Source organism: Marinobacter halotolerans, from assembly GCF_008795985.1.
GTDB lineage: Bacteria > Pseudomonadota > Gammaproteobacteria > Pseudomonadales > Oleiphilaceae > Marinobacter > Marinobacter halotolerans.
The window spans coordinates 230,325-678,904 of the sequence record NZ_VMHP01000001.1 but is presented as its reverse complement, the minus strand read 5'-3'; the positions used below and the strand labels follow the sequence as shown (position 1 = coordinate 678,904).

At 57.5% G+C, this 448,580-nt stretch carries 446 protein-coding genes, 1 tRNA gene and 2 pseudogenes (2 of these 449 cut by a window edge); 222 read left to right on the top strand and 227 right to left on the bottom strand.

Annotated features, from left to right (window positions below):
- Both FPL19_RS03225 and FPL19_RS03220 read left to right on the top strand, forming a co-directional pair.
- Positions 1-881 carry the 3' portion of a DnaJ C-terminal domain-containing protein gene (locus FPL19_RS03225; protein ID WP_150910547.1) on the top strand. Its footprint begins 103 nt before the window's first position, so 881 of the gene's 984 nt are visible here — the last part of the coding sequence; the start codon falls outside the window, past its left edge; it ends in the stop codon at positions 879-881.
- A gap of 13 nt (positions 882-894) precedes the next feature.
- Positions 895-1,239: a chaperone modulator CbpM gene (locus FPL19_RS03220; RefSeq protein ID WP_150910545.1), complete on the top strand. Its 345-nt coding sequence runs from the start codon at positions 895-897 to the stop codon at positions 1,237-1,239.
- 140 nt (positions 1,240-1,379) lie between these two features.
- Here the strand turns inward: FPL19_RS03220 and FPL19_RS03215 are convergent, their stop codons facing one another.
- A complete protein-coding gene (locus tag FPL19_RS03215; protein ID WP_150910543.1) occupies positions 1,380-1,547 on the bottom strand; it encodes a DUF6435 family protein in 168 nt (55 codons plus the stop codon).
- Positions 1,548-1,694: 147 nt separating this feature from the next.
- On the opposite strand from FPL19_RS03215, the gene FPL19_RS03210 reads away from it, so the two are divergent.
- From FPL19_RS03210 to FPL19_RS03190, 5 genes are all read left to right on the top strand, one after another.
- Entirely contained in the window at positions 1,695-2,069 is a 375-nt protein-coding gene (locus FPL19_RS03210; RefSeq protein ID WP_150910541.1) for a hypothetical protein, read from the top strand.
- Positions 2,070-2,200: 131 nt separating this feature from the next.
- Complete coding sequence (locus tag FPL19_RS03205) at positions 2,201-3,688, top strand: DUF5666 domain-containing protein (protein WP_150910539.1); 1,488 nt, start codon at positions 2,201-2,203, stop codon at positions 3,686-3,688.
- Between the two features lie 78 nt (positions 3,689-3,766).
- Positions 3,767-4,642: a DUF6502 family protein gene (locus FPL19_RS03200; RefSeq protein ID WP_150910537.1), complete on the top strand. Its 876-nt coding sequence runs from the start codon at positions 3,767-3,769 to the stop codon at positions 4,640-4,642.
- Positions 4,639-6,168 carry a DUF5666 domain-containing protein gene (locus tag FPL19_RS03195; protein ID WP_150910535.1) on the top strand — a complete coding sequence of 510 codons (1,530 nt, stop codon included), beginning with the start codon at positions 4,639-4,641 and terminating at the stop codon, positions 6,166-6,168. The genes FPL19_RS03200 and FPL19_RS03195 overlap by 4 nt, the downstream gene beginning before the upstream one ends.
- 168 nt (positions 6,169-6,336) lie before the next feature.
- Positions 6,337-8,277, top strand: a complete 1,941-nt coding sequence (locus FPL19_RS03190) for a methyl-accepting chemotaxis protein (protein WP_150910533.1) — start codon at positions 6,337-6,339, stop codon at positions 8,275-8,277.
- Positions 8,278-8,287: 10 nt separating this feature from the next.
- On the opposite strand, the gene FPL19_RS03185 is transcribed toward FPL19_RS03190, so the two are convergent.
- A complete protein-coding gene (locus FPL19_RS03185) occupies positions 8,288-9,271 on the bottom strand; it encodes an NAD(P)H-dependent flavin oxidoreductase (RefSeq protein ID WP_150910531.1) in 984 nt (327 codons plus the stop codon).
- Positions 9,272-9,387: 116 nt separating this feature from the next.
- Here FPL19_RS03185 and FPL19_RS03180 point away from each other — a divergent pair, with 116 nt between their 5' ends.
- The 3 genes from FPL19_RS03180 (at position 9,388) to FPL19_RS03170 (ending at position 12,017) form a co-directional block, all read left to right on the top strand.
- Positions 9,388-10,128, top strand: coding sequence for a DsbA family protein (locus FPL19_RS03180; protein WP_150910529.1), 741 nt, complete (start codon positions 9,388-9,390; stop codon positions 10,126-10,128).
- Between the two features lie 90 nt (positions 10,129-10,218).
- The gene (gene trhO, locus FPL19_RS03175) at positions 10,219-11,244 is read left to right on the top strand and encodes an oxygen-dependent tRNA uridine(34) hydroxylase TrhO (RefSeq protein WP_150910528.1); all 1,026 of its coding nucleotides are present in this window, start codon (positions 10,219-10,221) and stop codon (positions 11,242-11,244) included.
- Positions 11,245-11,264: 20 nt separating this feature from the next.
- Positions 11,265-12,017 (top strand): DUF481 domain-containing protein, encoded by a 753-nt coding sequence (locus tag FPL19_RS03170; protein WP_150910526.1) that lies wholly within the window; start codon positions 11,265-11,267, stop codon positions 12,015-12,017.
- Here FPL19_RS03170 and FPL19_RS03165 read toward each other — a convergent pair.
- From FPL19_RS03165 to FPL19_RS03155, 3 genes are read right to left on the bottom strand one after another with little or no spacing between them, the layout of a single operon-like run.
- Positions 12,005-14,242: a glycosyltransferase gene (locus FPL19_RS03165; protein ID WP_150910524.1), complete on the bottom strand. Its 2,238-nt coding sequence runs from the start codon at positions 14,240-14,242 to the stop codon at positions 12,005-12,007. The two genes, FPL19_RS03170 and FPL19_RS03165, sit on opposite strands and share 13 nt — an antisense overlap.
- A complete protein-coding gene (locus FPL19_RS03160) occupies positions 14,242-15,315 on the bottom strand; it encodes a lysylphosphatidylglycerol synthase transmembrane domain-containing protein (RefSeq protein ID WP_225314274.1) in 1,074 nt (357 codons plus the stop codon). The genes FPL19_RS03165 and FPL19_RS03160 overlap by 1 nt, the downstream gene beginning before the upstream one ends.
- Positions 15,312-15,974, bottom strand: a complete 663-nt coding sequence (locus tag FPL19_RS03155) for a GntR family transcriptional regulator (RefSeq protein ID WP_150910522.1) — start codon at positions 15,972-15,974, stop codon at positions 15,312-15,314. The genes FPL19_RS03160 and FPL19_RS03155 overlap by 4 nt, the downstream gene beginning before the upstream one ends.
- Before the next feature lie 187 nt (positions 15,975-16,161).
- Between FPL19_RS03155 and FPL19_RS03150 the strand changes: the two genes are divergently transcribed.
- Together FPL19_RS03150 and gloA are read left to right on the top strand one after the other, a co-directional pair.
- A complete protein-coding gene (locus FPL19_RS03150) occupies positions 16,162-17,283 on the top strand; it encodes an alkane 1-monooxygenase (protein WP_191965252.1) in 1,122 nt (373 codons plus the stop codon).
- Positions 17,284-17,437: 154 nt separating this feature from the next.
- A complete protein-coding gene (gloA, locus tag FPL19_RS03145; protein WP_150910518.1) occupies positions 17,438-17,986 on the top strand; it encodes a lactoylglutathione lyase in 549 nt (182 codons plus the stop codon).
- On the opposite strand, the gene FPL19_RS03140 is transcribed toward gloA, so the two are convergent.
- From FPL19_RS03140 to FPL19_RS03130, 3 genes are all read right to left on the bottom strand, one after another.
- Positions 17,983-18,975 carry a CobW family GTP-binding protein gene (locus tag FPL19_RS03140; RefSeq protein ID WP_150910516.1) on the bottom strand — a complete coding sequence of 331 codons (993 nt, stop codon included), beginning with the start codon at positions 18,973-18,975 and terminating at the stop codon, positions 17,983-17,985. The genes gloA and FPL19_RS03140 overlap by 4 nt on opposite strands.
- On the bottom strand, positions 18,975-19,889 hold the full coding sequence (locus tag FPL19_RS03135; protein WP_150910514.1) for a DMT family transporter: 915 nt from the start codon (positions 19,887-19,889) through the stop codon (positions 18,975-18,977). The genes FPL19_RS03140 and FPL19_RS03135 overlap by 1 nt, the downstream gene beginning before the upstream one ends.
- Before the next feature lie 218 nt (positions 19,890-20,107).
- Positions 20,108-20,377 (bottom strand): ComEA family DNA-binding protein, encoded by a 270-nt coding sequence (locus FPL19_RS03130; RefSeq protein ID WP_150910512.1) that lies wholly within the window; start codon positions 20,375-20,377, stop codon positions 20,108-20,110.
- A gap of 725 nt (positions 20,378-21,102) precedes the next feature.
- Here FPL19_RS03130 and urtA point away from each other — a divergent pair.
- The 15 genes from urtA to eutC all read left to right on the top strand — a co-directional run bounded on the left by urtA (position 21,103) and on the right by eutC (position 35,003).
- Entirely contained in the window at positions 21,103-22,410 is a 1,308-nt protein-coding gene (urtA, locus tag FPL19_RS03125; RefSeq protein ID WP_150910510.1) for an urea ABC transporter substrate-binding protein, read from the top strand.
- Positions 22,411-22,496: 86 nt separating this feature from the next.
- A complete protein-coding gene (gene urtB / locus FPL19_RS03120) occupies positions 22,497-24,095 on the top strand; it encodes an urea ABC transporter permease subunit UrtB (protein ID WP_150910508.1) in 1,599 nt (532 codons plus the stop codon).
- A gap of 3 nt (positions 24,096-24,098) precedes the next feature.
- A complete protein-coding gene (gene urtC, locus FPL19_RS03115) occupies positions 24,099-25,232 on the top strand; it encodes an urea ABC transporter permease subunit UrtC (protein ID WP_150910506.1) in 1,134 nt (377 codons plus the stop codon).
- Entirely contained in the window at positions 25,229-26,053 is an 825-nt protein-coding gene (gene urtD, locus FPL19_RS03110) for an urea ABC transporter ATP-binding protein UrtD (protein ID WP_150910504.1), read from the top strand. Before urtC ends, urtD begins: the two co-directional genes overlap by 4 nt.
- Positions 26,053-26,751 carry an urea ABC transporter ATP-binding subunit UrtE gene (gene urtE, locus FPL19_RS03105; RefSeq protein WP_150910502.1) on the top strand — a complete coding sequence of 233 codons (699 nt, stop codon included), beginning with the start codon at positions 26,053-26,055 and terminating at the stop codon, positions 26,749-26,751. Before urtD ends, urtE begins: the two co-directional genes overlap by 1 nt.
- Positions 26,748-27,656 carry an urease accessory protein UreD gene (locus FPL19_RS03100; protein WP_150910500.1) on the top strand — a complete coding sequence of 303 codons (909 nt, stop codon included), beginning with the start codon at positions 26,748-26,750 and terminating at the stop codon, positions 27,654-27,656. The genes urtE and FPL19_RS03100 overlap by 4 nt, the downstream gene beginning before the upstream one ends.
- Positions 27,657-27,689: 33 nt before the next feature.
- On the top strand, positions 27,690-27,992 hold the full coding sequence (gene ureA / locus FPL19_RS03095; RefSeq protein ID WP_150910498.1) for an urease subunit gamma: 303 nt from the start codon (positions 27,690-27,692) through the stop codon (positions 27,990-27,992).
- Positions 27,993-28,002: 10 nt separating this feature from the next.
- Positions 28,003-28,317, top strand: coding sequence for an urease subunit beta (locus FPL19_RS03090; RefSeq protein ID WP_150910496.1), 315 nt, complete (start codon positions 28,003-28,005; stop codon positions 28,315-28,317).
- A gap of 214 nt (positions 28,318-28,531) precedes the next feature.
- The gene (gene ureC, locus FPL19_RS03085) at positions 28,532-30,235 is read left to right on the top strand and encodes an urease subunit alpha (protein ID WP_150910494.1); all 1,704 of its coding nucleotides are present in this window, start codon (positions 28,532-28,534) and stop codon (positions 30,233-30,235) included.
- Between the two features lie 10 nt (positions 30,236-30,245).
- Positions 30,246-30,818, top strand: a complete 573-nt coding sequence (gene ureE, locus FPL19_RS03080; RefSeq protein ID WP_150910492.1) for an urease accessory protein UreE — start codon at positions 30,246-30,248, stop codon at positions 30,816-30,818.
- Positions 30,808-31,503 carry an urease accessory protein UreF gene (locus FPL19_RS03075; RefSeq protein WP_150910490.1) on the top strand — a complete coding sequence of 232 codons (696 nt, stop codon included), beginning with the start codon at positions 30,808-30,810 and terminating at the stop codon, positions 31,501-31,503. Before ureE ends, FPL19_RS03075 begins: the two co-directional genes overlap by 11 nt.
- Before the next feature lie 181 nt (positions 31,504-31,684).
- Positions 31,685-32,323, top strand: coding sequence for an urease accessory protein UreG (ureG, locus tag FPL19_RS03070; RefSeq protein WP_150910488.1), 639 nt, complete (start codon positions 31,685-31,687; stop codon positions 32,321-32,323).
- Positions 32,324-32,363: 40 nt separating this feature from the next.
- Positions 32,364-32,543 carry a hypothetical protein gene (locus tag FPL19_RS03065; RefSeq protein WP_150910486.1) on the top strand — a complete coding sequence of 60 codons (180 nt, stop codon included), beginning with the start codon at positions 32,364-32,366 and terminating at the stop codon, positions 32,541-32,543.
- A 224-nt stretch (positions 32,544-32,767) separates the two neighbouring features.
- Entirely contained in the window at positions 32,768-34,180 is a 1,413-nt protein-coding gene (locus tag FPL19_RS03060) for an ethanolamine ammonia-lyase subunit EutB (RefSeq protein ID WP_150910484.1), read from the top strand.
- Complete coding sequence (gene eutC, locus FPL19_RS03055) at positions 34,173-35,003, top strand: ethanolamine ammonia-lyase subunit EutC (protein WP_150910482.1); 831 nt, start codon at positions 34,173-34,175, stop codon at positions 35,001-35,003. The genes FPL19_RS03060 and eutC overlap by 8 nt, the downstream gene beginning before the upstream one ends.
- A gap of 117 nt (positions 35,004-35,120) precedes the next feature.
- On the opposite strand, the gene FPL19_RS03050 is transcribed toward eutC, so the two are convergent.
- Complete coding sequence (locus FPL19_RS03050; RefSeq protein ID WP_191965208.1) at positions 35,121-36,374, bottom strand: hypothetical protein; 1,254 nt, start codon at positions 36,372-36,374, stop codon at positions 35,121-35,123.
- Positions 36,375-37,105: 731 nt separating this feature from the next.
- Between FPL19_RS03050 and FPL19_RS03040 the strand changes: the two genes are divergently transcribed.
- The gene (locus FPL19_RS03040) at positions 37,106-37,465 is read left to right on the top strand and encodes a YajD family HNH nuclease (protein ID WP_150910480.1); all 360 of its coding nucleotides are present in this window, start codon (positions 37,106-37,108) and stop codon (positions 37,463-37,465) included.
- Positions 37,466-37,568: 103 nt separating this feature from the next.
- Here FPL19_RS03040 and FPL19_RS03030 read toward each other — a convergent pair whose 3' ends face one another.
- The gene (locus FPL19_RS03030; RefSeq protein WP_150910478.1) at positions 37,569-37,913 is read right to left on the bottom strand and encodes a DUF2956 domain-containing protein; all 345 of its coding nucleotides are present in this window, start codon (positions 37,911-37,913) and stop codon (positions 37,569-37,571) included.
- A 138-nt stretch (positions 37,914-38,051) separates the two neighbouring features.
- Between FPL19_RS03030 and FPL19_RS03025 the strand changes: the two genes are divergently transcribed.
- The gene (locus FPL19_RS03025; protein ID WP_263656795.1) at positions 38,052-38,708 is read left to right on the top strand and encodes a glutathione S-transferase; all 657 of its coding nucleotides are present in this window, start codon (positions 38,052-38,054) and stop codon (positions 38,706-38,708) included.
- A gap of 49 nt (positions 38,709-38,757) precedes the next feature.
- Here FPL19_RS03025 and FPL19_RS03020 read toward each other — a convergent pair whose 3' ends face one another.
- Entirely contained in the window at positions 38,758-39,189 is a 432-nt protein-coding gene (locus tag FPL19_RS03020) for a tautomerase family protein (RefSeq protein WP_150910476.1), read from the bottom strand.
- Positions 39,190-39,337: 148 nt separating this feature from the next.
- On the opposite strand from FPL19_RS03020, the gene FPL19_RS03015 reads away from it, so the two are divergent.
- Complete coding sequence (locus tag FPL19_RS03015; protein ID WP_150910474.1) at positions 39,338-39,793, top strand: metallophosphoesterase family protein; 456 nt, start codon at positions 39,338-39,340, stop codon at positions 39,791-39,793.
- 78 nt (positions 39,794-39,871) lie between these two features.
- A tRNA-Gly gene (locus FPL19_RS03010) sits at positions 39,872-39,945 on the top strand.
- Between the two features lie 58 nt (positions 39,946-40,003).
- On the opposite strand, the gene FPL19_RS03005 is transcribed toward FPL19_RS03010, so the two are convergent.
- From FPL19_RS03005 to FPL19_RS02995, 3 genes are read right to left on the bottom strand one after another with little or no spacing between them, the layout of a single operon-like run.
- The gene (locus tag FPL19_RS03005; protein ID WP_150910473.1) at positions 40,004-40,792 is read right to left on the bottom strand and encodes a cobalamin-binding protein; all 789 of its coding nucleotides are present in this window, start codon (positions 40,790-40,792) and stop codon (positions 40,004-40,006) included.
- Positions 40,793-40,829: 37 nt separating this feature from the next.
- A complete protein-coding gene (locus FPL19_RS03000; RefSeq protein ID WP_150910471.1) occupies positions 40,830-41,510 on the bottom strand; it encodes a hypothetical protein in 681 nt (226 codons plus the stop codon).
- A gap of 41 nt (positions 41,511-41,551) precedes the next feature.
- Positions 41,552-42,895 (bottom strand): hypothetical protein, encoded by a 1,344-nt coding sequence (locus FPL19_RS02995; RefSeq protein ID WP_225314273.1) that lies wholly within the window; start codon positions 42,893-42,895, stop codon positions 41,552-41,554.
- Between the two features lie 188 nt (positions 42,896-43,083).
- On the opposite strand from FPL19_RS02995, the gene FPL19_RS02990 reads away from it, so the two are divergent.
- The gene (locus FPL19_RS02990; protein ID WP_150910469.1) at positions 43,084-43,578 is read left to right on the top strand and encodes a hypothetical protein; all 495 of its coding nucleotides are present in this window, start codon (positions 43,084-43,086) and stop codon (positions 43,576-43,578) included.
- 56 nt (positions 43,579-43,634) lie between these two features.
- Here FPL19_RS02990 and FPL19_RS02985 read toward each other — a convergent pair whose 3' ends face one another.
- From FPL19_RS02985 to FPL19_RS02955, 7 genes are all read right to left on the bottom strand, one after another.
- Positions 43,635-44,828 (bottom strand): MFS transporter, encoded by a 1,194-nt coding sequence (locus tag FPL19_RS02985; RefSeq protein WP_150910467.1) that lies wholly within the window; start codon positions 44,826-44,828, stop codon positions 43,635-43,637.
- Positions 44,825-49,870, bottom strand: a complete 5,046-nt coding sequence (locus tag FPL19_RS02980; RefSeq protein WP_150910465.1) for a diguanylate cyclase — start codon at positions 49,868-49,870, stop codon at positions 44,825-44,827. Before FPL19_RS02980 ends, FPL19_RS02985 begins: the two co-directional genes overlap by 4 nt.
- Positions 49,870-50,604, bottom strand: coding sequence for a hypothetical protein (locus FPL19_RS02975; RefSeq protein ID WP_150910463.1), 735 nt, complete (start codon positions 50,602-50,604; stop codon positions 49,870-49,872). Before FPL19_RS02975 ends, FPL19_RS02980 begins: the two co-directional genes overlap by 1 nt.
- Before the next feature lie 9 nt (positions 50,605-50,613).
- Positions 50,614-51,426, bottom strand: a complete 813-nt coding sequence (locus FPL19_RS02970) for a gamma-glutamylcyclotransferase family protein (RefSeq protein WP_150910461.1) — start codon at positions 51,424-51,426, stop codon at positions 50,614-50,616.
- A 177-nt stretch (positions 51,427-51,603) separates the two neighbouring features.
- Positions 51,604-52,128 carry a retropepsin-like aspartic protease family protein gene (locus FPL19_RS02965; RefSeq protein ID WP_150910459.1) on the bottom strand — a complete coding sequence of 175 codons (525 nt, stop codon included), beginning with the start codon at positions 52,126-52,128 and terminating at the stop codon, positions 51,604-51,606.
- Between the two features lie 150 nt (positions 52,129-52,278).
- Positions 52,279-52,854, bottom strand: a complete 576-nt coding sequence (locus FPL19_RS02960) for an NnrU family protein (protein ID WP_150910457.1) — start codon at positions 52,852-52,854, stop codon at positions 52,279-52,281.
- A 153-nt stretch (positions 52,855-53,007) separates the two neighbouring features.
- Complete coding sequence (locus FPL19_RS02955) at positions 53,008-53,400, bottom strand: MAPEG family protein (protein ID WP_150910455.1); 393 nt, start codon at positions 53,398-53,400, stop codon at positions 53,008-53,010.
- 97 nt (positions 53,401-53,497) lie between these two features.
- On the opposite strand from FPL19_RS02955, the gene FPL19_RS02950 reads away from it, so the two are divergent.
- Positions 53,498-53,992, top strand: coding sequence for a gamma-glutamylcyclotransferase family protein (locus tag FPL19_RS02950; RefSeq protein ID WP_150910453.1), 495 nt, complete (start codon positions 53,498-53,500; stop codon positions 53,990-53,992).
- A 17-nt stretch (positions 53,993-54,009) separates the two neighbouring features.
- Here the strand turns inward: FPL19_RS02950 and FPL19_RS02945 are convergent, their stop codons facing one another.
- Positions 54,010-55,050, bottom strand: a complete 1,041-nt coding sequence (locus FPL19_RS02945) for a M14 family metallopeptidase (RefSeq protein ID WP_225314272.1) — start codon at positions 55,048-55,050, stop codon at positions 54,010-54,012.
- Entirely contained in the window at positions 55,047-56,531 is a 1,485-nt protein-coding gene (locus FPL19_RS02940; protein WP_150910449.1) for a glutamate--cysteine ligase family protein, read from the bottom strand. Before FPL19_RS02940 ends, FPL19_RS02945 begins: the two co-directional genes overlap by 4 nt.
- A gap of 128 nt (positions 56,532-56,659) precedes the next feature.
- On the opposite strand from FPL19_RS02940, the gene FPL19_RS02935 reads away from it, so the two are divergent.
- On the top strand, positions 56,660-58,006 hold the full coding sequence (locus FPL19_RS02935; RefSeq protein ID WP_191965207.1) for a S41 family peptidase: 1,347 nt from the start codon (positions 56,660-56,662) through the stop codon (positions 58,004-58,006).
- A gap of 23 nt (positions 58,007-58,029) precedes the next feature.
- Here the strand turns inward: FPL19_RS02935 and sorU are convergent, their stop codons facing one another.
- The 3 genes from sorU to FPL19_RS02920 form a co-directional block, all read right to left on the bottom strand.
- On the bottom strand, positions 58,030-58,350 hold the full coding sequence (gene sorU, locus FPL19_RS02930; RefSeq protein ID WP_150910445.1) for a SorU family sulfite dehydrogenase c-type cytochrome subunit: 321 nt from the start codon (positions 58,348-58,350) through the stop codon (positions 58,030-58,032).
- A 61-nt stretch (positions 58,351-58,411) separates the two neighbouring features.
- Positions 58,412-59,638: a SorT family sulfite dehydrogenase catalytic subunit gene (gene sorT / locus FPL19_RS02925; protein WP_150910443.1), complete on the bottom strand. Its 1,227-nt coding sequence runs from the start codon at positions 59,636-59,638 to the stop codon at positions 58,412-58,414.
- Between the two features lie 245 nt (positions 59,639-59,883).
- On the bottom strand, positions 59,884-60,651 hold the full coding sequence (locus tag FPL19_RS02920) for an SDR family oxidoreductase (protein WP_150910441.1): 768 nt from the start codon (positions 60,649-60,651) through the stop codon (positions 59,884-59,886).
- 77 nt (positions 60,652-60,728) lie between these two features.
- Between FPL19_RS02920 and trxC the strand changes: the two genes are divergently transcribed.
- On the top strand, positions 60,729-61,169 hold the full coding sequence (gene trxC / locus FPL19_RS02915; RefSeq protein ID WP_150910439.1) for a thioredoxin TrxC: 441 nt from the start codon (positions 60,729-60,731) through the stop codon (positions 61,167-61,169).
- A gap of 2 nt (positions 61,170-61,171) precedes the next feature.
- On the opposite strand, the gene ftsH is transcribed toward trxC, so the two are convergent.
- Positions 61,172-63,067: an ATP-dependent zinc metalloprotease FtsH gene (gene ftsH, locus FPL19_RS02910; RefSeq protein WP_150910437.1), complete on the bottom strand. Its 1,896-nt coding sequence runs from the start codon at positions 63,065-63,067 to the stop codon at positions 61,172-61,174.
- A 168-nt stretch (positions 63,068-63,235) separates the two neighbouring features.
- On the opposite strand from ftsH, the gene FPL19_RS02905 reads away from it, so the two are divergent.
- Complete coding sequence (locus FPL19_RS02905) at positions 63,236-64,243, top strand: Acg family FMN-binding oxidoreductase (protein WP_225314271.1); 1,008 nt, start codon at positions 63,236-63,238, stop codon at positions 64,241-64,243.
- Between the two features lie 113 nt (positions 64,244-64,356).
- Here the strand turns inward: FPL19_RS02905 and FPL19_RS17605 are convergent, their stop codons facing one another.
- From FPL19_RS17605 to FPL19_RS02895, 3 genes are read right to left on the bottom strand one after another with little or no spacing between them, the layout of a single operon-like run.
- A complete protein-coding gene (locus tag FPL19_RS17605) occupies positions 64,357-64,533 on the bottom strand; it encodes a DUF2860 family protein (protein ID WP_225314270.1) in 177 nt (58 codons plus the stop codon).
- Entirely contained in the window at positions 64,475-65,083 is a 609-nt protein-coding gene (locus tag FPL19_RS02900) for a DUF2860 family protein (protein WP_225314269.1), read from the bottom strand. Before FPL19_RS02900 ends, FPL19_RS17605 begins: the two co-directional genes overlap by 59 nt.
- 42 nt (positions 65,084-65,125) lie before the next feature.
- Positions 65,126-65,350, bottom strand: coding sequence for a hypothetical protein (locus FPL19_RS02895; protein WP_150910435.1), 225 nt, complete (start codon positions 65,348-65,350; stop codon positions 65,126-65,128).
- 265 nt (positions 65,351-65,615) lie between these two features.
- On the opposite strand from FPL19_RS02895, the gene FPL19_RS02890 reads away from it, so the two are divergent.
- On the top strand, positions 65,616-65,963 hold the full coding sequence (locus FPL19_RS02890) for a hypothetical protein (protein WP_150910433.1): 348 nt from the start codon (positions 65,616-65,618) through the stop codon (positions 65,961-65,963).
- Between the two features lie 166 nt (positions 65,964-66,129).
- Here FPL19_RS02890 and FPL19_RS17775 read toward each other — a convergent pair whose 3' ends face one another.
- Complete coding sequence (locus FPL19_RS17775; RefSeq protein ID WP_150910432.1) at positions 66,130-66,594, bottom strand: prepilin-type N-terminal cleavage/methylation domain-containing protein; 465 nt, start codon at positions 66,592-66,594, stop codon at positions 66,130-66,132.
- A gap of 74 nt (positions 66,595-66,668) precedes the next feature.
- The gene (locus FPL19_RS02880) at positions 66,669-66,809 is read right to left on the bottom strand and encodes an OST-HTH/LOTUS domain-containing protein (RefSeq protein WP_225314368.1); all 141 of its coding nucleotides are present in this window, start codon (positions 66,807-66,809) and stop codon (positions 66,669-66,671) included.
- Between the two features lie 213 nt (positions 66,810-67,022).
- On the opposite strand from FPL19_RS02880, the gene FPL19_RS02875 reads away from it, so the two are divergent.
- From FPL19_RS02875 to FPL19_RS02855, 4 genes are all read left to right on the top strand, one after another.
- On the top strand, positions 67,023-67,478 hold the full coding sequence (locus FPL19_RS02875; protein ID WP_150910430.1) for a metallophosphoesterase family protein: 456 nt from the start codon (positions 67,023-67,025) through the stop codon (positions 67,476-67,478).
- Positions 67,479-67,601: 123 nt separating this feature from the next.
- Positions 67,602-68,282, top strand: coding sequence for a nuclease-related domain-containing protein (locus tag FPL19_RS02870; RefSeq protein WP_150910428.1), 681 nt, complete (start codon positions 67,602-67,604; stop codon positions 68,280-68,282).
- Positions 68,279-68,956 (top strand): DUF1294 domain-containing protein, encoded by a 678-nt coding sequence (locus FPL19_RS02865; protein WP_150910426.1) that lies wholly within the window; start codon positions 68,279-68,281, stop codon positions 68,954-68,956. The genes FPL19_RS02870 and FPL19_RS02865 overlap by 4 nt, the downstream gene beginning before the upstream one ends.
- Before the next feature lie 585 nt (positions 68,957-69,541).
- Positions 69,542-70,036, top strand: coding sequence for a hypothetical protein (locus tag FPL19_RS02855; protein ID WP_150910422.1), 495 nt, complete (start codon positions 69,542-69,544; stop codon positions 70,034-70,036).
- A gap of 68 nt (positions 70,037-70,104) precedes the next feature.
- Here FPL19_RS02855 and FPL19_RS17510 read toward each other — a convergent pair whose 3' ends face one another.
- Positions 70,105-70,272 (bottom strand): hypothetical protein, encoded by a 168-nt coding sequence (locus FPL19_RS17510; RefSeq protein ID WP_191965206.1) that lies wholly within the window; start codon positions 70,270-70,272, stop codon positions 70,105-70,107.
- A gap of 239 nt (positions 70,273-70,511) precedes the next feature.
- Between FPL19_RS17510 and FPL19_RS02850 the strand changes: the two genes are divergently transcribed.
- Both FPL19_RS02850 and FPL19_RS02845 read left to right on the top strand, forming a co-directional pair.
- Complete coding sequence (locus FPL19_RS02850) at positions 70,512-70,799, top strand: hypothetical protein (RefSeq protein WP_150910420.1); 288 nt, start codon at positions 70,512-70,514, stop codon at positions 70,797-70,799.
- A gap of 121 nt (positions 70,800-70,920) precedes the next feature.
- A complete protein-coding gene (locus FPL19_RS02845; RefSeq protein ID WP_150910418.1) occupies positions 70,921-71,535 on the top strand; it encodes a DUF2238 domain-containing protein in 615 nt (204 codons plus the stop codon).
- Positions 71,536-71,571: 36 nt separating this feature from the next.
- Here FPL19_RS02845 and FPL19_RS02840 read toward each other — a convergent pair whose 3' ends face one another.
- From FPL19_RS02840 to FPL19_RS02815, 5 genes are all read right to left on the bottom strand, one after another.
- A complete protein-coding gene (locus FPL19_RS02840; protein ID WP_150912372.1) occupies positions 71,572-72,003 on the bottom strand; it encodes a DUF3010 family protein in 432 nt (143 codons plus the stop codon).
- A 331-nt stretch (positions 72,004-72,334) separates the two neighbouring features.
- Positions 72,335-72,826, bottom strand: coding sequence for an MOSC domain-containing protein (locus tag FPL19_RS02830; protein WP_150910414.1), 492 nt, complete (start codon positions 72,824-72,826; stop codon positions 72,335-72,337).
- Complete coding sequence (locus FPL19_RS02825; protein ID WP_150910412.1) at positions 72,819-73,364, bottom strand: nucleoside 2-deoxyribosyltransferase; 546 nt, start codon at positions 73,362-73,364, stop codon at positions 72,819-72,821. The genes FPL19_RS02830 and FPL19_RS02825 overlap by 8 nt, the downstream gene beginning before the upstream one ends.
- A 31-nt stretch (positions 73,365-73,395) precedes the next feature.
- The gene (locus tag FPL19_RS02820) at positions 73,396-74,904 is read right to left on the bottom strand and encodes an Ig-like domain-containing protein (protein ID WP_150910410.1); all 1,509 of its coding nucleotides are present in this window, start codon (positions 74,902-74,904) and stop codon (positions 73,396-73,398) included.
- On the bottom strand, positions 74,883-76,031 hold the full coding sequence (locus FPL19_RS02815) for an Ig-like domain-containing protein (protein WP_150910408.1): 1,149 nt from the start codon (positions 76,029-76,031) through the stop codon (positions 74,883-74,885). Before FPL19_RS02815 ends, FPL19_RS02820 begins: the two co-directional genes overlap by 22 nt.
- 146 nt (positions 76,032-76,177) lie before the next feature.
- Between FPL19_RS02815 and FPL19_RS02810 the strand changes: the two genes are divergently transcribed.
- The 4 genes from FPL19_RS02810 (at position 76,178) to FPL19_RS02795 (ending at position 78,489) form a co-directional block, all read left to right on the top strand.
- Positions 76,178-76,972 (top strand): substrate-binding periplasmic protein, encoded by a 795-nt coding sequence (locus tag FPL19_RS02810; protein WP_150910406.1) that lies wholly within the window; start codon positions 76,178-76,180, stop codon positions 76,970-76,972.
- Between the two features lie 175 nt (positions 76,973-77,147).
- On the top strand, positions 77,148-77,690 hold the full coding sequence (locus FPL19_RS02805) for a porin family protein (protein ID WP_225314268.1): 543 nt from the start codon (positions 77,148-77,150) through the stop codon (positions 77,688-77,690).
- Positions 77,691-77,740: 50 nt separating this feature from the next.
- Positions 77,741-77,917 (top strand): DUF2897 family protein, encoded by a 177-nt coding sequence (locus FPL19_RS02800; protein WP_150910404.1) that lies wholly within the window; start codon positions 77,741-77,743, stop codon positions 77,915-77,917.
- Between the two features lie 56 nt (positions 77,918-77,973).
- The gene (locus FPL19_RS02795; protein WP_225314267.1) at positions 77,974-78,489 is read left to right on the top strand and encodes a class I SAM-dependent methyltransferase; all 516 of its coding nucleotides are present in this window, start codon (positions 77,974-77,976) and stop codon (positions 78,487-78,489) included.
- A gap of 17 nt (positions 78,490-78,506) precedes the next feature.
- Here the strand turns inward: FPL19_RS02795 and FPL19_RS02790 are convergent, their stop codons facing one another.
- The gene (locus FPL19_RS02790; protein ID WP_150910400.1) at positions 78,507-79,889 is read right to left on the bottom strand and encodes an NAD(P)/FAD-dependent oxidoreductase; all 1,383 of its coding nucleotides are present in this window, start codon (positions 79,887-79,889) and stop codon (positions 78,507-78,509) included.
- A 97-nt stretch (positions 79,890-79,986) separates the two neighbouring features.
- Here FPL19_RS02790 and bcp point away from each other — a divergent pair, with 97 nt between their 5' ends.
- From bcp to FPL19_RS02775, 3 genes are read left to right on the top strand one after another with little or no spacing between them, the layout of a single operon-like run.
- Positions 79,987-80,442: a thioredoxin-dependent thiol peroxidase gene (gene bcp / locus FPL19_RS02785; protein ID WP_191965205.1), complete on the top strand. Its 456-nt coding sequence runs from the start codon at positions 79,987-79,989 to the stop codon at positions 80,440-80,442.
- A 28-nt stretch (positions 80,443-80,470) separates the two neighbouring features.
- Positions 80,471-80,950 carry an FKBP-type peptidyl-prolyl cis-trans isomerase gene (locus tag FPL19_RS02780; RefSeq protein WP_150910396.1) on the top strand — a complete coding sequence of 160 codons (480 nt, stop codon included), beginning with the start codon at positions 80,471-80,473 and terminating at the stop codon, positions 80,948-80,950.
- A gap of 3 nt (positions 80,951-80,953) precedes the next feature.
- Positions 80,954-81,613, top strand: coding sequence for a hypothetical protein (locus FPL19_RS02775; RefSeq protein WP_150910394.1), 660 nt, complete (start codon positions 80,954-80,956; stop codon positions 81,611-81,613).
- A gap of 12 nt (positions 81,614-81,625) precedes the next feature.
- Here FPL19_RS02775 and lldD read toward each other — a convergent pair whose 3' ends face one another.
- Positions 81,626-82,762, bottom strand: coding sequence for an FMN-dependent L-lactate dehydrogenase LldD (gene lldD, locus FPL19_RS02770; RefSeq protein WP_150910392.1), 1,137 nt, complete (start codon positions 82,760-82,762; stop codon positions 81,626-81,628).
- Between the two features lie 217 nt (positions 82,763-82,979).
- On the opposite strand from lldD, the gene FPL19_RS02765 reads away from it, so the two are divergent.
- Entirely contained in the window at positions 82,980-83,747 is a 768-nt protein-coding gene (locus tag FPL19_RS02765; RefSeq protein WP_150910390.1) for a GntR family transcriptional regulator, read from the top strand.
- On the opposite strand, the gene FPL19_RS02760 is transcribed toward FPL19_RS02765, so the two are convergent.
- Both FPL19_RS02760 and FPL19_RS02755 read right to left on the bottom strand, forming a co-directional pair.
- Entirely contained in the window at positions 83,741-84,496 is a 756-nt protein-coding gene (locus tag FPL19_RS02760; RefSeq protein WP_191965204.1) for a substrate-binding periplasmic protein, read from the bottom strand. The two genes, FPL19_RS02765 and FPL19_RS02760, sit on opposite strands and share 7 nt — an antisense overlap.
- A gap of 173 nt (positions 84,497-84,669) precedes the next feature.
- Positions 84,670-85,116 (bottom strand): YHS domain-containing (seleno)protein, encoded by a 447-nt coding sequence (locus tag FPL19_RS02755; RefSeq protein WP_150910386.1) that lies wholly within the window; start codon positions 85,114-85,116, stop codon positions 84,670-84,672.
- Between the two features lie 161 nt (positions 85,117-85,277).
- Between FPL19_RS02755 and FPL19_RS02750 the strand changes: the two genes are divergently transcribed.
- The 7 genes from FPL19_RS02750 (at position 85,278) to FPL19_RS02720 (ending at position 92,207) form a co-directional block, all read left to right on the top strand.
- Positions 85,278-85,946, top strand: a complete 669-nt coding sequence (locus tag FPL19_RS02750; protein WP_150910384.1) for an HAD family hydrolase — start codon at positions 85,278-85,280, stop codon at positions 85,944-85,946.
- Positions 85,947-86,017: 71 nt separating this feature from the next.
- Positions 86,018-86,584 carry an elongation factor P-like protein EfpL gene (efpL, locus tag FPL19_RS02745; protein WP_150910382.1) on the top strand — a complete coding sequence of 189 codons (567 nt, stop codon included), beginning with the start codon at positions 86,018-86,020 and terminating at the stop codon, positions 86,582-86,584.
- On the top strand, positions 86,584-88,362 hold the full coding sequence (locus tag FPL19_RS02740; RefSeq protein ID WP_150910380.1) for a DEAD/DEAH box helicase: 1,779 nt from the start codon (positions 86,584-86,586) through the stop codon (positions 88,360-88,362). The genes efpL and FPL19_RS02740 overlap by 1 nt, the downstream gene beginning before the upstream one ends.
- A 77-nt stretch (positions 88,363-88,439) precedes the next feature.
- The gene (locus tag FPL19_RS02735; protein ID WP_150910378.1) at positions 88,440-89,744 is read left to right on the top strand and encodes a ferredoxin reductase family protein; all 1,305 of its coding nucleotides are present in this window, start codon (positions 88,440-88,442) and stop codon (positions 89,742-89,744) included.
- Positions 89,745-90,085: 341 nt separating this feature from the next.
- Entirely contained in the window at positions 90,086-90,433 is a 348-nt protein-coding gene (locus tag FPL19_RS17825; protein ID WP_150910376.1) for a c-type cytochrome, read from the top strand.
- Between the two features lie 143 nt (positions 90,434-90,576).
- Positions 90,577-91,068: a pyridoxamine 5'-phosphate oxidase family protein gene (locus tag FPL19_RS02725; RefSeq protein WP_150910374.1), complete on the top strand. Its 492-nt coding sequence runs from the start codon at positions 90,577-90,579 to the stop codon at positions 91,066-91,068.
- A gap of 56 nt (positions 91,069-91,124) precedes the next feature.
- Positions 91,125-92,207, top strand: a complete 1,083-nt coding sequence (locus tag FPL19_RS02720; protein ID WP_150910372.1) for an alpha/beta hydrolase — start codon at positions 91,125-91,127, stop codon at positions 92,205-92,207.
- 36 nt (positions 92,208-92,243) lie between these two features.
- Here the strand turns inward: FPL19_RS02720 and FPL19_RS02715 are convergent, their stop codons facing one another.
- A complete protein-coding gene (locus tag FPL19_RS02715; protein ID WP_225314266.1) occupies positions 92,244-92,636 on the bottom strand; it encodes a RidA family protein in 393 nt (130 codons plus the stop codon).
- A 61-nt stretch (positions 92,637-92,697) separates the two neighbouring features.
- Positions 92,698-93,231 carry an RNA 2',3'-cyclic phosphodiesterase gene (gene thpR / locus FPL19_RS02710; protein ID WP_150910370.1) on the bottom strand — a complete coding sequence of 178 codons (534 nt, stop codon included), beginning with the start codon at positions 93,229-93,231 and terminating at the stop codon, positions 92,698-92,700.
- 90 nt (positions 93,232-93,321) lie between these two features.
- Here thpR and FPL19_RS02705 point away from each other — a divergent pair, with 90 nt between their 5' ends.
- The 4 genes from FPL19_RS02705 (at position 93,322) to FPL19_RS02690 (ending at position 95,052) form a co-directional block, all read left to right on the top strand.
- A complete protein-coding gene (locus FPL19_RS02705; protein ID WP_150910368.1) occupies positions 93,322-93,702 on the top strand; it encodes a nuclear transport factor 2-like protein in 381 nt (126 codons plus the stop codon).
- A gap of 98 nt (positions 93,703-93,800) precedes the next feature.
- Positions 93,801-94,061 (top strand): hypothetical protein, encoded by a 261-nt coding sequence (locus tag FPL19_RS02700; protein WP_150910366.1) that lies wholly within the window; start codon positions 93,801-93,803, stop codon positions 94,059-94,061.
- Positions 94,062-94,177: 116 nt separating this feature from the next.
- A complete protein-coding gene (locus FPL19_RS02695; protein WP_150910364.1) occupies positions 94,178-94,558 on the top strand; it encodes a DUF6152 family protein in 381 nt (126 codons plus the stop codon).
- Between the two features lie 8 nt (positions 94,559-94,566).
- Positions 94,567-95,052, top strand: a complete 486-nt coding sequence (locus FPL19_RS02690; RefSeq protein WP_150910362.1) for a hypothetical protein — start codon at positions 94,567-94,569, stop codon at positions 95,050-95,052.
- 28 nt (positions 95,053-95,080) lie between these two features.
- Here the strand turns inward: FPL19_RS02690 and FPL19_RS02685 are convergent, their stop codons facing one another.
- Positions 95,081-96,106 carry an MBL fold metallo-hydrolase gene (locus FPL19_RS02685; RefSeq protein ID WP_150910360.1) on the bottom strand — a complete coding sequence of 342 codons (1,026 nt, stop codon included), beginning with the start codon at positions 96,104-96,106 and terminating at the stop codon, positions 95,081-95,083.
- Positions 96,107-96,278: 172 nt separating this feature from the next.
- Between FPL19_RS02685 and FPL19_RS02680 the strand changes: the two genes are divergently transcribed.
- The 3 genes from FPL19_RS02680 to FPL19_RS17505 all read left to right on the top strand — a co-directional run bounded on the left by FPL19_RS02680 (position 96,279) and on the right by FPL19_RS17505 (position 97,810).
- A complete protein-coding gene (locus tag FPL19_RS02680; RefSeq protein WP_150910358.1) occupies positions 96,279-97,118 on the top strand; it encodes a substrate-binding periplasmic protein in 840 nt (279 codons plus the stop codon).
- Positions 97,115-97,579, top strand: a complete 465-nt coding sequence (locus FPL19_RS02675) for an AtaL-like protein (protein WP_150910357.1) — start codon at positions 97,115-97,117, stop codon at positions 97,577-97,579. The genes FPL19_RS02680 and FPL19_RS02675 overlap by 4 nt, the downstream gene beginning before the upstream one ends.
- 75 nt (positions 97,580-97,654) lie before the next feature.
- Positions 97,655-97,810, top strand: coding sequence for a hypothetical protein (locus FPL19_RS17505; protein WP_191965202.1), 156 nt, complete (start codon positions 97,655-97,657; stop codon positions 97,808-97,810).
- Positions 97,811-97,930: 120 nt separating this feature from the next.
- Here the strand turns inward: FPL19_RS17505 and FPL19_RS02670 are convergent, their stop codons facing one another.
- Positions 97,931-98,134, bottom strand: coding sequence for a DUF3185 family protein (locus FPL19_RS02670; RefSeq protein WP_150910355.1), 204 nt, complete (start codon positions 98,132-98,134; stop codon positions 97,931-97,933).
- A 54-nt stretch (positions 98,135-98,188) separates the two neighbouring features.
- On the opposite strand from FPL19_RS02670, the gene FPL19_RS02665 reads away from it, so the two are divergent.
- Positions 98,189-99,229, top strand: coding sequence for a DUF4124 domain-containing protein (locus FPL19_RS02665; protein WP_225314265.1), 1,041 nt, complete (start codon positions 98,189-98,191; stop codon positions 99,227-99,229).
- A gap of 23 nt (positions 99,230-99,252) precedes the next feature.
- Here the strand turns inward: FPL19_RS02665 and FPL19_RS02660 are convergent, their stop codons facing one another.
- Positions 99,253-99,855, bottom strand: coding sequence for a DUF938 domain-containing protein (locus FPL19_RS02660; RefSeq protein ID WP_150910353.1), 603 nt, complete (start codon positions 99,853-99,855; stop codon positions 99,253-99,255).
- A gap of 104 nt (positions 99,856-99,959) precedes the next feature.
- Between FPL19_RS02660 and FPL19_RS02655 the strand changes: the two genes are divergently transcribed.
- Positions 99,960-101,102 carry an iron-containing alcohol dehydrogenase gene (locus FPL19_RS02655; RefSeq protein ID WP_150910351.1) on the top strand — a complete coding sequence of 381 codons (1,143 nt, stop codon included), beginning with the start codon at positions 99,960-99,962 and terminating at the stop codon, positions 101,100-101,102.
- A gap of 51 nt (positions 101,103-101,153) precedes the next feature.
- On the opposite strand, the gene FPL19_RS02650 is transcribed toward FPL19_RS02655, so the two are convergent.
- From FPL19_RS02650 to FPL19_RS02630, 5 genes are all read right to left on the bottom strand, one after another.
- On the bottom strand, positions 101,154-101,360 hold the full coding sequence (locus FPL19_RS02650) for a cold-shock protein (RefSeq protein ID WP_150910349.1): 207 nt from the start codon (positions 101,358-101,360) through the stop codon (positions 101,154-101,156).
- Positions 101,361-101,587: 227 nt separating this feature from the next.
- On the bottom strand, positions 101,588-101,791 hold the full coding sequence (locus FPL19_RS02645) for a hypothetical protein (RefSeq protein WP_150910347.1): 204 nt from the start codon (positions 101,789-101,791) through the stop codon (positions 101,588-101,590).
- Positions 101,792-102,460 (bottom strand): thiaminase II, encoded by a 669-nt coding sequence (tenA, locus tag FPL19_RS02640; RefSeq protein WP_150910345.1) that lies wholly within the window; start codon positions 102,458-102,460, stop codon positions 101,792-101,794.
- A 38-nt stretch (positions 102,461-102,498) separates the two neighbouring features.
- Positions 102,499-102,924 (bottom strand): OsmC family protein, encoded by a 426-nt coding sequence (locus FPL19_RS02635; protein WP_150910343.1) that lies wholly within the window; start codon positions 102,922-102,924, stop codon positions 102,499-102,501.
- A gap of 150 nt (positions 102,925-103,074) precedes the next feature.
- Complete coding sequence (locus FPL19_RS02630; protein ID WP_150910341.1) at positions 103,075-105,063, bottom strand: hypothetical protein; 1,989 nt, start codon at positions 105,061-105,063, stop codon at positions 103,075-103,077.
- 170 nt (positions 105,064-105,233) lie between these two features.
- On the opposite strand from FPL19_RS02630, the gene polX reads away from it, so the two are divergent.
- Positions 105,234-106,946, top strand: a complete 1,713-nt coding sequence (polX, locus tag FPL19_RS02625) for a DNA polymerase/3'-5' exonuclease PolX (RefSeq protein ID WP_150910339.1) — start codon at positions 105,234-105,236, stop codon at positions 106,944-106,946.
- Positions 106,947-106,981: 35 nt separating this feature from the next.
- Here the strand turns inward: polX and FPL19_RS02620 are convergent, their stop codons facing one another.
- Entirely contained in the window at positions 106,982-107,278 is a 297-nt protein-coding gene (locus tag FPL19_RS02620; protein WP_150910337.1) for a DUF3175 domain-containing protein, read from the bottom strand.
- Between the two features lie 79 nt (positions 107,279-107,357).
- Complete coding sequence (locus FPL19_RS02615) at positions 107,358-108,647, bottom strand: flavin-containing monooxygenase (protein WP_191965201.1); 1,290 nt, start codon at positions 108,645-108,647, stop codon at positions 107,358-107,360.
- A 234-nt stretch (positions 108,648-108,881) separates the two neighbouring features.
- Between FPL19_RS02615 and FPL19_RS02610 the strand changes: the two genes are divergently transcribed.
- Positions 108,882-110,267 (top strand): FAD-binding oxidoreductase, encoded by a 1,386-nt coding sequence (locus tag FPL19_RS02610; protein WP_150910333.1) that lies wholly within the window; start codon positions 108,882-108,884, stop codon positions 110,265-110,267.
- A 27-nt stretch (positions 110,268-110,294) separates the two neighbouring features.
- On the opposite strand, the gene FPL19_RS02605 is transcribed toward FPL19_RS02610, so the two are convergent.
- The 9 genes from FPL19_RS02605 to ltaE form a co-directional block, all read right to left on the bottom strand.
- Positions 110,295-110,567: a CDGSH iron-sulfur domain-containing protein gene (locus FPL19_RS02605; RefSeq protein ID WP_150910331.1), complete on the bottom strand. Its 273-nt coding sequence runs from the start codon at positions 110,565-110,567 to the stop codon at positions 110,295-110,297.
- A 59-nt stretch (positions 110,568-110,626) separates the two neighbouring features.
- Positions 110,627-111,928, bottom strand: coding sequence for a DUF1302 family protein (locus FPL19_RS02600; RefSeq protein WP_150910329.1), 1,302 nt, complete (start codon positions 111,926-111,928; stop codon positions 110,627-110,629).
- Positions 111,929-111,932: 4 nt separating this feature from the next.
- Positions 111,933-115,121, bottom strand: a complete 3,189-nt coding sequence (locus FPL19_RS02595) for an outer membrane lipoprotein-sorting protein (RefSeq protein ID WP_191965200.1) — start codon at positions 115,119-115,121, stop codon at positions 111,933-111,935.
- A 184-nt stretch (positions 115,122-115,305) separates the two neighbouring features.
- Positions 115,306-116,028, bottom strand: coding sequence for an amino acid ABC transporter ATP-binding protein (locus tag FPL19_RS02590; protein ID WP_150910325.1), 723 nt, complete (start codon positions 116,026-116,028; stop codon positions 115,306-115,308).
- On the bottom strand, positions 116,025-116,678 hold the full coding sequence (locus tag FPL19_RS02585; protein WP_150910323.1) for an amino acid ABC transporter permease: 654 nt from the start codon (positions 116,676-116,678) through the stop codon (positions 116,025-116,027). The genes FPL19_RS02590 and FPL19_RS02585 overlap by 4 nt, the downstream gene beginning before the upstream one ends.
- Complete coding sequence (locus FPL19_RS02580) at positions 116,678-117,343, bottom strand: amino acid ABC transporter permease (protein ID WP_150910322.1); 666 nt, start codon at positions 117,341-117,343, stop codon at positions 116,678-116,680. The genes FPL19_RS02585 and FPL19_RS02580 overlap by 1 nt, the downstream gene beginning before the upstream one ends.
- A 95-nt stretch (positions 117,344-117,438) precedes the next feature.
- Positions 117,439-118,257 (bottom strand): transporter substrate-binding domain-containing protein, encoded by an 819-nt coding sequence (locus FPL19_RS02575; RefSeq protein WP_150910320.1) that lies wholly within the window; start codon positions 118,255-118,257, stop codon positions 117,439-117,441.
- Between the two features lie 221 nt (positions 118,258-118,478).
- The gene (locus FPL19_RS02570) at positions 118,479-119,147 is read right to left on the bottom strand and encodes a glutathione S-transferase family protein (protein ID WP_150910318.1); all 669 of its coding nucleotides are present in this window, start codon (positions 119,145-119,147) and stop codon (positions 118,479-118,481) included.
- 71 nt (positions 119,148-119,218) lie between these two features.
- Positions 119,219-120,229, bottom strand: coding sequence for a low-specificity L-threonine aldolase (gene ltaE, locus FPL19_RS02565; protein WP_150910316.1), 1,011 nt, complete (start codon positions 120,227-120,229; stop codon positions 119,219-119,221).
- A gap of 133 nt (positions 120,230-120,362) precedes the next feature.
- Between ltaE and FPL19_RS02560 the strand changes: the two genes are divergently transcribed.
- Together FPL19_RS02560 and FPL19_RS02555 are read left to right on the top strand one after the other, a co-directional pair.
- Positions 120,363-120,818 (top strand): GatB/YqeY domain-containing protein, encoded by a 456-nt coding sequence (locus FPL19_RS02560; RefSeq protein ID WP_150910314.1) that lies wholly within the window; start codon positions 120,363-120,365, stop codon positions 120,816-120,818.
- A gap of 108 nt (positions 120,819-120,926) precedes the next feature.
- A complete protein-coding gene (locus FPL19_RS02555) occupies positions 120,927-121,220 on the top strand; it encodes a hypothetical protein (protein WP_150910312.1) in 294 nt (97 codons plus the stop codon).
- A gap of 41 nt (positions 121,221-121,261) precedes the next feature.
- Here the strand turns inward: FPL19_RS02555 and FPL19_RS02550 are convergent, their stop codons facing one another.
- Positions 121,262-122,155, bottom strand: a complete 894-nt coding sequence (locus tag FPL19_RS02550) for a patatin-like phospholipase family protein (protein WP_150910310.1) — start codon at positions 122,153-122,155, stop codon at positions 121,262-121,264.
- A 256-nt stretch (positions 122,156-122,411) separates the two neighbouring features.
- Between FPL19_RS02550 and FPL19_RS02545 the strand changes: the two genes are divergently transcribed.
- From FPL19_RS02545 to FPL19_RS02530, 4 genes are read left to right on the top strand one after another with little or no spacing between them, the layout of a single operon-like run.
- The gene (locus tag FPL19_RS02545; RefSeq protein ID WP_150910309.1) at positions 122,412-123,107 is read left to right on the top strand and encodes a VWA domain-containing protein; all 696 of its coding nucleotides are present in this window, start codon (positions 122,412-122,414) and stop codon (positions 123,105-123,107) included.
- Positions 123,108-123,124: 17 nt separating this feature from the next.
- Positions 123,125-123,853, top strand: a complete 729-nt coding sequence (locus FPL19_RS02540) for a DnaJ domain-containing protein (protein WP_150910307.1) — start codon at positions 123,125-123,127, stop codon at positions 123,851-123,853.
- Positions 123,854-123,857: 4 nt separating this feature from the next.
- The gene (locus tag FPL19_RS02535; protein WP_150910305.1) at positions 123,858-124,037 is read left to right on the top strand and encodes a hypothetical protein; all 180 of its coding nucleotides are present in this window, start codon (positions 123,858-123,860) and stop codon (positions 124,035-124,037) included.
- Between the two features lie 23 nt (positions 124,038-124,060).
- Positions 124,061-124,420, top strand: a complete 360-nt coding sequence (locus FPL19_RS02530) for a rhodanese-like domain-containing protein (RefSeq protein ID WP_150910303.1) — start codon at positions 124,061-124,063, stop codon at positions 124,418-124,420.
- 8 nt (positions 124,421-124,428) lie between these two features.
- Here FPL19_RS02530 and FPL19_RS02525 read toward each other — a convergent pair whose 3' ends face one another.
- The 3 genes from FPL19_RS02525 to FPL19_RS02515 are packed head-to-tail and all read right to left on the bottom strand — an operon-like array spanning position 124,429 to position 125,176.
- Positions 124,429-124,752, bottom strand: coding sequence for a 2OG-Fe(II) oxygenase (locus tag FPL19_RS02525; protein WP_150912368.1), 324 nt, complete (start codon positions 124,750-124,752; stop codon positions 124,429-124,431).
- Between the two features lie 30 nt (positions 124,753-124,782).
- On the bottom strand, positions 124,783-125,007 hold the full coding sequence (locus FPL19_RS02520) for a hypothetical protein (RefSeq protein WP_150910301.1): 225 nt from the start codon (positions 125,005-125,007) through the stop codon (positions 124,783-124,785).
- 25 nt (positions 125,008-125,032) lie between these two features.
- Positions 125,033-125,176 (bottom strand): DUF3096 domain-containing protein, encoded by a 144-nt coding sequence (locus FPL19_RS02515; RefSeq protein WP_150910299.1) that lies wholly within the window; start codon positions 125,174-125,176, stop codon positions 125,033-125,035.
- 153 nt (positions 125,177-125,329) lie between these two features.
- Between FPL19_RS02515 and FPL19_RS02510 the strand changes: the two genes are divergently transcribed.
- Positions 125,330-126,601: an MFS transporter gene (locus FPL19_RS02510; protein WP_150910298.1), complete on the top strand. Its 1,272-nt coding sequence runs from the start codon at positions 125,330-125,332 to the stop codon at positions 126,599-126,601.
- On the opposite strand, the gene FPL19_RS02505 is transcribed toward FPL19_RS02510, so the two are convergent.
- The 14 genes from FPL19_RS02505 to FPL19_RS02440 form a co-directional block, all read right to left on the bottom strand.
- Positions 126,598-127,491, bottom strand: coding sequence for a complex I NDUFA9 subunit family protein (locus FPL19_RS02505; protein WP_150910297.1), 894 nt, complete (start codon positions 127,489-127,491; stop codon positions 126,598-126,600). The two genes, FPL19_RS02510 and FPL19_RS02505, sit on opposite strands and share 4 nt — an antisense overlap.
- The gene (locus FPL19_RS02500) at positions 127,484-128,836 is read right to left on the bottom strand and encodes a putative bifunctional diguanylate cyclase/phosphodiesterase (protein ID WP_150910295.1); all 1,353 of its coding nucleotides are present in this window, start codon (positions 128,834-128,836) and stop codon (positions 127,484-127,486) included. The genes FPL19_RS02505 and FPL19_RS02500 overlap by 8 nt, the downstream gene beginning before the upstream one ends.
- Positions 128,837-128,935: 99 nt before the next feature.
- Complete coding sequence (locus tag FPL19_RS02495; RefSeq protein ID WP_150910293.1) at positions 128,936-129,568, bottom strand: response regulator; 633 nt, start codon at positions 129,566-129,568, stop codon at positions 128,936-128,938.
- The gene (locus FPL19_RS02490; RefSeq protein ID WP_150910291.1) at positions 129,565-131,325 is read right to left on the bottom strand and encodes a PAS domain-containing sensor histidine kinase; all 1,761 of its coding nucleotides are present in this window, start codon (positions 131,323-131,325) and stop codon (positions 129,565-129,567) included. The genes FPL19_RS02495 and FPL19_RS02490 overlap by 4 nt, the downstream gene beginning before the upstream one ends.
- 70 nt (positions 131,326-131,395) lie before the next feature.
- Positions 131,396-132,469, bottom strand: coding sequence for a protein-glutamate methylesterase/protein-glutamine glutaminase (locus tag FPL19_RS02485; RefSeq protein ID WP_150910289.1), 1,074 nt, complete (start codon positions 132,467-132,469; stop codon positions 131,396-131,398).
- Positions 132,466-132,990: a chemotaxis protein CheD gene (locus FPL19_RS02480; RefSeq protein ID WP_150910287.1), complete on the bottom strand. Its 525-nt coding sequence runs from the start codon at positions 132,988-132,990 to the stop codon at positions 132,466-132,468. The genes FPL19_RS02485 and FPL19_RS02480 overlap by 4 nt, the downstream gene beginning before the upstream one ends.
- Entirely contained in the window at positions 132,987-133,829 is an 843-nt protein-coding gene (locus FPL19_RS02475; protein WP_150910285.1) for a CheR family methyltransferase, read from the bottom strand. The genes FPL19_RS02480 and FPL19_RS02475 overlap by 4 nt, the downstream gene beginning before the upstream one ends.
- On the bottom strand, positions 133,813-134,364 hold the full coding sequence (locus FPL19_RS02470) for a chemotaxis protein CheW (RefSeq protein WP_150910284.1): 552 nt from the start codon (positions 134,362-134,364) through the stop codon (positions 133,813-133,815). Before FPL19_RS02470 ends, FPL19_RS02475 begins: the two co-directional genes overlap by 17 nt.
- Positions 134,365-134,376: 12 nt before the next feature.
- Complete coding sequence (locus FPL19_RS02465; protein WP_150910282.1) at positions 134,377-136,008, bottom strand: methyl-accepting chemotaxis protein; 1,632 nt, start codon at positions 136,006-136,008, stop codon at positions 134,377-134,379.
- Positions 136,009-136,026: 18 nt separating this feature from the next.
- Entirely contained in the window at positions 136,027-138,048 is a 2,022-nt protein-coding gene (locus FPL19_RS02460; protein WP_150910280.1) for a chemotaxis protein CheA, read from the bottom strand.
- Entirely contained in the window at positions 138,045-138,335 is a 291-nt protein-coding gene (locus FPL19_RS02455; RefSeq protein ID WP_191965199.1) for an STAS domain-containing protein, read from the bottom strand. Before FPL19_RS02455 ends, FPL19_RS02460 begins: the two co-directional genes overlap by 4 nt.
- Positions 138,332-138,700: a response regulator gene (locus FPL19_RS02450; protein WP_150910276.1), complete on the bottom strand. Its 369-nt coding sequence runs from the start codon at positions 138,698-138,700 to the stop codon at positions 138,332-138,334. Before FPL19_RS02450 ends, FPL19_RS02455 begins: the two co-directional genes overlap by 4 nt.
- 23 nt (positions 138,701-138,723) lie before the next feature.
- Positions 138,724-139,467, bottom strand: coding sequence for a methyl-accepting chemotaxis protein (locus tag FPL19_RS17820; RefSeq protein ID WP_404802810.1), 744 nt, complete (start codon positions 139,465-139,467; stop codon positions 138,724-138,726).
- A 573-nt stretch (positions 139,468-140,040) separates the two neighbouring features.
- Positions 140,041-141,324: an NAD(P)/FAD-dependent oxidoreductase gene (locus FPL19_RS02440; RefSeq protein WP_150910272.1), complete on the bottom strand. Its 1,284-nt coding sequence runs from the start codon at positions 141,322-141,324 to the stop codon at positions 140,041-140,043.
- 185 nt (positions 141,325-141,509) lie between these two features.
- On the opposite strand from FPL19_RS02440, the gene FPL19_RS02435 reads away from it, so the two are divergent.
- Positions 141,510-143,027, top strand: coding sequence for an aldehyde dehydrogenase (locus FPL19_RS02435; protein WP_150910270.1), 1,518 nt, complete (start codon positions 141,510-141,512; stop codon positions 143,025-143,027).
- A gap of 23 nt (positions 143,028-143,050) precedes the next feature.
- On the opposite strand, the gene FPL19_RS02430 is transcribed toward FPL19_RS02435, so the two are convergent.
- Positions 143,051-144,415: a glutamine synthetase family protein gene (locus tag FPL19_RS02430; RefSeq protein WP_150910268.1), complete on the bottom strand. Its 1,365-nt coding sequence runs from the start codon at positions 144,413-144,415 to the stop codon at positions 143,051-143,053.
- Positions 144,416-144,633: 218 nt separating this feature from the next.
- On the opposite strand from FPL19_RS02430, the gene FPL19_RS02425 reads away from it, so the two are divergent.
- Entirely contained in the window at positions 144,634-144,993 is a 360-nt protein-coding gene (locus FPL19_RS02425) for a hypothetical protein (RefSeq protein ID WP_150910266.1), read from the top strand.
- Positions 144,994-145,006: 13 nt separating this feature from the next.
- Here the strand turns inward: FPL19_RS02425 and FPL19_RS02420 are convergent, their stop codons facing one another.
- From FPL19_RS02420 to FPL19_RS02410, 3 genes are all read right to left on the bottom strand, one after another.
- Positions 145,007-145,972, bottom strand: a complete 966-nt coding sequence (locus FPL19_RS02420) for a hypothetical protein (protein ID WP_150910264.1) — start codon at positions 145,970-145,972, stop codon at positions 145,007-145,009.
- An 85-nt stretch (positions 145,973-146,057) separates the two neighbouring features.
- Positions 146,058-146,735, bottom strand: a complete 678-nt coding sequence (locus tag FPL19_RS02415) for a hypothetical protein (RefSeq protein WP_150910262.1) — start codon at positions 146,733-146,735, stop codon at positions 146,058-146,060.
- Between the two features lie 25 nt (positions 146,736-146,760).
- Positions 146,761-147,249 carry a nucleoside deaminase gene (locus FPL19_RS02410; protein ID WP_191965197.1) on the bottom strand — a complete coding sequence of 163 codons (489 nt, stop codon included), beginning with the start codon at positions 147,247-147,249 and terminating at the stop codon, positions 146,761-146,763.
- 127 nt (positions 147,250-147,376) lie between these two features.
- On the opposite strand from FPL19_RS02410, the gene FPL19_RS02405 reads away from it, so the two are divergent.
- Positions 147,377-147,766: a DUF4149 domain-containing protein gene (locus tag FPL19_RS02405; protein WP_225314264.1), complete on the top strand. Its 390-nt coding sequence runs from the start codon at positions 147,377-147,379 to the stop codon at positions 147,764-147,766.
- Between the two features lie 52 nt (positions 147,767-147,818).
- Here the strand turns inward: FPL19_RS02405 and FPL19_RS02400 are convergent, their stop codons facing one another.
- A complete protein-coding gene (locus tag FPL19_RS02400) occupies positions 147,819-149,099 on the bottom strand; it encodes an MFS transporter (RefSeq protein WP_150910261.1) in 1,281 nt (426 codons plus the stop codon).
- Between the two features lie 184 nt (positions 149,100-149,283).
- On the opposite strand from FPL19_RS02400, the gene FPL19_RS02395 reads away from it, so the two are divergent.
- On the top strand, positions 149,284-149,628 hold the full coding sequence (locus FPL19_RS02395) for a PBPRA1643 family SWIM/SEC-C metal-binding motif protein (RefSeq protein WP_150910259.1): 345 nt from the start codon (positions 149,284-149,286) through the stop codon (positions 149,626-149,628).
- A 101-nt stretch (positions 149,629-149,729) separates the two neighbouring features.
- The gene (locus tag FPL19_RS02390) at positions 149,730-151,559 is read left to right on the top strand and encodes a putative bifunctional diguanylate cyclase/phosphodiesterase (protein WP_150910257.1); all 1,830 of its coding nucleotides are present in this window, start codon (positions 149,730-149,732) and stop codon (positions 151,557-151,559) included.
- 10 nt (positions 151,560-151,569) lie between these two features.
- Here the strand turns inward: FPL19_RS02390 and FPL19_RS02385 are convergent, their stop codons facing one another.
- A complete protein-coding gene (locus FPL19_RS02385; RefSeq protein ID WP_150910255.1) occupies positions 151,570-152,550 on the bottom strand; it encodes a ribonuclease Z in 981 nt (326 codons plus the stop codon).
- Positions 152,551-152,627: 77 nt separating this feature from the next.
- Between FPL19_RS02385 and FPL19_RS02380 the strand changes: the two genes are divergently transcribed.
- Both FPL19_RS02380 and FPL19_RS02375 read left to right on the top strand, forming a co-directional pair.
- Complete coding sequence (locus FPL19_RS02380) at positions 152,628-153,509, top strand: AEC family transporter (RefSeq protein WP_150910253.1); 882 nt, start codon at positions 152,628-152,630, stop codon at positions 153,507-153,509.
- 180 nt (positions 153,510-153,689) lie between these two features.
- Positions 153,690-154,145 (top strand): DUF4112 domain-containing protein, encoded by a 456-nt coding sequence (locus FPL19_RS02375; protein WP_150910251.1) that lies wholly within the window; start codon positions 153,690-153,692, stop codon positions 154,143-154,145.
- Here FPL19_RS02375 and FPL19_RS02370 read toward each other — a convergent pair.
- Together FPL19_RS02370 and FPL19_RS02365 are read right to left on the bottom strand one after the other, a co-directional pair.
- Positions 154,142-154,873, bottom strand: a complete 732-nt coding sequence (locus tag FPL19_RS02370; protein ID WP_150910249.1) for a maleate cis-trans isomerase family protein — start codon at positions 154,871-154,873, stop codon at positions 154,142-154,144. The two genes, FPL19_RS02375 and FPL19_RS02370, sit on opposite strands and share 4 nt — an antisense overlap.
- Before the next feature lie 102 nt (positions 154,874-154,975).
- On the bottom strand, positions 154,976-155,983 hold the full coding sequence (locus tag FPL19_RS02365) for a zinc-dependent alcohol dehydrogenase family protein (protein WP_150910247.1): 1,008 nt from the start codon (positions 155,981-155,983) through the stop codon (positions 154,976-154,978).
- Between the two features lie 92 nt (positions 155,984-156,075).
- On the opposite strand from FPL19_RS02365, the gene FPL19_RS02360 reads away from it, so the two are divergent.
- A complete protein-coding gene (locus FPL19_RS02360) occupies positions 156,076-156,477 on the top strand; it encodes a DUF2784 domain-containing protein (RefSeq protein ID WP_150910245.1) in 402 nt (133 codons plus the stop codon).
- Positions 156,478-156,486: 9 nt separating this feature from the next.
- On the opposite strand, the gene FPL19_RS02355 is transcribed toward FPL19_RS02360, so the two are convergent.
- The gene (locus FPL19_RS02355) at positions 156,487-156,900 is read right to left on the bottom strand and encodes a DUF2721 domain-containing protein (protein ID WP_150910243.1); all 414 of its coding nucleotides are present in this window, start codon (positions 156,898-156,900) and stop codon (positions 156,487-156,489) included.
- Between the two features lie 133 nt (positions 156,901-157,033).
- On the opposite strand from FPL19_RS02355, the gene FPL19_RS02350 reads away from it, so the two are divergent.
- A complete protein-coding gene (locus FPL19_RS02350) occupies positions 157,034-157,966 on the top strand; it encodes a homocysteine S-methyltransferase family protein (RefSeq protein WP_150910241.1) in 933 nt (310 codons plus the stop codon).
- On the opposite strand, the gene FPL19_RS02345 is transcribed toward FPL19_RS02350, so the two are convergent.
- Positions 157,941-158,363, bottom strand: coding sequence for a C40 family peptidase (locus FPL19_RS02345; RefSeq protein ID WP_225314263.1), 423 nt, complete (start codon positions 158,361-158,363; stop codon positions 157,941-157,943). The two genes, FPL19_RS02350 and FPL19_RS02345, sit on opposite strands and share 26 nt — an antisense overlap.
- A gap of 175 nt (positions 158,364-158,538) precedes the next feature.
- Here FPL19_RS02345 and FPL19_RS02340 point away from each other — a divergent pair, with 175 nt between their 5' ends.
- From FPL19_RS02340 to FPL19_RS02325, 4 genes are read left to right on the top strand one after another with little or no spacing between them, the layout of a single operon-like run.
- Positions 158,539-160,560 (top strand): alkyl/aryl-sulfatase, encoded by a 2,022-nt coding sequence (locus FPL19_RS02340; RefSeq protein WP_150910237.1) that lies wholly within the window; start codon positions 158,539-158,541, stop codon positions 160,558-160,560.
- 26 nt (positions 160,561-160,586) lie between these two features.
- Positions 160,587-161,204, top strand: coding sequence for a flavin reductase family protein (locus FPL19_RS02335; protein ID WP_150910235.1), 618 nt, complete (start codon positions 160,587-160,589; stop codon positions 161,202-161,204).
- Positions 161,185-162,033, top strand: coding sequence for a hypothetical protein (locus FPL19_RS02330; RefSeq protein ID WP_150910233.1), 849 nt, complete (start codon positions 161,185-161,187; stop codon positions 162,031-162,033). Before FPL19_RS02335 ends, FPL19_RS02330 begins: the two co-directional genes overlap by 20 nt.
- Entirely contained in the window at positions 162,026-162,349 is a 324-nt protein-coding gene (locus tag FPL19_RS02325; protein ID WP_150910231.1) for a hypothetical protein, read from the top strand. Before FPL19_RS02330 ends, FPL19_RS02325 begins: the two co-directional genes overlap by 8 nt.
- A gap of 28 nt (positions 162,350-162,377) precedes the next feature.
- Here FPL19_RS02325 and FPL19_RS02320 read toward each other — a convergent pair whose 3' ends face one another.
- Positions 162,378-163,115, bottom strand: a complete 738-nt coding sequence (locus FPL19_RS02320; protein ID WP_150910229.1) for a THxN family PEP-CTERM protein — start codon at positions 163,113-163,115, stop codon at positions 162,378-162,380.
- A 279-nt stretch (positions 163,116-163,394) separates the two neighbouring features.
- Here FPL19_RS02320 and FPL19_RS02315 point away from each other — a divergent pair, with 279 nt between their 5' ends.
- From FPL19_RS02315 to FPL19_RS02300, 4 genes are all read left to right on the top strand, one after another.
- Positions 163,395-163,685, top strand: coding sequence for a hypothetical protein (locus FPL19_RS02315; RefSeq protein WP_150910227.1), 291 nt, complete (start codon positions 163,395-163,397; stop codon positions 163,683-163,685).
- Positions 163,686-163,759: 74 nt separating this feature from the next.
- Positions 163,760-164,137 (top strand): hypothetical protein, encoded by a 378-nt coding sequence (locus tag FPL19_RS02310; protein ID WP_150910225.1) that lies wholly within the window; start codon positions 163,760-163,762, stop codon positions 164,135-164,137.
- Positions 164,138-164,225: 88 nt separating this feature from the next.
- Positions 164,226-165,191: a zinc-binding metallopeptidase family protein gene (locus tag FPL19_RS02305; RefSeq protein WP_150910223.1), complete on the top strand. Its 966-nt coding sequence runs from the start codon at positions 164,226-164,228 to the stop codon at positions 165,189-165,191.
- Between the two features lie 86 nt (positions 165,192-165,277).
- Positions 165,278-165,976: a crotonase/enoyl-CoA hydratase family protein gene (locus FPL19_RS02300; protein WP_150910221.1), complete on the top strand. Its 699-nt coding sequence runs from the start codon at positions 165,278-165,280 to the stop codon at positions 165,974-165,976.
- Positions 165,977-165,979: 3 nt separating this feature from the next.
- Here FPL19_RS02300 and FPL19_RS02295 read toward each other — a convergent pair whose 3' ends face one another.
- The 9 genes and pseudogenes from FPL19_RS02295 to FPL19_RS02260 all read right to left on the bottom strand — a co-directional run bounded on the left by FPL19_RS02295 (position 165,980) and on the right by FPL19_RS02260 (position 175,822).
- Positions 165,980-167,332 (bottom strand): class-II fumarase/aspartase family protein, encoded by a 1,353-nt coding sequence (locus FPL19_RS02295; protein WP_150910219.1) that lies wholly within the window; start codon positions 167,330-167,332, stop codon positions 165,980-165,982.
- 33 nt (positions 167,333-167,365) lie between these two features.
- Positions 167,366-168,184 (bottom strand): alpha/beta fold hydrolase, encoded by an 819-nt coding sequence (locus FPL19_RS02290; protein WP_150910217.1) that lies wholly within the window; start codon positions 168,182-168,184, stop codon positions 167,366-167,368.
- A 12-nt stretch (positions 168,185-168,196) separates the two neighbouring features.
- Entirely contained in the window at positions 168,197-169,270 is a 1,074-nt protein-coding gene (locus FPL19_RS02285) for a hypothetical protein (RefSeq protein ID WP_150910215.1), read from the bottom strand.
- Between the two features lie 29 nt (positions 169,271-169,299).
- Positions 169,300-170,310, bottom strand: a complete 1,011-nt coding sequence (locus tag FPL19_RS17715; RefSeq protein WP_263656794.1) for an oligopeptide/dipeptide ABC transporter ATP-binding protein — start codon at positions 170,308-170,310, stop codon at positions 169,300-169,302.
- Between the two features lie 48 nt (positions 170,311-170,358).
- A pseudogene (locus FPL19_RS17710) lies at positions 170,359-171,321 on the bottom strand (ABC transporter ATP-binding protein); the annotation flags it as partial.
- 25 nt (positions 171,322-171,346) lie between these two features.
- Positions 171,347-172,288 carry an ABC transporter permease gene (locus tag FPL19_RS02275; RefSeq protein ID WP_225314261.1) on the bottom strand — a complete coding sequence of 314 codons (942 nt, stop codon included), beginning with the start codon at positions 172,286-172,288 and terminating at the stop codon, positions 171,347-171,349.
- A complete protein-coding gene (locus FPL19_RS02270) occupies positions 172,289-173,206 on the bottom strand; it encodes an ABC transporter permease (protein WP_150910213.1) in 918 nt (305 codons plus the stop codon).
- Complete coding sequence (locus tag FPL19_RS02265) at positions 173,206-174,783, bottom strand: ABC transporter substrate-binding protein (RefSeq protein WP_150910211.1); 1,578 nt, start codon at positions 174,781-174,783, stop codon at positions 173,206-173,208. Before FPL19_RS02265 ends, FPL19_RS02270 begins: the two co-directional genes overlap by 1 nt.
- 115 nt (positions 174,784-174,898) lie before the next feature.
- Positions 174,899-175,822 carry a LysR family transcriptional regulator gene (locus FPL19_RS02260; RefSeq protein ID WP_150910209.1) on the bottom strand — a complete coding sequence of 308 codons (924 nt, stop codon included), beginning with the start codon at positions 175,820-175,822 and terminating at the stop codon, positions 174,899-174,901.
- A 143-nt stretch (positions 175,823-175,965) separates the two neighbouring features.
- Here FPL19_RS02260 and FPL19_RS02255 point away from each other — a divergent pair, with 143 nt between their 5' ends.
- Together FPL19_RS02255 and FPL19_RS02250 are read left to right on the top strand one after the other, a co-directional pair.
- Positions 175,966-177,285 (top strand): porin, encoded by a 1,320-nt coding sequence (locus tag FPL19_RS02255; protein ID WP_150910207.1) that lies wholly within the window; start codon positions 175,966-175,968, stop codon positions 177,283-177,285.
- Between the two features lie 145 nt (positions 177,286-177,430).
- Positions 177,431-179,569, top strand: a complete 2,139-nt coding sequence (locus FPL19_RS02250) for a sensor histidine kinase (protein WP_150910205.1) — start codon at positions 177,431-177,433, stop codon at positions 179,567-179,569.
- On the opposite strand, the gene FPL19_RS02245 is transcribed toward FPL19_RS02250, so the two are convergent.
- The gene (locus FPL19_RS02245) at positions 179,566-180,213 is read right to left on the bottom strand and encodes a response regulator (RefSeq protein ID WP_150910203.1); all 648 of its coding nucleotides are present in this window, start codon (positions 180,211-180,213) and stop codon (positions 179,566-179,568) included. The two genes, FPL19_RS02250 and FPL19_RS02245, sit on opposite strands and share 4 nt — an antisense overlap.
- Positions 180,214-180,451: 238 nt before the next feature.
- Here FPL19_RS02245 and FPL19_RS02240 point away from each other — a divergent pair, with 238 nt between their 5' ends.
- Together FPL19_RS02240 and FPL19_RS02235 are read left to right on the top strand one after the other, a co-directional pair.
- Complete coding sequence (locus tag FPL19_RS02240; RefSeq protein ID WP_150910201.1) at positions 180,452-180,652, top strand: hypothetical protein; 201 nt, start codon at positions 180,452-180,454, stop codon at positions 180,650-180,652.
- 10 nt (positions 180,653-180,662) lie between these two features.
- A complete protein-coding gene (locus tag FPL19_RS02235) occupies positions 180,663-182,756 on the top strand; it encodes a hypothetical protein (protein WP_150910199.1) in 2,094 nt (697 codons plus the stop codon).
- Between the two features lie 76 nt (positions 182,757-182,832).
- Here the strand turns inward: FPL19_RS02235 and FPL19_RS02230 are convergent, their stop codons facing one another.
- Positions 182,833-183,210 carry a 3D domain-containing protein gene (locus FPL19_RS02230; RefSeq protein WP_150910197.1) on the bottom strand — a complete coding sequence of 126 codons (378 nt, stop codon included), beginning with the start codon at positions 183,208-183,210 and terminating at the stop codon, positions 182,833-182,835.
- 129 nt (positions 183,211-183,339) lie between these two features.
- Between FPL19_RS02230 and FPL19_RS02225 the strand changes: the two genes are divergently transcribed.
- On the top strand, positions 183,340-184,368 hold the full coding sequence (locus tag FPL19_RS02225) for a threonine aldolase family protein (protein ID WP_150910195.1): 1,029 nt from the start codon (positions 183,340-183,342) through the stop codon (positions 184,366-184,368).
- Between the two features lie 38 nt (positions 184,369-184,406).
- Complete coding sequence (locus FPL19_RS02220) at positions 184,407-184,841, top strand: SRPBCC family protein (protein WP_150910193.1); 435 nt, start codon at positions 184,407-184,409, stop codon at positions 184,839-184,841.
- Between the two features lie 166 nt (positions 184,842-185,007).
- Here FPL19_RS02220 and FPL19_RS02215 read toward each other — a convergent pair whose 3' ends face one another.
- A complete protein-coding gene (locus FPL19_RS02215) occupies positions 185,008-185,460 on the bottom strand; it encodes an Lrp/AsnC ligand binding domain-containing protein (RefSeq protein ID WP_150910191.1) in 453 nt (150 codons plus the stop codon).
- Positions 185,461-185,775: 315 nt separating this feature from the next.
- Between FPL19_RS02215 and putA the strand changes: the two genes are divergently transcribed.
- The gene (gene putA / locus FPL19_RS02210; protein WP_150910189.1) at positions 185,776-189,405 is read left to right on the top strand and encodes a bifunctional proline dehydrogenase/L-glutamate gamma-semialdehyde dehydrogenase PutA; all 3,630 of its coding nucleotides are present in this window, start codon (positions 185,776-185,778) and stop codon (positions 189,403-189,405) included.
- 39 nt (positions 189,406-189,444) lie between these two features.
- Here putA and FPL19_RS02205 read toward each other — a convergent pair whose 3' ends face one another.
- Genes FPL19_RS02205 through FPL19_RS02190 form a run of 4 tightly spaced genes read right to left on the bottom strand, consistent with a single transcriptional unit; the run spans position 189,445 to position 193,445 of the window.
- A complete protein-coding gene (locus FPL19_RS02205; RefSeq protein ID WP_150910187.1) occupies positions 189,445-190,089 on the bottom strand; it encodes a DsbA family oxidoreductase in 645 nt (214 codons plus the stop codon).
- On the bottom strand, positions 190,086-191,426 hold the full coding sequence (locus FPL19_RS02200) for a dicarboxylate/amino acid:cation symporter (protein ID WP_150910185.1): 1,341 nt from the start codon (positions 191,424-191,426) through the stop codon (positions 190,086-190,088). The genes FPL19_RS02205 and FPL19_RS02200 overlap by 4 nt, the downstream gene beginning before the upstream one ends.
- 51 nt (positions 191,427-191,477) lie before the next feature.
- Positions 191,478-192,179, bottom strand: coding sequence for a pseudouridine synthase (locus tag FPL19_RS02195; RefSeq protein WP_150910183.1), 702 nt, complete (start codon positions 192,177-192,179; stop codon positions 191,478-191,480).
- Between the two features lie 45 nt (positions 192,180-192,224).
- Positions 192,225-193,445: an outer membrane protein assembly factor BamB family protein gene (locus FPL19_RS02190; RefSeq protein ID WP_150910181.1), complete on the bottom strand. Its 1,221-nt coding sequence runs from the start codon at positions 193,443-193,445 to the stop codon at positions 192,225-192,227.
- 163 nt (positions 193,446-193,608) lie between these two features.
- Here FPL19_RS02190 and FPL19_RS02185 point away from each other — a divergent pair, with 163 nt between their 5' ends.
- Positions 193,609-194,241 carry a LysE family translocator gene (locus FPL19_RS02185; RefSeq protein WP_150910179.1) on the top strand — a complete coding sequence of 211 codons (633 nt, stop codon included), beginning with the start codon at positions 193,609-193,611 and terminating at the stop codon, positions 194,239-194,241.
- Position 194,242: 1 nt separating this feature from the next.
- Here the strand turns inward: FPL19_RS02185 and FPL19_RS02180 are convergent, their stop codons facing one another.
- The gene (locus FPL19_RS02180) at positions 194,243-194,881 is read right to left on the bottom strand and encodes a lytic transglycosylase domain-containing protein (protein ID WP_225314367.1); all 639 of its coding nucleotides are present in this window, start codon (positions 194,879-194,881) and stop codon (positions 194,243-194,245) included.
- A 125-nt stretch (positions 194,882-195,006) separates the two neighbouring features.
- Between FPL19_RS02180 and FPL19_RS02175 the strand changes: the two genes are divergently transcribed.
- From FPL19_RS02175 to FPL19_RS02165, 3 genes are all read left to right on the top strand, one after another.
- Positions 195,007-195,534 carry a shikimate kinase gene (locus FPL19_RS02175; protein WP_150910175.1) on the top strand — a complete coding sequence of 176 codons (528 nt, stop codon included), beginning with the start codon at positions 195,007-195,009 and terminating at the stop codon, positions 195,532-195,534.
- On the top strand, positions 195,534-196,445 hold the full coding sequence (locus tag FPL19_RS02170) for a DMT family transporter (protein WP_150910173.1): 912 nt from the start codon (positions 195,534-195,536) through the stop codon (positions 196,443-196,445). The genes FPL19_RS02175 and FPL19_RS02170 overlap by 1 nt, the downstream gene beginning before the upstream one ends.
- Before the next feature lie 102 nt (positions 196,446-196,547).
- Positions 196,548-198,275 carry a bifunctional protein-serine/threonine kinase/phosphatase gene (locus FPL19_RS02165; protein ID WP_150910171.1) on the top strand — a complete coding sequence of 576 codons (1,728 nt, stop codon included), beginning with the start codon at positions 196,548-196,550 and terminating at the stop codon, positions 198,273-198,275.
- Positions 198,276-198,356: 81 nt separating this feature from the next.
- On the opposite strand, the gene FPL19_RS02160 is transcribed toward FPL19_RS02165, so the two are convergent.
- The 4 genes from FPL19_RS02160 to FPL19_RS02145 all read right to left on the bottom strand — a co-directional run bounded on the left by FPL19_RS02160 (position 198,357) and on the right by FPL19_RS02145 (position 202,518).
- Positions 198,357-199,205 (bottom strand): formate/nitrite transporter family protein, encoded by an 849-nt coding sequence (locus tag FPL19_RS02160; protein WP_150910169.1) that lies wholly within the window; start codon positions 199,203-199,205, stop codon positions 198,357-198,359.
- 40 nt (positions 199,206-199,245) lie between these two features.
- Positions 199,246-199,686 carry a cyanase gene (gene cynS / locus FPL19_RS02155; protein ID WP_150910167.1) on the bottom strand — a complete coding sequence of 147 codons (441 nt, stop codon included), beginning with the start codon at positions 199,684-199,686 and terminating at the stop codon, positions 199,246-199,248.
- 308 nt (positions 199,687-199,994) lie between these two features.
- Positions 199,995-201,881, bottom strand: coding sequence for an N-acyl-D-amino-acid deacylase family protein (locus tag FPL19_RS02150; protein ID WP_150910165.1), 1,887 nt, complete (start codon positions 201,879-201,881; stop codon positions 199,995-199,997).
- A gap of 7 nt (positions 201,882-201,888) precedes the next feature.
- A complete protein-coding gene (locus FPL19_RS02145) occupies positions 201,889-202,518 on the bottom strand; it encodes a TetR/AcrR family transcriptional regulator (RefSeq protein WP_150910163.1) in 630 nt (209 codons plus the stop codon).
- 131 nt (positions 202,519-202,649) lie between these two features.
- On the opposite strand from FPL19_RS02145, the gene FPL19_RS02140 reads away from it, so the two are divergent.
- From FPL19_RS02140 to FPL19_RS02130, 3 genes are all read left to right on the top strand, one after another.
- Positions 202,650-203,525: an alpha/beta fold hydrolase gene (locus tag FPL19_RS02140; RefSeq protein WP_150910161.1), complete on the top strand. Its 876-nt coding sequence runs from the start codon at positions 202,650-202,652 to the stop codon at positions 203,523-203,525.
- A 64-nt stretch (positions 203,526-203,589) separates the two neighbouring features.
- Complete coding sequence (locus FPL19_RS02135) at positions 203,590-204,654, top strand: mechanosensitive ion channel family protein (RefSeq protein ID WP_150910159.1); 1,065 nt, start codon at positions 203,590-203,592, stop codon at positions 204,652-204,654.
- A 36-nt stretch (positions 204,655-204,690) separates the two neighbouring features.
- Complete coding sequence (locus FPL19_RS02130) at positions 204,691-205,083, top strand: DUF1499 domain-containing protein (RefSeq protein ID WP_150910157.1); 393 nt, start codon at positions 204,691-204,693, stop codon at positions 205,081-205,083.
- A gap of 11 nt (positions 205,084-205,094) precedes the next feature.
- Here FPL19_RS02130 and FPL19_RS02125 read toward each other — a convergent pair whose 3' ends face one another.
- Both FPL19_RS02125 and FPL19_RS02120 read right to left on the bottom strand, forming a co-directional pair.
- Entirely contained in the window at positions 205,095-205,802 is a 708-nt protein-coding gene (locus tag FPL19_RS02125) for a DUF3581 family protein (RefSeq protein ID WP_150910155.1), read from the bottom strand.
- A 103-nt stretch (positions 205,803-205,905) separates the two neighbouring features.
- Positions 205,906-206,205, bottom strand: a complete 300-nt coding sequence (locus tag FPL19_RS02120; protein WP_150910153.1) for a SelT/SelW/SelH family protein — start codon at positions 206,203-206,205, stop codon at positions 205,906-205,908.
- Between the two features lie 176 nt (positions 206,206-206,381).
- Between FPL19_RS02120 and FPL19_RS02115 the strand changes: the two genes are divergently transcribed.
- From FPL19_RS02115 to FPL19_RS02105, 3 genes are all read left to right on the top strand, one after another.
- Positions 206,382-207,170 (top strand): substrate-binding periplasmic protein, encoded by a 789-nt coding sequence (locus tag FPL19_RS02115; RefSeq protein WP_150910151.1) that lies wholly within the window; start codon positions 206,382-206,384, stop codon positions 207,168-207,170.
- A gap of 69 nt (positions 207,171-207,239) precedes the next feature.
- Positions 207,240-207,986: a MotA/TolQ/ExbB proton channel family protein gene (locus FPL19_RS02110; protein ID WP_150910149.1), complete on the top strand. Its 747-nt coding sequence runs from the start codon at positions 207,240-207,242 to the stop codon at positions 207,984-207,986.
- Positions 207,983-208,999 (top strand): peptidoglycan -binding protein, encoded by a 1,017-nt coding sequence (locus FPL19_RS02105; protein ID WP_150910147.1) that lies wholly within the window; start codon positions 207,983-207,985, stop codon positions 208,997-208,999. Before FPL19_RS02110 ends, FPL19_RS02105 begins: the two co-directional genes overlap by 4 nt.
- Here the strand turns inward: FPL19_RS02105 and FPL19_RS02100 are convergent.
- On the bottom strand, positions 208,996-209,661 hold the full coding sequence (locus FPL19_RS02100; RefSeq protein WP_150910145.1) for an AbiTii domain-containing protein: 666 nt from the start codon (positions 209,659-209,661) through the stop codon (positions 208,996-208,998). The two genes, FPL19_RS02105 and FPL19_RS02100, sit on opposite strands and share 4 nt — an antisense overlap.
- Positions 209,662-209,894: 233 nt before the next feature.
- On the opposite strand from FPL19_RS02100, the gene FPL19_RS02095 reads away from it, so the two are divergent.
- Positions 209,895-210,683 (top strand): sulfite exporter TauE/SafE family protein, encoded by a 789-nt coding sequence (locus FPL19_RS02095; RefSeq protein WP_150910143.1) that lies wholly within the window; start codon positions 209,895-209,897, stop codon positions 210,681-210,683.
- Between the two features lie 32 nt (positions 210,684-210,715).
- On the opposite strand, the gene FPL19_RS02090 is transcribed toward FPL19_RS02095, so the two are convergent.
- The 3 genes from FPL19_RS02090 to FPL19_RS02080 form a co-directional block, all read right to left on the bottom strand.
- Positions 210,716-211,501 (bottom strand): ZIP family metal transporter, encoded by a 786-nt coding sequence (locus FPL19_RS02090; protein ID WP_150910141.1) that lies wholly within the window; start codon positions 211,499-211,501, stop codon positions 210,716-210,718.
- 70 nt (positions 211,502-211,571) lie between these two features.
- A complete protein-coding gene (locus tag FPL19_RS02085) occupies positions 211,572-212,387 on the bottom strand; it encodes a DUF1338 domain-containing protein (RefSeq protein ID WP_150910139.1) in 816 nt (271 codons plus the stop codon).
- Entirely contained in the window at positions 212,377-213,483 is a 1,107-nt protein-coding gene (locus FPL19_RS02080; RefSeq protein WP_150910137.1) for an arginine N-succinyltransferase, read from the bottom strand. The genes FPL19_RS02085 and FPL19_RS02080 overlap by 11 nt, the downstream gene beginning before the upstream one ends.
- A 114-nt stretch (positions 213,484-213,597) precedes the next feature.
- Here FPL19_RS02080 and FPL19_RS02075 point away from each other — a divergent pair, with 114 nt between their 5' ends.
- Positions 213,598-214,026: an Lrp/AsnC family transcriptional regulator gene (locus tag FPL19_RS02075; RefSeq protein WP_150910135.1), complete on the top strand. Its 429-nt coding sequence runs from the start codon at positions 213,598-213,600 to the stop codon at positions 214,024-214,026.
- Positions 214,027-214,074: 48 nt separating this feature from the next.
- Here the strand turns inward: FPL19_RS02075 and FPL19_RS02070 are convergent, their stop codons facing one another.
- Entirely contained in the window at positions 214,075-215,007 is a 933-nt protein-coding gene (locus tag FPL19_RS02070; RefSeq protein WP_150910133.1) for a glutathione S-transferase family protein, read from the bottom strand.
- A 159-nt stretch (positions 215,008-215,166) separates the two neighbouring features.
- On the opposite strand from FPL19_RS02070, the gene FPL19_RS02065 reads away from it, so the two are divergent.
- On the top strand, positions 215,167-216,849 hold the full coding sequence (locus FPL19_RS02065; protein ID WP_150910131.1) for an AMP-binding protein: 1,683 nt from the start codon (positions 215,167-215,169) through the stop codon (positions 216,847-216,849).
- Positions 216,850-216,955: 106 nt separating this feature from the next.
- Here the strand turns inward: FPL19_RS02065 and FPL19_RS02060 are convergent, their stop codons facing one another.
- Positions 216,956-217,147: a hypothetical protein gene (locus tag FPL19_RS02060; protein ID WP_150910129.1), complete on the bottom strand. Its 192-nt coding sequence runs from the start codon at positions 217,145-217,147 to the stop codon at positions 216,956-216,958.
- Positions 217,148-217,285: 138 nt separating this feature from the next.
- Between FPL19_RS02060 and FPL19_RS02055 the strand changes: the two genes are divergently transcribed.
- Entirely contained in the window at positions 217,286-218,179 is an 894-nt protein-coding gene (locus FPL19_RS02055; protein WP_150910127.1) for a LysR family transcriptional regulator, read from the top strand.
- Here FPL19_RS02055 and FPL19_RS02050 read toward each other — a convergent pair.
- Entirely contained in the window at positions 218,176-218,883 is a 708-nt protein-coding gene (locus FPL19_RS02050) for a transglycosylase SLT domain-containing protein (protein ID WP_150910125.1), read from the bottom strand. The genes FPL19_RS02055 and FPL19_RS02050 overlap by 4 nt on opposite strands.
- A gap of 62 nt (positions 218,884-218,945) precedes the next feature.
- Between FPL19_RS02050 and FPL19_RS02045 the strand changes: the two genes are divergently transcribed.
- Positions 218,946-219,764, top strand: a complete 819-nt coding sequence (locus FPL19_RS02045; protein WP_150910123.1) for a DUF2059 domain-containing protein — start codon at positions 218,946-218,948, stop codon at positions 219,762-219,764.
- A 15-nt stretch (positions 219,765-219,779) separates the two neighbouring features.
- Positions 219,780-220,967 (top strand): M24 family metallopeptidase, encoded by a 1,188-nt coding sequence (locus FPL19_RS02040; protein WP_150910121.1) that lies wholly within the window; start codon positions 219,780-219,782, stop codon positions 220,965-220,967.
- A gap of 7 nt (positions 220,968-220,974) precedes the next feature.
- On the opposite strand, the gene FPL19_RS02035 is transcribed toward FPL19_RS02040, so the two are convergent.
- From FPL19_RS02035 to FPL19_RS02025, 3 genes are read right to left on the bottom strand one after another with little or no spacing between them, the layout of a single operon-like run.
- Positions 220,975-221,778: a substrate-binding periplasmic protein gene (locus tag FPL19_RS02035; protein ID WP_150910119.1), complete on the bottom strand. Its 804-nt coding sequence runs from the start codon at positions 221,776-221,778 to the stop codon at positions 220,975-220,977.
- 9 nt (positions 221,779-221,787) lie between these two features.
- Positions 221,788-222,762: a succinyl-CoA synthetase subunit beta gene (locus FPL19_RS02030; RefSeq protein ID WP_150910117.1), complete on the bottom strand. Its 975-nt coding sequence runs from the start codon at positions 222,760-222,762 to the stop codon at positions 221,788-221,790.
- A gap of 5 nt (positions 222,763-222,767) precedes the next feature.
- Positions 222,768-223,046, bottom strand: coding sequence for a peptidylprolyl isomerase (locus FPL19_RS02025; protein ID WP_150910115.1), 279 nt, complete (start codon positions 223,044-223,046; stop codon positions 222,768-222,770).
- A gap of 198 nt (positions 223,047-223,244) precedes the next feature.
- Between FPL19_RS02025 and FPL19_RS02020 the strand changes: the two genes are divergently transcribed.
- A complete protein-coding gene (locus tag FPL19_RS02020; RefSeq protein ID WP_150910113.1) occupies positions 223,245-224,831 on the top strand; it encodes an ABC-F family ATPase in 1,587 nt (528 codons plus the stop codon).
- A 146-nt stretch (positions 224,832-224,977) separates the two neighbouring features.
- On the opposite strand, the gene FPL19_RS02015 is transcribed toward FPL19_RS02020, so the two are convergent.
- Positions 224,978-227,449, bottom strand: a complete 2,472-nt coding sequence (locus FPL19_RS02015) for a penicillin acylase family protein (RefSeq protein ID WP_150910111.1) — start codon at positions 227,447-227,449, stop codon at positions 224,978-224,980.
- Positions 227,450-227,681: 232 nt separating this feature from the next.
- On the opposite strand from FPL19_RS02015, the gene FPL19_RS02010 reads away from it, so the two are divergent.
- Positions 227,682-228,245 carry a QsdR family transcriptional regulator gene (locus tag FPL19_RS02010; protein ID WP_150910109.1) on the top strand — a complete coding sequence of 188 codons (564 nt, stop codon included), beginning with the start codon at positions 227,682-227,684 and terminating at the stop codon, positions 228,243-228,245.
- Positions 228,246-228,840: 595 nt separating this feature from the next.
- Positions 228,841-229,179, top strand: coding sequence for a hypothetical protein (locus tag FPL19_RS02005; protein WP_150910107.1), 339 nt, complete (start codon positions 228,841-228,843; stop codon positions 229,177-229,179).
- 22 nt (positions 229,180-229,201) lie between these two features.
- Here FPL19_RS02005 and FPL19_RS02000 read toward each other — a convergent pair whose 3' ends face one another.
- Genes FPL19_RS02000 through FPL19_RS01990 form a run of 3 tightly spaced genes read right to left on the bottom strand, consistent with a single transcriptional unit; the run spans position 229,202 to position 231,348 of the window.
- Positions 229,202-230,290 (bottom strand): saccharopine dehydrogenase NADP-binding domain-containing protein, encoded by a 1,089-nt coding sequence (locus FPL19_RS02000; RefSeq protein ID WP_150910105.1) that lies wholly within the window; start codon positions 230,288-230,290, stop codon positions 229,202-229,204.
- An 8-nt stretch (positions 230,291-230,298) separates the two neighbouring features.
- Positions 230,299-230,790 (bottom strand): DUF6653 family protein, encoded by a 492-nt coding sequence (locus FPL19_RS17815; RefSeq protein ID WP_150910104.1) that lies wholly within the window; start codon positions 230,788-230,790, stop codon positions 230,299-230,301.
- 6 nt (positions 230,791-230,796) lie between these two features.
- Complete coding sequence (locus tag FPL19_RS01990) at positions 230,797-231,348, bottom strand: PadR family transcriptional regulator (RefSeq protein ID WP_150910102.1); 552 nt, start codon at positions 231,346-231,348, stop codon at positions 230,797-230,799.
- Positions 231,349-231,458: 110 nt separating this feature from the next.
- Here FPL19_RS01990 and FPL19_RS01985 point away from each other — a divergent pair, with 110 nt between their 5' ends.
- A complete protein-coding gene (locus tag FPL19_RS01985) occupies positions 231,459-231,854 on the top strand; it encodes a DUF2306 domain-containing protein (protein WP_150910100.1) in 396 nt (131 codons plus the stop codon).
- 101 nt (positions 231,855-231,955) lie between these two features.
- Positions 231,956-232,387, top strand: coding sequence for a DUF6010 family protein (locus FPL19_RS01980; RefSeq protein ID WP_150910098.1), 432 nt, complete (start codon positions 231,956-231,958; stop codon positions 232,385-232,387).
- Here FPL19_RS01980 and FPL19_RS01975 read toward each other — a convergent pair.
- The 3 genes from FPL19_RS01975 to FPL19_RS01965 all read right to left on the bottom strand — a co-directional run bounded on the left by FPL19_RS01975 (position 232,371) and on the right by FPL19_RS01965 (position 236,310).
- On the bottom strand, positions 232,371-232,760 hold the full coding sequence (locus FPL19_RS01975; RefSeq protein ID WP_150910096.1) for a nuclear transport factor 2 family protein: 390 nt from the start codon (positions 232,758-232,760) through the stop codon (positions 232,371-232,373). The genes FPL19_RS01980 and FPL19_RS01975 overlap by 17 nt on opposite strands.
- Positions 232,757-234,328: a flavin-containing monooxygenase gene (locus FPL19_RS01970; protein ID WP_150910094.1), complete on the bottom strand. Its 1,572-nt coding sequence runs from the start codon at positions 234,326-234,328 to the stop codon at positions 232,757-232,759. The genes FPL19_RS01975 and FPL19_RS01970 overlap by 4 nt, the downstream gene beginning before the upstream one ends.
- A gap of 828 nt (positions 234,329-235,156) precedes the next feature.
- Positions 235,157-236,310, bottom strand: a protein-coding gene (locus FPL19_RS01965) for an IS3 family transposase (RefSeq protein WP_150910092.1) whose coding sequence is annotated in 2 segments (ribosomal slippage) — positions 235,157-236,070 and positions 236,070-236,310 — 1,155 coding nt in all. Because the reading frame shifts where the segments join, the coding sequence is not laid out codon by codon here.
- 222 nt (positions 236,311-236,532) lie between these two features.
- Between FPL19_RS01965 and FPL19_RS01960 the strand changes: the two genes are divergently transcribed.
- Positions 236,533-238,569, top strand: coding sequence for a TonB-dependent receptor family protein (locus FPL19_RS01960; protein WP_150910090.1), 2,037 nt, complete (start codon positions 236,533-236,535; stop codon positions 238,567-238,569).
- Positions 238,570-238,747: 178 nt separating this feature from the next.
- Here FPL19_RS01960 and FPL19_RS01955 read toward each other — a convergent pair whose 3' ends face one another.
- The gene (locus FPL19_RS01955) at positions 238,748-239,305 is read right to left on the bottom strand and encodes a YqhA family protein (protein WP_150910088.1); all 558 of its coding nucleotides are present in this window, start codon (positions 239,303-239,305) and stop codon (positions 238,748-238,750) included.
- A 123-nt stretch (positions 239,306-239,428) separates the two neighbouring features.
- Between FPL19_RS01955 and FPL19_RS01950 the strand changes: the two genes are divergently transcribed.
- Positions 239,429-239,887 carry a YchJ family protein gene (locus FPL19_RS01950; protein ID WP_225314260.1) on the top strand — a complete coding sequence of 153 codons (459 nt, stop codon included), beginning with the start codon at positions 239,429-239,431 and terminating at the stop codon, positions 239,885-239,887.
- On the opposite strand, the gene FPL19_RS01945 is transcribed toward FPL19_RS01950, so the two are convergent.
- The gene (locus tag FPL19_RS01945) at positions 239,884-240,789 is read right to left on the bottom strand and encodes a haloalkane dehalogenase (protein WP_150910086.1); all 906 of its coding nucleotides are present in this window, start codon (positions 240,787-240,789) and stop codon (positions 239,884-239,886) included. The two genes, FPL19_RS01950 and FPL19_RS01945, sit on opposite strands and share 4 nt — an antisense overlap.
- A 111-nt stretch (positions 240,790-240,900) precedes the next feature.
- On the opposite strand from FPL19_RS01945, the gene FPL19_RS01940 reads away from it, so the two are divergent.
- Positions 240,901-241,452, top strand: coding sequence for a DUF1415 domain-containing protein (locus tag FPL19_RS01940; RefSeq protein ID WP_150912362.1), 552 nt, complete (start codon positions 240,901-240,903; stop codon positions 241,450-241,452).
- On the opposite strand, the gene FPL19_RS01935 is transcribed toward FPL19_RS01940, so the two are convergent.
- On the bottom strand, positions 241,416-242,834 hold the full coding sequence (locus FPL19_RS01935) for an aminotransferase-like domain-containing protein (protein ID WP_150910084.1): 1,419 nt from the start codon (positions 242,832-242,834) through the stop codon (positions 241,416-241,418). The genes FPL19_RS01940 and FPL19_RS01935 overlap by 37 nt on opposite strands.
- 310 nt (positions 242,835-243,144) lie before the next feature.
- Here FPL19_RS01935 and FPL19_RS17810 point away from each other — a divergent pair.
- Both FPL19_RS17810 and FPL19_RS01925 read left to right on the top strand, forming a co-directional pair.
- Positions 243,145-243,255, top strand: a pseudogene (locus FPL19_RS17810) (DUF1127 domain-containing protein); the annotation flags it as partial.
- 17 nt (positions 243,256-243,272) lie between these two features.
- The gene (locus FPL19_RS01925; protein ID WP_150910082.1) at positions 243,273-243,884 is read left to right on the top strand and encodes a LysE family translocator; all 612 of its coding nucleotides are present in this window, start codon (positions 243,273-243,275) and stop codon (positions 243,882-243,884) included.
- 56 nt (positions 243,885-243,940) lie between these two features.
- Here FPL19_RS01925 and FPL19_RS01920 read toward each other — a convergent pair whose 3' ends face one another.
- Positions 243,941-244,366: an organic hydroperoxide resistance protein gene (locus tag FPL19_RS01920; RefSeq protein ID WP_150910080.1), complete on the bottom strand. Its 426-nt coding sequence runs from the start codon at positions 244,364-244,366 to the stop codon at positions 243,941-243,943.
- 128 nt (positions 244,367-244,494) lie between these two features.
- Entirely contained in the window at positions 244,495-244,944 is a 450-nt protein-coding gene (locus FPL19_RS01915) for a MarR family winged helix-turn-helix transcriptional regulator (protein ID WP_150910078.1), read from the bottom strand.
- A 170-nt stretch (positions 244,945-245,114) separates the two neighbouring features.
- On the opposite strand from FPL19_RS01915, the gene FPL19_RS01910 reads away from it, so the two are divergent.
- The 3 genes from FPL19_RS01910 to FPL19_RS01900 all read left to right on the top strand — a co-directional run bounded on the left by FPL19_RS01910 (position 245,115) and on the right by FPL19_RS01900 (position 247,086).
- Positions 245,115-245,969 carry an NAD-dependent protein deacetylase gene (locus tag FPL19_RS01910; RefSeq protein ID WP_225314366.1) on the top strand — a complete coding sequence of 285 codons (855 nt, stop codon included), beginning with the start codon at positions 245,115-245,117 and terminating at the stop codon, positions 245,967-245,969.
- A gap of 68 nt (positions 245,970-246,037) precedes the next feature.
- Complete coding sequence (locus tag FPL19_RS01905) at positions 246,038-246,772, top strand: AzlC family ABC transporter permease (RefSeq protein ID WP_150910073.1); 735 nt, start codon at positions 246,038-246,040, stop codon at positions 246,770-246,772.
- Positions 246,769-247,086 (top strand): AzlD family protein, encoded by a 318-nt coding sequence (locus FPL19_RS01900; protein ID WP_150910071.1) that lies wholly within the window; start codon positions 246,769-246,771, stop codon positions 247,084-247,086. The genes FPL19_RS01905 and FPL19_RS01900 overlap by 4 nt, the downstream gene beginning before the upstream one ends.
- Positions 247,087-247,182: 96 nt before the next feature.
- Here the strand turns inward: FPL19_RS01900 and FPL19_RS01895 are convergent, their stop codons facing one another.
- The gene (locus tag FPL19_RS01895; RefSeq protein ID WP_150910069.1) at positions 247,183-248,010 is read right to left on the bottom strand and encodes a DUF3750 domain-containing protein; all 828 of its coding nucleotides are present in this window, start codon (positions 248,008-248,010) and stop codon (positions 247,183-247,185) included.
- A gap of 180 nt (positions 248,011-248,190) precedes the next feature.
- On the opposite strand from FPL19_RS01895, the gene FPL19_RS01890 reads away from it, so the two are divergent.
- Genes FPL19_RS01890 through FPL19_RS01880 form a run of 3 tightly spaced genes read left to right on the top strand, consistent with a single transcriptional unit; the run spans position 248,191 to position 250,372 of the window.
- Complete coding sequence (locus FPL19_RS01890; RefSeq protein ID WP_150910067.1) at positions 248,191-248,406, top strand: dodecin; 216 nt, start codon at positions 248,191-248,193, stop codon at positions 248,404-248,406.
- Between the two features lie 53 nt (positions 248,407-248,459).
- On the top strand, positions 248,460-249,008 hold the full coding sequence (locus FPL19_RS01885) for an isochorismatase family protein (protein ID WP_150910065.1): 549 nt from the start codon (positions 248,460-248,462) through the stop codon (positions 249,006-249,008).
- Positions 249,002-250,372 carry a nicotinate phosphoribosyltransferase gene (locus FPL19_RS01880; protein ID WP_225314258.1) on the top strand — a complete coding sequence of 457 codons (1,371 nt, stop codon included), beginning with the start codon at positions 249,002-249,004 and terminating at the stop codon, positions 250,370-250,372. The genes FPL19_RS01885 and FPL19_RS01880 overlap by 7 nt, the downstream gene beginning before the upstream one ends.
- On the opposite strand, the gene FPL19_RS01875 is transcribed toward FPL19_RS01880, so the two are convergent.
- On the bottom strand, positions 250,369-251,019 hold the full coding sequence (locus tag FPL19_RS01875) for a hypothetical protein (protein WP_150910063.1): 651 nt from the start codon (positions 251,017-251,019) through the stop codon (positions 250,369-250,371). The genes FPL19_RS01880 and FPL19_RS01875 overlap by 4 nt on opposite strands.
- Positions 251,020-251,060: 41 nt before the next feature.
- A complete protein-coding gene (locus FPL19_RS01870) occupies positions 251,061-252,230 on the bottom strand; it encodes a GNAT family N-acetyltransferase (RefSeq protein ID WP_150910061.1) in 1,170 nt (389 codons plus the stop codon).
- Positions 252,231-252,378: 148 nt separating this feature from the next.
- Here FPL19_RS01870 and FPL19_RS01865 point away from each other — a divergent pair, with 148 nt between their 5' ends.
- From FPL19_RS01865 to FPL19_RS01840, 6 genes are read left to right on the top strand one after another with little or no spacing between them, the layout of a single operon-like run.
- The gene (locus FPL19_RS01865; RefSeq protein ID WP_150910059.1) at positions 252,379-253,065 is read left to right on the top strand and encodes a response regulator transcription factor; all 687 of its coding nucleotides are present in this window, start codon (positions 252,379-252,381) and stop codon (positions 253,063-253,065) included.
- Entirely contained in the window at positions 253,062-254,399 is a 1,338-nt protein-coding gene (locus tag FPL19_RS01860; RefSeq protein ID WP_225314257.1) for a sensor histidine kinase, read from the top strand. The genes FPL19_RS01865 and FPL19_RS01860 overlap by 4 nt, the downstream gene beginning before the upstream one ends.
- A gap of 17 nt (positions 254,400-254,416) precedes the next feature.
- Positions 254,417-255,043: an IMPACT family protein gene (locus tag FPL19_RS01855; protein WP_150910057.1), complete on the top strand. Its 627-nt coding sequence runs from the start codon at positions 254,417-254,419 to the stop codon at positions 255,041-255,043.
- Positions 255,040-255,576, top strand: coding sequence for a DUF4136 domain-containing protein (locus tag FPL19_RS01850; RefSeq protein WP_150910055.1), 537 nt, complete (start codon positions 255,040-255,042; stop codon positions 255,574-255,576). Before FPL19_RS01855 ends, FPL19_RS01850 begins: the two co-directional genes overlap by 4 nt.
- 3 nt (positions 255,577-255,579) lie before the next feature.
- Positions 255,580-255,936 carry a translation initiation factor Sui1 gene (locus tag FPL19_RS01845; RefSeq protein ID WP_150910053.1) on the top strand — a complete coding sequence of 119 codons (357 nt, stop codon included), beginning with the start codon at positions 255,580-255,582 and terminating at the stop codon, positions 255,934-255,936.
- Between the two features lie 26 nt (positions 255,937-255,962).
- Positions 255,963-257,216 (top strand): D-amino acid dehydrogenase, encoded by a 1,254-nt coding sequence (locus FPL19_RS01840; protein ID WP_150910051.1) that lies wholly within the window; start codon positions 255,963-255,965, stop codon positions 257,214-257,216.
- Positions 257,217-257,235: 19 nt separating this feature from the next.
- On the opposite strand, the gene FPL19_RS01835 is transcribed toward FPL19_RS01840, so the two are convergent.
- From FPL19_RS01835 to FPL19_RS01795, 9 genes are all read right to left on the bottom strand, one after another.
- Positions 257,236-258,882 carry a fatty acid--CoA ligase gene (locus FPL19_RS01835; protein WP_150910049.1) on the bottom strand — a complete coding sequence of 549 codons (1,647 nt, stop codon included), beginning with the start codon at positions 258,880-258,882 and terminating at the stop codon, positions 257,236-257,238.
- Between the two features lie 113 nt (positions 258,883-258,995).
- Entirely contained in the window at positions 258,996-259,277 is a 282-nt protein-coding gene (gene ppnP / locus FPL19_RS01830; RefSeq protein ID WP_150910048.1) for a pyrimidine/purine nucleoside phosphorylase, read from the bottom strand.
- Between the two features lie 89 nt (positions 259,278-259,366).
- Positions 259,367-259,699 carry a Na+/H+ antiporter subunit G gene (locus tag FPL19_RS01825; RefSeq protein ID WP_150910046.1) on the bottom strand — a complete coding sequence of 111 codons (333 nt, stop codon included), beginning with the start codon at positions 259,697-259,699 and terminating at the stop codon, positions 259,367-259,369.
- Positions 259,700-259,745: 46 nt separating this feature from the next.
- A complete protein-coding gene (locus tag FPL19_RS01820; RefSeq protein ID WP_150910044.1) occupies positions 259,746-260,015 on the bottom strand; it encodes a K+/H+ antiporter subunit F in 270 nt (89 codons plus the stop codon).
- Positions 260,012-260,500, bottom strand: coding sequence for a Na+/H+ antiporter subunit E (locus tag FPL19_RS01815; RefSeq protein ID WP_150910042.1), 489 nt, complete (start codon positions 260,498-260,500; stop codon positions 260,012-260,014). Before FPL19_RS01815 ends, FPL19_RS01820 begins: the two co-directional genes overlap by 4 nt.
- Positions 260,500-262,017, bottom strand: coding sequence for a monovalent cation/H+ antiporter subunit D (locus FPL19_RS01810; RefSeq protein ID WP_150910040.1), 1,518 nt, complete (start codon positions 262,015-262,017; stop codon positions 260,500-260,502). The genes FPL19_RS01815 and FPL19_RS01810 overlap by 1 nt, the downstream gene beginning before the upstream one ends.
- Positions 262,014-262,379, bottom strand: a complete 366-nt coding sequence (locus FPL19_RS01805) for a Na+/H+ antiporter subunit C (protein WP_150910038.1) — start codon at positions 262,377-262,379, stop codon at positions 262,014-262,016. The genes FPL19_RS01810 and FPL19_RS01805 overlap by 4 nt, the downstream gene beginning before the upstream one ends.
- Entirely contained in the window at positions 262,379-265,213 is a 2,835-nt protein-coding gene (locus FPL19_RS01800) for a monovalent cation/H+ antiporter subunit A (protein WP_150910036.1), read from the bottom strand. Before FPL19_RS01800 ends, FPL19_RS01805 begins: the two co-directional genes overlap by 1 nt.
- A 100-nt stretch (positions 265,214-265,313) precedes the next feature.
- Entirely contained in the window at positions 265,314-266,126 is an 813-nt protein-coding gene (locus FPL19_RS01795) for a crotonase/enoyl-CoA hydratase family protein (RefSeq protein ID WP_150910034.1), read from the bottom strand.
- A 96-nt stretch (positions 266,127-266,222) separates the two neighbouring features.
- On the opposite strand from FPL19_RS01795, the gene FPL19_RS01790 reads away from it, so the two are divergent.
- Both FPL19_RS01790 and FPL19_RS01785 read left to right on the top strand, forming a co-directional pair.
- Complete coding sequence (locus FPL19_RS01790; protein WP_150910032.1) at positions 266,223-268,277, top strand: NADPH-dependent 2,4-dienoyl-CoA reductase; 2,055 nt, start codon at positions 266,223-266,225, stop codon at positions 268,275-268,277.
- Positions 268,278-268,286: 9 nt separating this feature from the next.
- Positions 268,287-269,306 carry a CNNM domain-containing protein gene (locus FPL19_RS01785; RefSeq protein WP_150910031.1) on the top strand — a complete coding sequence of 340 codons (1,020 nt, stop codon included), beginning with the start codon at positions 268,287-268,289 and terminating at the stop codon, positions 269,304-269,306.
- 19 nt (positions 269,307-269,325) lie between these two features.
- On the opposite strand, the gene FPL19_RS17500 is transcribed toward FPL19_RS01785, so the two are convergent.
- A complete protein-coding gene (locus FPL19_RS17500) occupies positions 269,326-269,490 on the bottom strand; it encodes a hypothetical protein (RefSeq protein ID WP_191965196.1) in 165 nt (54 codons plus the stop codon).
- A 110-nt stretch (positions 269,491-269,600) separates the two neighbouring features.
- Positions 269,601-270,596 (bottom strand): GlxA family transcriptional regulator, encoded by a 996-nt coding sequence (locus tag FPL19_RS01780; RefSeq protein ID WP_150910029.1) that lies wholly within the window; start codon positions 270,594-270,596, stop codon positions 269,601-269,603.
- Between the two features lie 111 nt (positions 270,597-270,707).
- On the opposite strand from FPL19_RS01780, the gene FPL19_RS01775 reads away from it, so the two are divergent.
- From FPL19_RS01775 to FPL19_RS01755, 5 genes are all read left to right on the top strand, one after another.
- Complete coding sequence (locus FPL19_RS01775; protein ID WP_150910027.1) at positions 270,708-272,510, top strand: acyl-CoA dehydrogenase; 1,803 nt, start codon at positions 270,708-270,710, stop codon at positions 272,508-272,510.
- A gap of 104 nt (positions 272,511-272,614) precedes the next feature.
- Complete coding sequence (locus FPL19_RS01770) at positions 272,615-272,875, top strand: hypothetical protein (protein WP_150910025.1); 261 nt, start codon at positions 272,615-272,617, stop codon at positions 272,873-272,875.
- 140 nt (positions 272,876-273,015) lie between these two features.
- Complete coding sequence (locus FPL19_RS01765) at positions 273,016-275,115, top strand: PhoX family protein (protein ID WP_150910023.1); 2,100 nt, start codon at positions 273,016-273,018, stop codon at positions 275,113-275,115.
- Between the two features lie 149 nt (positions 275,116-275,264).
- Positions 275,265-276,923 (top strand): methyl-accepting chemotaxis protein, encoded by a 1,659-nt coding sequence (locus FPL19_RS01760; RefSeq protein ID WP_150910021.1) that lies wholly within the window; start codon positions 275,265-275,267, stop codon positions 276,921-276,923.
- Positions 276,924-276,968: 45 nt separating this feature from the next.
- Entirely contained in the window at positions 276,969-277,340 is a 372-nt protein-coding gene (locus FPL19_RS01755) for a DUF4870 family protein (protein WP_150910019.1), read from the top strand.
- On the opposite strand, the gene FPL19_RS01750 is transcribed toward FPL19_RS01755, so the two are convergent.
- The 5 genes from FPL19_RS01750 to FPL19_RS01730 all read right to left on the bottom strand — a co-directional run bounded on the left by FPL19_RS01750 (position 277,341) and on the right by FPL19_RS01730 (position 283,638).
- Positions 277,341-278,654, bottom strand: a complete 1,314-nt coding sequence (locus FPL19_RS01750) for an MFS transporter (RefSeq protein ID WP_150910017.1) — start codon at positions 278,652-278,654, stop codon at positions 277,341-277,343. It abuts the gene before it with no gap.
- Between the two features lie 84 nt (positions 278,655-278,738).
- Entirely contained in the window at positions 278,739-279,851 is a 1,113-nt protein-coding gene (locus FPL19_RS01745) for a DUF1513 domain-containing protein (RefSeq protein WP_150910015.1), read from the bottom strand.
- 12 nt (positions 279,852-279,863) lie between these two features.
- Positions 279,864-280,907: an imelysin family protein gene (locus FPL19_RS01740; RefSeq protein ID WP_150910013.1), complete on the bottom strand. Its 1,044-nt coding sequence runs from the start codon at positions 280,905-280,907 to the stop codon at positions 279,864-279,866.
- Between the two features lie 30 nt (positions 280,908-280,937).
- Positions 280,938-282,338 (bottom strand): di-heme oxidoreductase family protein, encoded by a 1,401-nt coding sequence (locus FPL19_RS01735; RefSeq protein WP_150910011.1) that lies wholly within the window; start codon positions 282,336-282,338, stop codon positions 280,938-280,940.
- Positions 282,339-282,345: 7 nt separating this feature from the next.
- The gene (locus FPL19_RS01730; RefSeq protein ID WP_150910009.1) at positions 282,346-283,638 is read right to left on the bottom strand and encodes an imelysin family protein; all 1,293 of its coding nucleotides are present in this window, start codon (positions 283,636-283,638) and stop codon (positions 282,346-282,348) included.
- Between the two features lie 179 nt (positions 283,639-283,817).
- Between FPL19_RS01730 and FPL19_RS01725 the strand changes: the two genes are divergently transcribed.
- The 3 genes from FPL19_RS01725 (at position 283,818) to FPL19_RS01715 (ending at position 285,926) form a co-directional block, all read left to right on the top strand.
- A complete protein-coding gene (locus FPL19_RS01725; protein ID WP_150910007.1) occupies positions 283,818-284,657 on the top strand; it encodes a 23S rRNA (adenine(2030)-N(6))-methyltransferase RlmJ in 840 nt (279 codons plus the stop codon).
- Positions 284,658-284,739: 82 nt separating this feature from the next.
- The gene (locus tag FPL19_RS01720; protein ID WP_150910006.1) at positions 284,740-285,642 is read left to right on the top strand and encodes a DMT family transporter; all 903 of its coding nucleotides are present in this window, start codon (positions 284,740-284,742) and stop codon (positions 285,640-285,642) included.
- Complete coding sequence (locus FPL19_RS01715; protein WP_150910004.1) at positions 285,639-285,926, top strand: GIY-YIG nuclease family protein; 288 nt, start codon at positions 285,639-285,641, stop codon at positions 285,924-285,926. The genes FPL19_RS01720 and FPL19_RS01715 overlap by 4 nt, the downstream gene beginning before the upstream one ends.
- Here FPL19_RS01715 and FPL19_RS01710 read toward each other — a convergent pair.
- Positions 285,880-286,794: an alpha/beta hydrolase gene (locus FPL19_RS01710; RefSeq protein ID WP_150910002.1), complete on the bottom strand. Its 915-nt coding sequence runs from the start codon at positions 286,792-286,794 to the stop codon at positions 285,880-285,882. The genes FPL19_RS01715 and FPL19_RS01710 overlap by 47 nt on opposite strands.
- 104 nt (positions 286,795-286,898) lie before the next feature.
- Here FPL19_RS01710 and FPL19_RS01705 point away from each other — a divergent pair, with 104 nt between their 5' ends.
- Positions 286,899-287,924 (top strand): alpha/beta hydrolase, encoded by a 1,026-nt coding sequence (locus tag FPL19_RS01705; protein WP_150910000.1) that lies wholly within the window; start codon positions 286,899-286,901, stop codon positions 287,922-287,924.
- Positions 287,925-287,948: 24 nt separating this feature from the next.
- Positions 287,949-288,611, top strand: a complete 663-nt coding sequence (locus tag FPL19_RS01700) for an OmpA family protein (RefSeq protein WP_150909998.1) — start codon at positions 287,949-287,951, stop codon at positions 288,609-288,611.
- A gap of 85 nt (positions 288,612-288,696) precedes the next feature.
- On the opposite strand, the gene serA is transcribed toward FPL19_RS01700, so the two are convergent.
- Entirely contained in the window at positions 288,697-289,926 is a 1,230-nt protein-coding gene (serA, locus tag FPL19_RS01695) for a phosphoglycerate dehydrogenase (protein ID WP_150909996.1), read from the bottom strand.
- Positions 289,927-290,084: 158 nt separating this feature from the next.
- Between serA and FPL19_RS01690 the strand changes: the two genes are divergently transcribed.
- The 5 genes from FPL19_RS01690 (at position 290,085) to mscL (ending at position 294,422) form a co-directional block, all read left to right on the top strand.
- Positions 290,085-291,488 (top strand): FAD-binding oxidoreductase, encoded by a 1,404-nt coding sequence (locus tag FPL19_RS01690; RefSeq protein ID WP_150909994.1) that lies wholly within the window; start codon positions 290,085-290,087, stop codon positions 291,486-291,488.
- A 43-nt stretch (positions 291,489-291,531) separates the two neighbouring features.
- A complete protein-coding gene (locus FPL19_RS01685) occupies positions 291,532-292,038 on the top strand; it encodes a DUF2244 domain-containing protein (RefSeq protein WP_150909992.1) in 507 nt (168 codons plus the stop codon).
- Between the two features lie 45 nt (positions 292,039-292,083).
- On the top strand, positions 292,084-292,776 hold the full coding sequence (locus FPL19_RS01680; RefSeq protein WP_150909990.1) for an SIR2 family NAD-dependent protein deacylase: 693 nt from the start codon (positions 292,084-292,086) through the stop codon (positions 292,774-292,776).
- A 61-nt stretch (positions 292,777-292,837) separates the two neighbouring features.
- Positions 292,838-293,917 carry a DUF6160 family protein gene (locus tag FPL19_RS01675; protein WP_318527379.1) on the top strand — a complete coding sequence of 360 codons (1,080 nt, stop codon included), beginning with the start codon at positions 292,838-292,840 and terminating at the stop codon, positions 293,915-293,917.
- A gap of 97 nt (positions 293,918-294,014) precedes the next feature.
- Positions 294,015-294,422, top strand: coding sequence for a large-conductance mechanosensitive channel protein MscL (gene mscL / locus FPL19_RS01670; RefSeq protein ID WP_150909986.1), 408 nt, complete (start codon positions 294,015-294,017; stop codon positions 294,420-294,422).
- Positions 294,423-294,454: 32 nt separating this feature from the next.
- On the opposite strand, the gene FPL19_RS01665 is transcribed toward mscL, so the two are convergent.
- From FPL19_RS01665 to FPL19_RS01650, 4 genes are read right to left on the bottom strand one after another with little or no spacing between them, the layout of a single operon-like run.
- The gene (locus FPL19_RS01665; protein ID WP_150909984.1) at positions 294,455-295,771 is read right to left on the bottom strand and encodes an ABC1 kinase family protein; all 1,317 of its coding nucleotides are present in this window, start codon (positions 295,769-295,771) and stop codon (positions 294,455-294,457) included.
- A gap of 50 nt (positions 295,772-295,821) precedes the next feature.
- Positions 295,822-296,499 (bottom strand): fumarylacetoacetate hydrolase family protein, encoded by a 678-nt coding sequence (locus tag FPL19_RS01660; RefSeq protein ID WP_150909982.1) that lies wholly within the window; start codon positions 296,497-296,499, stop codon positions 295,822-295,824.
- Between the two features lie 9 nt (positions 296,500-296,508).
- The gene (locus FPL19_RS01655) at positions 296,509-297,051 is read right to left on the bottom strand and encodes an adenine phosphoribosyltransferase (protein ID WP_150909980.1); all 543 of its coding nucleotides are present in this window, start codon (positions 297,049-297,051) and stop codon (positions 296,509-296,511) included.
- Between the two features lie 22 nt (positions 297,052-297,073).
- Entirely contained in the window at positions 297,074-298,372 is a 1,299-nt protein-coding gene (locus FPL19_RS01650; RefSeq protein WP_150909978.1) for an NCS2 family permease, read from the bottom strand.
- A 215-nt stretch (positions 298,373-298,587) separates the two neighbouring features.
- On the opposite strand from FPL19_RS01650, the gene FPL19_RS01645 reads away from it, so the two are divergent.
- The 3 genes from FPL19_RS01645 to FPL19_RS01635 all read left to right on the top strand — a co-directional run bounded on the left by FPL19_RS01645 (position 298,588) and on the right by FPL19_RS01635 (position 301,368).
- A complete protein-coding gene (locus FPL19_RS01645) occupies positions 298,588-299,469 on the top strand; it encodes a PEP-CTERM sorting domain-containing protein (RefSeq protein WP_225314254.1) in 882 nt (293 codons plus the stop codon).
- A 202-nt stretch (positions 299,470-299,671) separates the two neighbouring features.
- A complete protein-coding gene (locus FPL19_RS01640; RefSeq protein ID WP_150909976.1) occupies positions 299,672-300,238 on the top strand; it encodes a BLUF domain-containing protein in 567 nt (188 codons plus the stop codon).
- Positions 300,239-300,387: 149 nt separating this feature from the next.
- On the top strand, positions 300,388-301,368 hold the full coding sequence (locus FPL19_RS01635) for an NADPH:quinone oxidoreductase family protein (protein ID WP_150909974.1): 981 nt from the start codon (positions 300,388-300,390) through the stop codon (positions 301,366-301,368).
- Between the two features lie 256 nt (positions 301,369-301,624).
- Here FPL19_RS01635 and FPL19_RS01630 read toward each other — a convergent pair whose 3' ends face one another.
- The 8 genes from FPL19_RS01630 to FPL19_RS01595 all read right to left on the bottom strand — a co-directional run bounded on the left by FPL19_RS01630 (position 301,625) and on the right by FPL19_RS01595 (position 313,502).
- Positions 301,625-303,454 (bottom strand): long-chain-acyl-CoA synthetase, encoded by a 1,830-nt coding sequence (locus FPL19_RS01630; protein WP_150909973.1) that lies wholly within the window; start codon positions 303,452-303,454, stop codon positions 301,625-301,627.
- Positions 303,455-303,472: 18 nt separating this feature from the next.
- Entirely contained in the window at positions 303,473-304,300 is an 828-nt protein-coding gene (locus FPL19_RS01625) for an SDR family oxidoreductase (RefSeq protein ID WP_150909971.1), read from the bottom strand.
- Positions 304,297-306,264 (bottom strand): acetyl/propionyl/methylcrotonyl-CoA carboxylase subunit alpha, encoded by a 1,968-nt coding sequence (locus tag FPL19_RS01620; protein ID WP_150909969.1) that lies wholly within the window; start codon positions 306,262-306,264, stop codon positions 304,297-304,299. Before FPL19_RS01620 ends, FPL19_RS01625 begins: the two co-directional genes overlap by 4 nt.
- A gap of 403 nt (positions 306,265-306,667) precedes the next feature.
- Positions 306,668-307,489 carry an enoyl-CoA hydratase/isomerase family protein gene (locus FPL19_RS01615; protein ID WP_150909967.1) on the bottom strand — a complete coding sequence of 274 codons (822 nt, stop codon included), beginning with the start codon at positions 307,487-307,489 and terminating at the stop codon, positions 306,668-306,670.
- A 78-nt stretch (positions 307,490-307,567) separates the two neighbouring features.
- Complete coding sequence (locus FPL19_RS01610; RefSeq protein ID WP_150909965.1) at positions 307,568-308,728, bottom strand: acyl-CoA dehydrogenase family protein; 1,161 nt, start codon at positions 308,726-308,728, stop codon at positions 307,568-307,570.
- A gap of 464 nt (positions 308,729-309,192) precedes the next feature.
- Positions 309,193-310,809, bottom strand: a complete 1,617-nt coding sequence (locus tag FPL19_RS01605; RefSeq protein ID WP_150909963.1) for an acyl-CoA carboxylase subunit beta — start codon at positions 310,807-310,809, stop codon at positions 309,193-309,195.
- Between the two features lie 9 nt (positions 310,810-310,818).
- Positions 310,819-311,685: an SDR family oxidoreductase gene (locus FPL19_RS01600; RefSeq protein WP_150909961.1), complete on the bottom strand. Its 867-nt coding sequence runs from the start codon at positions 311,683-311,685 to the stop codon at positions 310,819-310,821.
- A gap of 11 nt (positions 311,686-311,696) precedes the next feature.
- Positions 311,697-313,502 (bottom strand): acyclic terpene utilization AtuA family protein, encoded by a 1,806-nt coding sequence (locus FPL19_RS01595; protein WP_150909959.1) that lies wholly within the window; start codon positions 313,500-313,502, stop codon positions 311,697-311,699.
- A 112-nt stretch (positions 313,503-313,614) separates the two neighbouring features.
- On the opposite strand from FPL19_RS01595, the gene FPL19_RS01590 reads away from it, so the two are divergent.
- From FPL19_RS01590 to FPL19_RS01555, 8 genes are all read left to right on the top strand, one after another.
- Entirely contained in the window at positions 313,615-314,235 is a 621-nt protein-coding gene (locus tag FPL19_RS01590) for a TetR/AcrR family transcriptional regulator (protein WP_225314253.1), read from the top strand.
- A 225-nt stretch (positions 314,236-314,460) separates the two neighbouring features.
- Positions 314,461-315,489, top strand: a complete 1,029-nt coding sequence (locus tag FPL19_RS01585; RefSeq protein ID WP_225314252.1) for a hypothetical protein — start codon at positions 314,461-314,463, stop codon at positions 315,487-315,489.
- 48 nt (positions 315,490-315,537) lie between these two features.
- Entirely contained in the window at positions 315,538-316,548 is a 1,011-nt protein-coding gene (locus tag FPL19_RS01580) for a putative solute-binding protein (RefSeq protein WP_150909956.1), read from the top strand.
- A 15-nt stretch (positions 316,549-316,563) separates the two neighbouring features.
- The gene (locus FPL19_RS01575) at positions 316,564-318,627 is read left to right on the top strand and encodes a TRAP transporter large permease subunit (RefSeq protein WP_150909954.1); all 2,064 of its coding nucleotides are present in this window, start codon (positions 316,564-316,566) and stop codon (positions 318,625-318,627) included.
- 194 nt (positions 318,628-318,821) lie between these two features.
- On the top strand, positions 318,822-321,503 hold the full coding sequence (locus FPL19_RS01570) for a S8 family serine peptidase (RefSeq protein WP_191965195.1): 2,682 nt from the start codon (positions 318,822-318,824) through the stop codon (positions 321,501-321,503).
- Positions 321,500-322,003, top strand: coding sequence for a protease complex subunit PrcB family protein (locus FPL19_RS01565; protein WP_150909950.1), 504 nt, complete (start codon positions 321,500-321,502; stop codon positions 322,001-322,003). The genes FPL19_RS01570 and FPL19_RS01565 overlap by 4 nt, the downstream gene beginning before the upstream one ends.
- A 67-nt stretch (positions 322,004-322,070) precedes the next feature.
- Positions 322,071-323,972 (top strand): DNA topoisomerase IV subunit B, encoded by a 1,902-nt coding sequence (parE, locus tag FPL19_RS01560; RefSeq protein WP_150909948.1) that lies wholly within the window; start codon positions 322,071-322,073, stop codon positions 323,970-323,972.
- A gap of 111 nt (positions 323,973-324,083) precedes the next feature.
- Positions 324,084-325,859 (top strand): SLC13 family permease, encoded by a 1,776-nt coding sequence (locus FPL19_RS01555; protein ID WP_150909946.1) that lies wholly within the window; start codon positions 324,084-324,086, stop codon positions 325,857-325,859.
- On the opposite strand, the gene FPL19_RS01550 is transcribed toward FPL19_RS01555, so the two are convergent.
- Positions 325,846-327,144: an EAL domain-containing protein gene (locus FPL19_RS01550; RefSeq protein WP_150909944.1), complete on the bottom strand. Its 1,299-nt coding sequence runs from the start codon at positions 327,142-327,144 to the stop codon at positions 325,846-325,848. The two genes, FPL19_RS01555 and FPL19_RS01550, sit on opposite strands and share 14 nt — an antisense overlap.
- A 516-nt stretch (positions 327,145-327,660) precedes the next feature.
- Here FPL19_RS01550 and FPL19_RS01545 point away from each other — a divergent pair.
- Together FPL19_RS01545 and FPL19_RS01540 are read left to right on the top strand one after the other, a co-directional pair.
- Entirely contained in the window at positions 327,661-328,233 is a 573-nt protein-coding gene (locus tag FPL19_RS01545) for a cytochrome b (protein ID WP_150909942.1), read from the top strand.
- 62 nt (positions 328,234-328,295) lie between these two features.
- Positions 328,296-328,880, top strand: a complete 585-nt coding sequence (locus tag FPL19_RS01540) for a YceI family protein (protein WP_150909940.1) — start codon at positions 328,296-328,298, stop codon at positions 328,878-328,880.
- 56 nt (positions 328,881-328,936) lie between these two features.
- Here FPL19_RS01540 and FPL19_RS01535 read toward each other — a convergent pair whose 3' ends face one another.
- Together FPL19_RS01535 and FPL19_RS01530 are read right to left on the bottom strand one after the other, a co-directional pair.
- Positions 328,937-330,574 carry a methyl-accepting chemotaxis protein gene (locus FPL19_RS01535; RefSeq protein WP_150909939.1) on the bottom strand — a complete coding sequence of 546 codons (1,638 nt, stop codon included), beginning with the start codon at positions 330,572-330,574 and terminating at the stop codon, positions 328,937-328,939.
- Between the two features lie 118 nt (positions 330,575-330,692).
- A complete protein-coding gene (locus tag FPL19_RS01530) occupies positions 330,693-330,935 on the bottom strand; it encodes a hypothetical protein (RefSeq protein ID WP_150909937.1) in 243 nt (80 codons plus the stop codon).
- Positions 330,936-331,152: 217 nt separating this feature from the next.
- Between FPL19_RS01530 and parC the strand changes: the two genes are divergently transcribed.
- Complete coding sequence (gene parC, locus FPL19_RS01525; protein ID WP_150909935.1) at positions 331,153-333,477, top strand: DNA topoisomerase IV subunit A; 2,325 nt, start codon at positions 331,153-331,155, stop codon at positions 333,475-333,477.
- The gene (gene serB / locus FPL19_RS01520) at positions 333,470-334,690 is read left to right on the top strand and encodes a phosphoserine phosphatase SerB (protein WP_150909933.1); all 1,221 of its coding nucleotides are present in this window, start codon (positions 333,470-333,472) and stop codon (positions 334,688-334,690) included. The genes parC and serB overlap by 8 nt, the downstream gene beginning before the upstream one ends.
- A 42-nt stretch (positions 334,691-334,732) precedes the next feature.
- On the opposite strand, the gene FPL19_RS01515 is transcribed toward serB, so the two are convergent.
- The 3 genes from FPL19_RS01515 to epmB form a co-directional block, all read right to left on the bottom strand.
- Positions 334,733-336,820, bottom strand: a complete 2,088-nt coding sequence (locus tag FPL19_RS01515) for an EAL domain-containing response regulator (RefSeq protein ID WP_150909931.1) — start codon at positions 336,818-336,820, stop codon at positions 334,733-334,735.
- Positions 336,821-336,972: 152 nt separating this feature from the next.
- Positions 336,973-338,790, bottom strand: coding sequence for a GTPase (locus FPL19_RS01510; protein ID WP_150909929.1), 1,818 nt, complete (start codon positions 338,788-338,790; stop codon positions 336,973-336,975).
- Positions 338,791-338,925: 135 nt separating this feature from the next.
- Positions 338,926-339,987, bottom strand: coding sequence for an EF-P beta-lysylation protein EpmB (gene epmB / locus FPL19_RS01505; RefSeq protein ID WP_150909927.1), 1,062 nt, complete (start codon positions 339,985-339,987; stop codon positions 338,926-338,928).
- A gap of 45 nt (positions 339,988-340,032) precedes the next feature.
- On the opposite strand from epmB, the gene efp reads away from it, so the two are divergent.
- Together efp and epmA are read left to right on the top strand one after the other, a co-directional pair.
- The gene (efp, locus tag FPL19_RS01500) at positions 340,033-340,605 is read left to right on the top strand and encodes an elongation factor P (protein WP_150909925.1); all 573 of its coding nucleotides are present in this window, start codon (positions 340,033-340,035) and stop codon (positions 340,603-340,605) included.
- An 11-nt stretch (positions 340,606-340,616) separates the two neighbouring features.
- Positions 340,617-341,591: an EF-P lysine aminoacylase EpmA gene (epmA, locus tag FPL19_RS01495; protein WP_150909923.1), complete on the top strand. Its 975-nt coding sequence runs from the start codon at positions 340,617-340,619 to the stop codon at positions 341,589-341,591.
- A gap of 35 nt (positions 341,592-341,626) precedes the next feature.
- On the opposite strand, the gene asd is transcribed toward epmA, so the two are convergent.
- Positions 341,627-342,505 (bottom strand): archaetidylserine decarboxylase, encoded by an 879-nt coding sequence (asd, locus tag FPL19_RS01490; protein ID WP_150909921.1) that lies wholly within the window; start codon positions 342,503-342,505, stop codon positions 341,627-341,629.
- A 165-nt stretch (positions 342,506-342,670) separates the two neighbouring features.
- Here asd and motA point away from each other — a divergent pair, with 165 nt between their 5' ends.
- Together motA and motB are read left to right on the top strand one after the other, a co-directional pair.
- Entirely contained in the window at positions 342,671-343,522 is an 852-nt protein-coding gene (motA, locus tag FPL19_RS01485; protein WP_150909919.1) for a flagellar motor stator protein MotA, read from the top strand.
- 34 nt (positions 343,523-343,556) lie between these two features.
- A complete protein-coding gene (gene motB / locus FPL19_RS01480; RefSeq protein WP_150909918.1) occupies positions 343,557-344,519 on the top strand; it encodes a flagellar motor protein MotB in 963 nt (320 codons plus the stop codon).
- 17 nt (positions 344,520-344,536) lie between these two features.
- Here motB and rsgA read toward each other — a convergent pair whose 3' ends face one another.
- Positions 344,537-345,589, bottom strand: a complete 1,053-nt coding sequence (gene rsgA, locus FPL19_RS01475; protein ID WP_150909916.1) for a small ribosomal subunit biogenesis GTPase RsgA — start codon at positions 345,587-345,589, stop codon at positions 344,537-344,539.
- A gap of 111 nt (positions 345,590-345,700) precedes the next feature.
- On the opposite strand from rsgA, the gene orn reads away from it, so the two are divergent.
- The gene (orn, locus tag FPL19_RS01470; protein ID WP_150909914.1) at positions 345,701-346,243 is read left to right on the top strand and encodes an oligoribonuclease; all 543 of its coding nucleotides are present in this window, start codon (positions 345,701-345,703) and stop codon (positions 346,241-346,243) included.
- Here the strand turns inward: orn and queG are convergent.
- Positions 346,238-347,302 carry a tRNA epoxyqueuosine(34) reductase QueG gene (gene queG / locus FPL19_RS01465; RefSeq protein ID WP_150909911.1) on the bottom strand — a complete coding sequence of 355 codons (1,065 nt, stop codon included), beginning with the start codon at positions 347,300-347,302 and terminating at the stop codon, positions 346,238-346,240. The genes orn and queG overlap by 6 nt on opposite strands.
- Positions 347,303-347,456: 154 nt before the next feature.
- Here queG and FPL19_RS01460 point away from each other — a divergent pair, with 154 nt between their 5' ends.
- The 11 genes from FPL19_RS01460 to FPL19_RS01410 all read left to right on the top strand — a co-directional run bounded on the left by FPL19_RS01460 (position 347,457) and on the right by FPL19_RS01410 (position 360,370).
- Positions 347,457-349,028 carry an NAD(P)H-hydrate dehydratase gene (locus FPL19_RS01460; protein ID WP_150909909.1) on the top strand — a complete coding sequence of 524 codons (1,572 nt, stop codon included), beginning with the start codon at positions 347,457-347,459 and terminating at the stop codon, positions 349,026-349,028.
- Positions 349,029-349,529, top strand: coding sequence for a tRNA (adenosine(37)-N6)-threonylcarbamoyltransferase complex ATPase subunit type 1 TsaE (gene tsaE, locus FPL19_RS01455; protein WP_150909907.1), 501 nt, complete (start codon positions 349,029-349,031; stop codon positions 349,527-349,529).
- A gap of 93 nt (positions 349,530-349,622) precedes the next feature.
- Entirely contained in the window at positions 349,623-350,918 is a 1,296-nt protein-coding gene (locus FPL19_RS01450) for an N-acetylmuramoyl-L-alanine amidase (RefSeq protein ID WP_404802809.1), read from the top strand.
- 19 nt (positions 350,919-350,937) lie between these two features.
- Positions 350,938-352,845: a DNA mismatch repair endonuclease MutL gene (mutL, locus tag FPL19_RS01445; RefSeq protein WP_150909903.1), complete on the top strand. Its 1,908-nt coding sequence runs from the start codon at positions 350,938-350,940 to the stop codon at positions 352,843-352,845.
- A gap of 6 nt (positions 352,846-352,851) precedes the next feature.
- A complete protein-coding gene (miaA, locus tag FPL19_RS01440; protein ID WP_150909901.1) occupies positions 352,852-353,871 on the top strand; it encodes a tRNA (adenosine(37)-N6)-dimethylallyltransferase MiaA in 1,020 nt (339 codons plus the stop codon).
- A gap of 37 nt (positions 353,872-353,908) precedes the next feature.
- Complete coding sequence (gene hfq / locus FPL19_RS01435; RefSeq protein ID WP_135802723.1) at positions 353,909-354,157, top strand: RNA chaperone Hfq; 249 nt, start codon at positions 353,909-353,911, stop codon at positions 354,155-354,157.
- A 122-nt stretch (positions 354,158-354,279) separates the two neighbouring features.
- The gene (gene hflX, locus FPL19_RS01430; RefSeq protein WP_150909899.1) at positions 354,280-355,578 is read left to right on the top strand and encodes a ribosome rescue GTPase HflX; all 1,299 of its coding nucleotides are present in this window, start codon (positions 354,280-354,282) and stop codon (positions 355,576-355,578) included.
- Positions 355,579-355,656: 78 nt separating this feature from the next.
- Positions 355,657-356,841, top strand: coding sequence for an FtsH protease activity modulator HflK (gene hflK / locus FPL19_RS01425; protein ID WP_150909897.1), 1,185 nt, complete (start codon positions 355,657-355,659; stop codon positions 356,839-356,841).
- A gap of 1 nt (position 356,842) precedes the next feature.
- Positions 356,843-357,718, top strand: a complete 876-nt coding sequence (gene hflC, locus FPL19_RS01420; protein ID WP_150909895.1) for a protease modulator HflC — start codon at positions 356,843-356,845, stop codon at positions 357,716-357,718.
- A gap of 147 nt (positions 357,719-357,865) precedes the next feature.
- Positions 357,866-359,047, top strand: coding sequence for an ATP phosphoribosyltransferase regulatory subunit (locus FPL19_RS01415; RefSeq protein WP_150909893.1), 1,182 nt, complete (start codon positions 357,866-357,868; stop codon positions 359,045-359,047).
- Between the two features lie 27 nt (positions 359,048-359,074).
- Positions 359,075-360,370 (top strand): adenylosuccinate synthase, encoded by a 1,296-nt coding sequence (locus FPL19_RS01410; protein WP_150909892.1) that lies wholly within the window; start codon positions 359,075-359,077, stop codon positions 360,368-360,370.
- 8 nt (positions 360,371-360,378) lie between these two features.
- Here FPL19_RS01410 and cmoB read toward each other — a convergent pair whose 3' ends face one another.
- From cmoB to FPL19_RS01385, 5 genes are read right to left on the bottom strand one after another with little or no spacing between them, the layout of a single operon-like run.
- On the bottom strand, positions 360,379-361,374 hold the full coding sequence (gene cmoB / locus FPL19_RS01405) for a tRNA 5-methoxyuridine(34)/uridine 5-oxyacetic acid(34) synthase CmoB (protein WP_150909890.1): 996 nt from the start codon (positions 361,372-361,374) through the stop codon (positions 360,379-360,381).
- A gap of 25 nt (positions 361,375-361,399) precedes the next feature.
- On the bottom strand, positions 361,400-362,149 hold the full coding sequence (gene cmoA / locus FPL19_RS01400) for a carboxy-S-adenosyl-L-methionine synthase CmoA (protein WP_150909888.1): 750 nt from the start codon (positions 362,147-362,149) through the stop codon (positions 361,400-361,402).
- Complete coding sequence (locus FPL19_RS01395; protein ID WP_150909886.1) at positions 362,149-362,538, bottom strand: kinase; 390 nt, start codon at positions 362,536-362,538, stop codon at positions 362,149-362,151. Before FPL19_RS01395 ends, cmoA begins: the two co-directional genes overlap by 1 nt.
- A 40-nt stretch (positions 362,539-362,578) precedes the next feature.
- Positions 362,579-363,580, bottom strand: a complete 1,002-nt coding sequence (locus FPL19_RS01390) for a serine/threonine protein kinase (protein ID WP_150909884.1) — start codon at positions 363,578-363,580, stop codon at positions 362,579-362,581.
- A gap of 7 nt (positions 363,581-363,587) precedes the next feature.
- Positions 363,588-364,010, bottom strand: coding sequence for a hypothetical protein (locus FPL19_RS01385; protein ID WP_150909881.1), 423 nt, complete (start codon positions 364,008-364,010; stop codon positions 363,588-363,590).
- Between the two features lie 156 nt (positions 364,011-364,166).
- On the opposite strand from FPL19_RS01385, the gene FPL19_RS01380 reads away from it, so the two are divergent.
- A complete protein-coding gene (locus FPL19_RS01380) occupies positions 364,167-365,279 on the top strand; it encodes an NAD(P)/FAD-dependent oxidoreductase (RefSeq protein WP_150909879.1) in 1,113 nt (370 codons plus the stop codon).
- 7 nt (positions 365,280-365,286) lie between these two features.
- Here FPL19_RS01380 and FPL19_RS01375 read toward each other — a convergent pair whose 3' ends face one another.
- On the bottom strand, positions 365,287-365,946 hold the full coding sequence (locus FPL19_RS01375; protein ID WP_225314251.1) for a ComF family protein: 660 nt from the start codon (positions 365,944-365,946) through the stop codon (positions 365,287-365,289).
- Between the two features lie 146 nt (positions 365,947-366,092).
- Between FPL19_RS01375 and bioB the strand changes: the two genes are divergently transcribed.
- From bioB to FPL19_RS01330, 9 genes are all read left to right on the top strand, one after another.
- A complete protein-coding gene (gene bioB, locus FPL19_RS01370) occupies positions 366,093-367,163 on the top strand; it encodes a biotin synthase BioB (RefSeq protein ID WP_150909875.1) in 1,071 nt (356 codons plus the stop codon).
- 25 nt (positions 367,164-367,188) lie between these two features.
- Positions 367,189-368,367: an 8-amino-7-oxononanoate synthase gene (gene bioF / locus FPL19_RS01365; RefSeq protein WP_150909873.1), complete on the top strand. Its 1,179-nt coding sequence runs from the start codon at positions 367,189-367,191 to the stop codon at positions 368,365-368,367.
- Positions 368,364-369,140, top strand: a complete 777-nt coding sequence (locus tag FPL19_RS01360; RefSeq protein WP_150909871.1) for an alpha/beta fold hydrolase — start codon at positions 368,364-368,366, stop codon at positions 369,138-369,140. Before bioF ends, FPL19_RS01360 begins: the two co-directional genes overlap by 4 nt.
- A complete protein-coding gene (bioC, locus tag FPL19_RS01355; RefSeq protein WP_225314250.1) occupies positions 369,137-369,958 on the top strand; it encodes a malonyl-ACP O-methyltransferase BioC in 822 nt (273 codons plus the stop codon). The genes FPL19_RS01360 and bioC overlap by 4 nt, the downstream gene beginning before the upstream one ends.
- A gap of 18 nt (positions 369,959-369,976) precedes the next feature.
- Complete coding sequence (gene bioD / locus FPL19_RS01350; protein WP_150909869.1) at positions 369,977-370,669, top strand: dethiobiotin synthase; 693 nt, start codon at positions 369,977-369,979, stop codon at positions 370,667-370,669.
- A gap of 50 nt (positions 370,670-370,719) precedes the next feature.
- Positions 370,720-370,968 (top strand): flagellar biosynthesis protein FlgE, encoded by a 249-nt coding sequence (locus FPL19_RS01345; RefSeq protein WP_150909867.1) that lies wholly within the window; start codon positions 370,720-370,722, stop codon positions 370,966-370,968.
- Between the two features lie 75 nt (positions 370,969-371,043).
- Complete coding sequence (locus tag FPL19_RS01340) at positions 371,044-371,670, top strand: putative metalloprotease CJM1_0395 family protein (protein ID WP_225314249.1); 627 nt, start codon at positions 371,044-371,046, stop codon at positions 371,668-371,670.
- A gap of 253 nt (positions 371,671-371,923) precedes the next feature.
- Positions 371,924-373,726, top strand: a complete 1,803-nt coding sequence (locus FPL19_RS01335; protein WP_150909866.1) for an acyl-CoA dehydrogenase C-terminal domain-containing protein — start codon at positions 371,924-371,926, stop codon at positions 373,724-373,726.
- A gap of 166 nt (positions 373,727-373,892) precedes the next feature.
- Complete coding sequence (locus tag FPL19_RS01330; RefSeq protein WP_150909864.1) at positions 373,893-375,683, top strand: acyl-CoA dehydrogenase C-terminal domain-containing protein; 1,791 nt, start codon at positions 373,893-373,895, stop codon at positions 375,681-375,683.
- Positions 375,684-375,759: 76 nt separating this feature from the next.
- Here FPL19_RS01330 and FPL19_RS01325 read toward each other — a convergent pair whose 3' ends face one another.
- The 5 genes from FPL19_RS01325 to leuS form a co-directional block, all read right to left on the bottom strand.
- Entirely contained in the window at positions 375,760-376,398 is a 639-nt protein-coding gene (locus FPL19_RS01325; protein ID WP_150909862.1) for an endonuclease, read from the bottom strand.
- Between the two features lie 159 nt (positions 376,399-376,557).
- Positions 376,558-376,821, bottom strand: coding sequence for a hypothetical protein (locus tag FPL19_RS01320; protein ID WP_150909860.1), 264 nt, complete (start codon positions 376,819-376,821; stop codon positions 376,558-376,560).
- A 59-nt stretch (positions 376,822-376,880) separates the two neighbouring features.
- Positions 376,881-377,915, bottom strand: a complete 1,035-nt coding sequence (gene holA / locus FPL19_RS01315) for a DNA polymerase III subunit delta (protein WP_150909858.1) — start codon at positions 377,913-377,915, stop codon at positions 376,881-376,883.
- Positions 377,912-378,436 carry an LPS-assembly lipoprotein LptE gene (locus FPL19_RS01310; protein WP_150909856.1) on the bottom strand — a complete coding sequence of 175 codons (525 nt, stop codon included), beginning with the start codon at positions 378,434-378,436 and terminating at the stop codon, positions 377,912-377,914. Before FPL19_RS01310 ends, holA begins: the two co-directional genes overlap by 4 nt.
- A gap of 1 nt (position 378,437) precedes the next feature.
- Positions 378,438-381,023 (bottom strand): leucine--tRNA ligase, encoded by a 2,586-nt coding sequence (gene leuS, locus FPL19_RS01305; RefSeq protein WP_150912355.1) that lies wholly within the window; start codon positions 381,021-381,023, stop codon positions 378,438-378,440.
- A 288-nt stretch (positions 381,024-381,311) separates the two neighbouring features.
- Here leuS and FPL19_RS01300 point away from each other — a divergent pair, with 288 nt between their 5' ends.
- Entirely contained in the window at positions 381,312-381,863 is a 552-nt protein-coding gene (locus FPL19_RS01300; RefSeq protein WP_150909855.1) for a zinc ribbon-containing protein, read from the top strand.
- A 35-nt stretch (positions 381,864-381,898) separates the two neighbouring features.
- On the opposite strand, the gene lnt is transcribed toward FPL19_RS01300, so the two are convergent.
- From lnt to miaB, 5 genes are all read right to left on the bottom strand, one after another.
- Positions 381,899-383,449, bottom strand: a complete 1,551-nt coding sequence (gene lnt / locus FPL19_RS01295) for an apolipoprotein N-acyltransferase (RefSeq protein WP_150909853.1) — start codon at positions 383,447-383,449, stop codon at positions 381,899-381,901.
- Complete coding sequence (locus tag FPL19_RS01290; protein ID WP_150909851.1) at positions 383,439-384,290, bottom strand: HlyC/CorC family transporter; 852 nt, start codon at positions 384,288-384,290, stop codon at positions 383,439-383,441. The genes lnt and FPL19_RS01290 overlap by 11 nt, the downstream gene beginning before the upstream one ends.
- Positions 384,287-384,772 carry an rRNA maturation RNase YbeY gene (ybeY, locus tag FPL19_RS01285; protein WP_150909849.1) on the bottom strand — a complete coding sequence of 162 codons (486 nt, stop codon included), beginning with the start codon at positions 384,770-384,772 and terminating at the stop codon, positions 384,287-384,289. The genes FPL19_RS01290 and ybeY overlap by 4 nt, the downstream gene beginning before the upstream one ends.
- A 5-nt stretch (positions 384,773-384,777) precedes the next feature.
- On the bottom strand, positions 384,778-385,752 hold the full coding sequence (locus tag FPL19_RS01280) for a PhoH family protein (RefSeq protein ID WP_150909847.1): 975 nt from the start codon (positions 385,750-385,752) through the stop codon (positions 384,778-384,780).
- Positions 385,753-386,254: 502 nt separating this feature from the next.
- The gene (gene miaB / locus FPL19_RS01275; RefSeq protein ID WP_150909845.1) at positions 386,255-387,601 is read right to left on the bottom strand and encodes a tRNA (N6-isopentenyl adenosine(37)-C2)-methylthiotransferase MiaB; all 1,347 of its coding nucleotides are present in this window, start codon (positions 387,599-387,601) and stop codon (positions 386,255-386,257) included.
- Between the two features lie 354 nt (positions 387,602-387,955).
- On the opposite strand from miaB, the gene trmH reads away from it, so the two are divergent.
- A complete protein-coding gene (gene trmH / locus FPL19_RS01270) occupies positions 387,956-388,693 on the top strand; it encodes a tRNA (guanosine(18)-2'-O)-methyltransferase TrmH (protein WP_150909844.1) in 738 nt (245 codons plus the stop codon).
- 150 nt (positions 388,694-388,843) lie between these two features.
- Here trmH and FPL19_RS01265 read toward each other — a convergent pair whose 3' ends face one another.
- From FPL19_RS01265 to FPL19_RS01250, 4 genes are all read right to left on the bottom strand, one after another.
- Entirely contained in the window at positions 388,844-389,863 is a 1,020-nt protein-coding gene (locus tag FPL19_RS01265; protein ID WP_150909842.1) for a nucleoid-associated protein, read from the bottom strand.
- Positions 389,864-389,944: 81 nt separating this feature from the next.
- On the bottom strand, positions 389,945-391,603 hold the full coding sequence (cysN, locus tag FPL19_RS01260) for a sulfate adenylyltransferase subunit CysN (RefSeq protein WP_150909840.1): 1,659 nt from the start codon (positions 391,601-391,603) through the stop codon (positions 389,945-389,947).
- A gap of 1 nt (position 391,604) precedes the next feature.
- Complete coding sequence (gene cysD, locus FPL19_RS01255) at positions 391,605-392,513, bottom strand: sulfate adenylyltransferase subunit CysD (RefSeq protein WP_150909838.1); 909 nt, start codon at positions 392,511-392,513, stop codon at positions 391,605-391,607.
- A gap of 164 nt (positions 392,514-392,677) precedes the next feature.
- Positions 392,678-393,082, bottom strand: a complete 405-nt coding sequence (locus FPL19_RS01250; RefSeq protein ID WP_225314248.1) for a PilZ domain-containing protein — start codon at positions 393,080-393,082, stop codon at positions 392,678-392,680.
- Positions 393,083-393,223: 141 nt separating this feature from the next.
- On the opposite strand from FPL19_RS01250, the gene rimO reads away from it, so the two are divergent.
- Positions 393,224-394,567, top strand: coding sequence for a 30S ribosomal protein S12 methylthiotransferase RimO (rimO, locus tag FPL19_RS01245; RefSeq protein WP_150909837.1), 1,344 nt, complete (start codon positions 393,224-393,226; stop codon positions 394,565-394,567).
- Between the two features lie 138 nt (positions 394,568-394,705).
- Here the strand turns inward: rimO and gatB are convergent, their stop codons facing one another.
- Genes gatB through gatC form a run of 3 tightly spaced genes read right to left on the bottom strand, consistent with a single transcriptional unit; the run spans position 394,706 to position 397,946 of the window.
- Positions 394,706-396,157: an Asp-tRNA(Asn)/Glu-tRNA(Gln) amidotransferase subunit GatB gene (gatB, locus tag FPL19_RS01240; protein ID WP_150909835.1), complete on the bottom strand. Its 1,452-nt coding sequence runs from the start codon at positions 396,155-396,157 to the stop codon at positions 394,706-394,708.
- Between the two features lie 23 nt (positions 396,158-396,180).
- Positions 396,181-397,638 carry an Asp-tRNA(Asn)/Glu-tRNA(Gln) amidotransferase subunit GatA gene (gene gatA / locus FPL19_RS01235; RefSeq protein WP_150909833.1) on the bottom strand — a complete coding sequence of 486 codons (1,458 nt, stop codon included), beginning with the start codon at positions 397,636-397,638 and terminating at the stop codon, positions 396,181-396,183.
- A gap of 20 nt (positions 397,639-397,658) precedes the next feature.
- Positions 397,659-397,946 (bottom strand): Asp-tRNA(Asn)/Glu-tRNA(Gln) amidotransferase subunit GatC, encoded by a 288-nt coding sequence (gene gatC / locus FPL19_RS01230; protein WP_150909831.1) that lies wholly within the window; start codon positions 397,944-397,946, stop codon positions 397,659-397,661.
- A gap of 395 nt (positions 397,947-398,341) precedes the next feature.
- On the opposite strand from gatC, the gene FPL19_RS01225 reads away from it, so the two are divergent.
- The 7 genes from FPL19_RS01225 to FPL19_RS01195 are packed head-to-tail and all read left to right on the top strand — an operon-like array spanning position 398,342 to position 407,480.
- Positions 398,342-399,382, top strand: a complete 1,041-nt coding sequence (locus FPL19_RS01225; RefSeq protein ID WP_150912353.1) for a rod shape-determining protein — start codon at positions 398,342-398,344, stop codon at positions 399,380-399,382.
- An 11-nt stretch (positions 399,383-399,393) separates the two neighbouring features.
- A complete protein-coding gene (mreC, locus tag FPL19_RS01220) occupies positions 399,394-400,278 on the top strand; it encodes a rod shape-determining protein MreC (RefSeq protein ID WP_225314247.1) in 885 nt (294 codons plus the stop codon).
- Positions 400,278-400,754 carry a rod shape-determining protein MreD gene (gene mreD, locus FPL19_RS01215; RefSeq protein ID WP_150909829.1) on the top strand — a complete coding sequence of 159 codons (477 nt, stop codon included), beginning with the start codon at positions 400,278-400,280 and terminating at the stop codon, positions 400,752-400,754. Before mreC ends, mreD begins: the two co-directional genes overlap by 1 nt.
- A 7-nt stretch (positions 400,755-400,761) precedes the next feature.
- Positions 400,762-401,367 carry a Maf family protein gene (locus FPL19_RS01210; protein ID WP_150909827.1) on the top strand — a complete coding sequence of 202 codons (606 nt, stop codon included), beginning with the start codon at positions 400,762-400,764 and terminating at the stop codon, positions 401,365-401,367.
- Complete coding sequence (gene rng / locus FPL19_RS01205; RefSeq protein WP_150909825.1) at positions 401,360-402,841, top strand: ribonuclease G; 1,482 nt, start codon at positions 401,360-401,362, stop codon at positions 402,839-402,841. The genes FPL19_RS01210 and rng overlap by 8 nt, the downstream gene beginning before the upstream one ends.
- Before the next feature lie 52 nt (positions 402,842-402,893).
- Positions 402,894-406,601, top strand: coding sequence for a YhdP family phospholipid transporter (locus tag FPL19_RS01200; RefSeq protein ID WP_150909823.1), 3,708 nt, complete (start codon positions 402,894-402,896; stop codon positions 406,599-406,601).
- An 18-nt stretch (positions 406,602-406,619) separates the two neighbouring features.
- Positions 406,620-407,480 carry a carbon-nitrogen hydrolase family protein gene (locus FPL19_RS01195; protein WP_150909821.1) on the top strand — a complete coding sequence of 287 codons (861 nt, stop codon included), beginning with the start codon at positions 406,620-406,622 and terminating at the stop codon, positions 407,478-407,480.
- 32 nt (positions 407,481-407,512) lie between these two features.
- Here the strand turns inward: FPL19_RS01195 and yjgA are convergent, their stop codons facing one another.
- The 12 genes from yjgA to FPL19_RS01135 all read right to left on the bottom strand — a co-directional run bounded on the left by yjgA (position 407,513) and on the right by FPL19_RS01135 (position 416,760).
- Positions 407,513-408,049 (bottom strand): ribosome biogenesis factor YjgA, encoded by a 537-nt coding sequence (gene yjgA / locus FPL19_RS01190; RefSeq protein WP_150909819.1) that lies wholly within the window; start codon positions 408,047-408,049, stop codon positions 407,513-407,515.
- Positions 408,050-408,070: 21 nt separating this feature from the next.
- Positions 408,071-409,432, bottom strand: coding sequence for a magnesium transporter (gene mgtE / locus FPL19_RS01185; protein ID WP_150909817.1), 1,362 nt, complete (start codon positions 409,430-409,432; stop codon positions 408,071-408,073).
- Positions 409,433-409,532: 100 nt separating this feature from the next.
- Positions 409,533-409,802: an HPr family phosphocarrier protein gene (locus tag FPL19_RS01180; RefSeq protein WP_150909816.1), complete on the bottom strand. Its 270-nt coding sequence runs from the start codon at positions 409,800-409,802 to the stop codon at positions 409,533-409,535.
- A 4-nt stretch (positions 409,803-409,806) separates the two neighbouring features.
- Positions 409,807-410,688 (bottom strand): RNase adapter RapZ, encoded by an 882-nt coding sequence (gene rapZ / locus FPL19_RS01175; RefSeq protein WP_150909814.1) that lies wholly within the window; start codon positions 410,686-410,688, stop codon positions 409,807-409,809.
- A gap of 27 nt (positions 410,689-410,715) precedes the next feature.
- On the bottom strand, positions 410,716-411,186 hold the full coding sequence (ptsN, locus tag FPL19_RS01170; protein WP_150909812.1) for a PTS IIA-like nitrogen regulatory protein PtsN: 471 nt from the start codon (positions 411,184-411,186) through the stop codon (positions 410,716-410,718).
- A gap of 124 nt (positions 411,187-411,310) precedes the next feature.
- Positions 411,311-411,619 carry a ribosome hibernation promoting factor gene (gene hpf / locus FPL19_RS01165; RefSeq protein ID WP_150909810.1) on the bottom strand — a complete coding sequence of 103 codons (309 nt, stop codon included), beginning with the start codon at positions 411,617-411,619 and terminating at the stop codon, positions 411,311-411,313.
- A gap of 33 nt (positions 411,620-411,652) precedes the next feature.
- A complete protein-coding gene (locus FPL19_RS01160; protein ID WP_191965194.1) occupies positions 411,653-413,191 on the bottom strand; it encodes an RNA polymerase factor sigma-54 in 1,539 nt (512 codons plus the stop codon).
- A 158-nt stretch (positions 413,192-413,349) separates the two neighbouring features.
- On the bottom strand, positions 413,350-414,075 hold the full coding sequence (gene lptB / locus FPL19_RS01155) for an LPS export ABC transporter ATP-binding protein (protein WP_150909808.1): 726 nt from the start codon (positions 414,073-414,075) through the stop codon (positions 413,350-413,352).
- On the bottom strand, positions 414,053-414,616 hold the full coding sequence (lptA, locus tag FPL19_RS01150) for a lipopolysaccharide transport periplasmic protein LptA (protein WP_150909806.1): 564 nt from the start codon (positions 414,614-414,616) through the stop codon (positions 414,053-414,055). The genes lptB and lptA overlap by 23 nt, the downstream gene beginning before the upstream one ends.
- On the bottom strand, positions 414,600-415,190 hold the full coding sequence (gene lptC, locus FPL19_RS01145) for an LPS export ABC transporter periplasmic protein LptC (RefSeq protein ID WP_150909804.1): 591 nt from the start codon (positions 415,188-415,190) through the stop codon (positions 414,600-414,602). Before lptC ends, lptA begins: the two co-directional genes overlap by 17 nt.
- On the bottom strand, positions 415,187-415,780 hold the full coding sequence (locus tag FPL19_RS01140; protein ID WP_150909802.1) for a KdsC family phosphatase: 594 nt from the start codon (positions 415,778-415,780) through the stop codon (positions 415,187-415,189). Before FPL19_RS01140 ends, lptC begins: the two co-directional genes overlap by 4 nt.
- Positions 415,780-416,760 carry a KpsF/GutQ family sugar-phosphate isomerase gene (locus FPL19_RS01135; protein ID WP_150909800.1) on the bottom strand — a complete coding sequence of 327 codons (981 nt, stop codon included), beginning with the start codon at positions 416,758-416,760 and terminating at the stop codon, positions 415,780-415,782. Before FPL19_RS01135 ends, FPL19_RS01140 begins: the two co-directional genes overlap by 1 nt.
- 168 nt (positions 416,761-416,928) lie before the next feature.
- On the opposite strand from FPL19_RS01135, the gene FPL19_RS01130 reads away from it, so the two are divergent.
- The 11 genes from FPL19_RS01130 (at position 416,929) to FPL19_RS01080 (ending at position 425,623) form a co-directional block, all read left to right on the top strand.
- On the top strand, positions 416,929-417,747 hold the full coding sequence (locus FPL19_RS01130) for an ABC transporter ATP-binding protein (protein ID WP_263656780.1): 819 nt from the start codon (positions 416,929-416,931) through the stop codon (positions 417,745-417,747).
- The gene (gene mlaE, locus FPL19_RS01125) at positions 417,744-418,526 is read left to right on the top strand and encodes a lipid asymmetry maintenance ABC transporter permease subunit MlaE (protein ID WP_150909798.1); all 783 of its coding nucleotides are present in this window, start codon (positions 417,744-417,746) and stop codon (positions 418,524-418,526) included. Before FPL19_RS01130 ends, mlaE begins: the two co-directional genes overlap by 4 nt.
- 36 nt (positions 418,527-418,562) lie before the next feature.
- A complete protein-coding gene (mlaD, locus tag FPL19_RS01120; protein WP_150909796.1) occupies positions 418,563-419,012 on the top strand; it encodes an outer membrane lipid asymmetry maintenance protein MlaD in 450 nt (149 codons plus the stop codon).
- Positions 419,013-419,062: 50 nt separating this feature from the next.
- Entirely contained in the window at positions 419,063-419,728 is a 666-nt protein-coding gene (locus tag FPL19_RS01115) for an MlaC/ttg2D family ABC transporter substrate-binding protein (RefSeq protein ID WP_150909794.1), read from the top strand.
- A gap of 17 nt (positions 419,729-419,745) precedes the next feature.
- Entirely contained in the window at positions 419,746-420,048 is a 303-nt protein-coding gene (locus FPL19_RS01110; RefSeq protein ID WP_225314246.1) for an STAS domain-containing protein, read from the top strand.
- Between the two features lie 61 nt (positions 420,049-420,109).
- Positions 420,110-420,352: a BolA family protein gene (locus tag FPL19_RS01105; RefSeq protein ID WP_150909790.1), complete on the top strand. Its 243-nt coding sequence runs from the start codon at positions 420,110-420,112 to the stop codon at positions 420,350-420,352.
- A 39-nt stretch (positions 420,353-420,391) separates the two neighbouring features.
- Positions 420,392-421,654 (top strand): UDP-N-acetylglucosamine 1-carboxyvinyltransferase, encoded by a 1,263-nt coding sequence (gene murA, locus FPL19_RS01100; protein WP_150909788.1) that lies wholly within the window; start codon positions 420,392-420,394, stop codon positions 421,652-421,654.
- A 21-nt stretch (positions 421,655-421,675) separates the two neighbouring features.
- Positions 421,676-422,323 (top strand): ATP phosphoribosyltransferase, encoded by a 648-nt coding sequence (gene hisG / locus FPL19_RS01095; RefSeq protein ID WP_150909786.1) that lies wholly within the window; start codon positions 421,676-421,678, stop codon positions 422,321-422,323.
- Positions 422,324-422,497: 174 nt separating this feature from the next.
- Positions 422,498-423,805, top strand: coding sequence for a histidinol dehydrogenase (hisD, locus tag FPL19_RS01090; RefSeq protein ID WP_150909784.1), 1,308 nt, complete (start codon positions 422,498-422,500; stop codon positions 423,803-423,805).
- Between the two features lie 16 nt (positions 423,806-423,821).
- Positions 423,822-424,877, top strand: a complete 1,056-nt coding sequence (gene hisC, locus FPL19_RS01085; RefSeq protein WP_150909782.1) for a histidinol-phosphate transaminase — start codon at positions 423,822-423,824, stop codon at positions 424,875-424,877.
- 2 nt (positions 424,878-424,879) lie between these two features.
- Positions 424,880-425,623, top strand: a complete 744-nt coding sequence (locus FPL19_RS01080) for a Nif3-like dinuclear metal center hexameric protein (protein ID WP_150909780.1) — start codon at positions 424,880-424,882, stop codon at positions 425,621-425,623.
- Positions 425,624-425,635: 12 nt separating this feature from the next.
- Here the strand turns inward: FPL19_RS01080 and FPL19_RS01075 are convergent, their stop codons facing one another.
- Positions 425,636-426,076, bottom strand: coding sequence for a YhcB family protein (locus FPL19_RS01075; protein ID WP_150909778.1), 441 nt, complete (start codon positions 426,074-426,076; stop codon positions 425,636-425,638).
- A 142-nt stretch (positions 426,077-426,218) separates the two neighbouring features.
- On the opposite strand from FPL19_RS01075, the gene zapE reads away from it, so the two are divergent.
- The 5 genes from zapE (at position 426,219) to FPL19_RS01050 (ending at position 435,068) form a co-directional block, all read left to right on the top strand.
- Positions 426,219-427,316, top strand: coding sequence for a cell division protein ZapE (zapE, locus tag FPL19_RS01070; RefSeq protein WP_150912349.1), 1,098 nt, complete (start codon positions 426,219-426,221; stop codon positions 427,314-427,316).
- Positions 427,317-427,341: 25 nt separating this feature from the next.
- Positions 427,342-428,526 (top strand): thiolase family protein, encoded by a 1,185-nt coding sequence (locus tag FPL19_RS01065; RefSeq protein WP_150909776.1) that lies wholly within the window; start codon positions 427,342-427,344, stop codon positions 428,524-428,526.
- Between the two features lie 300 nt (positions 428,527-428,826).
- On the top strand, positions 428,827-430,734 hold the full coding sequence (locus FPL19_RS01060) for a DUF1302 domain-containing protein (protein ID WP_150909774.1): 1,908 nt from the start codon (positions 428,827-428,829) through the stop codon (positions 430,732-430,734).
- Positions 430,735-430,776: 42 nt separating this feature from the next.
- A complete protein-coding gene (locus FPL19_RS01055) occupies positions 430,777-432,138 on the top strand; it encodes a DUF1329 domain-containing protein (RefSeq protein WP_150909772.1) in 1,362 nt (453 codons plus the stop codon).
- A gap of 233 nt (positions 432,139-432,371) precedes the next feature.
- Complete coding sequence (locus FPL19_RS01050; RefSeq protein WP_191965193.1) at positions 432,372-435,068, top strand: LuxR C-terminal-related transcriptional regulator; 2,697 nt, start codon at positions 432,372-432,374, stop codon at positions 435,066-435,068.
- A gap of 1 nt (position 435,069) precedes the next feature.
- Here the strand turns inward: FPL19_RS01050 and FPL19_RS01045 are convergent, their stop codons facing one another.
- The 12 genes from FPL19_RS01045 to pilB all read right to left on the bottom strand — a co-directional run.
- Complete coding sequence (locus FPL19_RS01045; RefSeq protein WP_150912348.1) at positions 435,070-435,960, bottom strand: acyltransferase; 891 nt, start codon at positions 435,958-435,960, stop codon at positions 435,070-435,072.
- Between the two features lie 4 nt (positions 435,961-435,964).
- Positions 435,965-436,891, bottom strand: a complete 927-nt coding sequence (locus FPL19_RS01040) for a glucosaminidase domain-containing protein (protein ID WP_150909768.1) — start codon at positions 436,889-436,891, stop codon at positions 435,965-435,967.
- Between the two features lie 69 nt (positions 436,892-436,960).
- Complete coding sequence (locus FPL19_RS01035) at positions 436,961-439,198, bottom strand: hypothetical protein (RefSeq protein ID WP_225314245.1); 2,238 nt, start codon at positions 439,196-439,198, stop codon at positions 436,961-436,963.
- Positions 439,199-439,282: 84 nt separating this feature from the next.
- The gene (locus FPL19_RS01030; protein ID WP_150909766.1) at positions 439,283-439,837 is read right to left on the bottom strand and encodes a YfaZ family outer membrane protein; all 555 of its coding nucleotides are present in this window, start codon (positions 439,835-439,837) and stop codon (positions 439,283-439,285) included.
- 107 nt (positions 439,838-439,944) lie between these two features.
- A complete protein-coding gene (gene yacG / locus FPL19_RS01025; RefSeq protein WP_150909764.1) occupies positions 439,945-440,133 on the bottom strand; it encodes a DNA gyrase inhibitor YacG in 189 nt (62 codons plus the stop codon).
- 31 nt (positions 440,134-440,164) lie between these two features.
- Positions 440,165-442,507: a hybrid sensor histidine kinase/response regulator gene (locus FPL19_RS01020; RefSeq protein WP_225314244.1), complete on the bottom strand. Its 2,343-nt coding sequence runs from the start codon at positions 442,505-442,507 to the stop codon at positions 440,165-440,167.
- Positions 442,508-442,556: 49 nt separating this feature from the next.
- Positions 442,557-443,303, bottom strand: coding sequence for a tRNA (N6-threonylcarbamoyladenosine(37)-N6)-methyltransferase TrmO (gene tsaA / locus FPL19_RS01015; protein ID WP_150909760.1), 747 nt, complete (start codon positions 443,301-443,303; stop codon positions 442,557-442,559).
- Positions 443,304-443,325: 22 nt separating this feature from the next.
- Positions 443,326-444,438 (bottom strand): hypothetical protein, encoded by a 1,113-nt coding sequence (locus tag FPL19_RS01010; protein WP_225314243.1) that lies wholly within the window; start codon positions 444,436-444,438, stop codon positions 443,326-443,328.
- Positions 444,439-445,047 carry a dephospho-CoA kinase gene (coaE, locus tag FPL19_RS01005; RefSeq protein ID WP_150912345.1) on the bottom strand — a complete coding sequence of 203 codons (609 nt, stop codon included), beginning with the start codon at positions 445,045-445,047 and terminating at the stop codon, positions 444,439-444,441.
- A gap of 11 nt (positions 445,048-445,058) precedes the next feature.
- Positions 445,059-445,934, bottom strand: a complete 876-nt coding sequence (locus FPL19_RS01000; RefSeq protein ID WP_150909757.1) for a prepilin peptidase — start codon at positions 445,932-445,934, stop codon at positions 445,059-445,061.
- A 4-nt stretch (positions 445,935-445,938) separates the two neighbouring features.
- Positions 445,939-447,156, bottom strand: a complete 1,218-nt coding sequence (locus FPL19_RS00995) for a type II secretion system F family protein (RefSeq protein WP_150909755.1) — start codon at positions 447,154-447,156, stop codon at positions 445,939-445,941.
- A 5-nt stretch (positions 447,157-447,161) separates the two neighbouring features.
- A protein-coding gene (gene pilB, locus FPL19_RS00990) for a type IV-A pilus assembly ATPase PilB (RefSeq protein WP_150909753.1) crosses the window boundary here: on the bottom strand, positions 447,162-448,580 show its 3' portion. The gene runs 300 nt beyond the window's last position; the window shows 1,419 of its 1,719 coding nt (coding positions 301-1,719); its start codon lies off the right edge, out of view — the gene reads right to left on this strand; it ends in the stop codon at positions 447,162-447,164.

Genomic DNA, 448,580 nt, shown 5'->3' with positions numbered 1-448,580 from the left:
ACGTCAGCAAGGAAGACAATGCCGCCGATAAATTCAAGGACGTTGGCGAGGCCTATGAGGTATTGAAAGACCCTGAAAAGCGCGCAGAATACGACGAGCTGAAGAAGTACGGTGCCCGCAAAGACGGATCGTTCCAGCGTCCTCCAGGCTGGGAAAGTGCTTCCGGCTTTGGCGGCGGTGGCTACACCGAAGCCGATGCCGGGCAGTTCAGTGACTTCTTTGAAGAAATCTTCGGTGGTGGCCGTCGCGCCGGTGCCGGTTTCGGTTCTGGCTTTGGCGGCGGCTTCGGCGGCCAGCGGCATTCCATGCGTATGCGGGGTGAAGACGTTCACGCCAGGCTGGCGCTGTTCCTGGAAGAGGCATTTCACGGCTGCGAGAAACAGGTCACTTTCAACGTTCAGGAACCCGACGCCAATGGCCGGGTGATGCAGCGCCAGAAAACCCTGAAGGTGAAGATCCCCGCCGGCATGAAAGAAGGCCAGCATATTCGCCTGAAAGGCCAGGGTGCGCCCGGCGTTGGCGGTGCGGAGAACGGCGATCTGTTCATCGAAGTGGAATACGCGCCGCATCCACACTTTACTATTGAGGGCCGGGATATCGTCATTACCGTGCCCGTTGCCCCCTGGGAAGCAGCCCTGGGTGGCTCGATCACGGTGCCCACCGTGGGCTCCAAGGTAAACGTGAAAGTCCCCAAGGGCTCTTCCAGTGGCAGCCGGCTTCGCTTAAAAGGCAAGGGCCTGCCCGGCAAGCATCCTGGCGACCAGATTGTGATTCTGCAGGTCGCCATGCCCGAGCGGCATTCCGAGGAGGCTGAAAGGCTCTACAGGAAACTGGCCGAGGCCGAAAAAGGCTTCAATCCACGCAGCAAACTGCACGTGTAGGCGGGGGTGAAGGATGACTGACAGAGACCACATTCTGAGCGTCGAACTGGTAGAACCGAACGCTACGTTCACCCTGCGGGAAGTCTGCGAGCGTGGGGATTGCCATGCGGAGTTCGTAATCAAGCTGGTGAACTACGGGGTTATTGCGCCGGTAGACGATTCGCCCGACGCTCGACAGTGGCAGTTTGATCTTCAGGCGCTGGCCCGTTTACGAAAGGCCCAACGCCTGCAGCGGGATCTGAAAATGAACCTGCCCGGGCTGGCCATGTCGCTGGAACTTCTGGACGAGGTTCAGGAAATGCGGCGGGAGGTCGATCGTCTCAATCGGCAGCTCCGTCACTTTATGAGCGATACTTAGCCAGTAGGTTGGCAGGCATACCCCTGTGCAAAACCGTAGAGCGCCAGGGATGGCGCGACCGAGCCCTACAGGGACGTATTTACGGGCGTGTTTTGAGCAGGGGTATGCCTGCCGACCCGCCCGCCAAGGATATAGAGCTGTTATTTGTTCAGCTTCTGAATTTCCTCGTAAATCTTTTCGGCTTCTTCCATCAGCGTACCGTGGGTCCGCAAGTCCCCATTGCGCTGGGCATGGAGTGCCTTCTGTAACTTAGCTTCGTATTCTTTCTGCAACTTCTTCTTCGGATCGCCTTTCAGAAATCCCAGCATTGGTTTCACCTGTTTTGTGCGCGTGGTCATAAGGTTACGCGGGCCTGTCAGGAAAGTTCACAAATCATTCTGTCACTTCCGGGAATAAAACGGCCAGTGCCGTCGTTGTCAGTAGCAAACACCCTGACGAATCAACGGAGAACAGAGATGAAACATCTTGAGGTCTGTTCACAAACCAAATTTCACTGGCAGCCCGCCGAACTCGTCAATGCTCTTCTGTCCAGACCTTGCCGGAACGTTATCCGGCACTGGATTCGCAATGAACATTTTCTAGGCGCCGACAACGAGCCCCGTTTGTTGCGGGCATACGGTGACAAAGAGAACGGCTTTGATCGCCTGGTGTACCAGTGTGATTCTCTGCTCTCGCCAGCCGTTGTGCGTAATGAGCTGCTTCGTAAAGGCGTGGTTGAGCTGACTGACGACGACCGCATTATGTTGCGCCGCAGTGCTTACGTTCCCGAACAGGCTGTCGTTCATCTCTTTCATGGGGCCGACGGTGCGCGGCATGCCCGGGCGTACTGAAGAGCGCCCATAAAATATTTTGTTCAAAAAGTGGACAGGCTCTAAAAATGGGAATATATTCCCAAATACAGTAATTGGGAAAAATATCCCAATTGAAGTAAAGACAGACGAACAGAGCCTGGAGAAGAACAATGAAACGCAACGCACTCGCTTTATCGATAAAGTTGGCAATGACCGGCGCGGTTGCCGGAACGCTTGTGGCCTGTGGTGGCTCCGGGGGTTCATCCGGCAGCGGCACGTCCTCCGGTACCAGCGTCGGCGCGGTGTCGGGGTTTGGCAGCGTTTATGTCAACGGCACCCGGTTTTCCACCAATGGCAGCGTGGAAAGCGACGATGGGTTCGAGCGGGAGGATCAGCTCCGCAAGGGAATGATCCTCAAGGTTGACGGCGATTGGGATGACCGCGGCGAAGGCCGTGCCGACCGGATACGCTACGACGACACACTGCGGGGGCCGGTGTCCGGTATGAGCTGGGACGATGCGGCCCGTAGCGGAACCCTGACACTCCTCGGTCAGACCATTGCCCTGGATAGTAAGACGGTATTCCGTGGTGCCACACCAACTGCCCTTGCTGCCAATCCGCAGGGTTACCGTGTGCGCATCAGCGCCTGGCGTCTTGACGATGGCAGCTTCCGGGCCAGCTATGTCGGTGCCCGCGCCATCGGTCTCGAATTCGATGATGACAACGAAGTGGAAATTGAAGGCATTGTCGCCAATCTGGATACAAGCGCAGAGACCTTCACCATCAACGGTTTCCCGGTCGATTACACCAGCGCAACCGGTGACGATGATTTCTCCCTCGACGACCTGGCCAATGGCCTCGCGGTCGAGGTGGAGGGTCGCCTTAGTGGCGGCGTCATCATTGCCGAGGAAATCGACGACGAAGACGATCTGTTCGATGACAACGACGATGTGGAAATATCGGGAACCATCTATGACTTCGATGCCGCCAGTCAGCAGTTCTCGATTAACGGCGTGACGGTCCGGGTAACGTCCGGCACAGAGTTTGACGATATCGGCCGTAACAGCCTGGCCGATGGCGTATTCGTCAAGGTTGAAGGAGATTTCCGCAATGGCGTACTTGTGGCTGAAGAAATCGAGGGCCAGGAGTCGGATGCCGAACTGGATGGCCGTATCGAATCCATTGATCTGACAGATGAGTCGCTGATGGTCAGTGGCGTTCGTGTTCAGCTCACCGGCAATACCCTTATCGATGACGACGATGATGACGATGACGATCGCCGCAGCCGGGTCCAGGACATCCAGAGCCTGAGCGTCGGTGACTATCTGGAGATCGAGGGACGTCAGCGCAACAGCGGAGGTGGTTTTCTCGAGGCCTTCAGCATTGAACGGGAAGACGATGATGACGACGACGACTACGAACTGGAAGCCCGGGCCAGTGCCGTCGGCCCGGTTTCCATTACGCTGATGAACCTGGAAATTCTGCTCAATGGCTATAGCACCTCCGGCGCCACCGCAGGCAGCAGGGTGGAAGCGGAGTACATGATGACCGCCGGCGGCCAGTATCAGCTGACGGAGGATCTCGAGATTGACGACGACGACACTGACGACGACAACGACGACAGTAACGACAGTGACAACGACGATTCCGACGACTGACCGGAAAATGCCCGGGCAGGCCAGCGCCTGCCCGGGGTTTCTGGCTTTTGATGTCGCGATGGGAATACAATCCCAAATATGAAAGAACCTGATAACAACCCTCTGCGCCGGGCGCTGTATCGCATTCTGCGCCCCCTGGCTCGCCTGCTGCTGCGCAACGGTATTCCTTTTGCGGAGTTCGCAGAGCTGGTGAAGCGCGCCTATGTGGATGCTGCAATGGAAGATTTTGCCGACGCCCGCAAAAAGCCCACGGATTCCCGCGCGGCGGTCATGACCGGGCTTACCCGCAAGGAAGTGAAGAAACAGCGGGAAATTCTGGCAGGGGACGACCAGATCGCAGCGGGCAAAAGGCAGGAAAACCGGGCTTCCCGAGTGGTTTCCGGCTGGGTTCACGACCCGGTTTTTTGCACGGAGAGCGGTGAACCGCGAAAGCTTCCGTTCGACGGCAGTTCCAGCTTTAGCGAACTGGTCCGCCTCTACAGTGGCGATATGACGCCCCGGGCGGTTCTCGAAGAATTGGTGCGGGTCGGCGTCGTGGCCACCGATGGAGAGGATAAGCTCGCTCTGCGTCAACGGGCCTATGTGCCGGCAGGGGACAGCGAGGAAATGCTCGGAATCTTCGGCGAGGACGTATCAGATCTTATAGCAACCATCGATCACAACCTGACCGGAAGCCGGCCCGACAGCCAGCCCCTGTTCCAGCGAACCCTGGTGTATAACAATATCCCGCCGGAGGTGATGGAACGCTGGCGACAGTTCGCGGCCCAACAGTCCCAGGAATTGCTGGAACAACTGGACGGATGGCTGGCGCCCCATGACCGTGACATCGCCAGCCACGGCCAGGGCGAAGTGTCCGAAGATGCGGTGAGAACCGGTGTCGGGATCTTCTATTTCGAGGACCCGGTTCAGCCGGTCGAGAGTGGAAAGCAGAATACCAGGGAGAAACACACATGAAACCGAAGTCATTGCTTTCAGCTGCGCGCCTTTCATTGAGCGCTCTGTCCGTGGGCCTGCTTTCAGCCTGCGGAGGAGAAGCCGGGGGTAATTTTCAGGTGGTTGACGGCGGCATTCGCGGGACCGGGTCCAGTGTCGGGCCGGTGTCGGGTTTCGGCAGCGTGTTTGTCAATGGCATACGGTTTTCCACCGATGGCATTCTGAACCGGGCGGTGAACAGCGATGACGGGATCTTCAACGAGGGCGATCTTGATGAGGGCATGATCCTGCGAGTGAATGGCGAATGGCGCCAGAATGGCGAGGGTACTGCCTCCGAGCTTGAATACGACGACACCCTCAGAGGCCCGATCAGCGTGATCGAAGCCTGGAATGAGGCCAGCCAGACAGCGGTTATCTCGATTCTCGGACTGAACGTAAATATTGATCGGCAAACCGTTATCAAGGGTAAACCCGTTACCGATTTCACCGATAATGATGTGGTGCGGGTCAGCGGTTGGCGATTGCCTAACGGGGATTTCCGGGCCAGCCTGGTGCGCGTCCAGGAAGGGGTTGCCAGGGCGCCTGACCCGGAAAACGAGATTGAGCTGGAAGGCGCTATCAGAAACTTCATTGTTGCCCCCTGCAGCTTTGAAATCGGGACCGTCACGGTGCAGTGCGACCAGTCCGTACAATTTGAAAACTTTAACAGAGCTGACCTCGCTGACGGCGTGTTTGTTGAGGTAGAAGGACGCCTGCTTGTTGGAGGGCAGTTTGCGGCCGAAGAAATCCGCCAGGACGACCGTCGCCGCTATCGCCGCGCTACAGAAGACGATATCCAGTTCACCGGCCCGGTGATCGATGCCTTCGATGGCAGCAGCTTCACGATTAACGGCATCACCGTCAACGTGACGTCCGACACCGAGTTTGATGATGGACTCGCGCCCAGCGACCTGGTGCCCGGACTACTGATTGAGGTGGAAGGGGACTATCAGCCCGATGGCTCCGTCAATGCTGATGAAATCGAGTTGCGGGAAGCCAATGCCGAAGTTGACGGACCGATTGAGGGCGCGGTGGATAGACAAGCTGGCACCTTCAGGGTCGGCGGCGTGCTGGCGCAAATCACACCGCTGACCATTCTTGAAGACGACGATGACGGCTTTCAGACCAGCAGGGAGATGCTACTGGACGCATTGGGTAATGGTCTCGACGTAAAGGTGGAAGGCATCGAGCGGGAAGAAAACGGCAATATCTTCCTGGAAGCGGTGAAGATCGAAATCGACGATGAACAGGACGCGCTTCTATCGTTCGAGCTGGAAGGAAAACTTCGGGAAATTGACCTCGCCAATGAATCAATCAGTGTCCTTGGCGTCCTCATACAGGCACCCTCCACTGCCTACGATGACACGACTCCTGCCGAGCTCTCGGGACTGATTGATCCCGGGCAGAATCAGTACCCTGTCGTGGAAGTAGAGTACGAGTCGGTTTCCGGCGTCGGGGTTCAATATCGCGCCTCCGAAATCGAACTGGAGGACGAAGGTGACAACTAACCTGTGAGTTGTTTCCGGAAGTTCTAAGCCGCCTCGCTTTTATGTAAAAAAGCGTAACCGCCTATGCTCTATGGTCTGGGTCTTGCTGTAATTTCACAAACAGCCAAGCCCGGGCCGTTTTCCTTTTTCACGACCCGGTTAACCTCGCACCAACCGGACCCGGGAAACATGACTCCTCACTTCTTCAAAGCGCTGGTCACCAGCCGGCTTTTACGCCCCGTATTCCTGATTCTGATTGTTGCCGGGGTCGTGCAGGTTCTGTTCAGCCAGTGGCTGATCGGTAACCAGGTGGACCAGCTTGTGGCGACGGCCAGTGAGGCGCTGGAAGAAAGCCGGAGCCAGGTCAACGAGTCTTTTGGAGAGACCCGCGCGGACGTGCGAAACCGGTTGGAGGCCATGCAGCAGCGTACGGTAACAGAGCTGTCCGGCGAGTTGACACGTCAACAGGTGGCCCAGCAGGAACGGGTGGCCAGTAATGTCCGCGAGGCCGTGATGGCAGAAGCACAAGGCCTGGCCGAAGTGATGGCGGCCGTCGCTGCGCCGCTGATCTGGGACCGGGACATTCCCAAACTGACCGGCCTGGTGGAACTGGCCGACGCCCGGGAATCGGTATTGTTTGCCATCTACTATGACCAATACGGTGAAAGACTGACCCGTTACGTCGACCGCACGGACGATCGCGTACGCACCCTTATGGACCAGGGGGAAGGTCGTGGTGCAGCCAACAAGGTTCTGGATGCCGCCAGCCGGGATCCGAACGTGGTGATTATTACGGCGGATATCAAACCCCAGGGCGCGGCTATCGGGCAGCTACGACTGGGCCTGTCACTGGAAGGCATCAACCGGGATCTGTCCGCGCTGGAGCAGGAATTCAGTGCCACCATCAACAACAGTATTGATGCCCTCCGCCAGACCCTGGCGTCGGAAACCGAGGTCGTCAACCAGCGTCTGCAGGACCAGCTCACGGCAATGGGCACCGCTACCCAGTCCCGCATTGGCAGCACCGTTCAGGCGCTGGATAACGAAGCGTCAGAGCTGTCCAATAAACTGTCGGTCTTGTCCATCGTGTCCGCCATCGCACTGGTTCTTCTGGTGGCTGCGATTCTTGGCGGCGGTGTCCTGCCTAAAGTACTGCGGCTGAACTCTGCCATCTGGGGCATCGCCGACGGCGAAGCAGACCTGACCCGACGTGTCGCTTTGAAAGGTAAAGACGAACTGACCGACATGGCTGAAGGCATGAACCAGTTTATCGGCCGGATCCAGGCCCTGGTGTCGGAAGTGAAGTCCTCTGCCGAAACGGCCGTTGAACGCGCCCGGGAGCAGGGCGAAATCAGTCGCCAGGCAGTCTCGGCGGTCAATCGCCAGCAAACCGACGTGGCGCAGGTAACCGAAGTAATGAGCAGCATGTCCGGCAGTATTTCGGACGTCGCCGAGAGCATCCACGAAGTGGCAGGTGATGTGAAAAACGTCAATGCCGAGAGCGAGGCGACCGCCGCAATCTCCCGCGATGTGCGTCAGCGCCTGGATCAGGTTGTGCGGAATGTAGAACAGGCAGTAGTGGCCGTAAATGATCTGGACCAGAAGAGCAGTGAAATCGATTCAGTGCTTGCGGTGATTCGATCCATTGCCGAACAGACCAACCTGCTGGCGCTGAATGCCGCGATTGAAGCCGCGCGCGCCGGCGAAGCCGGGCGCGGGTTTGCGGTCGTCGCTGACGAGGTTCGTAGCCTGGCCAGTCGCACGCAGGAATCGACCACGGAAATCAACGGGATTATCGAGCGTCTGCAGCAGGGAAGCCAGCAGGCGGTCCGGGCCATTGAGGAGGTCTCGGCGGATGTAGCCGCGTCGTCCACCGAATTCAGAAGCGCGGATGAGCACTTCGAGAAAATACAACAACTGCTGGGCAGTCTGCAGAGTCGCGCACTGGAGATCTCTGCGACGGCCGGGGAGCAGGGCAGACATGCCGGCGAAGTCAGCGTGAATGTCAGCCACATCTCAACGCTTTTCGGTGAAACCGTCGAGGCCATCGAGCGCTCGGATCATGCCAGCACACAGATCAGCCAGACGCTCGACGGCCTGAAAACCAGCGCCGCTCAGTTCAGGATCTGAAGCCGCCGGATCAGGAGCTGGCCTGGAGCCTGGCTTTCGCGGTTTCGTACTCGCTCCGGATCCGCCGCACCAGTTCGGCGGTGGACAGCACGTCCTGAATCTGGCTCACGCCCTGGCCGGCAGACCAGACGGTTTTCCAGGCCTTGGCTTCGTCTTCCATGGGCTTTAGCTTCTCACCGTAGTCGATGGCGCCGGGCTGGTTCAGTTTATCCATGGGGTAGCCAGCCGCTTCCAGGCTCTGGCGCATGAAGTTGGCGGGAATACCGGACACCGCCGGGGTATGAATGATGTCTCCGGATACCGCTTCGATAATCATCGCCTGGTAAGCCGCTTCAGCCTGGGATTCGGTGGTGTTGATGAAGCGGGTGCCCATGTAGCAAAGGTCTGCGCCCATGGCCTGGGCGGCCAGCAGGTCTTCGCCTTTTGACAGGCCGCCGGCCAGCAGAACCAGGCCGTCGAAGACCTCGCGGATCTCGTGCACCAGCACGAAGGGGTTGATGGTGCCCGCGTGCCCGCCGGCACCGGCAGACACCGCGATAATCCCGTCCACGCCCGCTTCCGCCGCTTTACGGGCGTGCTTCTGGTTGGTCACGTCGTGGAATACCCTCCCGCCATAGCTGTGGACCGCTTCGGTCACCCGGGTGGCCGCTCCCAGTGACGTAATCACAATCGGAACCTGGTGTTTCACGCACAGCTCCAGGTCCGCCTCCCAGCGGGGGTTGGTGTTATGCACGATCAGGTTGACGGCGTAGGGTGCTACCTTATGGCCAGGGTTGTCAGCACGAAAAGCCTGCAACTCATCGTTCATAAGAATCAGCCAGTCCTCGAAGCCTTCGCTGCTGCGCTGGTTAAGCGCGGGAAAGCTGCCTACAATGCCTTCCTTGCAACAGGCAAGCGCCATTTCCGGACCGGAAATCAGAAACATGGGGGCGGCTACCAGAGGCAGTTCAAGATTGTTTTTCAGAGACTCTGGAAGAGATTCGGGCAGAGGCATAAGGTGACCCTTGAGGTAAATTAACGGCAATCGGAACTTTGTCGGATAGCCGGAATCTTAGCCTGCTTATCAAACTGTGCCAATGAACCGTTTAACCACGCACCAGGAGTTACATCATGGGTGAAGCAAAACGCCGCAAGAAGACCGGCGACACCGCACCGAAAGGACAACCGCGCAGCCAGAAGCCTCTGATCATCGGGCTGGGCGCCGGCGTAGTGGCATTGGTCATTGCCATTGTTTACGTGATCACGGCGCCACCGGAGCCCACCTCTGATGATTTGCCCACCGCAAGCGAGAATGCCAAGCCGTTTCCCTCTCAGCTTGATCAGTATGGCGTATCGGTAGGGGACCCCGACGCACCGGTAGTAGTGCGGGAATTTGCCGACTACCAGTGCCCGGCCTGTCAGCAGTTCTCCAGCGCCGCCAAGCAGCTCAAGAACACCTACGTCGACAAAGGGCAGGTACGTTTCGTTTACTTCGATTTCCCCCTTCCCCAGCATGACAACGCGGTGCCCGCAGCCATGGCCGCCCGCTGTGCCGGTGACCAGGACAACTACTGGGCCATGCACGACAGGCTCTTCGCCAACCAGATCGAATGGAGCGGTTCAGACCAGCCGGCCGAAATCTTCGAGCGTTACGCCCGGGAAATGGGTCTGGAAAGCCGCCGTTTCGAGCGCTGCATGGATACACAGCTGCACCTGGAAGACGTAGAACAGAGCCGCCAGATTGCGGTCCAGCTTCAGATTGCCCGCACGCCGACGGTGCTGGTGGACAACATCCGTCTCTCCCGGCCGGGCTGGGGACAGCTTTCCGCAGTTGTTGAGCGGGAGCTGGCGGAAGAACAGTCCGCCAACTAGCGCCCGGGCGGCGGGATTCGATAGAATACCGCCGCACTTAAAAACACATGCTCCGGATTTACGATCCGGCCCGCAGGAGAACTCTCGCCAATGAGCCAGAACATTGTTGTCTGCGCGCTTTACAAGTTCGCAGCTCTGAATGATTACCAGTCCCTACGCCAGCCCTTACTGAACCTGATGCATCAGCACGATGTGCGCGGCACCCTGCTGCTCGCCCGCGAGGGCATCAACGGAACGATTGCCGGCTCGCGCCAGGGCGTGGATGCCATCAAAAGCTGGCTGGACGCCGACGGGCGTTTTGAAGGCATCGACTACAAGGAATCCTTTGTGGATATCCAGCCCTTCAAGCGCACCAAGGTCAAACTCAAGAAAGAGATTGTCACCATGGGCGTGGACGGTATCGACCCCCAACGCATCGTAGGCACCTACGTTGAACCCGGTGACTGGAACGCGTTGATCTCCGATCCCGAGGTGCTGGTAGTTGATACCCGCAACCAGTACGAGGTTGAAATCGGCACCTTTGCCAACGCGAAGAATCCCGCCACGGATACCTTCCGTGAGTTCCCGGAGTATGTGAAACAGAACCTGGAACCGGGCCGCCACAAGAAGGTCGCCATGTTCTGTACCGGTGGTATCCGCTGCGAGAAATCCACCGCCTACCTCAAGGAGCAGGGCTTTGACGAGGTCTATCACCTGAAGGGCGGAATCCTCAAATATCTGGAGGAAGTGCCGGAGCAGGAAAGCCTGTGGCACGGAGAGTGCTTCGTATTCGATGACCGGGTCACGGTGAACCATCGGCTGGAACGGGGCGAATATGATCAGTGTCACGCCTGCCGCCGCCCGATCACCGAGGCCGACAAACATCGCCCGGAATACGAGCAGGGCGTTAGCTGTCATCAGTGCATCGGGTCGCTGACGGAAGAGCAGAAGGCCCGGTTCGCCGAACGTGAACGGCAAATCCGGCTGGCGGAACAGCGGGGCGAAGTCCATGTGGGGGGCGAGGCGGCGCGCCTCATTGAGGAGCGCAAGGCACGGAAACGTGCAGAACAGCAGCGCCAGGCCCAACAGAGCGCCGCCGGAGAGGGGAGAAGCAGAAAAACCGCCTCCGGAAACTGATATTCAGACAAGGAGCTTTCATGCATCTGAGAACACTGACCAGTGCCGTCACGGCCCTTTTGCTGCCGCTGGCGGCCCAGGGCCAGGAAGCGGGGAAGGACGAAGATGCGAAAAAGTGGCAGGGCGAGGCGGAGCTTGGCGCCCTGATCACCTCCGGAAACACCGAAGAAACCAATATCAACGGTCGCGTCGCGCTTCAGCACGAAGTGGAAAAGTGGCGCAATACGGCCGAATTCCGCTCGGCCTATTCTGAAACGGATGACATGACCACCGCCGAGAAGTACCGCACCACGGTCGAGACCGACTACAAGTTTTCCGAGCGCCAATACTGGTTTGTGAGGGCCTTCCATGAAGATGATCGTTTCTCCGGCTATGACTTTCAGTCATCCCTGACCACCGGTTACGGTAACCGGGTCTGGACGGAGGGCGAACGCTCGTTCCTGGACCTGTCCGTCGGCGCAGGTTATCGGCTTAACCGGCTGGAAGTGGCCGGCCCTGACGGCGACCGGAAGGATGATGAAGCCATTGCGCGGATATCTGGCCGCTACGATCAGGCCCTGTCGGAAACGGCCCTGTTTCGCCAGACCCTGAGCGTGGAAATGGGCCTGGATGATCAGACCACGACTACCGAATCTGAAACTTCGTTGCAGGCCAATATCGTGGGCACCCTGTCCATGAAAGCCGCCTACCGTGTGCAGCATCTGTCGGACCCGCCGGCAAACGCCGAACGTACCGACACTGAAATTTCGGTGTCCCTGCTTTACGGATTCTGACCGCCCTTACCCTTGGATGCCGTGCGGGCCAGGGTGAGGGCGTAGATCTCCCTGACGTCCCGGGCAAACTGCTCGACAGAGTAGTCGGCGGCGAACGACAGGGCATTGGCGGCCATCTTTTCCCGCAGCTCCGTGTCTTCCAGAAGCTGCTGGACCCGATCGCACCACAGGTCCGGCTTTTCCGGTGTCTTGAAGCCGTTGAAATCCTGCCGCACCACATCGTCGATACCGCTGGAGCGAACCGCCACTACAGGCAGCCCTGCGGCCATGGCTTCCAGAATCACCATGCCCTGGGTTTCGGACTTCGACGCAAACAGGAACGCGTCTCCCAGGTGATACCAGATGGCCATGTCCTCGGGGGGAATGGCGCCGACCAGCGTAAAGTGCTGGCCCAGATCCAGCTCGTCGATACGGCTTTGCAGTCGCTCGCGCTGGTGGCCCTCACCAATCATCAGGAACCGGAAAGGTTTGTCGGTGCGCTGGCGCAGGGCGTGGATGGCATCAATCATGAAATCGATGTTCTTCTCGTTGGACAACCGGGAAACACTGACAAATACGGTTTCGTCAGTCAGGCCCAGAGTCTTCCGGAGCGAGCTCACTTCCTCGTCGGATACCTCCTGGAAACGGTGATACTCGATGCCCGTGGGTTGCACAAAGGTAGCGGATTTCACCCCGATCATACGCAGGTATTCCTCGGTGGAGTAGGTGGGCACAATCACTGCGTCACATTTGTTGGCGAACCGTTTAACCAGCGCGTGGGAAATCAGGTTCCTGAACAGGTTGCCCGGCAGCGGTACAAAGTGGGCGTAATGCTCTAGCCGTGTGTGATAGGTGTAAATCACCGGCACTTTCAGCAGGCGGCCCATAAACAGCCCCAGTGAGCCGAGCCAGAACGGATGATGCAGGTGAATCACATCCGGCTGGAAGATTTTCAGGCGGGTACGGATGCGCCGCAGGAAGATGTTCGCCAGGCGGAATTCGCGCTTCTCACCCATGGACAACAGCGAGGGAACCCGCAGAACGTTGTCCTCGTTCTTTGGCTGGTCCCGATACCGTGGGGCGACTACCAGCACAGAATCCTGAAGTGCCTGCAGGCCCCGCCGCAGCCGTTCGATCGAGATGGGCACGCCGCCGATAAACGGCAGGTAGTTGTTGGTGAACATGGCAATGCGCAGCGGCTTGTCGAGCCAGGGCGTTGGATCCAGATCGTAATTGGGGTAGTAGTCCTTTTCCACGAAGATGGCGGTGTAAAGCTTGGTGCCGATCACCACAAGCAGTGCCACCAGCAGGAAGAAATTCACGTAACCCACGTAGAACAGCGAATAGATTGCGAACCAGAGCGACTCCAGGGTACTCAACACTGGGTCAGGCCGGGATTTCATGCGTTTCAGGGAATAGCTGACCGAGCCATCCGGCGCCACATCGACACGGACGTAGTGATAGAAACTGGTCTCGTTGCTGAGCACCAGGCCGCCAGCGCCGCCGGTCACAATAAACCGGGTTTCGTTGACCTGCTGGTTTGAATAGAGCGACAGGTTGGCGGAGAACACGGCCGCGATATCATGATCATTGACCAGCGACATCAGGGCATTCTGGAAGGCCACGGGCCGGAGGAAATCGTCCTTTTGCTCGAACGGTGCTTCATCTGTCGGGTGCAGTAGCGGGTGACCGATAAACAAAAAAACCGGTCGATCCGATGACGCCTGAAGGCGTTCCTCCAGCCAGCGTATCTGCCAGCGCCAGGGGGTTTTGCCGGTGCTGTCGAGAAAAATCAGCTGTGCCCGGGGGCCATCCACGGTATAGAAGTGGGGGCCGAAGTGTTCGTAAAAACGGAAAGAGCCAAAGTTGCCATACTCGTTTTCCCCGAAGGTCAGCAGATAGGGAATGTCCAGGTGGCTGAAGGTGCCAAGAATGGCCCGGTACTTGTCCTCGCCCCCGCCGCTGACCGCATTGCCGGCAGACACCACAAAATCCAGCCCCGCAGAGTTCAGCTCCGGGATCATCTGCTTTTCAAACATGTTTACGGAGTTGTTGATGTTGCCCACCACCGCAAAGCTGAAGCCGGCTTCGTCTGACAGTCTTTCTTCGATCGCCTCCGCCTGGCTTGTGTGCAGTGCCTGGAAGTCCGTCTGGGAGAAATTCAGGTAGCCCTTGTAGCCAATCAGCAGCAACACAACCACAAGGTTGATGTAGAACAGAATCTTCAGGGAGGTTGGTTGATTCATCAGGAAGCCTTCCGTTGCGCGAGCAGTTCTCTCTGCAGAGTAACCAGCCCGATAATCATCCCAAGGTAAATGGTGATAAAGCGCCACGCAACTGTCACCAGCAGCAAGTGGTCGGCTGTCAGGGTGTCTTTGAAGAAACTGCCGAACACGCCCTCGGAAATACCGGAAGCGCCGGGGGTGGGCGAGAAGTACATGACAAAGGTGGTGACCACCATCAGACCCACGCTGATGAGATAATCCACCTCATAATCCAGTGCCCAGATCAGCAGTGCGGGAAAACTGAACAGGCTGAGCAGAAACAGGCCGGTGAACAGCACCGACAGAGCCACATACTGTTTCGGGCCGCTCAGGTAATCCCCGAAGCTCACCGAGAACCTCAGCATTTCCCGTTTCGCCTTGAACTGCCAGCGTCGGTGCCGTGCGCTACTGATCAGGTGCATCCGGCGCAGAAAAGCCAGCAGCGACGACAGCGGGCCGATCAGCCAATGGGTGCGGAACAGCACCACCAGAAAAAAACCCAGATAGAGCATGATCAGCACCGCCAGAACCGGGCCCAGATCGCCGACCAGCGATTCACCTTTGAAGGCGTCGAGTGTCAGCAGGAAAACCGGCGTCAGGGAGAAGATAAACATCACCGCCAGCACCGTGCGGATGGTCGTCGCAGCCGTGGCGCGCCCTAACGGAACCCCGTGGCGGTGCAGATACCAGATCTGGGCAAAGCCACCGCCGGTGGCCATCGGAGTGACGTTGGAGAAAAACAGATTGATAAACACCAGCCGGGCCATCAGCGGCAGTGGCAGCCGGTGCCCCAGGGCCCTGAGGGTGAAATGCAGCCGCAGGCCATCGGCGGCGTAATAGACCAGCAGCAGTGCAAGGACCGCGGCAATGTTCTCCGGCGCCAGCAGGCTGGCATCAAAGCTGAAGTTGCGGTCGGCGAACTGGTCATAAACCGCGTATAGCCCCGCAGCGGTCATCAAGACAAAGATCAGGGCAAAGATCCCCAGCCGTTTGCCGGAGGCGTTGCTCCGGTATTCCTCTTCAACGTCGTAGTCGTCGTTTACGGGTGCCGTCATGAAGCCGCCAGAGCCTGCTGGATCAGGGCCTTCTGATGATTGGCGAAGCCGGTGATCAGCTCGGCGGCCTGCTGTGAATCGCGGCTCAGAATGGCCTGGGTCAGCCGGGTGAAGAAACGTCCGGTGCGGTCCAGATCCTGGCGGTAGCGGTCGGCGCTCAGGTAATAGGCGCGGCTGACAGCGGGCTTGAAGTTGCTCAGAGCTTCGGTCAGATAGGGGTTGCCCACCACCTCACAACACACGTCCATCACGCCAAAACTGGATTCCACCACCGCCGTGATATCGGCCTGGCGGTTGTGCATTTGCTCGGTTACCCGCTGTACCGCCTGCATCAGTGCCGGTCTGTTTTCTTCCGTCCAGCGCTCGCACAGGCGCTGGGCCAGCATCATCAGCAGGTGCATGTAAACGTCGTACAGCTCCGAGGCGTGCACCGCGTCAAGCCGTGTGGCCATGGCGCCCTTGCGGGGAATGATGTCGATCAGGTGCCAGCGCTCAAGGGTATAGAGCGCTTCTTTGACCGAGGCCCGGCTGACCTGAAGTTCAGTGGCGACGGTTGCCTCATGCACCCGCTCACCCGGTCGTATCTGACCGGTCATGATGCGTTCTGCCAGGTAGTTGGCGATCTGCTCAGCCAGGGTGTTGGGAACCTGAAAATCCATAAAGCCGGCTCTGGAGTGCGAAATAGGGCGCGAAAAACGCGAGTTTACCACAGGCCCATCCGGTCATTGGTTGCGATCTTTTTATTGACGACTGCAATATTGTCCTACAATATAGCAATTATCCATGAGCAATTGATTAGAAAAAAAGCAACCGAAAAGAGGGAAGTGCACCGTGAGTTCAAAACTGATGACCTGGAATACCGAATCGGCCCGGCGCCGGGTTCTGCTGACGCTGAAGAAGTACAGCTATCTGATCGCGGTGGTACCGCTGGTGCTTCCGCTACTCATGCTCGAAGCCGGCAGGGCCACCGGCTGGCTGAACCTGTTCGCCTGGGGCGTGCCCGTTTTCGTGTTCGGCATCATTCCGGTGCTGGACCTGATCCTGGGCAAAGACGCCCTGAACCCGGACGAAGAGCGCGACACGCCGCGAATGAATTCCGAGCTTTTTTACCGAATCATCACCGTGGGCTGGGTGCCGGCATTTGCGGTGATGCTTGGCTGGAGCCTGTATGTGTTTGCGACCGAGCCTTTCTCGCTGGTGGGCAGCATCGGCTGGGTGGTGTCCATCGGCATTATCGGGGGCCTGGGTATCAACGTGGCCCACGAGATGATCCACAAGGACGAGAAGCTGGAAACCATGGCCGGAGGCGTTCTGTTGTCACTGGTGTCCTACGCCGGCTTCAAGGTGGAGCACCTGCGCGGCCACCATGTGCATGTCTCCACACCGGAAGATGCCTCGTCCTCCCGCTACAACCAGTCTCTTTATGACTTCCTGCCCCAGGCCTGGGTCCGCAACTTCATGAACGCCTGGCGCCTGGAGGCCAAACGCCTGAACAAGAAAGGCCTGAGCGGTTTCCACTGGCGTAACGAACTGATCTGGTGGTACAGCCTGACGGCGCTGGCGCTGGTTGCCTCCACAGTGGCCTTCGGCTGGCTGGGTGCCGTGTTCTTCATCGGGCAAAGCTTTGTCGCCCTGAACATGCTGGAAGTGGTCAATTACCTGGAGCACTACGGCCTGCATCGCCGCAAGCTGGAAAACGGGCGCTACGAGCGCACCGGCCCGGAGCACAGCTGGAACTCCAATTACTTTCTCACCAACGTGTTCCTGTTCCACCTGCAGCGCCACAGCGACCATCACGCCTGGGCCAAGCGCCGCTATCAGGTGCTGCGCCACCATGACATCGCCCCCCAGTTGCCGGCTGGCTACGCCACCATGTTTGTGCTCGCTTTTATTCCGCCTCTATGGAAAAAAATCATGAATCCCCGTGTTGAGGCCTATTACGAGGGGGAGAGCCATCAGCTTGGATGATAAAAGCCATCGGCTTGGATGACCTTCTTCCGGCCTCGCAGGTTCGTCTCTGACTGCGGGGCCTTTTTTCATCTGTTACGGTTACCCTTGAAATCCTTATGAACGACACACAGATATAAGGCTTAATACTCTAACCGAACAGGGAGCAGTCCCAATGCCCAGGCACTTCGAGCAAGCCCCCGGCCTATTTGACGAGCCGGTTCCGGAAACCGAAGGCTACGTATTCAACCAGACCATGATGCGCATCAAAGACCCCGAGCGTTCCATGGATTTCTACACTCGTATAATGGGCATGCGCCTGGTCAGGAAACTCGATTTTCCGGAGATGAAATTCACGCTCTACTTCCTGACCTTTCTGGATGATCGCCAGGCCAACACCGTCCCTTCCGACGACGGGCACCGCACCACCTTCATCTTTGGCCGCGAAGCCATGCTGGAACTGACCCATAACTGGGGTACAGAAGACGAACAGGACTTCAGCTATCACAATGGCAACGACCAGCCCCAGGGCTTTGGCCACATCGGATTTGCGGTACCGGACGTTTACGCCGCCTGCGACCGGTTCGAACAGATGGGCGTGGAGTTCGTTAAAAAGCCGGACGACGGCAAGATGAAAGGGCTGGCGTTTGTAAAAGACCCGGACGGCTACTGGATCGAAATCCTGCAGCCGGACATGCTCGAGAAACAGCGCAAGGACGATTAATCAACGCGGCCTTGTGACTCAATGCAGCTTCGGAGAAGTCGGTCCAGTTCATCCGCGTCCAGTGGCTGGTCGCTGATAATCTCCAGACGGCTCTCCGGCTGCTCGGGAATGGGTTGAACGGTCACCACGCCATCCAGCGCGTTGAATGAATACCAGCCGTCGGAGGTGTTCACCAGGCCTTTCAGGCGCTGCCATCGCGGATCGTGAGCCATGGCATCCAGCAGCGTGTAGGTCAGGCGGGTTTGGGGATGGATGCGCCAGCCGCAGGAAAAGTGGCCTTCACCGGTATTGCTCGCCTGCTGCCATGTGCACTCTTCCAGGTCACGCCAGCGCTTGGGCGGTGCTTCACCCTGGTGCTGGTGGCCATGGGGTTTGGGCGGCTGGCTGCCACCTCGCGGTTTATCCAGCCACTCGATGGGGAAGTCGCCTTTCGTTGCCAGGCAAACCGTCTCACTGGTCTGGTTTTGACCCTCTGCCCAGGTCACGAACGCATCGCGCTCGTCCTCACCGCACACATCGGATTTGTTGCCCACCAGAAAATCCGCCACAGCCACCTGAGCCTTGAAGTTCTCATTGTTCAGAACGCGCGGTTCCTGCAGTCGCCTTGGATCAACCAGCGTGACGCAGGCACGCATCTCCAGCACGTCACGATAGAATTCCGATTGCAGCGTTTCCAGAATGCGCCGGGGATGACCTAGCCCGGTAGGCTCAATCAACAGCCGGTCCGGCTGCGCCTGTTTGATCAGCATATTCAGCCCCATCTGCATGGGAAGCCCCGCGACACAGCACATGCAGCCACCGGGGACTTCTTTGATCACAGCCCCTTGCCCTTCCAGCAACTGGCCATCGATGCCCACTTCCCCGAACTCATTCACCAGTACGCCCCAGGTTTCCCCCGCTGGCTTCCGGGCCAATAGCGTCTGGATGGCCGTGGTTTTCCCGCTGCCGAGAAAGCCAAAGATGAGATTCGTGGGGATCGGGCTTTTCATTAACGGGCGCTACTCTTTGAAGCGATAATTACCGCGGCGGTCAGGATAATTGCACCGGTAATGCCCACCACGCCCAGCACCTCGCCCAGGAATATCCAGGCCAGCAGTGCCACAAACAGCGGCTCCAGCGTCACGATGATGCTGGACAGGGTGGCGGGCGTTGTTTTCATCCCGGTGAAAAAGCTCAGGTAGCCGATGCAGGTGGGCACCACGCCAATGTAGATCACCATCAACCACTGGCTGATGTCCAGGCTGGCCATTCCGTTGAATCCGCCGATCAGCCACACCACCGGCAGCAGAACCACCGCCGCGGTCAGGAAGCAGATAAAAGCGGTGGTAAACACCGGTGCACCGGTCGAGGAATAGCGGCTGGTCAGGGTAAAGCTCGCGTACACGAACGCCGCCAGAACGGCCATCAGAATGCCGCCCAGGCGCAGACTCCCGGCACTTTCCATATCGCTGACAACCAGCATGGCCGTGCCCGCAATGGCCGCAACCAGGGCCAGAATGGTAACCAGGTTGGGCTTCTCGCCCAACAGAGGTGCCGCCATGATCGCCACCAGAACCGGTGCCAGGCACAGGGCGATCAGCGTCGCGATGCCCGCGCCGGTCAGGTCGACGGCAATCAGGTAGCTGCCCTGGTAAAACGCCTGGAACACCCCAAGCGCCAGCAAAGGCAGTATGGCTTTAAAGGGCAGTTTTCGTTGCGTGCGTGATTCGTCTCGGGCGGTTCGGGCTTCGGCTTTCTGCTCCCGGATCATTAGCGCAAAAAAGAACGGCAGGGCCACCACCAGGCGCAAGAACCCCAGCGAAATGGCTTGCAGGTCTGACCCTGTAAACAGGAATTTTGCCACTATGCCAGTGGTGGCCCAAAGCAGTGCTGCCAGGGCAATGAGAAGAGCACCGCGAATCATTCAATAACCAGCACAAATAATTCCTTGGGACCGTGAATGCCATAAGCTATGGCGGTGGCAGCAATAATACGTTGGCGCGCAATGGCTTGCCAGCCGACTTTAGAGGCAGAGATCGGGGGTGCGGAGCACGAAATGGGAAGGACGGATAGAGGAAGTGGAGAGAGGAGATAAAGAGAGGGGCGGGAAACCCACCCCGTGCAGCCATAATTCCGGCCGGTTTACTTCACCGTCAGGCGGTCGGCGTTCTTCTCGAGTGTGCGCTCACCGATGCCCTTCACATTGACCAGATCGCTGGCGGATTGGAACGGGCCGTTGTCTGAACGGTAGTCGATAATGGCCTGGGCCTTGGTTTCACCAACGCCGTCCAGTGCGGCAAGGGTTTCAACGGTGGCGGTGTTGATGTTGATAGCGGCGGGCTCCGCCTGGGCAAAACCGGACAGCAGGCTGAAAGCCAGCATCAGAACAGCAAAAATGGAAGCGCGTGGCATGTTGAGTAACTCCGTGTTATTGGCCGATTTAGACTGCGGTCGAATTCGCAGTCGCGAGTCGCGTCAGGCCGTGAAATCGCGGAGCTGGTTCTGGTTCGGTAGGTCTGAAAAAGGAGGGGGTGGGGGTGCACGGAACCCGGTACACATTCCATGTGAACCAAACTCCGTGGCTGACCCCAAGCCTGATCCTTCAGGCAGCGCCACATCCTGTGGCCATCATCCCTGTCTTTCGTCCCTGTAGGCCTTGTTCCCTGGCCGTGACTCCCTGCGTCGCAGCAAGTGCGAGGCAATTCCCTGGAGTGTCTTCCCTGAGCCAGCCATCCCTGCTGACTTCTCATCCCTGACGATTGCCATTCTACCGATGCCCTTGAGTACAGAAATCGGACATACGCTCTGAGGTTTGTAAGACATATCTCACAGCGCTGTAGTCATGCCTCTATACAAATAATGAACCGGAATTCAGTAATTTACGTGTGCCAGGTCAGCATCAGGGGGCACCATCAGCGGGCACCGATTTTTAGCGATCGCCCCCCTCTGGTGCAAAAGCGGGCTGCATCGGGGCGACTGCACCGAATAAAAGCATCCGATTTTAGTGATGGTATTGGTGAAGTCATAACAAGTCATTGAAATATCGGAAATAAACCTGGTTGTGGAACGGCAGATGCAACGCTGGAACGGTAATAACTAGAAACGGCATTACCAAAACCAGGAAAAGGACGCACACCATGAAGATTAAAAATCACGTGAAACTGGGCCTCTCTGCACTTGCTCTTTCTATCTCCCTGAATTCCGTCGCGGCGGAAGACCCCATCAAGGTCGGTATTCTTCACTCACTGTCCGGCACCATGGCCATCAGTGAAACCGTTCTGAAGGATACGGTTGAAATGCTGATCGAAAAGCAGAACGCCGCTGGCGGTGTCCTGGGTCGCGAGCTGGAAGCCGTTGTGGTTGACCCGGCCTCCAACTGGCCGCTCTTCGCCGAAAAGGCTCGTGAACTGCTGGCCAAGGAAAAAGTGGACGTGATCTTCGGTAACTGGACGTCAGTGTCCCGCAAGTCCGTTCTGCCGGTTGTGGAAGAACTGAACGGCCTGCTGTTCTACCCGGTTCAGTATGAAGGTGAAGAGTCGTCAGAGAACGTCTTCTACACCGGTGCGGCACCCAACCAGCAGGCGATTCCTGCGGTTAACTACCTGATGGACAACATCGGCGTCGAGCGCTGGGTCCTGGCAGGTACCGACTACGTCTACCCGCGAACTACCAACAAGATCCTTGAAACCTACCTGATGGACAAAGGTGTGGCCAAGGAAGACATCATGATCAACTACACGCCTTTCGGTCATTCTGACTGGCAGAACATTGTGTCTGACATCAAGACCTTCGGTTCAGCCGGCAAAAAGACCGCCGTTGTCTCCACCATCAACGGTGATGCCAACGTGCCGTTCTACCGCGAGCTGGGTAACCAGGGCATTTCTGCCTCTGACATCCCGGTTGTGGCCTTCTCGGTCGGCGAGCAGGAGCTTTCCGGTATCGATACCGGTCCGCTGGTCGGCCACCTGGCCGCCTGGAACTACTTCATGAGCGTCGACAACGACGCCAACTACGACTTCATCGACCAGTGGATTGCCCACACCGGTAACGAAGAAGCCGTCACCAACGACCCCATGGAAGCTCACTACATCGGTTTCAACATGTGGGTTGAAGCCGTCAAGAAGGCCGGCACCACCGACGTGGACGCGGTTAAAGACGCCATCATCGGTGTAGCCGTGCCTAACCTGACTGGCGGCTACGCGGCCATGATGCCCAACCACCACATCACCAAGCCGGTACTGATCGGTGAAATCCAGGACAACGGCCAGTTCTCCGTGGTCTGGGAAACCTCTGGCCTGGTAGCCGGCGATGCCTGGTCTGATTACCTGCCCGGTTCACGGGACATGATTGCAGACTGGCGCAAGCCGATGTTCTGCGGAACCTTCAACACCGCCACCGGCAAGTGCGGCGCCTCCGCCGGCGAAATGGCTGCCGAGTCCAACTAAGGGGCAGCTAGGGCCTGACACCGGGGGTGGCCTGGCCGCCCCCGGTTTTTGCACCGCAACATACCAATAACACACAGGACGGAACCATGAGCATCATCCGATCGCTCACCTTGCTGCTTTTCGCCATCCTAATGATCAGCCCTGCAGCAGCTCAGGATCAGGACGCAGATCCTGGCAAGGCGTTGCTCACCAATCTGGCGGAAGCACCGGCCAGCAAAGTGGAAGAAGCCATCAATGCCATCGTCAGCAGTGGCGACGAACGCGCCCGCGGCTGGCTGGAAGCCTACGGCAACAATCGGCTGAGCCGGGTCAAAGACACCGGTCAGGTCGTACTCGTATTGAATAACCGTGGCAGGGACTGGGAAATTGCCGACCCCCTGACCGGAGAGAACATGGGCGAAATGTCCCGCCGAGAGCTGGACAGAGTCGCCATCAACAACCGTATTCGGGGCCAGCTGGAAGGCATCCTTGCCATGCTGGACCTCAACGCCGCCGACCCCGATGTGCGCGAAGCCTCCGCACAGGACATGATGGGTAAGGTGGACGCCTCACTGGTAGAACCTCTCGAAGCCCGCCTGGAGACCGAAGAAAACGCCGATGTGCGCAACCGTATTCGCGAAGCCGTGGCGATTTACCGGGTGGGTGAAGGCGATATGGACGCTATCGACGTACTGGCCGGCAGCCTGCACCCCAACGCGCGGGCGGCGCTCAGCGAAGCCGTTCGCGGCGACAATCCGGCCCTGGCCCAGAAAGCCAAAGAAGCGCTGGCCAGTGTCGAGCAGAAACTGAAACTCAACCGCGCCGCCGAGACTCTCTATTTCGGGCTGTCACTCGGCTCGGTTCTGGTACTGGCCGCCATCGGCCTGGCCATCACCTTCGGCGTGATGGGCGTGATCAATATGGCCCACGGCGAACTGATCATGCTGGGTGCCTACACCACCTGGGGTATGCAGCAACTGCTGCCGGGCCAGCCGGGCCTTGCACTGATGCTGTCGATACCCGCCGGCTTTCTGGTGTCCGCCACGGCGGGCATCATCATCGAACGCAGCGTGATTCAATTCCTCAAAGGCCGCCCGCTGGAAACCCTGCTAGCCACCTTCGGCATCAGCCTGATTCTGCAGCAGCTGGTGCGCACCGTGATTTCCCCCCAGAACCGCACGGTGGTGACGCCGGAGTGGATGAGTGGCTCAGTGGTCATCAACGACGCCCTGTCGCTGACGCTCAACCGGCTATATGTACTCGCCTTCGCGCTGATTGTGTTCACCGCACTGATGCTGATCATGCGCAAGACCCGCCTGGGCCTGGAAGTTCGCGCAGTCACCCAGAACCGCAACATGGCCCGCTCCATGGGCATCCGCGCCACCCGGGTAGACATCATGACCTTCGCCCTGGGCTCCGGCGTGGCCGGTTTGGCGGGCGTGGCGCTGTCACAGCTGACCAACGTGGGGCCGAACCTGGGCCAGAACTACATCATCGATTCGTTCATGGTGGTGGTGTTCGGCGGTGTCGGTAACCTCTGGGGCACGTTGATTGCGGGTCTGTCGCTGGGCACCATCAACCAGCTGCTGGAGCCCTGGGCGGGCGCGGTACTGGCGAAAATCATCGTGCTGGTGTTCATCATCCTGTTCATCCAGAAACGGCCGAAGGGGCTCTTCCCCCAGAAAGGCCGAGCGGCGGAGGGTTAAGCTATGTGGCTATCACGACCCTTGTGTGAACGTTCAACCCAGATTTTTCTGGGCGTCCTGTTCGCTGCCCTGATTGTGGTTACTTTCCTGCACCTGGCGATGCCGGAAGATAGCGCACTTTACGTCAGCTCCTACACCGTGACCCTGATGGGCAAATACCTCTGCTACGCGCTGCTGGCGGTGGCGGTGGACCTGGTGTGGGGCTATCTGGGTATCCTCAGCCTGGGCCACGGTGCCTTCTTTGCCCTGGGCGGCTACGCCATGGGCATGTACCTGATGCGCCAGATCGGCGACCGGGGCGTGTATGGCGACCCGGTATTGCCGGACTTCATGGTGTTCCTCAACTGGCAGGAGCTGCCCTGGTTCTGGCACGGCTTCGACATGGCCTGGTTCGCCTTCCTGATGGTGATGCTGGCCCCAGGGCTGCTGGCTTTGGTGTTCGGCTTCCTGGCCTTCCGCTCCCGGGTCACCGGCGTTTACCTGTCCATCATCACCCAGGCGCTGACCTTCGCGCTGATGCTGGCCTTCTTCCGCAACGAAATGGGCTTTGGCGGCAACAACGGCCTGACCGATTTCCGCGACATCCTCGGTTTTAACCTGCGCACAGACGCCACGCGCCTGGCGCTGTTCATTGCTTCCGGCATTGCCCTGGCGATCGGCTACCTGGTGTGCCGGGGCATTGTCACCAGCAAACTGGGCCGGGTCAGCATCGCCTGCCGCGACGCCGAGGCCCGCGCCCGCTTCCTGGGGTACCGGGTGGACCGGGTGCAGCTGTTCGTGTTCGTGGTGTCCGCCATGATCGCCGGTGTCGCCGGTGCGCTTTACGTGCCCCAGGTGGGCATCATCAACCCCAGCGAATTCTCGCCGCTGTTCTCCATCGAGATCGTGGTGTGGGTCGCCCTGGGCGGTCGCGCCACCCTTTACGGCGCGGTCATCGGGGCAATATTGGTGAACTACGCCAAAACCGTGTTCACCGGTGTGATGCCGGATGCCTGGCTGTTCGCCCTGGGCGGTCTGTTCGTGCTGGTGACCGTGTTCCTGCCCAAGGGCATTGCCGGCCTGCTGTTCAACCGCCGCAAAGCCAAAGCCGATGATTCGGATGACGGAAACGCAACCGGCAAGGAGGCGACCGCATGAGCCTTTTCGACGAACTCGCCGACCGCGAGCACGTGTTCCACTTCCTGACACCGGAAGCATCGCCTGTGGACACGCGCCACGGCCCGATCCTGTATCTGGAGGATGTAAACGTCAGTTTTGACGGCTTCAAGGCCATCAACAACCTGAACCTGACCATCGACGACGGCGAACTGCGCTGCATCATCGGGCCTAACGGGGCCGGCAAAACCACCATGATGGACATCATCACCGGTAAAACCGCCCCGGACACCGGCTCTGTCTGGTTCGGCAGCCGCCATAACCTGCTGCGGATGAACGAGCCGGAAATCGCCAGCCTGGGCATCGGCCGCAAGTTCCAGAAACCCACAGTGTTCGAGGCGCTGACGGTTTTTGAAAACCTGGAACTGGCCATGGCCACCGACAAACGCATTATTCCGACACTTCGCGCCGTCATGCGGCCCGAATACCGGGAACGTATCGATGAAGTACTGGAAACCATCGGCCTGAAAGACCTGCGCGACCGCCTGGCGGGCATCCTCTCCCACGGCCAGAAGCAGTGGCTGGAAATCGGCATGCTGCTGATGCAGAAACCCAGACTGCTGCTGGTGGACGAACCCGTCGCCGGCATGACCGAACAGGAAATGGAACGCACCGCCGAACTGCTCACCAGCCTGGCGGGTAAACAATCGGTTGTGGTGGTGGAACACGACATGGGCTTTGTGCGCTCTATCGCCCGCAAAGTGACCGTGCTGCACCAGGGCAGCGTGTTGGCCGAGGGCACCATGGACCAGGTCTCCAACGACCCCGAAGTGATCAAGGTGTATCTGGGGGAGGAGGCGTAATGCTGAAGATAGAAAAACTCAACCAGTTCTATGGCGAAAGCCACACCCTGTGGGATCTGGACCTGGACGTCCCCCAGGGCCAGTGCACCTGCGTGATGGGACGCAACGGCGTGGGTAAAACCACCCTGATGAAATGCGTGATGGGCGAGGAAACCGTCAAAAGCGGCCGCATCGAATTTGCCGGCGACGTGGAACTGACCCAGAAAAAAGTGGAAGACCGCTCCCGCCTGGGCATCGGCTACGTACCCCAGGGTCGCCAGATTTTTCCGCTGCTGACCGTGGAAGAAAACCTCCGCGTCGGCCTGGCGGTGCGCAAGGACGGCAGCAAGAAAATCCCCGAACGGGTGTACGAACTTTTCCCCGTGCTCAAGGAAATGAAAAACCGCCGCGGCGGCGACCTTTCGGGCGGCCAGCAACAGCAACTGGCCATCGGCCGCGCCCTGGTCATCGAACCACGACTGCTGATCCTGGACGAACCGGGGGAGGGCATCCAGCCCAACATCGTCGCCCAGATCGGCGAAGTCATCCGCCGGCTGATCGAAGAAGACGGCCTGACGGTGCTCCTGGTAGAGCAGAAGCTGCCCTTCGCCCGCAAATACGCCGATAACTTCGCCATCATGGACCGCGGCCGCCGGGTCGCTGGCGGCCAGATCAGCGAGCTTTCCGATGAACTCATCAAGAAGCACCTGACGGTATGACAGTCTTCGAACGCCTGCCAGCCAACCCTCTTTCCCAAGAGGACTCCGGCCACCGCTTCGACGCGGACCGGCGCTGGGCGGCGTCGATCCAGTTGGGATTCGAAGCGCGGCAAGAACAGAAAAGCTCGATCACCCGCATGACCCGCATCCGCCACAAAGGCCCGCTGCGGGTCCAGCGCCCCTTCTATCCCGAAGGCAAAACCGGCTGCTGCCACGTCTACCTGCTGCATCCCCCGGGCGGGTTAGTAAGTGGTGACTCACTTGGGATCGACGTCACCGTAGGGCAAGGCGCCCACACCCTACTAACCACACCCGCCGCCGCCAAACTCTACAAAGCCGACCGCAACGGCGTCGCCTGGGGTCAGCACACCGGTCTAAAAGTCGCCACCGGTGGCACCCTGGAATACCTCCCCCAGGAAACCCTGGCCTTCAACGGCTCTAAGGGCGAACAGACCACCACCATCGAACTGGAAAGCGGCGCCAAATGCATCGGCTGGGAAGTCCTCGCCCTGGGTCGCCCGGTGGGCGACTTACCCTTCGTCACCGGCCACCTGGAACAACGCTTCAGCCTGAGCCTGGAAGGCAAACCCCTGTGGCTGGAACGCCAGATCCTCGACCCCACGCACCCTCGTTTCCAGGGCAAATGGGGTCAGGGCGGCGCAACGGTTCAGGCCACCCTGTGGGTCGTCGGCCTGGAAGACGAACCCGGCGCCATCGAAGCAATACGCGAGCAATTACCCGAATCCAAACACTGGGCAGTCACGCGCCGTCGAGGGGTGGTGTTGCTGCGCTATCTGGGCAATGAACGAAACGAAGCCTGGGCGACCTGCCAACACGCCTGGGAAGTTTTAAGACCAATGCTGACAGGCCAGCCCGCCGTGATTCCCAGAATCTGGCTGACCTGATTCAAAGAACGCCAAAGTACCGGGAGAACAAAAATGGAACTAACCCCAAGAGACAAAGACAAGCTGCTCCTCTTCACCGCAGCCCTGTTAGCCGAGCGCCGCAAGGCCAAAGGCCTGAAGCTCAATTACCCCGAAGCCGTCGCCCTCATCAGCGCCGAAATCATGGAAGGCGCCCGCGAAGGCCGCAGCGTAGCGGACATGATGACCGCCGGCACCGAAATCCTCACCCGTGACGACGTCATGGAAGGCGTGGCTGAAATGGTCGACGAAGTACAGGTCGAAGCCACCTTCCCGGACGGCACCAAGCTCGTCACCGTCCATAACCCGATCGTGTAAGGAGGTTGCCATGATCCCCGGAGAATACGACCTCAAAGACGGCGACATCGAACTGTGCGAAGGCCGCGAACGCATCACCATCGAAGTCGGCAACAGCGGCGACCGCCCAATCCAGGTGGGCTCCCACTACCACTTCGCCGAAACCAATCCCGCTCTCGATTTCGACCGGGAAAAGGCCAAGGGCTACCGCCTGGACGTCGCCGCCGGCACCGCCATTCGTTTCGAACCTGGCCAGACCCGCGAAGTGACCTTAATTCCCTATGCCGGTAACCGGGAAATCTACGGTTTCCGCCAAGAAGTCATGGGCAAATTGGATAAAAACTGAGGATAAGGGGAGCGAGGATCAAACGTAGGCCCGAAGGAGCTAAAAGGGTCGGGCGGATAGGGCTTTCCAGGAATGTGCGGAGCCATGGATGGCGGAGCCCAAGCGCACATGGATGTGCTTGTAGCGTTTCCTGGAAAGCCCTATCCGACCGGCCCCGGCACCCAAGTATCAGGCCAAAAGAACCCAGGCACCCAAGCAAAAAACGAGGGACAGCATGAAGATAACAAGACAAGCCTACGCCGACATGTACGGCCCCACAGTGGGTGACCGAGTCCGCCTGGGCAACACCGAACTGTGGATCGAAGTCGAAAGCGACGCCACCCACTACGGCGACGAAGTAAAATTCGGCGGCGGCAAAGTTATCCGCGATGGCATGGGCCAGAGCCAGCGGGCGGACGACACCGTGATGGACACCGTCATCACCAACGCCTTAATCCTCGATTGGTGGGGCATCGTCAAAGCCGACGTCGGCCTGCAAAAAGGCAGGATTGCCGCCATCGGCAAAGCCGGCAACCCCGACACCCAGCCAGACGTCACCATCGTCATCGGACCCGGCACCGAAATCATCGCCGGTGAAGGCAAAATCCTCACCGCCGGCGGCATCGACGCCCACATCCACTTTATCTGCCCCCAGCAGATCGAAGAAGCCCTGATGAGCGGCATCACCACCATGCTCGGCGGCGGCACCGGCCCGGCCACCGGCAGTAACGCCACCACCTGCACCCCCGGCCCCTGGCACATCGGCAAAATGCTCCAGGCCGTGGACGACATGCCCATGAATATCGGCTTCCTAGGCAAAGGCAACGCCAGCCTGCCGGAATCCCTGGAACTGCAACTCAAAGCCGGCGCCATGGGCCTGAAACTGCACGAAGACTGGGGCACCACCCCCGGCAGCATCGACAACTGCCTGACCGTCGCGGACAAATACGACGTACAGATCGCCATCCACACCGACACCCTGAACGAATCCGGGTTTGTGGAAGACACCCTGGCCGCGTTCAAAGAACGCTGCATCCACACCTACCACACCGAAGGCGCAGGCGGCGGCCACGCGCCGGACATCATCACCGCGTGCTCCAAGGACTACGTGCTGCCGTCGTCAACGAACCCCACGCGGCCCTACACCGTCAACACCATCGACGAACACCTCGACATGCTGATGGTGTGCCACCACCTGGACCCGAACATCCCCGAAGACGTAGCTTTCGCCGACTCCCGCATCCGCCGGGAAACCATCGCCGCCGAAGATATCCTCCAGGACATGGGCGTGATCAGCATGATCGCCTCGGATTCCCAGGCCATGGGACGGGTAGGGGAAGTGGTATGCCGCACCTGGCAGACCGCCCACAAAATGAAAGTCCAGCGCGGCCTGCTGCCAGAAGATCAGGATCTCGGCGCCGACAACCTTCGCGCCAAACGCTACATCGCCAAATACACCATCAACCCCGCCATCACCCACGGCATCGCCCACGACGTTGGTTCCGTGGAAGTGGGCAAGCTGGCGGACCTGGTGCTGTGGGACCCGGCCTTCTTCGGCGTAAAACCCGCCCTGATCGTCAAAGGCGGCATGATCGCAGCCGCCCCCATGGGCGATCCCAACGCGTCCATCCCCACGCCCCAGCCGGTGCACTACCGCATGATGTTCGGTGCATTCGGCCGGGCAGCCAGCGCCACACGGTTGAGCTTTGTCAGCCAGGCCGCTTTTGATGCGGATATCGGCAAGGAACTTGGGCTGAACAGCACGCTGTCTGCCTGCAAGAACGTGCGCAACGTGCGCAAAGGCGACCTGAAACTGAACGACGCCTGCCCGCACCTGACCGTGGACCCGCAAACCTACGAAGTGCATGCCGATGGCGAACTGCTCACCTGCGAGCCCGCCACCGAACTGCCACTGGCACAGCTATATCATCTTTTCTAGGGAGACTGAGATGCTGGAACTCATCGAACGCGTCGGCCTGGTAGAAGCCAGCGAAATACACGACCACCTGACCCTGCCGTACGAGCTGCGCCAGCGCGGCCGCCTGCGGGCCAGAACCGACACCGGCCACGACGTCGGCCTGTTCCTGGACCGCGGCCCGGTGTTGCGTGACGGCGCCTGCCTGGCCGCCAGAACCGGCGAAATCATCCGCATCCGCGCGGCGGAAGAACCGGTGGTCACCGCCTACATCGAAATGGGCCTGCCCATGGCCAGGTTGTGCTACCACCTGGGCAACCGCCACGTCACCCTTGCCATCGGCGAAGAACTCACCGCCAAAAACGGCACCCGCGGCTGGGTAAGATTCCCGCCGGACCACGTGCTGGAAGAGCTGGCAGAGCGCCTGGGCGCCACCCTGATCCACCACCAGGCCCCTTTCGACCCGGAATCCGGCGCCTACGCCCAGGCGGGGCAGGGACATTCCCACGGTCATGCAGACGGCCACAGCCACAGCCATTCCCACAGTGAATCCCATAGCCATTCGCACAGCCACGCACGCCACAAGGGGCATGGCCATGCAAGCTGAAAACCCTCAGACCAGCGTCAACGACATGGCCCTACTGGGACTGATGCAACTGGTCAGCCCCGCACTGCCCATCGGCGCCTTCGCCTGGTCCCAGGGGCTGGAAAGCGCCTTTGAACTGGGCTGGGTGAACAATGAAAAACAGCTGGGACAATGGCTCGAAGGCGTACTGGAAGACGGCCTGACCCGTTGCGAACTGCCCCTGCTGCTGCGCCTGAAACGGGCTTGGGCAGAGGAAGACGCAGATGCACTGGCCCAGTGGAACGCCTGGCTACACGCCACCCGGGAAACCGCCGAACTCAGCGACGAAGACCTGCGCCTGGGCAGCGCCCTGGTGCGCCTGCTGAACAGCCTGAACCTGCTGCCACCAGACGGCCTGATGCCCGAAGAACCCGGCTACGTCACCGTCTTCGCCTGGGCCGCCCACTTACGCGCGGTCCCCGACCGCCAGGCGCTGCTGGGCTTCGCCTGGGCCTGGCTGGAAAACCAGCTTGCCGTCGCCTGCAAAGCCATGCCCCTCGGCCACACCGCCGCCCAGCGGCTGACGGAACAACTGCGCCCGGAACTGGTGAAAGCGGTGGATAACGCATTGCAGATGAATAACCCGGACCTCGGCCCGATCATTCCGGGCCTGGCGCTTGGTAGCGCCCAACACGAAACACAGTACTCAAGACTGTTTAGAAGCTAAAGAAAACGAATTAGAAGACAACTCCGAAGACCGGGGAGGCGAGTAGGACACCCTTTTTGAAAATGTGCGGAGCCATGGATGGCGGAGCCCAAGCGCACAGGGATGTGCTTGTAGCGTTTTTCAAAAAGGGTGTCCTACTTGCCGACCTCCACGGAGCAAGACAAACAAGAGGAGAAATAAGATGACACATTGCTTGAGAGTTGGAGTCGGTGGCCCGGTGGGCTCCGGTAAAACAGCGCTTCTGCGCCAGCTGTGCAGCGCTCTGAAAGACCACTACGACATCGCCGTAGTCACCAACGACATCTACACCAGGGAAGACGCCGACTTCCTCCTGAAACACGATGCCCTGCCAGCCGACCGCATCCTGGGCGTAGAAACCGGCGGCTGCCCGCATACAGCAATACGCGAGGATGCCAGTATGAACCTGGCCGCCATCGACGACCTGCAAAGCCGCCACCCCAATCTGGAACTGGTGCTGGTGGAATCCGGCGGCGACAACCTCTCCGCCACATTCAGCCCGGAACTGAGCGACCTGACCCTCTACGTGATTGACGTCTCCGCCGGCGACAAGATCCCACGCAAAGGCGGCCCTGGAATCACCAAATCCGACCTGCTGATCATCAACAAGATCGACATTGCAGAGCAGGTGCACGCCTCCCTGGACGTAATGGACCGCGACAGCAAAAAAATGCGTGGTGAGCGGCCGTTTGTGTTTACCAACCTGTACGACGGGGTAGGGCTGGAAACCGTCATCAGCTTCATTCTGGAGCAGGGCATGTTGCCGGACAGACGGCCGGGAAAAGTGGCTGAAACCGCCTAAGTCAAAGATTCAGACTTCAATAGATAACGGAGAATATCTTATGAAACAGCTAAAGAAAGTTGGCCTGACTGCCGCTCTGCTGTCGGCTACCACTACGGCGCTTGCGCATCCTGGGCATGAAGCGATTGGGGATGTGCTGCATGTGGAGTATTTGTTTGCGGCGGGTATTGCAGTTGCTCTCTGCCTTACCGTGTGGAAAAGGGCAAAGAAAAAGCAATGATCTAGGTAGGGCGTCGAAAATTAGAGCGGCGCTCTCCAGCCTTTTACTGTTCGAGTAATTTATGAAAAGTTGTTCCCGGTTTTAGACCGGAATGGTCGCAAAGCGAACATCCAGAGATCCTCTAGTGTTTCGCGCGTTGCTGTTAAGACCCCGGAAAGAGGGGGCCTTTTTATGCTTGAATGATGTTGGATTGTCGCTTCTCCCGCGGCTCAAGGCACGAAAGCATGAACCACAAGTACTCCTATATTCTTGCTGGCAGAACCTGGCATTTTCGGGATCTGGCAGATCTGATGGCCAAAGCCACACCAGCGCGTTCCGGTGACCGGCTAGCTGGCGTGGCCGCGCGCTCGGCAGAAGAGCGAGTGGTGGCTCAGATGCGGCTGGCAGACTTGCCCCTGAAAGCATTCCTGTCCGAGGCACTGATCCCCTATGAATCCGATGAAGTCACAAGACTGATTATTGACGGGCATGACACGAAGGCCTTTCAGGCAGTGTCGCATCTGTCGGTTGGCGATTTCAGGAACTGGCTACTCAGTGATCAGGCTACGCCAGAGGTCGTTTCAGCCCTGGCACCAGGCCTGACTCCGGAGATGGTCGCTGCGGTCAGCAAACTGATGCGCAATCAGGATTTGATCCTGGTGGCGCGAAAATGCACGGTAGCCACAGCATTTCGCAACACCATCGGGTTACCGGGTCATTTCTCCACCCGGCTGCAACCCAACCATCCGACCGATGATATGGCCGGTATTGCAGCCAGCATCCTCGACGGGCTGCTTTACGGCAGTGGTGATGCGGTCATTGGTATTAATCCGGCCACGGACAACGTGGCCCAGGCCATAAAATTACTGCGAATGATGGACGAGGTTATTCGCAAGTACGATATTCCAACCCAATCCTGTGTCCTCACCCATGTAACCAACACGCTGGAAGCGATTGATAAGGGTGCGCCTGTGGATCTGGTTTTCCAGTCCATCGGTGGCACGCAAGCGACAAACACCAGTTTTGGTTTTGACCTCAGCACTCTGGAAGAGGCCAGACAGGCTGCGCTATCCCTGAACCGCGGCACCGTTGGCCAGAACGTGATGTATTTTGAGACGGGTCAGGGAAGTTCGCTCTCCGCCAATGCCCATCACGGTGTTGACCAGCAAACCTGTGAGGCCCGCGCCTACGGTGTGGCAAGACAGTTCAACCCACTGTTGGTGAATACCGTAGTCGGGTTTATCGGCCCGGAGTACCTGTTTGATGGCAAAGAGATCATCCGCGCCGGCCTGGAAGACCATTTTTGCGGTAAGTTGCTGGGCGTTCCGATGGGCTGCGACATCTGCTATACCAACCACGCGGAAGCCGAACAGAACGATATGGACAACCTGCTGACGTTGCTGGGCGTGGCAGGCTGTAATTTCATCATGGGCATTCCGGGGTCGGACGACATCATGCTGAATTATCAGACAACCTCCTTCCACGATGCTCTATACGCCCGCCGCGTTCTGGACCTGAAACCTGCCCCCGAATTTGCGGAATGGCTAGCACGCATGAACATCTTTGAGGATGCATCTACACATCGTCCGAGCGCCGAATTACCTGCTTTGTTTCGGAAAAGCCTGAAACGACTGACCACGGGGCCTGACGATGAGTAACGACAAAAAATCACCTGTCACTGGAAACGCATGGCGTACATTGCGTCGCTACACAGATGCACGAATCGGTTTGGGCCGCGCCGGTGTAAGCTTGCCAACCTCGGAACTGCTTGCCTTTCAGCTGGCACATGCCCAGGCAAGAGACGCGGTGCACTTCCCGCTCGATGTGGACCAGCTGGCAATAGGCCTTGGCAGTTTTGAACATACAGCTGCCTTAGGCTATCCACTGAAGCTTCACAGCAGGGCCGATGACCGGTTCATTTATCTTCAGCGACCGGATTTAGGCAGGCAGTTATCAGAGCCTAGCAAAAAGCAATTGCGGGATCAGACCAGCGCTGACGCCGCCCAATTCGACATTGCAATCGTGGTTGCAGACGGTTTGTCATCCGCAGCGATTCAGAACCATGCGGCGCCGTTTCTTGACCACTTTCTTAGGAACATGGGGGTGCTCAACCTGAAATGGAAACTAGCCCCTCTTACCGTGGTTCAACAGGGGCGGGTTGCCGTAGGGGATGAAGTTGCTGCCGCACTGAACGCCCGCATGGTCGTCATTGTCATCGGCGAACGGCCGGGGCTCAGTTCTCCGGACAGCCTCGGCATTTACCTGTCGTTCAATCCCCAAAGGGCCCTGTCTGATGCCCAACGAAACTGCATTTCCAACGTGCGCCCGGCAGGGCTTTCTTTCGAGGATGCCAGCCAAAGGCTGCTCTATCTGATTCGCGAAGCTGATCGACTTAAGTTGTCGGGTGTTGGCCTAAAGGATCGCTCGGAAGACGTCCTGGTTGAGGGCGGCAGCTTCCATCCGGACCGGAGCATTTTATAAATGCCACACATTCACGAACGCACTGACAGTTGATCGCCTCACCATAGTTTGTCCCGAAAAGCGCGAAGGTGACGGACGAGGCAAAATTACCCCGCCCGTCTTTATTCTTCGTGACTGTTACTGCTGACTGGCCCAGCCGTTCATCAGGTCATGATAGCTGGTCCGGTAGCGCTTGATCTCCAAAGGTGTGCCGGTATGGTCGGAGATATGGTTCACGAATGCGCGTTGAAACGCTAGCCCAGGGTCCTTGTCAGTAGCCTCGGGGTTTTCCGGGTCAAATGCGACCGAAGGCTGCCATATATGCGGAGTATCGGTGTTGGATTTCATTGACTGCATCATGTCGACAATAGTTGCTGTGCCATTGTTCTCATGAACGTATTTGTAAGCAAGCCCGTAATGTTTATACATGAAACCTGAGTCATAGCCCGAAAGTTCTTCATCGAGGAAGCTGACAATATTGGCCGCATTCAGATTGTGATGATGGTCGACTGAAGCAATGGATTGACCCGCCAGATACACAGCCTGCCCCTCGGTAAACCAGCGAGGCATGACTGCAAACGGATTGCTTTGGCCAACATGAGAAATATTCGCCTGAACAAAATGAACGATTTCGTGAGTGAAAATTTCGCCAACCCTGCTGTGATATGTCGAGGTTTCCGGTGGAACCTGAATTCCAAGCTGGGAGCCCTCGCCAAACTGTGAACCGCTCATGCCGGGGCTCAGGCAGACAACCATGGACTCGCGTGGCAGCAGTAGGTCAGCGAGGGTTGCGCTCGTTCCGGCATACCCCAACATAGGGGCGTAAGATTCAGCGAATGCCAATTGGTCCTGAAGAGACAGGGTTTGCCATGTCTCCCAGTCAAGGGCTTCCGTTTCGGATTGGGTCTCTATGGCGGCAACGCTCAGGCTTGGATCGGTTCCGGACTCGTACTGTGTCCAGCTGCGATATCCGGATACCAGTCTCGACAAATGGTCCAGTGTAAAATGTGGTCGTTGCGCTACGAACTCATCCCAGCTGATTCCAAATTTACCCATCACCAGATCCAGGCGGGTCTGAATCATGGTAGAAACCACCCGAAAGTCGGTTTCACTGAATGCGGTCGAACCGTAAACCCGTATCCGGCCATCCTCCGTCTCAAAATAATGCGTTTCTCCTGAACAAGAGCGACCATTCTGGCCACCGGCTAGCGTTAAATTCTGGGGATAGGCTGTGCCATCGACAGATGCGTCCTTGAACTGTCCGGCGACATAATCCTTTTCGGATGGAAGGCCGCTGCCGCCTTCATCATCATCGCCGCTGATGCATGCGGAAAGGCCCATCGTTAACGCCGCAGCTACTACAGCCCTGAGCAAAGGATTCTTTTTGAGCATTTTTAATTCCATTTTTTTGGATGGACCACTGATTCCGGTCGCTGGAAGGTTCGGATTTATATAACCAGAGGGAATCTAGGAGGGCGTGATTAGGTTGGCAACTGAAAGAGCGTTAAACAATGTAAAAAGTGCATCCATAATCATTATTTACTCAGATTTGTAACTGATAACTCGCACCCTTTGGGTGTGCCGGCCCTGCCATAACGCGATTCATCGAGCATGTTGAGGGAAACCGGGACAGATCTATTTTCTCGGCTTCTCTAATGACTCAGCGCTAGAGTGAGTCACTACCAACCGTCACCTTGCTTCAGTTAAAATCGGCCGCCAGCGCAGAAAGGATTCTGTGTTTCAAAAGCAAGGAGGAGCTGATGCCCAGACAGGCCGGGGTGATCGTGCCCGGTTTTCCCCACCATATTGTTCAGCGCGGCCATAACCGGCAAGCGGTGTTCGTCGAACGCCGTGACTTTGAGTACTAACGATACCTTGACCGCAATTCCTCAGTTGATGAAGCGTCTGGCTCGTCGGCAGACTCGCCTTGTGAATGCCCTCGAGAAACGTAGTGGGTCGCTGTGAAAACCGGGATAGATCTATTTTCCCTTAAAGACAAAAAATTTAATAAAGAAGATAATTAGACCTAACCAGTCGCTGGTGGTGACGCCACTCGTTGGCGATCACGGCGCGCCACAGCTTTAACTTGGCTGTAAGGAAACGATACGGACTCAGGTTTCGCTATGAATAAAAAAACCACTTTCGACCAAGTTCGGGCTGAACAGCTGAAATACAACGCGAAGCGAGCTTCGGGCTATCGAGAGCAGGCGCTGAAACTCTTTCCCCATATTTGTGGCCGCTGTGCGCGGGAGTTTGCTGGCAAGAATCTATCGGAGTTAACTGTGCATCATGTCGACCATAACCACGATAACAATCCGCCGGACGGCAGTAATTGGGAACTCTTGTGTCTTTATTGCCACGATGAGGAGCACTCAAAATTTGAAAATCTCGTGCGTTATGGCAGTAGAAAAGAAAGCAATCAAGCCCCGGCAACCCATAATCCCTTCGCAGGTTTAAAGGAAAAAATGGATCAGAAGAAGTAGCTCGGACATAAAACCGGGACAGATCTATTTTTTGAAACCGGCGGTCGCCTGCACACCGCCATCCGCGAAGACGCCAGCATGAACCTGGCCGCCATTGATTCGTTTAGCCCCCCAGGCCCAAGCCCAGTATATAGAGACCGATTCCAGTCCAGGTGATCAGTAGCAGCGCCCAAGGTAGCCATGGGGTTCGATAGTGGATCTCGGATTTTGCAGGATTTTGTTCCGCGCTTTCGGTCGCTGTTTGGTGTTGTCCTTTTTTGCGCTGTTTGTCTTTTTCCCGGGCTTTGGCTTTTTGCTGTTTTTTATACTGATCAATGCCCTTCTCGATACCCTGCGCAATCATTTTTGTCTGCTCCTTGCTTTGCCGGGGCCGCTGAGTCGCCTTTGCCATGGCCAAGGCTTCCTCCTGGGTTTGCGGTGACGGTTGCTGCTTTTTGATTTTTGCCATAGGGCTCGGCTCGGGTTGTTGGTGAATGGGCTATTGGAGCGCATCGCAGGGGGCGGCGTCGAATGTTTCCACGCTCACCGTGCTTCGGTTAAGATCGGCGTCGTTTATTCAGCCAGGAGCCACGCCATTACCTTTCCGCTGCCTCGTTTATATTCTTTCCGTCGTTGTCCTTACGCTATGCGTGCTCGGCTTGGGATCTTGTTTGCCGGACTGACGGTGGAGCTGCGGGAGATCGTGCTAAAAAACAAACCGGCGCAGATGCTGGCGGTCAGTCCCAAAGGCACGGTTCCTGTTCTGGAGCTGGCAGGAGGCGATCGTTCTGAGAGGCTCGTTATTGAGGAAAGCAGGGAAATCGTCGAATGGGCTTTGCGGCAGAGTGACCCGAAGGGTTTGTTGAACACGGATTTAGTAAGCGCTAATGCCCTGATCGACCGAAACGATAATGAATTCAAACACTGGCTGGATCGTTATAAATACGCGGATCACCATCCAGAACTCTCCCAGTGGGATTACCAGCAAAAGGGTGAGGTGTTTTTGAAGTCGTTGGAAAGCCTATTAGCCAAGAACCGGTATCTCCTGGGGAGCAACATCAGCATCGCTGATATTGGCATCATGCCCTTTGTACGCCAGTTCGCCCATGTCGATCGGGAGGTGTTTTACAGTCTGCCCTATCCGAATTTACAGAAATGGCTGAGGGATTGGCTGGAACATCCAGTGTTCCTGCAGGCCATGATCAAATTCCAGCCCTGGCAGGAAGGTGATGACAGGGTGGTATTTCCAAGCGACAGTCACTAACTCTAACGATCAGGCGACCACGGAAACCGGGACAGATCTATTATCTTGGTCATTTGGGTAAACTGGACCTTTTTTCTGGAGTCATTTCCCGCTCCCACTCAGCTTCGTCTCCCGGCGCTGGCAGAAACCGGCCAAACTCGATCATCTGAGTGGCTGGAATATCCTGGAGATAGATCCAGACGTCTTCGGCAGTGATGCCCGCAATTCGGGCGATCTCTTCAAGTATCTGGCTCATCAGGGCCTGCTTGATCTCGTTACTGCGGCCTTGCCGTACCAGGCCGTGCACGTAAACCTGGGGCGTCGTGTTCACTCTGCCACCTACAAAGTGCTCGCCCTCATTGGTAGCGAAAAACAGAACCTGGGCAAAAAAGCGGGGCGCGCCGGTGTGTGTGCTATGGGCCGTTGTTATGGCCTCCGCGATCTGTGATTTCTGCTGCTGCGACAGGGAAAGATTCGCGACCGTGACGGTATAAGTGGGCATGGGGAAGTCCTACCGGGAGTGACATGGTTTTACCTGTTCTGGCCGACATTGAGAATCAGGTGGTCTTGTTTCACTATAGCAACGCTTACCTGCATGGCCATGCGCACTGGCCGTGTGGGTGTGATTGAGGAATCAGGAGGGCGTGAGCATGCAAATCGGAGTGATCGCAGACACCCACAGTAAAATGCGCCCCGAAGCCCTGGAGGTTTTGAAAGGCTCGGACCTGATCCTTCACGCCGGTGACGTCGGGCGGGACGAGGTTCTGGAAGCGCTGGAGGCGATCGCCCCGTTGGTTGCGATCCGGGGCAATATCGACACAGCAGGGCGCGCAGCGGCGCTTCCCGATGTCCGGGATCTGGATTTCCTCGGCCACGCTTTTTACATGCTCCACGACGTCAAAACCCTCGACATCGATCCGCAAGGCCGTTATCGCGTGGTCATCGCCGGCCATTCCCACAAACCCCGTAATGAATGGATTGGCGATGTGCTTTATTTCAATCCAGGTGGCGCCGGGCCCCGGCGCTTTACTCTGCCGATCACGGTGGGGCGGTTGCAGGTGAGTGAAGACGGTGTTGTTGGTGAGATTATTGAAATGCCGGTTTAAGGGAAAACCGGGATCGTTTTAGTTTCCGAGCGGATGCTTGTCAGCGTGCGACTGCAGGCCTATATTGGGCCGCAGGATGCGGGTGTAGCTCAATGGCAGAGCAGAAGCTTCCCAAGCTTACGACGAGGGTTCGATTCCCTTCACCCGCTCCATCTGCCTCCTAAAGGTCTGCGAAAACCGGGACAGATTTATTGCCCGGTCTTTGCTGGCTCACACCCGATCAATAATCCCACACAACGCATCCAACCCGTCCGTCAGCGCCGCAGGCCCCGGCTGAAGGATCAGCGGTGACTTGATCTCGTACAGGTGGTTGTTCTGCACTGCGGGTATCTCTGCCCAGCCGGGGCGCTGGGCAACCTGTTCCGGGCGGAACTTTCGCCCGCACCAGGAACCGATGATGATGTCCGGTTTGCGGGTTATGACGTCCTCGGGGTTCTCGATGATGCGTTCCCTGGCGCCGGGTTCCGCAGCCTTTTCTGGAAAGATGTCCTCGCCGCCGGCAATGCCGATCAGCTCGGACACCCAGCCAATGCCGGTAATCATGGGGTCGCCCCATTCTTCGAAGTAAACCCGCGGACGGTCCTGGGGCGATCTATTATTGCGCTCTGATTTTATTGCTTCCACCCGGTCAGATAGCTCTTGAGCGTAAGCGTCGGTTTTCTCGGCCAGGCCCAGCATGCCGCCCAGGGTTCGGATCATGGAGAGGATGCTGGCAACGCTACGCTGGTTGAACACATGCACGGCCACGCCGCTGCGAACCAGTTCGGCCGCAATGTCTGCCTGCATGTCGGAAAACCCCACCACCAGGTCCGGCTTCAGCTCCAGGATTTTCCCGACCTTTGCCGAGGTGAAGGCAGAGACTTTCGGCTTTTCCTTGCGGGCTCGCTCGGGTCGCACGGTAAACCCGGAGATGCCGACGATGCGGTCCTCGGCGCCGATGGCGTAAAGGGTCTCTGTGGTTTCTTCGGTCAGGCAGACGATGCGCTGAGGATAATTCATGGGGCATTTTACCTTGGACGTGAGGGGTTCCTCCTCATCATTCGTTGGTATCCGGGAAGTTTCTCAACAGTCTGTATTTGATGCTGTTGTTGTTTGCCTCGATGACCTCGACAAGCGCGCCCTTGTAACCAATGGTCGAGCTTTCGGATAGATCATATTCAACTTCATTGTTAAAAGCGGGGCGAGCCAAATTGCTTGAGAACTCGCGATAGCCGATGTTGATTTTGTCTCCGACTCTGCCGCTGTAGATCAGCGTTTGCTGGAAGCTGTTACTGGTCTCAGAGATTGCCTCCTGCCGTTCAAACTGTCCTGCATAACAGCTTTCTACTCCAAAAACTGTGACTACGCAGATCTGGTCGTTTTGATTGTGGTTAACAGAAAGAGCATTAAATGGGTCTGCCAGGAGATTTTTGGTTACGCCTGAGGCCTCGTAGAAATCCTGGGAAGAATCAAAGCCGAGTTGGGCATAAGTTTTTGCAGGTATGTTGTACATTGCTCCGTCGATCGGTTGAAGCACTCGAAGTACTTCGATTTGGGATATCACCCCCTTTTCTACCATGTGGTCGCCAACATAGGCGGTGACCGTTTTGTCGATCGGCGGATAGCTTACCTTTTGCATCTCGGTTTTTGCGCCATTGTACTGAACTGACGTGCATCCTGAGAAAAGACTCAGCGTTAGGAGTGAAATAATCAATGAGCGCTTGGTACTTGCCAACATATGTTTGCCTTTGCGGTGGGAAAATTAATCGAAAATCGGTGCTACGTTTCCGAGGATATTTCTTCTTCATCGTTCGCTAGTTCACGTTCTGATCTAGAGATTTTGGGTGGCGGCGGCGTCCAGGCCTTCAAAAGCTGCCCCGCCTCCTGATAAAAGTGCGGCACCGCCTTTTCAAGTTCCTCAACAAATACCTTCCGCCCGCTGAACTTGCCAGCCAGATCCACCTCATAGACAACTTCCAGCGTTGTCGCCGCAGTATTGGATGTATCCGATTCCAGCAACTCCGGCGAATTCCGCAGGTCTTTCAGCGCTTGGTAGGTTGTCTCTGCCTTGCCGGGCCTTGTAGCCCGAATAAAGACTCCGCCGGGCTCCGTCTTCTTCAGTTGGCGCAGCAACCAGTTAACTCTGGCTTTGGTGCTCTGCTTATCTTTCGGCGCCGTAAGGCGCATAGAGCAGTAGATCATTCGCCGCTGAAGGTCTGCCGTTACTTCCAGATCCGCCGCTGCGTTGATGATGTGGAGTGCGCAATTCAGTGTCGGTGTTTTGCAGAAGGCATCGGCATCGTCTTTCAAGCGTTTAGCAGCATCCAGGCGGTGGTCGTTTTTTAATTTCAGAGAAACATCGCTTCCGGTAAGGCGGGACATGATCAGGCAAAGGTCCCGTTGTTCCTGGTGCCAGGCAGCAATGGTGTTCTGGACCTCATCGCTGGTTTTTGCGAGTGGGGCGTTGCTCTTCACTTTGTTGACGACGTCTTTCCACTCCGCGTTCATCTGGTCGAAATGGCTGATGCCCGAGCGGTCGCTTTCCAGGTAGCGCAGTATTTCGCCGAGGATGAATACCTGGTCCTCGTCTTCCACGCCATCGTTTTTGAGCAGGAGCTGGCATTGAGTTCGGATGAAGGCCCATGACCAGTGGAAGAGCGATACTGACTTGGTGGCGTTCTTTGAGAGCTTTACGGGGTGGTGCGTTGGAAGTGCCGCAAATTGGTTAGTGATGGTGATCACAGCATCCAGCTTGTGGTTTTTTGCCTGCTGGAGGTAACGGGATACCTGTTCCTCGCCAACCGTGTCGTTGCCCACTTTGGCTTCTATCAGCGCCCGCCACTCACGCCTGCCGGTGCTGAGGACCAGCAGGCCGTCTGGTCGATCTTTGTTTTTGACGGCTTTCTTGTCTTCATTCTGGAAGACCACTTCTGTCCACGCTTCCAGTTTTGCGCTAGTACCAACACGCACGCCCAGAGACTTCAGCAGGGACTGGCGCAGTTCAAGTACGGAACGCAGGCCTGCCATGATGATGGAGACTGATTTCAGTTCTCTTGTGCTGTCTGGGGTAATTGGGATGAGTCGGGCAGGTTCACCGCCAATTAGGTAGTCGGGACGAGGCATCAGAGAGCGCTCCATGCTGTTATTAGAATTAGGTTCCTAACTGAGCCTAGCAGTGATCTAGAGTTATGCCTGTTTGTTAAGTGATGAATTGTTAAACGGTGAAAAAGGTAAGGGCGGCTCATGGTGTATGGGAACGGCAGCGCGTAGGGTTCGTGGCTCAGGGAAAAACACCAATACAAAGAGGATCTATGAAAAAACTCATGCTATCTGCTGTTGTCGCGACGAGCGTCGGCATTTCCGGCTGCGCTTCCATCATTTCAGACAGCAACTACCCAGTGACGATTAATAGCTCTCCGGATGGCGCATCGTTCAAGGTTGTGAACATTGATAACGGAATGGCCGTTATGAAAGGGGAGACTCCCGCCACGATCTCACTGGGAGCGTCCAGCGGCTTTTTCTCGCGGGCGACGTATTCAGTTGAGTTTGATAAGCCTGGCTACGATTCTCAGAGTTTTGTTCTGGAATCTTCTGTTGATGGTTGGTACTTCGCCAATATCCTGTTCGGCGGCCTGATCGGCCTGCTTATTGTGGACCCGGCCACGGGCGCAATGTGGAAACTGGATGACACTATGCTGATCTCGCTGAGCAAAAAGGAAGTGAAAGAGGGTGACGACACGCTATCTATCATGACGCTTGATCAGGTTCCGATGGAGCTTCGGGATGAGATGGTGCCTTTGAACTGAGTTAGTTTCGCGTTCCTTCGCGATGAGTTACAAAAATCTCGAAAACCGGGACGGATCTATTTCCCCCCCGACCGTTCCCGCTGAATCAGCAGTACCAAAGCCAGCGCCGCCAGTGTTCCCATCACAGCGGCGAAAGTGATCCCGGTCGTCTTCAGGCTGGTCACGCTCGCCATCAATCCCAGGCCGATCACCGGCACCGAGATCGCGATATAGGCCACAACAAAGAAGGTGGACGTCACCGCGGCCTTCTCCCTGACAGGGCTGGCTGCGGCGATGGCGCCCATGCCGGCGCGGAATGAGATGCCCTGGCCCATACCGGCAATCACAGCACCCACCACGAACAGCGCGAGGGACTGGGTGTATATGCCCAGCGCTATCGGAATCACCCCGAGCATCAGGGAAACGCAGCCCAGAGGTAGGCGCAGCCTGAGCGGCAGTGTGCCCTGCAGGAACTGACCCAGGGTTGAGGCGATGAAGATGCTGCCGGCCACAACGCCGATCAACAACCGATTGTCGTAGCCCAGGACCTTGCCCATCATCGCCGGGGCGATGGATGTGAAGAAGCCGCACATGGCGAAGCCTGCGAAACCGGCAATGGCGGCGGGAATAAATACTCCGCGGACTTCCGCTGGCACGTTCAGGCGCTGGATGGACAGTTTTGGGCGAGCGGGTTTCGAGACGGTCTCAGGCGCTGCCCAGATGCAGCACACGGCCAGCACAGCCATGGCAATGTGCACCAGAAAGGTCAGGTGCAGTGGCCAGGGCAGGTACTGGGAAAGTGCACCAGCTAACATCGGGCCCAGGCCCAGCCCACCCATGTTCGCTGCCGTGGCAAAGAAAGTGGCTTTCTCCCGCCAGTGGGGCGGGGCAAGTTCAATGACGGCCACCGTGGCCGTGCCGGTAAAGATCCCTGCGGACAGCCCCGACAGCACCCGGCCGGTCAGGATCATCGCCAGGCCATCGGCCTGCAGGAACACCAGGTCACTGATGATGGAGCAAGCCAGGCCCGCAAACAGCAAAGGCCGGCGGCCTATCTGATCAGACCAGCGCCCGGTCAGTACCAGTGCGGCGATCACACCAAAGGCATAGGTGGCAAAGATGATGGTGATCATCAGGTCGGAAAACCCGAAATTGGCCTGGTAGATCGGGTAAAGAGGCGTCGGCATGGTGGTGCCGATCATCGTGACACTGAAAGTGAAGGCTGCGCCCAGGAAAATCAGCAGCGGGAACCAGCGGTGTTCCGGAGTCATCGGGCAACTTCGACACGGTTACGACCGGTTTGTTTGGCACGATAGAGGGCTAGATCGGCCTGATAGACGACCTCCTCGATGCTGGTGTCGTCATCCGGGACTGCGGCGGCGCACCCTACACTCACGGTAACGAATTCGCCGACTGAAGAGTGGGCGTGTTCAATGCCGAGTCTTTCGACCGCGAGCCTCACATTCTCGGCAACTCTCGCCGCGCCGTCGCTGTCTGTGTTGGGCAGTATCAGCAGAAACTCTTCGCCGCCATACCGCGCCACCATGTCGCTGGAGCGGTTCATTTCATTTTTGAGGGCGCCGGCCACTTCAGTCAGGCAAATGTCCCCACGCTGGTGGCCGTAGTTGTCGTTGTAGGCTTTGAAGTGATCGACGTCGAGCATGATGACCGACAGCGGCTGGCGCTGCCGCCGTAGGCGCAGCCAGGTATCCTGCAGATAAGCATCACCTGACCGGCGATTGGCAACACCGGTAAGCCCATCCCGGTCCGCCAGTCTTTGCAGTTCCTCATTCAGCGCCTCGAGTTCGGCCGTTCGCTCGGCCACCTTATCTTCGAGCAGGAGGGTATACTCCTGAACCTGCTCGTACAGCCGCGCGTTCTCGATAGCGACGGATGCCTGCGCTGCCAGAAGCTGGATGACCTCGACGCGTTCCTCAGTAAACACGCCGTCAGCGAGGTTATTCTCCATGTAAACGGCCGCCTCCAGGCGGTCGCGATGGATCGGAACGCACAGGATGGAGCGAGGTTTAAGGTTGCGAACATAGGGGTCGTTGCTGAAGCGTTCATCCTGCTGGGCACTGTTCAACACGATGGCCTTGTTCGTTGTAAAAACCTGGCTGATCACGCTCATGGGTACGGGTATGCCATTGCCATCGCGGTCGCACAATACCAGGTGGCCCGGTATGGAACCCGCAGGCTGCTTGTCTTCTGGCAATATGCACGATTCGATAACGCACTGACCCTGTTCACGGACGATCACACATCCCCACTGGGCTCCCGCGTTCTGTAGCAATATGGCGAGGGTCTTTTCGAGCAGCTGCTCGAGTACCATTTCACCTGAGATTTCCCGCGAAGCTCGCATCACGGATTCCAGATCAAGGTCACCGGCGTTTCCGCTGCCGGCCAACGCCGACGCCGGGTGCAGCTCGTGGAGCACCGGAAATTCCGCCTCCAGCTGGAGAACCTTGCGATGCGCCCCCCAGCGCTTGAAAAGCCCATAGGCGCCGCGCAGGTAGCCCTCGGCGGATCTGGGCCTGCCGCAGTGAATCAGCAGTCTTGCAGCGCGCTCGTAAGCCGTTGCCTCGTCGCGCAGGAAGCCGTGTTTGCGGGCGCCGTCGATGGCCTGGTCATAGAGCGCAAGCGCTTTTTCCGGTTGATTGTCCAGCCGGGCAAGTTCGGCCGTCATCAGGTGTTGAAGGTGGCGAAAATTCGCTTCGCAGTTGTCGGCCCAGAGGGTCATCCTGGCCAGGTCCTGCTCGAGCCGGGACCGGGTCGATGCCTGTTCTTCCGGCGTCATGGTCGGGAAAACACTGGTCAGGGTCAGGTTGGCGACCAGGTAGAATCGAGTCAGCTGGGGCAATGACATGGCCGAGCGAATCAGTTCATCCTGCTTGCGAACATTGTGCAGGGCGCGCTCCAGACTGCCGTGCAGAAGATTGACCTCGGCGTTGTAGATATAGTGGTTGGCCAGCCCGGTTAAAAATCCGCGATCGCGCATCTGTCTGAGGCACTCATCCTCGTCGAAGTCGCTGCTGCTGAGAGAATGGGCAGAGAGTGTGTCGCCAAGCATGTTGCGCTGCATCTGCAGGAACAGCGTGCCGGAGTCCAGCGAGTCCTGGTAGGCGCATTCCCGCACGATCTCGAGATTTTCGCGGTGCAGTGTTGCGGCCGTTTCCAGGTCCAGCCCCGGGTCCCAGATCACGCAGTCCTGGGCGCTGTAGGCTAGATAGAGCAAGTCTCCGGACTGATAGCCCGCCTCGATACCTTTGCGGAACCAGGCCGTGAGAGTTGACCAGTGATGGGTCCAGTGGTGCACAAACATCGCGTACACGTAGATGACCCGGGCGCGCAGGCTGATATCGTCCAGGCGCTCATTAATGGCAAGGCCAACGCGGGCAAACTGGTAACCTTCGGCCGGCTGGTCGAGCTCTCCGCACAGCAGCATCCCGTAAGCGGCATAGGCGAACGCCGCTTCGGGCGAATTGCCCCGCGCAAGCGCGAGGTTGACCGATTTGAGCACCAGGTAACTGAACAGCTGACTGCCAGAGAGAAAAGCGGCCGCAAAAATCTCCATCAGCAGCCGCATGGCCGCAAGCGTCGCCGGGTCTTCAATGGTTGGCGCCTCAACCAGCTGCTCGATTTTACGGTCCCCGAGAAGCCGGCGAACCTGCTCTCGCTCGGCGTCGACGTCCGACTGGGTCGGGTTGCGGGCAAAATCGATACCCAACAGGGCGAGGCCCTCAATCGCCGCTTCAATGGACTCGGCCATGCGGCCCTGTGTTGCGTTCTGCCGTGTTCGCACGGCCAGCACATCGGCCCGTGCCAGGTCAGAGTCCGCGCGCTCAAACATCCGCGCCAGCCAGAGGTCTGCCTGCTCCGTGTGGCCGTTGAGATAGTGGGCGAGCTGCATCTCGGTGGTCAGGCTGTCCACCAGCTCGGGCGCGGATTGCCAGGCACGCTTTGGCATGACCTCTTCGGCCAGTGCCAGGTAGGCCTGGGCCTGGCGGTAAGCGGAGGACTCCCGGGCGCGGATACCGGCGCGCAGGTTCAGTTCTGCCAGTTGTTGCAGTTCGTCTGTCTGCTGAATGAGGGAGCGGCCCTGATTCAGGTGATTTACGATGTCGATCAGATGTTCGTTGGAAACCTCACCGCCTTCATCCTGTTGCATCAGTCGGCCAACCGTCAGATGCATGGCAGGCAGATCGCTTTCATCAATCAGGTTGTAGGCGGCTTGCTGCACGCGGTCATGCTGGAAACGGTAGCGGGGATTAATGCTGACGGATTCGTTACTGTGGCTCGCCAACCGGTAGTCGCCGTGCAGAGGCAGCACGGTGTACTGCTTGAGCGCGGGCAAAAGGGCCAGCGCTGTTTCGGCCACAGAGTGCTCGTAGATGGTTGCCAGGGTGCGCAGTTGGAATGTATTGCCGATGCAGGCCGCCAACTGCAGGACGTGCTGTGTTGGCGCTGGCAACTGCCTCAGCCCATCGAGCATGAAGGTCACTACATCGCCGCTGGCCTTCTCCCAGCTTGCCTCATCCAGTTGCCACTGCCATTGCCCGGTTGAGGGATCAGGCCAGATTGCCCTCTGAGCGTGGAGATGACGAAGGAGTTCGTTGGTAAAAAACGGATTTCCCTTTGCCTTCTGATAGAGCAATTCGCTCAGTGGCTCTACGTCCTCGGCCGGTCTGCGCAGGGTGTCGGCAACCAGATGGCCCACGGATTTCTGGCAAAGTGGCTTTAGTGCTATGTCAAAGAGCACGGGTTGGCCTTCAAGATCATCCAGCAGCAGTCGCAGCGGGTGTCCCGGCCCAACTTCATTACTCCGGTAGGCACCGATCAGAAGCAGATGGCTTTGCTCCCGGCTCATCGCGATGCGTCGTATTAGATCAATGGTGGGTTGATCACTCCACTGCAGGTCATCCAGAAACAGCACGACAGGATGATCTTCTGTGGCGAAGGCTCGCAAAAAAGCGGTCAGCAACAGTTGCAGGCGGTTACGGCTTTCCGCCGGTGGCAGTGACGCAATGGGTGGCTGTTCTCCGATGATGAGCGTCAGTTCGGGCACCATGTCGGTCACCAGAGCGCCGTTCGGGCCCAGGGCACCCTGAAGCCTGTCGCGCCATTGGCTGAGCCGATCCTCCGGCTCCAGCAGAATCTGTTGCACCAGGCCCCGGAATGTCTCGGCGAGTGCCGAATAGGCTTCGCTTCTCTGAAACTGGTCAAATTTGCTCTGCACCAGAAAACCGCGCTCTCTGATCTGATGCTGGTCAAGTTCGTTCACCAGGGCGGACTTGCCGACACCCGAATAGCCATGCACCAGGCAGAGACGGGTTTGCCCGGCGACGGCTTCGTCAAACAGGCTGAGCAGTTTAACGAGTTCTGATTCGCGTCCGTAGAGCGACTGCGAGGTCAGGAACTGCTGGCGCTGGTCCTGCTCGCCCAGGGCGAAGGCGTTAGGGGATTTGCCCTGCTTAAGCGATGCGATGCAACGGTTCAGGTCGTGCAGCAAACCCTGGCTACTCTGGTATCGGTCATCTGGAGACTTCGCCAGCAGCTTCAGAACAATATCCGAGACAGGCCGGGGTACTGTTGGCACCTTCTTCGACAGGTCCGGGGCAACCCGACTGATGTGCTGGTGTACCCAGTCGAGTGTGGTTTCAGCTTTAAAGGGGAGTTCGCCTGCCAGCAGTTCGTACAGCAGTATCCCCAGTGAGTACAGGTCGGACCGGTAATCAAGGCTGCGATTCATGCGTCCGGTTTGTTCGGGTGAGGCGTAGGGGAGGAGCGAACGGGTGTGCAGCGAGTATTCGGTTCCCTGGCGTTCCTGTCCCAACTCCGAAGCGATGCTGAAGCCGCTTAGTGCGAAGGCATTGCGCTCGGTGTTGATGAGCACGTTGTTCGGGCCCAGTGCCTTGTGGACGATGCCGCGGGCGTGAATGTCGCCGAGTATTTCGGCCAGTGTGTGCGCGATTTCAAGAGCGTTCAGTGTTGCAAGCTGACCCTCGGGTGCACGGGCGAGCAGCGATGCCAGTGACCGGTCGTAGTCGTCTGAGATCAGTCCCACATTGCCGCTGCCAAACGAAATCACCTGGCGAACTTTGCGAACGCCCACAACGTCGTCCAGTTGCGCTGCGATACTGGCCTCCCGCTGCAATGCGGCGACCTGCAGCCGATCCGGATAGTCGCTGTCGAGGGTTTCAATAAGAACCGAGCAATTGTCGCTCTGTCGCGACGCACGGAACGCTGCCCGCCCGGCGCTGCGCCACAGGCAGGAAAGTATCTTGAAACCCGGTATCTCGATATGGCCGTGCATCAGTGGCCGAACAGTCGATCGAAGGTTTGCGTGTACGCCTCATGCGCGTTATCGCGCACCGGCTTGCCGTGTCCGCAGAGCGCATGTTGGAACGTCATTGAGCCGAGTCGTTTAAAGTCTTCCGCGCCGGGGGCGGCCGCCTGCATCCAGACCGGGCCAACGTTTGCGGGCGTAAAAAAGCCCATGCCTTCCATGCGCTCGCGGGAAGCGTCGCAGAAATGTTCGTCTGCTGATATCCAGTTCTGAAGGGCGTCGCAGGCAATCAGAATGCCGCCGTCCCGTTCCAGTCGGATGATGGCTTCGGGAATCTGCGTCGTCTGAAAAAGAAAAACGGAGGCGTTGTTAATCGGAAGGGGGCCGCCTTCACTGAGCACCCGGGTGTTCACAGCGTCGGAGTCAATGTCTTTATCGAGGCCGGGCAGGGTCCAGTAAGTCGCCCCGTAGCGGTCCAGATAAAAGGCATCGTCGCGCCCGTGGAGCGCGCCGAGGCGCATCACGTCTGTGACCTTTCCAAGCTTCTCCAGGCTGGCCAGCCCGTTCTCGTCCAGACGGACTGCGTTGATCAGGACCAGTCTATCGCCGTCTTTTACCACGGTCATGTTGCGGCTGAATTTCCAGTCCATGTCCATCAACACGGTTTCCATGGCACCGCTGACAACAAACACGTCGGAGAACACGTCCTCAATGTCGCCGTGTGCCAGTGCCGGTGCAAAAGTTTTGTCTGCCTGATCCATCTGGATTTCCTAGTCTTTTTGGTAGCTGTAGTGGCCGACAAAACGATACTCGCGAGCATACTCGTTTAAAAACGCATTCAAGTACTGTGTTTGAGCCGCGTTCAGACGCCCGTGCCGGACGTCATCCATGGTTTCATTCAATGTGGCGCTGTCCATCCGCTGAAGGTGGAAGAGTGTCATATCCCTGCCGCCGAAAAAGCCTTTCAGAAATTCGTGCTGTGGCCTCGCCTCGGTCATGTCGAATACACACCCGTACAGCGAAGTGAGCAGCGGCCTTTCAGCGAGTGTTTCCTTGTCAAATTCAGGAAAGCGACCCGCCGGTGGCATGAACTCGGGATAGTCAGGGGGGCTGTGTATGGGCTGAGCTCGCAGGTTCTCGAGGTACGCTTGATCAAGCTCCGCTTCCCGGGCCCCCTGCACCAGTATATTAAGGTATCGCTGACTTGGCAGGCATTCGTCATTGATAAAATTGGGCATGCCGACGTAAGTCAGCGCCTGCACGGCATCATCGGAATCAAAACTTTGCTGGTGCGGTTTCACCGGCACCGTGATCCGATCGTAGCCATAGCCAAAGGCTTCGGCCGCATCGAGCAGTGGCAGCGCCTCATCAGGGCACTCGTGGAGCACGCCCAGCACCCGGTGGTCTGGATTGCCGGTAAACTCGATATTGCCAACGCCGCCCTCGTGACGAAAAAAGTGCTGCACGTTAAATCTCAGTTGCCAACACGCCAGCTCGGCCCGCACTGAAGACACCGGATCAACGCCTTTGGCTTGCAAAGACAGCGTGCTCATATTGGAACCGAAGCCAAAGTAGCGAAACATAGCGAAAACGCGGGTGTCCGGGCTGCGTGGATTGTCGACCGAACAACAGATTAGCTTGGTCCTGAACCGGATTCCAGATACTTCCGGAATCCTTTGCAGGGTTTTATAAATCTCACGATTGCCCGGGGAAAACCCGTAGGAGAGAGACGTGGTAGGGGTCGGTATTTTTCCGGCCTCTCAGCGGTTTTGCTGGCGCAGGGTTAGAACGCCCGATTGTTGGGAGAAATCGAGCTGCCCAAGCACGCTCATGCCCAGCAACACCATGTCGGGGTCCATGGCGGGGTTGATGGTGCCAGATACATTGTTGAACGTGATATCGCCCAGGCGGAGTTCGTCAATGGTGGTGCTCCACACAGTGACTGTGCCCGCCGCAGTGCGTGCCCGCCCGGGATGTTCCCGCGCAAGGCCTGCTTTACGGGCGACAGATTCTGAAACTGACACGGTTGTGGCGCCGGTATCCAGGATGAAGGTGACGTCCTGGTTGTTGATGGTGCCGTTTGCCAGATAATGGCCCTGGCGGTTGGCCTGCAGTTCAATTTCAGTGGAGCCGTCGCGGGTTTGACTGACCAGTTGCTGGTTTGGGTTGTTTTTTTGCGAATCCGAGCCGCTGACGAAATACGTCACACCGGCAAGAAACACAACCCAGAACGCGCCGAAGTAAAGTAAGTACCGGATTTCAGAGCTGATGCCAGATTTACTCATCCCATGCCTTGTTGTAGGTCGCCGACAGACGATATCAACTGTAACGCATTCAGGGTGACAGAACAGTGAGCTGGCGCTGCGGTCAATTATGAAAACCGTCACCACGTGAATGGTCTCGCCGATCCGCAGGCTGTTTCTGATCCACAGTCCCTAGATTGCCACGGGGGACACTCCGATCAGGGCCTTGTGCAGCCAGATCATAAACAGGCCGTAAACGACCAGTCCGCCGACCACCGCGATGGCATCGTTCATTGGCGTACCGGGCAGCGCAGGAGTCTTGCGAGGCTGGCGTCGTTTCAGGGAAATACGGTCGGCCACCGCCCAGGCCAGGAAGCCGCCAAACAGTAGCACATCCGCTAGCATGCCATTGGCCAACAAGTGAGCTAGAGCCCACAGTTTCACAGCAACCAGCATGGGGTGCTTGAGTGTCTGACTGATACGCCCCGGCAGGTAGGCCGCAAACAGTAAGGGAAACACCGGTAGCAGCAAGACAAGTGAAACATGTCGCAGCCACATCGGGGGAGAGTAGAGCAACTCAGGCGTAAGCCGGGCCTGCCCGTAGCCCCAGATAATCAGGATCAGGCCCAGCAAGGCAATCAGCGAATACAGTCCTTTAAAGGGCCCCTCCCCGAGCCTGCCGATCAGCCGGTTGCGCCAGGGGTCCGCAAAAATCGAGATCGAGTGCACCCCGAGAAATATCGCCAGGCCAAGAACCAATAGCGTCATTACAAACTCCCTGTAGTAGCCAGACTGACTACCAGAGAGCTTAGTCGAGGTGGGGGATCGCGCAAAGGTCGTGGGATCGGGAAAAACCGGGAAGGCCAGTGCAGGTTTTTCTACAGACTTAACGTGTGAATTATGTGGAGCAAAAAAACTCGCTCAGGCCGTCAGCAATGCCCACACAAAGACCATCTGGGCTGCGAAGCTGATGAAGAACGAGAATGTACGAACCAGAGGAATTTTGAAGGTGAAGGCGACGGCGTGTGCGAGTCGCATCCAGAAATAGACGACGCTGGCGAGGGCTGTGGATTCAGTGCTGATGCCCAGCTGGTGAGCCACCAATACCAGTGCCGCAAAGACCACCAGGTTTTCCACTGCGTTCTGGTGGGCTTTCATCAGGCGTTGTGCCCAGGGCGATTGGGGAACGGGGTTGGCCGGGTAACCCATTGCTTCACCCAGGCCACGAACAGCGATACGGTTTAAGATGTAGGGTATCCAGAGCACACCGGTTAGCGCCGTGGTAAGTGTCAGGTAGAAGAGTTCGGTTGTCATGGCAGGCCTCAATCACAAGTTGCTTTAGATTAGAGCCTTACGTTGCCAGGTGGTTAAATGGATGTTTTTGAGTGACGAGCGCAAATACGGAGGCAGCATGAAGTATTTTGCTTACGGATCGAATATGTCACTCCTCAGATTAAGAGCGAGGGTTCCAAGCGCGGAGCGAATCGGTCGGTTCATGCTGGTTGAGCATTCCCTTCGGTTTCACAAGTGGAGCAGGAAAGACAAATCCGCAAAATGCGACGCACTGTTTACCGGAAACCCGGAGGACGTCGTCATTGGCGCACTGTTTTGGATACCGCGTGACGAGAAAGGCCCGCTGGACAGGGCTGAGGGTTTGGGCTTCGGTTACGATGAAAAGCGGGTGACAGTTACGGATGCGCTCGGCAATTGCGTTGACGCTTTTACCTACTGTGCAACGTCAACGGATCCCTCGTTGTTGCCTCACTCCTGGTATTTGAATCACGTCATCGTTGGTGCGAAAGAAACCGGCGTGCCGGCTGACTACCTCGATGCCATTTCAGCCACGCGAAGCCAGGAAGACCCTGATCGAAAACGGGATGCGAAAGAGCGGGCCATCTACGATTAAAAACGGCCCGCCAGGGTCTAAAAAATGGGATCGCCCGATGCTTTGACGGCGTAGAACAGGCAATCGCTCTTCGCAATCACCGGGTTGGTGGTGATCATGAAGGTCTTGATGGCCTGGGCAGGGTAGATTCGCCCATCCCTGATTTGCAGCACCTGTTCCATATTCTCGGTGCGGTTATGGCTGATCGCCGTGAGAACGTCCAGGCCTTTTCGCCCAACCCATCCGAGAGGCTCGTCCGGCGACACAATCCCGAAATTGCGGTGTTCGATGTCGGGCGGAAACGTCAGGTCCGCGTGCCCGCTGGGCGTTAACCGGTATTCGACAGTCGCATCCGGTGCCAACTCCACTCGAATCGGGTTGCGCAGAACCGCAACGTTCCATTCCGCTTTTTCCAGCGATAGCACGTCAGGCTGCGAGGCATACCGAACAAGCCCCTCGTACGCCAGTTGGTGCGCGTGATCATCCTGAGCCCCGCCACACTCGATGGTCACGGTGGGCACCTCCTGCTCGGAATACTCCATCAGTGCGCCCAGGCGAAGATCGGTCATGATCAGCCGGTCGGTGAAGAGCGACGCCAGCGCTTGATGGGCGGCGTCGTTGGTGATGGTCACGGCGAAGGCAGGGCCCGTGCCTGAGGTGTTGTGCACGTCCAGCAGGCACTCGGGGTTGGCGGTCTGAAGCTCGGCCAGCATGGCCTTGGCAATGGCGCCTTCCTGCCCTTCAAACGGTTCTTTGAAGCACCGGTTCAGATCACGGCCGTCTGGCAGGTGGCGCAGCGACAATATCGGCGGTGTTTTCGCCGGATGCACCCCGCCCAGAAGGAACAGCAGGTTGACCTCGGGGGTGTGCTGCTCCAGTAGCCATCGGTGAATCGCAAACAGCCCTGAAGGTTCGTTACCGTGAAGCAGCGTTGCCATGGCTCGGGTCCGAGAGGAATCGCGGCCGGCAACGCGAACCACCGTCGGCCGTTCCAGCCGGTTCAGCCACTCCAGAGGCGAGCGGCCCAGGGTTTGGGGTGACGGGTTGTTGAGGTAATCCAGGGTGTTCGAGTGGCTCACGATGACAGGGTCCATTCGTGCAGTGGTGTGTTTGTCTTCTGATGGCTCATGTAAAGAGACAGCATACTTTTGAACGCCTCGTCGCTGGTCTGGGACCTGGAAAAGGACTCGGTGACCTGTCGCTGCCATCGGGCGCCGGTCATCCCGGTTTGTATGCGGCCTTCGATGATGCCCAGCAGGCGGTGGATTTCCGCCTCGTCCACTGCGGTTCGTTGCAAGGCCTCCCGCGCGCGCGGCAGCAGGTCACGGGCAACGTTCAGCAGGGGGGTATCCTGTAACTGTACCTGGTCTTTGTGTGGCCAGATAATGTCTGCACCGATGCCGTATTTGGCGGCACGATAGAAATTGTGTTCGGTGTAGTGAAAGGGAAGTATCGACGTCAGGTGACGGATATCCTCGAGTACCGCCAACGCCGCTCCGATCACGAACAGCCCGTTCGCGCACATATCCACGGCCGTTGGTCCGGCCGGCATGGAACGAATCTCGATGCGTAGATGCCCGCCTTCTGCGTGATCAAAAATGGCCCGGTTCCAGGGCCAGGTCGTGCCATGGTGTAGCCGCAGTTCGGCCAGTTCCGGTACCTCTCCCCGATCAATAACCGACATAGGGTCTTCTTCCGACATCAGTGGAATGATGGGGGGATACAGGGATGCCGAGGCGGCAAACAGCTCCCAGGCGCTGCGTGCCCAGCCGTTGCCGTAATAGACCCGTGAGGGGTGTTTCCAGGTTCTGTGGTTGGGCGAGCGGCTGTCGACGGCTTGTTTGAACAGGGCGATACGGGTTTCGTCCCAGAGGTGGTGGCCAAACAGGCTGGGCGAATTACTGGCCAAAGCCAGCGCAATGGGCGTCACCAGCTGCACGGCGTTGAAATAGTCGGCATAGCGGTGGGCAGGAACGCGCCAGTGCAGTTGGAACGAGGTGTTCGCCCCTTCCATGGTGACGTCGTCCGCTTCCAGGTCGATGACGTCATTGCCACCAATATGGATGCTGAAGGGTTCGCCCCGTTGCTGGATCAATGCGTTGGATAGCGCATGGTAGCGGGGTTCGTCGGTCATCACCTTTACGCCCATATCGGCCTGGCGCAAGGTGGGCAGAATGCCGATGGGGACCAGTTCGCCATTTAAGGGGGCGGCGTGCCGGTTGATTCGCTGGATGGCCTCGAGCAGTTCCTGCTCGGTTCTGGCAAAGGGGGCGCCCTTGAAGGCCTGTGGGCTCAGGTTGTATTCCAGATTGAAGCGGTTGAGCTCAACCGTCAGTTGAGGATCCTGAACGCTGGCGGCGATTTCTGTGTTGATCGGCTGAACGCGCAGATCCGGATTCACGATGTAGAACTCGACCTCCGCACCAATCGAAGGCTCTCCCTCGCCAAAGCCGGGCCGGTCCAGAAGGCGGGTGAGGGCGGTAAGGTCCGTTCGCACCTTGGCAGCAAAACGGTCAAAGTCTTCCGTCGTAAATTCCGATTGTTTTATCGACAGTCCCATAGCGGCTGCGCCTGTGTCTTTGATGTCTTTTCCAAATTAAAACACTTTTTTGCGGCGAAGAAAGGTGCAATGGTTGTGTGACTGTAGCTTGACGTCTGACAACAACAGTAATGGATCTGGAGTCCTCTATGAAACCCGCCCAACGCCGCAACAGTTCTCTTTCGAGCCCTGATTTTGCAAGCCTGCAGGGTGTCTGGCGTTCCCAGGGTTACGGCACTGTGCTGCTGATCGAGGAAGATTGGTACACCCTTTTTGAAGAAACCAGCATCAGCTGCCGGAAGATTCATGAGGGCAGTATTGAAGAACTCGATCACTATTACGAAGATTTGGCGGTGTCCCCGGGCGGCCAGGCGTTCAGTGCCCATCGAGTCACGGGCGTGGCACGCATCGGCTTCCGCCGCCTGAAAGACTTGCCCGCCAGTGTCACTGAAAGTCGCAGGCACAAAGCAAAAGATCCGCAATACAACTTTGACGTTTTCTGGCGAACCTTTCACGAGCAGTACGCCCTGTTTGAACTCAAGGGTGTGGCCTGGGACCAGGCGCATCATAACTATCTTCCCCAGATTAACGCGAACCCAACACAAGAAACGCTCTTTGCCATCATGGTTGCGATGCTACGGCCCCTTAAGGATGGCCATATTCGTCTGCATTCACCCTTGGGTCATTACAGGGCAGGTGCCGAGCCGGCGCTCTTCAGGCGGCTGACACGGGAACTTGAAGATGCCAATGATGACCGCGAGCTCACCAGCTACCTGGGCGATCTCAACGAGTCCGCGCGTGACGTGATCCATGAGGAATATCTCGCAGGCGCCGTTAGCCATGGCGGCAACCGGCTGGTGGAGTGGGGGCGGCTTAATGACCTCATCGGTTACCTGAACATCCGTGCCATGGCCGGGCAAAGTGGCAAGTCAGGAAAGCCGGCTGCGGATCTCAATGCAGTCGACAATGTGATGAAGCGGGTGCTGGCAGATGTTGGCGAGCTGCCCAATCTGGTGATCGATCTTCGCAATAATGGTGGGGGGTACGACGGTGTCGCACTGCGCTTTGCAGCCTACCTGATGGATCGCAAACGGCTGGCTTTCACCAAGTCAGCGCGTCATGGCAAGGGATTCACCGGAAAGCAGTCTGTCTATGTCACGCCTGCCGATGAAACTTACCAGGGCAACCTGTTTGTACTGACCAGCGAGCTTACGGCCAGTGCGGCAGAAATCTTCGTGCTCTCCTTGCTGCAGCACCCCCGTCTCACCCTTATTGGCGAGCCTACCCAGGGCATCCTTTCCGACACGCTGGAACGCCATCTGCCAAATGGCTGGCACCTGACCTTGTCCAATGAAATCTACCGGGCCTACGACGGTGAGATATACGAAGACGTAGGCATCCCGCCACACATCCGTCTCAAGTACCTTGGCCTAAAAGGGCGCGAGGAAGGCAAGGACCCGATGCTGGAGCGGGTCATTAAGGTGGTTGGCGGATAAGGCGTTTGACCTTATTGTTTTCTTTATTTATCTCCGCCGGTGACCCTGGCAACGTAAGCCGCCACCGCCTGGATCTGCTCTGCTGACAGGGATTCGTCAAAGGCCGGCATAACGCCAACGCCGCCGGTAACCGCGTTGACCACGGTTTCCCTGGATGGTTTCAGTTCATCCAGGTTCGGACCGATGGCGCCGGTGGATCCAGCGTCTGCAAGGGTATGACACACGCTACAGGCAGGCTGTGCTTCCTGGGTGAATACCTTTTTTCCCTTGTCGGTTTCGCTGGCCTGGGCCAGAAGCGATAAGCCGAACAGGGGGGCAACAAACACTACTGCAATCAGTCTCATACTACGGCTCTCTGAAGATGCTGGGCGGGGCTGCCCTGTCCCCGGGCGGCCCCGCTGGGTATCAGCTGATTGCTACGGTCACGCCGTGGTCTTTCCAGCCATTGTGGCCATAGCCACGCTCATTATCGGTCCGGCCTTCAGGCTGGCTGTTGCCTTCAACGTCCGTCGCCCGGCTGACAATACGATGTTCGCCGGGTTGCAGGTTCGCTGCCATGACAAATGGTCGCCAGGCGTGGGGGCCAAGGTCCGGCCCCAGGAACCGGGCCTGCTTCCAGGTTTTACCGCCATCAACTGAAACATCCACCTTTTCGAGTGCTACTGTGCCGCCAAAGGCGACGCCGTAAATCATGTTCCGGCCACTGCTGCCGGTTTCCAGAGGCGCGGTCACCCAGGATTTGACGTTCATCTCCCACATTGAGGGCTGATCCGGGGCGCCTTTCACCCCCACATCCCGGATGCGGTAACCCGAGGCCTGGATCTTGGCATCGGTCTGATTCTCGGTGAAGGCAATGTTCTTCACATACTTGACGTTGTTAACGCCGTAGTAGCCCGGTACCACCATGCGCAGGGGGCCGCCATGGGTATTGCTGAGGGGCTCGTCGTTCATTTCCCACGCCAGCATCGCCGTTTCCAGTGCTCTGGTCGGTACCGATCGCTCGACCACGACCGTTTTGGGGTCAAGCCCGTCAGGCAGGGTTTCGCCGCCCGTGCTGGTGATGTACTTCGCACCCGCTACGGCTCCGCCCAGGGCTTCCACAACATCTTTCAGGGGAACGCCCGTCCACATAACGCAACCGGCAGCACCAACCGACCACTGGGTGCCGCTTGCTCCATGGGGGAAAAAGGCTCGGCCGTTTCCGGAGCACTGGAGCACAGAGGCCGTGGTGGTAACGCCCATCTTTTTCAGTTCCCCGACGGTAAGGGTTCTGGGATTTTTGACGCCCTCGATGTTAACTTCCCAGACATCCGGATTTTCGGTTACCGACTCCGGAGGTGCGGGCAGGTTGTTGCGAACAAAGAGGCGATCACTGGCTGTGATGACGCCGTTGCCGATGGCACCTCTTTTGGTCTCCATAGTGTTGGCGCTATGCACGATCAGGGCATTGCGCTCTTTCCAGGCGGCGTAATCGGGCAATGATTTGGGCTCGTCGCCTTTCGCGAGAGGTGTGAAACCCAGCAGGCTCACTGCGGCCATGGCTCCGGCGCTGCCAAGCAGAAGGCTTCTGCGGGTGGGGTTTTCGAGACCGGGGTCATTCCGGCCTCGTAGAAGTGCTGCTTCCGATTGCATGTTTCGTCTCCTTGCCTGCCTTGTTGTTCGTAGGTGTGACCTGCGCTGATAGATGCTTGCAGGATACAACTATATAATTTATAGACGTTGGTTAAAAAATAAACAACATTCTCGGCGACAATCGGATAGATTTAATCTTGCTATTTTTTAGAGGCTTTAGAAGCACGGCGCTGATGCTCTTTTATCCTCGATGGGCTCACTTATTTCAAAGGTTATCGGATTGCAGTCTGATTTCTCTGCCGCGCCTAGTCTTCGTAAATCATTTTGCGGGTCATGCCGCCATCAATCACGAAGTTCTGACCCGTCACAAATTGGGCGTCCGGCGAGACCAGATAGGCCACCATGGCCGCCACGTCCTCGGGTTTGCCGACACGTCCACTGGGGTGTTGCTCATGATCAGTAGCAGACAGGGGCTGCGGTTCAGAGGGCGCATCGGCCTGCCAGGCACTGACATCTATCCAGCCCGGGCTGATGCTGTTGGCCCGCACGTCGGGCCCCAGGCTCATGGCCAGTGCGTGGGTCAGGGCGAGCAGGCCGCCCTTGGTTGCCGCATACGCCTCGCTGTTGGGCTCGGACTGCAAGGCCCGGGTAGAGGCCATGTTGACGATGCTGCCCCGGCGTTGGCGCAGGTGCGGTATCGTGTGCTTTGCCAATAAAAAGGCGCCGGTCAGGTTGACGTCGATGCGCCGTTGCCACTGATCCAGTTCAAGCATTTCTATGGGGCCAGTGTGTGGATCGGCGATCCCGGCATTATTGACCAGAGCATCCAATCCCTGGCCCCATCGCGCGGCCTCTTCTACAGCCGAGGCGACGTCCGACTCGCGGGATACATCCGTGGTGATCAGCAGCAGGTCGTCCGGGTTGCCGAAATCCTTTCTGCAGGCGCTGATGGCGTCTGCATCCTGGTCCAGGATTACCACTCGCCAGCCCTTGCCCAGGAAATGGGCGGCAATACCCTTGCCGATGCCCTGGGCGCCGCCCGTTATGAGTATGACCGGGGGTTGTTGTGTCATGTGAGGTAACTCCCGCTTGATTTCTTTTAGTCTGCCCTGATTATTCAACCTATTAAACACTCAAAGGCAGATTGTTAATGACCGATATTCGACACCTGGTGTGTCCCCATTGCCACAAAGTGAACCGGGTACCGGCGGACAAGCTTTCCGCCGGTGGAAACTGCGGTGCATGTAAGCAAGCGCTGTGGCCCGACCAGCTGCTGGAGCTGACAGAGCAGACCTTTGCTGCGCATACCGGGCGCAGTGATGTTCCTGTGCTGGTGGACTTCTGGGCCAGTTGGTGCGGCCCGTGTAAGGCGATGGCGCCCCAGTATGAGCAGGCGGCAAAGGAATGGCAGGGCAAGGTCCGCTTTGCCAAGCTCAATACCGAACAGGCGCCGGGGCCGTCTGGCCAGTTTGGCATCCGCAGTATTCCCACGCTGATTCTTTTCCAGAAGGGCCGGGAAATCGCCCGCCAGAGCGGTGCCATGAACAAGGCCCAGATCAGCCAGTGGTTGCAGTCGAAGGGCATTCGGTAGGCCTACTCCTTCAGGAGAATCCCTTTGACGTCTTCAGCCGAGAGTGTCTCCTCTTCCAGCACCGCTTTAGCCAGGGTTTCAAGCTGATCGCGGTGTTCGGTTAGAAAGTCCAGGGTCTGTTTTTCCATCGATAATAGCTGTGCCTGTATTTCTGCGTCGATCATCTCGGCCATTTTTTCGCTGAACTCTCTGGGCATGCCCATTTCCCGGCCAAGGAAAACGTGTTCTTCGCCGATGTTGAGGCCAAGAGGGCCAATCTTTTCGCTCATGCCCCACTGGCCAATCATGCGACGAACCAGTGCTGTTGCTTCTTTCAGATCGTTTTGGGCGCCAGTACTGACTTCGCCGTAGATCAGTTTCTCTGCACAGCGTCCGCCGAGCATGACTTTGATGCGATCCCTCAGGTAGCTCTCCTTGTAGGTGACGTGGTCTTCCCGTGGGGTCTGCTCTGTCATACCCATGGCCATGCCGTGTGGAATGATCGTCAGCCTGGTAAGCGGGTCGGCATTGGGCAGGTAGTAGGCCATGATGGCGTGGCCACATTCATGGTAGGCCACGGCTGTTCGCTCTTCGGGTGAGAGATGGGCATCGCTTACTTCGCCCAGAATGATCCGGTCACGGGCGACCTCAAAGCAGTGGCTTGTGACCTCATGGAGGTTTTCCCGGGCTGCTGTCAGTGCTGCCTCGTTGACCAGATTTTTCAGGTCTGCGCCTGAGAAGCCAATGGTCAGCGCGGCTATCTGTTCCAGATCAACGTCCGGTGCCAATGGCACTTTGCGAATGTGAACCTTCAGTATCGCGGCTCGGGCGTCTTTATGGGGGCGGTCCAGGGTAATCTTGCGGTCGAACCGTCCCGGTCGAAGAAGGGCGCTATCAAGAACATCGGGCCGGTTGGTGGCGGCCAGAACCAGTATATTTTCGTGGGATTCGAAACCATCCATCTCGGTCAGTATCTGGTTCAGGGTCTGTTCACGTTCATCGTGGCCGCCGCCCAGGCCGGCGCCACGTGAGCGGCCGATGGCGTCCAGTTCGTCGATGAAGATCAGTGCCGGTCCGTCTTTTCTGGCTTCCTGAAACATATCCCGTACCCGCGCTGCACCCACACCCACAAACATCTCGATAAATTCGGACGCGCTGATGCTGTAGAAAGGCACCTCCGCCTCGCCGGCGATGGCTCTGGCAAGCAGGGTCTTGCCGGTGCCCGGTGGCCCCACAAGCAGCACGCCTTTGGGCATGCTGGCACCGAGGGCGCGGTACTTTTCAGGAGCCTTGAGGAAGTCGATAATCTCGGCGATTTCCCGTTTGGCCGATTCGATGCCGGCGACATCGTCAAGGGTGGTTGTAGAGGTCTCCTTGCGGGCTCTGCGGGCTTTGGAGCGACTGAAGCTGAGCGGGTTTCCGCCCTGGGTCAACCGTTGCTGGGCAGCGCCCCAGAACCAGAACATCAACGCAAGGAAGAGGAGCCAGGGTAGAAAGCTGCGAATCAGTTCCTGCCACCAGGGCAGGCCGGACGGTGCTGCCCTGATGGTTATCTGATGCTCCTCCAGAAGATTCAGCAGAGAAGGGTCTTCCATTGGCGGCCGTATGGTATGAAACGATTCCGCGCTTTTCTGTGATGTGGAATCAGAACTGAATGCCGCATTCCCGCTATCGGTGAATTGGCCGGTAATCTCTTCTTCTTTAAGGGTAACCTGTGATACCTGGCCGTTCACGACGGCGGTTTTAAAATCTGAATAGGCCAGCTCCTGAAGACGGGTTTGGCCGTCATCCTGTAGCCAGAGCACCATTAGAAATATGGCTGCGCTGAACCAGAGAAAGGAATACTGTTTGGGTATTAACGGTTGTGGATTTTTCTCTGGCTGCTTTGAATTACCAGGGCCGTTAGGGGGTGTCGCCATGTCTATCTCCGGTCGCCTTCCGTAAGCTCATCTTATCTGCGGTGTTGCAGCAATTAGACGTTGCCCTTTCCTCAAAATACCAGATCTGAGGGATCTCCGAGCGAAAATGCCAAAATGTTTAATTCAAGTTCACAGCCTATACTTCATTGAGCCGACTCAGGAGGCGCTATGAACTATACGGACATGGTCAGTGAAACCTGGTGCCACGGTGCGCCTGGCGTCTTACCACAGGACTTTCGGGAGCTGGTGCGTTACGCCACTCTCGCGGCGTCCAGTCATAATACCCAGCCCTGGATATTCGAGCTTGAACCCGACCGGATACGGGTTCTGCCTGATCTGTCCAGGCGTTGCCCAGCGGTGGACCCGGATGATCACCACCTGTACGCCAGCCTGGGGTGCGCCACCGAGAATTTGCTGCTGGCAGCGCAAGCCGCCGGGTTAGAGGGGCGCTGTCAATTCGATGCATCGACATCCGGGCTGATGATTGATTTTAAAGAGGCGGCGGCCGAGCGGTCTCCTCTTTTCGAGGCGATTCCTCTGCGCCAGTGCAGCCGTTCAGAGTATGACGGGGCGCCGCTCACCAAGGCAGAGTTGGAGCAGCTTCAGGCAGCGGGGCAGGGTAATGGCGTATCGGTAATGCTGATGACCGCCGCTGATCAAAAAGACCTGGTCGAATACTATGTCGCTAAGGGCAACGATGCCCAGTTTGCCGACCCTGAGTGGGCTCGTGAACTTAAAGCCTGGGTCCGGTTTAACGGCAAGGAGGCAGTGCTTTCCGGCGATGGGCTTTACGGACCCGTGATGGGCAATCCAGCCGTCCCCCGTTGGCTGGGATTGCTGGCGATGAAGGGCTCGTTTTCTGCCAGGAATCAGAACAAAAAAGATCTTCGGCATATCCACAGCTCTTCCGCGATTGCCGTTCTGTATTCGGAGGCCGATGACATTCCCCACTGGATTGAGGCCGGCCGGTGTTACCAGCGCCTGGCTCTTCAGGCTACCGTTATGGGGCTATGCACGGCGTTTATTAACCAGCCGGTGGAGGTGGCGAAACTGCGCCCTGACTTTGCCCACTCCATTGGCATTGGTGGCCGGCGCCCGGACCTTATCGTGCGAATTGGTCGCGGCCCGCAGATGCCGCGTTCTCTCCGGCGACCGGTTGAGGATGTTATCCGGTGATGTTTTCAGATGGGTCGGTGTGGGCTTATCCAAACCTGTTGTGGTTTCTGATCGGGGGCCCAGCCTTTCTTCTGGTTCTCTGGTGGAACAGGAAAGCGGCCTGACCGGTCTGTTCAGAACTTGTAGTTAAGGCCAACGGCAAACAGATAGGAAGACTCATCATAGAAAGCCAGGTTGGATTGGGTGTCGCCATAGCCGGCAAACAGGCTGATCTCGTCATCCGAGCGCTTTTTATTGAACAGTGTGCTTGCACTGTCGTAGTCCCGCCTTGCCATAGTGGCTGTCGGCATCGCGGGCCAGATCCGTGCCGGCGTTGAGATCGTCCGCGACCTCTGAGGCTGCATAGGCGAGATCCAGACTGAAGCTGGATCCGGAGATGCTATTCAGCTGCAGCCGGTAGGCATTGCCTGTCACGTCTGTCTCTTTTCGGGCGGTATTGAGCTGATAGGGATTCTGCCAGGTTTCCCCGGATATCACCGTTGGTAAAAAGGAAACGTCCACTTCTGTGCCTGAGCCGAGTTGATGCTTATAACCAAGCTGAACGGCCAGTGTACCGACCGCAATGTCTTCCCGTGCGGTGCCAAAATAGATCTGCTGCCCCAGTGTCTCGCCAAAGGTATAGGCAACGTTGCCGAGTGGCGCTATCAGGCCCTCGGACTCACTTTTTGCCTTGTTATCAAGTGAGTTGATGGTTGCGTCACCCTCGACATTAAAGTTGGATGTTGAAGAGATAATCCCCGCATTTAATGAGATTTCACCACTGACACCCTCCTTAGGGGCGGGTTGCGCATAGCAGGGTAATGCAATGAACAAGACGGGCAGGGCGAGGTACTTTTTCATTTTGAATCTCCGGGGTCGCGACGGATCGGTTTTGTGCGCGGTTTAGCTGGCGGCCCGGCCTGCGGGAACGACTTCGGTAATGCTGTATTCACGAGTAAACATGGTCCTGCGGTTCAGCCCGACGATCGCAATGGCAACCATGGTTTCCGGGAGAAAGATAAATGCAGTCAGGATTCCCCAGGCGATGGCGAAGGTCAGTACCAGAAATAGAGCAATGGCCTGAGACGGGATAGCATCGGGTGGCGTGTTTCTACCTGAAGTAGGCATCGTTGGACAAATTCACTGTCATTTCTCTCTGTGCTGTTTATAAATTGTTCATTTAACACAAATTTACCATTTTTTTGTCTTCGTTCAGGCTGATCCGGTTGACCCGGATAAGCATACTATCGATGATCTTTTTCTCGTGCGCCTCAGGCTGATGAGGCATCGATGGAGCGATCGGGAAAACTCAGGGAAAAGACGAAATTCTTCACGGCCCTTCCCTTCTCTCTGAACTTTTAGTTTTAAATTTTTAAGTGAGCTAGGTCTTAATATGAATAAAACCCAGAGTCGGATAAATATAAAAGGTGCTCTTCAGATTATTCCTGAAGATGAAAAAGTCAATGCACTGGATGAGCTTATTGCGAAACATAAGAAGGGCGGAAGGGGCTCTTTTTTCTTCAAAGCAATTTTAGTACTCAACATCTTTATGACGGCTTTGCTGGCATATCTACTAGCGCAAGGTAATGCAACGTGGACAATCCTTCTTGGTATAGGTGCAGTGCCAATGTGGATTCAGACATTCATTCACTTGTTTGCGACCAGAAAAAATGGTGGTTTTAATGCGTGGCTAGATGCGGCAAATGAGGTACGAGAGGAGTTGTTGGCTCAAAAATCATGAACCGGCCGACTGACTGAAAGTTGGGCACATCAATTTTGATGTGCCCGCCGATGACGGCTTCCAATTACCTGTCGCGGAACGTATTGCGTCACTCAGCTTCATCCCTGCCAAATACCCATCATCGCCCCGGCACCAAGAATGAGCGTGCCGCCCACTTCCCCGACAATCAGCAACCGCTTGTGGTCAAGGCGATAGCAGGCTGCCTGTCCTGTCGAGCCGACGTGTAACGGATCTTGCAATTGGCAGGCTCTGGCGCGTCGGTAATGCGCACATCGACTGCGCCCAGCACCCCGCCGCAGTTTCCGCCGACGAATGTATAGTTGCCTGTAGCGTCGACGGCTTTGCCGATGCCATTGGGGTGGGGGCAGGGGTAACCGCAGCGCATAGTGACTGTCTCACCTCCCATTTCCACAGTATGGTTTGTCGGGCAGTCGAGTTTGTTCTCAACGATTGCGAGAGAGTGTGCTGTGCCCGCCGCTGAACGCATGGCGCCTTCAAGGGCTTCAAGGGTGGCAACACGGGCGTCAGAGCCGAGGTCTGCAAAGCGTGGCAAGGCAAAGGCGGCGAGAATACCGACAATGACAATCACAATGACAAGCTCAATCAGGGTAAAGCCCATTGGGGATGTCATCGTGACCGGGTCGCGAGGCCTACTCTGTTTGTTGTTGATCAATAGTGTCTTCTCTTGGTTATTAGTGTCGTTTTCTACCAACTCTTAATATACACAACATTCTTATCCCGCATGCTGATCTCAAATAACTCACTGGCCTTGATGAGATCGCTGAGTTTTTTGTACCCGTAGTTAACCGGGATGAAGTCGGAATCGCAAGACTGGCCGAATGGCATTTTTAGAACTATGAAGGGTATGGAAACCCTGAAAAGCCGGACCGTCGGTTTCTCCGCCTTAAACAGGTGCAGATCCCAACGGCCAGGAGGGGGCTGAAAAGCTGTTACCTGGGTAAACTGTTCCGCTTCTCCGGAGTCATTAGCAACGCTTATCGGCATGGCCACGCGCGCTGGCTGGGTGGGCGTCATTAGCGGATTAGAAGGGGCGTAAGCATGCAAATCGGAGTGATCGCAGACACCCACAGCAAAATGCGTCCTGAAGCCCTTGATGTATTGAAGGGCTCGGACGTCATCCTTCATGCCGGTGACGTTGGGCGCGACGAGGTTCTGGAGGCGCTGGAGACGATCGCGCCGGTGATTGCGATTCGCGGCAATATCGACAAAACAGGCCGTGCAGCGACGCTACGCGATGTTCAGAGCCTGGAATTTCTCGGCCACGCGTTCTACATGCTCCATGACGTCAAAACCCTGGACTTCGATCCGCAAGGCCGCTACGGCGTGGTCATCGCCGGCCATTCCCACAAGTCCCGCAATGAATGGATTGGCGATGTGCTCTATTTCAATCCAGGCGGCGCCGGGCCCCGGCGGTTTACTCTGCCGATCACGGTGGGGCGCCTGCAGGTAAGTGAAGATGGTGTGGTTGGTGAGATTGTGGAGCTGCCGGTTTGATCGGCAATGATGGCTTGGCATTCCTTCGACAGAAGTTACAAAACTCCTAAGGCACTGAACCTAAGACTGATTTATCGTTCAGACCGAACTGTTTGAAAGAAGTAAAACAAGGATGTCTGAGAAATGGATTTGAGCCTGGTTCATAACCTGATTGCCAACTTCTGGTATCTGTTGCCCCTCGCACTCATGGTGGCCGTGATCCGGTCGCCCTGGTTCAAAGGCAAATTTGGCGAATTTCTGGTCAACTTCTCTGCAAAGTGGTTCCTGGATCAATCCCGCTACCACCTTATCAAGAACGTTACCCTCCCGACGGAAGACGGGACTACTCAGATTGACCATGTTCTGGTTTCGGAATTTGGGGTCTTCGTTGTCGAGACGAAAAACATGAAGGGCTGGATTTTCGGCGGCCCTCAACAGCGCTTCTGGACTCAGAAGATTTACCGGTCCAATCACAGATTTCAGAACCCGCTGCATCAGAACTATAAGCACGTGAAGACACTTCAGACACTGGTAGGGTTGGGCGATCACCAAATGCGGTCGGTGGTGGTGTTCGTGGGGGACAGCACGTTCAAAACGCCCATGCCGGAGAATGTGACTGAGGGGTTGGGATACGTCCGTTATGTTAAGGCCCACAGGGAATTGGTGCTGAGCCGCGCTCAAGTGGATGAAGTTCGGAAAAAGGTGGCAGCCGGTCGTCTAAAGGATTCGTTTTCTACTGATAGAGCGCACATCCGTCATTTGAAGGAGGCTGTTGCTACACGTAAGGTCGCGCCAATTCATCGCTCGGGTCGGAAATTTCAGTGAATCAGAAAGGATCTCTCACAGCTTGGAATGACGCCAAAGGGTTTGGCTTTATCACTCCTGAGGATGGTGGTGAACGGGTCTTTGCGCACATCAGTAGTTATGCGGGCCGAGGGCGACCGGCTTCCGATCGCAAAGTGAACTATAGCATCACGAAGGACGATCAGGGCAGGTTGAGAGCAGGGCGCTTTCAATATGTCGGCGCAGCGAAAGTTGGCGCCAGCATAGCCCCAGGATTCTGGCTCGCCGCTGCTGTTGTGCTGGTGTTTTTCAGCATTCTGACGGGGCTGTTACACCGAGGTTACTTACCGGTCTCGATCCTGGCTGCCTACGGTGGTGTTAGCTTCGTGTTGGTTGTCATGTACTGGATTGATAAGCAGGCGGCACAGCGGGGCGCCCAACGCATCGCGGAGAACACGCTCCACCTGTTTGAGCTTTGTTGTGGCTGGCCCGGAGCGCTGCTGGCCCAGCAGGCTTTTCGGCACAAGACGCGAAAGGGCAGCTATCAGTTTGTTTTCTGGCTGGCAGTGCTGGCTAATTTGGGAGCACTGGGTTGGCTGCTTGTGGCTCCGGAGGCGATGACTTTACGCCAGCAATTGGGCTTTGATTTGTCGCGGTCTTTGTCGGTTTTTCCAAACCTGGATTATTTTCGGAGTATACAATCTTGGACCCAGTGACTTTGGTTTTTTCCGCCTACCTGAACACTGTGCAGACCACGGTATCCAATCACTTCAATGAAACCAGAAACCTTGATGTTACCCCCGTTGTTATCGAGTACGAGGGTGTCACGGTGTCTTATCAGCATCAGCTATGGCGAGTTCGTCCGCAAAGTGTCTGTGCGAACCATCGACAAAATATTGGTCGATTCTCCGAGTGCACTGTGAAGGCCTCCCGGCTCTTTAATGGGTTGTGTTCAGAATTGAAGCAGTCTGGGTCAGACGGCTGGCGGAAGGTGAATATCCAGAATATGTATTGCAATGCTGCGGTGTCGTTCAAGCCTATTGTTGCCAGGGTCGGCTCCGCACAAACGCTCTCTGGGTTGGAGGAGGCCCGGCGAGCCTGCAATGGGGCAACAGTTTCAGCTATGGGTAATAGCGATCCCAGGATAGCGCGGGAACGGGATAGGGCCTGCGAGAGTTATCGGGAGTTGAAGGCGCCGTAGGTTATTTTCGGCTTGCAATTCTATTGGCAAATCAAGAATATTGCCGCCTCGCAACTTTCGTAGCAAAAGACGACGTGTCTAATTAAAGGAGTTTTTACACGTGACTGAAGTAGATAATAAAGTCTCAGATGATCAGGATGGCGGATTCTTGGCAAGTGTGTTTAATTTTATTTTTCTTTTCGTGTTGGTTTTCGTGCTTCTTTGGAATTGGGACGGCTTTTGGCAGACGGACATTGGCCCGCTTACCCGGGTTCAACAATCGGTTTTTCCTGTCAAGTATAACCAGGAACAGTTGAAGATCTCTCGGGTTCAAAACAACAATCAAGTTATTGAGGAAATGGAAGGTCGAGTAGATAGATACGAAGAAGCGATGGTCGAGGCGCAAAACGAAGCCAGTGAGGCGAAGGAGCAATTGGCTCAAGTTATCAATCATGAAACTGAAAAATGTCGATACTACGACACAGCTTTAAGGATGATCGATCTTTTGACTCGGAAGTACTCAGAGCACGAGCTTAAGCAGACCCTGAGCTGCACTAGTCCTGAATGTGAGGAGATTCTGGTTTCCAAACAACGAGCCTACGAAGTGTGCTCTTGACGAGGGGTAAGGCCAGCGAAAGTCAGAACCTGCATAAGGTAGCCCAGTAAGGGACATTCAGCGGCATTTTAGCCCCCTTTCTTGAATTTCGCTTTGCAATTGCCGCTCATACACATCGTGCAGTAGTGCTCCCGGTCCTCGTGTTTGGCGCCCTCTGCGATAAAGATGCCGCAGCCGTTACAGAGCAGGGTGGCGACGTCTCCTTCCATTTTTACGATGGCGTGTTCGTATTTCATGAGACAACCTTTTTCTTACGCCCGGTTCGACGGAGCTATCAAGCATTAATGTAGGCACACTACCGGTGCCCGGCTTTTATACACCTCTATTAATACGATAGGGGAGTCGGGTCAGACCGCTGGTAAGTAATCTGTTCTGACTCGCGGCCCGCTTGAAGGTTCAGCAACGCCGGTCCAGGATAGAGGTAACCAAGCCCGTCGGGGACACCCGGATAACAATCACATCAACAGGCCCTGATATGAATTTGGATAAAGCAAAGAAGCGTATCGTAAAGCAGGTCAAGAAGGGCTTTCATGGCTATCCGTTGGTGTCGCTCGAATACTTTGGTAAAGAGCCGGCTTTGGCCACCCAGGTTGTTATTTCATTTACCGGGGAAGAGAGCGAGGAGCCCCAGAAACAAACGTTTTTGAGTGGCGATGACGCTCGGGAAGATGAAACCATTCAGTCCGCCCTCGTGAAAATCATTGAGCGGGCGGATGCCAAAACGGTGACTGAGATCGACGGCACGTCAGCGCTCGATGGTTGAGGGTGGGTGAGACTTGCTGGACACGAGCCTGCACGACAGGCGACGGAAACGTTGCGCGGAGTGCCCGATACCTATCCTTTCGGGCTTTAAGGCGGTTACTTTAACGGGGGCTTGGCATTTGATGAATCCATGGGTCCTTTGTTGGACGCTGGTTTTTGGAAGTGTGCTGATCTGGTCCGGCATTGACCCTAAAGATCAACTGACCTGGCTCCTGGAGGTATCGCCCGGAATCGTCGGTGGTCTGATCCTGTTGGCCACGTATCGGCGATTCCCGCTTACCCCGTTGCTCTACACACTGATACTGGCCCACTGTGTGATTCTGTTTGTCGGCGGGCACTATACTTACGCCGAGGTACCGCTGTTTGATGGGTTGTTTGGCAGTGATCGGAACAACTACGACAAGCTGGGACATTTTTTCCAGGGGCTGGTGCCGGCGCTGATTGCCCGGGAAATTCTTTTGCGTCGCAAAGTGTTACACCGAGGTGGTTGGCTGGTGTTGTTTGTGGTTTCCGTTGCACTGGCCTTCAGTGCCTTCTACGAGCTAATCGAATGGTGGGTGGCGCTGATGTCGGATGAGGCTGCGGAGGCATTCCTCGGAACTCAGGGATATGTCTGGGACACACAGTCAGATATGTTCATGGCTTTGATCGGCGCTGCCTTTTCGGTGGTGTTTCTGTCCCGCTGGCACGACGCGCAACTGTCGTTGCTGGAGCAGGATTTCAAGCGGAGTTTGTAGGGTTGGCTTTTTTCACGTCGATGGGGCTCTCAGTCATCAGCTTTGCAGGTGCCCCACATAGGCGGCGGTGAAGGCCGCTTCCTGAAAGGCCTTCAAACCCGTGTCGGCAAACGCAACGGGCAGCGGGTTAGATGCCAGGGTGGACTTGATCAGCGCCGGTGGCAGGGTGGTTACTGTCAATTCGGTCCCGGTGATCAGTTGAATGGCCGCTTCCATCTTGAAGCTGATGGCTCCTCCGGCAAATTTGCCTTTGGGCATGCGCTCCTTGATCGCGACATGGGTGACGCCGTGCTCGGCCATTAACTCCGCAAAGGCTGCCTGGAATTGCTGCAGATCTTCCCGGCTATGGTTCTTCGGCAGTGACAGCTTGCGCACCTTGCACTCCGGCAGGTTGAACTGCCCCCTGTCCCTATTCAGCAAACACACCACTGCGTCGCTGCCAGTCAGTTCAACCCCGCAAATAACCATAGCCATCGTCCTTTGTACCTCGGCAGCACTTCTTGAATTCGGGTCCAGAGAATACAATACATGGCGTCGGTTTGTACGGAGCCCCCGGATGTTTAAGCCCAGTTGTTACAGTTGTCGGAAAAAGTTCGAGCCCGCTGAACTGAGGCTTTCTTACTCAAGAAACTACTGCGAGGATTGCGGCGTGGGGCTGTTTGGTGAGGACTACTTCGGTCTCCCCCGCAAACCCACCCCAACGACTCCGAAGTACCTGGCTGTCCATGTTGGTGTGCTTCTTTTCGGGGTTGCCTGCTTTTTGTTCTTTCTTTATTAACCTGCGCTGCCTCTGCGCAGCTTACAGGCAGGCCTGAACGTCGTCCCCACGGCCAATGTCACCCCCTTCAACCACCCGCGTCGTTATTCCACCATGGCCACGCATGGCGTTGTAGCCGCCGGGCCCAAGTGCGGTTTCCATTTTGCTGCAGGGGTGGCAAAGGCCGGTGTATTCCAGCACCACATTGCCGATTCGGAACTGCTTTCCTTTCAGAGCCAGCAGGTTAAGGCCAGACACGACGATGTTGCGCCGGAAAACCTCAGGGGCGATGGCGTCCCGGTTCAGGCAGGAGGCGATAGCGTGCAGGTGTTCTTGCTGGATCAGTGTTACCTGTCGTTTGCTGGTTTCGCGGCCTTTGAATCGGTCGCCATCCAGGCCTTTGCCGGGTGTGACCGCGACGCTGTCGAGCGCTTCCATGGCTTCACCACGGGCGGGGCGGATCCCGATCCATTCCACCCGGCCGGTTTGGGGGAGGGTGTCGAACAGGGTTTGTAGTGGGGTTTGTTCAGACATGGGTCAGTGCTCGCACGCAGCGTTGGAACAGTTCTGCCGAGAAGAACTGGTGTTCGCCTGCTTGCTCCGCTACAAATAGCTGGCCACCGGAACCGTGTATGCCGCCTTCGATCATCAGGTTGTCTCGCATCTCAAAGTCCTCAACGATATGGCCCAGCTCATCCACTTCCGTGGCGCCGGCCCGTTCCCGATAGTAACGGTTGTCGAGGGTAAACCCGAAGGCGGGTTTGCCCTGCCCGGTCATATAGCCCACCTCAAAAACGGTGCCCGGGTCTGCGCTGATGCCGCGGAAGGGGGTCAGGTTGGCGATGATGGCATCACAGCTGTCCATCAGGTCGCGGTTGGCACGATAGATCCGGTGTCCGCGCCTGAGTTTCGCCTCGCGGTCTGAAAATTCCAGCTCTGTGTCGAGTGGGTCTATGCCCTCGAACCCGTGCTCCTGAAGCAGTCGCTTTTTTTCGGCGACGATGGCCTGGTGTTCCCTTGCGGGAAAGAAGACTTCCGGGCCGGCGAGGTAGATGCGTTCTGGTTTGTTCATGGATGCTCTCGTAAATCCATATGCCTACCTGTTACGGCGCCGCGAAATCAAAACTTGCCCCGAAGGCGTCAAGCGGTCCGGTCGCATCATCTGACATGAAATAGATGATCTGGTACACGCTGGCTTCAATGTCGTTGTCCAGTTGGTAACCGATCGATGTGAATTCCCCGCCGGCCAATTCGCCATCGCTGGTGAATTCAGCATCTAAGTAAGGCGAGTCCGGGAACTGGACTGGCTCGTTGCCGTTATTTGGGTCGAGATACCGGATAACGATTCCGTCAATGTTAAATGGCCGGTTGGACAGGTTTCTGAGCAGCATCGCGAAGGCGCTGCCTGTTTTCAATGTGCCAGCTTCATAGTTTGCCTGGCTCAGGCCGGCGACGATCAGGCCGCTTCTCAAGTCCGGCGTGCTCAACACGCCCGAGTTTCTGCTCAAGTCTCCAAGCGTTGCCGATAAACCAATCACGCCTTCATAGCCGGAGGTGAGGGTATAACCGGCCACGCCATCGGAGGTGGACAGGTTGACGGAGGTTTCTGTTTCGCCTTCAGCGATGGTCAGGTTGACCTCTGTACCATCGGCGATGCTGCCGCCTGGAAGCGCCGGGATCACGGCGATGCTGATCTGTGAAGCGTCCGTGCCGGTGCTAAGAATAATATTTGGTTGCGGCGTTACGGTAAGCGCTGCGGGGAGGTTCGGGTCCTGCGTTACGGTGATGGGCAGGTTATTCGATTGAACGCCGTTTAACGAGGCGGTTATCTGGGCATTGCCCACGGATAGGGCGTTGATCTGCCCCTTGCTGCCCGCCGTGTTATCCACAGAGGCAACCGATACCGCGTTGCTCGACCAGTTCACCTGGCCGGTCACGTCCTGGCTCGAAGCGTCAGTGTAGGTCGCCTGGGCACTGGCCTGAACGCTGGTATTCACGTTCAGGCTGTTTTCAGGGCTGGTGATCAGCAGGCTGCTCAGTACCGCGTCAGTGACGGTGAAGGTTTCCTGCCCGGTGACGCTCTCAAAGGTTGCGGTAATGTTTGTCTGACCCGGACTCTGTCCGGTGATTGCGCCAACACTATTTACGCTGTTGCTGACGGTTAACACGCTAATGTCGCCGCTTTCCCAGGTGACCTGGTCGGTTATATCCTGCCTGGAGCCATCAGAATACAGGCCCCGTGCAATCAGTTGCAGGCCGGTTCCATCGGCCAGAGTGGTACTGGCAGATTCGATAGTGAGGTCGGAAAGCGTGGCATCGGTCACGCGAATATTGGCCAGGCTGGTAATGCCATTTAGTTCAGCGGTTACCAGTGCCTCACCCTGGCTCAGGGTTTTAATTGTGCCGTTTGCGGCTGAAGACAGGTCGATCAGGCCGGAACGGTTGCTGTTCCAGTTGATGAGAGACGTGATATCAAGGCGCGTACCGTCTGAATACTGCCCGAAAGCGCGAATTGTGGCATCGCTTCCTTTCGCTACCGTCTGATTGACGGGGTTGAGCTCGATACTACTTAACTGCGCGTCAGTCACCGTTAAGGCCGTGCTCTTCTGCACGCCCCCAACACCGCAGACACCGTGGTGCTGCCAGGCGACAGGGAGTCGGCCCTGCCTTTCGCCGTGTCCGAATTGCCAATCACCGCAGCGTCCTGATTGGAGGAAAACCAGGTGACTGCCGCGCTGAGATCCTGAACGCTGCCATCGGAGTATGTGCCCTGAGCCACGTATTGCTGGGACCGTCCCAACGGTAGCGTCTTGTTGACGGGCGTCAGGGACAGGAAAGCCAGTTCAGCGCTGGTGACAGTCACGGGTAAATCGACCTGCGTGCCGGCCAGGCTGGCTGTTAACGTGGCACTGCCTTCCAGCAACGCGGTCACAAGGGAGTCATCAGAAACGGTGGCGATGCTTTCTGCTGAGCTTGACCAGCTGATCTGGTCACTGACGTTCTGATTGCTGTTATCAGAAAAGAGGCCGGTTACGGTCACGCGTTGCGAGGTGCCTTTTGCCAGAGCCAGGGTTGCCGGTGTGGATTGCAGGCTTTGCAGGGTGGCCGGGCTGACGGTAAAAGATAGTGATCCGCTCAGACCTTCTTTGGTCGCCGTGACGGTAATGGAACCTGCCTGCTGGCCGGTAAGCAGGCCGGTGGAAACGTCAATTGACGCCCTGGTCTGATCGGATACAGACCACACAACCTGGTCCGTTAGATTCTGTTGCGTGCCATCCGAATAAAGACCTGATGCCAGGAATCGGGTACTTAGTCCGGCGGGAACCTGTGAGACAGCTGAGCTAACCGAGATGGACTGCAGGGTAGCGGGGGACACCGTTACCGGAATACTCTTGCTGATCGAACCGCTGGTGGCGACGACCTCGGTACCGCCGGCTGAGTTGGCGGTGACAACACCGGAATCTGACACCGAAGCCGTGGCCTCATTCGTGGAAGACCAGGCCACTTGACCATCGAGCGTTCGGGATGTGTTGTCGGAGTAAATTCCGGCTGCACTCAGCGTTTGAGAGGAGTTGATGGCCAGGGTAACGGAACCGGGTGAGATCGAGACATCGGTCAGGGACACCGGATTGTCAGCAGACGCTTCATTTCCCCCGCCTCCGCCGCCACCACAACCTGCCAATAAAGCCGAAAATACAAAACAGGCCAGGAATAGGAGGGAGTGCTTGATGGCGTTCATAGGGGGTAGAACTGCGTTGCGCTGAGTAGCGCTCAGTTTAGCGCTTATTAAACGATATCCCCGTGTTTTTTCGTAAACTTGCGTGATTCATTGCGGAGACTCTGATCAGGATGCACCATGGGCACTCGTCTTTTGCGGAGCCCCAGATGATCAAGCCCAGCGGTTACCGTTGTTGGAGAAAGTTCAAGCCCTTTGCATTTCTGGCTGTATTCCTTGCCCTGCCCGGCGTCTCGCTGGGCAGCACCAAACTGAGCTTCGCGTATAGCGAAGCGTCAGAGCCTTACAGTTCGTCGATTGACGAGAGGGCTGTCGGGCTGTTTCCGGATCTGGTGAAACTGGCATTCAGCTTTATTCCCGAGTACACCACGGCAAGTGTGGTGCTGCCATGGGCGAGGGCGCAATACAACGTCAGGCTGGGCCTCCAGGATGGTCTTTTAACCTACCCGTCCGAGGAGCGACAGGACTACGCCATCTTTTCAGCGAAGCCGCTCTTCACACAGGACTTCGGGAATCTGGTGTACTCGGCTGACAACCCGAACGTAGAGCTTATCGAATCGGCGACCAGCTTTGCGGACTTGTCCGGTCTGACGGTGATTGTCGAGAAGGGCTCCAAGTGGGAAGAAGACAATATCCCCGCCTATTTGGAGCGTGTGCCCGGCCAGAATAGGGTCGCGATGATGCATTTCCTCATGCTGCGCGGTGCCGGGGATTTTCTGGTGCAGCCCGAGGTAGACGCCCGGTTCATTGCCCAACAACTTGGCTATTCAAAACAGCTGAAAGTTCGCAAGGTCGATTTTATTCCGAACTCTTCGGTCCCCTTTCACATAGGCGTTTCGCGAAAACTTCCGTATGCCAAAGAGCTGATCGATCAGGTTGACGCGGTCATACAGAATCCCGAATTCCAGTCACAGGCGGCCACGCTCATCGAAAACTACCGATAACACAGCTAAAAGCGGGACAACCCGGAAATGAAGGCACTTTAAGTTTTCGGGACCGTCAGATTACATTCCGGAAAACCACGGTTAGTGCCTATGGCCTAGACTCAGTGAGTGGGCCATCTTGGAATGAGAGGGGTGCAATATCCCCGCAATCCGAAAACCTGATGGAGTGAAACAGATGATGAACAGGATTCCTGCTTTTCTTGCGATAGCAACCCTGGGCACAGTTTCTGCGACCGCAGCGGCGGATATGTATAAAACTGGCGGTGGTAGCCTTTATGCCGGGGGCAACTACACTTTTGTTAATATTGATGACGGTAACGCTGATGCCGATCTGGGCACACTCTCAGCGAAGATTGGGGGTCAGGTAACCCCTTTGATAGGCCTTGAGGCCCGTGCGGGTTTTGGTGTTGCCGATGAGAATTTGGGTCTTGGCACGGACCTGTCGGTGAACAGCTTTTATGGCGGTTACGCCACCCTCAGTGCGGTCAACGAGTCCCCGGTGACGCCTTACGGTATTATCGGGTTTACTCGTTATGAACTGGAGCTGGATGGCCCCGGCGGATCAGCTACGGACGATGACTCCGATCTTTCATACGGTGCAGGCGTGAAAATAGCGCTTTCCGAGGAGTTATCGGGGAATGTCGAGTACATGCGTTATATCGACACAGACGACGCCACCGTGGACGGTATTGGCCTGGGCCTGACCCTTCACTTCTGAACATAGTGGCGCTGGGGGCTGGGTAACCAGCCCCGTTGGGAGGCACAGTTATGCCAACAGTAGGATGGATCGCTTTGCTCGCCGCCCTTGCCCTTATGCTGGGTGGGCTATTCATGTTGCGTGATAGCGGAAAAATGCCAATATCTAAGGAAAAGAAGAAAAAGATCGAGGCACGAAAGGCCGAAATTGAAGCCGAGGAGAGCGCGGAGGACAGGGAAACTTGGTAAACCGGAGAACAAGTCCCGCAGCCTTTTTGCGTGGCTTTCTGCAGGAGCCGCGTCAGGTGGGTTCTGTTGTCCCCAGTTCCCGATTCCTGGAGCAACGCATTGTTGATGCGGCTAACCTGTCTGCTGCCCGGCGCGTTGTTGAGCTGGGGCCGGGCACCGGTGGTACAACTCGGGCGTTTTTGCAGCACCTTGCTCCGGATGCGCAACTGCTTACGATCGAATTGAGTCCCTTTTTTCATGAACTGCTCGGTGAGATTGCCGACCCCCGCTTGACCAACCATTTGGGCAGTGCCGAGGATCTGGCCGACATTCTGGCGCTTCATGATATGGAGACGCCGGATGTGGTGATCTCCGGCATTCCCTTTTCAAAGATGCCTGAAGACGTTGCTACCAGGGTGTCGCAGGCGGTGAATGATAGCCTGGCCAAAAACGGGCGTTTCGTTGCCTACCAGCTCCGCCGGGATGTGGCCGCTATTACCGATCCGATTATGGGGCCGCCTGCCAGCTGTGAGCTGGAGTTACGGAACATTCCGCCGATGCGGGTTTTCAGCTGGCTGAAACCGGAGCGTTGATCAAAGGCTGGCGTTGCTCACTCACTGTTTTGTCTTTTCAAAGCGCCTTCTTCATACCAGTCCACTGCACCCAAGATCCCTTCAACCAACTTAACACCCGCAAAACGCAGTAAATTTCCCGGCGGCAAAGGAATCGCCTTGCGGTTCACAATCCAGAATCTGGTGAGGTTGGTGTCCTTCCCGAGAACCAGGTCGGCTATCAGCTTTCCATTCAGTTGGGTTAACGATACACCATGGCCGATACACCCAGTGGAGTAGATGATGTTGCTGTCACCGATAAAGCCGATCTCGGGCGTCATATCGACATTGGCTGAGACACATCCGCCCCATTGATAGTGGATGTTGATATCGGCAAGGGTGGGGAACATCCATTTCAGGTGTTTCTCCAGGTCGCCCCATACCTTGTCGTTTTTCCACAGATCCATGTTCTTCTGGTTGTATTCAACGCCGATGCTGCCCCCGCCCATGGTGATCCGGCCGCATGCTGTGATGCGCATGTAATGGACCAGCTGGCGGTTGTCCTCGATGGAAACCCTGCCTTCCCAGTTGATGCTTTTCCATTGTTCCGGGGTGAGAGGGTCGGTGACGATCTGGTAGGTCCATACCGGCGCCTGCACGTTGGCAACCCCGGGGGAGGTCTTCAGGTTGTGGGTCCAGGCATTGGTTGCGATGACCAGCTTTTCAGCCCTGATAGTGGCGTCAGCGGTCTGTATCACGATTGAGCCGTTTTGCCTGGATATGCCAGTGACCTTGGTGTTCTCGTAGATATCTGCGCCTTCCCGCTCGGCCAGACTTTTTAGTGAGCGTACGTGCTTGCAGGGGTCGAGGATGCCGGTTTCCGGTTCAAAGATGGCACCTTTGATATGGGGGCAATTCACCCGGTCTTGTGCTTCTTCAGCGTTCAGGTACTCAAAGCTGCCGGGTTCGGTAATATCAAAGAGCAGCTTGTAGGTTTTCTTTAATCGGCGGACCTGCTTGTCGGTGTAGGCGATTCTCAGCATGCCGGTGTGTTCGTAGTCCGAGTCCAGATTCTCGGATTCGATCAGGTCTTTTACATACTGAACGGCTTGTTGCATATAAGCCTGGGCTTCGCGGGTTTTCTCCTTTCCCCAACGTAGCATCGTCACTTCTGGCTCAATGCCAAACAGCGTCATGTTGAAGCCGCCGTTCCGGCCGGACGCACCGAAGCCGATGTCGTTGGCATCAAGCACCATCACTCGCCTGGTGTTGTCGTCCTTGCGGATTTCCCGTGCGCAGGTTAACCCCGTGTAGCCCGCGCCGATGATCAGTACGTCGGTTTCATAGGTGCCAGGGGGAAGGGCAGCGTTCGCGGAATAGTCGCCGTATTTGTGTTGCCAGAAGGAGTGGTTGTTGATCATCGCTTTGTTCAAGTCCGGCATCCGCCTGCTCCCGTATTTGTACTGTTAGCGCCCATCACTGCAGTCCTTGCGGCTGCTGAGTATAATGGCACATCGATTATCTAAGGAGGAAAACGCAATGAGCTGGGAAGGCAAAACCGCACCGGATTTCACGCTGCAGGACCAGGACAACAAAACACATGCCCTGTCGGATTATCAGGGACAGAAAGTATTGCTCTACTTTTACCCGCGGGACAGCACTCCAGGCTGCACTATCGAAGCTCAGCAATTTCGGGACCGTCTGGACGAGCTCGGCAGTTATGGCGTGCAAGTACTGGGTGTGAGCCGGGATACGGTCAAGTCGCACGAAAAGTTCGCCCGGAAAGAGTCGCTGAACTTCCCGATTCTGGCGGACGCGGACGAAGTGGTGGTCAACCAGTACGAAGTGCTCAAGCAGAAAAATATGTATGGTAAACAGGTGATGTCTGTTAACCGGGAATCATTCCTGATTGATGAAAAGGGTGTGATTGTGCGCCACTACGCCAAGGTTAAACCCGCAGAGCACGTCCAGGAAATACTGGATGATCTGAAATAACCATTGATGATTTTTTGAAGAGAGCCCTATGCCAATCGAAAAGAACCAGGTTGTCCTGTTCCATTACAGTGTGCGTGATGAACAGGGCAACGAAGTTGAAAACTCCCGTGGCGGCGAGCCGAATGCCTACCTGCATGGCCACGGCGGTATTATCAAAGGGCTGGAAGAAGCCCTGGAAGGCCAGGAGGCCGGCGATACCTTCAGCGTTACCGTGACGCCGGACAAGGCCTACGGGCCCCGCAAGGACGATGCGATTCAACGCGTGCCAATCAAGCATCTGATGGGCGCCAAACGCTGGAAGCCCGGCATGATTGCCCAGGTGAAAACCGAGCAGGGTCCGCGCCATGTGATGGTTGCCAAGGTCGGCCACAAGTTCGCCGATATCGACACCAACCACCCAATGGCTGGCAAAACGCTGACTTTCGATATTGAAGTTATCGACGTTCGCGATGCCGATGCTGAAGAGCTAGCTCATGGGCATGCCCACGGGCCGGGTGGGCATCATTAGTTGATGCGCATTCGGGTAACGCACCAGCGAGTCACCATTATTCTGCAGCTGATCCTGGTGGGTGAGGCGGTTCTGGCTGTTGTGAGCCAGAACTGGTTTACCGCCTTTCTGACGTCGATGATCATCGCTATCACGTTTTTTCCGATGCTGTTCGAGCGGCGTTTCCGCATTCACATCCCGCCGGAGTTGCAGTTGGCGGCCATCGGGTTCGTATTTGCGTCCCTGTTTCTTGGCGAAATCCGCGACTATTACACCCGCTTCTGGTGGTGGGATATCGCGCTGCACACCACGTCCGGGTTTCTGTTGGGCATTCTCGGCTTTCTGTTGGTGCACATCATGAACGAGACCGAGAAGATCCATGTGCATATGAAGCCCGGCTTTGTCTCGTTTTTCGCCTTCATGTTTGCGCTAGGCGTTGGCGCACTGTGGGAAATATTCGAGTTTACGATGGATGGGGTCTTCGGCATGAATATGCAGAAGCCCATGCTTGGTGACCCGTCCGGTCTGACGGATACCATGTGGGACCTGATCGTGGATGCAACCGGAGCACTGGTGATTTCCGTGTTGGGCTGGCGCTATCTGAAGAACCCGGACCAGCGTTCGTTTCTGGAACGCTGGATCGATGCTTTTATCGAACGAAATCCAAGGTTCTTCAAAAAATGACCGGTTACCCCCTCAAGCGGAGACGAGCAGGTCGGAATTGATCTCGCTGATTGATTTGGCGCCTGTCAGCACCATGGCGACCCGCATTTCTTTCTCGATCAATTCCAGAAGGTTTCGGACTCCAGCCTCGCCGTCGACGGCCAGGGCGTAGATGAAGGCGCGGCCGATCAAGGTGCAGTCGGCGCCCAGCGCCAGCATGCGCACAACATCCAGACCGGTACGGATGCCCGAATCCACCAGAATTTTCAGATCGCCTTTGACCGCATCGGCAATAGCCGGTAGCGCCCGGGCACTGGAGGGAACGCCGTCAAGCTGACGACCGCCGTGGTTGGACACGACAATGCCATCTGCGCCGAAGCGCACGGCATCCTTGGCATCCTCTGCATCCAGAATGCCTTTGATGATCATCGGGCCATCCCAGAATTCGCGAATCCACTCCAGGTCTTTCCACGAGATGGACGGGTCAAAGTTGTTGCCCAGCCAGCCGATGTAGTCTTCCAGCCCGGTGCGGGTGCCACGATAGGCGGAGATGTTGCCCAGATCATGGGGCTTGCCGCGTAAGCCCACGTCGTAGGACCAGCGGGGATGGGTCATTGCCTGCATATAGCGGCGCATGGCGGCATTGGGACCGCTCATGCCGGAGTGCGCGTCCCGGTAGCGGGCGCCGGGTACCGGCATGTCGACGGTGAACACCAGGGTTTTGACGCCGGCGGCCTTGGCCCGTTCCAGGGCGTTCTTCATGAAGCCGCGATCCTTCAGCACATAGAGCTGGAACCACATGGGCCGGTTGATCGCGGGCGCGACCTCCTCAATCGGACAGACCGATACGGTGGACATGGTAAAGGGAATGCCCCGGCTCTCTGCCGCACGCGCTGCCTGGACTTCGCCACGACGGGCGCACATACCGGTCAGTCCGACAGGTGCCAAAGCCACCGGCATGCTCATGGTTTCGTCAAACAGCTTGGTTTCCAGATTCAGGTCTTCCATGTTGTTCAGAACCCGCTGGCGCAAGCCAATGTCGGCCAGATCCGCGACGTTGCGCTTGAGAGTGTGCTCAGCGTAGGCGCCGCCATCGACGTAATGGAACAGGAAGGGTGGCAGGCGGCGTTGAGCGGCAGCGCGGTAGTCGGTCGAGGCGGAAATAATCATCGCGGATTCCTCAAAAAATTTTGATTGCCCATAGTTGGACGGGTCGGCGTAAATTGGTAAGGCCAATTAACCGCTTTTGGTGGACTAGATTAAAAAAGCATCAATGCGGTGTCAAATACGAAAACAGGGTTTTTTGTAAATAAAAGGGTCTTTCCATTGATCGTAAGATAGCCAGTGTTTATTATTTTTGTAAATTGGTAAGACCAAAGGACGGGTAATGGAAATGGGGCACATTCGCCAGCACCGGCTCTCCGACGACATCGTAGAACAGTTGGAAACCATGATTCTGGAAGGCACTCTGCAGCCGGGTCAGCGTTTGCCAGCCGAGCGGGCCCTGGCGGAGCGGTTTGGCGTTTCGAGGCCGTCGGTGCGCGAGGCAGTACAAAAGCTGGCGGCCAGGGGGCTGTTGATCAGCCGTCAGGGTGGCGGTAATTACGTTAGTGAATCGCTGGGCTCAAGCTTTAGCGACCCTTTAATGAGTCTGCTCGAGAGCCGCCCCGAAGCCCAACGGGACCTGTTGGAGTTCCGGCATACGCTGGAAGCGGATTGCGCCTATTACGCCGCCCGGCGCGCCACGGAACTTGACCGTCAGCAACTGCAGGCTGCTTTTGACGAACTGCAGGCCTGCTATGCCCGGGAGGGCAAGGCAAGCCGCACCGAAGAAGGCGCCGCCGATGCGCGTTTTCATCTGGCCATTGCCCAGGCCAGCCACAACCTGGTGTTGCTGCATACCATCCGCGGCCTCTTCGACCTGCTCAAGCGCAGTGTGGTCACCAATATTGGCGGCATGTATGCGCTGCGCAGCGAGACCCGGCACACCCTCGTCGCGCAGCACCATGCACTCTTTGACGCCATTATGGACCGCCGTGCCGAGGATGCCCGGCGCATCGCTGGCGAGCATATCAAGTTTGTTCAGGACGTTCTGGACGAGCGCGAGGAAGAAATTCGCCGGCTGGCCCGGGCCCAGAGGCGGGAGCATCATTGAGAAGCGGAAGGGGCGTACCGATTTACGATGGCCGAAAAGGTACCGTCATCCAGCATCGACTGGAGCGCCTGGTCGAAATCGGCCACAAATTCTGAACTCACCGATGCTTTGGAGAAAACAAAGTACGCGGGTTTGTTTGAGACTACGAGTGAACTGGGAGCGATCCTGCCCGACAGACCCAGTTCCTTTATCTCGTAAAGGCCGGTCAGCTTGCTGGCAATCAGGCCGTCGAGCCGGTTGCGCGCCAGCATTCTCCACATCAACTCTCGGCGCGGGAGAAACTCGATGTTTTCGGCGTAGTCCGGGTTCTGGATCAGAGCACTGTATTCGTCGCTGTAAGACACACTAACCTGCGCCCCGAGCCTGAAATCTGATTCCAGCAGCGATCTCAGACCGTTGAAGTCGAAGTTGTCCGCCTCAGACTGCCGGATAAACAGAATATTGGGGGAGACCAGGCCAATCACCTCGGAATAGTGGGCATACTGCTCCCGCTCGGATGTGCGATAGGCACTGGACAGCATATCCACACGTCCCTCGCGTAGCTCCTGCAGCGCTCTTGCCCATGGCAGCTTCTTGAAGGAAAGGCTACAGCCAAGGCGCTCCATGGCCTCACGCCCAAGATCGGCATCGATGCCAATCACTTCGTCGTTCTGGTTCATGAAATAGGGCGGGTCATCGTCCCAACGTATGGTGATCTCGCAGCCACCAAAGCTTGGGGCAGCATAAAACAGAACAGACGAAAGGACCAAAACAGATCTGGCTAATGCCTGCTTAAATGAGCAGGTGGACAAAAAACCGAAGAACGGCAACTCGATACGCTTTCCTTTATACATCTTCGCTGCCGCGTTTTAAGGTACTTCTCACTAATATAAACTAATCCGTTCCGCTAGCAAAACCACCTACTAAATTTGCCTTGCACGCATTATTTTTCCAGAACCTTCGGCCAGTTGGCGTTCGCTTTCTGAATGAACTCCTCTGGATTTTGTAGCCATGTGTCCTGCACCGACTGGTTGTAGTTCAAGTAAAGCTTTCCCTGCTTGATGCTCCAATGCTTCGGGTCGCCTTTGGCGAGGTAGCCCTGACTGACCGCCCAGGCGCAATAACCGCCGTAGACCGGTGCGTAGCGGCCCGGATCATCTTTAAAGCGCGCGAGGTTTTCGGCGCTTGCAAATCGCCAGGTTGCACCCTGGTATTGTGTCGTGAAATCAGCAGAGCCTTTGATGGGCTCTTCTGCTTCAAAATAACTCACGGTGTCGTATCCGCCTGCGCCGGTATTACTGAGAAAACCGGTGTAAACGGATGGTTCTGAGGCCATTGCGCTGGCTGTTGTTAGGAGTGCAGCAGTGACGAATGCCAGGACCCGTTGCATGTTCTTCCCCTGATTCGTGAAGGTGTCACCTATTAAGACATGCTTTCTGGCGATTTGTTGCAGAAATACATCCGCAAACACCGAATATCAAGTTCAGCAAACAACCATCATCTGAACTACACTTTCTGATGAACCTACCACGGACTAGGGAGGCTCTTGATATGGCTTACCCACCAAACGTCGTTCTATTTGATGTCCTTGAAACACTGATTGACCTTGATCCGCTGGCGGTGCGACTGGAAGAAGTCGGTCAGCCAGCGCACATTCTTGAACCCTGGTTCCTGCGCTTTCAACGCGATGCCATGGCACTGACTCTTGCCGGCGACCCGGCGCCCTTCGAAGCAGTTGCACGGGAATCCCTCCGCACGGAAACGAAGCTCGCTCTCACTGAGTGGGATATTGATTATGTGGTTGAAGGTTTTGCCACATTGCCCACGTTCGACGATGCCGTGCCGGCGTTGAAGAAGCTTTCTGAGGCGGGTGTGTCCGTTGGGTGTCTGACTGTCAACAGCCCTGAGAAAACACGTAGTTTCCTTGAAGGTGCGGGGCTTTACGGGTTTGTAGACCGGATCGTCACTGCGCAGGACGCAGGGGTCTGGAAACCCCACCCGGATATTTACCGTTTTGCCGCAAAGCACCTGGATACACCGATTGAGCGCCTGGCGCTGGTTGCCGTACATGCCTGGGATTGCCATGGAGCTAAACGGGCCGGAGCGCTTGCGGGGTGGTGCGCGCGCCTGGAATGCGAGCCTGGCGACGTGTTCCTCTCCGCCGATGTGACGGGCGGTGATCTTGTTGAGGTTGCAGACAAATTGATGTCGCTGCACTAGCAGTCTGTGGCTTCGGCATAGTCTATAATGCCGGTCCTGTTTTTTTCTCTTTTCTGTCAGGACGAGTCGCAATGCCGAAAGCCAGTGAAATCAAGAAGAATCAGCCCGTCGAGTACGACGGTCGGGTGTATTTTGTGCGGGACATAGAGCGCTCTGTGCCCCAGGGCAGGGCGGGTGGCAGCCTGTATCGAATGCGTATGTACGACGTGGTCAGCGGCGCCAAACTGGACGAGACCTTCAAGGACTCGGACATGCTGAACCTCGCGGACCTTGTGCGCCGGCCGGCGGTTTTTTCCTATTCCGACGGCGAAGAGTATGTCTTTATGGATTCCGAGGACTATACCCAGTACGCACTCAACCGAGAGGCCATCGCCGACGAGCTCCTGTTCATTGATGAGCAGACCCAGGGCCTGGTGGTGATTCTTGTTAAGGAAGCGCCCGTCGCCCTGGAGTTGCCTCCCACTGTTGACCTGGATATCACGGAGACGGATCCGTCGGTAAAGGGCGGTTCGGCAACCGCGCGCACCAAACCAGCGACCATGTCCACCGGACTGGTGGTGCAGGTGCCGGAGCATATATCCAGCGGTGATCGCATCAAGATTAATGTCGATGAGCGGAGATTCCTGAGCCGGGCATAATGAATGATGTTTTTACGCTGCGGCCTTACCAACAGGAAGCCGTTGACGCTACGCTGAGCCATTTTCGCAAATCGGAAGAATCCGCTGTTATTGTGCTGCCAACCGGCGCCGGGAAAAGCCTGGTCATTGCCGAGTTGGCGCGCCTTGCCCGACGCCGGATTCTGGTGCTCACCCACGTAAAGGAACTGGTGGAGCAGAACCACGCCAAGTACGAAAGCTATGGGTTAACGGGTGGCATCTTCTCCGCCGGACTGAAGCGGAAGGACAGCCGGCATCAGGTGACCTTCGCCAGTGTGCAGTCGGTTTCGTCGAACCTGGATCAGTTCCGGAATGAATACTCGCTGGTCATCATCGATGAGTGCCACCGGGTCAGCGGTGATGAAACCAGCCAGTACCAGAGAATCATCGAGCGGCTAAGACAGCAGAATGATTCCCTGAAAGTACTGGGCCTGACCGCCACCCCCTATCGTCTGGCCATGGGCTGGATCTATCGCTATCACTACCGGGGCTTTGTCCGCGGCTCTGATGACGAGCAGGACAAGCCTTTCCGGCACTGTATTTATGAATTGCCGCTGAGCTACATGATCAACCGGGGGTATCTCACCCGGCCTGAGCTGGTGAACGCGGCCGTCGCGCAATACGATTTCTCTGCGCTGCCAAAGGATCGTTTTGGCGAATACGCCGAGAACGACGTCAACCAGCTGCTGAGCAAACACAAGCGTGTGACCCGTGCCATCATTGATCAGGTGATGGAGCTGGCGGATGACCGCAAAGGGGTCATGATCTTTGCAGCAACAGTGGAGCATGCAAAGGAGATCACCGGCTATCTGCCGGAACATGAAACCGCTCTGGTGACCGGCGCGACCGACCTGAGAGATCGGGACCTGCTGATTCAACGCTTCAAGCGGCGGGAGCTGAAGTATCTGGTGAACGTGTCTGTTCTCACCACAGGCTTTGATGCGCCCCATGTGGACTTTATAGCGATTCTTCGGCCTACCCAGTCAGTGAGCCTGTACCAGCAGATAGTGGGTCGTGGTCTGCGCCTGGACGAGGGCAAACAGGATTGCCTGGTCATTGATTATGCGGGCAACCAGGTGAATCTGCACCATCCGGAAGTCGGGGAGCCCAAACCGAATCCCGACAGCAAACCGGTTCAGGTATTCTGCCCGGGCTGTGGGTTTGCCAATATCTTCTGGGGCAAAACCGACGATGAGGGCCGCGTGATTGAGCATTATGGTCGACGTTGTCAGGGATTGCTGGAGCCTGCGGAAGGCGATGGTCCTGCCGGGCACAACGGGCGTGCCCAACAGTGTGATTACCGGTTCCGTTTCAAGGAATGCCCGCACTGCGGTGCCGAGAATGATATCGCTGCCCGCAACTGCCATCAGTGCCATAAAGCCATTATCGACCCGGACGATCAGCTAAGGGATGCCCTGAAACTCAAGGACGCCATGGTGATCCGCTGTGCCGGGATTACGCTGAAGGATACAGACAGTAAACTGAGAATCACCTATCACGGTGAGGATGGGGAAGAGCTCAGCGAGTCGTTCGATTTCAGCAAGCCCGGCCAGCGTAACGTTTTCAACAAACTGTTCGGGCGTCGTTTTGCCAATAGCCAGGCGCCGAAAGCGTTCAGCAGGGCGGGTGAAGTGATTGAGAGTCAGTCGTTCCTGTCGGCACCGGATTTTGTGATTGCGCGAAAGCAAAAGCATTTTTGGCAGGTGCAGGAGCGGATTTTTGATTATCGGGGGCAGTTTCGAAGGGCCAATGGCGCCTAACCTATCTGCCTGAACGTTGCCTATTGCAGCACGGAGGCATAGATTGGAAGGTCTCAGCGGATGACACAGGCTATCCCATGAAGCCGCTCTTTTTGATTGGCATTTACCTCGCCGCTGTCACGCTGCCACTGATCCTGTCTGTGCTGCTCGGCGGGCCTCCCCGGCAGTTCCACCAGGAGTTGGCGTCCGCGCTTGGCATTCTTGCCTTCGCTATGATCCTCATGGAATTCATTCTTTCCGGTCGTTTCAGGGCCACCTCGAATGGCGTGGGACTGGACAAGACCATGCGCATGCATCAGATCATGGCCCGCGTGGCGCTGGTATTTGCGTTGCTTCACCCACTGCTTTACCAGGGCACACCATCAGGTGGTCCGCGCCCGTGGGATCCAGACCGCCAATTAACCCTTACAACCGACTTTTCCGCGCTGTCTACGGGGATTCTGGCCTATCTTCTTCTGGCGGCCCTTGCTGTTATGGCAATCGGGCGCAACCAGTTGGACTACAAATACGAAACCTGGCGCCTGCTGCATGGCGTCCTGGCCTTGCTCATCGCGGTTCTGCTGCTGCACCACACCGTGACGGCGGGGCGCTACGGGGCGCACCCCGTTATGACATGGGTGTGGCTGCTTATGACTGGCGTCGCTGTGGGATCATTGCTGGTCGTTTACCTCGTGGTTCCTTTTTGGCAGAAAGCACGTCCCTGGCGAGTAAGCTCTGTCGTTCGATTAACACCGGCACAGTGGGAGTTGATCATAGAGCCACAGGGTCATTCTGGCCTTGAATACCGGGCAGGACAGTTCGTCTGGCTGAATGTCGGGCATAGCCCATTCGCACTGAAAGAAAACCCGTTCTCTATGTCCTCGGCGCCGGCAGGTGGGGCGAACATCTCTTTCATGATTAAAGAGCTTGGCGATTTCACACGAACCATCGGTCAGATAAAAAATGGAACCACGGCTTATGTCGACGGCCCTTATGGCAATCTTTGTATTGATAATCGTGCCGAGCCGGGGGTTGCTCTTATCGCAGGCGGAGTTGGCCTTGCGCCATTGCTGGGCATACTTCGGCAAATGCGCCTGACCGGTGATCCGCGCAGGGTGAAGCTAATCTATGGAAACCGCGCTTTCGATCAGATTGCCTATCACGAGGAGTTGCGTCAGACGGACGTAACCTATGTGTTATCGGAGCCGCCAGAAGGCTGGGAGGGAGAGACAGGCTTTATCGACGCAGCGCTATTGGATCGGGTTTTTGCAGAGCGGGAGTTTCGCGAATGGGTCTTTGTTATCTGCGGGCCTGTGATCATGATGGATATCGTTGAAAAACATTTGGCCACAAAAGGTACGCCATCCCATCGCATCCTGTCGGAACGCTTCAGCTACGACTGACTTTTGAAACCCGCAGTCACGCCTGCACAGCATTCTTCGCGCAGGAAGCCAATCAGGTGCTCAACGATTCCCATGTTGAAAGGGCTGGTTGCTGGGTATGCTACTTTCCTGTTTTTCTGGCTATTGAGAATCGCGAAGGTGTCGCCTGAGCTCACAGCTGACAGAACTGATGACCGGCATCTGGAACAGCTAAGGTCGGGCCCGGAGTAGAGTAATGCGATCCGAACACTTTGTGCGGTTGTCCATCCTGGTCTAACGTTTCTATTGAGGTGCCGGAGCTTTCCAAAGCCGGTTGCAGTCATCTCACCTGAACCCATCGGGATAATCAGAGAGGGATTGCCATGAAATGTAAAATGTTACCCGTTACTCTTGCGAGTCTTCTCTTCGCGGGAATTGGATCAGCCGTCGCCGACTCCCATGGCATGACCGCTATGCAGCTGGCCGAAGAAAAAAAGTGCACGGCTTGCCATGCTGTAAACGAGAGTGACGGCATGTCGGTAGTGCCAGCTTTCAAGAGTATTGCGCAGAGATACCCGATGGAGGAATTCGATCGGCTGGTTCAGGTTGTTCTGACCGGCGGGCAGGATCATTGGGGACATACGGAGATGCCGGATATGGGAGTTCGTTCTGACGTCAGCCCTGCAGACGCTGAAAAGCTCGTCAATTGGATTCTGGAGATGGATGAGTAAAGCGGGCCTCGGCTTCCTCTGATAAACAGCAGGAAAACCAGTTTGGTTTCTGCATCGTAGCTCGGGACAAGACACAGACTTATATGTTTCCAGCTCATACAATTGTATGCGGTTGGAGCATGGCCGTTGAAAGGAGGAAATCTATGTCAAGTCCCGAGCATAAGCAGAAAATCTGGGATCTTATCAAAAATATCAAGACCGGCATGTTGACGACGCGCCATGGAGAAGAGCTTCGGTCACGGCCGATGGTGCTGGTTCAGGATGAATACGATGGCAAGCTGTGGTTCTATACTGATCTGGACTCAGAGAAAGTCTTCGAGCTCGAGAGCGATAACGATGTGTGCGTTTCCTTCGCAGATCCAGAAGACCACGTTTATGTTTCGCTTACGGGCGTTGGTCGGGCCGTTCAGGACAAATCACTGATCGATAAATACTGGAATCCCTTCGTTGCGGCCTGGTTCCCCGAGGGTAAGGATGCTCCCAACGTGGGCATGGTGGAAATCAAGGTCGAGAAAGGCGAACACTGGAACAGCGACAGCAGCAAAATGGTCAAGAGCGTAAAAACTGCAGCTGCCAAGATTAAAGGCGAACAGCCAGACCTTGGCGAGCATGAAAAATTCGGCGTGGATAAATAAACGTCCAGTCCGAATAAAGGCTCTGGCTCGCGGGGCCACCAACACATGGAAAAGTCATGCTCTGGATTATTCTTGCCGTTATCCTGTTCATCATTGCCGCAACCATGCTCCTGTTCAGGCTTGAGGATCTGTCCCACCTAGACCGGAGCGACTACCCGGTAAAGGACGCAACACCAAGCGAGCAGAACCGTGAAGTGCTTGGCAAGATCCGAGAGCTTGGAAGGGCCTCCCGTGGTCTGCGTGGCAAGGCTCGTTTGACGGCCCTTCGCAAGCATATGGATAGCCTCAGCGATGGGGCTGATTTGAGCTGTGAATTCCGCCACTGTGATTCGCCCCGCGGCGAATGGGTGATCGCGCCGGGCGGTGATAGCCGCCGTCGGGTACTCTATATTCATGGCGGCGCCTGGGCAGCTGGCAGCCCTCGAAGCCATAGGGCAATTACTGACCGCCTGGCACAGGTAACCGGCGGTGCTTTGTTCGCGGTGGATTATAGGCTGATGCCCGAAAACCGATTTATGGCTGGCGTCCAAGACTGCCGGAAAGCCTATACCTGGCTTCTGGAACACGGTCCGGATGGGGAAGAGCCTGCTGATTTTATGGTGGTCGCCGGGGATTCGGCTGGAGGGAGTCATACCCTCGCGCTGATAGCCTGGGTGCGGGATCACGGACTGCGTCAGGCCGACGCCGCCATCGCTTTTTCCCCGTCCACCGACCTGACCCTGACTGCCCCGAGCAATCGCGGCAATATTGGTACCGACCCCTTGCTTGGCCCCGCGTTCGGTGGCCTGTCGAGAATCCCCCTGCCAGTCATCTGGTGGGCAACCATGGCGGCCTTTCGGGTTTCACCCACCAACCCTGTTGCCTCCCCACTGCGCGGCAACCTGCAAGGTCTGCCGCCGACTCTGATTCAGGCCAGCGATAGCGAGATGCTGCTGGACAATGCCCGGCGCTATGCGGCCAGGGCCGAAGCGGCGGGATCTCCGGTTACCCTGCATACCTGGCAAGGCATGGTGCATGTCTGGCAGATATTTGTGCCACTGCTCCCGGAAGCGGAAGAAGCCTTCGACGACATCAAGGAATTTCTGGACCGACTGGAATCGGAAGCTCCTGCAGCGCCCAAAGGGATATCGAGCAGCTAGGCGCTAACCCGATGAGTTGTTCAGTGATTGGGGTCGCTATCGGCGGACGACGAAGTCGATCTCCACCAGAGCCCCTACCGCAAGGGCGGTGACCCCAATGCAGGTTCGTGACGGCAGGCTCTCCGTCGGGAAATAGGCGCTGTAGACCTTGTTCATGAATTCGAAGTCCCGCTCGAATTCCGTCAGAAAAATCCGCACATTGGCCACATCCACCAGGCTCAGACTGAGACCTTCAAGCACGAGTATCAGATTATCCATGACCCGACGGGTCTGGGCCTCGATGCCCTCAGGCAGCGAGGCATCCGGATCGTTCGGGTCGGTGGGCATCTGGCCGGTCAGAAAGACCCAGCCATCTATTTCCGTGGCGTGGCAGAACGGGCCAACAGGTGTTGGAGCCTGAGAAATCATGTGGAACAGGGGCGCGGTCATAGGGTTGGCTCAGGTGTTCTAGCGTAAAGGGGAGTCTGGTGATTATCTGCCCTATTATAGGCTAGCGCAGCGGGAAGCGTTTGATGACGCGATACACAGAACCCGTTGGGCCTGGCGTGCTTTCAAACAGGGCGAACTCCGTTACCGGGAAATTCCCGAAAGCCAGCTCTCCCTGGTCGGCCAGCACCGCTTTCACGGAGCCTGCTTCACGTTTGAAACGGGCCAGGGTTATATGGGGGCGAAAAGCCCGGTTCTCTGCTGCAAACCCCAGCTTCTCCATCCGTTCCTGAATTGACGCCTGCAGTGCAGCCAGTGGCGCGACTGGCTGCACGTTCGCCCACAGGGCACGAGGCTTGCGGGGATGGCCGAAACAGCCGAGGCCAGTGGCCTGCACAGAGAAGGGTTCGAGCTGAATGCTCCTGGCAGACTCGCATATGGAGCCGAGGCGTTCTTCTTCCACACTGCCCAGAAACAGGAGCGTAATGTGCAATTGCTCGGCACTCTGCCACTTGGCGCCCGAGACGGATGACCGGATCTTCAGCAGGCGGTCTTTGATCTCAGGCGGAATTTGCAGTCCGAAGAAAACTCGTGGCATAGAGGGCATTTTTGTCAAAGGCGTAATAGGCTACTGTTGATGGTAGTGATAGCCAGCATTATTGCCAATTTCCGAGTTTGGAGAAGGTTCATGCAGCCAAAGGACATTGTGGCTCAGTTCATCGAAGACATCCGTGCCCAGAGGCTGGATGAAGCCAAAGATCTGCTGGCCGTGGAGGGTTTTGAATATGTGGGTCCGAACATGCGCTTCCTGAGCCGGGACGACATGCTGAACTATCAGTTCGGTATGTTTGCCATTCAGAAGGACCTCGTATTGCGCCAACTCAGTGTCGATGGCGAGGACGTGTTCGCGATCCTGGATTATCGCACCTATTTTGAGCCAATCGGAGATGTTCGCCTTGCGGTATGGTTTCGTGTTCGACGGGAAAAAATTCAGTCTGTGGAAACCTTCTACAACGCAGCGGTTATCGAAAACATGCTCGGCGGAAGTTTGCCTGCCCAGGCGGAATAATTGCCTGGGACATTGTGGCTGAGCAAGCCCATATAAAAGTTGGTTCTGGATCAGATTAGCTATACTGAGTATGAACGTCCAAACAATAAGGAAAGGTTATGCGCTATCTGATGGTTCTTTTAATGACAGTATTTCTTGCGGGAACGGCACTCGCCGGCCAATGTCCTTCAATGGTTAGTGAAATTGATGAACAGCTCAAGGTGACCGAATTGGACAGCGAAGCCATGGCGACGATTAAAAAGCTTCGGGACCAGGGGGAATCGCTGCACAAGCAGGGCAAGCACAGCGAGTCTGTGAAAGTGCTCAAACAGGCCATGGACGAGATCGAGGCAGCGCGGGAGCTCAAGGGCGAAGCCTGATCAAAAGCGCAGCCACCTTGAGGCGGTAAGGAGCGTTCATTCAGTGGCCGGGTAGAAAGCAATGATGGACCGGTTCTCACCATCAAAACCGGCGATAGAAAGTTGGAGGAAATGATATGCCCCAGATCCGTTTTAGCCAGTTGCTCGGTTTTGCTGTGCTTACTGTGTTTCTCGCGGCCTCTGGGGCCCAGGCCCATCACGGCTGGGCCTGGGCAACGGATGAGGAATTCGAGATCACCGGCACGGTGGAGTCAGTGAGGCTTGGCAACCCCCATGGCGAGGTCACCATAAGCGTTGATGGCCAGGCCTGGGTTGTGGAAGTAGGCCAGCCCTGGCGTAACGACCGTGTTGGACTCAGCAGGGAGATGTTGAGCCAGGGACGGGAAATTACCGTTCACGGCCATCGTTCTGCCAGAGAAGGCGAGCGGCTGGTCAAAGCTGAACGGGTTGTAATCGACGGAAAAAATTACGACCTGTACCCGGATCGTGAGTCCTGAGCCCGGGGATGATTGATCAGGGGCTGCTGGCCCTCGAAAATCTGGCGTTCGTCTCGGCCCTGCGCAATTCCACGTTTATGTACCCTCTGGTCAACGCCGGGCATATTCTTGGAATTGCGCTGCTGGTCGGAGGAATTGTACCGCTGGATTTGCGGTTGCTGGGGCTCTGGCGCCAGTATCCAGTGATGGTATTCGTCGACGTGCTTCGAACCACAGCAGCGATTGGCCTGGGTTTGGCGTTTGTCTTTGGCACGCTCCTGTTTGCCACGGCTGCCGCCGACTACGCCGGATCGAGGTTATTTCAGGTAAAGATGGTTCTGGTCTTGATGGGTGTGTTAAACACCTGGGCTCTGGCGAGGGTGTTGAAGCGCGAGGACATTTGGAGCCTCCCGATGAAGGCCCGCATGCCCTTGTCCGTAAGGGTAGGCGCCTTGTTGTCCCTGGCGTTCTGGATCAGTGCACTGGTCTTTGGCCGGCTGCTAGGGTACTTCTGAATAGTCAGCCTCTTAGCCTATTCCTAAATCACTTCCCGTTCACGCCTTTGAAGAGCTCTCCATGCTGCATGATCCTGAATTCCGACTCCCTGAGTCCCCGTTTCTCCAACTCTGTCCGCAGCCGTCTTGGTGGCTCGTCCATGGGCTCATCGGTTAGCACAAAGGTGCCCCAGTGCATGGCGACGGACTGGCGGGCGCCAATATCCCGGTGAATTTTTACGGCCTCCTCTGGCGTTACGTGCACCGGAGCCATGAACCATCTGGGGTCGTAAGCCCCGATGGGGAGCAGGGCCAGATCGATGGGCGCAAACAGCTCGCCAATGTCGTGGAACACCTTTCCATAACCGGTATCGCCCCCAAAATAGAAGCGGAAGCCGTCTATTTCCAGGAGCCAGCTACACCAGAGCGAAGTGTTGGTGTCGGTTGGTGTGCGCCCACTGAAATGCTGGGCGGGCAGACAGAAAGCTTCGTTGCCGCCGGGCTCTTCGCCGAGCTCGTCCCTGAACAGGGGCGCGGATTGCCACCAGTCCAGCTCCACGAGGTTGTGGATGCCTCGCTTTTCGAACCATCGTCGCACGCCCATCGGAATGCAGAAGCAAAGCTTTTCCCCGAATCGTCGGTGCAACTGGCGCACCGTTGACTCATCTAGGTGGTCGTAATGATTGTGGGAAATCAGCACCAGATGAATCGGTGGCATCTCTGACACCGTCAGTGCCGGCGGTGTGTATCGCTTTGGTCCGACCAACCGGAAGGGGCTGGCGCGGTCTGACAACACCGGATCCGTGAGCACGTTCAGACCTCGATACTGGAAAAGGAATGTAGCATGCCCTATCCAGACCAGTTGTGGCGTTGCTGGCGGATGCATCAATGCCTGAGCATCCGGTTGTTGCAGTGTGTAGCGTTTACCCTTTGGGAACCGGCGGCCGGGGGCCAGTTGCCAGCGCAGGAAATCTCCCAGGCCGTGGCGGGGCACAGGGTCCAGGTTGCGATAGGTGCCATGGTGAAGATGCGGTTTTGCGGCGAGAGCCGCAAGGCGTTCACGGTCGATAGGCATGAGTCGGGCTTACCTCTGGTTCTGATCTTGGTCTACTTTGGCGTAGTTAGACGCGATCCGCCTAATGATTTAGCCTTAGACCGAATGGAAGCAATGCCTTTCGGAAACATCCGCAAAGGTAGGAGGCAGTGCTTGGCTTTGAATCGCGTCATCCCCTTAAAGGCGGAAAGAAATGAAAGTTGCCGCTAAACCTCTGGCTGTGACCTTGGCGTGGTTGGCACTGGCGCTTTCGCCTGCGTGGTCCCAATCGCAAACGGGGGAGTCACTGACGGTTTCCATTGCCGCACCCGCCTATTGGTGCCCCTACGCCTGCGATTCTAACAAACCACTATCGGGCTTCGCCGTTGATATCGCACGTGCGGCCCTGGAATCCCAGGGGCATACCATTGTCTATCGCAACCTGCCTTATGACCGGGCCCTGCTAGAGGCAAGAAAGGGGCGTGTTGACGCCATTTTGCCAACGTTCAAGGGGGAGGCCCCCGGCTTCATATTTCCCTCCCATGCCGTGTCGAAGACTGAATACTGTTTTTATGTTCCGGAAGACGATCCCCGCTTTTATGGCGGCCTGGAATCTCTCGAGGGTATTCGATTCGTTGCCACTTCAGGTTACAGCTACGGTGAAGAGATAGACGAATATATTGCTGATCGCCAGGGCAAGGGTGTGATCTTGATAGGCGGCGAGGATGTTCCGAATCGATTGAGGGAGCTTGTTCTCAGGGGAAGGGCTGATGCCCTTCTGGATGATCGTCTTCTGTTCGAATACGGCAATGAGCGGGTCGGTCTGGTGAATGCTGGCTGTCTCGACGAACACCATCGCGGCTACCTGGCTCTTTCTCCGGAGCATCCGGAGCGATCCAATGCTATTGCGGCGGCTTTTGATCGGGGCGTCGAGAAAATAAGCCAGGACGGAAGGCTATGCGGGATTCTGGAAGATTACGGCCTGGCTATCGAATACGTGCCCGACCTGAATGGGGACTATTGTCCGCCAGCAGAAAGGCAGGAGAGCAAATGAGGTTTGAGCACATTGTTCAGATCAACGATCTGACGAAGCCTGAACTGCCAGTCCTGACCCGCTTTCAGCTTTGGGAGGGCCTGGTTCTGCGGGCCCGACGACCGGACAAGTTTCTGGTCGGGGTCGATGATTACGAGATTCTCGAGCGGGGAACGGCTTATCTGAAACGTTGCCTGCAGCTTCCAGGACTGGAGGTGTTTGATGAAGTAACCTTCTGGCCGGATTCGAGAATTGAGTATCGAACGCTGCCAACGAGAACTGTGCCGGTTGCAGCGCTGGTGATGGACATTGAAGAGCCGGAACCGGGGTCGCTGTTTGTCCGCTTCCGGTACCACACCGAGAGCATCGAAAACGGGGGTGATTGGATGCCCTACGACCAATACCTTCAGCAGGCGTATGTGCTCACGGATATTGAAACGATTCAGATCATACGGGAGCTGGCGGGGACGGGAGTGTTCTGACACTTCTTTTCCTGTTTGGGGTATGATAGAGGATCTGAGCTGGTGAAAAAGCCAGCAGTCCACGAGGAGAACACCATGAGCAAAAAGCCCGAAAAAGCGACCTTAACGTCGGCCGCCATTGAGGAACAGACCGCCGCTTTTCTGAAATCAGGCGGGTCGGTTGAATATGTAGGCAAGGGTAGAAGTGGGCAGTTGTCGTCTACGGGTGCAAAGCAGGTTACCGTAAAATAACCAGCCGGTTGCTCTAACCAGCACGAGAAGACCCCCCGGATTTTGTTATCAGCGTTATGAGCTGCGGGCTCACGACGCGCCGGTAATCGGCGCTTTCAGTCGCGAACCGGTACGAGTGAGCTATTTCTTGAAGAATGTGAGGAATGCGCCTGCCGCCGCAGCGGCTGCACCGCCAATCAGATACCACATGGTTTCATCGGTAAAGCGGCCAGTGAGGCTCTCGGTCAGCTGGTTCCCGACAGATTGCGTTGACTGGTAACCGAAGTAGAGCAGCGCAATGCCGACCACCAGCAATACGATACCAACCAGTTTTGAACTTCCCATTTATTTCCCCTTGCATTCGGCGCTGAGGCTCAGCGCTCCGAGTGTTCAGGAAGCTTGCCATCAGAGCCAGGTTTTTCCAACATGTTACCGCAGTCTATCAGGACGACAATGGCCTGCTACCGTTTCCATTTATTCGGGCAAATCGCTGTGATCAGGACTTTCATCACAACATTCAAACGATCACTCGTAAGCCTTCTGTTTTTCGTCGCAGCTAGCCCTGTTCACGCAGAAATCTACAAATGGGTTGATGAAGAGGGGAAGGTTCACTTTAGCGACCGGAAAGACCACCGTGTTGAGCAGGAGTTGGTTAACGTCAAACCTGGCTCGTCCTCATGGTCGGGTTTCGATATCAAGATTCAGGCCGTGGGTGTGGAGCTGACCGACGAAGAGATTCAGCAGATTACTGACGGCGTGAACAACGTTTATGAGTTTTTTGACCGGATAATGTTCTTTGACATGTACCAGACAGTGCCGGTTAACCTATTGATTTTCAGTAATCGATCTGAATATCAACACTACCTTCTCCGCAGGAACAGAGGCCGTGCGATTGCATCCTATGGCCTGTATATTCCCTCTGAAAATCAGATCGTGGTATACGTACAGAAAGACCGAAGCCGCACGTTTAAAACGATCAAGCATGAGGTAAGCCACGCGGTTGTCGACACCATCGTTCCTTATGCGCCGGCCTGGCTGCACGAGGGGCTTGCGGAGCAAATGGAGATGCTGGAGCGAGACGGCAGTGGTTTGTATTTTAAGCGCCACGACGAGAACCGGCGGATCGTTGCGCGCGCTCAAGACAATGGCCGTCTGAAAGGCATCGACCAGTTTCTGAAACTGCAGAGCCAGAAGTGGCAGCATTCAGACCTTTCGGGGCAGGGAAGTCTGCGGGCCCAGGCCGGTCAGTTTCTGTATTTTCTGCTTGCCAAACCGACCCGTCGTAACTTTCTGGTGCGGCTGATGCACAACTTTAACCGGGGTGATCGCACGCTTTCCTATTATCTGGTGGATGATAATTACATTGGTGGTGTGAGCGTGCTGGAGTCAGACTGGGGCCGCTGGCTTTTCAACCAGGGCGAGCCAGTCATCAGGCTTTGATCATTCGGCACCTGTCTGCTACTTCACGGGGTTCGCCGAAAAACCAGCAGCCGGTTGTTTGCCGGCATCCCATAGTTCTCTGCCAGCCCCAGACCGACCTTTTCCGCAAGTTCACGAAGATCCTCCAGATCCCGGATGCCCATATGGGATGAACGGGCCCGGAGATGTTGATCAAACTGCCGATTGCTGTCGCTGGAGTACTGGCCCTGACTGTTGAAGGGGCCATAAAGGCAGAATGCCCCGTCCTTGAATAAACGCTCACCAATGTTACGGAACATATGTTCGACTTCACCCCAGGACATTATGTGGGCGGTGTTGGCGGAAAACGCCCAGGTGAAGGATTCAACGGGCCAGTTTGCAGCGGCTACATCCAGCTCGATCACTGGCAGGATGTTGGCCAGTGCGGCCTGTTCCAGCCGGGGGCGGCAGGTATCCGCAGCATCGGGGTGGTCGGTCGGCTGCCACTGCAGATGGGGCATTGCGCGTGCGAAATGCACGGCATGTTGCCCGGTGCCTGTGCCCACTTCCAGAATCTTGCCTGGCGCATCAAAGATCTCATGAAGCTTCTCCAGGATTGGTCCTTTGTTGTTCTCGCAGGCCTGGGAGAAGGGCAGGTTGGCGGTCATCGTGTGATATCTCCTTGTGCATAACGCGACTATCGGCGTATTCGTGTTGTCTGCCTGTTTGAAATACAGTGGGCAATCCGTTTCATCTTCAGGGCGATTGCAGTATGTCAGGTGCTTTCAGTTTATTAACCCCCGCCGAGATTGTTTTCGGGCGGGGGCAGGTATCCCAGTTAAACGACCGGGCGGCCAGGCTCGGCGCACGTGCGCTGATTGTGCATGGCCGCAGCCCCGGCAGACTGGCTGCGGTGTTCGAGTCCCTCACGGATATCAATGTCGTCCAGACGTTATCCGTTGAAAAAGAGCCGGACCTGGACACGCTGAACGCCGCTATTGAACAGGGTAAAGCACTGAGTGTGGATCTGGTACTGGGCATTGGTGGCGGCTCGGTGATGGATTCGGCCAAGGTGCTGGCGGCGATGCTGCCAGCTCAGACTGAGTTGATGAGCCACCTGGAAGTGGTCGGCGACGGGCTGCCACTATCCGCCAAACGCCTGCCGCTGATCCTGATTCCGACTACCTCGGGCACGGGGGCGGAAGTTACCCGTAATGCGGTGATCGATATTCCTCAAGCGCACCGCAAGGTCAGCCTTCGGGATAAAGAGCTGCTCCCTGACCTGGCCCTGATCGATCCGGCTCTGACCGACAACTGCCCCAGGCACGTGACTCTGCATTCGGGTCTGGATGCGGTGACCCAGGTTATTGAGCCCTACCTGTCATCCCGAGCCACGTTATTCACCGATATGTTGTGCAGGGAAGCAATACCCAAGGGGTTGCGGGCGCTGAAGCAATTGATGGAGGGCGAATCCGCACAGGCACGGGATGATCTGGCCCAGGTAAGCCTTTTTGGTGGGTTGGCACTGGCCAACTCGGGCCTGGGTGTGGTGCACGGCATTGCAGGGCCTCTGGGCGGGCTTTGCGGCGCTCCCCACGGGGCGATCTGCGGTGCCCTGTTACCTGCGGGCATTGCCGCGAACCGGGATAACGTGGTGGATGCAGAGCAGAAGGGGCGGATCGATCAGGTGATTGGCTGGATTGCTGAGGTGCTGGAGGTTCCGAGCGACAAGGCGCTGCCGAGGTTCCGGCAATGGATTGCCGAATCCGGTTTGGAGGGTCTTGCATCGATTGGGGTGACTGAGGAGCACATTCTGTCTGTGTCAAAATCAGCCGCGAGTTCCTCTTCCATGAAGGCCAACCCGGTTGAGCTATCCACTGAAACCGTTGCCAAGGTCATGCGCGAGTCCCTCTAACGCAAAAAGGCAGCCGAAGCTGCCTTTTTCATCAAACGTTTAACCTGTTATTTACAGGCCAATAACGTTCTCTGCCTGCGGGCCTTTCTGGCCTTCAGTCACGGTGAACTCGACTTGCTGGCCTTCGGCCAGAGTCTTGAAACCGCCACCCTGAATTGAGCTGTAATGAACAAAAACGTCTGCGCCGCCTTCACGAGTGATGAAGCCGAAACCTTTTGCTTCGTTGAAGAACTTAACAGTGCCATTGATAGTAGACATAAAGAATATCCTGATTTTAATCGATAATGTGCCGCCAGAAGATCGTTGTGACCTTTGATCAGCGATATGCGGGAACTATAAAACGTGCAGGACTAAAACAGGACAAAAGGTGTAAGGACACTATAGGTCTTATTCGTGAAATGCTTTGCTAGATGTTTCCGACAAGAAGAACAGTACGCTAAAAAAGCCGCCTTGCATAGTAAAGTTTCGGTTTATTCCAGATGGGGCTAAAGCTCAACAAACCGTGGCACCAACATTAGCCCGGCACCGACTGCCAGCATCTCCCAGGGGCTGCTGGCCAGGTACGGATACAGGATCATGGCGATGCCGCAGTAGCGGGTGACAATGTTTTTTCTACGCCGCCCATGCATGAAGTAGGCGAAACCGATGCAGCCGAAGAGCAATGCCAGGAAGATGTCTATGGTTTCCATTCAATCGCTCAGGTTCAGTCCCATTTCCCAGAAGTCGATTTCCAGCCGTGTGGCGTCCCGGAAAATTCGGGTCAGTTGTTCGAACCGGCCTGGAGATACATCGGCCAGCCGTTCATCCAGCCAGCGAATCTCGGCTTGCATGGCGTCCTGGAATTCGTCGCTTTCGTACATGGCGATCCAGGGGTCATAGGGGTTGGATTTCCCTCGAACGGTGTCGGGGCGTTGGTTAAGCCAGTTGGCGATTTCGCCATAGCCAACCATGCAGGGCGACAACGCCACATGCAGGTCCAGCAGGTCACCGCGATTGCCAGTGTCGAGCACGTATCGGGTGTACGCCAGGGTGGCGCGGGCTTCTGGGAGGTCGGCCAGTTCTTCTTCTGAAATTCCCCAGTCTTTACAGAAGTCGATGTGCAGGCCCAGTTCGGTGTCCAGAATGGCCTGCATGCCGTCTTTGGCTTGCCGCAGATCCGCCAGGGTAGGGCTTTTGTAGGCGGCCAGTGCGAAGGCGCGGGCAAACTGTATCAGAAACAGATAGTCCTGCTTGAGGTAATGCTGAAAGGCTTCAGGGGCCAGGGAGCCGTCCCCCAATTGTGTTACAAAGCTGTGTTCAATGTAGTCCCGCCATTCGGCGGGACATTGCTTTTTGAGGTCTTCGAACCGGTAGGCCATCGTGCTGCCTATACTCCCAAGGTAGTCCTGAGGGAACACTATTCGTTCAGGTGAATGTCCATAGTGATGTCGGACTTCAGGGCTTTAGATACGGGACAGTTCATTTTGGCGGCATTGGCTGCTTCAAGGAACTTCGACTGTTCAATGCCAGGTACCTTCGCCGTTACGTCAAAATGGATGGCCGATATTTCGAAGCCGTCGCTGCCTTCGCTCAGGGTGACACCAGCCTTGGTGTCAATGCTGTCAGGCACATAGTCAGACTCACCCAGGATCATGGACAGTGCCATGGAGAAACAGCCTGCGTGGGCTGCTCCCAGAAGTTCCTCCGGGTTGGTGCCTTTGCCATCTTCAAAACGGGTCTTGAAGGAATACTGTTGCTTTGAAAGTACGCCACTCTGTGTGGAAACCGTACCCTTGCCATCCTTCAGGCTGCCTTCCCAATGTGCGCTTGCGTTGCGTTTCATGGTGCCTCCTTTCCGTCTCTGGTCGCTGTATCGCTTCAGGGCCTATCGGCGTAGCTCGAAAACTCACCCGAAATGAACCCTGTCTGACTTAAACACGGCAGCTGTACCTCGTCAACAGGGCGCCTGATGGTCGGTGACTCGGCGACTTACCTAGCGTTCGGCGGCCCAGCTGCCCCGTGCCAGTTCCATGGCCCGATGGACTTCCTCTGCCGGGACATCCGACGGCTCAGCGATTTCCAGAGGGTCATAGTGAAAGACATACAGACGGGAGACGAACTCGGCCACCGGCAACGAGGCCTCGCCGTAGCGCTCACTGTGGCCGTGGGTTGAGGTGACTATTCCCTGGCCCCAGTTCTGCCCGCTGTCGTTGTTGGGGTTAAAGAAGTAGACGCGCATGGTTTTCTCGGCGTCCAGTGCAAGCCGCTGGATGGTGATGGCGTGCCAGCCCAGAAAGCGGGTGGCGCTGTCGGTTACCGCAATGCCGGCCGGTTGTGGATTGATGACCGGAATATTCCCGTTGTAGAAGGGATGATAGGCGGCATAGAAGTCGCGAATGAATCCTTCGAAGTCTTTCAGGTTGCCGGTAAAAACGTCTACGGCGATGCGGAATCCGTGGCCCACATGGTCACCGTGGAATTCGGCGTTGACCCATTTATGCGGATCTTCACCGCGGCCGATACTGCGCCGCCCCATTTCGAAATAGATGCGATCCAGATGCGGCACCGTCAGTAGGGACACCGCGTCTACATCTACCGGCGGCTCGGTGGCCAGGCCGGTACCCAGTTCCCGTGACGAAATACTGTTTCCTTCAAAGCGCATCACGATCTCATCGTCCCTTGCTGCCCAGGCGAGCATCCGAAGCAATTCGGCCGGCATGTTATAGGCCCACATGGACAGGGCTCGCGTGGACTGGCAGGTGGGGTAGTTGCCCTGTCCCACGCCCAGCGGGCGGCCGAGCACATTCAGTACATCGGCGAGCAGGAAGCATTCGGGAGGTCGGCTGTTGCCGAACACTTCCCCGATTTTTTCAGCCGCCGCATCGCACAGTGGCAGGCGTATTTGCCGCCACAGGGAAGGCGCCACCGGTGGCGAGTAAAGAATGCCCCGCTCGAGCATCATGGCCAGGCCATAGGCGCACTGACTGGTTTCCGGAAACAGGGCTTCGTCAATCAGGGTGTGGATCAGCGCCGGGTAGCAGTGAAACGCGTCGGCCCCGGTGTAGCTCAGTCCCAATGCAGTGGGAATCAACGCATTCCAGCGGCCGCGCAGGTAACGAATGAAGACCGGCATGTAGGCGGATACCAGGCCGGTACTGTGCATGGCCTTGGCAAAGGCGATGGCCTCCTGAAGCAGGGTGGCATCGTCCATCTCCGCCAGCCGTTCGGTGTAGACATCGAAACCCGGGTCTTCACGGCAACCCTCGGTAGGGCTGAACACGGCGTTGATCAGTTGTAGGGCATCTTCGTTGACTTCGCCGCCGAGCGCGTCCGGCTTTTCCAGGCAGACCGCAATCTGGGTCACCATGTGTTTGACGCCTGCGACCTGGACCGGGCGCTGAGCGAGAATGCGCCAGACTTCCGCCACCAGATGCTCCAGCAGGTTCTCGTAGCCCAGATGCTCCAGTAGATAACGGTACAGGCTCTGAACAATGTAGCCGAGCTGATCGGGCCGTAAACGGTCGCTTTCGTGGAGATCCCCCACCACCAGATCAAGGTTCATCGCCAGTACCTGGGCGAGAAAATGGTGGGCATGTTCCGCCGAGATAGAGGGGTGGGTAAAGTCGCCCTTGGCCACTGCCAGAAGGCGGATCTGGCTCAGGCTTTCAACGAGTGTTGCAGCCGGCTCACCGTGGCGGACCGTGCGTGCAGCGAGGGAGGGCACCAATGTCTGCGGGTAGTCCCAATCGCTGCCGCCAAAGAACCCGGCGGACTCAATGGCCGTTACGCGCTCGTAAAGTTCATCCAGGCCCTCGGGGCTGAACATCAGAGGCTTGGCCGCGTCTATCACCTCGAACACCGGTGACACACCGTGAATGGCATTGGCCTCCGTAAGTCGCTGAATGGCCGCATCCAGGGTCTGCAGATGTTCGGTTGCTACGCCGTTGTTCCGGTTTTCCGGTTCCTGATCGTCTCTGCTCATACCACCCATCCTTGTGCCAAGCCCGTGGCATGTCAACCTGCGATGTCGGATGTTCCAGTGGTATTCATTCCAGCTGTGGGGTTGTTTTGTTCGACTAGACTGAAAAAAGGCATAAAAGTCAGACCACAGACTACGGTTAGTCCCGCAGACAGGCGCAGGGAGGCTAGAGCATGCATAACGCAGAGATTGCCCGTAAATTTCATGAGTTGGCCGATTTACTGGAAATCCGGGGCGACAATCCGTTCCGGGTTCGCGCCTACCGCAACGTTGCCAGTATTGTGGAGGGCTCGGCCCGGCCCATGGAAGAAAGGGTGGCCGAGGGTGAAGACCTGAGCGCCATCAAGGGGATCGGCGATGACCTGGCTGAAAAGATCAGGGAACTGGTAAAAACCGGCAACCTGCGCCAGCTGAAAACACTGCAGAAAGAGGTTCCCGGCCAGCTCAGCGAGCTGATGAGGCTGGACCAGCTGGGGCCCAAGCGCACCCGGGCCATCCATGAGGCGCTGAGTATTACTACCCTGAAGCAGCTGAAGGAGGCGGCGGAAGCCGGCAAAATCAGCAAGCTTTCGGGGTTTGGCGCTAAGACCGAGCAGAAGATTCTTGATGAAGTCAGCAAGTTCGGTAACCGGGAAAGTCGCACCCGCCTGGGAGAGGCGGAGCAGGTGGCCACATCCCTGGTGAAGTATCTGAACGAGGTGGAGGAAGTCAGCCAGATCGAGGTGGCCGGCAGCTATCGCCGGCGCAAGGAGACTGTGGGTGATCTGGATATCCTGGTCGCCAGTGCAGACAGTAAGCCGGTCATGGATCGTTTCACCAATCACCCTGAAGTGGCCAAAGTCGCCTCACAGGGAAAAACCCGCGCCACCGTATACCTGACATCGGGTTTGCAGGTGGACCTGCGGGTGGTGAAGGCATCCAGCTTCGGCGCCGCGCTGCATTATTTTACCGGGTCACAGGCCCATAACGTTGCCATCCGCAAGATGGCCGGTGAGAAGAAGCTCAAGGTAAACGAGTACGGCGTTTACCGTGGACAGAAGCGCATCGCTGGCAAAACCGAGTCAGAAGTATTTGAACAGGTGGATCTGCCCTGGATTCCACCGGAGTTGCGGGAGAACAAAGGCGAAATTGAAGCCGCTCGAAAAGGCCGTCTGCCAGATCTGGTCGAGGAGGACGACATCCGGGGAGATCTCCACATGCACACCAGCGCCACCGATGGCGGCAACAGCCTCCGGGAAATGGCGGAGGAGGCGAGGCGCCTGGATTATGAATACATCGCCATCACCGATCACTCCAAACGTCTGACCATGGCCAATGGCCTGGACGCCAAGCGTCTGCGCCGGCAGATCGCGGAGATCGATAAACTTAACGAGGAGCTTGACGGTATCCGTGTGCTGAAGGGAATCGAAGTGGACATTCTTGAAGACGGCAAGCTGGATCTGCCGGACGAGGTTCTGGATGAACTGGACATCACCGTCGGCTCCATACACTCGAAATTCGAGTTACCAAAAAAGAAACAGACAGAACGGGTGCTGCGGGCCATGGACAACCCCCGCTTCAACATTCTGGGCCACCCCACCGGGCGGCTGATCAACCAGCGTGAGGCCTATGAGATCGACCTGGAGACGGTGATCGAGGCGGCCGCCGAGCGTGGCTGCTGCCTGGAGCTCAATGCTCAGCCCAGCCGGCTGGACCTTGCCGGCCGTTATGCCGGCATGCTGCGGGAGGCCGGCGTTCTGGGGGCAGTCTCGACCGATGCCCACGCCACAGACCATCTGCGTTTCATGCATCTGGGCGTCGCCCAGGCCCGCCGGGGCTGGATGGAAAAGAAGCACCTGCTCAACACGCGCACCCTGAAGCAGCTTCAGAAGATTCTGGCACGCTGACTTATGCGGTCCGTCGTTTCACGGGGCGAGGTGTTCTATTTCCGGGGATGCTTTTGGGAGCGTCCAAATAGCACACGCAATTCATCCTTGGCTTGTTCGAGACGCTCTTTCTGTTCCGCAGGCAGCTGTTTGCCTGCCCTGTTGATGTAGAACGTGAGCATCGACATGGCCGACCGGTAGGGGTCTGATTTTCGACGCTTGCTCTCTTCGGCAGACTGTTTCAGGGACTGGGCAATCTCCCGGGGATCCTCAAGGGAGAACACGCCGCCCTCCAGGTCCAGGGCATCGCTGGATTGGGTCACCTTCTGCGACCAGCGTTCGGATTTATCCATAATCCACCTCCCGTCGAATAGGGGGTATGCATCCGAAATCCTATCAAAAACTGGAACAGATTATTGCACACGTGGTCGTTCAGGGGATCGGCATTGGCCGTTTCCAGGGATGGCAGATTGCGAGCCAGAGATACTTCAGATACCAGATAACGAATGGGAAGTTTCTGCGATCCTCCGGTGCCAGCAGTTTGAGCATATCAAAATGATTGATCAGGCCCTCAGCGGGCGGTCTTACGAAGACCGGTCTGCCCCGGATATGAGACATGATGGATCTGGCCACATGGGCATAGGCCCAGGGCGTTGAGGTATTGCGTTCGAGCACTCCCGGAGCCAGCAGGAAGAGGTTGGGCGCGTCGGCACACAGGAACCCGGAGTAGCAGCGACTGCTAATCTCGTTCAGGTTTCTTGCGCCACTGATTGCTTCCAGGCCAAGGAAATCAAAGTCGACGTTATAGCCGGTGCCCCATAGCAGCAGATCGGTTTCCATCTGCTCACCGCTGGAAAGTGTCAGGGTATTGTCATGGATTGAACTGACTTCGCCACGATGGCGTTCAATGCTGGCAAAGTTTTTGATCATGCCCGGTCGGCCCGGTATGAGCTGGTCGCGACGGATGTCGAAATCGCTCTCTGGCATGATCTCGTTGAGGCCTGCTTTCGCGTACCTTGCCCGCAGATCCTTGCTGGTCAGTCGGTAGATCAGGTTGGCCGGCAGGCAGAGCATCTGATACCTGGCCAGAATGCGCATGTCGATCCCCAGGTGTTTGCCTTTCCGCGTTGGGCGCATCCATTTGGTGGAGCGGTAGATCCAGTTGACTCCGGCCGCGCCATGGGCGAAGCAAAGGTCCAGAAGGTCATAGGCGGAGGCTCCGCCGCCAACCACCGTGACCCGTTTGCCTCTCAGCAACTCGGGATCGCGTAAGGCGGAGGAATGGTATTCGGTGACCGTGGCATCGACGCGTTCGACCTGCGGGAGGCGAGGGCGGTTGTGTCCGCCGGTGGCTGCGATGAGCCACCTTGCCTCATGGTTTCCGGTATCTGTGGTGAGCCGCCAGCCGTTTTCGCCCTGTCGGGCACTTGTGACGGCCGCATTCAGGCGGATATAAGGGGCCAGGTCAAAGCGCTCGACCCAGGCTTCGATGTTGCCCAGGATGCTGGGCTGGTCCTCGCCGGAAAGTGGCAGGTTGCCCAGGGTCCAGTCTTCTTTGCGAAACTGAATGTCCTGCCAGCTTGGCAGGTCGCGCCACAGACCACCCACTCGATTGCCTCGCTCAAGTAGCAGCGCATTAAGCCCCGCGTCTCTGGCGTACTTCAGGCAGATAACGCCGCCAATCCCCCCGCCCACGATTATCAGATCGAGATCCACAGTCATCAGGCGCTCCAGCAAATGCGGTGGCATCCCGATAGGGGTAGGGAGTGATCGACGCATTGCGTTGAATACCAAGCTACACCCGCCGGACAGGAAGCGCCATTATTCACAACTGCATTAAATAAATTGGTCTAACAGAAAAGCTATAGGCCCCAAACAGTCTAATAACCGGCTGGTTTTCCCGTTGGAAGAGCGCAAGCTCAAGAATCAAGCCCTATCTGGGGCAGGGAGACGGTTATGACCGAATTACAGCAAGGAACAGTGGATACCTTCAGGGGGCAGTTCGGTGGCTCTTTATACCAAACAGGCGACGCCGGTTATGACGAGGCACGTCAGATATGGAACGCCATGATTGATCGCAAACCGGCATTGATTGCCCGATGTCAGTCGGCGGAGGATGTGGTAGCCGCGGTCAACTTTGGTCGCGATCATTCCATGCTGGTCTCGATCAAGGGGGGCGGGCATAACATCGCGGGGAATGCAGTGTGTGACGGCGGGCTAATGATTGACCTGTCGCAAATGCGGGATGTCGAGGTGGATGTCGAGAAACAACGTGCACACGTGGGACCTGGCTGCACGCTGTCCGATTTTGATGCAGCAGCGCAGGCCCATGGGCTGGCGACGCCGCTGGGAATCAATTCCACCACTGGCGTTGCAGGCCTGACCCTCGGCGGCGGGTTTGGCTGGCTCAGTCGCAAGTTTGGAATGACCGTCGACAACCTGGTTTCGGTCGAGATGGTGACCGCCGATGGCCGTCAGGCTCGAGCCAGTGCCACTGAGAATCCGGACTTGTTCTGGGGTACGCGGGGAGGCGGCGGCAATTTTGGCGTCGTTACCCGGTTCGAGTTCCAGCTGCACCCGGTGGGGCCGGAGTTGTTGAGCGGGCTGATGGTTTTCCCCTTCGACCAGGCCCAGTCGGTGGTGAACGGCTTTGCGCGCTTCACTGAAACAATGCCCGATGAACTGAACGTGTGGTTGGTGATTCGCCATGCGCCGCCACTACCTTTTCTACCCGCGTCGGTTCATGGCAAGCCCATTGTCGCCCTGGCAATCTGCTATGCGGGCGACCCGGCCGTAGGTGAAAAGCTGATTGCACCGCTGCGGTCCTTGGGCGAAGCTCACGGCGAGCATATTGGCGTTCAGCCCTATACCGATTGGCAGCAGGCATTTGATCCATTGTTGACGGACGGGGCTCGTAATTACTGGAAATCCCACAACTTTGTGGAACTGACCGACGATATGGTCCGCGTTGCGCTGGACTACGGGAACCGACTGCCGTCGCCCCACTGTGAGATCTTCATCGCCTCGATTGGCGGGGCAACCGGGCGCGTAGCGCCGGACGCCATGGCCTATTCCAGCCGTGATGCAAACTATGTGATGAATGTGCACGGGCGGTGGGACACATCCGAACAAGATGATGATTGCCGGCAATGGGCTCGGGCCTTCTTCAAAGCCGCCGGGCCTTATGCCAGCAGTGGCGCCTACATCAATTTTCTGTCGGATGATGAAAAGGACCGGGTCGAGTCTGCATACGGTTCAGCCTACAAGAGGCTGGTCGAGATCAAGCAAAAGTACGATCCGGGAAACCTTTTCCGGGTAAATCAGAATATTAGGCCCGGTTAGCGGTTATTCCTGTTCACCGGAGAGGTCTCAGCCCGGCCCTTCGGTGCCCACCTGATCGTTGTCGAACTTCGCGTGGGTACCGTCGCAGAAGGGCGCGTCGTTGGTGTGCTTGCACTGGCAGAGGAACGCCTGGGTGTTTTCTTCTGCGGTAAACATCTTCGGGGTAATGCCAGTGCCCGAATGGGAGCCGTCGCAAAAAGGCTGATTGCCGGATCGGCCGCAGGCGCAGAACGCGTATTTCTTTCCCTCTTCGAGCGTTACTTTGACCGGCTTGTTGTCCGCAATGATGGGGTTGCTCATGTTCTCTCTCCTTATGTTTGTAGGGAAAGGTACGGCCCCATCATAGATGCGGATTGTTACTAGAAAAACTGCTTCAGGCTGAAAAGCAGCCGGTCCCGGTCTTCAAACTGGCCGAACAGCCCGCGCTGGGTGCCGTGGAAGGTTTCGAAGCGTGCTTCCAGCTGGGTGTCGGAGCGGTAATCGTAGGTGGCAGCAGCGGACATCATTCGGTCGCTGGTGTTCAGCGAACTGTTCATGCGAAATTCCAGGTCGACGGTATCGTAGTTAAAGCTTCTGCGCACAACGGCTGTGGCAATCCGGTCCTGGGTCGGGCGAACGAGGGTCGCTGGTGCGTTCCGCACATTGTCGACCAGCAGCTGAAGGTTAACGAACAGATCCAGCGGCGCGAATATATCCGCGCCCAGCGCCAGAGTGGCCTGGTCCCGATTGACGGTATCCAGTACGGTTGCAGAACGGGTGTTGAACGTGCGGTCGGGCTGCCAGGCGGCTTCGGCACGCAGCGCCAGGGAACCGATGGCCATATCGGCACTCAGCCCCAGAAGGTTTCGACGTTCGTAATAACGCTCCAGCAGCGGTGCACTGTCAACGATCCGGATACGTCCCAGTGGTTGGTGGTCCATGCCGGAATAGGCCATGGCGCTGACGCCAACGGAGCCGAAGAAGCGAGACACCTGCACGCCGGCGGCGGTCTCCTCAACCAGGCTTTGATCGCGAACCGTGTTCATGGGTGGCGCTGGCTGGCCCGGAGAGGCACCGTACCGGAATCGGGGGGCGGTTAACTGGAACCAGGCGCCCTCATCGGGAATTTCGTGGCCGCTGGCATCGGGAATCACCGCAAGCTCCAGACGCCAGGCTTCCAGTGTGGTGTCCAGATAGCCGCTCCACAGCCCGATACGGGAATAACCGGCGTCTTCCAGTATGAACTCCCGATAACTTTGCGGGTTCAGTGCGTCCAATACCTTGAGCCCATCGAGCCGGCCCCAGACTATTTGCTGTTTGCCGAAGCGGGCGATGCCGTTGTCCAGTTCGATTTCAATATAGGCATCACGCAGCTCCAGGGTACCGGTTTCTCCCAGGGCGAGGGGTCTGGATTGGGGGGAATAGGTTTCCAGGGGCGGCTCGCCAGGTGCCAGCCTGTCCACTTCGTCCAGCCGGGCGCGGGCAGACAGTTCCAGTCGTGTGCCGGGGGCCAGCAAGAACCTGGATGAAGGCGCAAGTTCCAGCTCGCCCTGAACGGATTCGCCGGCTTCCGTTCCATAACCGTAGGTGGCGGTGACCGGCAGTTGCCAGTCCGTCAGTTCGACGGCGCTGGCGGTGCTCACGCCCATCAGGGCGGCGATCATAATCAGTATCGGTTTCATAGACTTACTTCAGAACAGAGGATGGCAGGCCGCGTGTCAGGCCGCTGGGCTGGAAGATGTTGCCCGGCAGGGTGTCTGGATGGCTGGCATCCCTCAGGGCGAACACGGTGCTGTGACCGGTCTGATGATTGATGGCTTCGATTCGCGTGGCGGTTACTATGCCGTCGATGGTTTCAACCTGGTGAACCCGGATGGTTTTCAGTGCTTCCAGATCCGGGTCACTGAATTCCACCGTCACCGGCATCCAGTTGCTTTCATCCACCCGTGCTTTAAAGGCGCCATAACCGAGCTGGCGGGCGATGTCCTCAGTCCTGGGTTTGCCGCTGATCACCTGCAGTTCCCTGCCTTCCAGGGTTTCAACGCCCTGATACTCAAAGTGGTAGTCGTTCATGTTGAACTTGAGCTCTGACTGGATATCTTCATAGGTGAAATCGGTGCCCAGAAAGTAATCTCCCCGGGCCGATGCCGGCAGCCTGCGGGCCCGGCGGGTGGCCGGCACGAACAGCCAGCGGTCGTCTTCGGTGGCGGCTTTGTGGAAGTCATGGCTGAGGAACGACACGCCTTCCACCGAGCGCGGCTCCAGATAGGTGATGCGGGTCAGGCGGGCCTCGTCCTGGTTCAGTTTCAATACCAGGGCCTGACGTTCCCGCACCTGGTCACGCCGGTCGGTCAAGGTGATGTCGAGAATACGCCGGGCGGCCGGGCCTTCTTTGCGGTCCGCCACCTTTTGGGCAATGGTGGCGCCATCGTAGGCCTCTGCGGCACTGGCATTGTTTGGGTAAGCTATGAAGCCAATCACAGCCGCCATAATGGCGGCAGTGGCAGCGGCCACATAACTGCTGCGACGGGCCGAGCTGACGGCGGCAAACAGGGCCGGGACCAGCAGCAGGGCGGCCAGGAAGCTGGTAAAGGTGGCGACGGCAATCAGCCCGCCAAAGCGCTGCAGCGTGGGCAGTTCGCTGAGTGTCAGGACCGCGAAGCCCAGACCAAGCGCCGCGGAATTGAAGAAGCAGGCCCGCGCGACTGGCGGAAGGGCTTGATCGACGGCGGCCGTAATGTCTCCGTTATGCATGCGTAAAGCCTCTTTGAGTTTGTCGACAAGATGGATGGCAAAATCCACCCCCACGCCCAGTGCAATGGCTGCAAACATGGAGGTGGCCGGTTCCAGGTACACGCCGGTGTAGCCCATGCAGGCGTAGAGCACGAGCAGGGCAAAACAGACCGGCAGTACCGATACAAGACCAGCGCCTAGAGAGCGGAACATGAAGGTGGCGGCAAGAAAGACCAGCAACAGTGAAACCGTAACGCCGGTCAGGTGACTTTCCTGCAGGCTTTTCATCCAGTGGTAGGTGGTGTTCACATCGCCGCCAAGGGATGCCGTGAAGCCGGGTTCGTTGAACTGGGTGTCGATGTATTGCTGGATGGCTTCTACCGTCTGGCGGTTTTTGCTGAAGTGGGGTTCGTTCAGGGCCACGCGCACCAGCGCCTTCTGGTAAAGCGTGTCGATGTCTTCTTCCAGTTCGGTGGGGTCGCCGGACACTTCATAGATCAGCAGGTACTGGGCAATGGCATTGTCGCTTTCCGGCAGCAGGCGCTCCTCGCTGGCGGGCAGGGTCTCAATGGCTTTATGCAACTGGCTGATGTAGTCGGTGATGGCGACGGTTTTCTGAACGTGAGGCTGGCGCTCCGCAAATTGCTGCAGGTCGATGATTTTCTGCATTCTTTGAACGTTGATCAGCCCGTCTGCCTGATCCGCTTCTACCATGATGTTGAGAAAGGCGGTGCCGGCGAAGGTGTTGTTGATTACCTCATCGGCAATCCGAATGTCGGCATCGGCTTTGAAATTGTCGACCTGGGAGCGGTCGAAGGTAACTTTCAGGGCGCCATTAACGGCAACCACGGCCATTATCAGGAATACACCAATTACGGCGACGGGGTTCTTTGCTGCGAGGGCGCCGCACTGGCCCAGCAGCCGACCGGTTCCACTGGGGCGGTTCTGTGTCCAGTTTCTGAATGATGGGCTGGGGGCTGGTTTCATCAGTACCAGCAGGTTGGGCAGCGTGAGGACCGAAAACAGCCAGGCCAGGAACACGCCCAGCGCGGCAAACCAGGCAAAGGCAGTGATCGGCGGCATGATGGATACCGCGGCAATGCCGATGAAGCCGGCAATGGTGGTGAGCGTGGTCAGCGTAACCGGCCGAAGCATCTCAACCATGGCACCGATTACCAGTTCCCGGGTGGGTGCTTCCGGCGCCCGCGCCTGGCGCTGGTAGTAGGCGGACAGAATGTGAATGGTATCGGCCACCGCAATGGCGATAATAATCACCGGCAGGGCATTGGTAATTGCATAGTAGGGCACGCCCAACCAAGCCATGAGCCCCATGGCGCCGCCCGTGGCACCCAATACGACAAACACCGGGCCGGGCAGGGCACCAAAGCGTCGGAAGGCAATGAAAATGAAGCTGACCACCAGCACGAACACGAACGGCTGCATTCGGCGGGCGTCCTGATCAATATAGGCGCTCATCAGGCCACTGACAGCGCCGGGGCCGGCCACATGAAATTCGAAACCTGGTACCTCAAGATCGCCAATGATGAACTGGATGGCGTCATAGGTGGCTTTCGCCTGATAGATATCCAACATTTCCGCCATTACGATGGCGGCCGTCCCGTCTGAATTGACCAGCGTGCCCTGGTGCTGTGGCATGTTTTGCCAGCGGGCCTGGGCATCTCTGGCGTCCGCGTCGCTCAGGCTGCCATAGGGGATGTACTCGTCCACCAGTACCGCGCCATTGTCGCCACGAATGGAGGATTTGGTTGCCAGGCTGTTAACCCGGTCCTCGCGGATGTTTTCCAGGTCGGCGATCCGCTCGGCCAGCTGTTTCTGGGTGGCCAGGGCCTGCGGTGTAAAGACGGTGCTGCCGTCCCGGCTGATCATGGCGACGGCAACCGTATCGGTGAGGCCGAAGGTGTCGGTGATGTTTCGGTCAGTGATCCGGGAGGGGTGGTCTGACGGGATAAAGGCTTTGACCGACGTGTCTTTGACCAGGTTCATCAGCCCGGCAGCCATCACCAGCAAGAGCAGAATAGAGACAAGAGTAACAAGCCGTGGCTTGCGGGTGATATTCCAGAAGAAACGTTCGGTTTTCGTACGCGCAGGCAGCGCGCACTTTGAGCGCGGGGAGTCGTTCATTGTCGATGACATCCTTGTCATTGGATAACGCAAATGGATCCCTGACGTGCGTCACGCGACTGATTCAGGGAGACTAATTCAGATTCAGGGAAAGGTGCCCGCCGTCCGTGGGGCACCTTTTTCTCGGAGCGAAGGGTATGGGAAACGTGTCGCTAAAGCAACTGCCGTTACCGTTCGTTTCCCGTCAGAGAACCTTCGAAAGGAATTTCTGGGTCAGCGGGTTCTGCGGGTCGGTGATCACCTGTTTGGCCTCGCCAATTTCAGCGATCACGCCCTGATGGAAGTAGGCCACACGATCAGACACATCCCGGGCGAAGCCCATCTCATGGGTCACGCAGATCATGGTCATGCCTTCTTCCGCCAACAGGCGCAGCGTTTCCAGTACCTCGCCCACCAGTTCCGGATCGAGCGCAGACGTCACTTCGTCAAGAAGCATGAAATCCGGCTTCATGGCGAGCGCGCGGGCAATGGCCAGACGCTGTTGCTGACCGCCGGACATTCTCGTCGGGTAGACGTCGAACTTGTCTCCCAGACCAACGTGTTCCAGCTCTTTCTTGGCGATTTCCATCGCCTCGTCCCTGCTCATCTTTTTGACAATGCGGGGTGCAAGAGCCGCGTTTTCCAGCACGGTCATGTGCGGGAAGGCGTTGAACTGCTGGAACACCATGCCCAGCTTCTGGCGCAGTTTGTCTTTGTTGGTGTCTTTGCTGTGAACGTCAATATCGTTGACCAGGATCTTGCCCGAATTGATGGTCTCAATCGCATTGATGCAATACAGCAGCGTTGATTTACCACTGCCAGACCCGCCGATGACACTCAAGACCTCGCCGTTGGGGACATCCAGACTGACGCCTTTAAGAACTTCTAGGTCACCAAAGGATTTATGGACATTCTGGACGCTGATCATATTGCCATTTTCCTCTCGAGATGCCGCCCGTAATGGGAGAGCGGGTATGAAATAATGAAGTAGAAGATACCAACACCGATCAGGATCATGAGGGGTTGCTGGGTTCGGGAAATAAGCTGTTCCGAGGTGCGCAGCAGCTCCATATAGCCAATCACCGAGACCAGAGCCGAGTCCTTGATAACACTCAGGGCAACGCCCATCCAGGACGGAAGGACCGCTCGCAGGCCAATGGGGAACCGGATGTGATAGACGGTCTGCCAGTAGGTCATGCCCAGTGAGCGGGCAGCGGTCTGCATGGATTTGCTGACACCTTCGAAGCCACCCCGAAACACTTCACTCATGAAGGCCATGGTGTACAGGGACAGCACGATGGAACCGGCGACAAAAGGATTCAGCGGGTGCCCGATGGCGCCGATAAAGGTGGTGAACAGAATCAGCTGGATGATCAGCGGAACGCTTCTGAGAATGTCCAGGACACTGCCAAACAGCACGTTAACCGCTTTGTTGCTTTCAGCCCGTGCAAAACCAACGGCCAGGCCCAACAGGGTGCCCACAACAATGGCGACCACGGAGATCGTAATCGTATTCCAGACGCCGGTCAGGATGTAGCCAGTGTCGTCCCAGGACAGGGGTGTAAACAGAGAGTTCATCAGACTTCCCCCTTGAACAGTCGGCGGGAAAGTAGTGATGCACCGAACAGCACCAGTTTGGTGATGACGTAGTACATGACGGCCGCCACAATGAAGAACTCAAGCGTGCGGAACGACAGCGACTGCAGTCGCTGGGTGGTGCCGGACAGCTCGCTCATGCCCACCAGAATGCCCAGCGAACTCATCAGGATGGACCAGACCAGCTGGTTGGTCATCGGATGGTAGATGCGCCGCAGCATTTGCGGAAGGATGATGTATCGATAGGTCTGAATGCTGGTCATTCCCAGGGACTTGGATGCCCTGTACTGGGTGCTGGGTATTGACTGGAAACCGCCCCGGAATGTCTCTGTAAGGTATCCCGCATTAATAAAAACCAGGGCGCTCAGAACGGCGGCATAGGGGCTCAGGTGAATACCAAATGCACCCAGGCCGAAGTACGCCATGTAAATTTGAAAGAGTGCCGGTGTGTTACGGGCGATTTCGACCCAGACAGTCGCGACATGGCAAAAGGGTTTGGTGTTATTCATCTTGGCGATTGCAAGCAGTATGGCAATCGCAATACCCAGAAGCATGGCGAGAACAGAAACGTGCAGGGTGACAAAAGCACCGTTCAGTAACTCAGGCATTTTCTGGAACACAGTGTTCCAGTGAAATTCGTATTCCATACCTTGGCCACTTTATGTGGTGGGAGGGGGCTGGCCGGCAACCTGTTCAGGCTGCCGACCAGTGTTCTAAGCCGTTACACAAGAGGCTGTGTGGCTTACTTGTTGTCCCTCAGGGACTTGATCAGATCGGCCGGTGCGTCTGAACCGAAGTACTTGTTGTACGCTTCGTTCATGTTGCCATCGCGAATCTGGCGGATCAGGAACAGGTTCAGATAGTTGATCCACGCCACTTCGTCTCGCTTGGCGATGATGCCCACTACGTCGTCGTAATTCGGTACGTAGGGACCCGCCTCGAAGTCTGCGAACTCTTCGCTACGCAGCTTGGTTGCGATGTTGGTGTTGGTAGAGATGATTGCGTCTACCTTGCCCTGATAGAGACCGAGGAATGCGTCATTCTCGGATTTGAAAGACGTATAGTTGTCTTTGCCCCAGCCCTGCTGCTCAGCGTAGGCCAGGTATTCGGTCTCGTAGGTTGTGCCGAGGGCGGCGCCAACTTTCAGATCTTCCAGATCACTGAAGGACTCAATGTTCTTGTCCTCGTTAGAAATGACCTGGAACTTGAATACGAAGTACGGGTAGGTGAAACCGACGGACTTGGCGCGCTCCAGAGTGTCAGAGGTGGAGCCGATAACCACGTCGGTCTTTCCGGACACCAGGGAAGGTATACGATCGCCCCAGGTCAGGTTCAGAACATTAACGTCGACGCCCAGCGCTTCGGCCAGGTCCTTACAGTAATCGACGTCAAAGCCCGCTGGTTGGTTGTTCTCATCCAGGTAGCCCATGGGCGGGAAATCGAGGACCACACCGCAGTTCAGGGTGCCGCGTTTGATGACGTCGTCAAGCTGGTCGGCCGTCGCGTTCACAGAGGTGAGCGCAACGCAGGCAAGTGCGGCTGCCGTTAGTTTTTTGATCATAATTTGCTTCTCCAGTTCTTTTTCTTTAATCAAGAAATGCAATATGTATATGCACTAACAATGTACACAATGAAGTCTACCTGAGAATATTTAGTGATAATCACTAAAAGCCCGATTTAAAAAGGCGTTTCGACTCTTATTCTGGGTTTCTACAGTTTTCCTCCTCGGCATGAATGAAAATTTTGTGAAACAGGCGGTGCTATCCGGCGGGAAACGCCCGATCAGGCAAAATCGTAATCTCCGCCTTTCTGCAGCGCTCGCTGATAGGCTGCACGCGCATGTACCCGCTTGACCCAGGCGTTGATATTGGGTCTGCTCTCGCCAACAATTCCCCGCGCCACCGAGGCCTCGAGCGGAAAGCTCATCTGGATGTCCGCTGCGCTGAGGTGTTCCCCGAGAAACCAGGTTTTGTCCGTCAGATGGGCTTCGACAAAGTCCAGGTGCGTTTTGATCATCGGTCCGATAAAGATCTCATTGGTTTTGTCGGAAATGCCTTTCGCGACTGGCTTTATAAAAAACGGCATCGGACTGGTTTTGACCTTCTCAAACACCAGGCGCATGACCAGCGGCGGCATCAGGGACCCTTCGGCATAATGCAGCCAATAGGTGTAATCCAGCCATGCCTGGCCGCCGGCTTCGGGCAACATGGTGTCTTTTCCGTAAGTCTGGGCCAGATACTCAATAATAGCTCCGGATTCGGCGACTACCAGTTCACCGTCGGTGATGACCGGCGATTTGCCCAGCGGGTGGACCTTTTTAAGACTCGCCGGCGCAAGCATGGTTTGCGGATCGCGCTCGTAGCGTTGGATCTCGTAGGGCACGCCCAGCTCTTCCAACATCCAGAGAACGCGTTGTGAGCGGGAGTTGTTCAGGTGATGGACCGTAATCATGGGGTGACTCCGTTGGGAAAAATAGGCAGTTAAGCAGTGTAGGTGCTAAAAGCCGTTTTGGTTCACCCCAGTCAGGATTGGTAAAAGCTTGTTATTGCTTCAAGCAGGGTGTCCACATCCTGCCGGCTTACGTCCCGGTGGGTCACGAAGCGGATGGGGTTTCCTGCGGTGATCAGGATACCCTGGCTCGCCAGGTAGTCCCTCAGTTGTGAAGCTTTGCCCTGCAGGCAGCGGGCATAAACGATGTTGGTCTGTGTGTGGGCGGGGTCGATTTCGAGTTGTTCAATGTCGGCCAGTCCGGCGCTGAGATAGCCAGCGTTTTCATGGTCTTCTTCAAGTCGCAGGGGCCCTTCCTCCAGCGCGATTCGTCCGGCAGCGGCAAGAATGCCTGCCTGGCGCATGCCGCCGCCGACCATTTTTCGCAGCCTGATTGCCCGGGCTATAAAGGCCTTTGAGCCCAGCAGCAATGAACCTACCGGCGCTCCCAATCCTTTCGACAGGCACACGCTGACGGAATCGTAGTGCTTTGTTATCTCTCTGACGTCGCAACCTGATTTCACCGCCGCATTGAATACCCGGGCTCCATCCAGGTGCAGCAGAAGGTTGTGCTCATCGCAGAAATTTCGGGCCCGGCGCTGGTAGTCCAGCGACAGCACTTTGCCACCGATAGTGTTTTCCAGCGAAAGCAGTCGGGTGACCGCAAAATGGAAGTCGTCCGCCTTGATGGCGGCCCTGGCTTTGTCCAGGTCAATGCTGCCGTCGGCTTCGTTCACAATCGGTTGTGGCTGCACGCTGCCCAGCACGGCTGCGCCTCCACCCTCATAGCGATAGTTGTGGGCCGACTGGCCGCAGAGGTACTCATCGCCCCGGCCACAGTGGGCCATGATTGCCAGCAGGTTGGCCTGGGTGCCGGTAGCGGTAAACAGCGCTGCTTCAAAACCCAGCCGCTCGGCAGCATAGGCCTGCAAACTGTTGATAGTCGGGTCGTCGCCGTAGACGTCGTCGCCCACCTCGGCATGGGAAATGGCTTCGCGCATGGCGGGGGTAGGGCGGGTGACGGTGTCGCTGCGGAAATCGATCATGGTGCTGGTGCCTGGTGAAAAAATCGGTATGGTCTCATTCTACAGACTACATCCTGGTAATCTGTACCCCTTTGTATTTTCATTATTCCATCCCCATAAACGGTATAGAAATCCACAGATCAGGAGGTCATCAATGTCGGATACATCGCTCAAGGAACAACTGGCAACCGCCGTTAAAAACGCGATGCGTGAAAGGGATAAAACCCGACTTGTCACACTTCGTATGGCCCAGTCGGCAGTCAAGCAGATCGAGATTGATGAGCGCCGGGATCTGAGCGACGAAGACGTTCTGAAGGTGCTGGACAAAATGCTGAAGCAGCGCCGCGATGCCGCCAGCCAGTACGATGATGCCGGCCGTGAGGAACTGGGCGACAAAGAGCGGGCGGAAATGGTGATTATCGAGGAGTTCATGCCCGCTGCCCTGAGCGAGGACGATCTCGATGCCCTGATCCGTGCGTCTATCAGTGCTACCGATGCCCAGGGTATGCAGGACATGGGTAAAGTGATGAATGATCTGAAGCCACAGGTTCTGGGTAAGGTCGATATGGGTCACCTGAGCAAAAAAGTGCGGTCGGCGCTGGCAGGCTGAATAGCGCCGGGGCCAGGTTTCCATTTATTAACCTGGGTTGTTTTTAGCGGGCTGCATCCCGACCAAGAAAAGTGTCTGATTCATAAAACTGGCAAAGGAGGGCTGAATATGTCCTTGAAAGACGAATTGATCAAAAAAGCCGAAGCCCAACTGGATGAATGGGAAAAAGAGGCTGACGCCCAGAAAGCCAGAGCAAAGGCTAAAGCAGCGGAAGCGAGGAACGAAAAGGCAGGCGCAGACATCCAGCAGACAGGGTCTGACGCGGTGCGCTCACTGCAGGACAGAATCTCTGAAGGCCGCAAAAAGCTGGACGAAATGAAAAAGAGCAGTGAGGACAACGTGGATTCGCTTCGCAAACAGCTGTCTGATCTGATCGGACCGGACAAGGCCAAGAAGAAGTAATCAGAGGGGCCCGGGCCGCGCCCGGGCTCTCGCCAGCGCTATCAGCCCCGCTTGCGGGCCGAAAAAGCGTGCTGCTTAAGATCTTTGATAATCTCGGGCACTTTGAGAGGCAGTAATTTTCCCGCCGCCTGCAACAGGTGAATAACTACATTGATCCGCTTGTACCACAGCAGGCGCTGGATCTTTTTCTTCATCGGAATGTAGCCTTCCCGGTACAGCTCTTCCACACGATCGGCGTTGTTGGTGAGGCTGTAGTCACTCAAATCCAGCGGCACCGCGATGTCAGCGGTTTTCAGCTGCTTGCGGGTGTTAAAGTCGATGCCGATGTTGATGGCGTTGGCGATAACATCGAACGTGTTTTCCGGCTTCGGGTAACGGCCCACATGGCTGAGATCCACCGCGATTGTGATGCCCGCGCCCATCTTCGCCAATGGTGAAATGGGGACGTTTTCAACCAGCCCACCGTCCACCAATATCCGCCCATCGATCTCTACCGGCACAAACAGGCCGGGTACCGCCATGGAGGCACACACGACCTCCGCCAGATTGCCTTCCCGGAAAATAAGTTGCTCGCCGGTTTCGATATCCGTTGCGCAAATCGCCAGCGGAATACTGGCGTCCTCGATTCTTACATCCCCCAGGTCCCGCAGGATCATCTCACGAATGGCATCGGTACTGAAAAGCCCACCTCGCTCAAAGGTAAAGTTGATAATTTTCGAGAGGTTCAGCGTCGAGCAAATGGAGAGGATGGATTCCGCCGGGCGCCCGAAGGCGTAATAGCTTGCGATCAACGCGCCTGCGCTGGTGCCCGAGATGCAATGAACCTTGATCTGTTCCTCTTCGAACGCTTTCAGCACGCCAATGTGGGCGATACCCTTGGCCGCACCGCCGCCCAGAGCGAGGCCGATTCGGGTATTGAACGGGTTGAGTTTCATTAAAGCGCCTATTGCTGTTTAAAGGGGGAGTCGTTTGAGGGTATTTTAACAGATCGGATGCATCAAAAAGACCACTCAGGAGGATCCAATGCCGAGTATTGATCCGACCCGCGAATCCATTGAAAACCTGCGGAAGGCCGTACCCATGGACAAGCCGGTCACCATGCTGAATCTGTTGCTTACCCTGTGAATTGTCCTTGCTTTGCCCTACGCTTGGAAGGCTGTTAATGCCAAATCAGGTGGGTTCCATAAGGCTATGTCCGACAAAGAGCTACGCTCCAGATCCGATAAACAGTCGATTGACGAGTTTATCCACCAGGTTCAGAAACTCCCCGTACAAAGCGGGGAGCAGGGCCGGCTGATTTTCGCGTTGGACGCCACCGCCAGTCGTGAACCTACCTGGGATCAGGCCTGCCACCTGCAGAGTGAGCTGTTCATGGCGACGCGGGATCTGGGCGGCCTCTCTATCCAGCTCTGCTATTACAGGGGGTTCGGGGAGTTCAGGGCGACAAACTTCGTGAATGAAACCGGTCAGTTGCTGAACCTGATGAATGGTGTTTCCTGTCTGGGCGGACGCACCCAGATCAGCCGGGTTCTAGCCCATGCAGTGAAAGAAACCCGTCGGAAAGCCGTTAAAGCCGTCGTATTTATTGGCGACTGCTGCGAAGAGCCGGTGGATGAGCTTTGCCATACTGCGGGGGAGCTGGGAATGCTGCGCACGCCCGTGTTTATGTTCCATGAAGGCGCCGATGCCCATGCCCGTGCCGTATTCCAGCAGGTGAGCAAGCTTTCCGGTGGGGCCTACGCTCCGTTTGATCGCAACAGCCCGCAGGTTCTGAAGGATCTTATGGCGGCTGTGGCTGTCTATGCCTCTGGCGGGCCAAAAGCGCTTCAGGACTTCTCCCGACGCAGCTCCGCGGAAGTGAAACGCCTGACACAGCAAATCAGGTAGGGCTTGAGGGAATCCGAGTGCCATTAACGTTTCTGGTGATCATTTTTGCGGTTGGTGCCTGGCTCTGGTTGCGCAACCAGCCGGCCAGTCAACGCAAGCCAGCGATTATCAAGCTTGTGTCCATTGCCGGTGTCGGCATGGTGGTGTTGCTGGCCCTGACTGGCCGGTTGCACTTTCTGTTTGCCTCGCTGGCCTTTCTTTTCCCGTTGTTGCGCCGCTTCCTGCCGTCCCTGCTCATGGGGCGCATGGCAGGGGCAGGTGCGGGAGGCGCAAAAGCGAGTGCCGGAAACCAGTCCCATGTGTCCAGCGAGATTCTGGAAATGAGCCTGGACCATGACTCCGGCACCATGAGCGGAAAGGTTGTAAAAGGCCCGATGGCGGATCGGGAGCTGGCGGACCTGGGCGAGAGTGAATTTCTTGAACTGCTACGCTATTGCCGTGAGAACGACGAAGATTCCGCACGGCTGCTGGAAACCTATCTTGACCGCCGTTTCGGCGATTCCTGGCGCGCTGATGACGACGCCGGCACAGGTGATAGTGAAGCAGACAGCGGCGCGGGTGGCAGTGCCGGCGGGCCTTTAACCGAAAGCGAAGCGCTGGATATACTGGGGTTGTCGCCGGGTGCGAGCCGGGAAGAGATCATCCGCGCCCATCGCCGCATGATGCAGAAAATGCATCCGGACCATGGTGGCAGTAACTACCTGGCGGCCCGTATCAACGAAGCCAAAGAAACTCTGTTGAGATGATTCTATGGGAACCCTGCTAATTATCCTGGTCGTGCTTTTCCTGGCGTTGATTGTCATCATTCCGCTGGTGGAAAAGTACGCGCCCAGGGGTGAAAACCGTGACCTGAACAAGATTGCCCGGTGGATTATTCCGCTGATGGCTCTTCTGATTGTGATGCAGATGCTGCGGCATTATTTTGGCTGATAGAACTATAGAGGGAAGACATTATGGCTCTGAAAACGCTTCCGGAAATCGTAGCCGAAACCAAATCGGCTTTGCATTGCCTGACACCTGAACGAGCGAAGGAGTTGATGGGCAAAGATAGCGGTGTTCTGGTAATTGATGTGCGTGAACCCGACGAAGTGGCCAACAAACGGCCTGCCAACACCATCAACATTCCCCGCGGTGTGCTGGAGATGAAGATCACTGAACACACCACGGACCCGGACCAGACCATATTGCTGCACTGTGCAACGGGCGGGCGAGCGGCGTTGGCTGCGGCGTCACTGGAGCATATGGGATTTCGCAATGTCAGCGTGATCGACTGCAGTGCTGATGAACTGATCGCGCATTTGGGCGATGGGTAGGAGGGCTGTCAGGCTGTGGTCAAGGCAATACTGAGCAACCAGCGCCTGCCCTTCTCGATTCGGGATACCTGGTGCTGGTGCAGGTCCGGCCGAAAAAGATAAACGCGGCCAAAAAGATTGAAGATGTTCTTGTCGCAAATGAATTCACCGCCTCTTTTGGGCTTCGCAAGTACATAATTCAGTTTGTACAGGCGGCCTTCGGCGATCATGTCCACATGCGGTACTACCCGATGTCCTTCCGGGTATCGTACCGAATAGATATTGAGGTACCTGGAGCGAAACAGAATTCGCGTTGTTACCTTGGCTTTTTGCACGGTTAAACCTCCGCTCATTTCCGGGCACTCTTTATTTCTGAACATTCTTCATTTCCGGACGCCCAGCCGGTCCAGATAAACATGGAGCTCGGCTTCACTCATATCAACATATTCCAGCACGCGACCATAGAGCATTGCGGTCGGAACATTGCGGTTATCAAGCTCCTCCTGGGTTTGTTTCAGTACGTAGAGCACGATGCGCTCAGTGCGGGTCAGGCCATCCCGAGCGTCCGGGATGGTTTCCTGGATTTCTTGCCATTCTTCCTCGGTCATTGACTTGTGCGGTTGATCCGCAATCTCAGAACGAATGGCCAACCAGGCCAAGCACGCCCATGGCAATCAAATACCCGGCGACGATGTAGTTCAGCAGTTTCGGGAAGACCAGAATGCCGATGCCGGCACCCAGGCTGATGAGGGGAGCGAGTTCAAGATGCAGGGTCATAAAGATCCTCCTGTGCTGTGTTTTGTTGATGCGTCCAGCATGCCGTTTTAAGCCTTTAAAATAAATGAGCCTTACCTTTTTATTTGAAAATAGAACGAACGGGCCCTAACCTCAGAAAGACCGGTAAAACGTGCGACCGCTGGAGGTTCGATTGTGACGTCCGTATCGAGCACAGGATTTGCCCTGTTTGGTGCAGCCTTGATTGCGATCAGTTACGGGCTCGCGCGCTTTGCCTTTGGCCTGTTTGTGCCGCCTATTCGAGCGGACCTGGGCCTGACTCCTTTTCTGATTGGTATTATCGGCGCGTTACCCCTGATCAGCTTTGTGTTCGCCTCGGCGGTTGCTCCGATGGCCGCGATCCGGCTTGGCGCCCGCAACACAGCAGTTATGTCCGGTGTATTCGGGGTCGTCGGCCTGGTATTGATCAGCCAGTCCACGGGACCTCTTTCCCTGGGAGTGGGTGTGTTTTCCTGCGGTATCTGTACCGGATTGATGATGCCAGCACTGACCGCGGCCATGCAGGTTCTGGTTGATCGATCGCTGCATGGGCGGGTCAGTTCGGTAATGAATGCCGGTACCAGCATCGGCGTTGCCGTTTCGGTGCCTGTTGTTCTCTTCATGGCCGGTCTCTGGCGCTACGCGTATATGGCTTTCGCGGTGATGGCGGTGATCGGTGTATTTGCAGCCTGGTATGTCATCCCGTCGGTATCGCGGGTTACACCGTCTAATGCAGCGTCACCAGAGCCGATCAGCGCTTTGCAGTGGTGGCGGCTGCTACGGTTGTCGGCGTTTGCCTTTGCCATGGGATTTGTCTCTGCCGCCTACTGGATCTTTGCGCCGGATCTGGTGGTGACCCTGGGCGAACTACCGTCTTCCGCAACGGGCTGGATCTGGCTTGCGGTGGGCGTTGCCGGGCTGGGAGGCGCCGTGGCGGCCGACATCGCCGACCGAAACAATCCGCCGGTCACCCAGGCCCTGATGTTGATGATGCTGGCGGCAAGCCTGGCGTTGCTGGCCGCCAGCCCTGCCCAGATCTGGTTGGCAGGGTTTTCCGCGCTGGTGTTCGGGCTTGCCTATATGAGCCTGACCGGCCTGTACCTGATGACCGGCATCCGGCTGTTGCCCGGCCGGCTGTCCATGGGGCCGGTGCTGCCGTTCATTGCGGTTTCGTTGGGTCAGGCCGTCGGGTCGCCGGTTGTCGGTGTGTTGGTCAATAATTTCGGGTATGCCATTGCCTTTGCCACGTTTTCCGCCATCGGTATCTGCGTGGCGCTTCTGTCCCCGCTCTATCCCCGTTATATCGACCAGGGAGGCGATGAAGAAGCCGAAGAGGAAACTGGCCTGCAGGCAGCCTACGATTACCAGTTGGTCGACGAAGAGGGCGAGCCATACAGCTACGAGGAAGAAGAGCAGGCCAAAAGCTAGTGGTCTGTCTGATCAAGAACGGCTTGCAGGCTGGTTGGCTGAATGCCCAGGTCGCTGAAGGTACCCACGTTGCGGCCAACCACATTGTCGTTCTCCATCAGGATGACCTGATCCCGGTTCAATGGCGGATTCGGCAGCCTGCCGAGGATCGCTGCGAGTAAGCGCCAAAAGGTAAACGGCAGGGGGATTTTCGGTCGCTTGCGACCCTGGTGTTCAAGAACGAGATCGATGCACTCACGGTAGGTGTAAGTCCCCCCTCCGCCCAGTTCGAAGGTTTTGCCGGCCGTTTCGGGCATTTCAATGCACCATCGGACCGCCTTTGCTATATCGCCCACGTACACCGGCTGAAGCCGGGTCTTTCCCTGGCTAAACAGTGGAATCACGGGGAATGTGGTCAGCATTTTCAGAGCGCTGACAAAGCCCGCGTGTTGATCACAGAGGGTGCTGGGCCGAAGAACGATGGTGTTCGGAAAGGACTCGCGAACGGCTGCTTCGCCCTGGGCCCGGGCGCGGACGTACTTCGAGGCCGAGGCGGTGCTGGCGCCGATTCCGGAAAACAGGATCTGTCGTTCAACGCCCATGTCCAGGGCGCAGCGCGCGGCTCTGCCGGCGCCCTGAACGTGGATCTGGTCAAAGGTGAGTCCGTGCCTTTCATTGTAAAGGGCGACGGCGTTAACCATGGCGGTGGCACCTTCAAGTGCCTGCCGCAGGGAATGCTCATCCAGCAGGTCACAAGTAACCATTTCGGCGTATTCTGATTGTGGTTGGGTCGTCCGTTCCGGATGCCGGCAGGCAATGCGGACGCGATATCCGGCTTCCAGAAGGTCGCTCACGATGGAGGACCCGAGAAACCCGGTTCCCCCCAGAACGGTAACGATTTGCTCAGCCATCAATTGCCTCCGGTACCAGGAGCTTCTCGAGTTCCGACGCCGGCACGGGCCGACCGAACAGAAACCCTTGCATCCGGGTGCAGCCTAGTGCCATCAGAGCGCTTTTCTGGCCTTCGGTTTCGATGCCTTCCGCTATTACCTCATTGCCCAGTTCATGGCCAATGGCGATGATGGCCCGCACCAGCACATCCGTTCGGTTTTCCTCGGTCAGTCCGCTGACAAACAGCCGGTCGATCTTCAGGGTATCGAATGTAAAATTCCGAAGATAGGCGAGGCTGGAGTAACCGGTACCAAAATCGTCCAGTCCCAGCTTGACGCCCAGTTTACGGATAGCGCTCAGGGTGTTCCGGTTTTCATCCACCTGGCGGATCAGCATGCTTTCCGTGACTTCCACCTCCAGCAGATTGGCGGGCAGTCGGCTCTGGAAAAGGGCGTCTTCCACACGCTCCAGGAAGTCTCCGGTTTCCAGCTGGGCGGCACAGGCATTGACCGATACCCGCAGGGGTGTGCCAGCGTCCAGCCAGGCGCGCGCCTGACGGCAGGCGTGAATCAACACCCAGTTGCCAAGTTCGGGCATCAAGCCGGCGGCTTCTGCGACCGGAATAAAACGTGCGGGGGAAACCGAGCCCAGGCTCTTCGATTGCCATCGCAGTAGCGCTTCAGCCCCGAAAACCCGGCCGGACTGCTGGCAGACCTGGGGTTGGTAAGCCAGATGAAATTCGTCGCGCTCCATTGCCCCGGCCAGAGCAGAGCGCAGGGTCATCCGGTCGTAGACTTCTTCCCTCAGCCCGGGCAGGTAGAATGCGTAACTGGCGAAGAGTGCACTTCGCAGGGCGAGTTCGGCATTGCATAACAGTTCATCCGACAGGCTGGTGTCCGTGGGTGCCACGCTGGCGCCGATACGGCAACTGACGTAAACAGGGCCGTCGCTCAGGTGTATTGGCTGGGTAATGCCGTCAATAAGGGTGTTGATGATGTTGACGAAATATTCGGTGCTATCCTCATGGGGGCCACTGGTGCAGGCGGTAGCCATGAAGTGCCCACCGCCCAGCCGACCGCCGAACCTGGCTTGGCAGTGGCTGGTGTCTATGCGGCGAACCAGTTCCCGGATAACTTCATCGCCTGCCCCGTAACCTCTGGAATGGTTGATCTGCCCCAGATCGCTGACTTTGATCACAAAAGTGGCCAGCCGCTGTCCGTCTGCAACCGCCCTTGCCAGCTCTACGGAGAGCCTCTGGCGCGCAGGCAAGCCGGTCGTGACCAGCGGTATAGCGGAGGCTGATGCAAGCGGAATACTTATGGGGTCGCCCGACACTAAACTGCGTCTTTCTTCCGATGCCGTCATTCCGGTTACCCTGAATTGAATTTGCTCTAAAGTGCCTGTTCCGGAAAGGAATTACTATCGGGCGGCGCTGAAATTGCCTAGGGCGTTCCCTACGCTGGTCTATAGAAGATCCTGTGAAAGGGCGTAGCGCACCAGGTCCGAAATGTTCTGGGCGCCGAGTTTTTCCATCAGACGGGCCTTGTGGGTACTCACGGTCTTGGAGCTGACGAAGAGTTTTTCGGCTATCTCCCCCACGGACAGGCCTCGGGCCAGGTCCAGGAAGATTTCGTACTCGCGTTTGGTCATACGGGCGTGGGGTAGTTCCTCTGACTGGCCCGTGAGCGCATTAATGGCCATCTTGTTGGCCAGCTCTGGGGTGATGTACACCTGCCCCTCTGCCACTTTTCGCAGGGCCTGAAGTATTTCCCCAGGCGGTTGCGTTTTGGTGATGAAGCCGTTGGCACCGGCACGGATTGTGCGGGTAGCGTAGTGGTCTTCACGATGCATGCTGAGTACCAGCACGCGGGTCTGTGGTGCCCGGCGCCGAACCTTTTCAATCAGTTCCAGTCCGGAGCAGCCGGGCATGCTCATATCCATCAGAAATACGGAAGGTTGGCACTCTGGCACTTCGGCGAGCGCCTGATCGCCATTGGGGGCTTCGCCGATTACGTTCATGTCTTTCGCGGTGGCAATCAGCGAGCGCATCCCTTCCCGTACAATACTGTGGTCGTCCGCAATGTAGACACTGATCATTGGGTAACCTCCTCACGGGGCAGCATCACGCTGATGTGAACCCCTTTGCCAATGGCCGATTCAACGGTCAGATCTCCACCCATCATGGCGACGCGCTCGCGCATCCCTACCAGGCCAAAGCCTGACTTGCGAACCTTGCCCGGGTCAAAGCCTGCACCGTTATCCCGAACGTCCAGAGTCACTCTTTCGTCCGATTCACGGTAGTCAACACACACAGACGATGCGTCCGAGTGGCGGCTGATGTTGGTCATGCATTCCTGCAGTATCCGGAACAGGGCGGTTGCAACGTCGCCTTTCAATACACTTTCCCCCGATGGCTCGGAGTTCCACTGAAGACCGAGGCCGGTGCGACTCTCGCATTCGTTAAGAAACCATTCGGCCGCTGCTTCAAAACCCAGATCGTCCAGCATGGCAGGGCGGAGGTTGGCGGAAATATCCCTCACTTTCTCAACCGCCTCGTCCACGTGCCCGACGATCTTTTCCAGCCGACGAACATGGTCGGGTAGCAGTTCGTTCATGTCGTCCAGTGCCATCCCCAGGCTCAGCTTTAATGCTGTGAGTGTCTGGCCCAGTTCGTCGTGCAGGTCGCGGGCAATGCGACGTCTTTCCTGTTCCAGTATCTGCTCCTGGGCCTGGCTGAGTCGACGCAACTCTTCGCGGGAGCGTCGTAGCTCCGACTCTCGCTGCATGCTCTGGGTGATGTCTCGCTGCACTGAGGCAAAATAGGCTTTGCCCGCTTTGCCAGCAGCAGGAATGGGCACAATTTCAATTTCATTCCAGAAGGGTTCGCCATCCTTGCAGTAGTTGACCAGTACGTCCTTGACCGGTTTCCGGGCTTCAAGTGCTTTCCTGATTCTTTCCAGTGCCCTGGCGTCTGTTTCCGGGCCCTGGAACATACGTGGGGTTTTGCCCAGAATCTCGTCTGGCCGAAAGCCGGTCATCCGCTCTACGCCATCGTTTACATAAATGATTGGCGGACCCGGCTCATCCAGGGGTTCTGTTTCGGTGATGATTATCACGTCCTGAATCTGCGCCATACAGGCTTCCAGTAAACGCCGGCTTTCTTCCAGCCGGTGACGTTCGGTTTTATCCCGGGCAATGCCGAAAACCCCCACCACTTCGCCATCGGCAAGCGTGGGGATATAGGTTACTTCAGCTATGGAACGACGGCCGTTGCGGCCGATTACCGTGCATCGATAACTGCAGGGCCTGCCAGCCAGGGCGGCGTCGAAACAGAGTCTTGCCGCGTCGCGATCCGCCTGATCCACCAGCGATTCCCAGGGCGCATTGCAGAGCTGTTCCTTGCCGAAGCCGGTCAGGTGGTCTGTGCAGTGGTTGGTTTCCACCAGGCGCCCGTTCAGATCGAGACTGCAAACTGCATCCGGGTTTTCGGTAAACAGTGAACGGTAACGCTGCTCGTTCATGGCGACACGTTCGGAAAGGGCCCGGTACTCGGTGATGTCCGTTATCTGAACAAACCGGGAATGGTCGGGGCAGGTCTCGCCTGCAATGGCAAAGCGGAAGCGGCGCGTACCAATGCTGGCTTCGAACTCGCGGGAATGGTCAGGGTTATGGTTTTCTGAGTGAAGGCAGAATTTCAGGTTCTCCCGAGAGTTTTCACTGATCCAGTCGAAGAGGTTTTCATCCTTCGCCAGACCGCTATCCAGTTTCTGGGCGGCCTGGTTCAGTTCGCATATCCCGCCCGCTGGATCGACCCTTAGCATGGCGCCGGGGATCGTATCGATTGGAAGTACCATTGGCAGCTCTTTTAGGTTTATTCAGCATCCATGTTTTACTGTAGCATGCTATGCAATGTCTTGAAGGCCGTCAGGCTTCTGCGGCATTTCGTTTTCCGGCCCGGCTGCCTGTGATGGCCTCAGCCATAATGCCCAGAGGGAGAATTTCGACGGCCGCTCCTCGTTCAATCGCTTCCCGCGGCATGCCGAATACCACACAAGTGTCACGATCCTGGGCAATGGTATGGGCACCAGCCTGACGCATTGCCAGAAGACCGTTGGCACCGTCATCACCCATGCCGGTCATGATGATGCCAAGGGCGTTTCGCCCGGCTACCTGAGCCACGGAACGGAATAACACATCTACCGAGGGCTTGTGTCGGTTGACCGGCGGGCCATCGGCAACGCTAACCCGGTACTGGGCACCACTCCTTCTGAGCTGCATATGTCTGCCACCGGGGGCGATCAATACCAGACCTGGAATAACCCGGTCTCCATCTGCCGCCTCGCGCACTTCACAGCGACACAGCTGGTTGAGTCGGTTCGCGAAAGCTGCTGTGAACTTCTCGGGCATATGCTGCACCACCACGATACCGGGGCAGTCGGCCGGCATGCGCGTCAAGACTGCTTCCAGCGCATGGGTGCCGCCGGTCGAGGTACCCAGTGCTACCACCTGGTCTGTCGTCTGGCTCATTGCCGCAGGGGCAACCGGCCTGCGTTCCGCCGGTGGGGCAGCCCTGGGGGCGCGAACAGGTCCCAGGCTGGCGCGGGCCGCTGCCTTGACTACCTGAAGCATGTGCTGGCTGCCGGATTGCAGAAAATCCTTCAGGCCCACTTTGGGTTTGGTGATGATATCCACGGCCCCGGCTGACAGAGCCTGTAGCGTGGTGTCCGCCCCTTTTTCCGTCAGTGTTGAGCAGATAACGACCGGCGTCGGGCGTTCCTGCATCAACTTGCGCAGGAAGGTAATGCCATCCATGCGGGGCATTTCCACATCCAGCACAATGACATCCGGCCAGTCCCGCTGCATTTTCTGCAGGGCAAAAATCGGGTCAGGGGCGGAGCCGGCAATGCGAATGCCCGGGTCTGCTCCCAGCATTTGTGTCAGCACCTGCCGGACGACGGCGGAATCGTCGACGATAAAAACGCTCACAGGGGTAGTCATGCGACTTCTCCGGAACCATTAGCCTGCCTGCTGTCGGCACTGCCGTCGCCCTGTCTTACCCAGACGTCGCCATTGGCAATATTGAAGACCAGCTGTCGATACCCGCAGCCACCAAGGCTGCGGGCGACTGTTTTCAGTTCGTATCGTTGCATAAGGGCCTCTGCCGCCTGGATGTTGCGACGAGCCACAGAGCCGCCGCCGGGCCCGACATCGAACATGCTTGCTCCGCCGAAAAGCTTGGCTTCGTAGTCGCCGGGGCGTGTACCCATTCGTCGGATTTCTGCGACCATCAGCCGCATGGCGTCTTCCCCGTAGCGCGCATTCAGAGCCTCATCGGAATGAGGGTGAGCGTCACCCGGTAGCATGTAGTGGCACATGGCCCCAAGCTTGAGCTGCGGATGCCACAGGGTAATGGCAACACAGGACCCCAGGGTGGTGTAAATGCGCGTATGCCGATCGCCGAAGTACCACTCGCCGGGGTGCAGGAAAATATCGATGCCTGATTCGAGTGCCGTTGTCATTTTGCCGCCTGGTAGACAGAGGGCATGACCACATCCAGCCCCGTGTCGAACCCATTGAGTGTTTCGGAATGGCCGATGATCAGATAGCCGCCTGGCTGAAGACAGCTTCGCAGCCGGCTGACCACCTGTCGTTTTGTTTCGGCGTTGAAATAGATCATCACGTTGCGCAGAAAGATCACGTCAAACAGCCCAACATCCGGCAGCCGGATGTTCAGGTTTACCTGCCGGAAATCCACCCTGGCCCTGAGGGCAGGGTCGACCATCAGGCTGCCCTCGGCCTCCCCGATACCCCTAAGACAATAGCGCTTGAGACATTCCTGGGGGATCTTGTCGGTGCGGGTCATGGGGTAGCGGCCCTTACTGGCGCGTCCGAGCACTTCGGTGCTGATGTCCGAGGCCAGGACTTCCCAGCCCGTTTTCCCCAGAGCATCCGACAGCACCATGGCGGCGCTGTAGGCCTCTTCTCCGCTGGAGCAGGCGGCACTCCATAGCCGGAAGGGCCGACGTCGCGAATGTTGGGGCAGAACTTTGTCCCGCAGGAATTCAAAATGCCGCGGCTCGCGGAAGAAATAGGTTTCGTTGGTGGTTAACAGGTCCACCGCTGTCTGTTTTTCGGCGGTGTCCTGGCGCAGGTGCTGCCAGTAGGCGCCGTAACTGTTCAATTGAAGGGCTTTCAGGCGCTTTGATAAACGCCCGGCCACCATGGTTTTTTTGCTGGCGGGCATGTGGATGCCCGCCACCGCGAAGATCATCTGCTGGAACTCCCGGAACTCGGCTTCGCCGAGGACCGGGGCACAGCCCGCCGCAGAGGCAGGCTTTACTTCAGCTGTTGTAGCCATCGTTGTTGTCCGCAATAGCGGCCAGTTCGGCCATTTCACGGGTGTTCAGTGCCTGCTGGATATTCAGCAGAATCACGAACTGGCCCTGCACCTTGCCCATGCCGGCAATGAAATCCGCGCGTATCCGGGCGCCAAAACTCGGTGCCGGTTCAATGTCCGCTGGCGGAATCTCAAGCACTTCCGATACCGAATCCACAATCACGCCAATTTCCTGCAGGTGCTCTTCGCCACCAACGCCATTCTCGACTTCGAGGATGACCACGCAGCTGCGCCGGTTGATGTTGCTTTCACCCCGGCCGAACCGTGCCGACAGGTCGATAACCGGCACCACACTGCCCCGAAGGTTGATCACGCCCCGCACAAAATCCGGCATCATGGGTACGGTGGTCAGGCTGCCGTACTCGATAATTTCGCGGATGTGCAGGATGCCAACCGCGAACATTTCCCGGCCGATCTGAAAGGTCAGGTACTGGTTCTGGTCCCCAGAGGTACCGACAATCCTTACAACCTCTTCACTTCTTTGTGGCTGACTCATAAAGCCCCCTGATCAGAACCGCACATAGGCGGACGCATCGAACTCTTCGCTGTCGCGGGCCGGCCTGACTACTTCACGGCCCCTGGCCGGTGCAACTTCGTGGCGCGGTTTGACGGGCGGCTGGGCAGTGGCGTTGTCATTGACACGGAAGAACGCCATGGCCTGCTGCAACTGTTCTGCCTGTGACGACATCTCCTCGGACGTGGCTGCCAGCTCTTCAGAGGCGGACGCGTTCTGCTGGGTAATCTGGTTCAGCTGTTCCATGGCGCCGTTGATCTGCTCTACGCCGGCAGACTGCTCGCTTGAGGCAGCGGCGATCTCCTGGACCAGATCGGAGGTTTTCTGGATGGAGGGCACCATTTCTTCCAGCAGCTTGCCGGCGCGTTCTGCCAGATTTACTGACGATCCGGCCACTTCACCGATCTCCTGCGCGGCGACCTGGCTGCGTTCGGCAAGCTTGCGGACTTCTGCCGCAACGACTGCAAAGCCCTTACCGTGTTCACCGGCACGGGCGGCCTCGATGGCGGCGTTCAGGGCCAGCAGGTTGGTCTGGTAGGCAATGTCGTCGATGATCGAAATCTTCGCGGCAATGCTCTTCATGGCAGTTACGGTCTGCGCCACGGCTTCACCGCCTTCGGCGGCTTCCTTGGCGGCCTTGCTGGCCATGCCATCGGTGATGGAGGCGTTTTCAGTGTTCTGGCTGATGGAGGCTGTCATCTGCTCCATGGAGGCAGAGGTTTCCTCAACGCTGGAGGCCTGTTCGCTGGATGCCTGGGAGAGGGACTGGCTGGTGGCGTTCACCTCTTCCGAGGCGGAGGCCAGGTTGTCGGCGCCAGAGCGTACTTCACTGATCACCTGGGAAAGCTTGCGGACCATATCGCCCATGGCTGCCAGAAGCTGGCCGGTTTCATCGCGGCTGTCGGCCTCAATACGAACGGTCATGTCGCCATCGGCCAGACTGCGCGCGGCAGAAACGGCAGTGCCCAGGGGGCGAACAATGCCTCGGGTGATCAGCCAGGCGAACAGAACACCGATGATGACCGCCAGAAGGGAAAGGATGCCAACGGCAGACAGTGCGGTTTCTACGATCTCCGTGGTCTCTTCGCTGGCTATCGTAATCTGTTCGTCCTGATAAACCAGATAGTGCTGGATATGTTCCATATAGGTATTCAGGCGGTGACGCGTTTCCGTCATCCAGAGTTCGGTGGCGGCCAGCTCGTTGCCGGTTTGAAGAATGTCGAAGACACGCCCCCGGCTTTCGATGAAGGCCTGCCGACTTTCAGTGATTTCCTCAATGTTTGCGCGGTCTTCCTCCGTAACAATCAGGGTTCTCAACTGGTCAAGCGTTGACTTTATTTCCCGGTCCCGCTCGGCAATCTGGTTGTAGAGTCTGTCGATTTCGGCTTTTGGCGTATTGTCGTTGGTCAGGAGCAGGTCCAGAGAGGCCAGGGAAGCATTCTGGGCGAAGTAGATGATGTTGTTGGAAAGTTCCAGCCGCTCGGCTTTCTCGCCAGCCAGCGTGTTCACTTTGTCATCAATGGTCAGAAGGCGCTCGGTCGACAGAATGGCGACTGCGCCCAGCAGTAACAGCACCACAGCGAAGGCGATGCCCAGACGCGTGCCGATTTTAAGATTTTTCAACATGGTGTTCTCCGATAATAATCAGTTAGACGCCGAAAGCCGTGGCCGGGCGCTGTGGTTGGTGCCGCGGTTTGCGACGTCTTCTTTCTGGGCGACCTGGTGGATCAGGGCGGGTACGTCCAGAATCAGGGCAACCTGACCGCTCCCCAGAATGGTGGAGCCGGACAGGCCTTTGAGATGGGCAAAAATGCCGCTCAGAGGTTTGATAACGGTTTGATGCTCGCCCAGCAGCTCGTCCACGATCAGCCCGGCTTTCTGGCCACCGTGGCGGACCACGATGATGTTCTGGCGGCGCCGGAGCTCACCCGCGACCTGGAACTGTTCCCTCAGGCGTATCAGCGGAAGCACTTCCTGGCGCAGATTGATGTAGTCCTGGTTGGCGCTGATTTTCTGTTGCTCGGCGCTGAGTTCGGTGCATTCGACCACCATTTCCAGGGGCACCACGTAGGTGGCATCGCCCACCCGGGCCAGGAAACCGTCGATGATGGCCAGGGTCAGTGGCAGGCGGATGCGGAATGTGGTGCCGCCGGCGATACCAGGTGAGACCAGTTCCACCATGCCCCGCAGACTTTCAATATTGCGCCGCACCACATCCATGCCCACGCCGCGGCCGGAAAGGTTGGTGACCTGTTCGACCGTGGAAAAACCGGGCTCGAAAATCAGGTTGAATACTTCCTGGTCGGTCAGGTTGGCATCTGCTTTGATCAGATCCCGTTGCTCCGCCTTGGCCAGAATGCGGTCGCGGTTGAGGCCGCTGCCGTCATCGCTGACTTCGATCACGATGGCGCCGGACTCGTGGTAAGCATTGAGGTGAACGCGACCGCGGGTAGCCTTGCCTTTTTCGGCCCTGGCCGCTGGCATTTCCACGCCATGGTCACAGGCGTTGCGAACCAGATGGGTCAGGGGGTCGGCGATTTTCTCAACCACGGTTTTATCCAGCTCTGTGTCGGCACCGGTGATGATCAGCTCGATGTCTTTGCCCAGCTCTGAGGACAGGTCCCGAACTACGCGCTGGAAGCGCTGGAAGGTTTCACCAATGGGCACCATTCGCAGGTCCAGCGAGCTGTCGCGGATTTCCTCCACCAGCAGGTTGAGGTTGGCAGCAGATTCGCGGGCGGTGGTATCGCCGGAACGCTCGGCGTCCAGAGACACGGAGGCGGAGGCGATCACCAGTTCGCCCACCAGGTTGATCAGTTTGTCCAGTTTGTCTGCCTGTATGCGCAGGTGCTGTACGGCCTTCTTGCGACGGCCTTCGGTGGGGTCAGCAGGTTCTTCTTCGCCCGTCTGAGCCTGGTCTTGGTTCGGAGACTGAATCGGGCTTTTTTCGGGCTGCCCAGGGGCCTCGATATCCAGTTGGTAGAGATCCCCGGCGAATTCGAAAACATCCTCAATGGCGGCCCGGCTGGCAGATGTGCGCAGGGAAACAGCAAACCCCAGGTAACAGGCCTCCGGGTCGAATGCGTCCAGTGCCGGTAATGCCTGATCAATCAGGGTGACCTGTTCCAGTTCTCCCAGGGTGCCGAGAAAACGGATAAAGCCCAGCGGGTCCATGCCATGGCGCAGGGCGTCAATGTGGATCTGCATACGGATACGCCAGACGCCGCTTTCGTCAGATACTTCGGTGGCATCCTGGGCGGATTGAGTCACCGGGGTGGCAGAGGGGGACTGGTAGGGAACCAACTCCGCAAGCAGTGATTCGCCGGCCGGGTCAAGATGTGCGGCTTCTGATGGCTCGGGCACTTCCACCAGCAGGCTGATGTGGTCCCGGCAGCGCAGAAGCAGGTTGGCCAGATCCCGGTTCAGCGCGATTTCGTCGGAGCGTAACCGGTCCAGCACGTTTTCCACCACGTGGGTAAAGTTCACCACATGGTCCAGTCCGAACATGCCGGCAGAGCCTTTCACCGTATGCACGCACCGGAACAGGGCGTTCTGTAGTTCGGTCTCGCCCGGTCGGGTCTCAAGATCCAGCAGAATCTGCTCCATGTCGGACAGCAGCTCGCGGCTTTCGTCCAGAAAGGTTTGAAGGGCGAGATCCATGTTCATTGCGTTTGCTCCAGACCAGCCAGTTCCATCACATCCCGTACTGCGTCGCTGGGGTTCACCAGCGATACCGGCACATTGGCTGGTGTTCGAAGGGATCTGGCCAGCAGCAGGATCTGCAGGCCAGCGGTGTCCAGTTCGGTGACACCGGCCAGGTCAACGTGGCGTAATTCGCCGGACCCGAAGGCCTTGCATAGGTATTCCGACGCGGTATTGGCCTGGTAAATGGTCAGCTCGCCGTGAACGGCCAGGCAGCCGGTTTCGGCGCTGAAATCGATAAATGCGCTCACGGGCCCACCAGTTTGTTGACCGCCGCCAGCATCTGCTGGGGCTGGAAAGGTTTGACCATCCAGGCTTTTGCGCCGCCCGCCTGGCCCTGCATTTTCTTGTCTTCCGCGGACTCGGTGGTCAGCATGATCACCGGCGTAAACTTGTATTCGGGGCGGGCTTTCACCTCCTTCAGGAAGGTGAGGCCGTCCATGTTCGGCATGTTCACGTCCGAGATCATCAGGTGGACCCGCTGGCCGGTCAGCTTGCTCAGTGCATCGCGGCCGTCACAGGCTTCGATGACCTCAAAACCGGCGCCTTTCAGGGTCAGGGATACCACCTGCCGGATGGAGGCGGAGTCGTCTACGATCAGAATACTTTTGCTCATTTGGTCACAATCCAATAGCTGGTTCAGAAAAAGGTGATGTCGCCTGTTGCGACCGGTGCGGCGGTGGTCTTTTTGCCGCCACCGTGGTTGGTGTGTTCCTCAGCCATGGCGTAGGAGGCTTCCAGATCACGCATTACGGAGGACACATCCAGTGCCTGTGCGTCGGGGGCGCTCATGCGCTCGGCAATGCCTTCCATGCTGGTGCTGACGTGGCTGAGCATCTGGCTGGTACGGTCCTGGAACTGAAGCTGAACCAGTGAGTCTTCCACTTCCGACTGGATGCCTAAGTTGGTCTGGCGAAGGGATTCGGCGGACTCCACCAGGCGCGCGCCCAGCCCCTGAAAATCCGACAGCACCTGTCCGATGGTCTGCTCGGAGGTTTCCACCGCCTTGCTGTCTCTGCCCCGGGAGTCCTGGGCGGCGGAGATTGCCGCGCGAATGGCATCGCCGATGTAATTCACTTTGGTGCTGATGCGTTCGCCGGTTTCGGCGGAAAGGCGGGAGAGTTTGCGTACTTCGTCGGCTACTACAGCAAAGCCGCGACCGTGCTCGCCCGCCCGGGCAGCTTCGATGGCGGCATTCAGTGCCAGCAGGTTGGTCTGTCCGGCGATGGTGGCAACGTCCTGGGCCATGTTGTCCAGTTCGTCCACGAAGGTATCCAGGCCGTTTATCTGGTTCAGCAGGCCGTCCCGTTCCCGGAGGGCGTTCTTGAGACTGTTTACAACTGATTGGAGATCGTTCTCGGCGCGGCCAAATGCGCTTCCCATGCCGCCTTCCAGTGATTCCGCAACATCCGCTGCCATTTCAGTCGACAGCCTCAGCTCGGTTGACAGGTTGACGAAGCAGCCGGACAGATCCGTAACCGCCCGCTCAGTCTGATAGCGCACGGTTTCCACGTGGGTAGCCCAGGTTGGCAGCAATTTCTCGCCGAATTCCCGGTGGCTTTCGCGGTAGGATTCGCAGATCTGCGCCTGCTGCTTGGCCTGGGCATTCTGGTCTGCCAGCAGGCGCTGACAATGATGGCGGACCTCAGCTCGGACGAAGCTCACTGACGTAGCAGTGGCAGCGCCCAAGACCGCAGCGACCAGAATGCCTGCCCACCAGAAAGGCAGAAAAGCCAGTGCAAGCATAATGGCCAGTAAGCCGGGCGCCGTTGTTATCAGCGTTAGCCGTCGATTGTTGAAGTATTGGTTATTGCTCACAGATAGCCCCTCTTTAGTCATGGCTATCTTCCTGCCCGTGGGACAACTGCAACAATTGGCTGGCGCCCGATTTTCTGATAGGGCAGAGGTAGCTTGAGGGGTAGGGCGAGGACTACTGGCAGGTAATGTGCTGGACGGTTACAGCGTCAGGCGGTCTCGCATCGCATAGTACCAGGCACCGATGGCCGTTAGCGGCACACGGAAAAGGCGGCCGCCCGGAAACGGATAGTGCGGCAGGCTGGCAAAGGCATCGAAGCGCTCGGCCTGGCCCTGGATGGCCATGGCCAGGGCCTTGCCCGCCACGTGCGTAAAGGTGACTCCGTGACCGGAACAGCCCTGGGAATAGAACACGTTGTCCTGCAGGCGACCCATCTGGGGAAGCCGTGACAGGGTAAGCAGGAAGTTGCCGGTCCAGGCGTAATCGATCTTCACGTTGGCCAGTTCCGGAAAGGTTTTCAGCATGTTGGGGCGGATCAGCCGTTCGATATTGGCCGGGTCCCGGGCCCCATAGACCACGCCACCACCGTAGATCAGGCGTTTGTCCCCGGACAGGCGGAAATAGTCCAGCAGGTAGTTGCAGTCTTCCACGCAGTTGTCCCCGGGCAGCAACCTGTTTGCGGTGGCCTCGTCCAGGCGTTCCGTGGCAAGGATCTGTGACCCGCAGGGCATGGATTTGGCCCCGAGTTCCGGAACCAGGCCGCCCAGGTAGGCGTTGCCGGCCAGCACCACAAACTGAGCCTTGACCTCGCCTTCGGCAGTTTTCACCGTTGCTGGCTGGCCCGGAATCAGTTGAATGACTTCCGAGTGCTCGTGAATCACACCACCCAGGCTCTCCAGCGCCGCGGCTTCGCCAAGGGCCAGGTTCAGCGGATGAATATGCCCGCCAGTGTGGTCGATGGCACCGCCCACGTAGCGCTCGGTGCCGACCCGGGTACGAATGGCGTCCCGGTCCAGCAGTTCAAGCTTGTGATAGCCATGCCGTTGCCAGAGCGCCTGCTGGGCTTCCAGGTGTTTGAGCTGGCGAGGGTTCAGGGCGGCGAAGATTCCGCCTTCCTTGAGATCGCAGTCAATATCGTAGGTGCTTACCCGCTGGCGGATGATCTGGCTGCCTTCAAAGGCCATGTCAGCCAGCAGACGCAGCTGATCTGGGGCAGTCTGGCGTTCGATGGTGTCCAGGTCACGGCTGAAGCTGTTGACGATCTGGCCGCCATTTCGGCCGGAGGCACCCCAGCCCACAGTCGCCGCTTCCAGCACCACCACCCGGAAGCCTGCTTCAGCCAGGAATAGAGCTGTGGACAGACCGGTATAGCCAGCACCCACCACGCAGACGTCTGCCTGGCACTGACCCTGAAGCGCAGGGCGCTTGGGGGCCGGATTGGTAGAGGCAGCGTAATAGGATGGAACCGGGGAATAATGGGTCATGGTTAGGGCACCAGGGAGCTTGGAGATGCGAGTCTATGCCACGCCCGGGCATTGGGGAAGCCACGTTTTTCTACCTATATCAGAGGCCGCGATTGCGCAGGAAACTGCTGCTATGATCACTGGATTCCTATGCCTGCGTTCTACGCCTGCGCCCTATGCTGCCTCCTATGCCCGGAGAGTGCTCCATGAACTCGATTGATAGTCTTACCACCCCAACGGACTGCGCCGGATGGCAGTCGCTGGCCCAGCAGCTCGGTTTTGAAGGCCGTGCCTATGTGAATGGCCAGTATCAGTGGGCTGTTTCAAGCGAAACCTTTGTTTGCCTCAGCCCAATCGACGGGCGGGAGCTTACCAGCGTGGCCAGCTGTGACGTGGCCGATGCGGAGCTTGCTGTCGATGCCGCGCGCAAGGCTTTCGAGAGCGGCATCTGGAGTCAGCTTGCACCTGCCGACCGCAAGGCCGTTCTGTTGCGTTTTGCCGAGTTGATTGAAAAACATGGCGACGAGCTTGCTCTGCTGGAAACCCTGGATATGGGCAAGCCGGTCAGCCACGCGCGTACGGTGGACGTGCCTGCAACTGTTCGGGCCATTCGTTGGACCGCAGAGGCGATAGACAAGGTTTACGGCGAACTGGCGGCGACGCCCTACAATCAAATCGGGATGATCTCACGGGAGCCGGTCGGCGTTGTAGCAGCCATTGTGCCCTGGAACTTCCCGATGATCATGGCCTCCTGGAAGATCGCGCCGGCGCTTGCCACGGGCAATTCGGTGATCCTCAAGCCCTCCGAGAAATCACCTCTGACCGCCATTCGATTGGCAGCACTGGCGACCGAGGCCGGCATCCCCCCGGGCGTGTTCAACGTTCTGCCCGGTTACGGCCACACTGTTGGCAAGGCACTGGCCCTGCACATGGACGTCGATTGCCTGGTTTTCACCGGCTCCACCAATGTGGCCAAACAGCTGATGATTTACGCCGGTCAGTCGAACATGAAACGGGTATACCTGGAAGCGGGAGGCAAGAGCCCCAACATCGTCTTCGCCAATGCGCCGGACCTGAAGAAAGCGGCCGCCGAGGCCGCCACTGCCATTGCATTCAACCAGGGGGAAGTCTGTACCGCCGGCAGTCGCTTGCTGGTTGAGGAGAGTATACGGGTCGAGTTTGTCGGACTGATCCGTGAGGCGCTGAAAACCTGGCGTCCGGGTCATCCCCTGGATCCGGCCACAACCTGCGGTGCCATTGTTGATCAGGCGCAGCTGGACCGTATTATCGAATACATTGGCGTTGGCCAGTCAGAGGGGGCAAGACTGGTAGAAGGCGGCGGGCGGATGATGGAGGAAACCGGTGGCCTGTACGTTCAGCCTGCGGTGTTTGACGGCGTGAGGAACGACATGCGGATTGCGTCGGAAGAAATCTTCGGGCCTGTGCTGTCGGTGATCGGATTCACCACGGCCGAAGAGGCGATTGCCATTGCCAACGATTCTATCTTCGGGCTGGCGGCCGCGGTCTGGACATCCGACCTCAATACCGCCCATAAGGTAGCGCGGGCTTTACGGGCCGGTAGCGTGTGGATCAACCATTACGACGGCGGCGACATGACCGCGCCCTTCGGTGGTTTCAAACAGTCCGGCAACGGGCGTGACAAGTCGCTGCACGCCTTCGATAAGTACACCGAACTGAAAGCCACTTGGCTGATGCTTGAATAAAAGGGTCTAGTGTCCCGGGGACACTAGACCGTGTGTAGGTACCAGAGGTATTCCAGGTCCGAGATGGTCATCTCGAACTCGTTCAGCTCATGTTCCTTGCAGGCCACGAACACGTCCATGAAATCCCGGCCCAGGTAATCCGCCATCACTGTGGACTGGGCCAGTTCCCGCAACGCATCGCGCAGGTTGTTCACCAGGCTGGCTTCGTGTTGCTCATGGGCGTTGCCCACGGTCACCGGCGGCGGCTCGATCCTGTTGGAAATGCCATAGTGTATGCCGGCCAGCACCGCTGCCATCAGCAGGTAGGGGTTGGCGTCGGCCCCGGCGACCCGGTGTTCGATGCGCAACGCGCCCGGCTCCCCGCCTGGCAGGCGGAGTGAGGCGGTGCGGTTGTCGACGCCCCAGGTAGCAGCGCTGGGTACATAGTATTCAGGGCTGAACCGGCGGTAGGAGTTGATGTTGGGGCAAAACAGCGCCATGGCATCATTCATGGTGGCCACCAGCCCGCCGATCGCCCAGCGCAGCATGTCGTTGGGTGCTTCGGCGTCGCCGGCAAAGACATTGCGGCCCTGTGCATCCACCATGCTGATATGCAGGTGCATGCCGCTGCCCGCCTGATTGTGGTAGGGCTTGGCCATGAAGGTGGTGTCCATTTCATGGTCGTAGGCCATATTTTTGATCAGGCGCTTGAGCAGGGTGGCGTGATCACAGGCACGAACGGCGTCATCCACGTAATGCAGGTTCACTTCAAACTGGCCGGGGGCGGACTCTGCCACCAGTGCGTCGGCGGGCAGTCCCTGCTCACGGGCTGCGTCCAGAACGTCTGCCAGCAGTTCCGCATATTCGTCCAGATCATCAATGGAGTAGGCCTGGGTGCCGGCCGGGCGCTTGCCGGAAATCGGGGACTTGGGTGGCTGCGGGCGGCCTGCCAGGTTTTCCTGATCAATCAGGTAAAATTCGAGCTCATAGGCCGCAACCGGTGTCAGCCCCAGTTCTGAAAAACGTCCCACGATGTTCTGCAACACTACGCGCGGGTCGGCAAAGAACGGGGTTTCGCGGTCCAGCTCGAACATGGTCAGCAGCAACTGGGCGGTGGGCCGCTTTTGCCAGGGTTCCATGGTGAGGGTGCCATCAATGGGCAGACAGACACGGTCCGACTCGCCAATATCCAGGCCCAGTCCGGTTTCTTCCACGGTGGTGCCCTGGATATTCAGGGCAAAGATTGACGCCGGCATGGCGACGCCCCGCTCGAACACCTTGGTCAAGGCAGATGGGTCCACCCGCTTGCCACGGACAATGCCATTCATATCCGGAATCAGCAGATCAACAAACTGCAGCTCGGGGTGCGCCTGAAGAAACGTTTCGGCGTCTGTAAAACCAGAACCCATAAGGAAAGCCTTCCACAAACTCTGACAGGCCTGTGGCGAGGGGCCGGCACAGGGACTATATGGCCTCCTTTATCCGGCTTTCCGCGGTACATTGCAATATAGGCAAATACCGTATCAGCCGCCGCCTGATCCGAAATCGTTAGAGGAACGTTTGCATAACGGGTAGGGTTGATAGTCAGTCATCGACACAAATTCATTGATTCAGGGAGTAACACCCCATGAAAAAAACGGCCAGCCTGGCGGTTGTTCTGGCGCTGTTCAGCGTTACCAGCTGGGCCCAGGAAACCAATTTGGATACCCGCAACAAGCACATTTTCTGCTCGGCCCACCTGACGGTGGTCGGCGCCACACTCGACGAAGACAACAATGAACGCAGGGCCCTGGCCTATCTGTCTGACATGCATCGTGAGGAAGCCACGGCGCTGGGCGCCACCGGGAAACACTTCACCGACGTTGCCGAGTACCTTAAAAAGGTACGCAGCAGCGATGAGAACAAGTGGGCCCGGCTTTCCAATCAGGCCAGAATTGTTTGCCTTCCAGGCTCTGATGGTGCTGGCGAAGGGCAACAGGGATCCTGAGATTTGCCGCTTATCAATAGCTGGCTCCCACTAGCTGGTGGTAGTCCGCCCGGAATCTGGCAAAGCTCAAGTAGTGTCCGCGGTGGTCTACCAGATCCATGGCGTCAAAGGCTTCAACAAATGCCCTTTCCTCGCCGCTGCTGATTGTTCCGGGGTGATAGTTCTTCCAGTCCATGAACTGGACCAGGTCCAGTAGCAGAGTCATGGCCAGTGAGCCATTGGCTCTTTCAAGATACCGGTAAGCCAGCCCGTAGTGTTCATAACGATAAATCGCGCTGCCGGCGCTATGGGCGTAGACGTCCTGGAGAGGGCTGTAATCATAGTGCTGATACGCGGAGGCGACTGGTTCATTAGCTACCACCGTTGCCTGGCCTTCGGCGAACCACAAGGGCAGAAGGGAATGGTCGGAATCATAGCGGCCCAGGTTCTCCTGAACATAGTGAGCCAGGTCATGGGTGAATATCCGGCCTGCGTCGTAGGGCCAACTGCCGGGATAGGCGGCGACAGCAACCGCTGCGAGGGAGGCAGACGAAAGTTCCGCCGACGTGACACTTGGGCTCAGGCAGGCGATGAGGTGTCCGGGATAGGGCGCGGCCGCTGTGCGGTCAACGATAAAATCCTGCCAGCTCATGCGGAATTTGTTCAATACGCCGCCAATGCGGTTGTCCAGTTCAGTGGCTGCCGCGCGGAAGGCGGTGTCGCTATAGGCTGGCGAGCCATAGACCCGGACCCGGGCGTTGGCGGTTTCAAAGTAGAGGGTTTCGCCGACACAGGCCTGTGATGCTTTGTTCAGGCTCCAGCTTGCAGCCGGGAAGTAATGGCCGGTATCCCTGGCGTCCAGAAAATGGCCATGGGAATAGTAGTTATCGCCGTACTCATAATAAGAGCCACTCGTCGTGCCGCTGACTTTACAGCCGGCCAGCATAATAATGGCCAGAATCAGCCCTCCCTTTGCCCATGTCTTTGACCACCACACCATGAGTTCTCTCCGCGATCATTTGTTGCTGACTATTTTCGCGAAGCAGGGCGGGGTTGTCCGTCAAGGGATGTAAAGACAGCGTAAATTATCCGGTCCAGAGCCGGGCCCGGAAACGGTTCTTGCGCCAGAGTAGAGCAAGCCAGAGGGCGTGAATATTGATTAGTGCTGCCAACACCCACTCAAAGGCATCGTCCTTTGTATCGTGGAAGTCTGGTGCAAAGCCATCGATGATCACGGAAAGAATGCCGACTCCGAGGGTCAGCAGGCACAGGTTCATCAGTTTTCGCCCTGTGCGGACCCATTGGGGGTGTTTGGCCAGTGCCCCACTGACAAGCAGTTCGCAGATGAAGGTGAGGGAAAAATACAGAACCACGCCTGTACGGCGAATAAGATTGAACCCGTCGCCTGCGTGACCCAGGGCCAGGGTGTAGGCAGCAAGGGAGAGGCTGGCTATCAGCCCCAGCCAGGGTATCCAGGCCACCCCTCTGGAATGGATGCCAAGCTGGCGTAGCCAGCGGCTGTTCAGCCACCAGAACAGTATTCCCAGCAAGGCTGCAGGCAGCATGGTGCCTTTGAAAATAAAGTAGGAGGTCCCGTACCGACCGGTTCGGCTGATGCTGGTGCAGCTGTCCCAGTAGGGAATACACAACTCTACATGGCCCTCCAGTACCGACACGGCGAAGGTGATGTGAATCGTCAGCAGAGGGATCAGAGCGGCGGCGAGCGCGAGCCACCAGAGAGGGAAGGATCGGTGGTCTGTCATGGTGCCGGCTCGCCGCCCGGGTTATTCACTGTTGCGGGCCTTGTTTCAAGTATCGCTCGTGAAGTTGCCGGATAACCTCCGCCATCACCGGAAAGGGCCCTTCAACGGGGAGTCCGGGCACAACATCGTGGATAGGCAGGGTGGCAACGGGTGGCGGGGCAGCATGGAATTCATCCAGCCAGGCAGCCAGCTGTTCCGAGGAACTGGCGTAAACAATCCGTCCCAGACCAACCCAGCCATGAGCCGCTGCGCACATCGGGCAATGCTCGCCGGAGGTGTACACCGTTGCTGCCGCCCGTTCATCGGGAGTCATATTGGCAGCTGCCCAGCGGGCAATCGCGAATTCCGGATGTTGGGTGTCGTCGCCATCAGCCGTCAGATTATGACCCTCGAACAGCACATCCCCATGCTCGTCCACCAATACCGAACCAAAAGGTGGGTTACCAGTCTCCACAGCTCTGGTTGCCAGTTCGACGCAGCGGTCGAGGTGTTTCATACCGTCTTCGTTAATCATCGCTTCTCCGTTTGCTGCGTGGCTCTTATGAGATTGGACAATCTTGTTTGCAGATTCAAGCAGTGGGCCTATTGAAGGCGCCGCTCGTAATGTCCGGATAGCTGACTTTTATGGATGGGAGCGAATAATGGAAGCGACAGCGCTTTTACTGACCGCCGCTTTGTTCGGTGGCATGGTTCTGTATTCTGCGGGTTTCGCAGGGTTTCTGTTCAAGGTACTGCCGCCGGATACGGCCGGTTCGTCCCTGCGACGGGCCTTTCCGGTGTTCTACCTGCTGGTGATTGGCTTTTCCGGCGCTGCGGCGGTTCTGGTGTTTCCTTCGGACACGGTAAGCGCTGTTACATTAGCCCTGATAGCGGTTACCACGGCTCCCACTCGTCAGGTGCTGATGCCTGCAATCAACGACGCGAAGGATGTCGGTAACAAACGCCGCTTTGGCGTTCTGCACGGATTGTCCGTGTTAATAACCCTGGCGCACATCGGTCTGGCCGGCTGGGTATTGGTGCGGTTTCTCTGAGAGGTGGCGATCAAGGCCCCGGCATTCTGGCGGGGCCTTTTTTATAGGCGGACTAATCGCTCTGCTTCTGTGGCTGCTCCGCCTCGGCAGATTGCTCGAATTCCGTGTACCTCGGATCAAGCTCTGAGAGCCCCAACCCCGCTTCCGGCGAGGTGGTGTAATAATGCTCCTGTTGGGTAACCTCTGGATGATCGCGCCCAGGACCCAACAGCATGAACAGGCTCAGCCCCCCAAGAACCAGGGCATTGCTGATAAACAGTCCCTTCGCACCCAGCAGTTCCATGAACAGGGCGCTCAGGAGTGGCCCGATGATGCTTCCAACCCCGTAGCTAAGAAGAAGTGCGGTACTGGCCGCGGTGACCTGATGGCTTTCCATCAGGTCGTTGGTGATGGCGACGGCGATCGGGTAGATGGCAGCACTCAGGCCCATGTAAAGGCCTACGAATAGGAGCAGTGCCAGGGCACTGTAGTCGCTGAAGGTGCTGATGAAAGCTGCAATCAGGCTACTGAGCCCCGCAACAACCGCGACCACCAGCATTACGCGATAACGGTCAAAACGGTCGCAGACCCGACCGATGGGCCAGGCCAGTAGCATAGCGGCAACGATGGCTGATGCCATGAAATTTGACAGCTGCTGAAGATCCAGACCGATTCGGTCAGCGAACACCGGGCCCATGGCGTAGAACGCACTGATCAGCAGACCGGCGATCAGTGCGCCGAGTGTTCCGGCAGGTGAAGTGCGGTAAAGCCGGATCAGGGACAGCCGATCACTTTTGGTGATGCTGGGCGATTCCCGTTTGGTGAGAGATAGGGGTGTGAGCGCCAGAACCACCAGCACGGCGGCAAGTGAGAATGGAATAAAGCCGGAAGGATCTGCCACCCGGATAAGCACCTGTCCGCCAGCCGTGGAGAGGAAAAAGACAATCTGGTAGATCGCAAACAGACTTGCCCGGTTGCGGTTGTCCGCTCTGCTGCTGAACCAGCTTTCCATAACGATCATCAGCCCGGCCATCACGAAGCCGCCCAGCGCACGCAGAGCGCCCCAGAGACTGGCTTCGATTGCCATTGGATAGGCGAGGATGGATGCCGTGAGAACCGCAGCGAATACAGCGAAGGCCCGGATGTGGCCTACTTTCTCGATGATGCGGCCGGCGTACAGGGTGCCCGCCACAAACCCTATGGAATAGAACGCCAGGATCCAGCCGATCACGCTGGCGCTGAATTCTTCAATACTGAGCCTCAGGCCCAGCAGGGTCATCAGGTAGGCGTTGCCCATCACGAGCAAGATGATACTGACGATTAGTGAAGACAGGCTGACGATGGTCTGTCGCATTGGTCCTCCGCCCGGGTTGGAATCACAAAAAGCGCTCATGCGGTGAGCTAAGGATATCTGTTGGGATGGATATAGGTAAAAAAAGGGGGCTCGCTGTACCCTGCTGACGAATATCCATTTATGCCTATATCTCCGGTCAGGGAAGCGTGCTAAAACGACTCGCCCGTTTAACAGAGATAACAGTATGTCAGATAAATTTTTCTTTAAAGGCCGTCAGGATGCTCGCCAGCACCACACTGCTTACGGCGGCTTTCAGACCAAGGCCGTTCAGAAGAGCGGCAGCCGGAAGTACCCGCTGACGCTGGTGGTGACCAGCGAGGCGCGCAAGCAGGAAATAGAAGCCCAGGTGGCTGCAGCCGATCTGCATGCGAACATCACGGTTGACAGTCGCGATGGCGCTGTTGAGTCCATCGCAGAGCTGACTGTGATTCTGAACAAGGGAGGCACCGTTACCACGGCGAAAGCGCCTTCCCGGAATGATCCCTGTAGTTGCGGCAGCGGTCTGAAGTTCAAGAAGTGCTGCGGCTGAAGGCCGCACTCTCTGGATTCGGCAGCCGGTGTCTAGGCTGGTAAGCGATGACTTATATTCTACACTGAGAATAATGGATTTCGCGGAGGCCTTGGAGAGCCATGAATCAGGACGCATACATACCCCCGCCGGATACCAGCAATGAAGAGGCACGGCTTGAAGAGCTGTTCGGCCTTCAACTGCTGGATTCTGCGTCAGAGCTGCGTTTTGACCGTTACACGAGTCTCGTGGCGAGCGTGTTCGGATTCCCTATTGTTCTGGTGTCACTGGTCGACAGGGAACGGCAGTGGTTCAAATCCAGGTTAGGCTGGAATCGAACCCAGTGTCCCCGGGATATCTCCTTCTGTGGCCACACCATCAATGAGGAGTCGTTGATGGTCGTCCCCGACACCTATGATGACCCCCGTTTTGCGGGCAATCCACTGGTTGCTGGTGAGCCCTACATACGTTTCTATGCCGGTGCGGTCGTGCGCGGCCCCGGGGGCCACGCGCTGGGTACCCTGTGTCTGTTGGATCATCAGCCTCGCTACTTCGATGAAGAGCATCGCACCCGTTTGCGACAGTTTGCCGACCTGATCGAGAATGAAATTGCCCACACAGCACACCTGATCGCGCTAAAAGACGCCATTGCCGACTCAGCCTATTATGATCCCCTGACCAGGCTGCCCAATCGCCAGCTGCTTATGGATCGCCTGGATCAGCTGCTCAAGCTGGCCATGACCGAGCACTTCCAGGTCGCACTGTTACTGTTTAATGTGACGGGGCTGCGACTGATCAATCAGAGTCTGGGTACCGGGGGTGGTGATGAATTGTTGCTGCAACTGGCTGGCAGACTCCAGAGCCACTGTCCTGAGGGCGGATCAGTCGCACGCCTACAGGCCGATGAATTTGTGCTGGTGTTCCCGGCAAAAAACGAAAGCCATCGCAAATCCGTCACTCGGGAGATTCATCAGGCCCTACAGCGCCCCTATCATTGCGGTGAACAGGAGCACTACGTGGGCGTGCGAATAGGAGGTAGCCTGTTTACCAGCCAGGGTGAAAGTGCAGAGACACTGGTTGCACAGGCGTCGGCGGCCATTCGGGTGAGCCCTGAGAGCCTGACTGAACCAGTCCAGTATTTTGAGGACGCCCACTCGGATGCGCTGTCAGAGGCTCTGAGAATCGAGTCGTGCCTGAAGGGCGCCGTGGCAAGAGAAGAATTCCACCTGCTTTACCAACCTATATTCTCGTTAAACACCGGAGAAATGGTGGGCGTTGAGGCTTTGCTGCGGTGGCAAAGCCCCGCGCTGGGGGAGATCACTCCGGATCGGTTTATTCCGCTGGCTGAGCAGGGTGGCCAGATTCTGCCTATCGGAAAGTGGGTCCGCGGAGAAGTCTGCCGGCAATTGCAGCGGTGGTGTCTGGACCCGGACTGGGACATCAGCGTCGCAGTTAATGTGTCGCCGGCTGAAATGCTGCAGCCGACTTTCGCCGAGGAAGTACTTAATCGGTTGGAGCTGGCGCAGATCCCCGAAAGGCTGCTTCGTATTGAAATTACAGAGTATTCTCTGGTGCGCAACAATGAGGTTGTGGAACAGAATCTGACCCGGCTGCGGGCGCGTGACATCCAGATCAATATTGATGACTTCGGTACCGGCTACTCTTCTCTGTCCTATCTTCGGAGGATGCCGGTGAGCAGCCTGAAGATTGACCGGTCTTTTATCGATAGTCTGCCAGCAAGCGAAGACGGGGTGACAATCACCCGGACCATTATCGAGATGGCAAAAGCGCTGGGACTGGACCAGGTAGCCGAAGGTATTGAGAACCCGGCTCAGCTAGCGTTTCTGCATGGGGAGCGATGCACCTATGGTCAGGGATATCTGCTTTCCCATCCGTTGCCACCCGAAGAGATTCCTGCCTTACGGAAAACGACAGCCGGAAAGGCGCTGTGATGGATTCGACTCAGGTTGCCTGGTCCGCGGTCAGGCAACTCAGTGACAGGTCTTTGCCGAGGCGGTAAGTATCGAAATCCCGAGCCAGAAACAGTGTGCCTTCATAGTTCTGCATGGCTTCTGCTGCCAGCTGGTTGATATGGGGCGCGCCGCCAGGGCCGGACTGGTAACGGGAGCTGAAGTGGGTGAGGACCAGGTGGGGCAGTTGCGCCTGCTGGGCAAACCGGGCCACCTGCTCGGCCGAGCTGTGTTGTGGCCAGGGTCCGACCCTTTCGGAAATGTCCTGGGTATAGGTGGCCTCGTGAATCAGTGCATGTGCTCCGTGGCAGGCATCGGCGAGTACTTCCGGGGTGTCGTTATCGCCGGCAACGATCAGGCGGCGGGCCTTGCGGGGGATCCGGGTGTAATCATCGCTTCTGAGCAAGCGCCCGTCCTCAAGCTGCACATCTTCTCCCTTCTGCAACTGGCTCCAGGCGGGGCCGGGATCGACGCCACCTTCCCGCAGTTTTTCCTGCAGCAACTGTCGCTCGAGGTTCTTTTCAGTGAAGACATAGGCCCGACAGGGAACGCGGTGGGACAGCGGCACATTGGTCACGTCAAAGTGTTCATCCTGCCAGTGAAAGTCCGGGGCTTCCGAGTCAATGAAATTCAATGGGTAGCTCAGGCTGGAGTCACTATTATCAAGCACCGCGTGAACAAGGTTCTGAACCTCGGCCGGGGCAATTACGTCCAACTGCTGGGTTCGGCCCAGCATGGAGGCACTGGTCAGCAGCCCCGGCAGGCCAAAAGTATGGTCACCGTGAATATGGGTGATGAATATGGCCCGCAGTTGCATAACCGAGTAACGGGTTTGCATCAGCTGATGCTGGGTGCCTTCACCGCAGTCCACCAGATACCAGGGTTTGGGACTGGCATGGCACAGGGCCAGAGCACTGACATTGCGTGCTCGCGTCGGCGTTCCAGCGGATGTGCCCAGAAAGGTGAACTCCATGGCGCGTCTCCAGTAAGATTGGCGTTCTGCTGTTTCCAAATCCTACAGGGACGGTACTGCCGGTAACAACGCTCACTATGATCCAACATCTTTCCGAAGCCCTTTTTCCACTGCTGTCCCTGATCATTCTTGGGGCTGTTCTTGGTCGTACGACGGATTTTTTTGACGGCCGGGCGTTGTCTGGCCTTGTTACCTCGGTGGGTATTCCGGCTCTGCTGCTTCATTCCATATTGAGTATGGAAATGGATATTTCCGGTATGGGAGCGCTGGTGGGTATTACCGTGGTCTGGCTGGTGGCCATGTCGGCGGTGACCGCCTTGATGCTTGCCGTGATCGGTTTGCCGGTCCGATCCTATTTGCCGGCCCTGGTTCACCCCAATACAGGCAATATGGGGATTCCCGTCTGTTTTGCGCTGTTCGGGTCGCAGTCGCTGGGTTTGGCAGTGGTGATATCGTCGGTGATCCAGGTAAGCCACTTTACCCTTGGCATCGGTTGTCTGTCTGGCCGTCTGTCGATACGTTCGATGGCGAAGAATGGCCCGGTAATGGCGCTGATCGTCGGGGCACTGCTGCTGGTAGCCGACATTCGCCTGCCGGGGCCAGTCATGACCACGCTGGATATGCTGAGCTCGATTACCATTCCGGTGATGCTGATGTTGTTGGGCAGCTCTATTGCCAGTCTGAAACTGGCAGGGGCCCGGGATGTTCTCAGGCCCCTGGGGTTCAGCTTTTACCGACCACTGGTTGGCCTCGCGGTGGCCTGGCTACTGCTGCTGGTCTGGCCGTTCGGCGACCTGGAGGCGCAGGTTTTCCTGATTCAATCGGCCATGTCGGTTGCGGTGATGAGCTATGTGCTGGCGGTGCGTTACCAGGGGCCGTCCCAGGAGATAGCGTTGACTATCCCCATGTCCTTGGCGGTTTCATTGGGTGTCGTTGTGGTCTTTGCACTGTTCCAGTGAGGATCAGAAGGTATAGTCAATCCCGAGCCAGGCGACGCGGCCGAGCTTGCCGTCCGTGTTGACCGGCTGGCCGTGACGTTTGCAATGCTCGCGCTTTGTCTGGTCTGGCTCTGGCGGGGAGTAAGGCCCGATGTGGCTTTTTCTTTTTAGAAGCGTTTTGACGAGAGACCGAGGGGTTCAATGCCCAAACCAACGGAAGCTCAACAACGGGCCACGCTGGCAAGGCTGGACAAATTCAGCCGTTTTACCGATAGCAGCATCGGTATTCCGTTCACCCGATACAAAATTGGCGCAGACGCCGTTATCGGCCTCTTGCCGGTGATCGGGGACGCCGCCGGCCTCGCAATGTCCGGTTATGTGCTGCTGGAAGCGCATCGAGCCGGGGCCAGCAAGGATGTGAAGCTGCGGATGCTGCGCAACGTGGGCATAGATTTTGTGGGTGGTCTTTTGCCTGTTTTCGGCGACGCCTTTGATGCGGTGTACAAAGCCAACACCCGCAACACTCGATTACTGAGGCAATACCTTGAGGAACAACTTGCTGTGGAGCCCCCGCCACCGCCGTTTCCCTGGCGAGCGCTCATTTTCTTGACGATTCTGTTCGCCCTGGTGACTGGCGGGCTGACGTTGGCTTTCTAGGCTTCGAACAAATGCCCCAGCCCCCTTTGTGGCGTCAGTTTTCCACATAACCGCAGAGCCTCCCAGAAGCTCACCTGGTTGGCTGTCAGCACCGGCTTTCCGATCGTCTGTTCCAGATCCGTCAGCCAGGCGGCTGAGTGCAGGGCGGTGTCCGGAATCAGCAGGGCGTCAGCGTCGTCCCGGTTGTTCGCCAGTGCCAGCTCGATTACATCTTCTTTCTTAAGGGTGCCCACTTCCGCGGCGGTCACAATGCCCTGGCCGGACAGGTGGACCACCTCGATGCCGAAGTGGCTGAGGAACTGGCGGAATCGGCTGGCAACGTCTTCGGGATAGGTGGCGGCGATGGCCACTTTTTTGGCGTTGATGGTTTTCACAGCCCGGGCGAATGCCATTGCGGTGGTTGATGCGGGCACGCCCAGGATTTTCTCAAGCGTCTCGATCTGCTCGCTGATCCCGTCCAGGCCAAGGACAAAGCTGGCGCTGGTAGAGGTCCACATCACCGATTCGATGTCAGACCCAACCAGAGATTTTGCCCCCGAGCACAGCCGCTCGACGCTCCCCATCTCACTGAGCGCTTCCACGGTGTGTGCGTCTTCCACAAAGCTGGTATGAATCAGAGTTACCCGGGCGGGCGGATCAATCATGCCGCCCATCAGCGGGTAGTCGTCCTCGGCAGCATGGCCGGGATAGAGAAATCCAAGGCTGGCTGGCGGTGGTGTCTGGCTCATTCGGTTCCCGCTCCCGTTTCCGAAGGATGTCATGAGCGTTCAGTTACTCCTGAAAACCATGGCACCCGCAAGCCCAGACATCAAGCGCCAGCCGGCGCCGGTTCAGAACTCGAGGCAGATCTTGCCGAAGTGTTTGCCGGATTCTTCGAACCGGAAGGCCTCTGCAATGTTTTCCAGGGAGAACGAGCGGTCGATAACCGGGCGCAGGCCATTGGCTTCAATTGCCCGGATCATTTCCTGCTGGTGGAAACGGCTACCAACGATCAGGCCTTGCAGGCGCGCCTGTTTGGCCATGAGTTTTGCCGTAGGTACATCGCCGGCACTGCCTGTTAGTACACCGATAAGCGCAATATGGCCGCCGATACTGACAGCGTCAATGGATTCCGGAAGCGTGCCTGGGCCTCCGACTTCGATCACATGGTCAACGCCCCGGCCCCCGGTGAGTTCCTGCACCCGCTGACCCCAGTTGGGCGTGGTTTTGTAGTTGATGGTGTGGTCTGCACCCATTGCACTCAGGCGCTCCAGTTTCTCATCGGATGACGAGGTGGAGATCACCTGGGCCCCCATCATCTTCGCGAACTGGAGAGCGAAAATGGAGACGCCGCCGGTGCCCAGGGTGAGCACAGTGTCACCGGCTTTAAGTCCGCCGTTAACAATCAGTGCCCGCCATGCGGTCAGGCCTGCTGTGGTCAGGGTAGCGGCTTCGGTGTGGCTGAAGCCTTTGGGGGCATGAGTGAATCCGGAAGCCGGCGCAACGACTTGCTCCCGGGCAAACCCGTCAATCCCGTCGCCCGGAGTTGTGCTGAAATTATCGATGGGCGCAGGGCCGTTCTCCCACTGTGGAAAAAAGGTTGAAACCACGTGATCGCCTACACTGAATTCCTGCACGTTCGCGCCAACTGCTTCAACCACACCGGCGCCATCGGCCATGGGGATGCGACCGTCGGATGTGGGGATGGCGCCAGCGACGACCGCGTAGTCGTGAAAATTCAGGGAATTGGCGTGGATCCGTACTCGCAGCTCCCCGGGGCCCGGCTCACCCGGGTCTGGGCCATCAATGATTTTCAACTGGTCGAGGCCGCCGGGCTGCGAAAGGGTCGCAATTTTCATGGCTTGGGCTCCTTTAAGATGTATTTGGTACGCTAGGGTAGTCGTTAAAAGCCGAATTGGATCACATTTAGCGCCTGACTCGGAGGGCAGTGATGGATGCCCAATGGTTTCTGATTTTCGCAGATATTCTTTTGATCGCGCACACCCTGCTGGTGGCCTTTGTGATACTGGGCCTGGTGGCTATCTATCTTGGGCATATTCTGAACTGGCAGTGGGTGCGTAATATCTGGTTCCGGCTTGCCCATCTGATCATTATTGGAGTTGTGGTACTTCAGTCCTGGCTGGGTGTTATCTGCCCTCTCACCACCTGGGAGATGGCGCTGCGGGATAAAGCAGGGCAGGCCGGATACGACGGTTCGTTTATCCAGCACTGGCTACAGTCGATCCTTTATTACAGTGCGCCCGAGTGGGTTTTTGTTGTGGCCTATACGGTATTCGGAGCTCTGGTTCTGGCGAGCTGGTATCTGGTGCGGCCGAAATCACCGGGGCGATGATTGGACCTTTTATTGCTGTTTTTCGGCCTCCCCCTGCTTCCTCGCTTCAAAACTCTCAAGCTCCACGTTGATAGCGTTCGTTGAAATCACGATTTCGTAAAGCGAATAGAGCAAGGATATCGACAGAAGAATGAGGCTGATTCCAAATGTGATGGCGCCGGCAAGTTCAACGCCCAGAAATAGAAGGAACATGGACATGGTGCAGAGGAAGAAGCTGAGCACGCCGTAGGTCTGCATGCGTTTGGTCAGCACAATGCGTTTGCGCAGCATGCTGATCTGCCGTGCAATCAGAGCGTGGTCTTCTTCGGTGTCCATCTGTTTGAGCTGGCGGATCAGCTGGGCAAGAACCAGAAATCGATTGGTATAGGCCAGTAACAACAGGGAGATGGCCGGAAACAACAGGGCGGGCGTGGTCAGTGTCAAAGTCGGCTCCTGATTTCAGTCGAATCGTTAGTATGGCATTGATTCATCGGGCGTATAAGAACCAATATGTCGCTAGTGCTCGGTACTGCCAGATGGTGCATGCCATACATTTACGTTGGGAGCGAACCACGTTATGCGTTCAGTTGCATTGCTTGATGGTGGCCTCGGCCAGGAAATTTATCGCAGAGCCCGCGAGGTGAGTTCTCCGCTATGGTCCGTCGCTGTCATGTTGGAGCAGTCCGAAACGGTAACCGGCGTGCACGCTGACTTCATCCGCGCCGGCGCCCGTACGCTTACGCTCAATACCTACGCGGCTACACCCACGCGTTTGCATCGGGCCGGGATGGCAGACCGGATCGAAGAGATCCACCAGCGAGCGTTTGACGCCTTGCACAAGGCCATGGAACAGACCACCACTGCCGTGGATGTCGCCGGGTGTCTTCCTCCGCTGGCGGCCAGCTATCAGGGCCAGCCGGAGCGTTCTTTTGACGACTTGCGCAATGAGTACGACACATTGGTTGCGCTGCAGCAGTCCGCCGATGTCATGCTGATCGAAACCATGACCAACACGCTGGAAGCGAGGGCCGCCTGTGCCGCCGCCCGGGAGCTGGGTAAACCGTTTGGCGTATCGTTTCGTCTGGAAGTGGATGGTGGACTGAAATCAGGCGAAAGTCTGGCAGAAGCGGTGACAGCCATTGCTGAATACGCCCCCACCGCAGTCATGCTGAACTGTTGTGACCTGGAAATTCTGGATGCCGCCATGCCGCAGCTGGTTGCCATGTATCCTTGCGTTGGCGGCTATGCCAATGCATTCGAATCGGTGGAAGACGTGGCGAAGGGCGGCCTGGTAGACAGCCTCGAAGCCAGGGCGGATGTCTCGCCGGAAGCCTACGCGAGGGCGGCAAAGCAGTGGCTCGGCGCCGGTGCCAGTGTAGTCGGCGGTTGTTGTGAAATTACCCCCGCGCACATTGCACACCTGGCCAGGAGTCTCGAAAAGGAGTTCGTGCTGACGCGTTTTTCAGAACTGGCAGCCCGGGACTCTAATCAAAACGCCGTGCCTGGCTGAGTCGGTCGCGCCAGTAGTAACCGTTAAGGGACGAGCGGGAAACGCCGCTGGAGGTGGATGAATGGATAAAACTGTCACCACCCATGTAAATGCCCGCGTGCTGATCCTTGTCTTTGATCCGGAAAAATACCAGATCCCCGGCCCGCAGCTGATCCCGGGGCACGATATCACCCTCGGCGAGCATCTGTGAGGTGGTGCGCGGCAGCTGTAGCCCCAGCGCTTCATCGAACGCGGTAGCAATAAATCCTGAGCAATCGAACCCTTTGGCGGAGGTGCCGCCATAGCGATAGGGCGTGCCCTCGTAGCGTTCAAATACCTGCCATAGCCGGTCTGCGGCCTCCGAGTCGGCGGTGGACTGGTCCGCCGGCTGCCAGACATGTTCATTCGCTGACTGCATACTCTGATTGCTGGCGCATCCGCCGAGCCCAAGAGCGGACAGGAGTGTGACGAGCAACATCAGGCGGAGATTCATGGGTGCAGCCTCGGATTGTTCTGGATCTGTTCAGATTAAAAGCCGCGATGCTGGCTTGTCAGGTTAAACTTTGCATCATTTTGTGTTCCAGGAGGTCGCCATGCCGCGCTGTAAGATTGTTGGTTTTCTGTCCCTATTCCTGCTGTCTGGTTGTGGCGCGGGCTCCGGGGATTCTTCCGGCGTCAGCGAGTCCGGTCACACAGCGCCGGCCGAAACTACCCTGGCCGCCAATGAGGCAGTGCTGGAGCAGTTGCCTTTTTCCGACCGAGACGATTTCGCCGATGCCCGCCGAGGCCTGATCGCCCAGGCCCCGGAACTGGTGATTGCCGAGCCCGGTGGCGCCGACATCTGGAACATGCCCGCCTACGATTTTATCGACCCCGAAGGAGCCAATGCGCCCGCGTCGGTCAACCCCAGCCTCTGGCGCCAGGCGGCGTTGAACAACATACACGGGCTGTTCGAGGTAACGGACGACATCTATCAGATTCGCGGATACGACCTGTCCAACATGACCATCATTGAAGGCGATACCGGCTGGATTCTGGTGGACCCGCTGACTGCCAAGGAAACGGCGAGCGAGGCGTTTCTGTTCGCCCGGACCCACCTGGGTGAAAAGCCGGTGAAGGCCATTGTTTTCACCCATAGCCATATCGACCATTTTGGCGGCGTGCAGGGGGTGTTGCAGCACCTGTCTGAAGAAGAGCAGGCCAATCTTGAAATCGTTGCACCCGCAGGTTTTGAAGACGAAGCCACCAGCGAGAATATCATCGCCGGCCCTGCAATGACCCGACGGGCCATGTTCATGTACGGCAAACGGCTGGCCCGGGACGTCCGGGGCCATGTAGACACCGGGCTTGGCAAGGGGCCGGCTTTCGGCACCTTTGGTTTTGCCACGCCTACACAACTGGTCAGCGAAACCGGCACCATCCTTACCCTGGACGGGGTGCCCATGGAATTCCAGATCGTGTCCGGCTCGGAAGCGCCTGCCGAATTCACTTTCTATCTGCCGGAACAAAAGGCCTTCTGTGGCGCCGAACTGGTCAGCCGCAACATGCACAACCTGTATACGCTGCGGGGTGCCAAAGTTCGCGATGCCCGCATCTGGAGCGGTTTTATTGACGAGGCGAAGAACCGGTTCGCCGAAGCGGAGGTCTATTTTGGAAGCCATCACTGGCCGTTGTGGGGGCAGGAAAACATCCAGGATTTTCTGGCGAAACAGCGGGACACCTACAAGTTCATCCACGACCAGAGTGTGCGCCTTATGAATCAGGGGGCAACCCCCCGGGAGATCGCAGAGCAGCTGCAATTAACTGAAGCCCTGATGCAGGATTTTCACAATCAGGGCTACTACGGCACCGTATCCCACAACGCCAAAGCGGTCTATCAGCACTATATGGGCTGGTTTACGGCCAATCCGGCGCAGCTCAACCCACTGCCTGAAGCTGAATCGTCAAAGCGTTACGTGGCGATGATGGGCGGTGCAGACAGTGTTCTGGAAAAGGCACGGGGTGACTTCGACGCCGCATCTTCAATGGATGCTCAGGAGGGGCGCGATACCTATCGCTGGCTGGCGGAACTGCTGAATCACCTGGTGTTTGCCAATCCCGACAACCAGGAAGCCAAAGCCCTGCTGGCGAAGGTCTACTATCAACTGGGCTACCAGGCTGAATCCGGCCCCTGGCGGGATTTCTACCTGTCCGGTGCCTACGAGCTTCGCCACGGCGCGCCCGAAAAAGGCATCGAGCCGGCCGTGATGAGGGACATCCTGCTGCACACGCCGGTGTCGCTGTTTTTCGACAGCATGGCGGTGCGCCTGATTGCCGAAGAGGCGGCCGGTGAACAGATGGCCATCAAGATCTATTTCACTGATCTTGATCAGGCATACCTGCTGACGCTCCAGAACTCGGTCCTCCACAACCGGCCTGTGGCCGCCGATACACCGGCGGACGCCACGCTCAATATTACGCGGCCTGCGTTCGTCGACCTTCTGATTGGCAGGGCGGGGCTGACGGAGCTGCTTTTCAGTGATGACATCAGCTTCGAGGGCAGCAAACTGGACCTGGTCAGTTTCTTCGGAATGTTGGATAAACCGGAAGGGCGGTTTAATGTAGTCGTTCCCTGAAAATCCGACACGGCACCGGAGATACCATGCTCATAGACCTCCAGGCGACAGACGCCAAACACATTCATCCGATTCTGACCCAGGCCGTCATCCCCCGGCCCGTGGCGTGGGTCTTGTCCGAGAACCCGGAAGACGGCTACAACTTCGCTCCTTACTCGTTTTTCACGGTTATCACCAGCAAGCCTCCCATACTGATGGTGTCGGTGGGCAAGAAGCCCGCTGATGGCTCTTTCAAGGACACCCGGGTAAATATCGAGGCTACCCGGCGGTTTGTGGTCCATATTGGCAGTCAGCGCCACGCTCAGGCCATGACGGAAACGTCCCGCCATCTGGATCACGGCCTGTCCGAACTGGATAACCTGGGCATGGATCTGGTTCAGGAGGACGGCTGGCCACTGCCTCGGGTTGATGGTTGCCCGGTGGCGTTATACTGTGAACTGAGGGAAGTGATTGAAATGGGCGATGCGCCGCAATCGCTGGTTTTCGGGGATATAAAGCAGGTTTTTGTGGAAGACAGTATTGCCCGAATCAATGAACAGGGACGGTTCGTGTTCGACGCCAAAGGTATCGACCCGATTGCCCGTCTAGGCGGCAGTGAATACGGTACCCTTGGTGAAATTCTGAATGTTCCGCGACCGGATTAAACCCGACAGATTCATACTGATCTCACTGATCGTCTGGCTGACTGCAATGGTCGATGCTGCCGGCGGGCTTGGCAGGCTCTGGTCGGTCAGTGGCGATGCTCGTTTGTTCATTCTGGGCGCAGAAGCCCTGATGCTTCTGGCCCTGCTGGTGAACGCCCTGGCCCTGAAAAACTGGGTGTACCGCCATACCTCTGTTTCAGTTTACCGGCAGGCTGCATGGCTCAGTGTCGGCTCGTTGGCACTATGCATACTGGGCGACCTGGTGAACTTCAACCTGCCGGAAACCTATTACCGGCACGGTTCGGTGGTAAAGCATGACTACCTGGCGGATTCGGTCTGGTTTTTTGCGCCCGGGTACCTACTGATGCTGATTGCGGTCGTAAGACTATCCCTGGCCAATGGCTTGAGCGGGCTATTCATCGCCGGAGTATTGTCGGTTGCAGGCATCCTTGGTGGTGTTTCCATTAACGCCATGCACCTTCCGGGTACCGGGGATTACGTCTCGGGTATTACCGGTTTTTACGGCGTCTTCATAACCATTGTCGGGGCCAGCGGGCTCACCTTTATATTCTCGTTTGGAAACGCCCGCTTCAGGCCCGCAGTGTTGCTGGTTGGTGGCGGTGTCGTGTTGGCCGCCCTGGCCGATAGCGTCATCGGACAATTCTGGATCTATGGAAACGGCGGCGAAGGTTACTTCCCGGAAGTCAGATACGTGAACTGGGTTCTCTATATCGGGTCCCAATGCCTGGTGATTCATTTGGCGCGGGTGGCTTTATGTTACGGTCAGCTTGTTCACGCTCATGAGAGAAAGTCCGATTCCTATGTCTGAAGATCCGTTAAAAGCGCTTTCCGATATGGCCAGCGATGCCCACGCCCGCATCCAGGCCACCCACAAACACATCAATCCGGTAGTAGAGGTGCGCCGCGGCATGCGCGACTCCGGCATACCCGCCGACGTGATGACCATCGACTGCCTGCGAACCCGCCGCCGTATTACGCTGATCCTGCACGATGAGCAGCCCGGTGTGCTGCTTTATCAGTTCATTACCATTGAAGATGAGGTGGGCGAGGACTTCCAGAGCATGGCGCTGTCAGAAATGGACACCCAGAAGCTTTTTCAGTGGATCGAAGCGTATTTTGGCTAAGGGCATTTGAGCCCCCAGCCAGACGTGCTTATGCGGAGCGGCGTCGCGCCAGACCCAGGCCAAGAAGACCCAGGGACAGCAGCGCCAGGGTGCCCGGCTCTGGTACTTCACGTACGCTCAGACTGGCGAGAAGGTTAACTGATGTTTTCTCATGCTCTGGTGTGGTGAGTTCAGAAGCATTGCCCTCGAAGCCCAGCAGATCGAGTGAGTAGGCTTTGGAATCAAGCACGAACTCGGATGTCAGGCTTTCATCAAAAGTAACCCGCACAATGTCATCGACCGGACCAGTGTAACTGGTGGTCGACTTGTCCTTTCCGAACACGACTTTCACAAACCAGCAAATCAGGTCGCAGCTTTGAACCGGTGCGTTGTTAAGCGTTTCGTCGTGAGAAAATTTAAAAGTGAAAGGACCTGTCACTTTTGAACCCGCGCCAGCAGAGAATTCGGCGTAAACATCAAGATCCACGCTGTCGATCGCGGTACCGGACGGAATCGCATAGTTGTAATGGGTGAACTCGCCCAGAACAAAAGGTGTCGAGTCGTTGATGGCAATCGGCAGGTCCCCATTGGCGGTGAAACCGTATCCACTTTGCTTGTGGGCCGTACCCCAACGAATCTGGTTGGTTCCTTCGCCGCTGACATCCTGTCCTCCGGACACGTTCTCCCATTGCCCGTTAACCGTATCGAGGTTGACCGGAAAGGCCAGAACGGTGGATGAGGCAACAGTGAGGGTTAAAGCGCCCAGAAATGACTTCAGGAAACTCATGTTTTTCAACCTGTTGGTGTCAATAGAATTGTGTTGGTCGCGAACAAGCTATTACCGTGCCAGTTATTAATTTCCAGTAAATTCAATGGTCTGGACTTTTCCGCCTCCAGATGTGTAAGAAAAGCTGACAAACGCCCGTCTTTGGCCTCTGGCCCAGTTGTGTAGCCGCAATGGTGATCCGCATCCCTGATGTTGTCGTTACGTCTTTAAGAGATAGGTGTTTCGAAGGAACTTGTCCGGTTTTCCGGGATCTTCTCTTGTACTTGAGGAGGAAACGACATGAAATCGTTATTACTTTTTGTGTTTGCAATTACTCTGGCTGGTTGCTCTACACAGCCGAAAACCATCGTCAACCAGGACCTGAGTGAAGGTGTGGTTGGTACAAAGCCGGAAGGCTATCCCAAAACCATGGTCAGGGCGCTGCCGGACCAGCCGGGCTTCTGTGTGGAAGTAACACAAGACTGGCAGGAGCGGTCTTATGAAGGCAAAACGGTCTGGCTGAAGGAAAAAACAGTGCGTAGTGCCAGTTGCACCAAATACCGCTGGTATCAATTGGCCCGGGATCACTAGACGGGTTAGCGGTTGGCGTATCGCGTATAAAGGCCCTATGATCGGCTGATTATTCAACTCGATCGGATGCGCCCATGAAATTCCCCACGGCCACAGTGATTCTGGTGTCGGCCGCCATCTTCTTTGTTCTGTGGAATCAGACCCGAGAGCCAACTCCGCCCATCGACGCCAGCAATTTTAATAATCCGGCTTCCGACCCGGTTGACCGGTCAAGGGTGCTAGACTGGGCAGTGGAAGAGGTGCCACGGCTGTGTAAAGAGGCCACGGGTGTAGGCGAGGGCGCAAGTGAGTACGCCGATTGTCTGAACGCCGTTAAGAACCGTGAGCCCGTGTGCCGCAGGGCCATAGCCGACAGGTTCCCCGATACGATTGGCTCGGAACAGATGTTCCGAGACGTTTCTGTCACCATGATGGATTGTCTGGTTCAGCATTCCCGTCTGCTTGGCGAGTGAAACTCCGAAATTTTGAAATGGGGGTGAAAAAGACTGCCTTAGCGGCAGAATTTCATCGCTCTGCATTCAGCGACGACGAGTAATTGCTATGTTGGTTTTTTCCAATCCGATTGGGTCGGGCGGGCTGTGGTTCGACAACCTGACCACCTCCGACGGTATGCCGGTTGCTTACGATCCACAGGCCCGGGCGTTTGTTCCCATGCCACCCTTCTGTATCAACCGGGAACGAATCGGCTGTAACTGGATTGCGCCGGAGGAAGGCGCATTCTGCCGTTCCTGCGTCATGACAGCGCTGGCGCCCGACCCCACCATACAGAACGCCATACCCAACTGGGCAGCAACCGAAGCCGCCAAACGCTGGGTGCTGGATAATCTGGGTCGCTGGCACTGGTTCAGGCCCGAGGATCCGGGCACGCGGCCCGTTTTCCATATGCTTGCCGAAGGCCTGATGCCAGTGCAGATGGGCCACGGCAACGGCGTGGTTACAATCAGTGTGGCCGAAGCGGACCCGCTGATCAGTACCACCCGTCGCAAGGCACTTGATGAGCCCTATCGCACCATGATCGGCCATATGCGCCACGAAATTTCCCACATGTTGTGGTGGCGGCTTAGCCTGCGCGAGGACTTTCTCACCGAATTCAGGGAACGGTTCGGCGACGAACGGATTGACTATGCGGCGTCTTTGCAGCGGCACTACGAGAACGGCCCGCCGGCGGAATGGCGGCAGCGTTACCTGACCAGCTATGCCTCGGCTCACCCCCACGAGGACTGGGCGGAAACGGCCGCGCACCTGCTGCATCTGACCGACATCGCCGACAGTGCGGTTGCCTCTGAGCTGGGCTCCCCGGAGCTGCCCCACCACAAATGGGACCCTTACACGGAAATGGATTCGGAAAGACTCATTAATATCGCCTCGCAGCTGACAGTGCGGGTGAACCATGTAAACCGCTCCATGGGACTGTCCGACCTTTATCCGTTCACCCTGTCACCGGTAGCACGGGAGAAGCTGGTCTTTGTACATGACTGGCTCAAGCGCGGTGCCCAGGGCTGGTAGCTGACACAAAGCGAAAGTATTGAGGCTGAATTCAGAAGCTGGCAAAGTTCAGCCTTTCAAAGTAAACCAAGCATGAGGAATGGCCGGTGACGGATCTTGTAAGTTATCAACTGAATGACGGCGTAGCGACAATCACCATCAGCAATGGCAAAGCCAATGCATTGAGCCATGAGGTGTTCGAGGCGCTGAACACGGCACTGGACCGTGCCGAAGAAGACAAAGCCGTGGTCATCCTGACCGGCCAGCCCGGCATCTTTTCAGGCGGTTATGACCTGAAAGAAATGCAGAAAGGCCCGAAAGAGGCTACCGCACTTGTCACCATGGGCTCTACGTTTACCCGTCGCCTGGCGGCGTTCCCGTTGCCGATCATTGGCGCGTGCAGTGGTCACGCCATCGCCAAGGGGGCCTTCATCATGCTGTCGGTGGATTACCGTATCGGCATCAAGGGCAGCTTCAAGCTGGGTCTGAATGAAGTGGCTATCGGCATGACCATGCACCACGTCGGTATTGAGATTGCCCGCCATCGCCTGACTCCATCACATTTCTACCGCAGTGTGGTCAACGCTGAAATTTACAACCCCGAGGGTGCCACCGAGGCGGGCTATCTTGACGAAACCGTCGAACCAGATGCCTTGATGGCCCGGGCCAACGAGGTGGCGCAGCAGTTCAAACAGCTTAATATGAAAGCCCACGCCCAGACCAAGCAAAAGACCAAAGCAGGATACCTGGAGCTTCTGGACAGCTGCATTCTCAAGGACGGTGAGAGTCTGGGCCTGACGGACTGAGCTTCAATCCCGAATCAGCGTTTTGCTGTGGCTGCGGAGCGAGTCAGCACCGGCTTTGGCTCGGCCTGCCAGCCTGCGGGCCAGCCCGATGCTCTCGCCCAGGTGGTTTTCCGGGTTCAAGGCTTTGCCAATGTCGTCAGCCGTTAGCAGAGTGCTTACGGCCGGGTTTTCGGCCAGCACTTCGCTTATAGGTCGATGTTCCCTGGCTGCCGTGATGGCCGCCGAGTGAACCACGTCATGTGCTTTCTGCCTGCCAAGGCCACGGTTTGCCAGTGCCATCATGACATTTTCGCTGTTGATCATTCCTCCCGTCAGCTTCAGATTGGCCCGCATCCGTTCCGGCATCAGTCGCAGTCTGATCAATAACTCTTCGAGTTGCTCCAGCATTTCAATCGCGAGGGGGCAGGCCGTATCGACCGCCGTGTAAATCATTTTGCTGGAGGTGGCATCGCCTTCATGGCTGGTTTGTGCGGCATCCATGGCCAGGCTTATCTGGGCGCGCAACTGTGCTGCCAGGGCAATCACGTTGACGGAAAGTTTCGGGTTCACTTTCTGGGGCATGGTGCTGCTACCAACCACTTCGTCGCCAAGGTCTTCGTAAACCTCGCCAACTTCCTCGGACATCAGCGTGTAAAGTTCCTGGCCAATTTTGGCGCAGGTTGAGGCTAGAAACCCCAGCAAGAGCACATACTCGATTAGATGGTCGTTGACGGATCGGCTGGGCACGTCCACGTAGCTAAGGCCCAGGCGATGGGCCATGGCTCTGTTTAATGCTTCACCAGCTCCGCCGAATGAATGCATGGCGCCGACTGCACCGCCGAAAATCAGGGTGAACACCCTCGGTTCCGCTTCCTGAAAACGCTGCTTGTGGCGCAGCAATTCATCTATCCAGCCTGCAGCCTTGAAGCCGTAGGTTATGGGCAACGCATGACGACGCTGGGTCCGCCCGGCCATCACGACATCGGATCCGGACTCGGCCTGGTTTGCCAAAGCATCAAAGCAGTTGGCCAGCAGATTGAGCAATTGCTGATGGGATTGACGCATCAGCAACACCTCCGCTGTCTGCATAATGTTCTGGGTCGTCGCACCCCAATGCACATAGTCCCCGGCACTGCCGTTACAGGCCTGGGCGAGAAATCGCACCAGAGACACAATAGGGGCTCTGGTTACCTGCATATCGTCCAGCAGGGCGGTTTTGTCTATCCATTCAAGTGAGCCTTTACGCGCTATTTCATCGGCGGCATCACACGGAATCATGCCCAGCTCGGCCTGGCTTCTCGCCAGGGCCACTTCCACGTCGAGCCAGGCCTGAATCTTGGACTCCATGCTGAACAGATTTGCTGCCTTGATATCCATGGTTTCGTCTGTTCTTTGTCCGTGAATGGGAAGCTAGACGCCGATCAGAAAGTCCGACACGGCAGCGTTGTAGCGCAATGCGTCTTCGATATAGGGAGCATGCCCCAGGCCCCTAAGCTCCAGGTGGCGGACATCAGGGATTTGATCCAGCAAGGGTTGTGCTTTTTTCAGTGGCGCAACAGAATCCCTGTCACAGGTAATGACCAGAGTTGGCGCCTGAATCTGTGACAGTTCCGGCTGCAGATTGGCGGTCTGGATGGCCCATGCTGCGTTCACCACCCCTTCCGGCCGGGACTCGGCGGCAATGTCGGCTACGCGCCGAAAGACAAGGTCGCTGGCGTCAGCCGGGAGCATACCCTTGGCTCGCCGCCGGCCGTACTCCTCCCTGGGAAGCTCTTTAAGTTCGCGGAGGCGGCGCTGATAACGTTCGTTCGCCCCCTCCTGATCGGACAGGCCATGTCCGGGATGAGTGCACGACAGGATCAGGCGCTTCACCAGGCCGGGCTTCATGATGGCGATCTTCATCGCCACCAGTCCGCCCATCGAGTGCCCGACAATATTGACCGGGCCGCTGTCGCAGGCCATCAGGAATTCAATGGCGACATTGGCCAGATCTGTCACCGAATCACCGGCGACGTCGGATTCACCGTAGCCCGGGGCATCCCAGGCCCACATTTTCATGGTGGGCGCGAGGGCGGACAGCTGGTCCACCCAGCTGGAGCCGTTACCGTTCAATCCGTGCAGGAAGAGCACCGGCGTACCGCTGCCGTTTTCCAGATAGCTGAGCCGACCATTCGATAAACGGACAATCGACCGGGGCATTTGCTGTTCCATAGTGGTTACATCGCTCATGATTGAGTGTCTTCAGAACGGAGAGGCCTCTCCGTCGTCGGAGCCCTGCAGCAGCCCGCTTTCCTGTTCTGCTCGGCTGTCCCTGCGGTAGGGCTCGTTCACTTCCATATCGTCGGTGAATAGCGGCTCTTCGGTCTTGCCCTCAAGCAGGTATTCTGCTCCGGCGGCCGCCATTTTTCGTCCGCTATGGCGAACGCCGTAGACGGTTTCAAGTTCCCAGTTGTATTCGGTGTTGAGCTTTTCGGCCTGGGCCTTACTGACCTTGTAGAAATTCTGGCCTTTCTCCAGGCGATGCGCGCCTTGAGCCTGGGCAATCTCCAACTGGCTCAGCAGACGATGAGACGGATCGTTATCTTCGGTGCCCAGCATGATTACCAGGTGATGCTTGTAGGAGGCTTTCAGATCCTCCGGTTCAACGCCGGTGTTCTTCAGTCCATAGCGCAGAGGCAAGGTCCAGTCCGGGAAGGTGTAGCTGCCGGAGTTGGCGGCAATAGCGGTGCCAATCCGGGCTTCTGGATAGAGCATGATCATGCGGGTAACGAACTGGCCACCACTACCATGACCCCAGATATCGTAGGTTTCTGCATTAACCCCAAACTTGTCTTTGATCTTGTCAAAAGCCCGTTCGAAGGTGGCAAAGGATGTTTGTTCCACCGGCACGCGCTCACCTTTGCTGGCATCGGTGGAGCTAGAATCCTGGGTGACCCAATTGCCCATCTGATAGCCCCACCCTGTGGGGAAGTCTTCGTCGGAAAATTGGGGAGCCACGATCAGGACATCGTACTGTTTTGCGTAGGCTCCCCAGTAATCCCGGTAATTGTCAGCGTCACGCCGCCCGCCATGCATCACCATGATGATGGGCGTATCGGGTGTTACGTTGTCCGGCTTGGAGTACCAGACTCGCATGTCGACCGGTTTTTCCTCTGTGCCGGCTGACACGACAAACGAGCCGTAGCTTTCGAAGGTTTCCGGCTGGAACAGATTTGATTCGGCCTCTTCGCTGACTGCCGCGCTTTCAGACTGCACCGAAGCGCAACCGGAGAGGACGGACAGTAGCCCTACTAGAAATATGGCGATGAGTTTCATGGCGCAGGTCCTCTGTATTGTTTTTGGGATCATGATTTGAGCTGGCGACGGGAAGACTCGGCCTTCCAGCACTGAACCAGCGTGTTGTCGATGATTTCGGGGCGCGGTTTGCTTTCACGGCACTGCTGGTCTGCGAGAGGACAGCGCGGGTGGAAAGGGCAGCCGCTGGGCCGGTTCATCGGGTTAGGGAAATCGCCGGAAAGACCCGGGTCGGGTATTGTCTCGCCCGGCGAGATGCTAAGCGCCGAATCCATCAGCGCCTGGGTATAGGGGTGTTTGGGCTCGGACATCACCTGGTCGCGGTCGCCGCATTCGACGATTTCACCGAGATACATCACCGCGACACGGTCGGCCATGTGTTGCACCACCGACAGGTTGTGGGTCACGAACAGGTAGGTCAGATCCAGCTCGTCCCGCAGGTCCAATAGCAAGTTCAGGATCTGGGCCTGTACGGAAACGTCCAGGGCAGAGGTGGGCTCGTCACAGATCACTACTTCCGGATTCAGGATCAGCGCCCGGCCGATCGCCGCACGTTGTCGTTGGCCGCCGGAAAGCTGGTCCGGGTAGCTGTTGAACACCCGGCTTGGCAGGCCCACCAGTTCCATAATCTGGCGCACGCGATCGTGCTGTTCCTTTTTCGAACCAATACCATGCACCACTAACGGTTTTGCGATGATGTCGCCGATGGTTTTACGCGGATTCAAAGACGAATAGGGATCCTGAAAAATAGGCTGGATCATCCGTGCCCGGTCCATAGGCGGTAGATTTTCAATTCGCTGATTGTTCAGAGCCACCGACCCGGAGCTGGGCATCTGCAACCCCATGATGGTGCGGGTCAGCGTGGTTTTGCCACAACCGGATTCGCCCACCAGCGCCAGTACTTCGCCCTTTCTCAGGGTCAGGCTGACGTCGTCCAGGGCTTGCAGAGGTTTGCGCTTGCCAAAGAGGCCACGACGGACCGAAAAGGTACAGCTGACATGATCAACCGTCAGAACGTTCTCGCCTTTGGCCAGGCCGGATTCTCTCGTCGCTTCGTTCACAGCCGCAGGCTTTTGGGCCGCCGTATCCGTTGCGATCAGATCTGGCTCGTGGCAGACGAAATAGCGGCCCTGATGCAGTTTCTTTGTGGGCGGGTTATCCGTTCTGCAGATATCCGCCGCCCGCGGGCAACGGGTGGCAAAGGCGCAACCGGTAATCTCACCGGTCATCGCCGGCACAATGCCGGGAATCGCGCCCAGGCGTTTCTGGTGGGCGCCCTGGTATCCGGGCACGCATTCCAGCAAACCTTTGGTGTAGGGGTGACGCGGGTCCTGCAAGACTTCGGCGGTTTTGCCGGTTTCCACGATGTCACCCGCATACATCACCGCAATATTGTCTGCCGCCCGCGATACAACGCCCAGATCGTGAGTGATCAGAATCATGGACATGCCAAATTCCTGCTGCAGCTCCCACAGAAGGTGAAGGATCTGTGCCTGAATGGTGACGTCCAGCGCGGTGGTCGGCTCGTCTGCAATCAGCAGTTCCGGCTCGTTCATCAGCGCCATGGCAATCATCACCCGCTGGCGCTGCCCGCCAGACAGCTCGTGCGGATACTGCTTAAGGCGACTGGCGGGGTCCGGTAGACCGACCTTTTCAAGCAGGTAGATGGCGCGTTTCTCGGCCTCGGCGTCCGATACCTTGCGGTGGATCGTCATGGTCTCTTTGAGCTGACGACCGATGGAGTAGACCGGGTTCAGGCTGGTCATCGGCTCCTGGAAAATCATGCCAATGCGCTGACCGCGAATCTTGCTGGCCAGTTCCCGTTCGGTGGCGTGGGTCAGATCACTGCCATCGAAATTGATACAGGAGGCCTGGCGCCTTGCCGCCGGGGGCAGAAGGTTCATCAGGGCCAGGGCCGTCATGGATTTGCCGGAGCCGGACTCGCCCACAATGCCCAGGGTTTCGCCCCGGTTCAGTTCAAGGCTAATGCCCCGAACGGCGTGCAAGGTGTTGGAGTCCGTCGGAATGTCGACTGACAGATCCTGGATATCCAGAATGGATGCTTCATTCATTTCAGTACCCATTTCAGTCCCCATATCAGTTTCTCCGGTTTGTCACAGTCACGTCTCGCACGCCATCACCCAGCAGGTTGATGGCAATCACGAGAATGAACAGAGAAATACCGGGTAGAATCACCAGCCAGGGCTGGAAGAACATGGCTTGCTTACCTTCGGCAATCATCAGGCCCCAGGACGGGATCGGTGATGGAATGCCCAGGCCGAGGAAGGACAGCGTGGCTTCGTTCAGTATGGCCACAGCCACTTCCAGTGTGAAAATCACCATGATCTGGTTCACCAGGTTGGGCAGCACCTCTTTCACGGCAATCTGGAATTTGCTGCAACCCATGGCCTGTGCAGCAGCAACAAAATCCAGCTCCCGCATTCGCAGGGTCGCAGACCGGGTGACCACCAGATAGAACACCCAGTGGGTGGCACCGATGACGAAGATCACCACCGTGATGGACTGTCCGATGACAAACACCAGCGCCATGATCAGCAGCAATGAAGGAACCGCGAGCTGACAGGTCACCAGGAAGTTCACCGCCTGGTCCAGCCAGCCACCAAAGTAGCCGGCGATCAGGCCGAGGGTGACGCCGATCACCATGCCAATGCTGGCGGCGCCAATGCCGATGGTCATGGAAATCCGCGCACCGTAGATGATGCGGCTCAGGTAATCCCGGCCCAGATGATCGGTGCCCAGAAGGTATTCCCAACTGCCGCCTTCAACCCAGACCGGCGGCAGCATGCGCATCGGCAGGTTCTGCAGGTAAGGGTCGTAAGGCGCCAGCCATGGGGCAAAGATAGCAAAGACAGCCATCACCAAAAGGATGCCCAGGCCGATCTTCAGGCCATAATGGCTTCGTGCACGCTTCAGCGCCGCCATGGTCGGACTCAGGCCCAGATTGGTTTCCTCTGCCGTGTCGCCCAGCTCTTTGGTACTCAGTTCAGACGGATTCATTGTTTTGGTCGTGTTCATCATTCACCCCATCCGGATCCGAGGATCAAGCCAGGCGTTGATCAGATCAGCCGCCAGCGTGAGCAATACAAAGGTCAGTACAAAGATCAGAATCAGCGACTGCACCGTGGGGATGTCCGAGTTGAAAATGGACTCCACAGCCAGCCGGCCAAGACCGTTCATACTGAACACGGATTCGGTAACCACCGAGCCACCCAGTTTGTGACCTAGCTGCACTGCCAGGACGCTGACGATGGGCAGCAGGGCGTTACGCATAGCCTGCTGGAGGATCAGCCGGTAGCCCATAAAGCCCTTGGCTTTTGCGGTACGGATGTAGTCGGAAGACAGCACATCCAGAAGGCCGGTACGGGTCAGGCGCATTACGGCCGGAACCGAGCTGGCGCCCAGCACGAAGGCAGGCAGTACGTAATGTTTCCAGGTGGCGTCGCCGGACACCGGGAAGATCGGAAACATGACGGCGAACAGGATGATCAGCATCAGGCCCAGCCAGAAGTTGGGGATGGCCTGGGCAGAAACCGCTGTCGAGAGTGCAAATCGATCGACCCAGCTGTTGGGTTTGAGAGCAGCGCTGATCCCCAGCGGCAAAGCAATCAGAATGGTTACCGAAAGCCCTGCGAGTGCCAGCAGCACCGTGACTTTGGCGTGCTCCTGAATCAGATCTACCACTGGCTGCTTCCAGAAATAGCTCTGGCCGAAGTCACCCTGCAATGTGCTGCCGAGCCAGTCGAGGTATTGCACGGAGACGGGGCGGTCAAAACCATACTGTTCGCGGATGTCGTCCACCATCTCCTGGGGCGCATCTTCACCGGCGATGGTCTGTGCCGGATCCGTCGCAAAGTGGAACAGTGCGAAGGTGCCGAAAGAGACTGTCAGTGCAACGAGCAGGGCCATCAGGCCGCGTTTCATAACGTAATTAAGCATTATTTGTCGCTCCAGCTGGCTTGCCAGAAACGGGGGACGCCGTCTTTCGGAACTTCAAATTCAAGTCCCGGCGACAGCAGGTAGTTTTGGCTGTAGGAAAACATGGGAACCCAGTAGGCCTGTTCCGCGATTCGGGTCAGGGCCTTGTTGTACAGACGCTTGCGCTCGTCGGGATCGATGGTGCGCTCGGCGGCCAGAACGGTTTCGGCCAGTTCTTTATCGTCGGTATAGTTGCGCGCGGAATTCGCCGCAAAGTGCACACCGGTAGAGGCCGACGCATCGGCCGTGCCGCCACTGCCATAGGAGGCGAAAAACGCTTCCATGTCCTTGTCGTTGCGAACCTTCGCAAAGACGTTCAGCTTCACGAAACGCAGGTCGACGTCCAGACCGATCGCTTTGAGGTCACTGACCACGGCTTCGGCAATGATCTTTTCCCGATAGGCCCAAAGCTTGAAGGAAAAGCCGTCGGGATAGCCTGCTTCTTCAAGAAGCTGCTTTGCTTTTTCAGGGTTGTAGGGGTAGGTCGGGCCGTCACTGTTGCAGCCAAACTGGCGTGGATGACAGGCGTAGGGAACCACCTCGGCACTGCCACGCACCAGATATCGGGTGATTTCCTCGCGGTTGATGGCGTGGTTGATGGCCTGCCGAACCTTCAGTTTGGTAAAGGGGCTGTCCGGGTTGGAGTGGCCGGCCGCATCCAGGGTGATATAGCCGATGCGAATGTCATTGCCTTCCCTGCGCACAACGCCCGGCAGGTGACTGATGTTGTCGGCCACATCCGGTGGTACGCCCATCATCATGTCGATGCCGCCGGAAAGCAGCTCCGCCTGCTGGGTGCCCTGATCGGGAATCACACGGAAGACCATGGTTTCAATGGCCGGGTTGGCCTTGGGGCTTGCCTGGTAATAGTCTTCAAAACGCTCGACGACGATTTCGCGACCGGCGCTGAATTCTTTGATCCTGTAAGGACCAATGCCGTTGAGCGGCCGATCTTCCGCCGCGTTGTCCATGCCTTCGGCGCCGTCATAAGTGCCTTTTTTGCGAACTGGAATACTGATGGCCATATCCCTGAGCGCCATCGGATAGGGCAGGTGCAGGTTGAAACGGACGGTGCGATTGCCCACTTTTTCGACGCTTTCCAGCCACGACTGGATGACAGCTCCCCGGCTGGTGTCGGAATCTTCGTCCAGTACCCATTCGAAGGTGTAAACCACGTCGTCAGCGGTCATCGGGCTGCCGTCATGGAAGACCACATCATCGCGAACCGTAACCTCAAGTTGGGTGCTGTTCACCCACCGGTAAGATTCCGCGGCCAGTGGCTCAAATTCCAGCGTGTCAGGATTTACATAAAAAAGGCCGTCGTCGGTCAGGCGAGAGAGGATCAGACCCTCGCGCTGTATGGAGTACAGCCGGTCGACGGTGGTCAGTGGCTTCTCAAAAGCAACCACCAGCGTGTCGCCGCTTTTACCCTCGCTGGCGTCTGCACTGGTGTCAGCGCTGGCGACCAGGGGTAAAAAGCTGGCGACCAGAACGCTCAATAGGCGGGTGCTTAAAGGCACCGGGGTCCGGGTCTGCATCTCTCCTCCTGTTGTCGTTATTGGAGATTCTGATCTTCGAGTGGGACCAGTCTAGGTAGGGCGAATTGATTTTAAAATTGAATATAAGTCATATTTCTATGCAATTAATGCATCATTAATCCGGGTCGCCCGTCATGGTGGCGTGCTCCCCCAAAGATTCACGGACCTGATTCTGTAGACAGCGCACCAGACTGGTCGTAGCGGAGGTCTCCTCGAAACCCGGTGGAAACAACAGTACGAACTGGAGCCGGTAGTTCGGGGCCAGAGGGCGGAGGGTGAAGCGTTCTTTATCGACGGCCATGGCCGCCAGTCGGTCAATGATGGTCACACCCAGACCTTCCACAACCATCTGGCAGGCCAGTACGCTGGAGGTCGTTTCAATTTTGCAATCCAGGTCCACGCCGGCTGAGTGGAAAATCTCTTCCATCTGGAATCTGGGTCGCAGGCCAGGCGCTAGGGCGATAATGTCGTGCTCTGCCATTTGCTCCGCGGTGACTGCCTCCAGCGCTTCAAGGGGATGTCCCTTGGGCACCATCACCATTGCGTCGGTATCGAAGAACGGCCGTTGAATCACCGAGGGATGGTTGCAGGGCTTGGTGAGCGCAACAGCAATGTCGTAATGGCGACCGGCCACCCATTGTTCTATGTCCCGGTGGCCACGAACATCGACGCTGAAACGCTGTTCCGGATTTTGTGATACAAATTTTGCAAGGGCCGGCGAGACAAGGCTGTTGGCAAGCCTTGCAAGCGCAACGATGCGCAACGTTCGAGTGCCACCAGCCTTGATTTCGCCGACAATGCGAGGCAGGTCATCCAGGTTGGCCAGTATTTTTTCCGCTTCCCGATAGAACTCTTTTCCCTCTGGCGTCAGCACCAGACGACGCTTCTCCCGTTTGAACAATTTAAGCTTCAACTCGTCCTCCAGCGTAGATATCAGACGACTGGTCGCTGGTTGACTAAGATTCATGATGGAGGCGGCCGATACCAACGAGCCGTGAATCACCACCGCACGGAAGCATTTCAACTTTTTGATATTCATTTGATTCTCCGACTTAGATGCATAAAACGCATATACCTATCTAATGTTTTCAATTTACATAGGTATCAAGAGTAGCCGATAAAGGGGGTGAAGACAGAAAACGCCACTGACGAGTCAGTGCAAAACAAGAAACCGGAGGCAATATGAGGTTTTCTAAATCAATACTGGCGGCGGGCCTTTTCAGCATCGCCGCATCCCCGACACAGGCCCTTGAAGTTGAGGTAGGTGGCCAGGTGAACAGGGCAATTATGTTCGCGAAAGACGGTTACAACGCGGACCAGCTGGGTCTTGGCTCGGACCAAGAGTTTTACCACGTGGATAACCGTAACAGCCCGACGCGCTTCAATATCGGCGGTACCCAGCGGATCATCGAAGGCTGGACAGCGGGCGCTCTCATCGAGGTGGGAGTTTTTGCCAACGCGTCTAATGACGTTGACCCCGCCCAGAAAAATACCGGGCCCGAGATTGATGAGCGAATCACCGACGTTTTCGTCGACTCACCCTACGGTAAATTGACATTGGGTATGGGCGAAGGTGCTGCTTATGACGCCGGCCGTCGAGATTATTCGGGTACTGGTGTGATCAGTTTCCGTAATCCCAGCCTGATTGGTGGCGAGCTGAGGTTCAAGCTCAAACCCTTCCCGTCCTCCGTCAGAAGGCGGCCGAACCGCACACCTCCGGAAACCAATCCGTTTGACGAGGCCGACCCGTTCGGTAACGAAGTGAGCATATCTGGCAGTATCCGTGACTATAACTTCGACGGCCGTCACCAGCGCATCCGCTACGACAGTCCCCGGATTGGCCCGGTCACGATCTCTGCCAGTGCCGGCCATGATGGCAGCGACGGGCAGGATTCTATTGTGCAATTTGGCATCAAGTCAGGGTTGCGCGTCCCTGGGGGGCGCATGTTGATTGGTGCGGGTTATTCCCGGGCAACGCAGAATTTCGGCGACCCCAATGCCAACCTCTGTGAACGTTATGATCCCAGTGAAGATTCCTTTGAAGATGACTGCACGGGCAATTTGAGAACCGATGCTCCGGATGTAAGCACCTACGGCGGTTCCGTTTCTTATTTTCACAGCGACACGGGCCTGAACCTCACGTTGGCGGCGGTGAACCGCGCAGAGGACCTGACAGAAGAGGAAGCGACAGACACGTTTGATGCGACCAACAGCGAACTTGGCCAGTTCCGTTACGTGAAGTTTGGTTATCGCCCGAATCGCACTCACGCGTTCGATATCCATTACGGCGAGACTCGCGACCGGAACAAGAACGATGAGAAAGGTTCCGTTGTCGGTGTCGGCTATGTTTACAGCCCAACCGATCTGTTTGACGCCTACGCAGGTGCCAAGGTCCACAGCCACGAACGTGCCGAATGGTGTACTACGTCAGGAAACACCTGTTATGCGCCGCAGTTTGAGGACATAACCATCGTCACCACCGGTTTGCGAGTGAAATTCTAAAGAGTTCAAAGCAGCGTCATCGTTGTGTCTTTTGCCCCTGCCCCGCAGGGGCTTTTTTTGGTTCATCCCCCCATTCAGGGTGTCGCAAATACTGTCCTGTCCCGCTAGTCTGGAAACAATACAAAGGAAATGTGGAGGACTCCAGTTGGCGCCAAGGCAGCGGTTTCTGTTGATTACCGTGTTGGCCATTTTGGCCATTGCGGTGTCAGCGCAGGTTTCGCTTTCTTCGCCCTGGCTTGGTCTGGAGCTGTCTCCCCATACCAGTCCGGATGGCCTTCGGGTAGAGAGCGTGCATCGGGATTCTCCGAACGCTGGTGTCATTCCCGTCGGGAGCGTGCTTGTCGCCGTTGAGACTGCTGACGGCACACGCATTCAACTTGATGGCAATCTGGTCATGGAAGAGCCGGATCTTCTTAGCTACAGCGATCTGAACCTGTTCATGCAGCGCCAGACGGACCTTGACCGCGCGCTTCGCTCAGGAAACGGCGACTTCGTGCTGGACTCAGGCGAGCGGGTGCCGGCCGCGGCGATTGATACGCCCTGGCAGCAGCTGACTGGCGGCTTTGCCGTTCATACCTTCTATGGGCTGATTGCGCTCCTCGTGGCGGTGGGGATCTGGGCTTTCCGTCCACAAAGCGTGGCCACCCGACTTTATGCGATGTCGGGCGTGGCAACCATGGTCAATACCCTCACCCTCGCCATATACGGCGACCGGGAGTTTATATTGAGTGGCGACGTGTTCGAGACGGTTGCTGCCGTCAATCACCTGGCCACCCTGATGGTTAATGCCTCTCTGGTCTCTTTGTTCTGGGTTTACCCGCGCCCGCTCGCCCGGTTTCCCGTCCCCACGCTGATGATTCTGATTGCGCTGGCAATGTGGGTGCTGAGCGAGCTTCAAGTGGGCGACAGCGCTCAACTGACTGTTTATCTACCGGTGGTAGTCGGGTATGTGCTGGGGCTGATTTTTGCGGGCGCTCAGTGGGTGGCTTCCCGGGGGCGTCCTCTGGAGCGGGCCGCCCTTAAATGGTGTGTGTTGGCGATTTTCCTTGGCAGCATCCTGTTGATGGGACTTGTGATCATTCCTCCTGCCTTTGGTTATCCCCCGCTGGTGCCTTTACTGGTGGGTTTTGGCGCCTATCTGATTCTTTATCTGGGCATTGCTGCGGGGCTGGTGCGTTATCGGCTGTTCGATATTGAGCGTTGGTGGTTCAAGACCTGGCTGTGGTTTGCCGGAGGTTTGATGGTGCTGGTACTGGACGCCGTGTTGATCATGGGGGCAGGCTTAACAAGTACCTACGCGCTGACCCTCTCGCTCGCCATTGCCGGTTGGGTGTACTTTCCGCTTCGCCAGTGGCTTTGGGCCCGCTTCGGTCAGCGAACCGGTATTTCCCTGAATGAGGCGCTCAGAGAGTTGGTCGATAAGCTTTTTTCTGCCACAACCGAGGCGGAAGTCCGCCGGGCCTGGCCGGACCTGCTGCGGATGACCTTTCAGCCGCTTAGTCTGCAAATGCCGGATGCGATGGGTCAGCAGGAAGCTGTTGTGGTGTCTGGCGACGGTGTACTGATGGAGATGCCTCCTTTGCCAGGTGATCATCAGCGGGCAACGCTGGAATTCGCCAGTAACGGCGCGCGGCTTTTCAACAAGGAGGACATGCGGGTGGCAAACCTGCTGTATGACCTTACGGGAAAAGCCCTGCAGGCTCTGCAGGCAAGAGATGCCGGTGCAGAAAGAGAGCGCAGCCGTATCATGCGCGATCTGCACGACGATTTGGGTGCGCGGCTTCTGAGCCTTGTCTACGTTGCCGAAACCGACAATGTCCGGGAGGTTGCCCGTTCGGCGCTGGCCGACCTTCATGGCCTGGTGGATACCGCCTCGGGCCAAGCCGTTAGTCTGGTGGATGTGGCCAATGCCTGTGAGGGGGAGGTACGCCAGCGTCTGAACGATTCCGGCATCGATCTGGAATGGCAGGGCGGCTCCGATCTGCCAGACCAGGATCTGTCTGCGCGTGCTGCCACGAACATCGCCCGAATCGTGCGCGAGGCAATTTCTAATATCATCAAGCATTCAGGGGCCGATCGTGTGCAGGTTGTGTGGCGCATTCACGGTGGCCAGTTGACCGTGCGCGTCCAGGATAATGGCAGGTTCGACATGTCTGCGGGAATGGGCGATGGCCATGGGCTAAAAACCATGCAGGTCCGCGCTCGTGATCTTGGCGGATCTGTGGAATGGCGAACAGATCCAGGGGAAGGCTTCGAGATTGAGCTGCAAATGCCTGCCAGCTAGCGATCAATCATGCCCATTCGCATGGCTTCGCGGGTGGCTTCCGCCCGTGATGAGACTTCCAGTTTGCGGTAAACGCTTTTGACATAGCCAGCCGTGGTGTGGCGTGTGATACCCAGTGCCTGTCCCACCTGAGCGAGCGTGAATCCCTTGGCGATCAGCTCCAGTACTTCTTGCTCCCGCGGCGTCAGGTCTGGCTGGCTTGAGGTGTCGGGCGGCGCAAAGGTCGCCAGCACCCGGCGAGCTACCGAGGGAGATAAAGGCGGCTCGTCCTCAATCAAGCCGGCGAGGCGTCGGGCCAGCTCTGCCTGGGGCTGTTGCTTGAGCAGATAGCCGCGGGCACCGGCCCTGAGCGCAGGGAAGACATGACGGTCGTCGTCATGGATGGTCACCACAATGCAGAGGCATTCCGGAGCCTGCTCGCGCAGATCACGTATAAAGTCGATACCGGTGCCATCGGGCAGGCTCAGATCGATCAGCGCGATATCCGGCGTGAAACCAGCCTGAAGCAAGTGAGACAGCTTGTCCCTGGCCTCACCGAGGCGACCAGATACAGTCACGGAAATGCCCGGGAATACTTCCGTCAAAACGCCCTGCAGCCAGTCTTGGGCGCCTCCATGATCTTCCAGTAAAAACCCCAACTTCATCGCATCATCCTGAAACCCACAGTGGGTATGTCCATATCTGGTACCTGGTATTGATTACGCTCCAATTGCTCAATCCGATGGGTTCCTTATCAAGATACCCCCCGCGAATGAGGGGGTCAAAGCTGGCAGGTTGCCCCCCAGTTGCGGTCTGCCGGACTTTGTTCGTTCCCGATACGCTCATTTCACAGGTCTGATGAGCAGTGGAGATGGGGGTCAGACTCAGCCAGGAGGCAGTGCAATGAAAACATCGTTCATTCTACAGGTTATGGCATTTGGATTTTTGATTGCTTTTGTGCTGTCAGCGGTAGCAGGGCAGGCAACGATAGAGGCTCAGGAGAGCGGTGAGCGTTCATCGATACAGCTGGAAGACAGCGTTGAGCAGAAAGCGGATGATTCCCTTGACCGCAAGGTGAAAGGATTCCCAGAGACTAACTTTTAAGGATAAAACCATGAAAACGATAAGTCTGTTTACGATCAGGGTTCTCACTATCATCGCCGTGTGTTTTTCATTGGCTGCCTGCGACTGGTTCGACGGGGACAACGACAACAGCGCCACCACGACAGGCGATGAAACCAGTACAGGGGGTGGTGGCGATAACGGCAGTGGCGATGATGGCGATGGTGGCGGAGACGGCGGTACCGTTTCCGACGCACCCGCAGCGCCGGTAGTTACCCCGTCCTACGACGACTGGACACTGACTTTTACCTGGCCGGACGTTGCGGAGGCCACGTCTTATCGAGTGTTCGAAGATCCGGACGGCGTGAGTGGTTTTTCCCGGATCGGTCCCGACCTGACAACGAACGAATACGTAAACAACATTAGCCTGACCGAGCGCAACGGCGCCCGTTATGTCGTGGCTGCCTGCAATAGTGCTGGCTGTACGGATTCGGATGAGGTGACGCTGGATGGGCTGGATAGCGGCATCACAGCCGTCGTGGTCAGCGGCGATACGGCTCCCGGTATTGGCGGCGGAGCCGTGTTCAATGATGCCGTGGGCACCCAATTGCGCTTTGATACCAATAGACTTGGCACAATAGCGTTTCTGGGTTCAACGGACCAGACCGATAGCAGCGGGTCCCTTAGAGACGGCGTTTTTCGCCAGAGCGCCGGCTCTGGCGTTGAGCTTGTCCAGGCGGATGATACGACGCTGCCGTCCAGTGATGCCTCTTACAACGGGTTCCTTGAGGTTCTGGCCGCAGATAGCGACCAGATTATTTTCAGCGGGATTCTCAACCGGCAGTCGGCCGGTTCGTCGACAGACGACGTGGATGGTCTGAATAACGAGGTGCTCTTGCGCAATACGGCGGGAGTGACGGGCCTTATTGCTCGCGAGGGCGAGCCGAGGCGCGGTGGCACAAGCTTCCCCACGATGGACGCCGGCGATATTTATTTCACCGAGAATATCCAGGGTAACAGGCTCTTCGGATCTCTCAGCATTGACGGGGCTGGCGGGGTGACGTTCAAACCCGGCTCCAATACGGATGGTTTTGAGGTTGTTGATGACTCGCCCTACTCGGTCGGCGGCGCTTTCTGGACGATTACTGGCGCTGGCCAGAAGGAGCAATCCCTGCGTCGGGCTGTAACGGACCTGCCCGGCAACCTGGAACCGAATTTCTTCGGCTCCAAGGAATACGACCAGAACCCGGCGGGCCAGCTCGCATTCGGGCTGGCCGTTCGCAACGCCGATGGTACTTCGCTGCCTGACTCTTCGAACTCCGGCGTCTACGTCCGCAGTGCTGGCGGCACGTTTACAGAAGCGGTGAGGGAGACGGGCAGCTCTGCAAGGGATTCTATCGACGATCTGGGTAGCGCAACGGTCCGCATAACCGATAACGGCGAGGTGTTTTACCTGGCACAGCGCGATGTTTCGTCTTTCGGGTTCAGGGGGCTGTATACAAACTCGGTGGATAACAGCGACTTTACCAAAGTTGTCCGCACCGACCAGCTGTTCCTGCTCGAAGACGGATCGACGATGGAGATTACCGATTTTATCGGGGGTGGGGGCGCCTTTGATGTGGGCGCAAACGACAAGGTTGCGTTTCTGGCGAATGCCGGCGCGGTTTCGGACGAGGATACCCTGCTGTTCTGGACGAATGACGGCACCAACACCAGCATTCAACGATATTTCGCTGAGGGCGACCCGGTGCGCGGCCTACCCGACGCATCTTCGGTGGATCTTGACGTACCGAGCGTAAGCCCTGCTCCCAGGCTGAAGCTGAGCCGCGATGATTGGGCCGCTTTCCAGGCCAGCGATGAGTCCGACTCGTCAAACCCGCGCAGGATTTTGCTTGCCACCAGCCCTGCAGGATATACCCGGCTGATCGTCCGCGAACAGCAGCAGTTTGCCGTTGACGGAGTCGAATATGGTGAGGTGACTGAAATCCTGGACTACAAGATGGCCTCGGCCGTTGAACTGGTCATTTCACTCCGGTTTGATCGTGACGGTATTTACGGCCTTCAGCCTGACGGCACCTTTGTTCCATCGGATGGAAAGAACGGTATTTTCAGGGTAAACCTGTGTAGTGCAGACGAGCCCTGCTAGTCGGAACTTCAAACAGAGGTTTGACGGGCAAAGCTCGGCATATCGAAGAAAAACGGGTGGGGCGCCAGTGGGCGCCTTACTCTTCTTCCTTCCAGGAGATGGTGACTGTGCGTTTGCCCCACTCTTTGGCGGCTTCTACGTCCAGCCCCATGTAGATATCAATCTTGTCTTCCCAGCGTTTGTTCATCTTGTCGCGAACGATGTAGGTCCCGGGAAGGCCCTCGATTTTCACTTCTGTGCCGTGGGTCAGCCCGTCGTCAATTAAATCCCGGGAGACCGCGATGGCTTTCATGCCCGGCTTCAGCGTATCGCCCCATGCGGTGAGAGTGGGATCGCCTGCCTTTGTCTGGCTGTTTACTGAGTTATAGGCCGTTGCCGTTACTTCCCTGGGATTGCCGCCACTGCAGCCTGCGAGAATGGCGGTCGCGGTCAAAGCGGCTAGGAGTCGTGTCATTTTTTTTCCTTCTGTCCTGAACATGTCCACACGCATACGATCATAGTGCGATGGTGATTCACCACAAATCGTGTAATTTAGCTCTCTTATGACAGGAGTTTACGTTTCACAGCCCCGGGGAGTTTCGATTTGGCGGAGTCAGAGCAGTTTGCAAGTGACAACTACAGCGGCGTTTGCCCACAAGCCTGGCAGGCCATGGCCCGGGCCAACGAGGCCGACGAACCGGCTTATGGGGAAGATCGCTGGACCCAGCAGGCTGCGGACGGGCTCAGGCGTCTGTTTGATACGGACTGCGAGGTGTTCTTCGTGTTCAATGGAACTGCGGCCAACTCACTGGCCCTGGCGTCCATGGGCCAGTCCTTCCACAGTGTGATCTGTCACGAGCTGGCTCATATCGAGACGGATGAATGCGGCGGTCCGGAATACGCCTCCAACGGCGCCAAGTTGCTTCTTGGGGCGGGGCCGAATGGCAAACTGACGCCGGAAAGTATTGAGCATCTGACCACCAAACGCACCGACATCCACTACCCGAAACCAAAGGTGGTCAGCCTGACCCAGGCCACCGAAGTGGGCACGGTCTACACACCTGCAGAACTCCAGGCTATCCGGGCGACCGCAGACAGGCACGGTCTGCGAGTTCATATGGACGGCGCCCGATTTGCCAATGCCGTTGCGGCGCTGGATGTGCATCCGTCGGAAATTACGTGGAAAGCGGGCGTGGACGTGCTGTGCTTTTCCGGCACCAAGAATGGTCTGGCGTTGGGGGAGGCAGTGGTTTTCTTTAATAAAGCCCTGGCGGAAGATTTTGAGTGGCGGTGCAAGCAGGCGGGCCAGCTTGCTTCCAAAATGCGTTTCATTTCTGCGCCCTGGTGCGGCTTGCTGGAGAACGACGTGTGGTTGGCGAATGCCCGCCATGCTAATGCCTGCGCCGCGCGACTGGAGCGAGGTCTTGCCAGGCTGCCGGGTGTTCAATTGCGTTACCCCCGGCAGGCAAATGGCGTGTTCGTTGACCTGTCCGACGATGTCCAGTTGGCATTACGGGAGAAAGGCTGGCATTTTTATACCTTCATCGGCGGTTCGGCCCGGTTGATGTGTTCCTGGGCCACCCGCCCCGATCAGATTGATCGATTTCTGGCGGATCTGGAAGCGCTTGTCTGACGTCAGTATCAACTGCGGTAGGAAGGGAAATACCGGTTATGTTTCATATTCATGTCGAACGGTTTGTCGGAAAAGACATAGAGTCGGTTTTTGAGGCGTTGAGTGATCACGCCGCCTATGATCAGTTCCCCGGCGTTGACCGGTCCGTTCTGGTCGAACATGGCAGCCAGGAGAAAAACGGTGAAGGCGCACTCAGAATCATTGGTGCAGGGCCGCTGGAGCTGCACGAGCGAATTACTGAGTTTGAGCGCCCGAATAAAATGCATTACCGGATCGAAAAATCCAGACCGTTCCCGCTGGATCATCGGCGCGGAGAGATCACGCTTCATCGCAGCGGAGAGGGCACCCGGGTGATCTGGATCTCGACCGGCCATATCAAGCTGCCTCTGGCGGGCCATGTCCTGGACAAGCTAGCTCAGAAGCAGTTTTCAAAGGCATTTGATTCCCTTCTCAAAGCGATCGATAGACGCTGAACCAGGAGCGTACTCGCGGTGTGGAGCTTCAGCAGCCCACCGCGCCCTTATTAAGCTCCTTTCCTGAACACAGCCACTACGGGGTATTTAACCCCGGATCACTGATATGCAATCCGGCCAAAGCGTGCGCATCAGAAGATGCATTTCTCCGTAATAAGGGACGTTTCTACAGGCCGACATCCTTGACGTTCTCCATCACTACGAAGGTGCTTGTCTGCAGTACGTGGGGTAGGGCCGAGATTTGTTCGCCGAGAACCCGGCGGTATTCGGCCATGTTGCCGGTACGCACTTTGAGGAGGTAATCAAAATTACCCGCAATCATATGGCACTGCTCAACTGCGGATATCTGCGTGACGGCCTCGTTAAAAGCCCCCAGTGCCTGGCTGCTGGTATCGTTGAGCTTCACTTCGGCAAAGGCGATATGGTTCTGGCCCAGTTTGGTGTGGTTGACCAGCGCGGTATATCCGGTGATGTAATTCTGCTCTTCGAGCCTGCGCATCCGCACCTGGCAGGGCGTTTTGGAGAGCCCGACCCGGGAGGCCAACTCGGTGATTGTCACCCGGGCGTTCTTCTGCAGTTCGCGGATGATTGAATGATCTATCCGGTCCAGTTCAACCATGTTTACCTCCTGATCTTTAGCAGACTCCCCTGCGTAAACCCTTTAAAGCTACTAAGCTGAAACAATAGAGTTACCCGACAGGCCTTACAGGAGGTCGATTTAGAGCCAGCAATTGTTAAGGCTGGTGGCGTCTCCCGGAGTCAAGATTAAGGCGTTTTGTCTTCTCAGTAAACTTTATTCAAGAAAAGTGGCAAGTTTAAGTCGACAAAAAAGCCGGAAAGGTCTGCAAATGCAATTTTTACAGTGAAATTGTCTTGATGGTTCTCGGTAGAATGCGGAGAGACTAACAAGACTCACAAATATGAGGGTTCAACTATGAGACCGCTGCAATCAGAAACGCCCGAGCTAGTCGATAGCCGGCAGGCCGTACGTGATTATTATCTGGCCGATGAATACACCGTTATCAGTGAAATGATTGCCGGCGCCCAGTTGACCCAGGAGGAGCGTAAGGCGATTTCCGCCCGCGCAGCAGAGCTTGTCCGTAACGTCCGTAAAAACGCCAAAGCGACCATTATGGAAAAGTTTCTGGCGGAATACGGGCTGAGCACCAAAGAAGGTGTCGCGCTGATGTGTCTGGCCGAAGCCATGCTGAGGGTGCCGGATAGCACAACCATTAACGATTTGATCGAAGACAAGATCACCGCGGGCAGCTGGGGCGAGCATGTTGGCAAGGCCGATTCGTCCCTGATCAACACCGCGACCATTGCCCTGCTGATGACCAGCAACCTTCTGACCGAGTCCGAACGCCAGAGCGTTGTCGAGACTTTGCGCAGGTTGCTCAAACGTCTGGGCGAGCCGGTGATTCGCACCGTTGCGGGTCTGGCAATGAAAGAAATGGGCCGGCAGTTCGTGCTGGGCCGTGATATCAAGGAAGCCCAGAAAGCTGGCGAAGGTTACATGGCCAAGGGCTACACCTATTCCTACGACATGCTCGGGGAGGCGGCCCGCACCGACCACGACGCCCAGCGGTACTACAACTCCTACTCGGATGCCATCGATAGCATTGCCGTGCATTGCAGTGGTGATGTGCGCAAGAATCCCGGTATTTCCGTAAAGCTGTCTGCTTTGCTTGCCCGTTACGAATACGGCAACAAAGACCGGGTGATGAAAGAGCTTGTGCCACGGGCCAAGCGCCTGGTCCACAAGGCGGCCGCAGCCAACATGGGCTTTAACATTGATGCCGAAGAGCAGGACCGGCTGGATCTGTCGATGGATGTAATCGAGGCGCTGTTGAGCGATCCGGACCTGGCCGGCTGGAACGGCTTCGGTGTGGTGGTTCAGGCCTATGGTAAGCGGGCATCGTTCGTACTGGACTGGCTTTACGGGCTGGCGGAAAAATACGACCGCCGCATTATGGTGCGATTGGTCAAAGGCGCCTACTGGGATGCCGAGATCAAGCGTGCACAGGTGATGGGGCTGGATGGTTTTCCGGTATTTACCCGCAAGGCCTGCAGTGATGTGTCCTTCCTGTCCTGTTCCACCAAGCTGATGAACATGACGGACCGCATCTATCCGCAGTTCGCCACCCATAACGCCCACTCGGTGTCGGCTATTCTTGAACTGGCGCGGGTTCGTGGTGAAGCCAACTACGAGTTTCAGCGCCTGCACGGCATGGGTGAATCCCTGCACAGCCAGGTGATGAAGGAAAGCGGCGTACCCTGCCGGATTTATGCGCCGGTTGGCCCCCACCGCGAGCTGCTGGCGTACCTGGTGCGTCGTCTTCTGGAAAACGGTGCCAACAGCTCGTTTGTGAACCAGATCGTCGATGAAGACATCACCCCGGAGATGATTGCTAGGGACCCGATCGACTCGGTCAAGGAAATGGGCAAGGACATCTCCAGCAAGGCGATTGTGCATCCTTTCGATATTTTCGGAGAGAATCGCCGCAACTCCAAAGGCTGGGATCTGACTGATCCGGTCACTATGGAGGCCATCGAAAAAGGCCGTGGCGCCTACAAGGAGCATCACTGGAAAGGTGGGCCACTGATTGCGGGCAAGGTATCGGGCTCTGAGGTTCAAGTGGTGCGCAACCCGGCTAACCCGGATGATCTGGTCGGACACGTAACCCAGGCGGATGAGACCGACATCGATACGGCCATTTCTGCCGCTGAAAAAGGTTTCAAATCCTGGTCGGCTGTGCCCGCAGAGGATCGTGCAGCCTGCCTGCGCAAAGTTGCTGACCTCTACGAAGCGAACACCTATGAGCTGTTTGCCCTGACCAGTCGCGAAGCGGGCAAATCCCTGTCGGACGCCGTGGCCGAAATCCGCGAGGCAGTCGACTTCGCCCATTTCTACGCCAATGAGGGTATTCGCTACAAAGACAGTGGAGAAGCCCGGGGGCCGGTAGTGTGTATCTCGCCCTGGAACTTCCCGTTGGCCATTTTCACAGGCCAGATCCTGGCAAACCTGGTGGCAGGTAACACAGTTCTGGCCAAGCCGGCGGAACAGACATCACTGTTGGCGGCGCGCGCTGTGGAACTGATGCACGAAGCGGGCATTCCCAAGGATGCTATCCAGTTGCTGCCGGGCACCGGCAAGACCGTGGGTGCAGGGCTGACTTCGGATTCCCGTGTGGCGGGCGTCTGCTTCACTGGTTCCACCAATACCGCCAAGGTTATCGACAAGGCCATGACCGAAAACATGGCGCCGGATGCGGTGATGGTGGCGGAAACCGGCGGCCTGAACGCCATGATTGTGGATTCAACCGCACTGCCGGAACAGGTGGTTCGCGACGTACTGGCATCGTCTTTCCAGAGTGCCGGTCAGCGTTGTTCGGCGTTGAGAATGCTTTATATCCAGAAGGATGTGGCCGATCATCTACTGGAGATGCTGTACGGCGCCATGGAAGAACTGGGTATTGGCGACCCCTGGCTATTGTCGACCGACGTCGGACCGGTCATTGATGACCCGTCCGCGAAGAAGATTGTCGATCACTGCAAGAAATACGAGAACAAGGATCAGCTGCTGAAGAAACTGTCAGTGCCCCACACTGGCAACTTCGTGTCGCCTGCGGTGATACGGGTTAACGGTATTGAGGATCTGGAAGAAGAGATCTTCGGCCCCGTGCTGCATGTGGCCACCTTTGATGCCAAGGACATTGACAAGGTCGTGGACGACATCAATGCCAAGGGCTATGGCCTGACCTTCGGCGTTCATAGCCGGGTTGACACTCGGGTGGACCGCATTACCCGGCGCATCAAGGTCGGCAATACCTACGTCAACCGGAACCAGATCGGTGCTATCGTCGGTTCCCAGCCCTTTGGCGGCGAAGGCCTGTCAGGCACAGGTCCGAAGGCGGGCGGACCGCAGTATGTGCGCCGGTTCATGAAAGGCGAGACCGTTCAGACCACCACCGAATCCGGCGGTGACAAGGTAGATGCCAAGAAGCTGAAGAGCCTGATCACCCAGCTGGAAAGGATGGAAACCCAGGAGCCGAAAGCGCGAGTCGAATCCATGAAACTGATTTTCGACTCAGTGCCGGAGCCGCTGGATGCTCACGTAGAGGAGCTGCCAGGCCCAACCGGCGAATCCAATCGGCTGAGCAACCACGCCCGTGGCACAGTGTTGTGTCTGGGCCCGGATAAGGACACGGCCATCGAACAGATGACCATGGCTGTGGCTCAGGGGAATAAGGCGGTGGTGATTGCGCTGGGTATCAACCATATCCTTGACCGTGCAGCCAAGGCCGGTCTACCGGTGGTCGGCGTTGAAGGCCGTGTGGAGCCGGACGCAATTGAAACCGTCGATGGTTTTCACGCGGTGGTCAGCTGTGCCAAGCCGTCGCTGTTGAAGCCCTATCGTCAGGCGTTGATGAAGCGAGAAGGCGCGTTGCTGCCGCTGATTACCGAGCACAGGCTGGATCAGCGTTACGTGGTAGAGCGCCACGTGTGCGTCGACACCACTGCGGCCGGTGGTAACGCCAGTCTGATTGCTGCCTCGGAATAGGGCGGCCAAAGAATGCCCCCGAATGGGGGCATTCTTTTTTCAGATTTCCTCGGCTATTTCTCGAAAGGCCTGAATCAGAGTGGCTGGTTCCTGGGCGCCTGATATCAGATAGGTCTGGTTGATGATGTAGGCCGGCACGGCGGATACACCTGCCTGCTGGTACTTTGCCTCGTCCTCCCGGACTGCCTCGGCGTATTGATCGGAGTCCAGCACAGTTCTTGCCTGGTTGCCGTCCAATCCTGCGCTTTCAGCACAGCCAACCAGTACCTCGGTATCCGAAATATTCTCTGCCCGTCCGAAATAGGCCTCGAAGCACGCCATTTTCATGTCTGTCTGTCGGCCCTGATCGCCTGCCCATTTCACCAGCCGGTGCGCATCGAACGTATTACGGGTATAGCGTTCCTGAAGTTTTTCAAAGTTCAGGCCCAGGTCCCGGGCGACCTCCATCATCTGGTCCTGGTTCTCCCGAACCTCTGCCTCACTACGGCCATATTTGCGGGCCAGTGCTGGCAGAATCGGTTCGGCCTGTGCGCCAGGGTCCGGGTTCAGCTCAAAGGCATGCCACTGAATGCTGAAATCCATCTCGTCTTTCAGGGCCTCCATGGCCTCTTCCAATCTGGCATATCCAATGGCGCACCAGGGACAGGCAATATCGGAAACGATGTCTAACTTGAGTTCGGTCATGGTTCTCCTAAGGGTGCTTGGTCTGGAGCCAGACGTTCCATGATCCGGCAGGTAAGAAGATCTCCAGTGACGTTGATGGCGGTTCGGCACATGTCCAGAATACGATCAACGCCCATGATCAATGCGATCCCGGCAGGGGGAACCCCCACAGTCTGAAGAACCATGGCAAGAATTACGATCCCCACGCCCGGTGTTGCCGGCGAACCAATGGACGCTCCTACCGCCATGGCAACCACCAGAGCCATGCTGCCCATGCTCAGATCAATGCCATAGACCTGCGCCAGGAAGACCGTCGCTACCGCTTGATAAAGGGCGGTGCCATTCATGTTTATGGTGGCGCCGAGGGGAATTACAAACTGGGAAATCGAGGGTCGCACCTTGAGTTTATCCTCAGCCGTGCGGATCGACAGGGGCATGACCGCAGCTGAGCTGGAGGTAGAGAACGCCAGCAGCAGGACGTCGCGGGTGTTGCGCAGAAACGCAGAGGGCGAATCCCCGACAAGAAAGCGAAGGATCAGCATGTAGACACCCATCAGTACCAGCAGGCCTATCAGAACGGTGGCAACGTAGGAGGCCATGCCAAGCATGGCTTTGAAGCCGATCGTAGTGGTGAGTTGCGCCATTAGGCCGAAAACCGCGTAGGGCGCCAGTTTCATGGCCCACTTTACGACGGTCATGCAGACCTGCTGTAGGGAATCGAGAAGCTCCAGCATGGGGCGGGATTTCTCCTCGGGCATGCTGACCAGCGCTACCCCGACTATGATCGAGAAAATCACCACCTGAAGCATCTGGCCTTCGACCATGGCATCCAGCGGATTTCCGGGCAGAAGCCCAAGCAATGCCTGTGGCAGTTCCATGGCGGAGGGCATTGTTGCCGCTGCCCCGGCGCCAGTGCCGGTCGCGGGCAGCGTCAGGCCCTCCATCATGCCGCCCGGATTCAAAACAGATCCGACCCACAGGCCGATAGCGGCAGCCAATGCGGTGGTTACGACAAAGAAACTGGTGACCCGAAATCCGAGTTTGCGCAGTTGCTCGAGATTTTCGCTGGCCGCCAAGCCCCTCACCACAGAGGCGATGACCAGAGGGATAACGATCATCTGGATAGTGGCCAGAAACAGTTGGCCAGGAAAGGCCAGCCAGTTGCCAATCAGTAGACCCCGTTCAGGTTCGACCAGGCCCACCGATGGCCCCAGAAGCGTTCCAACAATCAGGCCAAGGAACATGCCCACCAGCACTTTCAGCCACAGGCGGCCTTTTACCAGACCCACCAGATACACGCTCAGGTGACGCAAGGGACGGGGAGCGTCCTGACTTTGGTTGCCGGGTGCTTCAACCATTGGATTAACCCTCCTTGGATTGGTGCAGCGAATAGCTAAAGCATAGCTTATTCAGGCCAGGTGGACGCTGTTGATCTCCTGCGGCGACAGAGGTCGATAGTCTCCGGGGGCCAGTGCGCAGTCCAGTTGAATCTCGCCGATTTTTTCTCTGTGCAGTGCGACGACGCGATTGCCAACGGCGTGAAACATGCGCTTGATCTGATGATAGCGCCCCTCGTGGATGGTCAGTCGCGCGACGCAGCCGGAGACAGGCTCCAGCTTCGCAGGCCTGGTGGTCAACTGCTCGTATTCAAACCAGATGCCGGCGGCGAACCGATCTATGGTATCCGGTGAGAAATCATACGCCGTTGTTACCCGGTACACTTTTGGTTTTTCGGAGACCGGTTCCGTCAGCGCCCGTGACCACTGGCCATCGTTGGTGAGCAGAATCAGGCCGGTGCTGGCACGATCCAGCCTGCCCGCAATGTGAAGATCCGGATAGCGGCTGGCATCAACGAGATCCATGACGGTCGTGTGGGTGTTGTCGGTTGTAGCGCTCAAAATGCCAGCAGGTTTGTAAAGCATCAGATAGTGGGCTGTATAGCCTGGCTGTATGGTTTGTCCCTGGCAGGTGACGACGGCGAATCGACAGACTTCTTGTGCCGGTTCACGACAGGTTTGGCCATCAATCACTACCTGGCCGGCCGCGATCAGGGCATTGGCCTGCTTACGGCTGACACCGTTCTGGTTGCTGAGTAAGCGGGAAAGTTTCATGGCGGCATTTTACTGAGCCCGCCATGAAACTGGAATCATGAGATGTTACTGATTGATATACTGGGAGAGGTACAGGGCAAAGGTGCCGTTCTGCTCGGCGCTGTAGCCGGCGTAAAGACGGTTGCCGTCAATCGCCACGCTGCCGGTGGTGATCTGTACGTTGCGGCCCACTTTGGATTCCCCCACGCGATTGCCATTACGGTCGTACTTGCCGTTATAACCGCCGCCCACCACGAACAGCTCGCCATTGTTCAGCGCTGCATCGCGGACAATGCCTTTGTTCGAGCGTGTATTCCAGACCACGCGGCCTGCGGAGTCCAGCTTTGCGACGCGATGGCCGTCCGCATTTGAGGCGGTTACCAGCAGGTCGCCACGGCTATCTTCGAAGACCATTGGCTCGCCAGGCAGGCCATAGCTCTGGTATGCCGCAGAGAAGATATGGCTCCAACGTTGCTGGCCCTGGGCAGAATAGCGGATAACCTGGACCGCACCGTTGTCTTCCAGGGCGTTGATAGCCACAAGGTCACCGCCCATGGCGAAGATGGCCTGGCCAAACCCATAGTCCGGATCGGCAAGCGGCTGGCTCCAGAGCTGGTCGCCGTTGGCGCTATACAGGCTGATGGCGGAACCGCCACCAAGCAGAATCTGGCCATTGAGGTTCACGGCAACGGACTGGGCGGTGTGATTCGGGTGCTCAATGGTCCGCAGTAGCGTTCCGTTCAGGTCAAAGACGCTGGTTTTCACGCCCGATACATAGACGTTGTCGTTGGCAATGGTCAGCGCGTTCATGGGCTGATTCCTGCCCAGCAGCTGGCGCCAGCGTTCATTCCCCTGGCTGTCAAAGCTGATCAGAACCGAACCTTCTGAGGAAGACTGCTCACCCTCGCGGCGGAACTGGTTGACCAGCAGGTAGGCGTTATCCCGGCTATCGAGAACCATCGCAGCGGGGGAGTCGTCACTTTCATAGGCCGTAGTGGACAAATCGTAGTCTCTGGCCCACAGGCGTTGGCCAGAAGGCGAATACTTTACCAGGGCAAAGTCATGTACTCTTTCCTGGAGATTCGCACGAATGCTGGTAGCGGCAATGACAAGGTTGCCGTAGCTGTCCACCTGCATATCATCGAACCAGGAAAGCCGGTCAGGCTGGGTGTCGGCCTTGTGGTTGTAGATACTTACCCATTCCGGGTTGATGGTTGCGGTACAGGCCGCGAGCATGACAAAAGCAAAAAACAGTGCGGGCCATTTGAGGGGGGTATAGCGGCTCATTAACAACACTCCTATCCATAGGTTGGTTTCATTGATTCTTCGAAAACGGAACCGGTGTTGTTTTTGAAATTGAAGCTTCCGTGCAGTCCGTAAAGGGTAATATTCCAAACTAGGGAATTCATACTAATTCCCTGAAAATCCAATATTTTTCGAGATTCACGACGTGTTGATCCTTAACTGGCCGTTGCTGTCCGCGTTCGTTCCCACGTTTTTCGTGGTGTCTATCACGCCGGGTATGTGTATGACCCTGGCATTGTCCATGGGAATTACTATTGGCGTGCGCCGGGCGTTATGGATGATGGCGGGCGAGCTTGTCGGGGTAACGGTGGTGGCGGCCTCGGCGGCGGTGGGAGTGGCAACTTTCATGCTGCAGTACCCGACTGCCTTTGCAGTGTTCAAGTACGCTGGGGGCGCCTACCTGGCCTGGCTGGGACTGCAGATGTGGCTGTCACGAGGTCGCATGGCCATGCCCGAGGGTGAGGACCATTCCAGTCTTGCGGCATCCCGCTGGCAATTGGCTACCCAGGGGTTTGTCACCGCCATTGCCAACCCCAAGGGCTGGGCGTTTTTTGTGGCTCTGCTGCCACCATTTATTGACAGTAGTCTGCCGATGGCGCCGCAGTTGACGGCGTTAATTCTGATTATCCTTGTGCTTGAATTTATCTGTCTGCAGCTCTATGCCCATGGCGGGAAAAGCCTGAGTCGGGCGTTGAGTCGCGGAGGTGGCGTTAAGGCGGTCAATCGGGTTGCCGGTACGTTGATGGTATTGGTAGGCGCGTGGCTGGCTTTCGGTTGATTCAGTTGCTGGCGTAGCGCTCATGCAGGATGCCGACCCGGTTCACATAGGCTCTGGTTTCAGGGTAGGGGGGAATTCCGCCATGGCGGCCAACGGCGCCGGGCCCTGCGTTATAGGCTGCGGTGGCCAGCGAGATGTCACCCTTGAAGCGCTGAAGCATTCTGGCCAGGTAGTGAACGCCGCCGCGGATGTTGTCGGTTGCTGACAGCGCATTGGGAACGCCCAGCTCCTCGGCCGTTGCGGGCATCAGTTGCATCAGCCCCTGGGCGCCGGCCGGTGAAATGGCAGATTCATTGAACGCTGATTCGGCATGGATAACGGCCCGCACCAGTGCCGGATCAACCCCGAATTCCCGTGCGGCGATGGCAATCTCGCGCTCATAGGGCTTGAGGAACAGAGGGGTTTTGCGCCAGTCGACGCTGGAATCCGGGTCGCAGGCGTAGCAGTGGAAACGGATAACTTCAAAGCTGGCAGCTGAGGGTTGGATGCCGCTGAAGGCCACAACACCGTTGTTGTCGGTGTAGCGGTAGACCACTTCGTCTTTGGTAGAGGCTAGTCCATTGCCGGAATTGCCGACATTGGTGTATTCCACCGTGCCGTCGGGGTGAACTATTTTTTTCACATCGCCGGCGGCTGCCATGGGCAGTACAAGCGTGCAAAAAAGCAGTTGGATAGCCAGTTGGCGGGTAAAACCCATAGTGTCCTACATCTAAATGATCAGCTAATGACCAGATTATACGATCTTTACCCCCGGGGAGTAGAGGAATGAGTTCAAAAAACATCGTGCTGATTGGCATGCCGGGTTGCGGTAAAAGCACGGTCGGGGTTCTGTTAGCTAAACGGCTGGGTCTGGGGTTTACGGATACCGACCTGGTAATCCAGCAGGAAACCGGCCGTACGTTACAGGCTATTGTTGATAGCGACGGCTATGAAGCCCTTAGGCGTATAGAGGGCCAGGTATTGCTGACCCTGGACGTGAAGGGCCATGTGATTGCCACTGGCGGCAGCGCCGTCTACAGCGATTCGGCCATGGCCCATCTGGCGCGGAATGGGGTTGTTGTGTTTCTGGATATTCCACTGGAAGAGGTAGTGCGTCGTATCGGTGATCACAGTCTGCGGGGTATATCCCGCCATCCGGACCAGACCCTGGACAATCTGTTCCGGGAGCGGTACGCGCTCTATAGCCGTTATGGCCAGATCACTCTTGCAGCCGGCGAGCAAACGCCGGATCAGGTTTGTGAAGCGTTGGTCGCGGAACTGGATCGACGCAGCATTGCTCCGGGGGTGCGCTGATGACGGCCGATCCCAAATCATCCCCGCTTTTTTCCTTTGGCGTGCCGGCGCTTTTCGTCTGGTTATGGAGCACGGGGTTTATCGGGGCCAAATACGGTCTGCCCTATGCCGAGCCTTTCACCCTGCTGTTGATTAGAATGTTGCTGACGCTGGTCCTGCTTGGTGTTCTGGCCAGGCTCCTCAAGGCGCGCTGGCCAGGCTGGCGTGGCGCTGGCCATCTGGCGGTTACCGGCCTGCTGGTGCATGGCTGTTATCTGGGCGGTGTCTACTACGCCATCCAGGGCGGCATGCCGTCGGGCATTATTTCATTGATTGTAGGTTTGCAGCCGCTGGTCACTTCCGCAGTCGCCATCATGGTGCTGAACGAAAAGGTATCCGTGCGGCAATGGCTGGGCCTTGTGCTGGGACTGGTAGGCGTCTGTCTGGTGCTGCTGGAGAAATTCGGTCTGAATGACACTTCGGGCGGCTTCCCAGCCTGGACTCTTATCTGGGCGGCGCTGTCTCTTGGGGGCATTTCCCTGGGGACGGTTTACCAGAAACGGCGCGGCACCGGCGCGGATCTGGTATCCGGTACCATCATTCAATACATGGCAGCGGCCAGCTTTTTCGCCGTCGGCGCCTTTGCCTTTGAGACCCGTGAGGTGGAGTGGGCCCTGCCGCTGGTATTGTCCATGGCCTGGCTGGTTTTCGGCGTGTCGATTGGTGCCATTCTGCTACTGATGTGGCTGATTCGCCGGGGAGCAGCATCGCAGGTGGCCAGCCTTTTCTACCTGGTGCCACCGGTCACGGCGCTGGAGGCGTTTATCCTGTTTGATGAACGGTTGGGCCTGCTGGCTATGGCCGGAGGATGTCTGTCGATTGCCGGTGTGGCCATGGTGGTTATGCGACCGCCACCGGTCAACAAGCAGTGACCGGATTTCCACATGGCGCTATCTAGAGATTGGCACGGATTTTCCATGATCTACACTCAAGTCCATCCATGAGGAAGGCACAAAGCGTATCGAGGACGTTCCATGTCAGGGAGTTTGCGAGTATCGGTAGGGCAGTATTCGGATGCCGGCGCCAAATCGAGTAATCAGGATTCCCACGGCGTTCGCATTCCTGACGGAGCCGAACTGGATTCCAAGGGCATTGCCATGGCGCTGGCTGACGGAATCAGCTCCAGTGCCGTGGCCCATATCGCCAGTGAAACCGCGGTCAAAAGTTTTCTGCAGGACTATTTCTGTACGTCAGCGGCGTGGTCGGTGAAGAAGTCCGGAGATCGGGTGATCGCGGCAACGAACACCTGGCTCACCTCCCACACCAACAGTTCCTGGGCCCGCTACAACAAAGACCACGGATATGTCTGCACCTTTACCGGTCTGGTGATCAAATCTGCTCGGGCCCACATCTTCCATGTGGGCGATTCCCGGGCCTACCAGATTCATGGTCGCAGGGCGGAACAGCTGACCCGTGATCACCGCCAGTGGGTATCCCCTGAGAAAAGCTACCTGGGGCGGGCCCTGGGGGTGAATGATCAGGTCGAGATCGACTATCACACGGTGTCTATTTCCCCGGGTGATACCTTTACGCTGCTGACGGATGGCATTCACGAACTGCTGCGCCCGGATGACATTGCCGCGATCATTGCTGATCACTCCGACGACCTGGACTCGGCGGCAAAGGTCCTGGTCACCACCGCCTATGAACGGGGCAGTGAGGATAACCTGACGGCCCAGGTTCTGCGCGTTGAGCAGGTTCCCCAGCCGAAACTCCATGAGCTTCAGCATCACGTAGCGGAACTCCCGTTCCCGCCGGAACTGGCGCCGAGAAGCCTGATTGACGGTTTCGAGATTGTCCGGGAACTGCACATGAGCAGCCGGAGCTACGTGTATCTTGCGGTGGATTCAACAACCGGAAGACCGGTCGTACTCAAGGTGCCCGCGAGTGATGTGCGGGAGGACCCGGTCGCCCTCGAGCAGTTCCTGGCGGAAGAATGGGTCGCGCGTCGCATCGACAGCCCCTACGTTCTTCGTGCCCATGAGCGTTCCGGCGCACAGAATTATCTTTATGTGGTCACCGAATACATCGAAGGACAGACTCTGACTCAGTGGATGCGTGATAACCCATTTGTCGGATTCGGTCGGGTGAGAGCGATCGTGGAGCAGATTGGCAAGGCGCTGCGGGCCTTTCATCGGCAGGACATGATCCATCAGGACGTACGACCGGCAAATGTGATGATTGACAGCGTCGGCACCGCCAAACTGATCGACTTCGGCGCTGTGCGGGTGGCGGGTATAAGCGAGGGAGTGGGCGCAGAAGTTGAGTCTGTGCTGGGCACCCAGCAATACTCGGCGCCGGAGTATTTTATGGGTGAGGGCGGCTCGGCTCGCTCGGACGTCTTTTCTCTGGGCGTGATTGCCTACCAGATGCTGACGGGGCAACTGCCCTATGGACCAGAGTCTTCCCAGGTGCGCAACCGCGCAGGGCTCAATCGCCTGAAATACCAACCGGTTTACAACTATAACCGCAGCTGTCCCGCCTGGATTGACGGCGCCCTGCGCAAGGCTCTGCATCCGTATCCTGAACGTCGCTATGCCGAGGTTTCGGAGTTTATTCACGACCTCTATTACCCAAGGCAGGACTTTGTGAATGCTGTACGTCCGCCTCTGATCGAACGAAATCCGGAAGCATTCTGGAAAGGGGTTTCGCTGCTGCTGGCTCTTGTGGTGGTGACCCAGTTGGCTCTGAACCACCTCTAGTCGATTGCAGGGAACTGCAGGAGTCCGTTATAAAAAAACCGCTGCGGGGCTTCGGCCCGGCAGCGGTTTTTTCAGGGCAGATCAGCTCTGAGCTGCAGCAGTGCGGCTCTGACTCTGCTCGGGGAAGGTTTTCTTGGGCTGGGTACGTACGTGAGTTGTGTACAGAACCAGGCCCACCAGGGTCAGACCGCCCACCAGGTTACCCAGAACCGTGGGGATCTCGTTCCACATGATGTACTGGTAGAGGGTAAATTCGGCGCCCATCATCAGTCCGATCGGGAACAGGAACATGTTGACTACGGAGTGTTCAAAGCCGAGGAAGAAGAACACGATAATTGGCATCCACATCGCCATGATCTTGCCGGAAACGTGCGTGGAAATAGTGGCGCCAACAACGCCCATGGACACCATCCAATTGCAGAACATGCCGCGCAGAAAAAGCACGATCCAGCCAGCCGCTCCGGCCTCCTGATAACCGACGGTGCGGCTCTCGCCAACCTCCATCATCTTCTGGCCTACGGCGTTGATGGCCTCGGAACCGCCCATGGAGAAATTCAGATAGCCGAATCCGGCAATGAAAAGTGCGCCGCCCAGGTTGCCCAGACCCACCAGGCCCCAGCATTTGAGCATCCGACCGACGGTTACACCGGGCCGTTTGTCGAGCAAAGCCAGGGGTACCAGGGTGAAGACACCGGTCAGCAGGTCGTATCCCATCAGGTATAGCATGCAGAAGCCGACCGGGAACAATAGCGCACCCAGCAGGAATGAACCGGTGGTTACCGCGATGGTAATGGCGAAAATAACCGCCAGCGCCAGGGTGGCACCCGCCATGAACGCGCGAATCAGTGTGTCCCGCGTGCCCATGTAGACTTTCGCCTCGCCGGCATCTACCAGCTTGGTCACGAATTCGTTCGGTTGAAGATAAGACATATCAACGATTCTCCAGAATAAAAAAGTAAAAGAGTGGGAGTTACCAGCGCTTGTAGGGAAGGAATTTGCCATCCATGGTGATCACAACCCGGTCACCTTTGGGGTCTTCCACTTTCTCCACATACATCTTGTAATCAATGGCGCTCATGATGCCGTCGCCGAACTTCTCGTGGATAAGCGCTTTCACGCTGGGGCCGTAGATCATGGTTGCTTCGTAGAGGCGATAGATAAGCGGGTCTTGGGGTACGCTGTCACCCCAGTGCTTTGAGGGTGACGTTTGCAGCGCCTGAGCGACGTCCGGCTGCAAGGCCAGTGTTTCGCACAGTGCTGTGGCCTGGTCTTCCAGCATGGTGTTCATGCCGAAGCAGCAGGATGTCGTCCACACCGGCGCCATGCCAATGGCTTCGGCAATCTGCTCCCAGCTCAACCCTTTCTCGTTTTTGGCTGTAAGAATGGCAGCCGTCATCATTTCATGATTCATAACGAACCCTCCGTCTAGAGTGGTGAATGGTGGATGGTGAATGGTGAATGTCGTGCGTATACACCTTGGTGAGACCTCTGGGGTGGAGGCCCGCCACCTTCGTTGATGGCTCCGCACTGAAATGAATTTTCAAGAAGGACTATGCAGGTGCTGTGCCAGCCACAGAAAAAGGGTTGGAAGTCTGTGTGTATAACCGGGTAGGCATGAAAAACAGGTAAGGCGGGACTGGCCCGCCTTCTGGTTTATTTTGGTGCACGCATGGGAGGCATGCCCTTAATTGGGTTGCTTTCGGGGACTCTTGGGCCGGATTAGAAGGTGGTTTCCAGTACGGTGCCCATTCGGGTTTGCCCAAGGCTTTGATCGAAGTCGTCTCCGTTCCAGGCGGCATGGCCTGCGATCATTACCAGAGGAACCACGCCATCAGTGCGGTTCACCAGCTGCTCATGCTGGAACTCGTCCCGGTACTGGCGTATTACGGTGTTGTGATGGTCCAAGCGGCGCAGAGCTGAGGGGTCAACCAGAATCAGGTCAGCCTGATCGCCCACATTGATGGTGCCGCCCTTGACGCCAAACACCCGGGCCGGGTCGCTGGTCAATCGGCGCACCATGTAGGCCACATCGACATCACCGCCATCGGAAGCCAGTTTCAGCGCGCGCAGGTTGCCATCATAGAAGGCCATATTGGTCAGGTGGGCGCCGCTGTCATTGAAGCCGGGCAGAAGCTGGCGGTCCATTAACAGTTTGCGTACCAGGCGTTCGTCACGGTTTGCCGATACGGTGTACCAGCTCAGATCCCGGTCGAAAGCGCGCAGCATGGCCAGCACGAAGTCGCCCTCATCCCGGACCTCGGCAAAATAATCCCCGATCAGAGACGCTTCGCTTGTGGAAATACCCTCGGTCCGGCCTGCGTTGACGGCGCGAACCCGGGCGTAGACGTCTGCAAAGGTCAGGCCTTCCCACTCTTTCAGGGGGCAAACGTCAATGGTCATATCCGCGATGGTGCGATTGAAGGCATAGTCTTCCAGCCGGAACAGGCGTTTGAGGCGGGCAAGGCCAAAGCCCTTCTTCCCATGCATCCACATGGCCTTGAACTGTTTTCTATAGTCCGGGTCGTCCAGAATTTTCTGCCGGGTGGCGCGGTCTTCCAGTTCGGTTTCGTTCAGAATCCGCAATTCCTCGATCTCTTCCGAAAGTGGTGTCACCGCGCCATCGGACCAGGTTTTGAAAGGCGCCGCCAGGGCCTGTAGATGGAAATCGCCTTTCAGTAGCCGGGAATTGAGCACTCGCGCCAGTAGGCGTGCCAGGCGCACGATCTTGCGATTGCTGTGCACATCCAGTGCGGCCACCACCGTGGTTTTCAGTGGCTTGCCGTGCAGGCGCCCGCAACTCAGCAGGAAAGTCTTGATGGTGCCAATGGTGCTGTCTTTGGGCGGTGTTGCCTGCCAGACGCCACCCTTTCGCCGCACCACATCGGTCAGCCGTTTGATTTCATAGTATTTGGCAAACTGGGTCGGAATGGTCTTGCGGGTGTTGGGCTGGTTGGCCAGATAGTGGAATGGCAGGGCGTCGGTAGAGAACCCGGCATAGCCGTCATCCATAGCCTTTTCCAGCAATTGCTCCATGGCCACCAGTTCGTCTTCCGTGGGGTCGCGGGAAATGCTGGCTTCAAACCCCATGACTTCTATGCGCAGCATGGAGTGGGGCACCATGGTGACCAGGTTGGGGCCCAGGTTCAGCCGGTTCAGGTGCTGCATGTATTCTTTGGGGTTGTGCCAGTCCACGCGGTCAGCGGTCGCCCGTAAAACGTCTTTGGGAATGTTCTCCACCCGGGCGTAGCAGTCTACGATCGGGTCAGCCCCGTCTTTGCGCTGGGCGCCGAAGGCCAGGCCCAGGCTGCAGTTGGCGATCACCACAGTGGTGGTGCCGTGGCGGACCGACTCCGGAAGACCCGGGGCGACTTCCAGCTCCAGGTCATAATGGGTATGGATGTCGAAGAGTCCTGGCATGGCCCAGCGTTCAGTCCCTTCAATAACCTTCCGGGCCATGGACGGGTCGAGATCCGGGGCCCGAGCGGCAATTTTTCCATCCGCTACCGCAATGTCCTCGCGCAACGGGAGTTTGCCACTGCCATCAAAGACCTTGGCGCCGCGGATCAGATAATCCCATTGGGTCGTCTGTGTAGCTTTGTCACTCATGATCGCCTCAACGTTTACTTTGTTGTTCGAAATAGGCCGATAACAGACGGCTTCCGGTTTCAATCACTTCATCCCGGGAAACGGCCCGGTGCCCCTGAAAAACGTGGCGGTGCACGATGCCTTCCGCCATGGAAAACAGGCAGAAGGCCGTGGTCTCGACCTGGTCACGAACATAGCGGGCCACGAATGCACGAACCCGCTCCATCAAAACCGCTTCGCCGTGATCCATCAGGGTAGCCAGCGCCGGGTCAACCCGGCGCCGGTATTCCAGTACATCGTGAAGCCCGGCTTCTTGTTGGTGAAAGTCGTACAGAAAGCCCAGTGCCTGGCGGAAAACCTGTCGAAGGTCATCGGTGTCGCCGTCGGCGCCAGCCACCTCGAGGTTTGTTTGCGGAACCTGCAAGTGGTCTTGCAGCTCTTCGAACCGCTGCCGGGTGATTTCCAGCAGCACGTCGTCTTTGTTGTGGAAGTACTGGTAAAACGTGCCGGTGGCAACGCCCGCCCGATCAGCGATGGATTTGGCGGTGGTGGTTTCGAATCCCCTGGCCGAGAATTCGGCAAACGCAGAGGCCAGAAGGGCCTTTCGCTTGCGTATGGCGCGCTGCTGTTTGGGAGCGGCTTTGGGTGTTGCCTTCATAACGGCCTTCCATGATTGATAGCCGGATTGAACAATAACTAAAACTTGACGTCAAGTTCAGGTTTTCGCATGCTCGACGGGCACGTGAAAAAACAGCACGCCCAGACAACACAATAATAAGAGGAGCCGCCATGCACCCCGAGGACTGGAAAGCCCGAGGCGTTTACCGGAAGATCAATGGTTATAATCTTTTCCTGGTGGATGAGGGAGATCCGGGACAGGAGACCATTCTTCTGATCCACGGCTTCCCGACGTCGAGCTGGGACTGGCATCCGGTCTGGGCCACCCTGGCCAAGCGTTATCGTCTGGTTGCCATGGACATGCTGGGCTTCGGCTTCTCGGACAAACCCTCAGAGCATCAGTATTCGATTCACGAACAGGCGGATCTGGTGGAAGATCTGGTCAGGGTGCTGGGGCTGGAGCGCTTCCATGTGCTGGCCCACGACTATGGCGATACCGTCGCACAGGAGCTGCTGGCGCGGCAGAATGCCGGCGACGGGGCTGGCCAGTGGTTGTCGGTCTGTTTCCTTAATGGCGGGCTGTTTCCCGAGGTGCATCGGGCACTGCTGACCCAAAAACTGCTGCTCAGCCCGCTAGGGTGGCTGTTCAACAAACTGTCGAACAAGCGGAAGTTCGACAGTGCGTTTTCCCGCGTATTCGGCCCGAATACCAAGCCTTCAGCAAAGGAGCTGGACGACTTCTGGTCGCTGGTGACCTACAACGATGGGAAGCATATCTTCCACAATCTCATTACCTATATGAACGACCGCAAACGTCACCGCGAGCGCTGGGTTGAGGCCATTCGCCAATCGACAGTGCCAGTGGCGCTGATCAATGGTTCGGTAGACCCTGTCTCCGGGGCTCACATGGTTGCACGCTTCAGGGAGCTGGAACTGCCATTGGCCTGGCTGGAGCAGCTGGAGGACATCGGGCATTACCCCCAGGTTGAGGCGCCGTTGAGGGTGAGCGAGTCTTACCTGAAATTCCTGGAGCAAATCACGGGCTAGGTTCCCGTAATGCCTGTATCCTGCTAATTTGTCAGGCATTCAACGATGCCTTGCAGGAGGGCGCATGGGAACGACCATTCAGGAAGTGTTCAGTGCATGGCTGAGTACGGCGGGCTATGCCCTGTTCGCCATTATCCTGGCAATCGCGCTCTACAAGGCGCTGGTGTTTTTTCTGGTAAAGCTTTTCACGCCGGCTTCCGCAACCCGCATGTTTTTCAATGCCGCAGCCCCGGCAATATGGGTGTCGCTATGCCTGTTAGCCGTAAACGGAGTGCTCCACTCTGCGCCACAGGACCTGCCATGGCGCGCCGGCATTCAGCAAGCGGTAACCTTGCTGCTGGTCTGTTCACTGACCTGGGCGGCCGTCTGCTGCACCTCCGCGATTGGCGAGGTGATTGTCAAGCTCAACCCGGCATTAGAAGGGCAGTGGAAAAAAGCCCGCAGGGTTGAGACCCAGACGCGTTTCCTGGTGCGGGGCCTGAACATAATCATCGTGCTTATAGGTACAGGCCTGGCACTGATGACGTTCGAATCCGTCCGCCAGATCGGCACCAGTCTGCTGGCGTCCGCCGGCGTCGGTGGTATCATTCTGGGTTTTGCCGCCCGCCCTGTATTAAGCAACCTTCTGGCTGGTATGCAGATCGCTCTGACGCAGCCGCTTCGCATCGATGATGTCGTGCATGTTCAGGGGGAGTGGTGCTGGGTCGAGGAAGTCACGGCGACCTATGTGGTATTGAGGGTCTGGGACCTACGTCGCCTGGTGGTCCCTCTGCAGTGGTTTATCGAGAATCCGTTTCAGAACTGGTCCCGTAATAGTGCGGACCTAATTGGCAGTTCGATGGTCTGGGTGGATTACAGTATGCCGATCGAGGCCCTGCGCGAAGAATTTGCGCGCCTACTGAGGGCTTCTTCCCTCTGGGATGGGGTAACGGAATCGGTGCAGGTAGTTGATGCGGATGACAAGGCCATGCAGATCCGGTTTCTGATGAGTGCCGGAGATTCCAGTACACTGTGGAACCTGCGCTGTGATATGCGGGAGGGTATTATCCGCTTTATCCAGGCCAACTATCCACAGCATCTGCCCCGGCATCGCGCTCACATGCTTGAAGCCAACGACCTGGGTGTTTGACCGAATCTTTATCCGAAAATCCGAAAGGGAAATACAATGTTTGCAGGAAAGCGACCGAGTAATCTTGGAGTGAATGACGGCCAGCTGGCAGCCTGTCCGGGCAAGCCCAATTGTGTCTCAAGCCAGGCCCGTTCACCCCGACAGCGGGTGATGCCGTTGCGGCTTTCAGGAGAGCCCGGCCCGGCGATGAAGCGTTTGAAAGACGTGGTCAATAATATGTCGAACACGACTCTGATCGAAGAAAGCGAGCATTATCTATATTTCGAATGTGCCTCGAAGCTTCTGGGTTTCGTGGACGATCTGGAATTTTTCTGCGATCCCGACGCGCAGGCAATTCACGTCCGCTCGGCGTCCCGGCTTGGCTATTCCGATCTGGGTGTAAACCGCAAGCGGGTGGAAAGTATCCGCAGAAAGTTCGAGCTGGCCTGAAGTCGTACAGGCTAGTCCCAGGCTTTTTCTTTTAACCGATAGAAGTGCTCAACCACCTCGTCCATGGCTTGTGCGTCATAGTCGCGCAAGCCGCTGACCACCAGCTTCTTGGACACTTGTCCCTTTTCCTCGCCCCGGGACATCAGCCGATAGTCCAGCGTGACGTTACCTCTCTTGCCATCCGGCACCAGCTCTGCATGCCCGAGTTCAAGCTCCGGTTCCGGTGCGTCCAAGGTTTCCAGTGACAGGTTCATGCTCTGGTACATAATCATGGGGCGGTCAGGGTTGAACATAACACCCTGATCTTCCATCAATGGTTTGAGGGTGTGGGGGAAATTCTTGCCGGAGGCGGCCACATAACTGCGAATCAGGTGTTCGATGATGTTCTGGTCCTGGGTGGACTCGCCCTGGTGCTCTACCTCAATGTACACCTTGCCCCGATCATCGTAGACGCGGATCAGGCCGTCCTCGTCTTCACGGAAGCTCAGCGGTACAGAATCGCCAAGTAGACTGCGGAAATGAAAGGTCATCTGCCGGAACAGTCCGAAATGAGACACCAGCAGGGCGAACAGCAGGTCTCCCGGTACACAGAACCGGCGCGCGTCCGGGTTGTGAATCGGGTTGAAGTCGCCGGCAATTTCCTTTGCAAAACGGCTGCCTTGCCGGGCGCTGATCAGCACATTGCCGTCCTGGATCGAGTGGTAGCGTTCTAGAAACATGGTGTCCTTTCAGTGTCGCAGTTTCAGAACCGTTGATAGTGACCCTAAAACGAAAGTGTAACAAGGCACTGCCAACCAATGTCTAAGGCGCCCGGTCAAAAAATCAGCCCTGGTCCGGTTGGTCAGTGCGGTGCCCGTCGGTGTGGCCGAGGGACCGGTCCGGCGCGATTTCATTCCGCACCAACTGCTTCAGCTCCTTGATGTCCGGAAAACGACCAGCCTCTTTCCTTGACCAGATCAGCTTTTCGTTCACTTGCACCTCGAAGACTCCACCGGAACCGGGCCGCAGGGTCAACTCATCCAGATCGGCTTCAAAGGTGGTTAGCAGTTCCTGTGCCATCCATGCCGATCGAAGCAGCCATTTGCAGCCGGTGCAGTAGGTAATGGTGACATGATTGGTCATAACGGGTTTCCTGCTCCTGTAGACGTTGAATGGTTCAGGATACGAATTGTCACAGTATTTCTGAACCGGACCTTACATGATGGTCGTATTGTAAAAAAAACCACATAGACTAGCTTTTTCTTCCATATCAGGAAAAGCAGTGCGGTCAAAAACGAAGACGTGATAGGGGGAATTCAATGAAAGCGCCAGCCATTTTCAGCCGGGGAAGGGCCATTCCGGCACTTTTCACAATCTTTCCCATGCTCCTTGTGCTCAACGCTTTGCCGGCTGCTGCCCAGGAATACGACCGTCTCTACATCTACACCGAGAATTATCCTCCTTACAACGCCTCTGTCAGCGGCAAGAACTTCGCGCATACCGAAGACGGGATCACTGGCATCTGCACTGATATGGTCAAAGAGATCCTGTCAGGGGTGGACTATGACTATGTGCTGAAAATGCGTGACTGGAGCCTTGCCTATGAACGGGTGCGTGGCCGCGAGAATCATGCACTTTTCTGCACCGCGCGGACCGAGGAGCGCGAAAACCAGTTCCAGTGGGTGGGCCCCCTGGCATCCATCAAGTGGACGCTGTTTGCGGCGCCGGATTCGGACATCACGCTTGACTCTCTGGAAGATGCCCGCCAGTACACCATTGCCGGGTACAAGGGTGATGTGATGTCGGATTATCTGATTGCCGAGGGCTTCGAGGTAGTCACAAGTGTATCCGGTGACCAGAATCCGCTGCGTCTTACCCTGGGGCAGGCGGATCTGTGGGTGACGGACGGGGTCGTCGGGCCCCTCGTGGCGAAGGAAGAGCATAAGATTACCGGGCTGAAGCCGGTACTGGTATTCCGGGAAACGCCGATGTATCTGGCGGTCAGCAATCAGACCGACAAATCGGTAGTGGACCGTCTGCAGAGTTCGCTGGACAACGCCCGTGATGCGGGAAAAATCAGCGCGATTCTTGCGGAATACACCCGGTAGGTCATGGGAGTGGGCCTGGGAGTGTGCTAGGTTTGGAAGTATGGTTTTTTCTTCTGACCGGTGTCTTCCATGAGCAATCCCAAGCATACCCTTTTCTGGATGACGACCTTCCTCGGCGTCGTCCTTATCGTTTGCGTACTGATTTTTGAGCCGCTCAAATCGGCCTTTCTGGCAAACTGGGTGTTCAATCTGCTGATTCTGTTTGTGCTGCTGGTAGGCATTGTTATTACCTACCGGCAGGTGATTGTACTCTTCCCCGAATTACGATGGATCGCCCAGTTCCGGACAGGCAACGCGGGACTTTCCGTACTGCAGGAGCCGCGGCTGCTGAAACCCCTGGCCCGCCAGTTGAATGAAGACGCCAAGCGGGACCGTTTCTCCCTGTCGACTCTCTCCCTGCGAACCGTACTCGACGGTATCCACAGCCGCATGGACGAACAGCGGGAAATCACCCGTTATTTCATCAGTCTGCTTATTTTCCTGGGCCTGCTGGGCACTTTCTGGGGCCTGCTGGGAACCATCAACGCCGTCGGCTCGGTGATCGTCAACCTGGACATGGGGCAGGAAGATTTCGGCAAGGTGTTCGGGCGGCTGCAAGAGGGCCTATTGGAGCCGCTCCAGGGTATGGGTACGGCTTTCAGTTCATCGCTGCTGGGGCTTGGTGGCTCGCTGATTCTTGGTTTCCTGGACATTCAGGCGGGGCACGCCCAGAACCGTTTCTATGACGGCCTGGAAGAATGGCTGACCGGCGTTACCAATCTGGTAGGACGTGCCGGTGAAGTATACGACGAGACCGAACTCACGGACGAGCCATGATCGGGTCAAAGCGGCGCAGCCGGAGCACCATCAACGTCTGGCCGGGGTACGTCGACGCTCTGTCGGCGTTATTGATGCTGATCATTTTCATGTTGCTGATCTATGTGGTCAGCCAGCTGTACCTGTCTAAAGCGCTTTCGGACCGGGATACCGAGCTGGCGCGCCTGAACAGTCGACTGCAGGAGATCTCGCGAATGCTCGGTCTTGAGCAGGAGCAGAATGAGGCCCTGGAGCAGGCCATGTCTTCACTTCAGCAAGACTATGGCGAGGCGCTGGCACTGAAGTCGGAACTGTCCCAGGCGCTTGAGGAGGAGCGTGAAAGCCGTCTGGAACAGCAGTTCAACGCCGAGGCGAAGCTCAGTCAGGAAGAGCAGCTGAGTGAATCCCAGCGGGCCATTATTCTTCAGCTATCCAATCAGATCGCCGCGTTGCAGGAGCAGCTCAGCCGAATCACCACCGCCTTGCGTTTGCAGGAACAGGAGACAGCGGATAAAGCAGCGGAACTGGAGGAAGTCGGCAAGCGGCTCAATACGCTGCTGGCGGAACGGGTAAACGAACTGGAGCGCTATCAATCGGAATTCTTCGGTCGGTTGCGAGACATACTGCAGGACAACGACAACATCCGTGTGGTGGGCGACCGCTTCCTGCTGCCATCGGAGCTGCTGTTTGCGTCCGGCTCTGCCAGCCTGGGACCGGAAGGCCGGCAGGAGCTGGACAAGCTGGCCAATGTTTTGCTGGATGTGGTGTCCGAGATACCCGAGGATATCGAGTGGATTCTGCGGATCGACGGACACACCGACAAGATCCCCATCAACACCCCGGAGTTCCCGTCCAACTGGGAGCTGTCCACCGCCAGGGCGGTATCAGTGGTACGCTACCTGGCATCCCGTGGAGTGCCGGAAAAGCGTATGGTGGCCGCCGGTTTCGGGGAGTTTTTCCCGGTAGCCAGCGGTAATTCCCCAGAGGCACTGAGGCAGAACCGCCGTATCGAGATAAAACTGACCGACCGCTAGCTGGCCCGGCCAAAAAACCGGTCGAAAAAGCCCACTTCCCGCACGTCCGGGATCGGAAGATCGCCATTATTTTCCAGGGCCCGTCTCCAGAACAGCTCGGGGTTGTCCAGATGGGCGGCGCTCTGCCGCTCCTCCGCACTGTAAGAATTGTGGTCGCCACCGATGCCGGCGGCCATGAGATCCTGACACCAGAGGTACAACGCACTGCGGACAACTCGAAGAATCTTGCCGTAGCTATCCCGGCTTACCGTAATCGCCAGTTCGGCCGTCAGGTTGATCTCCGACTGGATCCGGGCCATTTCCTCTTTTTCGAACACGATGCGGTTGCCCGTGCCTTTTTTGCACTTGAGGCAGGTTTTCTCAAGGGATTTTATCCCTTCTGCCATGTCTCTTCGCCCGATTTTCTGCTTCTGGCTGTCGTCCATGGGCGCTGGTATCCAGCCATACTGGGGCGAGCGGGCAACGATGTGTCCGACAATATCACGCCGGTAGGGCGGCAGATCCGAAGGGTCCGGGTAGCCGTCGAATTCGGTCCGCATCCAGGCGGCCATGGTGCGCTGACGAAGCATCATGGCAAGCGTGATCGCTGACGGCATGATTTCCTCAAGCAATTCGCTTCCGTCCTGAAGTCGCTCTTCCAGGTGTTCAACTGCTGCTGACATAGTGGTTCTTCCTTTACCGTTGGTAATATCCCGGCTACCGATACGCCGGTTATTGTTGTTGATGATTTCGACAGGTCGTTGAAGGAAAGTCGTTGCTTAAAAAATAGGCTGAGTTGGCCATTTCCTCAGTGGTAAAAAAGTAACTGTTTTGTGAATGGAAGTAATGCAGGGGTGTGGGTATCCTCTCGTATCCCTGAAATCGTCTGCTTCTGAGCTGCAATCCGAGTAATGCTATGTCTGATCTGGCGTTGTACCAGTATGTTCTGATTGGTCTGATCTTCGTGTGGAGCGGATTTGTGCGCTCTGGACTGGGCTTCGGCGGTGCGGTGCTGTCGCTGCCTTTCCTGCTGCTGGTGGTGGACCAGCCGCTGGTGTTTCTGCCGCTGATCGCCGTTCATCTGCTGGTGTTTTCTTCACTGACCATTTGGCTCAATAACCGGCGCCGTCCGCAAACGGAGGGTCAATCGGGCAGCGTGGTGAGCACGGTGGACTGGCAGTATCTATGGCGCATTCTGGCAATCATGATCGTACCGAAGATGATCGGCGTGTTCGGTCTGATTACTTTGCCCTCGGATATTATGAGCCTGATCATTTTCGTGATCGTGGCAGTGTACTCGCTGTCCTACATTCTCGACCGCCCCTTTCGCAGCGGGAGCCGGACTGTAGACGTGGTGTTTCTGATGTTGGGTGGCTATGTCAGCGGTACGTCGCTGATCGGCGCACCGCTGATCATTGCGGTGGTGGCGCAACACCTGCCAAAGGAAAAACTGCGGGACACACTTTTTGCACTCTGGTTCATTCTGGTGATGATCAAAATGGGAGCCTTTGTCTGGCTCGGAGTCGATCTTCAGCTGGTGCACCACCTCTGGCTGCTGCCATGCGCAACCCTGGGGCATTTCATGGGGGTGTATGCCCACGACCGGTTGCTGAAGGCCGAGACGCCGGTGTTTTTCCGGGTGCTCGGCTCGGTTCTGTTGATTGTCAGTGGCTTTGGTATGGCCCAGATCCTTGCGTCGGGCTGAGTCCCGGGCTGAGCTGTTTTTCAGAACAGGGCTCAGCCCAGGGTAGCGTCAAGGAACATCATCACCACAAACCCGCCAAGCAGTGAGAAGGTCGCCAGGGTTTTGTATTCACCACGGTGAGTCTCGGGGATGATTTCATCACTGATGATGAAGATCATCGCTCCGGCGGCAAAGCCCAGAGTCCAGGGCATCAGCGGTTCCGCCAGCCATACCATGGTGCTGCCGAACACGCCGCCAAGAGGTTCCAGAAGGCCGGTAAGCAGCGCGATGGTGAATGCCTTTAGCCGTGAGTGTTCTATAGCCAGAAGGGATATCGCCACGGCCAGGCCCTCCGGAATGTTCTGCAGGCCGATCCCGATGGCCAGTGCGGTGCCATTACCAATGTTGCCGCCACCAAAGCCGACGCCAACCGCCATGCCCTCGGGAAAGTTGTGCAGCGCAATGGCAATAATGAATAGCCAGATTCGGCGGATGCGGGCGCTGTCAGGGCCTTCGCGTCCCAAATGGAAGTGTTCGTGGGGCAGACGTTGGTGAAGCAGGTAAAGGACCACGGCGCCCATCACCAGGCCCGAGATGACGACAAGTGATGCGGCCCAGGTGGTGCCGGTGAGCTCTTCGCCGTATTCAATGCCCGGTAGCAGTAACGAGAAAAACGACGCTGCCAGCATCACCCCGGCCGCCGCACTCAGCATGCCGTCCTGAAGGGACGGCGTGAGACGGCGCACTGCAAATACGCCCAGTGCACCAACCCCGGTTCCCAGGCCGGCCAGCAGGCTGGCGATAGAACCCAGCCAGACCACGCTTATGTCACCCAACATCAATATTCCTTAGCCAACAGTATGAAAGAGTCTGTGGCGTCTACGAACAGATATCGGGATTGTCTCTTCTTCAGCCTTTGCTGTCAGTGCTTTCGAAGATTTTGTCGGCGGATGCGGCCACAAAACCGCTGTAAAGTTCGCCGTCGGGCTTGGGGTAGCGCAAAGCGAACTCGTAAAAGCAGCTGGGAATGCTGACCGTCTGATCGGAAAACGCCACGTTGGCACGGTCTGCCATGGTGGAAGACTGCTCGAGCAGATCCTGTGGTGAGCCTTTGATCTCTCCGCCTGAGGTGTTCAGGCGGAAACCTTCGTCCTTCAGGCGCTGGTTCACCTCGGCCAGGGTGCGGAACTGGCTGAGATGGTTCACGCTCACCGTAAAGTGGTTTGGCCGGTACCCCCACGCCGCCGTCCAGGCCGCGTATTCGCTCTCTTCCAGAAGTGTCTGGTAGGTGGCGTAGTCAAGGTTCCAGTGGCGGCCAGAGTAGAGAAAATCGCTCTGGTTGACGACGGACGGGCTGACGTTATCGACCAGTTGGTGAACAATTGACTGCAGGGCATCAGAACATTGCTCTACCAATAGTTCAGAGATAAAGACCTTGGGCACCGTCGGGTCCGGATGCTCGTAGTGACGGGCGTAGAGCTTTTTGGCGTCGAAATGGTATTCGCCGCCCTGTTCATAGCCCAACGCGAGGAAATGGGCGGCCAGTTTGTCCAGATTGAGCTTGTCGATATTGAAGGTTCTAAGCGCAATGTGGTCGTTCACGATCGCTTTACCCTGGCTGTTGTCCAGCAGGCGATGGATGCGCTCGGCCGAGGGCGTCACCCGGCAGTAATTTTCCCAGAGGTTATGGAACAGGGTATCAACATCGGTGCGATCAGTTTGCACGGAATGCCTCCTTTACGGGAGTTAACGGGTGGTCGCTGGCAATCGCCGGGTTTTGCTCTGCTTGCCGGCCTGCTTCCAGGTCGGCGAACCAGACTTCGGCATTATTGATAAGGCCGAGGCTCTTTGCCAGCGATTCCGGCACTTCCAGTAAGCGGTGGGCCGGAAGATAGCGGGCAGCGCTGGTCACGGTGGCCCGGAAGTCCGCCGTCTGGTTGTTTGCCACCATCAGTGTCCGGCCGCGGCCACCGTTTGTCCATGAGGCAACCGACGGTTCCACATCACTGCCTATCCGGACCCGGCAGCGTCTTGTATGGCCTACAGAGCGCAGGCTATCAACCCGGGCTTCGACGGTAGGTCCACCATCAAACGGATCAATCAGGCCGGTGTATTGAAATCCCTCGGACTCCAACATACGCAGCGCCGGGCGTGTGTTCGGGTGGACCTTGCCGATAACGGCCCTCGCAGCCTCGTCCATCAGGTCTGTGCGAAGCGGATGGTCGGGCATCAGCTCGGCAATGAAGCCATTGTCACCGGTGCCGACCATCTGGCTGACGGTGGCAAAATCCAGGTCAACAAACCGGGCCTGAATCCAGCGCCAGAAAGGGGAGTCCCCGGCCTCGTCGGAAACGCCCCGCATTTCCGCGATGACCGTGCGGGCAAACCGTTCGGGGTGTTGTGCCATGAACAGGAAGCGTACCCGCGACAATAATTTGCCGGCCCAGGCCCGGCGGTACTGTGGCCGCAGGAAGAGCGTGCAGATCTCGCTGCACCCGGTGTAATGGGTGCACAGATCCAGCGTCTGTTGCCCGCCGTTTCTATTGCCGACCCGATAATGGTAAAGCGGGCGTTTCTTCCCTACCGACGCCTCGATACCGGTGGTGCCCATGATGTCACCCGTCTCCGGCTCAACCAGAACAAGCAGATAACCTTCATCTCCTGGCTGTTCGACGTGGCGAGCGAAACTGGTAACCGAGCGTTCGATTTTGCGCACCAGAAAGTCGTGATCGTCCACGAGGGAGGTAAAGCCGGGGCCTGATTCAGCGGCAATGGCTTTGAGTGCGTCCAGGTCACCAATGGCAACGGGGCGAATAATCATGGGGTTATCCTCTTCCGGTTTGCCCCAGTATGACGGCGCCAGGTGTCATATTGCAGTGATAAAAATGATAGATTGTGGTAAAAATATGACAAATTACCGAGGAAAACTATCAATATGATCAGTCCTCAGGACCAGAAACTGTTGCTGCGCCTGCGGCAGAATGCCCGCGTCAGCGTGTCTGATCTTGCCCGCCAGATGAACCTGTCCCGCTCAACCGTGCAGAATCGTCTGGCCCGGTTGGAGGAATCAGGGGTTATCCGTGGCTACTCGGTAGAGTTGGGGGCGGAGTATGCGGCCAATCAGGTGGAGGCCCATGTGTCGATCAAGGTCTTTCAGAAGCTTACCGCCCGAACCAATCGGGCGCTGGAGGCCATCAGCCAGGTGTCCCAGCTTTATTCGGTCAGCGGCGAGTATGACCTGATCGCGATCGTCCAGGCCCAGTCGCTGGAGCAACTGAGCCTGGTGCTGGACGAGATCGGCAATCTGGAGGGGGTTGAGCGAACCAACTCGGCGGTGGTTCTGGAAACCCGTTTCCGGCGCTAGACGGGGTGTCTGGCTGGGGTGTCTGGCAGGGGTGTCTGGCCAGGGCGTCTAGTCGGGCTGCTTGTTGTGGCCAGCGGTGATGGCGAAACCCTGCCGAGGGAAGTGCACGTGAACCTCGCCAACGCTTTTATGGGTGCGGGAAACGATAATCCGCTTATCATCTGCAAAGGCCAGGGTTCCCATCACCGGGTCACGGCCGTAGTCATCCGGTGCCACGGTGACCGGTTTGCCGGTCAGTTCGTCTTTACTGGCCCTGTCCAGGGCGCGCGGGGTTGCAGACTTGGCAGCCTCCAGCCCCTGTTTGTCCTTGATCGTTTTGTAGCTGCCGTGGCCAAAGGCCTTCATGCGCGCAAACCAGTCCTTTACCTTGGGGTAGTCCTCAATCCACGATTTCTCGCCCAGATCGGTCACGAACCAGATGCCATGGTAGGCCGAAAAATCCGCGATGCAGGGCTGGTCACCAAACAGGAAATCGTTTGTCAGCATTTGCTCCATGCTGCTCATATGTTCGAGCACTAAAACCTTGGCCTTCGGCCCCCGCGCCGTACGAACTCTGGACGACTTACCCATGGCTATCCGGTCCCGCAGAAACAGCAAAGCGTTCCAAAGGGACGTTTCCTTGATAAGCTTCTTCAGCATGCGCTTGTCGCTGGCAGACATGACACACGCAAAGAAAATCTCCAGGTCAGTCTTGCGAACAAAATCGATAACGTCCTGCGGCTGGCCGGTCAGGCTGAGTTCGGGCCTGCCGCTGATACGGGCCAGTTCGTCGGAGATCACCCGGGTATCGCAGAAGACGTCCGCGCCTATCTGGGCCACCGGGATTTTGCGGTAGCCGCCTGCAAGGATCGTGAGCACCTTGCGGGGCGGCATTTCCCGCACCGTCACCGACTGCCAGGGAATGCCGGTGTAGCCAAGCATGGTGCGCATTTTCTCGGCAAAAGGTGACATGGAATAGTGGTAGAGAATCAGGTCCTGCATGGGATTGTCCTTTCCTTAAATGGCCTTAGAGGCGAAACAGGAGGGAAGGGTACCCCGAGAGGCGGGCCGGAGAAAGTGCAGGAGTCGTGTGTTTTTCCCCGCCTTGTTCTATCTTTGCAAAGATCAAATCAGTGTCCTGATTATAAAAAGGAGCCTTCAATGGCCGATGAAAACAAGAAACAGACTTCCCTTCACTGCCTCTTCCACTGGGCGGAAACAACACCGAACAAAGTCTATCTGACCCAACCGTTCGCTGATGGCTCCACTGAAGACATTACCTGGAAACAGGCATCGGATCAGGTTCTACGAATGGCCGCCTACCTGAACAGCCTGTCAATTCCCGAGCGCAGCAATATCGCCATTCTTGGCAAGAACAGTGCCCACTGGATACTGAGCGACCTGGCGATCTGGGCGGCAGGGCATGTGTCCGTGCCGCTGTATCCCACGCTCAACGGTGAAACGGCGGCTTATGTACTGGAACACAGTGACGCGAAACTGCTCTTCCTGGGCAAACTGGATGGCAAGGCCGACGGCTGGAACGACATCAAGGGGCATATTCCGGAGAATCTGCCTATTGTGTCGCTGCCCATGTCGCCCAGGGACGACACTCCGAAATGGGTGGAGATCATCGAGCAGCACCAGCCGGCCGAGCCCCGCATGCCGGCGGCGGATGACCTGGCGACCATCGTGTATACCTCTGGTAGCACCGGTCGTCCCAAGGGCGTAATGCACAGCTTCAGGACCATGATTGCCGCAGCCCATGGGCTTCAGCAGATCTTTCCGGTGACCAACGAAGAGCGCATGCTGTCGTACCTGCCTCTGGCCCACGTCGCCGAGCGGGCGGCGGTTGAAACCCAGTCACTGTATTACGGGTTTCACCTTTACTTCGCCAACTCTCTGGAGACCTTCCAGGAAGACCTGCAGCGGGCACGACCGACCCTTTTCTTCTCGGTGCCGCGTCTCTGGATGAAGTTCTACCTGGCCATCAACAGCAAACTTCCGCCGAAAAAGCAGAAGATTCTGTTCAATCTGCCGGTGCTGAATCGTCTGGTGAAAAAGAAGGTGCTGAAGCAGCTGGGCCTGGAACACTGCCGCGCCGCCCTTACCGGAGCCGCGCCGCTGTCCGCGGAAATCATCGGCTGGTACCGCAACCTGGGGCTGGAGCTGCTGGAAGTCTATGGCATGTCGGAGAACTTCGGTTATTCCCACGCCAACCGTCCGGGGCGCGCAAAGGTGGGTACGGTCGGGGTTACCAACCCGGGTGTGGAGCACCGGCTGGCAGAAGGCGGTGAGGTGCAGGTTCGCAGCCCCAGCCAGATGCTGGGGTACTTCAGGAACGAGGAAAAAACCCGGGAAGACATTACCGACGACGGCTTTCTGAAAACCGGTGACATGGGTGAAATCGACTCGGAGGGCTATCTGCGCATCACTGGTCGGGTCAAGGACCTGTTCAAGACCTCTAAAGGCAAATACGTCGTGCCGGTGCCGATCGAGAACCGGTTTAATCACCCCAAAGCAGAAGTGGTCTGTGTGGCGGGCGCAAATCAGCCGCAGCCGTGCCTGATGATCCTGTTATCGGAAGAGGCCCGGCACGAGCTTGAAGCCGGCGGCGGCCGCGAGGAGCTGGAAAAAGAGTTGGCGGATGAGCTGGATGCGGTAAACCGTGAATGCGAGGGCCATGAGAAGCTGGCATTTGCCGTGGTGGTCAAAGAGCCCTGGACCATGGAAAACGGGATGCTGACCCCCACCATGAAAATCAAGCGCAACGTGATTGAGGATTATTACAATCGCCGGATGGACGACTGGTTCGCCCAGAAGAAAAAGGTTGTCTGGGAATTCTGATCCGCTACCTCTGATCCCGCACCCACAAAAAAGCCGGACCCCGAACGTATCGGGTTCCGGCTTTTCGTTTCCAGAACGGCTGGGTCGGGAAGACGCCTGGTCAGCGTTAGCCCTGCATGCCCGGCTGGTAATCAGGGGTCACGCCGCTGGCCCGCTTCTTCCATGAACCGATTTTCCGGCTGATAACCTGAACTGCCTGTTGTGCTGCTGCACGGGTGTACTGGCGCCTGACATCATTTCCGTTGTGGAGGATGCTGGACGGCAGCGGGTGATGAGATACGTTATGGAATTGGGTCATAGCGCCTCCTCCTTTCTGTTAGGTGAATTGTTAATTAGTCTTGGTTGCTTAGCTGACTATATACACAAGTGTACGGGTTCGTTTTTGCAGCGTGAATACGTTAAAATCCGTACAAACGTTGCAAATATGCAGTTATTTATGGATTGGGATTATCTTCGCTATATACACGCCCTCGCCACGGGCGGAACATTCGCCAAAGCCGGTGAAATACTCGGCGTGCACCAGACCACGGTTCTTCGTCGCCTGGACCAGATGGAAGAGCAGATGGGCGTGCAGTTTTTCGAACGGGACCGGGAAGGTTTGCACCTGACCGCCGTCGGCGAAACCGCGTTCCGGGAGGCCGACAGGCTGGCTACCGACATGGAGAACCTGGAGCGCCGACTGATCGGTCAGGATTCAGCGCCGGCGGGCAAAGTGCGGCTGGCGGCCACGGATGTGATGGTCAACGCGCTGATTGGCCCTCTGGTCAGTGAGTTGTTGCAGGCGTATCCGGACATCGAACTGGAAGTGCTGACCGACAACGACGTGCTCAATCTCAGCCATCGCGACGCCGATCTTACCCTGCGGCCGGTAAACAGGCCCCAGGCCACCCTTGAGGGGGAACGGATTGCCACCATTGAGTCGGCCGTCTACGGTTCCCCCGATTACTGCCAGCGCCATCCGGACATGGACCTGGCGCAGGCGCCGGAGCTCAACAGCTGGATTCTTCCGGATGAGAGCTTCAGCCATCTGGCTACCGGACGCTGGTACCGCAAGTTCCTCAAGAACGCCCGGTCGGTGGTTCGATGCAACAGTCTGCAGTCAATGTACTCACTGGCCCGAGCCGGAGCGGGGCTGGCGGTTCTGCCCTGTTATCTGGGCGACATCACCACCGATCTCACACGACTGACCACACCTATAGAAGGGGAAGGCGTTGATTTGTGGCTGATCGTCAATCACGAAACCCGCCAAATGGCCCGGGTGCGGCTGGTAATGGAGTTTCTGACCCAGCGTCTTGTGGGACTCAGCCCGAATATTCAAGGCGCCGGCTAGCGTGATTGCCAGTCGCCACAGAACGGCCAGAACTGGTAGAAGCGCCAGCACTGGAATTCCTGCTCGCAGGTCTTTAACTGGTTGTCGTAGCGGAAGGCGCGGTTCTGCACCCTTTCGGCCAGTGACATGATCGCTGGCTTGGCCCGATAGCTCTGGCGTCGGTAGCCGGTGCGTCCCTCATGATAGGCCAGGTAAAGCTCCCGCGGTTGGTAGAGTTCAATATCGGTTTCCTGCCGGGTCAGATGGTTGTACCAGCCCACGAAATCCAGCGCGTACTCCATGTTGGTGCGCACCACCGAAACCCCGTCACCGTTGGCCGCCAGGTACTCTCCCCAGGCCGGGTCCAGCGCCTGGGCATAGCCGTAGGCGGTTGTCGGCCTCAGCCATGGAATAAAACCCAGCAACTGCCTGCGCGGTGGACGGGCATGGCTGCGGAAAGACGACTCGTAATACACAAATGCCAACTGCGTGGCGATTGGCGTACCCCAGCGGTCCTGCGAATGACGGGCGTAGTCGTACCACACCGGGTGTTCACGGAAGATGTCGCAGATATTGTCCGGGTTGGCCGGCGGATCCGGTTCCAGAAGACTGAATCGCAAGGTTGCCAGAATGGTAATGATCACGCCCAGCACAGGCAGGCCGTACCATCGCAGGCGTGCTGCCCAGGTGGCGGGCAGTTTCTGGCGTAGTCTGTGTCTGCGCATATCTTGATTCGGTCGCTTGGCTCGTGGCATAAGGGGGCTTTCGTTCCAAGGATACTAAGTTCATGCCCGCGCTATCCCAAGTTACACCGGTTTTAGTTTTGCTGCTGACGCTCTCTGGTCTGGCACAAGCCAGTCCTTTGGCGAAATCCGTCCTGGAAGCTTCGCCGGTTGACGAAATTGTCGCCGGCTATCCGGAAATGATGAGCGAAGGCGTACGCCGGGGGCTCGGTCAGGTCGGACAGATGGATCCGATGATGGTCACCACCATTGCTACCATGGTTCGCACGGCCTTTCGCTCAGCCGATATTGAAAAGCAACTGGTGAGCGACCTTGCCGGTTCCCTCAGTGAGCAGCAACTTGAAGCCGTTGGTCAGTGGTACCAGACACCACTGGCAAAGCGCATCGGCCGTGCCGAGATCGAGGCATCCCGGGCAGAGGCCTGGCGGCCGATAGAGCAGGGTGCGCCTGAACTGCAGGCCAAGTTCAGGGGTAGCGAACGCGCCAGACTGTTTACCCGTTACGACCAGGCTGCCAGGGCCACCGAGAGCGCGGTGGACACCACTATCGCCGTTCAGCTTGGTCTGGCGGCCGCCATGGCCGCGGTTCAGGGCGATCAGGGACCCGGGTTCGAGCGAATGCAGCAGATGATCCAGAGCCAGCGTGAACAGATTCGCGCCGTGGTGGCCCAGCAGGTGTATGACATCTATCTTTATACCTACCAGGATTTTTCGGTGGACGAGCTGAAGGAATACATCCGGTTTCTGGAAACCGACGCTGGTGCCCGGTTTACCCGTGTTGTAACCGCGGGCATTCAGGAGGCTATCACAAGGCCCGTAGAAACCGTGGGCCGTCAGCTTGCGAGATTTCTGAATCCGTCGTGAAGTGGGAGACAGCTCATGGATTTTAACGCCTACCAGACAGCCATCGGTGGTGAATTTCGTGGGCAGGATTGCCCGTTTCCGCCTGAAGACATCGACCGTCGACTGAGAACCGTACGTAATCGAATGCAGGCAGAGGGGCTGGGGGCATTGTTGCTGACCGATCCGTCCGACGTGTTCTACCTCACGGGTTACAGTACCTTTGAAGTGTCCGTTCACATTGCCCTAGTGGTGACTCCAGACGATCTGCTCCTGCAGGTACCGTCTATCGAAACGGGCCCGGCCACCATTACCACGCGGGTTGAACAGGTAACCGGCTACCGCTGGGAAAGCATTGATGAGGTTCTGGATCCCCTTGCCAATGCACTGAATGCGGTAAAAGGCGAGGGCAGAAATCTGGGCATTGACTACTGGCACGGTTCACTGCGTACCGGGGTGGTTGAGGGTCTCAGAGCACGCCTGCCGGGAACCGGATTTGTAGACGCCTCCAAGCTGGTAAAGTCCGTTCGCATTGTGAAATCACCAGCGGAGCTGGAGTACCTGAAGCGTAGCGCCGCGATTACCTGCCAGGGTATTGAAGCTGCCGCCGCTGTGGTGCGACCCGGGGTAACGGATAATTATGTCGCGGCTGTGGGTGCTGAAGCATTGATCAAGGGCGGTAGCGAATTCATGAGTATGCAGCCCATTGTCACCGCCGGCGCCCGCAGCAGCATCATCCACACCAACCACAAGCGCAAGACGATTAAGGAGGGAGAACCCGTCTTCCTGGAATTCGGCGCTGCCTGGCAGCGTTACACCGCGCCCATGATGCGTACCGTGGTTGCGGGAACCCCCACCAAGGATATGCGTCGGGTGTTTGATGGCTGCCGCCGCATCGTCGATGCGCTGCAGGAGTCCATGAGGCCAGGGCAAACCTTTGATTCCGCCGCCCTGGCTGCAGAGTCCGCGCTGGCACCTTTAGCCGACGAGGTTTTCTTTTCCGGGGTTTTTGGCTACACCGTCGGTGCTCAGTTTCCGCCATCCTGGGTGGAAGGGTCCGGCTATATTGCCAGGGGTGAAACGGCGGTTTTCGAGGAAGGCATGGTGTTCCACCTGCCTATCTGCCTAAGAATTCCCGGGCGTTGGGGTATGGGGTTCAGCGACACCATGAGGGTGGGCGCAGGCGGTGGCGAGGCTCTGACCACAAACCCCTGGCGGCTGGAATGATCAGCCGTTAGTTCGGAAGCTTTTTCTTGTCGTGCTGACTTTGCAGCGATGCCTGCGGTCGGGTCTCGAAGTAATTCTGGTATCGGCCGTCTTCACGGAAGCTTTTCAGGCCCTGATTAAAGGCTTGGGAAAGTTTCGCGGTGTCCGGCTCGTTACGGGGGAAAAGCAGGAAGCTCTCGTTCTCCAGAATCGGCTTGGGGTGATGGGTAATCTGCGACGACTGGCCGTTGTCCGTTTCCCGGCGAAGAATGTAGTAGCCCACGTTGATCTCCTCGGGAAAGGCGTCGATGCGACCATACAACAGCTTTCTGAAATTCAGTTCCGCTGAGGCAGCCCACTCCACGTTCAGAATGTTTTGCTCAGCTGCCTCGTCAAATTCAGGCCCGTAACTGTAACCATTGCTGCCGCCAAGAGTGAGTTCGGCCAGGTCCGGCAGGGTGTTCCACTGGATCGGCTCGGCTTTTCGGTAAAACAGTACAAACTGTTCCTGCATTACGGCATCGCTGTAGATGAAATCCGTCTCTCGTTCTTCTGCGTGCATCCAGATTGCGGTGGCGTCGTGCCGGCCAGTGGCGGCCTCGCGATAGGCCCGCTTCCAGGGAAGGAAATGAAAGGTTACCTCATAGCCCTGTTCGGCAAATATATCCCGCACCAGTCGTGCCACGGTTCCCTGCCCCGGTTCGTTTTCAACGAAAAAGGGAGGCCAGTCACCCACGCTGATGGTGATTTGCTTCGGACCTTGTGCATAAAGTGCACCGGCCCAGAGCAGGAGAACCAGCGCGACCGTTGAGCACCTGAGATTAGTGAGCATGCGATCAGTTTAGTGCAAACCGTCATCGGCGTCACTCCGGCCTTTCAGGCGGAGTTCGCCCAGACACAGCCGGGCTGGCTGGTCGAGATTCGAGGTGAAAAACATCAGCCGGCGAATATCATCCAGTTCCATTTGACGACTTCTGGGTGCTGAGGCAACTGAGTCCAGGCTCTGCTGTAGACGGTTGATTCCCGGTTCAATCTGGAAGGTCCGGTTAAAGCGGTCATGGTAGGTGTTGTTGCCAAGCTCATGAGCCATGTCGTTAATCCTGAGGGTCAGGGAGATGGCGTAGCTCTGCGGGTTCCACAGAGCGAAAGCCAGTTCGTCATACCCTTCCCAGTTGGACGGCAGGTTGTCCAGCGAGGCGCCGGAGTAGCGGCGGGTTGTCAGGTCAATGGTCAGTGCGCCGTCGCCAAGGGGGCCGCAGGTATCACCAGTACTTCTGGCTACATTGCCACGCCAGTATCGTTCAGGGTGTTCCTGCTGGAAATCGTAAAGGTCGGGTAGCCAAAGGTTGATTTGGAACTGTTGTATGCCAATGCGCGAAACGGTAACCAGGTCGATGGATAAAAGTCCGATTGCAGCGATTCGTATTAGCCGTTCGCGGAGGGGGGCGGACTGCGGAAAACCTACCCGGGGCCGCAATGCCAGAACCATCCAGAGGCCGGTCAGGTTGCGGAAAACATCCCGGCTGTCCACGTCCCGGTTGTCCAGAGACTGGGCAAATTCCACGCCCAGACCCAGAACAAAAACGGCCACAGTCGCAACAGCCCAGAGTTTCCAGCCGGAGACAAACCGCCATGGCCGGACTGTCACGGTCAACAGGGCAAAAAAGATGGGGTGCCCCAGATTCCAGGCTGCCCGTAGCAGCGGGCCGTCACTCCAGCCGGGGCCGCCGATAAAAAACAGGGGGAAGAGGCAGAGCAAACCCACCGGCGCCAGCCAGAAAAGTTGCCGGCGCCGGTGGAATGGGACTGAGGGCAAGCCGATCAACTCCGGCTGGTGACTTCCAGCAGGTGGTAGCCGAACTGGGTTTTAACCGGGCCAAGCACGGTATTAACCTCGCCGTTGAAGACGGCCTTATCGAATTCGGGCACCATCTGGCCGGGGCCGAAGGAACCCAGGTCACCGCCATTGCGGCCGGATGGGCAGGATGAGTGCTGCTTCGCCACTTCGGCGAAATCCTGACCGCCTTCGATGGCCTTTTTGAGCTCTTCGCATTTTGCTTCGCTGTCTACGAGGATATGACGGGCCGTTGCCTGTGCCATAAGGAAGATTTCCTTTTTGCCGAGATTGTTGAAAAAGCCAATGGCTTTATCCGAGCCTGAAATGCTGCCCTCCCTGGCGCGCTGAGGCAAGCGTTTTGTCCGTGTTTTTGCGGTCTCACGGTTTGTGCCCGAAATCTGTACAATACTGCGCTTTCGTTCCGGCGTTGCCGGGCATTCACTTTATTACGGATTCCTCCTTTGATTTCCACCGCAAATATCACCATGCAGTTCGGTGCCCGACCCCTGTTTGAAAACGTGTCGGTCAAATTTGGCAACGGCAACCGGTACGGCCTGATCGGCGCGAATGGTTGTGGCAAGTCCACTTTTATGAAAATTCTCGGCGGCGACCTGGAACCCTCTGCCGGCCAGGTCATGGTAGACCACAACCAGCGCCTGGGTAAGCTGCGCCAGAATCAGTACGGCTATGAAGACTGCACCGTGCTGGATACCGTCATCATGGGTCACGAGGAGCTCTGGCAGGTAAAGGCCGAAAGGGACCGCATCTACTCGTTGGCGGAAATGAGCGAGGAAGACGGCATGGCGGTGGCGGATCTGGAGGTCCAGTTTGCCGAGCTGGATGGTTACACCGCGGAAGCCCGCGCCGGTGAGTTGCTGCTGGGGCTGGATATCCCGGAAAACCAGCACAACGGCCTGATGAGCGCCATTGCACCGGGCTGGAAACTGCGGGTGCTGCTGGCCCAGGCACTGTTTTCCGACCCGGACATCCTGCTGCTGGACGAGCCCACCAACCATCTGGACATCAACACCATTCGTTGGCTGGAAAATATTCTGGTGGCCCGTAACAGCACCATGATCATCATTTCCCACGACCGCCACTTCCTGAACAGCGTGTGCACCCACATGGCGGACCTGGATTACGGCGAGCTTCGCCTGTTCCCGGGCAACTACGACGAATACATGACCGCTGCCACCCAGGCGCGCGAGCGCATGTTGTCGGATAACGCCAAGAAGAAGAAAGAGATTGCCGAACTGCAGCAGTTTGTCAGCCGCTTCTCTGCCAACGCCTCCAAAGCGAAGCAGGCGACTTCGAGGGCCCGGAAGATTGATAAAATCGAGCTGGAGGAGGTCAAACCCTCCAGCCGGGTCAGTCCGTTTATCCGGTTCGAACAGACCAAGAAGCTGCACCGTCAGGCGGTAACCCTTCATGGATTCACCAAGGGCTTCGAGAATGAGCCGCTGTTCGACAATCTGGATCTGAAAGTGGAAGCCGGGGAGCGAGTGGCGATCATTGGGCCCAATGGCATTGGCAAGACCACGTTGATGCAGTGCCTGGCCGGCAAGATGACGCCCGACGGCGGCGAGGTCAAGTGGACGGACAGTGCCCAGGTGGGCTACTACGCCCAGGACCATTCCGACGATTTTGCCAATGACATGACCCTGGCAGACTGGATGGCCCAGTGGACTCCGGACGGTGAGCAGATGGTGCGCGGAACCCTGGGGCGGATGCTGTTTTCGGGGGATGAGATCGGCAAGTCGGTGAAGGTGATTTCCGGTGGCGAAGAAGGCCGGATGCTGTTCGGCAAGCTGATTCTGCAAAAGCCCAATGTGCTGTTGATGGATGAGCCCACCAACCACCTGGATATGGAGTCTATTGAGGCCCTGAACCTGGCGCTGGAAAACTACCCGGGCACGTTGATTTTCGTCAGCCACGACCGGGAGTTCGTATCGTCACTGGCCACGCGCATTCTGGATCTTTCCGGGGAGGGTGTGACTGACTTTAGTGGCAGCTATGACGATTATTTGCGGAGCCAGGGGTACTACTGAAACCTGGTGATCAATACTCCCTCATTGTAAATGGGGGAGTAGCAGGTTGGTTTGGCTGCAAGGGTGACAGAGAAAAAGCCCGGGTCTTTCGATCCCGGGCTTTGTTGTTTGAGGGGAACGATATTTCCCCAATCAGCTCACGCCAATCATTCAGTCAGCGTTAACGGCTCCCCAATAGCTTTGGCCGCTACTTCGGCCGCGCTGAACGGCAGTGCTATCCAGTTTTCTTCCGAATAGCGCCGCGTCTGGTCGCGATGGAACGGGCGAGTGCTGTCCGGTGACTGCGAGAACGCCAACAGCGCCTCGGCAACCGGGCCTTCGTCGTCAAACGTGACCGTCTGCATGTAGGTTGGACCCGCCGTCGCAGGCGTGTATTCGCCCTGATCGTTTATCCGGGTTCCGAGCACGTTGAACACGCCCTCGCTGCCACTGCCGCCGTGCATCGGGATACGCTCACCGTTGTTCCCCGCATCAACTTCGTATTGAAGAACGCCCAACTGTTCGTCCAGAGCAATTCCGAGGTCGTTAAACCGCTGGATAGCATCTCCCAGCGCCTGTCGAACGGCCAGTCGAGAATCAGGATCCTCTGCGGGCGAGATGATGTCCAGATTACGAGGCGTATTAACCGGATCGTTCTCATCAAATCCAACCAGGAATCCTTTGCCACGGGCCATCATGCCCTGGAAATCCGCATTTTTAGCGAATTCCCGAAACACGTGCGCGCCACGACTACCCACATCATTACGACGATCCCAGTTTGCCAGTGCGTTACAGCCATCGGTTCCGTCAAGGGTGCCGCCACCGGCAACCGGCAGCGTCGGGTTGGCGAAGCAATCACTAAGCACATCATCCAGCACCAGCTCAGCGGCATAACTGCGGTTGCTGTAACCAACCTCCTGCAACTTCCGCAGGCTGAATTTGTTGCCACCCAGGCCATCGGAACCGTTGAGACGATCCTGCACCTGAACAATGCCCATGCGGGTGCGCAGAATCCGTGGATAGGCGGCATCAACAGTGTTCCCGGAAGGCAACAGATTACGACGCAAAAGGGGCGAGAAATCTCCGTTCAGCGGCTCATCCGGATTGCTCAGCCAGTAGCTGTCGTTGGAGTTGGTGGAGTAGGTTTCGTTGATCAATACGGGCAGGTTGGCGCCGCCCAGTATGCCGGCCTGTGGAGAATCATCGTCGGAATCCCACTCACAGGCCGCTCGGCTGCCATCGAGTGCCGCAACACCAGATTGTGCAAGCCCAAGAAGCGCGGGCTGACCCAAACTCAGGTTGCACTGGAAAAACTTGGCCGCACTGACGTTCGGAACGGTGGATATATCTGCATACATCGCTTTACCAAAACGGTCAGCGGCGATGGTATTGATGAACGGCAGGCCAAGCGTTTCCTTCAACCGGGCCTCGAGGTCCTCAACGCCGGTGGCCTTGTTCATGGAATACCATTGATTGATGCCACGAGGGTTTTCGGACGCCGCATCGCGAATGGCAAATGCCGTCGCCCCATTGCCCCAGGCGAAAGGTGCAAGTTCGCCATTGACAAGCTCAATGGCAAGCATCGGCCCAAAATGAGAAGTGTATACGGTTCCGGTTCTGGTTCCGCCACCCGGCACCTGAATAGTCACCTCGTTGGGCACGATATCGCGTTTTTCTAATACACCGTCGGCGTTGGTGTAGTTGTATTTCAATGGATCGTTTGCATCTAACTGAAGTTGATACAGTGTGAATCTTTTGGCCGTGGAGACCGTGTGACTCCAGGCCACGTCTTTATTGAAACCGATATTCACGAACGGCTGACCTTGCTGCCCCGCGCCCATTACGTCGATCTCGCCCGGAATAGTCAGGTGAAATTCGTAAAAGCGCTGCACGCCCTGCCAGGGCTCATGCGGGTTGCCGTACAACATGCCACGACCGTTTTCAGTCACGTCTGCGCCCAGAGCGTAGGCGTTACTGCCGCCCTTGGTGACGTTGATCGTACTGAGGTCGAATTCATAATCCTCTGGTACTGAAAGCGAAGCAACCGCCGGTGCCGGCGGTGCAGCTAACACGATGGGCGTTACGAAGTTGGAGAGACCGCCTCGCAAATTACCTTTGTTATAGACGGCTGCCAGATCAAGCTCGTCGATTTCCTGCACCCAGGGCTGGCCCGCGCACGTCGGGTCAATATTGTCGACACCGGTGTCACGGAGGTAACGGCTATAGCCGGCGGCGTAGCCTTTAATGGCGTCCAGCACTTCCGGCTCCTGAGCGCCCAGCAGTTCCTGCTGTTTCGCTGGATCGCTGTACCAAGTGTAAAAAATGTCGCTACGGTTATTACCGGGCGTATCTCCAAAATAGAGCGAACGCTGGCCATTGGCTGTCACGATTTCGTTTGCCAGAGAGCAGATGTTGTCCTCGGCAAACGAATAGCCCAGACCGTAGCCAAGGCCCAGGTAATCTTCCGCGACAATATGAGGAATACCGAACTCTGTGCGCTGCACGGTGGCGGAGTAGGACGGTGACGAATCGACGTTATTGTCGTTGTCGCTGCCGCAGGCCACCAGGCCCAGCGAGCTTACCGAAACAAGGGCAACTGCCAGCCCCAGGCGTTTGTGTCTGAAAAGTACTCGATTCATTTGAAAAAGCCTCGTATTTATTCTTCTTGGACATGGCTGTTGAGTGCTAGCCTTAATTAAGGGTTTATTGTCGGTAGCACTCCTTGAATAAATCGCATCTTGTCAATCTTTGCAACATATTTAGAGTGTGTTTCATGGTGAGAATGTGCTGACTTTCTGGTAGAGCCAACGAATCAATGGCTTGAATGTTTTGAACGGCCCAAATAAAAAAATACGGAATTCAGGTCAGGACATGAATCGCGATCAGGCTGCACCCATACAGAAAGTAACCCGCGTCGATCTCCTGCAATTGGCCAGACAGCACTTTTTGGCTTGCGAACGGCTGGACATCCGTCAACTATCTGAAAAACTGGGCATTAACAGAGTGACTGTCTACCGCTGGGTGGGCGACAGAGACCAACTAGCAGCAGAAGTTCTGTGGGACCTCGCCCAGTTCGCCATGGCTCAGGCCCGCAAAGACGTTGACGAACACCAGCGGGATTTCCTGCATATTTTTGAACGTTATATCCGGTATCTGGGCGATTCACCGGCGTTGGCGGCTTTCCTGAAAAGGGAACCGCAGTTTGCGATCCGGGTATTGACCTCCCCTAGCGGTTTCCTGCAAATCCGTCTCCACGAGGCCTTTGAAAGCCTGCTGACGGAGGAACACGAACGCCATGAACTGGCTATTAGTCCAGACACACTGGCTTACATCGTGATCCGCATTGGTGAATCGTTTATCTATCCACATATCAGTGAGGGCATAGAGCCCGATTTTGAGCGAGCTCTGAAAGCTGTTGCTCTGCTGCTTCGTTAAAGACAAACAAAGCTAAAAGCGAAGATTTAGAGCAGCTCATGGAAAGCCAAATTACAATTTCGGATCTCCGCATTCTTCCGCTTTAAAGAGAGCAAACGTTTCTCGCCTGAATACTTTCGTTTTTCATTTGAAGCCAATAGCGATGAGCTAAATGTGATTCGAACTTTGCTCCCGCCAGCCGATAAGACGCCTGGCTATTGAATTACAACAGGTTTGAACCACCCTGTTTTTATATGCAACAATATGCATAACAAAGCGATTTGGGGGCACACCAGTGTTCCAAACCATGGCTAGGCAGAAGGTTTTAAAAGCTTTCGAGCATCTATCTAACAGAGATGCTGAAGGCCTTCTGAAAGGCTGCTCCGAAACAATCCATCACGAATTCGCTGGCAATCATGCGCTTGGCGGTGTTCGTCACGCAACATCTTAATTCCGTTCTCCATCGCTTGACGGCGAGAGGCGTGACGGAAGCAGACGCACAACCAATTGAGGGGGAATGATGAGTCGTATTCGTATGATGGCCGCCCTTATGTATGGGGTGACCGGGATCATTAGCGTGATTCTTGGTTCAGTCTATGTTTTACATGATGAGTTTATGCCCTATCACGCTCAGGCGCTCGGTCAGGCTTGGGAAAGCCTGAATTCGGCCACGCAAACCCTTTTGCTGGCGCTTATGGACGTCGCCGGCGCTGGCTGGGCGGTTACCGGCATGCTGGTCTGTGTGCTGATCCTTTTTCCATTCCGCGCTGGCGAGCGCTGGGCACGTTGGGTGGTACCGGGGGCACTGATCGCTCTGTATGTACCTATTCTTCTGGCCACTCTGAGCGTCCTGGCCTCTACTCCAGCCACCCCTCCGTGGTATGGCAACGCCGCGGCCCTCACTGCAACGACCATCGGATTCTTCCTGGATCAGCCGTGGAGGCGTCTTAGCTAAAGAGCTTCGCCAACGTGGCTGATCAGTGAGACGCCTCGTTTTCGAACCAGAAACCTTCTTCACGAAGTTCGCCTCGAAACTGCGGATAAACGGACGCCCAGTCGCCAAGGTACCCAAAGCCGGGCGACTGGCTCTTGTCGTTCAGCAGAAACTCACTCATCACAGCGGTGGGTATGGCCGTAGCCTCGTACAGATCGGCATGCCCGATCGCCGCTCGGAAGAGCTGACCAGCGCCTCGCCCCACTGCTTCAATAGAAAGACCAAAAGGCCGGGACGTCAATCGTTTCAGGGCGCCAAAGAACACTCGTTGTCGGGTTTCGAAAGGGATACTGCGGGCCAACACGGTTCCTTCAAGCAACATCAGGGCGTCAGTCACTGGATTAAGCCCTGCGTGATAGCACTTGAACGTTTGAAGCCCCAATTCTTCAGGCAGCGAGTCAAACTCGTCCAAACGAATGGGTACGCAAAGACTTCGCCCCAAGCCTCCGCGAAAGCGTTTCCACTTGTAGTCCCAGAGGGAGCTGCGGCGCCAATGGCCATCGTAAACCCAGCCCTGGCTGCCTGACGCACTCAACATATCCGCTGCGCCACTCCAGCCGATCTCATTGGAACGAAAACGTGCAAACAGCTGCATCTGATTCAGCGGTTCCGGCGACTGAAGCGATAACCACCGCGCCAGCCATCCCGGCAACCCCGGATCTGCTCCTGCATCGAATACAAAGCGGCTTTGTCCGGCGCTAATCAGCGGAGCAAGGCTCTCGAAAACAGCCCGCTTTCGGGAATCAGGCGCGATGTCTACGTAATCGGCACCATTGTCGACACACGCCCGAACCAGAGTTTCCAGCGAGGTTGGGGACGCATCACAAGCGAGGACGACCAATTGCTGCCCCTCGCATGCCCTGATGATCTGCTTTTGATCCGTCACGTCGACCGACGCTGCCAGGTAATCGATGCCAGCGGGCGCTTCCTTTTCAAGCTCTTCAACACAGGACTTGGCTTTAGCCATCGATCTGCCTGCGATGGTGATGGCACCGGTCAGTCGTTTACCGAGTTTCATCGCAATGGCTTTGCCTGCGGCGCCGTAGCCGCCGAGAATCATGACGTTATTCATAGATAAGCTTATTGTTGTACTCGGTGGTCACAGTAGAGCCACACCATCCTGTCCAGGAACCAGACTTTGCCAGCATAGATAAGAACAGTGCCCACCATCGTCGGCCAAACGTCGAGGTGCCAGAGTCCCCAAACCAAAAATGGCACGCCAACAGCGGCCACGATTGAGAGTAGAAACGGCACGATTCGATGATGTCCACCCATTCTCTCCCCGGCGTTCTCCAACCAGAGTTGTTCGCCAAGTACGGCCATGGATGCCCAATTATCGGTAGAGCTCGGGGCGCGGAAGAGCCGAGGGTTCATCCACGCCCAAACGACGACAAGACCGACTAAAACAAGGGACCACCACCCGAGCCACTCCCTGCTCCATACCGCCGCAATGAAAAGAGGAAGCACCGTAAAACGCGTCCAGACACTCATTGGGTTCGCATGTTTCTGCCATTCTTGGCCTCTCAGCCCAAAGGCTTTCGCAATTTGCCGCCAGAACGTTTGGCTCTTCATACGACCTCATCTACCCGTTTTTGGGTTAGCCTGATTGACCGCCAGCACTTCTTCAGACCAGGCAAGCCAGGATCGATTTACTTCAATTCCCCGCCTCAAGGCCATATGCTGAAGCCTGTAATGCCGTGGCATTCCCTCGGGCGCGGAGAAATATCGGGCTTCGATAGCCAGATACTTATCCAGCGTGGCCTGCCACTCGATTCTGTGAACGGCAAGTTCTTCCTCGAGGTTGGCACTTTCCCAAAAATCACCTGCAAACAGTTTCAGAAGTAATGGGTCGCGGACTTTCGGGCGACTGGAAGGCGTATTGACCCATTCGGCAAGCTCCCGACGCCCAAGGTCGGTGAGCGAATAAACTTTTCGATCCGGTTTGCCAGTCTGTGGCACGTCCTCAAAGGTGACGCATTCTTCGTCCAAAAGTCTGGCCAGTTCGCGGTAGGTTTGTTGATGACTCGAATTCCAGACATTGCCCATGCGTTCTTTCAGTGTCTGTGTGAGTTCGTAGCCAGTGGCCGGAGACTCATGCAAACAACTTAACAAGGCGAACTTCAGAGCCATTTACAATTTCCTTGTTCGATGTGGAAAGGGATCAAATTAATATGCATATGGTTGCATATAAATGGGAGTTGGGCAAAATATAGAAGATATATGCGAGCAAAGGTTCTTCTATGAATTTCGATATATTTGTCGGCGCTGCGATCGCTATCCAGATTCACATTATTGTGGCTTTTATTGCCGTCATTGCCGGCGCGTTACAGTTAGTTTTGAAAAAGGGAACGACGCACCACCGGGTCATTGGCTGGTTCTGGGTGCTTTTGATGACTGCGGTGTCGGTGAGTTCGTTCTTGATTCACGAGCTGAGGGTGTGGGGTGCATGGAGCCCGATCCACCTGCTCTCCGTTTTCACGCTGTGCATTCTGGGTGTTGGTATTTGGGCTGCACGCAACGGCAGGGTCAAAACCCACGCAATCACCATGGCGGCCACCTACGTCTTTGCATTAATACTTACCGGAGCCCTTACCCTTCTTCCCGGTCGCATGATGCATCACATGCTCTTGGGTTGATGACCTATCAACACCAATTGCCAACACCGACTTTGAGGGCTCGCTGATCGCGCAGCAAAAGTAGTCAAAGGTAGAAAACTTCGCGGTAAAAAGGTGCCAACATGCAGTCAAAATTCAGAAAAAGAGCCCCCGAGTCGGTTGGAGCGTTGCTGGCCGTTTTGACAGGCATCTTGATATTCATCCTGCCAACGCCCATGGCCCGAGAGCTGTTGGCGATAGTGATGACGTTGATCGGAGCCGCCTATTTTGGTTTCGCGTTTTCCCAAAACGACCGGGGCAAAGCCATTGTTGAAGTGATCGTCGCCTCAGCTTTTGTTGCCGTCGCACTTCTTGGGCTTTGGGTGTCGATGTGGTTTATCGTCGCGGGGCTGTTTCTTCACGGTGTTTGGGATCTTCTGCATCACCGCCCTGAGTTCGCGGAGATTCCCTCCTGGTACATACCGTTCTGTACCTGGTACGACTGGGCCGCATCTGCCGTGGTTGCTCTCTGGTTGGTAATGCAGTATGACAATACCTTTACTGCTGCGCCTTAAGCATTGAGGCCATTTTTTGATGGATCAAGTTGACTGCCTTTAAGGGCCGAATCATGACTTTAAATTCTACGACCCTTCCATCATCGCCCCACTTGATCATGTCCACGCCGTTGACCGAGACACCGTCGAGTTCTACCTGAAACTCCAACACTGCGTCTCGTGGGCCGATGACCTCTCTGACGTATTCGAAGTTTTCATTGAAGAATACCTGGAAGGCCGCAGCCAGGTATTTTGTGACAAGTGCCTTTCCGACCTGAGGCGTGTGAAGAATAGGCGAATGGAAAACCACGTCTTCAGCGAGGAACGCATCCAAGCCCTTTACGTTTCCAGACGCCGCAATTTCGTGCCATGTAGCAAGAGTGTCGATAGTCATGCGCTGCCCTCTAATGATTGAAACGCCCCTGGCTCACACCAGTACTGCCCCGCATCAAACTGCCTTGTCTGCTGCCTGAACTTCCAGGTAGAACCAGGCCAGAGAGTTGTGTTCTTACCATTTTCATTCACATACCAGCTCTTGCAGCCTGTCTGCCAGACAGAGTTGCCCAATTTGGCGTGAATTGATGCGTTGTACTGGCTTTGCGAGCGATTTCTTACCTCAATGCTCTGCCAGCCGTTACGCTCCATCTCCTTCAGGGCGTCCAGCACGTACTGGATCTGGCTTTCGATCATGTAGATCATGGAGCTGTGGCCAAGGCCAGTGTTTGGGCCCATCAGAATGAAGAAGTTAGGGAAACCGGCGATGGCCGTGCCTTTATAGGCTTCGGCACCGTCTTTCCAGGCATCCAACAGGTCCTGCCCGCCGCGACCATACACCATGCCTGACGGAATCGGCTCCTGAGCCCTGAAGCCCGTGCCGTAGATGATGCAGTCCACCGGCCGCTCTTCACCATTGCGGTCGACAATAGCGTTCTGACGAACTTCTCTTACGCCATCTGTCAGCACATCCACATGGTCCTCAGCGAGGGCCGAATAGAAGTTGTTAGAGATCAGAATCCGCTTACAGCCAAAATGGAAGTCCGGCGTGACTTTTTTGCGTAGTACCGGGTCCTTGATCTGGTTACGAATAAAACGACGGGCCCGCAGCTCACCGATTTTCAGGATGCGGGGATTAACCACAAAGCCCAGAATCCAGGCCTCCCGCGCCCAGTAAATGTACTGGCGAAAGGCATTCAGTAACTGAGGAAAGCGCTTGAACAGAGCCCTTTCCAGTGGCCGGATAGCGCGATCCGGTTTAGGGACAACCCAGGGCGGCGTGCGCTGATACAGGTCCAGATGGGCTGCCTGTTTCGCCACTTCCGGCACGAACTGTATGGCGGAAGCGCCAGTCCCTATCACCGCCACTCGCTTACCGCTGAAATCGTAATCATGATCCCAGTTCTGTGAGTGGAACTGCTTGCCCTTAAAGTCTTCGAGACCTGCGATGGCGGGATAAGCCGGAATGCTCAGCAGGCCCATGCCAGACACGACAATATCTGCCTGGAAGCTCTGCATCTCCGGTAGCGCTTCATCCGATCGGTCCAGCCGGTCACCGGCGGTCACGCCCTTATTCTGCCGATACGACCAGAGCGCAGGCGCATTGCAGGTTTCGATATTCCAGCGGCGACGCCGCTCATCGAACCGGGCACCAGCCACATGAGTATTCAAGCGGATATGGTCTGTAAGGCCATACTTTTCCGCGCAGTACTTCAGGTAGGCCTTGATCTCATCCTGCTGGGCATACATCCGTGTCCAGTTGGGGTTCTGTTCGAAGGAAAAGGAATACAGCGCCGACTCTATATCACAGGCACAGCCGGGGTAGTGGTTCTCGTGCCAGGTGCCGCCGATATCATCACCCTGTTCAAGAATCACAAAGTCGTTGTACCCGGCCTCTTTCAGTTTGATACCCATTCCCAGACCAGAGAACCCGGTGCCGATGATGGCTATTCGGACTGATGTTTTCATGTGTTGACCTCAATGCGTAATAGCCGGTTGGCCTGCACCAATGGAAAGCTGTCCTATTTGCCCTGAATTTATAGGTAAGCTCTCTGTTGTGGGTAAGTAAATGAGCCAAACGATTTCTCGGGCGACGCTGTGATGCCCGGACAATGTTCATGGTTTTTGGGGTGTCACTGATCCGTTGCAGGAAAAAACGTCAGTGGAGACTAGGGCTAATGAGCGCCAGGCGAGAGTTAGAGTCATTGCTAAATCCCTCTACGTTAGAAGCGTCATCCCTGATCTGACTCAGATTTTTTTGAAATCAGCCTAATGACAGTTCCATTAGTGTGTTTTTATTCAGAAACAGGTACTAATTCCAGCTTCAGTACCTAAAAAAACAATAGCAGGGATCTAAGTAGTGCTTTAGGTTATTTAGGCTTAGCTATCCAGTGAACATGCCTGTTTGATCTAAGAGGCTTTTATCACTTCCTGACCTTTCCTAACACTGCTTAAAAAGATAACGACATTTGTTTTCTTGCGCCCAAAGAGTCGGATGGATGGTTGCGTCCAGATTGAGCCGTCTCAGGAAGTGAACCCAGACGCAATCCGTTCACGAATGATTCGTCACGGACTGGTCGCAAAGCGAACATTCAGATTCGCCGGATTTTTCCAACTCTGGGTGGACCTAATTCGGGGTCAGGGTCAGGAGGGAGGGAAGCGGAGCTTTAACGACAAATACTGCGGATTTTCGAAATGGCCGCACTCGACCCTGCCATTGATAAGCGAAAAGGAGTCCCTCCATTCTGATGCCAGTTCAGCTCTAACAAGCGACTATGGCGTCGACCATAGTGGGTTCTACCCCGTTTCCACGTACGGTTTTAAAACGGCTGACAACTTCTGATCCTGAGCGGCAACTCTACGTCGCATCCTGGGATTATGGAACCGCTCAACATAGTCGAATACATCAGCTCTCGCTTCATTCTGAGTGCGGTAGCGCCGGTGGTGAACTCGCTCACGCTTGAGCATTCCGAAGAACCCCTCACAGGCAGCGTTATCGCCACAGTGGCCGACCGCACTCATACTGCTCACCAGGCGGTTGCTGCCGAGATATCGCTGGTAGTCCCCGCTGGTGAATTGACAGCCTCGATCCGAGTGTAAAATCACCGGGACTTTCCCCTGGCGCTGCCAGACCGCCATCTCAACGGCTCTGATCACCATGTACCGATCCTGGCGGTGATGCATGGACCAGCCAACGATCAGCTTGCTGAACAGGTCGAGAACCACGCAGAGAAAGAGCTTTCCTTCCTGCGTGGGTATCTCCGTAATATCCGTCACCCACTTGGTGTCTGGCTCCAGAGCGGAGAAGTTCCGCTCCAGATGATTCCGGATACCCGGTGGCCGATAAGATCGACGTCCCAAACGTCCGCGCTTCTTGCGTGGCCACCCCTGAATGCCATGCATGGCCATCAATTGCGCAACACGGTTCAGGCTTGTTGAAGCACCCTCGGCAACCAGGTCCTCGTGCATGCGGGGTGATCCAATCATGCCACCGCTGTCATCATGAATCTCTCTGATGCGCGACAACAAGTACTGATTAGCCTTTGCCCTGGCGGAATGGGGGCGAGATACCCAAGCGTAATAACCGCTGGCTGACACCTTCAGGCATCGGCACATAAGACGTATGGGGAAATTATTGCGACAACGTTGAATCGCCTGATACCTCAGGACGACTCCTTTGCGAAGAACATTGCCGCTTCGCGCAAAAAATCACGCTCCTTCTTCACACGGGCCAGCTCTCGCTTGAGACGGGCAACCTCCTCGTCTCTTGGGGAGCCAGAGCCCTTGAAGGCCTTGTCTGTCTCCTCATCCGCTTCTCTGCGCCATCGGGACAACAGGTTGGGATTAATGCCAACCTCCAGGGCTATCTGGCGACAACTCACACCGGGTTGCCGGGTTAAAGCAATGGCTTCGCGTTTGAACTCTGGGCTATATTTTCTGCGTCTGGACATGAACACTCCTTTGGCACAGTGTGCCTCTTTTTAGGAATGTCCGCAGTAACGGGGTAGAACCCGAGCGGTTACAGTTGGACTGCTATCCTTTTGACTTTTGACGGCTATGCCTCGGATAGAATGGCGAGGCGGTGCACAAGCTAGGGTCAGCAAAAGCCAAAAAAAACAATCAGGCGGGGAGCAGGTATGAGGATCAGGCAAGCATGCAGAGCAGGCCCATTGATGGCTACGGCTCTGGTATGGAGTGGCGGCGCAACCGGGCAGGATGGTGCCGCAACCTCCGCGGAAACCCTGCCGTTTATCACGGTGACTGCGCCCCGGTTGTCGCGGGATATTTACAATACCCCGGCGGCGGTTTCCGTCGTCAACCGGCGGGATATCCAGCAGGGCCAGCAGCGTATTCACCTGGACGAGTCCCTGGAATTTGTCCCTGGCCTGTATCTGCAGAACCGGGAAAACTATGCCCAGGGCCAGCGCATCTCCAGCCGGGGCTTCGGGGCGCGGGCGCCATTCGGTATTCGCGGCCTTCATATCCGGGTTGATGGCATTCCCTACACTTTGCCCGACGGGCAGGCCCAGATCGACGCGGTGGACCTGGCCAGTACCGAGCAGATTGAAGTGATTCGTGGTCCTTCCTCGGTCCTATATGGCAACGCCGCCGGAGGTGTTATTGATATCACTACGGCGGATGGCCGTCGCATGCAGCAGTCACCGGTGATTGATCTGCAGGGTGGCAGTCACGGCCTGAAGCAGCTTGGCATCCGGGCTGGCGGTGAGCAGGGCGACTGGTTCTACTCGGCCAGTGCTTCTGCCCTGCAGTCCGATGGCTACCGGGAACAGAGCGAAGCGGAGAAATACCTGTTCAATGGCAAGCTGGGCTATCAGTTGGATGACCCGCGATCCCTGACCGTGCTGCTCAACGTGCTGGACACTCCAAAGGCGGAAGATCCAAGTGGTCTTAACCGCGAAGATGCCGAGAAAGATCCACGCCAGGCACGAGACATCGCCAAGAACATCGACTCGGGGCAGACCGTTGACCAGCAGTTGATGGGTACCCACTACAGCGACCAAGCCTTTGCAGGCGGCGCCCTGGATGCCCGGGTCTTCTACAGCTGGCGCGATTTCGAGCAACAACTGCCGTTCCCCGGCTCCAGCCTGATCAACTACCAGCGGGACTACTACGGCGGAAGTCTGGAATACAGTCGACAGGCCGATCTGGCAGGGCGTCCATTCAACTGGATCGTGGGCACGGACCTGGGCTGGCAGGAAGACGACCGCGGACGTCGCAGTGTTGATGCCACCGGAATGGTTACCGGCACGACGGGGGATGAGTTTCAGCAGGCCACGAGCACAGGGGTCTTCGCACAGGGTGAGTGGGCGCTGACGGAAAAACTCGCCTTCAGCGCCGGGGTTCGACATGACCGGGTTGCCATGGAAATAGACGATGATTATCTGGGGGATGGCAGTGATGATAGTGGCGAGCGAACCTTTCGCGAATGGTCCGGTAGCCTTGGCCTGAGCTATCAGTACCGGCCGGCCCACCAATGGTACGCCACCGTCGGCGATGCCTTCGAAACACCAACTTTCACCGAGTTTGCCCGCCCTGATGGCACGGGCGGCTTTAACCCTGACATAGAGCCCCAACAGGCCCGGAACTATGAAATGGGTGCCCGCGGGTTATTCGACATGGGGCTGGAATACGAGGTTTCTCTGTTTTCCATCAATGTCGATGACGAACTGATTCCATTTGAGAGCCCGGGCGGGCGTACCTTCTATCGGAACGCAGGGCGAACCTCCCGCGACGGTCTGGAGGCGGCGGTCCGTTATGCCTTCCTGCCTGCCTGGGAGGTCCGCAGCAGCCTGACTCTGGCCCGTTACGAGTTTGACCGCTACACCACCAATGGCGGCGATGACTATGCCGGCAACGATCTGCCCGGGCTGCCGCAAACTCTCTGGAACGGCGCTTTGGCATGGCGGGGGTTGGGCGGTCGTTTCGCGGAAGTGGGTGCTCACTATGTCGGGGATTTCTATGCCGATGACGCCAACACCGAAGAGGTCGATAGTCACTGGCGGTTTGACCTGAAGGGCGGCGAAAGCTGGCGCTTGGGTGGCGACACCACCGTGGATCTATATGGGGGTATTCGCAACCTCTTCGACGAGGACTACTACGAGAACGTGCGTATCAATGCCAGCTTCGAACGCTATTACGAGCCCGCGCCAGGGCGTACTTTCTACGCCGGTGTGAAAGTCGGATTCTAAAATCGTTCAGCCAGAGCTTGTCTAAAAAGGGCCAAAATGCTCAGCAAAAAGGTCTGCTTTCCAATAGAAGCGTAGATCTTCAAAAAAGGATTGCTAATGTTCGCTTTTGTTTAAAAGCGTGAAAAAGACGAGTTGCTTGCAATCGGCCGATTTGGCCAAATCAGGGTCTTAACCGCTATTAGTCGGCCAGGAATTTACTGTGAGCCCGGCTCATCAGAAACAGCGCTGCGGCCAGTGCCAGCACGGACACTGCGAGGTAAATCGCATCCAGCGGGGTCTGAAAACGGATATCAACCACAGCCCTGAAGAATTCTATGATCACCGCAAGGATAACAACCCGGGTTATCTTGTCCTTCAGTTGATCGAAGGACTGCACATTGAATGGATGATGGCCGGCGTGCTGTTCCGCCTGATCGATTGGTGACACAAAGAGCCGGTAGACTCCTGAGCCGAAAATCAGAAGTACGATTGCGATTAGATAGATATCCACCGCGATGATGATATCCGGGACGACCGTGTCGTGGATGTCGGTGGCGCTGTCCGAGAAATAATAGGTCAGGGTATCCAGCACCACCTTGAAGATATCCACGGTACCAATGATAAAGAGCACTGTGGCGCCGATCAGGCTTGGAACCACTGCCAGCATCACAAGCAACCGCGAACTCCAGAGTACCGATTCAAAACGTCTTTCCGCAGACCTGGCCTTGGGGGGCTCCCTGTTACTTTTTTCGCTCATAGTGTCATTCCTGTTCATTCGGTCAAAAGCTTCCGGGCTCAAGCTTACAGGCATCAGCAGTTCTAGCGATACGGCCGGGCCTGATACACTGTTTGAAATCTGCAACAGCAAAACGTGCCCGGAATGCAACAAACTCAGAACACGAGCCGCTGCCCCTGCGGCAGCGTAAAGCCTTATTCACAATGCTGCCGGCCACTGCATCAGGGGCAGGCGGCAAAAACGCCGGAAGCGCTGATGCGCTCCCGCTTTGCTGCGTTTGTACTGGACCTGCCGGACTATCTTCGTGCGACCTGGCATTCAAATACACGGCCCGCTTCGCTCAGTCTGGAAGGCTCACCGGCCTGGTCGTCATTGCAAATCCTGCAGAGCTCTCAGGAAGGCGATTTGGGCCGCGTTCATTTCCGGGCGGTCTACCGTGCCGGGAGCGGATGGGGATTTCTGGAAGAGAACTCCGATTTCCGCAAGGAAGAGGGTCGATGGTATTACCTTCAGGGCGACACCCGTGAAGGCCAGTTCAATCCCGGACGCAATGACCGCTGCCCATGCGGCAGCGGTAAAAAATACAAGGCCTGCTGCCTCTAGTCCAACCCGTTGCCATCCATCCTTGCAAGCAAACCGTTCACTGCGTTGGCAAACTGCACAGGTGAGTCTTCCTGCAGGAAATGCCCGCCGGTGAGGGTGACGTGGGGCTGGCCTTTGGCGCCGGGGACGCGTTCCTGCACGTACTTGTCGCCGCCGCGGGTGACCGGGTCACCGTTGCTGAAGGTGGTCAGGAAGGGCTTGTCCCATTTCTCGAACACTTTCCATGCCGCCCGGTTGGCTTCGGTGGCCGGGTCGTTCGGGGTGGCAGGCACCAGTTTCGGGAAGGCCCGGGCGCCGGCTTTGTACTTCTTGTTGGGGAAGGGCGCGTTGTAGGCTCGCATTTCGTCGGGCCCCAGCTTTTTAAAGCTGCCGGTGTCGATGATGCGTGCGATCGGGAACCAGGGGCTGTAGACCGCGAAGTTTTTCCAGACTTTGAACGCTGTCGGCATAGCCTGGTCGCCGGTGGGTAGCATGCCGTTGCCCAGTACGATGGCGCGGAAGCGGTCAGGGTTTTCAGCGGCCAGGCGCAGGCCCAGTAGCGAGCCCCAGTCCTGGCAGACTAGGGTGATGTCGGTCAGGCCGGTCTGGTCCAGAAAGCTCTGCATCCAGTCCATGTGCTGCTGGTAGCTGTAATCGTTGATGTCGGTGGGCTTGTCGGATTTGCCGAAGCCGATCAGATCCGGCGCGATGACCCGGTGGCCCGCGGCGGCACAGATGGGGATCATGTGGCGGTAGAGGTAGGACCAGGATGGCTCGCCGTGCATCATCAGCACGGGTTTGGCGTCGGCAGGGCCTTCGTCCACGTAGTGCATTCTGAGCCCGCCGACCTCGATATAGTGGGGTTCGAAGGGGTAATCCAGCAGGCGGTTGAATCGTTCGTCCGGGGTGCGCAAAACGTCCATGAGAGTTCTCCAGAATCCGGTGATTGTCGCGTTTTTATTGTAAGCTTGCTTAACATATCATGACTTTAAGGTATTTGTAGGCCATGTTTGAGACAGATTGGGAGAAATAGCCTGGAAACGTCACTGATCAAGAAAGCGACCCGGCAATGGCTGGAAGAGGTGGTGATTGGCCTCAACCTTTGTCCTTTTGCCCGTAAGGAGCTGGTGAATCACCGCGTTCGGTTCGTGGTGTCTTCCGCGGATTCGGCGGAGGCACTGCTGGCGGATTTGCAGTCGGAACTGTCGCACTTGGATATCCACCCGGAAACCGAAACCACTTTACTGGTCCACCCCGGCGTTCTGGCGGATTTCGACACCTACAACGACTTTCTGGCCGTCGGTGATGGGTTGCTCGAGCTACTGGAACTGGATGGGATCTTCCAGATCGCCAGTTTCCACCCTGACTATCGCTTTGCCGGTACCGGGCCGGATGATGCGGAGAATTTCACCAACCGGTCACCATTCCCCATGCTGCATCTATTGCGGGAAGCCAGTGTCGAGCGGGCCGTGGAGTCCCACCCCGATCCCGATGCCATACCCGAGCGCAACATTGCCCTGATGCAGAGCCTTGGCACCGCAGAGATGCGTCAGAGGCTTTCCCGGATCCATTCCCCGAAGGTCTGAACGGCCTTTACCCTCTCCTGGCTCCAGCCCTGGGCAAAGCTGATGCGAAAACAGCACTTGTACTGGCCAGACGCCGAGAATATCTCGCCAGGGGCAATGGTCAGGTTCTGGCTGCGCCCGCGGTGGTAGAGTTCGGTCGTGTTGACCCGGTCGGGCAGTTCCACCCAGGCCACCAGGCCGCCCTTGGGTCGGGATAGCCGCGTCTGTTCCGGGAAATGCTGGCTGACCAGGTCAACCAGCTGCTGACTGCGCATGCGGTAGGTTTCCCGGGCCTGTCGCAAGTGGCGGTCGTAGGCGCCCTGGGCCATGATTTCGGCGGTCACCATCTGGGGCAGGGTGGCGCCGGACACCTGCTGGATGAACTTCTGGTGGGTCACCTGCTCCAGATAGCGACCGGGCATAATCCAGCCCACTCGCAGCTGCGGGTCAATGGTTTTGGACACGGACGAACACAAAAGAACCCGCCCGTCCCGGTCGAAAGCCTTCACGGATTTGGGTCGACGGTCGCCGAAGTAGAGCTCGCCGTAGATGTCGTCTTCAATCATCGGAACATCATACTTTTCCAGCAGCTCGATCAGCTCCTGCTTGCGCTCATCGGGAATGATCGAACCCAGTGGGTTGGAAAAAGTGGCTACCGATACCAGCGCCTTGATGGGCCATTGTTCCAGGGCCAGTTTCAAGGCTTCCACACTGATGCCGGTGTCGTGGTGGGCGGGAATCTCAATCACCTTAAGCCCGAAGGCCTCTGCCATCTGAATCAGACCGTAATAGCAGGGGGATTCCAGGGCAATTATGTCGCCCGGCTTGGTCAGCACGCTCAGACCCAGAGCCATGGCATTCTGGCACCCGGCGGTGCTGACAATTTCATCCGGTGATACGTGAACACCAGCGTCTACGGCCCGCCGTGCGATCTGCTGGCGGAACTCCGGCAGCCCTTCCGGTGCGTCGTAGCCCACGCCCAGGTACTTGCGGGTTCGGGACAGCCGGGTGAAGGCCCGCTGGACGTTGCCCAGAATGGGGAAGTCCAGCGCCGGAATCGCCGCCGACATGCTGACCCCTTTCTGCCGGGCTGAGTCCCGCTGCACTTCCATGACCAGTTCAGAGGTTGTCGCGGCCCGCGGCCTTGGCTTTATGCGGACTTGCCGGGGAATGGCGAGCTTATCGTCCTGCCGGTGAGCCACGAAATACCCGGACTTGGGCCTCGCTTCCACCCACCCCCATTGCTCCAACAGGCTGTAGGCGGTGGTTACGGTGGAAATACTGACGTCTTCCCGTTTGGCGAGGTGACGTACCGAGGGCATCTTGTCGCCGGTTTTGAACAGGCCTTCACGAATCTGCTGGCTCAGGGAGTCTGCCAGTTGTGCATACAGGTTGGTTTCCATGAGCTCTCGACCAGTACAGATGAAATAAAACAGACCATGACAGATGCGGGCTTGCACAATCTGTACTGGTTAAAATAACAGAAAACTGAATCTGTCACCATTGCAATTGCCGGTTTAGGATGAACAGGCTCATAACAGTAAAAGAAGGAGAAGGCACATGACCACAGCACACATCCATTCGTTGACCCATGGCGGTGTTGTCCGCGCAGCGAAATCGGCCGTCGCCAGCCCGGCGAAGGCGGTGATCCGGATGCAGCGCGTGATTATGGTGTTCTCGTTCTCAGGCTGGCTGATGGCGATAGTCCGCAATCATCGCAGCCGCGCGCAGCTTGCCCGGCTTGATGCTCGCCTGCTGGCGGATATCGGAATCAGTGAAAGCCAGCGACAGGCCGAACTGCGTAAGCCATTCTGGAAAACATGAGGCCGGGGTAGATGAACATGGAAATTCTGTTAAGCGTACTGTTGTTTGCCCTGGTCTCCACGGCAACGCCGGGCCCGAACAACATCATGGTGATGACGTCGGGCCTGAACTTCGGCGTATGGCGCACATTGCCCCACTACCTGGGTATCTGCATCGGTTTTCCGGCCATGGTGCTGGCGATCAGCATGGGGCTTGGCAAGGTATTCGAGGCGGTGCCGGTGATGCACCAGGTGATCAAGGTGCTGGGCATTAGTTATCTGCTGTATCTGGCCTGGCGCATTGCCACGACGGCAACCGAGATCAAGAAAAACGATACCAGTCGGCCTCTTTCGTTCTGGCAGGCAGCGGCTTTCCAGTGGGTGAATCCCAAAGCCTGGGTGATGGCAGTTGGCGCGTTGGCCACGTTCACCACCGTTAGTGGTGAGGTGATCTATCAGGCTCTGTGGATTGCGGCCGCGTTTATGGTGGTGGCGGTGCCCAGCGTTGGCGCCTGGCTGCTGGGCGGCGCCGGTTTGCGGCGGCTGTTGCAGAAGCCGACCTATCGCCGTTGGTTCAACTGGACCATGGGGGTGCTACTGGTGCTGTCGGTGATTCCCATGGTGTCGGTGGAGCTGTCTGCACTGACGTAAAAAAAGCAGCGGGTGAAACCGCTGCTTTTCCTGTCACCTGACTATCCTGCGAATATTCAGACGCGGGTCAGGGTGACGTCGATGTTGCCGCGGGTGGCATTGGAGTAGGGGCACACCTTATGGGCTTCGTTTATCAACTGGTCAGCCTGGCTGTCGTCCATGCCGGGCAGAGAAATCTTCAGTTCTACTTCGATTCCGAAACCGCCAGCTGTTTTGCCAAAACCAACTTCACCCTCAATGAATGCATCTTCCGGCATGGGTAACTTGTCACGGCCAGCAACCATTTTCATGGCGCCAAGAAAACAGGCGGAATAGCCTGCAGCGAAAAGCTGCTCCGGATTGGTGCCCTTGCCGCCAGCACCGCCCATTTCTTTGGGGGTTGCCAACTCAACATCCAGAATGCCGTCTGAAGAAATGGCGCGGCCGTCACGACCACCTGTTGCCTCGGCAGAGGCGCGGTACAGAACTTGTTCAATAGCCATGGTCTGATCTCCTTGTATTCATTTTCGGCTTGTTACTTGATCCGTATTTTCAGTACTAACCTAGCGCACAAAAGATTGGCGCGCAAGGTAATTACAGAAGTGAATGCCTGACTCCTATCTGGCCGTGGCTAGGACAGCGGTTTCAGGTTCTCACGTAGTTTCAGTAGTTGGCGCTTCAGCTCCATGAGTTCCGAGACACTCTGGCCGCTGGCATTAACGATGCAGCCCGGAATGGTCCGGGCCTTATCCTTGAGTGCCAGTCCTTCGGTGGTGAGGTAGAGCTGAACCACCCGTTCATCCTCTTTGGGCCGGACCCGCGTAAGCAGGCCGTCGGCTTCCAAACGCTTTAGCAGCGGGGTCAGCGAGCCCGGATCGGTCAGCAAGCGCTTGCTGATCTGACTGACTGTAATGCCATCCTCTTCCCAGAGCACCAGCATCGCCAGGTACTGGGGATAGGTCAGGTCCAGGGCCTTGAGGAGGGGTTTGTAGGTTTTGGTCATCATCAATGACGTGGAATAGAGGGCGAAACACAGCTGGTTGTCCAGAAGCAGTTCGGAGCAGGAGTCGTCTTTGGCCATGACAGTAAAAACCGTTGCACCAGGAATTTGTGCACAAGTCTACGGCCATGTTCCGGTGTATTTCCAGCACCAGGTGTTGGCATAAGCCGATTTGCGCCCTAGAGTAATAAGATCCTTTTCATACTGTGGTGTGTATGTCTGAAATCCGAAATCCTGTCAGAGGCGTTTCCATGCCGGTTGGCGACCAACCGTTGGTTAGCCACGAGCCCGGTCAGGCCGGCGAGCTCCTGGCGGATTTCATTCGCCAGCACCCCCGGCTGTTGATCCTCACCGGCGCAGGCGTAAGCACCGATTCCGGTATTCCGGATTATCGTGACGGAGAGGGCAGTTGGAAGCGTAAACAGCCGGTACAGCATGGCGAGTTCATGGCCAGCCTGCCCACACGGCAGCGTTATTGGGGGCGCAGCCTGATTGGCTGGCCGGTCATCCGAAACGCCAGCCCGAACCCCGCCCACCGACAGATCGCGGAACTTGAGGCGTTGGGCCATAGCGATCTGCTGGTTACCCAGAATGTGGATCGCCTGCACCAGAAAGCTGGCAGCCGAACGGTCATGGATCTGCACGGCCGTGCCGATGAAGTCATCTGCATGTCCTGTGGTGAGCGCTCCACCCGCGACCTTGTCCATCAGCGCTGTGCAGAGCTCAACCCCGGCTTTGGTGGCTATTCGGCAACCGCAGCGCCGGACGGCGACGCAGACCTGGACGTGGACTTTTCCCGCTTTGACATTGCCGACTGCGAGGCTTGCGGCGGTATTCTCAAACCCGACGTGGTGTTTTTCGGGGACTATGTACCGAAGCAGCGGGTCCACTCCGCCCTTGATGCCCTGAAAGCCAGCGACGGCTTGCTGGTGATCGGCTCCTCCCTGATGGTGTATTCGGGCTTCCGGTTCTGTCGCTATGCCACGGAATGGTCCCGGCCCATTGCTACGCTGAATCTGGGCCGCACCCGGGCCGATTCCCTGGTCGACCTGAAGCTCAACGCCAGCATCAGTGAAACTCTGGAGCACACGCTGCAGCAACTTTAGTCGGAAGAATTCGGCTTTTGCGGCATCTACCTATACGTTTGGATACTGGAATTCATTAGCTTGCTAAAATGACAAGCGTCTCCTATCCCTATCAGCTAAGCGCCTCCAAAGTGCGCGCCGAATTCTTTCGGCTGCTTCCCATCTCATTGTTCGTGGTGGCGTTCGGCGCTGCCTTCGGTCTGGCTGCCATGCAGAAGGGGCTTGAGCCGCTCCAGGCCCTGCTGATGAGCGCCACCGTCTTTGCCGGGGCCTCGCAATTTGCGGCAGTGGACATGTGGGGCGGAGAAGTATCCCTGTTGCCAGTCATTGCCGTGGTGTTTGCCATCAATTCCAGGCACCTGCTGATGGGCGCTTCGCTCTATCCCATGCTGCGTGATATGTCCCCGGGGCGCCGCTATAGCCTTCTGCTATTGCTGACCGATGCCAACTGGGCCGTTTCCGCCCAAGAGTATCAGCGGGGAACGCGAAATCTGGAAGTCATTCTGGGCGGTGGCCTTGCCATCTGGATGGCCTGGATCATTGGCACCTGGCTCGGCGTTTATTTCGGTGGGCTGTTGCAGAACCCCAAGTCCCTGGGCCTGGATATGGTGCTTGGCTGTTTCCTGCTGGCGATGGCCCTGGGGGGTAAAAAATCACCCAGAACGCTGGTCGCCTGGACGGTAGCGGCGGTCTCCTCGCTGGCCGCGTGGAAGTGGCTGCCGCCCAACATGCACGTGGTTATCGGGGCACTGGCAGGCGGCGCTATCGGCTTTTTCTGGCTGGAAAAGAAGCCGGATGAGCATGCGAAAGAGGGCTCGTCATGACCATTGAAACAACCACTCTGGGCACGTTGGCGCTCATTGCAATCATTACTGCCGTTACCGTGGTAACCCGCTTCGGCGGCGTCTTCCTGATGTCGTTCGTAACCATCAGCCCCCGCATTGAGAGCTTCATCAACACCATGGCCAGCTCGGTGCTGATCGCCATCATCGTCCCGATGGCCTTTAGCGGTGATGTCGGCTCCGTGGCTGCTCTGTTAGCGACTGCGGCTGTAATGCTGGCGACCAAGAAACCTCTGCCCTCTATCGCTGCCGGTATTGCGGCAGCGGGTTTTGTCCGTTACGCAGGTTTTGCCTGACGCTGGCAGCTTACTCTGAAACAGGGCGGTGCAGGGCAGTCCTCCCAAAAAGGTGCGGAGCCATGGATGGCGGAGCCCAAGCGCACACGGACGTGTTCACAGCGTTTTTTGGGAGGACTGCCCTGCACCGACCGTCTTGGCAGCACCCGTCTCAGGCGAGGTAACGTCTGGCATTGGGTTAGTGTTGCGTAGTGCCAGGTCGCCAACCCCCGGAAGTTTGATACCCAATCCCAGAGGGTTAACACCGAGAGAAAGACCAAGAATGTTTAACTCAAAACCCTCCCTGGTTCCCGCAAGAATGCCGAAGTATCCACCGAGCGAAAGCTGATAACCAGTGCCTCCGGGAACCCTGGCGAAAAGATCCTCTCCCAGATAATCCTTGCCGATGGCATGGCTGGGCAGGGCGACCTCCAACTCCGGGATTTCACGAATAACCCAGGCCACAAAGGTATTGCTGTTGGGTCCCGGCCAGGCTTTGTACTGGGTCGGGTAGGGGTAGCGGTCTATGACTTCATCAAGCTGCTCGATGATCCTGGTGGCCTTTTCACCACGGATATCCGCGATCAGAGCCGGGGCTGACCCGAACCAGGCGCGGTCCGGCACACCTGGCCGCGATTGCACTGAGTAGTAGCGCCATCCCGTCACATCATGAACGTAATACTGGCCGGCGCCGGCGGCCTTGGTGCTGATCCAGGTATGGACCGCAAAATAACCCCGCCAGTTAAAGGCTCGGGCCGCGTAAACCTGCACCACTGCGGACTTTTCCTGCTCCGGCGACGGCGCTATGGCGGCGCTGGAGCGGTCCGCGGTGCGCCAGCTGTTGCTGTCCTGGAAGCTGGCACAGGCGGCCAGAAAAACCGGCCCCGCCAGCAGTACAGCGAGCGTCAGCACAAAACCGAGAAGACAGCGTTTTATTTTCGCCATGTGAATCCGTCATAGGGGGTCCGGGAACTACCGTCAAATATACGGCAGGCGGACCTGAGAGTTCATCCCGCAGCTAAAGTTCACGCTGGTTTGATGGACTCAGGTTACTGGTATAGGGTGAAAGTAGAGGCAGAAACAGAACTTGTCTGTCCAAATACAACTTCAGAAGCAGGAGGTCTTATGTCTGATCATCATGTTTACAAAAAGGTTGAAGTTGTCGGGTCCTCAAAGAACAGCATCGAGGACGCCATTGAAAATGCGATCGCCGAATGCCATAAGAATCTGCGCAACATTGAGTGGTTTGAGGTTCAGGAGACCCGTGGCCACGTGGTGGATGGCAAAGTCGGACACTATCAGGTTGTGCTGAAAATTGGCTTCAGGATTGAAGGCAGCTAACCCTCTGGTCCCGATGGCTTGAAGGAGTTACCGAGAAGACAGGAGGCACGTTTATGAGTACTGAACAACATGCCTTGCTGCTAGTCGATGTCCAGAATGATTTCTGTGAAGGCGGTAGCCTGGCCGTACCCGATAGCAACGCGATTTTCCCGGTGATCAATCAGTGGATCCGTAAGGCGGAGGAAGCCGGCTGGCCGATTCTGGCCAGCCGTGATTGGCATACGGTGGATCACATCAGCTTTGAGGAGCGCGGTGGCCCCTGGCCGGTTCACTGTGTTCAGGACACGCCGGGTGCCGAGTTTCACCCGAAAATGGAACTGCCGGATTCCGCGATCCGGGTGAGTAAGGGCACCGCCTTTGATACCGATGCCTATTCCGCGTTCGACGGCACCCAGCTGGACAGCTATCTGCGCCGTCATGGCATTCACCGGCTGTTTGTGGCCGGTCTGGCCCTGGATGTCTGTGTCCAGGCGACGGTGCGGGATGCCCTGAAGCATGGTTTTGCCGTCGAGTTGATCACTGACGGGACTCGCGCCGTCAGGGCAGACGAAGCGCCAGCGGTGTTTGAGCAGCTGAAGCAGGAGGGCGCCGACCTGTGCTGAAGCAACCACCGGTTGTCAAAGAGAATGACCTGTCTCTGCTGGTCGATCTTTATGAGTTGGCCATGGCCCAGGCCTACTGGTCCGAAGGCATGGGCCAGACTGCGGTATTCAGTCTGTTTTTCCGCGAACTTCCCGTCCATCGGAACTTTGTTCTGGCCTGCGGCCAGCAGAACGTGGCGCAGGTAGTCGAAGGGCTCAGGTTTACCGACGAGCACATTGAGCAGCTGGATTCGCTGGACCGCTTCCAGCCTGACTTTCTGGAGTGGCTACGCAACTTTCGCTTCAGTGGCTCTATACACGCCGTTGCCGAGGGTACCCCGCTGTTTCCTCAAGAGCCGTTGCTTGAGGTTGAAGGCCCGATTGCGGAGGTGCAGTTGCTGGAAAGCCTGGTAATGAACTACGTACACCTGGAATCTGTTCTGGCCTCGAAAGCTGTCCGTGTCCGGTTTGCAGCGGGAGACAAGCCCGTTGTCGATTTCGGCATGCGCAGAACCCATGGCGTGGATGCCGCCCACCGGGGTGTAAGGGCCTATCGCCTGGCAGGACTGGCCGGAACCAGCAATGTGCTGGCGGGCCTGGATTTCAATATGCCGGTCAAGGGCACCATGGCTCACAGTTTTGTCCAGTCCTGCGACAGTGAGATGGACGCCTTCAGGACCTACGCCCGGCTGTACCCGGGAACCACTCTATTGGTAGACACCTACGACACGGTAAATGCGGTGAGAGATATCATCCAGTGGCTGAAAGCCGACACGGACGCCAGCATTGGTGGCATTCGCCTGGACTCCGGCGACCTGGCGGGCGAGGCCGTGCAGTGCAGGCGCCTGCTGGATGACGCGGGCTTTACCGACGTGAAAATCATGGCCAGCGGTGGGCTTGATGAATACGAGATCGAGGAGATTGTGTCCACGGATGTGCCGATTGACGGCTTCGGGGTGGGTACGGCTATCGCCTCGTCCAAGGATGGGGCTGCGCTGGAGCTGGCCTTCAAGCTGACGGAGTATGCCAGCCTTCCGCGCATGAAAAACTCGCCTGGCAAGCAGTCATTCCCTGGCCGTAAGCAGGTTTACCGCCAGCTCGGAACAGACGGCTTTATCACTCGGGATATTCTTGCGGGCCGGGAAGAAGTATTCGATGGGGAACCATTGCTGAAGCCGGTGATGAAGAATGGCCGGATCATCGAAGGCGCGATACCGTCCCTGGATGATCAGGTGGCAGTGGCAAAGCAGCGGATTCATGCGTTACCGGCGCAATTCCGTTCTCTGGAGCCGGTGAAAGAAAACCCGGTGGTGATCAGTGATTTCCTTCGGGCGCTGCAACGGGACACCCTGACCAAAGTCACAGCAACGGGTGATCGCGTTTAACGAAGCATCCGGCGCCTGATCAGGGTGACCAGCTGGTTCAGCATTTCTTTGGCCTGGTTGTCGTAGAGCATGTGGAACTTCTCTTTCTGGACGGCCATTTCGTGGTTAGAGCTTGAGGCAAGGCCGTCCTTGCGCAGATCCATCAGATGACAGGCCGCCAGGTGCGCCTTGATGTGGTTGTCGATCAGTTGCGTGATCAGCTCATCAATGTCGCTCTGGCAAAAGGGGCGCACGCGGTTGAGGACTTTGCGTGCCTCCAGCGCTGCATTGCGCGCCTCAAGCCGCAGTTCGCCTGCATTATCATCCGCTTCTACGGCCCGTAGAAACATGCCCAACCTGTCGTGAAGCGACCACACCAGAGGCCAGATAGCCTCGTAAGCCGCTTTCTCCGTGGCGTAGTGTTCGCCGGCGTTCACATCCTGCTGGGCAGGGGTGCCAGGGCTGTTGAACTGCGATGCCTGCCATGCATTGATATCTTTCCAGAGAGTGTCCACCCGGTATTTCACCAGATGGTTCTGCTCGGTCATTTTTCGTCGGGCCAAGCTACCGGAAATAATGGCAAAGGCCGCCACAATCAGTGACGTGACAGCGATCAGCAGAATGATGTGGTTGGTGGTTAAAAGATTGAAAAGATAGTCCGTTTCCATGGATACCACCTCTGTAACATGTCGGTGAGCAAAGGGGGCTGCTACTGACTTGTTCCGGGCTGACGGAAAGGCAGTGCGTCTGATGCTTCATCAGTATAGGCCCTGACGTGGATCGCCTCTTCCTCGGTAAACCTGGCAATGGCCTCCCGGAAATCAGGGTGCGCTATGCCGTGCCAGGAATGCGTCAGAACCGGCTCAAACCCACGGATCAGTTTGTGCTCGCCTTGAGCCCCCGCATCGAAGCGTGCCAGGCCCCGTTCAATGGCCAATTCGATGCCCTGATAGTAACAGGTTTCGAAGTGCAGAAAGTTGTATTCGTCCAGGCAGCCCCAGTAGCGACCGTAGAGCGTGTCCTGGCCGCTCATGAATAGGGCACCAGCGATCATTCGGCCGTCCTGGGCAGCCATGATCAGCGTCAGGTGCTCCGGCAGGCGTTCCCGGATCTGCTGGAAGAAGGATTCGTTAAGATAGGGCCGCTGGCCACGTTTGAGGTAGGTGGCCTGATAGAACACATAGAACGCTGACAGCACATGATCAGAGATATCCCGGCCATGGTAGCGTTTGAAGGTGATGCCCTGTTCGGCCACCTGCCGGCGCTCTTTGCGAATCGCCTTGCGCTTGCGGGAGGTGAGCGCTGCCAGAAAATCATCGAAGTTGCTGTAATTGTGGTTATGCCAGTGGAACTGGCAGCCCAGTCTGTGCAGTTCGCCTTCCTGATGAAGCAGTGACTGGTCAGCGACGTCCGGGAATAACAGGTGCCACGAGTGAACGCCCAGGTCGGCAATCACCGAATCCAGCAAGGCGGGAACGTCACCGGGTCTGAGGCGCGTTCGCACGGCGGGATCAATTAAAAGTCTGGGCCCGCGGGAGGGAGTGAAGGGGATGGCGACCAGCAACTTCGGATAATAGGGCAGACCGTGGCGCTGATAAGCCTCGGCCCAGGCAAAATCAAAGACGTATTCGCCCATGGAGTGAGTTTTCAGATAGGCAGGGGCCACGCCCATAATCTCGTCGCCTGCGCGGATAACCAGGTGCTGGGGCTGCCAGCCGGTTTCTGCCCGGGTGCAGCCGGACTGCTCAAGCGCCACGAAGAATTCATACCTCAGGAACGGATTGCCAGTGCCGGCAAGCGCCTGCCACTGTTGCCGGCCAATCTCTTCGATGGACTCGCAGGTGGTGATGGTGAGTTCGGGAAGAGTCGGGTCGGGCATGTCGGGGCGAGCTCCTGTGGGTTTCCCGATACCATACGCCAGAATCTGTCCTGGAGACCATGGTGTAAAGGTTTTGCAAAAACCCTCTGGCCGCAGCGGCCCGGTTTCAGGGCGTGGTAGACTTTCGGAAGGTTTCAGGAGGAGTTTTATGCAAAACCGGGTCTTGCTGGTTGAAGATGATGATGAACTTCGTTCGCTTTTGTCACGCTATCTCACCAATCAGGGCTTCACCGTGCGCGAGGCGGCTAACGGCAACGATGGTCTGTCGCTGGCCATGGGCCAGGATTGCGATATTGTGGTGCTGGATGTGATGTTACCGGATATCAGCGGCCTGGATGTGCTTCGGCAGTTGCGGGCAAAAACTCACCTGCCGGTGGTGCTTCTGACCGCCCGGGGCGACGAGACGGATCGCATCGTCGGGTTCGAAGTGGGTGCGGACGATTACATTCCCAAACCCTGTAACCCGCGAGAGCTCATCGCCCGGATGCAGGCTCTGCTCAGGCGTATAGCCTGGGACAGCGAAGTGGACGTGGACGAAAGCAGGCTCTATGGGGATCTGCGGGTCGAGCCCGTTCAGCGTCGCATCTACCAGAACGACCAGGTGCTGGACCTGACTGCCACCGAATACGAAGTCCTGCAGGTTCTGCTGGCCCATGCGGGCAGCGTCGTGCGCAAGACTGACCTGATGCAGTGGGCGCTGGGCAGACGGCTGGAAGCCTATGACCGGACCCTGGACATGCATATCAGTAATCTGAGAAAGAAGCTTGGCGGTGACGATCCGCCGCGGATTGAGACGGTCAGGGGACTGGGCTACAGCTACCGGGTCCCGGTATGACCGGTCTGATGCGGCGCGGGCTGCGGGTTACGCTGTTCTGGCGGGTGTTCATTTCAATCTGGGTTGCCATGGCCCTGGCCGTGGTGGTCGGCAATATGGTCACCCATACACTGCAGGATCGTGAGCGGGCAGCGATCGAGCGCCAGGCCGGCCTTCGGGAAGTTGCCATGCAGGCGTTGGCTTTCCGACGTGACGGCGATGGCGGCAGTCTGTGGCGCTACCTCAAGTCCGAAGGGCAGCGACTGGACCTGCACCTGCGCCTGATTGAGGTAGACCGCAATGACGACGAGCTGCCCCAGGTAATCCGCGAGCGGCTTGAATCCAGTGGCTGGTACCACCTGAAACCGGCGGTTATTCCGGTGGCCGATGATTACCAACTGGTTGCCTGGCCCCGTAAAGGCGCGGAAGGCTGGGTGGATGCCCGGCTGTATCGCTGGTTCGAACTGCTGCTGGCATTTGTGATTATCACGCTGGCCTGCTGGTGGGTGGCCAGGCTGGTGTCCCGGCCACTCAGGCATATGGAGTCTACTGCCCGTGATATTGCCGGCGGCCATATCGACCTTCGGGTCAGCCGTCGGATTGCTTCAAGGCGTGACGAAATCGGTGCCCTGGCCACCGCATTTAACGGTATGACCGAGCGGCTGTGCTATCTGCTCGAACGGCAGAAACACCTGATGCGGGATATCTCCCACGACCTCAGGACGCCGCTGACCCGCCAGCGTATTGCCATTGAGCTTGCCGATGACGGCAGTGTCGATGAAGATCTGCTGGCGTCCATTCTCCGTCAGAACGAACGCCTGGAGGCCATGACGGCGCAGATCCTGACGCTCTATAGCGTGTCTGATCAGGGTGACGACATCCAGCGGGAGCCGTTTCAGTTGCTCCATGTATTGAACAGCGTGCTGGCAGATGCCGCGGATTATGCCGAGCACCAGGGGGTGGATTGCCGCCTGACCGTGTCCCCTGACTCGGAGCATGCGTTGGTATTGGGTGACGCCAATCTGTTGCAGCGGGCGCTGGATAACGTGTTGCAGAACGCGCTGGACCATACGCCGCCCGGGCACCCCGTTACCATCAGCCTCAAGACGGCAGGCCAGCGGTTTCTCGTGGACATCACAGATGAGGGGCCGGGGGTTCCCGAAAATACCCTGGACCAGCTTTTCGAACCTTTCTTTCGGGCCGACAAATCCCGCGGGGGCCAAGGCTGGGGGTTAGGTCTGGCTATTGCCCGCGACATTCTTGGCCTTCATGATGGCGATATCAAAGCGTTTAATTCGGACGCGGGCGGGCTGGTAGTGCGCCTGAGCCTGCCGGTGTTCAGCCGCGACGCCTGAAAACATGGGAAAACCTGATGTCTGTGGACTATCCCGTTCCTGCCGGTTTCCTTGAGCGGGAAACCGAGGTCAAAAAGAGTCGGTTTATCGCCCGCGTTGTACCGGTAGCGAGCCGCCATGAGGCGAAGCAGTGGCTGGCCCGGGCCCATGCCGATCATCCGGATGCCCGGCACATTTGCTGGGCTTACCAGATCGGCCGACCGGGAGCCGCAGCTGAAGCCGCCATGAACGACGATGGCGAGCCGTCCGGTACCGCCGGTAAACCAATTCTGGGGGTGATTCAGCACAAGGACATGGGCAATGTGCTGGTGATGGTCATACGCTACTTCGGCGGTGTAAAACTGGGCGCTGGCGGGCTGGTAAGAGCCTACGCCGGGGCAGCGGAGAGCGTATTGTCGGAAGTGGATCGGGTGGTTCAGAAACCCGTTGAAACCGCACGGGTTATCATGGACTTTGCGGACGAGCAGCCCCTGAGACACTGGTGCGAGGGCCGCGAGGCCCTCATTGAAAACGTCGAATATGACGCCACCGTTAAGGTAACCCTGGAGATGCCCCGGGACCGAATTGAAGAGCTTAAAGAGTTCTGCGAGGCCCGGGGCCTGGAAATGGATACACAGAGCAACCCTGAAGAGGTGATGGAATGATCAAGGCACTAATGATCTCCGTGTTTGCGATCACGATTGCTGGCTGTGCCAGCACCGTGGTCACCGATTATGATTCCGGCACGATCTTTGGCAATTACGATACCTGGAGCTTTGCCCCCGCCAGGCAAGACGGCGACCAGTATGTATCGCTGGATGACACCCGCATCCGCAATGCCATAGAACAGGAAATGAAAGGCGAGTCGTTGCGGAAAGCTGACAACGAAGAGGCTGACCTTTTAGTTGACTGGCGGATTGTGACCGAAGAGCGCATTGAACGCGGAGGCTCCGGCTTCGGTTTCGGGTTGGGCTTTGGCAGTGGTAACTTTGGTTGGGGTATTTCCGCACCGCCACCCATTGAGAAAGTCAAAGAAGGCAAGCTGGTGGTCCAGTTCGTCGACGCGCAGTCCAAGCAGGTGGTCTGGCGGGCAGCCAGTCGCCGTTACCTTGATGAAGACATGTCTTCCGAAGACCGCCAGGAACTCATTGGAAAGATCGTAACTGACATGTTCGCGAAGTATCCGCCGGGGGCCTGATTCATGAAGAAGAATGCCGACGGCGGCCTGGTTTTTTCCACCGAGCAGGGGCGGATGTGCCCCGATTGCCGTCATCCGGTTACCGACTGCCGTTGCGGGGAAGACGTTGCGCCGGCCGGTGATGGCGTAGTCAGGGTCAGTCGGGAAACCAAGGGCCGCAAAGGCAAAGGTGTGACCCTGATTACCGGCATTCCGCTGGCCGGTTCCGAGCTCAAGGCTTACGCCAAGCAGCTCAAGGCCCGTTGTGGCACTGGAGGTACCGTCAAGGATGGTGTGGTGGAGATACAGGGCGATCAGCGGGACATCCTGGTCCCGCTGTTGAAGGAAAAAGGCTGGACCGTAAAACGCGCCGGTGGTTGATCGTTGAACGGCTGAGGAGTGTCTGAATGCACGTGATTGTGCTGGGTGCCGGTGTCGTAGGTGTTACCTCGGCGTGGTACCTGCGCCAGAAAGGCTATGACGTTACCGTAGTTGAACGTCAGCGCAAGGCGGGAACCGAAACCAGCTATGCCAATGGTGGCCAGGTGTCGGTTTCTCACGCCGAGCCCTGGGCCAACCCGTCAGCCCCGCTGAAAGTCCTGAAATGGATGCTCAAGCCGGATGCGCCGCTGCTGTTCCGGCCGCGCCTGGATCCGGCCCAGTGGCGCTGGGCGCTGTCGTTTCTCAGAGAATGCACCTCGGCCCGCGCGGCGTATAACATTCGTCAGATGGTCAATCTGGGGACCTACAGCCGCAGCTGTCTGCAGGCCCTGCGCAACGAGGCAGGCCTTGAATACGACCAGCTGGACAAAGGCATCCTGCATTTTTACACCAACCCCAAAGAATTCGAGGGGGCTTTGGAGCCTGCCCGCATCATGCGGGAACTTGGCTGTGACCGGCAGGTAATCGACGGTCGCCAGGCGGTAGAGATTGAACCTGCCCTGGCGCCAATCAGGGATCGCATTGCCGGCGCCACCTACACCAGCGAAGACGAGTCCGGCGATGCCAGAAAATTCACCCAGGCTCTGGCAAAACGGGCCGAAGACGCTGGCGTGAGGTTTTTTTACGGCACGGAGGTGGTGGGGTTCGAGCAGGCCTCGCACCGCATCCTGGGCGTGCACGTCATCCATGATGGCCAGCACCAGACCCTCAGGGCCGACAACTATGTGCTCAGTCTGGGCAGCTACAGCGCGATTCTGGCAAGAAAGCTCGGACTGTTTCTCAATATCTATCCGGCGAAAGGCTATTCCATTACTGTGCCGGTCAAAAACGAAGAGGCGGCCTATCAGGTGAGCCTGACCGATGACGAGTACAAGCTGGTGTTCTCAAGGTTGGGCGACCGCATACGGGTCGCCGGCACCGCCGAGCTGAGCGGCTACAGCCGCGAGCTGAATCTGACCCGGTGTCGGGCCATTGTCCGGCGCACCGCCGAGATCATGCCCGACGCCGCACAATGGGACCAGGCGGAGTTCTGGACCGGCCTGCGACCCACCACGCCTTCCAATATTCCCTATATTGGCAGATGCCAGTTCGCCAACCTGTTTCTGAATACCGGCCACGGAACTCTCGGTTGGACCCATTCCTGCGGATCGGCCGCGGCGCTGGCGGATATCGTTAGCGGGCAGAGACCGGACGTGGATTTCGCCTTCGCCGGCCTCTGAATTCCGCAGAAGTGACAGGTCAGCTCTGTAGCTGATCCCGAATCAGCTTCTTGTTGATCTTGCCAACACTGGTTTTGGGAATGTCATCCACGAAATCAATCTTGCCCGGTATGGCCCATTTATTGATTTCGCCGGAGTCCACAAATTTCTTGAGATGGTCCTGAAGTTCTTCCAGCGTGGCCTTTTCCCCGGGCTTGAGCACCACCATGGCATGTGGGCGTTCGCCCCACTTTTCGTCCGGCACGCCTACCACTGCGGCGCCTTCTACTGCCGGATGCTGGCTGATCAGGTTTTCCAGATCCAGGGATGAGAGCCATTCTCCGCCGGTCTTGATCACATCCTTGATGCGGTCCTTGATCATCAGCGTGCTGTTCGGCTCCATGGAAGCAACGTCGCCGGTGTGCAGCCAGCCGCCCTGCCAGAGTTCCTCGCCTTTCTCGGGCTCCTTGAAGTAGCTTTGGGTCAGCCAAGGCGCCCTTGCCACGACTTCGCCCTTGGCCTCGCCATCGTGGGCCACAGGCTTGCCGTCCGGGTCGACGATCTCAATCTGCACCATGGGCACGGCAACACCGGTTTTGATGCGCTTGGATGTCTGCTGCGCCAGAGGAAGTTCAAGATCCTCAGGTTTCAGATGGGTTGCAGACAGTAGCGGGCAGGTTTCCGACATGCCGTAGCCGGTGTACATCCTGATGCCCAATCCGGCAGCAGCATCGCACAAGCCCCGGGTGAGGGCGCTGCCGCCGATCAGCACGTGCCAGTTGCTCAGGTCAGCTGTCTTGATGGATTCGGTAGCCATCATCATCTGCATGACGGTGGGTACACAGTGGGAGAAGGTCACCTTGTGTTCTTTCAGCAGGTCCACCAGTAGCTCCGGTTCATAACGGCCGGGGTAGACCTGCTTGATGCCCAGCAGGGTGGCGGCGTAGGGAACACCCCAGGCATGGACGTGGAACATGGGCGTGACGGGCATATACACGGAGGACGACCGCAGCATTGGCATCTCATCGAACGCCGATAACGAACCGGTCATGGCCAGGGTATGCAGCACCAGTTGGCGGTGGCTGAAGAAAACGCCTTTGGGGTTACCCGTAGTGCCCGTTGTATAGAATGTGGTGGCGATGCTGTTTTCGTCGAAATCCGGGAAATCAAATTCGGTTGCCGCTTTGGCAAGCAACGACTCGTACTCACCAAGGCTAGGAAGCTGTGTTGAGTGGGCCTTGGCCTCGTCTGTCAACTGGATATAGTTGCGGACCGTTTTGATGTCGCCTTTGACGCCTTCCAGCAGAGGCAGAAAGTCGTCGTGAATCAGCACCAGATCGTCTTCGGCATGATTCATGGTATACACAATCTGATCTGGTGAGAGGCGCACATTGATGGTGTGCAGCACAGCGCCAATCATTGGAATCGCGAAAAAGCATTCCAGGTAACGGGGCGTGTCCCAGTCCATCACGGCCACTGTGTCGCCGGGTCCGATGCCTGCGTCGGTCAGGGCATTGGCTAGCCGGTGGATTCTCTCCACCAGGTCGGTGTAGGTGTAGCGGCTTTTATTGGCGTAGATGATTTCCTGATCGGGCGCGTAGCGCGGCGCGGACAGCAGAAGCTGTTTGATCAGCAGTGGGTACTGGTAGGCGTTGTCTGCCGGCGGCAGAATGCGCGTGTTGGCCATGACTGTCCCTCTTTCTCGCTTGTTGGTTTTTGTCGGAGAAGAGGGACTAATCTGCCACAGATTGCGCGTCACCGATAGGTGCGCACCTGGTTACTTACAGGTGCCAGAGTCTTTTACTGATAGGTGCAAAGATAGGCGACGTCGACGTCGGTCCGGGCTTTGAAACTGGACTGGCCGGCGACTTCGAAGAATTCACCTGCACCGTAGGTCATCCACTCTTCCATTCCTGGCAGGAGAACGGTCAGAGCACCGTTGAGGACGGTCATGGTTTCCCGCTTGGTGGTGCCGAACTCGTACTCGCCCGGGCTGATAACGCCTACAGTGGCGGGCAGCGTGGAGGACTGGAAAGAGATGGATTTGGCGCGTCCGTCGAAATACTCGTTCACTTTTAGCATGTGTCGGGCTCCTGAAAATTTGGGACGCCCACTATACGGGATTTTTATGCACTTCCAATGACAAATTTATTGGTGAAAAAAGCTAGCACTTACTGGTCCCAGGTATTGCCCCGGGTTTCCTCAAACGGAACGATGCCCATATGCATCGCTGCCTTGGCGAGGAAATTGGCGCTGATCGGTGCTGTAATAAACAGAAAAACCGTAATCAGCAGCTCTGAAATCTCCAGGCCCTCTCCCCTACTGCCGAAAAACACCATGGAGGCAATCACAATGGCGCCAATGCCCACGGTGGTGGCCTTGGTCGGGCCATGCAGCCTGGTGTAGAAATCCGGCAGACGGGCGAGCCCGATGGCCCCGACCAGAGAAAAGAAGCCGCCTGTCAGCAGCAGGGCAACCATGGCGTACTCAGCGATGGGATTCATAATTATCTGTCCTCTTGTTCAATCGGGGCCGCAGTTGTCATGGCAATTACTCGATGACGCTGCCGCGTTTGAGATACTTGGCCAGAGCAACCGTGCCGATGAAGCCCATAACGGCGATCAGCAGTGCCCCCTCCAGATACATGCGGGTGCCCAGGCTGATGCCCAGAAGCACGATAAGGCCGATTGTATTGATGTAAAGCGTATCCAGGGCCAGCACCCGGTCCGGTGCATCCGGGCCCTTGATAAGGCGATAGACGTTGAGAATGGCAGCGATAATAACCATCCCGATGGTTATCTGCAGAGCAAAGGTCATCATTTGAACATTTCCTTCAGCCGGCTTTCATAGCGTTCGCGGATGCTCTTTATCACTTCGTCAGCGGTTTCGGCGTCCAAGGCATGAATAAGCAGGAGTTTGTGATCATCGCTGACGTCGGCACTAACGGTGCCGGGGGTCAGGGAGATGGTGCCCGCAAGAATAGTGATGGCCAGGGGATGATCCAGTTCAAGCGGGTATGACACGAAGATAGAGCGGGGAGTGCGACGGCTCAGAATCAGTTTCGCCACGCTGAAACTGGCCACCAGAATATCCAGTAACACGATTGCCAGATAGGCTGGCAACTTCCAGGCCAGGATAAAGGCCGGACGCTCAGGCCAGAATCCGTGGGTAATCAGGGGGATGATCCAGGCTAGAATCAGGCCTGTCACAACGCTGGCTCCGGAAACGCCATCCATCAGAAACTGCCAGACAATGAATAGCAGCAGGCTCAGGTAGGGTTGGGGGAACGTCAGTCGATCCAGCATTATTGTTCCTCCTCAACCATGGGTGTCTGCAAAACTCTGGTGTAGGCCGATGGATCGTGCAACTGCGCGGCGGTGTCGTCAACGTAGCGGCTGATTGGCTCTGCCAGAATTACAATGACCACGCTCAGAGCCAGAAGCGCACTGGCGGGCACCGATATAACCCCTGTGAGCTTACGGGTCTCTGCCAGGTGACCTTCAACATTTCGCCAGAACACGATACTGCCTGCCCGGCTGAAGGCAATCAGCGTGAAGAAGCTGCCGATGAGCAGTACAGACCAGAGCCAGATCCGCTCTACCCCCGGCTGGGCAGAATTGAGAATCATCAGTTTGGCAAAAAAACCGCTGAGTGGTGGCAGGCCGACGGCGGCAACAGCGCCTACCAGAAACAGAGTGCTCAGGAACGTGCGGTTGCGCATTTTCGGGGCGGTAACGATCTGGTCTTTTGCGCTTCCCCGCTGTCCGGCCACAAGATCCGCAAGCAGAAACAGTCCACCTGCAACCCAGGTGGTGTTAATAAGGTAGAAAAGCGCCGCAGCGGTTCCTTCCTGGGTTCCAAAGGAAACGGCCGCCAGCAGTGTGCCGACCGAAATGATGACCTGCCACGCCACCAGTTTGCGAAGGTTGGCTGCGCCAAGAGCACCAATCACGCCCATTGCCAGGGTGATCAATGCCAGCGGGAAAAGCCAGTCCATACCCAGCCCGGCCAGAGCGCCTGCTTGCTCGCCGAATATCAGGTTGTAGATCCGAAGAATGGCGTAGATGCCGACTTTGGTCATGATAGCGAACAACGCCGCCACCGGCGCGGTCGCATTGGCATAAGCGGCGGGGAGCCAGAAGCAGAGCGGCAGAATGGCCGCTTTCAGGCCAAATACCACCAGAAGGATCAAGCCGCCTGCTTTAACAATTGGCTGGTCTACCGGCGCCAGATTCGGGATTTCGCGGGCCAGATCCGCCATGTTCAGGGTCCCTGTGATGCTGTAGATCATGCCAACACCGATCAGGAACATGGCAGAGCCTATAAGGTTCAGCACGACATAATGCAGGCCGGGAGTGGTCCGGCTCTTTCCCTCACCGTGCATCAGCAGACCATAAGAGGCGATCAACAGCACCTCGAACGCCACAAACAGGTTAAAAAGGTCGCCGGTCAGGAAGGCGATATTCAGGCCCAGTAGCTGAAACAGGAACAATCCGTGGAACTGGCGGTTACTCTCATCGGCGCCTCCCAGTGAGTACACGTGAGCAAACAGGGCCAGCACCATTGTAAGTACCAGCATCAATGCAGCCAGGCGATCCAGCACCAGCACAATACCGAAAGGTGGCTGCCAGTTACCGAAGGCGTAGAGCCGATAGGCACCGTCGTCCGCCAGCGCCATCAGGGCGATGGCCGACGCCAGAGTCAGAACGGTGGTAGCGATACCCAGAGTCCGGCGCAGTGCTACCGGAGCGTATCCCATAAAGGCTTGAAGAATACCGCCCAGCAATGGAATCAGAATGGGCGCAAACAGCCAGTGGTTCATGATTTCGAATCCTCCTGGCTATCTTCGACCCTTGTTACATCATTCAGTCTGCCATCCACATGGTCGTCGCTGTGGTCGGCAAGGCTGCGGAGCGAGAGCACCACCACGAAGGCTGTCATTGCGAATCCGATCACGATGGCGGTCAGAACCAGCGCCTGGGGAAGGGGGTCGGCGTAATTTTCGGTGGTACCAATGATCGGTTGCCCGCCGGTCACAAGTCGTCCGGTTGAAAACAGAAACATGTTCACGCCGTAGGACAACAGGGTCAGCCCCATTACCACAGGAAAGGTTCTTGCCCTGAGAAGAAGGTACACACCAGAAGCTGTCAGTGCGCCAATCACGAGTGCAAATGCCAGCTCCATCAGTGATCCTCCTCTTGCTTGACAGTCGCCGGGTCCGGAGTTTCGGCCCGGCTGTTAATGGCCGAATGCGGTGACAGGCGCCCGATACTGACCAGAGCCAGCAAAGTGGCCCCGATGACCGCCAGATAGACCCCGAGATCGAATACCATGGCCGAAGCCACTTCAAACTTGCCTACGATCGGCCAGGTGATATAGCCAAATGTGGATGTCAGGAAGGGATAGCTGAACGCAAAGCTACCCGCGCCGGCTATTACGGCGAACAGCAGCCCAAGGCCAATCACGTTGTGGTACTTGATCTTGATCTTGTCCTGGGTCCAGGACATGCCATTGGCGATGTACTGAAGAATCAGGGCGACGGCGGTAATCAGGCCAGCTATGAAGCCGCCGCCCGGCATGTTGTGGCCTCTGAAGAAGATGAAGAAGGAAACCATCAATGCCAACGGCAACATGGGGCGGGCGACCTGTTGGAGCATTAACGGATAGGCATCTTTGGACCAGGGATTGCCCAGTCCGTCGGTCGACGGCGGCGTCAGCGCGACGTTGCGCAGCATCGCGTAGATGCCGAGAGCTGCAATGCCCAATACGGTTATTTCGCCCAAGGTATCAAAGCCACGGAAATCCACGAGAATGACGTTCACCACGTTGGTGCCGCCACCCCCGGGTTTGCTGTTCTCCAGAAAAAAATCGGAAATAGAGCTGAACGGCCGGGTTAGCATTGCCAGGGTAACCAGGGTCATGCCCAGGCCTGCCGTGCCAGCAATCAGGATATCCCTAACGCGGCGGCGGGTGGTGGATTCCACTGGCGTCCATGAAGGCATGTAGTAAAGCGCAAGCATCAGCAAGACAATGGTGACAACTTCAACCGAGAGCTGGGTCATCGCGAGATCTGGCGCCGAGAACCTTGCGAAGCCAAGGGATACCATCAGGCCTACCACGCTGAGCATGATCAGCCCGTAAAAACGGTTGCGGTGGACTATCGCGGTTGCAAATGCGGCCAGCACCAGAATGGCCATCCCGATGAGGGTCGGTGGATCAATGGGTGAAAGGCTGTTCTCGCCGATGGAAATTCCCAGGGTCATCATCGGTGTGATTGCAACGGCAATCGCACTGACAACCAGAAGCATGGCATAACGCTGAAGCGACCCGTTCTCGATTCGAGCGGTGATGCGATGGGCCAGGTCGGCTGTGCGACTGACCATTGCCTCGAAGACCGCTTTTTCATCGATTTCCCTGAAACGGGCGTGAAAATCGAAAAAGCGCTGGCGCTGGCTATACATAACAAGGCCGCCCATAAAGGCGAGAACGCTCATTAATAGCGGAAGGTTAAGCCCGTGAATCACGGTTAGGTGATATTCTGGAACCGGCCCGCCAAGGGTCGCCGACGCCGCCGCGTACAGCAAAGGCCCGACGGACAAGGCAGGAAACACGCCGACCGCGAGGCACGCAAACACCAGGATTTCCACCGGTATCTTCATATACCGCGGGGGTTCATGGGGCGGGAAAATCGGCAAATTCTTTGGCCTGCCGTTGAAGAAGACATCGTGAATGAAGCGAGCCGAATAGGCCACGGCGAATATGCCGGCCAGGGTGGCCACCAGGGGTGGCAGGTAAGCCCAGATGCCCGGCAGATTCAGCTCCAGAGCCTCGGCAAAAAACATCTCTTTGCTGAGGAAGCCGTTCAATAGCGGCACGCCGGCCATGGAGGCAGCTGCAACCATGGCCAGGGTGGCGGTGTGTGGCATGTATCGCCAGAGTCCATTGATCTGTCGCATATCACGAGTGCCGGTTTCGTGATCAATAATGCCTGCCGCCATAAAAAGCGACGCCTTGAAGATGGCATGGTTGATAACGTGGAAAATCCCTGCAATGGCCGCCAGATTGGTACCCATCCCCAGTAAAAGGGTAATCAGCCCCAGGTGGCTGACGGTCGAGTGCGCCAGAAGGCCCTTAAGGTCATGTTTGAACATCGCAACATAAGCGCCAAGAAGCAGGGTAACCATGCCGGTAAAGCTGACCATGTAAAACCACTGCTCGGTACCGGCCAGGGCAGGATAGAGCCGCGCCATCAGGAAAATGCCAGCCTTTACCATGGTGGCCGAATGCAGATAGGCCGATACCGGTGTCGGAGCCTGCATGGCGTGTGGGAGCCAGAAATGGAACGGGAACTGGGCCGATTTGGTGAAGGCGCCCAGCAGCACCAGTGTCAGCACGATGGGGTACAGGCTGTGGTTCTTGATCAGCTCGCCTGAGGCCAGAACGTCCGCCAGTTCATAGCTGCCAACAATGTCACCAATCAGCAGAATGCCAGCCAGCAGCGCAAGGCCTCCGCCGCCGGTGACAGCCAGGGCCATGCGGGCGCCCCTGCGGGCGTCCTGTTTGTGGCTCCAGAAACTGATCAGCAGGAATGAGGTGATGCTGGTTAGCTCCCAGAAAATCATCATCAACAGCAGATTGCTCGACAGAACAATGCCCAGCATCGAACCCTTGAAACACAGCAACATGGCGTAGAACTTGCCAATATTTTCCTGGGGTTTCAGATAATAGCGGGCATACAGGATGATCAGCAGCCCGATGATCAGGATCAGCAGGGCAAACAGTAGGGAGAGGCCATCAAGCCGGAAGCTGAACGAAAGTCCCAGCGAGGGCATCCAGGCGTAGCTGGTTTGGACAATGCCCCCGTTGGCAAGGGTTTCCCAGTGCGGAAAGAGGGCCGCCAGACCGATAACGGCAGGTATGGACGACGCTATAGCAACGGCCGTGCGCCCACCTTGTGCGAACAGTGGTGCGGCCAGGGCACCCAGAAAAGGCAGTAAAACAACCAGCGGTAGCGACATCGCGACCTCTTTTTTAGTTTTTCTTTCATGGATTGAGAGGCACTGAACGCCCTGATCATACGTGGCCGTCAGTGCAGGTCAAGACTGAAATAGTCGCAGGCTAAAGGCCTCTTCGATCCCGATAGGTTTTTTCGGGCTCGCCGGAGTTGCGCGCAATGGCGATCCGTTGGTTTGCTCTTCCAATGATTTTTTTCTGTAGCCGTGTCTCCCAGTCCAGCGCTTCTTTATCTGAGGCGCTCCAGGTCCGATTGAACAGCAGCTTGCTGGCCGCGGTCGCATCTGGCGAGCGTTCTGCCAGTTCCTTCGCAAACGCTTTTGCTTCGGCCATCGGATCGTCGCATACCCGGCTCACCAATCCCATATCGCGTGCCTCGGTGCCGGTGAAGCGACGGGCCGTCATGGTCAGTTCTTTTGCCAGGTCTATGGGAATCAGCTCCCGCAGCGTTACCGCAAGGCTCATGTCGGGAATCAGCCCCCACTTGCTCTCCATAATCGAGAATTCACAGCTTGCGGTGGAAAAACGGAAGTCCGCGCCCAGTGCGATCTGGAAGCCGCCACCGAAACAGTAGCCGTGGGTCACGGCAATCACCGGCGCCGGCACATCCCGCCACAGATAGCCTACGTCCTGGGCCAGGTTGCTGATCTTCCGGCCAGGTTTAAACAGCAGCTTTAAGAAGTTCGTCGGGTTTTTCGACACCGTTTTGACATCGAGGCCAGAGCAGAATGCCTCACCGGCACCGCTCAGAATGATGGCGCGCACGCTACGATCCTTTTTTAGCGTTCTGGCGGCGTCGGTGATGGCTTTGAACATGGGCATGTCCAGCCCGTTGTACTTTTCCGGCCGGTTGAGCGTAACCATGGCAATGCCATTGTCGATACTGATCTGCACCCGGTCGGATGTGGAGCTGCTCATAGTGTCGGTTCCGTGTCATACATTGGTCTGAGAGCGCTATGCTACCATGTTGGACCCCGATGAGAACGCCCCTGCAAAGGAACGAGAGAGACAACCATGAACCAAGCCTATCCCAACCTTCTCAAACCCCTGGACCTTGGATTTACCGAGTTGAAGAACCGGGTGCTGATGGGGTCCATGCACACCGGTCTGGAAGACCGGTTCTGGAATATCCACAAGCTGGCCCGGTACTTCGCCGAGCGGGCCGAGGGTGGCGTAGGTCTGATGGTGACCGGAGGGTTTTCCCCGAACATGGTCGGTCAGCTGTCGCCTTTTGCATCTACCATGAACAACCGGGGCACGGCCATGCTGCATCGTCACGTTACCAGCGAGGTCCACGACGCTGGCGGCAAGATCTGCCTGCAGCTACTGCACGCCGGACGCTACAGCTACCACCCGTTCAGTGTGTCCGCATCGGCCACCAAAGCGCCCATTACGCCGTTCAAAGCGAAAGCTCTTTCTACGAAGGCGGTGGACAGGCAGATTGACGATTTTGTCAGTGCGGCAAAGCTGGCAAAGCTGGCCCGTTATGACGGCGTTGAGGTTATGGGGTCCGAGGGCTACTTCATCAACCAGTTTTTGTGCGAGCGCACGAATAAGCGCAAGGACAAGTGGGGCGGGCCGTTTGAAAACCGCATGCAGTTGCCGGTGGAAATCGTGCGTCGCATGCGAGAGGCCGTAGGCCCGGATTTCATTATTATCTATCGGTTATCGATGCTGGACCTGGTGGAAGGCGGTCAGACCTGGGACGAAGTGGTGAAGCTGGGCAAGGCTATCGAGCAGGCCGGCGCTACGATTATCAATACCGGTATTGGGTGGCACGAGGCCAGGGTGCCTACCATCGTGACCTCCGTGCCCCGGGGTGGCTTTTCCGAGGTAACTGCGAAGTTTTATGGCGAGGTCAATATTCCGGTCTGTACCACCAACCGCATCAACACGCCGGAAAAAGGTGAAGAGATTCTGGCCGCCGGCAAAGCCGATATGGTTTCCATGGCGCGGCCGCTGCTGGCGGACTCCGAATTTGTTCGCAAGGCCCAGGAAAACCGCAGCGATGAAATCAACACCTGCATTGCCTGTAATCAGGCCTGTCTGGATCACGTGTTCCAGCTCAAGCGGGCCTCGTGTCTGGTGAATCCGCGAGCCTGTCATGAAACCGAGCTGGTGCTGACAGTGGCCCCGGTCCGCCGTCGTGTCGCCGTCGTGGGCGCCGGGCCTGCGGGACTGGCTGCCGCGACAACGGCCGCTAAACGGGGTCATCACGTCACCCTGTTCGAGGCCGATGACAAGATTGGCGGCCAGTTCAATTACGCCAAACGCATCCCCGGCAAGGAAGAATTCTACGAAACCCTGCGATACTACCAGCGGCAGATCGAGCTTCTGGAGATCGATCTGCAACTGAACACTCGGGTGGACGCCGACCGCCTGAAACAGGACGGTTTTGACGATGTCATCATTGCCACTGGCGTTAAACCCAGAACCCCGGCCATTCAAGGCATTGATCACCCGAAAGTGCTTGGATACCTGGATGTGCTCAGGCACAACAAGCCGGTTGGCAACTCCGTGGCGGTCATTGGCGCCGGCGGTATTGGCTTCGATGTCAGCGAGTTCCTCACTCACGATGCGACACACCATCCGGAAGGCCAGCAGGCGGATTTCGAGGACTGGAAAGCCGAGTGGGGCGTCCAGCCGGACTATGAAGGGCCCGGTGGCCTGGCCGAGCGTAAGCCGACTTCAAGCCCACGCAAGATCTATCTGATGCAGCGGAAAACCACCAAGGTCGGCGGTGGGCTGGGTAAAACCTCCGGCTGGGTTCACCGTAACAGCCTCAAGCACCGGGATGTGGAAATGATGGGCGGCTGCCGTTACGACCGAATTGACGATGAGGGTCTGCACATCACGGTGACCGACAAGGATGGCAAGGTTGTGGAATCAAAAGTGCTGGCGGTGGACAACGTGGTGATCTGTGCCGGGCAGGAACCCTTCAGATCGCTATACGATGATCTGTCCAGCAAGGGCATCAAGACACACCTGATCGGCGGCGCTGACGTGGCGGAAGAGCTGGATGCGAAACGCGCGATCCGTCAGGGGACCGAAGTGGCAGCGGGAGTTTAAACAACCTCTATGACGTTATTAATCGCGTTTGCGATTCTTTCAATCGGCTTTTCGTTCTTGTGCTCGATTCTGGAGGCTGCGCTGCTGTCGATCACGCCCAGCTATATTGCGTCTCTGAAAAAGGACAGCCCCGAGCTGTTTGCCAGGCTCAGAAAGCTCAAGGACAACATCGACGACCCGCTTTCGGCGATCCTGACGCTAAACACCATTGCCCATACGGTCGGAGCGACCGGTGTGGGCGCTCAGGTTGCCGTCGTGTTTGGTGAAGCCTGGCTGGGTGCAGCCTCGGCGGTCATGACCCTGGCCATTCTGATCTTATCCGAGATTATTCCCAAGACCATCGGCGCAAAGTACTGGCGGGGACTTGCTCCCCGCCTGCCGGCAGTGCTTGGTTTTCTGATGAAATCACTGCTGCCCTTCATCTGGGTGTCCAAACAGATCACCCGCCGGATCGGCTCCAGCGAGCCGGATGTGGACATCCGGGCCGAAATCAGCGCCCTGGCGGAGATTGGCCTGGACCAGCAGGCTCTGGACAACGACGAACGGCGAATGATCCAGAACGTTCTCAGGTTCCACGAAATCAAGGTGAGTGCGGTGATGACCCCCCGGACGGTGTGTAAAACCGTTGCGCCAGACATTACCGTTGAAGCGTTCCGTGAAAAGGTCAAGAGCGGGCCTTTTAGCCGCTATCCGATGATCGATGAGGAAGGCGAGTCCCTTGGTTATATTCATCGTAGCGATCTGATCGGTCTGTCTGATGACAGTGACCTGAGAGACTTGTTGAGGCAGGTGAAACGGGTCAAGGCAAATACCAATATTGAACTGGTCTTCGCCGAAATGCTGCGGGAACGGCAGCATCTGGCGGTAGTCTATGACGAACTGGGGATCTGGATGGGCATAGTGACGCTGGAGGACATACTGGAGACACTTTTGGGCACAGAAATCATGGATGAGACGGACAATGTGTCTAACCTTCGCCGCTACGCGAAACAGAGATGGAGCCGTCGCCTGAAGAAGTATCAGTCCTGACAGATGCCCGACTTACCGATTATCGCAGGCTTTTCAGTGCACTGAAAATCGCGTCGGCTTCTGCCTCAAGTACTTGGCAGCGTAGGCGATTGCCCTGCTGAACAGCCTGTTCAAGCTGCTTCTGTTTCATACTGTACAGCCGGTTCAGGATATCTGCCTGGCTTTGTTGAATCGGTGCGTTCATGGTGATTCTCCCATCGTTACACCTGTCGATATACTTTACACTCAAGAGCGTGTTGCGCTCCCTGGGTTATTCCAATGCATAACGCGGGCCATGCCTTTGTGCGCTGTGCCTCAAACGCCGAATCTTGACCGGTAGGCGCCCGGCGCCAGCCCCGTGTGTTTCCTGAACAGGCGGCTGAAAGAGCTGACGTCTTCATAGCCCACCCTCTGGGTAATGGCATCCACGGAAAGCCGGGACTGTTCCAGATACTGTCTTGCTGATTCAATCCGCAGCACCTGCAGATAGCCGGTGGGGGTGTCGCCGGTGGCGGCCTTGAAGCGGCGGATCAGTGATCGTTCCGTCAGGCCGCTCAATGCGGCAAGAGTTTGCAGTGTGACCGGCTCGGGAAAGTGCGCGTCCAGCCATTCCTGGAGCCTGAGAATCGCGGAATCTGAATGGTATCGACGGGCCTGGAGGGCGGAATAGGGCGCCTGGCTGGTACGTCCGGCATCAATAACAAAGGATTTTGCCAGCTCCCGGGCCGTCTGCGCGCCGGCATAACGTTCCACCAGGTAAATGCCCAGGTCCCACCACGCCATACCACCACCGGCACAGGCGATCGGTTCGTTCACCGTGACGAGCTTTTCCGGTTGAAGATCCACTTTCGGATAGCGATGCCTGAACTGTTCACTGAAACCCCAGTGGGTGGTCGCCTCGCGGCCATCCAGCAGTCCAGCCTCCGCCAGCAGAAATGCACCGGTGCAGTTGCTGGCAATGCGAACCTGGCCGTCATTCTGTTGACTGGATTGCGCCAGCCAGTCAACCAGCCCCCGACTTGTTTCCAGTACCCGGGAAATCTGCGCGCCAATGGTGGGCACCATGACCAGGCTGTTTTCGGCGGGCTCACAGGAAGGATCGCTCAGCGCACCATCCGGCAAAAGGGTAATACCGTTGATGCAACGGAACGGCTGGCCATCCATGGTCAGTAGGCGAGTGGTGAACCGTGGTGTCGGCTCTTCGTTGTTGATACGCGCCCAGGTCACCCCCGCCAGTCGAAACAGATCAATAATGCCAGTAATGGCACTGCCAAGTGCGCCATCAAACCCAATAACCGTAACCGTTTGCATGCGAACTCCAAGTCAGGGTAATGGCGGAATTGACCAGGATTATGTCATAAATGCCGGTTTTCAGGGAGTGCGGCCTGTGAGAGGCTTACGGCATTCAACAGGAGACCCGACATGACCGATACACTAATCGACCGCCGCGATCTTGCCTTCCAGCTCTACGAAGTGTTTGACACCGAAAGCCTGATCAAACGTGAGCGCTTCAGCGAGCACAGCCGCGAAACCTTCGACGCGGTGATTGAAACGGCGGACAAGATCGCCCGGGAAAAGTTTGCCACTCATAACTCGGCGGCGGATAAAGACGAGCCGAAGTTCGTGGACGGCCAGGTGGAAATGCTGCCCCAGGTCAAAGAAGCCTTTGATGCGTACGCCGAGGCAGGCTTCATTGCAGGACGATACGATTACGAACTCGGAGGCATGCAGCTGCCAGAATCGGTCATGGCCGCCTGCAACGGCTTCTTCACCGCCGCCAACCCGGGAACTGCGGGCTATCCCTTCCTGACCACCGCCGCCGCCAACCTTATACGGGTATTCGGCAACGATCAGCAGAAAGATACCTATCTGCCTCACATGCTCAGTGGGCGTTTTAGCGGCACCATGGCGCTGAGTGAGCCCCATGCCGGTTCCTCGCTCGGGGATATCCGTACCTCAGCGACCCCAACGGATGAGGGCGATTACCTTATCAAGGGCGCGAAGATCTGGATTTCCGGTGGCGAGCAGTCCATTACCGAAAATATCGTTCACATGGTGCTGGCCAAGATCAAAGGCGCGCCCGCGGGTGTAAAGGGCATTTCCCTGTTTATCGTGCCAAAGTTTGTGGTGGACGAGCAGGGTAACCCCACCGAGCGCAACGGCGTGAACCTGGCCGGGCTGATTCACAAACTGGGCTACCGTGGCACCACTTCCACCGCATTGAGCTTTGGCGATGACGCACCCTGTCACGGTTACCTGGTGGGCGAGCCCCATAAGGGCCTGAAATATATGTTCCAGATGATGAACGAAGCCCGGGTTGGCGTCGGTTTTGGTGCGGCCGTCATCGGTTATCGCGGCTACATGCACAGCCTGGAATACGCCAAAGATCGCGTGCAGGGCCGCAAGGCGTCCGAGAAGAACCCGGAAACCCCGCAGATTCCCATTATCGAGCATGCCGATGTGCGTCGTATGCTGTTGGCCCAGAAAGCCTACAGCGAAGGCGGTCTGGCGCTGTGCCTCTACGGAGCGCGGCTGATGGACGACCAGCACACCCATCCGGACGAGGAAAAGCGTGTCGGCGCGGGCAAACTGCTGGACCTGCTGACGCCGGTGATCAAGGCCTGGCCGTCTGAATACGGTCCCAGGGCAAACGACCTGGCCATTCAGGTCTACGGTGGTGCCGGCTATACCCGGGAATATCCGGTAGAGCAGTGCTGGCGGGATAATCGTCTGAATCCGATTCATGAAGGCACCAACGGTATTCAGGCGTTGGACCTGCTGGGCCGCAAAATCTGGCAGGATCAGAGCCACGGCTTACAGTTGCTGATGCAGGAAATGCAAACTGATCTTGAAGCCGCGACCACCGAACGCTGCCAGCAGTGGGCGCTGTCCCTGAGTGAAACCCTGCAGCAGGCGGTGAAGGTTACCCAGGGCCTGGGCAAATCACTGATGTCCGAGGACCCGGACCGTGTGCTGGCCAACGCTTCCTGCTACCTGCACCTGTTTGGCCACATCATTGTGGCCTGGATGTGGCTGCGCCAGGCTAATGCGGCAGCTCATGCCCTGGGTTCGGCCAATACCGATGACGAGCGCAATTTCTATCAGGGTAAGCTGCAGGCTGCCCAGTACTTCTTTCACTGGGAATTACCCACCGTGGCCCAGGACCTGGTGCTTCTGCGAAATCAGGACGACACCTGTCTGAACATGAAGTCAGACTGGTTCTGACCAAAGGGTAATTTGCCGGTAATTGCTTTAGCGTGGGCCGTAACCCTATGCTGTGCGCTGTCGTAAACATCGACTGAACAGCCAACAGAACAGAGGGACATGTGATGAAGAAAGTTACGCTAAGCGCGCTTTTAATGGTTCTGGCGATCGGCCTTTCGGCCTGCAGCTCCGAGGAAGACGAAGGAGTCGATATGGAGCAGGCGGCTGATAACGCCGGAGACATGATGGAGGATGCCGGTGATTCCGTCGGAGACGCGATGGAAGAAGCTGGAGACGCCGCCAGTGACGCCGGTGAAGAAATGGGAGAGGCCGCTGAGGAAGCAGCGGAATCTGCAGAAGATACTTACGACGACGCCACGCAGTAACGGCTGTGGGAGTGCCGGCCCCGCTTTAGGGGCTGGTCACAAAACCGATAAAAAACTGCCATAATTTCTTCACCGAACTGCCATTTACACCTTTCATAGTGAAGTTCCAAGAATGAGATCAATTCTGCATGGAGCTTCTGATGAAAAAGTACACCTCTGTAAAACGCCCTGATCCTGCCACCGTTTATGATCGTGAATACGATTCACGTTCGTTCGGCGAAATCATGAAAGCACGGATTTCCCGTCGCAACACGCTTCGCGGAAGTCTCGGCTTTGCCGCCGTTTCCATGTTTGCCGGCGCCGGTATCTCCGGCTGTTCCGATGACGACGACGGAACAACGGGCAGCAGCGCCGGCGCGTCCGATAACACGCTCAGTTTCAAGTCCGTCCCGAATAACCGCGCGGATCAGATTGTGATTCCGGAGGGTTATCAGTACGAAACCATTATTTCCTGGGGTACACCCCTTATTGCCGGGGCACCGACCTTTGATGTCAGCAATACCGGTGCCGAACAGGCACTGCAGGTGGGAGACGGTCACGACGGTATGTATCTGTTTCCCACGCAGCTGGACAGCGGCGTTTTGCCTTTCCCGTCCCCGGTTACTGATTCGGCACTGATGTGTATAAATCATGAATACACTATCAACGAACTTCTTCATCCGAACGGTGTTACCCGCGATGGCTCCGGTGTGCGTACCGAGGCTGACGAGGTGCGCAAGGAAATCAATGCCCACGGCGTATCGGTGATTGAGCTAATGCGTTCCTCAGGAAGCTGGGGCGTGGTGAGCGGTGGCCGGAATCGTCGCATTACGGCAGCGACACCAACCACCTTTTCCGGTCCTGCAGCTGGCTCCTCGTTTCTTCAGACCAAATATAGCCCGGACGGAACCGTCGGCCGTGGCACCGTTAACAACTGCGGTTTTGGCTGGACGCCCTGGGGAACCTATCTGGCCTGCGAGGAAAACATCCAGGGTTATCTGGTCGATACCAGTGGCTCCATTTCCGACGTTAAACAGCGTTACGGCATATCCGCCAACGGTTTTGGCTACTACTGGAATCAGGTGGCAGGCGACGCCAGTGAAGTCGATGACGAATTTGCGCGTTGGGATACGGCAGCCACCGGAGCCACGGCATCCGATGATTACCGCAACGAAGCAAACCAGTTTGGTTATATTGTTGAAATCGACCCCTACGATCCGTCGGCAGCACCCGTAAAACGTACGGCCATGGGCCGTTTCCGCCATGAAGGTTCAATGCCTGGCCTGATCCGTACCGGTCAGCCTATTGCGTTCTATATGGGCGACGATGCACGGGGTGAATACTGCTACAAATATGTCACGTCCGAGAACTGGGACCCGGCCCGCGTCAGCGAGCTGAGGGGCACCATGCTGGATAATGGCACCCTCTACGTTGCAAAATTCAATGATGACGGCACCGGTTCCTGGCTGGCCCTGGATCTGGATGACCCGGTCACCGGCCCCATGTTGCAAAACGCCGGCTTCGGTTCCCAGGCCGAAGTTTGCGTATTCAGCCGCCTGGCCGCGGATGCCGTTGGTGCGACAACGATGGATCGTCCTGAGTGGTCGGCGGTGGATCCTAACTCCGGCGAAATCTACTACACGCTCACCAACAATACGGATCGTGGTGACACTGACGAAGAAGCGGTCAATGCCGCCAATCCGCGTCCGGAAAATGCCTACGGGCATATTATCAAGCTGCGCGAAAGCAACGACAGTTCCGCCGCCACCAGTTTCAACTGGGACATTTTCGTGTTTGGCGGCCCATCGGGCGGGGATCCGAAATACCAGGATTCCAACCTGTCCGGCCTGACCCTCGATAACCAGTTTGCCGGCCCGGACGGTCTCTACTTTGACCACCGCGGCGTGCTGTGGATTCAGACGGACAATGGTGGTAACAAGGTTGCCGCGGATACCAACGACCAGATGCTGGCCGTGATTCCCGCCAACCTGACCAAAGCCAATGGGGCTGCCTCTGTCGTGACACCGGACAATCAGGCACAGATCAAGCGTTTCTTTGTGGGTGTTCCGGACTGTGAAGTGACTGGTGTCTTCCTGTCAGGCGACAGCAAAACACTCTTCCTGAATATCCAGCACCCCGGTGATGGTGGTTCATCTGCCAATCCGAAGAGCAGCAGCTCGTTCCCCTACGATGGAAGTGACCGTCCGCGCGCCTCAACGGTCGTGGTTACCCGCACCGATGGCGGTGATATCGCTCTCTGATAATCTATCTTAAACTGTTGATAACGAACCACATGCCCGCCGGGGTATGTGGTTTTCTTTTATCTGTTCCCGGCCCCCTCCTTTTTGCCAAGAGCTTATCTGTGCGGGACTGCTAGACTTATGCGGAACTAATTCCAGCAGAGGTTTTTATGCCGGCGCTTTATCGTTCCATATGCGTCAGGATTTCAGTGGTTGCAGCGATCACCCTCGTTGTCGCGGCTGGCGGCCTGTTTTTCCTTGATTTTAACTGGGCGGCCGTTTCCCTGGGCATTCTGGTGGGGCTTGTGGTGGCCAGCGGGTATCTGCTGATCTTTGCACTGGCGCCTCTGGATCGCTCCATTCAGCAATTGAACGCAGGCACCCTGCCGGCTTCGGATCCGCTGGCGGCAGAGTGCAAACACATCATGGAATCAGCCGCGGTTGGCAAAGCGCTGATGGCGTCCCTCTCCGGCAATGCAGACAAGAACGCCGTGTCCACCGCCCGGGTTTCCCATGCAGCCGATCAGTTAACGGCCCGTCTCGAGCAGCAGGTCGCTGAGATCGCCCAGGTGGCGGACTATGCCGGACGCATTACGGAAACGGTCCATGAAGCTTCAGAGCAGGCGGCGCAGGTAGCTCAGCTGTCGAGTGAGGCCAGCCAGTTGAGCGCCAGCGGCCGGGACGCCCTGTTTGGAGCCATCGACGATGTGCGCAAGATCCATGAGTATTCGGCGGAAAACCTGCGACTGATTCAGGCGCTGAACGAGAAATCGGGGCGGATACAGGGGGTAACCACCACCATCCATGCCATTGCAGAGCAGACCAACCTGCTCGCCCTGAACGCTGCCATTGAGGCGGCCAGGGCAGGGGAGCAGGGCCGTGGATTTGCGGTGGTGGCCGATGAGGTCAGGCAACTGGCCGCCCGCACCGCAGCGGCGACAGGCGAGGTGGAAGCCACACTGACGGAGGTGAGATCGGACACTTCGGATATCGTTGGCCGGATAGAAACCTTTGCCGATATTGTCGAAAAGGGACTCGCCTCGGTTGAGAGCGTGGGAGCGGTCCTGGATCAGATCCGGGATCAGTCAGAGCAGGTCAACGAGCAGGTGCTGCAGATCGCCGAAAAAGACGAGAGCAACAGCCAGCAGCTTGAAAAGGTGTCTGCCACCATCGAAAGTATGCGCGACCAGACACGGGAAAGTGAGCAGGGGCTGGCGGCGCTGGCGGAGCAATCCGCCCGTTTGATGAACCTTGCGGAGGAAGGCAACGCGTCCTTTGCCCTTCACAGCCCCGACAGCTACCACCGCTTTTTCTACGAGCAGGCTAGGGACGGTGCATCCGCCATCGGCAAGATGTTTGAATCGGCGATCGAAAGGGGCGAGATCACCGAGCGGGATCTGTTTGACCAGAGCCGACAGCCCATTGCCGGCACTGATCCCCAGCAGTACAGCAGCCAATTTGACGGGTTCACCGATAAACGGTTGCCCGCCATTCAGGAGCCGGTAAAGGGTGCCCATCCTGCCATGGTGTTCGCCATCGCCTGTGCGCCGGACGGCTACGTACCCACCCACAACCGTGATTTTGCCCATCCGCCCACCGGTAATCCGGAGGTGGACCTGGTGAAAAGCCGCAGCAAACGTCTGTTTAACGACCGCACGGGCGCACGCTGTGGTAGTCACACCCAGACCATGCTGTTGCAGACCTATCGCCGGGATACGGGGGAGATCATGCACGACCTGTCCGTGCCCATCTATCTGAACGGCAAGCACTGGGGTGGTTTCCGCCTGGGTTACCGGCCGGACGAGAGGCATTCTGTCGAATCCGCATAAGAGGTATAGTGATTACAAGAACGAACCCGAACAGGAGACAGACTGTTGGCTGATAACGAACCCATCCGGGCTGATGAAAAGACACAGGACCGCCGTGGGGACTCGCTGAGGAACATTGCAGTGGCGGTTTACGTTCTCCAGGCGCTGTCTTTTTTTGTGGGCGGGATTACCGGTCTTGCTGGTGTCATCATCAATTACATAAAAATGGATGAGGTCCAGGGCACCTGGATCGAACCCCACTTCCGCTGGCAGGTTCGCACCTTCTGGATCGGCCTGCTGTGGGGCGTGATCGGCTTTGTTACTTCGTTCATTATCATTGGCTGGTTCATTCTTCTGGGTGTGGCGATCTGGGTGATCTACCGTATCGTCAAAGGCGCCCTGGCGCTGAACGACGGGCGCCCCCCCGAGCCGCTCTGATCAGTCGTTGGTGACGTCCCGAAGCCTGGTCGCACTGACCGCTCCGGCCAGGCCCATCAGACCCAGAGTCAGGATCACTGCAACCTCCGACACCATGGACAGCAACGCGGTCAGTCCCCCGGTCAGCAGCAGTACAACACCGATGACCGTGTTGCTGACAGAGGTGTAATCCGTGCGCTTGTTGCCGCCGGCCATATCCACCAGGTAAGTCTTCCGGCCCAGCCGGACCCCGGCATGAGCGATACTCAGCACAAAGAAACCCGCCGGGTAGAACCAGCCGATCCAGTTACTTTCGCCCGCTTGCCAGGCCACCAAACCCACCACCAGGCAGGTTCCGCCGGCAATTAATGCCCCACGGATCATCACCGTTCGGCTGGAATCGTCTGCCATCCAGCCCCAGATGCTGGCGCTGACAGAACTGGCGAGGCTGCTTGCCAGCAGGAACACACCCAGCAGCAGGCCACTGTCATTGGTGTTCTGAGCCAGAACGACAAAATAGGGCGCGGCCAGTGCCGAGCACAGCAGAAGCGCACGAGTGATGACGAAGTGCCGGAATGGCGGGTCATCTCGTAGCAGCGACAGGCTTTTCATGGCTTGTCCCAAGGCGTTACCGCCGCCACTGGTCTCCCCCGCATACTCTTCCACCGAGGCAAACAGCAATCCGGCAATCACCCAAAGGCCCGCTGCAAGCAGTAGCAGCAGGGTGTAGAAAAGCAGGCCCGGGTCGCCTCTGTCCCAGAACAGCAACACCGTCAGAATCACGGTGGCAGTTCCGCCGATGGTGGATGCCAGGCCGGAGAGGCGCCCACGACGTTTTTTAGGTATGCACTTGCCCTGAACGTCTTTCATGGAAACGGAACAGAAGCCGCGGGCAAGTGAAAACGCCACCAGCGCCGCAATAACTCCGCCACCAGCCGCGTAACCGTCCAGAAACCAGACGCTGGCAGCCATGGCTCCGACACTGACCGCCTGACCCAGACTCCCCAGGGTCCAGAACCACTTGCGTACTGGTTTTTGCCTGACCCAGGCGCCGATTACCATCTGCGGGATCATCGAGCCGGATTCGCGAATCGGCACCAGCCAGGCCACCAGGGCCGGCGCGCCGACGGCACTCAACACCCATGCTAGAACGGTTTTGGGGCTGACAAGCAGGTCGCCGAGCTTGGTCAGTACGTTGCTGGCAAGGATGAGAAAGAAGTTGCGAGGCACTTCCCGGCAGGCCTCGTCGGGGATGTCGGTACAGGCCCGTGCATCTTCTTCGTTTGCAATCAGGTTGTAGAGTTGGTCAATAGTGTCCTGGTTGTGCCTGGCCAAACCGGTATCCTCGTGAAAAATGTCGCATAAGGATAGCAGTGTCTGCAGTGGTTCCAGAAGCGCCGGTGTCGGATTGGGTCCGGATCAGACCAGATGATGGTCCCACTGGACGGCCTGGCTGGCCAGCTCCCGGGGCGCGCCGCTGGCACCGAATTGCATCAGCTTGCCCTGCCCGGTGGACATCAGGAAGTCACCGCCTTTCAGCGCCTGGATGCCAGCGCAGTCTGACAGTGATGCGGTATTCTGCACCTTGCCGGACAGGCCGTCGAAGATGACGGCCGTGCCACCCACCGGGGAGGTAACGGCAACCAGCGCGTTTTCCGGATGGGTCACAATGCTGGCGATATAGTTGCCCAAGGAGCGCAGCACGTCGGTGCCAAAGTCGATTTCTGTGAACTGACCTTTGCGATAACGCGCAACCAGGGGCGGCGTCTCATAGAGCGGGCCCTGATACTGATAGGCTGCATAAATGTCGCCCGCTGGGGTCACATCAAGGTGGCGGCAACTTAGCTGGTGGTGAGAGGGCGAGAACCGGATCAGGATGTCCCCGGAGAACCGGTCCATCAACAGCAGAGCGGGCTCCATGGTGTCCAGGTTGAGCTTGATGCGATCGTAGTCAGGATGGGTGAGTATGCCGCCCAGGCCAACCACCAGCGTACGCCCGTCTGGATGCATCTTCAGTTCGTGGGGCCCAACGCCGTCCAGCTCCAGAGTTCTTGAGCGCCGATAGCCCTGAAGTACATCGTACACCGCGATAATGCCTTCGCCCTGCTCATAGCGGCTGGCCGGCAGGTAGAGTGTCTGTCCGTCGGGTGCGAACACGCCGTGGCCGACGAAATGCTCGCCCTTGCCGGCTTCAATTCGCCGGTGTCTTTGTCCGGTGGCCGCGTCCAGCACATGGAATGCCCAGCCGGGCCGGCGCTCTACAAACACCAGGTCGCCCGTGCCCGGATTGCGGCAACCGCTGTGACACCGGGTATTCACAGGGCACTGCCACACCGCCTCGCCGCCGGGATTGATAGCACGGATCGCAAAACCACCCCGGGGCAACCCGATGGCACCCGCCCGTAGGTCTGGTGGCTCGACTCCGGGTTGCAGGTTTTTATGGGGCGAAATAACGCCGCAGCCAGGCATGGAGACTAGAGCTCCGCCCGCCAGGCTAAACTGGCATAGTTGTCGCCGGCTGATACCTTTCATATTAGAAGTCCTTCAGTCGCCGTCGCTGGAATTGAACCCGCGGACAACACCCAGTTTTACCGCTGCCTGGCCGTTCACCAGTTCCGCAAGCTGGGACACATCTACGTAAAAGCTCTGAAGTTCTGTAAAAAGGGCGTCGTCTGCCAGCAGGTGTTTCATGGGTTGGTGCAGTTCGGGAAAGTTCGCAAGTGCGTCTGCAAACTGCTTGTCAATGCGCCGGGCCAATACGCCGTCGCCATGTTTTTCAAGAAGAAGGATCAGGCCGGGAAGAAAGTGTTGCTCAAGGCCCGTCAGGGTGGCCTCGGCGGCTTTCAGGCTGGTGCCACTGCGCCAGGCATCGGCGCCATACTGGGATCGCCCGCCACTATCGCGCAGGCCCATAGGTTCGGCCAGCCGCCTTTCCTCCAAAATTTCCAGGGCGGCCATGGCACTGCGAATGGTGGTGTCGCGGTATTGATCGGTGGTCAGATAGTGTTTTTCAAACCCCTGCCAGCTGGCCTTGAGTTCCCGGCTGTTGGCGACAACATGGACCGCAACAGCAGTCAGCAGTTCACAGGTTTTTAGTGCCGGAAGCGCCTGCTCACCGGCATTGAGGGGCTCATCAAAAAGCAGGTATTCGGCCATAGGAAACCCCTGAACGGCAACGCCGGAATCATCGATCAGCTCTGGGGTGATGGTCAGATCAGGATTCAGCAGGCCGTTGGCTTTTCTGGCGATCAGGTTTTTCGGGTCTGGCCAGAACTGGAACTGCCATCCCAGGTTGTTCTTTTCGATTGGGCCGAAGTCGATGAAGCGGACCTTCTGCCACGCCAGGAATGCGTCCAGCCAGGCCTGTTCCGCGCCTTCGCGAGACGGGACGGCTGGCGCGTCGCAATAAGTCTCTACGGCTGCCTGAAACTGGTTAGTGCGGTCTGCCAGGGTCTGATAGCCCACTGTAATCGATTGATACCAATGCCGCCTTGCTTCTGGATCCGCTCTGGTGCTTTCTGCGACTGAGGGTCCGGCCGATGCCAGCGCGAGAGCGAAGGCGAGCCCAAGATTATTCAGTTTTCCCATGATTGGGCCTCGGAAAGGGTTCAAGCGAATTCACAAAGAGTTCAGGAAGTCGATCAATGCCTGACGGTTGTCTGCCGGCATCTGGCTGAAAACATCCACGGCCGACTGGGCTTCGCCACCGTGCCATAAGATCGCTTCTTCGAGTGTCCGGGCACGACCATCGTGAAGAAAGCCTGCCTGCGGATTGACCACCTGTGCCAGACCAATACCCCAGAGCGGCGGCGTGCGCCATTCATCGCCACTTGCCAGATACACGGGTCGACCATCGGCCAGCGCCGGCCCCATGTCGTGAAGTAACAGGTCGGTGTAGGGCCAGATTGTCTGGTTGCTCAGGTCCGGGCGATCTGCCGCTTCGCCAGTGTGGTGCCTTGGCGTATGGCATGCCGCGCAGCCGGTATCGTTGAACAGTCTGGCGCCTTTCTGGACGGCAGGCACCTCGAAGTCACGCCGTGCAGGCACGGCGAGCGTGCGGGCGTAGAAACTGACGAAACCGGCGACCTTGTCGCTGACTTCCGGAGTGCCACCATTCGTGAACTGATCACACTCCTGAAGGACTGTGCAGTCGGTGGTGGGGCTGAGGGTGGATGTCAGACCCATGTCACCGGCAAAAGCGCTCATGCTTTGCTGGTGGACGTTCGGTTCTGCCGCCTTCCAGCCGAAACGGCCGGGCACGGTCTTTTGTCTGGCGCGGTCCCAGACCAGGTTAAGCCTGCCGGAAATGCCGTCTTTATCGCGGTCATCCGGGTCAGCGATGGCTTTCAGGTCTGCCACGGGAATGTTTTCCAACAGTCCCATCCCGATCATCTGTGGCGCGACTCGAGGGGAAATCAGAAGGTTTTCCGGCAGCGGGCCGTAATTCGGGTTCTCGATTCGGTAAACCGGCTTGCGCAGCTCCACCTGGGTGCCGTCGGCGAGAGTTTTCACCAGCGGCTTCCAGTCCAGCACCAGATCTGCCTCGGGTTTGCCGGCGGGCAAGGCCGCTGCTTGCAGCTGGCTGCCATACACCGGGGCGGGCTTAAATCCGTGGGTACGTAGAAGTTCGGAATCTTCTTCGGGGTCCGAGGGTACTGACAGCCGCAGAAAAAGTGATACAGCCCGGTCGTCCACTGCCGGTGGGTGGCCACGGCCGTCCTTGATATGACAGCCCTGGCAGGAATTGGTGTTGAAAAGAGGCCCCAGGCCGTCCCGCGCGTCGGTGCTGGCGGGGGCTTCAACCCACGGGTTTCGGAAAAAACTGTTGCCAACGCTGAAGTCCAGCCGCTTGGTCATGGACAGATTGGCCTGGGGCAGGGAATAGGCATTGGTATCAGCCTGGTTTACCGTGCCCTCGCCACCGGTCAAAGGCGTATCCTGAACAGGATAGCCCGCACCGTTGGTCGCAAAAACGGGCGCACCGAGTGCCAGTGCGCCCAAAAAGATAAAACGTTTCATGTACAACCTAGAATGCGTGGCCGGCATCGTCTGGGGAGAGGGCTTCGATGCCCAGTTCACGGGCGGCTTTCTCAATGGAACCGGTTTGTGCGACCAGTGCCATGATTGCTTCGTTCACGACTCTGGCACCGGCCTGATTGCCAGGAGCAATCATCATGTCAAAAGGCATCGGGCTCTGGTTGCTTTCAGCCTCGCTCTTCACGACGCCCAGGGCCATCATCGAAGCGTCCAGTTGGGAATTCAGGCGCGCGTCCAGTTCTGGGTTGGCTTTCTCGACCAGATCAGAAAGCGAAGGGCCGGTGACCAGTGTTCCGTCCACTCGACGGTAGGTGCCGGTGTAGACATTCTGGATGCCCTGGCCGTTATAAAAGTGGGAGTTGTGGGTGTTATCGCTGAAGCAGTCATGCTCGTCCTCGTAGGAGTTGGCCTCCAGTGCGACTTTCATGCGCTCACCGGCCAATTCACCCAGTGACAGTGAACCCATGCCGAACAGCATCTTCTGCACACCCTTGTCGGCGCTGGCTTTAACCAGTTCAGTGCGGTAGTTGCCTTCATTGCCGGGGGCCCACTGGGCGACCATCCATTCAAGATCGCTTACCAGTAGGTCGGTCACCGCGTCCAGGTACTCGCCCCGGCGCTCGCAGTTGCCATGGGTGCAGTCCTGACCAATGGCATAGTCGGTTACCGGGCGTTCACCAGCTCCGCTTTCGAAACCGTGCAGGTCCTGACCCCACAGCAGAAACTCGACTGCGTGGTAGCCGGTTGCAACGTTAGCTTCAGAACCGCCCACCTCGTTCAGGCTTGCCAGCAGTTGCGGCGTCAGCGTTGACACGTCCAGCGACTGGCCGCCGACGTTTACCTCATTGCTGGCAATGATATTGGCGGTTGCGCCGCTGTTGCCCAGTTCGTATTGGTAGTTGTCGTTCCTGACGTAATCGATCAGCCCTTCGTCCAGCGGCCAGGCGTTCATCTGACCTTCCCAATCGTCTACGATGGCGTTGCCAAAACGGAAAACTTCTGTCTGTTGGTAAGGCATGCGCGCAGCAAGCCAGGCTTCTTTGGCGGCCTTCAGATTTGCTTCGGTAGGGTTGGCGATCAGGCGATCAGTTGCTTTGTCCAGAGCGCGGGCGGTGATCAGTGCGTCCTCGTAGTTAGCGTGAGCCAGGTCGGCGTAGTGTTTGACAACCGTTTCGGCGGTTGCCGGCTCGCTGGCCTGGTTGGTCCATGGCGCGTTTGCGCAACCGGTCAGGACAGTTGCGGCGACCAAGGCCAGGGAGGTAGGGCTAAGCAGGCGTTCCATTGCGTTCTCCGTTTTTTGGTAAACTATAATAATAATATTTCTCATTTGCATTGTTAAACAAAGGCCGATCGTTTTCAAGAACGAACGCCGGAAACTTGTCGCCCGTAGCGCTTGCCTATTTCCCTGACCTCGGGCCCAATAGCCGCCGGTTCAGTAGGGTTGGCCAAGGGAGTCGGAAAATGCTGAGTTATCTTCATGCCTTTCATGCCGGAAACTTTGCGGATGTCCAGAAGCACACTGCACTGGTTCTGGCGTTGCGTATGATGCAGGCCAAGCGCGCAGCGATTGCCTGCTTCGACACCCACGCCGGCAGTGCCCGCTATAACCTGGAAGACGAGCGGGCCCGTAAAACGGCTGAGGCCGACAAGGGAATACAGGCGGTGTGGCAGCAACGGGCCAGGCTGGACTCAGACGACTGGATTGGATTGCTGCAGCCCCTTTCAAAAGATGAGGTCAATAACCGATTGACGGGTTACCCGGGGTCCCCGGCGCTGATCCGGCATTATCTGCGGGAGCAGGATCGGCTGTTCGCCTGGGAGCTTCACCCGACAGAAGGGCGTTCACTGGCAGACTGGGCAGCCTCCGACCCTCGGATCAAGGCGATGCAGGGCGATGGCCTTGCGGGCCTGATCCGGACTCTGCCGCCATCCCAGCCCCGCTTGCTGGCGTTGATCGACCCTTCCTATGAGGTCAAAACGGATTACGAGGAAGTCGCCCGGACCCTTGTCAATGCGTGGAAGGCCTGCCGCCACGGGGTTTTCATGATCTGGTATCCGCTTTTGCCCGGGGCGCCTCACACGAAGCTGCATCAGATGGTGCGCGACAGCCCGCTTCGAAAGGTGTATTGCCACGAGATCCATCGGCAGCAGTTGCCAGAAAGGGGAATGACTGGGTCTGGCCTGATGGTGGTCAACCCGCCCTGGGGTTTTGATCAACGACTGAGCCAAATGATGAATGATGTTGCTGGCACTGACGCGCTGGGAATTTCCGTGTTCGACCAATGGTTGATACCGGAGTAATGGCAATCCGCTGAGTGTCCGGGCCCATCATGCTAGGCTGCTCTGGCAATGAATGAACCCTCAATCGATCAAGGAAGCAACTGTGGCAAACCAGAAACAGGCGATGTTATACGGGCTGGCAACGGTGCTGCTGTGGTCCACCGTTGCGACGGCGTTCAAATTGTCCCTGGGTGCGCTATCACCGGTTCAAATGCTGCTCATCGCCTGCACCGCCTCCATTTTGGTCATGGGCGTGATACTGGTGATTCTTGGGCGCTGGCATCTGGTTTTCGAGCTGTCCCGCCGGCAATATCTGCAGTCCATGGGTATGGGTCTGATCAACCCGTGCCTATATTACTTTCTGTTGTTCGGCGCCTTCGACCGGCTGCCTGCACAGGAGGCACAGCCCCTGAACTACACCTGGGCGCTGGTGCTGGCCTATCTGTCAGTGCCCTTTCTGAAGCAGCGCCTGCGGATGCTGGATATTATCGCCGGGCTGGTCTGCTACAGCGGTGTGGTGGTCATTGCGACCCGGGGCGATGTGCTGTCGTTGACCTTTTCGGACCCGTTGGGCGTGGCTCTGGCCATTGGCAGTACGCTGGTCTGGGCGTCTTACTGGATCATTGCCACCCGCGACGAACGGGATCCGATCGTCGGTCTGTTCCTGAATTTCCTCTGCGGTCTGCCAGTGATTGCGGTGATATGCGGAGTTACCGATGGTTTCGATTTCAGTCTGAATGTCAGTCTGGCGGCGGCTGTTTACGTGGGTGTGTTTGAGATGGGCATAGCCTTCGTGCTCTGGTCCTTCGCCATGAAAAAAGCTGAAAACACCTCGCGAGTGAGCAATCTGATTTTTATCTCGCCTTTCCTGTCGCTGATATTTATCTACTTCATTCTGGGCGAGGTCATTATGCCGTCCACCTATGTCGGGCTGGTGCTCATCATTGCCGGCCTCTGGATCCAGCAACTCAAAGCCATCCGAACCATGAAAGCCGCGCAGCAATGAGCCGGTGGTTTGTCTATCTGGTCAGAACGGCCGGGGGCGCACTGTATACCGGCATTACCGTGGATGTAGAGCGCCGGTTTGCCGAGCATCAGGCCGGCGCACCCAAAGGCGCTCGAAGTCTGCGCGGGAAAGGCCCTCTGAAGCTGGAGTTCTGGGCGGAAGCGGGAGACCGTGCCACGGCCTCCCGCCTGGAGTGGGCCATCAAACAATGGCCCCGAGACCGGAAAGAAGCGCTGATCAGGGGTGAGCAGTGTCTTCCTCAATGTGCTGATGCTGACGAATGAATTCGCCGGCTTCGTCCAGGGCCGCGGTGGCCCGGTTCAACTGACCGGCATGAACCTGGAAGACGTGCCAGAGGCTGTTGAAGATATCCAGCCTTGTCTCGACACCGTCCCGTTTCGCCGCATCCGCCAGGCGCTGGGAATCATTCATCAGGATTTCCTCACTGCCCACCTGGATCAGCATGGGTGGTAACCCGGAGAGATCGCCGTGAATCGGGGAAACCAGAGGATTGGATCTGCTTTCCGCGCCGCAGTATAGGTGGGCCGCTTTGTCGATCCACCGCCGGCTCAGCAGCGGCTCTTCTTCCGGCGAATAGAGATGATCGTTGGACAGGTCAATCCAGGGTGAAAACAGGGTCAGCGAGGCGGGCAACGGAATGCCCTTGTCCCTTAGCCGGATGGCCAGCGCGACCGCCAGGCCACCACCGGCCGAGTCCCCCGCAAACGAAATAGCCGCCGGCGGATGTCCCTCGTCAAGCAACGCCCGATAGAGGTTTTCAGCATCGTCCAAAGCCGCGGGAAAGGGATGTTCGGGCGCGAGCCGGTAGTCCGGAACAATCAGCATGGTGCCACTGGATTTTGCCAGGTGACCGGTCAGGCCGCGATGGGTTTTGGGCGATCCGCAGATATAGCCTCCGCCGTGGAAGTAGATAACGACCCCCCGGGGCTCTTCCGAATAGCTCACGCGGGTCAGCGGCAGGCCGTCCGCCTCAATGTTCTGAAAGTGACATCCCCGGGGCGGAATGGATGTCAGATAAGCCTTGCTGATCAACTGGCGCTGAAGCCTGACTGGAATCGCCGGGTTCAGCAGCGGGCTTACAACCCACCGCATAGTCTGGCGCAGGGAAAATTCCAAAGCGGTTTGATTCATCAGGTGGTCCGTTTGTGCTTGGTGATTGTGCTAACCTTACTGCCAGTTAGCGGGACTGGTCTTTACCAATCTTTTACTCTCTTTCGACAGGCGTTTAACTCTACGTGTACTGGAAAACAGATACCATAGAAATACCGGGTTGGGAACGCGCCGCGCTTCTGGAAAAGGTGATTCGGTTTGCGCCGGATCGCCATGACGAGTTGGGCGAGGACATGGTGGCTTACTGCCGGTTTTATGGCCTGGATCTCTGGGTTGAATACCCGGAAGTGGAGTACCACCAGGGCTATGTTGATGCAGAAAGCCACCGGGTAATGGTTCACTATTTCCGGTTGCCGGACAGTGAGGGCAGAGCCAACAAGGGGACGGTGTTCGTTTTCCATGGTTACTTTGACCATGTCGGGTTGTACGGGCAGCTGATTGAGCGGTGCCTGGGAGAGGGTTACGACGTGCTGGCCTACGACCAGCCCGGTCACGGTCTCTCCAGCGGGACGCCCGCGGCCATTGGCAGTTTTCTGGAATACCAGGCGGTGTTGTCGGATGTAGTGGAAAATGTCCGTGGCAAGATTCGCGGGCCCTGGTTTGCGGTGGGCCAGAGTACCGGAGGAGCGATTCTGATCGATTATCTTCTCAGCAATCAGCACACCCGGGAATCCTCTGATTTCAAGCGAGTGGTGTTGCTGGCACCGCTGGTGCGCCCTGCAGGTTGGCTGGGGGCCAAAGTGTTGCACAGTATGATGAAGCCGTTTGTGTCTCGCTGGCGCCGGGCGTTTGCCACCAACAGCAGCGACTCCCGTTTTCTGGAGTTTCTGAGAGAACACGACCCGCTGCAGGCGCGAGCGGTGCACGTGGATTGGGTGAGTGCCCTGCGGCAATGGGTACCCCATATTGAGGCGGCCCGGCCGGTGGACTTCCCGATTACGGTGGTTCAGGGGCAGAAGGATAAAACGGTGGACTGGCCCCACAATTTACGGATTATCCGGAACAAATTCTCCCCGGTGGAGGAACTTCTGATTCCGGACGGGCGTCATCATCTTGTGAATGAAGCCAAAGATTTGCAGGCAGCGGTGTTTAACGCCATTGTCGACACATTTGACCAGAATTTTGACGGGCCTCTGTCAGAGGCCTGCTAACCCACCCGATATCGGGAGAATGCTGTGAAGAAAACTATCCTTGCGCTCGCTTTGTCCACCCTTACCCTGGGTGGCTGCATGACGTATGACCCGTATACCGGTGAAAAGGAAACCTCCAAAGCTACCATGGGCAGTGTTATTGGTGCCATTGGCGGTGCTGCAGTCGGTGCCGCCACTTCCAGCAAGAGCGACCGTGGTAAGGGCGCCCTCATCGGTGCCGCCTCCGGTGCCGCCATCGGTGGTGGTATCGGCTACTACATGGACCGGCAGGAAGCCCAGTTGCGCCAGAAGCTTCAGGGTTCCGGTGTCCAGGTTGTCCGTAACGGCGACAAGATCGAGCTGGTGATGCCGGGCAATATCACGTTCAACCTGAACGAATCCTCTATTCAGCCGTCCTTCAAGGGTACCCTCGAGTCAGTGGCGTTGGTGCTGAAAGAATTCGACAGGACCATGATCCGGATTGAAGGCCATACTGATAGCACCGGTTCACAGGACTATAACCAGTTGCTGAGTGAACAGCGTGCCGGTTCTGTCCGGGATTTCCTTCTCAGTCAGGACATCAGCCCCTCCCGCACGAACGCGGTAGGTTATGGCGAGCGGTATCCGATTGCCAGCAATGATACCCCCGCGGGACGTGAACAGAACCGTCGGGTTGAGTTGACGCTGGTGCCGATGCAACAGCAGTAAAAAGCAGAGACAGTTGCAATAAAAAGGCCCGGTTCCGCGTTTCGGCGGTTCCGGGCCTTTTGTTTTCCTGGATACGGGCTGTTTATCAGAACAGCACGCGGCAGCGAATTGTGCCTTTGACCTGAAGCAGTTTCTTCAGGGCCAACTCGCCGTATTCCTTGTTCACGTCCACAACCACGTAACCAATATCCTCTTTGGTTTGCAGGTACTGGCCGCAGATGTTGATGCCGTTCTCGGAGAATACCTGGTTGATTTCCGACAGCACGCCCGGCACGTTCTCGTGGATGTGCAGCAGACGATGCTGGTTCGGGTGCGATGGCAGCGCCACTTCCGGGAAGTTCACCGACGACACTGAGGTGCCGTTGTCGCTGTACATGGCCAGCTTCTCGGCTACTTCCCGCCCGATGTTTTCCTGGGCTTCAATGGTAGAGCCACCCACGTGGGGAGTCAGAATCACGTTATCGAATTCACGCAGCGGCGAAATGAACTCCTCGTCGTTGGACTTTGGCTCGACCGGGAATACGTCGATAGCAGCACCCAGCAGCTTGCCGCTTTGCAGGGCGTCAGCCAGGGCGTCGATATCCACCACGGTGCCACGTGAGGCGTTCATCAGAATGCTGCCCGGTTTCATCTGGGCGAACTGCTCTGCCTTGAACATATAGCGGGTCGAGGGAGTCTCCGGCACATGCAGGCTGACTACGTCGCAGGTATTGAGTAGCTCCTGAAGGGTTCCGACCTGGGTGGCGTTGCCGATAGACAGCTTCGAAACCACATCGTAGAAGTACACGTCCATGCCCAGGCCTTCGGCCAGAACACTGAACTGGGTGCCGATGTTGCCGTAGCCGATGATGCCCAGCTTCTTGCCACGGATCTCATAGCTGTCTTTTGCAGATTTCAGCCACTCGCCACGATGCGCCTTGGCGTTTTTCTCGGGTACACCCCGAAGCAAAAGAATCGCCTGGGCGAGAACCAGTTCGGCCACACTGCGCGTATTGGAAAAAGGCGCATTGAAAACCGCGATGCCCCGGCGGGTGGCGGCTTTCAGGTCCACCTGGTTGGTGCCAATGCAGAAACAGCCCACGGCGACCAACTTCTGGGCCGCGTCGAATACCTTTTCGGTCAGTTGGGTACGCGAGCGGATGCCGACAAAATGTGCGTCTGCAATTTTGCTCATCAGTTCGTCTTCGGCCAGCGAATGCGACAGGTATTCAATATTCGTATAGCCTGCGGCGTTAAGGGTATCAATCGCGGACTGGTGTACCCCTTCAAGCAGCAGGATGCGGATTTTGCTCTTTTCAAGAGACGTGTTTGCCATGGGCTAGATTCCGAACCTTTCGTCATTGAATTCGTCATTGAACATGACCTGTGAGCGGCGCTGACGGCGGCCAGGCTCACAGAACAGGGGCGGTATGATACCATAGCTCAAACATTTTACAGCGCGTCCTGACCAACCTTTTGTGAGACTGCAATTCCATGAATTCTGAACAGATTATCGCCACTCTGAAATCCTTGATGGAAGAGGGTCCTGCTCAGGGCAGGGTTCTGACCGACCCCGCCGATCTGGATACCTACGGCAAGGACTGGACCAAAATCTATCCACCAAAGCCGGTTGCCATTGTGCTGCCGAAGACCACAGAGCAGGTGCAGGCGCTTGTCAGATTTGCCAATGAGAACCAGGTTGCGCTGGTACCCTCGGGAGGTCGCACCGGGCTAAGCGCTGGCGCCGTGGCTGCCAATGGTGAGGTGGTGGTGGCGTTCGACAACATGAATCAGATTCTGGATTTCAGCGCCAGCGACCGTACGGTTCGCTGCCAGGCGGGTGTCGTCACCGAACAGCTCCAGCGGTTTGCCGAAGACAATGACCTGTATTACCCGGTGGACTTTGCCTCGGCCGGCTCCAGCCAGTTGGGTGGCAACCTGTCCACCAACGCCGGTGGTATCAAGGTGATTCGCTACGGTATGAGCCGCGACTGGGTGGCAGGGCTGAAGGTCGTTACCGGCAAGGGCGAGATTCTGGACCTGAACAAGGATCTGGCGAAGAACAACACTGGCTACGATCTGCGCCATTTATTCATTGGCGCCGAGGGCACGCTCGGATTCATCACCGAAGCCACCATGAAGCTCTCCCGCCAGCCGGAGAACCTTACGGTGTTGGTGCTGGGGCTGGGTGATCTGACCAACACCATGGATGTACTACAGACTTTCCAGAAGAAAATTGACCTGACCGCCTACGAGTTCTTCTCCCATCAGGCCATGGGCCACGTATTGGCTCACGGCCAGGTTCAGGCGCCCTTTGAAACCGAGGCGCCTTATTATGCCCTGCTGGAGTTCGAGTCCGTCTCCGACCAGGTGATGGACGATGCCATGGCGCTGTTCGAGCAGTGCATGGAAAATGGCTGGGTACTGGACGGCGTGATCAGCCAGAGTGAGACCCAGGCCCAGAACCTGTGGCAGCTGCGTGAGCGGATTTCCGAGTCCATCGCGCCCCGCACGCCGTATAAGAACGATATCTCCGTTGTGGTGTCCAAAGTACCGGGCTTCCTGCGGGAAATCGACGAGGTGGTCACGGAACACTATCCGGACTTCGAGATCATCTGGTTCGGCCACATCGGCGATGGCAATCTGCACCTGAATATCCTCAAGCCGGAAGACATGGCCAAAGAGGATTTCTTCGAGAAATGCCAGCAGGTGAACAAGTGGGTTTTCGAGATCGTGCAGCGCTATGAGGGCAGTGTGTCTGCCGAGCACGGCGTGGGCATGACCAAGAAGCCCTATCTGGAATACACCCGCAGTTCGGCTGAAATTGCCTACCTGAAGGGTATCAAGCAGGTCTTTGATCCGAAGGGGGTTATGAACCCCGGAAAGATCTTCGACTGATACCCCGGCAGGCGCCAGCGGTGCGGGCAGCAGGGTATCTGTCATGGTTGAACAGCTGTCATGTGAAGACGGCCACCGCTATCTGCTGACGCCCAACCGTTCCATGAGCTGGAAGGGCAATGTGCGAATATGGCTGGCCTTATGTGTGCTGTCAGCCATCATCGTGACTGGCTTCACTCTGGTAGGCGCCTGGGTCATCCTGCCTTTTGCCGGCCTGGAACTGGCGGCGTTGGCGGGCGGTTTCTACTACACCTCCCGGCAGTGTCAGAAGCAGGAAGTGCTTTTGTTAGGGCCTTCCACCATTCGCCTTGAAAAGGGCATGAATGAAAAGGAGGCCGAATGGGAAGTGCCCCGCGAGTTTTCCCGTGTCTGGCAGGACGAAGCAAGACACCCCTTCACGCCCCCAAAGCTCCATCTGCAGTTCCGCGACGAGGAAATATCCGTCGGCGCCTTTCTCAATATTGAAGATACCCAGGCACTCATTGCGATCCTCCAACGATATGGCATCCTGATCCAGAAGCGGAAGAAACCTGAAACCCGCTGGTTCTGAAAACCCGGTTCTGACAAATCGGTACTGACAAAAACAGGGCATATCATGAAAGATCACATTGTGGTTCTGACCGGCGCTGGCATGAGCGCCGAAAGCGGCCTGTCCACCTTTCGGGATAATGGCGGACTTTGGGAGCAGTACAGCGTTTACGATGTAGCCACGCCGGAGGCCTTCGAACGCAACCAGGAGCTGGTTTTGCGATTTTACAACGAGCGGCGCCGCCAGCTTGAGAACGCAAAGCCGAACCGCGGGCATCAGTTGCTGGCGGAGCTCGAGAAAGACTATCAGGTGACCGTGATCACACAGAACGTGGACGACCTCCACGAGCGGGGCGGGTCATCAAAGGTGATTCACCTTCATGGCGAGCTGACCAAGGCCCGCAGCTCCCTTCATAACGACCTGATCTATGACATTGGCTACCGGGACATCCAACCGGGCGATACCTGTGATCGGGGCAGCCAGCTGCGGCCGCATGTGGTCTGGTTTGGCGAGGAGGTGCCCATGCTGGACGCAGCGACAGAGGTCGTTAAGACCGCTGACCAGTTGCTGATCATCGGTACCTCACTGCAGGTCTATCCCGCTGCCAGCCTGGCCTATGAAGTGGATATGAGTGTACCCATCACCGTGATTGATCCAGATGCGCCAAGCTCGCTGGTGCGGGCACGGGTGATTCGTAAAGGCGCCGGTGAGGGTGTGGCAGAGTGGATGAAAAATATGCCCAAATCCTGGAGCATCTGATCGCTAATGCCTGATGAATGCCGTGAACTGGATCACGGCAATTGACGGTCAGTAGCCTACCATGGGGGTCGTTACAAACCGCAAAACGCTGCAAAATAAAAACACATTGCTTTGCTCACCAGTGAGGATTCCAGGGAAGTCGGTGACGGAAAGCGAGGAAAGGGAAAACCCGGGTATGAAGGGCCTGACTTCTTTACATTATGCTGTTGCGTTGGCAACGTTCATGCCCCTGGCAGCGACAGCAGAATTTACTCCGATGACGGATTCTTCCATGCGGTCGACGGTGGGGCAGGCCGGTGTCACCATTGACCTCTCTGCCATCGTGACCGTTCGCGAGATTGCCTACGAAGATCAGGGTTTCGTCATTATCGAGAACCTGGGTATCGGTGGTGCCGGCCCGATTCAATCGGCATTGGGGCAGGCGGTCACGGGTGGCAACAGTCTGGATAATCTCAGGATGACCATCGACATCGCCGGTCCCGGCGGTTCAGACCTTGCGGCGCCCTGGGGGCTTGAGAAATTCAACAGCTCAGTCTGGACTGCCTCTCCCGATAACCAGGGTGATCATGGCGAAGTGGCCGTTCCCATCACAGATGGCGATATGGTTATCGGGCTGGGGGCGCAGAACCAGAACGAGCTCGTTGATTTCGGCCTGAGCATTGATCGGGTCGGACTCAGAAAGAGCGGTCCAATTCCGCCCGCCACACAAAGTCCGCAGATCATTATGGATAATGTCCTGCTGACTGGTGTTTTGGGTCCAACGGACATCGTCGTGGATGCGGATTCTGACAACATCAACATCAACTCTTACTTCAGCCTCGATGGCTCCCTCCGCACGGACCTGTATGTGCCGATTCTTCTCGACTGGCAGGAAGTCGGATTTGATTTCCGCATGCACAATGAGCGCGGCGAGGATGTGCTGAAGTACACCAACAGTGCCGGGGAAGTCGTATCTTTTGCGCACCTGCAAGCCGATATCGGCGCCTCAACCGGCCCTGTTGAGGGATTGCGGGTGAACCTCACCGACCTGTCTGGCGACCTGGACACCACCAACATCACCTTCGCTGACGGGCCCTCCATTGGCAGCGTCTACTGGACAGACGTCCAGATCAGCGCGGACCTGAATATTTACGGGCACTGATTCAGTTTACTCGGCTACACTCTAATCACGCTCAAACGGGCGTGCCCTTTGCTGTTTGCAGGGCCAACAGGGTCTGACCTTCAGGGAGTTGTTTGCCATGAGTATTGTCAAGGAATTCAAGGAGTTCGCGGTAAAGGGTAACGTCATGGACATGGCGGTGGGTATCATCATCGGTGTTGCATTCGGCAAGATCGTTTCGTCGTTTGTGGCTGATGTAATGATGCCGCCGATTGGCTTACTGATTGGAGGTGTCGACTTCTCCAATCTCGTTGTTACGCTAAAAGCGGCGGAGGAGGGCGTAGAGGCAGTTGTTCTTCGTTATGGCGTCTTCATTCAGTCCGTGTTCGATTTCGTGATTGTCGCTTTTGCAGTATTCATCGCTGTCAGGGCACTGAACACCATGCGGAAAAAAGAAGCCGAAACTCCAGCCGCTCCGCCGGCGCCGTCAGCGCAGGAACAGTTATTGATGGAAATCCGGGACCTGCTTAAACATAAGGCTGATTAACCAGCGGATTCCGCGCCGGGGTGGGTCTAACCTTAGCCCGGCGTTTTCCTGAGGTATTCATCGAGTTCCTTCCGGAACGCTGCCTGAACCCCCAGCCGTTTCATCATCCAGTAATGTCCCGCAATCATCCGGTCGATGAATATGCTCTCCACTGGCGGCTTGAAATAGTCCAGGTATTTGAACACCGTCGTCGTCTTCGCGGCGACGTCTTTGTGAAGTTCTGAATGGGCGAAGTCGTAGGGCGTATCGCCTTCAAATGGCTTGATCAGAATATCCCGCCACATGGCGTAATAGGCCTCATCCACCGCCGGCTGTGATTCCACTCGGGCGCCCAGGTCAATCAGGTGTCTGTCCAGGGCGGCGTAGTCTTTTTCCAGTGCCGATACCAGGGCATTCCGGTAGGCCTCGATGATTTCCGGTTTCAGCTTCTTCACGCAGCCAAAGTCATAAAGAATAACAGTGCCGTCAGGCCGGTAGGCAAAGTTGCCAGCGTGAGGGTCTCCGTGAATGCACTGATAGCGGAATAGTTGGTCGGCCATCATGGTGAATATGCGGTGACCAATCAGGTTGATGGTGTCCTGGCTGTACTTTTCCGGGGTGATCTGGCTGATATGGTCGCCTTCCACCAGTTCCATGGTCAGGACCCGCCGTGACGAGTGGCTGCTGAAGACCTTCGGAATGACAATCCATTTGTCGTTCTTGTGAAAATCCCGGAACAGAGCAAGGTTGCGGGCCTCATTTTCGTAGTCGAGTTCTTCTTTGAGGCGCACCCGGATTTCACCGAACAGCTGATCCACGTGTTCTTTGGGCAGCCTGAGCAAGCCGCCCAGTTTCAGTGCCATGCGCAGCTGCTTGAGATCGCTGTCGCAGGATTCATCGACGCCGGGATACTGCACTTTAATGATGACATCGGTACCGTCTTTCAGTCTCGCCCGGTGAACCTGACCAATGCTGGCGGCGGCATAGGGCTGCTCCTGCAGGTAGTCAAACAGCTCTGAGACCGGCTTGCCCAGCTCATTTTCAATCTGGCCGACGATGACGTCGAAAGGCATGGGCGGCGCTTCTTTCTGAAGCCGCTGCAGGGCATCCGAAAATTCCTTGGGGAGGAAGTCCTGGGTCTGGGAGGCAATCTGCCCCACCTTCATTACAGCGCCTTTCATTTCACCCAGGGTGTTGGCAATCTGGTCCGCCATGCGCGTATAGCTTTCCGAACGGGCACCCTCGTTGTCTTCTTCGCTGCGGAATATACGACGGGCCCGCTGGCCTGCGTATTGACTGGCCACAGAGGCTGTCATACCAGCGAGTTTGAAGAATCGGCCTCTACGGGTTGTGACGGGTTTTTTGCTCATGCCGGATATACGTGCTCGGGGACGGTTGGACCAGAAATGTTCGGGCGCGTTCAGGTGTCTGAGGCATTCACCACATGAGTCTCTACAAACAGCGCCTGATCAAGCTCCAGGGACAATGTCTGGCCCGCTTGAAGTGGCCCAACTCCGCTGGGTGTGCCAGTGAGGATGACATCCCCGGGCAGCAATGTGAAGTGGCTGCTCATGTGGGCAATCAGAGGCACGATCTGGTTGAGCATTTCCCGGGTATCGCCGGACTGCTGGCGCTGATGGTTAATGTCCAGCGTGAAAGTCTGGTGATCCCGGGGTAATTGGTCGACGGGCACAAAGGGTGACAGCGGGCAGGCGCCGTCAAAAGATTTGGCCCGCTCCCAGGGGTGGCCTTTCTTTTTAAGTTCCGACTGGAGATCGCGATAGGTCAGATCCAGCGCCAGGCCGTAACCCAGAATCGCCGCTTCGGCCTCGCTGGCCGACGCGTTGGTCAGTGGCCTTCCGATCAGCACCGCAAGCTCGGTTTCAAAGTGCACGGAGCCTTTGTCAGTGACCAGGGCGATCGGGCGGGTCAGATGAACGGCGGAGGTGGCGGGCTTGATAAACAGCAACGGCTCATCCGGCACCGGGTTGTTCAGTTCCCTGGCGTGTTCGGCGTAGTTGCGCCCGACACAGACAATTTTCCCGAGTGGAAGATTGACGGGCATGCCGTCTTTCCAGTGGTGCTGATAGTCCGTCACGTTGTGTCCTCAGTCGCCTTCAAATGAGCACACAGTATAGACGGCCAGCCCCTCATCCTGCAGCTTCTTTGAGCCCCCCAGGTCTGGCAGGTCGATCATGGCTGCCACTTCCACGATTTCCGCGCCGATGCGACGGATCAGGCGTGTTGCGGCCAGCATGGTGCCGCCGGTGGCGATTAGATCGTCCACCAGAACGACCTTGTCGCCCGGTTTAAAAGCGTCTTTATGGAGTTCCACGGACGCGGTGCCGTATTCCAGCTCGTAGTCCTCCACCAGGGTGTCAAAAGGCAGCTTACCTTTCTTGCGGATCAGCACCAGTGACGCGTTCAGTTCATAGGCCAATGCCGAGCCAATGATGAAACCACGGGCATCAACGGCGGCAACCGCATCAATGCTCTGGCCGTGATACCGGTGAACGAAGGCATCAATCAGCTTCCTGAACGCGGTGCGATCCTGCAGTACCGTGGTGATGTCCCGGAAGGCCACGCCGGGCTTGGGCCAGTCTGGCACCGTGCGGATGGCTTTCTTGATGCTGTCGGAAAAATAATCCATAGGGTCTCCGGGGGATAGTGGCTCAGGCCGCGTCCAGGAAGATGAATTTCAGTATGAAAATAATCGCAATGGTCACCACACTGGGGTTCAGATCCGACCAGCGTCCGCTCAGTGCCTTCAGAATCGCATAGGTGATAAAGCCCAGGGCAATGCCATTCGCAATTGAGAAAGTCAGCGGCATCATCAGAGCGGTCACAACCGCCGGTGCCGCGTCGGTGATGTCATCCCAGTTCACCAGTTTGAGGCCGCTGGCCATGAGTACCGCAACATAGAGAAGGGCGGGCGCTGTGGCGTAGGCCGGGATGATCTTGGCAATCGGCGACAGCAGAAGGCACGCCAGGAACAGGGCGGCGACGACAACGGCGGTCAACCCGGTACGGCCACCGGCGGAAATACCCGCTGTGGATTCGATATAGCTGGTGGTGGTCGATGTACCCAGGGCCGCACCGGACATGGTGGCCACGGAGTCAGACATCAGTGCCCGCCCCAGTCGGGGCAGCTTGCCGTCCTTATCCAGCAGGCCACCGCGCTGTGCGGCGCCGATGAGGGTGCCGGAGGTGTCAAAAAGATCGACAAACAGGAAGGCAAAAATGACACTGATCATGCCCACGTTGAACGCCCCGGCCAGATCCAGCTGCATAAAGGTCGGTGCCAGACTCGGGGGCGCTGAAACAAACCCGTTGTATTCCACCATGCCCAGCATCATGGCAATGCCGGTGACCGCCAGAATGCCAATCATCACCGCGCCGGTGATCTGTCGGAACGAGAGGGCGCAGATCACCACGAAGCCACCGAAGAACAGCAGGCTCTCGGCCACCTTGATTTCGCCCAGGCCCACCAGCGTGGCGGGGTTATCCACCACAATGCCCGCGTTCTTGAGTGCAATCAGCGCGAGGAAAAAGCCGATACCTGCTGATATACCGAACCGCAGGGACATGGGAATGCTGTTGATGATCCATTCCCGAATTTTAAAAATGCTGAGCAGGAAGAAGATGAACCCTGAAATAAAGACTGCACCCAGAGCCACCTGCCAGCTATAACCCATGCTGCCCACTACGGTGAACGAGAAAAAGGCGTTCAGGCCCATTCCCGGAGCCAGGGCGATGGGGTAGTTGGCCCAGAACCCCATAATCAGGGTGCCGATGGTGGCGGCCAGACAGGTTGCGACAAAGACCGCCCCGAAATCCATACCGGTGTTGGACAGAATGGCCGGGTTCACCACAATGATGTAGGCCATGGTAAGAAAGGTTGTGATGCCCGCAACGATTTCTTTGCGGACGGTGGTGCCATGGGCCTGAAGCTTGAAGAGTTGTTCGAGCATGACGGGTGCCTGCCTCGTTGCTGCCGGGTGAGTCGCGCCCGCTGTTGGCGGAGCAATGAACGAAACGCCGCATTCTACCGGCTGGGGTGGATCAGGCCAAGACTGTCGGCATAGGCGCGGTGTCGAAAAGTTTGACATCTTTGTGATTCGAAGCGGTGGCTTTGATAGGAGAGGGTGGAGTTTTTTTATGAATTACATGCATTTAAAATGCGTTGATGCATTTTGGTGCGGTAATTGCTAAGGACATAGGGCGCAGCAAGCCGCTGGATGGAAGCTGCGATGTGTTGCAAAAAGAGACGTACCAGCGGCATACCAAAACATGGAAATTGGAGTTCCAAACGATGAAAAAACTCACTTCTTTGGCAGTGGCAGCCGGGCTTGTCCTGTCCGCATCTCAGGCAAACGCCTATATCCTGTTCTTCGGAGAGGATGTAAACAACTCAGAATCCACCCCGCTTGCTTCAGTGCCGAACTCATCTGGCGCTGAATCGAATTTCCTGGCTAACTTGTCAGGGACGGGTACGGAAGATTTCGAAAGCTACCCTGCGGGAGCAGGTGAGCCTTTGAATCTCACGTTCCCGGGCGCCGGAACTGCAACCCTGAGTGGCGGCAATGGTGAGATTGAATCAGTGACTCCCGGTGACGCCACAGCAGGCCGTTATAGTGTGCCGTCTGCAGGCTCTTCCAAGTTCTGGGAAGTTCGCGCAGGCGGGTCCGGCAATTTCGCCGTTAACTTCACGGATTCCATTGCTGCCTTCGGGTTCTATGGTGTCGACATCGGTGATTTCGGTGGCCAGCTAAAGCTCGGACTGTCAAATGGAGACGAGCTTACGGTCAATAACAGTCAGGGCTCTGGTGGCTCCACCGGAGGATCGGTGCTTTTCTTTGGTCTGATCGCCGAGAACGCCGCTGAGGAGTTCACCAGCGTTGACTTCCTGACCACCGGAAGCTCGGATGTGTTCGCTTTTGACAACTTCACGATTGGCAAGCGGGAGCAGGTTGTCGTTCCAAACCCCGTACCAGAGCCGGGCACACTTGCTCTGTTGGGCCTGGGTCTTGCTGGCCTTGGTCTCTCACGTCGCAAGCGCGTGAGCTGATCTGGAACATCTGTAGTTGAGAGAAACGGGCCCCGAGTCTTTCGGTGGCCCGTTTTTTATGCCTTTCTCGCTGGCCTCCTAAGACCTTACCCGACATCCTACTGTGATCCGTTCGAGCTATTTCGGCCGTATCTTAATCTCTTTGTGAAAATCCCGTAACACAGTTGTGTTGGCGAATTTGCTGACCTTAGGAGCATGTTCCATGTCTTTAATCCGCCTGGCTTATGCCAGTGAAGCCACGTTCAATGAGAAGCCGGCCGAACAGGGCGTCGAGCCCAACGTTGCTCGTATATTGATGACGTCCCGCAAGAATAATGCGAAAACCCACATAGTGGGGGGGCTTTACTACGGAGACGGTTGTTTTTTCCAGTACCTGGAGGGTGAAGAAGACGCGGTTCGCGAGCTGTACGATCGTATAGCCAATGACGAACGCCACCGCAACGTGACGACTCTGGTGGAAGAGCCGCTTTCTGCCCGGACCTTTACCAATTGGTCGATGAAATACGTACCGCTTTCCTCAGACGTTCAGAAGTTTCTGGACCGGAACGGAATGAAGTCTTTCCAGCCCCTGAGCTTCACCCGCCCTTTGTGTGAGGACATGATTCAGCTGATACGCGATTCCAGCGAGCAGGGTCGAGTGATAAACCACCAGGATCTGGCATCCTCACGTTCAAGGGCTTCTTCAGGTGTCAGTGGTGTTGGAATCGGGCTGGTCGTAGCGGCTCTGGCCATCGTCGGTGCCCTGGTTTATGCGAGTACGACGTTCTGAAGAAGGTCAGCACCGTCAATAAAAGCGACTAATGTTTCGAGATAAGATTTGTTCATTTGATTCATGGCGTGACACTGTTTAGCTTCAGCGTGATTAGCAACTATCCTTATCTTCTTCTGCTAACCAAATGCTGATAAACGGAGCACACCATGAGAGCGATTCTCTGCAAGGAATATGGCCCTGCCGGTAAACTGGTGATCGAGGATATTCCCAGCCCTGAAGTGAAAGGGCGGGGCGTGAAGGTGAAAGTGAAGGCTGCCGGCCTGAACTTTCCCGATACCCTGATCATCGAAGGCAAGTATCAGCTCAAACCTACTATGCCGTTTTCCCCGGGCGGGGAAATGTCCGGGGAAGTCATTGAGGTTGGGGAGAAAGTTACCCGCTTCAAGCCGGGTGACCGTGTGGCGGGCCTGACCGGTTACGGTGCCTTTGCCGAAGAGGTGATCGTTCCGGAGCAGAATATCCTGCCGATTCCGGACGCCATGTCCGACGAGAAAGCCGCTGCGTTTTCCATGGTTTACGGCACCTCCTATTACGCTCTGAAGCAACGCGCCAACATTCAACCCGGTGAAACCCTTCTTGTGCTGGGCGCCAGCGGCGGCGTTGGCTTGGCTACCATTGAGCTGGGCAAGGCCATGGGTGCCAAGGTAATTGCCGCAGCCAGCACGGCGGAAAAACTGGCCGTGGCAAAAGAAGCTGGCGCGGACGAACTGATCAACTACTCGGAAGAGCCGTTGAAAGAAGCGGTGAAGAAGCTGACCAACAGCAAGGGTGTCGATGTCATTTACGACCCGGTCGGCGGTGAATTTACCGAGCAGGCGTTGCGGGCGATGGCCTGGAACGGCCGCCACCTGATCATCGGTTTTGCCGCCGGCGACATCCCTCAGATCCCGGCTAACCTGACCCTTCTGAAGGGCTGTTCCGTGGTTGGCGTATTCTGGGGCAGCTTCACCCAGCGAGAGCCGGAAAACAGCGCCAAAAACATGATGGAGCTGCTACAGATGTTTGCCGAGGGCAAAATCGATCCGAAAATCAGCCAGGTGTTCGAGTTTGAGGAATACGAGAAGGCTCTTGGGGCGCTTACTGGTCGTACGGCTACTGGCAAGATTGTGCTGAAGGTTGGCGGCTGAAGTTTGTCCTTTTGCCTGGGATCGTAGCCTGGTTAGTTTGGTGCAGAGCACCGATGGGAACCCTCGCCCAAAAAACGCTACAAGCTCATCCATGAGCGCTTGGGCTCCGCCATCCATGGCTCCGCACATTTTTGGTCGAGGGTTCCCACCGGCGCTAACTCACTAACGGGATATCGCTTGCGATTACTGAACTGCTGGCGAGCCAGGCCTGCCCGACTTGGCGTTAACACCAAAAAATTCAGGCTGGGAAATGAGGTTAAAGCCCAATCTCCCCAGCATCGATCTGCCCCAGAAGCTTCTCGGTCAGCTGAATATACCCCTCACAACCCGGCAAGTGGGCATAAACCTGGTCACCGGGCTTTTCGATGGAATACCCAAGCTTCTGAATATCGACCTTGCGATACTTGAACGTGCCGGTTTTCTCGATGGCATCGGTCACGCGGACGAACACCGGAATGGCGTAAGGCGGCAGGTTCTCCTGCAGGTAGCTCAGCAACCTGTCCGGATCGAATTCATTGATATCAGCTTGCGGCACCAGGGTCACCATGCCGGCTTTGCCGTTCGTGCCGGGGATTTCCACGCCGTAGACGATGGCTTCTTCCGCCAGGCCCGAGCCGTCGATGATGTTTTCCACTTCGTTGGTGGATACGTTTTCGCCTTTCCAGCGGAAGGTATCACCCATGCGGTCGACGAACTGCAGGTGGCCGCAGCCTATGTTTTTCAGCACGTCGCCGGTGTTGAACCACTCATCGCCTTTCTTGAAAGCATCCCGGAGGATGGACTTTTCCGTGGCCTCTTTCTGGGTGTAGCCCTCAAATGACCAGACCTTGGTGATCTCTCCGATCAGCAGACCCGGTCGGCCTTTTGGCACTTCCTTCATGAAGCCTTTCTCGTCCCGCACCGGATCACGGGTGCCGTCGTGGAATTCCACCAGTTTGTAGGGGGCGGTGGAGAAACCGACGGTGTTGTTCATGTTGAAAAAATTGCTGAACCCGATGTTGCCCTCGCTGGAAGCATACAGTTCCGCCACCGTGTCGATTCCGAAGCGGGATTTGAACTCGTGCCAGATGGACGGACGCAGGCCGTTGCCGATCATTTTGGTAAGAGTGTGATGCCGGTCTTTTTCCGACCGGGGCTGGTTCAGCAAATAGCGGCAGAGCTCGCCCACATAGCCGAAGGTGGTGGCGCGGTAATAGCGAACGTCTTTCCAGAACTCGCTGGCCGAGAACTTCCGTCGCAGCGCGATCGACGAGCCGCCGGCCAGCACCGATCCCCAACACACCAGCAGGGCGGTGCCGTGGTAGAGGGGCAGCGTGCAGTAAAGAACATCCTCCGGTTCCATGGCCAGGGACATCAGCCCGAAGCCACCATACGCCTTAACGAACTTGCGATGGGACCCGGGCGCGGCTTTGGGCAGGCCGGTCGTGCCCGAGGTGAACAGGTAGACGGCGGTGTCGCCCATGGTAGGCGGGTTGCTGACAGCGGGGGCGTCACTGCGATGAGCGCTGACGCCCGCGGCCATATTGGTGTAACCATCCGGCGCATCGCCGAATTCGTTCAGGGTGTTCGCGTCCGCCAGGAACTGAAAAGGGCGTGGGTGGTCGGTGTCGATGGCACCGCGAACCTCATCAAATGTACCGGCCAGTTCTTCACCGACCACAACCAGCTTTGGCTGGATCAGATTAATGCTGTGGGTCAGTACCTTGCCTTTCTGGGAGGTATTCAGCATGGCGCAGGCCACGCCGATTTTCGCAGCGCCGGCAACCACTGCCAGCAGTTCCGGGCGGTTCTCCAGGAACACTGCAATGGCGTCGCCTTTTTTCAGGCCTTCGGCCGTCAGGTAACGGGCGAACTGATTGGCCCAGCCATCGAACTCGCGCCAGGTCAGGCTGCGATCTTCGTACAGAATGGCCGGGCGATGGCCGAAGGCCCGTGCATTGCGTTCGATCAGAGTGCCCAGGGTCAGCGGCTTATGGGGAGCCTTGGCGGCGTAATAATAGAGGCCCTTGGCAATGCTGGGAAAGCGTCGGGCAATGCCGGGCAAACTTCGAACAAGGTCGCGGGCCGTGACGGTATCCTGGGTCATCTGGTCATCCCTTTTTGGCTAATCCAGAAACAGGTCTGGCATCAGCGGTTTGTCGCCGGGCTGATAGCGGTAGCCTTCGAAATCGGTCACGCCATCGGCTCTCAGCAGGTCTTCATCAATCAGTGTTTGGCCGGTCATCTGCTCCGCGTTGCGGCCAAGAATGCTGACCGTCGCATCCGCCATGATGTCCGGATTGCGGCCCTGGGCCATCATTTTCGGGCCGCCTACTTCAAATTCGATGGCGGCAGTGGCAATCAGGGTCTTCGGCCACAGGGTATTCACGGCAATGCCGTAGCGGCTGAATTCCTCTGCCATGCCCAGGCTGAGCATGGTCATGCCGTATTTTGTGGTGGTGTAGGGGCCGTACTGGGCGAACCATTTGGTGTTCAGGTTCAGGGGCGGCGCCAGGCTCAGTATGTGGGCATGGTCTGATTCCTTCAGCCAGGGCAGAACGGCCTGGCTGCAGACGAATACCGCCCGGGCGTTGACCTGGTGCATTAGGTCATAACGGCTTGGTTTCAGGCCTTCCACGCCGGACAGGCGAATGGCACCGGCATTGTTGATCAGGGCATCAATTCCCCCGAAATGTTCGCCGGCCTCGTCGACGCAGGCTTTTACCCGGTCTTCGTCGCGCACATCCAGCACTAGTGGCAGGGCCTGCCCGCCGGCTTCGCGAATTTCATCGGCGACGCTGTGGATGGTCCCGGGCAGCTTGGGATGGGGCTTGTCGGATTTGGCCGCAATCACCACATTGGCGCCTTGGCGGGCGCATGCAAGGGCAATGGCGCGGCCAATGCCGCGGCTGCCGCCTGTTATAAACACGGTTCGATTGGTCAGGTCGCTCATTGTTCGGTGTCCTCCGCAGTGTCGTCGGCGGTAATTTCCGCCAGTAACTGGTTGCGTTTCACCTGGTCGCCTTTGACAGCCGGCAGGCTGGCCAGAGTACCGTCGCGGTCAGCCTTGACCGGGTGTTCCATTTTCATGGCCTCCAGAATCACCAGCGTATCACCCTGTTTTACGGTCTGTCCCTGCTTCACCAGCACATCAATCAGTGCGCCGTCCATGGTGGCTTTTATCTGGCCGGTGCCGCCTGCGGCGTTGGCGTTGGCAGGCTGATGGGTCAGGTCCTGCAGCGCCAGGGTCTGGCCGAACGCCTGCAAATATAGATGATCCCCCTGACGGTGATATTGGCAAACCTGACGCGCGCCCCTGTCGATGATGCATGCCCGCCCGTTTGCGGCCGACACAAGCGTGAGCTCGTACTGGTCTTCGCCGGCGGTCACGGTAATTTCGTGGCCCCGGGTGCGCACCAGCACACTGAGGGTCTGCTCGCCGGTGGCCAGTGTCATGGGTGTGACGGTCGCCGGCGCGTTGCTCCAGGCGTGCTGCTGATCCATGCCCTGGCTGAACAGGCTGGCGGCCAGTGCCAGTTCACGGATGCCAATATCCGCAGGCGCCATGGAGGGGTCATTGTTGAACTCTGATTGCAGAAACGCGGTGGTCGCCTCGCCCCTGCCAAAGGCGTCATCGGCAATGATGCGGGCAAGGAAGCGCTGATTGGTGTTGGTGCCGAATACGACGGTATCCTCCAGCGCTTTGATCAGCCGGCGGCGGGCTTCGTTCCGGTTCTTGCCCCAGGCGATGACTTTGGCCAGCATGGGGTCGTAGTGGGGTGTGATGTCATCGCCCGCGCGCACACCACTGTCAAACCGGATGCCTTCGCCTTCGGCCGGATTGAACCGGTGCAGGGTGCCGGTTTGGGGGGTAAAGTTTCGCGCCGGGTCTTCCGCGTAGAGCCGGACTTCGATGGCGTGACCATTGAGAACAACCTCTTCCTGGCTCAGGGGCAGGGTCTCACCCTCGGCGACGGCCAACTGCCAGGCCACAAGGTCCTGCCCAGTGATCATTTCGGTGACCGGGTGTTCCACTTGCAGTCGGGTGTTCATTTCCAGGAAATAGAAGTTCCGATCTTTGTCCACCAGAAATTCCACCGTGCCCGCGCCTTCGTACTGGCAGGCCAGGGCGGCCTTGACGGCGGCTTCGCCCATGGCTTTGCGCAATTCGGGTGTCATGAAAGGTGAGGGGGCTTCTTCCACCACTTTCTGGTGGCGGCGCTGAATGGAACAGTCCCGTTCACCCAGGTAGACGGCGTTGCCGTGGCGGTCGGCGAACACCTGGATTTCGATATGGCGTGGCTCGATGACGGCCTTTTCCAGTATCAGCTCGTCGTCGCCGAAGGCCTGTTTGGACTCGGAGCGGGCGCGTTTCAGGTTGTCTGCCAGGTCAGCCTCGGCCTCTACCAGGCGCATGCCGCGGCCGCCACCACCGGCGGAGGCCTTGATCATCAGGGGGTAGCCGATGGTTTTGGCGGCTTCGATCAGTTCGTCGTCGCGGGCGTTGTCCCCTTCAAAACCGGGCACCACGGGAACGCCGGCTTCCTGCATGGCAATTTTGGAGCGGCGTTTGCTGCCCATGAGTTCGATGGCCGCTTCCGGCGGGCCGACAAATACAAGCCCGGCGTCTTTGCAGGCGCGGGCGAAGCCGGAGTTCTCGGACAGGAAGCCGTAGCCGGGGTGAACGCAGTCGGCGCCGGTTTTTTTCGCGGCTTCGAGTATGGCTTCGGCATTCAGATAGGAAGCACTGACCTGCGCCGGGCCGATGCAAACGGCTTCATCGGCCAGTTCCACATGCAGGGCGCGGGCGTCGGCTTCCGAGAAAACCGCGACCGTTCGGTATCCCAGTGATTTGGCCGTGCGGATGATACGGACAGCGATCTCACCGCGGTTGGCTATGAGCAGTTTTTTTAGCATTGTTCTGATCTCTTGTTTTGTGCCTGTCCGCGCTTTCGGCGGGGGCTGTCTCCAGAAAACCGCTACAAGCACCCCTTCGGGGTCCAGCCAGCAATCACAGATTGCTGTCGTTCGGCTGTCGCATGAAGCTTTGCTTTATAAGCGCTCGGCCGAACCCGTGTGCGCTTATCTCCGGCCATCCATGGCCTACGAAATTTTCTGGAGACAGCCCCCGCCGAAAGCGCTCCCGCATTTCTTTGAGTTTGCCTGCAAAACGGTCGCGGCTATGTTGAAGTCTGGCGAGTTGAGGTGGAATGGCTTTCAGGAAATGTGCGGAGCCATGGATGGCGGAGCCCAAGCGCCCATGGATGGGCTTGTAGCGTTTTCCTGAAAGCCATTCCACCTCAACTTGCTCCACCGAAATTCAATCGCCTGGCTGAGCCCAACTCGGCGGCCGCTTTTGCATAAACGCCATTGTTCCCTCCGAGCCTTCGCTGCTTCGGATGGCCGCTGCAAACTTCACTCCCGCACTGTCCAGCAGGTCGCCCATGTCCTCTTTCCCAGCTCGAAGTAACAGTGATTTTGTCTCGGCTGTGGCGTTTGGTGCGCACTGGCGGATCCGGTCCAGGGCCTTGCCCAGCATGTCCTCTAACTCTTCGTCAGAGCCAGCGGCCTGGTGAACGATGCCGAGGTTGCAGGCTTCTCCGGCATCAATCCGCAAACCCAGCAGCGCCAGACGACGTGTTTGGGTGAGGCCGATGCGTTCCACCACAAACGGCGCGATCTGGGCGGGGATGATGCCGAGTGTGGTTTCCGGCATGCCGAATTTCGCAGTTGGGCCCGCGATGGCAACATCGGACACACAGGCCAGGCCGAAACCGCCGCCCATCACTGAGCCTTCAATAACGGCAACGACCACTTTCGAGGATTCATTTACCTGCTGGATCATCTGCCCGAAGGCCCGGTTGAGCTTGTAGAAGGGATCGTCCTTGGCTTCCCCGGCTTCCTGGTTACGGGCGCCGGCCATATCCTTGATGTCGCCGCCCGCGCAGAAGTGACCGCCGGCGCCGCGAATGACGACGGCACGGATGCTGGCGTCCTGTTCAATCTGGGAGAACACCGCCGACAGCTCCGCCACCATTTCCAGGCTCATGGCATTGCGCACGTCCGGGCGGTTGATGGTCAGATGCAGGGTCGGGCCGTGCTTCTCGACCAGAAGTGTTTCGCACTGAGAGAATGATTCCATGAAAGCGATCTCCTATGAATCTCGGGAATTTGCGGGCGGACCTTCTGGCAGGACCGCCCGCAAATTCATGCACCGGTTCTAGCTTTTCTGTTTGCCTGGCAATGTGCCCATCATCTTGCAGATAATGCCCAGCATGATTTCGTCGGCACCGCCGCCAATCGACACCAGCCGCACGTCGCGATAGGCACGGGATAGCGGGTTGTCCCACATGTAGCCCATGCCGCCCCAGTACTGCAGACAGCTGTCGGTAACCTCACGACCCAGGCGGCCTGCTTTGAGCTTGGCCATGGACGCCAGTTTGGTCACGTCCTTGCCCTCGATGTGCAGCTCGCAGGCCTGATAGGTCAGGGCGCGCAGGGCTTCCACTTCGGTCTGCAGCTCCGCCATGCGGAAATGGATGGACTGGTTGTTGATCAGCGGCTGACCAAAGGTCTTGCGTTCGCGGCAATACTCAATGGTTTTGTTGATGCAGGTCTCCAGCGCCTTGATTACGTTGGCCGCGCCCCATAGGCGCTCCTCCTGGAACTGGAGCATCTGCATCATGAACCCGGTGCCCTCGGCGCCGATCCGATAGCGTTGTGGCACCCGCACGTCGTCAAAGAAGATCTGCGCGGTTTCCGAAGAACGCATGCCCAGTTTGTTCAGGTGAGGGCTGAAGGAAATGCCCGGTGAGTTCATGGGCAGAACGATCAGGGATTTATTCTTATGGGGCTTGTCTTCGGAGGTGTTGGCCAGCAGGCAGATGAAGTCCGCCTTGGGGCTGTTGGTGATCCACATCTTGGAGCCATTGATGATGTAGTCATCACCGTCTTTTTTGGCATTGGTGGTCATGCCCGCCACGTCGGAGCCGGCGCCCACTTCACTCACGCCGATGCAGCCCACCATGTCGCCGGTGATGGCCGGGGCCAGAAAAGTGCGCTTCAGTTCATCGGAGCCGAATCGGGCAATGGCGGGTGTGCACATATCTGTCTGCACCCCAACAGCCAGCGGCACGCCACCACAATGGGCGGTGCCCAGTTCTTCTGCAGCCACCAGGTTGTAGCTGTAGTCCAGCCCCATGCCGCCGTATTCCTCCGGCTTCTGGATGCCGAGAATGCCGAGGTTGCCCAGTTTCTTGAATACCTCATGAATTGGAAATTCCCCGGCTTCTTCCCACTCGTCGCAATGGGGGTTTATTTCCTTCTCGACGAAATCACGGACGGTTTTTCTCAGGGCTTCGTGTTCTGCGGTAAATTTCATTCTTGTTCTCCGGTGATGTTAGCCCGTGCCTGATTTTGTTGGTGGCACTTTTTAGCTTGGGCGGCGGGTGTGTGGGACCGGCTTCAGAAAATCGCTCCTTCGGCACATCCATGTGACGCTCGGGCTCCGCCATCCATGGCTCCGCACGTTTTCTGAAGCCGGTCCCACACACCCGCCAATGTCTGAAAATTTGGTGTTACCAGATAAAGTTTGTGGCCTTTTGTCGGATTACGCCTTCGGCTAATCCGACCTACGTTTGTTCCTCTCATCCCTCCGGAAAAGCATGCTCAACAAAGGCGATATCTGCCGAGCTGCCGGAACCGGTTGGGAAACCCTTTCCAAAAATGTGCGGAGCCATGGATGGCGGAGCCCAAGCGCCCATGGATGGGCTTGTAGCGTTTTTTGGAAAGGGTTTCCCAACCGGTTCGTACTCCCAATTCAGCAGACCAATAGGCGGGCTCCCCCTAGAAGCGGCCCACACCAAAAGAATTAGGCCGCAACTGCCGAGCCTCCGCCTCACGACAGACTGATAGCACCAACGCCAGAACCCGACGCGTATCCCGGGGATCAATCAACCCGTCGTCCCAGAGTCGCGCCGTACCAAACAACGCTGTTGAACCATCCTCCAGCTTCTTGGCCGTTGCCTGCTCCAGAAAATCCAGCGTCTTGGTATCCGGCTCGATACCACTACGGCGCTGCTTGTCCTCTGCCACAATCCGCATCACCTTGCCCGCCTGGGCCGGACCCATGACCGCAGTGCGGCTGTTGGGCCAGGCGAAGATGAAGCGGGGGTCCAGCCCGCGGCCACACATCGCGTAGTTACCTGCACCATAGGAACCGCCGATCACAATTGCGACCTTTGGCACCCGGCAGTTGGCCACCGCCTGAATCATTTTGGACCCGTGTTTGATGATGCCGTTCTGCTCGGAATGGGTGCCCACCATGAAACCAGTGGTGTTGTGCAAAAACAGCAGCGGCGTACCGGCCTGGTCGCAGAGCTGAATAAATTGCGCAGCCTTGGTAGCACCCGCCGGGGTTATCGGGCCGTTATTGCCGATAATGCCTACCGAATGCCCCTCAATACGTATGGTGCCGCACACGGTCTGGTCGTCGTAGTCGTTCTTGAAATCCATGAACTTCGAGCCATCGGCCAGGCGGGCCAGGATTTCCCGCACGTCGTAGGGCTTTTTGGCATCCGCCGGAATCAGGCCCAGCAGTTCCTCTTCCGGATACAGAGGTTCGTCCCATGTCAGCTCTCGCTGGTGCGGAAGCTGTTCGTTCCAGGGCAGGGACTCCAGAATGTTGCGGGCGTGGCGGATGCCGTCGGCGTCGTCTTCGGCCAGGTATTCGGCGGTTCCGGCCACTTCGGCGTGCATCTGCGCGCCGCCGAGTTCCTCATCGGTGGCCACCTCGCCGGTAGCAGCTTTAAGCAGTGGCGGGCCGGCCAGGAACATTTTGGCTTTTTCGCGAATCACGATGACGTAGTCGGAAAGGCCGGGCTGGTAGGCACCGCCGGCAGTCGCATTACCGTGCACCACAGTGACCTGCGGAATGCCGGCGGCGGACATGCGCGCCTGGTTGGCAAAGCCCCGGGCACCCAACACGAAGATGTCAGTGGCGTAGTTCAGGTTGGCGCCGCCACTTTCGGAGAGCGATACCACCGGCAACTTGTTCTCCATGGCGATCTGCTGCAACCGCAATGTCTTGTCCAGGCCTGCGGGGGTAATGGTGCCGCCCTTGATGGCGCTATTGCTGGCTACGACCAGACAGCGCACGCCGCTGACCGAGCCGATGCCGGCGATGATGCCGCCACCGGCCTGGCTGCCGTCCTTGTCGTCGTGCATTTTATAGCCGGCCAATGAGCAGAGCTCCAGAAAGGGTGTGCCACGGTCTAGCAGCCGGTTGATACGGTCACGAGGCAGGAGCTTGCCTCGCTTGGTGAACTTTTCCCGGGCGGCTTCGGCCAGATCCAGGACTTTCTGTTCCACTTCCCGGAAAGTGTCGATATGGGCCTTCATGGCCTCGGCATTGGTTTTGAAATCGTCGGAGCCCGGGGTGGTGGTCGGTTCAAGTACCTGCATGATGTTTCCTCACTCCCCGCTCAGTACTTTTGGTGTCACCGCCCTGTGGAAGCCGTTGAACGGTTCGTTATTCTTGGCTTTGGGAAAGGGCCAGACCCGGCCGCCCTGGGATGCTCCTCCGTCGATGCGCAAACAGTCGCCGTTGACGAAGGCCGCACCGGGGCTGAGCAGAAAGCAGATGGCCGCGCTGATTTCGGATTCCGTACCCATGCGTTTAAGGGGCACGTTGTCCCCCAGGCTGCGGATCCACTGTTTCATGTGCTCCGGGTAGTTATCCATGCCGCTGGAGGCAATCCAGCCCGGCGCCACGGCGTTTACCCGCACGCCTGATGTAGCCCATTCCACAGCGGCGGTCTGGGTAAAATTCACCATGCCCGCCCGGGCCGCGCCCGAGTGTCCCATGCCGGGCATGCCGCCCCACATGTCGGCCACAATGTTCACAATGGCGCCACCGGTTTTAACCAGCGCCTGGTTGTAGGCTTCCCGGGCCATCAGGAAACCGCCGGTCAGGTTGGTGCGAACCACTGTTTCCCAGCCTTTCTGGTTGATACCGGCCAAGGGAGAGGGAAACTGGCCGCCCGCGTTGTTCACCACACCATTCAGACCGCCATGTTCCGCCAGGATAGCTTTGACTGTGGCCTTGACGGACTCTTCCTCGCGAATGTCGCACACATGGGCGGACGCCTTGCCGCCGTCCTCGAGGATTTCCGCCTTTACGGCTTCCACTTTTTCCGCCTTGCGGCCAACCAGGGCAACGGTTGCGCCAAGAGCTGCCAGTTCGTGCGCGGTACATCGGCCGATGCCGGAGCCGCCGCCAGTGACGATAAAGGTCTGGCCGGCAAAGAGGTCAGGGCTGAAAATGGATTGATAACTCATGGGTTCTTTCCTTAAAGGGATGCCAGCGCCGACGGCACCGGCACCGGGAATTCCAGTAATTGCTGGGCGAAGGCCTTGCCCTGGGGATCAATACGAAGGCTGGCGACACCGCCACCGCCCAGGCTGTGCTCCAGCAGGAAATTGAAGGCATGGAAGCCGGGCAGCGCCCAGCGGGTGACTCTGCCTTTCTCCGGGTCCAGGGTGTGGCGCATCCAGTCGGCCACGGCCGATTCGGTCAGGGCCGCCTCGATGTAGGCCGCATAGGCGGCCCGGCGGGCGATGACGCCGATATTGCTGTGGTCGCCCTTATCGCCGCTGCGGGCCCAGGCCAGTTTGATCAACGGTACTGATACGTCCGTGGATTCTGGTACTTCGCTGGGTGTTTGAGAGACAAGCTGACTGTCATCAAAGCTACCCAGGGTGTTCACCGCGACCGGTGATTTCTCACCGCCCAGATCAACGGAAACTTTAACGGCGGATTTTGGCACCAGGCAGGAATAAAGCCGGATCTTTGGCCAGACAGTAGGGCGGCCGCCTACAATTCCGGTAATGCCCGGCGCCATGCCGGTGGCAGCCTGGGCGATTTCACGGGAAAAGAGCACGAGGGCTTCTTTCTTCACGTGGGCAACGCTGATCTTTACCACCACTTCCCGGCAGCGATCGGCCCTGGCGTGGGCGCCATAGGTGGCCTCGGTGCCCAACAGTTCAACGTGCGTATCGGTGTAGTCGGCGAAGCTTTTTTGCTGAAACATCCGCGATGTTTTGGCCAAGATCGCGCCGGCTACTCGTTGCGCTTTGGCTGGTGCGTCGACGCCCGCGAGCAAAAAGGTAACAGTGCATTTGTAACCGTCGGGCCATGTGCCGGAGACCTTGTAGCTGTCGGTCGGGGGAAGTCCCCGGGCACCGGATACGGTCACCTCGTTCTCGCCGGTTTCCTCCAGAGTCACGCCAGTGAAATCGCAGACAAGGTCGGGAAGGATGTAGGCCCGGGGATCGCCGAGTTCATACACAAGCTGTTCAGCCACCGTGCCACGGGAAACCTTGCCGCCGGTTTCCGGTGGTTTGGTAATGGTGAAATCACCAGAGGCCCTGACTTCGGCGATGGGGAAGCCCATATTGTCGAATCCGTCGGCCACGTCCTGCCAGTCCGTGAAGTTGCCGCCGGTGGACTGGGCGCCGCATTCCAGTAGATGACCGGCCAGGCTGCCCTGGGCCAGTTTGTCGTAATCGGTCCAGGCCCAGCCGAATTCATGCACCAACGGCGCCAGCACCAGGGCGCTGTCCGCCACCCGGCCGGTGATGACAATGTCGGCTCCGGCTTCCAGGGCCGCGACCAGCCCCGGTGCGCCCAGATAGGCATTCAGACTGACCATCATTGGCGGCATGGGATGCCCCATGGTCATTTCGGTGGTGCCGGCGTCTGCAAGCTGCTTTTTCTGTGGCAGCAGGTCGTCCCCCAGAACCAGGGCTATTTTCAGATCCACGCCGGCTTTTTCACACAGTGCTTGCAGGGCTTCGCGGCAGGCCACGGGGTTAACGCCGCCAGCGTTGGCCAGCACCCGTATGCCCTTGGCTTTGATGTCGCCCAGTAACGGCCCCATAACCGTTTGCACGAAATCCCGGGCGTAGCCCTGGGTGGGGTCTTTCATCTTCTGGCCGGCCATGATCGACATGGTGATTTCGGCAAGATAATCGGCCACCAGGTAATCAATATTTCCCTGGTGAACCAGTTGGGCGGCGGCGGTTTCGGTGTCGCCCCAGAAGGCTGCTGAACAACCGATGCGAACAGTGCGGTTGCTGCCGGATGTGTCGAGCATAGGGTCACCTGTTGTCTGTGGATGAGTCGACAATACCAAGCAAGCGCTTGGTTTGTAAATAGACCCAATCAAGATAGAATGGAGCATCCCTATCCGCTGTATGAGACGCCCCGTGAATCAAGACGCCATCCTCAAATCCCTGATTGCCGATAACTTGGTTTCGGACCCTTCCGGTGCGCGGGGCAGGTTGCTCAGGGAAGCCGCCGGACTTTTCCGGGACAAGGGCTATGAGCGCACCACCGTGCGGGATCTGGCAGCTGCGGTAGGCATACAGTCCGGCAGTCTGTTCCACCACTTTCGCACCAAGGAAGAGATTCTCAAAGCGGTGATGGTGGAGACCATCCGGCTGAATACGGCGCTGATGCAGGCAGCTGTGGAGGCCGCAGACAACAACCGGGACAAACTCCGGGCACTAGTGAGGGCAGAGCTGGAATCCATCAACGGCCAGACTGGCGAGGCTATGGCAGTGCTGGTCTTTGAATGGCGCAGCCTTTCCGAAGCGGCCAGGGTTGAGGTGCTCGAACTCAGGGATATTTATGAAGCGATCTGGCTGGATGTGCTTGACGGTCTGCGCGAGGAAAAGGTGCTGGTCGCTGACCCCTTCGTGGTGCGTCGCATGCTGACCGGTGCGCTGAGCTGGACGGTGACCTGGTATCGACCGGACGGAGGCCTGAGCCTGGATGACCTGACCGTTCAAGTGTTGGCGATGATGGGTCTGACCAGGGAGGGCTGAGCTGCCCTGGCCTTTAATGACAAGTCGTGGTTGTTGGCCTGTTTTGACAAGATAAAATGTAAATACCTGAAATTAAAAAATAAAAAATTATTTCCTTTCCCTGCATCTGCGCAATTGGCCTGATCGGCAAACCCGTAACGGCACTGCTGCCATTTTTGTCCGACAGAAATCCCCTCAGTCTTGCGACCCATCACTAAACAAAAACAATGCAAGACAGGACAAGCTATGAAGACGCTGCGGGGACTTTTCTGTTTGCTGGTCGTGCTCATCCTGGCCGGCTGTTCGGCCAATCCGATCTATTCCACCACTGGTGTGGTACTTGCCAACTATTCCGAAGACGAAGCGACGCCCTACGTCATGCAGATGTCCGACCCCCAGATGGCCTGTGCTCTGGGCGAGGGGATTGACCCGTTGCTCTATTCCTTCTCAAGGGTGACCGACGCTCCTGACACGACCGGCTCACTGCTGATGCTGCTGGCGGGCAACTGCGCCGAATACCAGGCCTGGGAAGCGGAACTGGCCTATCTGCGGGCCGACTATGCCGGCAATGTGCCGGCGGCCAAGGACGCCCGGGAAAAGATGAAGCGCCTCAACGCGCTGACGGCTCAGCGCCGGTATGAGTCTTTCCAGCGCGCCATGGCGGCCTATGAATTTGACCCGGGCGCGGAAAAGCTGGAGTGCCCGTTTCTTTTCAACGATCAGGAAGAGCTGACCTTCCTGCTTGGGTTGCTCACAGGTATGCAGGCCATTGTTAATGACGCCAACTCCGGTGCCATGGCCGGCGTGCCCAGAAATATTGCCCCCCAAGCGGAGCGCGCCGTGCAGTGTCTGGATAACGAGAAGTGGGGCGGCCTGCCCAATGCCATTCGCGCGCTGGTCTGGTTGCTTCTGCCGGATACCCAGCCGGCGCTGGCGGCGGAGCCGTGGCGGGTACTGGGAGACAGCTCCCGGCTGGGCGTGAAAACCGGCATGCGGGCCTCCATGGCGGTCGAAGCCGTGGCGGCGGAAACCTATGGTCGTCCGGATGTGCTTGCCGATGTCATCGCGCGATTTGCTGACTCCCGCAAAGGCTTTGAAGTCTGGGAAGAATTCCGCCTGGTGGACGACATTGCCAGCCAGGTGGTCCGGTTTTCATCGGATAAACACTGGACCGCGGAATACGGTTATCGCACCCCGAACCAGCATTTCGGCCGCATGAGCCCGGAAAGAAACACGGAAAATGTCGAGACCATGAGCCTTGACGGCCTGCTCTGACGCTTCAGACAACCACAAGAAAATACTGCAGACCTTTGGAGAATACCGATGATCCGACATTCGCTGATTGCCCTGTCTCTTGCCGCCGTGGCGCCCCTGGCAGCCGCCAAAACCGTCACCATGTGCGTGTTCGACGTCATTGGCGCCAATGGAGATATGTACAACATGATCAAGGACTACGCGCTGGAAATGAAGGCTCACGGGGTCGATTTCGAGCTGCAACCATACACCGATGAAGGCGTGGCCGTGGGTGATTTCAACTCCGGCCAGTGCGATGCGGTGGCGGCCACCGATATCCGCACCCGGCCATTCAATCGCTTCACCGGTACGATCAGTGCCGTTGGCGCGCTGCCAACCTACGGAGACCTTAAAACCACCCTGGCGACACTGGCGCAGCCCAAGGCGGCGCCGCTGATGGAAGTCAATGGCTACGAAGTGCTGGGCATTGTGCCGGCGGGCGCCGGTTACCTGTTCGTGAACGATCGAAGTATCGATACCGCCGGGGAGCTGGCTGGCAAGCGGATGGCCACGCTGGACTACCAGAAAGACGCTATCCACATGGTCAACCATGTGAAGGCCACGGTGGTGCCGTCTGACATCACCAACTTTGCCGGCAAGTTCAACAACGGATCGGTGGATACCGCCTACGCCCCGGCCTTCGCCTATGAGGCTCTTGAGCTCTACAAAGGTATCGGCAACAAAGGGGGCATTGTGGATTACCCGCTGGCGCAGCTGACTATCCAGATCATTGCCCGCGACGGTGTACTGGACGACGGCACGGCCCAGAAATCCCGCGAGGTGGCGTGGGGCATGTATGGCCAGGCCATGAACCTGATTGAGCGCCAGGAAGCGGCCATTCCGGAAGATAAATGGATCCGGATTCCGCAAGAGGACATCCAGGGTTACCAGGAAATGTTCCGGAAAAACCGTTTGCAGCTGAGGGACGGTACCGACGGTGCCGGCGAGGTGTATCACCCGAAGATGCTGGGCCTGCTTAGCAAGATTCGCTGCGCCAGCAACCCGGGTGCATCCGAATGCACCGCCGCCAATCGCGAATAAAAGGACAGGCGCCCCATGAACTGGCGAGCACTGGCCGAGTCAGGCCCGAAGACGCTGTACCCTTCTCGGAAACCCGTGCACCGCACGCACGGCGTGATTCTACTGGCATTGTTGATGGTTACCCTGCTGCTGGGAATGGGCAACTCCCTGCATTCCCGGCTGCTGTGGATCGGTGAGCAGACCTGGCCGAACTACTATCTGCTGAACCCGGATGCCACCGAGCCAGAGTGTCGACTGGAGATGGACATTGAAGCCGAGGTTCAGAAACGGATCGAGGCCTACAAGCCGGACCCCGATGACCTGTTCAGTTCGCCGCCAGACCCTGAAGCCTTACGAAAGTCCCTGAACAAGAATCTGGCGCTGTGCGAGCAGGAACATCGCCTGTTCCGGGAGAACCAGAAGTATGCCACGGCGGCGCTGGGGCTTTTTAAAACCGTGGAGCAGGGACTGGCAGACTTTCTGCTGGATAATATCGAGCTGACCAAGTTTCTGTTCATTGCCATGTTCGCCCTGGCTGCGGCGGTTTCGGCGTTTGATGCCGACCACATTGCCCTGAGGTTGCCCCGCAACCGTGGCGAGTGGCGCCTGAGCCAGGGCGTTCAGTTCGCCGTGAACGGGCTGATGATGCTGTCGCTGTGGTCCTATGTCGGGCAAATTGCCGGCTCGCCGGGAAGCGAGGATACGGTGGCGCTGCAGTATGGCTGGTCCGCCGTGTTCGGCCTGTTCATGGTGATTAACCTGTACCGGTTTGTAAGGGTTCCGCAGCGCATGTTGCCGGGTGGCCTTGCCCCATCCTCTGGTCTGGTGCTGCCCCTGTACTGCGTAATGGGCCTGATCGCCATGGGCTATTTTCTGCTGATCGACGGCTACGCATCTGGGCTGGCCATCTATTTCGGCATGATGACCAACCTCTCGTCCATGTTCATTAACATTGGTCTTTACGTGCTGGTAGGCATGGCGCTGAAGCAGACCCGGGTGCCGGAGCTGCTGCTCAATATCATCAAACCCTTCAATCTGCCCGCGCCCCTGCTCGCCTCGGTGATGATCTTCGCCACTGCGTTTCCTACCGCGTTTACGGGTGCCTCCGGGATATTCATTCTGGCGGTCGGTGGTGTGGTCTATGACGAAATGCGCCGGGCCGGGGCAGGGCGACAGCTTTCGCTGGCGACCACGGCCATGTCCGGCAGTCTGGGTGTGGTGCTGAATCCGTGTCTGCTGATAGTGGTTGTGGCGGCACTGAACAAGGAAGTGACCACCTCTGAGCTGTATGGCTGGGGCTTCTGGGTATTCATCATGTCGGCATCGCTCTTCTCTATTATGGTGTGCCTGACCCAGGGTAACTGGCGGCCCAGGCCTGCACCGGGGGCGCTGTTTCAGGCGGTCAAGCAGTTGCGCCCGCTGCTGCCCTACGCCTTGGTTGGGGCGGCGGTGATTCTGGCGGTCTGGTTTATTCTGGGCCTGGAATTCAATGAATACAGTGCGCCCATGATTCTGCCCCTGGTGATGCTGGCGCTGCTGTATCTGGATGCGGGCAAAACCCGAGGACACGGTGAATCGAGTCGTGGTCGGGCTTTCTGGGCCCGCAGTACCGCCGCCGCCAGTGATTCGGCGGTGCACATCGGCGCCCTGCTGGCACTGATCGGTTTCTCCATCTGCCTGGGTGGCATTCTGGAACGGTCCGATATTGTCCATGCCCTGTTCCCCGAGGATCTGACCAGCCCCTGGGTGGCGATGCTGGTGATTGTAGTGATGCTGACGGTGATTGGTATGGTGATGGACCCTTTCGGTGCGGTCATTCTGGTGTCGGCGACAATCGCCCAGCCCGCTATCAGTCTGGGCATCGACCCACTGCATTTCTGGATTGTCTGCCTGGTGGCGTTTGAACTGGGGTATCTGAGCCCGCCGGTAGCGCTGAATCACCTGCTGACCCGACAGGTGGTGGGAGAAACCGAAGTGCTGGCCGCCGAGCGTACGGGCAGTTTCTGGCACCGATACGAGCGGCTGCTTCTGCCACTGGTGGTGATGGGGCCGACCCTGCTGGTGGCGGCGTTTGTGCCGTTGATGTTTTATGCTTTCTAGTGGATCAATAATCGCCTCCAGAGTTCAAAGTGGCTTGCCTCAGGGCCCTTTTGCATCTGACACTTCTCGGTGAGCGTATGCGCTTACACTCAGTAAAAAACTCATCGGTCGGTATGGGTTATGCTGGTGCAAAAGGCGGGAGAGTTCTGTTAATGAGGCGGGCGTCGGTTTTCGGTAACCTTTTTAAAATATGCATGACAGTGGTACTGGGCCTCTCTTTGAGCGGTTGTGGTGGCTCCGGGGGCGAGGTGGAATCACCGGCCCGGATTGCGCTTTCTGGCATCATCGAGATTGAGGCAGGTACACGCGTAGATGCTGATAACGCCGATGCACTGATCAGTCGGTCCCGGCTGACCGGAGCCCAGCGCTTGCCGGCTGAATTTATTCTGGCGGGGTATGTTAGCGATACTCAACAGCCTGGCGACTATTCTCCCGGTTCCAGCCGTTTTCAGTACTTTCCTGACACTGTGGATGAGTTTGTGTCACCGCTTAAATCTGGCTTGGAGCTCACGCTCCAAAGTTTTGCCACCAGTCTCGGAACAGCGTCAGATCTACAGATAATTGTGGAATCGCCAGGCGGCTCTGTTGTGGCTAATGAAACTGCTCCCGCAGATGGCACGCCGATTTCCTTTTCCCTGACAAGCGAGCAGGAGGGAGATTACACGATAACCGTCACCGCGCTCGATACGCCGCCTATGCTGTATAGCCTGACCTCGTCAAGGCCCGAGACATCGGGCACAACAGCTTATGACTGGCCCGAACATGAGTTTGTGCAGGATGAGGCAATTGTGTCCCTGAGCCAGTCCGGTAAAGCTGGCGCTCTTACTACTGCTCTGTCCTCCAGTGCTCTTATGGTTCCGGGCCGGCAGATTGCGCCGGGCCTCTGGACGGTTCGCCGTCCAAACGTTGCCGCAATGGGAAGCAATCTCTTCCCTGAGCAAACCCTCGAATGGATTCGCCGGTTGCGGCAAGATCCGGGCGTCCAGCATGCTTCGCCGAATTATAAGGTTCAGGCCCTGTCACCGGTCAGCGAGCCCCTTTACACGAGCAATAATCTTGGTCAGCAATGGCATTACAGCCTGATCAACGGTCCGACTGCTTGGCAGCTGGCTCCTGGTGGTGGGGCAGGGGTAAAAGTTGCCGTTATGGATACAGGCCTTTTCGGTCAGCCCGGTGACTGGCATGGGGATCTCAATGTCAATGTGTCGAATGACCTGACTGACACAGACTTTGTGTCATCAGAGTTTGATAATGACTCTGGGCCCAGCGGCCCGGACAGCAATCCATCAGATCCCGGTAATACGGTGGGCAGCAGTGTATTCCACGGCACCCATGTTGCCGGAACGGTTTCAGCGGTCGTGAATTCCAGAGGCGGTGGGGGCGTTGCGTTTGGATCGACACTGCTTCCGGTAAGAGTCCTGGGCGAGGGTGGCACCGGTTCTTCCGCAGATCTTCTGGCGGCATTACAGTGGATCCTGGGGCCGGCCGGGGGTGGGCCCCGTGCCGATGTCGTTAACCTGAGTCTGGGCGGGTTGCCTTTTATCCAGTCGCTTCAGGATGTTATTAATCTGGGCAGTGATAAGGGCATTATCTATGTAGCCGCAGCGGGTAATTCGGCAACGGATGTCCCCTCTTATCCTGCGGCCTTTAATAATGTTCTGTCGGTAAGCGCGGTTGATGGGGCGGGTGCTTTGGCGTCCTATTCCAATTTCGGGAACTGGATTGATCTTGCAGCTCCGGGCGGCGACGCCGGTCGCGATGGTAATGGTGACGGGCAAGGGGATCTGGTCAGCAGCACCAGTGCGGCTGTTGTGGATGGGCAACTGCAGGCGGTCTATCGTGGATTACAAGGAACGTCAATGGCGGCACCCCACGTTTCAGGCGTCATCGCCTTAATGAAGGAGGCCCGAGCGACAGAGGGTTCCGGGGAGATGCTGGACTTCGACCAGGTTAGGGGCTATCTCATTTCGGGCGATCTGACCCAGGCCTCCTGTGACGGTGGTTGCAGCCGGACCAATCAACTCGGCTATGGTGTCCTGGACGCAGCCAAGGCAGTACAGAAGGTGCTCTCCGGCGAGGCGACAGAGCTTTTGACCTCATCGGCGGCCGTTGTGAATCTTGCGACCGAGAGCGATCTCGCCGTTAGCCAGTCCCTGGAACTTGCGCCGCTGGGTGATTACACAATCACGATCGACAGCTTGGAAGCATCCGATCCCTGGTTCAGCGTTGATCCGGCGACTGGTCCGTCCCCGGCCACAAAAACGTCCCCCGTGCAGCTTGAATTGACTTTGAATCCGGAAAGTCTGGAGGCCGGTGCTTCTTCCCGTGGAACGCTCCTGGTCGGATATACGACACAGTCGGGGATGAGCAAAACACTAAATATACCGGTAATAGGGCAGCGCATCACCGATCAGCAGGCCCGGGATGCCGGTCGGCACTTTGTCCTTCTAGTAGAGCCGGAGCCGGACCCGGTGAGCAACGAATTCATAACCGTGGGCCAGGCGGTTGCCACGGTGGATCAGGGCAGGTATCAGTTCGAGTTTGTTCCAGATGATGGTCAGGAGCCGCAATTCCTGAACGAAATACCCCCCGGCGATTACATCCTTGTTGCGGGCACGGACCTCGACAACGACGGTTTGATTTGTCACTCCGGCGAGGCCTGTGCAGAGTACCCGGTGTCCGGGTTACGGCAGACAATCAGCGTGCAGGAAAATCAACCTGTTACCGGCCTTACAATGACAACCAGTTATTCCAGGCCGACCCTGTCCGCGAGTTCACCAGATCTGCTTCCTCGACCTGGTTTCAAAGGCTATAAGTTAATGTCCGAGCAGGATGGCCGTCCTGCCAACAATTTAAAGGCGATCCCAAATCCATGAACTTGAAAGGTTTGATTCTCAGTCATGTTGTCGCAGCGAGCATTCTAAGCGCTGGCTGTGTTTCCAATTACACGGAGACGGCTGAAGGGGCGCCACTGGCGCGGCAGATCACCGCGTCTGATCAGTGTGGTGTAGTGGCACCAGGTCTTATCTATCTGACTGAGAAGGAGGACCTGGGCCGGCTCCAGGATTTGCCCATGCAAAACCTGTCCATGAAACCACTCAACGCGCTGGATTTTGACCGTGAGCATGTGCTCATTGTAGGGCTGGGCCAGAAGCCTACCGGTGGCTATGGGCTGACCCTGGCCAATTCGCAGATTGAGAGCGACACGCTGAAGCTGACCATGATTCTGCGCCGCCCGGCGCCGGACGCGATGGTGACCCAGGTGCTCACAACGCCCTGTGCCGTGCTGGCCATAACGCCCGAACGTTGGAAGAGTATTGAGGTAAAAGGCAACGGCTTTAACACCCTGGAACTCGATCGCTCATTCAATCGTTGATCTTTCCCCACGAATCCCTAAGCTATGGCCAGTTTCATAAACTAACCCGTAGAGTTTCTTCCCGCCTATGAGCCAGAACCAGAAACAGTACAACGCGGATGCGATTGAAGTCCTCAGTGGCCTGGACCCGGTGCGCAAGCGTCCGGGCATGTACACAGACACCAGCCGGCCCAACCACCTGGCCCAGGAAGTCATTGATAACAGCGTTGACGAGGCCCTGGCCGGGCACGCCCGTCGCATCGATGTGGTGCTCTACGGGAATGGTTCCCTGAGTGTTGAGGACGATGGCCGGGGCATGCCGGTAGACATGCACAAAGAACATGGCGTTCCCGGGGTAGAGCTGATCCTCACCCGGCTTCACGCCGGTGGCAAATTCTCCCAGGGCAATTACAACTTCTCCGGCGGCCTGCACGGGGTGGGGGTGTCGGTTGTTAACGCGCTGTCCACCGAACTTGAAGTGCTGATCAAACGTGACGGCCAGTTACACCGGATGACCTTCGCCAGCGGCCACAAGGAAACCGATCTTGAGGTGGTCGACACGGTCGGCAAACGAAACACCGGCACCCGCTTGAAGTTCATGCCGGACGCCAGCTATTTCGATAGTCCGAAGTTTTCCGTCAGCCGTCTGCGCCACAACCTTCGCGCTAAGGCGGTGCTCTGCCCGGGGCTGCACGTGACCTTCCTCCAGGAACAGACCGGGGAAAAAGACGAGTGGTTCTACGAGGATGGCTTGCGGGATTACCTGCGCAGTGAGCTGGCCAATATAGAGGCCGTTCCACTGGAGCCCTTTGTGGGCAGCTTTTCCGGCAACACCGAGGCAGTGGACTGGGCAATACAGTGGCTGCCGGAAGGCGGCGAGACTGTCATGGAAAGCTACGTCAACCTGATTCCCACCGCCCAGGGCGGCACCCATGTGAACGGGCTTCGCACCGGCCTGCTGGAAGCCATGCGGGAGTTCTGCGAATTTCGCAGCCTGTTACCCCGGGGGGTGAAGCTGTCGCCGGAGGACATCTGGGAACGCTGTGCCTACGTGCTGTCCTTCAAGATGCAGGAGCCCCAGTTCAGCGGCCAGACCAAGGAAAGGCTGTCGTCCCGGGAAGCGGCGGGGTTTATATCCGGCGTGGTCAAGGATGCCTTCAGTCTCTGGCTGAACCAGCACACCGATGTGGCGGAGGTCCTGGCGGAACTGTTTATCACCAATGCCCAGCGCCGGCTGCGGGCCAGCAAGAAGGTGGCACGAAAGAGGGTGACGTCCGGCCCCGCGTTGCCCGGCAAGCTGGCGGATTGTTCCGGTAGCGATACCAACCGTTCGGAGCTGTTCCTGGTGGAAGGGGATTCCGCCGGAGGCTCGGCCAAACAGGCCCGGGACCGTGAGTTCCAGGCGGTGATGCCTCTGCGGGGCAAGATTCTGAATACCTGGGAAGTGGATTCCAGCGAAATCCTGGCGTCCCAGGAAGTGCACGATATTGCGGTAGCGATTGGTGTAGACCCGGGTTCTGACCAGCTGGAAGGGCTTCGTTACAACAAGGTCTGCATTCTCGCGGATGCGGATTCCGACGGCCTGCACATCGCCACGCTGCTCTGCGCGCTGTTCGTGAAGCACTTCCGCCCGGTTGTTGCGGCGGGCCATGTGTTTGTTGCCATGCCGCCGCTTTACCGGGTGGATCTTGGCAAGGAAACTTTCTACGCCCTGGATGAACACGAGAAGCAGGGCATACTGGACCGGCTGGCGGCAGAAAACCGCAAGGGCAAAATCTCTGTGACCCGTTTCAAGGGCCTGGGCGAGATGAACCCCCTGCAGCTGCGAGAGACCACCATGGCGCCGGACACCCGTCGACTGGTGATGCTGACCATTGAAGACGGCGACGACACCGATAGCCGCATGGATATGTTACTGGGCAAGAAGCGTGCGTCCGATCGCCGCAGCTGGCTTGAGGAATACGGCAATATGGCAGATATCGAGGTCTGATCCTTTTCAGACTTTCCATATTACTAAAAGTGCTTTAACCAGTACCCTTTATTCTTTCTAAGTGATTGGCAAAGTCGCTATCCTGCACCTCTTTAATGAAGGGGTGTAGGCATGGACTGGCAGGGCTGGTTTGTTTTAAGCCTGGCAGCAATGGCGCTGGTGCTGATGAGTGTGGGGCGTTACGGACCGCATCTTGTCATGCTGTCGGTGCTTATTGTGCTCAGTGCCACCGGTATCATCAGCGCTGATGAGGCATTGTCGGGTTTCAGCAACAGTGGCTTGATCACGGTGGTGGCCATGTTTGTCGTGGCTGCGGGCATTCACCACTCCGGCGGCGTGGATCTGGTGGTCAATCATCTGCTTCGCTCCCCCCGATCGGTCCGGTCCGCCCAGGCCCGGATTATTTTTCCTGTGGCGCTGCTCAGTGGCTTTCTGAACAACACCCCGGTTGTTGCAACCATGATTCCGGCCATTCATGCCTGGTCGCGAAAGATCGGCATTTCCTCTTCCAAGTTAATGATCCCCCTGAGCTATTCCGCCATCCTCGGTGGCACGCTAACGCTGATCGGCACCAGTACCAATCTGGTGGTGAATGGCCAATACCAGCAACTGACCGGCGACGAAGGGTTTTCCATTTTCTCCATCACCGCCGTTGGTCTGCCCGTGGCCATTTTCGGCCTGGGGATCATGCTGCTGGTATTGCCGCGGGCGCTGCCGGATCGCAAAGACCAGCAGAAATTTGGTGCGATGCGTGAATTCACCCTGGAAGTGGCCGTGGCACTTGATGGCCCGTTGGTGGGCAAAAGCGTCGGCGAGGCGGGATTGCGGGAGCTTGACCGGCTCTACCTGGTGGAAATTGAACGGGACGGCAGCGTGGTCACGGCAGTGCCCTCCGAAGAGCGGCTCCGGGGCGGGGACCGGCTGGTGTTCGCCGGTGATACCCAGGCCATCTCAGATCTGCTCAGAATCAACGGTATTGTGCCCTCCGTTCATGACGATGAGCCCAGCCTGAGCAAGGATCGGGCTGAACGTCGCCTGGTCGAGGCGGCACTGTCGCCCCAGTCGGAAGTGCTGGGCATGACCATTCGAGATGCCCGTTTCCGTGACCGCTACGGTGCTGTCGTGCTGGCTGTGGCAAGGGGTGGTGAACGGGTTTCCGGCAACCTGGGTAACATCCGGCTTAAGACCGGTGATGTTCTTCTTCTGGAAGCGCGACCGGCGTTTGTCAGTCGGCAGCGCTACGCCAAGGATTTCCTGCTGATCAACGATCTGGAAACCGACACGCCACGCCATGACCGTGCCTACCTGTCCTGGGGCATCCTGTTGGTGTTGGTTGGGCTGGCAGCAAGTGGTGTGTTTAGTATGCTCAATGCGGCCCTGCTCGGCGCGGCGCTGATGATTCTGACCGGCTGCTGCTCCGTGGGACAGGCGCAGAAGGCGGTGGATGTGCCGGTCATGCTGACGATCGCCGCGTCATTTGCGCTGGGCGCGGCACTGGAAGCGACGGGTGCTGCCGGATATGTGGCAGAGGGCATTCTGGCTGCCAGCAGTGGCCACCCCGTGCTCACGCTGGTGCTGGTCTATCTTTCCGTGTCCGTGCTGACGGAGGTGATTACCAATAATGCGGCTGCGGTCCTGGTACTGCCGGTGGTGCTGTCCATGACCACGGCGCTGGGGATTGCGCCCGAGCCCTACGTGATCGCATTGATGATGGCGGCGTCGGCCAGCTTTGCAACGCCGCTGGGCTACCAGACCAATATGATGGTCTTTGGCCCGGGTGGCTATCGTTTCATGGATTTTGTGAAGGTAGGCTTGCCGATGAATCTTGTGATTGGCGCGGTCACCGTGACGGTGATAACACTGGTTTACGGAATCAAAGCTTCTTGAGGGCGGTGTCCACGGCATTGGCGAGGATGTCGCAGCAAAGCACGTTCAGCCTGTCGTCCTCGTAATAGCCCATTGAGAGCGTAACGCACATATAGGCCCCGGTAATGCAGAGGTATGGGGCCGTTACGTGAAGCGTTCCGGGTCTGGCAATGGCCTGCCGAAGATATTGCTGGCGGTACCAGTCTGCGGAGGTGGTGCTTTCCAGGGGGCGGAACCTCGGATCAAGATTCCGGGTGGTGGTGTCTGACACCAGTGTGTCACGGATCTGAACCCCGTTTTCATCCACCAGGTAGCATCTCGACACGGACTGATGATCCAGCAGGCCAGAGCAGGCATCGTTCATCGGCTCACCCTGCCGCAGGTCATCTACCGCTCGCCGGAAGTCATTTTCAAAGAAAGACGTCAGCTGTTCCGTGGGGTCCAGGGTTACCCGGCTGCGACTCTTATAATCATCCAGCAGTCGGTCCAGATCGGCAAATTCCCATGACCGCATCTGATCCAGCAGAATGCTGGGCCTGTGAAAGTAGAAGCCCTGCACAAAATCCACGCCCGCATCAATGGAGATCATGGCCTGGTCATGGGTTTCCACGCCTTCAAGAAGGACCAGACAACCGGACTGGTGAAGCAGCGCCACAATGCCGTTCAGGATCTGGCGGGCTTTATGGTCTTCTGTAGCGCGAGTCAACAGGGTGCGGTCGAGCTTGACGATGTCCGGCGACAGGTTCCAGATCCGTTCGAAGTTGGAATGCCCCGCACCAAAGTCATCAATGGCGGTTAGGCAGCCCAGTTGCTGATAGTAGGAAACCGTCTCGCGCAGTTTCTCTGCGTCATCGGTTGGCTGCTCTACGATTTCCATCACGATTCGGTGGGGTGGAAGCCCGGTTTTCTTGAGCAGTTCCCCGAAAAATGAGTCGGCCTGGGAGCCGGTGGATACAACTCGGGGTGAAACGTTCAGGAAGAGCCAGTTCAACTGATCGTGAAAGCTGGAGTAATTGCTGATGTGAAGGTATCGGCAAAGACGATCAAGGAGCAGATTTTCCGCATCGCTGGCGGCAAGCTCGAACAGGTGCAGTGGCAGAACTGACGCATTGTCGGGATCAAACGCCCGAATCAGCGCCTCATAACCAACGACCCGTTTGTGGGAGAGGCTGAAGATCGGCTGCAGCGCAGTTTTGAGCTTCAGGCCCTGATAATCGGCGATCCAGGTGTCACCGTCCCGGGTGAGCATTGGTGAAAGCAGATCAACATCCGGTGCTGCCAACTCGTGTGGGAGGGATGACGACATGAGCTCTTCTGATTCTGATTAACGAAAACACCGGAGGCGCAGCGTTTATCTGCCCGCCAACCGATCTGTTGATCATTCCGCCCGTGAAACTGGTTCTAAAGCAGTCGCTTATCGACCATAGCGGACATCTGAACAGAAGATTGCCAAAAAGCGCATTGTATTGCCAGTTTTTCATGTAAAAACACGAAACCTGGCGTAACTGTATACAGTTGAAAAAATTGTAAAATTTAGTTGTTGCTTGGGACAACGACTGATTCGTCGAATTCGATTTCCATCATTCCATCTCTTGTTTGATTAATTAAAACCTGAATAAGGTTTTGATGATGTAGGAAGTCTATCCGACTGATATCGGTTCTCAATCCGTAAAACCCCTATCAGACCAAAGGTATAAGTAATACTGCCTAGCCTGATTGGTCAGTATTTCTGATCATGGCGTACAAAACATTGAGGTTGGTTTGTTCCGGTGAGCTTTCTACACTGCTTATGAACTGAAAGACGCGAATGGTTACAGAAAGAATGCAGATACGGAATTCGGCAAATCGATTTGGGTTGGTTGCGATTATCCTGCACTGGCTGGTGGCGATCGTTGTGATAGGCCTCTTCGCCCTGGGCTACTGGATGGTTGACCTGACCTATTACCACGAATGGTACAAGCAGGCGCCGGATATCCATCGCAGCGTTGGCATTCTGTTGTTTGCCACCATGGTTCTGCGACTGCTCTGGCGACTGTTCAACAGAACCCCGGACACCCTGCCAACCCATACCCGGCTCGAAATTGTAGCGGGGCATGTTGCCCACTTCGCGCTCTATGCACTGATATTCGTGGCAACGATCAGTGGTTATCTTATTTCAACGGCCAATGGCTCAGGAATCAATGTTTTCGATTGGTTCAGCGTTCCATCGGTAACCGGCAAGGTAGGGGGCATGGCTGATATTGCAGGGGAAGTTCACTACTACGCTACATGGGCCCTGGTGATCCTGGCAGGCATCCACGCGCTTGCCGCGCTCAAGCACCATCTTTTTGATAAAGACGACACGCTAAGACGGATGCTGGGTACGTCCCGTGATCAGCCCGGCCCCGGGCGGTAGCGGTTTAACGTTCAATGACCGTCAGGGCTTGGCGCCCTGATTACACCTGAAAGGAGATATTCATGAAAAAACTGATTCTCGCATCTGCTGTTTCACTGGCTGTTGTCGGTGCCGCGCAGGCATCAGAGCACAGTGGTACTTACGCTTTTGATAAGGAAGGTGCTCACCAGTTCATCACCTTCAAAATTTCACACCTGGGTTACAGCTGGCTATATGGCCGGTTCAATGATTTCGACGGTCAGTTTGTCTACGATGCGCAAAACCCTGCAAACAGCTCGGTATCAGTGACTGTCCAGACAGACAGCGTGGACTCGAATCACGCTGAGCGGGATAAGCACATACGCTCTGACGACTTCTTGAACGTTGATGAGTTCCCGGAAGCTACCTTCACAAGCAAGCGTGTTGAAGTAGACGGGGAAGGTGAAGCGGACATCATTGGCGACCTGACCCTGCACGGTGTGACCAAGGAAATCACCCTGGACGCCGAGATGATCGGTCATGGCGCCGACCCTTGGGGCGGCTATCGTATGGGGTTCAAGGCCGAAACCGAATTCCGGCTGGACGATTTTGGTATTCCGTACCAGAAACTGGGCGAAGCCTCCAGGACGGTCGAAATGATCATTTCCGTGGAAGGCATCCGCCAGTAAAACACGGCTTGTGAGTAATGGGAAAAGCCATGCCCCGGTCCGGGGCATGGCTTTTTTTATACCTTGAAGCGACCCGTCTGCTGGCGCAGTTCGTCGGCGAACTCATCCAGAGTGGCGCTGATACTGGTTATATTCTTTGACCGCCGGGAGCTTTCGGTGGCCAGTTCGTTGATATTGACGATGTTGCGGTTTATTTCGTCAACCACCTGGGTCTGCTCCTCGGTTGCCGAGGCAACGCTGGAATTCACATCCATAATGTCGTTCATCGACTCGAGAATAACCTTGAGTTCCTTCTCGGCGTCGGTGGCCAGCCTCTGGGCTTCCCCGGCTTGCTCGCTGCCTGTCTCCATCACGTTCACGATGTCTGATACGCCGGTCTGAAGCGTTGAAATCATGCGCTGTATGTCTTCTGTGGATTGTTGTGTGCGCTGGGCCAGGGTTCGCACTTCATCCGCCACAACCGCGAAACCACGACCCTGTTCTCCGGCCCGGGCGGCTTCTATCGCTGCGTTGAGTGCCAGCAGGTTGGTCTGTTCAGCGACGCCCCGGATGACATCCAGAACCGACGTGATGTTTTCCGAATCTGCGGATAGTTTCCGTATCACGTCCACCGCTTTCAGGATCTGTTCAGCCAGTGTCTGAACCTGGGCCGAGGACTGGTGGATGATGCGGCCGCCGTTTTCGCTGGTCTCCTGGGCATGACGGGTGACGTCAGCCGCTCTGGACGCGTTTCCGGCCACCTCTTCGATAGCGCTCTGCATCTGGTTCATTGCGGTGGCGACCATGGATATCAGGTCACTCTGGCGGGTCACACCATCGTTGTTGTCACGGGCGGTGGTCGACAACTGCCGGGCTTCATTGCCGAGATTCTCGCTGAGGGTCTGAATCGAACCGATCATGCCCTGGAGGTTCGTCAGCACCTGATTGAAGCTGATGGCCAGCCGGCCCAGATCGTCGTCGGTTTCCACCGGCACGCGCTGGGTCAGATCACCTTCGCCCTTGGCGATGTTATCAAGCTGGTCTTTCAGGTTTTTGATCGAGCGGACAATCATCCGGAGAAGCAGAATGAACAGGATAACGCACACAAGAACCGTAATCAGACTGACAACTAAAATGAATACGGAGCGCGCCAACGCCTCTTCGGATGCGTGGTCGGCCGCTATCTTCGCCTGTTCATCGGCATGGGCGCCGACCACATCGAAATAGTTGCGCAGGTCATCAAAAGCGGCCTGGCTCTCGCCCTTGAGAACGGATTGTGAGGCCTGTCGTGCACCGGATTCCGCCAACTCAAGGGACCGCTCCGCGGCGGTCATCCAGCGGGCATAGGCTGATTCAAAGCCTTCTATTTTCGCATCCACGCCTGTGCCCTCAAGGCGCTGGACCGCAGATTTCATTCGTTCTAGCGCCTGCACGGCGTTTTCCTGGAAGGCTTCCCGCTGGCCATTGGTTTCTCTTCCCAGGCCCGCGGCGTCAACAAACGCATTCTGGGCAACCAGCGCCTGGTAGAGATCCCGATCTGCGTTGAGAACTTCGCTGATAGCGGGGAGCATATTGCCGGCGATGTCATCCGTGTCGGCTAACAGATCCCGGAAAGTGAGGGCGCTTACGATTCCGACTATGAGGAGGGCGATGGCAGTGAGAGCAAAAGGCAGACAGATCTTGGCGCGAAGCCCCAGAGCTTTATTCAGGTTCATCGTGCAGTCTCCTGTTGGCGAGCCGGTCGGATCCGGTAACTACAGGATAGCAGTGAACCCCCTTATGTCACGTACGCAATACAGCTTTTGACTTTATGTTCCCTGTGCAACCAGGGTCTCAGGTAGTGCGTTCTTTCTCATATCGGCCAGGATCGCCGTTACGGCAGAGATGGCAGCGTCGCCAGAACTGGGCGAAGAAAATCACCAGTCCGATGAGGGAGACCGCCCAGAGATAGGTTTCCGCAATCTGGAAAGACCCGCTGATGGCAAACTCGATCAGCAGCATCAGAGCAAGAGCAAGTCCGGCGTTGATGGTCGCCGTCACCAGTGCTTGTCCGCAGGCTTTGAGTTCGGGTTTCATAGATCTCCGCAGAGGCGTGTCTGGTTGAGTGAACGGTCCGGTGTCGAAACCACCGTAAGGATTTGTAACGCACAATACGATGAGGGTCGTGAACGCTCCATGCGGGAATTCCGCTATTGGAATCGAAAGAGGGTGTTGGTGTATCAGCGCCAGCCTCCATATAATGAGGCGCGTTTGAATATACCCACAGGCTTTCCGACAGGTAAAAGGGGCATCCATGCCAGAATTCCAGACGACGGATGAGGGCTTTGAGAGAGTTTCGCTGAGAGACTACACCGAAAAGGCTTACCTTGATTATTCAATGTACGTCATTCTCGACAGGGCGTTGCCGAACATTGGTGATGGTCTCAAGCCCGTCCAGCGCCGGATTGTCTACGCCATGTCCGAGCTGGGTCTGAAGTCCACGTCCAAATACAAGAAATCCGCCCGCACCGTGGGTGACGTGCTGGGTAAATTCCATCCCCATGGCGACAGTGCCTGTTACGAAGCCATGGTACTCATGGCGCAACCGTTCTCCTATCGTTACCCGCTGGTGGACGGCCAGGGTAACTGGGGCGCGCCTGATGATCCCAAGTCCTTCGCCGCCATGCGGTATACCGAATCCCGGCTTGCCCGTTTTTCGGACGTGCTGCTACGTGAACTGGGGCAGGGAACCGTGGACTGGGTGCCCAACTTCGACGGCACCATGAACGAGCCATCAGTGTTGCCGGCGCGACTGCCCCATGTGCTGCTTAACGGTACCACCGGCATTGCGGTCGGCATGGCCACGGATATCCCGCCCCATAACGTGCGGGAAATTGCCGCGGCCTGTATCCGCCTGCTGGATCAGCCGGACGCAACAGTGGAAGATCTCTGCGAACACGTGAAAGGACCGGATTTCCCAACCGAAGCGGAGATCATTACCCCGCGCAAGGATATCCGCCAGCTTTACGAAACCGGCCGCGGATCGCTTCGCATGCGGGCTCGCTGGATCAATGACGGCGGCGAGATTGTGGTCACCGATCTGCCACACCAGACGTCCGGCAATCGCATACTGGAGCAGATCGCCCAGCAGATGCAGACCAAGAAGCTGCCCATGGTGGCCGATCTGCGGGACGAATCCGACCACGAGAACCCGACTCGCCTGGTCATCGTGCCCCGCTCCAACCGCGTGGATCAGGCCAGCCTGATGGCCCACCTATTTGCCAGCACGGACCTGGAAAAGACCTACCGCGTGAACATCAACGTGATCGGCAATGACGGCCGTCCGGGGGTGAAGGGACTGCTCACGATCCTGACCGAATGGCTGAGCTTCCGTCGCACAACTGTCACCCGCCGGCTGCAACATCGCCTCGACAAGGTTCTGGCGCGCCTGCACATCCTGGAAGGCCTGCTGGTTGCCTACCTGAACATCGATGAAGTGATTGCGATCATTCGCTATGAGGACAAGCCCAAAGAACAGCTGATTGCAAAGTTCGGGCTGAGCGAAGATCAGGCGGAAGCCATTCTCGAGCTGAAACTGCGCCACCTGGCCAAGCTTGAGGAGATGAAAATCCGCGGTGAGCAGGACGAACTGGCCGCCGAACGTGATGAACTGCAGGCTATTCTGGGTTCTGAAGACCGGCTGAGGGAGCTGATCAAGTCCGAACTGATTGAAGACGCAGAGACTTACGGCGACGACCGTCGCTCGCCGATTGTCGAGCGTGAGGAAGCCAGAGCCTTCAGCGAGACCGAACTGGTGTCCAATGACCCGGTCACGGTGGTGCTGTCCGAGAAAGGCTGGGTACGAGCGGCAAAGGGTCATGACATACAGCCGGATGCGCTCAGCTATAAGGCTGGCGATGCCTTTGCCATGGCCGCCAAGGGCCGCAATAACCAGCAGGCGGTGTTCCTGGACTCCACCGGTCGGGCCTACTCTCTGGTGGCCCATTCCCTGCCGTCCGCCAGAGGCCAGGGTGAGCCGCTGAGTGGCCGTATCAACCCACCCTCCGGTGCCACCTTCTCTGGCCTTTTGATGGGCGAGCCGAGGCAGAAAGTGCTGTTGGTCACTGACGGCGGTTACGGCTTTGTGACCTCGCTGGGGGAGATGATCAGCAAGAACAAGAACGGCAAGGCCGTGGTTTCCGTGCCCAAAGGCGCTCGAATCATGCCGCCGGTCACTGTTCCCAAGTCGACGGAAACGCTTTATCTGGGCGCGGTTTCCAACGAAGGCCGAATGCTGGTCTTCCCGCTCAGTGAGTTGCCTGAGTTGTCCAAGGGTAAAGGCAACAAGATTATCAGCATCCCCTCGGCAAGGGTGCAGAACCGGGAAGAATACGTGGTGGCTGCTGCGGTTTTTGCCAAGGATGACCAGATCGAGATACGTGCCGGCAAGCGCAAGATGGGGCTGCAGTTCAGCGACCTTGAGCACTATCTTGGCGAGCGGGGTCGCCGTGGCCACAAGCTGCCACGAGGCCTGCAGCGGGTCGATGGCATTGATGTGATCCAGTCGGCCAGTAACGCGGCGGTGCTCGACCAGGCCGAGGTGCAGGCGTCTGAAGGGGAGCAGTCCGACAGTGAGTGAACTGGTACTGATAAACGTCTCCGGTCGTGACAAGCCCGGTCTGACCTCCGAGATCACCGGCATCATGGGCCAGTACGATGTGCGGATTCTGGATATCGGCCAGGCGGTGATCCACGACCATCTGACCTGGGGCATCCTGATCGAGATTCCGGATGAATCCAAATCCTCCCCGGTGATTCGCGATCTGCTGTTCCGGCTGCATGCCCTGGACCTTCAGGTACGCTTTGCACCCATCACCATGGAGGAATACCAGCAGTGGGCAGAAGGGCGCAACCGAGCCTGCTATATCGTCACGCTACTGTCCCGGGACATCAAGGCCGAGCAAATTGCCCGGGTGTCGGCCATCACTGCCCGCCACGGCCTGAACATCGATAACATCACCCGTTTGTCGGCCCGGCCGTCGCTGAACCAGGCGGATAACCGGCTGGCCTGCGTGGAGTTCTCGGTGCGGGGAACGCCGTCCGATCTGGAGCAGTTGCGGGCGGATTTCCTCCATATCGCTGGCGAGATGAACGTTGATATTGCCTTCCAGGAGGATTCGATCTTCCGCCGCAACCGCCGTCTGGTGGTGTTTGATATGGATTCCACGCTGATTGACGCGGAAGTCATAGACGAGCTGGCGAGGGAAGCCGGCGTGGGCGAGCAGGTGGCAGAAATCACCGAGCGGGCCATGCAGGGCGAGCTGGACTTCAGCCAGAGCTTTGCCGAGCGTCTGGCACTGCTGAAGGGCCTGGATGAATCGGTGCTTGAGGGCATTGCCAGCCGACTGAACCTGACAGAAGGCGCGGAACACCTGATCCTCAGCCTGAAATCACTGGGTTACCGCACGGCCATTCTGTCCGGTGGGTTCACCTACTTTGCCCGCCACCTGCAGCGCAAGCTGGGCATCGATTATGTCTATGCCAACGAACTGGAAATCGAGGACGGCAAGGTGACAGGCCGGGTGGCCGGGCAGATTGTGGACGGCAATCGCAAAGCTGAGTTGCTGCTGGAAATCGCTGATCGGGAACACATCTCCCGAGAGCAGGTAATTGCCGTGGGCGACGGCGCCAATGACCTGCCGATGCTTAGCCAGGCCGGGTTGGGTGTGGCTTTCCGGGCGAAGCCTCTGGTCAAGGAGTCCGCAAGGCACTCCATATCCACCCTGGGGCTGGATGCCATTCTCTATCTGATCGGATTCCGGGAAAGCGACAGTCGGCAGATCGGCCAGTAAACGCCGACCTGACGGGCTGGCTGATGAACTCTCAGAAACAGCTTAGTGGTCGCCAAAGTCGTAGTTCATCTCTGGTACTGGCGCCTGCAGGTAGTAACCCTGAATGTAGTTGACGCCTGCCTGCCAGAGTGTGGCCAGTACGCCGGCGTTTTCCACCAGCGGCACGATGGTCAGTTTGCCGGCACTCTGCAGGCTCTTGACCATCTCGTTCACCTCATCCCGCGCTTCGCTTTTCTTCTGGATCTCTTCGGTAAACGAACCGTCAATCTTCACGTAATCCACATCGATATGCTTCAGGGTGTTGAACGGATTCAGGGCACAGCCGAACTGGGAAATGGACACCTTGCTGTGAAGCTCGTGCACCGCTTTGGCGAAGTCTTTCGCCTGCTTCATATAGTTGTTGGCGTCGCCCTCACGGATCTGGAATATCAGCGAGTCGCCGGGCAGTCGGGCTGCTTTCAGGGCAACGCTGAGCCAGGGTGTGAAGGTCTTGTCGTCCAGGGTTTCCGCCGTGATGTTCAGGAACAGACGGGTGTCGTGGCCTCGTGAGCGGTGACTTGCCAGTTGTTTGATGGTCTGCAGGATTACCCAGCGGTCAATCTTGATGGCCATATCCGACGGGCCGACTGGCGGCAGGAAATCGTAGGGCGAGACTTCTTCCTCGTCCTTGTTCAGCATCCGCACAAAGGCTTCGTAGTGTTCTTCGCCTTCGCCACGCAGATTGATGATCGGCTGGAACAACAGGCGGAAGCGGTTATCGTCCAGAGCCTTCTGGATAACATCGGCAGAGTTGTTCTCATCCAGCGACTCGTAATCCGCCGGGTTGTAAACCAGAACCCCGTTTCCGCTCTCGTGGCCTTCTTTCTTTTTTAGTTCCGACGAAGCCGTGTGGGCGCGACCCATCAGATCTGCCGCTTTGGGCGCGTTTTCAGTAATGGCGGCAACGCCGATACTCAGGGTGATCTGCACGGTGCGCCCGTTGATATCGAAAAGGTGATCCTCGACTTTCTTGCGGATGGCTTCGCAAACGTCCGCCATGGCCTTTTCTTCACAGGGATGGCTGAGCAGACAGAAAGCGTCGTCGCTGAGTCTGGCCAGGGTAAATCCTTCCGGGGTATGTTCGCTCAGCAGGTTGGCCAGGTCGCCGAGCACCAGGTCCGATCCGGCGATACCGACCTCGCTCTTCATGGCCATGAAGCTGTCGATGGAAATATAGGCGAGGGCGCCGGTCTGGTTATCCTTGCCTGCCGTGGCAATGGTCTTGCCCAGCGCGTCCATCAGATACTGGCGATTGTAGAGGCCCGTCAGTAGATCCTGGCTGCTGATCTGTCGCAGCTTTTCTTCCAGTTCTGCATCGTTCTGCTCCGGCTGCAGCACGATCTGGGTGCATAGCTCCCCGTCGTAGGTGGCCGACGATACGGTCATGTTGACACTCAGTTCCTGGTCGTCGCTCCGGCGGGCAACGCAGGTCAGGGTTTTGCTGTCTTCCTCACCGCTGGTGAAGGCCTTCATGAATTCCTTGTACTTGGTGGCGCTTTCCGGGGTCAGGGTGTCGAGCACCGGAATACAGATCAGGTCATCGATATCGTCGTAGCCCAGAAACTCCATGTAGGACTGGTTCGCATAAACGTGCATGCCGTCATTGATGTAAGCGATGGCGTCCTTTGAGCTTTCCAGCAGTAACTGGCAGCGTTGTTCTGACTCCCGCAGGTGGGACTCCAGCGTGCGACGGCGGCGACGGTCTTCAAGGGCTGACAATTCGCGATTGACCACCAGAACCAGCTGGTCGGTATTTTCAAACGGCACGGTGTCCTGTCCGCCGGCCTTCATGATCTCCACCGCTCGTTCGTGACTGAATTCCCGGTTAAGCAGCACGAAAGGTATGTCTTTGTCCATGCGCCGTATCATTGCCAGGGCGCCATCCGGCCCGAACTCCTGTTCAACGTCATCCCGCGCCAGCAGAAGGTCCCACTGGCCTGACTTCAGGGTTTCCTCGAGATCCTCTTCGGAGGTGATTCGGTGTGCGCGGGTGGCTTTTCCGGAATTCCGCAACAGGCTGACCATGGATTCCGCGTCGTTTTGCGACGGGTCGAGGATCAGCAGGTGTACGGTGGTGTTTTTTTTCTGCATTCGTCAGATGTCTCGCATTGCGCATTGGCTTGGCCGGTCTCAGATACAACGGACTCGCCGGCATTTCACTAACGCTGAATGATGCAGTGCTTACCTGTTAATAACAACCCTTGAAACCCGGTTCAGCGGGACTGTTCCGGCTTTTATATTCGCTAGAGCGAGGGCCAAAGGGAGTCGAATTCGTCCTCGCTGGTTCCGGACGAAGGGCCGGCAACCGGGACGGTAGATGCGCCCGAATTCTGAAGCTTGAGCTCGAACTGGCTGATACTGCCGGTGGCGCTTACCTTGCGGGAAAGGGTGCCCTGATCTTCGCGACCGTCGTAGAGCATTGAAATACGGCTGCCCGACTGGAATGGCAGCCTGGGAGTGATCAGTGTCGCGGCCTGGTTAACGACGCTGATTTCGGGTAACAGAAGCCCGCGAAGGTATTCGCTGCTGTTGCCGATTTTCTGGATCAGCCGGACGCCACAGGGTGCCGCGCTGGGGGCAAGTAGTTCGATACCCACCTGGGTTCCCTGGTTACGAACCTGGCGAATCCAGCGCACCACGGCGATGCTCCAGGGGTGGTTGGACTGCTCCCGCACACCCAGTACTTCGCCCGCCTGTAGTGATGGCGGAACATGAGTCTCCCAGGCAACGCAATAACCACCGGGGCTGGTGTTAATCAGCAGTGCGTGATGGGATCTGGGCTGGTTTCGGTCAGCCGCGCTATCGGGCGTGGCCCCGATGCTGTTTCGGAAATTGATCGGAGTATCCGCCGACTGGTTAAGTTCGTCGCTCGGGCCCGCATCATGGGCGCCGGCCCAGGCGTCCTCGCGCTGGCGTGACCGACGCAGAAAACGGTTGCCGTCGTCATCGGCGCCTTCAGCCGCCAGTTCATTGTTGCCACTGACAAACTGGTTAAAGGTTTTGCCACCGGCAACATAGTAATGCGTGGCGGTCAGCCCAACGCAAATCTCCAGTGTGCCCTGGCTTGAAATGCGGTTGAAGTTGCGCTTGGCCAATATGCCGAGGGCCTGGCTCAGGTGCGTAAGCAAGGTGTTGCTGACCGAGGGCGACAGGCGGAGGCGCGTGTCCGGCTCGGCCGAGCTGTTTCGTGCTTTCAATACATCGCCGATTTCCGCCGAGAGATCACGGGTGTCAAAATTGAGGCTCTCATGCCCCGGGCTCTGCTCCAGCAGGCTGCGGTAGACCGGGGCGTTGTCCCGCTCGAGATTGGTGACGAACAGACTGTCTTCGTCAGCTTCAGGGCCACACTCGACCAGGTCCGTCCAGGATTCGAACAAGCCATAGACCTGAGCCAGTTCTGACTGACGTAACTGGTTGGGGCGCGAACAACCCAGCAACAGTAAGCGTTTGTAGGCGTCTTCTACCGTGCTCGAGCGGCGCTGGTTGAGGGTTTCGTCATCCACCGACTGAGTGTGTAGCCGATTTCGCAGCGCAAACCGGAACATTCGGTGACATTCCAGCCAGCTTTGAGCAGGACTGGGGCAGTAAAGCTGGTGTGACCTCAGAATAGTGGCGGCCAGCTCTGAGATCGCACGGTGCAAGGCGATAGCAATGGCTTTTCGATTCTTGTCGGCGCCGCCGTTATCAAGGCATTCAATGACGCAGAGCTTGTAGCCCGCCGCGGCATGAAGTTGCAGGGCCTGGGACAGATTGGCAATCTTGCGCTGCTTTTCAGGCAGGGCAATGGACAACCCGAGGTAATGCCGGGAAAGCTCTTCACAGACAAAATGAATCTTCGGGCGGATCAATTCCAGAAACTGGAGCCGCTGGGCGTGGGTGGTAAACAGCTGGTTCAGTTCGATAATAGCGTGGTAGAGCTGGCGCGATGCCTCCCCGATATTGGCCATCGGTAGCTGTTTGACCCAGTCCTTGAACGCTTTTGGCGTTGTTTCACAAAAGGACAGACTCGCTGTTTTCTGCTCGGGAACTTTCAGATCTGGTTTCAGGGTCGTGCCTTCCATCTAATCACGCCAACGCTGTGTTTTTCTCGTTATAGGTTTTAACACCTTAAAATAGCAAACGCACGGCAAAAAGCGAGCAGTCAACAAGTTGACAATATTTAACACCTGATGCTTATCAAAAGGTTGCCAAGTGCGTCACGCAAAAAGGTCTATAGGTGTCTTGCCGGGTCGATCGGGTACTTCCCGTACCAGGCGGGGCACCAGAAAACCGGGAAGTTTCGCCATGAGTTGTTTCACGATATCACGTGCCTGCGGGTCGCTGACAGCGAAATGGTGGGCACCGGCCACCGGGTCGAAGGCATGCAGGTAGTAGGGCAATATGTGGCATTCGAACAGTCGCTCGCTCAGGGCTGCAAGCGTGTCCGCGTCGTCGTTGATCCCCCGCAGAATGACTGACTGGTTCAGAAGGGTTACACCAGCGTCCCGCAGCCGGGTCATGGCGGCCTTTACCTGTTCGTCCAGCTCATTGGCATGGTTGATGTGCAACACCATTACGCTCTGTAGACGGCTGGCGGAAAGCGTTTCCAGCAGAGTCGGCGTAATTCGCTGGGGTATGACGACGGGCAGGCGGGTATGAATCCTGAGCCGGCGGATATGCGGAATCTCGGCGATGGAATTGGCCCAGTAGGACAACAACCGGTCGCTTGCCACCAGCGGGTCTCCGCCGCTGAGAATCACCTCGTTGATATCCGGGTCGCTGGCCAGAAACTCCAGAATCCGGGTACGGTCCTCCGGCGTCAGTCGGTGCTCATCATAGGGAAAATGGCGGCGGAAGCAGTACCGGCAGTTGATAGCGCATTGTCCGGTGACCATCAGCAGCGCCCGGCTCTGGTACTTGCGGATCAACCCGGTGGTGGCTATTGAATCAGCTTCCTCAAGGGGGTCCGTGAGGTAGCCGGGCAACGACAGCCCTTCTTCGTTCGTGGGGAGCACCTGGCGAAGCAGCGGATCCTGCGGATTGCCAGGCTCCATTCTTCCAGCGTAGGGTTCGGGAACCCGAATGGCAAAGAGCTGATGACCCAGATCGGCACCCTTGCGCCATTGCGCCGGGTCCAGATCCAGCCGGCGCAGCAGGGTATCGGGGGAAGTGATCGAGCCGGAAAGCAGCTTTTGCCAGCTCTGGTCGTCTGCATGCCCGTTGCCATCGGGTGAATCAACCAGGCGGGCTTCTATAAGCGCGGCGGTTCGCTGTATCATAGCGACCTTTGAATTCTTAACTGCATCGTTTCAGGTGATAATTTCATGGCTTCATATTCTACCAACGAATTCCGCAGCGGTCTTAAAGTTTTGCTGGACGGCGACCCCTGTATCATTCTCGACAACGAATTCGTTAAGCCCGGCAAAGGGCAGGCCTTTAACCGCGTCAAGCTGCGAAACCTTAACACTAATCGCCAGTGGGAACGCACCTTCAAGTCCGGGGAGAGCCTGGAGGCCGCTGACGTCATCGATCAGGAAATGGAGTATCTCTACACAGACGGAGAGTTCTGGCACTTCATGAAGACCGACGGCTCGTTTGAGCAATACCCTGCTGACGAAAAGGCCGTCAGCGATGTGCTCAAATGGCTGAAGGAACAGGATGTCTACACCGTCACCCTTTATAACGGTGCCCCGTTGACGGTGACCCCGCCCAACTTTGTTGAGCTGGAAGTGGTGGATACCGACCCGGGCATGAAGGGCGACACGGCTCAGGGCGGCACCAAGCCGGCCACGCTCTCAACCGGCGCGGTGGTCAACGTGCCACTGTTCATCACCATCGGTGAAGTGCTGAAAGTGGATACCCGCTCCGGTGAATACGTGAGCCGCGTAAAGAACTGATCGCACTGACAATGACCGACCGGAATAACTGGCGGCCAACCGCTTCGTTGGCCGCTCTTGAAAGCCGCGCACAGCAGCTGGCCTGGGTGCGCGGCTTTTTTGCGCGCCGCAATGTACTGGAAGTGGAAACGCCCGTTCTGGGGCGTTGCAGTGTCACCGACCTGAATATCGACAGCGTGCCGGCCTATCCCGGCTCGGCTTCTCCGTCGCCCCGTTGCCACTGGCTGCAAACCTCTCCTGAATACCCCATGAAACGTCTCCTTGCCGCTGGGGCAGGGGATATCTACCAGGTGGCCCGGGTGTTTCGCGACGGCGAACGCGGGGCCCGCCACAATCCCGAATTTTCGCTGCTTGAGTGGTATCGCCGGGGCTTCGACGATAGCGATCTGATGACAGAAGTGGCCGAACTGGTCTGCGGCTGGCTGCAATGCCCCGATCCCGTCACCCTGGACTACCGTGAGGCTTTCCTGCGGTTTGCCGGCGTCGATCCGCTTGCGACCGATGATCATAAGATCAGGGCCCGGTGTGAGGCGTGGATGGGGCAGGATCAGTTATCAGGTATGCTCAGGGATGAGTGTCTGGATCTGTTGATGAGTTTCTGCGTCGAGCCGTCGCTTGCGGAACTGGGCCCTGTCTTCATTACCGGATACCCGGAATCCCAGGCTGCATTGGCCCGTGTTTCGGAGGTGGATGGCGTGCGCAAGGCGCATCGATTCGAGCTTTATGTCAACGGACTGGAATTGTGTAACGGCTACTGGGAGCTGACCGACCCTGATGAGCAGCGGGCGCGTTTCGAGCTGGATAACCAGGCCCGCCGCAGGGCCGGGCGCCCGGAAATGCCGGTTGACGAGGCCTTGCTGGCGGCAATGCACGCTGGTGTGCCTGATTGCGCCGGGGTAGCCCTGGGGCTGGACCGGCTGCTGATGCTGAAGCTGGGCGTGACCGACATTGCCGAGGTGCTGGCCTTTCCCAGCGACCGCGCCTGAGGAAAGGAGCGCGCCGGTGTTATCTCGAATCCCTGTTATTCCGGAGCCGTGCTCATTTCGGAAAGGATGCCGAGAGCTTCTCCCAGTCGCACTTCTTTTTCCGCTTTCTGGTTACTTTCCCAGGACACCTTGCCCTTGGGCAGGACGATCACCACAGTTGATCCCAGCCGGAAGCGGCCCATTTCCTCGCCTTTTTCAAACCTGATGGGGTTGGCGAGTTGCCGATAGGAGCTGGTGCTTACCTCCCCGCCGCCCGGCGCAACTACGCCGGCCCAGGTGGTCTCCATGCTGCCGACAATCATTGCGCCCACCAGCACCATGGCCATCGGTCCGGCGTCAGTATCGAAAATGCAGGCGACTCGTTCGTTGCGGGCGAACAGGTTCGGCACCTGGGCGGCCGTTGTCGGGTTGACGGAAAAGAGCTTGCCCGGCACATAGGTCATTTCCCGAAGCGTGCCGGCCACGGGCATGTGAATCCGGTGGTAATCCTTTGGCGAGAGGTAGATGGTTGCGAACTCGCCGTCTTCGAATTCCCTGGCTCGCTCCTTATCACCGCCCAGCAGTTCGTTCAGACTGAAGGACTGGCCTTTGGCCTGGAAAATCCGGTCATCGGTGATGGTGCCCAGTTGGCTGATGGCCCCATCGACAGGGCAGGCCAGTGCTGAGGGTCGTTCATCAATGGGACGTAGCCCCGGTTTTAGGGCCCGGGTGAAGAAGGCATTGAAACTGGGATAGGCTGTTGGATCCGGTTCCAGGGCTTCGCTCATGTCAACGCCATAACGCTTGATAAACCAGCGCACCACCCGGTTCTTGATCGCAGGCGTGCTGTCCATGTCAGCGAGTCGCCCGGCCAGGCGCGAAACCGCAAGCTGGGGCGTGACGTATTGACTCTTTACAAAAAGCTTATCGAGCATGAACGCGAATCCTTTGTACAATCGGGCAGCGGAGTTTAACAAATGCCGTGGCGGGGGTATAAGCAGTTTCGTTTTCGCGGTTCATGGCCGGGCTTGCTATTATCAAACGGAGCTGCCGCGACGGGCCGCTGCACATAATAATCACAGAAGGTACGTTTACTTACCATGCTATTCATTATCGGCGCAGTTATTGTTACAGGGTGTGTTCTTGGCGGATATGTCCTGCATGGGGGTAACCTTGCGGTTCTCTGGCAGCCAACGGAAGTTCTGATCATCGGCGGAGCCGCCGTGGGTTCATTCGTTATTGCCAACTCTCCGCATACCATCAAAGAGGTAGGCAAAGCCATTGTCACGCAGCTGACGGGCTCGCCCTACAACAAGTCCTTCTACATGGATCTGCTTAGCCTGCTGTATGAGGTGTTCGACAAATCCCGAAAGCAGGGTGTCATGGCCATTGAAGAGGATATTGATAATCCCGAGTCCAGCCAGATATTCAGTCGGTATCCGGCTATCATGAAGTCCAAATACCTGCTGTCCTTCATTACCGACTATCTGCGCATCATCAGTGCCGGCAACATGGCGACCCATGAGCTGGAAGGCATGATGGAAAACGAGATCGATAGCCGGCATCACGAGGTGGAAGAGCCTGCTCATGCCTTGAACAAGATTGCCGATGCCCTGCCGGGGCTGGGCATCGTGGCCGCCGTTCTTGGCATCGTGATCACCATGAACTTTCTCACCGAAGGGCCGGAAAAGATCGGTCTGAGCGTGGCCGCCGCGCTGGTGGGGACCTTCCTGGGTATCTGGATGGGCTATGGCTTTGTCGGTCCCCTGTCGATCTCCATGGAGCACACCGCCAAATACGAGATCAAAGCCTACGAGTGTGTGAAGTCCGCGATTGTGGCCACAGTGTCCGGCCAGGCGCCGCAGATGGCGATCGAATTCGGCCGCAAGTCCCTGCCGTCGGACAAGCGTCCCGGATTTCAGGAATTGAACGATCACGTCAGATCAAAATAACCGGAACACTGGCTAATCAGCCTGGAGTAGTGCTTTGGAAGATCGGCCGATAATTATCAAGCGCAAAAAGGTGGTGGCAGGCGGTCATCACGGTGGTTCCTGGAAAGTGGCGTTCGCTGACTTTGCCACGGCCATGATGGCATTTTTTCTGGTGCTCTGGCTGACGGCAACCGCTTCACCTGAGCAGCTTCGCGCGGTTGAGGGGTATTTCAAGGATCCCGTCGGCTTCACCGAGGGCGGCTCGCCAAATCCGGTGGATCTGGAGGGCAGTGCGTCCGTGGTCAGCGAATCCAGTGAAGACGTGGCCGATGCCGATATTCAGATTGAAGATCAGGTGGTGGAGGAAATGGCCCAGACCCTGGAGCAGCAGAAGATGAAGCAGCTGTTCCAGGATCTGAAAGACCGCATCGAAGAAAGTGAGACCCTTCAGGAGTTCAAGGACCAGCTGCTGATTGATATCACCAGTGAGGGGCTTCGCATTCAGATTGTTGACCGCTCGAAGCGCCCCATGTTCGACAGTGGTCGGGCGGAGCTCAAATACTATTCACAGGACATTCTTTTTGAACTGGCCAAAACCCTGTCCACCGTGGACAACAAGCTCAGCCTCACCGGCCACACGGATTCCACCCCCTTCAGCGGGCGGCCCGGTTATACCAACTGGGAGTTGTCCGCAGATCGCGCCAATACGGCACGCCGGGCGCTGGTTGCTGGCGGCGTGGGCGGCAATCAGATAGCCCGGGTGGTGGGGCTCAGTGATTCGGTTCTGTTCAATAAAGAAGACCCGCAGGCGCCGGTGAATCGGCGCATTTCTATTATTGTACTGAACAAGAAAGCGGCTGACGGCATACAGAGCAGTGCAGGGCAGTCAGATGAGCCTTTGATCGATCTCACCGCGCCATCGGAACAGGAGCAGCAGGAAGCCATGGACTCGTTGCAGCAAGGCAACTGGTCTCAGCAGCAGGCACCGGCTCCGGCTGAAGGCGAACTTAACTGGTAAGCGGAGCCAGCGGCAGATTAGTCAACCTTCAGGCCCCGCGCCTGCTGCTCCGCCATATCCTGAAGGATCCGATGAAAGCTCTTCAGGCGGGCCTGGCTGATTCGACCGTCGTCAGCGGCGGCCTGTATGGCGCAGCCGGGGTCGCCCAGATGACTGCAGTTGCGGAACTTGCAGTGGCCGATCAGGTCGCGGATTTCGCGGAAGCCGAATTCGATTTCAGAAGGCGACATATGCCACAGGCCGAATTCCCTGATGCCCGGGGAGTCGATCAGGTCCCCGCCACAGTCCAGGTGAAACAGTTTTGCGGTGGTCGTGGTGTGCACGCCCTTGCCGGTGCTCTCAGACACCGCACCAACCCGGATGGCTTCATCCGGCAGCAGTGTCTGGATGATGGATGACTTGCCGACCCCTGATTGCCCCACAAAAACGCTGGTCTGGTCCTTGATCAGGTTTTCCACGCCTACTGCCTTGTCGCCGCCATTCTGGGCGGATGTCTGTTCTACCCGGTAGCCCAGCGCCCGGTATCGGTCCAGCAGGGCGCTGATTGATTCCCGGTTCCGGTCGTTTAGAAGGTCGGATTTATTCAGCAGCAGGATCGCGGGAATACCGGTAATCTCTGCGGCGACCAGATAGCGGTCAATCAGGTTGTCGTGGGGTTCGGGTTCGGGGGCAATGACCAGGATAATGTGGTCGATATTGGCGGCAACCGGTTTCAGGGCGCCGAAGTTGTCCGGACGCTGGAGAAGGCTCTGCCGGTCGCAGCGGGCGACGATCACGCCGGTGTCGTTGCCGCTCATACGCCAGATCACGCGGTCACCGGTCACCAGGCTGTCGATGTTGGCGCGGACAAAACAGCGCAGGACCTTGCCGGCGTCTTCACCTTCCAGGGCTTCGATGTCCAGTTGCTGACCATAGTGGGCGATGATCAGACCTTCCTGTTCGGGGCCCAGGTCGCCGGCTTCGATCTGTTCGTCGATGGCTTTCTCTTTACGGGCAGCCCGGGCCGTCCGTTCCTGCTGGACTTTGGAAATGCGCCACTGCTGCTGTTTGTTAAGTCGACGTTTGGCCATAAATCCTGTGCTAATTTGGTGGGGCATGGTGATGGTGTCACATCATACGTGATTCGTTCACAATGAGTAGAATTTGCCTTTTGCCAGAAGTCAGACAGTGGAGAAATTTGAATGCCTGAAGCGAATTACCTGGTGTGGATTGACCTCGAAATGACCGGGCTGGACCCGGAAAAAGAGCGAATCATCGAGATAGCGACCATTATTACCGATTCGGAGTTGAACACGATTGAAGAGGGGCCCGTGATTGCGGTGCATCAGTCTGACAGCCTGCTCAATAGCATGGATGAATGGTGCACCCGTACCCATGGCGAGAGCGGGCTGACTCAGCGGGTTCGGGATAGTCGGGTCAGTGAGATTGATGCCGAGCAGCAAACGATTGAGTTTCTGCAGCGTTACCTTGAACCGCGTCAGTCACCGCTGTGTGGCAACAGCATCGGCCAGGATCGCCGGTTTCTTGTGAAGTATATGCCTGAATTAGAGGCGTTTTTTCACTATCGCAATCTGGATGTGAGCACCATTAAAGAGCTGGCGCGTCGCTGGCGGCCGGAAGTGCTGGACGGGGTCAAGAAAAAGGGCACTCATCTGGCGCTTGATGACATCCGCGATTCCATCAATGAACTGCGCCACTATCGCGAGCATTTCTTCAGGTTATAGGCCGTGCCTTTCCAGCGCCCATCGGACGTGTTCCCGCACCAGTTCCGATGGGTGGTCTGCCCGTTGCTTGAGCGCCTCGATCACCGGAATGGTTGAGGGGGCATTGCCCAGGCCCACCGCCAGGTTGCGAAGCCAGCCTTCGTATCCGGTTCGGCGGATAGCGGAACCTTCCGTACGTTTGAGGAATTCTTCTGCTGTCCACAGAAAGAGGGTGGCCAGTTCGGAATTGTCCAGGCCATGGCGTGGCTGGAAGTCGGTTTCAGCGGTGGCTTTGCTGAACTTGTTCCAGGGGCACACCAACTGGCAGTCGTCACAGCCGAACACCCGGTTGCCCATCTTTGACCGAAGCTCCACCGGAATACTCCCCGACAGTTCAATGGTCAGGTAGCTGATGCACTTCCGGGCGTCGAGTCTGTGGGGGCCTTCGAAGGCGTCTGTCGGGCAAACCTCCAGGCAGGCAGAGCAGGAACCGCAGTGTTCTTTTTCAAAGGGTTCGTCAACCGGCAGTGGTGCACTGGTGAAAATCTCCCCCAGAAAGAAAAACGACCCGGCTTTGGGGTGAATGACCATATTGTTCTTGCCGATCCATCCCAGTCCGGCCCTCTGAGCCAGGGCCCGTTCCAGCACCGGAGCGCTGTCCACAAAGGCTCGGTATTCGTACCCGGAGACAGCTTCATCGATCCTTTTTGCCAGGGTCGCCAGACGCTTGCGCATCAGTTTGTGGTAATCCCTACCTACCGCATATCGCGTCACATAGGCTTTTTCGGGGTTAGTAAGCACTCGCGCCGGGCTGTCCGGCGCCGGCAGGTAATCCAGCCGTACCGAAATGACACGGTGGGTTCCTTCCACCAGTGATCGGGGGTTGTAGCGTTTGTCACCATGATGGGCCATGTAGCCCATCTCGCCGTGAAAGCCATCGTCCAGCCATTTCTGCAGGCGCTGAGCATGGGGGCCGGTGTCTGGATAGGTGATACCAAGATCGCTGAAACCCAGCTCGCGCGCCCAATTGCGAATTTTTTCAGGCAGGTGCGTGAGATTTTGATCCGTGGTTTCGGTCATTGCAGTTCCACTGGAAACGGGTGCCCCGGAAAGGAATATGAAAAGTTAATGTAAAGACATTGATTAAGTTATGACCTTTTTTGGTATTTTGCTATGCTTTACAGGCAGCTGGCTGATTTTCTTAATCCGGATTCTTTAGCGGGAGCGGTTTTGCATGCCCCTGATCAACGACCATAGTCTACCAGAAGACCTGTATTCCGCCGATGCGGTTGGAGCGATCGATCGCTATGTGATTGATCAACAGGGCGTTAATGGTTTTGATCTGATGCAAGCTGCAGCCGCCAGTGCGTTCCGCCGGCTGGTGCGGATCTGGCCTGACGCGTCTTCGATTCTGGTGTTGTGTGGTGCGGGCAATAATGGTGGCGACGGTTACCTGGTTGCCGCAAACGCCAAACGCCACGGCATTGATGTTCACTGCGTCGCAGTGGCGCCTGTAGAGAAGCTCAAGGGCGATGCCCGCAAGGCCTGGCAGAAAGCCGAGGCTGACGGAGTTGAAGTCCAGGCACTGGGCGATGGCGACCAGGATCTGTCGAAACTTCCCTTCGACCGTGTGGATCTGATCGTCGATGCGATGCTGGGCACAGGGGCTACTGGTGCCCCCCGCGAACCCTTCGCGTGCATTATTGATCGTTGCAACCAGGCGACGACGCCGGTATTGGCCATCGACGTACCGTCCGGGCTGGATTCAACCCGGGGTACTGTGGCTGGCGTAGCTGTCCGGGCCGAGGTAACAGTGACCTTCATTGCCTTGAAGCTAGGGCTCTTTACCGGGGCAGGGACGGAGTGTTGCGGCCACCTGGTATTTGAATCGCTGGATACCGACGAATGGGCCTCCGAGAGCGGCCAGCGTCCGGTGGCGAAACGGGTCGACTGGTCGTCTATGGCCTCGACGCTGCCTCGCCGGCCGGCCAACGCTCACAAGGGACGTTTTGGCCATGTTCTGGTGGTAGCAGGCGAACGAGGATTTGGTGGTGCTGGAATCCTGGCTGCGGAGGCCGCAGCTAGGTCCGGTGCCGGGCTGATTTCGCTGGCCACTCGCGGTGAGTATGTAGGTGCGGCGCTGGCGAGGTGTCCCTCGATTATGGCAAAGGCCGTTATTCACGGTTCCGAGTTGCAGCCGTTGATTGAAGCGGCTTCGGTGATCGTTTGCGGTCCCGGCATTGGGCGGGGAGCCTGGGGGCAGCAAATGCTGCAGCAGGTGATTGCCAGCGGCAAACCCCGGATTCTGGATGCGGATGCCCTGAATCTGATGGCGGGGCGAGCAGCCCGGCCATCCGACGACCATGTGCTTACTCCCCACCCGGGTGAAGCCGCCAGAATGCTGGGGTGTGAGGTCTCGGAGGTAGAGTCAGATCGCCTGGCAGCGGCCACCAGGATGCAGCAGCGTTACGGAGGCGTGGTGCTGCTCAAGGGCGCCGGCACGGTGATTGCCAGCGAACAGGCGCTTCCGGTCATTGTCAGTGGCAGCAATCCGGGGATGGCGACAGGTGGCATGGGTGATGTGCTCTCCGGCCTGATTGGCAGCCTGATGGGGCAGTGTGGTGACCTGCAACAGGCTGCAATGCTGGGGGCCGCGTTGCATCTTGCAGCGGCCGACGTTGCATCGGAAACCAAAGGATTTATGGGGCTGTTGCCCAATGATGTAATTGACAGCTTGCCCAGGGTATTGGCTCGGACGGAAAGCGGCGCCGGGATTTCTTCCGGCTCATCACAGGCGGGGGTCTGAGTGGCTAACAGTCCGGGAGAGGTTGTCGTATTTTTGGCCGACGAAGCCGCCACTGAGGCTGTCGGGCGAACGCTGGCAGCGGCGGTTGGCCGCAGCGGCCGGGGCGCGACTGTGTTTCTTCAGGGCAACCTGGGAATGGGCAAAACAACGCTCAGTCGCGGGGTGATGCGGGGTATGGGCCATCAAGGTGCAGTCAAGAGTCCGACCTACACCATTGTCGAGCCTTATGAACACCTGACGCCAAGGGTCTATCACTTTGATCTTTACCGCCTTGGCGACCCGGAAGAGCTCGAGTATCTGGGCATCCGGGATTATTTCGACAAGCTCAGTCTCTGTCTGATCGAGTGGGCTGAGCGCGGCGAAGGCATTTTGCCCGCTCCGGATTTGCGGGTGAGGCTGGAGCCAGAGGGCGACGGCCGACTGGCAGTTTTCCAACCGGAAACGCCGACGGGAAAAGAATTACTGGATGGTTTGCAGGCTTTGGGCCTGACAAACGGTTAATCGGGTATTTGCAGAAGGTTTTTTTCAATGCAGGTATACAGCATGAAAACCAGGCTCTGTTTGAGACATTTTTTCGGCGTGTTGGCGCTGATCATGGTATCGCTGCCGGTGAAGGCCGGTGTCGATATCGAAAGCGTGCGAATCTGGCCGGCGCCTGACCATACCCGGCTTGTTCTGGATATGGGGGATGCCATCGAACACAACATCTTCTCCCTGTCAGGACCGTCACGTCTGGTCATTGACCTGCAGAATACCCGCCTCAAGGCGAATTTCGAGTCCCTGGACCTGAGTGGCAGCCCGATCCGTCGCATCCGCAGTGCTCCCCGGAACGGCAACGATCTGAGGGTTGTGCTTGACCTAAAAAAGGACATCAAGCCGCGCAGCTTCCAGCTGGCTCCGAACCAGAAGTATGGTCATCGTCTGGTGGTGGACCTGATTGAAGAGGGCGCACGTGAAGCCCGGGAGGAATCCCGTCCTACCGTCACAGACAACGCCAACGGCAAGCGCGACATAGTGGTTGTGGTGGATGCCGGGCATGGTGGTGAAGACCCGGGTGCGATCGGTCCCCGTGGAACCCTCGAGAAAGACGTGGTGCTGAAAATGGCCCGCACCCTGGCCGACATGATCGAGCAGAAGCCCGGGTACACCGCCAAGCTGACCCGCACGGGGGACTATTACATTGATCTGCGCAGCCGGACTATTCTGGCACGCAAGCATAATGCGGATCTGTTCGTGTCCGTGCACGCCGATGCTTTCCGCACGCCGGAACCCCGCGGGGCTTCAGTCTTTGCCCTGTCCCAGCGTGGTGCCACCAGTGAAACTGCCCGTTGGCTTGCCCAGTCAGAAAACCGCTCCGACCTGATCGGCGGCGCTGGCGGAGTCTCGCTTGAAGGTCGGGACGACACCCTCGCCGGCGTACTGCTCGATCTGTCGATGACGGCCAGCATCAATTCCAGTCTTGGTGTTGGCAGCGAGGTCCTGGATCAGTTGGGGGGCGTTGCCAAATTGCACAAACGAAGCGTGGAGCAGGCATCCTTTGCGGTTCTCAAATCCCCGGATATCCCGTCGATTCTTGTCGAAGCAGGCTTTATTTCCAATCCCAGGGAAGAGAAGTACCTCACCACATCCGGATATCAGCGAAAACTGGCTGACGCGGTGGTACGCGGCATCGACGATTACTTCCAGAAAACGCCGCCGCCGGGCACCCTGTTGGCCTGGCAGAAGCGCAACGGCAAGAGTGAAGTCAGTCAGTACCGGATACAGCGAGGCGATACCCTGTCAGGCGTTGCTCGCCGTACCCAGACCTCCGTCAGCGAGTTGATGCAATATAACGGACTGAACGATGACCGTGTTATGGTAGGGCAGACTATCCGCATTCCCGCTTCCTGATAACGAGGTTGTTCCGTCAATGCCCGCCATCCGATTGCTGACACCCCGCCTGGCAAACCAGATTGCTGCTGGCGAGGTGGTCGAGCGCCCGGCCTCTGTTGCAAAAGAGCTTATCGAAAACGCGCTGGATGCCGGCGCCCGCAGAATTGATATCGACATCGAACAGGGTGGTGTCAAGCTTATACGCGTGCGGGACGACGGCAGCGGCATTGGCGAAAGCGATCTGTCACTGGCGCTTAGCCGTCACGCTACCAGCAAGATTGCCGACCTGGATGACCTGGAAGCGGTGGCTTCCCTTGGTTTTCGCGGCGAGGCCCTGGCCAGCATTTCCTCGGTTTCCCGCCTGGCGTTGACGTCCCGGACCGAAGACCAGGAAGCCGCTGCCAAAGTGGAGGTGGAAGGCCGGGATATGGATGCCACCATCGCGCCCGCTGCCCACCCGGTGGGCACGACGGTGGAAGTGCGCGACCTGTTTTTCAACACGCCCGCTCGTCGTAAATTCCTGCGCACCGAAAAAACCGAATTCAATCACGTTGAGGAATGCGTCCGGCGACAGGCTCTCAGTCGATTTGATACCGGTTTTACCCTGCGCCACAACCAGCGGGTGATCCAGAGTCTGCGGCCGGCAGAAAATCCCCTTGACCGGGAAAGGCGAATTGGCGCCCTGTGCGGGCAGCAGTTTATCGACAATGCCGTCATCATAGATGCCGAGGCAACCGGGCTCAGGCTCTGGGGCTGGGTCGCACTGCCGACCTTTTCACGCAGCCAGGCGGATCTGCAGTACTTTTTTGTGAATGGCCGGGTGATTCGTGACCGGCTGGTGGCTCACGCCGTTCGCCAGGCCTACCGCGACGTACTCTACAATAATCGCCATCCGGCGTTTGTGCTCTACCTGGAGGTGGATCCGGCTTCTGTGGATGTGAATGTTCATCCCACCAAGCACGAAGTGCGTTTCCGGGATGGTCGCCTGGTTCACGACTTTATTTTCCGCACACTCCATAAAGCCCTGGCGGATGTGCGTCCGGATGATCATTTGCGTGGCGCCGTTGCCCAGTCCGAGGGACGGCACCCGTCGGCCCACGCCCAGGCGTTTGGCGTTCAGGTGCCAATGACGGATTCCCGGCCGGCAGGTTTTGACAGCGGCCAGACGGTGGAGGCGCCTTATCCTGGAAGTCAGGGCCCTGGCCAGCAACCCTTCCAGCAGGAATGGCAGGCCAGGGACCAGATGGCGTTCTACCAGTCCCTGAACCAGGGCGGCGGTGTTGAATCTTCCGGAGGATCGACCGTACCGCCTCTGGGGCGGTCAGACATGGCGATCACGCCGCCGGTCAATCAGGGCGACGATCCGCCTCTGGGGTACGCCATTGCCCAGCTCCACGGTATCTACATACTTGCCCAGAGCCATCAGGGACTGATCGTCGTGGACATGCACGCTGCCCATGAACGGATTACTTACGAGCGAATGAAGCGGGCTCTGGAAGCCCAGGATCTGAAGAGTCAGCCCTTACTGGTGCCGGTCTCACTGGCGGTCAGCCAGAAAGAGGCGGCGCTGGCAGAAACACACGGCCAGGAGCTGCTTCAGCTGGGCCTGGGGGTTGAACGGATCGGGCCGGAAACCCTGGCGGTTCGCCAGGTTCCCGCGCTGCTGCGGGGCGCCGATACCGAGCAACTGGTTCGCGATGTGCTGTCGGATCTGATTGAAAACGGCGAAAGCGACCGGGTAGAGGCCGTAACCCATGAACTGTTGGGTACAATGGCGTGCCACGGTTCTGTGCGGGCCAACCGGCAGCTGACCATCCCCGAGATGAACACCCTGCTGCGTGATATGGAGGCCACCGAGCGCAGTGGTCAGTGCAACCATGGCCGCCCGACCTGGACAGTGATGACCATGGCGGAGCTCGATAAGCTGTTCCTCCGGGGCCGTTAGAAGCCCATGACATCCTATCCTCCGGCCATTTTCCTGATGGGGCCAACGGCCTCTGGTAAAACCGATCTGGCGATCGAACTCTGCCGCCGATTGCCCTGCGATATCATCAGTGTAGATTCGGCGATGATATATCGGGGCATGGATATCGGCACGGCCAAGCCGTCCCCTGAAGAGCTTGCCGAGGCCCCCCATCGGCTGATCGATATCTGTGACCCGGCGGAAACATACTCGGTGGCGGACTTCCGGCGGGATGCCCTGGCCGCAATGGCGGACATCAGTGCCCGGGGCAGAATCCCGCTTCTGGTGGGCGGCACCATGATGTATTTCAAGGCCTTGCTGCAGGGCATGTCGTCTTTGCCCTCTGCCGATCCCGTACTCCGGCGCCAGCTTGAAGCGCAGGCGCAGCAGCAGGGCTGGGAATCGCTATATCGGGAGCTGGAAGAAAAAGACCCGATGGCCGCGGGGCTGATTCATCCCAACAATCGCCAGAGGTTGTTACGGGCCATCGAAGTCATCCGTCTGACCGGCCAACCGATTTCCTGGCTCTGGGCGCAGGGCGACGAAGATGGCGGGGGCGAGCGAACGGCGGCAAGTGTTGAGGATTACACCTATTTTACCCGCTGGCAGGCAGACGAATCGTCGAGTCTTCCGTATACTGTGGTTCAGCTTGCGATAGCGCCTTCTGATCGAAAGATACTCCACGAACGGATTGCCCGGCGATTCCGGTCAATGCTCGATGGGGGTTTTCTTGAAGAAGTCAGGGCGCTGATGGCCAGAGGTGATCTACACTCTGAATTACCGTCCATGCGATGCGTTGGATACCGTCAGGCCTGGTCCTATCTGGCTGGCGAAGATGACCATCAGGAAATGGTCGGGAAAGGGGTGGCTGCTACCCGGCAGCTTGCTAAGCGGCAGCTGACTTGGCTGCGAAAATGGTCCGGTTTGGACTGGCTGGAGAGTGACGATCCGGAAACGGTTGATTTGGCCTTGAAAATCATCGGGTCTCGCACCACATTGAAGTTTTAAATGACGATCTGCTTCAATCATAAACAGGAGAATAAACATGTCAAAAGGGCAGTCTTTACAAGACCCTTACCTCAACGCCTTACGCAAGGAACGCATTCCGGTTTCTATCTTTCTGGTCAACGGTATCAAGTTGCAGGGCCAGATTGAATCCTTTGACCAGTTTGTGATTTTGCTGAAGAACACTGTAAGCCAGATGGTTTACAAGCACGCAATCTCAACCGTTGTGCCGGCACGCAATGTTCGCATTCCGCCTCAGGCCCCGGGCGGTGAAGAGTCCGAGGACTGATTTGCCCGAGCCCTGCTGGTTGTCCATCACCCGCGTCTTTGAGGAATCGCCTGAGGTTCCGCAGGGCGCGGGTGTTTGTTTTTATGGTAGATGCAGTCTGACTGCCCTGGAGTTTAAGCGACTTGTTTGAGCGCCCCGACGTTGGTGAACGAGCGATTCTTGTTCACATTGAATTTTCCGCCTATGACGACAAAGAAGACCTGGGAGAATTCCGGGAGCTGGTCTGGTCGGCGGATGTTGAGCCGGTCGGCGTAGTGACCGGCACCCGCAAGCAGCCCAGTTCGCGGCTGTTTGTGGGCACCGGCAAGCTGGAAGAAATCCGGGATGCCGTCACCGCTAATGGTGCGGATATCGTGTTGTTTAATCATGCGCTCAGCCCCAGCCAGGAGCGCAACATCGAACGGGAGCTCCAGTGCCGGGTGCTGGATCGCACCGGGGTCATTCTGGATATCTTTGCCCAGCGAGCGCGAACCCATGAGGGCAAGCTGCAGGTTGAACTGGCCCAGCTTGACCATATGTCCACGCGGCTGGTCCGGGGCTGGACCCACCTGGAGCGTCAGAAAGGTGGTATCGGTCTTCGTGGCCCAGGTGAAACCCAGCTTGAAACTGACCGCCGCCTGCTGCGAGAGCGTATCAAATCGATCCATCGTCGGCTTGAAAAGGTGCGTCGACAGCGCAATCAGGGGCGCCGTGCCCGTACCCGCGCCGATATCCCGACGGTGTCACTGGTGGGTTATACCAACGCTGGCAAATCAACCCTGTTCAACCGACTGACCACGTCGACGGTCTACGCCGCTGATCAACTCTTCGCGACGCTGGATCCGACTCTGAGAAGGCTGGAACTTCCGGACATTGGCCCTGTCGTTATGGCGGATACGGTTGGTTTCATCCGTCACCTGCCCCATAAACTGGTGGAGGCATTCCGGGCAACGCTTGAGGAAACCACTGAAGCCTCCATTCTGCTGCATATTGTCGACTGCTACGATCAGCGGCGAGACGAAAATATCGAGCAGGTGGAGAACGTACTGGCGGAAATTGGCGCGGACGACGTGCCGGTACTTCAGGTGTTCAATAAAATTGACCTGCTGGAGAACTTTTCACCCCGAACTGAACGTAATGAAGAGGGTGTGCCGGTGCGTGTCTGGGTATCTGCTGTGTCCGGTAAAGGTATGCAGGAACTCTTCGACGCGGTAGTGGAACGGCTTGCCGAAGACGTCGTACATCACTTTGTGTGTCTGCGGCCAACTGATGGAAAGTTGCGGGCGCTATTGCATGAGGCGGGCTCGGTGATCGAGGAAAGCCATCGGGATAACGGCGATTCAGTCCTTGAAGTAAGGCTTCAGCAAAGGGACTGGTTGCAGTTACTGAGTCGGGCCGGGGTACGGGAAAACCAAGTGAGGCTGGAACAGTCGCATAGTTAAGCAGGCTGCGCTATTGCCGGGGCGCTTATAAATCCCTAGTATTTGCAGCCATTCGATCAGCTAAGAACGGAGAACACTATGGCCTGGAATGAACCGGGTGGAAACCGCAACGACAATGATCCCTGGGGAACCGGTGGAGGTCGCGGTGGTAAAGATCAGGGGCCGCCGGATCTTGACGAGGCACTGAAAAAGGGCCTCGACAAGCTGAACAAGCTCCTTGGCGGAAAGGGCAAGGGCGGCAATTCAGGTGGCAGCGGTTCATCTGGTGGCAATGCCGGCGGGATTGGTGCGGTGCTGGCCATCGTCGCCATCGTTTTTGTTGGTTACGTTGTTTTCCAGTCTTTTTATACCGTCGACGAGCAAGAGCGTGCGGTTGTTCTGCGTTTCGGTGAATTTAGTCGTATTGAGGAACCTGGACTGCGTTTCAAGGTGCCGCTGATCGACAGCGTTACACTGGTGCGTGTCACCAACGTGCGGACCGCAGAGTCCTCCGGGCAGATGCTGACCCAGGATGAAAACCTGGTGACGGTTGATCTGCAGGTTCAGTACCGGGTCAATGACGCTCGCGATTATGTGCTCAACGTCCGGGATTCTAACCAGGCGCTGGCGTTTGCCACAGACAGTGCCCTTCGTCACGAGGTCGGCAGTTCAACGCTTGATGGCGTGTTGACGGAAGGCCGGGCCGAACTTTCGGTAAGGATCGAGCAAAGATTGCAGACCTTCCTTCGCGAGTACAGCACAGGCCTTGGCATAGTTCGGGTAAACGTTGAGAGCACCCAGCCGCCCGAGCCGGTGCAGGATGCGTTCCGCGAAGTGCAGCGTGCCCGTGAGGACGAGCAGCAAGTTAAAGAAGAAGCGGAACGTTATCGCAACAAAGTGGTTCCCGAAGCCCGCGGCCGTGCCCGGCGTCTGACGGAAGAGGCCGCTGCCTACAGGGAACAGGTTGTAGAACGCGCTCGTGGTGAAACGTCGCGCTTCATGGCGGTTCTGGATGTTTACGAGCAAGCACCCGAGGTAACTCGTGAGCGCATGTACATTCAGGCGCTTGAAGCGGTGTTGACCAATACCAGCAAGGTCATGGTGGCCACTGAGGGCGACGACAATATCATGTATTTGCCGCTTGACGGGCTGACCAATCGTGCCGGCGTCAGTGGACAGAGTGGCGAGTCGGGCAGCAATCAAACAGACATCAAGGCGCTGTCTGACCAGGTAATGCAGGAACTGCAGAGCCGTCAGGATTCAGGCGTGCGGAGGAGCCGTTAATATGGGAGCTAAAGGTGTAGTGGGCCTTGCGGGCGCCCTTATCGTGGTGCTGGTGGTTTTGTCCAGCGTCTATATCATCCCTGAAACCCATCGTGGCGTCTTGTTGCGCTTCGGTGAGCTGATTGAAACAGACATCAAAGCGGGCATACACTTCAAGGTGCCGGTTATCGACCAGGTTCGGGAGTTCGATGTCCGGTTGCTGACGACGGATCTTCCGTCGCGCCAGTATCTGACAATCGAGAAGAAGCCTCTGGATGTGGACTCTTACATCGCGTGGAAAATCCGGGACGTGGATCAGTTCTACCGCGCCACCGGTGGTGACGAATACCGCGCCTCCCAGCTCTTGCTCTCGCGGGTAGACAATGGTCTGCGGGACGAGTTCGGTGTTCGCACCATGGTCGAAGTGGTGTCCGGTCAGCGCGACGAGCTCATGACCAGCCTTACCACCCGAGTCAACGAAACGGCGCAGGAAGAGTTCGGTATTGACGTGGTTGATATCCGGGTCAAGGCCATTGAGTTTCCCGGGGAAGTCAGCCAGAACGTGTACCGTCGTATGGCGGCCGAGCGTTTGGCGCTGGCACAGGAATTCCGTTCGCGGGGTAACGAACTTGCGGAAGGTATAAGGGCCGATGCGGATCGGCAGCGCACCGTTATCCTTGCCGAAGCCTTCTCCAAGGCCGAAGAAACTCGCGGTGAGGGCGATGCAGAGGCGGCTCGAATTTACGCGGACGCCTATGGAACTAACAGTGAGTTCTATTCCTTCTATCGCAGTCTGGAGGCGTATCAGAACACCTTTGCCGACAAGGGCGATATCATGGTCATTGATACTGAAAGCGACTTCATGAAGTATCTGAAGGACCCGATGGGCAACCGCTGATACTGAGGCTGGCACGGTTAAAACCGGAATGCTCTGGCATTCCGGTTTTTTTGTGTCTGCCAACAGTGTAAAATCTCGCCGGTTTTGGCCCGGGTTTCATTGTCACCGGGTGTTGCCTTCAATCCTGTGCACGGACAACGGAATCTCATGACAGTATCTGATCGCTGGCTATTGCCGGACGGCGTTGAGGACATTCTTCCTCCGCTGGCCGGACAGATCGAATCCCTGCGTCGGGATGTAATGGATACCTGCCAGCGCTGGGGTTATCAGCTGGTTATCCCGCCGCTGATTGAATACCTCGAGTCCCTGTTTACCGGCACTGGTCACGATCTGGAACTGCAGACCTTCAAACTGACCGATCAGCTCACTGGCAGAATGATGGGCCTGAGGGCAGACATGACTCCGCAGGCTGCCCGAATTGATGCCCATACCCTTGGCCAGGACGGCATTACCCGGCTGTGCTATGCCGGGCATGTTCTGCATACCCGTCCCCGTCACATGCTGACCGGCCGTACCCCGATCCAGGCCGGTTGTGAGCTTTTCGGCAGCCGCTCCGAGTCTGCGGATATGGAAGTCATCAGTCTGATGCTTGAGTCCCTAAGGATATCGGGCCTGCCCCGGATTCACCTGGATCTCGCCCACGTTGCCATCTACGAGAATCTGGTGCGAGAAGCCGCGTTTGACCGTGACGCTGGCGAGGCCATTTTTGACGCCATGGCCCGTAAATCCGTGCCGGAACTTGATCAATGGCTGGGTGACTGCCCCGCCGGTTCTGCCGGTGAAATGCTGCGCAAGCTTGCACGTGTCAGTGGCGGGGCGGAGGCGCTGGCGGAAGCAAAACAGATTCTCGCTGGTGCGCCTGTGCCTTTACAGGATGCTCTGGGCCAACTTGAGCGTGTGGCGGACATGTTGGGCAACCACTTCCCGGAGGTTACCTTCGGTTTCGATTTCTGCGAGCTTCGAGGCTACAACTACCATACCGGCCTGGTTTTTGCCGCCTACGTCCCGGGTCATGGGGATGCGGTCGGCAAGGGTGGCCGGTACGATGCCATTGGCAGCGACTTTGGCAGGGCGCGGCCGGCCACCGGCTTCAGCCTGGATATTCGCTCATTGGCTTCCCTGGGACAACGAACCAGCCATTCGACCGGCCGGATTTGGGCCCCAGCGGACGCTGATGACGCGCTGGAGGGTGTGATCGCCGGGTTGCGGCTGACCGAAACCGTCGTTCGCGCCCTGCCGGAAGACACCAAAGCGGATCCCCGAGCACGGGGCTGTAACCGGATACTTGTTAAGAAGAACGGCCAGTGGGTCGTGGAACACCTGGACTAACTGAGCTGGACAAATCGAGAGAGAATCATGGGTAAGAACGTTGTAGTACTTGGCACCCAATGGGGTGATGAAGGTAAGGGCAAGATCGTTGACCTTCTGACCGATAAAGTGTCTGCGGTGGTCCGTTTTCAGGGTGGCCACAATGCCGGACATACCCTGGTAATTGACGGCCGGAAAACAGCGCTTCACCTGATTCCCTCGGGTATCCTGCGAAAAGACGTCCAGTGTCTGATTGGGAACGGCGTCGTGCTGTCTCCGGAGGCCCTGCTTAAGGAAGTTCGCGAGCTGGAATCCAACGGTGTGGCGGTGCGCGAGAGGCTGAAAATCAGCCTGGCATGCCCGATCATCCTCAAAACCCATGTGCGTATCGACCAGGCCAGGGAGCGCGCCCGTGGCGTGGACAAGATCGGCACCACCGGCCGGGGCATCGGCCCGGCTTATGAAGACAAGGTGAGCCGCCGGGGCGTTCGGCTGGGCGATCTTTTTGATCCCCAGAGCTTCAAGGAAAAACTCCTGGAAATCATGAGTTACCACAACTTCGTGCTGACCGAGTATTTCCACGAAGAGCCGGAGGATATTGATCAGGCGTTTTCCGAGCTGATGACCATGAGCGAGGAAATCCTGCCGATGGCCGCCGACGTGACGGATATCCTTCACGATCTGCGCAAGCGCGGCGAACACATCATGTTTGAGGGTGCCCAGGGTTCACTGCTGGATATCGACCTGGGGACCTATCCCTATGTTACCTCGTCCAACACCACCGCCGGCGGCACGGCAACCGGCACTGGCTTCGGCCCGCTGTTTCTTGACTACGTGCTGGGAATCACCAAGGCCTATACCACCCGTGTTGGTTCAGGTCCGTTCCCCACGGAACTGTTTGACGACATGGGTCGGCATCTGGCGGTCAAAGGTAACGAAGTGGGCACCACAACCGGTCGTTCACGCCGTTGCGGGTGGTTTGATGCGGTGGCACTGCGCCATGCGATCCAGATCAACAGTGTGTCAGGCATCTGCCTGACCAAGCTGGATGTCCTTGACGGCATGGACACCGTCAAGGTCTGCATCGGCTACAAGACACCGAAAGGCGAAATCACCCGTCCGCCCATCGGCTGCGATACCTACAAGGATATTGAGCCGGTCTTTGTTGAGCTGCCGGGCTGGCAGGAAAGTACTTTCGGGATCACCTCACTGGATCAGCTGCCGGAGAATGCCCGGTCCTATATCCGTTATTTGGAAGAGCAGATCGAGGCTCCGATTGACATTATTTCCACCGGACCTGACCGGGTCGAGACCGTCATTCTCCGCCATCCCTTCGGCGAGTAGCAGCCCGCTCAGGGCTTTGTGGCAATCAGTGTGGCCCGCTTCGGCCCCGGATAGCCCTCAATGGTTTTGTTCGGGTCGTCCGGGTGCAGGAAGTCGGCCAGCGACTGGAATCGCATCCAGTCAGTCTGGCGCTGCTCATCAGTCGTTGTGACGCTGACGTCCACCACCCGCGCATTACGGAAGCCGGTTCGGTCCAGCCACCGCAAAAGCGTGTCGCAACTGGGCAGAAACCAGACGTTGCGCATCTGGCCGTAGCGGTCTTCCGGCATCAGGCTGTAGCCCTCGGGCCCGTCTACCACCAGGGTTTCCAGAACCAGCTCACCACCCGGCTTCAGGGTATCCTTCAGTTCCAGTAGATGATCCAGCGGCGAACGCCGGTGATAAAGCACACCCATTGAGAAAGTGGTGTCGAAAGCTTCCAGTCGGGGCGGCAGGTCTTCCAGTTTGATGGGCAGAAGATCGGCCCGCGGCTCCGGGGCGATGTAGCGTTTCACCGCCAGGAACTGGAACAGGAAAAGCAGTCCGGGATCCACGCCGATGACCCGTCCTGCGCCTTCCCCCAGCATCCGCCAGAGGTGATAGCCGGAACCGCAGCCCACATCCAGAATCTGTCGTCCCTTTAGGTCGGACAGATGGGGCAGCACCCGGTCCCATTTCCAGTCTGACCGCCATTCGGTATCAATCGGAATGCCGAAAAAATCGAAGGGGCCCTTGCGCCAGGGCATAAGGCCCCTGAGGCCCGATTCCAGCTTCCGGTGCAGGTCGTCAGGCAATGTCTCCTGCGCACGCAGTGCTACTGCGGACCGGTCCAGCACCGGTGGTCGCGCGGCAATATCCGGCAGTGAATCCAGGGCCGACAGCCAGCGGGGAATGTCGCCATGAGGGGCTTCGTCGAAGCGCTTGTGGAGCTGTTTCTGAACAAGCTCGCGCCACTGCTGCAGGCCGCTTTGGTCCAGATCGTTGAACAGATTGGCGTAGCGTGTTTGCCAGTCAAAGTGGGTCATGGGGGGGGTCGAGTTCCTTCGGGGGCTATTTGACGGCCAGTATGGAAACAAAGTTAAAGCACTGATACCACACCATCACACGGGAAAATCCGGAGTCCTGCAGGCGCTGCTGATGTGCCGCGATGGTTTCCGGCAGCAGCACCCGTTCAAGGGCGGAGCGCTTCTGACTGATTTCCAGGTCGGAATAGCCGTTGGCCCGCTTGAACTCGTGGTGCAGTCTGGTCTGGATATCCTGCTCGGCGGCGGATTCGAAACGGATTTTTTCCGAAAGAATCAGAGCACCACCGTGCAGTGTGGCATCGCCGATTCGGGTCAACAGCGCGTTGCGATGCTCTGGCGCCACGAACTGCAGGGTGAAATTGAGGGTGGTCACCGACGCCTGTTGCAGTTGGGTGTCCAGAATATCCTCGCAGCGCAGGGAGACCGGCAGCGGATGGTCGTCCAGGGCGATGAAGTGCTCTGCCCGCTCAATCATGTCCGGTGAGTTGTCCACACCGGTCAGCAGGCAGTCGCGGTCGCCTATGCCGTGTCGCATGGCCAGGGTCGATGCGCCCAGAGAGCAGCCCAGATCATAGCAGTGGCTGCCAGCCTGGGCGTACTGATCGGTAATGACTTCGATCATCGGGATGATGGTGGTGTAGCCCGGCACCGAGCGTCGAATCATATCCGGAAACACCCGGGCGACTGCGGCGTCGAAGCGGAATTCGCCGGCTTCCTGTTCGGTGGCAAACAGTCTGTCCCGGGTCTGCACCGGTTTCTGTGGCTTGCGGGACATCAGCCCTGGTCCTCTTCCTGACCCGCCGAACCATTTGTCGGGCTGTCGTGGACCGGGCGGTCGTGCGCCGGAGCGGGGCCGCGGCTGCAGCGCACGCCACGGTTCTTGTAGTCGACCAGAATGCCGCGGAAGGACGGATCTACATCGGCGGCAATGGCCAGGAACCCCTGTTCACAGACCGCATGCAGTTCCGAGGATTTGGGTGACATCCGGAAAGGTTCGCCGGGCTTGAGGTGTATTGCCTCGAACTCGCCGATGGGAACATGGTCCTTATTGTCCGAGTGATCAATCCGGCCGCTGAATTCCAGGGTGCCAATGGTGACCAGAACGGTGACAATGGCCGTTACGATCAGGCTGCGGGCTGTATATCGGGCGTCTTTCTGGCTCACAAATCTCTCCGGAAGTCAGGGTTGTCTGGATATCGGGTGTTTAGAACTGGCCCGGAATACTGATCGACGGGCTCTGAAGGGCAGACAGCTGTTCCCTCAGGGACAGAATCTGGTCAGACCAGAACCTCGGCTTGGCAAACCAGGGGAAGAACCGTGGGAAAGCCGGGTCGTCCCAACGTTTTGCCAGCCAGGTGCAATGGGAAATCTGGCGGTAACAGCGCAGTGGTTCGATCAGGTGCCTTTCCCGGCGATTGAAGTCGCGAAACATCTCGTAGCCTTCCATCAGCTCACCGAATTGCTGTCCCCGCTCCACCTCATCCCCGTTCAGCAGCAGCCAGAGATCCTGAATGGCAGGCCCGGTCCGGCAGTCATCCAGGTCTACAAACAGCATCTGATCTTCGCGGCAGAGAATATTGCCGGCGTGGCAGTCGCCGTGGATTCGCAGATTATGGGTTTCGCCTGCATCTTCCATCCGGCGCTGACAGTATTCGATCAGGTCGGGAATCAGCGAATCCCAGGCAGGGCGCAGGTCGGCAGGCACCCAGTTTTCCCGAATCAGAAAATCGGTATTGGCGGTTATACCGCCGATCAGGTCAAGGGTGGGTCGTTCCTGGAAAGCCTTGGTGTCGCCCTGATTGTGAAGCTGCCCAAGCCATTGACCCAGGCGGTAGAGAGTGTCGGTCACGCTGGTGTCCGGCGCCTGACCGCCGCGCTGGGGAAACACCGCAAACAGGAACTCTCCACCACGGCCAAGAGAGTCACCGCCGGGCAGCTCCATGGGCGCAACGACCGGAATGTCGGCTTCCACTAGCTGGCGCGTGAAGTCATGTTCTTCACGGATCTGGGCTTCGCTCCAGCGGCCGGGGCGGTAGAACTTGGCAATAACCGGTGATTTGTCGTCAAGGCCGATCTGATAAACGCGGTTTTCATAGCTGTTCAGGGCAAACAGACGCCCGTTCACCACAAACCCCGCGTCCTCCATGGCATCCAGAATGGTGTCCGGAGTGAGGGCGTCGTAGGGGTGGCTGCTGGTTTCGGTCATAAAGGGATTAGCGCCTCGCGCTTTGCCGGGTCTTCATTTCGCTGAGATGGTACCAGTTTTCGTCCAGTTCCCAGCGAATGCGATCGATACCCGCTTGCTCAAGGATGATGTCGCCGGCCCGGGCCTGCACCTGGGCCAGTTCGCGCTCCGCCCGCTGCCATTCCCGGCTGGTATCCGCAAGGTTGCCCATACTCGGGAAGATGGCGTTCAGGGCTTCCCGAGTCGGCGTTTCGAAGGAGCGCAAAGACGTCATAATGGCGGTATTGCCCTCCACTCGTACAACCCGGTGCTGGTAGGGGTAGTTGGCAACCGTCTCGTCCTCTGCGAGGGCGTAATTGAGGCTGATGACTTCAAAGCCGCGCCAGCCCAGCCAGCTCACAAATAGGGCGGCGACCAGCATAACGATAATGAACTGCTTCCTGTCAGACATTGATTCACGGCTCCCAGCACGTTCCTGATGGAGAAGTATACCGTTTTAGGACTTTTTCCGTAATGCGGTCGCGGGTTTTTGCCAGCAGAGTTTGAGGCCGCCCGGGGTTTTGCCATACTCGAGACTCTTATTGAAAACGAGTAGTCGAGCGTGGATATGGCGGATCCAGAAATCTATCAGGCTCAAACGGTCGTGGTCGGCGCTGGCGTTGTCGGTCTTGCGATTGCGCGGAAACTGGCACAGCAGGGCCAGGAGGTACTGGTACTGGAGGCCGGTGACAGATTTGGCGAGGGAATATCGTCCCGCAACAGCGAAGTCGTCCATGGCGGGCTTTACTACCCGGAGCATTCCCTTAAGGCGTTGCTCTGTGTGGAGGGCCGCCAGGCACTCTACGACTACTGCCATACCCGACGTCTGCCGGTGCGGAAATGTGGCAAATGGGTTGTGGCCGGTGAGGCCGAGGCCGGCCAGTTAGTCAGGATCCGGGAACAGGCACAGAAAAACGGGGTGGAGCTGGAGCTGGTCGACAAAAAGGCCGTGGCGCGGAAACTGCCCGGCGTTGTCGCGGGTGCCGCACTCCATTCCCCGGAAACCGGGATTATCGACAGCCACGCACTTATGCTCGCGCTGCTGGGTGAGCTGGAGGATGCTGGTGGGCAATTGATCTGTCGGGCACCGGTAGTAGGTATCGTGACCGAGACCGACGGTTATCGTTTGGAAGTCGCCGGGGAGTCCCCATGCTGGCTCAAGACGGAGCAGGTGGTTAATTCGGCAGGCCTTGGTGCGGTCCCTCTTGCCAGTTGTTGGAAGGGTATGCCGGAACAGCAGATTCCTCGTCAGCGCTATGCCCGTGGCGTGTATTTCAGCTACGGCGGAAAGCATCCGTTCGACTCTCTGGTGTATCCGGTTCCCGAGCCCGGCGGATTGGGTATTCATCTCACCCTGGATTTGGCAGGTCAAGCTCGATTTGGTCCGGACGTGGAGTGGGTCGATACGCCGGACTACCGGGTTGACCCGGCGCGGGCCCAGGCATTTACCGGCAGCATCAGCCGGTGGTGGCCGGCCCTGGATCCGGCCAGGCTACAGCCCGCCTATGCGGGAATTCGCCCCAAGCTGCATGGGCCCAATGAGTCGTTTGCGGATTTCCGGATAGATGGGCCGGAATCCCATGGGCTGCCGGGCGTAGTTCATCTGTTCGGTATCGAGTCGCCGGGGCTTACCGCCTCTCTTGCGATTGCCAACCGGGTCGCGGGCCTGCTCAGGGAGTGATCGTCGATTACCCGGGCGTGCGGGCCAGCGCCCAGACCTGAACCTCCCGGGCGCCCGCGTTTTTCAGAGCCTGGGCGAGCAGGCGAGCGGTCGCACCGGTGGTCACCACATCATCGATAATCGCCACCCGGGCCGGCGGTTGATCTACTATGCGGAAAATGCCTGTCAGGTTGGTAATCCGGGCGTTGCGGTCAAGCCCGCGCTGGGATCTGGCGCTGCGTTGGCGGGCGGCCAGGTTTGATGACCATGGCAGAGCCAGTTTCCGGCCCAGATGCTCGGCAATATCCGACGCCTGGTTGAAGCCCCGGCTCCGCCTTCTGGTCGGGTGCATCGGTGCCGGAACCAGAAGGTCGGGGCGCCAGTCCGGATGGCGATCGAGCGTTTCCGTAAGATGATGTGCCAGCTCATGGAGCAGCGGTTTGGCGAAGGCACGCTGGCCAGAATCCTTGTAACGCCGGATCATCCGGTCCACCGGAAACCGGTAGTGCAGTGGCGCAATTACCCGGATGAACGGCGGCGGGCTTTTCAGACATTCCCCGCAGGCCATGTCTTGACCGGGAAAGGCCAGCGGGAGGGCGCAATGGCGACAGTACCAGCGATTCCTGGGCAGCTCTTCCCGGCAGGGGGTGCAAAGTCCAAAGCTTGCCGCCGGTTCAAGGCAGGCCACACAACTTCCGCTGCTGTTAACCTTTAGTGCTAACAAGGTTGACAGCGCCTCCAGTCCCTTTATCATTTGTTCACTCGCTATCCATAGCTGTTCAGCGCTATTCAGAATGAGTCTGAAAAGCCCGGAAAAATAAACAGGATCGTATCATGGCCGCCACCCAATCTATCAGCCAAGCCCGTCACGACTGGACCATGCAGGAAGCCCGAGCGCTGTTTGAGCTGCCGTTCAATGACCTGATGTTCCGGGCCCAGACCGTCCACCGGGAAAACTTCGACCCCAATGAAGTGCAGGTCAGTACCCTGCTGTCCATCAAGACCGGCGCCTGCCCGGAAGACTGCAAGTACTGCCCCCAGAGCGGTCATTACAACACCGGGCTTGAGAAGGAAAAGCTGCTCGAGATTGAGAGCGTGGTGGCAGAGGCCAAAGCGGCCAAGGCCAAGGGTGCGTCCCGGTTCTGCATGGGCGCGGCCTGGCGCAGCCCGTCAAAGAAAGACATGGGTTATGTGGTTGATATGGTGCGGCAGGTGAAATCCCTGGGTCTCGAGACCTGCATGACGCTGGGAATGCTCAAGCCCGAGCAGGCGGATGAGCTGGCCGGAGCCGGTCTGGACTACTACAACCACAATCTGGACACCTCCGAGAAATACTATAGCCACATCATCACCACCCGCACCTATCAGGACAGGCTCGATACCCTGGCCAACGTGCGCAAAGCCGGCATGAAAGTTTGCTGCGGCGGTATCGTGGGTATGGGTGAGGATCCGGATGACCGCGTCGGGCTGCTGGTGCAGCTGGCCAACCTGCCGCAACAGCCGGAAAGCGTTCCGGTCAATATGCTGGTCAAGGTGCCGGGTACGCCCATGGAAGACGTAGAAGACCTGGATCCGTTCGAATTTATTCGCACCATTGCCGTGGCCCGTATCATGATGCCGGCCTCACACGTTCGTCTGTCCGCCGGGCGTGAGGAAATGAACGAACAGATGCAGTCCTTGTGCTTCCTTGCTGGCGCCAACTCGATTTTCTACGGCGAGAAACTGCTGACCACCGCCAATCCGCAGGCCGACGCCGATATGGAGCTGTTCCGGCGCCTGGGTATCCGCCCCGAGCAGCGTGAGCAGGCCCATCCAGAGGAAGTGGAAGAAGAGGCCATTGTTGAAGCGGTTGAGTACGAGCAGAACCGCCACCTGTTCTACGACGCAACCCGCGAGTCCGCATAGGGCTTAATCGCCCGGGAGAGCCACCATGCGCGATTTCGCCGCCGAGCTGGAACAGCGCAGGCAATCCGGTCTTTACCGGGTGCGCCGTCAGGTCAGTGGCCCTCAGCAGCCACTGTTGGTGTCTGACGGTCGACCGCTCTTGTCTTTCTGCAGCAATGACTATCTGGGCATGGCCAGCCACCCCGAGCTTTCCCGGGTAGCGGCTGGCGCCATGCAGGCTAACGGGCTGGGTGGCGCGGCTTCCCACCTGATCTGCGGCCATCATGATGCCCATCACCAGCTAGAACAACGCCTGGCCAGCTTTACTGGTCGAAGCTCCGCGCTGTTTTTCTCCACCGGTTATATGGCGAATATGGGCGTTATCGCCGCGCTGGCCGGTCGGGGCGATACCATTTTTTCCGACCGCCTCAATCATGCCTCCATCATCGATGGCTGTATCCTGAGTCGCGCCCGGGTGCGCCGTTATCCCCATGGCGATACAGAGGCCCTTGAAGCCATGCTGAAAAGTACCGACGGCCACAAGCTGGTGGTGACGGACGGCGTTTTCAGCATGGACGGCGATATCGCACCACTGGCCGAGCTCGCCCGGCTTTGCCGGCGCCATGAGGCACTTTTGGTGGTGGACGATGCTCACGGAATCGGTGTGCTGGGCCCTCAGGGGCGGGGGAGTGTCGCAGAGCTCGGTTTGTCAGAAGAGGATGTGCCGGTGCTGATTGGCACCCTGGGCAAGGGCATAGGAACCAGTGGCGCCTTTGTGGCAGGGCCTGAGCTGCTGATGGATTACCTGGTGCAGAAAGCCCGTACCTACATCTACACCACGGCCATGCCGCCGGCCATTGCCTCGGCCACCTGCGCAAGTCTGGACCTTGTCGAGCATGAACAGCACCGTCGCGAGCACCTGGTGAAGCTGATCAGTGCGTTCCGCCAGGGGGCCACTGAGATGGGATATGAGCTGATGCCGTCACGGACGCCTATCCAGCCCATCATGGTGGGGGATAACTGGATGGCATTGGCGCTAAGCCGGGCGCTGGAGGAGCGTGGCTTGCTGGTGACCGCGATTCGCCCGCCCACCGTGCCGGAAGGGGAAGCCCGCCTGCGGGTGACCCTTAGCGCCGCCCACGCCATGGATGACCTGCAGCAGCTGCTGGATGGACTGTCTGATTGCCGTCACATACTCAATGCCCGGGAAGAGCAGGTGGTATGACACTCCGGCCGGAAACACAGGCGCTACTGGTGATTGGCGGCTGGGGGGTCGACGCCGCCATGCTTGGCCCGATTGTGGGGCAGTGGCCGGGAACGGTGCAGTTTGTTTCCCTTGACGATGATCTGCTCGTATCCAGTCGCACGGTTGCAGAGGCTGCGCAAAGGCTGGTTCGTCAATATCCGGAACCGAGGGTTTGGCTGGGCTGGTCCCAGGGGGCTCAGGTGGCGATGGCCGCAGCGGACATTCCCGGAACACCGGTGCAGAAAGTGGTGACCCTGGCGGGCTTTCCACGCTTTGTGGCAGGTGATCACTGGCCGAGGGGTATGGCTCCGGAAACCTTTGAAGCGTTCAGGGGAGGCATGGCGGCTGACCCCAATCGAACCTGGCGCCGTTTCCAGCAGCTGCTGGTTCACGGCGTCGCCAGAGAACACTCAGCAGCGGCCCGAAGAGAGCTTGGCCGGTGGCTGGCCGAGGGTCCCGTGGCGAACAGCGAACATCTTGCGCAAAGTCTGGACTGGTTGGCCAGGGAAGATCAGCGAACCCTGTGGCGCAATCTTGATCAGCCCACTCTGCATCTTCTGGCGGAGTCGGATGCCCTGGTTCGTCCCTGGTCAGAGGATCTGGCATTGCCGGAACGCGCGACGGTGAAGATTATACCCGGCATGTCCCATTGGCCCACGGGCGCCCAGGCTGCGCAGTGTGGCCGGATGCTTGGTGCTTTTGCCGTGGACGATAATGCCTTTGAGAAAACTCCGATGGCGGAGAACCTATGACAGACGCCGCTGATTTCGAATCCATGGTCGCGCCGGGCAAATCTGCCATCGCCCGGGATTTCGGCGCTGCATCCGCAACTTATAATCCTGCTGCCCGGCTCCAGCGCTATATGGGGCAGGTGATGCTGGATCAGGTTGGCCCGATAGCCGGCAATGGCGGCTGTTCGGCCGTGGCTCTGGATCTGGGTTGCGGTACCGGCTGGTTTACCGGTGAGCTGGCGAGTCGCGCTGACGCGGGACTGACGCTGGGTATCGATCTGGCCCCCGGCATGCTGCAGTTTGCCCGTTCGGCGAGTCCTTCCAGCCTGGCCTGGCTCGCCGCGGACGCTGAGGCACTGCCATTGGCCGATAACAGCGTGGATTTAGTATTCAGCAACCTGATGATCCAGTGGGCGCAGAATCCGGGCCAGGTATTGTCAGAGTGCCGGCGGGTGCTGCGGCCGGGCGGGCGTCTGATGATCTCCACGCTGCTTGATGGCACATTGTCTGAACTGAAAGAAGCCTGGCGGCAGGCGGACCCGCAGCACCAGCACGTCAACCGTTTCGATTCCGCGCAGGATTATCGCAGCTGGGCGGCAGCGACTTTGCCGGAAGCGACCCTGTCCAGGGAAACGGTAAAGCTGGGCTATCCATCCCCCATGGCGCTGTTGTCCGAGCTCAAGGCCATAGGCGCCGGCTTCAAAGGCGCCTCCCGACGCGCAAGTGCAACAGCCCCCGGAAGGTTGAGGGCCATGTGCCGACACTACCCGGTTTCCAGCGACGGGCAGGTAACCGCAACCTACGAGGCAGCCTGGCTGACCTGCCGCCTTCCCGATTGATGAATCAAAGGTTCTGAAATGGCAAAGAAAAGCTTTTTTGTCACCGGCACGGACACCGGTGTGGGCAAGACACTGGTATCTGCCGCCATTCTGGAGGCCGCGGCGGCCAGAGGCCTGAGAACTCTGGCCATGAAACCCGTAGCCTCGGGCTGCGAGAACACGCCGGAGGGCCTGCGGAATGAAGATGCCCTGGCACTGATGAAGGCAATGACGGAGCCGCTGTCTTACGAGCAGGTGAATCCTTTGGCCCTGGAGCCGGCCATTGCGCCCCATGTAGCGGCTGCCCAGGCCGGCCGTCAGATATCCGCCCAAAGGCTGGTTGGGTTCTGCCGGGGATTGCAGATGCGCCCGGCAGATCTGTTGCTGGTAGAAGGCGCCGGTGGCTGGCGAGTGCCGCTGAATGATCGTGAAACCTACTCGGCCATGCCGGTTGAACTGGGGATGCCGGTCATACTTGTGGTGCCGTTAAGGCTTGGCTGTATAAATCATGCCTTGCTGACAGCCGAGGCGATCCGTCGGGACGGTCTGTCAGTCGCCGGCTGGGTGGCCAATCGACCTGAGCCCGGGGCGATGGAGTGCGAGCAGGCAACACTCGCCTACCTCCAGAACCATCTCGGGACGCCCTGTCTCGGCGTGCTTCCTTATCAGGCCGAGGCCGACCCGGCCAAACTGGCAAACGAACTGTCGATAGAGGTTCTGTTTGAAAATTGACCAGCTTTGTGGCTTACTTGTATTCAACCTCAGTCTTGGAATGAGTCGTTATGATCAGTAACACGCTCGGAATTGGTCTCCAGGGAGTGCAGGAAGGTCTTCAGGGGATGGAAACGTCCGCCCGCAAGATTGCCCGTGGTGGTGTTGACGGGCCCCAGGGCAGTGCCGAAGGCGCTGGTGGTGGTCTGCTGGAACCCATTATGGATCTCAAATTATACGAGCGCAGTGTCGAAGCGTCGGCCCAGGTCGTTAAAACAGCGGATGAAACCCTTGGAACGCTGCTGGACATTACCGCCTGATCCTGAGGTCAGATTTCTCCATTTCGCACTTCGGTTTCGACCTTTTCCATGAATATCTCCGGCTCACTTCCTTCCATGATGCCCGCGTCTCCGTCGCCTGAGCGATCGGGGGGCAAGGCAGCGTCGGAAAGTCGTGAGCAAGCTGGGAGCGCGCCAGCAAGCAATACGGGCGCTCAGGGCCTGGATCCTTCCCAGTTAAAGCTGCTTTCCCAACTGAAATCCCGGGATCGGGAAGTTCGCGCCCACGAATCGGCCCATCAGGCCGTGGGCGGGCAGTATGCCGGTGCTGTTTCCTATACTTACCAGCGTGGGCCGGATGGAGCCCAGTATGCCGTTGGCGGTGAGGTGTCTATTGATACCGCGCCGGTTGAAGGCAATCCCCAGGCAACCATCGCAAAAATGCAGACTGTACGGGCCGCCGCGCTGGCACCGGCAGAGCCCTCTGCCCAGGATCAGGCCGTCGCTGCTCAGGCGATGCAGCTGATGCTGCAGGCCCGAGCGGAGCTTGCTACAGAATCTGCAGAGGAGGGCAGCGAAAGTGGCCAGAGTAGCACCAGCGGCGGTTCGGGTGACTCTGGAGATGAAGCCGACAGCGGCCTTCGAATTAACCAGAATGCTTCCGCCACCTACCAGTCGATATCCGGCCTGGTCGAAGCAGGGGACGCCCAGCTTCCTTCCTCCCCGATTCAGGCGACCGCCTGAGCTTCAAGTCCCCTTGCTGAAGGTTTTTGTGCCGAGTGGAATGTAGTCCCTGTCGCGTACAAACGTAAAATTAGTGCACAAAACCATACACAAATTTGAACGCTTTCTATTGACAATTCTGTGCCTCTAAACGTATGTTTCAAACAAGTGTTTAATTAGCGGTTCCGGCGCTTCCTGAACGGCTGATTCAAACCCCGAGGCAAAACGTCCCGATTACATCGTGGCAGTGAATGAACAATTGAGGTGAAGCCCAATGCCTGATTACAAAGCGCCCCTGCGCGATATCAAGTTTGTTATGTCTGAGTTGCTCGACAGCGAGCAGCATTACGCCAATCTGAGCGGTGGCGAGGACGCTACTCCGGATATGGTAGACGCTATTATTGCGGAGGGAGCCAAGTTTTGTGAGCAGGTCCTGGCACCACTGAACCAGGTGGGCGACCGTGAGGGCTGCACCCTGACTGAAGATGGCGGCGTGAAGACCCCGACCGGCTTCAAGGAAGCCTATCAGCAGTATGTTGAGGGCGGCTGGCCTTCCATGACCGCTGATCCCAATTACGGCGGCCAGGGCCTGCCCCATTCGCTGGGCCTGGTTATGAGCGAAATGGTGGGAACCTGTAACTGGTCCTTTGGTATGTATCCCGGCCTGAGCCACGGCTGCACCAACACCATCGAGACTCACGGTACCGAAGAGCACAAGCAGACCTACCTGACCAAGCTGATCAGCGGTGAGTGGACGGGCACCATGTGTCTGACAGAGCCACATTGCGGTTCTGACCTGGGCACCCTGCGCACCAAGGCAGAGCCCAATGCGGATGGCACCTACAGCATTACCGGTACCAAGATCTTCATCTCTGCCGGTGAGCATGACATGGCGGAGAACATCGTTCACGTGGTTCTGGCCCGCCTACCGGGCGCGCCAGAAGGCACCAAGGGCATTTCCCTGTTCATCGTGCCCAAGCGCCTGCCGAACGAGGATGGTTCTGCCGGCGAGGCCAACGCGGTATCCTGCGGCTCCCTTGAGCACAAGATGGGCATCCACGGCAACGCCACCTGCGTGATGAACTTTGACGGCGCCAAGGGCTGGCTGATTGGTCCGGAGAACAAGGGCCTGAACTGCATGTTCACCTTTATGAACACAGCGCGTATCGGTACCGCCATCCAGGGTCTGGGTGCGGCTGAACTGGGCTTCCAGGGATCCCTCGCCTACGCCAAGGATCGTCTGGCCATGCGCTCGCTGAGCGGTGCAAAGAATCCGGACGGCCCGGCTGACCCGATCATCGTACACCCTGACGTTCGCCGTATGCTGCTGACCCAGAAAGTGGTTGCTGAAGGCGCCCGCGCATTGATTTACCTGACCGCACAGCAGGCCGATCTGGTTCACAGCGGCAAGACCGAGGAAGATCGCAAGGCTGCGGATGAAGCTCTCGGCTTCCTGACGCCCATTGCCAAGGCCTTCCTGACCGAGATCGGTTACGAGGCAGCCAACCTGGGCATGCAGGTATTCGGCGGTCACGGCTTTATTGCCGAGTGGGGCATGGAGCAGAACGTGCGTGATGCCCGCATCGGCATGATCTACGAAGGCACCACCGGTATTCAGGCGCTCGACCTGCTGGGCCGCAAGGTCCTGATGACCCAGGGCGAATCTCTGAAGGGCTTCACCAAGCAGGTGCACCTGTTCTGCAAGGAAAACGCTGACAACGAACAGCTCAAGGAATTTATTGAGCCGCTGGCTGCGATCAACAAGGAATGGGGCGAGCTCACCACCAAGGTTGGCATGAGTGCCATGAAGAACCGCGAGGAAGTGGGTGCGGCGTCCGTCGATTACCTGATGTACTCCGGTTACGCCGTATTCGCCTATCTCTGGGCGCGGATGGCCAAGGTTGCGCTGGATCGTATGGTTGAGGGCACCACCGAAGAGATGTTCTACAACGCCAAGATCCAGTCAGCACGTTTCTACTTCAAGCGTATGCTGCCACGGTCCCGCACCCACGCGGAAACTATGCTGGCTGGCGCTGACAGCCTGATGGACATGCCGGAAGAAGCCTTCGCCTTTTAAGGCGGGTTTCTGCTGACGTTCCGAGCCCGCTCTCCCCGGAGGCGGGCTTTTTTATGACAGGTAGCCCGGTTTGCTGAAGAAAACCGGGGCATGAGTCCCGCAGCTTATTGGGTTAGAATAGGCGGCTTCGCCCGCTTGAATTGCAGATTGATTTTGGAGACATGAGATGGCTGATTACCAGGCACCCCTGCGTGATATGCGCTTTGTTCTGAATGAAGTGTTTGATGCACCCGCGCTTTGGGCGTCACTGCCGAAAGTGGCTGAAAACGTTGACCCGGAGACGGCCGACGCCATTCTCGAGGAAGCCGGCAAAATTACCAGTGGCGTTCTGGCTCCCCTGAACCGCGAAGGCGATGAGCAGGGTTGCAAATGGAATGACGGCGAAGTGAGCACCCCCGAGGGTTTCCGCGAAGCCTACCAGACCATCGTTGAAGGCGGCTGGAATGGCCTTGGCGGCAATCCGGAGTTCGGCGGCATGGGAATGCCCAAGACCCTGGTTGCCCAGTTCGAAGAAATGATGCAGGCCGCGAACATGGCTTTCGGCCTGGCACCCATGCTGACCGCCGGCGCCTGCCTGGCGCTGGACGCCCATGGCAACCAGGAACTGAAAGAAAAGTATCTGCCAAACATGTATTCCGGTGTCTGGTCCGGTGCCATGGACCTGACCGAGCCCCATGCGGGTACGGATCTGGGTATCATTCGCACGAAGGCCGTGCCAAACGATGACGGCTCTTTCAACGTGACCGGCACCAAGATTTTTATCACCTGGGGCGAGCACGATATGGCCGAGAACATCGTCCATCTTGTGCTGGCGAAGCTGCCGGATGCGCCCAAGGGGCCCAAGGGTATTTCCATGTTCCTGGTGCCCAAGTTCCTGGTGAACGATGACGGTTCCCTGGGCGAGCGTAACCAGTTCAGCTGTGGATCCATCGAGAAGAAGATGGGCATCAAGGGGTCTGCCACCTGTGTGATGAACTATGACGGCGCCAAAGGCTGGCTTGTGGGCGAAGAGAACAAAGGCCTGGCCGCCATGTTTACCATGATGAACTATGAGCGTCTTGGGGTAGGTATCCAGGGTATGGGTGCGGCGGAAGCGTCACTGCAAAGCGCCCGCGAGTACGCCATGGAGCGTACCCAGAGCCGCGCCCCGACCGGTGCCCAGCAGCCTGACAAGGCCGCGGACCCGATCCTGGTGCACCCGGATGTCCGTCGGATGCTGCTTACCATGAAAGGCTATGTTGAAGGCGGCCGCGCTTTTTCTACTTACGTCGCCCAGTGGCTGGATATCTCCAAGTACTCCGATGACGATGAGCGTCGCAAGCATGCAGAAGGTATGGTTGCGCTGCTGACGCCTGTGGCCAAGGCTTTCCTGACGGACCGGGGCCTGGATACATGCATCATCGGCCAGCAGGTATTTGGCGGACACGGTTTCATCCGCGAGTGGGGTCAAGAGCAGCTGGTGCGGGACTGCCGTATCACCCAGATCTACGAGGGCACCAATGGCATTCAGGCACTGGACCTGATGGGCCGGAAAGTTGTGGGCAGCCAGGGCAAGCTCTACGAACTGTTTGCTGAGGACATGGCCGCGTTTATTGAAGAGAACAGCGTCGACCCGGCACTTCGTCCTTACCTTGAGCCCCTGGCAGCAGCACTCGAGCGCCTGTCGGACGTCACCGAGCACGTGATCAACCAGGCAGCTGAGAATCCGGATAGCATCGGTGCGGCATCGGTTGATTATCTGGACCTGTTCGGCCTGACAGCGGTTGGCTACATGTGGGCGAAAATCGTCAAAGCGGCTGCGGCAAAAACAGAAGGCGATAACTCTGGCTTTTATACAGGCAAAGTAAAAACAGCGCGCTTCTACTTTGACCGCATGTTGCCGAAAACCGTCGCCCTGGCCGAAGGAATCCGCAGTGGCAGTGATTCCATGATGGCATTGACGGCTGAAGAGTTCTGATTGATCAGAGACGGTAATGAAAAAAGGCAGGCCGATTGGCCTGCCTTTTTTTATGTTCCAGGACTTTGCATTGTTGTCAGAGCCGTTCAACCAGAGAGGGATCAAGTACGAACGGGTTCTTGTTGCCCTGGATTTCCGCCACCATCTGGTGCCGGGTCAGTTCCCGGTCATCGGGTGGATCGCTTTCGTTCCAGCCCAGGAAGACACGGTGGGCACCGGCCCAGGGCAGGTCGTAAGTGCTGACCATATAGGCGACGGTTCTGGCGATGTCGCCCTTCACGGTCGCCGGAGGCTCGAAGAATTGGGCGCTCTGGCGTATGCCGCATTCGTCCGGCTCAACCCCCGTTACCGAAAGATTCTCGTACTGGGCATTGCGGCGGGACATCTCGATGCGGCTGTTAACCGGCACAATGTTGTGAAGATCGGATGCAATCTGGCGGTAGCGATCATTGTCCTTGCACTGGGAGCTGGTGCCGCAAGCCAGCGCACTGCGAACCTGGGCAAGTGGATAGACGTAACCGTTGGTGAGCAGAAACCCCTTGTTACTGAATGGTTCTGCGCAGAAAAAGGAAGTGCCGCCGTCCGCGTAAAGGTTTCCCCAGAACTGATCCTTGATCACGGTTTCCGGGTCGCTGAATCGCGTGTTTTGGCCCGTAACCAGTGTGGGAAGGGCAACGATCGGGAGTGCTATGAAAAAGTAAAGAAGTGCTCTCATTGTGTCATACCTCTTAGTGTTCCAAGCGCCGACTCCTGCCGGTATCGGTCAGGAAGTTGACGCTTTTCTTCACCGTTGATGAGAATTATGACACAACACCCTACACATTCCGCACCGTCTTGTAGGACGTTTGTAGCAAAATGTTAACGGTTTCACGCTCTATTTGAGGCGATTCCGCAAATTCTTGTAAGCGGTTTTCAAATCCTCACCCAGCTGCTGGGTTGCCTCCCGGGCAGTTTTGGAAGATTCTTCAGCGTCCTCTCTGAATTCGTCCAGACGACCGCGAAATTTTTCCCAGTCTTTTTCCAGATCTTCCCATTCGTCTTTGGCTTCTTGGCTGGCAAGGTGCAGCTGCACCCGGGCTTCGTCGCGATAGGTTTTGACTTTTTCCGAAAGATTTTTCAGTTCGTCACGAAAACTCATATTGAAACCTCCTGTTTACCTGTCGTCACTTACCTAAATGGGGTGAGTGGAGGCTGGTTTCAAGGTCTGCGGGTGGGTGCGCTCGTTGGCTGGGCCAATAAAGTGATCAGATCCTGGATGTGATGCCAGGGTGGGAGAGAGTCGAAGCCTTTTGCAGCCCGGTCAGCGGCACTGCAAAGCTCGAATGCCGCGCTGAATTGGAGGCGCGTGAGGCGTCTGGCAGCCTGCTCAATGGCGCGGGCCCGCTGGGGCTGGAAGATGCCGCGTTTCTTCAGAAATCCTGAGTCACCACCGTTTGGCTGCCGCGCATTGGCAATTCGCATTTCCATGGCCAGGTTCAGATCGCGGTTGAGCACGGTTAGAAACCCGAGGGGGTTTTCGCCTTCCTGCTGAAGGGCTCCGGCAATCTTGCGGGCATGGCTGGCACGGCCGGCCAGGGTTTCGCTGATCAGCTCAAAGCCGTTGAACCGGGAGCTGTCCTGAACCGCCTGCTCAATGGTGGCCTCGTCAATGGTGCGGTCTGCCGCAAAGAGGGCCAGACGGTCCAGCTCCTGGCTGGCGGCCAGCAGGTTGCCCTCCAGGCGCTCGGCCAGCAGATCCAGCGCGCCCCGGGTAAGGTTCAGCCCCTGTTGCCGGGCCCGCTGTTGCAGCCAGCCGGGAAACTTGTCGGCATCTATAGGCCACAGCGGTAGATGAATGCCTGTCTGCTGAAGCGCCTTGTACCACTTGCGCTTGGTTTCCGCGGCGTCGAGGCGAGCACTGATGAGGATCAGAATGATGTCTTCAGGTGGGTCCTGCAGAAAATGCTCGATCACCGCGCGACCGTCGCCCAACTTGCCGTTGGGCAGGTGGATCTCTATTCGCCGCTTTTCCGCGAACAGGGATAGTGCGCTGAATTCTTCGCCTACCCGGTTCCAGTCAAACTGGGCGTCAGCGTGGAAAGTCAGTCGATCCTGGTAGCCCGCATTGCGGGCTGCTTTACGAATACGATCGCAGGATTCCTGAACCAGCAGGGCTTCATCGCCAGAAACCAGATAGATGGGCGACAGACCCTTTTCCAGTTGCTGCTCAAGCTGTCCCGGCTGTATTTTCACTTCGCCGCCTCTGACCCATCTACAGGGGTCTGGCCCAGTGCCGACAGGCGAAACAATATCTGCTGGGCCAGCTGCTGGGAAAGTTCAGTCTGGATGGCATCTTCCTCCTGCTGTTTGGCCAGCACGTTGGTCTCGTCATAGCGGTAGGTTTCGGCGCTGGTAATGGTCTGGGAGGCAAGGAGCGGGGCCTCTTGCGCCGATATTAACTCCATCTCAATGGTTTGCTGCAGAGTGTATTCGGCGGCACCGGCCCTGGCGGTGACGGCAGTGGCCCGTCTGTCCTGTCGAAAATCACTCAGTTGCAGAACGGCCACGGCGTTTCCGGCGCTGGAGAGGCTGACTTGTGCCATTTCAAGCTGGTCGCGGACAGAGCGGCAGACATGGTCCGGCACCGGCGGATTACACTCCAGCGACAGCGGCTGAACGGTTTCCGGCACGCCGTAGCTGCCCCGCAGCTGGAACCCGCATCCGACAAGGGTCAGGCTGAGGATCAGGCAGAGTGGAATCGCCGCCCGCTTCATATCAGTTGGCGACCACGTTGACCAGTTTGCCCGGCACCACAATCACCTTGCGCACGGTTTTTCCCTCGGTAAACCGGACCACGTTTTCATTGGCCAGGGCCAGTGTCTCCAGGCTGCTCTTGTCAATGTCGGCAGGAACGTCCGCTTTGGCTCGAACCTTACCGTTAACCTGAAGCACCACCTGTATTTCGCTACGCACCATCGCGCCCTTGTCGGCCACAGGCCAGGGCGCATCAACCACGGGTCCCTGGTGGCCGAGCGCCTGCCACAACTGGTGACAGATATGGGGTACGATCGGCGACAGCATGGTCACCGCTGAATCCAGCGCTTCCTGGCGCACCGCGCGGCTTTGTGGCTCATCGTCCGTCAGTTTTGCGGTTTCGTTGAGTAGCTCCATCACCGCGGCTATGGACGTATTGAAAGTCAGGCGGCGGCTGATGTCGTCACTCACCTTGGCAATGGTTTCGTGGGTCTTGCGCCGCAGATTCTTCTGGCCATCGGTAAGGTCAGCGGTGTTCAGGCCGGGGGCTTGCCCTTCGGCTACATGTTCCGACACCATCCGCCAAAGGCGCTTGAGGAAGCGGTGAGCGCCTTCAACGCCACTGTCGGACCATTCCAGGGATTGTTCCGGTGGTGCGGCAAACATCATGAACAGACGCACGGTATCGGCGCCATGCTCATCAATGATGGCCTGGGGGTCGATACCGTTGTTCTTGGACTTGGACATTTTGGTGACGCCACCGGCGATCACCGGCTGGCCGTCGTCTTTGTGTACTGTGCTGATGACCTGGCCCTTGTCGTCCCTTTCGGTCACGATATCGGCCGGTGAAATCCAGGTCTTCTTACCGGCATCATCTTCCCGGTAATAGGTTTCTGCCAGCACCATGCCCTGGCAAAGCAGCCGGTTGAAGGGCTCTGAGCTGTTTACAAGCCCCACATCCCGCAGCAGCTTGTGGAAAAAGCGGGCGTAGAGCAGGTGCAGAATGGCGTGTTCGATGCCGCCGATGTACTGGTCTACCGGCAGCCAGTAGTTGGCCGCAGCCGGGTCCAGCATGCCCTTGTCATAGTTGGGACTGCAGAAGCGGGCGTAATACCAGGACGACTCCATGAAGGTGTCGAAGGTGTCCGTTTCCAGTGTGGCAGGCTGGCCTTCAAAACTGGTTTTGGCCCACTCGGGATCGGCTTTGATGGGTGACTGTACGCCGTCCATTTCCACATCTTCCGGCAGTTTGACCGGCAACTGGTCATCAGGAACCGGGCGTTCGGTACCGTCTTCCATGGTCATCATGGGGATTGGTGCACCCCAGTAACGCTGGCGGGAAACGCCCCAGTCCCGCAGGCGGTAATTCACCGTGCGCTTGCCAATGCCGGTCTCTTCCAGGTAATCGGCAATGGCATTGAAAGCCTCTTCACTGGTCAGGCCGTTGTACTTGCCGGAGGACACCAGAATGCCTTTCTCGGTGAAGGCCTGTTCCTGAACGTCGATTTCGCGGCCATCACCTGGCGCAATAACCTGCTTGACCGGCAGCCGGTACTTCACGGCAAATTCGTGGTCTCGCTCGTCGTGGCCGGGCACCGCCATCAGCGCACCCGTGCCGTAATCGGTCAGAACGAAGTTGGCCACGTAGACCGGAATTTCCTCGTGGGTCAGCGGGTGAATGGCCTTGAACCCGGTATCAATGCCTTTCTTTTCCATGACCGCCAGGTCCGCCTCGGCCGTCTTGCTGTTGCGGCACTGCTCCGCAAATTCCGACACTTCCCGGTAGTGCTCGGCTGCTTTTCGGGCAATGGGATGTTCAGTGGAGACCGCCATGTAAGTCACGCCCATCAGCGTATCCGGACGGGTGGTGTACACCTCCAGCGGATCGCTGCCGTCCTTCATCTGAAAGGTCAGCTCGGTGCCGATGGACTTGCCAATCCAGTTCCGCTGCATGGTCTTGACCTGCTCCGGCCAGTCTTCAAGCTGGTCCAGGTCGTTGAGCAGTTCTTCAGCGTAGTCGGTGATGCGGATAAACCACTGGGGAATCTTCTTCTGTTCAACCAGCGCGCCTGAGCGCCAGCCGCGGCCGTCGACTACCTGTTCGTTCGCGAGCACAGTCTGGTCGACCGGGTCCCAGTTGACGGTGGACATCTTCTTATAGACCAGGCCTTTCTCGTACAGCCGTGCAAAGAACCACTGTTCCCAGCGGTAGTAGTCCGGCTTGCAGGTGGCCAGCTCGCGGTGCCAGTCGTAGCCGAAACCCAGCTGTTTGAGTTGGTTCTTCATGTAGGCGATGTTGGCGTGAGTCCACTTGGCGGGCGCCGTCTTGTTGGCAATGGCGGCATTCTCAGCCGGCAGCCCAAACGCGTCCCAGCCCATGGGCTGCATCACGTTCTTGCCCTGCATGCGCTGATAGCGGGAAATCACGTCGCCGATGGTGTAGTTGCGCACGTGCCCCATGTGCAGTTTGCCACTAGGGTAGGGGAACATGGACAGGCAGTAGTATTTGGGCTTGCCGGGTTCTTCCCTGACCGTAAACGTGTCGTTCTCTTCCCAGTATTTCTGGGCGTTGCGTTCAACATCGCTGGGATTATATTGCTGGTCCATTCCTGCCATTACCAAAGTTACCCTGTCAAAAATAGGATGTGCGAAAAGGCCGATCATTCTAACGCACACGGGGCTTTACAGGTAGTCTGCCAAATCTTGCATACTGTGCCAGACTTACGGTAAAGGCTTGCGCAGGCTGACTATCAAGATCGAAATAGGGGCGAGTGGGTCTGGCTGATCAGGGATGTCAAAAACACGGATGTTTTTGTCAAGCGTACATGGATGTATTTACAGCGTGCCCTGATCAGCCAGGCCCAGTTGCCCCGTACTCCAGAGGGGAGAGCAGTTATGGCGACGGATCAGGAAAGAAATCATCTTTCAGGCAAAGCACTTGAAGCCTATGACCGCATGCTGGAACGGGTTCAGTCACGGCTTAGTGAGATGGAGGAAACCACCCGCGATACTTTGCAAGAAGAGATTGAGCGGGCTGTGGAGTTCGAGTACGACCTGGCCGAGATGACCCGTGAGGAAGCTGATCTGTTGGGCGCCTACCTGCAACGGGATCTGGAGCATTTGCTTCACTTTGTGGAGGAAACCGGGGAAGGCCTGAGTGAGTGGCTGCAACTGGACATTTCCCTGCTGGAGCACCAGCTGGCAAACGTGCTGTTTTCAGTTGCTGACAAGACCAGGTTGGACACGCTCGAGCTTAGTCAGAAGCTGGAGAACAAGGAGCCAAGCCAGTACATCAGTGGTGAGGTGGCCACAGCCGGCATGTTCCGATGCCTGAACTGCGGCCATATGCGCTGCCTGACCGCGACCAGCCATCTGGAACCCTGTGACGCCTGTGACTCCCACTATTACGAACGTGTGACCAGTCGCTGGCCCAGGAAATCGGAGTAACAGGTAGGTCGGATAAGACGAAGTCGTAATCCAACCTACCGGTTGATTTTGGGGATTACTCGTTCCCGGACAAACACAATAAGAATGATCGCCAGTGTCAGTACCGGCCAGGAGCCAGACAGCATAAAGGGCGTGCTGCCGGTTGCCGGAAAGAACTCACCGGTCATTACCGCACGTTCGAACCGGGGAATTTGTTCTGAAATCTGGCCCTTCTCATCGATGATCGCTGTGACACCATTGTTGGTGCCCCGAAGCATATACCGACCAGTTTCCAGTGCCCGCATTCGCGCAATCTGCAGGTGCTGAAGCGGGCCGATGGAATCCCCGAACCAGCCGTCGTTACTGACAGTCAAGAGCACGCCGGTGTTGTAGGCATTGAAGGCCACGAAGTCCGGATAGGCCACCTCGTAACAGACAAAAGGCATGATTCTGATGTCATTGGCTGTCAGCGGTCCCTGGTCTGACGGCCCGCGGCTGAAGCTGGACATAGGCAAATCAAAAAAGCCGATCAGTCCACGGAGCCACTGCTCCAGGGGCACGTATTCGCCGAAGGGCACCAGCTTCTGCTTGTGGTAGATGCCATCCCCGTTGCCGATAGCCATGATGCTGTTATGAAACGTGAAGTCTTCGACTCTGTCGCTGAAGCCGTACCAGGGGATGCCGGTGATCAGGGTACTCTTTGGGGCAAGCTTGTCTTTGATCGCGTCGATAATCGCGCCGGCCTGGTCCTGGGGAATGGGGATAGCGGTCTCCGGCCACAGGATCAGGTCAGTGTCCCATTCACCCTCGGTCATTTCCAGGTAGGCTACAATCTGGTCCCGCAGGAAATCCGGATCCCACTTAATCTGCTGGGGGATGTTGCCCTGCATGGCAGCAAAACGGACGGGTTCTTCGTTCAGACTGGTCCAGTTGACGTTGTTGACGGCGGGGCCGGTGACCCAGGGCAGGAGGGCCAGTGCGGCCACAATGCCGGCGCTGGCGTAACGCAGGTTGCGCATCAGCCACCAGCAGGCGATCACGGCACAGCCCGTGACGGTGACCCAGAAGGTCAGACCGTAAACCCCAATCAATGGCGCAAATCCGGCCAGGGGGCCATCCACGTGGGCGGTGCCGAGGTAAAGCCAGGGAAATCCTGTCAGCAGCCAGCCGCGCACCCAGTCTCCCAGTATCCAGACCGCAGGGAACAGGATCAGGCGCCGGATGGCGCTTTTCCGGGACAGTTTGCCCCAGGCCCAGAATGCCAGCCCATGAAAGAGCGCAAGGCCGGCAACAAAAATAACGGTAAGAATAACGGCCAGCAGCGCAGAGGTGTTGCCATGTTCACTGATACTGACATAAACCCAACTGGCGCCCGAGCCAAACAGTCCGATGCCGGCAAACCAGCCTGCGCGGAACAGCTTCTCCGAGGGCAATGGCAGGCTGCCAAGTAGTATCAGAGCAATCGAGACCGGCCCCAGCCACCAGAGATTGAAAGGCGAAAAGGTCAGTGTCTGCAGCGCACCTGCAACCACCAGCAGCCCAAAGTGCAGCCAGTGTTGTTGAAGCAGGGGGAACGGCAGAGCGGTTGCCCGGGGGCTATTGCTCATTGCTGCGCGAGACCTGAAGCAGGCGAATTACCCGGTTGTCGGCATTGGCAATGGTGAACTCCAGCCCCTGGCACTCCACTGTTTCACCCCGACGGGGCAGGTGGCCGAATTCCTTCAGAACCACGCCACCGATAGTGTCGAACTCCTCTTCATCAAGCTCGGTCTCGAAAAACTCATTGAAGTCGTCGACAGGCGTCACGGCTTTAACGGCATAGGTGCCATCGCTGCGGGCCTTGATGTGGGTTTCCTCGTCGAAATCGTGCTCGTCCTCGATTTCGCCAACGATCTGTTCCAGCACATCCTCAATGGTGATCAGTCCGGCGGTGCCACCGTACTCGTCCACCACAATCGCCATGTGGTTGCGGGTTTCCTTGAATTCCTTGAGCAGCTGGTTCAGCCGTTTGCTTTCAGGAACAAAGGTGGGCGGGCGCAGGATTTCGCGGATACGGTTCCAGTTCAGGTCGTTATTCAGCGCCAGTGGCAAAAGATCCTTGGCCAGCAGAATACCTATAACGTCGTCCTGGCTGTCCCCAATGACCGGGTAGCGGCTGTGAGCAGCACTGATAACCTCTGGCAGGAATTCTTTCGGCTCCTGGGAGGCTTTCACCGTCACCATCTGGGAGCGGGGGATCATAATTTCATCCACCCGCATGTCGATAACCTGCATGGCGCCTTCAATGATGCTCATGGCGTCGGCGTCGATGATGTTTTCCGACTCGGCGTCACGCAGGATTTCCAGCACGTCCTCGACGGACTCAGGCCCGCTGGAGAAGGCCTGTGATATACGTTCCAGCCAAGACTTACTGTTGCCCTGACTGCGACTCGACTGATCGTCGCTCATGCGTCTTTTTCCGTTTCCCCAATGTCATCAAGAGTGTCGTAAGGATTGCAGAAACCGAGCTGCGCCAGCAACCGGATTTCGAGGGCTTCCATGGCCTCGGCCTCGTCATCTTTAATATGGTCATAGCCCTGAAGGTGCAGCATTCCATGCACCACCATGTGGGCCCAGTGTGCCGTGGGAGTTTTCCGCTGCTCGCGGGCCTCCCGCTCGACCACGGGCGCACAGATGATCAAATCACCGGCTAACGGGACCGTTATACCGGCTGGCGCCTCAAATGGGAAGGACAGCACGTTGGTTGGGCCGGTTTTGTCGCGATACTGGCTGTTCAGGCTGGCGCTTTCGTCGGTGTCGACAAGGCGAACCGTCACCTCGGAGTCCTCATCCCCGAGCCAGGCGGTGCCCGCCCAGGTTTCGAACTGCTCGTCCGTGGGAGTGTCGCCGGACTCCAGCGCCCGCTGAATATCGACCGTCAGACTGACCACGGGAATCAGGCGCCCCCGCCGTCAAAAATATCGTAGGCCTCGACAATTCGTTGCACCAGCGGATGGCGAACCACATCCCGGGACTCAAACCGGGTAAAGCCAATGCCGGCCACATCGCCAAGCACGGTGGCGGCATGAATCAGCCCGGAGTTCTGCCCACGGGGCAGGTCGACCTGGGTAGTGTCGCCGGTAATCACCGCGGTAGACCCGAAACCGATCCGGGTCAGGAACATTTTCATCTGCTCCCGGGTGGTGTTCTGGCTCTCGTCCAGAATAATAAACGAATTGTTGAGCGTGCGACCCCGCATGAACGCCAGCGGCGCAATCTCGATCACGCTCTTCTCGATCAGCCGGGTGACGTGGTCAAAGCCCAGCATTTCATAGAGTGCGTCATAGAGTGGACGCAGGTAGGGGTCGACCTTCTGGGCCAGGTCGCCGGGCAGGAACCCGAGCTTTTCACCCGCCTCAACGGCCGGACGCACCAGCAGAATGCGCTTGACCTGCTCATCCTTCAGTGCTTCCACCGCACAGGCCACTGCCAGCCAGGTCTTGCCGGTACCGGCGGGACCAATGCCGAAATTCACATCGTGGGTGCGGATGTTATGGACGTACTTCTGCTGATTTTCGCCCCTGGGCTTGGCCTGAAGTTTTGGCGTCTTGATCACGGTTACCGCGCCGTCAAAGGGCACATCGTCCGGAAGTCGTTCAAAACCCGTCTCCCGGATAAACAGATGCACGGTATCCGGCGAAATATCATTGGTAGCCTCGGTTTCCCGATACAGGTGCCGGATAACCTCGGTGGCCGCGGCCACATGCTCTGTTTCGCCTTCCACGCGGAAGTGGTGTCCACGGCGCCCCACACGAACGCTCATACGCCGCTCAATGTGCTTCAGATGCTCATCAAACTGCCCACAAAGCGCCGCCAGGCGGTCTTGGTCCACCGGGTGTAAATCAAATTGTCTGGAATCGTTGGTTTTCAAACAGTCTCCATGCTTCGGTTCTGCTCACTGTGTGTTGTATCGGGAGTGAGCATTTCATGTTTGGTGCTAATGGTCGCTGGCCGGGGATAGCTTCCAAAAAACGCCCGTGAATACTTCCCTGTAGGGCTCGATCGCGCCATCCATGGCGCTCGACGTTTTTGGAAGCTATCCCCGGCCAGCGCCCTGTTCTAACTATGTTTAGGCTCGCCTGCTTGATTGCAAGTAGATCGGATTAGACGAAGTCGTAATCCGACAGGCTGTCCGAACATTTGCACCAGGTCGCCAATGTTGGATTGCGCTTCGCTTTATCCAACCTACGTTTACTCCGTTGGACTGCAGACACGGAAAGGGTTCTCGGAGAGTGGTGGGGATGTCCTCCCAAAAATGTGCGGAGCCATGGATGGCGGAGCCCAAGCGCACATGGATGTGCTCGTAGCGTTTTTTGGGAGGACATCCTCACCACTCGCCAGCCACCAAACCTCGGACCCATACTGTCTCAACCCTAAAACATCTCCGAGCTAACGGGTACCCCGCGCAAAGAATTAGGAAGCGCCTCTTTAATCTCCACATCAATAAAATTACCAACCACCTCTGGATTCTCATGCCGGAAGTTCACAATGCGGTTGTTCTCAGTGCGGCCTGCATACTCGCCAGGGTCCTTCTTGGACAGGCCAGTCACCAGAATACGCTGGGTCGTGCCCACCATCTTGCGGCTGATATCCATCGCCTGCTGGTTGATACGCTCCTGCAGGATGCTCAACCGCTTCTTCTTGACGTCCATGGGCGTATCGTCCGGCAAATCCGCTGCAGGAGTGCCAGGCCGAGAGCTGTAGATGAAACTGAAGGATACGTCGAAGCCGATATCGTTGATCAGCTTCATGGTGTCTTCAAAGTCCTTCTCCGTTTCACCCGGGAAGCCGATGATGAAATCCGAGGAAAAGCTGATGTCCGGGCGGATCTTGCGTAAGCGGCGAAGTTTGGATTTGTACTCCAGCGCAGTGTGCCCGCGTTTCATGGCCGCCAGAATCCGGTCGGAGCCGCTCTGTACCGGCAGGTGCAGATGGCTGACCAGCTCCGGAACCTGCTCATAGGCGGCGATCAAAGAATCCGAGAATTCCACCGGATGGGAGGTCGTGTACCGGATGCGATCGATACCGTCGATGGTGGCAATCAACGTGACCAGTTCGGCCATGTCCATAACATCGCCATCGTGCGTTTCGCCGCGATAGGCGTTCACATTCTGGCCCAGCAGGTTAACTTCCCGCACGCCCTGGCCCGCCAGATGCGCCACTTCCGCGATCACATCGTCCACCGGACGGCTGACTTCCTCGCCACGGGTGTAGGGCACCACGCAGAACGTGCAGTATTTGCTGCAGCCTTCCATGATGGAGACGAAGGCCGAAGGGCCATCGGCGCCGGGGTCGGGCAGGTTGTCGAACTTCTCGATTTCCGGAAAGCTGACATCCACCACGCCCACGCCGTTACCCTTGGCGCGGATCTCGGTAATCATGTCCGGCAGCCGGTGCAGGGTCTGGGGGCCGAAGACCATGTCCACGTAGGGCGCGCGGTCAATGATGGCCTGGCCTTCCTGGCTGGCGACGCAGCCGCCCACGCCGATAATCAGGTCCGGTTTCTTGGCCTTGAGACCTTTCCAGCGACCAAGCTGGTGGAACACCTTTTCCTGGGCCTTTTCCCGGATGGAACAGGTGTTCAGAAGCAGGATGTCTGCGTCGTCTGGCGTGTCGGTCATTTCAACGGTTTCGCCGGTGCGCAGAAGGTCCGCCATTCTGGATGAGTCGTACTCGTTCATCTGGCAGCCGTGGGTCTTGATGTACAGCTTCTTGGCCATGGGTCTCAACGTGTCTCGGTGCATGTCGGGCGCCAGAGGATAGCGGCGCTCTGATCAAAATGGAACTGCGCATTATAACGGGGTGATCAATCCGCAACCACCTCTGTATCGGCAATCCTCTAAATCGGCTGTGGTATTATTTCTCAGGTAAACTTGGGAGTAGAAGCGGTTGGGGCGGGGCTTTCCAAAAACGTTGAGCGCCAGGGATGGCGCGATCGAGCCCTACAGGGAAGTATTCACGGGCGTTTTTTGGAAAGCCCCGCCCCAACCGCTTCCCCAATTTAAGTGCCAAGCCGTCCCACGTAGGTCGGATTAGGCGCAGCCGAAATCCGACAACCAGATTCAAACAAAACAATGACTCCCGAACGCCTCGCCCGAATCAAACAAACCCTTGATACTCGACAACCAGACCTCAGCGTGCTCACCGACCAGGTCCATAAACCAAGAAACCTTTCGGCCATCATCCGCTCCTGCGACGCCTTCGGCCTGGCCAATATGCACGTGGTCTGGCCAAAAGAAGGTTTCCGGGCGTTCAGAAAGACCGCCGGTGGCAGCTACAACTGGATCACCACCCACACCCACCGCACGATGGAAGATGCAACTGCCAGCCTGAAAGGTCAGGGTCATAAGCTATATGCAGCACAGCTATCCGACCGGGCGATCGATTTCCGAGAGGCGGATTTCACCGTGCCCTGCACGGTGATTCTGGGAAATGAGGTGGACGGCGTCAGCGAGGACGCGGCCGCCGAAGCCGACGAGCACATCGTGATCCCGATGATGGGCATGGTGGAATCACTGAACGTATCGGCGGCGTGCGCCATTATCCTGTCGGAAGCCCAGCGGCAAAGAAAGCTGGCCGGGCTTTACGATTACCGCCGACTGCCGGACGACGAATACAACCGCCTGCTGTTCCGCTGGTGCCAGCCCGTCGTCAAACGATACTGCGACGACCGAGATCTGCCATACCCGCCAATCGACCCGGAAACCGGCGAACTGGTAGACGGAGTAGGCTGGATGAAAGAAGTGAGAAAACTAAGAGTCGAGAAAAAGCGGGCCAGAGCAATGGCGCGCGATCAAGCCGCCAATCAGTAACACTGGAAGTATCCTAAAAGCCTGATCGCCCGGGACGCGGTTCAGTCTTTTCTGCAGGAGCAAAGGTGTCTGAGCGAAGCGAGTTCTTTTTCCGAAAAAAAAGACTTAACGGCGGCGCGGGCAGCCCCCTCAGATAGCAGGTCCAGAGGATCAGGACTCCTCCCGCCCCTCAAGATACCGTTGCAACTGCTCCCGCAGAGCTTTGGGCAGCCGGGTAATGGTCAAAGCATCATTGTCCCGGTCATAGTAGATCGCCTGATTCACCAGGTCCGATGAAAACGACACGCTCATGCCACCACCGGAGCCCGCAATGCGCACGAGCTTCTTCACCTTGCGATGGTCCGGATGCAACACGCCGCTTTCCGGAATCTCGGCGGTCTCACTGGCAAACTGCTTGAAACGCTGGGGCTGGTCCTCGTCCAGATAGCCCGACAACGCCTCGATTTCCACCGGCTCGCCCAGCGCATGCTGCTCCTTGCAGAATTCATAGGCCTTGTTGCGAACCTCGCCGGCTTTTTCCGGCTCAGAGGATTTGGCAAAAGCCTCGACTGCGTCCAGGAAGGTCAGGGTTTCCTTTTCCACATCCACCTGGTTGGTAAACCCGCACAGGCGGATGAAATGATCGCCGGTTTCCCCCGTGCCTCTGGCATGAACCAGCGTCAGGTAGTTTTCGCTGCCCTGGTCGCTTTTCCAGTCGTCGATCTCAATGCGCACCGCCAGGTTCAGGCGGGACAGACTGAGCACGTCGGTGGTATCCAGCGCCTGCTGGCCGTCAAAGCGCAGTGCGCTGTCGCTTTCGATGATCAGCAGATAGATAACCTCTGAATCCGCCAGGGCTTCGTGCACCAGCATCAGATGCCCCTGATGCTCCTCCTGGCTTCCGGTCAGCAGGTCCTGCCATTGTTTGAACAGTCGGTCGGTCAGCGACGCAAAGCTCTGGCGGTCTTCCAGATAGTCTTTCAACCACGCACTGAAAGGGGATTCTCCGGTATCGTCGGAAAAACGACCGTATTTCTTGCCGGGCTTGCTGTTGAACAGCCGCTTCATCTGCTTCTGCAGGCCCTCGTAATCCCCGCCGGGTTCGCTGAGAGGCTCGCCCTCGATCAGACGGGCCGGACTGCCGGGCTGGAACTGGGAGGCAAAGGCAACGCGCAGATGTTTAATGGCCATATTGGTGCTTCCTGAACGTAGAACGAACAAGGCCCCGGAGCCAGGCGGCTCGCGGGGCCAGGTTTCAGTACTGCTGCAGCATCAGATACGCTTGTTGCGCACCAGATCCTGAACCAGCTTGTTGACGGCTTCCGGGATCTCTTCGCTGCTTTCAGCAGCGATTGACGCCGAGGCAACATCGGCTCCCAGGTTCACGGCAATGGCAATCAGCCCGTGGGCGGAAATCACCTGTGCCGCCCGGCGACGGTCGTCAGCATCGCCGGAGTTGTCTTCACTGAGCACAACCGAAGTCTTGCCCTGATCGAAGAGTGCGCGCTCAAGAGCCAGCGCAAGAGCCGGTGCCTGCTTGCCATTACAGGCTATGATGGCCGGTTTCTGGGCCAGGCGGCGCTGACGCTCCTCGGTGCTGACTGGATCAAGCGACTCGACCGTGCCAGCCGTGCCAGCGATCATGCCTGCGCCAATGGTCACGTTACTCAGGCGGTCAATGACAATGAAGCTGCCGGTCACGTGGTTGTTCGGATAGGGGTCGAAGGCGATGGGTTGGCTCAGGGTCAGCTCACACAGGCCGATCTCGTTGAGGTTCAGCTCGGTTGGGTTTGCCCTCTTTTCCAGCGTGTTGACGTCGGTCTGGTGCTGGATCTTTTTCACCGTAGCGGATGAGAAAGTCGGACCCAGCTTGATGTCGTAAAGCCGGCCGGTTTCCAGCGGGGCGTCGGTCATCCACACGATGTTGGCGAGAAAACGGTTGCCCACTTCCGGCTCATCCTCGGCTTTGACCAGCATATCGCCGCGGCTGACGTCGATCTCATCGCTCAGGGTCAGGGTGACCGCCTGATCGATATAGGCTTCATCAAGGTTGCCATCAAAAGTCACAATCTCCTTGATGGTACTGGTTTTACGCGAGGGCAGGGCCATGACCTTCTCGCCCGGGCGAATCACACCGGAGGCAACCGTGCCGCAGAAACCACGGAAGTTCAGGTTCGGACGGTTCACATACTGAACCGGGAAGCGGAAGTGCTCCAGATTCTTGTCGTGAGACACCTGGACGGTTTCCAGAATCTCCATCAGCGGTTGGCCGTCGAACCAGGGGGTATTCTCGCTGCGGTTGACTACATTGTCGCCTTCTAGCGCCGACAGCGGCACAAAACGGATATCCTTGAGTCCGAGCTGGTTAGCAAAGGCCAGATAGTCGTCCTTGATTTCGTTGAACCGTTCTTCGCTGAAATCCACCAGGTCCATTTTGTTCACCGCAACCACCACATGGCGAATCCCCAGCAGGGAAGCGATGTAGGAGTGGCGGCGGGTCTGGGTCAGAACGCCATAGCGGGCATCGATCATCAGAATCGCTACCTGAGCGGTAGATGCACCTGTTGCCATGTTGCGGGTGTACTGCTCATGGCCCGGGGTGTCTGCAATGATGAACTTGCGCTTGTCGGTGGAGAAGAAGCGGTAGGCCACGTCGATGGTGATGCCTTGCTCACGCTCTGCCTGAAGGCCATCGACCAGCAGGGCCAGATCCAGTTTTTCACCAGTGGTGCCCATTTTGGCGCTGTCGCTTTTCAGGCTCGCCATGTGATCTTCGTAGATCATCTTGGTGTCGTGCAGGAGCCGGCCAATCAGGGTGCTTTTGCCGTCATCAACGCTGCCGCAGGTCAGCAGGCGCAGCAGTTCCTTGTTCTCATGTTGCTTCAGGTACGCCTGAATGTCTTCTGCAATAAGGTCGGACTGGTGTGCCATCTTAGAAGTACCCTTCCCGCTTTTTCTGTTCCATGGAGCCGGCCGAATCGTGGTCAATCACACGGCCCTGACGTTCGGAGCTGGTCGCCAGCAGCATTTCCTGGATGATCTCCGGCAGGGTGTCTGCCTCGGATTCAATGGCGCCGGTCAGTGGGTAGCAGCCCAGGGTGCGGAAACGGATGGATTTCATCTCGGGCGTCTCGCCTTCCTTCAGGGGCATCCGATCGTCGTCCACCATAATCAGCGTGCCGTCGCGCTCAACCACGGGGCGCTTGGCCGAGTAATACAGCGGAACGATCTCGATGTTTTCCAGATAGATGTACTGCCAGATATCCAGCTCGGTCCAGTTGGACAGCGGGAACACACGAATGCTCTCGCCCTTGTTGATCTTGCCGTTGTAGATGTTCCACAGCTCGGGACGCTGATTCTTCGGGTCCCAGCGGTGGTACTCGTCACGGAAGGAATAGACGCGTTCCTTGGCGCGGGATTTTTCTTCATCCCGGCGCGCCCCGCCGAAGGCCGCATCAAACTTGTACTTGTCCAGAGCCTGTTTCAGTGCCTGGGTTTTCATGATGTCGGTATGCTTGGCGCTGCCATGGGTAAACGGGCCGATGCCCTGCGCAATGCCGTCTTCATTTTTGTGCACGATCAGGTCGAGACCGTATTCCTTTGCCTTACGATCCCGGAACTCAATCATTTCCCTAAACTTCCAGGTGGTATCCACGTGCAGTAGCGGAAAGGGCAGCTTGCCCGGGTGGAAAGCCTTACGGGCAAGGTGCAGCATCACCGCAGAGTCTTTCCCGATGGAATAAAGCATGACCGGATTGTCGAACTCGGCTGCGACTTCCCGGATGATGTGGATGCTTTCAGCTTCCAGCTGTTTGAGATGCGTCAGGTTGTATGTGGTCATCGTGTCCTGTTACCGCGTGTCTTGCCCAGGGGTTTCTCGATCAGGGCATGGCGTGTGAAAGCGCAGATGATACCAGAACAGACACTGGCATAAGAAGGCGGGCAGCTAGAGTTTGATGCTATAACAATATAGCGGCAGGCACGGTGAATGCTGCTTTCGGAGACTTACTCGGCGTTGGCCAGCAGTTTGCTGACGTAGTTGTTCACGTATTCGAATCCGTTGCCGTCAAATTCGGCAAACTGGACACCAATCTGGAATTCGTTTCTGGAAATCCGTCGCATGTAGACAATGTGGCCGTGGGCGAGGACTGAAACCGGCTGGCTGGCAACAACGGGCACTGAAAACGAAGCTGTGACCTCGATCCAGGTTCCCGGAGCAGGCGTTTGCTGATTTGGAATCAGCGCCCTGACTTCTTCCTGCCCGCAGGAAATCATCAACCCGGTTCGCGAAATGTTGGACACCGAGCAGACCAGAGAACTACCATCCGGCTTCTCTATCTTTACTTCGGTTGCAACATCAACGCGCTGCTGGTTGCGAAGGTTGGGTTTTACCACAAGGTTTTTGATCATCGCTTCTTTAAACTGATGGCTTAACTTCCTGAAAGTCTAGTTGTTTAGTAAGTGACCAGCAAGTTATGACGCTAATAGCACCATAATCTTCTCTCCGATTTGTGAGCGGTGTGTCATAGAAATGAAACAGAGGTCCGTTTAATGACAGATAAAACATTATCCATCGAACAGGGCGCCGGTAGAGTCGGCTTCATCAGTCTGGGCTGTCCGAAAGCGCTGGTGGATTCAGAGCGGATCCTGACTCAGCTCCGTATGGACGGTTACGAGGTAGTGCCGAGCTACAACGATGCAGACATTGTTGTGGTCAACACCTGTGGCTTTATCGACGCCGCCAAGCAGGAATCCCTGGACGCCATCGGCGAGGCCATCAGCGAGAACGGCAAGGTTATCGTTACCGGCTGCATGGGCGTCGAGGCAGACAAGATCCGCGAGACCCACCCAGGCGTGCTGGCCGTGTCCGGCCCCCATGCCTATGAAGAGGTGGTTGGTGCCGTACACCAGTTCGTGCCCCAGAAAAAACAACACGACCCATTCACCGATCTGGTTCCACCTCAGGGCATCAAGCTGACGCCCAGGCACTACGCGTATCTGAAAATCTCCGAGGGCTGCAACCACCGCTGTACCTTCTGCATCATCCCCTCCATGCGCGGCGACCTGGTGAGTCGGCCCATCGGCGACGTGATGGACGAGGCAAAGAGGTTGGTAGACGCTGGAGTAAAAGAGCTACTGGTGATTTCACAGGACACCTCGGCCTACGGTGTGGACCTCAAATACCGCACCGGCTTCTGGCAGGGGCGCCCGCTGAAAACGAAAATGCAGTCTCTGTGTGAGGCGCTGGGGGAACTGGGGGTCTGGGTGCGCTTGCACTATGTCTACCCCTATCCCCATGTGGATGATGTGATTCCGCTGATGGCGCAAGGAAAAATCCTGCCTTACCTGGATATCCCGTTCCAGCACGCCAGTCCGAAAGTGCTCAAAGCCATGAAGCGCCCGGCCCACGACAGCAAAACCCTGGATCGCATCCGCAAGTGGCGGGAAATCTGCCCGGAGCTGACCATTCGTTCTACCTTTATTGTCGGCTTCCCGGGTGAAACCGAAGAGGACTTCCAGTATTTGCTGGACTGGCTGGATGAGGCGCAACTGGATCGGGTTGGGGCTTTCAAGTACAGCGCGGTAGAAGGCGCAAAGGCAAACGAGATCGAAGGTGCTGTTCCGGAAGATATAAAGGAAGAGCGTTTGGCCCGATTCATGGAAAAGCAGGCCCAGATCTCAGCCGCACGATTGCAAGCGAAAATCGGCCAGACCATCGATGTGCTGATCGACGAAGTTGACGAGGAAGGCGCCATCGGCCGCTCCAAGGCGGATGCGCCGGAGATCGACGGCATGGTTTACCTGAATGACGAGACGGGCCTTAAGCCGGGGCAGATAGTACAGGCCGTGGTTGAGCATGCGGATGAGCATGATCTATGGGGCCGGCTGGTTTGATTGATTTCGAGCTTGGGTCCTAGCCTGGTTGTTGCGGGAAAAGGCATTGGCGGATACCCCCTTCCAGCCTCATGCCGTTAACTCCAAACCCGGGCAGGCTAGGGCGGCAGCAATAAGCCACCGCCCATAGCCCAAGGATTACCCCCCAAGCTTCCGAACAAGAATCTCATTAAACAGCTTCGGATTGCCCTGGCCCTTCGAGGCCTTCATCAATGGCCCCATAAAGCCACCCAGCATCTTCTTGCGTTTCTTAGGGTCTACCTCGTTCTGGTATTGGGCCACCTGATCCGGCATGTCGGCCAGAACCTCGTCGACCATGGCTTCCAGAGCACCGGTGTCAGATACCTGTTTCAGGCCCTGGGCGTCGATGATGGCATCCACATCGTCGTTTTCACCGGTCCAGAGTGCTTCGAACACCTTCTTGGCGCCGGCAGAGGAAATCGTGTTATCGGCAATGCGGACCACCAGGTCGCCCAGCTGTGCGCCGGAGATCGGCGAGTCAGCGACGGACTTTTCTTCCGCATTCAGCCGCGCCGAGAATTCGCCCTGTACCCAGTTGGAGGCCAGCTTGGCATCTTTTCCGCGCTCTGCCACGGCTTCAAAGAAAGTGGCAAGTTTTGAATCGCTCGACAGCAGGCCAGCGTCATAGTCATTCAGTCCGTACTGATCCATGAACCTGGCCTTACGGGCATCCGGCAGTTCAGGGAGGCTGTCGCGGGCTTCGTTGATGAATGACTGGTCGATCTCGACGGGTAGCAGGTCCGGGCAGGGGAAGTACCTGTAGTCATTGGCTTCTTCCTTGGTGCGCATGGAACGGGATTCATCCCGGTCGCCGTTGTACAGGCGGGTTTCTTGCACAATGGTGCCGCCGTCTTCCAGGATGTCCATCTGCCGCTCGACTTCATGGGCGATGGCCTGTTCCATGAACCGGAAGGAGTTCAGGTTCTTGGTTTCGGTACGCGTACCGAGTTCGGCCTTGCCTTTGGGCTTCAGGGAAATGTTGACGTCGAAGCGCATGGAACCCTGGGACATATCGCCATCGCAGATGCCGAGGGAGGTGACAATACCGTGCAGCTTCTTGGCGAAGGCCACGGCTTCTTCTGCGTTGCTCATATCCGGCTCGGTGACCACCTCGATCAGTGGGGTACCGGCCCGGTTCAAGTCCACGCCGGTCATGCCGTGGAAATCCTCGTGCAGGGATTTGCCCGCATCTTCCTCAAGGTGAGCGTGGTGAATACGAACCCGCTTGGTTTCACCATTGGTCAGATCAATGTCCACATACCCTGGGCCAACAATAGGCCGTTCGAGCTGGGTGGTCTGATAGCCTTTGGGTAGATCCGGATAGAAGTAGTTCTTCCGTTCAAACGCCGAGCGGCGCTCGATCTCGGCATTCACTGCCAGGCCGAACATCACCGCATAGCGAAACGCCTGCTCGTTGGGCACGGGCAGGGTGCCGGGCATGGCCAGATCAACCGCGTTGGCCTGGGTGTTGGGCTCGGCGCCGTAAGCGGTGCTGGAGCCGGAAAAAATCTTGGTTTTGGTGGCGAGCTGAACGTGAATTTCCAGCCCGATCACAATGTCCCACTGCATATAGTTGCTCTCCTGTATCGGGCTTATTGCGGTTCACGCTGGTGCCAGTCGGTCACCTGCTGGAATTGATGGGCGGCATTCAGCAAACGGGCTTCGGAGAAATAATCCCCGATAATCTGCAGCCCCACCGGAAGACCATCTACGAAGCCCGCCGGTACCGAAATGGCCGGAATGCCTGCCAGGTTGATGGCAATGGTGAAAACGTCTTCCAGGTACATGGTGACCGGGTCGTCGGTCTTCTCACCCTGAATAAAGGCCGGGGAGGGGGTGGTCGGGCTCATCAGCACGTCCACTTCCTTGAAGGCATTGATGAAGTCCTGCTGGATTAGCCGCCGTACTTTCTGGGCCTTGAGATAATAGGCATCGAAATACCCGGCGGACAGGGCGTAAGTGCCGACCAGAATCCGTCGCTTCACTTCCGCGCCGAAGCCCTCGGCCCGTGTGCGCGTGTACAGATCCAGCAGATCCTTCGGGTCTTCACAGCGATAGCCGTAACGGACACCGTCAAAACGGGACAGGTTGGCAGACGCTTCCGCCGGTGCAATCACGTAGTAGGCGGCGATCGCCAGTTTTGCATTGGGCAGGGACACCTCTTTCACCGTGGCCCCCAGCTTTTCATATTCCTTTACGGCGTTACGAACCTGCTGCTCCATCGCCGGGCTCAGCTGTTCACTGAAGTACTCCTTCGGCAAACCAATCTTCAGGCCTTTCAAAGGCTCGTTCAGCGTGGCGGTGTAATCCGGCACCTCCCGGTCAATGGACGTGGAGTCCTTCGGATCAAAGCCCGCCATCACGTTCAGCATCAGCGCGTTATCTTCCGCCGTGCGGGCCATGGTGCCGCCCTGGTCCAGGCTGGAAGCAAAGGCAATCATGCCGTACCGGGAAACCCGTCCATAGGTCGGCTTCAGCCCGGTTACACCGCATAGCGCAGCCGGCTGGCGAATGGAGCCGCCGGTATCGGTAGCGGTCGCCGCCGGCACCAGGCGCGCCGCAACCGCCGCCGCAGAGCCGCCGGAAGACCCGCCGGGCACCCGTTTATCACCCTGGCTCAGTCCCCAGGGGTTGGTGGTCGCCCCGTAGTAGCTCGATTCGGTAGACGACCCCATGGCGAACTCATCCATGTTGGTCTTGCCGAGGCAAACCGCGCCGGCCTGGCGAAAATTCGCCGTGACCGTCGCGTCATAGGGCGGCACAAAGTTGGCCAGCATCTTCGAACCACAGCTGGTCAGGACGCCGTTGGTACAGAAAATATCCTTGTGGGCAAACGGCACCCCGGTCCAGGGCGTGGCATTGCCGGCTGCCCGCTGCTTATCGGCCGCCCTGGCATCGGCCAGCGCCTGCTCGTCGGTGACGGTAATAAAGCTGTTGTACTTACTGTCTTCCTGCTTGATGCGGTCGAGAAACTGCTGGGTCAGCTCCACGCTTGAAACCTGGCCGCTGTCCAGTTCCCGGGAAAGCTCTGCGACGGATTTGTTATGCATGTTGGGTCCTTTCACTCAGTTCACTCTATGACGCGGGGCACAAGATACAGCCCGTTTTCGGTGGCCGGGGCGATCGCCTGAAAGCTTTCCCGTTGATTGGTTTCGGTCACCTCATCGGCCCGCAGGCGCTGAACCGCATCCAGTGGGTGAGCCATAGGCTGCACCGAATCGGTATCGGCGGCACCGAGCTGATCCACCAGATCCAGGATATTGCCCAGATCCTTCTCCAGAGCCGACACCTGCTCGTCGTCCACGCGGATGCGGGCGAGCACGGCGACTTTTTCAATGTCCTTGCGGGAAATGGTCACGAATTGTCTCCCAGAAATGTATGTGAAATGTCTTTAACCATACGGTTTGTTAACCACAAGCCCGCCCAGATTGATAGACGACTCGCAGTTACCGGGGCCATCCGGAGGCAGGCACGCAACACTTTGCGGAGCCACGGATGGCGGAGCCCAAGCGCCACAAGGATGTGCTTGAGCATGTTTTGAGAGCCTGCCTCTGGACGGCCCTCCGCCGAGGCCACAAAAATAAAGCAACAATGGTAACAGATTCGAACAATCGCGGGAGGGGCCAAAACACTGAAGAAAAGCGAGAAAGGCCGCTCCAGAGCCCATATGGTGCCTTGCCTGAGGGGGTGCTCACTGCTAAAGTTGCGGCATCTTTTCCGGACTGCAACTCTCAGGTTGAAACTACACGAATGTTGATCAAAAGACTCCGAGGCTTATTTTCAAGCGACCTGTCCATCGACCTGGGCACCGCCAACACCCTTATTTATGTGCGTGAGCGTGGGATCGTCCTCAACGAACCCTCCGTTGTAGCCATCCGCACCAACGGCTCCCAGAAAATGGTGGCCGCCGTCGGCGCCGAAGCCAAACGCATGCTGGGCCGTACCCCCGGCAATATTACCGCCATCCGCCCGATGAAAGACGGCGTTATCGCCGATTTTGTGGTCACGGAAAAAATGCTGCAGCACTTCATCCATAAGGTGCACGAAAACAGCTTCATTACCCCCAGCCCCCGGGTACTGGTTTGCGTACCCAGCAAATCCACCCAGGTTGAGCGCAAGGCCATTCGCGAATCGGCCCTTGGCGCCGGCGCGCGGGAAGTTTTCCTGATTGAAGAGCCCATGGCAGCCGCTATCGGCGCCGGTCTGCCGGTTGAAGAAGCCAGCGGCTCCATGATCGTCGACATCGGTGGCGGCACCACCGAAATCGCCATCATCTCGTTGAACGGCATTGTCTACGCCGAATCCGTCCGCACAGGCGGCGACAAATTCGACGAAGCCATTGTGACCTACGTCCGTCGCAACTACGGCAGCCTGATCGGCGATTCCACCGCCGAACGCATCAAGCATGAGATCGGCTGCGCCTACGAAGGCCTGGAAATCCGCGAGATCGACGTTCGCGGACGTAATCTGGCCGAGGGCGTACCTCGCGCGTTCACCCTGAACAGCGAAGAGATTCTCGATGCCCTTCAGGAATCCCTGGCGCAGATCGTACAGACGGTCAAAAGCGCTCTGGAGCAGTCGCCCCCTGAACTGGCATCGGACATCGCCGAGCGCGGTATTGTTCTGACCGGCGGTGGTGCGTTGCTTCGCGGCCTGGACAAGCTGATCAGCGAAGAAACAGGATTGCCTGTGATCATCGCCGAAGATCCGCTGACCTGCGTGGCCCGCGGCGGTGGCAAGGCGTTAGAAGTGATTGATCGCAGCGGGATCGGAATGTTCTCCCAGGAGGGTTAAACCCGTGGGGAGTGTTCGCCATTAAAACCATCTTTGTTCAGGGCCCAGTTCCCGGATTTCGCCTGATCCTTGTTTTCGTGCTGTCGGTAGCCTTGATTGTTGCCGACGCACGCTTCAATCAGTTAACTGACGTTCGCAGTGCCATTGGCACCGGTCTGGCACCGGTGCACTGGCTCGGCAACGCGCCTGGCCGCTTCAGCGACTGGGTGTCCAGCCTCTTCACCCCCCGCGATGACCTTCTGGAACAGAATGAAGCCCTCAAGGCCCGGCTTTTAATTCTTGAGCGGCGTGCACTCAAGTATGCAGCGCTTGCCTCGGAGAACAACGAACTGCGACAACTGATGAACTCCTCTGAAACCCTGGACGATCGTGTGATCGTTGGTGAAGTGGTGGCCGTTTCTCCCGATCCCTTTTCCCATGAGGTGGTTATCAGCAAGGGCAGTCGCGACGGCGTTGAGGTCGGGCAGGCAGTTCTGGATGCCAATGGACTGATGGGTCAGGTGCAGCAGACCAGCAGTTTCACGTCTCGGGTTTTGCTGGTATCCGACAGCAGTCATGCGGTACCGGTAGAGGTTGTCCGTAATGGGTTACGCGGCGTCCTGCTGGGAACCGGTGAATCTGAAACTCTGGAACTGGTGCATGTGCCGGTCACAGCGGATATTCGTGAGGGCGATTTGCTCGTCAGCTCCGGGCTGGGCGGGCGGTTTCCCAAAGGCTATCCCGTCGCGGAAGTACGGACGGTCACCAAGAAGCCCGGAGAGCCCTTTGTAGAGATCCAGGCCAGCCCGAAAGCCGAACTGAATCGAAGCCGGCTGGTGCTGGTGGTATTCTCGCCCGTCTCTGAAGCAGAAGCAGACGTGGAAACAGACACAGTCGCTGAAGAGGAGGCACCCTGATGCTATCGGTCATCAGCTATCCCGTCTTTATCTTCAGCGCCATCATCGCCCTGGTTCTAAGCAGCTCATGGTTTCCGGTCGGCTGGTTTGAATTTCGCCCGGAATGGCTGGGGCTGATCGTGTTTTACTGGACCTTCAGGGCTCCCGCCCAATTCGGCATTCTGCTGGCCTGGTGTCTGGGTTTACTTCTCGACGTGATGGAGGCGACGCCCCTTGGTGTGAACGCGCTGGCCATGGGACTGATCGCATTTCTGGTGCTGACCGTCCATCAACGGCTGCGGATGTATCCGTTGCCCCAGCAGTGTCTGATGGTGTTTCTGCTGTTGGGCATCAATCAGATGTTAGTGCACTTCATAAAGCAGACACTGGGCGCGGAAGATTCCGGCTTCACCTATCTCTGGCCTGCTGTCACCAGTGCTCTGGTGTGGCCGTTGCTCTGTTTGCTGCTGGACAACCTTAACCGGAAACTGGGGTAGGCTGCCCATGCGCTCCATTATTCTGGCATCAGCCTCGCCCCGGCGCGCGGAGTTGCTTCGGCAGATGGGCGTCAGCTTTGACACCCGTCCGGCCGACATCGACGAAACCCCTGGGCCGGTCGAAAGGCCTTCTGATTACGTGTTGCGGCTGGCACAGGAAAAGGCCCTGGCTGTCGGACGGGGCGCTCCGGATGCCCTCGTTCTGGGGTCCGACACCTCCGTTGTCCTGGGTGATCGTATTCTTGGCAAGCCTGCCACCGGAGAAGAGGCGGCGGAAACACTCCGGTCCCTGTCGGGCCGCACCCATCAGGTGATGACCGCCGTTGCGGTGGTGGTGGATGGCTATGCCCAGTCGTGCGTGGTTACAACCGATGTCACCTTTCGTGCACTGCGACCCGATGAAATCTCTGCCTATGTGCGAACTGGCGAGCCTATGGATAAAGCAGGCAGTTATGGGATTCAGGGCCTCGGTGGTATTTTTGTAGAGAGTCTGCAGGGTAGCTACAGCGCTGTCGTGGGTTTGCCGCTGCGCGAGACCGCCGATCTTCTGGCGCAGGCGGGGTACCCGGTCTGGACAACCTGGCAATCAGGGCAGGAGAGCCTTAATGAGTGAAGAAATACTGATCAACGTTACACCGGTCGAGACCCGCGTGGCACTGGTTGAAAACGGTATGCTTCAGGAAGCGTACATTGAGCGTACCAGCCGGAAAGGCAATGTCGGCAACATCTACAAGGGCAAAGTGGTGCGGGTTCTTCCGGGTATGGAGGCCGCCTTCGTTGATATCGGCCTGGAGCGTGCGGCCTTTATCCATGCATCGGACGTGGTAACCGACCAGAAAACGATGGAGGGGCCGACTGACGGCCCCAAGACCGTGCCCGATATCCGGACCCTGTTGCGGGAGGGGCAGTCACTGGTGGTTCAGGTGACCAAGGACCCCATCGGCACCAAAGGCGCCCGCCTGACGACTCAGCTTTCCATTCCTTCGCGGTACCTGGTGTTCATGCCGGGCGTCACTCACGTGGGTATATCCCAACGCATCGAGGACGAGGGCGAGCGGGCGCGTCTGAAGTCTCTGATTGAGGAAGGTGCGGCGAAAGACACCGAAGTCAGCGGGGGCTATATCATCAGAACCGCCGCCGAAGCCGCTTCGGCGGAAGACCTGATTGGCGATATGAAGTATCTGCATCGCCTGAGCCAGGCCATTGAGGACCGCATCAGTCGCAGTCAGGCGCCGGCGGTGGTGTATCAGGATCTGCCGCTTTTCATCCGGACTATCCGCGACCTGATCCGCCCACAGACTGAAAAGGTGAGGATCGACAGCAAGGAAAGTCATCAGCGGGTACTGGAATTCGTGGAAGAGTTTGTCACCGAGTTCGCGGACAAGGTGGAATATTATCCCGGCGAGCGGCCGCTGTTTGATCTCTATTCCGTGGAAGACGAGATCCAGAAGGCCCTTAGCCGCAAGGTTCAGTTGAAATCCGGCGGTTATGTGATCATCGACCAGACCGAAGCCATGACCACCATCGATATCAACACGGGCGCGTTCGTGGGTCACCGGAACCTTGAGGAAACCATTTTCAAGACCAACCTTGAGGCCGCCCGTTCCATCAGCCGCCAACTCCGTTTGCGTAATCTGGGCGGCATCATCATTATCGATTTCATCGACATGGAAGACCCGGAGCACCAGCGGCAGGTTCATCGCATGCTGGAAAAGATGCTGGAGCGGGACCACGCCAAAACCAAGATTACCGGCGTGTCAGAGCTGGGTCTGGTGGAAATGACCCGAAAGCGGACCACCGAGAGCCTGGGGCAGGTCCTGTGCGAACCCTGTCCGATCTGTGACGGCCGGGGTTTCCTGAAGACCAGCGAGACCGTCTGTTACGAGATCTTCCGAGAAATCCTCAGGGTTAATCGAGCCTACGACGCAGAGAGCTATCTGGTGATGGCGTCCCAGAGCGTGGTAGACCGTCTGCTGGACGAGGAGTCGGACAATGTGGCTGATCTTGAAACCTTCATCCGCAAAGCGATCCGTTTTCAGGTTGAACCCTTTTACAGTCAGGAGCAATACGATGTGGTTCTACTCTAGCTCCCTCCTCAACCCCATTGGCCTGGCGCGCTAACGGCCGCGGCGACTCCCGATGAACGCACCAGAAAATGCCGAAAAGCCAAAAGGAACCGCCCTGAGGTTTCTGCTGAAACTGGCCAACCTTGTCTGGTGGTTGCTGCTTGCTGTGCTTGTCCTGGCCGCACTATACGCCGGCCTGGGTCGGCAACTTACCCAGAGTATCAACGACTATCGCCCGCAAATAGAGCAGTTGCTGTCCGAGCGTCTAAAGCATGACGTGCGGATTGGCTCGCTTTCTTCACGTTGGGATTGGCTCAACCCCACCGTGATTGCCAGGGATCTTGAGATCCGGGCGGAAGCCGACAGTGAGGAAGTGGTCGCCTCGCTTCAGAGCCTGCGGGTTGGCCTGGATTTTCTGGCGTCACTGATGCGCTTCCGGATTGTCTTTTCTGATTTCGACGCCAACCGGCTGGAACTGGTGATCAACCAGACGCCGAGGGGCGAGATCAAGGTGGAAGGGGCGGATCTGCCCGAACCGGTCGCCAACGACCTTGAGCAATGGATCGCGCTGGCCGGCCAATGGCTATCAGACCCCTCGGTTCGTATTACCCGTGTCTCGCTGGGACTGCGGGACAGCCGCGGGCAATTGCGGCAGGTGGAGATTCCCCAGCTTGATCTGGTGTACCGAAAGGGCCTGTTCTATGCGTCAGGTCGGGCGATGCGCCCCGGCACTGCCGAGCAGTTGGCAAGCTTCAGGCTGGCTGGCCGGCATTTTTTTAGCGGTGACTTTACCGGCCAGTTCTACGGAGACATCAATTCCGGGCGCCTGTTTGACGGCATAGTGCAGGAATACGCCTGGAAGGGCATTCGTGCCGAAGGCTTTGATATTGGGGGGCAGGTCTGGCTCACCTTCCGTGATGGCCTACTCAGGCAGGCTACCGGCAATCTGAAGACACCCTACCTTCAACTGGGCGTTGGCCAGGAATCCCTGGCACCACTGGAGAACATTCAGGCCAGATTCGGCTGGCGCCGTAACGGAAACCAGTTCCACCTGAACGACCTGAGATGGCGCTGGAATGGTGTTGCCGTGCCCGGATTTGACCTGCGGTTTGAATCCGGGGACGAAGCCAGCTTGCTGGTTGCAAACGGTTTTCCCGTTGCCCCTGTCAGGGGCCTGCTCCGTGGTCTCGGCATTCTTCCCGACCGCCTCGCCCGGGCGCTGGATGATTACAAGCCCGGTGGCACCCTCAACAATCTGCTTCTCAGAATGCCTTCGAACGACAGTGAAGGGTTTCGGCTGAGCGCGGATCTGAGCGACGTCAATGTGGCGGCTTACCAGGGTGCGCCCGCGGTGCGTGGCCTTGACGGGAAGCTGGTCGTGAACAGGAGTGGAGGTGTTGTCCGGGCCGATTCCGCTGCCGTCACGCTGGGGTTCCCCTCCCTGTTCAATGGGCTCTGGGAGTTGCGCAATCTGAGCGCCGACGTCGCCTGGCAACTGGACGGCGATGTCACACGGGTTTTTTCCGATGACATTGCCATGGATTTCGGGCCGGCTGCGAGCCTCACCGGCGCGTTTGACCTGAAACTGGTTTCCGGCGGTGAGGATGTCCTGGGTCTGAGGGTCGGAGTGGAGAATGGCAATGCCAGCATGCTGGCGGAGTTTGTACCCGTCCATCTGGTTAATCCCGGTCTGTATAGCTGGCTGACAACCTCCATCACGGAAGCGGATATTGTTCAGGGAACCTATTTCGGCCACGGCCAGGTCGGCAGCGGCTCGCCGCCGGGGTCGTTTGTGTCATCCATGGTTTACGCCTTCGAGAATTCGACCGTGCAGTACGACGAACGCTGGCCCGAGGTTACCGGGGCCAAAGGCAGCGTCTTTGTTCATGAAGGTCGCACCCGTATTGATCTCGAATCCGCCCAGACTGGCGGTCTCGAGCTCCGGCCGGGTCAGGTCCGGGTGATGCCCGGCGGCGGTGAACCTGACGAAGACACGCTCGAAAGCACGATGGTGTACGTTAACGTCGCCGCGCCGGTCACCGGCGACGCCCTGGCCTACTGGATAGATCGCACACCACTTGGGGGCATGGCAGGTGAGGCGAGCGATCAGGTCAACGTTGAGGGTCAGTTCTATCTGGATCTTGAGCTGGGTATTGCCCTGGATTCGGAGCAGGCGCCGGACGTTCGGGCGTTTGTCAGGGCGGAATCCGCCTCGGTGACCTTCCCCGCGGCCGACCTGCAGTGGACGGATCTGTCCGGAGAACTTGTCTACGACACTGACACGGGATTTTCCGATGCGCCGCTCAGTGCCCGTTTTCTGGATAACCCGGTATCGGTCTGGTTCAGGGAAAGCCGTTCCGGCAGCGGGTTGGTCTTGCGACAGACTGGCAGGGTGACGGTGGAACAACTTCGGGCCCGTTTCGGACTGGATGAAATGGCCACGCCCGGCGTGAGCGGTGGGCTCACGTACGAGGCCCTGCTGGAGCTGCAGGAAGGCAAGGATCCGGTTTTACGAATGGGGTCGGATCTGACCGGCGTCACCGTTGACTGGCCCGAACCCCTGGGCAAGACCGCCGGGATTCCGGCGCCACTGAATATTACCATTGATCCTGCCCGCCAGAGTGGCCTCGGACTTTTTGTCGACTGGCAGCAAAAGATGAACCTAGATGTCGACTGGCAGCCCGGCCGGGTGGATGTGCAGGTGAAGGATCTTCGCCTTGCTGACCGGCGCTTCCAGGATATTCTGGTTGAGGCGGTCAACGGCTCGGATAGCTGGCTTGTCAGCGTGACGGCAGACTGGGTCCGGGGAATGACCACCTGGCCCAAGGAAGACGGGCCGGTCATTGTCGATCTTGAGAGGCTCCAGCTGTCCCGGGATGAGGATCAGGCAGATGAAGACGTTTCGTCGCCGGATGTATCGGCGCAGGCCTTCCGGGAACTGGATTTTGATCGCTGGCCGGACATTAACGTTCGGATTGCGGATCTGAAGATCAACGAGGAAGACGCCGGTATCTGGTCGTTCGGGATAAGACCGGAAGGCAGTCAATTGGCCGTGGAGAATATCTCGGGGGAACTGAAATCCCTGCTACTGGAAGGTGCTCTGAACTGGCGCATTGCCGGGGAAGAGGTTCGAACCGGCTTCAACGGCAATCTCAGCGGCGGTTCACTGGCGGACCTCGGCGCGCTGTTTGCGACAGAGATTCCGTTCAGGAACAAGAAAACAGTGATCGAACTTGATCTGGACTGGCCGGGCCGACCGGATCAATTCGCCGTGGCCGATCTGGACGGAACAGCCAGAGTACGTTTTGATGAAGGCGTCATTCTGGAAGGCAACAACACCGCGCAACTGTTCAGGATCTTTAACCTGTTGAACTCCGATACGCTCTGGCGCCGGCTGAAGCTGGATTTTTCCGATCTCTACGAGGCCGGAGTCGCTTTTGACGCTATTTCGGGCAAGGCCAGACTCGACAGCGGGGTTCTAACGCTCGATCCCGAACTCCAGATTGTGGGTCCCTCCGGCGCGTTCAAGTTCAGCGGCACCACCGATCTGGCTGAGGAAACCCTGGACATGAACATGGTCGTGGTGTTGCCATTGACCCAGAACCTTCCGCTGGCTGCCGTCCTGTTGGGGGCGGGTGCGCCGATCGGTGGTGCACTCTTCGTGCTGGATAAAGTACTGGGTGACCCGTTGAGTAAACTGACCAGTGCCACCTATAGTGTGGGAGGCTCGTGGGACAATCCGGACGTTGCGCTAAAGCGGGTTTTCGACGCCGGTCAATAAGGGTAAAGGAGGCAGTTCATGCCAGAAGTCAGAAGGGCAAGTGTTTCTGTTCAACCAAACCGGGTTGCCGCAGTTCAGATGGTGAGCGGCCATGATATCGGCCAGAACTTCGCGGAAGCGGAGCGCCTTTTGGGGCAGGCGGCGGACATGGGAGCGAAGATTGCGGTTCTGCCGGAAAACTTCGCCGTGCTATCCATGCGCAAGATGCTGGAATACGGTCTCAGGGAGGCCAGTTCCGACGCACCTATCCAGACGTTTCTATCCGAGCAGGCCGCTAAACTCGGGCTTTGGATTGTCGGTGGCTCGCTGCCGATTGCGGCCCGCCCCGACGGGTCCAGCGTGCCGGACCATGTTCGAGCCTGTTGCATGGTTTTCGACGATCAGGGCAAGCAGGTCGCCCGATACGACAAGATCCACCTGTTCGATGCGATGGTAGAGGATGCCCAGGGCCAGTACCGGGAGTCAGATACCTTTGAGCCGGGGGAGGACATTGTGGTGCTGGATACGCCGGCTGGCCGCCTGGGGCTGGCGGTCTGCTACGATCTGCGTTTTCCGGAACTGTTCCGCAAGCTTCGTGAACAGGGGGCGGAATGGATTGCGCTGCCCAGCGCCTTTACCTGGAATACGGGTGATGCCCACTGGCATGCCCTCATCAGGGCTCGTGCCATTGAGAATCAGCTATGGATGGTGGCGCCAGGGCAGGGCGGTCATAACAGTGAGCGCCGCCGCACCTATGGCCACAGCCTGGTGGCAGACCCATGGGGCAGAGTGCTGACTGAGCTTGATGAAGGGCCCGGCGTTGTCACGGCAGAGCTGGATATGGAGCGGCTTTACGAAATCCGGACCCGGATGCCGGTCTGGGAACACCGGCGCCTCTAGTTAGTCTCGGTTATTCCGCCGGGACGCTGGTCTCAGTCCTGGGCGGACTCAGCATCGTCGATGCATTCACGCAGGTAGCGGAAAAGTTTCCGGGGCTGGCCTGTCGTTTTTTCCTTCAGGGTATCCCGGCGGGCATTGCGCGCGAGATTTCGCAGGTGCTGGATGTCCGCCGTGGTGCAATATTCCAGAAATTCACCAACAGCACTGTCTCCTTCCTCTATCATCCGGTCGCGCCAGCGTTCGGCCAGATGGTGGCGCCGCGTATGCTCTTCGCTGCCGGAGTAGAAGGCGTCTATCTGCCGGGACAGCCCTTCCGGATCGTCTTCCTGACGAATCACCTTGCCAATGTACTGAAGATGACGGCGACGGGCCTCGTTCTGACGGATACGCCGGGATTCCTCAATGGCGGCCCGGAGCGTGCTGCTGATTGGCAGGGTGTCGAGCTGATCGTTGCTCAGGTCCAGCATGCGCTTACCCAGATCCTGCAGTGCCTGCATTTCCCGTTTTAGCTGGGATTTGCTGGGGCCGTCGTATTCCGGCGCGTCGTTATTATCGTAAGGATCTGTCATAGATTGAGCCTGATTGTCGGATTACGCATACACAAGCGTGGCGAGACCAAGAAATGACATAAAGCCAACACAGTCAGTCACCGTCGTGAGTATCACACTACCTGCAAGCGCCGGGTCAATATTGCGGGATTTGAGGAACAGCGGTAGCACCGTACCCACCAATGCGGCAGCAACCAGATTGATGATCAGTGCCGCAGCGATGATGAATCCGATCATCAGGTCGCTGAACCAGAATGAAGCGGCGGTGGCGACCACCAGCGCCCAGAGAAGGCCATTCAGAGCCCCGGCCACAAATTCACGATTCAGCAGCCAGGCCACGTTGGCGCCGCTGATCTGGCCAACGGCCATGCCCCGGATGACCAGGGTCAGGGTCTGGCTGCCGGCAATGCCGCCCATGCTGGCGACGATTGGCATCAGCACGGCCAGCGCCACAACCTTCTCGATGGTGCCCTCGAAAAGGCCGATCACCGCTGACGCGGCAAAGGCTGTCAACAGATTGATACCCAGCCAGATCGCACGGCGGCGGGTGGTTTTCAGAATCGGCGCGAAGGTATCTTCGTCTTCGTCCAGACCCGCCATGCTCATCAGCGAGTGGTCGGATTCTTCCCGGATAACGTCAACCACGTCATCGATCGTAATCCGGCCTAGCAGTCGGCCCTCTTCGCTCACCACCGGTGCGGATATCAGGTCGTAGCGCTCGAACAGGGTCGCAACCTTGTTGTCCGACAGGGTCACGGGAATGGGTTCAATATCCGTATCCATGACTTCCCGCACCGTGGACGCCGGATTTGACACCAGCATCTTGGTGATTGGCAGCATACCGATGAATTCGTCCCGCCGGCTGACCACGATCAGACTGTCGGTCATCGGGGGCAGGTTCCGGTGCCTTCGAAGGTAACGCAATACCACGTCGATGCTGATGTCCGGCCGCACCGTTATGGTGTCGGTGTTCATCAGGCCGCCGGCGGTGTCCTCCGGGTAGGAGAGAACTTCCTCAACCCGTTGCCGGTCCTGCTCGTCCATGGTGTCCAGGACTTCCTGGATAACCGTATCCGGCAGTTGCTGCAGAAGGTCGGCCAGGTCGTCCGACTCGAAGTCCTCGATGATGTCCGCCAGTTCCTGGGCGTTCAGCTGGCTCAGGAAGTAACTACGGATGTCATCGTTCAGATACTGGAGGACTTCACCTTCCAGCTGTTTGTCGACCAGGTTCCACAGCAGAGCACGCTGGCGCGGCGGCGACGATTCCAGGAGGTGGGCGATATCGCTGGGGCTCAGGCCCCCGTTCAGGATACGGGCGACCTGCTTGAGCGCGCCACTGTCCAGCGCTTCGCTCAGTGAGCGAAGGCGTTGGCGAGCCTGGCTTTTTTCAAGGATATCGGTCATAGAGCACCCGCAGTCAGAAAACTCTCGCATTATAGCGGAGTTAGGCTGGCCTGGTGAGAAAGAGTTGTAGGTGAATATCGTAGAGCGCTGTGCGCGGCCTCTATTCGCCTTCGCCAAAATAATCGTTGATCAGGGCCGCCAGAGCTTCAACTGCCCGGTCTTCGTCATTGCCTTCGGCAATCAGCTCTACTTCCACACCCTGACTGGCGGCCAGCATCATCACGGGCATGATACTTTTTGCATCTACCTTCCTGCCGTTGCGGCTGATGTGCACGGAGCTTTCGTACTCCGAGGCGGTGGCGACCAGTTTGGCGGCGGCCCTGGCATGCAGCCCCAGCTTGTTGATAATGGTGATGGTGCGGCGAACCATAGAATCAGGTTTCCCGGCTTTGCAGATGCGGAAGTTCGGTGTGGCGAACCTGGACGTTGCTGTACTTGCCCTGGAAATAGCGGCTGAGCTGTTCACAGATATAGACCGACCGGTGTTGGCCGCCGGTGCAGCCGATGGAGATGGTCATGTAGCTCCGGTTGCTGTCGGCGAAGGCCGGTAGCCAGTTCTCCAGATAGCCGGTCAGATCTTCGACCATTTTTCCGCTGAGCGGGTCTTTTTCGAGAAAATCGATGACCGGCTGATCCGTGCCCACGAAGCGCCGCAGGGCGGTATCCCAATAGGGGTTTGGCAGGCATCGGACATCGAACACAAAATCCGAATCCAGAGGCACCCCGTGCTTGAAGCCGAAAGACTGGAACAGCAGTGCCAGTTCCTGTTGCCGCCGACCGGCAACCCGCTGTTTGACCATGTCGCGGAGCTCGTACATCGACATGCCGGTGGTTTCGATATAAAGGTCAGCCAGCCGGGACAGGGGCTCCAGGAGCTGCTTTTCGTTACCAATGGCTTCCCGAAGGGAGGTTCTGTCATCGCTCAAAGGGTGTTTGCGGCGTGTGGCGTGAAAACGCTGGAGGAGGGATTGTTCGTCCGCATCCAGGTAGATGATCTCGACTGTCACACCGGTCTGCTGCAGGCTGTGGTAGAGGCTTTCAAAGTTGCTGAGTTCGCCGGAGAGGTTACGGGCATCGATGCTGACCGCCATTTTGGCCAGCCTGCCGCCGGATGACTGCCCGGTCGCCTCCTGGATCAGAGGAACCAGCAGGCCGATGGGCAGATTGTCGATACAGTAAAAGCCCAGATCCTCGAGTACATGCAGTACTGTACTTTTACCGGAACCAGAGCGGCCGCTGACAATGATCAGTTTCATGCCGGGTCACCTCAAAGACGAAAGATTTCAGGGGCTGTCGGCGAGCATCTGCCGGTAGAGCGTTTCTCCATCCGTACACTGACGCAGATGGTCACAGAAGGCGCGATCATTGAACTTCTCGGCAATCTGGCTCAGCAGCTCGAGGTGTTCACTGGTTGCCTCTTTCGGTACGACGAGGGCAAACACAAGATCCACCGGTTGGTTGTCGATGGCATCGAAGCTGACACCTTCCTCCAGTGTCATCAGCAGGCCAACGACGTGGTCCAGCCCGTCCAGACGGCAGTGGGGGATGGCGATACCCTGGCCAATGCCGGTGCTGCCCAGTCGCTCTCTGGAGACCAGATTATTGAATATCTGGGCGTCGCTGAGGGTTTCATCGCGGTGCTGAATCTGTTCCGCGATGGTTTCCATTACCCGCTTCTTACTGGAGGCCGGCACCCTGCAGAGTGTCAGTTCCGGGGCGAGAATGTTCTCGATGGTCAGGGTTGTGTCGGTCATGAATCGACGTCAGTTCCGTAAAAAAAGGCTGCGGCACCTTTCAACTCAAAGCCGGTGGCGAGTAGGCCAATGGCTTGTAAGTCAGCGCCGCAGCTCGATTAGTGACATGCAGGTTTCGGTCTGCCTAGCGGGCGCCGTTGCCGTGCATCCGGTCTACATTCTTTTCTTTGTGCTTGAGTATCTGTCTGTCCAGCTTGTCTACCAGGGCGTCAATCGCCGCGTACATATCCTCGTTCTCAGCCTTTGCGTGAATCTCACCGCCAATCACATGGAGGGTCGCCTCCGCCATTTGCCGCACTTTCTCAACCTCAAGGGTCACCTGACAGTTGCTGATATGGTCAAAGTGACGCTCTAGCTTTTCAAATTTTCCGGAAACGTAATCTTTCAGTGCGGGAGTCAGTTCTACGTGATGGCCTGAAATATTGAGTTGCATTGGCGTCTCCTGTTGTCTGCGAACGGGTGAGTCCTACACCAGTCGCTTTCTTTCGTTGGATGGAGGAATGTGCATTGCCTCGCGGTACTTGGCCACTGTCCGTCGGGCCACTTTTATACCCTGGTCCCCTAGCATGGCTGCAATTTTGCTGTCGCTCAATGGCTTTTTCGGCGTTTCCGCTGAAATCAGTTTCCTGATCATTGCCCGTATGGCGGTCGAGGAACATTCGCCGCCCTCGTCAGTACTGACATGGCTTGAGAAAAAGTACTTGAGCTCAAAAATGCCCCTGGGGGTATGCATGTATTTCTGCGTGGTTACCCGGGATATGGTGGATTCATGCATTTCCACCGCCTGGGCAATGTCCGACAGAATCAGCGGTTTCATCGCCTCTTCGCCATGATCAAGAAAGCCCTGCTGGTGCTCGACAATACGCGTTGCCACCTTTAGCAGGGTTTCGTTACGGCTTTGCAGGCTTTTGATGAACCATTTTGCCTCCTGCAGCTGATCCCGCAGGTAGGTGTTGTCGGCGCTGCTGTCTGCACGCTTGATAAGTGAAGCATAGCTGGCATTCACACGAATGCGCGGGGCAATTTCAGGATTGAGTTCCACGCGCCAGCGCTCGTTGTGCTTCCTGACAATGACGTCCGGGATGACGTAATCCGGTTCGCCCTGATCAATGGTGTCTCCCGGGCGCGGATTCAGCGCCGTGATCAGCGCCAGAACTTCCCGAAGCTGATCTTCTTTCAGGCGACTGCGCCGCAGAAGCTGCGCGTAATCCCGGTTGCCAAGCAGGTTGATGTAGTGGGTGATGACCAGTCTGGCCTGGGCCAACCAGGGTGTATCGGGCGGGAGCTGATTCAGCTGGATCAGTAGACATTCCTGGAGATCCCGGGCGAAAACACCGGGCGGATCGAAATGTTGCAGACGGTGAAGCACGGCTTCGACTTCGTCCAGCTCCAGCGGGTCTTCGTCCGATTCCTCGACCATGCCGGAGTGGATTTCTTCCAGTGGCGAGGTGAGGTAGCCGTTGTTGTTCACTGCATCAAGTAGCGCGTGGGCGATGGCCTGATCCCGCTCACTCAGTGGTGTGAGATTTAGCTGCCATTCCAGGTGATCCCGCAGGGTTTCGGTCGGGGAGTTGCGGGTCTCGAAGTCGTGGTCGTTTTCGTCGTCGTTTCGGGCGGCCGGGGCAGGAGCTGACTGATAGATATCGTCCCAGGCGGTGTCGACGGGCAGGTCATCCGGGATTGTGTCGGGACTGTCGGTTTCCGATGCCCAGTCCGGGCCGTTTTCCGATTCGTCCCAATCACTGGAGGCCTCGGTTTCCGCGGCGCTGGCTGTGTGCTCTTCGTTATTCGCCGCGTCCTGTTCATCGCGCTCGGACTCCGCGGTATCACCGACCTGATCCTCTTCCTCGGACGTTTCCAGCATGGGGTTGGATTCCAGTGCCTGCTGGATTTCCTGCTGAAGGTCTAGCGTCGAAAGCTGCAAGAGGCGGATGGCCTGTTGCAACTGGGGCGTCATGGTCAGGCTCTGGCCCATCTTTAATTGTAATGAGGCTTTCATAACCATGATTCAGGGTCCGTCACTCGGTCTCTCAGGTGCAAGGCGTTGACAAAAACTCTATGTATGTTGGCAACTTGCCATACCAAGCAAGTTCTTTGCCGAGTGTACTTGCTTGCGGATGGCAAAACAATTGGCTGCTGTGCCTGTTGTCACGGGGATTCATACTAAAGCCTGAACTCGTTACCAAGGTAAACTTCCTTGACCTGCTGGTTGGCGAGGATCTGCTCAGCGTTGCCGGAGGCAATAATATGTCCGCCGCTGACAATGTAGGCGTTCTCGCAGATGTCGAGGGTTTCGCGCACGTTGTGATCGGTGATCAGAACGCCTATGCCCTTGTCCCTCAGGTGGCGGACAATCTGCTTGATGTCGCTGACGGAAATAGGGTCTACGCCGGCAAAGGGTTCGTCCAGCAGTATGAAGGCCGGCTCCATGGCCAGGGCCCTGGCGATTTCCACCCGCCGGCGCTCACCGCCTGACAGCGCCATGCCAACGCTGTCGCGAATGTGGTTGATGTGAAACTCTTCCAGCAGTTCTTCGGCCTTGGCTTCCCGCTCACTGCGTTTCAGCTCTGATCGGGTCTCCAGAATAGCCATGATGTTGTCGCGAACGGTCAGTTTGCGAAATACCGAGGCTTCCTGGGGCAGATAGCCGATGCCCTGGCGCGCGCGGCCATGCATGGGCAGGGGAGTGATGTCCTTGCTGTCGATGGTCACGCGGCCGTTGTCGGCGGGTACAAGCCCGACAATCATATAAAAACAGGTGGTTTTGCCGGCGCCGTTGGGGCCAAGGAGGCCGACTATCTCGCCACTTCTGATTTCCAACGAGACGTCGATGACCACTTTTTTCTGCTTGTAGCTTTTCGCCAGATTACTGGCTCTCAGAACTGCCATCCGGTCCCTTCTTGTCAGTGCTGCGTGGCTGAATAACCATTTCCACCCGGCCGTCGCCACCACCGGACTCGTCGGAGCCCTCGGCGGTCACGATACGTTCGGCGCTATCATAATGAATGACCTGCCCGCGAAAAAGGTTTCCGCCCTGCTCAATCACAGCCTCGCCTCTGAAAGTGACCCGGTTGTCCTCCGCCGACCACTGGATTTCCAGGGCGCGGGCATCGGTTTCTCCCTGGCCTTCGACGGCTGGTTGCCGGTACCTGGCCGGCTGGCCTGAAGCCTGAATCCGGCTCACGCCTTCCTCACTTCGGGTAACGGTGACCCGTTCGGCCGTCAGGCGGATGTCGCCCTGGGTCATCTCTACTGAACCGGTATAGGTTGCAACGCCCTTGCTGTCATCCAGGCGGGCCGTGTCGGCAGTGACGCGGATGGGGGTATCCGACTCCAGATTGAACGCAGCCACCGGCGGTGCCAACAGCATCAGCACAAGGTAAAACAGAATGCCGGGATTGCGGCGTGTATGTCTATTTACCGGGCTCATAACGTCCTTCCACCTGAGCGTTGAGTTCGAGTATGCGTTCGTCAATCCAGACTTTCATGCCGGTCGCGCGGGTAATGCCGAGCGGATCGCTGATTCTGACCGGGTCAGCGGTATAGGCCGTGCGTTCTTCGTTGTCCAGCGTGAGCGTTTCGGTTGAGAGCGACAGGGGGCCGCGTTCATCCGACAGCCGCGTAATGTCGACGTTACCGGTCAGGAACATCATTCCCTGCGTCTCAAGAAGTCTGCCCTGTTTCGCTTCCAGCTTCCAGGTGGCACCGTCGGATTCCCCAAACAGTGTGGCGCGTGGCTGTTGCATGCGGAAGATGCTGTCTTCTTCAAATTGCTCGATCCGCTCGCTTTTTATTTGCATGGCCAGTTGGCCGGTGGTGCTGAATGACAGGAACTGACCGCCCACCACAAAGGCGTCCGGCTCGGCTTCGCCCCGCAGTTTTGCGGCTTCCATAGGCTGCACAGGTTCGTCGCTCTGCCAGAGCATGACGATCAGGGCCGCGATCACCGCCACCAGGGCCAGCGCCCGGGTTTTTGGGCCGCGAATCAGGGTTTCCAGGGTCATTGATCCGATCCCTGATTCTGCATCTGATCTTCTTGCTGGTAGGGAAGCAAGGTAGTGTCCAGCTTTCCCTGGGCCAACAGCAGCAGGTCACAAAGTTCCCGCACCGAACCCTGGCCTCCCGCCGAACCGGTGCACAGATCCGCCGATTCGCGCACCGCCCAGTGGCCATTGGGGACCGTCACGCCCAGACCGGCGTAGAGGATGGCGGGCAGGTCTGGCAGATCGTCCCCCATATAGGCAATGGCGGCGGGCTCAATGTTCAAACGATTGGCCAGTTCCTGGAGTGCAACTTTTTTATCCTCCCGGCCCTGCATCAGGTTGGAAATGCTCAGGTCGGTCATGCGTTTTTCGGTAAGGGGGGAGCGCCTGCCGGTAATTACGGCAAGTTCGATGCCTGCAGCCATGACCTGCTTCATTCCCAGGCCATCGAGGATATTGAAGCCTTTCATTTCATCGCCACTGGCAGTGAAGTAGAGTTTGCCATCGGTCATGATGCCGTCCACATCCAGAGCCAGCAGCCTTATGCCGGCGGCTTTCTGGAGAATGGCTTCGGGCCATTGGGGGCGGAGGCCTGGCGTTTTTGCGGCCATCAGATCACTCCGGCCCGTAGCAGGTCGTGCATGTTGATCGCGCCGGTCAGCAGGCCATTACGGTCAATAACGGGCAAGGCGTTGATCTTCAGCTCTTCCATCATATTCAGTGCCTCCGCTGCCAGCTGGTCTTCATGGATGGTGCGACCATTGCGTGTCATCACATCACTGATTGCAGTTGAATGGATGTCGATCGAGCGGTCCAGGGTTCGGCGCAAATCGCCGTCAGTGAATATTCCGCAGAGCTCGCCGCTGGCATTGACGACGGTTGTCATGCCCAGGCCCTTGCGGGAGATTTCCAGCAACGCGCGGCTTAGCGGCACGTTCTCCTGGACTCTGGGGATCTGGTCGCCGGCATGCATGATGTCCGACACCCGCAAAAGCAGGCGTCGGCCAAGCGTGCCGCCGGGATGGGACATGGCAAAATCCTCGGCGCTGAACCCGCGGGCCTCCAGCAGGGCCACCGCCAGGGCGTCACCCATAACCAGCGTGGCGGTTGTGCTAGAGGTAGGCGCCAGGCCCAGTGGGCAGGCCTCGACGGCTACGCTGATGTCCAGGTTAGCGGCGGCCTCCCGGGCCAGCACGGAATTGGCATTGCCGGTCATGCTGATCAGCGGTGCGCCCATACGTTTGAACAGAGGCAGAATGGTCAGTACTTCGCTGGTGTTGCCACTGTTGGAGATGGCCAGAACCACGTCCTGACCGGTGATCATGCCGAGATCGCCGTGGCTAGCTTCGCCCGGGTGGACAAAGAACGCCGGGGTGCCCGTGCTGGCCAGGGTGGCGGCAATCTTGTTACCGATGTGGCCGGATTTGCCCATGCCGGTCACCACCACCCGTCCCTTGCAGGCCATGATGACCTCGCAGGCCTTTACAAAGCTGTCATCAATCCGTTCGCTCAGTGCATCAATTGCGTCACGTTCGATCGCAATGGCTCTGAGGGCAGACTCGCGGAAGGTCTGGCTTGTCTCGCTTTTCATTCGGCTTTCAGATCTCGCATTGGCAGTGCATTGATGTGACGCCAGAGTATATCACTTCCATACTGGCTGAGAGTTCGTATTGCTTTGTGTTCATATTGGCGATGTTCGATTGAGGTTACCGCCATCTTGGCATAATGTAGCGCTCTGAATCGAACGCCGGGCCAGGGAATGAGCGTGTCAGCAGAACCCTACATTGAATTGAAAGACGTGGTCTTCACGCGTGGAAGCCGGCGTATTTTTGACGGCGTCAGCCTGCGGATTCCGGAAGGGCGTATCACCGCGATTATGGGGCCGAGCGGCACAGGCAAGACCACGCTGTTACGGCTCATCGGCGGACAACTGAAACCGGATTCCGGAACGATTACCGTGGCCGGTGAGTCCGTGCCCGCATTGGGGCGCAAGGCGCTTTACCGCCTGCGGGAAAAAATGGGGATGCTGTTCCAGAGTGGCGCCCTGTTTACCGATCTGAGCGTGTTCGAGAACGTGGCTTTTCCGATCCGGGTACACACCCAGCTTCCGGAAGATATGATACGCGACATCGTATTGATGAAGCTGGAGGCAGTCGGCCTGCGGGGCGCACGGGACCTGATGCCGGCCCAGCTCTCCGGCGGCATGACCCGTCGGGTGGCTCTGGCGCGCAGCATCGCCCTGGATCCGGAGCTGGTCCTCTACGATGAGCCCTTTGCTGGGCAGGATCCTATCGCGATGGGGGTGCTTATCAAGCTCATACGCGACCTCAACCATTCCATGGGTCTGACCAGTGTGCTGGTATCCCACGACGTGCCGGAGTCCCTGAGCATCTGCCATTACGCCTGTATCGTATCCGACGGCCAGATTATCGGTGATGGTACCCCGGACGAATTGCGGAACCATCCGTCCGAGAAGGTCCAGCAATTTCTCAAGGGCCACCCGGATGGGCCAGTGCCTTTTCACTACCCGGCGTCAATGGCCACCGAAGACTGGGGCATCGGTGGGGGGCAGTCATGACGGACTGGCTGGTTGCTCTGGGCAGGCGGGGGCGGGAGATTGTCGAATCTTTCGGTCGATCCGGTGTGTTCCTGTTCCGGGCTCTGGCGGGCGTGCCCAGCTTTCGCGTTGGTTTCCCCCTTCTGGTCAAACAACTCTATTTTGTGGGCGTGCTTTCACTGGCGATTATTGTGGTTTCCGGCCTTTTTATCGGCATGGTGCTGGGGCTGCAGGGCTATACCATCCTCAGCGATTACGGATCGGAAGCGGCCATCGGGCAGATGATTGCACTCACGCTGGTGCGGGAACTGGGGCCGGTTGTCACCGCGCTGTTGTTTGCCGGCCGGGCAGGGTCGGCGCTGACGGCGGAAATTGGTCTGATGAAGGCGACTGAGCAGCTCTCCAGCATGGAAATGATGGGGGTGGACCCATTGCGCCGGGTGATCGCCCCGCGTTTCTGGGGTGGTTTTCTCGCCATGCCGGTGTTGGCAGTGATTTTCTCGGTGGTTGGCATTTGGGGCGGCATGCTGGTCGGCGTGGAATGGCTGGGTGTGTTTGAAGGCTCGTTCTGGGGCAATATGCAGTCGTCCGTAAGCTTTACCAGCGATGTGTTAAACGGCGTGGTCAAGAGTGTGGTATTCGGCTTCGTGTGTTCCTGGATTGCGGTTTACCAGGGCTATGACTGCGAGCCCACTTCCGCCGGTATCAGTTCTGCCACGACCAAAACGGTGGTGTATTCATCGCTGGCGGTGCTGGGGCTGGATTTTGTTCTCACGGCGGTAATGTTTGGCGATTTCTGATCAGGCTACAATCTTCGAAACAGGCGAGATTAAATCATGACGCAAAGATCAACTGACATGGTGGTGGGGCTGTTCATGGTGGCCGGTATCGTCGCTCTGCTGTTCCTGGCGTTGCAGGTCAGCGGGCTGAGCCCGAAGTCGTCCGGCGAGTCCTATACGCTCTATGCCAATTTCAATGACTCCGGCGGTCTGACACCGCGGGCCAGGGTGTCCATGGCGGGCGTTACCATTGGCAGCATCCGGGAAATCACACTGAACCAGGAAACCTTTCAGGCCAGGGTGGTGATGGAGATAGACGCCAGCATTGACAGCATCCCGGCAGACAGTGCAGCAGTTATACGTACATCCGGATTGCTTGGCGAACAGTACATAGACGTGTCCGTTGGCGGCGATCTCGAGTCCCTGGCGCCCGGTGACACCTTTTACACAACCCAGTCGGCCATGAATCTTGAGCGGCTGATCTCAAATTTTGCGTCCGGCCAGTAACCGGCTGATGGGCGACAGACGTTATGAAAGACGTTTTACAGGAGACACTGATGATCACATTACGAAACAGTCTGGTGGCGCTGGTTGCCATGTTTGTCTCGCTATCGATCACTGCGATGCCTGCGACGGCTGCCTCGCCGGAGCAGGAGCTGCTGGAGTACGTAGACAGCAACACCCAGGAACTGGTGGACAAGCTCAATGAGGAAAAGAATCTCTACAGCGAAGATCCGGAAGCTTTCTACGCGAGCATGAACAAAGCGCTGAGCGATTTTGTCGATTTCCGGCGAATCGCCGCGCGGGTCATGGGCCGGTACGCTCGTCAGGCCACGCCTGATCAGCGGGATGAGTTCGTCCGAAAGTTCAAGCGCAGCCTGTTTGATAGTTATGCCCAGGCGTTAGTCAGCACCGAGGAGTTCGAGATCAAGGTCAAGGAAGCCATGATCAATCCGAATGACCCGGGCAGGGCATCGGTCCAGATGGAAGTGATCAGCGCGTCCGGCAACCGGTACCCGGTGACCTATTCCATGTACAAGACAGACCAGGGGAGCTGGATGATGGAAAACGTCATTGTTGAGGGCGTTAACATCGGTCTGGCTTTCCGGGATCGCTTCAGCCAGGAAATGGAAAAGCAGCGGGGAGATGTCCAGGCAGTGATCGACAACTGGGGTAGCGCGATGGAATCCCTCAAGCTTGATCAGACCGTGGGCAACACGTGAGCCCGGAAGCGCCCCGTTTGACCCTCACCGGTAACCGATTAAGCGTTATCGGTGATATCAGCCCTGACAACGTTGGCCCGGTCCGAACCGAAGGCGAGCGCCTGATCGCCGGACAGGCCAGCGGCGAGACGATTGTAATCGATCTATCGGGACTTGGCGTTGCCCACAGCATTGTGCTCTCGCTTTTGCTGTGTTGGATGCGACTGGCGGCTTCTGAAAACCGTTCCCTGGCACTGGAGGGTGTGGGAGAGCGGTTGCAGTCCCTCGCTGCCCTGAGTGGTCTGGACGAATACCTGCCCGGACTCACCTCTCAAAGCTGACCCGAAGCGCTTAATTGGGTACAATCCCGCCCTTGGTTTTATAAACGCCTGAGGATTTTTTATGGAAGCCGCCGAAGTCATCGAGTTGGTGAAAGAAGCACTGCCGGACTGTGAAGTTGAGGTTCAGGTGGATGGCAACCACTACCTCGTTCTCGTGGTGGGTGAGGTATTCGAAGGCCTGCCGACCATTAAACGGCAACAGATGATTAACAAGGCGCTGTTCCAGCACGTTATGGACGGCACCATTCATGCGCTGCACCCAAAAGCCTTTACCCCAGCGGAATGGGCTGCCCGTCAGGGCTGAACGTCCTGATAACCGTCCCGACAACAACAGGATTCAACCGTGGATAAACTTCTGATCAGAGGCCGCAAGCCATTGTCTGGCGAAATCCGGATCTCCGGCGCCAAGAACGCTGCGCTTCCCATCCTGGCGGCGACGCTGCTGGCGGATGAACCGGTCACCGTGGGCAATCTGCCACACCTGAACGACGTCACCACCATGATCGAGCTGCTGGGCCGCATGGGTGTAGAGCTGATGATTGATGAGAAAATGAGCGTGGAAGTCCATGCCAACACCATCAAGCATTTTCACGCACCCTATGAGCTGGTCAAAACCATGCGCGCCTCGATTCTGGTGCTGGGCCCGCTGGTTGCCCATTTCGGTGAAGCCGAAGTGTCCCTGCCAGGCGGCTGTGCCATAGGTACCCGTCCTGTGAACCTTCACATCCGTGGCCTGGAAGCCATGGGCGCGGAAATCACGGTTGAAAACGGCTACATCAAGGCCAAAACCAACGGCCGCCTGAAAGGCGCTCATATCTTCCTGGATACCGTGACCGTAACCGGTACCGAGAACCTGATGATGGCCGCCGCGCTGGCCGATGGCAAAACCATCCTAGAGAACGCCGCCCGGGAGCCGGAAGTGGTGGATCTCGCCGAGTGCCTGATCGCCATGGGCGCCGACATCAAGGGGCATGGTTCCGCGACCATTGAAATCAATGGCGTCAAACGGCTGCACGGCTGTCATTACGACGTTCTGCCTGACCGTGTCGAAACCGGCACTTATCTGGTGGCCGCTGCTGCCACCCGGGGCAAAGTGAAGTTGAAGGATACCCGGGAAGACCTGCTTGAGGCGGTTCTGCTCAAGCTGGAAGAAGCCGGCGCCAAGATTGATACGGGTCCGGACTGGATTTCTCTGGACATGAAGGGCAACCAGCCCAAGGCCGTTAGTATCCGTACGGCACCTTACCCGGCCTTCCCGACGGATATGCAGGCCCAGTTTGCGGCGATGAACGCCGTTGCACAGGGCTCTGGCACTATTGTGGAGACGGTCTTTGAAAACCGGTTCATGCACCTGCAGGAGCTGATCCGCATGGGCGCGGGCATAACCCTGGAGGGCAACGCCGCGATTATTACCGGTGTCGATCACCTGACCGGTGCACCGGTTATGGCCACCGACTTGCGGGCTTCCGCCAGTCTTGTCATTGCAGGGCTGGTAGCGGATGGTGAAACCGTTGTGGACCGCATCTACCACATTGACCGTGGTTACGAATGTATTGAGGAAAAGCTGCAGCTACTCGGCGCGAGCATCCGCCGCCTGCCAGCGTAAAGACATCGACCGGAACAGAGCATGACCGATTCCATCACCATCGCCCTGTCGAAGGGCCGGATTCTTGATGAAACCCTGCCGCTACTGAAAGAGGCAGGTATAGAACTGGTAGACGATGTAAAGAAATCGAGGAAACTTGTATTCCCCACCACGGACCCGAACGTCAGGATCCTGGTGCTGCGCGCGACCGACGTGCCCACCTATGTCCAGTATGGTGGTGCGGATATTGGCGTGACCGGCAAAGACGTGTTGATGGAGCACGGTGGGGAAGGGCTATACGAGCCGCTGGATTTAAACATCTCCCGCTGCCGTTTGATGACGGCGGGTATTAAAGGTGAGCAAACCCCGTCAGGGCGGATCCGTGTTGCTACCAAATTCGTAAATCTTGCCCGTCGTTACTATGCGGCCCAGGGACGTCAGGCGGATATCATCAAGCTCTACGGTGCGATGGAGCTGGCTCCGATTCTTAATCTCGCTGATGAAATTGTCGACATTGTTGATACGGGTAACACGCTGAAGGCTAATGGTCTGGAGGCACGAGAGCTGATTGAGCACATCAGTAGCCGGCTTGTAGTGAACCGCACTTCAATGAAGATGAAACATCAAGGCCTTAACCCCATCATTGAAAAAATGGCAGCTGCTGTCGAGAAGCGTCGGGCTTCGGAGTAGTCAGCAGTTGGGCGATGGCTTTCCAAAACACGCTCCTTGCGGCACATCCATGTGACGCTTGGGCTCCGCCATCCATGGCTCCGCACAGTTTTGGAAAGCCATCCCCCAACCGCTTCCCGTGCCCTGGGGCGCTTCCACCATAAGTGATTACATATTCCTCTGCAGGATTTGGAAATGACCGATATCAGCATTACTAGACTAAATGCATCCCAAAGTGACTTTGATAGTTCGCTTGCCAAGCTACTGGCCTGGGAAGACAGCGTGGACCAGTCAGTTAATGAGTCGGTCCGGCATATCCTGCATGAAGTGAAAACCCGGGGCGACGCTGCCGTTTTGGAGTTTACCGAGAAGTTTGATCGGTTGAAGGTCGACTCGGTCGCGGAGCTGGAAATGGGTCAGGATCGGCTTCAAAAAGCGTTGGCGGCTATTCCTGAAGACCAGCGTGTTGCCCTCGAAAAGGCGGCCGAGCGGGTTCGGGATTATCACGAGCGTCAGAATCAGAAGTCCTGGCAGTATGAAGACCAAGACGGCACGGTGCTGGGACAGAAGGTATCACCGTTGGATCGAGCCGGGCTTTATGTGCCGGGCGGCAAGGCAGCCTATCCGTCTTCCGTGCTGATGAACGCGATCCCGGCCAAAGTCGCTGGTGTTGGTGAGGTGATCATGGTTGTGCCCACACCAGACGGTGTGGTGAATGACATGGTGCTTGCTGCAGCGGCTATTGCCGGTGTGGACCGGGTCTTTTGTGTGGGCGGGGCCCAGGCAGTCGGAGCGCTGGCTTATGGCACGGAGACCATTCCGGCGGTCGACAAGATTGTCGGACCAGGAAATATTTTTGTGGCCACTGCCAAGCGCGAAGTCTTCGGCATCGTCGGTATCGATATGATTGCGGGGCCTTCCGAAATTCTGGTGATCTGCGACGGCAAAACCGATCCTGACTGGATTGCCATGGACCTGTTCTCCCAGGCCGAGCATGACGAGCAGGCCCAGTCGATTCTGATCAGCCCGGATGCGGCGTTTCTGGATGCGGTGGAGAAGAGCATTAATACGCTGCTGCCCACCATGGAGCGAGCGGATATCATTCGTACCTCCATGTCGGACCGGGCAGCGCTGATTCAGGTTGCCGATCTCAAGGAAGCGGCCGCCGTTTCCAACCGCATAGCGCCCGAGCACCTGGAGTTGTCGGTGGAGAATCCGGAGGCCATGCTGGACGATATCCGGCACGCTGGCGCCATTTTCATGGGGCGTTACACGGCCGAAGCGCTGGGGGATTATTGTGCGGGGCCAAATCACGTGCTGCCCACCAGTGGCACTGCGCGATTCTCGTCGCCGCTTGGGGTCTACGATTTCCAGAAGCGTTCCTCCATCATCGGGTTCAGTGCCGCCGGCGCCGACAGAATGGGGCGGGTTGCCTCGGTTCTGGCCAGGGGCGAGGGGCTGACCGCACACGCACGTTCAGCGGAATACCGCGTCAAAGACTGAAAGGGCGAGAAAAGCTATGAGTAAATTCTGGAGCCCCGTGGTCAGCGATCTGGTGCCATACGTGCCCGGTGAGCAGCCAAAGATGACCAATCTGGTCAAGCTCAATACCAACGAGAACCCGTTTGGGCCGTCACCGAAAGTGCTGGACGCGATACGCGAAGAGCTGACAGATAATCTGCGACTTTATCCGGATCCGGAAGGCGAGGCGCTCAAGGATGCGATCGCCCGTTTTTACAGTGTGAACACGGATCAGGTGTTTCTGGGCAATGGCTCCGACGAAGTGCTTGCACACATCTTTTATGGCCTGTTCCAGCATGGCCAGCCGTTGCTGTTCCCGGACATTACCTACAGTTTCTACCCGGTCTATTGCGGCCTCTATGGAATCGAGGGCCGCAAGATTCCGCTGACGGAGTCCTTCGAGATTAACCCCGACGATTACGCCCAGCCCAACGGCGGGGTGATTTTCCCGAATCCGAACGCGCCCACCGGGCGTTATCTCGAGCTGGATAAGGTCGAAGCGATCGTGGCCGCCAATGCCGAGCGGGTGGTGGTGGTTGACGAGGCCTATGTGGATTTTGGCGGGGAGTCGGCGATTACCCTTGTCGACAAATACCCGAATCTGCTGGTGAGCCAGACGCTTTCAAAGGCCCGCTCGCTAGCGGGACTCAGAGTGGGCTTCGCCGTGGGGCACCCGGATCTGATTGAAGCGCTGAATCGGGTCAAGAACAGTTTCAATTCCTATCCGCTTGATAAGCTGGCGTTGGCCGGCGCTGTCGCTGCGTTTGAAGACAACAGCTGGTTCAAGGCCACCTGTGAGGGCGTCATCGGCGAGAGGGACTGGGTCAGCAAACAGCTTGAAGACCTTGGCTTTGAGGTGCTTCCGTCCAAGGCAAACTTTGTATTTGCCCGCCACCCTGATCATTCCGGTGAGTCTCTGGCCAGTGGCTTGCGCAAACAGGGGGTGATTGTGCGCCATTTTAACAAGCCAAGAATCGAGAACTTTCTGCGTATCACCACCGGTACCGCGGACCAGAACAAGCGCCTGATCGAGGTGCTGGGAGAGTTGGTTTAGTCATGGCGACCAGAGCAGAGATACTCAACACGCTGACGCAATGGCTATCTCCGGATGAGTTCAAGGATTATTGCCCGAACGGGTTGCAGGTCGAGGGTGCCGAGCAGGTCAGCCGTATTGTCAGCGGCGTGACGGCTTCCCGGGCGCTGATTGACGCCGCGATTGAAGCCGGTGCCGATATGATTCTGGTACACCACGGCTATTTCTGGAAAGGGGAAGATCAGGCTATTCGTGGCATGAAACGGGCCAGAATCCAGCGCCTGCTCGAGCACGATATCAACCTGGTGGCCTACCACCTACCGCTGGATGACCACCCGCAGTACGGCAACAACCGTCAGCTTGCGAAGGTGTTGAATATCCTGGACCCCAGGCCGCTCGACGGGCTGGTATGGGAAGGTGAGCTGGATACGCCGCTGACACCGTCAGAATTTGAAGAGCGGATTGCCGGGGCCCTGAACCGTCCGCCGCTTTATGTCGGGTCTGGCCCTGAGAAAATATCCCGGGTGGGCTGGTGCACTGGCGCCGCCCAGGGCTTTATCGACAAGGCCCTGGAGGCCGGGCTGGATGCCTACATCAGTGGTGAGATTTCCGAGCCGACGACCCACACGGCGCGGGAGTGCGGTATCCACTATTATGCGGCAGGGCACCACGCAACCGAGCGTTATGGCGTACAGGCCCTGGGGCGGGCCCTGGAAGAGGTGTTTGGTGTGGAGCACCGGTTCATCGATTGCGATAACCCGGTATAACCGCTCCGGCCGTCAGGCCTTTTTCTGGTTTTCCGGCAGTCCGAAATCTTCAGCCAGCGTGCCTTTTTCTTCCGGATCGCTTTTGGGGGCGTAATCCCGGGGCGGCTCAACGCCGTCCTTGTCCGAGGCGCTGCCTTCGAGGCGGGCACTGGCGTTTTCCTGCTCAAGCTCGTGCAGCCACTCTTCATCATTGCACAGCCGGTTGGCGCCGCGGGCCATGTGCTGGTTAACGTCCCGATAGCTGTCGTTGAAACGGCGAAGCAGATGGGCAGATTCCATAAAGTGCTCGTTAACCTGCGCCTGATAGCGGGTGTACTCGTTCCTGATTTCCTCGATCTGCTGCTCCGCCCTGCGCTGGCGCAGTGTTGAGCCCTGGCCGGAACGGCCAATGAGGATACCGATAATGAGGCCGACAACGAGTGCGGCGATAGCCGCCAGAATCAGGTCATTCATAGTTAACTTCGTCCTTTCATTGAATCCGTCGCAACGTGGCGACAATTTGCAAAATCGGCCACAATACGCCGCCGAGATTAACGACCCCAACCCGGGATCTGCATCCATGAACGCCCAGAAGCGCAATTACATGACATCAGACATGACCCCAATGGAACGCTACCAGAAAGATCTGGAGCGTCCCGAGTTTCAGCGCGATTCCGCTCAGGAAGATGCCGTCCGTCGTTTGCAGTCACTGTACGACAAACTGGTCGCGGCGGAAAGAGAGCGGAACAAGCCATTGGTCAAACTCCGCCTGAAGATGAGCAAGGGCCGGCAAACCCCGATAAAGGGCCTCTACTTCTGGGGCGGCGTGGGCCGGGGCAAAACCTACCTGATGGACACCTTCTATGAGGCCCTGCCGTTTGACCGCAAAATGCGGGTGCACTTCCACCGCTTTATGCAGCGTGTTCACAAGGAGCTGAAAGCCCTGAAAGGGGAGAAAAACCCCCTGGAGATCGTGGCAAAGCAGTTTGCGGACGAGGCCCGGGTTATCTGTTTTGACGAGTTTTTCGTGTCCGATATCGGTGATGCGATGATTCTGGCCACGCTGATGGACGGCCTGTTCAGTCGCGGGGTGACCCTGGTTTGCACCTCCAACATTGTGCCGGACGGGCTTTACAAGGATGGCCTTCAGCGGGCCCGCTTCCTGCCGGCCATCGAGCTGGTGAAAAAACATACGGACGTGGTGAATGTGGATGGCGGGGTTGATTATCGGCTGCGCTCCCTTGAACAGGCCGAACTTTTTCATTTTCCGCTGGACGAAGAGTCCGACATCAGCCTTCAGAAAAGTTTCGACAGCCTCGCCCTCGAAGGCGGTAGTCACAGCCTGGAGCTGGATATCAACGGTCGCAAGCTGACGGCAATCAACCACGCTGATGATGTGGTCTGGTTTGACTTCAAAATGCTTTGCGACGGCCCCCGCAGCCAGAACGACTACATCGAGCTGGCCCGGGAATTTCACGCCGTCATCATCAGTAATGTGCCGGTGATGGGGAAAAATAACGACGATCAGGCGCGGCGGTTTATCAACCTGGTGGACGAGTTCTACGACCGCAACGTCAAGGTGATTCTGTCCGCGGAAGCGGCGATCACGGATCTTTATACAGGCGGTCGCCTGGCATTCGAGTTTGAACGCACAGAATCGCGGCTGCTGGAAATGCAGTCCAGGGAATACCTGGAAGCGCCGCACAAGGCATAACCTGAACAGAAGCAGAGGTAGAAAGATGAGCAGTGACAACGTAGTGATCGTAAGCGGCGCGCGTACCCCCATGGGTGGCTTTCAGGGCAGCCTGGCGGCGGTCTCCGCACCGGAGCTTGGTGCCATCAGCATTGCCGAGGCCATTCGCCGGGCCGGGCTTCAGCCTGCAGACGTGCAGGAAGTGATTATGGGCAACGTGCTGCCCGCCGGTCTGAAGCAGGGTCCAGCCCGCCAGGCCATGCGCCAGGCCGGGCTTCCGGACAGCACCGGTGCTACTACTATTAACAAGTTGTGCGGCTCGGGAATGAAGGCGGCCATGTTCGCCCACGATCTGATCAAGGCCGGCACGAACGACGTAATGGTGGCCGGCGGCATGGAAAGTATGTCCAACGCACCCTATCTTCTGCTCAACGCCCGCAAGGGCTATCGCATGGGCCCGGGTGATGCGCCACAGGATCATATGTTCCTCGATGGCCTGGAAGACGCCGAAACCGGCCGTTTGATGGGGTCTTTTGCCCAGGATATGGCGGATCAGAAAGGCTATAGCCGTGAAGATATGGACGCCTATGCCATCCAATCACTGAAACGGGCGAAATCCGCCATTGAGCAGGGCTTGCTGAAGGAAGAGATCATTCCGGTCACGGTCAAGTCCCGTAAGGGCGACGTGCTGGTAGAGCATGACGAGCAGCCGTTTAACGCCAATATTGAAAAAATCCCGAGCCTTCGCCCGGCGTTCAAAAAAGACGGTACCGTAACTGCGGCGAACGCATCCTCCATCTCCGACGGTGCCTCAGCCCTGGTACTGATGCGGGAATCCGAGGCAGAAAAGCGCGGCCTGAAGCCGTTGGCGCGGATTGTGGCCCACAGCACTCAGTCACAGCATCCCTCGGAATTCACCTGTGCCCCCGTCGGTGCTATCGAGACCCTGTTCGCCAAAACAGGATGGACCAAAGACGACGTGGATCTGTTCGAGATCAACGAAGCCTTCGCCATGGTGGCCATGATGCCCATCCGCGAGCTGGGTCTGGACCCAGAGAAGGTCAATGTCCACGGTGGCGCCTGTGCCCAGGGCCATCCTGTTGGCTCCACCGGCTCACGTTTGCTGGTGACGCTGATGCATTCGCTGAAACATTACGGAAAGAAAAGAGGCGTCGCGGCTCTTTGCATCGGGGGCGGTGAGGCCACGGCCATGGCCATCGAAATGCTGTAATTCCGCTTTTCCTAACCGTAGGTCGGATTACGCTTTGCTAATCCGACCTACCTCAACAAGGTCAGAATCTTGTGCCAACGCTACTGGTTGCATCCCGATTTGTTGACTATATTGACTTCGTGCGAGGGGAGCCTGCCGTTCAGAGGGGTGTAATAGCAAAATCATACTTTTGACTGATCAAAGCGCCCGATGGCGTTAGCTATAGTGCCATCATCACGAGCACTGTGCATGAAGCCTCCAAACATCGTGAACACCAATAATCAGAGCAGCGACTCAGAACAACAATGGAGTAGCCTTCCAATGACAAGAAAAACACACCAATGGCAGCAGTGGGTTAAATTGCCGCTGGCCGTCGCAGTTGCAGCTGGCATGTCCGGCCAGGCATCTGCTTTTTCATTCTATCTCGGGGATGTCGAAGGATCCCTGAACACCACATTGTCTGCCGGTGCGACCTGGCGGGTTACGGAAAGAGACAAGCGTTTGATCGCGGAGGGTAACCTTGGGCCAGAGTTTGCGCCCAATCCGACTTCGGCCGGCCCGAACCCTGCTTCTGATCCTGCTTTGCAGAATGTTGCAGCGTCTTCCAACAACTTTGACGACGGCAACCTGAACTTCGACAAGGGGGATACGGTCTCCAAAATTGTCAAGGGTCGTACTGATCTCTTCCTGAACTACGATGTCGACAGCGATACGCTGACTCGGGTAGGTGGTTTCCTTCGGGGCCGTTATTACTACGATTTTGAGCTCAAAGACGAGCATCGGGCGGTTGATCCGGTTGGCAACGTTGGCGAACTGAACCCCAGGGTCAAGGACAATGCGTCCGGAGCAGACATTCTGGACGCCTATGTTTTCTCGGACTGGTACTTCGGCAATGTGCCGGTCAGCATCCGTTATGGCAAACAGGTCGTCAGTTGGGGTGAAAGCACCTTTATTCAGAACGGCATTAATACCATCAACCCGGTTGACGTGCCAGCTATCCGCGCGCCAGGTGCAGAGCTGAAAGACGCACTTCTGCCGGTTGAAATGCTTTACGTATCGGCGGGCCTGTTTCAGGACGTGACGGTTGAAGCGTTCGTCCAGACTGACTGGGAACCAATCAAGCCGGATGACTGCGGTACCTTTTTCTCGACCAACGACTTCGCGGGCGATGGCTGTGGGCCAGTGATACTGGCCAGTTCCGAGCCGCAGGACTTTTACACAGATAACGGAGTTGGTCTTGCAACCCGCCTGGCCGACAGGGACGCGGATTCAAAGGACCAGTTTGGTGTGGCTTTGCGCTGGTATGTGCCGGCACTGAATGATTCCGAACTTGGCTTCTACTACATTAAGTACAACAGCCGTCTGCCTTTGGTTAGTGGTAAAGTTGGTGACTTTATTGGCGATGCGCCAAACTATTTCATCGAATATCCCGAGAATATCAACCTGTACGGCATCAGTATCAACACCACCACTCCGGGGGGATGGTCACTGGGCGCGGAATACAGCTTCCGTGATAACGTACCGCTGCAGTGGAGTTCGTTCGAACTGATTCTAGGTGGTCTGCAGTTGCGGGACTCTGAAGGTCCTCTGAGTTTGCTCCAGATCCAGCGTGAAGCAGAAGCCAATGGCGCTGACCTCAGCGGGGAACTCATTAACGGTTACGACCGTTTCAAGGTGTCCCAGGCTCAGATGACGCTCATCAAGTTCTTTGATCAGGTGATGGGTGCCAGCCGTCTGTCTTTCGTGTCAGAAATCGGCGCGACCTATGTGCACGATCTTCCGGGTTATGACGAGGCCCGTTACGGCCGTTCAGGAACCTTTGGTGTGGGCACGATTCCCCGCTCCTCAGGCGCTGATGCCTGTATCGTTGGTTCGGACATCCTGGGCGGTGCCGGCGCGAATACCAACACCAACTACTGTAACAACGAAGGCTATACAACGTCCTTCTCCTGGGGTTATCGTTCACGGCTCGTATGGGACTATCCGAACGCATTTGCTGGCGTGAACCTGAGCCCGCAACTGGCGTGGAGCCACGACGTGAGAGGATTTGCACCGCAACCGGCAGGGAACTTTATTGAAGATCGCAAGTCAATTGGCGTCTCGCTTGAGGCGGTGTACCAGAACAAGATTACAGGCAACATTGCGTATACAAACTTTATGGATGGCGAACCGTTCAACGAACTCACAGACCGTGACTTCGTGAGCGCAAGCGTGTCCTATTCGTTCTGATCAATTCGAATGTGCCTGAATTCGTTTAACGAGGTAATTTAAATGAAACTGAACAATAAACTACTGGTTTCCGGCATTCTGTCGGCAGCCATGTTGGCAGGCAACGCTCACGGCGCGGTATCCGCGAGCGAAGCGGCCAAGCTGGGTGATACGCTGACGCCAATGGGTGCGGAAAAGGCAGGCAATGGCGGCGCCATTCCGGCCTGGACCGGTGGCTTGACCACCCCTCCATCCGGCTATAAAGGTGACGGCATCTACGTGAACCCGTTCCCGAACGAGGAGCCAAAGTTCACGATTGATCAGAGCAACGTCGACCAGTACGCAGACAATCTGTCTCCCGGTCAGATTGCCATGATCGAGCGCTACCCTGGCTACAAGATGCCGGTCTATGAAACTCATCGTACTGCGGCCTATCCTGACGACGTCATGAAAGATACCGTGGCTAACGCGACCAGTGTCGAGCTGATCAAAGATGGCAACGGCCTGGGCAACTACCAGACCGCCACACCGTTCCCGATTCCCCAGAACGGCCTGGAGATCATCTGGAACCACATTACCCGTTACCGGGGTGGTTCGGTCATGCGGAACGTAGGCCAGGTCACGCCGACGGAAGATGGCGCGTTCAGTGTTGTGAAGTTCCAGGACGAATTGACCTGGCGCACCTATCTGACCGACTTCGAGCCGGGTCTTGATCCGAACGTACTGTTCTACTTCAAGCAGGCGATTACTGCGCCGGCGCGATTGGCGGGCAACGTACTGCTGGTTCACGAAACCATCGACCAGGTGGCAGAGCCACGTCGGGCCTGGGTATATAACGCTGGTCAACGCCGCGTTCGTCGTGCGCCTCAGGTCGCCTACGATGGACCGGGTACAGCAGCTGATGGCATGCGTACATCGGACAACTTCGATATGTTCAACGGCGCCCCTGATCGTTACAACTGGGAGCTGATCGGCAAGAAAGAGATGTACATTCCGTACAACTCCTACAAGCTGCTTGATCGTGATCTGTCCTATGACCAGATCATCAACGCAGGCCATATCGAGCAGAACTATACCCGTTACGAGCTTCACCGCGTATGGCATGTTCGCGCAACCCTGAAAGACGGGGAGCGTCACATCTATGCCCAGCGTGATTTCTTTGTCGATGAAGACACATGGCAGGCATCGGTTATCGATCATTACGATGGCCGTGGTGAGCTCTGGCGCGTAGCGGAAGCACACGCTCTGCAGTTCTACGATCAGGTTGTTCCCTGGTACGCGATCGAAACCCTGTATGACCTGCTGTCCGGTCGTTACCTGGTTCTCGGTCTTACCAACGAAGAGCCCAAGCCGTACACCTTCGGCATCGAACGGTCTTCGCGTGATTACACGCCGGCTGCGCTGCGTCGTTCAGGCGTTCGCTAAACGCCCACAGTCAAAGCACTACCGAATTGAGAAGGCGAGCCATTGGCTCGCCTTTTCTGTTTCAAAAGAAGACTCTTTTTTGCAGCCTGACCCAATCTTGGTTTAACCTCTCCCTACTAATACTAAAGGTGTACCCCTAGCAGGACACCGGTTACGACTGATCAGTCAGAGATCACTTCTTCCGGATGAGGCGCCGCCCGGCTCTGAGTGTCCGGAATTCAACGGGGCAAAGTGTGAAACCATTTGATGATGGCTGTGCCGCCAACGATGAGTTCCAGTCTGTTCTGGGTGGATCTTACCGGGGCGAGCTCGTTAAAGATCTGTTGCGCCAGCGTGTCCGGATGCCGGATCCGGTCAGCGATGAGCTGGCCCGACCCGAACTTGCGGGCAGAATTATTGACGCTATGGCCCCAGGTAAAGTGCTGTTTCTTGAGTCACCACCGGGGTTTGGCAAATCCCACTCGCTTTCTAGCGCTCTCCATCAGTCGGATGGGCTGGCGGACCGGGTCCGATGGTTGACGCTTACCGGTCAGGAAAACGATGCCGGGCGGCTCCTTGCCCTTCTGGAGATTGCACTGAAACCAGCGTCAGCAGCCCGCATTCAGGGGCAGCAGAACGCATCCAGTTATTCGGATGCCCTCTCGATGGTGCTGTCCGGGGCAGGAGCCGCCAAAGAGGATGAATCCCGGATCCTGGTCATTGATAACGTCGGAATGGTGGCGCATCCAGCCTCCATTGCGCTATTACAGCAACTGGTGCTGGAAACGCCGTCGAACCTGTCCCTGGTGCTGTTGTCCCGCAAACCTCTTCCTTTCGAGACACACTCCCTGGAGCTGGCGGGTCGGTTCCGGCGTCTGGGACCGGAAGATCTCGAACTGAGCCGTGCCGAAACCTTTGAATTTTTCAGCGATAGCCTCGCCGAGCGCAAGATCACCACCATCACTGCGGAACATCTGTACGCCCTTACCGAGGGCTGGATAACACCTCTGGGGTTGTATGAGCGTGAACTCAGGGAAATGTCCGATGCACGGCTTCCCATCCAGGATTCTGCCAGCGTTGAGCGTTTCCTTCGGGATGCGTTGTTAATCCCGCTCACACCCGGACAGCAACGTTCGCTGAGGATTATGGCCGAGCTGGATGTGGTGTCAGACGAACTGTTTCTGGCGCTGGCCGATTCTGCCTGTGATCATGCCTTCCGACCGTCTGCAGCAGCGGAATCGGGCATTCCCCTGCGAGCTATCCCGGGACGGGGCCGCTGGTATCGTTTCAATCCGATGGTCCATGAATGGTTGCAGACACCAGCCATGGACGGCATGGAAGAGCGGGCCGTGCGGGCCAGCCGTTGGTTTAGCCACCGGGGTCGATTTACCGAGGCTCTGCGTTATGCATTGATTGGAGGTGCCCACGACGAGGCGGTGCGGATTGCCTCGGAGGCATCAGAAGCCTTGTTGATCGGCCAGGATACGGCTTCGCTGCTGAGCCTGCGCCAGAGCATGCCCAGCGAGCTGTTCGAGCAGAGTTCCCGCCTGAAAATTGTCTACGGCTGGGTGCATGCCATTGGCGGGCAGTTTGCCCAGGCGCGAGGCCTGATTGACGAGCTGGAGAAAACGTCTGACGGCATGAATCAGGGCCGGATCGATGCGTTGCGTGCCTTTATTCTTCGTGGTGAAGGGGCGGTTCCTGAAGCGCTTGTAGCCGCGCAAAAAGCGCTGGACTCAAAGGACCTGTCAGGTCAGGGACGACTGGTTACCGAACTGGTGCGGTCCAGCGCTCTTTGCGCCCAGGGCAATTTCAGCGAGGCCAGAGAGGCCAATCGCAATGCTATGCGCATTGCCCGGGAAACCAATGACGGCGGGTCTGAAGCACTGGCTGTTTACGCCCATGCCCGAATTGAATTGGGCAAAGGTGCCCTGAAACATGCCGAGCAGCTGTTGAGAACCGGCCTGGATATGGCGATGAACGGTGCCGCCAGGGTTGCCCGGGTCGGTGAGGTCCGGTTGCAACTACATCTGGTTATGGTGCTCTGGCACCAGGGAAGGGAAGCGGAGGCTGACCGTCTGCTGGTCACCTGTTTGCGCCATGCAGAACAGACCCGGGATCTGGGCTTGTTGCTGGCCATGGCGCTTCGGGTATTGATCTGCCGCACGCACGGGCGGATAGACGAGGCTTTCATCTGGATCGGACGCGCAGAGCGCACGATGCAGGCCTGGAGGGTGGATGTGTCGGCCTATGTGCCGGTGCTGGAAGCGCTTAAAGGCAGCATCTGGCTGGCTTCAGGGCAATTTGAGGCCGCTTCCCAGGCGCTTGAGCGACTGGGTCCATGGCGGTCTGCCAACTGCGTTCCGGATATGTTTCCAATGATGCCAGGGCTCCTGGATTGCTTGCAGGCGCGGCTTGAACTGGCCAGAGATGATGAGGTATGTGCCGCGGCAACGCTCCAAAGCATTCGTGATAAACACCAGGAAATGGTGCCCTTCGGGCTGGAGCTTCACGCCCGGCTTCTGGAAAGCGTCATCAGCTGGCGCCAGAAAGGGCCTGCTGCTGGCCAGAAAGACCTGATTGCAGCCATTGGTCTCGCTGCGAAAGAGCACTATATAAGCCCGTTTTTCGAGCTCCAGCGCGAGCTCCAGCCGATGGTGGAAAAAGTCTGGCCCCAGCTGCCCAGTACGCCATTTGTGGCGGAAATCGGTCGTCATTACGGCATTTATGCCGAGGCGGCTGACGTTGCTACGCTGGCAGAGCCGATCAGCGAGCGGGAACAGGGGGTTCTGGAGCTGATTGCCAAAGGGCTTTCCAATCAGGATATTGCCGACAAATTGCACATATCGCTGCACACGGTGAAAACCCACGCCCGCAGAATCAACGCCAAGCTCGAAGTGAAATCCAGAACCCAGGCGATCGTTCGCGCAAGGGAGCTCGGGTTGCTCTGAATCAGCCCTTCAGCTCCTCGATTTTCTCGTCTTTCTCCTGCCAGAGCTGGCTGACCCAGTTCTGGAAGTCTGACCGGATGGCGGGGTTGTTCTCGTAATCCATGCCCCGAAAACGCATTGGAATGTCGCGGGTCTGGATGTCGACGATGATCCGGTTGATGCGACCGCACAGATAGTCCCAGATGCCACTTCTGCCGTCCGGATAGACGATGGTCACATCCAGCATGGTTGCCAGCGAGTCTCCCATGGCGCTCAGCACGAAAGCGGTACCGCCAGCTTTGGGCCTCAGCAGGTGCCGATAGGGGGAATCCTGTGCTGCCTGTTTGGCCGGATTGAAGCGGGTGCCCTCCATGAAATTGAACACAGTGACCGGAGTAAAGCGGAACTTCTCGCACGCGGCCTTTGTGGCTTCAATATCTTTATTGCGCAGTGCCGGATTGCGCGCAATCTGTTCCCGGGTGTGGCGTTGCATGAACGGGAAATCGAGCGCCCACCAGGCAATACCCAGAAACGGCACCCAGATCAGCTGTTGCTTGAGAAAAAATTTGAGCAGCGGTATGCGGCTGTTTAGGACGTGCTGAATCACCGGAATATCTGTCCAGCTCTGGTGGTTGCAGGTGACGAAGTACCACTGGTCACGGCTCAGGTTGGAGGTTCCGCGGACGTCCCACTCGATCTGGAACAGCAGGTCACTGAGCAGGTTATTGAAGCCGATCCAGAGCCAGGCAATACGGATGAGTACAATAGTACAGGCCTTTCTGACCGGCGGAATTGGCACAACAAGCTTCACGATGGCAAAAAACAGAAGGATGGGGAACAGCCATAAGGTGTTCCCCAGAACCAGAATGAGGGCCAGAATTGCCTTTAACGGCCCCGGTAGAATGGTCTTGATCAAATCAGCCCTCGTTATCGGGTGCGCCTTGGTTGGTCTGGCCCGGTAATAGGGCAATGGGTTTGGAGCTGGCCGCAAGCTGGGCCAGTTCCGTGGTGTCTGTTTCCCGGACCATCCGGCTAAAATCCTGATCGTAAGAGGCCAGGTCATTAAAGCTGATCATGTCACGGATTTCTTCGATGTACTCCTCACCGCGCTCGGAATAACTGATCAGACCTGCCGCCAGGGTAGACCCGCTGGGCAGGCGGCCGTTCTCCCGTGCCTTCTTCCGCAGATCCCGAACAAGCTGATAACTGGGGTGACGATTCAGGTTTTGGATGTAGCTTCTGATTGAACGATAGGGGGAGGCAAAATCCGCCACTTCATGGGATTTGCCTTCCTCGCGTCCTTTGGGGACGATGCCGCAACCCTTGGAAAAGCACCACTGACCGAAGAGGTTGTTGCCCTGTAGAGCGAAGCGGGACGTGCCCCAAGCCGACTCGTTAGCAGCCTGCGCCATGATCAGAGAGGGCGGAATGATATCCAGCCGGCTACTCAGGCGCCGGAACATTTCATCGCTGCCCGGTTCTTCGTCCACTCTCAGGCGTTCAGCCTGCTGCGCAAGCCAGTCTGTTTCGGAGTTGGACAGGGTTTCCTTGCGGCTCAGTGTTTCCAGATACTGTCGCTCGATGAGAATTCTGGAGTTGGCCAGAACAATCCGCGGATAGAGAAAGGAAAAGAAGGCGTCTTTTTTCTGGTTTACGTCCTCGTAGCTGGCAAAGTCCGGCAGGTCGGCCCCGGCCCATCGTGGCATGGACGGCAGGGCGCTCAATGAAATGTCCTGGTGGGCACCGAGCCCGTTGTCACTCGGACCAGGTACGTGCAATGCGCCCCAGATCGCGAACACAACAAGTGGTACTACAAGCGCAAGAGCCTTGATACCGGCAGACATAAACCCTCTCATTCCTCTGAACTGGATCGGAATTATAGCAGGGTGTACGTCGATTTTGGCGGTAGCGGATTACTCGGGTATGCGGGTTGCCACGACCAGGCCAAGCAACTGATCGTCAGGTGTGGTCTGGCGCACCTGCAGATAGAACTGGTTCTGATCCTCGGTGTAGAAACCTTCCAGTGTAAGATCTGTGGTGGTAAAACTGGCCGACCCGGACCCGCTGCCAGTATAGGCAAGCGAAATTGGGCTGGAAGCGTCGACGGCATCAGGCGTGGAAACGGTTTTGGCGTCAACATCATGCACGACGTCGAAGCGCTTCATTGAAAGTTCCGCGCTGGCTGAGGACTGGATTGTCACCAGGGCATTGTTGAAATGGGCCAGCCGGTTGCTGCCTGTTGCCATGGCCATACCAATGCCCTGGAGACGGAAGCGTCCCGTACTGGGGCGTGAAGTGCCGGCTTCTTCTGCGGCAATCAGAAGACCTTTTCCGATTCCGGTAGTGTCAATATTGAACGCCATGAGTGTGCCGTCAGGCGTGGTGGCACCCTTGCCAACCTGGGGCTCTTCTTCCGGGGCGGATTTCTCGTCCCGGTCCAGGCTCAGCCTGCCCAGGCTCTTCAGGATCTGGCCCTCGCCGGCGCTGAATACCCGGGAAGGGCGCTCGCTGATCAGCCAGCTGTCGTTTCTGGCATCCGGAACGAAAGGGTCCACCACTCCGTCATTGTCTCGTGCCAGGGAAAGGGTGGTGAGAACTTGGGTGACGGAATCGCCGGATATTTCCCAGCTCCCGATGCCGGACTCAATGGCCATCACTTCCGTTGCTTCGCAGTTACCCGGGTAGCATTCTTTTATTTCAGTGGCCAGGTAGACGACGTTGTAGTCCCTGGAGTTGAGTGTGCCGATCTCGAAGTCCTCTGACTGCAAGAGGTTCAGCTCCAGTACCGACATGTAGTGATCTTCCAGCAGCTGATCACGCTTCAGGTCGCCGCTTTCAGGCACCAGCTCAATGGCTTTGCCGGCAGTGAAATAACCGGAGACGACCCGGTCCGGCTTCTCGGAACCCTCAGCGGGTTCGCTGACGTAGGCGTTGAGATAGTAAGGGTTGCGGGTCCAACCGATTGTCTCGGAGCTGCCCTGCCCGGTGATGCTCTGATAGAGCGCGCGGCCGGCCAGCAGACGGGTATTGTCTTCAATGGTAGCCGCACCCGGGGATGAGGAATGGGTGTTGATTTTCCAGGCGTTTCGCTCGAAAAAGTCATCGGTTGCCGTATGGATCAGGGTCTTCCGATTGTAGGGAATATCGCTGGCCAGGGAGGTCACCGAGATGCCGAAGACATCGAAACTGGTGAGCGTCAGGCCGGGGTAAAAATACCCGGTGCCGTTCAGGTCACTGACGGTTTTCTCGGTGGCGGAGCGAACACCCCATTGCCCGGAGCCGGCCAGGGTGGATTCACGAAAAGTCTGGCCCAGCTCCGCGATCCAGAGCGCTGTATTGTAATCCGCGGAACTGGCGCTGATTTTTCCGGAAGACGACCGGCCAAGCAGGGCGTATTCGGCCATGGAAGAAACGTAGCTGGCGAAATCGCCCCGCTCGCCCAAAAAGGATACAGCCTGCGGGACGTTGAGGGTGCCGGGGATATCAATTTCAAAATCGTGAACCTGGTCAGCCAGGGTTCCCCAGACGTATTTGTTCAGGCAGAGCGACCCTTCGGAATCGTTCACACAGTCCAGAATCCGGTTCAGCTCGCTTGAAGAGTAGGAGCTCAGCACCTCCGAGGCCAGGTATTCCGAAAACGGGTTGATCTTCACATCCCTGTCGGCATCTGCAGCCAGCGAACGAAGGGTCTCGCCGCCGTAGGTCGCCTCGATAATCACGGTCGGTGCCAGGGGCAGCCCGTTTTCGAAGGTAATGATTCTGCGATTGTTTTGTGCAGACTGGATCCTGACGTTCGGATAGTCGAGAGGGTTCAGGCTCTGGTCGGTTTCATAAACCTCCAGGCTTTCCGGTTCCACAATCCGGAGGTTGCGGCGGGTTTCCTCGCCGTCTTCACCGGCGACGGAGGCCGGCACTTCCAGGGTTACCCGTATCTGATTCGATTCCAGGTTGGCGGAGTTGCTGCTGTCACCGGTGCTGCTGGGCGTGAAATCGTCAAGGGAGTTCTGAGCGGGCGGGAAACTGTTTGAGCGGCCTGCTGCGTCTTCCAGTGCGTCGCTGCCCAGACTGCAGGCAGACAGCAACAGGCTGGACGAAACCAAAAGTGCGAAGGGTTTCAGGTGATTGTTTTTGCTAAAGGTTTTAGGAAACATGCCCGCTCTTTCATCCTTGTGAAACGTCGCCCGATTGTATCAACCGGGCGCGTCACAAAGAGTGAGGCAGGGCACGATTTGGGATCAGAAGAAGAGTTTCATGCCTGCCAGCGGACCTTCGTCCAGGTCGAGATCGCCGCGGAATTCAAAGTCTGTGTTGAGATACCGGTATCCCACAAACAGCTCTGCATTGCGGATGACCCGGTAATTGGCGCGCAGCTCCAGGCTGGTCATATCATCGGAATCGCCGAAAGACAGGATGCTGGGGGCATAGTGCAAGGCGCCAGTGAACGACAGCCCGGGTGCCTCAGGGATGTTGAGTGTGGCAAACCCACCAAGCCCGACCGCGCCGCCATCCAGACGATCATCTTCCCAGGCAATCGCCCGAAGCCCCAGGCCGGCGGTAGTCGGCAGGTTGCCGACCGCAGTGCGGCCCTGGGCGTGAAAATCGATATTGCCGATATGGCGGCTGCCTTCATGGTAGGTGTAACCGGCGCCCAGCTGCATGTCGGAATTGGTCTGGAAAAAGTTGATCTGGCCCTTGGCAGACTCATTGGTCAGGCTGATGTCTGCATCAGCAGCGAACACAGATGAACTGGTCAGCGCCAGCAGAATCAAAGGAATACGAGACGCTTTCATGCTTCTACCTTTCATTGGGAATTGGCAAATGTCATCGACACTTTAAAGCCACCATAACAATCGCTCAACTTAAAACGGGTTAAGGCGGCTGTGGGTGTTCGGTGTGTTCAGTGGCTTGTGGTCTCGCCGCCCTGGTCCAGGTCTTCCGGCGAGGCATTCTCGGCCGGCACCCGGTATTCTTCATTGGCCCAGGCACCCAGATCGATCATCTTGCAGCGCTCGGAACAGAAGGGGCGGAATGGATTCTTGTCGTTCCATTCAACGGTTTTCTTGCAGGTGGGGCAGTCTACTTTCATAAAGCCTTTATCTGGGTTGGCGTTCTGTATATCAGGACGGGATCGTTGATTTACAGTATTGTTCCAGAACTGCTCTGAGCATTTCAATGTTTACCGGTTTCGCAACGAAGGAGTCCATGCCGGCCTTGCGGCAGAGTTCCTCGTCTTTTTCCATGGCACTGGCGGTTAGCGCAACCACTGGCACCGGGCGCCGGCCCTGGTCTTTTTCCCACTGGCGCAACTGTCGCGTGGCTTCGAAACCGTCGACCCGGGGCATCACGCAGTCCATGAAAATCAGATCGAACGGATGCCACTGCCAGAGGCTGGAGGCCGCCTCTCCGTCGTTTGCGGTCATCACATCGCAACCCAGTTTTTCCAGCAGCCGCTGGGTCAGGGTCCGGTTAACAGGGTTATCTTCCACCAGCAGAACCTTCATGCGCCCGCAGGACAGTTCCTGGCGTCGGCTGCCGTCACTGATGGTCTGCAGGGAAAAGCGTGTAAGAAAGCGCCGTTCCTTTTTTGCCGCATCGGCAAACAGCTGATGAAGGATGGGGGTCAGGCAGGATTCCCGCAGCGATTTGCTCAAAAAGGCGTCGGCGCCGGCCTGCCGGAAATGCTCCGCGTCGCCCCGCTGGGGGTTTGACGACAGAATCAGCAGACGGGTGTGTTCCCACTGGGGGTTGCCGCGAATCTGACGGCATAGAAGATCGCTGTCCATATCGGGCACAAAACCATCCAGAACAATGGCATCGAACGCGGCGCCGGCGTCGGCGGCCTGCCTCAGGGATGTCAGCGCTTCCCCTGCGGATTTGACGGCTTCAATACCCAGGTCGTGCCGCGATAGCATTTCCAGGGTGATTTTCCGGGACAGCTCATAAGAGTCCACCACCAGAATACGTTTGCCGCGAATCATGCTGGTATCCGGCCGGGGCCGGGTGCCACTTTCCGGCGCCACGGTAAGTGACAGTTCCACCCAGAAGGTGGAGCCCTCGCCAGGGCGGCTTTCCAGATCCATCGTGCCGTCCATCAGGCGCACCAGCTGGCGTGAAATCGTCAGGCCCAACCCTGCGCCCGGTAACTGCCGCTGAAAGCGTTGGCCAAGCTGCACATAGGGCTCGTAGACCAGTTCGACGTCTTCCGGGCTGATACCGACTCCCGTATCTTCAACGGACATTCTCAGGCGGACCTTGTCCTCGCGGCGCCCCAGCACTTCAATGCTGATCAGCACATGGCCGGAATCCGTGAACTTGATGGCATTGGAGGTGAGGTTCAGAAGCACCTGACGCAGACGCACCGGGTCACCTTCCATGGCCCATGGCAGGTCCTCGTCGATTCGCAGTTCCAGCGCCAGGCCTTTTTCACGGGCGCGGGCGCCCAGCATGTGCACCAGATCATTTAGAGTATCCCGCAGATCGAAGGGGATATGCTCCAAAACCAGCTTGCCGGCTTCCATGCTGGAGATATCCAGCAGATCATTGATGATCGATGACAGGCCTTCGGATGCATTCAGCAGTGTGTGTACATACTCTTTCTGATCGGAATCCAGGGGTGTGTCCGACAGCAGGTTGGCGTAGCCCAGCACTGACTGCAAAGGGATGCGTAATTCGTGGCTGACGTTGGCCAGGAACTGGTTCTTGGCATGATTGGCGCGAACGGCTTCATCCCGTTCATCCTGTGACTGGGCCGAGGTCTGGCGCAGCGACCGGGTGTCTTCAAGAAGCTGCAGGCGCATGGTGTTCAGGGCCTGCTCAAGCTCGCTCAGCTCATCGCTGCGCTTCGGCGGCTTGCGCTTTAGCTGGAGCGGCTCAATCAGCGCATCCAGATTCAGGCGGGCGGCATAGTCGGCGATGGTCTCAAGGTGCCTGGATAGCGTGAATCTTACGATCAGCAGCAAGCCCAGGGTGCCCAGCATTACAAAAAGCGACTGGAACAGCAGGGTCAGCAGCGCCCGGTCCAGGATATCCGCATAGACGGTCTCAATGGATGAGGTCAGGGTCAGCGTCCCCATGGGTTGCTGGTTCTGCGCGGATGAGCGGTTGAAGATCAGGGGGAAGGTCTGGCTGATCACCCGGCCTTCGGGGTAGGTGCCGGTGCTGAATTCCTCGCCATTGGCGGTGATGATGCGGGCATGCTGGATGGCGGGAATAGCCCGCATATCGTCCAGACTGTTGGCCACTTCGGAATAATTCATCAGCCAGAGGTTGTTGCTCATGCTGCCAGCGACCAACTCCGCCGCTTTTTCCTGGGTGCTTTGCAGTTCGGCGGTTCGCCGGTCAACCTCCCCAATCATCTGAACCCCGGTCGCCGCCAGCGACAGCAGCACGCTGAACAGCAGCACGTACACCAGTAGCCTGGCTGCCAGTGGCCGAACGCCTATTCGTCTGTTAAACCGCATCGGAGGCAAGGCACGTTTCCCTGTGTCGTCGATATACTAGTTGCAAAGTCTAACAGACGGTCAGCACCAGAACACGTGTGATGGATTCCGTCTGGACAAAGCGGAAGCGAACATTCAGGTCATACAGGTGAGCGCCGTATATCCGCTCCTCGTCCCGGCCCCGCCGGAAAGAGGGGCGGGGGTCGTAGCTGACCACATCGTTAATCAGGGCTTTCAGGTCCGGGTACTTCTCCGCCGGCAGGTCGGCAAGCTGCTGCTCGGCTTCCGGCAGAAATTCCACGTTCAGTTTCTCAGTGGGAGCGGAGTCCGCCCAGCCCAGGCTGGCTTCCGGAACCGAGTCGGCGAACGGGAGGTAGGGTTTTATGTCCAGAATCGGCGTGCCGTCGATCAGATCGTGGTCACTGATGTTCAGCACCAGATTGCCGCCTTCGTCCCGGCCCAGCCCCTGGTTGCGCACTACAGACAGCCCCAGGCTGTTTGGTCGGAAGGGCGAGCGGCTTGAGAAAACTCCCATCTTGCGATTGCCCCCCAGACGGGGCGGTCGCACAACAGGCCGCCATTCCGCCCGCACGGCTTCATGGAACTGGAAAATCAGCCACAGATGGCTGCAGGTCTCGAGCCCCCTGAACGCGTCTTCACGGTCAAAAGGTGCGGCAATCACCAACTGGGCATGGGCATGGCGGGTCAGGCCTGGCTGGCGCGGCACGCCGAACTTGTCTTTGAAGCAGGATCGCGCCGTGGCGATGGGCGTCAGTGTCAGTGCCTCAGCGGCGGGCCGCGAAGGATGTCGGCTCATAATAGGGTCGCGTAAGATGTTATTAATAGGGGCGATCGATACTGCCGGACCAGGCAATACTGCCAGAAAAATAGAGCTCTATCCTCAGGATCAGCGAGCCACGATCCTTGAAGCTTTCCTCCCGGGGGAACTCGACAGCCGGAATGATCTCGGCGAAAAGCCAGTCGCTATGGAGCCGGTAGCGCCAGGTAAGGTCCGCGAACACCGATGTGTGACGCCAGCCTGGCTGGCTCTCGCCAAGAATGCCAACCCTGGGGTTGATAGTGGCACGGTTGTTCAGGCGCTTGTAGACGCCCATAACCTGGGAGAACTCGAACTTTCTTTCCGTGTGCAGCCATTCGATTTCGGAAGCCGACAGCCCCTGCCAGCCTTTACCAAGATCACGCCCGGCGCCAAAGGAGCTACGCGCGCCCCAGCCATCCTGATGGAAATAGTACAGGCGCTGCTTGACGGCAAAGGACCAGGGCGAGCTGGCGCTCTGCCACTGTTTGCCTGCGGTTACGCGCCAGAAGGCATCGGCCGGAATCCGTAACCGCACGCCCACATCATTGCTCAGATTGATGGCATCACCTACGTTAGACAGCAGGCGAAAGGCGCCGGTTGCCTGGGTTTCGCTGCGTTCATCGGCGGTCAGCTGGCGGATCCGGCGGCGTTCGGCAATGGGGATCAGTTCGTCACTCTCGCTTTCAATCACCAGCCGAAGCTTTCGCTCTACCGTGGGGATGTCCAGACGAAACCGGGCCTCTGGATCAAACTGCGCCGGGTCGCCGTATTCCGATTCCGTCGCAAACCCGATGCGCAGGTAGCTTTCATTATTGGGCAACGCCTGCTGGCTTCCCGATAGCGCGCGGTCGGCCCACTCACCCAGCGACTGAATTCGCTGGCCCTGGGTTCTTTCCTGGCGGATCACCCAGTTGGAAAAACTCATCCAGTAGGAATCTCTGGGCTCGCGCCAGTATTCCTCGGGTTCAAAGTTATAGAACGAAGGCGGAAGATTTTCCGGAAGCAGCAGGCTGCTGGCCGCTTTGACAGGCTCCTGGTCGCCCCGGGCCGCGGCCGGGCCCAGCGCTATAACGAGGGTGACAAGGGCAGTCAGGGCGATGGTTGCGCGAGGGGTAAAAACACTCGATGCCAATTAGGTCGTCCGTTGAAACTCGTCCATGAACCGGGCGTGAAGGCTTGCCACCCGGGCTTTCGTCTGTTCAGTACCGGCGGCATTATCGATGACATAGTCCGCTTTCTTCAGGCGCTCTTCCCTGGGCATTTGCGCCTCTATGATTCTGCGCACCTGATCTGCCGTATTGTCGTCCCTGGACACGGTTCTTTCAATCTGAACCTCAACAGGCACATCCACCACGACAATTTTATCCACCAGCTGGTGCTGGTCCGTTTCCAGAAGCAGAGGAGAAACCAGCAGAGTGTAGGGCAGTTCATAGTCCCGGGGATGGAGCCGGGCGATGATGGCTTCCCGGATCAGCGGGTGAAGCAGGCGTTCGAGCCACTTTCTTTCACTTTCATCCTGAAAAATCAGCGTTCGCAGTTCCGCCCGGTTTAGCGAACCGTCTTCAAGCAGAATATGCCCACCAAAGTGTTCTGATATAGCCGCCAGAGCGGGTTTGCCGGGCTCCACAACGTCCCGGGCCACGTCGTCCGCGTCTACCCAGTGAACCCCGTGCTCCGCAAACTGGCGCACGACGGTAGATTTACCCGAGCCGATACCGCCGGTGAGTCCAACAACCCTCATCGCTCTTTTCATCAAAGCCCCAGATAGCCATACCAGGCGGCCAGTATCTCCGGCCCGAACCACAGGCAAAGCAGGCCCGCGGCCGCCAGATAGGGGCCAAATGGAATTGGCACTTCCCGACCATGCTTGCGGAAGGCAATCAGGCTGATCCCCACGACTGCGCCCACAACGGAGGAAAGCAGAATGACTGCAGGCAATAGCTCCCATCCCAGCCAGGCGCCCAGGGCGGCCAGAAGCTTGAAATCCCCGTGCCCCATACCTTCCTTGCCGGTCACCAGCTTGAACAGCCAATACACTGACCAGAGTGCGAGATAGCCGGCTACCGCGCCCCAGAAAGCGCTGTTGAAATCGGTGAAAGTGTTGAAATAGTTCAGAATCAAGCCAAGCCACATCAAGGGCAAGGTCATACTGTCCGGGAGTAGCTGGGTGTCGAAATCGATCACCGTCAGGCCAATCAGCGTCCAGACCAGTAACAGCGCCCAGAGCGCGGCATAGCTGGGGCCGATGGCCAGAATGGTGACCACAGAGAAGATTGCTGTGACGGCCTCAATGATCGGATAACGGGGCGAAATGCCGGTCTTGCAGGAGGAGCACTTGCCCTTGAGGACCAGGTAGCTGATTACGGGAATATTTTCCCAGGGCTTTATCTTATGGCCGCAGGAAGGGCAGGTGGATGCAGGGGAGGAGAGCGTGACATTTTGAGGCGGCTTGCGGCTCTCCTCTGGCAGTTCCAGAAACTCCTCACACTGGCAGCGCCAGTCCTGCTCCATCATTTTGGGCAGACGCAGGATCACTACGTTGAGGAAACTGCCGACGCAGAGGGAAACAAAAGCAACCGCCGTGACCAGAAGCCACGGCGTTGAGAGTAGCGTGTCGAACATTGGCATCCCGTCAGACGACCTGACCCATCTGGAAGATTGGGAGGTACATGCCCACGATCAAACCGCCGACCAGTACGCCAAGCACAGCCATGATCATGGGTTCCATCAATGCTGTCAGGTTGTCGACCATGTCGTCGACAACCGACTCGTAGTGGTCGGCAACCTTTTCCAGCATTTCATCCAGGTTACCGGACTCCTCACCGATGGAAGTGAGCTGGACGGCCATAACCGGGAAAACGCCGGTGGTTTTCATGGAGGCCTGAAGCTGTGTGCCGCTGGAAACGTCGTCACGGATTTTCATAACGGCATCGCGATAGATGGCATTACCGGTGGCGCCTGCCACGGATTCAAGGGCATCCACGAGAGGAACGCCCGAGGCGAAGGTGGTAGAAAGCACGCGGCCGAACTTGGCAACGGCGGATTTGTCCAGAATTTCGCCGACCACTGGCAATTTGAGTACATACTTGTCAACGAGATCTGAGAACTTCTGGGACTTCTTTTTTGCCTCTTTAAAAAGAAAAATGAAGCCCACTATGCCCAGAAGAACTGCGAACCACCATTTCTGCACCCATTCTGATATCCCAATAATGAACTGTGTAAATACCGGCAAATCGGCCCCAAAGCCCTGGAAAAGACTCTCGAACTGCGGAACGACTTTAATCAGCAGAATGGCGGTCACGACAATAGCGACAACCACAACAGCAATAGGGTAAGTCATTGCTTTCTTGACTTTTTTCTTAAGAATTTCTGTCTTCTCTAAATACATCGCAATCCGATCCAGCATCTGCTCCAGCGCACCAGCCTTTTCACCGGAATCCACCAGGTTGCAGTAAAGATCGTCAAAGTGCTTCGGATGACGCCTGAGTGCACCCGCAAAACTGGTGCCTGAAGCCACGTCGTTCCTGACGGCCGAAATCAACTCTCGCAGACCCTGGTTTTCAAGCCCATCAGTGACAATGTCAAAGCTCTGGACCAAGGGAACGCCGGCCTTCATCATCGTTGCCATCTGGCGTGTAAACATCGCGATGTCGAAAGGCGTGATTTTCTTGCTACCACCGAACAGGGGTTTGGGCTTTTTCTTGACTTTATCCGGAACAATGCCCTGTTTTCGTAACTGGGCTTTTACCAACGCCAAGTTTGTTCCCGACACCTCGCCCTTGGACTTGTTGCCCTTTCGGTCTTTACCTTCCCAGACAAACGCCTGAAGTTTTTCTGCTTTCTGAGCCATACTTCTTAATCCTTCGTCACGCGGTTGGCTTCCTCGAGACTGGTCACACCTTCAACCACTTTTCGAAGGGCGGACTTTCTCAAGTTGCGGAAGCCTTCGGCCTCGGCCTGTTTTGCAATTTTTATGGAGCTGGCCTCTTCCATAATCATGCTGGCCAGGTTCTCGGTAATCTTGACCACTTCGTAAATTCCGACGCGGCCTTTATACCCTCCATTGCATTTATCACAGCCCTTGGGGCGGTACAACGTGAAGCCTGTATCAATTTGTTCCTGTGTGAACCCTTCCTTCAAAAGCAGCTCCTGAGGGACATCTGCACCTTCTTTACACGCATTGCAGAGTCGACGGCCAAGACGCTGGGCAATAATCAGGCTAACCGACGTGGCGATGTTAAAGGCAGGAACACCCATGTTCATCATACGAGTCAGCGTTTCGGCGGCACTATTGGTGTGCAGGGTAGAAAGGACCAGGTGGCCGGTTTGCGCGGCCTTGATGGCAATGTTAGCGGTTTCCAGGTCCCGGATCTCACCCACCATGATCACGTCCGGGTCTTGCCGTAGGAAAGCACGAAGAGCTTCTGCGAATCCCAATCCAACCTTGGTGTTAACGTTCACCTGGTTGATGCCTTCCAGGTTGATTTCCGCCGGGTCTTCGGCCGTGGAAATATTCAGCTCCGGTGTGTTCAGGATGTTCAGGCCGGTGTAAAGAGAAACCGTTTTACCGGAGCCGGTGGGCCCGGTAACCAGAATCATACCCTGGGGCTGCACCAATGCGTCCATGAACAGTTGCTTCTGGTCGTCCTCATAGCCCAGCGCATCGATGCCCATTTTTGCCTGGCTGGGGTCGAGGATACGAAGCACGATTTTCTCACCCCAGAGTGTAGGCAGTGTATTAACCCGGAAGTCGATCGCCTTGGTCTTGGACAGCTTCATCTTGATCCGGCCGTCCTGGGGAACGCGTCGCTCTGAAATGTCCAACTGGGACATGATCTTTATGCGGGCTGCGATCTTGGGGGCCAGCTTTATGGAAGGTCGCGACATCTCTTTCAGGATGCCGTCAGTCCGATAGCGAACACGATACGCCTTCTCATAAGGCTCAAAGTGGACGTCCGACGCTCCACCCCGGATTGCGTCAAGCAGCATTTTGTTCACGAATTTGACGATCGGGGCATCGTCCACATCGCTGGCGGCAACCACCGCGTTGTCATCGTCCTGATCGCCGCCTTCGGTCTCGACGCCCTCAAGGTCAGCATCGTCCAGGTCACCCATGGTGGTGTCCTGGGATTCAAGGAACTTGTCGATGGCATCCCGCAACTTCGCGTCATCTACTAACACGGCATCCGTGCTGAGGCCGGTGTTGAACTTAATCTCGTCAAGCGCCTGAATATTGGTCGGGTCAGATACCGCAATGAACAGACGGTTACCTCG

Bases quoted from the DNA above. Each gene is read 5' to 3' on its own strand.
- FPL19_RS02400 (WP_150910261.1), bottom strand. From the start codon at position 149,099: ATGCGACAGACCATCGTCAGCCTGTCTTCACTAATCGTCAGTATCATC.
- FPL19_RS17505 (WP_191965202.1), top strand. From the start codon at position 97,655: ATGAGCAAAAAGCCCGAAAAAGCGACCTTAACGTCGGCCGCCATTGAG.
- FPL19_RS02955 (WP_150910455.1), bottom strand. From the start codon at position 53,400: ATGACAACCGAACTCTTCTACCTGACACTTACCACGGCGCTAACCGGT.
- FPL19_RS01115 (WP_150909794.1), top strand. From the start codon at position 419,063: ATGATCACATTACGAAACAGTCTGGTGGCGCTGGTTGCCATGTTTGTC.
- FPL19_RS17605 (WP_225314270.1), bottom strand. From the start codon at position 64,533: ATGCCGACAGCCACTATGGCAAGGCGGGACTACGACAGTGCAAGCACA.
- FPL19_RS02720 (WP_150910372.1), top strand. From the start codon at position 91,125: ATGCTCTGGATTATTCTTGCCGTTATCCTGTTCATCATTGCCGCAACC.
- FPL19_RS02370 (WP_150910249.1), bottom strand. From the start codon at position 154,873: ATGAGCCAGACACCACCGCCAGCCAGCCTTGGATTTCTCTATCCCGGC.
- FPL19_RS01900 (WP_150910071.1), top strand. From the start codon at position 246,769: ATGACCATTGAAACAACCACTCTGGGCACGTTGGCGCTCATTGCAATC.
- FPL19_RS02165 (WP_150910171.1), top strand. From the start codon at position 196,548: ATGTCAGGGAGTTTGCGAGTATCGGTAGGGCAGTATTCGGATGCCGGC.
- FPL19_RS01815 (WP_150910042.1), bottom strand. From the start codon at position 260,500: ATGCTGGATCGACTGACGTTCCCCCAACCCTACCTGAGCCTGCTGCTA.
- FPL19_RS01975 (WP_150910096.1), bottom strand. From the start codon at position 232,760: ATGACTATCGACACTCTTGCTACATGGCACGAAATTGCGGCGTCTGGA.
- FPL19_RS01540 (WP_150909940.1), top strand. From the start codon at position 328,296: ATGAAAAAACTGATTCTCGCATCTGCTGTTTCACTGGCTGTTGTCGGT.
- FPL19_RS02500 (WP_150910295.1), bottom strand. From the start codon at position 128,836: ATGACGGCATCGGAAGAAAGACGCAGTTTAGTGTCGGGCGACCCCATA.
- FPL19_RS01735 (WP_150910011.1), bottom strand. From the start codon at position 282,338: ATGAAACGTTTTATCTTTTTGGGCGCACTGGCACTCGGTGCGCCCGTT.
- FPL19_RS03090 (WP_150910496.1), top strand. From the start codon at position 28,003: ATGATCCCCGGAGAATACGACCTCAAAGACGGCGACATCGAACTGTGC.
- FPL19_RS02810 (WP_150910406.1), top strand. From the start codon at position 76,178: ATGATCAAGCCCAGCGGTTACCGTTGTTGGAGAAAGTTCAAGCCCTTT.
- FPL19_RS02900 (WP_225314269.1), bottom strand. From the start codon at position 65,083: ATGAAAAAGTACCTCGCCCTGCCCGTCTTGTTCATTGCATTACCCTGC.
- FPL19_RS01605 (WP_150909963.1), bottom strand. From the start codon at position 310,809: ATGCAGGTACTTGAACCGACCACCACCCCGGGCTCCGACGATTTCAAA.
- FPL19_RS01575 (WP_150909954.1), top strand. From the start codon at position 316,564: ATGAACTGGCGAGCACTGGCCGAGTCAGGCCCGAAGACGCTGTACCCT.
- FPL19_RS01580 (WP_150909956.1), top strand. From the start codon at position 315,538: ATGATCCGACATTCGCTGATTGCCCTGTCTCTTGCCGCCGTGGCGCCC.
- FPL19_RS02015 (WP_150910111.1), bottom strand. From the start codon at position 227,449: ATGAATCGAGTACTTTTCAGACACAAACGCCTGGGGCTGGCAGTTGCC.
- FPL19_RS01360 (WP_150909871.1), top strand. From the start codon at position 368,364: ATGACACTCCGGCCGGAAACACAGGCGCTACTGGTGATTGGCGGCTGG.
- FPL19_RS02700 (WP_150910366.1), top strand. From the start codon at position 93,801: ATGCGCTATCTGATGGTTCTTTTAATGACAGTATTTCTTGCGGGAACG.
- FPL19_RS02305 (WP_150910223.1), top strand. From the start codon at position 164,226: ATGTTGGTTTTTTCCAATCCGATTGGGTCGGGCGGGCTGTGGTTCGAC.
- ureG (WP_150910488.1), top strand. From the start codon at position 31,685: ATGACACATTGCTTGAGAGTTGGAGTCGGTGGCCCGGTGGGCTCCGGT.
- FPL19_RS02415 (WP_150910262.1), bottom strand. From the start codon at position 146,735: ATGACAGACCACCGATCCTTCCCTCTCTGGTGGCTCGCGCTCGCCGCC.
- ppnP (WP_150910048.1), bottom strand. From the start codon at position 259,277: ATGCTAAAAGTGAACGAGTATTTCGACGGACGCGCCAAATCCATCTCT.
- FPL19_RS01035 (WP_225314245.1), bottom strand. From the start codon at position 439,198: ATGTTTCCTAAAACCTTTAGCAAAAACAATCACCTGAAACCCTTCGCA.
- mutL (WP_150909903.1), top strand. From the start codon at position 350,938: ATGCCCGCCATCCGATTGCTGACACCCCGCCTGGCAAACCAGATTGCT.
- hflK (WP_150909897.1), top strand. From the start codon at position 355,657: ATGGCCTGGAATGAACCGGGTGGAAACCGCAACGACAATGATCCCTGG.
- FPL19_RS02815 (WP_150910408.1), bottom strand. From the start codon at position 76,031: ATGAACGCCATCAAGCACTCCCTCCTATTCCTGGCCTGTTTTGTATTT.
- FPL19_RS02875 (WP_150910430.1), top strand. From the start codon at position 67,023: ATGCAAATCGGAGTGATCGCAGACACCCACAGCAAAATGCGTCCTGAA.
- efpL (WP_150910382.1), top strand. From the start codon at position 86,018: ATGCCGAAAGCCAGTGAAATCAAGAAGAATCAGCCCGTCGAGTACGAC.
- FPL19_RS02850 (WP_150910420.1), top strand. From the start codon at position 70,512: ATGAATTTGGATAAAGCAAAGAAGCGTATCGTAAAGCAGGTCAAGAAG.
- FPL19_RS02190 (WP_150910181.1), bottom strand. From the start codon at position 193,445: ATGAGCCGCTATACCCCCCTCAAATGGCCCGCACTGTTTTTTGCTTTT.
- epmA (WP_150909923.1), top strand. From the start codon at position 340,617: ATGACCGACCGGAATAACTGGCGGCCAACCGCTTCGTTGGCCGCTCTT.
- FPL19_RS01860 (WP_225314257.1), top strand. From the start codon at position 253,062: ATGACCGGTCTGATGCGGCGCGGGCTGCGGGTTACGCTGTTCTGGCGG.
- FPL19_RS03065 (WP_150910486.1), top strand. From the start codon at position 32,364: ATGAAACAGCTAAAGAAAGTTGGCCTGACTGCCGCTCTGCTGTCGGCT.
- FPL19_RS02230 (WP_150910197.1), bottom strand. From the start codon at position 183,210: ATGACACGACTCCTAGCCGCTTTGACCGCGACCGCCATTCTCGCAGGC.
- lldD (WP_150910392.1), bottom strand. From the start codon at position 82,762: ATGATTATTTCCGCCTCGACCGACTACCGCGCTGCCGCTCAACGCCGC.
- mreD (WP_150909829.1), top strand. From the start codon at position 400,278: ATGCTATCGGTCATCAGCTATCCCGTCTTTATCTTCAGCGCCATCATC.
- FPL19_RS01410 (WP_150909892.1), top strand. From the start codon at position 359,075: ATGGGTAAGAACGTTGTAGTACTTGGCACCCAATGGGGTGATGAAGGT.
- FPL19_RS02160 (WP_150910169.1), bottom strand. From the start codon at position 199,205: ATGTCTTATCTTCAACCGAACGAATTCGTGACCAAGCTGGTAGATGCC.
- FPL19_RS01820 (WP_150910044.1), bottom strand. From the start codon at position 260,015: ATGATGACCTTTGCTCTGCAGATAACCATCGGGATGGTTATTATCGCT.
- FPL19_RS02090 (WP_150910141.1), bottom strand. From the start codon at position 211,501: ATGTTGGGTGACATAAGCGTGGTCTGGCTGGGTTCTATCGCCAGCCTG.
- FPL19_RS01630 (WP_150909973.1), bottom strand. From the start codon at position 303,454: ATGACCCAGGATACCGTCACGGCCCGCGACCTTGTTCGAAGTTTGCCC.
- yjgA (WP_150909819.1), bottom strand. From the start codon at position 408,049: ATGACAGATCCTTACGATAATAACGACGCGCCGGAATACGACGGCCCC.
- FPL19_RS01340 (WP_225314249.1), top strand. From the start codon at position 371,044: ATGATGCCCGCGTCTCCGTCGCCTGAGCGATCGGGGGGCAAGGCAGCG.
- FPL19_RS01990 (WP_150910102.1), bottom strand. From the start codon at position 231,348: ATGGCTCTGAAGTTCGCCTTGTTAAGTTGTTTGCATGAGTCTCCGGCC.
- hflC (WP_150909895.1), top strand. From the start codon at position 356,843: ATGGGAGCTAAAGGTGTAGTGGGCCTTGCGGGCGCCCTTATCGTGGTG.
- FPL19_RS03005 (WP_150910473.1), bottom strand. From the start codon at position 40,792: ATGAATTATCCTCAGCGCATCGTCTGCCTGACCGAAGAAACCACAGAG.
- FPL19_RS01325 (WP_150909862.1), bottom strand. From the start codon at position 376,398: ATGAGAGCACTTCTTTACTTTTTCATAGCACTCCCGATCGTTGCCCTT.
- cmoA (WP_150909888.1), bottom strand. From the start codon at position 362,149: ATGTCCCGCAAGCCACAGAAACCGGTGCAGACCCGGGACAGACTGTTT.
- FPL19_RS01710 (WP_150910002.1), bottom strand. From the start codon at position 286,794: ATGAATCAAACCGCTTTGGAATTTTCCCTGCGCCAGACTATGCGGTGG.
- FPL19_RS01515 (WP_150909931.1), bottom strand. From the start codon at position 336,820: ATGCAGAAAAAAAACACCACCGTACACCTGCTGATCCTCGACCCGTCG.
- FPL19_RS02005 (WP_150910107.1), top strand. From the start codon at position 228,841: ATGCCCTATCACGCTCAGGCGCTCGGTCAGGCTTGGGAAAGCCTGAAT.
- epmB (WP_150909927.1), bottom strand. From the start codon at position 339,987: ATGATACAGCGAACCGCCGCGCTTATAGAAGCCCGCCTGGTTGATTCA.
- FPL19_RS03220 (WP_150910545.1), top strand. From the start codon at position 895: ATGACTGACAGAGACCACATTCTGAGCGTCGAACTGGTAGAACCGAAC.
- FPL19_RS02685 (WP_150910360.1), bottom strand. From the start codon at position 96,106: ATGCCTATCGACCGTGAACGCCTTGCGGCTCTCGCCGCAAAACCGCAT.
- FPL19_RS02480 (WP_150910287.1), bottom strand. From the start codon at position 132,990: ATGACAACGGCACTCGAATCAGGCATCGATATTTTCCTGCACCCCGGC.
- FPL19_RS02560 (WP_150910314.1), top strand. From the start codon at position 120,363: ATGTCGGATACATCGCTCAAGGAACAACTGGCAACCGCCGTTAAAAAC.
- urtD (WP_150910504.1), top strand. From the start codon at position 25,229: ATGAGCCTTTTCGACGAACTCGCCGACCGCGAGCACGTGTTCCACTTC.
- FPL19_RS02825 (WP_150910412.1), bottom strand. From the start codon at position 73,364: ATGAACAAACCAGAACGCATCTACCTCGCCGGCCCGGAAGTCTTCTTT.
- rapZ (WP_150909814.1), bottom strand. From the start codon at position 410,688: ATGAAACTGATCATTGTCAGCGGCCGCTCTGGTTCCGGTAAAAGTACA.
- FPL19_RS02870 (WP_150910428.1), top strand. From the start codon at position 67,602: ATGGATTTGAGCCTGGTTCATAACCTGATTGCCAACTTCTGGTATCTG.
- FPL19_RS02270 (WP_150910213.1), bottom strand. From the start codon at position 173,206: ATGCTTAATTACGTTATGAAACGCGGCCTGATGGCCCTGCTCGTTGCA.
- FPL19_RS01030 (WP_150909766.1), bottom strand. From the start codon at position 439,837: ATGAAAGCGTCTCGTATTCCTTTGATTCTGCTGGCGCTGACCAGTTCA.
- FPL19_RS01795 (WP_150910034.1), bottom strand. From the start codon at position 266,126: ATGAGCAGCTCCACATCCGACCGGGTGCAGATCAGTATCGACAATGGC.
- FPL19_RS02405 (WP_225314264.1), top strand. From the start codon at position 147,377: ATGGAAGCGACAGCGCTTTTACTGACCGCCGCTTTGTTCGGTGGCATG.
- FPL19_RS01510 (WP_150909929.1), bottom strand. From the start codon at position 338,790: ATGGAAGGCACGACCCTGAAACCAGATCTGAAAGTTCCCGAGCAGAAA.
- FPL19_RS02255 (WP_150910207.1), top strand. From the start codon at position 175,966: ATGAGGTTTTCTAAATCAATACTGGCGGCGGGCCTTTTCAGCATCGCC.
- FPL19_RS02205 (WP_150910187.1), bottom strand. From the start codon at position 190,089: ATGACCGAACTCAAGTTAGACATCGTTTCCGATATTGCCTGTCCCTGG.
- FPL19_RS02425 (WP_150910266.1), top strand. From the start codon at position 144,634: ATGAAAAAAACGGCCAGCCTGGCGGTTGTTCTGGCGCTGTTCAGCGTT.
- FPL19_RS03000 (WP_150910471.1), bottom strand. From the start codon at position 41,510: ATGTTGGCAAGTACCAAGCGCTCATTGATTATTTCACTCCTAACGCTG.
- yacG (WP_150909764.1), bottom strand. From the start codon at position 440,133: ATGAAAGTAGACTGCCCCACCTGCAAGAAAACCGTTGAATGGAACGAC.
- FPL19_RS02650 (WP_150910349.1), bottom strand. From the start codon at position 101,360: ATGTCTACTATCAATGGCACTGTTAAGTTCTTCAACGAAGCAAAAGGT.
- FPL19_RS02040 (WP_150910121.1), top strand. From the start codon at position 219,780: ATGGATTTTAACGCCTACCAGACAGCCATCGGTGGTGAATTTCGTGGG.
- FPL19_RS02590 (WP_150910325.1), bottom strand. From the start codon at position 116,028: ATGATCAGCGTCCAGAATGTCCATAAATCCTTTGGTGACCTAGAAGTT.
- FPL19_RS02065 (WP_150910131.1), top strand. From the start codon at position 215,167: ATGGCCGATGAAAACAAGAAACAGACTTCCCTTCACTGCCTCTTCCAC.
- FPL19_RS01650 (WP_150909978.1), bottom strand. From the start codon at position 298,372: ATGCTCGAACAACTCTTCAAGCTTCAGGCCCATGGCACCACCGTCCGC.
- FPL19_RS02290 (WP_150910217.1), bottom strand. From the start codon at position 168,184: ATGAGCGATGTAACCACTATGGAACAGCAAATGCCCCGGTCGATTGTC.
- FPL19_RS01645 (WP_225314254.1), top strand. From the start codon at position 298,588: ATGCATTTTGGTGCGGTAATTGCTAAGGACATAGGGCGCAGCAAGCCG.
- FPL19_RS01200 (WP_150909823.1), top strand. From the start codon at position 402,894: ATGAACGCACCAGAAAATGCCGAAAAGCCAAAAGGAACCGCCCTGAGG.
- FPL19_RS02975 (WP_150910463.1), bottom strand. From the start codon at position 50,604: ATGGATCAGGCAGACAAAACTTTTGCACCGGCACTGGCACACGGCGAC.
- FPL19_RS03195 (WP_150910535.1), top strand. From the start codon at position 4,639: ATGAAACCGAAGTCATTGCTTTCAGCTGCGCGCCTTTCATTGAGCGCT.
- FPL19_RS17500 (WP_191965196.1), bottom strand. From the start codon at position 269,490: ATGAACGCACCGATTCAACAAAGCCAGGCAGATATCCTGAACCGGCTG.
- FPL19_RS02725 (WP_150910374.1), top strand. From the start codon at position 90,577: ATGTCAAGTCCCGAGCATAAGCAGAAAATCTGGGATCTTATCAAAAAT.
- FPL19_RS02385 (WP_150910255.1), bottom strand. From the start codon at position 152,550: ATGGAGTTCACCTTTCTGGGCACATCCGCTGGAACGCCGACGCGAGCA.
- FPL19_RS02320 (WP_150910229.1), bottom strand. From the start codon at position 163,115: ATGAGTTTCCTGAAGTCATTTCTGGGCGCTTTAACCCTCACTGTTGCC.
- FPL19_RS01555 (WP_150909946.1), top strand. From the start codon at position 324,084: ATGGACTGGCAGGGCTGGTTTGTTTTAAGCCTGGCAGCAATGGCGCTG.
- FPL19_RS02645 (WP_150910347.1), bottom strand. From the start codon at position 101,791: ATGGAAACCATAGACATCTTCCTGGCATTGCTCTTCGGCTGCATCGGT.
- FPL19_RS02395 (WP_150910259.1), top strand. From the start codon at position 149,284: ATGTCAGATAAATTTTTCTTTAAAGGCCGTCAGGATGCTCGCCAGCAC.
- FPL19_RS02780 (WP_150910396.1), top strand. From the start codon at position 80,471: ATGCCAATCGAAAAGAACCAGGTTGTCCTGTTCCATTACAGTGTGCGT.
- FPL19_RS01635 (WP_150909974.1), top strand. From the start codon at position 300,388: ATGAGAGCGATTCTCTGCAAGGAATATGGCCCTGCCGGTAAACTGGTG.
- thpR (WP_150910370.1), bottom strand. From the start codon at position 93,231: ATGCCACGAGTTTTCTTCGGACTGCAAATTCCGCCTGAGATCAAAGAC.
- FPL19_RS01055 (WP_150909772.1), top strand. From the start codon at position 430,777: ATGAAACTGAACAATAAACTACTGGTTTCCGGCATTCTGTCGGCAGCC.
- FPL19_RS02515 (WP_150910299.1), bottom strand. From the start codon at position 125,176: ATGACCCTGCATCTTGAACTCGCTCCCCTCATCAGCCTGGGTGCCGGC.
- FPL19_RS01310 (WP_150909856.1), bottom strand. From the start codon at position 378,436: ATGAAGCGGGCGGCGATTCCACTCTGCCTGATCCTCAGCCTGACCCTT.
- FPL19_RS02610 (WP_150910333.1), top strand. From the start codon at position 108,882: ATGACCGAATTACAGCAAGGAACAGTGGATACCTTCAGGGGGCAGTTC.
- cysD (WP_150909838.1), bottom strand. From the start codon at position 392,513: ATGACCACATACAACCTGACGCATCTCAAACAGCTGGAAGCTGAAAGC.
- FPL19_RS01925 (WP_150910082.1), top strand. From the start codon at position 243,273: ATGGAAATTCTGTTAAGCGTACTGTTGTTTGCCCTGGTCTCCACGGCA.
- FPL19_RS02880 (WP_225314368.1), bottom strand. From the start codon at position 66,809: ATGCCATTCGGCCAGTCTTGCGATTCCGACTTCATCCCGGTTAACTAC.
- FPL19_RS02530 (WP_150910303.1), top strand. From the start codon at position 124,061: ATGGCTCTGAAAACGCTTCCGGAAATCGTAGCCGAAACCAAATCGGCT.
- FPL19_RS02010 (WP_150910109.1), top strand. From the start codon at position 227,682: ATGAATCGCGATCAGGCTGCACCCATACAGAAAGTAACCCGCGTCGAT.
- FPL19_RS02150 (WP_150910165.1), bottom strand. From the start codon at position 201,881: ATGAGTGACAAAGCTACACAGACGACCCAATGGGATTATCTGATCCGC.
- FPL19_RS01910 (WP_225314366.1), top strand. From the start codon at position 245,115: ATGCCGGTTGGCGACCAACCGTTGGTTAGCCACGAGCCCGGTCAGGCC.
- FPL19_RS02315 (WP_150910227.1), top strand. From the start codon at position 163,395: ATGAAATCGTTATTACTTTTTGTGTTTGCAATTACTCTGGCTGGTTGC.
- FPL19_RS01000 (WP_150909757.1), bottom strand. From the start codon at position 445,934: ATGCCAATGTTCGACACGCTACTCTCAACGCCGTGGCTTCTGGTCACG.
- FPL19_RS02365 (WP_150910247.1), bottom strand. From the start codon at position 155,983: ATGAAAATTGCGACCCTTTCGCAGCCCGGCGGCCTCGACCAGTTGAAA.
- FPL19_RS01920 (WP_150910080.1), bottom strand. From the start codon at position 244,366: ATGGCTATTGAACAAGTTCTGTACCGCGCCTCTGCCGAGGCAACAGGT.
- gatA (WP_150909833.1), bottom strand. From the start codon at position 397,638: ATGCATAACAAATCCGTCGCAGAGCTTTCCCGGGAACTGGACAGCGGC.
- FPL19_RS02990 (WP_150910469.1), top strand. From the start codon at position 43,084: ATGAAAAAACTCATGCTATCTGCTGTTGTCGCGACGAGCGTCGGCATT.
- FPL19_RS17510 (WP_191965206.1), bottom strand. From the start codon at position 70,272: ATGAAATACGAACACGCCATCGTAAAAATGGAAGGAGACGTCGCCACC.
- FPL19_RS02600 (WP_150910329.1), bottom strand. From the start codon at position 111,928: ATGAAACCGATACTGATTATGATCGCCGCCCTGATGGGCGTGAGCACC.
- FPL19_RS02485 (WP_150910289.1), bottom strand. From the start codon at position 132,469: ATGACTACCCCTGTGAGCGTTTTTATCGTCGACGATTCCGCCGTCGTC.
- FPL19_RS02430 (WP_150910268.1), bottom strand. From the start codon at position 144,415: ATGGGTTCTGGTTTTACAGACGCCGAAACGTTTCTTCAGGCGCACCCC.
- FPL19_RS02630 (WP_150910341.1), bottom strand. From the start codon at position 105,063: ATGAGCAGAGACGATCAGGAACCGGAAAACCGGAACAACGGCGTAGCA.
- FPL19_RS02570 (WP_150910318.1), bottom strand. From the start codon at position 119,147: ATGATTACGGTCCATCACCTGAACAACTCCCGCTCACAACGCGTTCTC.
- FPL19_RS02580 (WP_150910322.1), bottom strand. From the start codon at position 117,343: ATGGAATACGAATTTCACTGGAACACTGTGTTCCAGAAAATGCCTGAG.
- FPL19_RS02120 (WP_150910153.1), bottom strand. From the start codon at position 206,205: ATGACCAATCATGTCACCATTACCTACTGCACCGGCTGCAAATGGCTG.
- FPL19_RS02000 (WP_150910105.1), bottom strand. From the start codon at position 230,290: ATGAATAACGTCATGATTCTCGGCGGCTACGGCGCCGCAGGCAAAGCC.
- FPL19_RS01060 (WP_150909774.1), top strand. From the start codon at position 428,827: ATGACAAGAAAAACACACCAATGGCAGCAGTGGGTTAAATTGCCGCTG.
- FPL19_RS03060 (WP_150910484.1), top strand. From the start codon at position 32,768: ATGAACCACAAGTACTCCTATATTCTTGCTGGCAGAACCTGGCATTTT.
- FPL19_RS02220 (WP_150910193.1), top strand. From the start codon at position 184,407: ATGTTTCATATTCATGTCGAACGGTTTGTCGGAAAAGACATAGAGTCG.
- FPL19_RS01875 (WP_150910063.1), bottom strand. From the start codon at position 251,019: ATGGAAACGGACTATCTTTTCAATCTTTTAACCACCAACCACATCATT.
- FPL19_RS01970 (WP_150910094.1), bottom strand. From the start codon at position 234,328: ATGAAAACATCAGTCCGAATAGCCATCATCGGCACCGGGTTCTCTGGT.
- FPL19_RS01615 (WP_150909967.1), bottom strand. From the start codon at position 307,489: ATGGAATCATTCTCTCAGTGCGAAACACTTCTGGTCGAGAAGCACGGC.
- FPL19_RS02895 (WP_150910435.1), bottom strand. From the start codon at position 65,350: ATGCCTACTTCAGGTAGAAACACGCCACCCGATGCTATCCCGTCTCAG.
- FPL19_RS01855 (WP_150910057.1), top strand. From the start codon at position 254,417: ATGTCTGTGGACTATCCCGTTCCTGCCGGTTTCCTTGAGCGGGAAACC.
- FPL19_RS01765 (WP_150910023.1), top strand. From the start codon at position 273,016: ATGAAAAAGTACACCTCTGTAAAACGCCCTGATCCTGCCACCGTTTAT.
- FPL19_RS01180 (WP_150909816.1), bottom strand. From the start codon at position 409,802: ATGGTTCGCCGCACCATCACCATTATCAACAAGCTGGGGCTGCATGCC.
- FPL19_RS17820 (WP_404802810.1), bottom strand. From the start codon at position 139,467: ATGGGAAGCGCATTTGGCCGCGCCGAGAACGATCTCCAATCAGTTGTA.
- FPL19_RS02360 (WP_150910245.1), top strand. From the start codon at position 156,076: ATGGATGCCCAATGGTTTCTGATTTTCGCAGATATTCTTTTGATCGCG.
- FPL19_RS02490 (WP_150910291.1), bottom strand. From the start codon at position 131,325: ATGGTACTTCCAATCGATACGATCCCCGGCGCCATGCTAAGGGTCGAT.
- eutC (WP_150910482.1), top strand. From the start codon at position 34,173: ATGAGTAACGACAAAAAATCACCTGTCACTGGAAACGCATGGCGTACA.
- orn (WP_150909914.1), top strand. From the start codon at position 345,701: ATGCCTGAAGCGAATTACCTGGTGTGGATTGACCTCGAAATGACCGGG.
- efp (WP_150909925.1), top strand. From the start codon at position 340,033: ATGGCTTCATATTCTACCAACGAATTCCGCAGCGGTCTTAAAGTTTTG.
- FPL19_RS01600 (WP_150909961.1), bottom strand. From the start codon at position 311,685: ATGAGTTATCAATCCATTTTCAGCCCTGACCTCTTTGCCGGCCAGACC.
- FPL19_RS01565 (WP_150909950.1), top strand. From the start codon at position 321,500: ATGAACTTGAAAGGTTTGATTCTCAGTCATGTTGTCGCAGCGAGCATT.
- FPL19_RS01585 (WP_225314252.1), top strand. From the start codon at position 314,461: ATGAAGACGCTGCGGGGACTTTTCTGTTTGCTGGTCGTGCTCATCCTG.
- FPL19_RS02605 (WP_150910331.1), bottom strand. From the start codon at position 110,567: ATGAGCAACCCCATCATTGCGGACAACAAGCCGGTCAAAGTAACGCTC.
- mscL (WP_150909986.1), top strand. From the start codon at position 294,015: ATGAGTATTGTCAAGGAATTCAAGGAGTTCGCGGTAAAGGGTAACGTC.
- FPL19_RS01960 (WP_150910090.1), top strand. From the start codon at position 236,533: ATGGCTACGGCTCTGGTATGGAGTGGCGGCGCAACCGGGCAGGATGGT.
- FPL19_RS02805 (WP_225314268.1), top strand. From the start codon at position 77,148: ATGATGAACAGGATTCCTGCTTTTCTTGCGATAGCAACCCTGGGCACA.
- FPL19_RS02135 (WP_150910159.1), top strand. From the start codon at position 203,590: ATGGGAACGACCATTCAGGAAGTGTTCAGTGCATGGCTGAGTACGGCG.
- urtA (WP_150910510.1), top strand. From the start codon at position 21,103: ATGAAGATTAAAAATCACGTGAAACTGGGCCTCTCTGCACTTGCTCTT.
- bioF (WP_150909873.1), top strand. From the start codon at position 367,189: ATGCGCGATTTCGCCGCCGAGCTGGAACAGCGCAGGCAATCCGGTCTT.
- FPL19_RS01450 (WP_404802809.1), top strand. From the start codon at position 349,623: ATGGTATCGCTGCCGGTGAAGGCCGGTGTCGATATCGAAAGCGTGCGA.
- FPL19_RS02435 (WP_150910270.1), top strand. From the start codon at position 141,510: ATGAACTCGATTGATAGTCTTACCACCCCAACGGACTGCGCCGGATGG.
- lptB (WP_150909808.1), bottom strand. From the start codon at position 414,075: ATGGCAGTTCTGAGAGCCAGTAATCTGGCGAAAAGCTACAAGCAGAAA.
- FPL19_RS03030 (WP_150910478.1), bottom strand. From the start codon at position 37,913: ATGGCAAAAATCAAAAAGCAGCAACCGTCACCGCAAACCCAGGAGGAA.
- putA (WP_150910189.1), top strand. From the start codon at position 185,776: ATGAGACCGCTGCAATCAGAAACGCCCGAGCTAGTCGATAGCCGGCAG.
- parC (WP_150909935.1), top strand. From the start codon at position 331,153: ATGCCAGAATTCCAGACGACGGATGAGGGCTTTGAGAGAGTTTCGCTG.
- FPL19_RS03155 (WP_150910522.1), bottom strand. From the start codon at position 15,974: ATGGATTTTCAGGTTCCCAACACCCTGGCTGAGCAGATCGCCAACTAC.
- FPL19_RS02070 (WP_150910133.1), bottom strand. From the start codon at position 215,007: ATGCAGGACCTGATTCTCTACCACTATTCCATGTCACCTTTTGCCGAG.
- FPL19_RS01890 (WP_150910067.1), top strand. From the start codon at position 248,191: ATGTCTGATCATCATGTTTACAAAAAGGTTGAAGTTGTCGGGTCCTCA.
- FPL19_RS02680 (WP_150910358.1), top strand. From the start codon at position 96,279: ATGAAAGTTGCCGCTAAACCTCTGGCTGTGACCTTGGCGTGGTTGGCA.
- FPL19_RS02525 (WP_150912368.1), bottom strand. From the start codon at position 124,752: ATGAGCGGAGGTTTAACCGTGCAAAAAGCCAAGGTAACAACGCGAATT.
- leuS (WP_150912355.1), bottom strand. From the start codon at position 381,023: ATGGACCAGCAATATAATCCCAGCGATGTTGAACGCAACGCCCAGAAA.
- FPL19_RS01080 (WP_150909780.1), top strand. From the start codon at position 424,880: ATGGCGACCAGAGCAGAGATACTCAACACGCTGACGCAATGGCTATCT.
- FPL19_RS02035 (WP_150910119.1), bottom strand. From the start codon at position 221,778: ATGCTCACTAATCTCAGGTGCTCAACGGTCGCGCTGGTTCTCCTGCTC.
- FPL19_RS02100 (WP_150910145.1), bottom strand. From the start codon at position 209,661: ATGTCAGCAGCAGTTGAACACCTGGAAGAGCGACTTCAGGACGGAAGC.
- FPL19_RS01380 (WP_150909879.1), top strand. From the start codon at position 364,167: ATGGCGGATCCAGAAATCTATCAGGCTCAAACGGTCGTGGTCGGCGCT.
- FPL19_RS01955 (WP_150910088.1), bottom strand. From the start codon at position 239,305: ATGAGCGAAAAAAGTAACAGGGAGCCCCCCAAGGCCAGGTCTGCGGAA.
- FPL19_RS03100 (WP_150910500.1), top strand. From the start codon at position 26,748: ATGACAGTCTTCGAACGCCTGCCAGCCAACCCTCTTTCCCAAGAGGAC.
- FPL19_RS03185 (WP_150910531.1), bottom strand. From the start codon at position 9,271: ATGCCTCTGCCCGAATCTCTTCCAGAGTCTCTGAAAAACAATCTTGAA.
- FPL19_RS01740 (WP_150910013.1), bottom strand. From the start codon at position 280,907: ATGGGAAAACTGAATAATCTTGGGCTCGCCTTCGCTCTCGCGCTGGCA.
- FPL19_RS03150 (WP_191965252.1), top strand. From the start codon at position 16,162: ATGACCTGGAATACCGAATCGGCCCGGCGCCGGGTTCTGCTGACGCTG.
- FPL19_RS02620 (WP_150910337.1), bottom strand. From the start codon at position 107,278: ATGGATAAATCCGAACGCTGGTCGCAGAAGGTGACCCAATCCAGCGAT.
- FPL19_RS02800 (WP_150910404.1), top strand. From the start codon at position 77,741: ATGCCAACAGTAGGATGGATCGCTTTGCTCGCCGCCCTTGCCCTTATG.
- FPL19_RS02330 (WP_150910233.1), top strand. From the start codon at position 161,185: ATGTTCCGCGACCGGATTAAACCCGACAGATTCATACTGATCTCACTG.
- FPL19_RS01105 (WP_150909790.1), top strand. From the start codon at position 420,110: ATGGAAGCCGCCGAAGTCATCGAGTTGGTGAAAGAAGCACTGCCGGAC.
- FPL19_RS02130 (WP_150910157.1), top strand. From the start codon at position 204,691: ATGTTTGCAGGAAAGCGACCGAGTAATCTTGGAGTGAATGACGGCCAG.
- FPL19_RS02635 (WP_150910343.1), bottom strand. From the start codon at position 102,924: ATGAAACGCAACGCAAGCGCACATTGGGAAGGCAGCCTGAAGGATGGC.
- FPL19_RS01790 (WP_150910032.1), top strand. From the start codon at position 266,223: ATGAACCAAGCCTATCCCAACCTTCTCAAACCCCTGGACCTTGGATTT.
- FPL19_RS01655 (WP_150909980.1), bottom strand. From the start codon at position 297,051: ATGGATTATTTTTCCGACAGCATCAAGAAAGCCATCCGCACGGTGCCA.
- FPL19_RS02660 (WP_150910353.1), bottom strand. From the start codon at position 99,855: ATGACCGCCAACCTGCCCTTCTCCCAGGCCTGCGAGAACAACAAAGGA.
- FPL19_RS02460 (WP_150910280.1), bottom strand. From the start codon at position 138,048: ATGAACATGGATCTCGCCCTTCAAACCTTTCTGGACGAAAGCCGCGAG.
- lptA (WP_150909806.1), bottom strand. From the start codon at position 414,616: ATGAGCCCGGTAAATAGACATACACGCCGCAATCCCGGCATTCTGTTT.
- FPL19_RS02215 (WP_150910191.1), bottom strand. From the start codon at position 185,460: ATGGTTGAACTGGACCGGATAGATCATTCAATCATCCGCGAACTGCAG.
- miaA (WP_150909901.1), top strand. From the start codon at position 352,852: ATGACATCCTATCCTCCGGCCATTTTCCTGATGGGGCCAACGGCCTCT.
- FPL19_RS01885 (WP_150910065.1), top strand. From the start codon at position 248,460: ATGAGTACTGAACAACATGCCTTGCTGCTAGTCGATGTCCAGAATGAT.
- FPL19_RS02940 (WP_150910449.1), bottom strand. From the start codon at position 56,531: ATGGGACTGTCGATAAAACAATCGGAATTTACGACGGAAGACTTTGAC.
- FPL19_RS01715 (WP_150910004.1), top strand. From the start codon at position 285,639: ATGAGCCGGTGGTTTGTCTATCTGGTCAGAACGGCCGGGGGCGCACTG.
- FPL19_RS01265 (WP_150909842.1), bottom strand. From the start codon at position 389,863: ATGGCCATTAAACATCTGCGCGTTGCCTTTGCCTCCCAGTTCCAGCCC.
- FPL19_RS02935 (WP_191965207.1), top strand. From the start codon at position 56,660: ATGAAACCCGCCCAACGCCGCAACAGTTCTCTTTCGAGCCCTGATTTT.
- FPL19_RS01810 (WP_150910040.1), bottom strand. From the start codon at position 262,017: ATGAACCACTGGCTGTTTGCGCCCATTCTGATTCCATTGCTGGGCGGT.
- FPL19_RS03015 (WP_150910474.1), top strand. From the start codon at position 39,338: ATGCAAATCGGAGTGATCGCAGACACCCACAGTAAAATGCGCCCCGAA.
- FPL19_RS03200 (WP_150910537.1), top strand. From the start codon at position 3,767: ATGAAAGAACCTGATAACAACCCTCTGCGCCGGGCGCTGTATCGCATT.
- FPL19_RS02345 (WP_225314263.1), bottom strand. From the start codon at position 158,363: ATGCAGTCAGCGAATGAACATGTCTGGCAGCCGGCGGACCAGTCCACC.
- FPL19_RS03215 (WP_150910543.1), bottom strand. From the start codon at position 1,547: ATGCTGGGATTTCTGAAAGGCGATCCGAAGAAGAAGTTGCAGAAAGAA.
- FPL19_RS01320 (WP_150909860.1), bottom strand. From the start codon at position 376,821: ATGAGTTTTCGTGACGAACTGAAAAATCTTTCGGAAAAAGTCAAAACC.
- FPL19_RS02110 (WP_150910149.1), top strand. From the start codon at position 207,240: ATGAGCAATCCCAAGCATACCCTTTTCTGGATGACGACCTTCCTCGGC.
- FPL19_RS03180 (WP_150910529.1), top strand. From the start codon at position 9,388: ATGGGTGAAGCAAAACGCCGCAAGAAGACCGGCGACACCGCACCGAAA.
- FPL19_RS01390 (WP_150909884.1), bottom strand. From the start codon at position 363,580: ATGACCGAAACCAGCAGCCACCCCTACGACGCCCTCACTCCGGACACC.
- FPL19_RS02985 (WP_150910467.1), bottom strand. From the start codon at position 44,828: ATGACTCCGGAACACCGCTGGTTCCCGCTGCTGATTTTCCTGGGCGCA.
- FPL19_RS01980 (WP_150910098.1), top strand. From the start codon at position 231,956: ATGCAGTCAAAATTCAGAAAAAGAGCCCCCGAGTCGGTTGGAGCGTTG.
- lptC (WP_150909804.1), bottom strand. From the start codon at position 415,190: ATGACCCTGGAAACCCTGATTCGCGGCCCAAAAACCCGGGCGCTGGCC.
- FPL19_RS01290 (WP_150909851.1), bottom strand. From the start codon at position 384,290: ATGAGCGACGATCAGTCGAGTCGCAGTCAGGGCAACAGTAAGTCTTGG.
- FPL19_RS01730 (WP_150910009.1), bottom strand. From the start codon at position 283,638: ATGGAACGCCTGCTTAGCCCTACCTCCCTGGCCTTGGTCGCCGCAACT.
- FPL19_RS01330 (WP_150909864.1), top strand. From the start codon at position 373,893: ATGGCTGATTACCAGGCACCCCTGCGTGATATGCGCTTTGTTCTGAAT.
- queG (WP_150909911.1), bottom strand. From the start codon at position 347,302: ATGACCGAAACCACGGATCAAAATCTCACGCACCTGCCTGAAAAAATT.
- FPL19_RS02790 (WP_150910400.1), bottom strand. From the start codon at position 79,889: ATGCCGGACTTGAACAAAGCGATGATCAACAACCACTCCTTCTGGCAA.
- cysN (WP_150909840.1), bottom strand. From the start codon at position 391,603: ATGGCACACCAGTCCGACCTTATTGCAGAAGACATTCAGGCGTACCTG.
- hisG (WP_150909786.1), top strand. From the start codon at position 421,676: ATGACCGATTCCATCACCATCGCCCTGTCGAAGGGCCGGATTCTTGAT.
- FPL19_RS03050 (WP_191965208.1), bottom strand. From the start codon at position 36,374: ATGCTCAAAAAGAATCCTTTGCTCAGGGCTGTAGTAGCTGCGGCGTTA.
- FPL19_RS02170 (WP_150910173.1), top strand. From the start codon at position 195,534: ATGACGGCCGATCCCAAATCATCCCCGCTTTTTTCCTTTGGCGTGCCG.
- FPL19_RS02180 (WP_225314367.1), bottom strand. From the start codon at position 194,881: ATGGCAGCCGCCGGCGATGTGAAAAAAATAGTTCACCCCGACGGCACG.
- FPL19_RS01745 (WP_150910015.1), bottom strand. From the start codon at position 279,851: ATGAAAGGTATCAGCCGGCGACAACTATGCCAGTTTAGCCTGGCGGGC.
- FPL19_RS01460 (WP_150909909.1), top strand. From the start codon at position 347,457: ATGCCCCTGATCAACGACCATAGTCTACCAGAAGACCTGTATTCCGCC.
- cynS (WP_150910167.1), bottom strand. From the start codon at position 199,686: ATGAATCATGAAATGATGACGGCTGCCATTCTTACAGCCAAAAACGAG.
- FPL19_RS02265 (WP_150910211.1), bottom strand. From the start codon at position 174,783: ATGCAGACCCGGACCCCGGTGCCTTTAAGCACCCGCCTATTGAGCGTT.
- bcp (WP_191965205.1), top strand. From the start codon at position 79,987: ATGAGCTGGGAAGGCAAAACCGCACCGGATTTCACGCTGCAGGACCAG.
- FPL19_RS02775 (WP_150910394.1), top strand. From the start codon at position 80,954: ATGCGCATTCGGGTAACGCACCAGCGAGTCACCATTATTCTGCAGCTG.
- FPL19_RS02295 (WP_150910219.1), bottom strand. From the start codon at position 167,332: ATGGATATCAAGGCAGCAAATCTGTTCAGCATGGAGTCCAAGATTCAG.
- FPL19_RS01135 (WP_150909800.1), bottom strand. From the start codon at position 416,760: ATGAAAAGCGAGACAAGCCAGACCTTCCGCGAGTCTGCCCTCAGAGCC.
- FPL19_RS02690 (WP_150910362.1), top strand. From the start codon at position 94,567: ATGATTGATCAGGGGCTGCTGGCCCTCGAAAATCTGGCGTTCGTCTCG.
- FPL19_RS02735 (WP_150910378.1), top strand. From the start codon at position 88,440: ATGAAGCCGCTCTTTTTGATTGGCATTTACCTCGCCGCTGTCACGCTG.
- rng (WP_150909825.1), top strand. From the start codon at position 401,360: ATGAGTGAAGAAATACTGATCAACGTTACACCGGTCGAGACCCGCGTG.
- FPL19_RS02595 (WP_191965200.1), bottom strand. From the start codon at position 115,121: ATGAACGACTCCCCGCGCTCAAAGTGCGCGCTGCCTGCGCGTACGAAA.
- FPL19_RS17825 (WP_150910376.1), top strand. From the start codon at position 90,086: ATGAAATGTAAAATGTTACCCGTTACTCTTGCGAGTCTTCTCTTCGCG.
- hfq (WP_135802723.1), top strand. From the start codon at position 353,909: ATGTCAAAAGGGCAGTCTTTACAAGACCCTTACCTCAACGCCTTACGC.
- FPL19_RS01685 (WP_150909992.1), top strand. From the start codon at position 291,532: ATGGTTGAACAGCTGTCATGTGAAGACGGCCACCGCTATCTGCTGACG.
- FPL19_RS02550 (WP_150910310.1), bottom strand. From the start codon at position 122,155: ATGAAACTCAACCCGTTCAATACCCGAATCGGCCTCGCTCTGGGCGGC.
- FPL19_RS03190 (WP_150910533.1), top strand. From the start codon at position 6,337: ATGACTCCTCACTTCTTCAAAGCGCTGGTCACCAGCCGGCTTTTACGC.
- FPL19_RS01945 (WP_150910086.1), bottom strand. From the start codon at position 240,789: ATGGACGTTTTGCGCACCCCGGACGAACGATTCAACCGCCTGCTGGAT.
- FPL19_RS01825 (WP_150910046.1), bottom strand. From the start codon at position 259,699: ATGAATCCCATCGCTGAGTACGCCATGGTTGCCCTGCTGCTGACAGGC.
- FPL19_RS02200 (WP_150910185.1), bottom strand. From the start codon at position 191,426: ATGGTTGAAGCACCCGGCAACCAAAGTCAGGACGCTCCCCGTCCCTTG.
- FPL19_RS02840 (WP_150912372.1), bottom strand. From the start codon at position 72,003: ATGGTTATTTGCGGGGTTGAACTGACTGGCAGCGACGCAGTGGTGTGT.
- FPL19_RS01640 (WP_150909976.1), top strand. From the start codon at position 299,672: ATGTCTTTAATCCGCCTGGCTTATGCCAGTGAAGCCACGTTCAATGAG.
- FPL19_RS01160 (WP_191965194.1), bottom strand. From the start codon at position 413,191: ATGGTTATGAAAGCCTCATTACAATTAAAGATGGGCCAGAGCCTGACC.
- FPL19_RS03170 (WP_150910526.1), top strand. From the start codon at position 11,265: ATGCATCTGAGAACACTGACCAGTGCCGTCACGGCCCTTTTGCTGCCG.
- FPL19_RS01550 (WP_150909944.1), bottom strand. From the start codon at position 327,144: ATGTCGTCATCCCTCCCACACGAGTTGGCAGCACCGGATGTTGATCTG.
- FPL19_RS01530 (WP_150909937.1), bottom strand. From the start codon at position 330,935: ATGAAACCCGAACTCAAAGCCTGCGGACAAGCACTGGTGACGGCGACC.
- parE (WP_150909948.1), top strand. From the start codon at position 322,071: ATGAGCCAGAACCAGAAACAGTACAACGCGGATGCGATTGAAGTCCTC.
- miaB (WP_150909845.1), bottom strand. From the start codon at position 387,601: ATGGCCAAGAAGCTGTACATCAAGACCCACGGCTGCCAGATGAACGAG.
- FPL19_RS01770 (WP_150910025.1), top strand. From the start codon at position 272,615: ATGAAGAAAGTTACGCTAAGCGCGCTTTTAATGGTTCTGGCGATCGGC.
- FPL19_RS02080 (WP_150910137.1), bottom strand. From the start codon at position 213,483: ATGATTATTCGCCCCGTTGCCATTGGTGACCTGGACGCACTCAAAGCC.
- gatB (WP_150909835.1), bottom strand. From the start codon at position 396,157: ATGCAGTGGGACATTGTGATCGGGCTGGAAATTCACGTTCAGCTCGCC.
- motA (WP_150909919.1), top strand. From the start codon at position 342,671: ATGCTATTCATTATCGGCGCAGTTATTGTTACAGGGTGTGTTCTTGGC.
- bioC (WP_225314250.1), top strand. From the start codon at position 369,137: ATGACAGACGCCGCTGATTTCGAATCCATGGTCGCGCCGGGCAAATCT.
- FPL19_RS01805 (WP_150910038.1), bottom strand. From the start codon at position 262,379: ATGGAGCTGGCATTTGCACTCGTGATTGGCGCACTGACAGCTTCTGGT.
- FPL19_RS02060 (WP_150910129.1), bottom strand. From the start codon at position 217,147: ATGACCCAATTCCATAACGTATCTCATCACCCGCTGCCGTCCAGCATC.
- ltaE (WP_150910316.1), bottom strand. From the start codon at position 120,229: ATGATCGATTTCCGCAGCGACACCGTCACCCGCCCTACCCCCGCCATG.
- FPL19_RS01835 (WP_150910049.1), bottom strand. From the start codon at position 258,882: ATGGCCAACACGCGCATTCTGCCGCCGGCAGACAACGCCTACCAGTAC.
- mlaD (WP_150909796.1), top strand. From the start codon at position 418,563: ATGACGCAAAGATCAACTGACATGGTGGTGGGGCTGTTCATGGTGGCC.
- asd (WP_150909921.1), bottom strand. From the start codon at position 342,505: ATGCTCGATAAGCTTTTTGTAAAGAGTCAATACGTCACGCCCCAGCTT.
- FPL19_RS01780 (WP_150910029.1), bottom strand. From the start codon at position 270,596: ATGCAAACGGTTACGGTTATTGGGTTTGATGGCGCACTTGGCAGTGCC.
- FPL19_RS02350 (WP_150910241.1), top strand. From the start codon at position 157,034: ATGCGTTCAGTTGCATTGCTTGATGGTGGCCTCGGCCAGGAAATTTAT.
- FPL19_RS01915 (WP_150910078.1), bottom strand. From the start codon at position 244,944: ATGGCCAAAGACGACTCCTGCTCCGAACTGCTTCTGGACAACCAGCTG.
- FPL19_RS01065 (WP_150909776.1), top strand. From the start codon at position 427,342: ATGAGCAGTGACAACGTAGTGATCGTAAGCGGCGCGCGTACCCCCATG.
- tenA (WP_150910345.1), bottom strand. From the start codon at position 102,460: ATGGCCTACCGGTTCGAAGACCTCAAAAAGCAATGTCCCGCCGAATGG.
- mlaE (WP_150909798.1), top strand. From the start codon at position 417,744: ATGACGGACTGGCTGGTTGCTCTGGGCAGGCGGGGGCGGGAGATTGTC.
- trmH (WP_150909844.1), top strand. From the start codon at position 387,956: ATGACTCCCGAACGCCTCGCCCGAATCAAACAAACCCTTGATACTCGA.
- FPL19_RS02235 (WP_150910199.1), top strand. From the start codon at position 180,663: ATGAAAACGATAAGTCTGTTTACGATCAGGGTTCTCACTATCATCGCC.
- FPL19_RS03130 (WP_150910512.1), bottom strand. From the start codon at position 20,377: ATGCCACGCGCTTCCATTTTTGCTGTTCTGATGCTGGCTTTCAGCCTG.
- FPL19_RS02105 (WP_150910147.1), top strand. From the start codon at position 207,983: ATGATCGGGTCAAAGCGGCGCAGCCGGAGCACCATCAACGTCTGGCCG.
- FPL19_RS02890 (WP_150910433.1), top strand. From the start codon at position 65,616: ATGAATAAAACCCAGAGTCGGATAAATATAAAAGGTGCTCTTCAGATT.
- FPL19_RS02715 (WP_225314266.1), bottom strand. From the start codon at position 92,636: ATGACCGCGCCCCTGTTCCACATGATTTCTCAGGCTCCAACACCTGTT.
- rsgA (WP_150909916.1), bottom strand. From the start codon at position 345,589: ATGGCCAAACGTCGACTTAACAAACAGCAGCAGTGGCGCATTTCCAAA.
- FPL19_RS02765 (WP_150910390.1), top strand. From the start codon at position 82,980: ATGGAAATGGGGCACATTCGCCAGCACCGGCTCTCCGACGACATCGTA.
- FPL19_RS02905 (WP_225314271.1), top strand. From the start codon at position 63,236: ATGAACTATACGGACATGGTCAGTGAAACCTGGTGCCACGGTGCGCCT.
- coaE (WP_150912345.1), bottom strand. From the start codon at position 445,047: ATGAGGGTTGTTGGACTCACCGGCGGTATCGGCTCGGGTAAATCTACC.
- FPL19_RS01675 (WP_318527379.1), top strand. From the start codon at position 292,838: ATGGGGGTCGTTACAAACCGCAAAACGCTGCAAAATAAAAACACATTG.
- FPL19_RS01570 (WP_191965195.1), top strand. From the start codon at position 318,822: ATGACAGTGGTACTGGGCCTCTCTTTGAGCGGTTGTGGTGGCTCCGGG.
- FPL19_RS01840 (WP_150910051.1), top strand. From the start codon at position 255,963: ATGCACGTGATTGTGCTGGGTGCCGGTGTCGTAGGTGTTACCTCGGCG.
- FPL19_RS02505 (WP_150910297.1), bottom strand. From the start codon at position 127,491: ATGGCTGAGCAAATCGTTACCGTTCTGGGGGGAACCGGGTTTCTCGGG.
- FPL19_RS01130 (WP_263656780.1), top strand. From the start codon at position 416,929: ATGAGCGTGTCAGCAGAACCCTACATTGAATTGAAAGACGTGGTCTTC.
- sorU (WP_150910445.1), bottom strand. From the start codon at position 58,350: ATGAGACTGATTGCAGTAGTGTTTGTTGCCCCCCTGTTCGGCTTATCG.
- FPL19_RS01385 (WP_150909881.1), bottom strand. From the start codon at position 364,010: ATGTCTGACAGGAAGCAGTTCATTATCGTTATGCTGGTCGCCGCCCTA.
- FPL19_RS01300 (WP_150909855.1), top strand. From the start codon at position 381,312: ATGGCGACGGATCAGGAAAGAAATCATCTTTCAGGCAAAGCACTTGAA.
- FPL19_RS01210 (WP_150909827.1), top strand. From the start codon at position 400,762: ATGCGCTCCATTATTCTGGCATCAGCCTCGCCCCGGCGCGCGGAGTTG.
- FPL19_RS02615 (WP_191965201.1), bottom strand. From the start codon at position 108,647: ATGACTGTGGATCTCGATCTGATAATCGTGGGCGGGGGGATTGGCGGC.
- FPL19_RS00995 (WP_150909755.1), bottom strand. From the start codon at position 447,156: ATGGCTCAGAAAGCAGAAAAACTTCAGGCGTTTGTCTGGGAAGGTAAA.
- FPL19_RS01950 (WP_225314260.1), top strand. From the start codon at position 239,429: ATGCAACAAACTCAGAACACGAGCCGCTGCCCCTGCGGCAGCGTAAAG.
- trxC (WP_150910439.1), top strand. From the start codon at position 60,729: ATGACCGATATTCGACACCTGGTGTGTCCCCATTGCCACAAAGTGAAC.
- FPL19_RS02325 (WP_150910231.1), top strand. From the start codon at position 162,026: ATGTCTGAAGATCCGTTAAAAGCGCTTTCCGATATGGCCAGCGATGCC.
- FPL19_RS01775 (WP_150910027.1), top strand. From the start codon at position 270,708: ATGACCGATACACTAATCGACCGCCGCGATCTTGCCTTCCAGCTCTAC.
- FPL19_RS02175 (WP_150910175.1), top strand. From the start codon at position 195,007: ATGAGTTCAAAAAACATCGTGCTGATTGGCATGCCGGGTTGCGGTAAA.
- FPL19_RS02410 (WP_191965197.1), bottom strand. From the start codon at position 147,249: ATGATTAACGAAGACGGTATGAAACACCTCGACCGCTGCGTCGAACTG.
- FPL19_RS02980 (WP_150910465.1), bottom strand. From the start codon at position 49,870: ATGCACGGCCATATCGAGATACCGGGTTTCAAGATACTTTCCTGCCTG.
- FPL19_RS17815 (WP_150910104.1), bottom strand. From the start codon at position 230,790: ATGAAGAGCCAAACGTTCTGGCGGCAAATTGCGAAAGCCTTTGGGCTG.
- FPL19_RS02045 (WP_150910123.1), top strand. From the start codon at position 218,946: ATGCCCGCGCTATCCCAAGTTACACCGGTTTTAGTTTTGCTGCTGACG.
- FPL19_RS02755 (WP_150910386.1), bottom strand. From the start codon at position 85,116: ATGCAACGGGTCCTGGCATTCGTCACTGCTGCACTCCTAACAACAGCC.
- FPL19_RS02440 (WP_150910272.1), bottom strand. From the start codon at position 141,324: ATGACCCATTATTCCCCGGTTCCATCCTATTACGCTGCCTCTACCAAT.
- FPL19_RS01905 (WP_150910073.1), top strand. From the start codon at position 246,038: ATGACAAGCGTCTCCTATCCCTATCAGCTAAGCGCCTCCAAAGTGCGC.
- FPL19_RS01335 (WP_150909866.1), top strand. From the start codon at position 371,924: ATGCCTGATTACAAAGCGCCCCTGCGCGATATCAAGTTTGTTATGTCT.
- FPL19_RS03135 (WP_150910514.1), bottom strand. From the start codon at position 19,889: ATGATTCGCGGTGCTCTTCTCATTGCCCTGGCAGCACTGCTTTGGGCC.
- hisD (WP_150909784.1), top strand. From the start codon at position 422,498: ATGACCGATATCAGCATTACTAGACTAAATGCATCCCAAAGTGACTTT.
- FPL19_RS02950 (WP_150910453.1), top strand. From the start codon at position 53,498: ATGAAGTATTTTGCTTACGGATCGAATATGTCACTCCTCAGATTAAGA.
- FPL19_RS01760 (WP_150910021.1), top strand. From the start codon at position 275,265: ATGCCGGCGCTTTATCGTTCCATATGCGTCAGGATTTCAGTGGTTGCA.
- FPL19_RS01785 (WP_150910031.1), top strand. From the start codon at position 268,287: ATGACGTTATTAATCGCGTTTGCGATTCTTTCAATCGGCTTTTCGTTC.
- FPL19_RS01625 (WP_150909971.1), bottom strand. From the start codon at position 304,300: ATGAGCGACCTGACCAATCGAACCGTGTTTATAACAGGCGGCAGCCGC.
- FPL19_RS02075 (WP_150910135.1), top strand. From the start codon at position 213,598: ATGATCAGTCCTCAGGACCAGAAACTGTTGCTGCGCCTGCGGCAGAAT.
- FPL19_RS02495 (WP_150910293.1), bottom strand. From the start codon at position 129,568: ATGATCAGTGTCTACATTGCGGACGACCACAGTATTGTACGGGAAGGG.
- FPL19_RS02845 (WP_150910418.1), top strand. From the start codon at position 70,921: ATGAATCCATGGGTCCTTTGTTGGACGCTGGTTTTTGGAAGTGTGCTG.
- FPL19_RS02025 (WP_150910115.1), bottom strand. From the start codon at position 223,046: ATGGCACAGGCAACGGCCCGTCATATCCTCGTAGACAGCGAAGCAAAA.
- FPL19_RS02970 (WP_150910461.1), bottom strand. From the start codon at position 51,426: ATGTTTCGCTACTTTGGCTTCGGTTCCAATATGAGCACGCTGTCTTTG.
- FPL19_RS01040 (WP_150909768.1), bottom strand. From the start codon at position 436,891: ATGTCTGCCGGTATCAAGGCTCTTGCGCTTGTAGTACCACTTGTTGTG.
- FPL19_RS02095 (WP_150910143.1), top strand. From the start codon at position 209,895: ATGTCTGATCTGGCGTTGTACCAGTATGTTCTGATTGGTCTGATCTTC.
- FPL19_RS02575 (WP_150910320.1), bottom strand. From the start codon at position 118,257: ATGATCAAAAAACTAACGGCAGCCGCACTTGCCTGCGTTGCGCTCACC.
- ureA (WP_150910498.1), top strand. From the start codon at position 27,690: ATGGAACTAACCCCAAGAGACAAAGACAAGCTGCTCCTCTTCACCGCA.
- FPL19_RS02275 (WP_225314261.1), bottom strand. From the start codon at position 172,288: ATGATGAACACGACCAAAACAATGAATCCGTCTGAACTGAGTACCAAA.
- FPL19_RS01610 (WP_150909965.1), bottom strand. From the start codon at position 308,728: ATGAAATTTACCGCAGAACACGAAGCCCTGAGAAAAACCGTCCGTGAT.
- FPL19_RS01665 (WP_150909984.1), bottom strand. From the start codon at position 295,771: ATGAGCAAAAAACCCGTCACAACCCGTAGAGGCCGATTCTTCAAACTC.
- sorT (WP_150910443.1), bottom strand. From the start codon at position 59,638: ATGCAATCGGAAGCAGCACTTCTACGAGGCCGGAATGACCCCGGTCTC.
- FPL19_RS03140 (WP_150910516.1), bottom strand. From the start codon at position 18,975: ATGAAAAGCCCGATCCCCACGAATCTCATCTTTGGCTTTCTCGGCAGC.
- FPL19_RS01935 (WP_150910084.1), bottom strand. From the start codon at position 242,834: ATGGAAACCAACCTGTATGCACAACTGGCAGACTCCCTGAGCCAGCAG.
- FPL19_RS02535 (WP_150910305.1), top strand. From the start codon at position 123,858: ATGGGAACCCTGCTAATTATCCTGGTCGTGCTTTTCCTGGCGTTGATT.
- FPL19_RS02450 (WP_150910276.1), bottom strand. From the start codon at position 138,700: ATGAGCAAAAGTATTCTGATCGTAGACGACTCCGCCTCCATCCGGCAG.
- FPL19_RS02585 (WP_150910323.1), bottom strand. From the start codon at position 116,678: ATGAACTCTCTGTTTACACCCCTGTCCTGGGACGACACTGGCTACATC.
- FPL19_RS02050 (WP_150910125.1), bottom strand. From the start codon at position 218,883: ATGCGCAGACACAGACTACGCCAGAAACTGCCCGCCACCTGGGCAGCA.
- tsaA (WP_150909760.1), bottom strand. From the start codon at position 443,303: ATGAGCCGACATCCTTCGCGGCCCGCCGCTGAGGCACTGACACTGACG.
- FPL19_RS02750 (WP_150910384.1), top strand. From the start codon at position 85,278: ATGGCTTACCCACCAAACGTCGTTCTATTTGATGTCCTTGAAACACTG.
- FPL19_RS01345 (WP_150909867.1), top strand. From the start codon at position 370,720: ATGATCAGTAACACGCTCGGAATTGGTCTCCAGGGAGTGCAGGAAGGT.
- urtB (WP_150910508.1), top strand. From the start codon at position 22,497: ATGAGCATCATCCGATCGCTCACCTTGCTGCTTTTCGCCATCCTAATG.
- bioB (WP_150909875.1), top strand. From the start codon at position 366,093: ATGGCCGCCACCCAATCTATCAGCCAAGCCCGTCACGACTGGACCATG.
- FPL19_RS01800 (WP_150910036.1), bottom strand. From the start codon at position 265,213: ATGTCGCTACCGCTGGTTGTTTTACTGCCTTTTCTGGGTGCCCTGGCC.
- FPL19_RS01195 (WP_150909821.1), top strand. From the start codon at position 406,620: ATGCCAGAAGTCAGAAGGGCAAGTGTTTCTGTTCAACCAAACCGGGTT.
- hpf (WP_150909810.1), bottom strand. From the start codon at position 411,619: ATGCAACTCAATATTTCAGGCCATCACGTAGAACTGACTCCCGCACTG.
- FPL19_RS01250 (WP_225314248.1), bottom strand. From the start codon at position 393,082: ATGATCAAAAACCTTGTGGTAAAACCCAACCTTCGCAACCAGCAGCGC.
- trhO (WP_150910528.1), top strand. From the start codon at position 10,219: ATGAGCCAGAACATTGTTGTCTGCGCGCTTTACAAGTTCGCAGCTCTG.
- FPL19_RS02965 (WP_150910459.1), bottom strand. From the start codon at position 52,128: ATGAGTAAATCTGGCATCAGCTCTGAAATCCGGTACTTACTTTACTTC.
- FPL19_RS02995 (WP_225314273.1), bottom strand. From the start codon at position 42,895: ATGCCTCGTCCCGACTACCTAATTGGCGGTGAACCTGCCCGACTCATC.
- FPL19_RS02145 (WP_150910163.1), bottom strand. From the start codon at position 202,518: ATGAAGGCAACACCCAAAGCCGCTCCCAAACAGCAGCGCGCCATACGC.
- FPL19_RS02705 (WP_150910368.1), top strand. From the start codon at position 93,322: ATGCAGCCAAAGGACATTGTGGCTCAGTTCATCGAAGACATCCGTGCC.
- FPL19_RS02920 (WP_150910441.1), bottom strand. From the start codon at position 60,651: ATGACACAACAACCCCCGGTCATACTCATAACGGGCGGCGCCCAGGGC.
- FPL19_RS03020 (WP_150910476.1), bottom strand. From the start codon at position 39,189: ATGCCCACTTATACCGTCACGGTCGCGAATCTTTCCCTGTCGCAGCAG.
- FPL19_RS02335 (WP_150910235.1), top strand. From the start codon at position 160,587: ATGCTCATAGACCTCCAGGCGACAGACGCCAAACACATTCATCCGATT.
- FPL19_RS01690 (WP_150909994.1), top strand. From the start codon at position 290,085: ATGAATTCTGAACAGATTATCGCCACTCTGAAATCCTTGATGGAAGAG.
- FPL19_RS02310 (WP_150910225.1), top strand. From the start codon at position 163,760: ATGAAATTCCCCACGGCCACAGTGATTCTGGTGTCGGCCGCCATCTTC.
- FPL19_RS01020 (WP_225314244.1), bottom strand. From the start codon at position 442,507: ATGCGGTTTAACAGACGAATAGGCGTTCGGCCACTGGCAGCCAGGCTA.
- FPL19_RS03210 (WP_150910541.1), top strand. From the start codon at position 1,695: ATGAAACATCTTGAGGTCTGTTCACAAACCAAATTTCACTGGCAGCCC.
- FPL19_RS02475 (WP_150910285.1), bottom strand. From the start codon at position 133,829: ATGGCTACAACAGCTGAAGTAAAGCCTGCCTCTGCGGCGGGCTGTGCC.
- FPL19_RS02695 (WP_150910364.1), top strand. From the start codon at position 94,178: ATGCCCCAGATCCGTTTTAGCCAGTTGCTCGGTTTTGCTGTGCTTACT.
- FPL19_RS01415 (WP_150909893.1), top strand. From the start codon at position 357,866: ATGACAGTATCTGATCGCTGGCTATTGCCGGACGGCGTTGAGGACATT.
- FPL19_RS01865 (WP_150910059.1), top strand. From the start codon at position 252,379: ATGCAAAACCGGGTCTTGCTGGTTGAAGATGATGATGAACTTCGTTCG.
- FPL19_RS02465 (WP_150910282.1), bottom strand. From the start codon at position 136,008: ATGTTGAAAAATCTTAAAATCGGCACGCGTCTGGGCATCGCCTTCGCT.
- ureE (WP_150910492.1), top strand. From the start codon at position 30,246: ATGCTGGAACTCATCGAACGCGTCGGCCTGGTAGAAGCCAGCGAAATA.
- FPL19_RS02115 (WP_150910151.1), top strand. From the start codon at position 206,382: ATGAAAGCGCCAGCCATTTTCAGCCGGGGAAGGGCCATTCCGGCACTT.
- FPL19_RS17775 (WP_150910432.1), bottom strand. From the start codon at position 66,594: ATGACATCCCCAATGGGCTTTACCCTGATTGAGCTTGTCATTGTGATT.
- FPL19_RS02670 (WP_150910355.1), bottom strand. From the start codon at position 98,134: ATGGGAAGTTCAAAACTGGTTGGTATCGTATTGCTGGTGGTCGGCATT.
- FPL19_RS02285 (WP_150910215.1), bottom strand. From the start codon at position 169,270: ATGAAACTCATCGCCATATTTCTAGTAGGGCTACTGTCCGTCCTCTCC.
- mgtE (WP_150909817.1), bottom strand. From the start codon at position 409,432: ATGACCGATATCCTTGAAAAAAGCCAGGCTCGCCAACGCCTTCGCTCA.
- FPL19_RS02960 (WP_150910457.1), bottom strand. From the start codon at position 52,854: ATGACGCTATTGGTTCTTGGCCTGGCGATATTTCTCGGGGTGCACTCG.
- lnt (WP_150909853.1), bottom strand. From the start codon at position 383,449: ATGAGCAATAGCCCCCGGGCAACCGCTCTGCCGTTCCCCCTGCTTCAA.
- FPL19_RS03205 (WP_150910539.1), top strand. From the start codon at position 2,201: ATGAAACGCAACGCACTCGCTTTATCGATAAAGTTGGCAATGACCGGC.
- FPL19_RS02240 (WP_150910201.1), top strand. From the start codon at position 180,452: ATGAAAACATCGTTCATTCTACAGGTTATGGCATTTGGATTTTTGATT.
- FPL19_RS02520 (WP_150910301.1), bottom strand. From the start codon at position 125,007: ATGACCGAGGAAGAATGGCAAGAAATCCAGGAAACCATCCCGGACGCT.
- FPL19_RS02420 (WP_150910264.1), bottom strand. From the start codon at position 145,972: ATGGTGTGGTGGTCAAAGACATGGGCAAAGGGAGGGCTGATTCTGGCC.
- FPL19_RS03075 (WP_150910490.1), top strand. From the start codon at position 30,808: ATGCAAGCTGAAAACCCTCAGACCAGCGTCAACGACATGGCCCTACTG.
- urtC (WP_150910506.1), top strand. From the start codon at position 24,099: ATGTGGCTATCACGACCCTTGTGTGAACGTTCAACCCAGATTTTTCTG.
- FPL19_RS03160 (WP_225314274.1), bottom strand. From the start codon at position 15,315: ATGACGGCACCCGTAAACGACGACTACGACGTTGAAGAGGAATACCGG.
- FPL19_RS02740 (WP_150910380.1), top strand. From the start codon at position 86,584: ATGAATGATGTTTTTACGCTGCGGCCTTACCAACAGGAAGCCGTTGAC.
- FPL19_RS02340 (WP_150910237.1), top strand. From the start codon at position 158,539: ATGCCGCGCTGTAAGATTGTTGGTTTTCTGTCCCTATTCCTGCTGTCT.
- FPL19_RS01680 (WP_150909990.1), top strand. From the start codon at position 292,084: ATGAAAGATCACATTGTGGTTCTGACCGGCGCTGGCATGAGCGCCGAA.
- FPL19_RS02545 (WP_150910309.1), top strand. From the start codon at position 122,412: ATGTCCGACAAAGAGCTACGCTCCAGATCCGATAAACAGTCGATTGAC.
- gloA (WP_150910518.1), top strand. From the start codon at position 17,438: ATGCCCAGGCACTTCGAGCAAGCCCCCGGCCTATTTGACGAGCCGGTT.
- FPL19_RS02260 (WP_150910209.1), bottom strand. From the start codon at position 175,822: ATGAATATCAAAAAGTTGAAATGCTTCCGTGCGGTGGTGATTCACGGC.
- ftsH (WP_150910437.1), bottom strand. From the start codon at position 63,067: ATGGCGACACCCCCTAACGGCCCTGGTAATTCAAAGCAGCCAGAGAAA.
- FPL19_RS02380 (WP_150910253.1), top strand. From the start codon at position 152,628: ATGATCCAACATCTTTCCGAAGCCCTTTTTCCACTGCTGTCCCTGATC.
- ptsN (WP_150909812.1), bottom strand. From the start codon at position 411,186: ATGACCGACACAACCCTGACCATCGAGAACATTCTCGCCCCGGAACTG.
- FPL19_RS02675 (WP_150910357.1), top strand. From the start codon at position 97,115: ATGAGGTTTGAGCACATTGTTCAGATCAACGATCTGACGAAGCCTGAA.
- FPL19_RS01595 (WP_150909959.1), bottom strand. From the start codon at position 313,502: ATGCTCGACACATCCGGCAGCAACCGCACTGTTCGCATCGGTTGTTCA.
- FPL19_RS03165 (WP_150910524.1), bottom strand. From the start codon at position 14,242: ATGAATCAACCAACCTCCCTGAAGATTCTGTTCTACATCAACCTTGTG.
- FPL19_RS02375 (WP_150910251.1), top strand. From the start codon at position 153,690: ATGCCCAAACCAACGGAAGCTCAACAACGGGCCACGCTGGCAAGGCTG.
- hisC (WP_150909782.1), top strand. From the start codon at position 423,822: ATGAGTAAATTCTGGAGCCCCGTGGTCAGCGATCTGGTGCCATACGTG.
- FPL19_RS01870 (WP_150910061.1), bottom strand. From the start codon at position 252,230: ATGCCCGACCCGACTCTTCCCGAACTCACCATCACCACCTGCGAGTCC.
- FPL19_RS02195 (WP_150910183.1), bottom strand. From the start codon at position 192,179: ATGAAACTTTCCCGCTTACTCAGCAACCAGAACGGTGTCAGCCGTAAG.
- serA (WP_150909996.1), bottom strand. From the start codon at position 289,926: ATGGCAAACACGTCTCTTGAAAAGAGCAAAATCCGCATCCTGCTGCTT.
- FPL19_RS02830 (WP_150910414.1), bottom strand. From the start codon at position 72,826: ATGTCTGAACAAACCCCACTACAAACCCTGTTCGACACCCTCCCCCAA.
- FPL19_RS01725 (WP_150910007.1), top strand. From the start codon at position 283,818: ATGCTGAGTTATCTTCATGCCTTTCATGCCGGAAACTTTGCGGATGTC.
- urtE (WP_150910502.1), top strand. From the start codon at position 26,053: ATGCTGAAGATAGAAAAACTCAACCAGTTCTATGGCGAAAGCCACACC.
- polX (WP_150910339.1), top strand. From the start codon at position 105,234: ATGCATAACGCAGAGATTGCCCGTAAATTTCATGAGTTGGCCGATTTA.
- FPL19_RS02055 (WP_150910127.1), top strand. From the start codon at position 217,286: ATGGATTGGGATTATCTTCGCTATATACACGCCCTCGCCACGGGCGGA.
- rimO (WP_150909837.1), top strand. From the start codon at position 393,224: ATGACAGATAAAACATTATCCATCGAACAGGGCGCCGGTAGAGTCGGC.
- FPL19_RS02140 (WP_150910161.1), top strand. From the start codon at position 202,650: ATGCACCCCGAGGACTGGAAAGCCCGAGGCGTTTACCGGAAGATCAAT.
- FPL19_RS01620 (WP_150909969.1), bottom strand. From the start codon at position 306,264: ATGCTAAAAAAACTGCTCATAGCCAACCGCGGTGAGATCGCTGTCCGT.
- FPL19_RS03040 (WP_150910480.1), top strand. From the start codon at position 37,106: ATGAATAAAAAAACCACTTTCGACCAAGTTCGGGCTGAACAGCTGAAA.
- FPL19_RS02245 (WP_150910203.1), bottom strand. From the start codon at position 180,213: ATGAAGTTGGGGTTTTTACTGGAAGATCATGGAGGCGCCCAAGACTGG.
- ureC (WP_150910494.1), top strand. From the start codon at position 28,532: ATGAAGATAACAAGACAAGCCTACGCCGACATGTACGGCCCCACAGTG.
- FPL19_RS01545 (WP_150909942.1), top strand. From the start codon at position 327,661: ATGCAGATACGGAATTCGGCAAATCGATTTGGGTTGGTTGCGATTATC.
- FPL19_RS02390 (WP_150910257.1), top strand. From the start codon at position 149,730: ATGAATCAGGACGCATACATACCCCCGCCGGATACCAGCAATGAAGAG.
- FPL19_RS01985 (WP_150910100.1), top strand. From the start codon at position 231,459: ATGAATTTCGATATATTTGTCGGCGCTGCGATCGCTATCCAGATTCAC.
- FPL19_RS01075 (WP_150909778.1), bottom strand. From the start codon at position 426,076: ATGAATGACCTGATTCTGGCGGCTATCGCCGCACTCGTTGTCGGCCTC.
- FPL19_RS01535 (WP_150909939.1), bottom strand. From the start codon at position 330,574: ATGAACCTGAATAAAGCTCTGGGGCTTCGCGCCAAGATCTGTCTGCCT.
- zapE (WP_150912349.1), top strand. From the start codon at position 426,219: ATGACCCCAATGGAACGCTACCAGAAAGATCTGGAGCGTCCCGAGTTT.
- FPL19_RS02555 (WP_150910312.1), top strand. From the start codon at position 120,927: ATGTCCTTGAAAGACGAATTGATCAAAAAAGCCGAAGCCCAACTGGAT.
- cmoB (WP_150909890.1), bottom strand. From the start codon at position 361,374: ATGACCCACTTTGACTGGCAAACACGCTACGCCAATCTGTTCAACGAT.
- FPL19_RS01845 (WP_150910053.1), top strand. From the start codon at position 255,580: ATGAAGAAGAATGCCGACGGCGGCCTGGTTTTTTCCACCGAGCAGGGG.
- bioD (WP_150909869.1), top strand. From the start codon at position 369,977: ATGGCAAAGAAAAGCTTTTTTGTCACCGGCACGGACACCGGTGTGGGC.
- FPL19_RS02470 (WP_150910284.1), bottom strand. From the start codon at position 134,364: ATGAGTCAGCCACAAAGAAGTGAAGAGGTTGTAAGGATTGTCGGTACC.
- FPL19_RS02125 (WP_150910155.1), bottom strand. From the start codon at position 205,802: ATGTTTCTAGAACGCTACCACTCGATCCAGGACGGCAATGTGCTGATC.
- FPL19_RS01895 (WP_150910069.1), bottom strand. From the start codon at position 248,010: ATGGCGAAAATAAAACGCTGTCTTCTCGGTTTTGTGCTGACGCTCGCT.
- FPL19_RS02655 (WP_150910351.1), top strand. From the start codon at position 99,960: ATGTCAGGTGCTTTCAGTTTATTAACCCCCGCCGAGATTGTTTTCGGG.
- FPL19_RS01140 (WP_150909802.1), bottom strand. From the start codon at position 415,780: ATGGCCGCAAAAACGCCAGGCCTCCGCCCCCAATGGCCCGAAGCCATT.
- FPL19_RS01850 (WP_150910055.1), top strand. From the start codon at position 255,040: ATGATCAAGGCACTAATGATCTCCGTGTTTGCGATCACGATTGCTGGC.